Annotated in this window: 426 protein-coding genes, 3 tRNA genes, 2 pseudogenes, 1 CRISPR repeat array and 1 riboswitch (2 of these 433 cut by a window edge); of the genes and pseudogenes, 199 read left to right on the top strand and 232 right to left on the bottom strand. The window is 70.5% G+C overall.

Going from position 1 to position 453582, the window contains the following annotated elements; all coding sequences use genetic code 11:
- On the top strand, positions 1–856 hold the 3' portion of the coding sequence (locus BG418_RS30190; protein WP_188277145.1) for a sodium:solute symporter family protein. 701 nt of this gene lie to the left of the window's left edge; only the last 856 of its 1557 coding nucleotides appear in the window; its start codon lies beyond the left edge, outside the window; its stop codon occupies positions 854–856.
- 4 nt (positions 857–860) lie between these two features.
- Here the strand turns inward: BG418_RS30190 and BG418_RS30185 are convergent, their stop codons facing one another.
- The 4 genes from BG418_RS30185 to BG418_RS30170 all read right to left on the bottom strand — a co-directional run bounded on the left by BG418_RS30185 (position 861) and on the right by BG418_RS30170 (position 4649).
- The gene (locus BG418_RS30185) at positions 861–2045 is read right to left on the bottom strand and encodes an ADP-ribosylglycohydrolase family protein (protein ID WP_188277144.1); all 1185 of its coding nucleotides are present in this window, start codon (positions 2043–2045) and stop codon (positions 861–863) included.
- 197 nt (positions 2046–2242) lie between these two features.
- A complete protein-coding gene (locus BG418_RS30180) occupies positions 2243–2902 on the bottom strand; it encodes a DUF6879 family protein (protein WP_317453801.1) in 660 nt (219 codons plus the stop codon).
- A 34-nt stretch (positions 2903–2936) separates the two neighbouring features.
- On the bottom strand, positions 2937–3521 hold the full coding sequence (locus tag BG418_RS30175; protein WP_188277142.1) for an HD domain-containing protein: 585 nt from the start codon (positions 3519–3521) through the stop codon (positions 2937–2939).
- Positions 3522–3533: 12 nt separating this feature from the next.
- Entirely contained in the window at positions 3534–4649 is a 1116-nt protein-coding gene (locus BG418_RS30170) for a DNA-binding transcriptional regulator (RefSeq protein ID WP_188277141.1), read from the bottom strand.
- Between the two features lie 220 nt (positions 4650–4869).
- On the opposite strand from BG418_RS30170, the gene BG418_RS30165 reads away from it, so the two are divergent.
- The gene (locus BG418_RS30165; RefSeq protein ID WP_188277140.1) at positions 4870–5412 is read left to right on the top strand and encodes a hypothetical protein; all 543 of its coding nucleotides are present in this window, start codon (positions 4870–4872) and stop codon (positions 5410–5412) included.
- On the opposite strand, the gene BG418_RS30160 is transcribed toward BG418_RS30165, so the two are convergent.
- Positions 5377–8862: a tetratricopeptide repeat protein gene (locus tag BG418_RS30160; protein WP_188277139.1), complete on the bottom strand. Its 3486-nt coding sequence runs from the start codon at positions 8860–8862 to the stop codon at positions 5377–5379. The two genes, BG418_RS30165 and BG418_RS30160, sit on opposite strands and share 36 nt — an antisense overlap.
- Positions 8863–8900: 38 nt before the next feature.
- Positions 8901–11495 (bottom strand): bifunctional FO biosynthesis protein CofGH, encoded by a 2595-nt coding sequence (locus tag BG418_RS30155; RefSeq protein WP_188277138.1) that lies wholly within the window; start codon positions 11493–11495, stop codon positions 8901–8903.
- 207 nt (positions 11496–11702) lie between these two features.
- On the opposite strand from BG418_RS30155, the gene BG418_RS30150 reads away from it, so the two are divergent.
- A complete protein-coding gene (locus tag BG418_RS30150; RefSeq protein ID WP_188277137.1) occupies positions 11703–13370 on the top strand; it encodes a CocE/NonD family hydrolase in 1668 nt (555 codons plus the stop codon).
- A gap of 51 nt (positions 13371–13421) precedes the next feature.
- On the opposite strand, the gene BG418_RS30145 is transcribed toward BG418_RS30150, so the two are convergent.
- Positions 13422–14252 (bottom strand): LLM class F420-dependent oxidoreductase, encoded by an 831-nt coding sequence (locus BG418_RS30145; protein ID WP_188277136.1) that lies wholly within the window; start codon positions 14250–14252, stop codon positions 13422–13424.
- A 200-nt stretch (positions 14253–14452) separates the two neighbouring features.
- On the opposite strand from BG418_RS30145, the gene BG418_RS30140 reads away from it, so the two are divergent.
- Positions 14453–16021 carry a CehA/McbA family metallohydrolase gene (locus BG418_RS30140; RefSeq protein WP_188277135.1) on the top strand — a complete coding sequence of 523 codons (1569 nt, stop codon included), beginning with the start codon at positions 14453–14455 and terminating at the stop codon, positions 16019–16021.
- Between the two features lie 213 nt (positions 16022–16234).
- On the opposite strand, the gene BG418_RS30135 is transcribed toward BG418_RS30140, so the two are convergent.
- The 7 genes from BG418_RS30135 to BG418_RS30105 form a co-directional block, all read right to left on the bottom strand.
- Positions 16235–17689 carry an aldehyde dehydrogenase family protein gene (locus tag BG418_RS30135; RefSeq protein ID WP_188277297.1) on the bottom strand — a complete coding sequence of 485 codons (1455 nt, stop codon included), beginning with the start codon at positions 17687–17689 and terminating at the stop codon, positions 16235–16237.
- Positions 17690–17691: 2 nt separating this feature from the next.
- Complete coding sequence (locus BG418_RS30130) at positions 17692–19434, bottom strand: amidohydrolase family protein (protein WP_188277134.1); 1743 nt, start codon at positions 19432–19434, stop codon at positions 17692–17694.
- A gap of 493 nt (positions 19435–19927) precedes the next feature.
- Positions 19928–21049, bottom strand: a complete 1122-nt coding sequence (locus tag BG418_RS30125) for an LLM class flavin-dependent oxidoreductase (RefSeq protein ID WP_188277133.1) — start codon at positions 21047–21049, stop codon at positions 19928–19930.
- Between the two features lie 135 nt (positions 21050–21184).
- Entirely contained in the window at positions 21185–21970 is a 786-nt protein-coding gene (locus BG418_RS30120; RefSeq protein WP_188277132.1) for an SDR family NAD(P)-dependent oxidoreductase, read from the bottom strand.
- Positions 21971–21980: 10 nt separating this feature from the next.
- Positions 21981–22925, bottom strand: coding sequence for an LLM class F420-dependent oxidoreductase (locus BG418_RS30115; RefSeq protein WP_188277131.1), 945 nt, complete (start codon positions 22923–22925; stop codon positions 21981–21983).
- Between the two features lie 103 nt (positions 22926–23028).
- The gene (locus tag BG418_RS30110) at positions 23029–23445 is read right to left on the bottom strand and encodes a PaaI family thioesterase (RefSeq protein WP_188277130.1); all 417 of its coding nucleotides are present in this window, start codon (positions 23443–23445) and stop codon (positions 23029–23031) included.
- Positions 23446–23533: 88 nt separating this feature from the next.
- Positions 23534–24796 carry an amidohydrolase family protein gene (locus BG418_RS30105; RefSeq protein WP_188277296.1) on the bottom strand — a complete coding sequence of 421 codons (1263 nt, stop codon included), beginning with the start codon at positions 24794–24796 and terminating at the stop codon, positions 23534–23536.
- Between the two features lie 368 nt (positions 24797–25164).
- On the opposite strand from BG418_RS30105, the gene BG418_RS30100 reads away from it, so the two are divergent.
- Entirely contained in the window at positions 25165–28128 is a 2964-nt protein-coding gene (locus BG418_RS30100; RefSeq protein WP_188277129.1) for a BTAD domain-containing putative transcriptional regulator, read from the top strand.
- Positions 28129–28390: 262 nt separating this feature from the next.
- Positions 28391–28750 carry a hypothetical protein gene (locus BG418_RS30095; RefSeq protein ID WP_188277128.1) on the top strand — a complete coding sequence of 120 codons (360 nt, stop codon included), beginning with the start codon at positions 28391–28393 and terminating at the stop codon, positions 28748–28750.
- A gap of 380 nt (positions 28751–29130) precedes the next feature.
- Here the strand turns inward: BG418_RS30095 and BG418_RS30090 are convergent, their stop codons facing one another.
- The gene (locus BG418_RS30090; RefSeq protein WP_317453800.1) at positions 29131–30363 is read right to left on the bottom strand and encodes a helix-turn-helix domain-containing protein; all 1233 of its coding nucleotides are present in this window, start codon (positions 30361–30363) and stop codon (positions 29131–29133) included.
- 302 nt (positions 30364–30665) lie between these two features.
- On the opposite strand from BG418_RS30090, the gene BG418_RS30085 reads away from it, so the two are divergent.
- The 3 genes from BG418_RS30085 (at position 30666) to BG418_RS30075 (ending at position 32491) form a co-directional block, all read left to right on the top strand.
- Complete coding sequence (locus BG418_RS30085) at positions 30666–31010, top strand: hypothetical protein (protein WP_188277127.1); 345 nt, start codon at positions 30666–30668, stop codon at positions 31008–31010.
- A 149-nt stretch (positions 31011–31159) separates the two neighbouring features.
- The gene (locus BG418_RS30080) at positions 31160–31306 is read left to right on the top strand and encodes a hypothetical protein (protein WP_188277126.1); all 147 of its coding nucleotides are present in this window, start codon (positions 31160–31162) and stop codon (positions 31304–31306) included.
- Positions 31307–31312: 6 nt separating this feature from the next.
- Positions 31313–32491 carry a methyltransferase domain-containing protein gene (locus BG418_RS30075; RefSeq protein ID WP_188277125.1) on the top strand — a complete coding sequence of 393 codons (1179 nt, stop codon included), beginning with the start codon at positions 31313–31315 and terminating at the stop codon, positions 32489–32491.
- A 130-nt stretch (positions 32492–32621) separates the two neighbouring features.
- On the opposite strand, the gene BG418_RS30070 is transcribed toward BG418_RS30075, so the two are convergent.
- The gene (locus tag BG418_RS30070; RefSeq protein ID WP_188277124.1) at positions 32622–34238 is read right to left on the bottom strand and encodes a FadD3 family acyl-CoA ligase; all 1617 of its coding nucleotides are present in this window, start codon (positions 34236–34238) and stop codon (positions 32622–32624) included.
- Positions 34239–34355: 117 nt separating this feature from the next.
- Here BG418_RS30070 and BG418_RS30065 point away from each other — a divergent pair, with 117 nt between their 5' ends.
- The 3 genes from BG418_RS30065 to BG418_RS30055 are packed head-to-tail and all read left to right on the top strand — an operon-like array spanning position 34356 to position 36722.
- Complete coding sequence (locus BG418_RS30065) at positions 34356–35498, top strand: lipid-transfer protein (RefSeq protein WP_223185667.1); 1143 nt, start codon at positions 34356–34358, stop codon at positions 35496–35498.
- Position 35499: 1 nt separating this feature from the next.
- Positions 35500–35955 (top strand): Zn-ribbon domain-containing OB-fold protein, encoded by a 456-nt coding sequence (locus tag BG418_RS30060; protein WP_188277122.1) that lies wholly within the window; start codon positions 35500–35502, stop codon positions 35953–35955.
- Positions 35952–36722 (top strand): enoyl-CoA hydratase/isomerase family protein, encoded by a 771-nt coding sequence (locus tag BG418_RS30055; protein WP_188277121.1) that lies wholly within the window; start codon positions 35952–35954, stop codon positions 36720–36722. The genes BG418_RS30060 and BG418_RS30055 overlap by 4 nt, the downstream gene beginning before the upstream one ends.
- Positions 36723–36789: 67 nt before the next feature.
- Here BG418_RS30055 and BG418_RS30050 read toward each other — a convergent pair whose 3' ends face one another.
- Together BG418_RS30050 and BG418_RS30045 are read right to left on the bottom strand one after the other, a co-directional pair.
- Positions 36790–39135: a PQQ-binding-like beta-propeller repeat protein gene (locus BG418_RS30050; protein WP_188277120.1), complete on the bottom strand. Its 2346-nt coding sequence runs from the start codon at positions 39133–39135 to the stop codon at positions 36790–36792.
- A gap of 169 nt (positions 39136–39304) precedes the next feature.
- Entirely contained in the window at positions 39305–40093 is a 789-nt protein-coding gene (locus BG418_RS30045) for a VOC family protein (protein WP_188277119.1), read from the bottom strand.
- 317 nt (positions 40094–40410) lie between these two features.
- Between BG418_RS30045 and BG418_RS30040 the strand changes: the two genes are divergently transcribed.
- Positions 40411–41058 carry a TetR family transcriptional regulator gene (locus BG418_RS30040; protein ID WP_067162989.1) on the top strand — a complete coding sequence of 216 codons (648 nt, stop codon included), beginning with the start codon at positions 40411–40413 and terminating at the stop codon, positions 41056–41058.
- A gap of 101 nt (positions 41059–41159) precedes the next feature.
- Here the strand turns inward: BG418_RS30040 and BG418_RS30035 are convergent, their stop codons facing one another.
- Complete coding sequence (locus BG418_RS30035; protein ID WP_188277118.1) at positions 41160–41699, bottom strand: nitroreductase family deazaflavin-dependent oxidoreductase; 540 nt, start codon at positions 41697–41699, stop codon at positions 41160–41162.
- Positions 41699–42886: an acyl-CoA dehydrogenase family protein gene (locus BG418_RS30030; RefSeq protein ID WP_188277117.1), complete on the bottom strand. Its 1188-nt coding sequence runs from the start codon at positions 42884–42886 to the stop codon at positions 41699–41701. Before BG418_RS30030 ends, BG418_RS30035 begins: the two co-directional genes overlap by 1 nt.
- A 142-nt stretch (positions 42887–43028) precedes the next feature.
- Here BG418_RS30030 and BG418_RS30025 point away from each other — a divergent pair, with 142 nt between their 5' ends.
- Positions 43029–44195, top strand: a complete 1167-nt coding sequence (locus BG418_RS30025; RefSeq protein WP_188277116.1) for a thiolase C-terminal domain-containing protein — start codon at positions 43029–43031, stop codon at positions 44193–44195.
- A gap of 178 nt (positions 44196–44373) precedes the next feature.
- Here the strand turns inward: BG418_RS30025 and BG418_RS30020 are convergent, their stop codons facing one another.
- Positions 44374–44784, bottom strand: coding sequence for a Zn-ribbon domain-containing OB-fold protein (locus BG418_RS30020; RefSeq protein ID WP_188277294.1), 411 nt, complete (start codon positions 44782–44784; stop codon positions 44374–44376).
- A gap of 11 nt (positions 44785–44795) precedes the next feature.
- Positions 44796–45131, bottom strand: a pseudogene (locus BG418_RS30015) (DoxX family protein); the annotation flags it as partial.
- Positions 45132–45335: 204 nt separating this feature from the next.
- Here BG418_RS30015 and BG418_RS30010 point away from each other — a divergent pair.
- The 4 genes from BG418_RS30010 to BG418_RS29995 all read left to right on the top strand — a co-directional run bounded on the left by BG418_RS30010 (position 45336) and on the right by BG418_RS29995 (position 50452).
- Positions 45336–46475, top strand: a complete 1140-nt coding sequence (locus BG418_RS30010) for an NAD(P)/FAD-dependent oxidoreductase (RefSeq protein ID WP_188277115.1) — start codon at positions 45336–45338, stop codon at positions 46473–46475.
- 264 nt (positions 46476–46739) lie between these two features.
- Entirely contained in the window at positions 46740–48965 is a 2226-nt protein-coding gene (locus BG418_RS30005) for an acetate--CoA ligase family protein (RefSeq protein ID WP_188277114.1), read from the top strand.
- Positions 48962–49777 (top strand): enoyl-CoA hydratase/isomerase family protein, encoded by an 816-nt coding sequence (locus BG418_RS30000; RefSeq protein WP_223185549.1) that lies wholly within the window; start codon positions 48962–48964, stop codon positions 49775–49777. The genes BG418_RS30005 and BG418_RS30000 overlap by 4 nt, the downstream gene beginning before the upstream one ends.
- A 78-nt stretch (positions 49778–49855) precedes the next feature.
- Positions 49856–50452, top strand: a complete 597-nt coding sequence (locus tag BG418_RS29995; protein ID WP_188277292.1) for a flavin reductase family protein — start codon at positions 49856–49858, stop codon at positions 50450–50452.
- Positions 50453–50458: 6 nt separating this feature from the next.
- Here the strand turns inward: BG418_RS29995 and BG418_RS29990 are convergent, their stop codons facing one another.
- A complete protein-coding gene (locus tag BG418_RS29990; protein ID WP_188277113.1) occupies positions 50459–51346 on the bottom strand; it encodes a sigma-70 family RNA polymerase sigma factor in 888 nt (295 codons plus the stop codon).
- 105 nt (positions 51347–51451) lie between these two features.
- Between BG418_RS29990 and BG418_RS29985 the strand changes: the two genes are divergently transcribed.
- Entirely contained in the window at positions 51452–52213 is a 762-nt protein-coding gene (locus BG418_RS29985) for an SDR family oxidoreductase (RefSeq protein ID WP_188277112.1), read from the top strand.
- A gap of 113 nt (positions 52214–52326) precedes the next feature.
- On the opposite strand, the gene BG418_RS29980 is transcribed toward BG418_RS29985, so the two are convergent.
- On the bottom strand, positions 52327–52953 hold the full coding sequence (locus BG418_RS29980; protein ID WP_188277111.1) for a hypothetical protein: 627 nt from the start codon (positions 52951–52953) through the stop codon (positions 52327–52329).
- Between the two features lie 26 nt (positions 52954–52979).
- Positions 52980–54272, bottom strand: coding sequence for an MFS transporter (locus BG418_RS29975; protein WP_188277110.1), 1293 nt, complete (start codon positions 54270–54272; stop codon positions 52980–52982).
- Positions 54273–54629: 357 nt separating this feature from the next.
- Here BG418_RS29975 and BG418_RS29970 point away from each other — a divergent pair, with 357 nt between their 5' ends.
- Positions 54630–55613: a GlxA family transcriptional regulator gene (locus BG418_RS29970; protein WP_188277109.1), complete on the top strand. Its 984-nt coding sequence runs from the start codon at positions 54630–54632 to the stop codon at positions 55611–55613.
- Between the two features lie 7 nt (positions 55614–55620).
- Here the strand turns inward: BG418_RS29970 and BG418_RS29965 are convergent, their stop codons facing one another.
- The 3 genes from BG418_RS29965 to BG418_RS29955 form a co-directional block, all read right to left on the bottom strand.
- Positions 55621–56670 carry a Zn-dependent alcohol dehydrogenase gene (locus tag BG418_RS29965; RefSeq protein ID WP_188277108.1) on the bottom strand — a complete coding sequence of 350 codons (1050 nt, stop codon included), beginning with the start codon at positions 56668–56670 and terminating at the stop codon, positions 55621–55623.
- The gene (locus BG418_RS29960; protein WP_188277107.1) at positions 56667–57800 is read right to left on the bottom strand and encodes an acyl-CoA dehydrogenase family protein; all 1134 of its coding nucleotides are present in this window, start codon (positions 57798–57800) and stop codon (positions 56667–56669) included. The genes BG418_RS29965 and BG418_RS29960 overlap by 4 nt, the downstream gene beginning before the upstream one ends.
- Before the next feature lie 211 nt (positions 57801–58011).
- Complete coding sequence (locus tag BG418_RS29955) at positions 58012–58926, bottom strand: SDR family NAD(P)-dependent oxidoreductase (RefSeq protein ID WP_188277106.1); 915 nt, start codon at positions 58924–58926, stop codon at positions 58012–58014.
- A gap of 85 nt (positions 58927–59011) precedes the next feature.
- On the opposite strand from BG418_RS29955, the gene BG418_RS29950 reads away from it, so the two are divergent.
- On the top strand, positions 59012–59938 hold the full coding sequence (locus tag BG418_RS29950; protein WP_188277105.1) for a cyclase family protein: 927 nt from the start codon (positions 59012–59014) through the stop codon (positions 59936–59938).
- 277 nt (positions 59939–60215) lie between these two features.
- Here the strand turns inward: BG418_RS29950 and BG418_RS29945 are convergent, their stop codons facing one another.
- The 3 genes from BG418_RS29945 to BG418_RS29935 all read right to left on the bottom strand — a co-directional run bounded on the left by BG418_RS29945 (position 60216) and on the right by BG418_RS29935 (position 63194).
- Positions 60216–60731, bottom strand: coding sequence for an anti-sigma regulatory factor (locus tag BG418_RS29945; RefSeq protein ID WP_188277104.1), 516 nt, complete (start codon positions 60729–60731; stop codon positions 60216–60218).
- A 460-nt stretch (positions 60732–61191) separates the two neighbouring features.
- Positions 61192–62061: an acyl-CoA dehydrogenase family protein gene (locus BG418_RS29940; protein WP_188277103.1), complete on the bottom strand. Its 870-nt coding sequence runs from the start codon at positions 62059–62061 to the stop codon at positions 61192–61194.
- On the bottom strand, positions 62061–63194 hold the full coding sequence (locus tag BG418_RS29935) for an acyl-CoA dehydrogenase family protein (protein WP_188277102.1): 1134 nt from the start codon (positions 63192–63194) through the stop codon (positions 62061–62063). Before BG418_RS29935 ends, BG418_RS29940 begins: the two co-directional genes overlap by 1 nt.
- Positions 63195–63379: 185 nt before the next feature.
- Here BG418_RS29935 and BG418_RS29930 point away from each other — a divergent pair, with 185 nt between their 5' ends.
- Positions 63380–64879: a class I adenylate-forming enzyme family protein gene (locus BG418_RS29930; protein ID WP_188277101.1), complete on the top strand. Its 1500-nt coding sequence runs from the start codon at positions 63380–63382 to the stop codon at positions 64877–64879.
- 202 nt (positions 64880–65081) lie between these two features.
- Here BG418_RS29930 and BG418_RS29925 read toward each other — a convergent pair whose 3' ends face one another.
- The gene (locus BG418_RS29925; protein WP_188277100.1) at positions 65082–65456 is read right to left on the bottom strand and encodes an STAS domain-containing protein; all 375 of its coding nucleotides are present in this window, start codon (positions 65454–65456) and stop codon (positions 65082–65084) included.
- A 230-nt stretch (positions 65457–65686) separates the two neighbouring features.
- Between BG418_RS29925 and BG418_RS29920 the strand changes: the two genes are divergently transcribed.
- Positions 65687–66268, top strand: coding sequence for a sigma factor (locus BG418_RS29920; RefSeq protein WP_188277099.1), 582 nt, complete (start codon positions 65687–65689; stop codon positions 66266–66268).
- Positions 66269–66375: 107 nt separating this feature from the next.
- On the top strand, positions 66376–67527 hold the full coding sequence (locus BG418_RS29915; protein WP_188277291.1) for a zf-HC2 domain-containing protein: 1152 nt from the start codon (positions 66376–66378) through the stop codon (positions 67525–67527).
- A 13-nt stretch (positions 67528–67540) separates the two neighbouring features.
- Here BG418_RS29915 and purU read toward each other — a convergent pair whose 3' ends face one another.
- Both purU and BG418_RS29905 read right to left on the bottom strand, forming a co-directional pair.
- Positions 67541–68392 (bottom strand): formyltetrahydrofolate deformylase, encoded by an 852-nt coding sequence (gene purU / locus BG418_RS29910; protein ID WP_188277098.1) that lies wholly within the window; start codon positions 68390–68392, stop codon positions 67541–67543.
- An 82-nt stretch (positions 68393–68474) separates the two neighbouring features.
- The gene (locus BG418_RS29905; RefSeq protein ID WP_188277290.1) at positions 68475–68921 is read right to left on the bottom strand and encodes an SCO4402 family protein; all 447 of its coding nucleotides are present in this window, start codon (positions 68919–68921) and stop codon (positions 68475–68477) included.
- A 173-nt stretch (positions 68922–69094) separates the two neighbouring features.
- On the opposite strand from BG418_RS29905, the gene BG418_RS29900 reads away from it, so the two are divergent.
- A complete protein-coding gene (locus BG418_RS29900) occupies positions 69095–70432 on the top strand; it encodes an ABC transporter substrate-binding protein (protein WP_188277097.1) in 1338 nt (445 codons plus the stop codon).
- Positions 70433–70520: 88 nt separating this feature from the next.
- Here the strand turns inward: BG418_RS29900 and BG418_RS29895 are convergent, their stop codons facing one another.
- Together BG418_RS29895 and BG418_RS29890 are read right to left on the bottom strand one after the other, a co-directional pair.
- On the bottom strand, positions 70521–72080 hold the full coding sequence (locus BG418_RS29895; RefSeq protein ID WP_188277096.1) for a hypothetical protein: 1560 nt from the start codon (positions 72078–72080) through the stop codon (positions 70521–70523).
- Positions 72081–72258: 178 nt separating this feature from the next.
- On the bottom strand, positions 72259–73641 hold the full coding sequence (locus BG418_RS29890) for a transcriptional regulator (RefSeq protein ID WP_188277095.1): 1383 nt from the start codon (positions 73639–73641) through the stop codon (positions 72259–72261).
- Between the two features lie 306 nt (positions 73642–73947).
- On the opposite strand from BG418_RS29890, the gene BG418_RS29885 reads away from it, so the two are divergent.
- The 4 genes from BG418_RS29885 to BG418_RS29870 all read left to right on the top strand — a co-directional run bounded on the left by BG418_RS29885 (position 73948) and on the right by BG418_RS29870 (position 78093).
- A complete protein-coding gene (locus BG418_RS29885; RefSeq protein ID WP_188277094.1) occupies positions 73948–74646 on the top strand; it encodes a bifunctional DNA primase/polymerase in 699 nt (232 codons plus the stop codon).
- A 55-nt stretch (positions 74647–74701) separates the two neighbouring features.
- A complete protein-coding gene (locus BG418_RS29880) occupies positions 74702–75529 on the top strand; it encodes an ABC transporter ATP-binding protein (RefSeq protein ID WP_188277289.1) in 828 nt (275 codons plus the stop codon).
- Positions 75526–77142: a transporter gene (locus BG418_RS29875; RefSeq protein ID WP_188277093.1), complete on the top strand. Its 1617-nt coding sequence runs from the start codon at positions 75526–75528 to the stop codon at positions 77140–77142. Before BG418_RS29880 ends, BG418_RS29875 begins: the two co-directional genes overlap by 4 nt.
- A gap of 105 nt (positions 77143–77247) precedes the next feature.
- Positions 77248–78093, top strand: coding sequence for a polysaccharide deacetylase family protein (locus tag BG418_RS29870; protein ID WP_317453799.1), 846 nt, complete (start codon positions 77248–77250; stop codon positions 78091–78093).
- Positions 78094–78112: 19 nt separating this feature from the next.
- Here the strand turns inward: BG418_RS29870 and BG418_RS29865 are convergent, their stop codons facing one another.
- Both BG418_RS29865 and BG418_RS29860 read right to left on the bottom strand, forming a co-directional pair.
- Entirely contained in the window at positions 78113–78991 is an 879-nt protein-coding gene (locus BG418_RS29865; protein ID WP_188277092.1) for an alpha/beta fold hydrolase, read from the bottom strand.
- Between the two features lie 609 nt (positions 78992–79600).
- Positions 79601–80293, bottom strand: a complete 693-nt coding sequence (locus BG418_RS29860) for a metal-dependent transcriptional regulator (RefSeq protein WP_188277091.1) — start codon at positions 80291–80293, stop codon at positions 79601–79603.
- A 282-nt stretch (positions 80294–80575) separates the two neighbouring features.
- Here BG418_RS29860 and BG418_RS29855 point away from each other — a divergent pair, with 282 nt between their 5' ends.
- Entirely contained in the window at positions 80576–81331 is a 756-nt protein-coding gene (locus BG418_RS29855) for an SIS domain-containing protein (RefSeq protein WP_188277090.1), read from the top strand.
- A gap of 56 nt (positions 81332–81387) precedes the next feature.
- Here BG418_RS29855 and BG418_RS29850 read toward each other — a convergent pair whose 3' ends face one another.
- Positions 81388–82770: a PAS domain-containing protein gene (locus tag BG418_RS29850; RefSeq protein ID WP_188277089.1), complete on the bottom strand. Its 1383-nt coding sequence runs from the start codon at positions 82768–82770 to the stop codon at positions 81388–81390.
- A gap of 273 nt (positions 82771–83043) precedes the next feature.
- Here BG418_RS29850 and BG418_RS29845 point away from each other — a divergent pair, with 273 nt between their 5' ends.
- Positions 83044–83424, top strand: a complete 381-nt coding sequence (locus tag BG418_RS29845) for a VOC family protein (RefSeq protein WP_188277088.1) — start codon at positions 83044–83046, stop codon at positions 83422–83424.
- A gap of 103 nt (positions 83425–83527) precedes the next feature.
- Here BG418_RS29845 and BG418_RS29840 read toward each other — a convergent pair whose 3' ends face one another.
- On the bottom strand, positions 83528–84628 hold the full coding sequence (locus tag BG418_RS29840) for a citrate synthase 2 (protein WP_188277087.1): 1101 nt from the start codon (positions 84626–84628) through the stop codon (positions 83528–83530).
- Positions 84629–85013: 385 nt separating this feature from the next.
- Between BG418_RS29840 and pdxH the strand changes: the two genes are divergently transcribed.
- Positions 85014–85643, top strand: a complete 630-nt coding sequence (gene pdxH, locus BG418_RS29835) for a pyridoxamine 5'-phosphate oxidase (protein WP_188277287.1) — start codon at positions 85014–85016, stop codon at positions 85641–85643.
- A 371-nt stretch (positions 85644–86014) separates the two neighbouring features.
- Entirely contained in the window at positions 86015–86284 is a 270-nt protein-coding gene (locus BG418_RS29830) for a hypothetical protein (RefSeq protein WP_188277086.1), read from the top strand.
- A gap of 46 nt (positions 86285–86330) precedes the next feature.
- Here BG418_RS29830 and BG418_RS29825 read toward each other — a convergent pair whose 3' ends face one another.
- From BG418_RS29825 to BG418_RS29790, 8 genes are read right to left on the bottom strand one after another with little or no spacing between them, the layout of a single operon-like run.
- The gene (locus BG418_RS29825; protein ID WP_188277085.1) at positions 86331–86921 is read right to left on the bottom strand and encodes a TetR/AcrR family transcriptional regulator; all 591 of its coding nucleotides are present in this window, start codon (positions 86919–86921) and stop codon (positions 86331–86333) included.
- Positions 86918–87652: an enoyl-CoA hydratase family protein gene (locus BG418_RS29820; RefSeq protein WP_188277084.1), complete on the bottom strand. Its 735-nt coding sequence runs from the start codon at positions 87650–87652 to the stop codon at positions 86918–86920. The genes BG418_RS29825 and BG418_RS29820 overlap by 4 nt, the downstream gene beginning before the upstream one ends.
- Positions 87649–89241 carry a 4-coumarate--CoA ligase family protein gene (locus tag BG418_RS29815; RefSeq protein WP_188277083.1) on the bottom strand — a complete coding sequence of 531 codons (1593 nt, stop codon included), beginning with the start codon at positions 89239–89241 and terminating at the stop codon, positions 87649–87651. Before BG418_RS29815 ends, BG418_RS29820 begins: the two co-directional genes overlap by 4 nt.
- A 20-nt stretch (positions 89242–89261) precedes the next feature.
- Positions 89262–90413, bottom strand: a complete 1152-nt coding sequence (locus BG418_RS29810) for an acyl-CoA dehydrogenase family protein (protein ID WP_188277082.1) — start codon at positions 90411–90413, stop codon at positions 89262–89264.
- Positions 90410–92320, bottom strand: a complete 1911-nt coding sequence (locus tag BG418_RS29805; protein ID WP_188277081.1) for a biotin carboxylase N-terminal domain-containing protein — start codon at positions 92318–92320, stop codon at positions 90410–90412. Before BG418_RS29805 ends, BG418_RS29810 begins: the two co-directional genes overlap by 4 nt.
- A gap of 8 nt (positions 92321–92328) precedes the next feature.
- Positions 92329–93930 (bottom strand): carboxyl transferase domain-containing protein, encoded by a 1602-nt coding sequence (locus BG418_RS29800; RefSeq protein ID WP_188277080.1) that lies wholly within the window; start codon positions 93928–93930, stop codon positions 92329–92331.
- Entirely contained in the window at positions 93927–95618 is a 1692-nt protein-coding gene (locus BG418_RS29795; RefSeq protein WP_188277079.1) for an acyclic terpene utilization AtuA family protein, read from the bottom strand. Before BG418_RS29795 ends, BG418_RS29800 begins: the two co-directional genes overlap by 4 nt.
- Positions 95615–96412 carry a TIGR03084 family metal-binding protein gene (locus BG418_RS29790; RefSeq protein WP_188277078.1) on the bottom strand — a complete coding sequence of 266 codons (798 nt, stop codon included), beginning with the start codon at positions 96410–96412 and terminating at the stop codon, positions 95615–95617. Before BG418_RS29790 ends, BG418_RS29795 begins: the two co-directional genes overlap by 4 nt.
- Positions 96413–96635: 223 nt before the next feature.
- Between BG418_RS29790 and BG418_RS29785 the strand changes: the two genes are divergently transcribed.
- From BG418_RS29785 to BG418_RS29770, 4 genes are all read left to right on the top strand, one after another.
- Positions 96636–96896: a hypothetical protein gene (locus BG418_RS29785; RefSeq protein WP_188277077.1), complete on the top strand. Its 261-nt coding sequence runs from the start codon at positions 96636–96638 to the stop codon at positions 96894–96896.
- Positions 96868–97398 carry a DUF6879 family protein gene (locus tag BG418_RS29780; protein ID WP_188277076.1) on the top strand — a complete coding sequence of 177 codons (531 nt, stop codon included), beginning with the start codon at positions 96868–96870 and terminating at the stop codon, positions 97396–97398. The genes BG418_RS29785 and BG418_RS29780 overlap by 29 nt, the downstream gene beginning before the upstream one ends.
- Before the next feature lie 24 nt (positions 97399–97422).
- Positions 97423–98271 (top strand): Scr1 family TA system antitoxin-like transcriptional regulator, encoded by an 849-nt coding sequence (locus BG418_RS29775; protein ID WP_188277075.1) that lies wholly within the window; start codon positions 97423–97425, stop codon positions 98269–98271.
- A 62-nt stretch (positions 98272–98333) separates the two neighbouring features.
- Positions 98334–98684, top strand: coding sequence for a hypothetical protein (locus tag BG418_RS29770; RefSeq protein WP_188277074.1), 351 nt, complete (start codon positions 98334–98336; stop codon positions 98682–98684).
- On the opposite strand, the gene BG418_RS29765 is transcribed toward BG418_RS29770, so the two are convergent.
- Together BG418_RS29765 and BG418_RS29760 are read right to left on the bottom strand one after the other, a co-directional pair.
- Complete coding sequence (locus BG418_RS29765) at positions 98626–99576, bottom strand: DMT family transporter (protein WP_188277073.1); 951 nt, start codon at positions 99574–99576, stop codon at positions 98626–98628. The two genes, BG418_RS29770 and BG418_RS29765, sit on opposite strands and share 59 nt — an antisense overlap.
- A gap of 156 nt (positions 99577–99732) precedes the next feature.
- The gene (locus tag BG418_RS29760) at positions 99733–102537 is read right to left on the bottom strand and encodes an FAD-binding and (Fe-S)-binding domain-containing protein (protein ID WP_188277072.1); all 2805 of its coding nucleotides are present in this window, start codon (positions 102535–102537) and stop codon (positions 99733–99735) included.
- 120 nt (positions 102538–102657) lie between these two features.
- On the opposite strand from BG418_RS29760, the gene serC reads away from it, so the two are divergent.
- Entirely contained in the window at positions 102658–103776 is a 1119-nt protein-coding gene (gene serC / locus BG418_RS29755) for a phosphoserine transaminase (protein WP_188277071.1), read from the top strand.
- Positions 103777–103807: 31 nt separating this feature from the next.
- Here serC and BG418_RS29750 read toward each other — a convergent pair whose 3' ends face one another.
- Positions 103808–104791, bottom strand: a complete 984-nt coding sequence (locus BG418_RS29750; RefSeq protein WP_223185547.1) for a WD40 repeat domain-containing protein — start codon at positions 104789–104791, stop codon at positions 103808–103810.
- A gap of 69 nt (positions 104792–104860) precedes the next feature.
- Here BG418_RS29750 and BG418_RS29745 point away from each other — a divergent pair, with 69 nt between their 5' ends.
- The 4 genes from BG418_RS29745 to BG418_RS29730 all read left to right on the top strand — a co-directional run bounded on the left by BG418_RS29745 (position 104861) and on the right by BG418_RS29730 (position 108507).
- The gene (locus BG418_RS29745; RefSeq protein WP_188277070.1) at positions 104861–105571 is read left to right on the top strand and encodes an SGNH/GDSL hydrolase family protein; all 711 of its coding nucleotides are present in this window, start codon (positions 104861–104863) and stop codon (positions 105569–105571) included.
- A gap of 180 nt (positions 105572–105751) precedes the next feature.
- Positions 105752–106375 carry a Uma2 family endonuclease gene (locus tag BG418_RS29740; RefSeq protein WP_188277069.1) on the top strand — a complete coding sequence of 208 codons (624 nt, stop codon included), beginning with the start codon at positions 105752–105754 and terminating at the stop codon, positions 106373–106375.
- A 60-nt stretch (positions 106376–106435) separates the two neighbouring features.
- On the top strand, positions 106436–107446 hold the full coding sequence (locus BG418_RS29735; RefSeq protein WP_188277068.1) for an aldo/keto reductase: 1011 nt from the start codon (positions 106436–106438) through the stop codon (positions 107444–107446).
- 62 nt (positions 107447–107508) lie between these two features.
- On the top strand, positions 107509–108507 hold the full coding sequence (locus BG418_RS29730) for an aldo/keto reductase (protein ID WP_188277067.1): 999 nt from the start codon (positions 107509–107511) through the stop codon (positions 108505–108507).
- A 590-nt stretch (positions 108508–109097) separates the two neighbouring features.
- Here the strand turns inward: BG418_RS29730 and thpR are convergent.
- The 3 genes from thpR to BG418_RS29715 are packed head-to-tail and all read right to left on the bottom strand — an operon-like array spanning position 109098 to position 111528.
- Positions 109098–109667, bottom strand: a complete 570-nt coding sequence (thpR, locus tag BG418_RS29725) for an RNA 2',3'-cyclic phosphodiesterase (RefSeq protein WP_188277066.1) — start codon at positions 109665–109667, stop codon at positions 109098–109100.
- A gap of 39 nt (positions 109668–109706) precedes the next feature.
- Positions 109707–111053 carry an MFS transporter gene (locus BG418_RS29720; RefSeq protein WP_188277065.1) on the bottom strand — a complete coding sequence of 449 codons (1347 nt, stop codon included), beginning with the start codon at positions 111051–111053 and terminating at the stop codon, positions 109707–109709.
- A gap of 31 nt (positions 111054–111084) precedes the next feature.
- Entirely contained in the window at positions 111085–111528 is a 444-nt protein-coding gene (locus BG418_RS29715; protein ID WP_188277064.1) for a MarR family winged helix-turn-helix transcriptional regulator, read from the bottom strand.
- A 112-nt stretch (positions 111529–111640) separates the two neighbouring features.
- Between BG418_RS29715 and BG418_RS29710 the strand changes: the two genes are divergently transcribed.
- Positions 111641–111823: a ribbon-helix-helix protein, CopG family gene (locus BG418_RS29710; RefSeq protein ID WP_188277063.1), complete on the top strand. Its 183-nt coding sequence runs from the start codon at positions 111641–111643 to the stop codon at positions 111821–111823.
- A gap of 130 nt (positions 111824–111953) precedes the next feature.
- Here the strand turns inward: BG418_RS29710 and BG418_RS29705 are convergent, their stop codons facing one another.
- Entirely contained in the window at positions 111954–113402 is a 1449-nt protein-coding gene (locus tag BG418_RS29705; protein ID WP_188277062.1) for an NCS2 family permease, read from the bottom strand.
- A 224-nt stretch (positions 113403–113626) separates the two neighbouring features.
- Between BG418_RS29705 and BG418_RS29700 the strand changes: the two genes are divergently transcribed.
- Complete coding sequence (locus BG418_RS29700) at positions 113627–113899, top strand: DUF2530 domain-containing protein (protein WP_188277061.1); 273 nt, start codon at positions 113627–113629, stop codon at positions 113897–113899.
- Between the two features lie 118 nt (positions 113900–114017).
- A complete protein-coding gene (locus tag BG418_RS29695; RefSeq protein ID WP_188277060.1) occupies positions 114018–116438 on the top strand; it encodes a cation-translocating P-type ATPase in 2421 nt (806 codons plus the stop codon).
- Between the two features lie 167 nt (positions 116439–116605).
- Here the strand turns inward: BG418_RS29695 and BG418_RS29690 are convergent, their stop codons facing one another.
- Positions 116606–119716: a sacsin N-terminal ATP-binding-like domain-containing protein gene (locus BG418_RS29690; protein ID WP_188277059.1), complete on the bottom strand. Its 3111-nt coding sequence runs from the start codon at positions 119714–119716 to the stop codon at positions 116606–116608.
- 324 nt (positions 119717–120040) lie between these two features.
- A complete protein-coding gene (locus BG418_RS29685) occupies positions 120041–120949 on the bottom strand; it encodes a DUF3027 domain-containing protein (RefSeq protein WP_188277058.1) in 909 nt (302 codons plus the stop codon).
- A 292-nt stretch (positions 120950–121241) separates the two neighbouring features.
- Here BG418_RS29685 and BG418_RS29680 point away from each other — a divergent pair, with 292 nt between their 5' ends.
- From BG418_RS29680 to BG418_RS29665, 4 genes are read left to right on the top strand one after another with little or no spacing between them, the layout of a single operon-like run.
- Positions 121242–122594: an MFS transporter gene (locus tag BG418_RS29680; RefSeq protein WP_188277057.1), complete on the top strand. Its 1353-nt coding sequence runs from the start codon at positions 121242–121244 to the stop codon at positions 122592–122594.
- A gap of 27 nt (positions 122595–122621) precedes the next feature.
- Complete coding sequence (locus BG418_RS29675) at positions 122622–123119, top strand: DUF2771 domain-containing protein (RefSeq protein ID WP_188277056.1); 498 nt, start codon at positions 122622–122624, stop codon at positions 123117–123119.
- Positions 123120–123132: 13 nt separating this feature from the next.
- Complete coding sequence (locus BG418_RS29670) at positions 123133–123792, top strand: futalosine hydrolase (protein WP_188277055.1); 660 nt, start codon at positions 123133–123135, stop codon at positions 123790–123792.
- Positions 123785–124636: a 1,4-dihydroxy-6-naphthoate synthase gene (locus BG418_RS29665; protein WP_188277054.1), complete on the top strand. Its 852-nt coding sequence runs from the start codon at positions 123785–123787 to the stop codon at positions 124634–124636. Before BG418_RS29670 ends, BG418_RS29665 begins: the two co-directional genes overlap by 8 nt.
- Before the next feature lie 52 nt (positions 124637–124688).
- Here the strand turns inward: BG418_RS29665 and BG418_RS40960 are convergent, their stop codons facing one another.
- A complete protein-coding gene (locus tag BG418_RS40960; protein ID WP_067162767.1) occupies positions 124689–125072 on the bottom strand; it encodes a cold-shock protein in 384 nt (127 codons plus the stop codon).
- Between the two features lie 174 nt (positions 125073–125246).
- Here BG418_RS40960 and BG418_RS29655 point away from each other — a divergent pair, with 174 nt between their 5' ends.
- Positions 125247–125495 (top strand): hypothetical protein, encoded by a 249-nt coding sequence (locus tag BG418_RS29655; RefSeq protein ID WP_188277053.1) that lies wholly within the window; start codon positions 125247–125249, stop codon positions 125493–125495.
- A 50-nt stretch (positions 125496–125545) separates the two neighbouring features.
- Here BG418_RS29655 and BG418_RS29650 read toward each other — a convergent pair whose 3' ends face one another.
- Positions 125546–126178 (bottom strand): HAD family hydrolase, encoded by a 633-nt coding sequence (locus tag BG418_RS29650; protein ID WP_188277052.1) that lies wholly within the window; start codon positions 126176–126178, stop codon positions 125546–125548.
- 488 nt (positions 126179–126666) lie between these two features.
- On the bottom strand, positions 126667–127695 hold the full coding sequence (locus BG418_RS29645; RefSeq protein WP_188277051.1) for a hypothetical protein: 1029 nt from the start codon (positions 127693–127695) through the stop codon (positions 126667–126669).
- A 91-nt stretch (positions 127696–127786) separates the two neighbouring features.
- Here BG418_RS29645 and BG418_RS29640 point away from each other — a divergent pair, with 91 nt between their 5' ends.
- Positions 127787–130396, top strand: a complete 2610-nt coding sequence (locus BG418_RS29640) for a helicase C-terminal domain-containing protein (RefSeq protein WP_223185544.1) — start codon at positions 127787–127789, stop codon at positions 130394–130396.
- A 112-nt stretch (positions 130397–130508) separates the two neighbouring features.
- On the top strand, positions 130509–132158 hold the full coding sequence (locus tag BG418_RS29635; protein ID WP_188277050.1) for a DNA repair helicase XPB: 1650 nt from the start codon (positions 130509–130511) through the stop codon (positions 132156–132158).
- Here BG418_RS29635 and BG418_RS29630 read toward each other — a convergent pair.
- Both BG418_RS29630 and BG418_RS29625 read right to left on the bottom strand, forming a co-directional pair.
- Positions 132104–133198, bottom strand: a complete 1095-nt coding sequence (locus BG418_RS29630) for a glycosyltransferase 87 family protein (RefSeq protein WP_188277284.1) — start codon at positions 133196–133198, stop codon at positions 132104–132106. The two genes, BG418_RS29635 and BG418_RS29630, sit on opposite strands and share 55 nt — an antisense overlap.
- A gap of 174 nt (positions 133199–133372) precedes the next feature.
- Positions 133373–133549, bottom strand: a complete 177-nt coding sequence (locus BG418_RS29625; RefSeq protein ID WP_188277049.1) for a hypothetical protein — start codon at positions 133547–133549, stop codon at positions 133373–133375.
- Between the two features lie 310 nt (positions 133550–133859).
- Here BG418_RS29625 and BG418_RS29620 point away from each other — a divergent pair, with 310 nt between their 5' ends.
- From BG418_RS29620 to BG418_RS40625, 3 genes are all read left to right on the top strand, one after another.
- A complete protein-coding gene (locus tag BG418_RS29620; RefSeq protein WP_399000767.1) occupies positions 133860–135935 on the top strand; it encodes a HelD family protein in 2076 nt (691 codons plus the stop codon).
- 233 nt (positions 135936–136168) lie between these two features.
- Entirely contained in the window at positions 136169–136843 is a 675-nt protein-coding gene (locus BG418_RS29615; protein ID WP_188277048.1) for a hypothetical protein, read from the top strand.
- A gap of 157 nt (positions 136844–137000) precedes the next feature.
- Positions 137001–138224, top strand: a complete 1224-nt coding sequence (locus BG418_RS40625; RefSeq protein WP_262928618.1) for a DUF2993 domain-containing protein — start codon at positions 137001–137003, stop codon at positions 138222–138224.
- Positions 138225–138455: 231 nt separating this feature from the next.
- Here BG418_RS40625 and BG418_RS29605 read toward each other — a convergent pair whose 3' ends face one another.
- Positions 138456–139145, bottom strand: a complete 690-nt coding sequence (locus tag BG418_RS29605) for a copper homeostasis protein CutC (protein ID WP_188277046.1) — start codon at positions 139143–139145, stop codon at positions 138456–138458.
- Positions 139146–139352: 207 nt separating this feature from the next.
- Between BG418_RS29605 and BG418_RS29595 the strand changes: the two genes are divergently transcribed.
- A complete protein-coding gene (locus tag BG418_RS29595) occupies positions 139353–141875 on the top strand; it encodes a cation-translocating P-type ATPase (protein WP_223185542.1) in 2523 nt (840 codons plus the stop codon).
- 65 nt (positions 141876–141940) lie between these two features.
- Here the strand turns inward: BG418_RS29595 and BG418_RS29590 are convergent, their stop codons facing one another.
- Positions 141941–143203: a hydrolase gene (locus BG418_RS29590; RefSeq protein ID WP_188277045.1), complete on the bottom strand. Its 1263-nt coding sequence runs from the start codon at positions 143201–143203 to the stop codon at positions 141941–141943.
- Positions 143204–143301: 98 nt separating this feature from the next.
- Here BG418_RS29590 and BG418_RS29585 point away from each other — a divergent pair, with 98 nt between their 5' ends.
- Together BG418_RS29585 and BG418_RS29580 are read left to right on the top strand one after the other, a co-directional pair.
- Positions 143302–143967: a hypothetical protein gene (locus BG418_RS29585; protein ID WP_188277044.1), complete on the top strand. Its 666-nt coding sequence runs from the start codon at positions 143302–143304 to the stop codon at positions 143965–143967.
- Between the two features lie 131 nt (positions 143968–144098).
- Positions 144099–145304: a Cmx/CmrA family chloramphenicol efflux MFS transporter gene (locus BG418_RS29580; RefSeq protein WP_188277282.1), complete on the top strand. Its 1206-nt coding sequence runs from the start codon at positions 144099–144101 to the stop codon at positions 145302–145304.
- 4 nt (positions 145305–145308) lie between these two features.
- Here the strand turns inward: BG418_RS29580 and BG418_RS29575 are convergent, their stop codons facing one another.
- Together BG418_RS29575 and BG418_RS29570 are read right to left on the bottom strand one after the other, a co-directional pair.
- Complete coding sequence (locus tag BG418_RS29575) at positions 145309–145578, bottom strand: DUF4031 domain-containing protein (protein WP_188277043.1); 270 nt, start codon at positions 145576–145578, stop codon at positions 145309–145311.
- Complete coding sequence (locus BG418_RS29570) at positions 145575–145946, bottom strand: hypothetical protein (RefSeq protein WP_188277042.1); 372 nt, start codon at positions 145944–145946, stop codon at positions 145575–145577. The genes BG418_RS29575 and BG418_RS29570 overlap by 4 nt, the downstream gene beginning before the upstream one ends.
- Positions 145947–146047: 101 nt before the next feature.
- On the opposite strand from BG418_RS29570, the gene BG418_RS29565 reads away from it, so the two are divergent.
- Genes BG418_RS29565 through BG418_RS29555 form a run of 3 tightly spaced genes read left to right on the top strand, consistent with a single transcriptional unit; the run spans position 146048 to position 148447 of the window.
- Positions 146048–146968 (top strand): MurR/RpiR family transcriptional regulator, encoded by a 921-nt coding sequence (locus BG418_RS29565; RefSeq protein ID WP_188277041.1) that lies wholly within the window; start codon positions 146048–146050, stop codon positions 146966–146968.
- 41 nt (positions 146969–147009) lie between these two features.
- Entirely contained in the window at positions 147010–147927 is a 918-nt protein-coding gene (gene murQ / locus BG418_RS29560; protein ID WP_188277040.1) for an N-acetylmuramic acid 6-phosphate etherase, read from the top strand.
- Positions 147928–147973: 46 nt separating this feature from the next.
- Entirely contained in the window at positions 147974–148447 is a 474-nt protein-coding gene (locus BG418_RS29555) for a hypothetical protein (RefSeq protein WP_188277039.1), read from the top strand.
- Positions 148448–148524: 77 nt separating this feature from the next.
- Here the strand turns inward: BG418_RS29555 and groL are convergent, their stop codons facing one another.
- The 4 genes from groL to thrC all read right to left on the bottom strand — a co-directional run bounded on the left by groL (position 148525) and on the right by thrC (position 152726).
- Positions 148525–150147 (bottom strand): chaperonin GroEL, encoded by a 1623-nt coding sequence (gene groL / locus BG418_RS29550; RefSeq protein WP_188277038.1) that lies wholly within the window; start codon positions 150145–150147, stop codon positions 148525–148527.
- A gap of 328 nt (positions 150148–150475) precedes the next feature.
- A complete protein-coding gene (locus tag BG418_RS29545; RefSeq protein WP_005315736.1) occupies positions 150476–150679 on the bottom strand; it encodes a cold-shock protein in 204 nt (67 codons plus the stop codon).
- Positions 150680–151123: 444 nt separating this feature from the next.
- On the bottom strand, positions 151124–151402 hold the full coding sequence (locus BG418_RS29540; protein ID WP_188277037.1) for a MoaD/ThiS family protein: 279 nt from the start codon (positions 151400–151402) through the stop codon (positions 151124–151126).
- 28 nt (positions 151403–151430) lie between these two features.
- Entirely contained in the window at positions 151431–152726 is a 1296-nt protein-coding gene (gene thrC, locus BG418_RS29535) for a threonine synthase (protein ID WP_188277036.1), read from the bottom strand.
- 17 nt (positions 152727–152743) lie between these two features.
- Positions 152744–152871, bottom strand: a riboswitch (SAM riboswitch).
- 163 nt (positions 152872–153034) lie between these two features.
- Between thrC and BG418_RS29530 the strand changes: the two genes are divergently transcribed.
- Entirely contained in the window at positions 153035–153982 is a 948-nt protein-coding gene (locus BG418_RS29530) for a glucosyl-3-phosphoglycerate synthase (RefSeq protein ID WP_188277035.1), read from the top strand.
- A gap of 75 nt (positions 153983–154057) precedes the next feature.
- Positions 154058–155455: a trehalose-6-phosphate synthase gene (locus tag BG418_RS29525; protein ID WP_188277034.1), complete on the top strand. Its 1398-nt coding sequence runs from the start codon at positions 154058–154060 to the stop codon at positions 155453–155455.
- Positions 155456–155626: 171 nt separating this feature from the next.
- Here the strand turns inward: BG418_RS29525 and otsB are convergent, their stop codons facing one another.
- Genes otsB through BG418_RS29510 form a run of 3 tightly spaced genes read right to left on the bottom strand, consistent with a single transcriptional unit; the run spans position 155627 to position 158012 of the window.
- Positions 155627–156469, bottom strand: a complete 843-nt coding sequence (otsB, locus tag BG418_RS29520; protein ID WP_188277033.1) for a trehalose-phosphatase — start codon at positions 156467–156469, stop codon at positions 155627–155629.
- A gap of 45 nt (positions 156470–156514) precedes the next feature.
- Positions 156515–156751 carry a DUF3263 domain-containing protein gene (locus BG418_RS29515; RefSeq protein WP_188277032.1) on the bottom strand — a complete coding sequence of 79 codons (237 nt, stop codon included), beginning with the start codon at positions 156749–156751 and terminating at the stop codon, positions 156515–156517.
- 43 nt (positions 156752–156794) lie between these two features.
- Complete coding sequence (locus tag BG418_RS29510; RefSeq protein WP_188277031.1) at positions 156795–158012, bottom strand: extracellular solute-binding protein; 1218 nt, start codon at positions 158010–158012, stop codon at positions 156795–156797.
- Between the two features lie 306 nt (positions 158013–158318).
- On the opposite strand from BG418_RS29510, the gene BG418_RS29505 reads away from it, so the two are divergent.
- From BG418_RS29505 to BG418_RS29495, 3 genes are all read left to right on the top strand, one after another.
- Positions 158319–159287, top strand: coding sequence for an ROK family protein (locus tag BG418_RS29505; protein WP_188277030.1), 969 nt, complete (start codon positions 158319–158321; stop codon positions 159285–159287).
- Complete coding sequence (gene nagA, locus BG418_RS29500; protein WP_188277029.1) at positions 159287–160432, top strand: N-acetylglucosamine-6-phosphate deacetylase; 1146 nt, start codon at positions 159287–159289, stop codon at positions 160430–160432. The genes BG418_RS29505 and nagA overlap by 1 nt, the downstream gene beginning before the upstream one ends.
- Positions 160433–160543: 111 nt before the next feature.
- Positions 160544–161470 carry a 1-phosphofructokinase family hexose kinase gene (locus tag BG418_RS29495; RefSeq protein ID WP_188277028.1) on the top strand — a complete coding sequence of 309 codons (927 nt, stop codon included), beginning with the start codon at positions 160544–160546 and terminating at the stop codon, positions 161468–161470.
- A gap of 65 nt (positions 161471–161535) precedes the next feature.
- On the opposite strand, the gene BG418_RS29490 is transcribed toward BG418_RS29495, so the two are convergent.
- Positions 161536–162546, bottom strand: coding sequence for a CBM35 domain-containing protein (locus tag BG418_RS29490; protein WP_188277027.1), 1011 nt, complete (start codon positions 162544–162546; stop codon positions 161536–161538).
- Positions 162547–162851: 305 nt separating this feature from the next.
- A complete protein-coding gene (cdgB, locus tag BG418_RS29485; RefSeq protein ID WP_188277026.1) occupies positions 162852–164522 on the bottom strand; it encodes a diguanylate cyclase CdgB in 1671 nt (556 codons plus the stop codon).
- Positions 164523–165014: 492 nt separating this feature from the next.
- Here cdgB and BG418_RS29480 point away from each other — a divergent pair, with 492 nt between their 5' ends.
- Positions 165015–165581, top strand: coding sequence for a flavin reductase family protein (locus tag BG418_RS29480; protein ID WP_399000748.1), 567 nt, complete (start codon positions 165015–165017; stop codon positions 165579–165581).
- A gap of 27 nt (positions 165582–165608) precedes the next feature.
- Here BG418_RS29480 and arfB read toward each other — a convergent pair whose 3' ends face one another.
- The gene (gene arfB / locus BG418_RS29475; protein ID WP_188277025.1) at positions 165609–166043 is read right to left on the bottom strand and encodes an alternative ribosome rescue aminoacyl-tRNA hydrolase ArfB; all 435 of its coding nucleotides are present in this window, start codon (positions 166041–166043) and stop codon (positions 165609–165611) included.
- Between the two features lie 178 nt (positions 166044–166221).
- Between arfB and BG418_RS29470 the strand changes: the two genes are divergently transcribed.
- A complete protein-coding gene (locus tag BG418_RS29470; RefSeq protein WP_188277024.1) occupies positions 166222–166797 on the top strand; it encodes a TerD family protein in 576 nt (191 codons plus the stop codon).
- A 72-nt stretch (positions 166798–166869) separates the two neighbouring features.
- Here the strand turns inward: BG418_RS29470 and BG418_RS29465 are convergent, their stop codons facing one another.
- The gene (locus BG418_RS29465; RefSeq protein ID WP_188277023.1) at positions 166870–167169 is read right to left on the bottom strand and encodes a DUF6342 family protein; all 300 of its coding nucleotides are present in this window, start codon (positions 167167–167169) and stop codon (positions 166870–166872) included.
- 582 nt (positions 167170–167751) lie between these two features.
- On the opposite strand from BG418_RS29465, the gene BG418_RS29460 reads away from it, so the two are divergent.
- The gene (locus BG418_RS29460; RefSeq protein WP_188277280.1) at positions 167752–169257 is read left to right on the top strand and encodes a M4 family metallopeptidase; all 1506 of its coding nucleotides are present in this window, start codon (positions 167752–167754) and stop codon (positions 169255–169257) included.
- Positions 169258–169284: 27 nt separating this feature from the next.
- On the opposite strand, the gene BG418_RS29455 is transcribed toward BG418_RS29460, so the two are convergent.
- Together BG418_RS29455 and BG418_RS29450 are read right to left on the bottom strand one after the other, a co-directional pair.
- Entirely contained in the window at positions 169285–170703 is a 1419-nt protein-coding gene (locus BG418_RS29455) for a M1 family metallopeptidase (protein ID WP_399000743.1), read from the bottom strand.
- Between the two features lie 275 nt (positions 170704–170978).
- Positions 170979–171533 (bottom strand): heme-binding protein, encoded by a 555-nt coding sequence (locus tag BG418_RS29450; RefSeq protein WP_188277022.1) that lies wholly within the window; start codon positions 171531–171533, stop codon positions 170979–170981.
- Between the two features lie 228 nt (positions 171534–171761).
- On the opposite strand from BG418_RS29450, the gene BG418_RS29445 reads away from it, so the two are divergent.
- The 3 genes from BG418_RS29445 (at position 171762) to BG418_RS29435 (ending at position 174441) form a co-directional block, all read left to right on the top strand.
- Positions 171762–172952 (top strand): sensor histidine kinase, encoded by a 1191-nt coding sequence (locus BG418_RS29445; RefSeq protein ID WP_223185648.1) that lies wholly within the window; start codon positions 171762–171764, stop codon positions 172950–172952.
- Entirely contained in the window at positions 172949–173578 is a 630-nt protein-coding gene (locus BG418_RS29440) for a response regulator (RefSeq protein WP_188277020.1), read from the top strand. Before BG418_RS29445 ends, BG418_RS29440 begins: the two co-directional genes overlap by 4 nt.
- 359 nt (positions 173579–173937) lie before the next feature.
- Complete coding sequence (locus BG418_RS29435) at positions 173938–174441, top strand: hypothetical protein (RefSeq protein WP_188277278.1); 504 nt, start codon at positions 173938–173940, stop codon at positions 174439–174441.
- A 149-nt stretch (positions 174442–174590) separates the two neighbouring features.
- Here BG418_RS29435 and BG418_RS29430 read toward each other — a convergent pair whose 3' ends face one another.
- The gene (locus tag BG418_RS29430) at positions 174591–175259 is read right to left on the bottom strand and encodes a pentapeptide repeat-containing protein (RefSeq protein WP_223185540.1); all 669 of its coding nucleotides are present in this window, start codon (positions 175257–175259) and stop codon (positions 174591–174593) included.
- A 129-nt stretch (positions 175260–175388) separates the two neighbouring features.
- Between BG418_RS29430 and BG418_RS29425 the strand changes: the two genes are divergently transcribed.
- Positions 175389–176555 carry an NAD(P)-binding protein gene (locus BG418_RS29425; RefSeq protein WP_188277018.1) on the top strand — a complete coding sequence of 389 codons (1167 nt, stop codon included), beginning with the start codon at positions 175389–175391 and terminating at the stop codon, positions 176553–176555.
- A 76-nt stretch (positions 176556–176631) separates the two neighbouring features.
- Positions 176632–177633 (top strand): zinc-binding dehydrogenase, encoded by a 1002-nt coding sequence (locus tag BG418_RS29420; RefSeq protein WP_188277017.1) that lies wholly within the window; start codon positions 176632–176634, stop codon positions 177631–177633.
- An 11-nt stretch (positions 177634–177644) separates the two neighbouring features.
- Here the strand turns inward: BG418_RS29420 and BG418_RS29415 are convergent, their stop codons facing one another.
- Genes BG418_RS29415 through BG418_RS29405 form a run of 3 tightly spaced genes read right to left on the bottom strand, consistent with a single transcriptional unit; the run spans position 177645 to position 179249 of the window.
- Positions 177645–178493 carry a helix-turn-helix transcriptional regulator gene (locus BG418_RS29415; protein WP_188277016.1) on the bottom strand — a complete coding sequence of 283 codons (849 nt, stop codon included), beginning with the start codon at positions 178491–178493 and terminating at the stop codon, positions 177645–177647.
- 14 nt (positions 178494–178507) lie between these two features.
- Positions 178508–179023 carry a DUF6879 family protein gene (locus BG418_RS29410; RefSeq protein ID WP_188277015.1) on the bottom strand — a complete coding sequence of 172 codons (516 nt, stop codon included), beginning with the start codon at positions 179021–179023 and terminating at the stop codon, positions 178508–178510.
- Positions 178995–179249, bottom strand: a complete 255-nt coding sequence (locus BG418_RS29405; protein WP_188277014.1) for a hypothetical protein — start codon at positions 179247–179249, stop codon at positions 178995–178997. Before BG418_RS29405 ends, BG418_RS29410 begins: the two co-directional genes overlap by 29 nt.
- 371 nt (positions 179250–179620) lie before the next feature.
- On the opposite strand from BG418_RS29405, the gene BG418_RS29400 reads away from it, so the two are divergent.
- Both BG418_RS29400 and BG418_RS29395 read left to right on the top strand, forming a co-directional pair.
- On the top strand, positions 179621–179812 hold the full coding sequence (locus BG418_RS29400) for a hypothetical protein (protein ID WP_188277013.1): 192 nt from the start codon (positions 179621–179623) through the stop codon (positions 179810–179812).
- 78 nt (positions 179813–179890) lie between these two features.
- Positions 179891–180412 (top strand): DUF6879 family protein, encoded by a 522-nt coding sequence (locus BG418_RS29395; RefSeq protein ID WP_188277012.1) that lies wholly within the window; start codon positions 179891–179893, stop codon positions 180410–180412.
- Between the two features lie 33 nt (positions 180413–180445).
- Here BG418_RS29395 and BG418_RS29390 read toward each other — a convergent pair whose 3' ends face one another.
- The gene (locus tag BG418_RS29390) at positions 180446–181843 is read right to left on the bottom strand and encodes an FAD-binding oxidoreductase (protein ID WP_188277011.1); all 1398 of its coding nucleotides are present in this window, start codon (positions 181841–181843) and stop codon (positions 180446–180448) included.
- Positions 181844–182001: 158 nt separating this feature from the next.
- Here BG418_RS29390 and BG418_RS29385 point away from each other — a divergent pair, with 158 nt between their 5' ends.
- The gene (locus BG418_RS29385; protein WP_223185539.1) at positions 182002–182745 is read left to right on the top strand and encodes a thioredoxin domain-containing protein; all 744 of its coding nucleotides are present in this window, start codon (positions 182002–182004) and stop codon (positions 182743–182745) included.
- Here the strand turns inward: BG418_RS29385 and BG418_RS29380 are convergent.
- Positions 182723–183394: a rhomboid-like protein gene (locus tag BG418_RS29380; RefSeq protein WP_188277010.1), complete on the bottom strand. Its 672-nt coding sequence runs from the start codon at positions 183392–183394 to the stop codon at positions 182723–182725. The two genes, BG418_RS29385 and BG418_RS29380, sit on opposite strands and share 23 nt — an antisense overlap.
- Here BG418_RS29380 and BG418_RS29375 point away from each other — a divergent pair.
- Complete coding sequence (locus BG418_RS29375; RefSeq protein WP_188277009.1) at positions 183393–184310, top strand: aminoglycoside phosphotransferase family protein; 918 nt, start codon at positions 183393–183395, stop codon at positions 184308–184310. The two genes, BG418_RS29380 and BG418_RS29375, sit on opposite strands and share 2 nt — an antisense overlap.
- A gap of 145 nt (positions 184311–184455) precedes the next feature.
- On the top strand, positions 184456–184932 hold the full coding sequence (locus BG418_RS29370) for a GNAT family N-acetyltransferase (protein ID WP_188277008.1): 477 nt from the start codon (positions 184456–184458) through the stop codon (positions 184930–184932).
- Between the two features lie 110 nt (positions 184933–185042).
- Here the strand turns inward: BG418_RS29370 and BG418_RS29365 are convergent, their stop codons facing one another.
- From BG418_RS29365 to BG418_RS29330, 8 genes are all read right to left on the bottom strand, one after another.
- Positions 185043–185237, bottom strand: a complete 195-nt coding sequence (locus tag BG418_RS29365; RefSeq protein ID WP_188277007.1) for a hypothetical protein — start codon at positions 185235–185237, stop codon at positions 185043–185045.
- A gap of 237 nt (positions 185238–185474) precedes the next feature.
- Positions 185475–185819: a hypothetical protein gene (locus tag BG418_RS29360; protein ID WP_188277006.1), complete on the bottom strand. Its 345-nt coding sequence runs from the start codon at positions 185817–185819 to the stop codon at positions 185475–185477.
- Positions 185816–186091, bottom strand: a complete 276-nt coding sequence (locus BG418_RS29355; protein ID WP_223185538.1) for a hypothetical protein — start codon at positions 186089–186091, stop codon at positions 185816–185818. The genes BG418_RS29360 and BG418_RS29355 overlap by 4 nt, the downstream gene beginning before the upstream one ends.
- A 125-nt stretch (positions 186092–186216) precedes the next feature.
- Positions 186217–187458 carry a helix-turn-helix domain-containing protein gene (locus BG418_RS29350; RefSeq protein ID WP_188277005.1) on the bottom strand — a complete coding sequence of 414 codons (1242 nt, stop codon included), beginning with the start codon at positions 187456–187458 and terminating at the stop codon, positions 186217–186219.
- Between the two features lie 547 nt (positions 187459–188005).
- A complete protein-coding gene (locus BG418_RS29345; protein WP_188277004.1) occupies positions 188006–188848 on the bottom strand; it encodes a phage major capsid protein in 843 nt (280 codons plus the stop codon).
- A gap of 25 nt (positions 188849–188873) precedes the next feature.
- Positions 188874–189296: a hypothetical protein gene (locus BG418_RS29340; protein ID WP_188277003.1), complete on the bottom strand. Its 423-nt coding sequence runs from the start codon at positions 189294–189296 to the stop codon at positions 188874–188876.
- Entirely contained in the window at positions 189289–189540 is a 252-nt protein-coding gene (locus BG418_RS29335; protein ID WP_188277002.1) for a hypothetical protein, read from the bottom strand. Before BG418_RS29335 ends, BG418_RS29340 begins: the two co-directional genes overlap by 8 nt.
- A 1265-nt stretch (positions 189541–190805) precedes the next feature.
- Complete coding sequence (locus BG418_RS29330) at positions 190806–192461, bottom strand: recombinase family protein (RefSeq protein WP_317453797.1); 1656 nt, start codon at positions 192459–192461, stop codon at positions 190806–190808.
- 79 nt (positions 192462–192540) lie between these two features.
- Between BG418_RS29330 and BG418_RS29325 the strand changes: the two are divergent.
- A pseudogene (locus tag BG418_RS29325) lies at positions 192541–192663 on the top strand (GNAT family N-acetyltransferase); the annotation flags it as partial.
- A gap of 135 nt (positions 192664–192798) precedes the next feature.
- On the opposite strand, the gene BG418_RS29320 reads toward BG418_RS29325, so the two are convergent.
- A complete protein-coding gene (locus BG418_RS29320; protein WP_188277000.1) occupies positions 192799–194919 on the bottom strand; it encodes a restriction endonuclease in 2121 nt (706 codons plus the stop codon).
- 119 nt (positions 194920–195038) lie between these two features.
- Positions 195039–195115: transfer RNA gene (locus BG418_RS29315), tRNA-Thr, on the bottom strand.
- A gap of 259 nt (positions 195116–195374) precedes the next feature.
- Between BG418_RS29315 and BG418_RS29310 the strand changes: the two genes are divergently transcribed.
- The 3 genes from BG418_RS29310 (at position 195375) to BG418_RS29300 (ending at position 197951) form a co-directional block, all read left to right on the top strand.
- Entirely contained in the window at positions 195375–196511 is a 1137-nt protein-coding gene (locus BG418_RS29310) for an ABC transporter ATP-binding protein (protein ID WP_188276999.1), read from the top strand.
- Positions 196512–196758: 247 nt separating this feature from the next.
- Positions 196759–197169 carry a hypothetical protein gene (locus tag BG418_RS29305; protein ID WP_188276998.1) on the top strand — a complete coding sequence of 137 codons (411 nt, stop codon included), beginning with the start codon at positions 196759–196761 and terminating at the stop codon, positions 197167–197169.
- Positions 197170–197219: 50 nt separating this feature from the next.
- On the top strand, positions 197220–197951 hold the full coding sequence (locus BG418_RS29300) for a nucleotidyltransferase family protein (protein WP_188276997.1): 732 nt from the start codon (positions 197220–197222) through the stop codon (positions 197949–197951).
- 327 nt (positions 197952–198278) lie between these two features.
- Here BG418_RS29300 and BG418_RS29295 read toward each other — a convergent pair whose 3' ends face one another.
- From BG418_RS29295 to BG418_RS29270, 6 genes are all read right to left on the bottom strand, one after another.
- On the bottom strand, positions 198279–199784 hold the full coding sequence (locus BG418_RS29295; RefSeq protein WP_188276996.1) for a DoxX family protein: 1506 nt from the start codon (positions 199782–199784) through the stop codon (positions 198279–198281).
- A gap of 174 nt (positions 199785–199958) precedes the next feature.
- Positions 199959–200918, bottom strand: a complete 960-nt coding sequence (gene rlmB, locus BG418_RS29290; protein WP_188276995.1) for a 23S rRNA (guanosine(2251)-2'-O)-methyltransferase RlmB — start codon at positions 200916–200918, stop codon at positions 199959–199961.
- Between the two features lie 119 nt (positions 200919–201037).
- Positions 201038–202438 (bottom strand): cysteine--tRNA ligase, encoded by a 1401-nt coding sequence (gene cysS / locus BG418_RS29285; protein WP_188276994.1) that lies wholly within the window; start codon positions 202436–202438, stop codon positions 201038–201040.
- A gap of 180 nt (positions 202439–202618) precedes the next feature.
- Positions 202619–203131 (bottom strand): 2-C-methyl-D-erythritol 2,4-cyclodiphosphate synthase, encoded by a 513-nt coding sequence (gene ispF, locus BG418_RS29280; RefSeq protein ID WP_188276993.1) that lies wholly within the window; start codon positions 203129–203131, stop codon positions 202619–202621.
- Complete coding sequence (gene ispD / locus BG418_RS29275) at positions 203121–203858, bottom strand: 2-C-methyl-D-erythritol 4-phosphate cytidylyltransferase (protein WP_188276992.1); 738 nt, start codon at positions 203856–203858, stop codon at positions 203121–203123. Before ispD ends, ispF begins: the two co-directional genes overlap by 11 nt.
- A 306-nt stretch (positions 203859–204164) precedes the next feature.
- Positions 204165–204647 (bottom strand): CarD family transcriptional regulator, encoded by a 483-nt coding sequence (locus BG418_RS29270; RefSeq protein ID WP_003953493.1) that lies wholly within the window; start codon positions 204645–204647, stop codon positions 204165–204167.
- Between the two features lie 663 nt (positions 204648–205310).
- Between BG418_RS29270 and BG418_RS29265 the strand changes: the two genes are divergently transcribed.
- On the top strand, positions 205311–205976 hold the full coding sequence (locus tag BG418_RS29265) for a DUF461 domain-containing protein (protein WP_188276991.1): 666 nt from the start codon (positions 205311–205313) through the stop codon (positions 205974–205976).
- A gap of 94 nt (positions 205977–206070) precedes the next feature.
- On the opposite strand, the gene BG418_RS29260 is transcribed toward BG418_RS29265, so the two are convergent.
- Positions 206071–206751, bottom strand: coding sequence for a response regulator transcription factor (locus BG418_RS29260; RefSeq protein ID WP_017242433.1), 681 nt, complete (start codon positions 206749–206751; stop codon positions 206071–206073).
- Positions 206748–208031: a cell wall metabolism sensor histidine kinase WalK gene (locus tag BG418_RS29255; RefSeq protein ID WP_188276990.1), complete on the bottom strand. Its 1284-nt coding sequence runs from the start codon at positions 208029–208031 to the stop codon at positions 206748–206750. The genes BG418_RS29260 and BG418_RS29255 overlap by 4 nt, the downstream gene beginning before the upstream one ends.
- A 200-nt stretch (positions 208032–208231) precedes the next feature.
- On the opposite strand from BG418_RS29255, the gene phoU reads away from it, so the two are divergent.
- Both phoU and BG418_RS40620 read left to right on the top strand, forming a co-directional pair.
- Entirely contained in the window at positions 208232–208909 is a 678-nt protein-coding gene (gene phoU, locus BG418_RS29250; RefSeq protein WP_188276989.1) for a phosphate signaling complex protein PhoU, read from the top strand.
- Between the two features lie 189 nt (positions 208910–209098).
- The gene (locus BG418_RS40620) at positions 209099–209224 is read left to right on the top strand and encodes a hypothetical protein (RefSeq protein WP_262928616.1); all 126 of its coding nucleotides are present in this window, start codon (positions 209099–209101) and stop codon (positions 209222–209224) included.
- Between the two features lie 109 nt (positions 209225–209333).
- Here the strand turns inward: BG418_RS40620 and BG418_RS29245 are convergent, their stop codons facing one another.
- Positions 209334–210092, bottom strand: coding sequence for a phosphoglyceromutase (locus tag BG418_RS29245; RefSeq protein ID WP_188276988.1), 759 nt, complete (start codon positions 210090–210092; stop codon positions 209334–209336).
- 197 nt (positions 210093–210289) lie between these two features.
- On the opposite strand from BG418_RS29245, the gene BG418_RS29240 reads away from it, so the two are divergent.
- Complete coding sequence (locus BG418_RS29240) at positions 210290–211594, top strand: MFS transporter (RefSeq protein WP_188276987.1); 1305 nt, start codon at positions 210290–210292, stop codon at positions 211592–211594.
- A 7-nt stretch (positions 211595–211601) separates the two neighbouring features.
- Here the strand turns inward: BG418_RS29240 and BG418_RS29235 are convergent, their stop codons facing one another.
- A complete protein-coding gene (locus BG418_RS29235) occupies positions 211602–212093 on the bottom strand; it encodes a YbjN domain-containing protein (protein ID WP_188276986.1) in 492 nt (163 codons plus the stop codon).
- Entirely contained in the window at positions 212086–213429 is a 1344-nt protein-coding gene (gene mshA / locus BG418_RS29230) for a D-inositol-3-phosphate glycosyltransferase (protein WP_188276985.1), read from the bottom strand. Before mshA ends, BG418_RS29235 begins: the two co-directional genes overlap by 8 nt.
- 245 nt (positions 213430–213674) lie before the next feature.
- Here mshA and BG418_RS29225 point away from each other — a divergent pair, with 245 nt between their 5' ends.
- From BG418_RS29225 to BG418_RS29215, 3 genes are all read left to right on the top strand, one after another.
- Complete coding sequence (locus tag BG418_RS29225; RefSeq protein ID WP_188276984.1) at positions 213675–214469, top strand: class I SAM-dependent methyltransferase; 795 nt, start codon at positions 213675–213677, stop codon at positions 214467–214469.
- Between the two features lie 394 nt (positions 214470–214863).
- A complete protein-coding gene (locus BG418_RS29220; protein ID WP_223185643.1) occupies positions 214864–215871 on the top strand; it encodes a C40 family peptidase in 1008 nt (335 codons plus the stop codon).
- A 143-nt stretch (positions 215872–216014) separates the two neighbouring features.
- Entirely contained in the window at positions 216015–217364 is a 1350-nt protein-coding gene (locus BG418_RS29215; RefSeq protein ID WP_188276982.1) for a PP2C family protein-serine/threonine phosphatase, read from the top strand.
- Positions 217365–217397: 33 nt separating this feature from the next.
- Here the strand turns inward: BG418_RS29215 and BG418_RS29210 are convergent, their stop codons facing one another.
- The 6 genes from BG418_RS29210 to BG418_RS29185 all read right to left on the bottom strand — a co-directional run bounded on the left by BG418_RS29210 (position 217398) and on the right by BG418_RS29185 (position 222502).
- Positions 217398–217742, bottom strand: coding sequence for a DUF2516 family protein (locus tag BG418_RS29210; protein ID WP_188277275.1), 345 nt, complete (start codon positions 217740–217742; stop codon positions 217398–217400).
- Positions 217743–217882: 140 nt separating this feature from the next.
- The gene (locus tag BG418_RS29205; RefSeq protein ID WP_188276981.1) at positions 217883–218473 is read right to left on the bottom strand and encodes a hypothetical protein; all 591 of its coding nucleotides are present in this window, start codon (positions 218471–218473) and stop codon (positions 217883–217885) included.
- Between the two features lie 29 nt (positions 218474–218502).
- Complete coding sequence (locus BG418_RS29200) at positions 218503–218907, bottom strand: helix-turn-helix domain-containing protein (RefSeq protein ID WP_188276980.1); 405 nt, start codon at positions 218905–218907, stop codon at positions 218503–218505.
- A gap of 100 nt (positions 218908–219007) precedes the next feature.
- Positions 219008–219580, bottom strand: a complete 573-nt coding sequence (locus BG418_RS29195) for a YceI family protein (RefSeq protein ID WP_188276979.1) — start codon at positions 219578–219580, stop codon at positions 219008–219010.
- Between the two features lie 109 nt (positions 219581–219689).
- A complete protein-coding gene (locus BG418_RS29190) occupies positions 219690–221822 on the bottom strand; it encodes an AAA family ATPase (RefSeq protein ID WP_188276978.1) in 2133 nt (710 codons plus the stop codon).
- Positions 221823–221893: 71 nt separating this feature from the next.
- Positions 221894–222502: a TetR family transcriptional regulator gene (locus BG418_RS29185; RefSeq protein WP_188276977.1), complete on the bottom strand. Its 609-nt coding sequence runs from the start codon at positions 222500–222502 to the stop codon at positions 221894–221896.
- Between the two features lie 103 nt (positions 222503–222605).
- Between BG418_RS29185 and BG418_RS29180 the strand changes: the two genes are divergently transcribed.
- Positions 222606–223577 (top strand): zinc-binding dehydrogenase, encoded by a 972-nt coding sequence (locus tag BG418_RS29180; RefSeq protein WP_188276976.1) that lies wholly within the window; start codon positions 222606–222608, stop codon positions 223575–223577.
- A gap of 78 nt (positions 223578–223655) precedes the next feature.
- On the opposite strand, the gene BG418_RS29175 is transcribed toward BG418_RS29180, so the two are convergent.
- From BG418_RS29175 to BG418_RS29165, 3 genes are all read right to left on the bottom strand, one after another.
- Positions 223656–224831 carry a phosphotransferase gene (locus tag BG418_RS29175; RefSeq protein ID WP_188276975.1) on the bottom strand — a complete coding sequence of 392 codons (1176 nt, stop codon included), beginning with the start codon at positions 224829–224831 and terminating at the stop codon, positions 223656–223658.
- A 154-nt stretch (positions 224832–224985) separates the two neighbouring features.
- Positions 224986–225747, bottom strand: a complete 762-nt coding sequence (locus BG418_RS29170; protein WP_188276974.1) for an HAD family hydrolase — start codon at positions 225745–225747, stop codon at positions 224986–224988.
- Complete coding sequence (locus BG418_RS29165; RefSeq protein WP_317453795.1) at positions 225737–226633, bottom strand: GntR family transcriptional regulator; 897 nt, start codon at positions 226631–226633, stop codon at positions 225737–225739. Before BG418_RS29165 ends, BG418_RS29170 begins: the two co-directional genes overlap by 11 nt.
- A gap of 221 nt (positions 226634–226854) precedes the next feature.
- Between BG418_RS29165 and BG418_RS29160 the strand changes: the two genes are divergently transcribed.
- Positions 226855–227046, top strand: a complete 192-nt coding sequence (locus tag BG418_RS29160; protein ID WP_188276973.1) for a hypothetical protein — start codon at positions 226855–226857, stop codon at positions 227044–227046.
- 14 nt (positions 227047–227060) lie between these two features.
- Here the strand turns inward: BG418_RS29160 and BG418_RS29155 are convergent, their stop codons facing one another.
- From BG418_RS29155 to BG418_RS29145, 3 genes are all read right to left on the bottom strand, one after another.
- The gene (locus tag BG418_RS29155; protein WP_188276972.1) at positions 227061–228356 is read right to left on the bottom strand and encodes a GNAT family N-acetyltransferase; all 1296 of its coding nucleotides are present in this window, start codon (positions 228354–228356) and stop codon (positions 227061–227063) included.
- Between the two features lie 230 nt (positions 228357–228586).
- A complete protein-coding gene (locus tag BG418_RS29150; RefSeq protein WP_188276971.1) occupies positions 228587–229543 on the bottom strand; it encodes an asparaginase in 957 nt (318 codons plus the stop codon).
- A gap of 47 nt (positions 229544–229590) precedes the next feature.
- A complete protein-coding gene (locus BG418_RS29145) occupies positions 229591–230199 on the bottom strand; it encodes an ABC transporter substrate-binding protein (protein WP_188276970.1) in 609 nt (202 codons plus the stop codon).
- Positions 230200–230342: 143 nt separating this feature from the next.
- Between BG418_RS29145 and dtd the strand changes: the two genes are divergently transcribed.
- Positions 230343–230768: a D-aminoacyl-tRNA deacylase gene (dtd, locus tag BG418_RS29140; protein WP_188276969.1), complete on the top strand. Its 426-nt coding sequence runs from the start codon at positions 230343–230345 to the stop codon at positions 230766–230768.
- An 8-nt stretch (positions 230769–230776) separates the two neighbouring features.
- Here dtd and BG418_RS29135 read toward each other — a convergent pair whose 3' ends face one another.
- From BG418_RS29135 to BG418_RS29125, 3 genes are all read right to left on the bottom strand, one after another.
- A complete protein-coding gene (locus BG418_RS29135) occupies positions 230777–231757 on the bottom strand; it encodes a folate-binding protein YgfZ (protein WP_188276968.1) in 981 nt (326 codons plus the stop codon).
- 10 nt (positions 231758–231767) lie between these two features.
- Positions 231768–232229, bottom strand: coding sequence for a Fur family transcriptional regulator (locus BG418_RS29130; protein ID WP_188276967.1), 462 nt, complete (start codon positions 232227–232229; stop codon positions 231768–231770).
- A gap of 66 nt (positions 232230–232295) precedes the next feature.
- Complete coding sequence (locus BG418_RS29125; protein ID WP_188276966.1) at positions 232296–232868, bottom strand: FABP family protein; 573 nt, start codon at positions 232866–232868, stop codon at positions 232296–232298.
- Positions 232869–233147: 279 nt separating this feature from the next.
- On the opposite strand from BG418_RS29125, the gene BG418_RS29120 reads away from it, so the two are divergent.
- Positions 233148–233510 (top strand): DsrE family protein, encoded by a 363-nt coding sequence (locus BG418_RS29120; RefSeq protein WP_188276965.1) that lies wholly within the window; start codon positions 233148–233150, stop codon positions 233508–233510.
- 82 nt (positions 233511–233592) lie between these two features.
- Here the strand turns inward: BG418_RS29120 and BG418_RS29115 are convergent, their stop codons facing one another.
- The 8 genes from BG418_RS29115 to BG418_RS29085 all read right to left on the bottom strand — a co-directional run bounded on the left by BG418_RS29115 (position 233593) and on the right by BG418_RS29085 (position 238874).
- A complete protein-coding gene (locus BG418_RS29115; protein ID WP_101388965.1) occupies positions 233593–233850 on the bottom strand; it encodes a DUF3099 domain-containing protein in 258 nt (85 codons plus the stop codon).
- Between the two features lie 120 nt (positions 233851–233970).
- A complete protein-coding gene (locus BG418_RS29110) occupies positions 233971–234258 on the bottom strand; it encodes a DUF1416 domain-containing protein (RefSeq protein ID WP_188276964.1) in 288 nt (95 codons plus the stop codon).
- A gap of 40 nt (positions 234259–234298) precedes the next feature.
- On the bottom strand, positions 234299–235144 hold the full coding sequence (locus tag BG418_RS29105; RefSeq protein WP_188276963.1) for a sulfurtransferase: 846 nt from the start codon (positions 235142–235144) through the stop codon (positions 234299–234301).
- Positions 235145–235297: 153 nt separating this feature from the next.
- A complete protein-coding gene (locus BG418_RS41250; protein WP_359364022.1) occupies positions 235298–235378 on the bottom strand; it encodes a putative leader peptide in 81 nt (26 codons plus the stop codon).
- Between the two features lie 260 nt (positions 235379–235638).
- On the bottom strand, positions 235639–236388 hold the full coding sequence (locus BG418_RS29100; RefSeq protein ID WP_188276962.1) for a DUF2993 domain-containing protein: 750 nt from the start codon (positions 236386–236388) through the stop codon (positions 235639–235641).
- 106 nt (positions 236389–236494) lie between these two features.
- The gene (locus tag BG418_RS29095) at positions 236495–237760 is read right to left on the bottom strand and encodes a hypothetical protein (RefSeq protein ID WP_188276961.1); all 1266 of its coding nucleotides are present in this window, start codon (positions 237758–237760) and stop codon (positions 236495–236497) included.
- A 10-nt stretch (positions 237761–237770) separates the two neighbouring features.
- Positions 237771–238025: a MoaD/ThiS family protein gene (locus BG418_RS29090; RefSeq protein ID WP_188276960.1), complete on the bottom strand. Its 255-nt coding sequence runs from the start codon at positions 238023–238025 to the stop codon at positions 237771–237773.
- A gap of 33 nt (positions 238026–238058) precedes the next feature.
- Positions 238059–238874 (bottom strand): S9 family peptidase, encoded by an 816-nt coding sequence (locus tag BG418_RS29085; RefSeq protein WP_188276959.1) that lies wholly within the window; start codon positions 238872–238874, stop codon positions 238059–238061.
- Positions 238875–239206: 332 nt separating this feature from the next.
- Between BG418_RS29085 and BG418_RS29080 the strand changes: the two genes are divergently transcribed.
- The gene (locus BG418_RS29080) at positions 239207–240019 is read left to right on the top strand and encodes a response regulator transcription factor (RefSeq protein ID WP_188276958.1); all 813 of its coding nucleotides are present in this window, start codon (positions 239207–239209) and stop codon (positions 240017–240019) included.
- 24 nt (positions 240020–240043) lie between these two features.
- Positions 240044–241066: a LacI family DNA-binding transcriptional regulator gene (locus tag BG418_RS29075; RefSeq protein ID WP_188276957.1), complete on the top strand. Its 1023-nt coding sequence runs from the start codon at positions 240044–240046 to the stop codon at positions 241064–241066.
- A 177-nt stretch (positions 241067–241243) separates the two neighbouring features.
- Here BG418_RS29075 and BG418_RS29070 read toward each other — a convergent pair whose 3' ends face one another.
- Positions 241244–241708: a RidA family protein gene (locus BG418_RS29070; RefSeq protein ID WP_188276956.1), complete on the bottom strand. Its 465-nt coding sequence runs from the start codon at positions 241706–241708 to the stop codon at positions 241244–241246.
- Complete coding sequence (locus BG418_RS29065; RefSeq protein ID WP_003975360.1) at positions 241705–241866, bottom strand: DUF4177 domain-containing protein; 162 nt, start codon at positions 241864–241866, stop codon at positions 241705–241707. Before BG418_RS29065 ends, BG418_RS29070 begins: the two co-directional genes overlap by 4 nt.
- Positions 241867–241938: 72 nt before the next feature.
- On the opposite strand from BG418_RS29065, the gene BG418_RS29060 reads away from it, so the two are divergent.
- Together BG418_RS29060 and BG418_RS29055 are read left to right on the top strand one after the other, a co-directional pair.
- Positions 241939–242901 carry an ArsA family ATPase gene (locus BG418_RS29060; protein ID WP_188276955.1) on the top strand — a complete coding sequence of 321 codons (963 nt, stop codon included), beginning with the start codon at positions 241939–241941 and terminating at the stop codon, positions 242899–242901.
- Positions 242898–244196: an ArsA family ATPase gene (locus tag BG418_RS29055; protein WP_317453794.1), complete on the top strand. Its 1299-nt coding sequence runs from the start codon at positions 242898–242900 to the stop codon at positions 244194–244196. The genes BG418_RS29060 and BG418_RS29055 overlap by 4 nt, the downstream gene beginning before the upstream one ends.
- Positions 244197–244247: 51 nt before the next feature.
- Here BG418_RS29055 and BG418_RS29050 read toward each other — a convergent pair whose 3' ends face one another.
- Positions 244248–244616 carry a WhiB family transcriptional regulator gene (locus BG418_RS29050; protein WP_188276954.1) on the bottom strand — a complete coding sequence of 123 codons (369 nt, stop codon included), beginning with the start codon at positions 244614–244616 and terminating at the stop codon, positions 244248–244250.
- 396 nt (positions 244617–245012) lie between these two features.
- Between BG418_RS29050 and BG418_RS29045 the strand changes: the two genes are divergently transcribed.
- Entirely contained in the window at positions 245013–247262 is a 2250-nt protein-coding gene (locus BG418_RS29045) for a transglycosylase domain-containing protein (protein WP_188276953.1), read from the top strand.
- Between the two features lie 111 nt (positions 247263–247373).
- Here BG418_RS29045 and BG418_RS29040 read toward each other — a convergent pair whose 3' ends face one another.
- Entirely contained in the window at positions 247374–247838 is a 465-nt protein-coding gene (locus tag BG418_RS29040; protein WP_188276952.1) for a GatB/YqeY domain-containing protein, read from the bottom strand.
- Between the two features lie 132 nt (positions 247839–247970).
- On the opposite strand from BG418_RS29040, the gene BG418_RS29035 reads away from it, so the two are divergent.
- The 3 genes from BG418_RS29035 (at position 247971) to BG418_RS40955 (ending at position 250597) form a co-directional block, all read left to right on the top strand.
- Positions 247971–248900 (top strand): metallophosphoesterase, encoded by a 930-nt coding sequence (locus BG418_RS29035; protein ID WP_188276951.1) that lies wholly within the window; start codon positions 247971–247973, stop codon positions 248898–248900.
- Between the two features lie 122 nt (positions 248901–249022).
- Positions 249023–249096 (top strand) — tRNA-Pro (locus BG418_RS29030).
- 208 nt (positions 249097–249304) lie between these two features.
- On the top strand, positions 249305–250597 hold the full coding sequence (locus BG418_RS40955) for an HNH endonuclease (protein ID WP_188276950.1): 1293 nt from the start codon (positions 249305–249307) through the stop codon (positions 250595–250597).
- A 55-nt stretch (positions 250598–250652) separates the two neighbouring features.
- Here the strand turns inward: BG418_RS40955 and BG418_RS29020 are convergent, their stop codons facing one another.
- The 6 genes from BG418_RS29020 to BG418_RS29000 all read right to left on the bottom strand — a co-directional run bounded on the left by BG418_RS29020 (position 250653) and on the right by BG418_RS29000 (position 256435).
- Entirely contained in the window at positions 250653–251807 is a 1155-nt protein-coding gene (locus tag BG418_RS29020) for an ImmA/IrrE family metallo-endopeptidase (protein WP_188276949.1), read from the bottom strand.
- 34 nt (positions 251808–251841) lie between these two features.
- Positions 251842–252495 (bottom strand): hypothetical protein, encoded by a 654-nt coding sequence (locus BG418_RS29015; RefSeq protein WP_188276948.1) that lies wholly within the window; start codon positions 252493–252495, stop codon positions 251842–251844.
- Between the two features lie 291 nt (positions 252496–252786).
- Positions 252787–253755, bottom strand: a complete 969-nt coding sequence (locus BG418_RS29010; protein ID WP_188276947.1) for a DUF4238 domain-containing protein — start codon at positions 253753–253755, stop codon at positions 252787–252789.
- Between the two features lie 113 nt (positions 253756–253868).
- Positions 253869–255386: a LacI family DNA-binding transcriptional regulator gene (locus tag BG418_RS29005; protein ID WP_188276946.1), complete on the bottom strand. Its 1518-nt coding sequence runs from the start codon at positions 255384–255386 to the stop codon at positions 253869–253871.
- Between the two features lie 32 nt (positions 255387–255418).
- Entirely contained in the window at positions 255419–255796 is a 378-nt protein-coding gene (locus tag BG418_RS40150) for a helix-turn-helix domain-containing protein (protein WP_223185537.1), read from the bottom strand.
- A gap of 126 nt (positions 255797–255922) precedes the next feature.
- Positions 255923–256435, bottom strand: a complete 513-nt coding sequence (locus tag BG418_RS29000) for a helix-turn-helix transcriptional regulator (RefSeq protein WP_188276945.1) — start codon at positions 256433–256435, stop codon at positions 255923–255925.
- A 295-nt stretch (positions 256436–256730) separates the two neighbouring features.
- Between BG418_RS29000 and BG418_RS28995 the strand changes: the two genes are divergently transcribed.
- The 4 genes from BG418_RS28995 (at position 256731) to BG418_RS28980 (ending at position 261486) form a co-directional block, all read left to right on the top strand.
- Positions 256731–257987, top strand: a complete 1257-nt coding sequence (locus BG418_RS28995; RefSeq protein WP_188277272.1) for a DUF3631 domain-containing protein — start codon at positions 256731–256733, stop codon at positions 257985–257987.
- Positions 257988–258233: 246 nt separating this feature from the next.
- Complete coding sequence (locus BG418_RS28990) at positions 258234–259028, top strand: DUF2637 domain-containing protein (protein ID WP_188276944.1); 795 nt, start codon at positions 258234–258236, stop codon at positions 259026–259028.
- A gap of 296 nt (positions 259029–259324) precedes the next feature.
- The gene (locus BG418_RS28985) at positions 259325–259828 is read left to right on the top strand and encodes a plasmid mobilization relaxosome protein MobC (RefSeq protein ID WP_317453793.1); all 504 of its coding nucleotides are present in this window, start codon (positions 259325–259327) and stop codon (positions 259826–259828) included.
- Positions 259825–261486 (top strand): relaxase/mobilization nuclease domain-containing protein, encoded by a 1662-nt coding sequence (locus BG418_RS28980; protein WP_188276942.1) that lies wholly within the window; start codon positions 259825–259827, stop codon positions 261484–261486. Before BG418_RS28985 ends, BG418_RS28980 begins: the two co-directional genes overlap by 4 nt.
- A 19-nt stretch (positions 261487–261505) precedes the next feature.
- Here the strand turns inward: BG418_RS28980 and BG418_RS28975 are convergent, their stop codons facing one another.
- Both BG418_RS28975 and BG418_RS28970 read right to left on the bottom strand, forming a co-directional pair.
- Positions 261506–262078, bottom strand: coding sequence for an HD family hydrolase (locus BG418_RS28975; protein WP_188276941.1), 573 nt, complete (start codon positions 262076–262078; stop codon positions 261506–261508).
- Between the two features lie 17 nt (positions 262079–262095).
- Positions 262096–263199, bottom strand: coding sequence for a helix-turn-helix transcriptional regulator (locus BG418_RS28970; RefSeq protein WP_223185535.1), 1104 nt, complete (start codon positions 263197–263199; stop codon positions 262096–262098).
- Between the two features lie 132 nt (positions 263200–263331).
- Here BG418_RS28970 and BG418_RS28965 point away from each other — a divergent pair, with 132 nt between their 5' ends.
- The 6 genes from BG418_RS28965 to BG418_RS28940 all read left to right on the top strand — a co-directional run bounded on the left by BG418_RS28965 (position 263332) and on the right by BG418_RS28940 (position 267429).
- Complete coding sequence (locus BG418_RS28965) at positions 263332–263721, top strand: DUF6415 family natural product biosynthesis protein (protein ID WP_188276940.1); 390 nt, start codon at positions 263332–263334, stop codon at positions 263719–263721.
- A 292-nt stretch (positions 263722–264013) separates the two neighbouring features.
- Positions 264014–265039 (top strand): radical SAM protein, encoded by a 1026-nt coding sequence (locus BG418_RS28960; protein ID WP_188276939.1) that lies wholly within the window; start codon positions 264014–264016, stop codon positions 265037–265039.
- The gene (locus tag BG418_RS28955) at positions 265036–265674 is read left to right on the top strand and encodes an AAA family ATPase (protein WP_317453792.1); all 639 of its coding nucleotides are present in this window, start codon (positions 265036–265038) and stop codon (positions 265672–265674) included. Before BG418_RS28960 ends, BG418_RS28955 begins: the two co-directional genes overlap by 4 nt.
- Complete coding sequence (locus BG418_RS28950) at positions 265667–266179, top strand: hypothetical protein (RefSeq protein ID WP_188276938.1); 513 nt, start codon at positions 265667–265669, stop codon at positions 266177–266179. Before BG418_RS28955 ends, BG418_RS28950 begins: the two co-directional genes overlap by 8 nt.
- Positions 266176–266970, top strand: coding sequence for an STM4013/SEN3800 family hydrolase (locus BG418_RS28945; RefSeq protein ID WP_188276937.1), 795 nt, complete (start codon positions 266176–266178; stop codon positions 266968–266970). The genes BG418_RS28950 and BG418_RS28945 overlap by 4 nt, the downstream gene beginning before the upstream one ends.
- 21 nt (positions 266971–266991) lie before the next feature.
- On the top strand, positions 266992–267429 hold the full coding sequence (locus BG418_RS28940; protein WP_188276936.1) for an NUDIX hydrolase: 438 nt from the start codon (positions 266992–266994) through the stop codon (positions 267427–267429).
- Positions 267430–267624: 195 nt separating this feature from the next.
- Here BG418_RS28940 and BG418_RS28935 read toward each other — a convergent pair whose 3' ends face one another.
- The 4 genes from BG418_RS28935 to BG418_RS28920 form a co-directional block, all read right to left on the bottom strand.
- Positions 267625–268911, bottom strand: a complete 1287-nt coding sequence (locus tag BG418_RS28935) for a hypothetical protein (protein WP_188276935.1) — start codon at positions 268909–268911, stop codon at positions 267625–267627.
- 144 nt (positions 268912–269055) lie between these two features.
- Positions 269056–269364 (bottom strand): 4a-hydroxytetrahydrobiopterin dehydratase, encoded by a 309-nt coding sequence (locus BG418_RS28930; protein ID WP_188276934.1) that lies wholly within the window; start codon positions 269362–269364, stop codon positions 269056–269058.
- Between the two features lie 17 nt (positions 269365–269381).
- Positions 269382–270278: a phenylalanine 4-monooxygenase gene (locus BG418_RS28925; protein WP_188276933.1), complete on the bottom strand. Its 897-nt coding sequence runs from the start codon at positions 270276–270278 to the stop codon at positions 269382–269384.
- 229 nt (positions 270279–270507) lie between these two features.
- Positions 270508–271923 carry an amino acid permease gene (locus BG418_RS28920; protein ID WP_188276932.1) on the bottom strand — a complete coding sequence of 472 codons (1416 nt, stop codon included), beginning with the start codon at positions 271921–271923 and terminating at the stop codon, positions 270508–270510.
- A gap of 185 nt (positions 271924–272108) precedes the next feature.
- On the opposite strand from BG418_RS28920, the gene BG418_RS28915 reads away from it, so the two are divergent.
- On the top strand, positions 272109–272639 hold the full coding sequence (locus tag BG418_RS28915) for a GNAT family N-acetyltransferase (protein WP_188276931.1): 531 nt from the start codon (positions 272109–272111) through the stop codon (positions 272637–272639).
- A gap of 204 nt (positions 272640–272843) precedes the next feature.
- Here BG418_RS28915 and BG418_RS28910 read toward each other — a convergent pair whose 3' ends face one another.
- Positions 272844–273755, bottom strand: coding sequence for a hypothetical protein (locus tag BG418_RS28910; RefSeq protein WP_188276930.1), 912 nt, complete (start codon positions 273753–273755; stop codon positions 272844–272846).
- Between the two features lie 334 nt (positions 273756–274089).
- On the opposite strand from BG418_RS28910, the gene BG418_RS28905 reads away from it, so the two are divergent.
- Positions 274090–275106 (top strand): hypothetical protein, encoded by a 1017-nt coding sequence (locus tag BG418_RS28905; RefSeq protein ID WP_188276929.1) that lies wholly within the window; start codon positions 274090–274092, stop codon positions 275104–275106.
- A 4-nt stretch (positions 275107–275110) separates the two neighbouring features.
- Entirely contained in the window at positions 275111–275929 is an 819-nt protein-coding gene (locus tag BG418_RS40145) for a DUF3152 domain-containing protein (protein ID WP_223185534.1), read from the top strand.
- Positions 275930–275961: 32 nt separating this feature from the next.
- On the opposite strand, the gene BG418_RS28895 is transcribed toward BG418_RS40145, so the two are convergent.
- On the bottom strand, positions 275962–276339 hold the full coding sequence (locus BG418_RS28895) for an SsgA family sporulation/cell division regulator (protein WP_188276928.1): 378 nt from the start codon (positions 276337–276339) through the stop codon (positions 275962–275964).
- 271 nt (positions 276340–276610) lie between these two features.
- Here BG418_RS28895 and BG418_RS28890 point away from each other — a divergent pair, with 271 nt between their 5' ends.
- From BG418_RS28890 to BG418_RS28850, 9 genes are all read left to right on the top strand, one after another.
- The gene (locus BG418_RS28890; RefSeq protein ID WP_223185533.1) at positions 276611–277567 is read left to right on the top strand and encodes a peptidoglycan-binding protein; all 957 of its coding nucleotides are present in this window, start codon (positions 276611–276613) and stop codon (positions 277565–277567) included.
- A 119-nt stretch (positions 277568–277686) separates the two neighbouring features.
- Positions 277687–278883, top strand: a complete 1197-nt coding sequence (locus BG418_RS40950) for a histidine kinase (RefSeq protein WP_188276926.1) — start codon at positions 277687–277689, stop codon at positions 278881–278883.
- 7 nt (positions 278884–278890) lie between these two features.
- Positions 278891–279556 (top strand): response regulator transcription factor, encoded by a 666-nt coding sequence (locus tag BG418_RS28880; RefSeq protein ID WP_188276925.1) that lies wholly within the window; start codon positions 278891–278893, stop codon positions 279554–279556.
- 185 nt (positions 279557–279741) lie between these two features.
- Complete coding sequence (locus tag BG418_RS28875; RefSeq protein ID WP_188276924.1) at positions 279742–280401, top strand: TasA family protein; 660 nt, start codon at positions 279742–279744, stop codon at positions 280399–280401.
- A gap of 122 nt (positions 280402–280523) precedes the next feature.
- Positions 280524–281096 (top strand): signal peptidase I, encoded by a 573-nt coding sequence (locus BG418_RS28870; RefSeq protein WP_317453811.1) that lies wholly within the window; start codon positions 280524–280526, stop codon positions 281094–281096.
- A gap of 30 nt (positions 281097–281126) precedes the next feature.
- Positions 281127–281894 carry a hypothetical protein gene (locus BG418_RS28865; RefSeq protein ID WP_188276922.1) on the top strand — a complete coding sequence of 256 codons (768 nt, stop codon included), beginning with the start codon at positions 281127–281129 and terminating at the stop codon, positions 281892–281894.
- Positions 281895–282811: 917 nt separating this feature from the next.
- Entirely contained in the window at positions 282812–286813 is a 4002-nt protein-coding gene (locus tag BG418_RS28860) for a hypothetical protein (protein ID WP_188276921.1), read from the top strand.
- A gap of 447 nt (positions 286814–287260) precedes the next feature.
- Positions 287261–288049, top strand: coding sequence for a GntR family transcriptional regulator (locus BG418_RS28855; protein WP_188276920.1), 789 nt, complete (start codon positions 287261–287263; stop codon positions 288047–288049).
- Between the two features lie 4 nt (positions 288050–288053).
- Positions 288054–288815 carry a glycosyltransferase gene (locus BG418_RS28850; protein WP_188276919.1) on the top strand — a complete coding sequence of 254 codons (762 nt, stop codon included), beginning with the start codon at positions 288054–288056 and terminating at the stop codon, positions 288813–288815.
- Positions 288816–288863: 48 nt separating this feature from the next.
- Here BG418_RS28850 and BG418_RS28845 read toward each other — a convergent pair whose 3' ends face one another.
- Both BG418_RS28845 and BG418_RS28840 read right to left on the bottom strand, forming a co-directional pair.
- On the bottom strand, positions 288864–289787 hold the full coding sequence (locus BG418_RS28845; protein WP_188276918.1) for an FkbM family methyltransferase: 924 nt from the start codon (positions 289785–289787) through the stop codon (positions 288864–288866).
- 83 nt (positions 289788–289870) lie between these two features.
- A complete protein-coding gene (locus tag BG418_RS28840; protein WP_188277268.1) occupies positions 289871–291109 on the bottom strand; it encodes an amidohydrolase family protein in 1239 nt (412 codons plus the stop codon).
- 193 nt (positions 291110–291302) lie between these two features.
- Between BG418_RS28840 and BG418_RS28835 the strand changes: the two genes are divergently transcribed.
- The gene (locus BG418_RS28835) at positions 291303–291755 is read left to right on the top strand and encodes a DoxX family membrane protein (protein ID WP_188276917.1); all 453 of its coding nucleotides are present in this window, start codon (positions 291303–291305) and stop codon (positions 291753–291755) included.
- 162 nt (positions 291756–291917) lie between these two features.
- On the opposite strand, the gene BG418_RS28830 is transcribed toward BG418_RS28835, so the two are convergent.
- From BG418_RS28830 to BG418_RS28815, 4 genes are all read right to left on the bottom strand, one after another.
- Complete coding sequence (locus tag BG418_RS28830) at positions 291918–292442, bottom strand: hypothetical protein (RefSeq protein ID WP_188276916.1); 525 nt, start codon at positions 292440–292442, stop codon at positions 291918–291920.
- A 232-nt stretch (positions 292443–292674) separates the two neighbouring features.
- Positions 292675–293016 (bottom strand): TNT domain-containing protein, encoded by a 342-nt coding sequence (locus tag BG418_RS28825; protein ID WP_188276915.1) that lies wholly within the window; start codon positions 293014–293016, stop codon positions 292675–292677.
- Complete coding sequence (locus BG418_RS28820) at positions 293013–293456, bottom strand: Imm63 family immunity protein (protein ID WP_188276914.1); 444 nt, start codon at positions 293454–293456, stop codon at positions 293013–293015. Before BG418_RS28820 ends, BG418_RS28825 begins: the two co-directional genes overlap by 4 nt.
- 155 nt (positions 293457–293611) lie before the next feature.
- Complete coding sequence (locus BG418_RS28815; RefSeq protein WP_188276913.1) at positions 293612–294373, bottom strand: MerR family transcriptional regulator; 762 nt, start codon at positions 294371–294373, stop codon at positions 293612–293614.
- Between the two features lie 107 nt (positions 294374–294480).
- Between BG418_RS28815 and BG418_RS28810 the strand changes: the two genes are divergently transcribed.
- A complete protein-coding gene (locus BG418_RS28810; protein WP_188276912.1) occupies positions 294481–295191 on the top strand; it encodes a histone deacetylase in 711 nt (236 codons plus the stop codon).
- A gap of 78 nt (positions 295192–295269) precedes the next feature.
- On the opposite strand, the gene BG418_RS28805 is transcribed toward BG418_RS28810, so the two are convergent.
- Positions 295270–295752, bottom strand: coding sequence for a hypothetical protein (locus BG418_RS28805; RefSeq protein ID WP_188276911.1), 483 nt, complete (start codon positions 295750–295752; stop codon positions 295270–295272).
- Positions 295753–295784: 32 nt separating this feature from the next.
- Complete coding sequence (locus BG418_RS28800; RefSeq protein ID WP_188276910.1) at positions 295785–297572, bottom strand: S8 family serine peptidase; 1788 nt, start codon at positions 297570–297572, stop codon at positions 295785–295787.
- A 209-nt stretch (positions 297573–297781) separates the two neighbouring features.
- Between BG418_RS28800 and BG418_RS28795 the strand changes: the two genes are divergently transcribed.
- The 4 genes from BG418_RS28795 to BG418_RS28780 all read left to right on the top strand — a co-directional run bounded on the left by BG418_RS28795 (position 297782) and on the right by BG418_RS28780 (position 301217).
- The gene (locus tag BG418_RS28795) at positions 297782–298435 is read left to right on the top strand and encodes a TetR/AcrR family transcriptional regulator (protein ID WP_188276909.1); all 654 of its coding nucleotides are present in this window, start codon (positions 297782–297784) and stop codon (positions 298433–298435) included.
- Between the two features lie 9 nt (positions 298436–298444).
- Positions 298445–300106 carry an FAD-binding dehydrogenase gene (locus tag BG418_RS28790; RefSeq protein WP_188276908.1) on the top strand — a complete coding sequence of 554 codons (1662 nt, stop codon included), beginning with the start codon at positions 298445–298447 and terminating at the stop codon, positions 300104–300106.
- Positions 300103–300900, top strand: a complete 798-nt coding sequence (locus BG418_RS28785; protein WP_188276907.1) for an SDR family oxidoreductase — start codon at positions 300103–300105, stop codon at positions 300898–300900. Before BG418_RS28790 ends, BG418_RS28785 begins: the two co-directional genes overlap by 4 nt.
- Before the next feature lie 80 nt (positions 300901–300980).
- Positions 300981–301217, top strand: a complete 237-nt coding sequence (locus BG418_RS28780) for a hypothetical protein (RefSeq protein ID WP_188276906.1) — start codon at positions 300981–300983, stop codon at positions 301215–301217.
- Between the two features lie 3 nt (positions 301218–301220).
- Here BG418_RS28780 and BG418_RS28775 read toward each other — a convergent pair whose 3' ends face one another.
- The 3 genes from BG418_RS28775 to BG418_RS28765 all read right to left on the bottom strand — a co-directional run bounded on the left by BG418_RS28775 (position 301221) and on the right by BG418_RS28765 (position 305140).
- Positions 301221–301784: a hypothetical protein gene (locus BG418_RS28775; RefSeq protein WP_188276905.1), complete on the bottom strand. Its 564-nt coding sequence runs from the start codon at positions 301782–301784 to the stop codon at positions 301221–301223.
- Positions 301785–301901: 117 nt separating this feature from the next.
- On the bottom strand, positions 301902–303443 hold the full coding sequence (locus tag BG418_RS28770) for an alkaline phosphatase (protein ID WP_223185530.1): 1542 nt from the start codon (positions 303441–303443) through the stop codon (positions 301902–301904).
- Between the two features lie 170 nt (positions 303444–303613).
- Positions 303614–305140 carry an LCP family protein gene (locus BG418_RS28765; protein WP_188276904.1) on the bottom strand — a complete coding sequence of 509 codons (1527 nt, stop codon included), beginning with the start codon at positions 305138–305140 and terminating at the stop codon, positions 303614–303616.
- Between the two features lie 80 nt (positions 305141–305220).
- On the opposite strand from BG418_RS28765, the gene tatA reads away from it, so the two are divergent.
- The 3 genes from tatA (at position 305221) to BG418_RS28750 (ending at position 308304) form a co-directional block, all read left to right on the top strand.
- Entirely contained in the window at positions 305221–305502 is a 282-nt protein-coding gene (gene tatA / locus BG418_RS28760; RefSeq protein ID WP_188276903.1) for a Sec-independent protein translocase subunit TatA, read from the top strand.
- A gap of 173 nt (positions 305503–305675) precedes the next feature.
- On the top strand, positions 305676–307445 hold the full coding sequence (locus BG418_RS28755; RefSeq protein WP_188277266.1) for a prolyl oligopeptidase family serine peptidase: 1770 nt from the start codon (positions 305676–305678) through the stop codon (positions 307443–307445).
- Between the two features lie 82 nt (positions 307446–307527).
- Positions 307528–308304 carry an SURF1 family protein gene (locus BG418_RS28750; RefSeq protein ID WP_188276902.1) on the top strand — a complete coding sequence of 259 codons (777 nt, stop codon included), beginning with the start codon at positions 307528–307530 and terminating at the stop codon, positions 308302–308304.
- 124 nt (positions 308305–308428) lie between these two features.
- On the opposite strand, the gene BG418_RS28745 is transcribed toward BG418_RS28750, so the two are convergent.
- The 7 genes from BG418_RS28745 to BG418_RS28715 all read right to left on the bottom strand — a co-directional run bounded on the left by BG418_RS28745 (position 308429) and on the right by BG418_RS28715 (position 315114).
- Positions 308429–309478: a hypothetical protein gene (locus BG418_RS28745; protein ID WP_317453791.1), complete on the bottom strand. Its 1050-nt coding sequence runs from the start codon at positions 309476–309478 to the stop codon at positions 308429–308431.
- Positions 309479–309768: 290 nt separating this feature from the next.
- Complete coding sequence (locus BG418_RS28740; RefSeq protein ID WP_188276901.1) at positions 309769–310437, bottom strand: SigE family RNA polymerase sigma factor; 669 nt, start codon at positions 310435–310437, stop codon at positions 309769–309771.
- Between the two features lie 267 nt (positions 310438–310704).
- Positions 310705–311811 (bottom strand): aspartate-semialdehyde dehydrogenase, encoded by a 1107-nt coding sequence (locus BG418_RS28735; RefSeq protein ID WP_188276900.1) that lies wholly within the window; start codon positions 311809–311811, stop codon positions 310705–310707.
- A complete protein-coding gene (locus tag BG418_RS28730) occupies positions 311808–313079 on the bottom strand; it encodes an aspartate kinase (RefSeq protein WP_188276899.1) in 1272 nt (423 codons plus the stop codon). The genes BG418_RS28735 and BG418_RS28730 overlap by 4 nt, the downstream gene beginning before the upstream one ends.
- Before the next feature lie 345 nt (positions 313080–313424).
- Positions 313425–314084: a DUF5063 domain-containing protein gene (locus tag BG418_RS28725; RefSeq protein WP_188276898.1), complete on the bottom strand. Its 660-nt coding sequence runs from the start codon at positions 314082–314084 to the stop codon at positions 313425–313427.
- Positions 314077–314676, bottom strand: a complete 600-nt coding sequence (gene recR / locus BG418_RS28720; protein WP_188276897.1) for a recombination mediator RecR — start codon at positions 314674–314676, stop codon at positions 314077–314079. Before recR ends, BG418_RS28725 begins: the two co-directional genes overlap by 8 nt.
- Before the next feature lie 102 nt (positions 314677–314778).
- The gene (locus BG418_RS28715) at positions 314779–315114 is read right to left on the bottom strand and encodes a YbaB/EbfC family nucleoid-associated protein (RefSeq protein ID WP_188276896.1); all 336 of its coding nucleotides are present in this window, start codon (positions 315112–315114) and stop codon (positions 314779–314781) included.
- Between the two features lie 365 nt (positions 315115–315479).
- Here BG418_RS28715 and BG418_RS28710 point away from each other — a divergent pair, with 365 nt between their 5' ends.
- Complete coding sequence (locus tag BG418_RS28710; RefSeq protein ID WP_399000659.1) at positions 315480–316208, top strand: SLATT domain-containing protein; 729 nt, start codon at positions 315480–315482, stop codon at positions 316206–316208.
- Positions 316209–316619: 411 nt separating this feature from the next.
- On the opposite strand, the gene BG418_RS28705 is transcribed toward BG418_RS28710, so the two are convergent.
- The 7 genes from BG418_RS28705 to BG418_RS28675 all read right to left on the bottom strand — a co-directional run bounded on the left by BG418_RS28705 (position 316620) and on the right by BG418_RS28675 (position 326462).
- A complete protein-coding gene (locus tag BG418_RS28705; protein WP_188276895.1) occupies positions 316620–317474 on the bottom strand; it encodes a class I SAM-dependent methyltransferase in 855 nt (284 codons plus the stop codon).
- 95 nt (positions 317475–317569) lie between these two features.
- The gene (locus BG418_RS28700) at positions 317570–318220 is read right to left on the bottom strand and encodes a hypothetical protein (protein ID WP_188276894.1); all 651 of its coding nucleotides are present in this window, start codon (positions 318218–318220) and stop codon (positions 317570–317572) included.
- A 474-nt stretch (positions 318221–318694) separates the two neighbouring features.
- Positions 318695–321112, bottom strand: coding sequence for a glycosyltransferase family 2 protein (locus BG418_RS28695; RefSeq protein WP_317453790.1), 2418 nt, complete (start codon positions 321110–321112; stop codon positions 318695–318697).
- Positions 321109–321810, bottom strand: coding sequence for a GntR family transcriptional regulator (locus BG418_RS28690; RefSeq protein WP_188276893.1), 702 nt, complete (start codon positions 321808–321810; stop codon positions 321109–321111). Before BG418_RS28690 ends, BG418_RS28695 begins: the two co-directional genes overlap by 4 nt.
- A 63-nt stretch (positions 321811–321873) precedes the next feature.
- Positions 321874–323190 carry a nitrate/sulfonate/bicarbonate ABC transporter ATP-binding protein gene (locus BG418_RS28685; protein WP_188276892.1) on the bottom strand — a complete coding sequence of 439 codons (1317 nt, stop codon included), beginning with the start codon at positions 323188–323190 and terminating at the stop codon, positions 321874–321876.
- Positions 323191–323232: 42 nt separating this feature from the next.
- Complete coding sequence (locus BG418_RS28680; protein ID WP_223185529.1) at positions 323233–324960, bottom strand: ABC transporter permease subunit; 1728 nt, start codon at positions 324958–324960, stop codon at positions 323233–323235.
- Between the two features lie 137 nt (positions 324961–325097).
- Complete coding sequence (locus BG418_RS28675; RefSeq protein ID WP_188276891.1) at positions 325098–326462, bottom strand: aspartate aminotransferase family protein; 1365 nt, start codon at positions 326460–326462, stop codon at positions 325098–325100.
- 496 nt (positions 326463–326958) lie between these two features.
- Here BG418_RS28675 and BG418_RS28670 point away from each other — a divergent pair, with 496 nt between their 5' ends.
- The 3 genes from BG418_RS28670 (at position 326959) to BG418_RS28660 (ending at position 330954) form a co-directional block, all read left to right on the top strand.
- On the top strand, positions 326959–328182 hold the full coding sequence (locus tag BG418_RS28670; protein WP_317453789.1) for a thioesterase domain-containing protein: 1224 nt from the start codon (positions 326959–326961) through the stop codon (positions 328180–328182).
- A gap of 336 nt (positions 328183–328518) precedes the next feature.
- Positions 328519–330279 (top strand): serine/threonine-protein kinase, encoded by a 1761-nt coding sequence (locus BG418_RS28665; protein ID WP_188276889.1) that lies wholly within the window; start codon positions 328519–328521, stop codon positions 330277–330279.
- Positions 330280–330405: 126 nt separating this feature from the next.
- Positions 330406–330954, top strand: a complete 549-nt coding sequence (locus BG418_RS28660) for a hypothetical protein (RefSeq protein ID WP_188276888.1) — start codon at positions 330406–330408, stop codon at positions 330952–330954.
- 106 nt (positions 330955–331060) lie between these two features.
- Here the strand turns inward: BG418_RS28660 and BG418_RS28655 are convergent, their stop codons facing one another.
- Positions 331061–331486 carry a hypothetical protein gene (locus BG418_RS28655; RefSeq protein WP_188276887.1) on the bottom strand — a complete coding sequence of 142 codons (426 nt, stop codon included), beginning with the start codon at positions 331484–331486 and terminating at the stop codon, positions 331061–331063.
- Positions 331487–331643: 157 nt separating this feature from the next.
- Here BG418_RS28655 and BG418_RS28650 point away from each other — a divergent pair, with 157 nt between their 5' ends.
- Together BG418_RS28650 and BG418_RS28645 are read left to right on the top strand one after the other, a co-directional pair.
- A complete protein-coding gene (locus tag BG418_RS28650; RefSeq protein WP_188276886.1) occupies positions 331644–332480 on the top strand; it encodes a helix-turn-helix transcriptional regulator in 837 nt (278 codons plus the stop codon).
- Complete coding sequence (locus BG418_RS28645; RefSeq protein WP_188276885.1) at positions 332477–332713, top strand: DUF397 domain-containing protein; 237 nt, start codon at positions 332477–332479, stop codon at positions 332711–332713. The genes BG418_RS28650 and BG418_RS28645 overlap by 4 nt, the downstream gene beginning before the upstream one ends.
- Here BG418_RS28645 and BG418_RS28640 read toward each other — a convergent pair.
- Positions 332689–333477 (bottom strand): DUF4239 domain-containing protein, encoded by a 789-nt coding sequence (locus BG418_RS28640; protein ID WP_188276884.1) that lies wholly within the window; start codon positions 333475–333477, stop codon positions 332689–332691. The two genes, BG418_RS28645 and BG418_RS28640, sit on opposite strands and share 25 nt — an antisense overlap.
- Positions 333477–333929 carry a hypothetical protein gene (locus BG418_RS28635; protein WP_188276883.1) on the bottom strand — a complete coding sequence of 151 codons (453 nt, stop codon included), beginning with the start codon at positions 333927–333929 and terminating at the stop codon, positions 333477–333479. The genes BG418_RS28640 and BG418_RS28635 overlap by 1 nt, the downstream gene beginning before the upstream one ends.
- A gap of 113 nt (positions 333930–334042) precedes the next feature.
- Here BG418_RS28635 and BG418_RS28630 point away from each other — a divergent pair, with 113 nt between their 5' ends.
- The gene (locus tag BG418_RS28630) at positions 334043–335908 is read left to right on the top strand and encodes a serine/threonine-protein kinase (protein WP_188276882.1); all 1866 of its coding nucleotides are present in this window, start codon (positions 334043–334045) and stop codon (positions 335906–335908) included.
- A gap of 67 nt (positions 335909–335975) precedes the next feature.
- On the opposite strand, the gene BG418_RS28625 is transcribed toward BG418_RS28630, so the two are convergent.
- Positions 335976–337259, bottom strand: a complete 1284-nt coding sequence (locus BG418_RS28625) for an adenylosuccinate synthase (RefSeq protein ID WP_188276881.1) — start codon at positions 337257–337259, stop codon at positions 335976–335978.
- Between the two features lie 144 nt (positions 337260–337403).
- Here BG418_RS28625 and BG418_RS28620 point away from each other — a divergent pair, with 144 nt between their 5' ends.
- Entirely contained in the window at positions 337404–338216 is an 813-nt protein-coding gene (locus tag BG418_RS28620; RefSeq protein WP_188276880.1) for a diacylglycerol kinase, read from the top strand.
- Positions 338217–338392: 176 nt separating this feature from the next.
- A complete protein-coding gene (locus tag BG418_RS28615) occupies positions 338393–339607 on the top strand; it encodes a cytochrome P450 (protein ID WP_188276879.1) in 1215 nt (404 codons plus the stop codon).
- Here the strand turns inward: BG418_RS28615 and BG418_RS28610 are convergent.
- The 14 genes from BG418_RS28610 to BG418_RS28545 form a co-directional block, all read right to left on the bottom strand.
- A complete protein-coding gene (locus BG418_RS28610) occupies positions 339604–340140 on the bottom strand; it encodes a GNAT family N-acetyltransferase (protein WP_188276878.1) in 537 nt (178 codons plus the stop codon). The genes BG418_RS28615 and BG418_RS28610 overlap by 4 nt on opposite strands.
- A gap of 29 nt (positions 340141–340169) precedes the next feature.
- Complete coding sequence (locus tag BG418_RS28605; RefSeq protein ID WP_188276877.1) at positions 340170–340850, bottom strand: response regulator transcription factor; 681 nt, start codon at positions 340848–340850, stop codon at positions 340170–340172.
- Positions 340847–342190 (bottom strand): sensor histidine kinase, encoded by a 1344-nt coding sequence (locus BG418_RS28600; protein ID WP_399000643.1) that lies wholly within the window; start codon positions 342188–342190, stop codon positions 340847–340849. Before BG418_RS28600 ends, BG418_RS28605 begins: the two co-directional genes overlap by 4 nt.
- Before the next feature lie 112 nt (positions 342191–342302).
- The gene (locus BG418_RS28595; RefSeq protein WP_188276876.1) at positions 342303–343172 is read right to left on the bottom strand and encodes an alpha/beta hydrolase; all 870 of its coding nucleotides are present in this window, start codon (positions 343170–343172) and stop codon (positions 342303–342305) included.
- Between the two features lie 230 nt (positions 343173–343402).
- Positions 343403–344593 carry a kynureninase gene (gene kynU / locus BG418_RS28590; protein ID WP_188276875.1) on the bottom strand — a complete coding sequence of 397 codons (1191 nt, stop codon included), beginning with the start codon at positions 344591–344593 and terminating at the stop codon, positions 343403–343405.
- Positions 344586–345455, bottom strand: coding sequence for a tryptophan 2,3-dioxygenase family protein (locus BG418_RS28585; RefSeq protein WP_188277260.1), 870 nt, complete (start codon positions 345453–345455; stop codon positions 344586–344588). Before BG418_RS28585 ends, kynU begins: the two co-directional genes overlap by 8 nt.
- Before the next feature lie 121 nt (positions 345456–345576).
- Positions 345577–346440, bottom strand: a complete 864-nt coding sequence (locus tag BG418_RS28580; RefSeq protein WP_188276874.1) for a DUF3152 domain-containing protein — start codon at positions 346438–346440, stop codon at positions 345577–345579.
- A gap of 168 nt (positions 346441–346608) precedes the next feature.
- Positions 346609–348540 carry a DHA2 family efflux MFS transporter permease subunit gene (locus BG418_RS28575; RefSeq protein ID WP_188276873.1) on the bottom strand — a complete coding sequence of 644 codons (1932 nt, stop codon included), beginning with the start codon at positions 348538–348540 and terminating at the stop codon, positions 346609–346611.
- Between the two features lie 124 nt (positions 348541–348664).
- Positions 348665–349687, bottom strand: a complete 1023-nt coding sequence (gene fbaA / locus BG418_RS28570) for a class II fructose-bisphosphate aldolase (RefSeq protein ID WP_188276872.1) — start codon at positions 349685–349687, stop codon at positions 348665–348667.
- 181 nt (positions 349688–349868) lie between these two features.
- On the bottom strand, positions 349869–350417 hold the full coding sequence (pyrE, locus tag BG418_RS28565; RefSeq protein ID WP_188276871.1) for an orotate phosphoribosyltransferase: 549 nt from the start codon (positions 350415–350417) through the stop codon (positions 349869–349871).
- 60 nt (positions 350418–350477) lie between these two features.
- On the bottom strand, positions 350478–351257 hold the full coding sequence (locus BG418_RS28560; RefSeq protein ID WP_188277259.1) for an aldose 1-epimerase: 780 nt from the start codon (positions 351255–351257) through the stop codon (positions 350478–350480).
- Between the two features lie 63 nt (positions 351258–351320).
- A complete protein-coding gene (locus tag BG418_RS28555; protein ID WP_188276870.1) occupies positions 351321–352148 on the bottom strand; it encodes an SRPBCC family protein in 828 nt (275 codons plus the stop codon).
- Positions 352149–352224: 76 nt separating this feature from the next.
- Positions 352225–353802, bottom strand: a complete 1578-nt coding sequence (locus BG418_RS28550) for a polyamine aminopropyltransferase (RefSeq protein WP_188276869.1) — start codon at positions 353800–353802, stop codon at positions 352225–352227.
- Between the two features lie 166 nt (positions 353803–353968).
- On the bottom strand, positions 353969–354493 hold the full coding sequence (locus BG418_RS28545; RefSeq protein ID WP_188276868.1) for a DUF2617 family protein: 525 nt from the start codon (positions 354491–354493) through the stop codon (positions 353969–353971).
- A 759-nt stretch (positions 354494–355252) separates the two neighbouring features.
- On the opposite strand from BG418_RS28545, the gene BG418_RS28540 reads away from it, so the two are divergent.
- Positions 355253–356455, top strand: coding sequence for a pyridoxal phosphate-dependent aminotransferase (locus BG418_RS28540; protein ID WP_188276867.1), 1203 nt, complete (start codon positions 355253–355255; stop codon positions 356453–356455).
- Between the two features lie 94 nt (positions 356456–356549).
- Positions 356550–357788, top strand: a complete 1239-nt coding sequence (locus BG418_RS28535; RefSeq protein ID WP_399000633.1) for a glycosyltransferase family 39 protein — start codon at positions 356550–356552, stop codon at positions 357786–357788.
- A 1-nt stretch (position 357789) separates the two neighbouring features.
- Here BG418_RS28535 and BG418_RS28530 read toward each other — a convergent pair whose 3' ends face one another.
- Positions 357790–358332: a YbjN domain-containing protein gene (locus BG418_RS28530; protein ID WP_188276866.1), complete on the bottom strand. Its 543-nt coding sequence runs from the start codon at positions 358330–358332 to the stop codon at positions 357790–357792.
- A gap of 114 nt (positions 358333–358446) precedes the next feature.
- Positions 358447–361044, bottom strand: a complete 2598-nt coding sequence (gene clpB, locus BG418_RS28525) for an ATP-dependent chaperone ClpB (RefSeq protein ID WP_188276865.1) — start codon at positions 361042–361044, stop codon at positions 358447–358449.
- 118 nt (positions 361045–361162) lie between these two features.
- On the opposite strand from clpB, the gene BG418_RS28520 reads away from it, so the two are divergent.
- Positions 361163–361591, top strand: coding sequence for a pyridoxamine 5'-phosphate oxidase family protein (locus tag BG418_RS28520; protein WP_223185527.1), 429 nt, complete (start codon positions 361163–361165; stop codon positions 361589–361591).
- Between the two features lie 124 nt (positions 361592–361715).
- On the opposite strand, the gene BG418_RS28515 is transcribed toward BG418_RS28520, so the two are convergent.
- Complete coding sequence (locus BG418_RS28515) at positions 361716–362036, bottom strand: (2Fe-2S)-binding protein (RefSeq protein ID WP_188276863.1); 321 nt, start codon at positions 362034–362036, stop codon at positions 361716–361718.
- A 392-nt stretch (positions 362037–362428) separates the two neighbouring features.
- On the opposite strand from BG418_RS28515, the gene BG418_RS28510 reads away from it, so the two are divergent.
- Positions 362429–363355, top strand: coding sequence for a helix-turn-helix transcriptional regulator (locus BG418_RS28510; protein ID WP_223185526.1), 927 nt, complete (start codon positions 362429–362431; stop codon positions 363353–363355).
- Positions 363356–363357: 2 nt separating this feature from the next.
- Here BG418_RS28510 and BG418_RS28505 read toward each other — a convergent pair whose 3' ends face one another.
- Positions 363358–363864: a hypothetical protein gene (locus tag BG418_RS28505; RefSeq protein ID WP_188276862.1), complete on the bottom strand. Its 507-nt coding sequence runs from the start codon at positions 363862–363864 to the stop codon at positions 363358–363360.
- Positions 363865–363876: 12 nt separating this feature from the next.
- On the bottom strand, positions 363877–364269 hold the full coding sequence (locus BG418_RS28500) for a helix-turn-helix transcriptional regulator (RefSeq protein ID WP_223185617.1): 393 nt from the start codon (positions 364267–364269) through the stop codon (positions 363877–363879).
- Between the two features lie 433 nt (positions 364270–364702).
- Here BG418_RS28500 and BG418_RS40135 point away from each other — a divergent pair, with 433 nt between their 5' ends.
- The 6 genes from BG418_RS40135 to BG418_RS28470 all read left to right on the top strand — a co-directional run bounded on the left by BG418_RS40135 (position 364703) and on the right by BG418_RS28470 (position 369295).
- On the top strand, positions 364703–364894 hold the full coding sequence (locus BG418_RS40135; RefSeq protein WP_223185525.1) for a hypothetical protein: 192 nt from the start codon (positions 364703–364705) through the stop codon (positions 364892–364894).
- Positions 364891–365430: a hypothetical protein gene (locus BG418_RS28490; RefSeq protein WP_188276860.1), complete on the top strand. Its 540-nt coding sequence runs from the start codon at positions 364891–364893 to the stop codon at positions 365428–365430. Before BG418_RS40135 ends, BG418_RS28490 begins: the two co-directional genes overlap by 4 nt.
- Positions 365427–365612 carry a helix-turn-helix domain-containing protein gene (locus BG418_RS28485; protein WP_188276859.1) on the top strand — a complete coding sequence of 62 codons (186 nt, stop codon included), beginning with the start codon at positions 365427–365429 and terminating at the stop codon, positions 365610–365612. The genes BG418_RS28490 and BG418_RS28485 overlap by 4 nt, the downstream gene beginning before the upstream one ends.
- A gap of 373 nt (positions 365613–365985) precedes the next feature.
- Complete coding sequence (locus BG418_RS28480; protein ID WP_188276858.1) at positions 365986–366528, top strand: DoxX family protein; 543 nt, start codon at positions 365986–365988, stop codon at positions 366526–366528.
- 3 nt (positions 366529–366531) lie between these two features.
- A complete protein-coding gene (locus BG418_RS28475) occupies positions 366532–367962 on the top strand; it encodes a phosphatase PAP2 family protein (protein WP_188276857.1) in 1431 nt (476 codons plus the stop codon).
- A gap of 73 nt (positions 367963–368035) precedes the next feature.
- Complete coding sequence (locus tag BG418_RS28470; RefSeq protein ID WP_188276856.1) at positions 368036–369295, top strand: beta-propeller fold lactonase family protein; 1260 nt, start codon at positions 368036–368038, stop codon at positions 369293–369295.
- A gap of 123 nt (positions 369296–369418) precedes the next feature.
- Here the strand turns inward: BG418_RS28470 and BG418_RS28465 are convergent, their stop codons facing one another.
- Entirely contained in the window at positions 369419–370294 is an 876-nt protein-coding gene (locus BG418_RS28465) for a sigma-70 family RNA polymerase sigma factor (RefSeq protein WP_188277255.1), read from the bottom strand.
- Positions 370295–370426: 132 nt separating this feature from the next.
- On the opposite strand from BG418_RS28465, the gene BG418_RS28460 reads away from it, so the two are divergent.
- The 3 genes from BG418_RS28460 to BG418_RS28450 all read left to right on the top strand — a co-directional run bounded on the left by BG418_RS28460 (position 370427) and on the right by BG418_RS28450 (position 372764).
- Positions 370427–370858, top strand: a complete 432-nt coding sequence (locus BG418_RS28460; RefSeq protein ID WP_317453788.1) for a hypothetical protein — start codon at positions 370427–370429, stop codon at positions 370856–370858.
- A gap of 25 nt (positions 370859–370883) precedes the next feature.
- The gene (locus tag BG418_RS28455) at positions 370884–371141 is read left to right on the top strand and encodes a hypothetical protein (RefSeq protein WP_188276855.1); all 258 of its coding nucleotides are present in this window, start codon (positions 370884–370886) and stop codon (positions 371139–371141) included.
- Positions 371142–371294: 153 nt separating this feature from the next.
- A complete protein-coding gene (locus BG418_RS28450) occupies positions 371295–372764 on the top strand; it encodes a heme peroxidase family protein (RefSeq protein WP_188276854.1) in 1470 nt (489 codons plus the stop codon).
- Between the two features lie 72 nt (positions 372765–372836).
- Here BG418_RS28450 and BG418_RS28445 read toward each other — a convergent pair whose 3' ends face one another.
- The 6 genes from BG418_RS28445 to BG418_RS28420 all read right to left on the bottom strand — a co-directional run bounded on the left by BG418_RS28445 (position 372837) and on the right by BG418_RS28420 (position 379061).
- Positions 372837–373283, bottom strand: coding sequence for a heat shock protein transcriptional repressor HspR (locus tag BG418_RS28445; RefSeq protein ID WP_188276853.1), 447 nt, complete (start codon positions 373281–373283; stop codon positions 372837–372839).
- 2 nt (positions 373284–373285) lie between these two features.
- Positions 373286–374473, bottom strand: a complete 1188-nt coding sequence (gene dnaJ / locus BG418_RS28440; protein WP_188276852.1) for a molecular chaperone DnaJ — start codon at positions 374471–374473, stop codon at positions 373286–373288.
- Positions 374474–374503: 30 nt separating this feature from the next.
- A complete protein-coding gene (gene grpE, locus BG418_RS28435) occupies positions 374504–375151 on the bottom strand; it encodes a nucleotide exchange factor GrpE (RefSeq protein WP_188276851.1) in 648 nt (215 codons plus the stop codon).
- Positions 375151–377007 carry a molecular chaperone DnaK gene (gene dnaK, locus BG418_RS28430; RefSeq protein WP_188276850.1) on the bottom strand — a complete coding sequence of 619 codons (1857 nt, stop codon included), beginning with the start codon at positions 377005–377007 and terminating at the stop codon, positions 375151–375153. The genes grpE and dnaK overlap by 1 nt, the downstream gene beginning before the upstream one ends.
- 249 nt (positions 377008–377256) lie before the next feature.
- Positions 377257–378039, bottom strand: a complete 783-nt coding sequence (locus tag BG418_RS28425; RefSeq protein ID WP_188276849.1) for an FkbM family methyltransferase — start codon at positions 378037–378039, stop codon at positions 377257–377259.
- The gene (locus tag BG418_RS28420; RefSeq protein ID WP_188276848.1) at positions 378036–379061 is read right to left on the bottom strand and encodes an MraY family glycosyltransferase; all 1026 of its coding nucleotides are present in this window, start codon (positions 379059–379061) and stop codon (positions 378036–378038) included. The genes BG418_RS28425 and BG418_RS28420 overlap by 4 nt, the downstream gene beginning before the upstream one ends.
- 255 nt (positions 379062–379316) lie before the next feature.
- Here BG418_RS28420 and BG418_RS28415 point away from each other — a divergent pair, with 255 nt between their 5' ends.
- Complete coding sequence (locus tag BG418_RS28415; protein WP_188276847.1) at positions 379317–381569, top strand: (Fe-S)-binding protein; 2253 nt, start codon at positions 379317–379319, stop codon at positions 381567–381569.
- Between the two features lie 116 nt (positions 381570–381685).
- Here the strand turns inward: BG418_RS28415 and BG418_RS28410 are convergent, their stop codons facing one another.
- On the bottom strand, positions 381686–382597 hold the full coding sequence (locus BG418_RS28410; RefSeq protein WP_188276846.1) for a hypothetical protein: 912 nt from the start codon (positions 382595–382597) through the stop codon (positions 381686–381688).
- 239 nt (positions 382598–382836) lie between these two features.
- On the opposite strand from BG418_RS28410, the gene BG418_RS28405 reads away from it, so the two are divergent.
- Together BG418_RS28405 and BG418_RS28400 are read left to right on the top strand one after the other, a co-directional pair.
- Positions 382837–383916 carry a VCBS repeat-containing protein gene (locus BG418_RS28405; RefSeq protein WP_188277254.1) on the top strand — a complete coding sequence of 360 codons (1080 nt, stop codon included), beginning with the start codon at positions 382837–382839 and terminating at the stop codon, positions 383914–383916.
- Between the two features lie 120 nt (positions 383917–384036).
- The gene (locus tag BG418_RS28400; protein ID WP_188276845.1) at positions 384037–384990 is read left to right on the top strand and encodes a YIP1 family protein; all 954 of its coding nucleotides are present in this window, start codon (positions 384037–384039) and stop codon (positions 384988–384990) included.
- A gap of 67 nt (positions 384991–385057) precedes the next feature.
- On the opposite strand, the gene BG418_RS28395 is transcribed toward BG418_RS28400, so the two are convergent.
- The 3 genes from BG418_RS28395 to BG418_RS28385 form a co-directional block, all read right to left on the bottom strand.
- On the bottom strand, positions 385058–385555 hold the full coding sequence (locus BG418_RS28395; RefSeq protein ID WP_188276844.1) for a phosphoribosyltransferase: 498 nt from the start codon (positions 385553–385555) through the stop codon (positions 385058–385060).
- A gap of 73 nt (positions 385556–385628) precedes the next feature.
- Positions 385629–386204, bottom strand: coding sequence for a dCTP deaminase (gene dcd / locus BG418_RS28390; protein WP_188276843.1), 576 nt, complete (start codon positions 386202–386204; stop codon positions 385629–385631).
- Between the two features lie 70 nt (positions 386205–386274).
- A complete protein-coding gene (locus BG418_RS28385) occupies positions 386275–386460 on the bottom strand; it encodes a hypothetical protein (protein WP_188277310.1) in 186 nt (61 codons plus the stop codon).
- A gap of 269 nt (positions 386461–386729) precedes the next feature.
- Here BG418_RS28385 and BG418_RS28380 point away from each other — a divergent pair.
- A tRNA-Gly gene (locus BG418_RS28380) sits at positions 386730–386803 on the top strand.
- Positions 386804–387052: 249 nt separating this feature from the next.
- Here BG418_RS28380 and BG418_RS28375 read toward each other — a convergent pair.
- The 5 genes from BG418_RS28375 to BG418_RS28355 all read right to left on the bottom strand — a co-directional run bounded on the left by BG418_RS28375 (position 387053) and on the right by BG418_RS28355 (position 390937).
- Positions 387053–388213: an ImmA/IrrE family metallo-endopeptidase gene (locus BG418_RS28375; RefSeq protein ID WP_188276842.1), complete on the bottom strand. Its 1161-nt coding sequence runs from the start codon at positions 388211–388213 to the stop codon at positions 387053–387055.
- 33 nt (positions 388214–388246) lie between these two features.
- Complete coding sequence (locus BG418_RS28370) at positions 388247–388894, bottom strand: hypothetical protein (RefSeq protein WP_188276841.1); 648 nt, start codon at positions 388892–388894, stop codon at positions 388247–388249.
- A 209-nt stretch (positions 388895–389103) separates the two neighbouring features.
- Positions 389104–390261, bottom strand: coding sequence for a tyrosine-type recombinase/integrase (locus BG418_RS28365; protein WP_188276840.1), 1158 nt, complete (start codon positions 390259–390261; stop codon positions 389104–389106).
- Entirely contained in the window at positions 390261–390473 is a 213-nt protein-coding gene (locus BG418_RS28360; RefSeq protein ID WP_188276839.1) for an excisionase family DNA-binding protein, read from the bottom strand. The genes BG418_RS28365 and BG418_RS28360 overlap by 1 nt, the downstream gene beginning before the upstream one ends.
- Positions 390474–390685: 212 nt before the next feature.
- Positions 390686–390937, bottom strand: a complete 252-nt coding sequence (locus tag BG418_RS28355) for a helix-turn-helix domain-containing protein (RefSeq protein WP_188276838.1) — start codon at positions 390935–390937, stop codon at positions 390686–390688.
- A gap of 656 nt (positions 390938–391593) precedes the next feature.
- Here BG418_RS28355 and BG418_RS28350 point away from each other — a divergent pair.
- From BG418_RS28350 to BG418_RS28280, 15 genes are all read left to right on the top strand, one after another.
- Positions 391594–392526: a hypothetical protein gene (locus tag BG418_RS28350; protein ID WP_188276837.1), complete on the top strand. Its 933-nt coding sequence runs from the start codon at positions 391594–391596 to the stop codon at positions 392524–392526.
- Entirely contained in the window at positions 392523–393215 is a 693-nt protein-coding gene (locus BG418_RS28345; protein WP_188276836.1) for an ATP-binding protein, read from the top strand. Before BG418_RS28350 ends, BG418_RS28345 begins: the two co-directional genes overlap by 4 nt.
- A gap of 105 nt (positions 393216–393320) precedes the next feature.
- Positions 393321–394616 carry a hypothetical protein gene (locus BG418_RS28340; RefSeq protein ID WP_188276835.1) on the top strand — a complete coding sequence of 432 codons (1296 nt, stop codon included), beginning with the start codon at positions 393321–393323 and terminating at the stop codon, positions 394614–394616.
- A gap of 315 nt (positions 394617–394931) precedes the next feature.
- Positions 394932–395462: a plasmid mobilization relaxosome protein MobC gene (gene mobC, locus BG418_RS28335; RefSeq protein WP_188276834.1), complete on the top strand. Its 531-nt coding sequence runs from the start codon at positions 394932–394934 to the stop codon at positions 395460–395462.
- Complete coding sequence (locus BG418_RS28330; protein ID WP_188276833.1) at positions 395459–397141, top strand: relaxase/mobilization nuclease domain-containing protein; 1683 nt, start codon at positions 395459–395461, stop codon at positions 397139–397141. The genes mobC and BG418_RS28330 overlap by 4 nt, the downstream gene beginning before the upstream one ends.
- A 166-nt stretch (positions 397142–397307) precedes the next feature.
- Complete coding sequence (locus BG418_RS28325) at positions 397308–397535, top strand: hypothetical protein (RefSeq protein WP_188276832.1); 228 nt, start codon at positions 397308–397310, stop codon at positions 397533–397535.
- Entirely contained in the window at positions 397513–398025 is a 513-nt protein-coding gene (locus BG418_RS28320; RefSeq protein WP_188276831.1) for a DUF6879 family protein, read from the top strand. Before BG418_RS28325 ends, BG418_RS28320 begins: the two co-directional genes overlap by 23 nt.
- 27 nt (positions 398026–398052) lie before the next feature.
- Complete coding sequence (locus tag BG418_RS28315) at positions 398053–398895, top strand: helix-turn-helix transcriptional regulator (protein ID WP_188276830.1); 843 nt, start codon at positions 398053–398055, stop codon at positions 398893–398895.
- A gap of 215 nt (positions 398896–399110) precedes the next feature.
- A complete protein-coding gene (locus BG418_RS28310; protein WP_223185523.1) occupies positions 399111–399380 on the top strand; it encodes a hypothetical protein in 270 nt (89 codons plus the stop codon).
- Positions 399377–399916 carry an NUDIX hydrolase gene (locus tag BG418_RS28305; protein ID WP_188276828.1) on the top strand — a complete coding sequence of 180 codons (540 nt, stop codon included), beginning with the start codon at positions 399377–399379 and terminating at the stop codon, positions 399914–399916. The genes BG418_RS28310 and BG418_RS28305 overlap by 4 nt, the downstream gene beginning before the upstream one ends.
- Positions 399917–399998: 82 nt before the next feature.
- On the top strand, positions 399999–400244 hold the full coding sequence (locus BG418_RS28300) for a hypothetical protein (protein ID WP_188276827.1): 246 nt from the start codon (positions 399999–400001) through the stop codon (positions 400242–400244).
- Positions 400245–400307: 63 nt separating this feature from the next.
- On the top strand, positions 400308–401108 hold the full coding sequence (dapF, locus tag BG418_RS28295) for a diaminopimelate epimerase (RefSeq protein ID WP_188276826.1): 801 nt from the start codon (positions 400308–400310) through the stop codon (positions 401106–401108).
- The gene (locus BG418_RS28290; RefSeq protein WP_188276825.1) at positions 401105–402196 is read left to right on the top strand and encodes an ATP-grasp domain-containing protein; all 1092 of its coding nucleotides are present in this window, start codon (positions 401105–401107) and stop codon (positions 402194–402196) included. Before dapF ends, BG418_RS28290 begins: the two co-directional genes overlap by 4 nt.
- Before the next feature lie 36 nt (positions 402197–402232).
- The gene (locus BG418_RS28285) at positions 402233–402760 is read left to right on the top strand and encodes a C39 family peptidase (RefSeq protein WP_188277253.1); all 528 of its coding nucleotides are present in this window, start codon (positions 402233–402235) and stop codon (positions 402758–402760) included.
- Positions 402757–403098 carry a glutamate ligase domain-containing protein gene (locus BG418_RS28280; RefSeq protein ID WP_188276824.1) on the top strand — a complete coding sequence of 114 codons (342 nt, stop codon included), beginning with the start codon at positions 402757–402759 and terminating at the stop codon, positions 403096–403098. The genes BG418_RS28285 and BG418_RS28280 overlap by 4 nt, the downstream gene beginning before the upstream one ends.
- Positions 403099–403444: 346 nt before the next feature.
- Here BG418_RS28280 and BG418_RS40130 read toward each other — a convergent pair whose 3' ends face one another.
- The 4 genes from BG418_RS40130 to BG418_RS28260 form a co-directional block, all read right to left on the bottom strand.
- Positions 403445–403900, bottom strand: a complete 456-nt coding sequence (locus BG418_RS40130) for a hypothetical protein (RefSeq protein WP_317453787.1) — start codon at positions 403898–403900, stop codon at positions 403445–403447.
- Positions 403901–403995: 95 nt separating this feature from the next.
- A complete protein-coding gene (locus BG418_RS41245) occupies positions 403996–404493 on the bottom strand; it encodes a DUF317 domain-containing protein (protein ID WP_223185605.1) in 498 nt (165 codons plus the stop codon).
- A 92-nt stretch (positions 404494–404585) separates the two neighbouring features.
- On the bottom strand, positions 404586–407369 hold the full coding sequence (locus BG418_RS28265; protein ID WP_317453786.1) for a tetratricopeptide repeat protein: 2784 nt from the start codon (positions 407367–407369) through the stop codon (positions 404586–404588).
- Positions 407370–407551: 182 nt separating this feature from the next.
- Positions 407552–408070 carry a tyrosine-type recombinase/integrase gene (locus BG418_RS28260; RefSeq protein WP_317453785.1) on the bottom strand — a complete coding sequence of 173 codons (519 nt, stop codon included), beginning with the start codon at positions 408068–408070 and terminating at the stop codon, positions 407552–407554.
- A gap of 251 nt (positions 408071–408321) precedes the next feature.
- Here BG418_RS28260 and BG418_RS28255 point away from each other — a divergent pair, with 251 nt between their 5' ends.
- Entirely contained in the window at positions 408322–409944 is a 1623-nt protein-coding gene (locus tag BG418_RS28255; RefSeq protein WP_188276822.1) for a hypothetical protein, read from the top strand.
- Positions 409945–410519: 575 nt separating this feature from the next.
- Here the strand turns inward: BG418_RS28255 and BG418_RS40125 are convergent.
- Positions 410520–410939, bottom strand: coding sequence for a DUF5655 domain-containing protein (locus BG418_RS40125; RefSeq protein ID WP_317453784.1), 420 nt, complete (start codon positions 410937–410939; stop codon positions 410520–410522).
- A gap of 15 nt (positions 410940–410954) precedes the next feature.
- Positions 410955–411446, bottom strand: a complete 492-nt coding sequence (locus tag BG418_RS40120) for a hypothetical protein (RefSeq protein ID WP_223185522.1) — start codon at positions 411444–411446, stop codon at positions 410955–410957.
- Positions 411447–411787: 341 nt separating this feature from the next.
- On the opposite strand from BG418_RS40120, the gene BG418_RS40945 reads away from it, so the two are divergent.
- Entirely contained in the window at positions 411788–413371 is a 1584-nt protein-coding gene (locus tag BG418_RS40945; protein WP_188276821.1) for a restriction endonuclease, read from the top strand.
- Positions 413372–413500: 129 nt separating this feature from the next.
- Here the strand turns inward: BG418_RS40945 and BG418_RS28235 are convergent, their stop codons facing one another.
- Positions 413501–414646 carry a hypothetical protein gene (locus BG418_RS28235; protein ID WP_188276820.1) on the bottom strand — a complete coding sequence of 382 codons (1146 nt, stop codon included), beginning with the start codon at positions 414644–414646 and terminating at the stop codon, positions 413501–413503.
- Between the two features lie 433 nt (positions 414647–415079).
- Here BG418_RS28235 and BG418_RS28230 point away from each other — a divergent pair, with 433 nt between their 5' ends.
- Together BG418_RS28230 and BG418_RS28225 are read left to right on the top strand one after the other, a co-directional pair.
- The gene (locus BG418_RS28230) at positions 415080–415427 is read left to right on the top strand and encodes a transcriptional regulator (RefSeq protein ID WP_188276819.1); all 348 of its coding nucleotides are present in this window, start codon (positions 415080–415082) and stop codon (positions 415425–415427) included.
- Positions 415424–416089 carry a nucleotidyl transferase AbiEii/AbiGii toxin family protein gene (locus tag BG418_RS28225; RefSeq protein ID WP_188276818.1) on the top strand — a complete coding sequence of 222 codons (666 nt, stop codon included), beginning with the start codon at positions 415424–415426 and terminating at the stop codon, positions 416087–416089. The genes BG418_RS28230 and BG418_RS28225 overlap by 4 nt, the downstream gene beginning before the upstream one ends.
- A 132-nt stretch (positions 416090–416221) precedes the next feature.
- Here the strand turns inward: BG418_RS28225 and BG418_RS28220 are convergent, their stop codons facing one another.
- Positions 416222–417652, bottom strand: a complete 1431-nt coding sequence (locus BG418_RS28220; protein ID WP_188276817.1) for a cellulose binding domain-containing protein — start codon at positions 417650–417652, stop codon at positions 416222–416224.
- Between the two features lie 446 nt (positions 417653–418098).
- Here BG418_RS28220 and BG418_RS28215 point away from each other — a divergent pair, with 446 nt between their 5' ends.
- The 3 genes from BG418_RS28215 to BG418_RS28205 all read left to right on the top strand — a co-directional run bounded on the left by BG418_RS28215 (position 418099) and on the right by BG418_RS28205 (position 421777).
- The gene (locus BG418_RS28215) at positions 418099–419364 is read left to right on the top strand and encodes a glycosyltransferase family 2 protein (RefSeq protein WP_188276816.1); all 1266 of its coding nucleotides are present in this window, start codon (positions 418099–418101) and stop codon (positions 419362–419364) included.
- A gap of 33 nt (positions 419365–419397) precedes the next feature.
- Complete coding sequence (locus tag BG418_RS28210; protein ID WP_188276815.1) at positions 419398–419583, top strand: hypothetical protein; 186 nt, start codon at positions 419398–419400, stop codon at positions 419581–419583.
- A gap of 178 nt (positions 419584–419761) precedes the next feature.
- Positions 419762–421777, top strand: coding sequence for a protein kinase domain-containing protein (locus tag BG418_RS28205; protein ID WP_317453783.1), 2016 nt, complete (start codon positions 419762–419764; stop codon positions 421775–421777).
- A 187-nt stretch (positions 421778–421964) separates the two neighbouring features.
- Here the strand turns inward: BG418_RS28205 and BG418_RS28200 are convergent, their stop codons facing one another.
- Entirely contained in the window at positions 421965–422660 is a 696-nt protein-coding gene (locus BG418_RS28200; protein ID WP_188276814.1) for a transferase, read from the bottom strand.
- 40 nt (positions 422661–422700) lie between these two features.
- On the opposite strand from BG418_RS28200, the gene BG418_RS28195 reads away from it, so the two are divergent.
- Positions 422701–423579: a glycosyltransferase family 2 protein gene (locus BG418_RS28195; RefSeq protein ID WP_317453782.1), complete on the top strand. Its 879-nt coding sequence runs from the start codon at positions 422701–422703 to the stop codon at positions 423577–423579.
- A 50-nt stretch (positions 423580–423629) separates the two neighbouring features.
- On the opposite strand, the gene BG418_RS28190 is transcribed toward BG418_RS28195, so the two are convergent.
- A complete protein-coding gene (locus BG418_RS28190) occupies positions 423630–424736 on the bottom strand; it encodes an NAD-dependent epimerase/dehydratase family protein (RefSeq protein ID WP_317453781.1) in 1107 nt (368 codons plus the stop codon).
- A 163-nt stretch (positions 424737–424899) separates the two neighbouring features.
- On the opposite strand from BG418_RS28190, the gene BG418_RS28185 reads away from it, so the two are divergent.
- The 8 genes from BG418_RS28185 to cas2e all read left to right on the top strand — a co-directional run bounded on the left by BG418_RS28185 (position 424900) and on the right by cas2e (position 436789).
- The gene (locus BG418_RS28185; RefSeq protein ID WP_223185520.1) at positions 424900–426234 is read left to right on the top strand and encodes a tetratricopeptide repeat protein; all 1335 of its coding nucleotides are present in this window, start codon (positions 424900–424902) and stop codon (positions 426232–426234) included.
- A 575-nt stretch (positions 426235–426809) separates the two neighbouring features.
- Complete coding sequence (gene casA, locus BG418_RS28180) at positions 426810–431774, top strand: type I-E CRISPR-associated protein Cse1/CasA (protein WP_223185519.1); 4965 nt, start codon at positions 426810–426812, stop codon at positions 431772–431774.
- Positions 431771–432601 carry a type I-E CRISPR-associated protein Cse2/CasB gene (gene casB, locus BG418_RS28175; protein ID WP_188276812.1) on the top strand — a complete coding sequence of 277 codons (831 nt, stop codon included), beginning with the start codon at positions 431771–431773 and terminating at the stop codon, positions 432599–432601. The genes casA and casB overlap by 4 nt, the downstream gene beginning before the upstream one ends.
- 68 nt (positions 432602–432669) lie before the next feature.
- Complete coding sequence (cas7e, locus tag BG418_RS28170; protein WP_188276811.1) at positions 432670–433866, top strand: type I-E CRISPR-associated protein Cas7/Cse4/CasC; 1197 nt, start codon at positions 432670–432672, stop codon at positions 433864–433866.
- Complete coding sequence (gene cas5e, locus BG418_RS28165) at positions 433863–434699, top strand: type I-E CRISPR-associated protein Cas5/CasD (protein WP_188276810.1); 837 nt, start codon at positions 433863–433865, stop codon at positions 434697–434699. The genes cas7e and cas5e overlap by 4 nt, the downstream gene beginning before the upstream one ends.
- A complete protein-coding gene (cas6e, locus tag BG418_RS28160; protein ID WP_188276809.1) occupies positions 434699–435469 on the top strand; it encodes a type I-E CRISPR-associated protein Cas6/Cse3/CasE in 771 nt (256 codons plus the stop codon). Before cas5e ends, cas6e begins: the two co-directional genes overlap by 1 nt.
- Positions 435470–435473: 4 nt before the next feature.
- Entirely contained in the window at positions 435474–436439 is a 966-nt protein-coding gene (gene cas1e / locus BG418_RS28155; protein WP_188276808.1) for a type I-E CRISPR-associated endonuclease Cas1e, read from the top strand.
- Positions 436436–436789, top strand: a complete 354-nt coding sequence (cas2e, locus tag BG418_RS28150) for a type I-E CRISPR-associated endoribonuclease Cas2e (RefSeq protein WP_188276807.1) — start codon at positions 436436–436438, stop codon at positions 436787–436789. Before cas1e ends, cas2e begins: the two co-directional genes overlap by 4 nt.
- A gap of 100 nt (positions 436790–436889) precedes the next feature.
- Positions 436890–438079: direct repeats of the CRISPR family, unit length 29 nt; unit sequence GTGGTCCCCGCGCGTGCGGGGGTGGTCCC.
- 82 nt (positions 438080–438161) lie between these two features.
- On the opposite strand, the gene BG418_RS28145 is transcribed toward cas2e, so the two are convergent.
- Positions 438162–438584, bottom strand: coding sequence for a MazG nucleotide pyrophosphohydrolase domain-containing protein (locus tag BG418_RS28145; protein ID WP_188276806.1), 423 nt, complete (start codon positions 438582–438584; stop codon positions 438162–438164).
- 524 nt (positions 438585–439108) lie between these two features.
- Between BG418_RS28145 and BG418_RS28140 the strand changes: the two genes are divergently transcribed.
- The 4 genes from BG418_RS28140 (at position 439109) to BG418_RS28125 (ending at position 442275) form a co-directional block, all read left to right on the top strand.
- Complete coding sequence (locus BG418_RS28140; protein ID WP_188276805.1) at positions 439109–439600, top strand: hypothetical protein; 492 nt, start codon at positions 439109–439111, stop codon at positions 439598–439600.
- A gap of 178 nt (positions 439601–439778) precedes the next feature.
- Complete coding sequence (locus tag BG418_RS28135; RefSeq protein ID WP_188276804.1) at positions 439779–440333, top strand: toxin; 555 nt, start codon at positions 439779–439781, stop codon at positions 440331–440333.
- 71 nt (positions 440334–440404) lie between these two features.
- Positions 440405–441667 (top strand): MAB_1171c family putative transporter, encoded by a 1263-nt coding sequence (locus BG418_RS28130; protein WP_188276803.1) that lies wholly within the window; start codon positions 440405–440407, stop codon positions 441665–441667.
- A complete protein-coding gene (locus BG418_RS28125; protein WP_399000579.1) occupies positions 441664–442275 on the top strand; it encodes a hypothetical protein in 612 nt (203 codons plus the stop codon). Before BG418_RS28130 ends, BG418_RS28125 begins: the two co-directional genes overlap by 4 nt.
- 357 nt (positions 442276–442632) lie before the next feature.
- Here BG418_RS28125 and BG418_RS28120 read toward each other — a convergent pair whose 3' ends face one another.
- From BG418_RS28120 to BG418_RS28110, 3 genes are all read right to left on the bottom strand, one after another.
- Positions 442633–444258, bottom strand: a complete 1626-nt coding sequence (locus tag BG418_RS28120) for an MFS transporter (protein WP_188276802.1) — start codon at positions 444256–444258, stop codon at positions 442633–442635.
- A gap of 270 nt (positions 444259–444528) precedes the next feature.
- Positions 444529–444789 (bottom strand): DUF397 domain-containing protein, encoded by a 261-nt coding sequence (locus BG418_RS28115; RefSeq protein ID WP_188276801.1) that lies wholly within the window; start codon positions 444787–444789, stop codon positions 444529–444531.
- Entirely contained in the window at positions 444749–445600 is an 852-nt protein-coding gene (locus tag BG418_RS28110) for a helix-turn-helix transcriptional regulator (RefSeq protein ID WP_188276800.1), read from the bottom strand. The genes BG418_RS28115 and BG418_RS28110 overlap by 41 nt, the downstream gene beginning before the upstream one ends.
- Positions 445601–445685: 85 nt before the next feature.
- Here BG418_RS28110 and BG418_RS28105 point away from each other — a divergent pair, with 85 nt between their 5' ends.
- The 3 genes from BG418_RS28105 to BG418_RS28095 all read left to right on the top strand — a co-directional run bounded on the left by BG418_RS28105 (position 445686) and on the right by BG418_RS28095 (position 447612).
- The gene (locus BG418_RS28105; RefSeq protein ID WP_399000575.1) at positions 445686–446132 is read left to right on the top strand and encodes an ATP-binding protein; all 447 of its coding nucleotides are present in this window, start codon (positions 445686–445688) and stop codon (positions 446130–446132) included.
- 347 nt (positions 446133–446479) lie between these two features.
- Positions 446480–447022 (top strand): hypothetical protein, encoded by a 543-nt coding sequence (locus BG418_RS28100; protein ID WP_188276799.1) that lies wholly within the window; start codon positions 446480–446482, stop codon positions 447020–447022.
- Positions 447023–447093: 71 nt separating this feature from the next.
- Positions 447094–447612 carry an EF-hand domain-containing protein gene (locus BG418_RS28095; protein WP_317453779.1) on the top strand — a complete coding sequence of 173 codons (519 nt, stop codon included), beginning with the start codon at positions 447094–447096 and terminating at the stop codon, positions 447610–447612.
- Positions 447613–447839: 227 nt separating this feature from the next.
- On the opposite strand, the gene BG418_RS28090 is transcribed toward BG418_RS28095, so the two are convergent.
- Positions 447840–448682: an SDR family oxidoreductase gene (locus tag BG418_RS28090; RefSeq protein WP_188276798.1), complete on the bottom strand. Its 843-nt coding sequence runs from the start codon at positions 448680–448682 to the stop codon at positions 447840–447842.
- Between the two features lie 162 nt (positions 448683–448844).
- Here BG418_RS28090 and BG418_RS28085 point away from each other — a divergent pair, with 162 nt between their 5' ends.
- Positions 448845–449342 carry a MarR family winged helix-turn-helix transcriptional regulator gene (locus BG418_RS28085; protein ID WP_188276797.1) on the top strand — a complete coding sequence of 166 codons (498 nt, stop codon included), beginning with the start codon at positions 448845–448847 and terminating at the stop codon, positions 449340–449342.
- A 201-nt stretch (positions 449343–449543) separates the two neighbouring features.
- On the top strand, positions 449544–449981 hold the full coding sequence (locus tag BG418_RS28080) for a hypothetical protein (protein ID WP_188276796.1): 438 nt from the start codon (positions 449544–449546) through the stop codon (positions 449979–449981).
- A gap of 95 nt (positions 449982–450076) precedes the next feature.
- On the opposite strand, the gene BG418_RS28075 is transcribed toward BG418_RS28080, so the two are convergent.
- The 6 genes from BG418_RS28075 to BG418_RS28055 form a co-directional block, all read right to left on the bottom strand.
- Positions 450077–450370, bottom strand: a complete 294-nt coding sequence (locus BG418_RS28075) for a hypothetical protein (protein WP_188276795.1) — start codon at positions 450368–450370, stop codon at positions 450077–450079.
- Positions 450367–450978: a SigE family RNA polymerase sigma factor gene (locus BG418_RS28070; RefSeq protein ID WP_188276794.1), complete on the bottom strand. Its 612-nt coding sequence runs from the start codon at positions 450976–450978 to the stop codon at positions 450367–450369. The genes BG418_RS28075 and BG418_RS28070 overlap by 4 nt, the downstream gene beginning before the upstream one ends.
- A gap of 79 nt (positions 450979–451057) precedes the next feature.
- The gene (locus tag BG418_RS28065; RefSeq protein WP_188276793.1) at positions 451058–451324 is read right to left on the bottom strand and encodes a hypothetical protein; all 267 of its coding nucleotides are present in this window, start codon (positions 451322–451324) and stop codon (positions 451058–451060) included.
- Between the two features lie 117 nt (positions 451325–451441).
- Complete coding sequence (gene trpS, locus BG418_RS28060) at positions 451442–452422, bottom strand: tryptophan--tRNA ligase (protein WP_188276792.1); 981 nt, start codon at positions 452420–452422, stop codon at positions 451442–451444.
- Between the two features lie 233 nt (positions 452423–452655).
- A complete protein-coding gene (locus tag BG418_RS40110; RefSeq protein ID WP_317453778.1) occupies positions 452656–452787 on the bottom strand; it encodes a DUF6126 family protein in 132 nt (43 codons plus the stop codon).
- A 241-nt stretch (positions 452788–453028) separates the two neighbouring features.
- A protein-coding gene (locus BG418_RS28055) for a TetR/AcrR family transcriptional regulator (protein WP_188276791.1) crosses the window boundary here: on the bottom strand, positions 453029–453582 show its 3' portion. 52 nt of this gene lie beyond the right edge of the window; 554 of the gene's 606 nt are visible here — the last part of the coding sequence; its start codon lies beyond the right edge, outside the window; its stop codon occupies positions 453029–453031.

Raw genomic sequence — 453582 nt, 5'->3', positions numbered from 1 at the left:
GCTCGCGTTCCTGTTCATCAAGACGTTCGAGTACAACGGCGGGATGTGGAACCAGGCCCAACGTTTCATGGCCACCGACTCGGCCCGTTCCGCGACCCGTTCGGCCCGGCTCTCCGCGATCCTGTGGCTGGTCTGGCCGCTGGTCCTCTTCTTCCCCATGTGGTGCGCCCCGCTCCTGGTGCACGCGAAGAAGCCGGACGCGTCGGACTCGTACGCCCTGATGACCGAGAGCCTGCTGCCGCACGGGCTGCTCGGCCTGGTGATCGTGGGGTTCTTCTCGCACACGATGGCCATGTGCTCCTCGGACGCGAACGCGATCTCGGCGGTGTTCACGCGGGACATCGCGCCCACGCTCTCCCGGCGGGCGCGCGGCTGGGACTCACGGGCGGGGCTGCTGGCGGCGCGTATCTCGACGCTGGTGTTCCTGGGCCTGTCGATGTCGATCGCCACCCAGGTCGACTCGCCCGCGTTCAAGGACATCATCACGGTCGTCATCAAGTGGGTGGCGGGCCTGATGGGTCCGATCGCGATCCCGTTCATGCTGGGCATGCTGCGCACGTTCCGCAGGTCCGGGCCGACGGCGGCGCTGACCAGCTGGGCGGCGGGTCTGCTGGCGTTCTTCTTCGTCAACTACCACCTGGACGGCTCGGACCGTACGAGTGTGGCGCTGCAGTACCAGGTGTCGGTGCCGCTGGCGGTCTCACTGGTGCTCTACGTCCTGATCGGCCTGGTCAGGCCGGAGGACACCCCGGAGCGGGACGCGCTGCTGGCGCGGATCGACTCGGACGGGGACGGACCGGGCGGGGCGGTGGCGGTGCCGACGCAGGCGGGCGAGGCGAAGCTGCTGGACAGCTAGTAGTTCAAGCTCTTGGGTAACGAGCCAGCCAACCAGGGATGTTGACGGCCGGGCCGTGGAGAGCCGGACCCTGGGTCATTTCCATGGCGAAGTCGTCGGCGAGTTCGAGGACGGTGGAGCGGCCTTCGAGTTCGGCGAGCCAGCCGGGCGGCAGGGCGGTCTCGCCGTGCTGGGTGCCGAGGAGGGTGCCGCAGAGGGAGCCGGTGGCGTCGGAGGGGCCGTCGTGGTTGACGGCGAGGAGCAGGCCGTGGCGGATGTCCTCGCCGACCAGGGCGCAGTAGACGGCGATGGCCAGCGCCTCCTCGGCGAGACGGCCCTCGCCGAGCGTGGCGAGCAGGCCGGGGCTCGGCATGCCCTGGCGTACGGCCCCGAGCGCGTGCTTCAGGGCGTCCGTGACGGGCTGGTGGCCGGGGCGCTGGGCGAGCAGGGCGAGGGCGCGCTGGACGGCCGCGTCCAGGGACTCGCCCCGGGCGAGGCCGTGCACGATGACGGCGTACGCGCCGGCCGAGAGGTACGCGGCGGGGGCGCCGTGGGTCTGGGCGGCGCACTCGACGGCGAGCTGGAGCACGAGCTGCGGCTCCCAGCCGACGAGCAGGCCGAACGGGCCGGAACGGGTGAGGGCGGCGGGGTCGCGGGCGTCGGGGTTCTTGGGGCGGTCGAGGGTGCCCATGACGTCGTCGCCGAGCCCGACGAGGCAGGGCCGCGCCGGGTCCCTGCGGCTGTACAGCCACTCCTGCGCGGCGAGCCATCCGTTGTCCTTGCGCCGCTCGTCCGGCCCCCAGTCGCGCTGGGTGGCGGCCCAGCGGAGGTACGCGCGGTGCACGTCGGTCGGCGGATGCCAGGCGCCGGTGTCACGGCGGACCTGGGCGCGGATGAGGCCGTCGACGGTGAAGAGGGTGAGCTGGGTGGCGGCGGTTATTCGGCCTCCGGCCGGGGTTGGTGGGAGCGGTGTGGCGGGTGGTGCGGCCGACGGGTCCAGTGGGAGTGCCGGGGCCGCCGGGGTCAGGGCCGTGACGCCCTCGGGGCCGTGGTGGGCGCGTATCGCGTCCAGGGTGAGATGGGCGACGGGGGCGCCGAGCGCGTCACCGATCGCGCCGCCGAGGAGGCTGCCGCGGACTCGGCTGCGGAAGTCCTGCTGCTCGGTGCGGCCCCATATGGACGTGGCGGGTCCGGTGGCTGCTGCGCTCATGGCGCAGCACTGTAATCGACTGGGTGGGGGTCGAATAAGACCGCGAGGGTTATGCGAAGTGTCGCCCTTTGAACGAGTTTTGTCCGGGCTGCACCCCCGGCTGACCTTCTGGCCGGGTGGGGGTGCCTTCGCCATCCGGCTCGGTGGTCGTGGGCAGCTCAGGGGGCGTTCAGTCCGTGCCCACCGGATCACTCTCGCTACTGCTTCGCGATCAGCTGTGCCGCGAACTGCTCGAAGGCGACGGCGTGATGCATGGCGGCATCGCGCAGCACGGAGTACCGCACCACCTCGGCCGGCTCCGTGGTCAGCTCGATGTTCAGGAGCACGTCGTTGTCGTCGAAGTGCAGCACGGCCACGAGCCGGGAGTCGAAGATCCAGAAGTCTTCGTCTCCGAGGTGCAGGCGCTCCGCGTCGGCGCGCCACAGGTTGCGGATGTCCTCGCCCGTCGCCGCGTTGCATTGCGCGTAGTCGAGGAGGAACAGCTGTCCCGTGGTGGGCGGGTCGTCCACGATGCGCACCCTGCCGACCGTCTTGCCCTGGGCGGTCTGCGCGCGCATGTTCACCGACCACGGACTTCCGAGATCCCACGTCGCGGACCCCGTCGCCTTGAAGGCGATGTACGAGTCGTCCTCCAGGTCGGACGCGTAGCCGCGACGGGTTTCCAGCCGCCATGCCGAGTGCTCGAAGTTACGGAACAGCTCGCCGAACTCGGCCGGTTCGATGAGGTACGGCACGCGGTCCATCTCCTTCGGCCCCCATGTGATGAGCAGTTCGCGCGGCACGATCATGACCACGTCCCCGTCGCTGAAGTGCTGAAGCCGCTTCAGGTCCGCAGGGTTGGTGAGCGGCCTTCCCACGGGAAGCGCTCCTCCCATGCCCGACCTCGCGCGGCTACGCCTCCTTCTCCCCGAGTGCCCTGCGCAGCCAGTCGAGGGAGTTCTGGCCCAGTAGTTCGTCGGCGAGGCGGATCGCCGTGTCGGTGACGAGGCGGCCTCGGCTGTTGTCGATCCAGCGCTGGGCGTGCTCGTGGCCCTGGGCCCGGTACTCGATGCCCTGGAGCAGGCATTCCAGCTTGTCGGCGTCGCGGGCGCAGACCGCTTCGGGTGACTCCTTCGCCTCGTACTCGTCGACGAGGTCGCGCAGCGCCGACGCCAGCACGTCCGGCATACCGGCCGTCTGGTCGGCGGTGACCGCCCGGGGATCCGCGGCGCCCGCCGAGTACTTCTTCCCGAGGTAGTTCACGTCCCCCGTGCGGGTCTCCTGGGTGTCGTGCCAGACCGCGAGGAACGCCGCGCGGGCCGGGTCGGCCCCTTCGAGTTGCGCGATGATCGTGGCGATGAGGGCGGTCCGCCAGGAGTGCTCGGCGACGCTCTCCGGATCGCGGACGCCGGCCATCCACCATCCCGTGCGGCGGGCCTGCTTGAGCGTGCCCGCCTCGTACAGGAAGTGCGCCACCGCAGACAGGTCGTCGGCCACGTCCGTCTCCTCTCACGCCTCGGCGAGGCGGATTGCGTACCGGATGCTCTCCAGCTCTCGACGTGTACGGGCCGACAGCTCTGGGCCATCCAACATCACCGGCAGGCGGTCGCGCAGGGCGTGGAGCGCAGGTGTGCCGCGCAGCAGGGCAGGCCGGGCCGTGATCAGCGCCCACAGTGTGTGGACGTTCAGCGCGAAGAACCCGTGCCGCGGAGTGAGTCCGCGAACCAGATGGCGCATCAGTCGGTCGCCCTGCCACGGACCGAGCGCGTCGGCGATGAAGTCGTCGGACAGCTGAACGTGCGGACCCTCACCTAGCCAGTAGGCCCAGTAGTTGAGGTTCGCCGCCTCGCTCCGCTCGTTGTCGGCGAGTGTGCGGCTGATGAAGTGCTCCATGTGATCGCTGTCGCCGTGCCGGGCTGCGACAGCGGCGACAGAACGGCTGTTGAGCCAGTCCGTCAGCCAGTCGTCATGGCGCTTCGCGCGCTGCTGGTGCGCCAGCCAGTCGGCCGCATCGGACTGCCCGTCGTATCCGGCGAGATAGAGCGCCTGGCGGCGCAGGAGGAAGTCCCGTGGTTCTCTGGCCTGTTCGGCCGTCGCACGCATACGGTCGAAGAACAGGCGGCGCTCCGTCGCGGTCAGCATCGGTGCGACCGGCACCGGTCCCCGACGCGGATGCCGGGGCGGGGGCAGCCGCCGGATCGGCTCGGGAGCCACGCCGGTGAGCGGCCACGCGAGGACTTCGACGAGGTCGCGCTGCATCACCCAGGCGCCGAGCGGGTTGGCCCGAACCGTGGGCGCGTGTTCGTTGAGCGAGCTTGCCAGGAGTACGTCAGCCTCCATGGCTCGTTCAAGAGCCAACAGCAGAGCAGGCGTGGCCCCCAGACGCATAAGTCGATGGCGGTGGACGAGCATCTGGCCGACGGGCACGGCGGTCAGCGGGCGTCGGGCGGATTCCCATCCGGCGACGGTGTCGAGCGAGACGCCGAACTGCTCGGCGAAGGCTTCCTGGGTGTGGCCGAGTGACTCGCGGATCACTCGGAACACGTACCCGGAGATGACCCCACCGCGTGCGCGAAGCGCGGTTCCCTGACTGTCGGTCGTGGTTGTCGGCGGGCTGCCCTTCATGGCGTCCCCTTCTACCGAATTCCGAAGCGCTATACCCGCACTCGGGGTCACTTCTGATACTTCGCCCGGCTTCATACCGTCGTGGTGCAGCGATGACCAGGCAACTCAGCGTAGTCGGCGAGGCCCTGCCGTGAACGGCGGATCAGCAACCCGAGTGAACTGCGCAGGGCACGCCGGGCACCGTGCCAGAGTCCGTCCTCCGATCACCCTGGGAACGCCCATGCCTGTCGCGACCAATAACGAAAGAGCCGTCTCCGACTGGCTCGCTTCCGCACACACCACGCCCTCGACCGCCTGGACGGAGTGGCAGCAGGGAGGCATCGCGATGCTGCCGACCGGGCGCGCCTTCGACGCCGTACGCATCTCTGCCGCGATCGTCCACTCGGCCGCCCAGAGCAGGGACTCGGACACCGTCGGCCTGTACCTCGGCGGCGTGCTGGACGGCCCCGTCATCCACGACGCCTACGACACGAGCGTCTGGTACTACGCCCTCGTACCCCTGGGCAGTTGCGCCCACCACGACAGCCCCGACGACGCCCAGCTCCTCATGCCCGAGACCACCTGGCTCGGCGTCCCCGCCGTGCACCGCATCGCCCGCCCCGGTGCGTACTGGATGCATCCGCCCCGGCACCGCGAGGACTTCTGCTCACCCGACGGTGTCGACGAGGTGATCCGCCTCGGGCGCCAACGGGCTATTCCGCCCCTTCCCCGGCCGCCCGCCCCGGGCTTAAGGGGACGGGCAGGGTGGGGGGCACTCCCGTAGGGCCGTGCGCAAGCGGTTCGCTCGGGGCGACAGTTCCCCGGCCAGTATGGCGTCGCACAGCCCCAGCTCCCCCACCCCCTCCACCGCCTCCATCAGCGCCTCCCACGCCGACGCCCCGGCGCGCACCAGCTCCGACACCAGTTCGTCCGCCCGGGCCCACTCGCCCCGCGCGCACACCGCCACCAACCCGTCCCCCGCCGAAGCCCACTCGGCCGTCGCCGCACCCGCGCGGCTCGACGCCATCGCCCGGTGGTACGCGCCCTGCTCGCCCGGCAGGCGGGTCGCCAGGGCCGCTGCCAGGGCGTGGTTGCCCTGGGCGCGGTGGGTGGTGCAGAGGGTGGTGATGCCCTCGGGGGTGTCCGGGTCCGCCGATCGAGCCGCGCGGCCGTCGAGGAGGGCCAGGCAACGTTCCAGCTCGGCCGCCCCCCGCTCCACAACCCCCGCCCCCAACCACACCCTCGCCCGGCTCCCCCGCGCCCACCCCACGTTCGGGTCCAGCTCGATCGCCCGGTCCAAGTCCGTCAGGGCCTCCTCGACGCGGCCCAGGGACAGGTGGGTCGCGGCACGGAGCGCCCACAGGGAACCCGTCTCCGGGGACAGGCGCACCGCACGGTCCACGTACTCGTACGCCTCCTCCACGCGCCCCAGACCCCGCAGCGCCTCCCCCAGCGCCCCGACCGCCAGCGACTCCCCCGGCTCCTCCTCCACCGCCGCCCGGCAGTCCGCCAGCGCGGCCTCGTACCGTCCGGCCCGGCAGTGCGCCTCGCCGCGCAGGAGGCGGATGCCCCGGTCGGACGGGCCTGCCAGGGCCACCGCCGCGTCCAGGTCCGCCAGTTCGCCGTCCCAGTCGCCCAGCTGAGCGCGCAGGAACGACCGTTCCACCAGGGGCGACACCGCCCGGGGGGCGATCCGTACCGCACGGTCCAGGTCGGCCGCGGCCTCCTCCGGGTGCCACAGTCTGCGGTTGATCCTGCCTCGCCAGGTCAGCGCGTAGACGTCGTCCCCACTCAGACCCACCGCCCGGTTCAGGTCCTCCAACGCGCCCTCCGTATCGCCCAGTTCCGAGCGCACCCTCCCCCGCATGATCAGCGCCCATGTGTACGACGGCTCCAGGTCCAGCGCCCTGTCGTAGTCCGCCAGCGCCTCCGCGTGGCGGCCCAACTCCTCCAGGCACATCGCGCGGTTGCCCAGCGCCCACGCGTACCGCTCGTCGGCCGCGAGGGCGCGGGTGTACTCGGCCACCGCCTCCCCGTGGCGGCCCGCCGTGCGCAGGATGTCGCCCCGGACTCCCACGACCCACGCCGTGTCCGTGGCCAGGCGTTCGGCCCGGTCCAGGTCCGTCAGCGCGCCCGCCACATCCCCCAGGCCGTGGCGGACCTGGGCTCGGCGGACCAACGCCCACAGGTAGTCCTGGTTGAGTTCCAGGGCGCGGTTCAGGTCCGCCAGGGCGCCCTCCAGCAGGCCCATCTGGTGGCGGATACGGCCCCGGCTGGCGGGGGCCCAGGCGTCGCCGGGGTCGAGCAGGATCGCGCGGTCGAGGTCGGCCAGCGCCTCCTCGAAGCGGCCCAGCCTGCGGCACAGGTCGCCCCGGTAGCCGATGTAGTACGCGTCGTCCGGGGCCAGTGCGCAGGCCCGGGCGATGTCGTCGAGCGCGGCCTCCGGACCGTCGAGGGCGCTGCGCACCACGCTGCGGCCATAGTGGGCGCGGGCCCGCTCCGGGTCGAGCGCGATCGCCCGGTCGTACTCGTCCAGTGCCTCCTGGTGGGCGCCCGCGTGACGCAGCTCCCGGCCCCGTGCGACATGGGCACTCGCCCGGCCCTCCGCAGTGAGCCGCCCCCTGGCCAGCAGAAGCCCCAACATCCCGGCCACGCCGGCCTGTTCGTCGGCGAGGGCCGCCAGACAGTCCGCACCCCAGCGGCGCAGCGGCTCGTCGTCGGCGTCCTCGCCCGCCTCGGCCAGGGTCGTGGCCCAGCGGCGGGCGACGGCGGACCCGGCTTCGCAGGCGTCCACGCCGTCGCGCAGCACGCGCGCGAGGGCGGCCTGCGGGCGCGCGCACAGCAGGTGGTACGACTCCTCCAGGCGCAGCTCGCGCCACTGCTCCCTGCTCCACAGGCGGCGCACCAGGCCCGGCTCCGCGGCAGCTTCGAGCCGCACCGCGATCGACTCGGCGAGCCGCTGATGGCGTTCCGCCCAGCGCTGCGGCGCACCGGTGCGCTGGACGCCGAGCATGGCCGTGCGCACCACCGCGTGGTACTGGGCGCGACCGCCGTGGTCGCTCACGAACGGCAGCGACCGGAGCCAGCCGTACAGGCCTGCCGCGTCCTCGTCGACCGCCGCCCGGAACACGTCCTCGTCGATACGGCGCGGCAGCGCGCAGGCCAGGGCTGCCGCCCGGCGGACCGGGTCGGCCTCCCACTTCAGAAAACGGTCCACGGCGGTGGCACCTGAGGCGCTTGCGTCGCCCGGGTTCTGCGCCAGAGTGGACACCAGGACCGGCAGTCGGCCGGAGAGCCGCAGGACGTCGCGGACGACTTCCTCGTCCACCACGCCTTTGGCAGCCAGCAGTTGGCGGGCCTCGTGCTCGGTGAACAGGTCCAGGGGCAGCTCCGCCACCAGATCCGCACTGTCCGCCCAGCAGCCGGGGTCCAGGCGGCGCTGGCCCGAAAGAACCACCACCACCTGGGCGGGCAGCGCCCCGTACCGCTCGGTGGTGAGCAGATCGCGCAGCCAGGTGTCGAGGAAGGGCCCGGTGCGTTCGTACGTGTCGAAGAAGAGCACCGTCCACGGCACCTCGTCGGCCAGCCGCACCAGCTCCGCGACCAGGACCGGGGTGAGCGCCTTCAGCGGGTCCAGGACCAGCTGGACGTCCTCCTGCTTGCCGAACCGGGCGCTCAGGGCCGCCCGCACCCGTTCGGCGCCCAGAGCGAGCTGACCGGCGTCGAGGCCACCCGCGAGGGCGCCTGCCCCCGGCACCATGCCCAGACCGACCAGCCCTGCCTGCGCGGCCAGTCGCAAGCCCGGCGCGGGTGACGGAGGCTGGGGATCCGGTTCAGGGGACGGAGAAGGCACCGGGGGGAGCGGCGTGGACTCCGCCTCGTAACGCCGCTGGCGGTACGTGGCCAGCAACCGCTCCAGCGCCTTCAGCGGGCGGTCCTGGCGGGCGAAGTGTGCGCAGATCGCGGCCAGCGTCTCGGGGACGCTGTTGACGGCCTCGTCGGCGTAGGCGGTCACCGCGCCCCGCTCGCGCGCGGTGTGCTCCAGTTCGCGTACGAGCGAGGTCTTGCCGACGCCGGCGGCGCCGTGGACGTGGAAGACGAAACGGTGCCGCTCGTCGTCCGGCGGGAGCTCGAAGTTCTCGCGGAACACCGCGAGTTCGCCACGTCGGCCGACGAACCCGGCCCGTCTGCGCCGCCGGATCAGCTCCTGCATCGAGGGTTTGCCCGCTGCCATGGGATCAGTATGCGATCTCCCGGCGCGGACTGCGCCTCTCAGTCCTCCAACACCGGCAGCAGCTCCGGCAGATGCCCGTCCGAGACGGCGGCCGCACGCTGGCGCTCCTCCGGCACCTCCCCGTACAGCGTGTTGCGCGGCCGGGCCGGGCGGCCCGCCGCCTCGGCGACCGCGATCAGGTCCTGAATGGACTTGTACGAGCCGTAACTGGAGCCCGCCATCCGGGAGATGGTCTCCTCCATCAGTGTGCCGCCCAGGTCGTTGGCGCCCGAGCGCAGCATCTCGGCGGCGCCCTCGCTGCCCAGCTTCACCCAGCTGGTCTGGATGTTGGTGATGTGGGGGTGGAGCAGCAGACGAGCCATCGCCGTCACCGCGCGGTTGTCGCGGATCGTCGGGCCCGGGCGCGCGATGCCCGCCAGGTACACCGGCGCGTTGGTGTGGATGAACGGGAGCGTCACGAACTCCGTGAAACCGCCCGTCTCCTGCTGGATCCGGGCCAGGGTACGGAAGTGGCCGAGCCAGTGGCGGGGCTGGTCCACATGGCCGTACATCATCGTGGAGGAGGAGCGGATGCCCAGCTCATGGGCGGTCTTCACCACCTCGATCCAGGTCGCCGTGGGCAGCTTGCCCTTGGTGAGGACCCAGCGGACCTCGTCGTCGAGGATCTCGGCGGCGGTGCCGGGGATCGAGTCGAGGCCCGCCTCCTTGGCCGCGCTCAGCCACTCCCGTATCGACATGCCGGTGCGGGTGGCGCCGTTGACGACCTCCATCGGGGAGAAGGCGTGCACATGCATGCCCGGGACCCGCTCCTTCACCGCGCGCGCGATGTCGAAGTAGGCCGTGCCCGGCAGGTCGGGGTGGATGCCGCCCTGCATGCACACCTCCACCGCGCCCACCTCCCACGCCTGTTCGGCCCGGTCGGCGACCTGCGAGAGGGAGAGGGTGTAGGCGTCGGCGTCGGTGCGGCGCTGGGCGAAGGCGCAGAAGCGGCAGCCGGTGTAGCAGACGTTGGTGAAGTTGATGTTCCGCGTGACGATGTACGTGACGTCGTCGCCCACGACGTCTCTGCGCAGCTCGTCCGCGATCCGGCAGAGCGCGTCGAGCGCCGGGCCGTCGGCGTGCAGCAGCGCCAACGCCTCGTCGTCGGTCAGCTTGGTGGGGTCGTCGGCCGCCACGGAGAGCGCCTGGCGTACGTCGGTGTCGATACGGGACGGGACCATGCCGGGAGCCGCCGCCTCGCGCAGCGCCTCCCAGTCGCCGTACACCTCGTCGAAGTCGTCGCGGCGGTCGTGGGTGCGGCCGGTGGTGTCGATGGTGCGGTGCAGATCGGTGCGGCCGGTGGCGGTGAAGCTCTCGTCGGGCTCCTGCCAGGGGAGGCCGCGCACGGGCGCGTCGGGGTTGGCCAGGCCCGTCTCGGGGTCGGCCAGCGCGCGCACGTGCGGCAGCAGCCTCGGGTCCAGCCACGGCTCGCCGCGCTGCACGAACTCCGGGTACACACACAGCCGTTCACGCAGCTCGAATCCCGCCTCGGCGGAGCGCGCGGCCAGTTCGTCGATGAGCGGCCACGGCTGCTCGGGGTTCACATGGTCGATGGTGACCGGCGAGACACCGCCCCAGTCGTCGATGCCCGCGCCGATGAGGCGCGCGTACTCGCCCGCGACCAGGTTGGGCGGCGCCTGGAGGCAGCCGGAGGGGCCCATGATGTGCCGGGCGACGGCGACGGTGGCGACCAGGTCGTCGAGGTCGGCGTCCGGCATGCCGCGCATCGCCGTGTCGGGCTTGGCGCGGAAGTTCTGGATGATGAGTTCCTGGATGCCGTGGTAGGCGCGGGCCACCCGGCGCAGCGCGAACAGCGAGTCGGCGCGCTCCTCGTACGTCTCGCCGATCCCGATGAGCAGCCCGCTGGTGAACGGCACCGACGAGCGGCCCGCGTCCTCCAACACCCGCAGCCGCACGGCCGGTTCCTTGTCCGGGGAGCCGTAGTGCGGGCCGCCCGGCTCGGACCACAGCCGGGTCGCGGTCGTCTCCAGCATCATCCCCATGCTCGGCGCCACCGGCTTGAGCCGCTGGAAGTCCGTCCAGGACATCACCCCGGGGTTGAGGTGCGGCAGCAGGCCGGTCTCCTCCAGGATGCGGATGGACATGGCGCGTACGTACGCGACGGTGTCGTCGTAGCCGTGCGCGTCCAGCCACTCGCGGGCCTCGGGCCAGCGGTCCTCCGGCTTGTCGCCGAGCGTGATCAGGGCTTCCTTGCAGCCGAGTTCGGCGCCCCGGCGGGCGATGTCCAGGACCTCGTCGGGCGACATGAACATCCCGTGCCCGGCCCGGCGCAGCTTGCCGGGGACGGTGACGAAGGTGCAGTAGTGGCACTTGTCGCGGCACAGCCGGGTGAGCGGGATGAAGACGCTCTTGGAGTACGTGATGACCCCCGGCCGGCCCGCCGCCGCAAGGCCCGCGTCGCGCACGCGCGCGGCCGAGGCGGTCAGGTCCACCAGGTCCTCGCCGCGTGCCTGGAGGAGCACCGCGGCCTCGGTGACGTCGAGCGCGACGCCGTCGCGGGCACGTTTCAGCGCGCGCCGCATCGCGTTGGCGGTCGGTGCGTCTGCCTGCGGTCGCTGCGCGCTGGAAGTCATTACCCGAGCATACGAGCGGTGCCGCGGCACCTGCTCGCGGGCCGGACGAGCGGGCGGGCGCGCAGTTCCCGCCAATGTGCCGAATACGGCGGGGTCCCGCTGTGTGGCCGCGCCGATACTGAGGGTCGCACCCGCCCTGGCGCCCGGGCCCCGAGAACGAAGCACAGTCCACACCCCGCACCTCCGACGAAGTGGGACGGTACCGACGTGACTTCAGAACAACCGGTGAGCTTGTACCCGGAGCTCGACGAGGCATCGCTCACCCAGTTCGCCGCCGCGCTCAGGAGCGGCGACACCGCGCACCTCTCGCCCGCACGCGCAGACGAGGTCACCCGCGCGCTCTCGCTGCTCACCTTCGCCCAGGTCCAGGTCCCCGGCGAGGGCGGCGTGAGGCTGGCCGGGGCGCTGTGGCGGCACACCGGCAACAAGCCGCGCCCGGCGATCGTGATGCCCGCGCCGTGGACCGACTTCGGCTGGCTGGTGTACGCGGTGCAGGCCACGAAGTTCGCGCTCAAGGGCTACCACGTCCTCGCCTACACCCCGCGCGGCTTCGGCATCGCCCAGTTCGGCGGGGCCTCCGGCGGCGAGGTGGAGGTCGCGGGCCCGCTCGACGTGGCCGACGGCCGCGCGGCGCTCACGTATCTGATCGACCAGGTCAAGGGCCCGGTGACGAGGACCGGCTTCCTCGGCGACTCGTACGGCTCGGGCATCAGCCAGCTGGTCGCCGCCCATGACCCGCGCGTCGACGCGGTGGCCGCGCTGAGCACCTGGGGCGATCTGGGCGAGGCGTTCTACGAGAACAGCACCCGCCATGTGGAGTCGGTGCGGCTGCTGCGCCAGGCCGCCCAGCGGGCCCGCCTCAGCGCCCGTACCGAGCAGGCCTTCGACGACGTACTGGCGGACCGGAACGTGGAGGAGACGCTGGAGTGGGCGCGCGAGCGCTCCCCGTACACCTACGTCCAGAAGCTCAACGAGCGTCAGGTGCCGGTCTTCTACGCGAACGCCTGGCACGAGACGCTGTTCCCGGCCAACCAGGTCCTGCGCACCTTCACCGAGCTGACCGGCCCCCGCCGTATCGACCTGTCCATCGGCGACCACTCGGGCCCGGAGATGACCGGCATGCTCGGGCTGCCCAACCGCATCTGGGCCGACGCCCACAGGTGGTTCGACCACCACCTGAAGGGAGCGGCCAACGGCATCGACACCGAGGGCCGGGTGCTCGGCCAGATCATGTGGAACGAGGAACTGGAGCTCAGGGACGACTGGGACGCGGTCACCGACGCCACCGAGCAGCTGTATCTGACGGGTACGGCCGTCAACGGCGGGGGCGGGCACGAGAACGACGGCGGGCTCGCGGAGAAGCCGGAGACCGGCTGGAGCCGCGAGTTCCGCGTCGGCACCGACACCCCGGCCACCGTCGCCGACAAGATCCTCCAGACCGGCAACGACGAGATCGCGGGCAACCCGAAGGTCTACCCGACCCCCGAGATCGACCGCGCGGACGCGGCGGTCTGGGTGACCGGCGCCTACCGCTCGGGCGCGCGCCTTCGCGGCATCCCCCGGCTGCACCTCACGTACAGCGCGACGCACACGACGTCGACCTTCGTCGCCCACCTCTTCGACGTCGCACCGGACGGCAGCGCGCACATCGTCACGCACGCGCCCTTCACCCGGCTCGACCACTCCCCGGGCGCTCCGGTGAGCGTCGACATCGAGTTCCAGGCCACCGGGTACGACGTCCCGGCCGAGCACCGGCTGATGCTGGTCCTCGACACGGTCGACCCGTTCTACGGGGACGCCAACGCCCCCGGCGGCTCGATCACCGTCACCTCACCGGCCGACGACCCGTCCCGCCTGGACCTTCCGCTCGGCTGAGAAACGCGGCGGCCCGGCCTCGATCACCGCAGGCCGGGCCGCCGAAGCCGCTCACAGATATGGCGTGTACTCGTCCAGCGCCTTCAGCACGGTCACTTCGTCGGCGGACGGCAGCAGCACGACGATCTCGTCGATGCCCAGCTCCTCGTAGTGGGCGAGCTTGCCGGGGTTCGGCGCCACCGCGTACGGGACGATCGTGAGGTCGCCGGGGTCGCGGCCCGCCGCGTCCCACGCCTGGCGCAGCTGCGGCAGGGACTCGCTGAACCCGCCGCCGCCGACCGGCATCCAGCCGTCCGCGTACTCGGCGATGTGCGCGAAGAGCTTCGGCCCGGGCGCGCCGCCGACCAGAATGCGCGGGGCTCCACCGCGTACGGGCTTGGGGTACGCGTAGCTGGCCCGCACCGAGCCGAACGCGCCCTGGTACGCGGTCGGCTCCTCGGCCCACAGCGCCCGCATCAGCGCCACCCGCTCCCGTACGAGCGCGCGGCGCGAGGACCACTCGACGCCGTGGTCCTCGGCCTCCTCCCGGTTCCAGCCGTAGCCGATGCCGAGCGTGAGGCGGCCGCCGGAGAGGTGGTCCAGGGTGGCGGCCTGCTTGGCCAGGTCGATCGGGTCGTGCTGGGCGACCAGCGTGATCCCGGTGCCGAGCCCCAGCGTCTCGGTGACGGCGGCCGCCTGGCCGAGGGCGATGAACGGATCGAGGATGCGGCCGTACTGGGGCGGCAGCTCGCCGCCAGCCGGGTACGGCGAGATCCGTTCGACGGGGATGTGCGTGTGCTCCGGCAGATAGAGGCCCGCGAAGCCGCGCTCCTCCAGCTCGCGCGCGATCCGTACGGGAGTGATCGTCTCGTCGGTGAGGAAGATCGTGGTGGCGATACGCATGCCTCTTCTTATCCCCGCGGCGTCAAGGGTGCAAGGGAGCCATACGGCCATCGCCCACCGCGAACCGGCCAGGGACCACCATGAACCGCCACGGGTCGGTCATTCACCAACCGCCGCCCCTTGTACGGGAGTTCACGCGAGCGTACGACTGTGGGCAGGAACTGGTAGGCACCCCTTCCATCCCGCTGGGAGCACTGGGCATGACCGGACCGGAGAACAGACCCGAGGACACGGCCGAACACAGCGCGCACGACAGATCCATCGGACGGCGCGGACTGTTCGTGACGGGAGCGGCCACCGCGCTTACGTTGGGAACCGTGAGCTTCGCGAACGCGGCCCCGGGCGACGGAGGCGGCAGCGGCGGTGGCGGCGCGGGTGACCGGACCCGGGTCGTCACGGGCACCCTGCCGCCCGGCTCGCCGGACTTCGTCTACCTCCCGGTGGAGGTCCCGCGCGGGGTGCGCGAGCTGGCGGTCTCGTACACGTACGAGAAGGCCACCGTGCCCACCGGGACGCAGAACAACGCACTGGACATCGGCGTCTTCGACGAGCGCGGCACCGCCCTGGGCGGCCGGGGCTTCCGGGGCTGGTCGGGCGGCGCCCGCACCGAGTTCTTCATCCGGGCGGACGCGGCGACCCCGGGGTACATCCCGGGCCCGGTGCGCGCCGGGACCTGGCACATCGCGCTCGGCCCGTACACGGTCGCACCGCAGGGCCTGCCGTACAAGGTGACGGTCACGCTGAGGTTCGGCGAGCGCGGCACCACACCCACCCCCGTGTACCCGCCGACGCGGGCCAAGGGCCGGGGCCGGGCCTGGTACCGGGGCGACTGCCATCTGCACTCCTGGTACTCCGACGGGAGGCGCACCCCCGCCGAGATCGTGGCCCTCGCGCGCGCGGCGGGCCTCGACTTCATCAACACCTCCGAGCACAACACCCACGCCTCGCACCCCGCGTGGGAGGGCCTGTGGGGCGATGACCTGCTGATCCTCACCGGCGAGGAGATCACCACCCGCAACGGCCACGTGGTGGCGCTCGGCACCGAGCCCGGCACGTTCGTCGACTGGCGCTACCGGGCCCGCGACAACCGTTTCGGCCACTACGCGCGCGAGATCCGCCGCGCGGGCGGCCTGGTCGTCCCCGCGCATCCGCACGCCACCTGCGTCGGCTGCAACTGGAAGTTCGGGTTCGGCGAGGCGGACGCGGTGGAGGTGTGGAACGGGCCGTACACCCCCGACGACGAGGTGACGCTGGCGGAGTGGGACAACACCCTCGCGGTGGCGGCCCGTTCGGGCGGCGCCTGGACCCCCGCGATGGGCAACAGCGACGCCCACCGCGACCCCGACCGCATCGGCGGCCCCCAGACGGTCGTCCTCGCCGACGAGCTCTCCCGGGAGGCGATCCAGGCGGGTCTGAAGGCGGGGCACTCGTACGTGGCCGAGTCCTCGGCCGTCTCGGTCGCCTTCTCCGCGTCCGGCGGCCGGGGCGCGCACGCGGGCATCGGCGAACGCCTGCGGGCGGCGGCGGACGAGCCGGTCACGGTCCGCGCGGAGGTCTCGGGCGCGGTGGGCTGCACGGTGTCGTTCGTGACGGACCAGGGGACGCTGTACTCGACCGCGCTGCCGCCCTCGGGGTCGGGGTCGGTCGAGTGGCAGACGACGCCGTCGTACGCGACGTACGTACGGGCCGAGGTCCGCCACGCGCCGCTGGTACCGGGGTTGCCAGGACCGCTGGCCGCGTTCACGAATCCGGTGTTCCTGGGCGAGTAGGCGCCGCGGTGGGGTGTCGCCCCCACCCCACCCCTTCCCGAAAGCCTCCGGCGGTTGTCATTCGTCTGCGGCCCGGTGGGGGCTGATCGCGCAGTTCCCCGCGCCCCTAGGTATTTAGGGGCGCGGGGAACTGCGCGACAAGCCCAAGACGGTCCGCAGCCGAAGAACCAGGCTGCCCGCCCAGGGCTTTCGGGAAGGGGTGGGGTGGGGGACTCAGCCCGGCCAGACGATGGCCTGCATCTCGCTGTACGCATGCAGCGCGTACGACCCCACGTCCCGCCCCACCCCGCTCATCTTGAACCCCCCGAACGGCGCCTCCATGTTGCGAGCAACAGTGTTCACGCCGACACCACCGGCCCGCAGCCGACGGGCGACCCGGAACGCGCGAGCGACATCGCCGGACCAGACGTAGTCGAGGAGCCCGTACTCACTGTCGTTGGCCAGCCCCACCGCCTCCTCCTCGTCATCGAACGGCACCACGACCACCACCGGCCCGAAGATCTCCTCCCGCACCACCCGCATGTCATTGGTGCAGTCGGCAAGGAGCGTCGGGGCCACATAGAACCCCCGCTCCATCGAAGGACGTTCGCCGCCCGCCACCACCCGCGCACCCTCCTTCCGACCGAGCTCCACATACGACTCGACACGGTCACGATGGGCGGCAGAGATCACCGGCCCCACCACCGTGCCGGGCGCCGCCGGATCGCCGACCGTCAAGTGGCCGATGTAGGAGGCGAGTCGGGCGATCAGCTCCTCGTACACCGCCCGCTGGGCGAGGACCCGCGTCGGGGCCGTGCAGATCTGGCCGCTGTAGAACGAGAACGTGGTGCCGATGCCCATGACCGCCGCGTGAAGGTCCGCGTCGTCGAAGACGACCGCCGCGCCCTTGCCACCGAGCTCCATGAGCTGGCGTTTCATCCCCCGGCCGCACACCTCGGCGATACGTCGGCCGACGGCGGTGGAGCCGGTGAAGCTGACCATGTCGACGTCCGGCGAGTCGACGGCCGCCTCGCCGACGGCGGGCGCGGAGCCGGTGACGACGTTCACCACACCCCGAGGCGCGCCCGCCTCCTCCAGCGCCTTCGCCATCCGGAAGACGGACAGCGGGTCCTGGGGGGCAGGTTTGACCACCACGGTGTTGCCCATGGCGAGCGCGGGCGCGACCTTGCCGGCGGGGTTGGCCCAGGGGTTGTTGTACGAGGTGATGCAGGTGACGACCCCGACGGGCTGACGGATCGTCATGGCGCCGAAGACGCCCGCCTTCCCCATCGTCCCGGCCTCGTTGACCTGCGGGACGACCGCCGCCTCGACCGGTTCCAGGGCGCCCTTCGCGTACCGGCGAAAGCGCGAGACGCCCACCGCGACCTGCATCCCGCGCGCGGTGGCGGTGGTGGCGCCGGTCTCGGCGCGGGCGAGTTCGGCGTACGGGGTGAAGTCGCGCTGGATCAGGTCGGCCGCGCGGTCGAGGACGGCGGCGCGCTCCTCGGGGCGGGTCCGCGACCAGGTGGCGAAGGCTTCGCGCGCGGCGGCGGCAGCCTCGTACACCTGGTCGCGACTGGCCTCGGGGGCGAGTCCGACGACGGTCTCGGTGGCGGGGTCGAGTATCTCGTAATGCCCGCCGTGGGGCTCGACCCACTCGCCCCCGATGAACAACTTGTCCTCGTGCAGGGTCACTTGGTGGCCACCGTCCTCGTGTCGCGACCCGAGCGCAGGACCGTGCCGGGCACCGCCCCGGTCACCACGTCGTCGCGTATCGTCTCGACGCCGTTGACCCGGACCGAGACGACACCGATCGCCTTCGCATCCAGGCGCGGGCTGTCGCCCGGCAGGTCGTGGACGAGCGTGGCCGGGCCCGCCTCGATCCGCTCCGGGTCGAAGAGGACGAGGTCGGCGTGGAAACCCACCTCGATCCGCCCGCGCTCGCGCAGCCCGAACAGCCGGGCCGGGTCGTCGGTGAGCATCTTCACGGCCTGTTCCAACGGCAGCAGTTTGCGCCCGCGCAGACAGTCGCCGATGAACCGCGTGGTGTACGGGGCGCCGCACATCCGGTCCAGATGGGCGCCCGCGTCGGAGCCGCCGAGCAGCACGTCCTCGTGCTCCCAGGTCGCCCTGCGCAGCGCCCAGCTCGCGGGGTCGTTGTCGCTCGGCATGGGCCAAAGGACCGTACGCAGCTGGTCGTTGGCGCAGATCTCGACGAGGCAGAGGAAGGGGTCCTGGCCGCGCTCGGCGGCGATGTCCCGCACGACGCGCCCGGTCAGACCGTCGTTCGCCGGTGAGTACGTATCCCCGATGACATACCGCCCGAAGTCGGCGAGCCGCCGGAAGATCCCGGCTTCCTTGCTGTTGGCCCGCCGCAGCATCTCGGCACGCACATCCGGATCGCGCAGCTTCTCTATCCGCTCGGGCACGGGGAGGTTGAGAACATCCCCCCACCCCGGGATGAGGTTGAGGGCGCAGAACGTGCCCAGCGACATGTTCATCGGGGTGAGGATCGGCATGGTCAGCGCGACGACGCGGCCACCGGCCTCGCGGGCGCGCTCGCTCGCGGCGAGCTGACGCGGGACGCGGGCGGGGACGGCGGCGTCGACGGTGAGTACGTTCCAGTTGAGCGGCCGCCCGGCGACGGCGGACATCTCGACGAGCAGCTCGATCTCGTCGTCCGAGAACTGATCGAGGCACCCGGCCACGATGGCCTCGATCTGGGTGCCCTCGTGCTCGCCGACGGCCCTTGCCAGGGCGAGGAGTTCGGCGGGGCGGGCGTGCCGGGACGCGACGGGTTGCCCGTCGCCGTCGGAGTGCGTGGTGGACTGGGTGGTGGAGAGCCCCCAGGCACCGGCGTCCATGGCGTCGTGGAGCAGCCGGAGCATGGCGTCGAGCTGGGAGGGGGTGGGTTGTCCACCGACGGCGTCGGCCCCCATGACGTACCGGCGGAGGGCGCAATGCCCCACCATGAACCCGGCGTTGACGGCGATGCGCCCATCGAGAGCGTCCAGGTATTCACCAAAGGACGACCACCCCCAGTCCACGCCCTCCTCCAACGCCTTCAGGGCCATGCCCTCCACCCGGGCCATCATCCGGCGGGTGTAGTCGGCGTCCTCGGGGCGGTCGGGGTTCAGCGGGGCGAGGGTGAACCCGCAGTTGCCGCCCGCGACCGTGGTGACGCCGTGATTCATGGACGGGGTGGCGTACGGGTCCCAGAAGAGCTGGGCGTCGTAGTGGGTGTGCGGGTCGACGAAGCCGGGGGCGAGGACGAGGCCGGTCGCGTCCTCGCTGGTGCGGGCGTCTGCGGGGGCGAGGGTGCCGGGGGGCGCGATGTCGACGATGCGGCCGTTTTCGATGGCGACGTCTGCGGCGTACGCGGGCGCGCCGGTGCCGTCGACGACGGTCGCGCGCCGGATGAGGTGGTCGAGCATGCGGTCCCCTTCTGGTCTGGGTGTGTCCACGTACGGCGTGGGTGTGCGTTGCGGGGTGCGCCGTGCGTGGGTGTGCCCCGGCCGGGGGTCACGCGCGGCGGGCCGCCGCCGGGTGGCCTCCGGCCGGGGTGGTCACGGTCCGACGTCCGGGAGGCCGCCGTCCCGCGTTCTTTGGCCCCACCCCGCCCCTTCACCTAGACCCTCCGGGGGTGGGTGGGGGTGGAGGTGGGTTTTCCCGGGGCTACGCCCCCGGACCCCGCTTTCGACTGCGGGCCGTCAGTGGCTGAGCGCGCAGTTCCCCGCGCCCCTTCGGTAGTCCGCCGCAGCCGGAGAACTCGGCTCAGCCACAGTCCTTTAGGGGCGCGGGGAACTGCGCGACCAGCCCGCCACGGTCCGCAGACGAACGGATCCCTCGGAGAGTTTCGGGAAGGGGCGGGGTGGGGGAAACCGCGCGAGCAACCCCCCACCGGCCCGCAGACGAACACCCGGCCATTTACACCGCGTCGCGGAACCGCGTAGTCCGATGCACCGGATCCGTGTCGATCTTCGGGATCACATGCTCCCCGATCAGCCGGATCGTGTTCATGGTGTCCTCGTAAGGAACACCAATAGGGAGCCCGAACGACAGCTGATCCGCCCCCGCCTGCTCCCACCGCTTGCACTGCGCAGTCACCTCGTCCGGATCCCCGCAGATCATCAGCTCCTCCGCGATGAGGAGTTCGATGATCTCCGTGGTGTACTCGGGCAACAGCTCCGGCCACTCCGGCACACCCTCCGGCCGGGGGAACGTGTCGTGGTACCGGAACACCAACGACTGCAGGCGGTTGAGACCGCCCGCCGCCGCGACAGCGACCGCCTTGTCGTGCGTCTCCGCACAGATCGCCGTCGACGTCACCATCACGTTGTCGTTGACGAAGTCCGCGATCGGCTCCGCCTCCCGTATCGCCGTCTTGTACTGCTCCAGGACCCACTCCATGTCCGAGACCTTCTGGACGGAGAAGCCGAGGACGCCGAGGCCCTTCTTCGCGGCCATGGCGTACGACGACGGCGACCCGGCCGCGTACCACATCGCCGGGTGCGACTTCCCGTACGGCTTCGGCAGGACCTTGCGCGGGGGGAGCGACCAATGCTTGCCCTGGAAGCCCACGTACTCGTCCTGGAGCCACATCTTGGGGAACTCGGCGATCGTCTCTTCCCAGATCTCCTTGGTGTGGTTCATGTCGGTGACCCCCGGCATGAACCCCAGGATCTCGTGCGAGCCCGCACCCCGCCCGGAGCCGAACTCGAAGCGGCCCTCGCTGAGATGGTCGAGCATCGCGACCTTCTCCGCGACCTTGACCGGGTGGTTCACCGCCGCCAGCGGGTTGAAGATGCCCGAGCCGAGGTGGATCCGCTCGGTGGCGTGGGCGAGGTAGCCGAGGAAGACCTCGTTGGCCGACAGGTGCGAGTACTCCTCCAGGAAGTGGTGCTCGGAGGCCCAGGCGTACTTGAAGCCGGACCTGTCCGCCTGGATGACGTATTCGGTCTCCTCCATCAGCGCCTTGTGCTCCGCCTGGGGGTCGACCGACGAGCGTGCCACGGGCACGTATCCCTGTACAAACAGTCCGAATTCCAAGGAGGTTCACCGTCCCTGTCAGCGTTTCTGACGAGTCGTCAGATCTATGCGATACGGCGACTGTTCCACCGGCGTCCGGTGCCGTCAATACCTGATGCCGAGTCAGAAACAGCTCGGAAACGGCTCAGAAGCGGCTCAGAAAAGGCTCACCCCGGCCAGCCAGCCCCCGTCGATGACGAACGGCTGGCCGGTGATGTACGCGGAGTCCTCGCTGGTCAGGAACAGCGCCAGCGCCGCGACCTCCTCCGGCCGCCCGATCCGCCCCAGCGGCACGAGCTTCTTGTACAGCTCGGCCACGGCCTCCTTGGCCGCCTCGGGGTCGGCGGTCGGGTCCAGGGCCGCGGGGTTGGTCATCGGGGTGTCCACCGCCCCCGGGCACACCGCGTTGACCCGGATGCCCTTCGCCGCGAGCTCGACGGCCGCGACGCGGGTGAGGCCGAGGATGGCGTGCTTGGTGGCGGCGTACGCGCCGACGTACGCCATGCCCGTCAGGGCCGTGTACGAGGCGGTGTTGACGATGGTGCCGCCCCCGGCCGCCTCGATCTCGGGCGCCACGTGCTTGATGCCGAGGAAGGCGCCGATCTGGTTGACCTGGATGATCGCCTGGAACTCCTCCAGGGGCGTCGACACGAGCTCGTTGAAGCGCAGGATGCCGGCGTTGTTGACGAGCCCGTCGATGTGCCCGAAGGCGTCCTTGGCGGAGGCGACGGCGGCGATCCACTGCGCCTCGTCGGAGACATCGAGGTGGACGAACCTGGCCATCTCCGGGCCGAGTTCCTTGGCGACTGCCTCGCCCTGCTCGTCGAGTACGTCCGCGAGGACGACCTTGGCGCCCTCGGCCGCGAAGAGCCGCGCCTCCTGCTCGCCCTGTCCGCGCGCCGCGCCGGTGACGAGGACGACCCGCCCGTCGAGCTTGCCCATGCCGTACTCCCTAGGTAGTGAGGTGTGGAGCCACATCGGCGGCGAACGCCGCGATCTGGTCGATGAGTTCGGTACGGCTGCGGGAGCGGAAGCGCAGCTGGATCTGGTGGACGCCGAGGGCGGCGTACTCGCGCAGGGAGTCGGCGAGGGCGTCGGGCTTGCCGCTGAGGGTGCGGCGCCCGAGGTTCCACCGGGCCTCGCCGACGTACAGCGGCTCGGCGATGGCGCCGATGACGATCGGCCGCTCGACGCCGTGCCGCTCCCTGAGCTCCCGTATCCGCGCGATCTGCTCGGGCAGCCGGTCGCGGGGGTCGCCCTGCGGCAGCCACCCGTCCCCGCGCAGGGCGGCACGGCGGACGGCGGCGGGCGAGGAGCCGCCGACCCAGATGGGCACGTTCTGCTGTACGGGTCGGGGCCGCTGCCCGAGGTCCGCGAAGTCGAACCGGTCGCCGTGGAACTCCGGGTACTCCTCGGGCCCGAGCGCGGCGCGGAGCGCGTCGACGGTCTCGTCGAGCACGGCCCCCCGCTGCGCGAAGTCGACCCCGAGCGCCTCGAACTCCTCCTGTACGTGCCCGGCCCCGACCCCGAGGATCAGCCGGCCGCCGCTGAGGTGGTCGAGGGTCGCGTACTGCTTCGCGGTGTTCAGGGGGTGGCGCAGGCCGACGACCGCGACGTGGCTGAGGAGCCGGGTGCGGGTGGTGATCGCGGCGAGGTAGGCGAGGGTGGCGACGGGGTCGTACCAGGTGGTGCTCATCGCGCTCGCGAGGCGGCGCGGGATGGCGACGTGGTCGCAGGTGGCGAGGTAGTGGAACCCGGCGCGGTCGGCGGCGCGGGCCACCTCGGCGAGATCGTCCGGGGTGGCGCCGGCTTCCCAGGGTTCGGCGAAGAGGGTGCTCTGGGACTGGATGGGGAGCTGCATCCCGTAGACGAGCCCGTGCTCCGCCGCTGCCGCCATGTCCGCCGCCTCCACGCATCTGACGATCCGTCAGTTCTGACCCGACGGGGCCCATGGTGATAGCTGACGGATCGTCATGCAAGAGGCGGGACGGGGCCGGGATTCACCCCAGCAGGGCGTAGACGGTGGAGGCGCGGGCCACGACGGTGTCGTCCACCATGAGACCGATCTCCGCGAAGGCCATCCGCTTGCCGAGCTTGACGACCCGGGCGTCGATGAGGACGTCGGCGTCGACGACGGGCCGCAGGAACGAGGTCGACTGCTGCACGGTGGTCATGGGCCCGTACGCCCCCCGGGCCGCCGAAATCGCGATCACCGTGGCGGTATCGGCCGCGGCCATCATGGCCTGCCCCGACAACCCGCCCCCGTCCCGCGCCAGCCGCGCGTCCCACGGCAACCGCAACACGGCATGCTCGGCGTCCACTTCGACGACGCTGAGCCCGAGCTCCAGCACCCAGGGCGCGAAGTTGTCGGCGAGGATCTTGTCGGCTTCGGCGGGGGTCATGGTGTGGGAAGTCATGTGGGGATGGTGGCGGGGGCGGGGGTGCTGCACAAGACCGTCGGGTGGGCGGGCGAATCACCCACCCCATCACGCCCCCGGCCCTACCTCACCCCGCCCACAACCCCTCCCCCGTCAACCCCAGCAGCTCGATCGCGTTGCCGCGCACGATCCGCTCCACCACGTCCGGGCGCAGGTGGGCCATCTGGGATTCGCCGACCTCCTTCGACTTCGGCCAGGTGGAGTCCGAGTGCGGGTAGTCCGTCTCGTACAGGACGTTGCCGATGCCTATCGCGCCCAGGTTGCGCAGGCCGAACGCGTCGTCGAAGAAGCAGCCGTAGACGTGTTCCGCGAAGAGTTCCGACGGGGGGCGGTGGACCTTGTCGGCGACTCCGCCCCAGGCGCGGTTCTCCTCCCAGACCACGTCCGCGCGTTCCAGGATGTACGGGATCCACCCGATCTGACCCTCGGCGTACATCACCCGCAGCCCGGGGAAGCGTTCGAACTTGCCGCTCATCAGCCAGTCGACCATCGAGTAGCAGCAGTTGGCGAACGTGATCGTCGAGCCGACGGCCGGAGGGGCGTCGGCCGATGTCGACGGCATCCTCGACGACGAGCCGATGTGCATCGCGATGACCGTGCCCGTCTCGTCGCACGCCGCGAGGAACGGGTCCCACTCGTCGCCGTGGACCGACGGCAGCCCCAGGTGCGGGGGTATCTCCGAGAACGCCACCGCCCGCACCCCACGCGCCGCGTTGCGCCGCACCTCAGCCGCCGCCAGCTCCGCGTCCCAGAGGGGAATCAGGGTCAGTGGGATGAGGCGCCCCTCAGCGGCAGGGCCGCACCACTCCTCCACCATCCAGTCGTTGTACGCCCGTACCGAAAGCAGCCCCAGCTCCCGGTCCGCCGCCTCCGTGAACGTCTGGCCGCAGAAGCGCGGGAAGGTGGGGAAACACAGCGCCGACTGGACGTGGTTGACGTCCATGTCCGCCAGCCGGTCCGGGACGCTGTACGAGCCCGGTCGCATCTGCTCGTACGTGATCACCTCCAGGCGGATCTCGTCCCTCGCGTAACCCACCGCTGTGTCGAGGCGCGTCAGTGGGCGGTGCAGGTCCTCGTACACCCACCAGTCGCCGATCGGGCCCTCGTCGCCCGGGGCGCCCATGACGGGGGCGAACTTCCCGCCGAGGAACGTCATCTCCTTGAGCGGGGCCCGGACCACGCGCGGGCCGATGTCGCGGTACTTCGACGGGAGCCGGTCCTGCCAGACGTGCGCGGGCTCCACCGTGTGATCGTCCACCGAGATGATCCTCGGGAAGGCCTCCTCCCCGTCGCTCCCCGTCTCCGCGCCGGTCCCCTGGGCAGTCGTCATGGCCGTCTCCGTCGCCGTCTCCGTGACGTTCTCCATAAATCTTCACGGTAGCCCTGATCTGACGATCCGTCAGCTATTCGCACACAACCGCCACCCCGGACCCGGCCCCGACCCGCAGAACCCCGCGCGGCCCCCCGCACCGGTCGTACCTCGGCCACTCGCCCGTCACTCCTCGGCCATTCGTCCCACGTTTCCCGGCCCACGACGGCTGTCCATCCCCTGGACCACGCTGTGGACAGGCACCGTCGACGTGTAACGACTGTGTGCAGAGGCCTTGTGCGGAGCGTCACCCGTAGCTGACGCGCATGCCATGGACAGGGCAGACTGGCACGGGCATTACCAGCGCTACGGGGGCACAGGGGGTCGCTATGGACCGAAACGGCGAGCCGCGCATTCCGGAGCAGAGGACTCCGGTCCCGGCAGCGGACACCGGTCAGGCCGAGCAGGACGGCCTGCGCTTCGGCGTGCTCGGACCCGTGCGCGCCTGGCGCGGGACCGAGGCACTGCCGTCCGGCGCGCCGCAGCAGCGCGCGCTGCTCGCCGCGCTGCTGCTGCGCGACGGCCGCACCGCCACCGCCGCCGAGCTGATCGACGCCATCTGGGGCGACGAGCCGCCGTCGCAGGCGCTGGCCGCGGTACGTACGTACGCCTCCAGGCTGCGCAAGACGCTGGGCCCGGGCGTGCTGGTCAGCGAGTCCGGCGGGTACGCCATCCGGCTCGCCTCCGGCGTCCTCGACCTCGCCGGCGCCCAGGAGCTGGCCGCCGAGGCCGAGAAGGCGCGGGCGGGCGGGGACCCGTGCCGGGCCCGCGAGCTGCTGAAGGCCTCGCTGGCGATCTGGACCGGCGAACCGCTGGCCAATGTGCCCGGGCCCAACGCGGACACCGAGCGGACCCGGCTCAGCGAGTGGCGCCTCCAGCTCACCGAGGCGCGGCTCGACATGGAGCTGGACGCCGGGTGCCACGCCGAGGCCGTCTCCGAGCTGACCGCGCTCACCGCCGCGCACCCGCTGCGCGAGCGCCTGCGGGAGCTGCTGATGCTCGCGCTGTACCGCAGCGGGCGCCAGGCCGAAGCCCTCGCCGTGTACGCGGACACCCGCAGGCTGCTCGCCGACGAGCTCGGCGTCGACCCGCGCCCCGAGCTCGCCCGGCTCCAGCAGCGGATCCTCCAGGCCGACGAGGACCTGGCCCGGCCCGCCGAGGCCCCGGCCCCGCCCGCGCCGGTCAAGGCGGCCCAGCTCCCGGCCTCCGTACCGGACTTCACCGGCCGCGCCTCCTTCGTCCAGGAGCTCACCGCGCGGTTGGCCACCGCCGACACCACCGTGATGGCCGTCTCCGCGCTCGCCGGTATCGGCGGGGTCGGCAAGACGACGCTCGCCGTGCACGTGGCCCACGCGGCCCGCCCGCACTTCCCCGACGGCCAGCTCTACGTCGACCTCCAGGGCACCGCGCCGCGCGCCAGCGAGCCGGAGACCGTGCTCGGCTCGTTCCTGCGCGCGCTCGGCACCCCGGACCGCGCCATCCCCGACTCGCTGGAGGAGCGCGCGGCCCTGTTCCGCTCGACGCTCGACGGCCGCCGGGTCCTGGTCCTGCTCGACAACGCGCGCGACGCGGCGCAGGTGCGTCCGCTGCTGCCCGGCACGGCGGGCTGCGCCGCGCTTGTCACCAGCCGCATCCGGATGCTGGACCTGGCCGGGGCGTACCTCGTCGACCTGGACGTGATGTCCCCGGACGAGGCGCTCCAGCTCTTCACGAAGATCGTCGGGGAGGAACGGGTCGGCGCGGAGCGGCAGTCGGCGCTCGACGTCGTGGCCGCCTGCGGCTTTTTGCCGCTGGCCATCCGTATCGCCGCCTCCCGGCTCGCCTCGCGCCGCACCTGGACCGTCTCGGTCCTCGCGGCGAAGCTCGCCGACGAGCGCCGGCGCCTGGACGAGCTCCAGGCCGGCGACCTCGCGGTCAAGGCCACCTTCGAACTCGGCTACGGCCAGCTGGAGCCCGCCCAGGCCCGCGCGTTCAGGCTGCTCGGCCTGCCCGACGGCCCGGACATCTCGCTGGCCGCGGCCGCCGCCGTACTCGACCTGCCCCGCCAGGAGACCGAGGACCTGCTCGAATCCCTCGTCGACACCAGTCTGGTGGAGTCCGCGGCCCCCGGCCGCTACCGCTACCACGATCTCGTACGGCTCTACGCGCGTGCATGCGCCGAACGCGACGAGGAGCCGCCGTCCGAGCGCGCCGCCGCGATGTCCCGGCTGCTCGACTTCTACCTGTCGACGGCGGCCCGGGTGTACGCGATCGAGCGCCCCGGCGACCGGCTCGTGGAGCACCTGGCCCCCACCCGCTACCCCGGTCTCGCCTTCGCCGACGGCCACGAGGCCGTCGACTGGCTGTACGCCGAGGCCAACTGCCTGCTGGCGTCCGTCCACCAGTGCGCGGGCGACCCGGCGATGCTGCGGCGCGCGGTGGACCTGCTGTGGGCCGCGAAGGACCTCGCCGAGTCGGGCGCCAACTCGCGGCAGTACGAGACCACGGCGGCCGCGATCCGCGACACCGCGCACGCGGCGGGCGACGCGGGCGCCGAGGGGCGGGCGCGGCTCGCGCTCTCCACGGTCCTGCTGGTCTCCGGCCGCTTCGAGCAGGCCGACGAGGAGGCCCGGGTCTCCTCGCTGCTCGCCAAGGAGGCGGGCGACCCGATGCCGGCCGGGGTCGCGCCCAACGACCGCGGGATCATCGCGTTCTACCAGAACCGGCACGCCGACGGTGAGCGCTTCCTCCAGGAGGCGATCGACAACTACCGCGCTGACGGCAACCGGCCGGGCGAGGCCAGCGCGCTGTGCAACCTCTCCCGTATCCACGTGAACATGGGCCGTACGTCCAGCGCGGTCGAGCTCGCCCAGCGCGGCCTCGACATCTTCAGCGAGATGGGGCACGCCCTGCGGCTCGCCAACGGCCGCTTCGCGCTCGGCATCGCGCTGACCCGGGCGGGCCGCCTGGACGAGGCCCTCGACCAACTCGGCGAGGCGCTGCGGGTCTTCCAGGACAACCGGCAGCGGCTGTGGGAGGGCACGACCCACTTCCGTATCGCCGAGGCCCACTTCGCGGCGCTCCGCCCCGCCCGGGCCGCCCAGCACGCCGAACAGGCGCTCGCGCTGCGGTGCATCGGGGGCGAGTGGATGCGGGGCAACGTGCTCACGACACTGGGCCGGGCCCTGGACCAGCTCGGCCAGGCCGACCGCGCCCGGGCCTGCTGGCGCGAGGCCCTTGCCATCTACGAGTCGACGGGCGCGGCGGAAGCCAAGGACGTGCGGCAGCTGCTGAGCCCGATGGCAGCGGCGTAGCCGGCGGTTTCGGCACCACGAACGGTCCGGCAGGGGGCGACTCATCGCCTCCTGCCGGAGCCGTTTAGCCATCGTTTATCGACCCTCGGCACTCTCTTACTCAACGATCCGCCGCGTCGGGGGGCAGGCGGATCGGCGGTGGGCCTCCCCGCTACTGTGGACGGCCCTTAAGTGCCCCGCCCGGCGACCCTCGGGGGAGCCGCCGGGCGGGCACCGGTTCACACGAGCACGACATGCAGGAAACTCAGGGGAGCTGAACACGATGAGTGACGCGAAGAAGACCGAGATCGGTGACATCACCACGCAGGAGAACCACGCCGGGAACCCACCGGGTTCCGGCACCGGCTCCGGCACGGTCCGCCCGATGGAGAACCACGCGGGCCTGATCGGCGACGGCACCGTCAAGCCGATGGAGAACCACGCGGGACTCGTCGGCGGCATCGTGAGGCCCCTTGAGAACCACGCCGGTCTGCTCGGCGACGACGGCACGATGAAGCCGATGGAGAACCACGCCGGTCTCATCGGCGGCGGCCCGGTCAAGCCCATGGAGAACCACGCGGGCCTGATCGGCACGGCGGTCCTCAAGCCCGACGAGAACCACGCGGGCTCCGAGGAAGCGTAGCCACCCGTAGGCGGGGGTCGGCCGCGGCGACGTCGGAGGGGGGGTCGTCGCGGCCGAGGGTCCACGGGGGAAATCGGGGGACGTACGGGGGACGTACGGGGGCCCCACCGGAGAGGACGTACGGGGGAACGTACGGGGGAGTCCTCTCCGGGGGGAACGTACGGGGGATACGGGGGACAACGGGGGATTCGGGGGAACGGGGGAGCTCGGGGGACAACGGGGGAACGCCAAAGGAATAGGGCCTCGGGGGAGGCCGGGGGCGCGCATTTGGGGATGCGCGCCCCCAACGGGGGACCAAGCGCCCCGCGGCAGGACGTGCCGCGGGGCGCTGGTTTTTTGCGTGGGCAATGAATGCCCTTGGACTGGTGCGGGCTTGTGCATCATGCGGCCCTGTCGAGTACCGCCCGAACCTCTGGAACATCGGCATAGGGGGCGAGCCGCGTGAGCACCACCCGGACCCGCTGCGCTGTCCGCTCGCTGGCCACGTCGGCAGACAGGCTGATGACCCGTTCGGCGGTCGCCGCTGCTTCCTCGGGTTCGTTCGCATCGGCGTAGGCCACGGCGAGCCATGAGAGGTAGAGCGCGAGTTCCCGCGTGTGCGTCGCGTCGTACCGGCCCAGCACATTGCGCAGCAGTGGCACGGCCCGCAGCGGTCGGCGCAGTTCGGTGTAGACGCGGGATTCCATGACCAGGAGTTCACCGGCGTCCACCCAGTACAGCCACGCCGGGGACTCGACTCCCTCGCTGTCCTGGGCCAGTGCCACCCCGGCTTCCCCGAGGGCCCGCATCGCGTGTTGCGCGTTTTCGGCACCTCCGGCTTTCGTGTGGGCCCACGCCACCCGGTCGAGGTAGAGCGCGCGAGCCTTTGGGGGCGGGTCGGACCCGGCCCCGTCCAGCGCTGCGCGAGCCAGATCCAGGCCCTCGACTTCCCTGCCGGTGTTGCTCAGTTGATAGGCGAGCGACCCGGCGAGATTCCCGGCCAAGGTGTGGTCCTCGGCCTGCCTCGCTGCGCTGAGTCCCAGCCGGTAGATCCGTTCCGCCTCGGCGTGCTGCCCCGCATCGCTCGCAATCCATCCGGAGATCTGCGCCAACTCCCCGATTTGACACAGGAGTTCACGACCCACCGCACCTGGGTGGGTGCCCTCGCGATACAGGCGGACGGCCGACCGGAGTTCCCGCAGCGCGGGTCGGACGAGGTCTCCCCCGGCAATCACGTCGTCGGCGAGCCTGAGTCCGTGCACGCGCTGTTGCAAGTCCTCGACTTGTCGCATTCCGATACGACGTCCATTACGGGTGTTGAGCGGGGCCAGCGGGTCATCGTCCGGCAGGAAGTCGGCGAGGGTCGGCAACGGAGGATCGGCGAGGGTGTGTGACTGCCTGAGCTCGTCCACGGACACCCCGAGGGCGGCAGCGATGAACGGAAGCCACTCACGGGGTGTGCGCTTGCCCGACTCCCATCGGCTGACCTCTTGCCGGCCCACCGGCTCGCCCTGGATACCTGCGGCCCGGCAGATCTCCCGCGCCAAATGCGCCTGGCTCCATTGGCGCTGTGCCCGCTCGCGCCGGATGTTGGCCCCGATGCCGCTTCCCCATGGGGCCAGTCTGGCCGACACCTGGCCTACGCGGGGCCACTAGTAGCCAAGTTCATCCGGCGCGACGATCATCCCCACGACGTACCGAGGGGACGGCGAGAACCCATGACCGACGGTTGGACCCCCACCACGGGCGCGTACGCGGTGGACACGACGAACGGCCGGATCGGAGAAGTACGCAAGCTGTTCGAGGGCAGCGCGTACCTCGTCCCGCCGGGCGGCGGTGCCGAATGGGCCGTAGCCCCTTCTGCCCTGCGTCCGCCTACCGCTGAGGAGGGGTGGCGCGCGCAGGTATGGACGCGCCCTGTGGGGAGGGCGCAGGGATGAGCGTCAGAAGCACGCTGCGGGGCGTGGTCTACCGCGTACTGCGGCACCCGAGCAGCGAGGTGACGATGACGGCCCGCTGTATGTCCGGCGACGGCTGCCACTGGGAGCTGGACGCAACGAACGCCCTTGACGCCGGAAGCGTCGCGATCATGTCGCACACCGCCAAGACGGGTCATGCGATCTTTGCCCGCAAGCTGGAAGACATGGCGTGCGTGGTCCTCGACAATCCCCAGGAGCAGGCGCGCCGGCTGGCGGTCAACCAGCTGGAACTGGCGACCAGCAAGGAAGCGCGCAGCAAGGCCGCCGAGAAGATCGAGCACGCGCGGTCTGGCCACCCCTGAGACTCCCGGCCCCCGGTGAGGCCCACTTCCGAGGTGGTCCCGTTCCGGCCGGGGGTCGGGTCAAGCGCCCGTCCGGTCGCACGCACCGTGAAGCGGAGACGGCCGGACGGGTCGCACAGATGATCAACCCGACTACGAAGGAGTACCCCATGAGTGGACAGCACGGCGGAGGCAGCGGGAGCGGTCAGGGTGGAAGCCAGCAGGACGACAGCAACAGCGGAGCCAAGCACGGCGGGGGCGGCTCCGACGAGGGCGGCAACACGTCTGATGGCTCCGGCCCCTCGACGGGTAAGTAGGCACACGTGAACGGACGCACAGAGGAGGCGGGCCCTACGGGGCTCGCCTCTGCGCTGAGGGAAGCGGGCGCGCTGACTTCTGACTGGCTGCCGACGTTCGAGGCAGTCCCTCGCGAGCTGTTCGTGCCCGACCGCATCTGGCCGGGCATCGCGGACGGCACCCGACAGACCACGGTGGTGGACCGCGCCGAGGATCCCGACGCGTGGTTCAAGGCGGTGTACTCCGACATCCCGCTGACCACGCAGTGGGACGACGGGCGGCACACCGGGGACGGACTGGGCACCACGCCGACAAGCTCCGACTCCATGCCGCGCATGGTGTTCTCGATGCTTGCTGATCTCGACGTGAGGGACGGCCACCGGGTCCTGGAGATCGGCACGGGCACGGGCTGGAACGCGGGCCTCCTCTCACACCGGCTGGGCGGCGCGAACGTCGTCTCAATCGAGTACGACGCAGACGTTGCCGAGGACGCCGGGGAGAACCTTCGGCGCGCAGGTCTGTCCCCTCTGGTCATCGTGGGAGACGGCCGCTCGGGCTACGTCGGCGGCGCCCCGTACGACCGGGTCATCGCCACCTGCTCGGTCGGGGAGGTGCCCCGGACATGGATCGAGCAGACCCGCCCCGGCGGGGTGATCGTCGCCCCGTGGGGAACCGAGTACGGCGGCGAGCACGTCGTACGCCTGGTGGTCGGCGAGAACGGCGCGGCGAGCGGCCGATTCACCCGCTCCAGTGCCTTCATGCGCCTGCGACAGCAGCGCACCGAGCGCCCCCCGTTCGACGCTTACCTCAAGGGCCGGAAATGGCCCGCGGACGGCACCAAGAGCACGACCGCGCTCTCTCCCGCCGACATTGGCGGCTGGCTCGAACAGTTCGTGATCGGGCTGCGGATGCCCGGGGCGTTCTGGCGTGCCGAGCGGTACGACGACGGCTCCTACACGCTGTGGACGTACAGCACCGACACCCTGTCGTGGGCATCCGCAGACTACGAGCCGGGGGCGACTGAGTACGCGGTGGTCCAGTCGGGCCCGCGCAAGCTGTGGGACGAAACGGAAGCCGCCTACCGCTGGTGGGCCGAACAGGGGCATCCCGGATTCGAACGGTTCGGGCTGACGGTGGATGCCGACGGCGGCGAACGGGCGTGGCTGGACACGCCCGTTGACCTGGTGTCGCCACGCGGTCGCTGACGCGAAGTCCCGAGGAGGGGGTGCAGGGCTGCAGGCACCGCCGGGGTGCAGGGGCGCAGCCCCGCCCGGGGTTTGGGGCGGAGCCCCGGAGAAAACCTCCCCCCTCAACCCCCACCCACCCCCGGAGGGTTCAGGGAAGGGGTGGGGTGGGGGATCTCAGCTCGCCCTTCATCACCTTGCCGCTCGCGTTGCGCGGCAGCTCCCCCACCCACTCCACCTCCCTCGGGACCTTGTAGTTCGCCAGCTCCCGCCGGGCCCAGGCGATCAGCTCGTCGGATGTCACCGTCGAACCGGGGCGCGGCACCACGTATGCCTTGCCGACCTCCCCCAGGCGGGGGTCCGGGACGCCCACGACCGCCACCTCCGCCACCCCGGGGTGCAGGCCGAGCACCTGCTCTATCTCGGCGGGGTACGCGTTGAAGCCGCCGACGATGAACATGTCCTTGATCCGGTCGGTGATCCGGAGGTTCCCGGACGGGTCCAGGACGCCCACGTCCCCCGTACGCAACCAGCCGTCCGGCGTCATCGCCGCCGCCGTCCCCGCCTCGTCCTCGAAGTACCCGCCCATGACGTTGAATCCGCGTACCTGGATCTCGCCCGGCCCACCCGGCGAAGCCAGGACACGGACCTCCGTCCCCGGGATCGCCCGGCCCGACGTCGACGCGATCACCTCCGCCGCGTCCCCCCGGCGGCACATCGTGACGATCCCGCTCGCCTCCGACAGCCCGTACGCCGTGAGCACCGTCTCGATGCCCAGCTCCGTCCGCAGGCGTTCGACCAGGCGCAGCGGGACGACCGCCGCGCCGGTCACCACAAGCCGCAGCGCCGACAAGTCGTGGGCGGCGCGCGCCGGGTGGTCGAGGAGTTGCTGGTGGAGGGTGGGCGGGCCGGGCAGGACCGAGATGCGTTCGGCCGCGATGTTCGCCAGGACCGCGCCGACGTCGAACACCGGCTGCGGCACCATCGTCGCGCCCCGCGTCAGACAGGCGATGATCCCCGCCTTGTACCCGAAGGTGTGGAAGAACGGGTTGACGATCAGATACCGGTCGCCCTCCCGCAGGCCCGCCAGCTCGCTCCAGATGTCGTAGCACCGCAGCGTCTGCGCATGCGTGATCACCGCCCCCTTGGGCCGCCCCGTCGTCCCGGAGGTATAGATGATGTCCGACGGCTGCGACGAATCAACCCCATCCGCCCGCGACCGCACATCCGCCGCCCCCACCGACTCCCCCTCCGCCAGGAAGTCCTTCCACGCCCGGAAGTCGTCCGGCGCGTCCTCCGCCAGCACCACCACCTGCTCCAGGTGCGGAAGGCCGGGCAGCGGGCCGGAGGAACCAGCACCCTCGGCGGCCGCACGCCGCAACATGGCAACGTACGACGTCCCCAGGAACGTTCCCGTCACGAACAGCACCTTCGCCCGGCTGCGCGCCAGTACGTACGCCGCCTCCGCGCCCTTGAACCGTGTGTTCAGCGGGACGAGCGCCGCCCCGGCCGTGACCGCGCCCAGCGCGCTGACGATCCAGTCGAGCGTGTTCGGCGCCCACACCGCGACCCGGTCGCCAGGCTCGACCCCCGCCGCCATGCACGCGGCCGCCGCCCGTTCGACCCGTTCGCCCAGCTCCGCGTACGTCAGGCGGGTGCGGCCCTCGACGACCGCCTCCCGCGACCCGTACCGCTCGGCCGCGCTCCGCACGAGCCTCCCGACGGAGCCCCACTCCAGGTCTCCCCGCGTGCCCACGTCCTCCCGCATGGCAAGCCCTCCCACCGCGCTAGCTGACTACCCGTCAGATTAGCTGTAGCCTTCCTCGCTGTCAGCTGTCAGCAGCCGTGCGATGTCGTACGGCGATCGCGGAGGTGGCGGGTGTCGATGCTCAAGGACGCGACGGCGATAGCCGGGATAGGGCAGACGGAGTTCGCCCGCCAACTGCCCGAATCCGAGAAGACGTTGGCCTGCCGGGCCATCCTCGCCGCGCTCGACGACGCCGGGATCTCCCCGTCCGAGGTGGACGCGTTCGCCTCGTACACCATGGAGGAGACCGACGAGGTCGAGGTCGCCAAGTCGATCGGGGCCGGGGACGTCACCTTCTTCAGCAAGGTCGGCTTCGGCGGCGGCGGTTCGTGCGCGACCGTCGCCCATCTCGCCGCCGCCGTCGCCACCGGGCAGGCGAACGTCGGCGTCGCCTGGCGCTCGCGCAAGCGCGGCAGCGGGCCGCGGCCGTGGAAGAACACCACGGTCCAACTCCCCACCCCCGCGCAGTGGACGCGCCCCTTCGGGCTGCTCAGGCCGGCCGATGAGATCGGCATGCTGGCCCGCCGCTATATGCACGAGTACGGCGCCACCCGCGACCACCTCTTCAACGTCGCCCTCGCCTGCCGCAACCGCGCCAACCAGAACCCGGCCGCGATCATGTACGAACGCCCGCTCACCCGCGACATGTATATGACCTCCCGCTGGATCAGCGAGCCGCTCTGTCTCTTCGACAACTGTCTGGAGACCGACGGGGCGTTGGCGTGCGTGATCGTCTCCGGCGAGCGTGCTCGTGACTGTCGGCAGCGACCCGTTTACGTGCACTCCGCCGCCCAAGGGCTGCCCGCCCAGCACCACGGCATGGTCAACTACTGGAACGAGGACCCGCTCACCGGTCCCGCCTGGACCGCCGCCCGGCACCTGTGGAAGCAAGCCGACTTCGGGCCCGAGGACGTCGACGTCGCCCAGATCTACGACGCCTTCACCCCGCTCATCCCGCTCTCCCTGGAGGGCTACGGCTTCTGCGGCCGGGGCGAGGGCGCCGCGTTCACCGAGGGGGGCGCGCTGGAGATCGGCGGGCGGCTGCCGCTGAACACCGGCGGCGGCGGGCTCAGCGAGGCGTACGTCCATGGCTTCAACCTCATCAACGAGGGCGTGAAGCAGCTGCGCGGCACCTCCACCGCGCAGGTGCCCGACGCCGCCACCTGCCTGGTCACGGCCGGTGAGGGCGTGCCCACCTCGGCCCTTCTGCTCAGGAGTTGAGATGACAGCGCAGCTGCCCGCGCCCCTTTTGAACCCCGTCCCCGACGACGACGGCGCCCCCTTCTGGACGTACACGGCCCGGGGCGAACTCCGCGTCCAGGCCTGCGCGAACCCCGACTGCGGGCGGCTGCGCTTCCCGCCCCGGCCGTGCTGCCCGCACTGCCGGTCGTTCGACAGCGAGTGGCGCAGGATGTCGGGACGCGGCCGCATCTGGTCGTACGTCCTGCCCCATCCGCCCCTCCTGCCCGCCTACGCCGCCCAGGCCCCGTACAACGCTGTCGTCGTCGAACTCGCCGAGGACCCGCTGATCCGGCTCGTCGGCAATGTGGTGGCGTCGGCGGACGCGCCGCTGGACTCGGTGGACCCGGCGCGGCTGCGGATCGGCGCGCGCGTGCAGGTCGCGTTCACCGAGACCGACGGCGTCACCGTGCCGCGCTGGCTCCTGGAGCGCTCATGACACTCCGCATCGAGCGGGACAAGGAGTCCGGCGTCGCGGTCGTCACCCTCGACCGCCCCGAGAAGCACAACGCCATCGACCTCGCGACCGCCGCCGAACTGGCCGCAACCTGGCGGGAGTTCCGTTACGACGACGAGGTACGGGCGATCGTCCTCACGGGTGCGGGCGAGAAGGCCTTCTGCACCGGCATCGACCGCTCGGCCGTCGTCCCCCAGCCGTCGTCCCCGTACGCGATCGACGACCCCCTGCTCACCGTCGGACCGAAGGCGAACGACCTCTGGAAACCGGTGATCGCGGCCGTGCGCGGGATGGCGTGCGGTGGAGCGTTCTACCTGCTGGGCGAGGCGGAGTTCGTGATCGCCGCCGAGGACGCGACGTTCTTCGACCCGCATACGACGTACGGGATGGTCAGCGCGTACGAGTCGATCTATCTGGCGTTGCGCATGCCCCCAGGCGAGGCGGCCCGGCTCGCCCTGATGGGCACGGCCGAGCGGGTCTCGGCGCGACGGGCGTACGAGACGGGGCTGGTCAGCGAGGTGACGCCGCCCGGGGAGGAGCTGGCGGCGGCGGTGCGGTGTGCGGAGGTCATCGCGGGATACCCGACCGAGGCGGTCCAGGGCACGGTCCGCGCCCTGTGGTCCGCCCACGAGCCCGCCCGCACCCAGGCCTTCGCCCACGCCCCCCACCTGGTCGCCCTTGGCAATCTGCCCCCTCAGCGGCAGGCGGAGTTGTTCGGGGGGCGGAGGCGTGACTTCCGGGTGCGGTGATCGGGCGGCCGCACAGAGATTGGCCGCCTGAACCGCCTTTGTGTGTACGGGAGTTGAAGCCAGGGCCTCACCTGCCCGACGTGGCCGTCCCCTTCACCGCGTCCAGGGCGTACACACAGCGGTCCTTGCTGCACGCGTAGACGACGCCGTTGCGGGCCACCGGGGATCCGGTGATCTCGCCGCCCGTCGCCAGCTTCCAGCGGAGCTGGCCGCCCGCCGCGTCCAGGGTGTAGAGGCAGTGGTCGGCCGAGCCGAAGTGGATGCGGCCGTCGGCGACCACGGGCGTGCCCACGACCTCCCCGCCCGCGGCGAAGCGCCACTTCGGGGTGGAGGTGACCGCGTCCAGGGTGTAGAGCGCGCTGCCGCTGCCCACATGGATGTTGCCGTCGGCGACCAGGACCGGCTCGATGGACTGGCGCGACTCGGTGGCGATGCGCCAGCGGTCCTTGCCGGTGGCCGCGTCCAGCGCGTACACCGTGCCGAGGTAGTCCGCCAGGTACACCCCGCCGCCCGCGACCGCAGGGCCCGGCGCGAAGGTCGGCGGGCAGAGGAAGACCGCCGGGGCCTCGAAGTGCCAGCGGACGTGGCCGCTGGCGATGTCGATGGAGAGGACGCGGGTGCCAGCCGATACGTAGACGTAGCCGTCCTGCGCGGGGGCGAGGCGGACCGGGACGCCGCCGCACGAGGCCGCGTCGCCGACCGGGTACGACCAGCGCTCCACGCCCGTACGCGCGTCCAGGGCACGCAGCCGCGCGTCCTGCCACACATAGACCGTGCCCTCGTGGATGACCGGGCCGGCCTCGGGGGTCTCGAAGTCGGTCTGGGCGCCGGTGATCTCCCACAGCTTCTCGCCGTTGGCGGCCTCCCAGGCCTGTACGCCGCCGCCGCGCGTGGAGGTGACGACCGTGCCCCGGTCGGTGCGCAGGGCGTACACCCAGGCGTCCGTCGGCAGGCGCCACAGCTCACGGCCGTCGGCCGCGTCGAGCGCGTACAGCGTCGGGCCGTCGGAGGCGTGGATGCGGCCCGCCTCCACGGACATCGCCCAGGCCACGTCACGGGTCTTGAACTGGCGCCGCCCGCTGGCGACATCCAGCGCGTGCACCTCGAAGGAGGTGACGTAGAGCAGATCGCCCGCGACGGCGGGGGTGCCCCACACGTCGTTGGACATACGGAACCGCCAGGGGCGCCAGCGGCCGGGCCCGTCGGGGGCCTGGGCCGGGGCCGGAACGGGAGGGGCCGTAGTCGCGGGCGCGCCGTTCGCCACCGGAACGTCCGGTCTGGCGTGGGCCTGGCCCGCCGGGACCCTGACCCACCCGGTCGCGGGGCTCGCCTCGGCCACCGCGCGCGCCGCGTCCGCGACCCTCGGGCCCGGGCCGATCGGCACCTTCGCGCCCGCGAGCCGCACCGGCCCGTCCGGCACGGAGAGCACGGACGGCTGCGGCACCCGCGAGGGCTGCGGCGGCTCGTACACGGGCCTGGGCGGCGGCGAGGGGTCCACCGGGACCGGGACGGGCTTGGGGCGGCCGCCGCCACGGCGCTGCTCGATCATCGCCACCGAGCGGTCCGGCAGCCAGGCCGACGCGGTGCCGCTGTCGTCGGAGCCGCCGAAGAGGTGCGGGGCCAGCTGCGCCTGAAGGTCCTCGGGCGAGGGCCGCAGCGTGGCCTCCATCTGCATACAGGACTCGATCAGCGGACGCAGTTCGTCCGGCAGGCCCGTCACGTCCGGGCCCTCGCGCAGCAGCATGAAGACGGTCTCGACGGGGTTCGCGCCATGGAAGGGGGCGTGCCCGGTCGCCGCGAAGACCAGCGTCGAGCCGAGCGAGAAGACATCGCTCGCGCCGGTCACGCTGCGGGAGTCCTTCGCCTGCTCCGGCGACATGTACGCGGGCGTGCCCACGGCCACGTTGGTCATGGTGAGGCGGGTGTTGGAGACGCCGGACGCGATACCGAAGTCGATCACGCGGGGGCCGTCCTCGACCACCAGGACGTTCGACGGCTTCAGGTCGCGGTGGACCAGGCCCGCCCCGTGGATGGACTGCAGCGCCTCGGCGATACCGGCCGCGAGCCAGCGCACCGCCTGGGCCGGCAGCGGCCCGCACTCATTCACTATTTCTTCCAGCGAGGGCGCCGGTACGTAGGCGGTGGCCAGCCACGGCACGGCCGCGCGCGGGTCGGCGTCGACCACGGCCGCCGTGTAGAAGCCGCTGACGGCCCGGGCCGCCTCCACCTCACGGGTGAACCGGACCCGGAACAGCTGGTCCTCGGCGAGCTCCGTGCGCACCGTCTTGATCGCCACGCGGCGGCCGGACGCCGAGCGCGCCAGATAGACCAGCCCCATGCCGCCGGCACCGAGCCGTCCCAGCACCTCGAAGGGGCCGATCCGCCTCGGGTCGTGCTGCGTGAGCTGCTCCACTTGCCTGCCACCTCCCCGTACGGGCCTTAAGTAAAGAAATCAACGCGTCACAACAAGGCCCCGTGCAGCGTCTCACGCGGCACCCCGATTCTTCCTGCCGGAGGTGTCCGGTGGCCAACCCGTGCCCTGATCGGGATGTCTCCCCTCGATCCGGACACCCTTCGACCTCTTACGGAACGGGCCGGTCCTGCTGGAGGATCGCGAAGCTCGCGCCCTGGTCGTCGCTGACGACGGCCATCCGCCCGTACGGAATGTCGAACGGGTCGGCGATGATCCTGCCGCCCAGATTGACGCACTTCGCGGCGCTCGCGTCGCAGTCGCCCACCGCGAAGTAGACGAGGAAGTGGTCGGGCATCTCCGCCGGGAAGCTGTCGCCGAGCAGGCTGCGGCCGCCGAAGGCGGTGTCGGGGCCGGGCTCGGAGCCCGCCGGGGACCAGGTGCGGAAGTCGCCGTCCGTCCCTTCGAGGTCGTGGCCCTCGAAGCCGAAGACCGCCTCGTAGAACGCGTCCGCCCCCTCCGGCTCGCGCGCGTAGACCTCGGTCCAGCAGAAGGCGCCCGGTTCGCCGATCTTCTCGAAGCCCGTGTGACTGCCCGCCTGCCAGAGGCCGAAGACCGCGCCGCCGGGGTCGGCGGCCACCGCCATCGTCCCGTACGGAGGAACCGCGACCGGGTCCGTCACCAGCTGGCCGCCCGCCGCTCTGATGCGGACGGCGAGGGCCTTGGCGTCGGGGGTCGCGAAGTAGACGCCCCAGGCGGTGGGCATGCGGCCGTCGCGCTTGGGGACGAGGGCGGCGACGCGCTTGTCGCCGCTGAACGCGTTCGTGTAGAAGCCGTACTGCTCCTCGGCGTCGTCGTCGAACGTCCAGCCCATCAGCGCGCCGTAGAAGCGCTTGCCCGCCGCGAGGTCGGGCAGCGTCACATCGGCCCAGCACGGCGCGCCTTCCGGAAATCCGTCCATGCGCCTGGTTCCTTCCTGGGGTGGCCCGGCTTCAGCTGCCTGGTGCGCCGTGCCTCTACGCGGTGAAGTTAACGGCCGCTCCCCTGCCCCGCAGCGGCATTAATCGAACAAGCGATCTACTTTCCGATCACTTTAGCCGCTTACGCCCTTTTCCCGCACGGGTTGTCCACAGAACATGTCCACAGGCTGTTGATAACACCATTCGAGTGGCGGACGTCCTCTCGAACCGGGGGCCCGAGCAACGCCCCCGTCAACCCCCGGCCCCCATTTGCAGTCGGCCGAATCGCGCTCCGATCACCCCTCGGTAAGCTGACGGCATGACAGGACAAGTACGCACCGTCGACGGCCGCGTGGCCGGCCGACGCGGCCAGGCGACGCGGCAGAAGCTGCTCGACTGCCTCAGCGAGATGCTCAGCTCCTCGCCGTACCGGGACGTCAAAGTCATCGACGTGGCCCGGAAGGCGGGTACTTCACCCGCGACCTTCTACCAGTACTTCCCGGACGTCGAGGGCGCCGTCCTGGAGATCGCGGAGGAAATGGCCAAGGAGGGCGCGGCGTTGACCTCCCTCGTGGAGGGCCGCTCCTGGGTCGGCAAGGCCGGCTGGCAGACAGCGGAGGAACTGGTCGAGGGATTCCTCGACTTCTGGCGCAAGAACGACGCGATCCTCCGCGTGGTCGACCTGGGCGCGGCCGAGGGCGACAAGCGGTTCTACAAGATCCGCATGAAGATCCTCAACTCCGTGAACAACTCCCTTACGGACGCGGTCAAGGAGCTCCAGTCGAAGGGCAAGGTCGACAAGGACGTCAGCCCCGCGGCGATGGCGGGCTCCATCGTCGCGATGCTCGCGGCGGTCGCCTCGCACCAGAAGGGCTTCCAGACCTGGGGCGTCAAACAGGCCGAGCTCAAGCCCAACCTGGCGCTGCTCGTGCATCTGGGCATCACCGGCAAGAAGCCTACGAAGTAGGCGTGGCCGCACCCGCGGTAGGAGCAGCAGCGGTCACCGTGACGCGCGCGTGGACGACGCCCGCGCGGTGATCCCCGGGGGCATCGCGCCCCCAAGTCCTGTCACGCCGACGGTGGTTCACCTTGGTGAACCCCGTCGGCGTTCTCCTGCCCGGCCTCCCTCACGACAAGTCTGAAGAGCCGGATCTCGCGCTCGACGCGGGCCTGGTACGCGGCGTACGGCGGCCAGAACGCCAGCACGGCCCGCCAGGCGGCCGCCCGCTCCGCACCCGCCAGGAGCCGCGCCCGCACAGGGATGTCCTGCCCCTTCCAGCTGATCGAGACATCCGGGTGGGCCAGCAGATTGGCGGTCCAGGCCGGATGGCCCGGGCGCCCGAAGTTGGACCCGACGAGCAGCCAGGTCCCGCTCTCCTCCGGCATACAGGCGAGCGGAGTCGTGCGCACGAGACCCGACTTGGCGCCGCGCGCGCTGAGCACGACCCCGGGCAGCATGCGCGCGCTCGGCAGTACTCTGCCCCGGGTGAGCCGGTGGACGGCGCGGTCCATCGCCGGGACGAAGTGGGGCGCGATTTTCGCGAACGCGCGCGTGGCGGAGACCTTCTGGATGAGGCGGGCGGCGACGCCGGAGGACGGCGGGGCCATCAAAGGACCGCCTTCGCGCGCGTGGACGCCGTGAACAGGCCCGCCGCGGCCGCCGCGTGCGCGCGCAGCAGATGGACCGGGCCGAACAGCAGCTCGTCGCAGGCCGCGCGCTTGAAGTACAGATGCGCCTCGTGCTCCCAGGTGAAGCCGATGCCGCCGTGCAGCTGGATCGCCTCGGCCGCCGTCGCCCGCAGCGCCTCCACAGCCTGGGCGAGCGCGAGGCCGCCGGCGGACGGGTCCCAGGTCGCGTAGTACGCGGCCGAACGCGCCGCCTGCACCTGTACGTACCGGTCGGCGAGGCGGTGCTTGACCGCTTGGAAGGACCCGATGGGCCGCCCGAACTGCTCGCGCTCCTTCACGTAGGCAACGGTCCGCTCCAGCGCCTGCGAAGCCGCGCCGACGGCCTCGGCGGCGAGACAGGTGGCGGCGGTGCGGCCGGTGTCGGTGAGGGCGGTGAGGTGGTCGGGCCCGTCCTCCGAGCCCAGCAACTCGGCTTCCGCATCCCTCAGTTGCAGCCGGGCCTGTGTGCGGGTCTCGTCGAGGGCGGTCCGGCGGACCCGGCGTACCCCGGCGACATCCCCTCGTACGAGGAAGAGGCGGGCGCGGCTGCGGGCGAAGCCGCCGGTGTGGGCGGCAACGATCAGGAGGTCGGCGGTGTGGCCGTCGAGGACCTGGTCGGCCTCGCCGTACAGCCGCCAGCGTCCCTCGGTCTGCCGCGCCTGTACGCCCCCGGCGCGGCCGCCGCCCGCCCAGGCGCCGTCGGCGTTCTCGCCGGTCAGGCCGAGGGCGAGCGCGAGGCTTCCACCGGGGACGACGAGGGTGGCGGTGAGCTCGCCCCGGGCGAGCGCGGGCAGGTGGGCACGTTTCTGCGGCTCGGTCCCGAGGGCCAGGAGCAGGGGGGCGGCGAGGGCGGCGGTTGCCAGGAGCGGTGAGGGCAGCAGGGCGCGGCCGGTCTCCTCGCAGGCGAGGGCGAGTTCGGCGGGGCCGCAGCCGACTCCGCCGTACTCCTCGGGCACCGCGAGGCCCGGCAGCCCGAGCTCTGTGGAGAGGCGGTGCCACAGGGCCGTGTCATGGCCTTGGGGCGTGCGGACGGCCGCCTTGACCTCGTCCGGGCCGCAGCGCTTGGCGAGCAGGTCGTGGAGGGTGCGGCGGATTTCCCGCTGCGGGTCGGTGAAGTCGACGTCCATGGCGGTTTCTCTCCTCCCGGAGGCGGCCCCGCTCCGCACGGCGCGGGGCCGGTTCGGTGCGGGGCCGCGAATCGATCTGACGGTACATCAGATTCCTGCGCCCGACCCCCGGGGGCGCACCATCTGATGTACCGTCAGATTCATGGCCGGAGCCCTCCCCCGCAAGGTCGCCGTCGTCGGCGTGGCCCTCTCCGACACCGGGCGCGTGGACGACCTCACCCCGTACGCCCTGCACGCCCAGGCCGCCCGCCGGGCGCTCGCCGACTCCGGACTCGACCGGAGCGTCGTCGACGGCTTCGGCTCGGCGGGCCTGGGCACGCTCGCGCCCGTCGAGGTCGCCGAGTATCTGGGGCTGCGGCCCACCTGGCTGGACTCGACCGGCGTCGGCGGCGCGACCTGGGAGGTCATGGCCGCGCACGCCGCCGATGCCATCGCCCTGGGGCATGCCAATGCCGTCCTGCTGGTGTACGGGTCCACTGCGCGGGCCGACATCAAGGCCGGGCGGCGTACGTCCAATCTGTCGTTCGGCGGGCGCGGGCCGCTGCAGTTCGAGGTGTCGTACGGACACACGCTGATCGCCAAGTACGCGATGGCCGCGCGGCGCCATATGCATCAATACGGGACCACTGTCGAGCAGTTGGCGGAGGTCGCCGTGCAGGCGCGGGCGAATGCGGGCGCCAACCCGGACGCGATGTTCCGGGACCCGATCACGGTCGACGACGTGCTGTCGGGGCCTGTGATCGCCGATCCGTTCACCAAGCTGCATTGCTGTGTGCGGTCGGACGGAGGGTGTGCGGTGTTGCTCGCGGCGGAGGAGTACGTGGCGGATTGCGCGAAGTCCCCTGTGTGGGTGCTGGGGTCGGGGATGGCCATGTCTCATACGACGATGTCGGAGTGGGACGACTTCACTGTGTCCCCGGCTGCCGTGTCGGGGCGTATTGCCTTTGAGCGAGCGGGAGTTCGGGCCAGTGATGTCGATATCGCCGAGATCTACGACGCCTTTACGTACATGACGCTCGTCACCCTTGAGGACCTCGGGTTCTGCGGGAAGGGGGAGGGTGGGGCGTTTGTGGAGAAGGGGCGGTTGCTTCGGGACGGGGCGTTGCCGGTCAACACGGATGGTGGGGGGTTGTCCGCGTGTCATCCCGGGATGCGGGGGTTGTTCCTGATCGTGGAGGCGGTTACGCAGTTGCGGGGGGAGGGGGGTGCGGGGCAGGTCTTGAAGGCTGGCCGCCTTCCGGAACTAGCTGTTGCGTCGGGGACGGGGGGGTGGTTCTGCTCGTCGGGGACGGTTGTTCTTGGGCGGTGATTCGACTGCGGACCGTGGGGGCTGGTCGCGCAGTTCCCCGCGCCCCTGTAGGTGACCGGGACCGCAATGGGTCTCCACAGCCACCCTGAGCGGGGTGCCCTCGTTTGTCTGCGGACCGTGCTGGGCTTGTCGCGCAGTTCCCCGCGCCCCTATAGGGGCGCCCACCACCTGCGCATGTCTAGGTTGCCCTGAACACCGGCACCGCCAGCCCCTCCCCCACCCCCCGGAACTCCACCCGCAGCTCCATCCCCACCCTCAGTTCCGACTCCCCGCAGCCCACCACCTCCGTCATCATGCGCGGGCCCTCCGCCAGGTCGACCACCGCTGCTGTGTACGGGACCCGGGCGTCGAAGGGAGGGAGGTCGTTGCGGTGGACGACCGACCAGGTGTACAGCGTGGCTCGGCCGCTCGCCAGCTCCCAGGTGACGTCCTCGCTCCAGCAGTGGGGGCAGAACTCGCGGGGGTAGTGGTGCGCCCGCTTGCACGTCGCGCAGCGGCGGATCAGCAGGCGGCCGGCGGCCGCCGCGTCCCAGTACGCGCGCGTGAAGGCGTCGGTCTCGGGCACGCTCGCGTCGGGGAACGGGATCATCGGCATGGGCATCAGAAGAGTCCGATCGTGTGGTCTAGAGACCAGGTCTGCCACGACATCGCGATGAGGGCGACCAGGGAGATCAGAGCCATCATCGCGTTCCGACCCTGCTCGGCCCAGTCGTGGATCATGAGGATTGGGTGGAGGTGGTTGAGGAGGAGGGCACCGATGAGAGCGATCGGGGTCGGCAGGCCGACCACCGACCCCACACCCAGGGCCAGTTCCGCGTACACCACCACATACGCCATCGTGCGCGGGCGCGGTTGCACCACCGTCGTGAAACCGCTGCGGACCGCCTCCCGGCACCGGTGAGCCAGATCGAGTCCATCCGCGGTCCCCTCCCCCCGATTCTGACGGTACGTCAGTTCAGCGGACACCGACGGCTCGCGCAAGAGTGCGCGCATCGACCGCGCTTCGCGGCCCACGCGCACCATCCGGCCACCACCCTCCCACCGTCCGACCACGATGGACTGCGGAGCGTGATCGATTCGTAACCGATTCAGATCTTGACCGAGACCCATCAAGTAGCTGCGCCATTACGCTCAGCTGTCATGTCCACCAACGACCCCACTCGTCCTGTGTACGTCATCGGGGGCGGCCCGGGCGGGCTCGCCGTCGCCGCCGCACTGCGCGGGCGGGGCATACGGGCCGTCGTCCTGGAGAAGTCCGACACCCTCGGGGCCTCCTGGCGCCGCCACTACGACCGACTCCACCTGCACACCACCCGACGGCTGTCCGCGCTGCCGGGGTTGAAGATGCCGCGGTCGTTCGGGCGCTGGGTGTCTCGGGACGACCTGGTGCGTTATCTGGAGACGTACGCGCGCGTGCACGAGCTGGAGACCGTCACCGGGGTGGAGGTGTCCCGTATCGAGCGGACCGACGGTGACTGGCTGCTGCACGCCACCGGCGGGCGGCGGCTGACCGGGCGGGCGGTCGTGGTGGCGACCGGGTACAACCACACGCCATACGTCCCCGAGTGGCCCGGCGCCGACGCGTACACCGGTGAGCTGCTGCACGCCGGCCACTACCGCGAACCGGCCCCGTACGCGGGCAAGGACGTACTCGTCGTCGGGAGCGGCAACACCGGCGCCGAGATCGCGGTCGACCTGGTCGAGGGCGGGGCCGGGCGGGTGCGGCTCGCGGTGCGGACCGCGCCGCACATCCTGCGCCGCACCACGGCGGGCTGGCCCGCCCAGGCGTCCGGCATCCTGGTGCGGCGGCTGCCGGTGCCGCTGGTGGACCGGGCGGCCGACGCGGTGTGCCGTCTCTCGGTGCCCGACCTGTCGGAGAAGGGGCTGCCCCGGCCCACGAGCGGCCTCTACGCGCGCGTACGTGAAGGCGCGATCCCCGTGCAGGACGTCGGCCTGATCGCCGCCGTGCAGAGCGGGCGGGTGGAGCCGGTGGCGGCGCTCGATTCGTTCGAGGGCGCCAAGGCCGTCCTCGCCGACGGCAGCGTCCTCTCCCCCGAGGTCGTCGTCGCGGCCACCGGGTACCACCGCGCCCTGGAGGGCCTGGTCGGCCACCTCGGCGTACTCGACGGGCGCGGCCTGCCCACCGTCCACGGCCGCCGCACCGCCCCCGACGCCCCCGGCCTGCACTTCACCGGGTTCACCAACCCCATCAGCGGGATGCTCCGCGAGCTGGGCATCGACGCGCGCAAGATCGCGAAGGCGATCGCGGCGACCTCCTGAACGTGCTCCTGAACCGTGCTCCTGAACACCGGCGGCCCCACACCGTAGTTGGCGCAATGCCGACGGGTATCCCGCACCCGGGCGGGTACGGGATCCGTACCCGGCGGGACCTCCGCGTGTTCCGGAGCCTTCGGTGAGCCCTTGACAGCCTTTGCCCGCACGACGGTTCCTGACTGGTCGTCAGGTCTGTAATCTGACTATGCGTCAGTTACTTGCCAGTTACGCAAGAGTCATGTTGGCCATCGACCAGGAGCGGGCGGAACGATGCTTGGATCGACTCACGGCACCCTCACGACCGACCTCCGCGCACGGGTGGTCGCCTGCGGCGAACAGCCGAAGAACGGCGCCGTCCACGGCACGGCCGCGGCCGAAGGCGACCTGGACGTCAGCGGCCGCCCGCTGTACGCGCCCGTGCCCGACCTTGACCGGTTCTTCCGGCCCGAGTCCCTGGCCGTCATCGGCGCCTCCGACGCCGAGGGCCGCCCCAACGCGGGGATCACCCGTCAGCTGATCGCCTGGGCCGAGCGGGTGGGCGCTCGGGTCCATCCCGTACACCCCACGCGCGAATCCGTCTTCGGGCTCGCCTGCTCGGCGTCCGTCGCGGAGCTGCCCGAGCAGGTGGATCTGGCCGTGCTCCTGGTCGCCGACCCGCTGCCGTTGATCGACGAACTCGCCGAGGCCAAGGTGAAGTTCGCGGTCGCGTTCGCCTCCGGATTCGCCGAGACCGGCGAGGACGGCGCCGCCGCACAGGAGAGACTGGCGGCCGCCGTCGCGCGGTCCGGGATGCGGCTGCTCGGGCCCAACACCAACCTCAACGCCTTCGAGCGCTTCCGCGACGACCTCGACGGGCCCGCGATCGCCCTGATCACCCAGTCCGGCCACCAGGGCCGCCCGCTCTTCGCCCTCCAGGAGCTGGGCATCCGCCTCTCCCACTGGGCGCCCACCGGCAACGAGGCCGACCTCGAAACCGCCGACTTCATCTCGTACTTCGCCGAGCGCCCCGAGGTCGGCGCCATCGCCTGCTATCTGGAGGGGCTGAAGGACGGGCGCTCCTTCCTGCTCGCCGCCGACCGGGCGGCTCGCGCGCGGGTGCCGGTGGTCGCGGTCAAGGTCGGCCGCACCGAGACCGGTGCCCGCACGGCCGCGTCCCACACCGGCAAGCTGACCGGCGCGGACCAGGTGGTGGACGCGGCGATGCGGCAGTACGGCGTGATCCGCGTCGACGGACTCGATGAACTCCAGGACACCTCGGCCCTGTTGGCGCGGGCGCGCAAACCGGTCGCCGACGGGGTCGTGGTCTACTCGATCTCGGGCGGTACGGGCGCACACTTCGCCGATCTCGCCACGGCGGCGGGACTCACCCTTCCCACCCTCTCCGACGCCAAGCAGGCCGAGCTGCACGAGTGGATACCGTCGTATCTGAACGTGGCCAACCCCGTGGACAACGGCGGCCACCCGGTGGGCGACTGGCGCGGCCCGAAGATCATCGACGCGATCCTCGCCGACCCGGCCGTGGGCGTGCTCATCTGCCCCGTCACCGGCCCGTTCCCGCCGATGAGCGACAAGCTGGTGCGGGACCTGGTGGACGCGGCGGAACGCACGGACAAGCTGGTGTGCGTGGTGTGGGGCTCGCCGGTCGGGACCGAGGCCGCCTACCGCGAGACCCTGCTCGGCTCCTCCCGCGTCGCCACCTTCCGTACGTTCGCCAACTGCATCGGCGCCGTACGCGCCTACCTCGCGCACCACCGGTTCACCGCCGCCTACCGCTCGCCCTTCGACGAGGCGCCGCGCGTGCCGTCGCCCTCGTTCCGCAAGGCGCAGGCGCTGATGCGGCCCGGGCAGCAGCTGAGCGAGCACGCGGCGAAGCAGCTGCTGCGGGCGTACGGCATCCGGGTGCCGCGCGAACAGCTGGTGACCAGCGCGGCGGCGGCCGTACGGGCGGCCGGGCAGGTCGGCTACCCCGTGGTGATGAAAGCCTCCGGCACCCGCCTCGCCCACAAGACCGAACTCGGCCTGGTCAAGGTCGGGTTGACCTCGGCCAGCCAGGTCCGCGACGCCTACCGCGAGCTCACCGACATCGCCCGGTACGAGGAGGTCGACCTCGACGGCGTGCTGGTCTGCCAGATGGTGGCGCGGGGTGTCGAAATGGTCGTCGGCGTCACCCACGACCAGCTCTTCGGCCCGACCGTGACCGTGGGCCTCGGCGGGGTCCTGGTCGAGGTCCTGGGCGACGCGGCCGTACGCGTACCGCCGTTCGGCGAGGAGCAGGCCCGCGACATGCTCGCCGAGCTGCGCGGCCGTACGCTCCTCGACGGTGTACGCGGCGGACCACCGCTCGACGTCGACGCGCTGGTCGAAGTGGTGCTGCGGGTGCAGCGCATGGCGCTGGAACTGGGCGGTGAGATCCGCGAGTTGGACATCAACCCCCTGGTGGTCCTGGAGCGCGGGCAGGGCGCGGTGGCGCTGGACGCGCTGGTGGTGTGCACATGAGCTCTCCTTCTGCCGGCGTGCCTCCCACGGACATGGTCCTGCACACCACTGACAACGGCGTCTCGTGGATCACGCTCAACCGGCCCGAGGCGATGAACGCCGTCACCTGGGACCAGCGGGAACGCGTGATCGCGCTGCTCGCGGAGGCCTCGGCCGACCCGGCCGTACGGGCCGTCGTGCTCACCGCGACGGGGAAGGGGTTCTGCGCGGGGGCGGATCTGCGGGGCGCGCCCGGGGGCGGAGAGCGTGTCCCCGGCGATGTGGCCCGCACCATCCGGCTCGGCGCCCAGCGCCTCATCGCCGCCGTGCTCGACTGCGAGAAGCCGGTGATCGCGGCCGTGAACGGGACGGCGGCCGGGATCGGGGCGCATCTGGCGTTGGCCTGCGATCTGGTGCTGGCGGCCGAGTCGGCGCAGTTCATCGAGGTGTTCGTACGGCGTGGGCTCGTCCCGGACGGAGGTGGCGCGTATCTGCTCGCGCGGCTCGTCGGGCCGCAGCGGGCGAAGGAGTTGATGTTCTTCGGGGACGCGGTGCGGGCGGTGGACGCGGAGCGGATGGGGCTGGTGAACCGGGTGGTGCCCGACGGCGAGCTCGCGGCCGTCGCCGGGGAGTGGGCCCAGCGCCTGGCCACCGGTCCGACCCGGTCGATCGTGCTGGCCAAGCAGCTGGTGAACGCGTCCCTGGACGGCGACCGTACGACCGCGTTCGCGGCGGAGGCGGCGGCCCAGGAGATCAACATGACCACCCAGGACGCCCAGGAGGGCGTGGCCAGCTTCGTGGAGCGCCGAACGCCCAAGTACCGGGGGCTGTGAGGGTTCCCAGGGCGTTCCCGAGGGTTCCAATCTGACGAACCGTCAGGTTCAATGAAAACTATGATGGGACACGAAGGGATGGCGGCGACCGTCGTCCGATACCTGCGGTCCGTCGGCGCGGCCGCCACCGCCGCGGCCGAGCCCGTCGAAGCCCTGCCCCGGCCCGCGTTACGGGCCGTACGCGACGACGAGCGGCTGCCCGTCGACCCGGCCGAGTTCCGTGGCGTACTGGGCCACTTCGCGACCGGCGTCACGGTCGTCACCGCCCACGACGACACCGGCCCCACCGGCTTCGCCTGCCAGTCCTTCGCCTCCCTCTCCCTCGACCCGCCGCTGGTCGTCTTCATGGTCGGGCGTACGTCGACGACCTGGCCGCGCATCGCGCGCGCGGGCGTCTTCTGCGTCAACATCCTGGGCGCCGAACAGGGGTCGCTGTGCCGGGCGTTCGCGGTCAGCGGCGCCGACAAGTTCGCGGGTGTCGGCTACGACGCGGCCCCCGTGACCGGCTCCCCGCGCCTGCACTCCGTACCGGCGTGGGTCGACTGCCGCATCCAGACCGTGCACACGGGCGGCGACCACCTGATCGTGGTCGGCCGTGTGGAGGCCCTGGGCGGCACGGCCGAGGGTGAACCGCTCCTGTTCCACCGGGGCAGGTTCGGGCGGTTCACCCCGTAACGACGCTCAGTCGTCCAGTGCCGCGATCTCGATCCCGGCGATACGGTCCGGGTCCGCGATGACGTCGATCTCCGTGATCCCGCCGTCCACGATCGTGAAGCAGAGCACGATGACCAGACGGCCGTAGGGAGCCATCGCCAGGCCGACCTGCCCGTCGACCAGTGCCACTCCGGTGAACTGTGCCCGGCCGATGGCGGCCATCGCGGCCTTCGCGACGGTGTGGCCGCCGTCGAGGACGACGGGTTCCGGGGTGGGGATCACCCAGCGGTCCGCGTTCAGCACCACGTCCGGGTGGAGCAGGGTGACCAGCGTCTCGAAGTCGCCGCCGCGTATCGCGGTCAGGAAGGCGTCGACGACCGGCCGCCGACGGGCCAGGTCGGCCGCGGGCGCCGGGCTGCTCCCCTTGACCCGGCGGCGGGCGCGGCTGGCCAGCTGGCGGGCGGCGGCCGGGGTCCGCTCGATCAGCAGGCCGATCTGGTCGAACGGCACGGCGAACATGTCGTGCAGGACGAACGCCAGCCGCTCGTCCGGCGCCAGCGTGTCCAGCACCACGAGCAGCGCCAGGCCCACCGACTCGGCAAGCACCGCCTCCTGTTCGGGGTCGACGCGCTCCTGCGGCCCGGCGGCCACGTCGGGCACGGCGTCCGCCTCGTAGGACTCCTCGGGCCGTGACTTCCGCGCGCGCAGCACGTTGAGACATACCCGCGCCACGATGGTCGTCAGCCAGCCGGTGATGTTCTCGACATCGCTCGCATCGGCCCGGCTGACGCGCAGCCAGGCGTCCTGCACGGCGTCCTCGGCCTCGCTCAGCGAGCCGAGCATCCGGTAGGCGACCGCGCGCAGATGGGCCCGGTCGGCCTCGAAACGCTCGGCCGGCAGTGCGTGCTCGTCCATCGTCACATTCCTCGTTCAGGGCGTGTCAGAAAGCAGAACCCCGAAAACGTACCGACTACGACCGGGCGCGCAACGCCTCGGTCCGCACAACTCCCGGAGAACGCAATGACGTCAACGATCCTGGTCACCGGCGGCACCGGCACCCTCGGCAAGCACATCGTCCCGCTCCTTCGCGACGCCGACCGCAAGGTGCGGGTGCTGACGCGGCACGGGCGCGCGGGTGCGGACGGGGTCTCGTACGTCACCGGTGATCTGCTCGCCGACTCGGGGGTCGACGAGGCCGTCGCCGGGGCCGACGTCGTACTCCACCTCGCCGGTGGTCCCAAGGGTGATGCCGAGGCGACCGCCAACCTCACGCGGGCCGCCGCGCGGGCGGGGGTTGAGCATCTGGTGTACATCTCGGTCATCGGGGCGGATCGGGTGCCGTTGGGGTGGTTCGGCTCGAAGCTGGAGGCGGAGCGGGCGGTTTCCTCGTGCGGGGTGCCGTGGACGACGCTTCGGGCTGCTCAGTTCCATGACCTGGTGTTCACCATGGTGTCGAAGATGGCGAAGTTGCCGGTGGTGCCGGCGCCGAGTGCGGTGCGGCTTCAGCCGGTGGACGCTCGTGAAGTGGCCGCGCGCCTTGTCGAGCTCGCGCTCGGCTCACCGGCCGGGCTGGTGCCCGATCTGGCGGGGCCCAAGGTGTACGGGATGGGGGAGCTTGCCCGTACGTATCTGGCGGCGGTCGGTAAGCGGCGGCCGCTTCTGCCCGTGCCAATGCCCGGTAAGGCTGGGCGGGCCTATCGGGCCGGGGAGAACCTCGCGGGCGAGGGTGCCGTGCGGGGGCAGCGGACTTGGGAGGCGTTTCTCGCGGAGCGGGTGGGTTGAGCCTTCGGCTGCGGACCGTGCTGGGTTGCTCGCGCAGTTCCCCGCGCCCCTGTAGGGCACTCGGCACCGAAACGCGCCCCCTATAAGGCACCCGGCGCCGGAAAAGTGGCCCGTCACCACACCTTCGTGCTCAGCGGCTTTCGGGCGCTCGTCGCCACGGTCACCGTGCCGTGGTCGCCGTAGACCTCTGTGCGCCACTTGGCGAAGACCTCGGCCACTCGGTCTGCCGCGTAGGTCGCCTCGGGGCGGAAGTCGGTGGTCACCTCGGCCACGGCCATGTTGATCTTGCCCGCGATGCGTACGCGTACGTCTTTGACCGAGTCCAGCTGGCCGTCGTCCGCCTTGGTGGCGTGCGCGGTGTAGTACGCCATGAAGTCCTTGGTCATGCCGAACCAGCCCGCCTCCCCGCACGGCCCGGCCCCGTCCGTGACCTGACCGTCGGTGGGCGGGCCCGGAGTGCCGGTGTCCTCGTCCGTGGGTGGGCCTGGCGTGCCTGTGTCCTGGTCGGTGGGCGGACCCGGCGTACCCGTGTCCTCGTCCGTCGGTGGGCCCGGCGTACCGGCCCCGTCGTCCGTCGTCTCGTCCGTCGTGTCGCAGTCCGTCGGGGTCGCCGAGGACTGGATCGGGGACGGGGTCGCCGCCGCGCCCGCGTCCGCGTGTTCCGTTCCGCAGCCCGCCAGCGTGGCGCAGGCGAGCAGGACCGCGAGAGCCGTCCCCGTACGTGTTCTCTGTGTCCGCATGCGCGCACCCCCTCCCCCAGAGGGGATCACGCGAGCGCCGGTTCCGGCAAAGACGGGGTGCGGGAGCCGGGGCGGCGGATCACCAGGGCCATCAGCGCGGCCACGGCGCACAGCGCGCCCGAGCCGTACCAGACCATGTCGTACGAACCGAAGGCGTCGCGCGCGAGGCCGCCGAGGAAGGCGACCAGGGCCGCGCCTACCTGGTGGGAGGCGAGCACCCAGCCGAAGACGATGGCGCTGTCGTCGCCGTAGTGCTCGCGGCAGAGAGCGAGCGTCGGCGGGACCGTGGCGACCCAGTCCAGGCCGTAGAAGACGATGAAGAACAGCATCGGCGGGTGGATGGAGGGCGCGAGCAGCATCGGCAGGAAGAGGAGCGAGATGCCGCGCAGGGCGTAGTACGTGGCGAGCAGGCGGCGGGACTCGAAGCGGTCGGTGAGCCAGCCGGAGAAGATCGTGCCGGCCACGTCGAAGACACCGATGACCGCGAGCAGTCCGGCGGCGGCCGTCACCGGCATGCCGTGGTCGTGGGCGGCGGGCACGAAGTGCGTCTGGATCAGGCCGTTGGTGGACGCGCCGCAGATCGCGAAGGTGCCCGCGAGCAGCCAGAACGGTCCGGTGCGTACGGCCCGGGCGAGCACCTTCAGCGCGCGGGTGGCCGCGCCGGGCACGGGTGCGGGCTTCTCCACGTACGTGTCCGAGCCGTACGGGGCGAGGCCCACGTCCGCCGGGTGGTCGCGCAGCAGCAGCCACACGAACGGCACCACCGCGAGCGCGGCGAGCGCGACCGTGACGGCGGCGGGGCGCCAGCCGTGGTGCTCCACCAGCCAGGAGAGCACCGGCAGGAAGATCAGCTGCCCGGAGGCGGAGGCGGCGGTCAGGATGCCGGTGACCAGACCCTTGCGGGCGGTGAACCAGCGGTTGGTGACGGTCGCGGCGAACGCCAGCGCCATCGACCCGCTGCCGAGGCCGACGAGCAGGCCCCAGTAGAGCATCAACTGCCAGGCGGAGTGCATGAAGACGGTGAGCCCGGACCCGGTCGCGATCACGGTCAGCGCGACCGCCACGACCCGGCGGATGCCGAACCGGTCCATCAGCGCGGCGGCGAACGGCGCGGTGAGCCCGTACAGCGCGAGGTTCAGGGACACCGCCGCCCCGATCGTCCCGCGCGACCAGCCGAACTCGCCGTGCAGCGGATCGATCAACAGCCCGGGCAGCGAACGGAAGGCGGCCGCGCCGATGATCGTCACGAACGTGACGGCGGCGACGGACCAGGCGCGGTGGATACGGCGCGGGGGCGCGGCGGCGGTTGTCTGGGGCATGCCACCCAGCTTCCCGGCGGGGCCGATGGGGAACGAGTGGCCGGATGGCCATGGTTCGCAGGGATCGGGCCATGACCAGGTGCGTGGTCGGCTGCGGATCGTGCGTGGCTGGTCGCGCAGTTCCCCGCGCCCCTTAAATGGGCCCTTCGGGCCCTCCTGGTGGCGCGGGCAACCCCAGCACGGTCGTTGATGGGCCCGAAGGGCCCTCTTAGGGGCGCGGGGAACTGCGCGATCAGCCCCCACCGGTCCGCAGCCGACCAGATCCCTCGGAGAGTTTCGGGAAGGGGCGGGGTGGGGGAACTCACCCCACCGAACCCTCGCGCACACTTGTCCGTAGCCTTCGAAAGGAGCCGCCCCATGCCCCGCCACCACGTCGTCGTGCTCGCCCTCGACGGCCTGCTCCCCTTCGAGCTGGGCATCCCGCAGCGGATCTTCGGGCGGGCCCGGGCCGAGGACGGGGCGCGGGAGTCGCTCTACACCGTGACCACCTGCTCGATACGACCGCCCGGCCCCGTCCAGACCGACGCCGACTTCGCCGTACTCGTCGAGCACGGACCCGAGGTCCTGGCCGACGCCGACACCGTCGTGGTGCCCGCCTCGCACGAGCTCGGCCCGGTGTACGAGGACGGCGTTCTGACGCCCGCCCTCGCCGACGCCCTCGCGCGCGTACGGCCCGGCACCCGCATGGTCTCCATCTGCACCGGCAGCTACGTACTGGCCGCCGCCGGGTACCTCGACGGGCGGCCCGCCACCACGCACTGGATGCACGCCGAGCACTTCCAGGAGCTCTTCCCGAACATCGACGTCGACCCGGACGTGCTGTTCGTCGACGACGGCGACGTGCTGACCTCGGCCGGGGTCGCCGCCGGGATCGACCTGTGCCTGCACATCGTGCGGCGCGACCACGGCGCGGCGGTCGCCAACGAGGTGGCGCGCCGCACGGTGGTGCCGCCGCACCGCGACGGCGGCCAGGCCCAGTACATCCAACGCCCGCTTCCTGAGCCCCAGTTGGCGACAACGACCACCGCGCGCGCCTGGGCGCTCGGGCGTCTGGAGGAGCCGATCCAGCTGCGCGACATGGCCGAGCAGGAGGCCATGTCCGTACGGACGTTCACGCGCCGGTTCCGTGAGGAGACGGGCCTGAGCCCGGGCCAGTGGCTCACCCAGCAGCGGGTGGAACGCGCCCGGCATCTCCTGGAGTCCAGCGACCTGTCGGTGGACCGGATAGCGCGCGCAGCCGGGTTCGGCACGGCGACGTCACTGCGCCAGCACCTTCAGACCGCCCTGGGCGTCCCGCCGACGGTGTACCGGCGTACGTTCCGGGCCGGGTCACACCACTGAGGCGCGTTCAGAACGTGAGCACCCCCCGCGCCACCCGCCCGTGCCGCGCGTCGTCCACCGCCTTGGCGAAGTCCTCGATCGCGTACACCTCGGTGACCAGCTCGTCCAGGAACAGCGCGCCCGAGCGGTAGAGGTCGGCGTAGCGCGGGATGTCGTACTGGGGCCGTGAACTCCCGTACCGGCACCCGAGGATGGACTTGTCCAGGAACATCGCGGCGGGCACGAACGTCGCCTCGGCGGTCGGCGCGGGCATGCCGAGCAGGATGGCTTGCCCGTGCCGGTCCAGCAGGTCGACGGCGCTGCGGGCGAGCGCGGGGTGGCCGACGCACTCGAAGACGTGGTCGGCGCCGGTCGGCAGCACCTCGCGTACGCCGTCCACCGACGGCAGGAAGTGGGTCGCGCCGAACGTGCGGGCGGCCGTCTCCTTCGCCGGGTTGGTGTCGACCGCGACGATCACGCGCGCGCCCGCGATCCGGGCGCCCTGGATCACGTTGAGGCCGATGCCGCCGGTGCCGATGACGACGACGGTGTCGCCGTACTCGACCCGCGCCCGGTTCAGTACGGCCCCCACGCCCGTCAGGACCGCGCAGCCGATCAGCGCGGCCGAGGTCAGCGGCACGTCGTCGGGAATCCGCACCGCCTGCACGGCCTTGACCAACGTCCGCTCGGCGAAGGCGGAATTGGCGGCGAACTGGTGGACCGGCTCGCCGCCGCGCGAGAACGGCCGCCCGGGCCGACCGATGGCCTTCCGGCACATCGTGGGCCGCCCCCGGTCGCAGTCGGCGCAGGCACCGCAGTTGGCGAGCGTGGAGAGCGCCACGTGGTCGCCGGGCGCGACATGGGTGACGCCCTCGCCGACCGCCTCCACCACGCCCGCGCCCTCATGCCCGAGCACCACGGGTACGGGGAAGGGGATCGTCCCGTCGATCACTGACAGATCGGAGTGGCAGAGCCCGGAGGCGGCGATCGCCACCAGCACCTCACCGGGCCCCGGACCCCGCACCTCCAGATCGTCGACCACCCTCACCTGCGTACCGTCGAACAGAACACCTCTCACTGACCCCGAGCCTCCCTCGGCAGGCCGAGCACGCGCTCGGCGATGATGGTGCGCTGGATCTCGTCCGAGCCGCCGTAGATCGTGTCGGCGCGGGAGAAGAGGAACGAGCGCTGCTGTTCGTCGAGTTCGTAGGGTTGTTGTGGACTCCAGTCGTACGGGCCGACTGCAGCCTCCGCGCCCCGTACGGCCATCGCGAGCTCGCCCAGGCGCTGGTGCCAGCCGCCCCAGAGGAGCTTGGCGACGCTGGGGGCGGCGGTGTCGGGGGCGCCGAGAGTACGGAGGGCGTTCCAGCGCATGACGCGGAGGTCGGCCCATTGCCGCACGAGCCGATCGCGGAGGAGGGGGTCAGCGATGTCCCTGGCTGTCGCGAGGACTTTTTCCAACTCCTCCTCGAATCCGATCTGTTGAACCAACGTGGACACTCCGCGTTCCACGTCGAGCAGGCCCATGGCGACGCGCCAGCCGTCACCCTCGGCGCCGACTACGTGGTCGGGTTCGGCCCGGGCGCCGTCGAAGAAGACCTCGTTGAACTCGCTCGTCCCCGTCATCTGCCGGATCGGCCGGACCTCGATCCTGCCCGGCTGGTCCATGGGGACGAGGAGGAAGGAGAGGCCGTGGTGGCGGCGCGAGCCCGGTTCGGTGCGGGCCAGGACGAAGCACCAGTCGGCGTCGTGCGCGTGCGAGGTCCAGATCTTCTGGCCGGTGACGCGGTATGCGCCGGTGGCGTCCCGGGTGGCGGTGGTACGGACTGCCGCGAGGTCGGAGCCGGCGTCGGGTTCGCTGTAGCCCTGGCACCAGAGCTCCTCGCCGCGGGCGATGGGGGGCAGGAAGCGGTTCTTCTGTTTGCCGGTGCCGTACGTGATGAGGGTCGGGGCGAGCAGGTTCTCGCCGATGTGACCTAGGCGGGGTGGGGTGTTGGTTGTACGGGCGTACTCCTCGGCCCAGACCACCTGCTGGGTGAGGGTGCCTTGCCGGTTCCCGTGCCGCTCGGTCCATCCGAGGCCGATCCATCCGGCTTCGCCGAGGGTGCGCTCCCAGGTGCGGGGGGTGTCATCGGGGGGATGCGCGTCCAACCAGGCGCGCGCGTCCGCCCGGAACGCCTCGTCGTCCGAGGAGAACCCGAAGTCCATACCGTCGCCTCCCGTTCGTGCGCTGAAAATTCCCCACCCCGCCCCTTCCCGAAAGCCTCCGGCGGTCGTTGGTCGGCTGACCGCCGGTGGGGGCTGGTCGCGCAGTTCCCCGCGCCCCTAGGAGGGCCCGAAGGGCCCATTTGAGGGGCGCGGGGAACTGCGCGAGCAACCCAGCACGATCCGCAGAAAAACGGGGGTCGGGGCGTAGCCCCTACGCGTTCGGGCGTTCCGCCCGTTCCGCAGCCCGGGCCATCTCCTCCAGCCTCGCCAGCATCGGCATCGGGTCCATCCCCACCGTCCCCGGCAGGAAGTCCGCGATCCGGGACGGGGTCCACGGGCCGTCCGAGACGTACCCCGCCCGCAGCTCCCGCGGCTGCGCCCACACCGCGATCTTGGGCCCGGCGACCGTGTACACCTGACCGGTGATGCCCTCCGCGCGGGCGCGGTCGCTCAGGAGGTAGACCACGAAGGCGGCCACGTCCTCCGGCGAGCCGATCTCCGTAAGCTCCATGGGGACGTTGGCGGACATCCGCGTACGCGCGACCGGCGCCACCGCGTTCGCCGTCACCCCGTACTTGTGCAGCCCCAGCGCCGCGCTGCGCACCAGCGAGATCACCCCGCCCTTCGCGGCGCTGTAGTTGGCCTGCGCCACACTGCCCTGATGGTTGCCGCTGGTGAAGCCGATCAGGGTGCCGGAACCCTGTTTGCGCATCACCGCGGAGGCCGCCCGGAACACCGTGAACGTGCCCTTGAGGTGCGTGGCGACCACCGGGTCCCACTCCTCCTCCGTCATGTTGAAGAGCATGCGCTCGCGCAGGATGCCCGCGACGCACACCACCCCGTCGACCCGCCCCCACCGGGCCAGCGCGGTGTCCACGATCCGCTGGCCGCCCGCCATCGTCGAGATGTCGTCCGCGATGGCCACCGCCTCGCCGCCCGCCGCCTCGATCTCCTTGACCACCGCGTCCGCGACCGTACTGGTGGGCTCGGCGCCCTCGACGGAGACGCCGTAGTCGTTGACGACGACCTTGGCGCCCTCGGCCGCCGCCGCCAGCGCCACCGCGCGGCCGATGCCGCGCCCCGCGCCGGTCACGGCGACCACCTTGCCTGCCAAGAAGTTCCCCATGCCGGCCCCTTCCCGCGGTTTCTGACGGACCGTTAGATTTTATGGCCCGGCGGACGCCGGAAGACAAGCCCCGGGGAGGACTCTTATGTCGATGCCCGCCGAGTTCCTGGACATTGCCAAGCGCCTTAACAACTGGGGGCGTTGGGGGTCCGATGACGAAATCGGGACCCTGAACCTCATCACCGACTCCGTCGTCCGCGACGCCGCCGCCACCGTCCGCACCGGCCGCCGCGTCCCGCTCGCGCTGCCCCTGGAGCAGAACGGCGTCCAGACCGGCCTCATCCCCGGCCGGATCAACCCGCTCCACACCATGGTCCAGATCAACCAGGAAATCTTCGGCCCCGGAACCGTCGCCACCAGCGACGACGCCGTCACCTTCGGCCTCCAGGCGGCCACCCACTGGGACGCGCTCACCCATGTCTCGCACTCCGGCCGCCTCTACAACGGCCGCCCCGCCGACACCATCACCGCCCACGCCGGGGCGGAGTTCAGCGGCATCGACAAGCCCGCCCACATCATCTCGCGTGGCGTACTCCTCGACGTCGCCCGCGCCCGCGGCCTCGACCGGCTGCCCGGGGACCACGCCGTCACCCCCGAGGACCTCGACGCGGCCGAGGAACTGGCGGGGGTCACCGTCCGTGCGGGCGACATCGTTCTCGTACGCACCGGGCAGATCCAGCTGTGCCTCGGCGGCGACAAGCACGGGTACGGCTTTCCGTCGCCGGGGCTGTCGATCCGTACGCCCGAGTGGTTCCACGCGCGCGATGTGGCGGCGGTCGCCAACGACACGCTCACCTTCGAGATCTTCCCGCCGGAGATCGAGAACCTGTGGCTGCCGGTGCACGCCCTCGATCTGGTCGAGATGGGCATGTTGCAGGGGCAGAACTGGAATCTCGAAGAGTTGTCCACAGCCTGTGCGGAAGAGGGGCGGTACGCGTTCCTGCTGTCGGCGATGCCGGAACCGTTCGTCGGCGCCACGGGGACCCCGGTCGCGCCCGTCGCCGTCCTCTGAGAGGAACCCTCCACGGGTGGCGGCGCGTCATGCGCACCCCGAGCACGGCACCACGGCCGCCACCCGGCTCCGCGCGCATGCCCAGCTCCTCATGCCCTGAAGAGCGTTGCCCTGAGCCGACGCCGAGCCACGACCCGCACTCGCCGAGGAGAACCAGGACCGACCCGGAACGGAACATGGACCAGCCCATGCCCTCGGCGTCCCCTCGCGACGAATCGCTCATCCAAGGGTGATCAGAGCACCACTGCGCGTCAACACCTAGCGAAAGCTTTGCCGCTTACGCCCGATTTGTGACGGCGCACGACGGCTCGTACACGCCCGGCTCGAACGCCCCGCCCGCGAGCTCCGGCGCGCCCCTGTCGGCCTCACAGCCGCCCCCCGCGCCACAGCCGCGGTCCACCTCGCACCAGATCGACTTGCCCGCACCCTCCGGCTGCCAGCCCCAGCGGTCGGCGAGGCCGTCGACCAGCTCCAGGCCGCGACCGTTGGTGTCGTCCCCGTCCGCGTGGCGCGGCTTGGGCGCGCGTGCGCTGCTGTCGGCCACCTCCACGCGGACGGTTCCGCCGTCGGCCGGCCCGCCGACGGGTCCGAAGAGCATCCGCAGCACGGCCGGACAGCCGGTGTGCACCACGGCGTTGGTCACGAGCTCCGAGATCAAAAGGATCAGGGTCTCGGCGAGCGGCTCGTCGAGCCTTATCCCGGACCCGGCCAGCCGCGAGCGGGCCCATCTACGAGCGCGCCCCACCTCGGCGGGGTCGGCTCCGACCTCCAACTGAACCTGAAGCACCTGCACCGCTCACACCATCCGAACCGGCGGACACATCGCCTCGCGCCTCGTGAAGCTCACAGAACGTGATTTCCGTACGAGACAGCATGGTTGACGTACAGTCACCGCAACAAGCGCTTCGGGCATATTCCAGCGCGAAGGAGTACGCGTGGTGCATACTGTGCGACGCACATTGCGGGGGGTCGAACAAGGGCACGCGGGATGCCTGGGGGATCGCACCCCACGGAGGGTACCCGAGGGTGGCCCCGACTCCGGGCCGTGACGAGTCCCTTGAAGGACACAACCCGATATCGACGCTCGGTGACGATCCATCACCCTTCGGCCAATGTTCCGTCAGACTCCGGCCACACGCTGTGTATCCACGCTCGTGGGCGCTTCACGAGACACCCCGGTTCGCCTTGCGAGACAGACCGGTTCGTCACGCGTAATGCCTTACGAGACACACCGGTTCGCCATACGGGACGCCCTATGCGATCCCGGCGGCCGACTCCTCCAGCGCCCGCGCCTGAAGCTCCAGCGCGAGCGCGGTGGGAGGCCAGCGCTCGCGCCGCACCCACGCCCGCTTCAGATGCAGATGGACATCCGCCTCCCAGGTGAAGCCCATCCCGCCGTACACCTGGAGGCAGTCGCGCGCGCACTCCACGGCCGCCTCGTCGGCGAGCAGCTTGGCGCCCACGATCTCCACCGGATCCCCGGTGACAGCGGCCGCGTACACGGCCGCGCGCGCGACCTCCGTACGGACCAGCATCTGCGCGCACAGATGCTTGACGGCCTGGAAGGCGCCGATCGGCTGCCCGAACTGCTCGCGTTCGCGGGCGTGTTGGACCGCCATGTCGATGGTGCGGCCCGCGCTGCCGAGCTGTTCGGCGGCGGTGAGCAGCGCGCTTTCCGTGCTGCCGTCGGCGGCCTCGCCCGGCAGTCGGTGAAGGGGTGTCAGCGGGTCGATCGAGCGGATCTGCTCGGCGCCGGTGACGTCTCCCCGTACGACGTCCGCCTCCGCCAGCCACTCCACCAGAACGCCGTCGGGTGCGGCCACCACCGTCCCGCCCTCCGCCGCGCCCTCGACGACCCCCGCCGCCAGATGCGTGGCGATCAGTGGCCCGGGGAGCAGCGCCCGCCCGGCCTCCTCGAAGAGCAGCACGGCCTCGGGCAGCCCGAGACCCACCCCGCCGTCCTCCTCCGGCAGCCGCAGCGCGAAGAACCCGGCCTCACCGAGCTCCCGCCACAGCCCGCGGTCGAGCCCCGCCCGCAGCATCTCGCGGTCGAGCCGCCGGGAGAGGAGCGCGCGGAGCTCCGACCTCAACGCCCGTTGTTCGTCGGTGAGTTGGAAGTCCATCAGCGTCCCTTCGGCAGGCCGAGGATGCGCTCGGCGACGATGTTCCGCTGGATCTGCGAGGTGCCGGCGGCGATGGTGTACGAGAGGGAGGACAGACGGTCGAGGGTCCACTCGCGGTCGAGGTCGAGCGCGTCGGGGCCGAGGACTGCGGCGGCCGCGTCGTACAGGTCCTGGCGGGCGTGCGAGTAGCGGAGTTTGAAGACCGAGCCGCCGACGCCGGGGGCGCCGCCGCCGCGCTCGGACTCGCTGACGTTCCACTGGATCAGGCGCCACAGCGCGCCGAACTCCGCGTACAGACCGCCGAGCCGGCGGCGGATCACCGGATCGTCCCAGCGGCCGTTCTTGCGCGCCTCGGCGGCGACCTCCGCCAGGACGCGGCGGCAGGCGACGACCTCGCCGACGAACGCCGTGCCCCGCTCGTACGACAGCGTCACCATGGTCACGCGCCAGCCGTCGTTCTCGGCGCCGACCCGGTTGGCGACCGGCACCCGCACCTCGTCGAGGAACACCTCGGCGAACTCGGCCGACCCGGCGAGGGTGCGCAGCGGGCGCACGGTCACGCCGGGTGCGTCCATCGGCAGGGCGAGCCAGGTGATGCCCCGGTGTTTGGGCGCGGCCGGGTCGGTGCGTACGAGCAGTTCGCACCAGTCGGCGACCTCCGCGTGCGAGGTCCAGATCTTGGCGCCGGTGACGACGTACGCGTCCCCGTCGCGCACCGCGCGCGTGCGCAGCGACGCCAGGTCGGAGCCCGCGTCCGGCTCGCTGAACCCCTGGCACCACACCTCGTCCCCGCGCAGCACCGGCGCCAGCCAGCGCGCCCGCTGCTCGGGGGTGCCCTCGGCGGCGATGGTGGGGCCCGCGTGCAGCAGCCCGACGAAGTTCGCGCCGACATAGGGCGCCCCGGCCCGCTCGGTCTCCTCCAGGAAGATCAGCCGCCGGGTCGGCGAGGCGTCCCAGTGCACATCCGCGTACCCGGCGTCGTACAGCCTCCGCTGCCAGCCGGTGTCGTACGCGCGCCGCCCCGGCCAGTCCGAGGGCTCGGGCCTGGGCGGCAGCCCCGGCAGCACGGCCGCGAGCCACGCCTTGAGCCCGGCCCGGAACTCCTCGTCCTCCGCGCTGTACGTGAGGTTCACCGGCGGCCTCCACCCCTCGTCGGGCTGCTGTCTGACGGTGATATCTGATGGACCGTCAGATATCAGGCTAGCCGCGCGCCTATGGACCGACAAGCGGTGCGGGCCTACGCTCTCCGCACTGATCTGACGTTCCGTCAGTTATGAGGGTTACGTTTCCGACCTTCCCAGGAGCGAGGAGTACGGCGATGGACGACACCGCACGCGAACTCGGCGCCTCCCGCACGCTCTGGGAGCTCGTCGAGCGCCGAGCCGCGCTCACCCCCGACCGGCCCGTGTTCCTGGCCGGTGACCGTGTCCTCACCTTCGGCGAGCTGCGCGCGCGGGGCGAGCGGGTGGCGGCCGGGCTGTACGGGATGGGGGTGCGGGCCGGGACCGTGGTGGCCTGGCAGCTGCCGACCCGGATCGAGACGGCACTGCTGTCGTTCGCGCTGGTCCGGTTGGGGGCCGTGCAGTCGCCCGTGATCCCGTACTACCGGGAGCGCGAAGTGGGGTTCGCGCTGCGGGAGTCGGGGGCGGAGTTCTTCGCGGTGCCGGGGGTTTGGCGGGGGTTCGACTATGTGGCGATGGCTCGGCGGGTGGGGGCGCGGGGGGTGTTCGCCGCGTACGACGTGTTGCCGGACGGGGATCCGGGGGTGTTGCCTCCGCCGCCTCGCGACGGCACCTCGGTGCGGTGGATCTACTGGACCTCGGGGACCACGTCCGCGCCCAAGGGTGTGTTGCATACCGATCGGTCGTTGCTCGCGGGTGGGGGGTGTTTGGCGCATGCGTTGCGGCCGTCTTCGGATGACGTCGGCTCTATTGCGTTTCCGTACGCCCATATCGGTGGGCCCGATTACACCGTGATGCTGCTTCTGTACGGCTTTCCCGCCGTGCTGTTCGAGCACTTCGCGTTGCCGGACGCTCTGGATGAGTACCGGCGGCACGGTGTCTCCATCGCGGGTGGGTCGACCGCGTTCTACTCGATGTTCCTCGCCGAGCAGCGGAAGCGGCCGGGGGTGCCGATCATTCCTACGTTGCGGCTGCTGGCGGGTGGGGGTGCGCCCAAGCCGCCGTCGGTTTACCACGCCGTGGTGCGGGAGTTGGGGTGTCGGCTCGCTCATGGGTACGGGATGACCGAGGTACCGATGATCACTATGGGGTCGCCGGATGACAGCGACTCCGACCTGGCCACGACTGAGGGGCGTCCGCCCGAGGGGATGTCGATACGGATCGTCGACGGGGAGGTTCGGCTTCGGGGCGAGGCGGTTTGCCGGGGGTATCTGGATTCCTCGCAGAACGCGTCGGCGTTCGACTCGGACGGGTATCTGAGGACCGGGGATCTTGGTCATCTGACCGCCAGTGGGCATCTGGTGCTTACCGGGCGGATCAAGGACGTCATTATCCGCAAGGGGGAGAACATTTCCGCGACGGAGGTCGAGGACTTGCTGCATCGGCATCCTGGCGTCGGGGACGCGGCGGTGATCGGGTTGCCGGATTCTTCGCGGGGCGAGCGGGTTTGTGCGGTGGTCGAACTTGCTCCGGGTGCCGGTGAGTTGACCCTTGATTCGGTCACCGCGTTTCTGCGGGGCGAGGGGTTGGCCACGTATAAGTTGCCCGAGCAGTTGGAGGTGGTGTCGGAGTTGCCGCGTAACGACACCTTGCGGAAGGTGTTGAAGTACGAGTTGCGGGAGCGGTTTGGGGGGTGAGGGTGTTTTGCCGGGTGCGGGTTGTTTTTGGCTGGTCGCGCAGTTCCCCGCGCCCCTGGGTTCGGGGGGATCCGTCGCATCTTTTAGGTGCGGACCGTGCTTGGTTGCTCGCGCAGTTCCCCGCGCCCCTAAAAACGTAGGTGGCCCCCGGCGTCAGCTCACGCCGACAGAGCTCAGCTGTCGGTGAGCCTCCGATCTCGCCTCACGCCGACAACGGTTCCGCCTCGTCCCTCGCCGCTGCATCTACATCCCCGTACACATCGAAAAGGCGGCGCACTCCCAGTGCCGCCAGGACTCGGTTTACGTGGGAGCCCTCTACCGCTCCCCTCGCCGGGAGGATCAGGCGGAGGCGGCCCTGGCAGGAGCGGATCAGGCGGCGGGAGGCGATCAGGACTCCTACGCCGCTGGAGTCGCAGAACAGGACTCCGGACAGGTCCAGGACCAGGTCGCGGCGGCCCGCCGCCACCGCCTCGTGGACCGCCTGGCGTACCTGCGGTGCCGTCACCAGGTCCAGTTCACCCCGGACGCACACCACGGCCCATCCGCCCTGCTCGGTCTCGTTCACCATCAGCGTCACGCGTCCGGACCTCTCTGTGCAGTCGGTCCCCGTCCGTCCCTGGCGCGACTGCCCGGTCCGGGCCGTACGAAACCCCTCGCGCCCTACCACGACCTGCCCTTTCGGGGGCGCACTTGCTGCAAACGAGCGCGTCTTTCGGACCCCCGCACTACATTCGAAGGGACACGAGTGCACAGGGGCACGGACAAAAGGTACGGAACGGGCAACACGGCACACGGTTGGGGAGCCGCATGGCGAAGGACGCACCACCGCGCTGGGATCGCAGGATGCAGCAGCGCCTGGCACGCGGCGAGGCGGCCGCGCTCGGCGAGCTGTACGACCGGTTCGCCTCGCTCGTGCACAGCCTCGCCCACCGCGTCCTCGGTGACGACTCCGCCGCCGACCAGATCACCCGCGAGGTGTTCGGGTATGTGTGGGAGAACCCCGATGCCTATGACCCGAAGCAGGGGTCCATGCGGTCCTGGGTCGCCAAGCTCACCCAGCGCCAGGCCGTACTGCGACTGCGCCAGGCCGAGGCCGCGCAGTACGCGGAGCACGGCGGCGGTTCCACCGAGGAGCTGGAGGCGAAGGTCCTGCGCGCCTCGGCCGCCGCCCGCGCCGACTACATCGTGACGTCGATGCCCGCGCCCCTGCGTCAGGCGCTCGAACTCGCGTACCACGGCCGCCGCAACTACCGGCAGGCCGCCGCCGACCTCGCCATCACCGAGGACGAGGCCCGGCGCAGACTGCGGCTCGGGCTCCAGTTGCTGTCCACCGCCAACACCCGCCCGCCGGAGGGCTCCGCGCCGCCCGGTTACGGACGCGCCCGGTGAACGGGCCGGTGGAGCACGGACCGGCGCTGCCCGACGACGAGAACGGCACGCCGCGCATACCGCCACCGCGCCGCGCGGCCGACGACATCGAGGAGCTTCCCCCGGCCATGCCCGAGCCGATGCCGACGCAGGCCCCCGAGCCGGTGCGCGACGAGCCCGTGGTGCGCTCGCACGCCGTGCTGAAGTCCCTGCTCGGGGCGTGGGCGCTCGCCGCGTGCTCGACCGAGGAGACCGAGGCCGTCGAGGCGCACCTCACCGAGTGCGCGCCGTGCGCGGAGGAGGCGCTGCGGCTGCGGGACGCGGTGGGGCTGCTGCACACCGACCGCAGCCTGGACCTGGACCCGCTGCTGCGCTCCCGGGTGCTGGAGAACTGTCTGGGGCGCCGCCCGGCCCGTATCCCGGTGCCGGACTGGGCCGCTCCGTACGACGCGGAGACCGCCCGTCTGGACTCGCTGCTCAATGACTTCGGGGACGCGGAGTGGCATGCGCCGGTGCGGCTGAAGTGGTTCGAGCACGAGCGGCAGGTGAGCCGCCGCACGACCGTGGCCGGGGTGATCGGGCATCTGATGGCGGTGGACGGGCTGGTCGCGACCGCGCTCGGCCTGGAGGACCCGGCCGGTTCCTCGCTGCCGGCGGGCCCGACCGCGCGCACCGAGGCGTTCTGGACCGCCACGAGGTTCCCGCTGACGCGCGCGGTGCGCGAGCCGTGGCGCGAGCACAGCCACAGCCTGATCCGTACGGTGTCGTTCGCGGGCCGGGGCGTGGCCGAACTGGACGTCCCCTACGGCGAGTTCGCGCTGCCGCTGAAGGACGCGTTCCTCGACCGGGCCTTCGAGTGCTGGATCCACGCGGGCGACATCGCGGACGCGGTGGACTACCCGTACGAGCCGCCGTCCGGGGCGCATCTGCACAAGATGATCGACCTGGCGGCGCGGATCCTGCCGAGCGCGCTGGCGGCCCGCCGCCGCGCGGGCCTCGCGGCCCCGGCGCGCGGTCTGGTGACGGCGGGCGCGCCGGGCCGCTCGCTGTGCCTGGAGATCGAGGGCGCCGGCGGCGGCGAGTGGTTCATCGCGCTCGACTCCCCGGCCGCCAAGGGCTCGCCCGACCATGTGGTGGCGCATATCGCCGTGGACGGCGTGGAGTTCTGCCGGCTCGCCGCGGGGCACGTCCCGCCGGAGGACGCGGCGGCGGGCCGACGCGGCGACCGCGAGGCGGTCCGGGACGTGCTCTTCGCGACGGCGTCGCTCAGCAGGCTGTGATCGAGGTGGCCTGCTAGGCGAAGACGACCGTACGGCGGCCGTTGAGCAGGATGCGGTGTTCGGCGTGCCACTTCACGGCCCGCGCCAGCGCCTGGCACTCCACGTCGCGGCCGATGGCGACGAGCTGGTCGGGGGTGACCTCGTGGCCGACCCGCTCGACCTCCTGCTCGATGATCGGGCCCTCGTCGAGGTCCGCCGTCACATAGTGCGCGGTGGCACCGATCAGCTTCACCCCGCGCGCGTGCGCCTGGTGGTACGGCTTCGCGCCCTTGAAGCTCGGCAGGAACGAGTGGTGGATGTTGATGATCCGGCCGCTCAGCTGCTTGCAGAGGTCGTCCGAGAGGACCTGCATATAGCGGGCGAGCACGACGAGCTCGACGTTCTCCTCCCGTACGAGATCGAGCAGCTCGCCCTCGGCCGCCGCCTTCGTCTCCTTCGTCACCGGGATGTGGCGGAAGGGGATGTCGTACGAGGACACGAGTTCGGCGAAATCCGTGTGGTTGGAGACCACGGCCGCGATCTCCACCGGCAGCGCGCCGATCTTCGAGCGGAACAGCAGGTCGTTGAGGCAGTGGCCGAACTTGGAGACCATCAGGACGATCCGCATGCGCTCGTCCGCGCGGTGGATCTGCCAGTCCATCTGGAAGGAGTCGCCCACGGCCGCGAAGCTGGCGCGCAGCTTGTCGACGGTCACCGGAGCCTCGGCCGAGAAGTGGACGCGCATGAAGAAGAGACCCGAGTCGCGGTCTCCGAACTGCTGACTGTCCTCGATATTGCAGCCGGTGATGAAGAGATAGCTCGACACGGCGTGCACGATGCCCTGTTTGTCCGGGCAGGAGAGCGTGAGGACGTACTGGTCAGTCATCCAGGCAGGATGCCACAAGCGGCCGGTCGCCCCGGCCATCGCTCAGGATGCGGACCCGTACGTGGACACCCCTTGGGGAGGCTCAGGCCGAGCGCGTCTGGATCCGCAGGACCTCAAGGGAGCGGGGCGCGGCGTCCGGGTCGTCCGCGTCGTTCACCGCGAGCCGCACATGCGCCTCACGGGCCGCGCGGACCGCCTCGGGCCAGCCGTGGTGGGCCACGAACGCCGAGATCGGCGCGTCCGCCCCCACCTGGTGCATGATCCGCAGCACCCGCAGCACGGCGACGTCCACCAGCGCGGCCTCGCCGGAGTCGCGGAAGACCGTCCCGACGTATTTCTCCGCCGACCAGTTGTCCAGCCAGGTGTCCTCGACCAGCCGGTAGACGGCGTCGGTGATGTCCCCGTACCCCTCCCGCCCGGCCAGCCAGGTGTCCTGGTGGAAGGACTCGTCGGAGAGCATGTGCAGCGCCGAGCGCACGTTCGCGCGCCAGCGCCACCACGGCATGTCATTCAACGGCATGCCGCCCATGGTGGAGGAGCGACGGCCGCGACGGGAAGAGCTGGCTGAACCTTGCTGCACGCGTTCGATCGTACGTTCCCCTTGTTCGGGGCGTCCCTTGCCCCCGTAATTCACCTGCGCGTCACCGAGCGTTGACCAATGCCCACTCCCCCGTTACCCATGAGGCGGAATTGTGCAGGGACATGACCGGATGGCGCAGCTCCTCCTCCTCCCGCCCCTGGAAGTCCGTGACGGCCGCGTTAGTCGTCGCGTCAACGGCGGCCGGGGCCGCGCTGTTCTCCGGCTGTGGCGCACTCCCTGGAGCCGCGGGGGGCTCCAGGGAGCCTGTCACCGTCATGACCTGGGCGCCCGACGGCACCCGTGCGACCAATATGCCCGGAATGCCGTCCATGGCGAAGGCGTACGCGCGCTGGGTCAACGCACACGGCGGCATCGACGGCCACCGCCTCGACGTCCTCACCTGCAACGAGCAGAACACCGCGACCGGCGCCGCCGAGTGCGCCCGCCAGGCGGTGAAGGCGCACGCGGTCGCGGTCGTCGGCTCCTACAGCCAGTACGGCCGCGCCTTCATGTCCCCGCTCGAAGCCGCGGGCATCCCCTACATAGGCGGCTACGGCGTCTCCGACGAGGAGTTCTCCAGCGCGCTCTCCTACCCCGTCAACGGAGGCCAGGCCACCCTCCTGGCGGGCAGCGGCAAGCAGTTGGCGCTGTGGTGCGACAAGGTCGCGCTCGTACGGCCCGACACCGTCTCCGGCGACCTGCTGCCCCAGCTCCTCAACGAGGGCCTGTCCGCCGCCCACCGCCGCCAGGCCGCCGACATCCGTACGGCCGACGACGTCAGCGACTACACCCAGCAGGCCCAGGACGCGCTCGTGAAGGCCGGGGCCGACCCCGGACTGCCGGACCACATCGGCAAGAAGGCGGCGGCCGACCGGGCGCGCAAGGGGTGCGTGACGGCGGTCCTGGGCGATCGGACCGAGACGTTCTTCGACTCCTTCCGGCGCGTGGAGAGCGACGACCAGAAGGTGCAGGTCGCCTCCGTGCTCGGCTCGGTCGGCCAGCCGCTGGTGGACCGTACGGGCGGCAAGGACGGCCCGTTCGAGGGCGCGTACATCACCGGCTGGTACCCGGAGGCGGGCGACGCGCGCTGGGCGCCGATGCAGGAGGTCATCCGGGAACAGGCGTTCCGGGACGACACGATCGACGCGGCGGACGCGGGCGTCCAGACGACGTGGATCGCCTACACGGTCCTGAAGCGGGTCATCGAGTCGCTCGACCAGAACGACGTCGCCGCGCACGACCTGGTCCGCGCGCTCAACAAGGGCGTCAGCGTGGACACGGGCGGGCTGACGCCGACGCTGCGGTGGAAGTTCGAGGACATGCTGGCGGCGCCGGACTTCCCCCGGATCGTCAACCGGGACGTGACGTTCCAGGTGGTGAAGGACGGGCGCCTGGTGGCCGCGAAGAAGGGCTTCACGGATGTGAGCGGCACGCTGGAGGACGCGTCGGCCCTGGGCTGACGCGCGCCCGTCCGTACGGCGGGGTCGCGACGGCCCGTACGGACGGAAGCCTCACGCCTCGGAGCCGGGAACCTCGGCTCCGGGAACATCAGAGCTGGGACGAGGAGCGCTTCGTGAGGCCGTACTTGCCCGCGATCGCGTTCCACAGGCCCGCCGCCTGCTGCTTGGCGACGGTCGCCTCGCCGCTGGCGCGGTCGCCCTGGGCCGCCTCCGGCCCGTAACGGGCGTGGCCGCCGTGCTTGCAGGCCTTGCCCTTGCCGGACTGGTCGGCCCAGGAGGCGTAGTGGTTGTCGGCGGAGGCGGACGCCTGCCACGCCTTGGTGAGCTGGGCGGTGAGCTTGGCGTTGTTCGGCAGCTTGTCGACGGCGACCTTCTGGAGCCGGGTGACCAGGTCGCCGCGCTGCTTGGCCGCGTCGCGCAGCGTGGAGGCGGCCACGTCGAGCTTGTCGCAGCTGCGGATGTTCGCGACCGCGCCGATCACCGCGTCGCGGCTGTTGTTGCTGTCGGCGAGGAGCTTGTCGAGCTCGACGGCCTGCGCCTTGGCGGGGTCGTCGCCGGGCTTTGCGCCGCCGTCGGTGCCGGCGGTCGGCGTGGTCGCGGCGATCGGGGTGTTGTCGTCCTTCTTGCTGTCGCCGCCGCCACCGCTGAGGAGGTACCCGGCGCCGAGCCCGACCACCGCGAGGCCGACACCGACGGCGGCGATGATGCCGAGGCGCGAGCGGCGCCGGGGCTCGTCGTCGTAGGAGTCGTACGCGTACGCGTCACCGGGCGGCGGGGGCTGCTGCTGGTACTGCTGGGCCGACGGCGGCTGCTGGAACTGCGGCGGCTGCGACTGCGGCTGCACCTGGACCGAGGGGGCCGTGTTGAACCGGCCCAACTGCTGGGTCTCGCCGCCGCGTTGGGGCTGCGGTGCCCCGTCGGTACGGAAGAGGCTGTCGAACTCGGCGGGAGGCTGCCGCTCCCCGGGCTCGCCCGGACGTATGCCGTACGGGGTGTCCTGCGGGGGCGCGGGGACCGCCGAGGCCGCCGGGACCGGCGGCAGGTACTGGGTCGCGTCGGCGCCGCCGGGAGTCTCCGGCGGCAGGGCGCCGGGGGGCGCCGGGGGCACGGGCGCGAGGTACTGGGTGGCCTCCGCGCCGCCGGGGGCCGGGGGCACGGGCGCGATGAACTGCGTCGCCTCGGAGGCGCCGGCCGGGCCGGGGACGGGGGCGATGTACTGGGTGGCGTCCGAGGCGCCGGGGGCCGCGGGCACGGGCGCGATGAACTGCGTCGCCTCCGAGGCGCCGGGCGGGGGCGCGCTCAGGTACTGCGTCGCCTCCGAGGTACCGGCCGGGGGTGCGCTCAGGTACTGCGTCGCCTCCGAGCCGTTGTCGGACGCCGGGACGGGCGGGATGTACTGCGTGGCGTCCGTGGTCTCGGCGGGCAGCGGCTGGGCCCAGACGGTCGCCGGGCCCTGCGCGGCCGGTGCCTGCGCGGGCTGCTCGGGCCGGTCCGGGCCCCACGGCTGGCCCCAGGACTGCCCGGCGGGCGGCGCCGCCTGCGGGGCCGGGGGCCAGGGGGCGGATCCTTCGGCGGGCAGCACGACGCCCTCGTGTGCGGGCCGTACAGCGGGCAGCTGCGGCTCGTCACCCTGTCGGCTCTGCGTCACCGGGACTCCTACGCGTGGGATCTACGGAACGTCGGGTCACGCTACCGGGTCCCCCATCGGGGTGCCACGCCCACCTGTCCCGGGACGCCCGACGCGCTCCCTCCGGTTCCCCCCGGCGCACTCCCCTGTGTCGTATGGAGCCTGCGAGCCGCGCCCCCTGCGAGGCGCGGCTCGCCCCTCACGCCGCCTGCAGCTCCAGGCGCGCCCCGAACTCCCGTACCGCCGGCTCGTCCGCGTACGGCTCAAGGCGCTGCTGGAGGTCGTCCAGGTAGTCCGCGCCCCGGTTGGTGCGCAGGGTCGAGAGGAGGTCCACCGCGCGCGTGCCGGTGGAGCAGGCCAGTTCCACCTCGCGCTGCTGGACCTGGGCGGTGGCCAGCAGGATCAGTCCGATCGCCCGGCGCCGCGCGCGGGTCTCGGGGTGGCCCGCCAGCGACTCCTCGGCTCGGCGTGCGGCCGCCTCGGGCTGGCCGAGGTCGCGGTGGCAGTGCGCGAGTTCGTCGGAGAGGTAGGCGTGGTCGAAGTGGGCGATCCAGGACGGGTCGTCGCCGGACTCCGCCGACGCCTGCTCCATCGCCGCGAGCGCGCGCCCGGCCACGATCTGGCAGGTGCGCGCGTCGCCGAGGAGCGCGTGGCCGCGTGCCTCGGCCGCGAAGAACATCGCCTCCGCGCGCGGGGTGACCCGGCCCCGGGATCCCTCCTGGGCGGCCCGGGCCAGCTGGGCGATCTCGCGCGGGTTGCCCAGCTGCGCCGCGAGGTGGCTCATGGACGCGGCGAGCACGTAACCGCCGTAGCCCCGGTCCCCGGCCGCCTGGGCGAGCCGCAGGGCCTGGATGTAGTAGCGCTGGGCCAGGCCCGGCTGGCCGGTGTCGACGGCCATGTAGCCCGCCAGCTCCGTGAGCCGCGCCACCGCCGCGAACAGCTGGCGCCCGACCGTCTCGCGGTAGGAGCCCGCGAGCAGCCCGGAGACCACGCTGTTGAGGTAGTGGACGACGACCGGGCGCACGTGCCCGGAGCCGAACCGGTGGTCGAGCTCGACCAGCGCCTCGGTCATCGCCCGTACCGCGTCGACGTCCGCGACCCCGACCCGCTGCCCGGCGCTCCGCGCGACCTGCGCGTCCGCCCCGGTGATCAGCCAGTCGCGGCTCGGCTCGACGAGCGCGGAGGCGGCGACCGTGGAGCCGGTCAGGAAGTCGCGTCGGCCCACGTCGCTGCGCCACAGCTCGCAGACCTGCTCGATGGCGCCGAGGACGGTGGGCGAGAACTGCAGGCCCACCCCCGACGCCAGGTTCTTGCCGTTGGCCATGCCGATCTCGTCGATCGTCACCGTCCGCCCGAGCTTGCGCCCGAGCGCCTCGGCGATGATCCCCGGCGCCCGTCCCCTGGGCTGCTGGCCGCGGAGCCAGCGAGCCACCGATGTCTTGTCGTAGCGAAGGTCGAGCCCGCGTTCGGCGCCGACCATGTTGACGCGCCGGGCGAGACCCGCGTTGGAGCACCCGGCTTCCTGGATGAGCGCCTGCAGCCGTTCATTGGGCTGGCGGGCGACTAGAGGCCTGGCTGCCATGTGAACCCCCTGAGGCGGCAGTTGATCACTCCTGTGATCACTGCCCTGCGAAAAGGCAGAGAATGCGAAGGAACCGAAGGAAAGCGTTGGAACCAGGAAATGCCCTCGAAATCGGACGACTTGTCGCATGAAGGAACGAACAGTCGTACCTCTGTGGCATTGCCGTGTTTCTGTGGGATCCCCCCGCATGTGACTACCCGGAACAAGAGGCGCGACCTCGCGCGCGCCCCCGTCCATGCACCCATGCGCCCCGGATGCAGGATCGATGCTCCTGCCCCGCAAGCGGCGCGCCCGTAACCCGAGGTGATGGCGGTAGTTGAGTTCTGCGTGGAAGAGACCATCACAGGCACGGAAGCCGCACAGATCCCCAAGCAGCGCGGCGACCAGCTCCTCGACAGCGCGGTGCGGTACGCGGAAGAGCGGCACTGGGACGTGTTCCCCGGCACCTGGCTGGAGGCGGCCGAGGGCGTCGAGCACTGCTCGTGCGGCGATGCCGCCTGCCCCTCGCCGGGCGCGCACCCGTCCCGGCCGGACTGGGCGACCCAGGCCACCGGGAGCGCCGTCGCCGCCCGCCGGTTGTGGTCGAAGCAGCCCAAGGCGTCGATCCTGCTGCCCACCGGACGGACCTTCGACGCGATCGACGTACCGGAGTCGGCGGGCTTCCTGGCGCTGGCCCGGATGGAGCGGATGGAGCTCACCCTCGGCCCGGTCACCTGCACCCCGGACCGCCGGATGCTCTTCTTCGTGCTGCCCGGAGCCGGTGTGAAGGTCCCCGATCTCGTCCGCAAGCTGGGCTGGACGGCGGCCTCGATCGATCTGATCACCCGGGGCGAGGGGCATTACGTGGCGGCCCCGCCGACCCGCGTCGGCGGCCATGGCGCGGTCCAGTGGGCCCGGCGCCCCACCCCGGCCAACCGCTGGCTGCCGGACGCGGAGGAACTGATCAGTCCGCTTGCCTACGCCTGTGGCCGCGAGGCCGCCTCCGCCCGGGTGCGCCGCTCGTAGGCTGGTCCCCGTGGACGTACGGACAGACGTACGGACGGGGACGAAAGGCAGCACGATGCCGGACCAGACATTCGGTGACTCCTCCGACACCGCGGGCGGTGCACCGGGCGCCCCGCCCGCCGTCCGGGTGCGGGGCCTGTGGAAGCGCTTCGGCGAGCAGATCGCCGTGGCCGGGATCGATCTGGAGCTCCCGGCGGGGAAGTTCATCGGCCTCGTGGGTCCCAACGGGGCCGGCAAGACCACCACGCTGTCGATGGTGACCGGGCTGCTGCGGCCCGACATGGGCAGCGTCGAGATCGGCGGCCACGACGTCTGGCGCGACCCGGTCGCCGTGAAGGCCCGGATCGGCGTGCTGCCGGAGGGGCTGCGGCTCTTCGAACGCCTCTCGGGGCGCGAACTGCTCGCGTACACCGGGCGGCTGCGCGGGCTGCCGGGCGGCGAGGTCGACAAGCGGGCCACCCAGCTCCTGGACGTCCTGGACCTGGCGGGCGCCCAGCACAAGCTCGTCGTGGACTACTCGACGGGCATGCGCAAGAAGATCGGGCTCGCGGCCGCGCTGCTGCACAACCCCGAAGTGCTGTTCCTGGACGAGCCGTTCGAAGGCGTCGACCCGGTCTCGGCGTCGACGATCCGCCGGGTCCTGGAGCGCTACACCACCTCCGGCGCCACCGTCGTCTTCTCCAGCCACGTCATGGAGCTCGTCGAGTCGCTGTGCGACTGGGTCGCGGTGATGGCCGCCGGACGCATCCGCGCCCAGGGCACGCTCGCCGAGGTCCGGGGCGGCTCCGACTCACTGCAGAACGCCTTCCTCGAACTCGTGGGCGCCCACGACCGGGACGCCGGCGACGCGCTCGACTGGCTCGGCGGCGGTGCGGCGCGATGACCACCACCACCGAAGCGACGCCCGCCCCCGTGGGCACCGTCCCGCTCACCCCCGTCTTCGTCCGGCTCAAGCTCTCGCTGCTCAAGAACGGGCTGCGGCAGTCCGGCGGGCGCCGCACCGCCTACATCGTCTCGGCCGTGCTCGCCCTGCTCTTCGCGGCCCTCCAGCTGATCGGCCTGCTCGCGCTGCGCGACAACGCGCACGCGGGCACGGTCGCCGTGCTCGCCACCGCTGTCCTCGCGCTCGCCTGGACGGTCATGCCGCTGTTCTTCCCGAGCGGCGACGAGACCCTGGACGCGACCCGCCTGGTGATGCTGCCGCTGCGGCCGCGCCCGCTGATCGTGGCGCTGCTCGCGGCCTCCCTCGTCGGCATCGGGCCGCTGTTCACGCTCTGCCTGGTGCTCGGCTCGGGCATCGCGGTCGCCCACAGCGCTGCCGCCGCCCTCGTCGCCGTCGTCGCGGTGCCGCTGACGATCCTGGTGTGCGTGGCGCTCGCCCGGACCGTGGCGGCCGCCAACACCCGGCTGCTCACCTCCCGCAAGGGCCGCGACCTCGCGGTGCTCAGCGGTCTGGTGATCGCGGTGGGCTTCCAGTTCGTCAACTTCGGCATGCAGAAGCTCGGCGACTCCGGCGGCCTGTCCGCACTCGACCCGGCCGCGAAGGTGATCCGCTGGGTGCCGCCGGCCGCCGCGATCGGCGCCGTGGACTCGGCGAGCCAGGGCTCGTACGGCCGCATGGTGCTCCAACTCCTGCTCACCGCCGTCGCGTTGGGCGCCCTGCTGTACGCCTGGCAGCGCTCGCTCACCCAGCTGATGACAACCCCCGACGGCTCCACGCTGCGCCCCGACGCCGCCCGCAAGGAGTCGCGGCCGGGACTCGCCGGACTGCTGCCGCAGAACCGCACCGGCACCGTCATGCTGCGCACCCTGCGGTACGTGTGGCGCGACCCGAAAACCAAGGCGTCCTGGATCACCTCGCTCGCCATCGGCCTCATCGTGCCGGTCTTCAACGCCCTCCAGGGCCACGGCACGGTGTACTTCGCCACGTTCGGCGCGTTCATGCTGGGCGCGCAGATGTACAACCAGTTCGGCCAGGACACCTCGGCGTTCTGGATGGTCGTCCAGACGATCTCGTCCTCCCGGGACGCCTATCTGGAGCTGCGCGCCCGCGCCCTGGCGATCCTGTTGGTGACGGCCCCGTACACGGTCCTGGTCGCGGTGGTGACGGGCTCGCTGACCGGCAAGTGGCATGCGTTCCCCGAGGCGTTGGGGCTCTCCTTCGCGCTGCTCGGCGCGATGCTGGCGACCGGCGCGTTCGCCTCGGCGACGTTCCCGTACTCGATCCCTCAGGACAGCCGCAAGAACGTGGCACCCGGCCAGGGCGGCATCGCCTTCCTCGCCATCACCGGCGGCATGATCAGCAGCGGTCTGCTGTGCCTGCCGATGATCGCCCTGGTGATCTGGCTGCACGTCTCCGGGAGCGGCGCCGTGTGGCTGGCCCTGCCCGCCGGTGCGGTCTACGGGCTGCTGATCGTGTACGCGGGGCTGCGCGCGGCCGCACCGCGTACGGCGAAGCGGCTGCCGGAGATCCTGCTCGCGGTCAGCCGGGGCTGATCCCCGACCCCGCCGGGCCGCCCCTCGTGGCCCGGCGGGGCCCCGCATCACTCCGCCGGGTGACGTCCGCATGCGCGCCGGGACGAGCGTGGGTAGATCTTTTGTGTGACCGCGTACCGAGTGTCCCCGAGAGCCATGATCGCCGGGCTGGCCGCTTCCATACTGCTGTTCGGCGTGGGCTGCGCCACCGGCGAGCGGGCCTCGGACGCGCCGAAGGCCGACGCCTCACAGCATGTGCACGAGGGCGACGAGAGCCCGGGCTTCCACGACCGCCCCGAAGCCCAGGGCCCGGGCCCGCTGCCGTACACCCCGCTGTGCCGCGCGGCGAAGTGCATCGCGCTCACCTTCGACGACGGGCCCGGCCCGTACACCGCGAACCTGCTCGACATACTCGGCAAGGAGGGCGTGCGGGCGACGTTCTTCCTGGTCGGCGACAAGCCCGTGCACACGTATCCCGATCTCGTACGGCGCATCGCCGCGCAAGGTCATGTGATCGGCAACCACACCTGGACGCACCCGGTCCTGACCGGACTGCCCGACGCCGAGGTGCTGCGCCAGCTGAGCCTCACCCAGCAGGTGATCCAGCAGCTCACCGGCCACAAGCCCACGCTGATGCGGCCGCCCAAGGGCCTCACCGACACCCGCGTCACGGGCGCGACCCGCGCGCTCGGGCTCTCCCAGATCCTGTGGAACGTGACCGCGACGGACTACCACAACCGCACCACCGAGCTCGTCCGCAAACTGGTCCTGGAGCGGGCGCGGCGCAACGGCGTGATCCTGCTGCACGACGTCCTGCCGTGGACCGTGCCCGCCGTGCCGGGGATCATCACGGGCCTGCGCGCGGCGGGCTACACGCTGGTGACGGTCCCGCAGCTGTACGAGAACATGCAGCCGGGCGAGCAGTACCCGGTGTGGGCGACGCCCGCGCCAGCTCCCAAGCCGCACAGCTGAGTTCGGGGCGGGGCCGGTTTCAGGGCGACGGGACCGGGTGGCCCGCCGTCTCCTCCAGGAACGGCTCGACCACCTCGCGCCAGCCCTCCGGCCGGTCGTAGTGGACGAGATGGCCGGCGTCGGCCACCTCCGCGTACTGCCCGAACGGCAGCTGGCGGACCATCTCCTGCGCCTCGGCCCGGCCGAGCTCGCCGTCGAGGCCGCGCACCACGAGCGCGGGGCAGCGCACCTGCGCCAGCTCCTCCCAGTGCGCGTCGTACACCCAGGTCTCGCGGGACTTCAGCATCTGGCGGCGCGAGAAGACCGGGCGCCAGCCGTCGGCGCGCTCGGCCATCACCTCGGCGAAGAAGTCGCCCCGGGCGGGACTGGGCCGCTCCACCCACGGATCGTCCTCGCCGAACCACTTGCGTACGTCCGCGAGCGTCGCGAACGGGACCGGCCAGGACTTGAACCAGTCCTCCCACTCGCGCTGGGAGGCCGCGCCGAGCGCCGAGGCGCGCATGTCGCAGATGACCAGGGCCCGTACAAGGTCGGGGCGGCGGGCGGCGAGCTGCCAGGCGGTGAGGGCGCCCATGGAGTGGCCGACGAGGGTGACGGGGGCGAGGTTCAGCTGTTCGATCGCGGCCTCGGCGTCCGCCACGTACGCCTCGCGGGTGAAGGGGCCCTCGGCGGGCTTGTCGCTGCGGCCGTGGCCGCGCTGGTCGAGGGCGACCGCGCGGTGGCGCTCGGCGAGCCAGCGGGCCGTGGCCGCCCAGTGCGCCGCGCGCCCCATCAGCCCGTGGAGCAGCAGCACCCCGGACGCCGGGTCGGACTCCCGGCGGCCCTTGGGCGGGTCCGCGAACTCCCAGGCAGCGAGGCGTACGCCATCGGATCCCGTCACGTCGATGCGTCGCACCATGTGTCCTGGCACCCCCTTCAGCCCCCGAGCTCCGAGGTCAGTTCACGGCAGGGTATCGAACCTCTATTCGAAAACTGGCGTCTCTCGCGCAACACCCCTCGTTCGAGTGACCCGACTCAAGGATTGACGGCCCGCGCCGAGGGGAGATCTTCTGCGGGAGGCGGGCGGCCGTCGGGCAACCGAGAGGCCGACCCGAGGGAGCTGACCCCGAGAGCTCGGGGCTCCGGGTCAGCACCGGGGAGGGCAGGCCCCGGCGCCGCAAGGCGTCGGGGCCCTCTGCGTGAGGGCCCGCTGCATCCGGGCGTCCCACGTCCAGGACCGTCGCATCCCCGCCGAAGACGGGAGCAACCGGGACGATCCGCACGATCCCCTCACCTCCCCGGCCGTACACCCTTCAGGTCATATGCCTCAAGACAGCCTGGCACGCGATCCGCCCGACCGCTGCCGTTCCGACCGGAAATCGTGGGCACCGACCCAGGGCCGGACATCTGCTCAACTCCCTTGCGCCCCAGGGGAAACGGGGGCGGGGCCGGGAATCCTCTCCCGGCCCCGCCCGACACCTACGGCTTCCCGCACGCGCCCCGTCGCTCCCTCACGTCCGTACGCGACCTACCGCTTGGCCACGAACACGTGCGACGCCACGTCCGCGCCCAGCTCGGCCGCCTCGCCGCTGCTGCCGACCAGGACGCCGCCCGGGGACGCGGTCACACTGACCACGGCGCCGGGCTGCACACCCGCGCGGCGCAGCGTGTACATCAGCTGGGCGTCCGTCTGGATCGGCTCGCCGATGCGGCGCACGACCACGGTCATGCCGTCGGCCGTCGCCTCCAGCTCGTTCAGGCTGATGATCCCGTCCTCCAGGAACGCGTCGGCCTCGGCCTTCTCGCCCAGCTCCTCCAGGCCCGGGATCGGGTTGCCGTACGGCGACTCGGTGGGGTGGCGCAGGAGCTCCAGGACGCGGCGCTCGACCGCCTCGCTCATCACGTGCTCCCAGCGGCAGGCCTCGGCGTGCACCTGCTCCCACTCCAGGCCGATCACGTCGACGAGCAGGCACTCGGCGAGGCGGTGCTTGCGCATCACCCGGGTCGCAAGGCGGCGGCCCTCGTCGGTCAGCTCCAGGTGCCGGTCCCCGGCGACCTGCACCAGACCGTCGCGCTCCATGCGCGCGACCGTCTGGCTCACCGTCGGCCCGCTCTGGTCGAGGCGCTCGGCGATCCGGGCGCGCATGGGGACCACACCCTCTTCCTCAAGTTCGAGGATGGTGCGGAGATACATCTCCGTCGTGTCGATCAGTCCGGACATACGTGCCCCTCGATGCTGTGACTGGTAAAAGCACTCGTGCGCTGGCCCTGGCTCAATTCTGACGCATACCACTGACAACCGTGCCCCGGCGGAGGACCGGCCCGCGCGACACCGGGGCCGTCCGCCCGCGCCCGGCCCGCCCCGCCGTGCGCCGGTGCGCGCGGCAGGGCGTATTGACACGGGAATGGTCCAGACCGCAACGTGTGCGGCGGCACCGACATTCCCACCGCGCACTCCCCCCGACCCACCCCACCGATTCTCACCCCGGAAAGGGCCCAGGCGATGAGCGAGAGCAAACTGGCCGGTCAGTTCTTCGACGCCGCCATCGGGCTGCTCCAGCGGGTACGGGACGAGGAGGCCGGGAACATCGCCGCCGCCGGGACCGCCGTCGCCGACGCGGTCGCCTCGGGCGGCCGCCTCTTCGCCTTCGGCGCGGGCCACTCCTCGCTGCCCGCCCAGGACGTCGTCTACCGGGCCGGCGGACTCGCCCTGATGAACCTGCTCGCCGTCCCCGGCACCGTCGGCGTCGACGTCATGCCCGCCACCCTCGGCTCCGCCCTGGAGCGCGTCGACGGCCTCGCGAGCGCGGTCCTGGACTCCAGCCCCGCCCGGCCCGGCGACGTCGTCGTGATCATCTCGCTGTCCGGCCGCAACGCGCTGCCGGTCGAGATGGCCATGAACGCGCGCGCCCTCGGCCTCAAGGTCATCGGCGTCACCTCGGTCGCGTACGCCGAGGGCACCAAGTCGCGGCACGTCTCCGGCACGTTCCTGCGCGACCACTGCGACATCGTCCTCGACAGCAAGATCGCGATCGGGGACGCGGAACTCACCCACGAGGGCGTCGAGGCCCCCTTCGGACCCGCCTCGACCGTCGTCACCAGCGCGCTGATGCAGGCGATGATGGCGGCCGCCGCCGAGTCCCTGGCCGAACGCGGCATCGAGCCGCCGCTGCTGCGGTCGGGGAACGTGGACGGCGGGCACGAGTGGAACGGGCGGGTCATGGCGGAGTACCGGGAGCGGATCTTCTTCCGGCCGTAGGCCTTTATGCCGTAAGCCTTTGTGCCGTAGGCCGGGGGGCGCTTCCTTGATGGAGCTCAGCCCCCCAACGCCTCCCCCAGATCCAGCGACACCGCCACCCGTACCGCCACACTCTCCGCGTACGTGGCGTCCGGGCGCTCGAAGGCCGGGCGGCCCGGGCCGCGCAGGAACGTGAGGACCCCGAGCGTGCGCCCCCGGCTGCGCAGGACCGTACACAGGGCGTGGCGGGCGTCCGGCGGCCACTGGCGCTCCTGCGCCCAGGTCTGCGCTCCCGCGCCACCGCTCGCCCGTACCGAACCGATGCGGTCGACCGACTGCAGGGCCGGGTGGCCCGGCGCGTACCCGACCGGGATGCCGCCGCCCGCCACCGGCGCCACCGGTCCCGGCGCGCTCGCCGGGGACGCCGCCAGCCGCAGCAGCCGGTCCTCGCCCACCACCAGATCGAGCAGCGCGTGATCGGCGAAGCCCGCCAGCGCGAAGTCCAGATACGAGGTCGCCGCCTCCACCGGGTCCTCGCACTCCGCCGCCGCGCGCGACGCCCGGTACAGCTGGTTCCAGCGGAACCGCAGCCGGTCCGACTCCTGCTCGGCGAGCCTCGCGTCCGTCACGTCCTGGAACAGCCACGCGACCCCGAGCGGCACCGGCTCCTCCGCCAGCGGCGAGGCGAGCCGCAAGAACCCGCTGCGCCAGCAGCGCCGCCGCTCGCCCTCGGCCGTCCGCAGCGTCACCCACAGCTCGGTCGGCGACGTCGGCGCACCCTCCGACAGCACATGGTGCAGCGCGCCCTCCAGCTCCTCGACGCCCTGCACGATCAACTCGCCCAGCGGCCGCCCCAGCACGGTGACCCGTCCGGTCCCGAGCGCGCGCGCCGCGTACGCGTTGACGACGGTCGGCCGCAGGTCCACGTCCACCAGGACCACACCCCAGGACCCGTCCTCGAACAGCGCCTCGCTCAGCGCGATCGCCCGCTCCAGGTCGATCTGCGCGTGCACCTCGCTGAACGCGCAGTACACGCCCGCCGGTTTGCCGTCGCCGCCGCGCACCCCGGCCGACTGCGTCCGTACGAGAACGCGCCCGCCGTCCTTCTTCAGCAGCGCGAACTCGTGCACCACACGGCCCGGCGCGTCCATGGCGGCCATCAGCCGCCCCTCCACCTCACCGGCGTCCGCGGCCCGCACCGCCCACCCCGCGAAACCCTGCCGCCCGACCGCCTCCTCGGCGCTCCAGCCGAGGATCCGCTCCGCCTCGCGGTTCCAGTGCGTCACCGCACCGCCCGCGTCGAACGCGCACAGCGCGGCGTCCATGCCGTCGAGCAGCGCGGCGAGCAGATCGCCGCCGTGCTCGGGCTCGGCCGTCGGCGGGCCGCCGGTGCCCCCGCCCTCCCGGTCCGGTTCGTCGGGACCGAGGGCGTTGGTGGTCTCGCTCCGGGAAGCACTCATCCTGGCACCCCCTGCAGGACGTGTCGCCGCGTCACGCCGACGCACCGACGCGCGTCAGATCATTCAACTGGAACGTGACGCATCCCACACCGAGTTCGGGGAAATCACTTCACCAGAGGGATCGTTTTCCGTCGCGGAAACGATTCATGTGCCCGTGCCCACGGCGTGTCGCGCGCCCGCGCACCTCCCTCTTCGGCCACGCGTGGGCGGGGGCCGGGAAGTCCGGAAACAAACGCCTTTCCAGACCCACCCGTCGCGCACATAGTGACGGCCATGACCTCTCTGATACGTCATGTGACGTTCGACTGCGCCGACGCGTACCGCCTGGCCACGTTCTGGGCCGCGGCCCTCGACGGCAGCCTCTCCGACGAGGACTTCCCCGGCGACCCCGAGGCGCTGGTCACGGCCGGGTCCACGACTCTCCTGTTCGTCACGGTCCCCGACACCAAGTCGGTCAAGAACCGCGTCCACCTCGACCTCCAGCCCGAGGACCGCACCCGCGACGAGGAGGTCACCCGCCTGCTCGCGCTCGGCGCCACCGTCGCCGGGGACCACCGCCGCCCCGACGGCTCGGGCTGGGTCACGATGGCCGACGTGGAGGGGAACGAGTTCTGCGTGGAGCGCAGCGCGGGGGAACGGCTGGGCACGCGATAGGCGCCGCACGCGCGTGTGGCGCCACCCCCGTCCCCGGGGCGGCGCCACACGCGTACGACGTCCGTACGGAACAAGGCCGTACGGACGCGAGCGGCTCGGGGTGTCAGGCCCCGATGCCCTCGAACCCCTCCACCGCGCGCGGGTCGCGCGGGCCCGGGCCGATGTAGCGGGCCGACGGGCGCACCAGACGGCCCGTCCGCTTCTGCTCCAGGATGTGCGCCGACCAGCCCGCCGTACGGGCGCAGGTGAACATCGACGTGAACATGTGCGCCGGGACCTCCGCGAAGTCCAGCATGATCGCGGCCCAGAACTCGACGTTCGTGGCCAGCACCCGGTCGGGGCGGCGGGCGTGCAGCTCCTCCAGGGCGGCCTTCTCCAGCGCCTCCGCGACCTCGAAGCGCGGCGCGCCCAGCTCCCTGGCGGTGCGGCGCAGCACGCGCGCGCGGGGGTCCTCGGCGCGGTACACCCGGTGCCCGAAGCCCATCAGACGCTCGCCCTTGTCGAGCGCCTTCTTCACGTACGCGGTGGCGTCGCCGGTCCGCTCGATCTCCTCGATCATGCCGAGGACGCGCGAGGGCGCGCCGCCGTGCAGCGGCCCGGACATCGCGCCGACCGCGCCGGAGAGCGCGGCGGCCACGTCGGCGCCGGTGGAGGCGATGACGCGCGCGGTGAACGTCGACGCGTTCATGCCGTGCTCGGCGGCTGACGTCCAGTACGCGTCGACGGCCTTCACATGCTTCGGGTCGGGCTCACCGCGCCAGCGGATCATGAACCGCTCGACGACGGACTCCGCCTTGTCGATCTCCTTCTGCGGCACCATCGGCAGCCCCTGACCGCGCGCCGACTGGGCGACGTACGACAGCGCCATGACGGCGGCCCGGGCCAGGTTGTCGCGGGCGGTCTGCTCGTCGATGTCGAGCAGCGGTTTCAGCCCCCACACCGGCGCGAGCATCGCGAGCGCGGACTGCACGTCGACGCGGATGTCACCGGAGTGGACGGGGATCGGGAACGGCTCGGCCGGCGGCAGGCCCGGGTTGAAGGCCCCGTCGACGAGCAGCCCCCACACGTTCCCGAACGACACATGGCCGACGAGGTCCTCGATATCGACGCCACGGTAGCGAAGGGCGCCCCCCTCCTTGTCGGGTTCGGCGATCTCCGTCTCGAACGCGACGACTCCTTCAAGTCCGGGTACGAAGTCGGACATCAGGCGGCTCCTCATGATGCGCGGAAATGGGTCGGGCAGGGGGCGCCCCTTCCCCCGTCATGCCCCGTGCGGCGGCGAAATCACCCACCGGGTCGTAGGGGGGCCACAGTGGCCCAGCGCAGAGTTTGGCGGGTTCAACGGGTGCGGGGAAGCGTGACATCCGGCACACTGCGCCATTTGGCGCGAGAAGGGTTGGCGACCCTCCGTGCCGGGAAAACTGACACGCCGTGCCATTCGCGTGTCCGACGGGAAGACGCGGCCGCGCCCATGACGGAGTGCGGCCGGGACACCGTCGCACTCTCGACGGAGTACGGCCGGATGACGCCGCCCCGCCCTCGACGGGGTGCGGCAGGATGACGCCGTGACCGACCACGACCCCGCCGCCATGCGCCGCCAGTACCGCACGACACTCCTCGACGAGGCGGACCTCGCCGCCACCCCCATGGCCCAGTTCGCGCGCTGGTTCAAAGAGGCCGTCACCGCCGGACTGCACGAGCCGAACGCCATGGTCGTCGCCACGGCGACCCCCGACGGCCACCCCTCGACCCGCACGGTCCTGCTGAAGGCGTACGACGACCGAGGCTTCGTCTTCTACACGAACTACACCTCCCGCAAGGCCCGGGAACTGACGGCGAACCCACACATCTCGCTGCTCTTCCCCTGGCATCAGATCGCCCGCCAGATCATCGTCACGGGCACGGCGACCCAGGTCCCCCGAGAGGAGACCGAGGCGTACTTCCGCACCCGCCCCCACGGTTCCCAGCTGGGCGCCTGGGCGAGCGCGCAGTCGACGGTGATCGCGTCACGAGACGAACTGACGCGCCAGTACGAGGAGTTGGCGACCCAATACCCCGAGGGCGGCCCGGAGATCCCGGTCCCCCCGAACTGGGGCGGCTACCGGGTGGTACCCGAGACGGTCGAACTCTGGCAGGGCCACGAGAACCGCCTGCACGACAGACTGCGATACGTGACGGATGGCGCGGGGGCGTGGCAAGTGGAACGCCTGAGCCCGTGATCCTGCGCATGCAGAAACCCGCGGGCTCGGGTTCCTCCGAAGAGAAGCCGGCCGGACGTACCGGCGAGCCCGCGGGTCGGTGACTGCTGGGATTCAGGCCGGCGCGAGCCGACCCCACTCAAAGAGTGCGACTGACAGGCGCTAGCCCGCAGTCACCTCACGCGTCCGGTACTCATACATCTGCCGAACCACCTCCTCTCTCGTGTGTCCCACACATTAGGAAGCCCTGCGGACGCCTACAACCGAATTAAATCGACGGTTCGGCCCTCTTGATCGTTTCACCCCAAGCCCAGGTAAAGTCGATCAAGGACCAGTCCCCCCACAACGGGCCCCCACGGCCCGGGATTTGGAGTACGACGATGCGTCGCACCGTGACCACCGTTCTCGCCGCCGCTCTGCTTGCCGGTGGTATAGCCGTTACCGCCGCGCCCGCGCAGGCCGCCCCCGCCAAGGCTTCCGCTGCCAGTGGGGTGATCACCTGTGAGCCGGCGAAGCTGCGGCAGGATGCCGCTCAGCTCGACCGGAAGGCCGATGAACTCAACGCGCTGGGCGAGCGTGATGCTGCTGCCAAGGCGCACCGGGACGCCGAGGACCTTCGCCGGCATGCCAAGGCTTGTGAGGATGCCGAGAACAACTCGTAAGTAGTGAGCGGTTGAGGGCGCGCCGGCGCCCTCAACCCCCACCCGCTCACGCCAGCGCCGACTCCACCAGCCGAGACCACTGCGCCACCACCCGTTCCCGGCGCGCCTTGTCGTCCGTCAGCAGGTTCGCCAGGCCCAGGCCCCGCGCCATGTCGAGGAGGCCCTGGACCGTTTCGCGTACGCCGGGGACCGATTCGTCCGCGCCCAGCAGGGCTATCGCGATGCGGTGGGATTCCCTTCCCACCCTTGCTTCCAACTCCCGTACCCTCGCGTGCAGTTGGGGCTCGTTTGACGCCGCTACCCACAGGTGCAGGGCCGCGCGGAACAGTGGGCCCGTGTAGAGGTCGACCAGGCGGGCCACCACCGTGGGGCGGTCCGTGGGGCCCAGGGCACGCAGCGCCGTGGAACGCTCTTCCGCCACGTACTCCACCGCCGCCGTGAACAGGTCCTCCCGCGTCGGGAAGTGGTGTTGCGCCGCGCCGCGCGAGACTCCGGCTCGTTCCGCCACCACGGAGACCGTCGAGCCCGACCAGCCCCGTTCCGCCAGGCACGCCACCGCCGCCTCAAGCAGGCGCTGCCGCGTCGCCCGGCTGCGGTCCTGCTTCGGCTCCTTGGCGGAAGCGGTCGCAGACGTCATCGCACCCATTCCGGATCCCGTCGTTCCAGGAACGCCGTCACGCCCTCCTTCGCCTCGGCCGAGGCGAACAGGGCCGCCGAACGCGCGCTCAGGTCTTCCGTGCAGCGGTCGAACATCTCCACCACCGTAGCCGTGACCAGCGCCTTCGATGCCGCCAGGCCCCCGGGGGATGCCTTGCGAAGCCCCTCCAGGATCGGCTCAAGACACGAGTCCACATCCTGCGCCCACGACGTCAGCAGGCCCGCCCTCACCGCCTCCTCCGGGCCGAAGCGCTCACCCGTGAGGTAGTACCGCGCCGCCGCACGAGGGTCCATGCGCGGCAGCAGCGGCATGGAGATCACGGCAGGAGCGAGGCCGAGGCGGGACTCCGTGAAGGCGTACGTCGACTCCGGGCCCGCCACCGCGATGTCGCAGGAGCCGAGCAGGCCGAGCCCGCCTGCCCGTACGTGGCCCTTCACCCTCGCCACCACCGGCTTCGGCAGCTCCACCACCGACCGCATCAGTGCCACGAACGCGGCCGGGTCCGGCGGCGCCTTGAGGTCGGCGCCCGCGCAGAACGTGGAGCCGGTGTGGGTCAGCACCACCGCCCGTACGTCCGGCTCCACCGCACACCCCGCCAGCGCCTCGCCCAACTCCCGGACCAGACCCGCCGACAGCGCGTTCCGGTTGGCCGGTGAGTCGAGTGTCAGGGTGCGGATGCCCCGGTCCTGCGAACTGCCTATATACGTCACGCCTCGCCCTTCTGACGATCCCTCAGTTCGCGCCGCAGGATCTTTCCCGACTGCGCCCGCGGCACCTCCTCGATGAACTCCACCCTGCGCACCTTCTTGTACGGCGCCACCCGCTCGGCCACATACGTCATCACCTCGTCCGCCGTCAGATCCGGCGCACTCGCCGCCCGGACCACGTACGCACACGGCACCTCCGCGCCGTCCTCGTCGTACACGCCGATCACCGCCGCGTCCGCGATGGACGGATGGGCCAGGAGCAGGGCCTCCAGCTCCGCCGGGGCGACCTGGAAGCCCTTGTATTTGATCAACTCCTTCACGCGGTCCACCACGAACAGCCATCCGTCGGCGTCCACTTGGCCGATGTCGCCCGTGTGCACCCACCCCTCCGCGTCGATCATCGCGGCGGTGGCGTCGGGGCGGCCTAGGTAGCCCTTCATGACCTGCGGGCCTCGAATGGCGATCTCGCCGGGTTCGTCGGTGCCCAGGTCCTTCTCCGGGTCGTCCAGCGACAGAATGCGCATCTCGGTGCCGGGCAGGAGTTTGCCGACCGAGCCCGGCGGCGGGTTCGTGGCCGCGAGGGGGACGACGTGGGTGCCGGGCGAGAGTTCGGTCATGCCGTACGCCTGGCGTATCGGCGGGAGTTTCAGGCGGGCCGAGCAGGCAGCCGCGAGCTGGGCGTCGAGTGGGGCCGCCGCGCTCACCACGTACTCCAGCGAGGACAGGTCGTACTGCGCCACCGACGGGTGCTTGGCCAGCGCCAGCACTATCGGCGGGGCAACGTACAACCCCGTGATCCGGTGGCGTTCGATCGCCGCCAGGAACTGGTCGAGGTCGAAGCGCGGCAGCACCACGACCGTGGCGCCGTACCGCAGTGGGGCGTTGAGCAGCGCGGTGAGGCCGTAGATGTGAAAGAAGGGGAGGACCGCGAGGATGCGGTCGCCGGGCTTCATCGGGAACACCGGGGCGAGCTGCGCCAGGTTGGTGGCGATCGAGCGGTGGGTGAGCATGACGCCCTTGGGGACGCCGGTGGTGCCCGAGGAATACGGCAGTACGGCGATGTCCTCGCCGGGGTCGATCGACACCTCGGGTTCCGGCGCCTTGGAGGCGAACATGTCGAGGACCGAGCGATGGCCGTCCGCCCGGTCGCAAACGAAGATCTCGGCTATGGAGCCGCTGAGTTCGGCCGCCCGGCGGGCCGTCTCCAGAAGTGGCGCGATCGTGACGATGAAGCGGGCCGAGGAGTCGGCGATCTGTTTGGCGAACTCCTCGGCCGTGGCCAGCGGATGGACGGTGGTCACCGACGCCCCGGCCCTGGTGGCGCCGTAGAACACGGCGGGGAACAGCACCGAGTTGGGGCTGTGCAGGGCGAGGACGTCACCCTTGGCGAGCCCGGCCTCGGCGAGGGCGGCGGCCACCCGGCGGTGCTGGACGTCCAGCAGGGCGTACGAGACCGAGGTGGCGCCCGTCGGGTCGGTGCCGTCGATCAGGGCGGTGACGTCGCCGTGCCGGGGCACGGCGTGCCCGAGGACCGCCTGGTGGATGGGTTCGTCGACGGCCGGGACGGCGGGGTACTCGCTGTGGAAGACCATGGGGGCACGTCCTAGTACGGCTAGTACGACTTGGGAAGCCCCAGCGTCTGATGCGAGACATAGTTGAGGATCATCTCGCGGCTGACCGGCGCGATCCTGGCCACGCGCGCCGCCGTGATGAGCGACGCGAGCCCGTACTCGCGGGTGAGGCCGTTGCCGCCGAGAGTGTGGACGGCCTGGTCGACGGCCTTGACGCAGGCTTCGCCGGCCGCGTACTTGGCCATGTTGGCGGCCTCGCCCGCGCCCATGTCGTCGCCCGCGTCGTACAGCGCGGCGGCCTTCTGCATCATCAGCCGGGCGAGTTCGAGCTCGATGTGGGCCTGGGCGAGCGGGTGCGCGATGGCCTGGTGGGCGCCGATGGGTGCCTTCCACACCTGCCGCTCACGCGCGTACGCGATGGCCTTGCCGAGCGCGTAACGGCCCATGCCGATCGCGAACGCGGCCGTCATGATCCGCTCGGGGTTGAGCCCGGCGAAGAGCTGGAGCAGCCCCGCGTCCTCGTCGCCGACCAGCGCCTCGGCGGGCAGGCGCACCTCGTCGAGGACGAGCTCGAACTGCTTCTCCTGGGCCTGGAGTTCCATGTCGATCTGCGAGCGCTCGAAGCCGGGGGTGTCGCGGGGGACGATGAACAGGCAGGGCTTGAGGCTGCCTGAGCGAGCGTCCTCGGTGCGGCCGACGATCAGGGTGGCGTCGGCGATGTCGACGCCGGAGATGAAGACCTTGCGGCCGGTGAGGATCCAGCCGCCGGTCTCCGCGTCGCGGCGGGCGGTGGTGGTGATGCGGTGCGAGTTGGACCCGGCGTCGGGTTCGGTGATGCCGAAGGCCATGGTGAGCGAGCCGTCCGCGAGCCCCGGCAACCAGGCCCGCTTCTGCTCCTCGGTGCCGAAGCGGGCGATGACCGTGCCGCAGATCGCGGGCGAGACGACCATCATCAGCAGCGGACAGCCCGCAGCCCCCAACTCCTCCAGGACTATGGAGAGTTCGGCCATACCGCCGCCCCCGCCGCCGTACGCCTCGGGAAGGTTCACCCCGAGGTAGCCGAGCTTGGCGGCCTCGGCCCACAGTGCCTCGCGGTCGTGTCCCCGGCCGTGGCGCTGCCCGAGGGCCGCCACGGCGGCCCGCAGGTCCTTGAGTTCCTGGCTCTCGATGGCGCTGCTTCGTGCTGAGCTCATGACGGCTGGTCCTCCTGTGCTTCGGTTGCGTCCTGGACGACGGCGAGCAGGGCGCCGACCTCGACCTGGCGGCCGGGGGCGGCGTGGAGCGCGGTGAGCGTGCCGGAGTGGGGGGCGGTGACGGGGTGGGTCATCTTCATGGCCTCCAGCCACAGCAGCGGCTGCCCCGCCCGCACCCGGTCCCCCTCGGCGAGCCCGTCCGCGACCCGGACGACGACGCCCGGCATGGGCGCGAGCAGCGATCCGGGGGTGACGAGTTCGGCGGGGTCGGTGAAGCGGGGGTGTGCGGTGAGGGCGTACGCGCCGGAGGCGGTGTCGACGTACACCTGGTCGCCGTAGTGCGCGACCTCGAAATCCCTTGCCACGCCGTCGACTTCGAGGCGTACGCGGCCGGGCTCGGCGGATTCCAGGCGTACGCCGGGGAAGCCCTCGGCGGTGAGCCCTTCCCGGGTGAGGCGGTAGCGGATCTCGTGGTCGCCGTAGCGCTTGGTCTGCGGCTGGGAGGGGAGGTTGCGCCAGCCGCCGCCGAAGCGGGAGGCCCTGCGGGAAGCGTCGGCCAGGGCGGCGGCGAGGGCAGCGTACGCCTCGCCGTCGCGCGGCGCGGTCAGGGCGGCCAGGTGGCGGTCGTAAAACCCGGTGTCGAGGCGCGCGGCCGTGAAGTCCGGGTGGCGCAGGGAGCGTACGAGCAGGTCGCGGTTGGTCGTGGGGCCGTGGACGCGGGCGAGTTCGAGCGCGCGGGCGAGCTTGCGGACGGCGGCCGCGCGGGTCGGGGCGTGCACGATCGCCTTGGCGAGCATGGCGTCGTAGTGGACGCCGATGGTGTCGCCGTCGTCGTAGCCCCGGTCCAGACGTACGCCCGGGATGTCGAGGCGGTGCAGGACGCCGGTCTGGGGGGTCCAGCCGTGGGCCGGGTCCTCCGCGTAGAGCCGGGCCTCGATGGCGTGACCGGATGCCTGCGGCGGCTCGGCGGACAGGGCGGCGCCCTCGGCGACCTGGAGCTGGAGCGCGACCAGATCGACCCTGAACACGGCCTCCGTGACGGGGTGTTCCACCTGGAGGCGGGTGTTCATCTCCAGGAAGTACGCCCGCCCGGACGCGTCGACCAGGAACTCGACCGTGCCCGCTCCCCGGTACGAGACGGCCCGGGCGGCCGCGACGGCGGCGGTGCGCAGCCGGGTCCGCAGCGCCTCGGGCAACCCGGGCGCGGGCGCCTCCTCGATGACCTTCTGGTGGCGGCGCTGGAGCGAGCAGTCCCGGGTGCCGAGCGCCCAGACGGTGCCGTGCGCGTCGGCCATGATCTGGACTTCTACGTGCCGCCCCCGCGAGATGTACGGCTCGGCGAACACCTCACCGTCCCCGAACGCGGACCGCGCCTCGACGGATGCGGCCTCCAACTCCCCTGCTAGCTCGGCGAGTTCACGTACAACACGCATGCCGCGCCCACCCCCACCCGCCGCCGCTTTCAGCAGCAACGGCAGATCGGCGTCGGTGGCCTTCGCCGGGTCGACGGGGGCGAGCAGCGGCACCCCGGCGGCGGCCATCAGCTCCTTCGCGCGGGTCTTGGAGGCCATCGCCTCGATCGCGGCGGGCGGCGGGCCGACCCAGGTGAGGCCGGCGGCGACGACCGCGCGAGCGAAGTCGGCGTTCTCGGAGAGGAAGCCGTACCCGGGGTGCACGGCGTCCGCGCCCGCCGCGAGGGCCGCCTTCACGATGAGGTCGCCGCGCAGATACGTCTCGGCGGGCGTGGCCCCCGGCAGCCGCACGGCCGCGTCCGCCTCCCGTACGTGCGGGCTGTGCGCGTCGGCGTCGGAGTGCACGGCGACGGTGGAGATGCCCAGGTCACGGCAGGTGCGGAAGACCCGGCAGGCTATCTCGCCCCGGTTGGCCAAAAGGAGGGAAGTGATCATCTGAGGGCTCACATCCGGAAGATGCCGAAGCCGCCGCGGGCGCCTTCGACGGGGGCGGTGTGGACGGCGGACAGGCACAGGCCGAGGACGGTGCGGGTGTCGCGGGGGTCGATGACGCCGTCGTCGTAGAGCCGCCCGGAGAGGAACATCGGCAGGGACTCGGCCTCGATCTGCTGCTCGACCATCGCGCGCAGCCCGGCGTCCGCCTCGTCGTCGTACGGCTGCCCCTTGGCCTGTGCGGAGGCGCGGGCGACGATCGAGAGCACCCCCGCGAGCTGCTGCGGCCCCATGACGGCGGACTTGGCGCTGGGCCAGGCGAAGAGGAACCGCGGGTCGTACGCGCGCCCGCACATGCCGTAGTGCCCGGCGCCGTACGACGCACCCATCAGCACCGACAGATGCGGCACCTTCGAATTGCTGACCGCGTTGATCATCATGGCGCCGTGCTTGATGATCCCGCCCTGCTCGTACTCCTTGCCGACCATGTAGCCGGTGGTGTTGTGCAGGAAGAGCAGCGGGATGTCGCGCTGGTTGGCGAGCTGGATGAACTGGGCGGCCTTCTGCGACTCGGCGGAGAAGAGCACGCCCTGGGCGTTGGCGAGGATGCCGACGGGGTAGCCGTGCAGGGTGGCCCAGCCGGTGACCAGGCTGGTCCCGTACAGCGGCTTGAATTCGTCGAAGTCGGACCCGTCGACGATCCGGGCGATGACTTCGCGCGGGTCGAAGGGGGTCTTGAGATCCCCCGGCACGATCCCGAGGAGCTCGTCCTCGTCGTACTTGGGCGGCTCGTAAAAAGGGTCCGGATCGGGGTGCGCCTTGCGATGGTTGAGGCGGGCGACGATGCGGCGGGCCTGGCGCAGGGCGTCGTGCTCGTCCACGGCGTAGTGGTCGGCGAGCCCGGAGGTGCGGGCGTGCATCTCGGCGCCGCCCAGCGACTCGTCGTCGCTCTCCTCGCCGGTGGCCATCTTCACCAGCGGCGGCCCGCCGAGGAACACCTTCGACCGCTCTTTGATCATTACAGTGTGGTCGGACATCCCGGGCACGTACGCGCCACCGGCGGTGGAGTTCCCGAACACGACGGCGATCGTGGGGATCCCGGCGGCCGAGAGCCGGGTGATGTCGCGGAACAGGGCGCCGCCCGGGATGAAGATCTCCTTCTGGGACGGCAGATCGGCGCCGCCGGACTCGACGAGGCTGATGCACGGGAGCCGGTTGGCGTACGCGATCTCGTTGGCGCGCAGCGCCTTCTTGAGCGTCCACGGGTTGGAGGCGCCGCCGCGTACGGTCGGGTCGTTGGCCGTGATCAGACACTCGACGCCCTCGACGACCCCGATCCCGGTGACCATCGAGCCGCCGACCGGATACTCGCTCCCCCAGGCGGCGAGCGGCGACAACTCCAGGAAGGGCGTGTCCGGGTCGAGCAGCAGCTCGATACGCTCCCGGGCGAGCAACTTCCCCCGCTTGTGATGGCGTTCGACGTACTTGGCGCCGCCGCCCGCGAGCGCCTTCGCGTGCTCGGCGTCGAGCTCGGCCAGCTTGCCGAGCATGGCCTCGCGGTGGGCGGCGTACTCGGGCCCGGCGGTGTCGAGTGCGGTGGGCAGGACGGTCACAGCAGTGCCTCCGGTATGTCCAGATGCCGCGCGCGCAGCCATTCGCCGAGCGCCTTGGCCTGCGGGTCGAACCGGGCCTGCGAGGCGACGCCTTCGCCGAGGAGGCCGTGGACGGTGAAGTTGAGGGCGCGGAGGTGGGGGAGGACGTGTCGCTCGACATCCAACTCGGCGCATTCGGGAAGCAGTTGTTTCAGCAGATCCACGGTCAGGGTGTGCGCGAGCCAGGCCCAGGCGTCATCGGTGCGCACCCAGACGCCGATGTTCGCGTCCCCGCCCTTGTCGCCGCTGCGGGCGCCTGCGAGGAGACCGAGGGGTACGCGGCGGGTCGGCCCGGGGGGTGGTGGGGCGGGGAGCGGGGGTTCGGGGACGGGCGCGAGTGGGCGGGTGTGTGGGGCCGGGGGTATCACCTCCCGGGTGCCGTCCGGGAGTACGGCGGTGTGCGCGACGTCGCCGATGTCGATGCTCGCCGCTTCGAAGACCCCGTACGGGGTGCCCTTGGCGGGCGGGGCCGTCACATGGAAGCCCGGGTAGCTGCCGAGGGCGAGCTCGATGGCGGCGCCGGTGACCGTACGGCCGACGGCGTCGGGGTCGCTGTCGCGGACGACGAGCCGGAGGAGGGCGCTGGCGGTCTCTTGGGTGTCGGCGTCTTGTCGATCGGTCCGGGACAGCTCCCAACTGACGTGATTGGGCTGCGACTTGGCGCGCCCGAAAGCATCCTCCACCTGCTCCCGGACGAGTGCGGCCTTGGCCTCGATGTCGAGCCCGGTGAGGACGAAGACGACCTCGTTGCGCCAGCCGCCGACGCGGGTGCGGCCGACCTTGAGGGTGGGGGGCGGGGCTTCGCCGCGCACGCCGCTGATGAGCACCCGATCGGTCCCGTCCGTTGCCAGCCGTACGGTGTCGAGCCGGGCGGTGACGTCGGGTCCGGCGTAGCGGGCGGCGCCGGTCTCGTACAGGAGTTGCGCGGTGACGGTGCCGATGTCGACGACGCCGCCGGTGCCGGGGTGTTTGGTGACGACGCTGCTGCCGTCGGCGTGGATCTCGGCGAGGGGGAAGCCGGGGCGGCGTATGTCGTGGTCGCCGAAGAAGGAGTAGTTGCCGCCGGTCGCCTGCGTACCGCACTCCAGGACGTGCCCGGCGACGACCGCGCCCGCGAGCCGGTCGTACTCCTCCGGCCCCCACCCGTGCCACCACACGGCGGGCCCGGTGACCAGGGCCGCGTCGGTGACGCGCCCGGTGACGACGACGTCCGCCCCGGCGGCGAGGCAGGCGGTGATGCCGGCACCGCCGAGGTAGGCGTTGGCGGTGAGGGCGCCGGGGGGAAGGGGCAGGCTGTCACCCTCGACGTACGCGACGCGCGCGGGCACACCGACGCGGCCCGCCAACTCCTGGATGGCGTCGGCGAGTCCGGCGGGATTGAGCCCCCCGGCATTGGCGACGATCCGCACACCACGCTCATGCGCTAGGGCGAGACACTCCTCCAACTGCCGAAGGAACGTCTTGGCGTAGCCGAGGCGGGCGTCCTTGAGGCGGTGGCGGCCGAGGATGAGGAGGGTGAGCTCGGCGAGATAGTCCCCGGTGAGGACGTCGAGGGGCCCGCCGGTCAGCATCTCGCGCATCGCGTCGAAGCGGTCGCCGTAGAAGCCGGAGAAGTTACCGATACGGAGGGGGCGGCGCTCCGGGTTCATCGGGCCCCCTTGGGCGCGCGTCCCGGCCCGGGCGGCCCCGCGAAGGCCTGGGCGATGTCGAGCCACCGGTCGGCATCGGGGCCCACGGCTTGGATGGCGGTGTCCGTGCGGTGTACGCGCTGCGTGACGAGGAGGCAGAAGTCGAGGGCGGGGCCGGTGACGCGCTGCTCGGCGTTCTCGGGCCCGTACGTCCAGATCTCCTCGCCGTCCGGGGCGGCGAGCTCGACCCGGAACTCCTCCGTGGGCGCGGCCAACCCCCTTACGGCGAAGGCGAAGTCCCGAGCCCGCACCCCGATCCGCACGACGTGCCGGAGGCGGGGGGTGGGCTTGCGGGTGCGGCCGAGGGCGTCCCATACGTCCTGGCCGTGGGCCCAGGTCTCCATCAGGCGGCCGGTGGCCATGGAGGCGGTGGACATGGGCGGCCCGTACCAGGGGAAACGGGCGCCGGGGGGTACGGTGCGGAGGGCGTTCTGCAGTTGGACACGCCCGTCCCGCCAGCGGGCGAGGAGTTCGGCGGGGGCCAGCCGGGCCCCCTCCTCAGCGCCCTCGTCGACAAAGCTGTCGGGAGCTTTCGCCGCCTTCTCGACCTCGACGGCGAAGCCCTCGGCATCGGTCACGGCAAGCAACGCGGCCCGGTCGGTCCAGGCCAGATGCGCGATCTGATGCGCGACGCTCCACCCTTCGGCGGCGGTACCCCGCCCCCACTCGCCGGGGTCCAACTCGCCGACCAGCCGGTCGAGTTCATCCCCTTCGTCGCGCAGATCATCGAGCACGACGGTGGTCGGATCGGACACGGGTGCGGTTCCCTTCGGGCGGGGATACGGCGGTGCGTGTCCGGGAGCATGGCAGCGGCGCGCAAAACAAGCAAGCGTGCTTGCATTGTTTTTTGCCAGGGGCGTACGGGGTGGTGTGGTGGGTCAAGTTCCTTGCCGGAATGCGCCCTTGACCGTGGCGACGGGGTAGCGGGATGGTCGTTCGTGCAAGGCGGTGTAACTTCCGTCGGCTCGGGAGGCTGACATGACACTGCAGTTCATCGGGATCGATCCGGAGACCGGACAGGAGGGCTCCCCCACCGTCTGGGTGGACGAGAGCAAGCAGGAGTTCGTGTTCCAGGGTTTCAAACCGGGCACGGAACTCGAAGCGGAGTGCGCGGCGTTCGTGGCGCCCGGTCACGCGCCCGGGATTCCGCCGCACGAATCGGTGGTACGAATGCCGTTCCGTATGGTGCCGATGCTGAGGGAGGCGTGTGATGTCGCAGAGCGGTCCGGGCTTCTTTGACCTGGTGGAGACGGCCGAATTCCAGGCCGTACACCTCGAAATGCGGGACGTGTACGGCGTCGGCAACGAGACCGAGGACTTCGACACCTGGAAGCAGACGGGCGTGTGCGACACGGACCCGGCGTCGGAGCGCTGGACGCCCTGGGTCGACCTGGTGCGCAGGACCGTCGGCCGGGGCGTCGCCATGCGCCGCGCGCGCATCGTGTCGGAGCCGGTGACGGACTACATCAAGTACGAGCACGCCATCACCCGGGTCAACGTCCTTGCAGGTGAGCAGGTCCGCTGGCTGCCCCGGCGGCTGGCCTCCGACCTGGCCCTGCCGGGGAACGACCTCTGGCTCTTCGACCGGAAGACGGTCCTGTTCAACCACTTCACCGGCGACGGGGAGTGGGCCGACCCGAAGTGGGAGGTCCGCACCGAACCGGAGGTCGTCCAGCTGGTCTCCACCGCCTTCGAAGCGGTGTGGGAACGCGCGGTCCCGCACGAGAAGTTCACGGTCTGATCCCACCACGCGCCAAGAGCCCCTGTGTCGGCCTCGCCCTCGTCCGGAGCCCAAGCCGCCCGCGAAGTGATCGCCGGGCGGCTGCGGGACCTGCGCGTCGAGGCGGAGCTGACCGGGCACGAACTGGCCGTTCGCTGCGGCTGGAGCCCCGCGAAGTCGTCGCGCATCGAGCACGCTCGGACGCCACCGTCCGACGCCGATATCCGTGCTTGGTGCGCGGCCTGCGGAGCCTCCGAGCAGGCCGCGGACCTCGTGGTGGCGAACCGCCGGGCCGACGAGATGTGGGTGCACTGGAAGAAGCTCCACCGGCATGGGATGCGCAGGGCGCAAGAGGAGGTCGTCCCGCTCTACGAACGCACCCGCCTGTTCCGCGTGTACTGCTCGAACGTCGTGCCCGGCATGCTCCAGACCGAGGCGTACGCCTCCGCCCTGCTCTCGACGATCGCCGCGTTCCAGGACACCCCGGACGACTCACCCGAGGCGGCGGCGTCCCGGGTCGAGCGCTCGCACGTCGTCCACGAAGGTGACCACCGGTTCGCGCTGCTCCTGGAGGAGACGGTCCTGCGCTACCGCATCGGCACCGCCGACACGATGGCCGGCCAACTCGGCTACCTGCTGGCCGTCATGGCGCTGCCGAACGTCAGCCTCGGCATCATCCCGTTCACCGCACCGCGCCGGGTCTGGCCGCTGGAGGCGTTCTACGTCTTCGACGACCACCGGGTGAGCGTCGAACTGCTGACGGCCGCAGTGAACGTGTCCGCGCCGAGCGAGATCGCCGTGTACGCCAAGGCTTTCGCCCAGCTGTCGGAGATCGCCGTCTACGGCGCCGCCGCCCGCGCCCGCATCGCGGAGGCGATTAACTCACTCGGGTGATCGCGGTGCAAGGTGCTGCAAGACAGTGGCCCTGCGCCATGGACCGGGCGAACCATCACCCCATGCCCACCAAAAAGCAGAACCCCGACAACACCCCCACTCCGCGAGGCTGGCGCATCGACCCCGTACCGAGTCGGCCCGCCTACCGGGACGGGGACGGGAACGTTCGGGTCCCGATGTGGCTCGCCCGGGACGGGCGGCATGTGGCCGACGCCGACATGATGCTGCTGCCGTCCGAGGCGGAGCTGCTGAGCGAGCGGCTGGCGGCGGCACTCCGGGGAGCGGCCCGCTCGGCCGCACGCGAGCTCTTCGACGGGCCCGGCGTCACCGTCGTGAACGTCGGCCCGCCCTGGGCTACTCCCCCCGCCCCCGCGCCACCTGCGACCGCACCGCCCCGATGCTCGCGCCGATGACCAGGGCTATTGCCAGGGCGTCCGTGGCGGAGAGGGACTGGTGCAGGACCAGGAAGCCCGCCGTGGCCGCGATGGCCGGTTCCAGGCTCATCAGGATCGCGAAGGTGGGGGCGGGCAGGCGGCGCAGGGCGAGGAGTTCCAGGGTGTACGGGAGGACCGACGACAGGATCGCCACCGCCGCGCCCAGGCCGATCGTCGAAGGAACCAGCAGCTTCGCGCCCGACTCCATCGCCCCCAGCGGCAGGGACAACACCGCCGCGACCGCCATCGCCAGGGCGAGGCCGTCCGCCTGCGGGAAGCGTCGGCCCGTACGGGCGCTGAAGAGGATGTACACCGCCCAGCACGCGCCCGCGCCCAGCGCGAACGCCGCCCCGGCGATGTCCAGCGACCCGAAGCCCGCTCCCCCGCTCAGGAGCGCCACACCCGCGAGCGCCAGACCCGCCCAGACGAGGTTCACCAGGCGGCGCGACGCCAGGACCGACAGCGCCAGCGGGCCCAGTACCTCCAGGGTCACCGCCGTGCCGAGCGGGATGCGGTCGACCGCCTGGTAGAACAGGCCGTTCATCCCGGCCATCGCGACGCCGAAGGCGACCACCGTGCCCCAGTCCGCGCGCGAGTACCCGCGTACCTTCGGGCGACAGATGACCAGCAGTACCAGCGCGGCCGCCGCCAGGCGCAGGGTGACGACGCCCGCCGCGCCCGCCCTCGGCATCAGCATCACGGCGATCGCCGAGCCGAACTGGACCGATACACCCGCCGAGATCACCAGCGCCACCGGCGCGAACGCCGCCCCGCGTCCGCGTGCGGCACCGAGCCCGCCCGCCGCCTCCGGCGTGGAGACGGTCGCCGCCGTGGTGGCGTTCGGCTCTGCGGCGGCACGCGGACTGGTCACCGTGGGACTCCTGAGTTAGTTCACTTCAGTGGACTGGGTATATAAAATATTGCACCATTGCCGCGCGCTCGTACAGTCATTTCTCTGTGGGAGCGGAATCACGCGTTCCCCTCCACTGTAAGCACTCGTGTAAGTGGCCCTCGATACTCCTGGTCCCTACTCCAGGTGTTCCGCCAGCACCTCCGCCAGATGCCGGGCCCGCTGCCCGGCCAGCTGCTCCAGCTGCGTACGGCAGGAGAAGCCGTCCGCCAGGAGCTCCGTGCCGGGCCCCGCCGCCCGTACCGACGGCAACAGCTCGTCCTCCGCGCAGGCCAGCGACACCTCCCAGTGGCCCCGCTCGAAGCCGAAGTTCCCCGCGAGTCCACAGCAGCCGCCGCTCAGCTCCCCCGTCAGCCCGGCCCGCTCGCGCAACCTCCGCTCGGCGGCGTCCCCGAGCACCGCGTGCTGATGGCAGTGCGTCTGCCCCACGACCGGACGCCCGACCACCGGCGGCGCCCAGTCCGACGCGCGCTCCTCAAGGACCTGCGCGAACGTACGCACCGACGCCGCCAGCCGCGCCGCCCTCGGGTCGTCCGGCAGCAGCTCCGGCAGATCGGTCCGCAGCGCCGCCGCGCAGCTCGGTTCGAGGACGACGACCGGCAGGTCACGCGCCAGCAACGGCTCCATCGCGTCGAGCGTGCGACGCAGGACCGCTCGCGCGCGGGTCAGCTGGCCCGTCGATACGTACGTCAGGCCGCAGCACACCCGCCCCTGCGGCACCGCCACCCCGATCCCCGCCGCCTCCAGCACCCGCACCGCCGCCCGGCCGACCTCCGGCGAGAGGTGATCCGTGAAGGTGTCCGGCCAGAGCACCGCCGAGACCGGGAGGCCGCCGTCGTGGTCCCGCAGCCACCTCCGCAACGTCCGCCTCGCCAGGACCGGCAACGCCCGTTCCGGCGCGATCCCCGCCAGTCGTTTCACGAACGCCGCCAGCGGACGCACCCGTCCCAGCGCATTGATCACCCGCGCCCACGGCCCCGCCAGCCGCAGCCAGCGCGGCAGCCACCCCATCGCGTAGTGGGACGCGGGCCGCAGGCGCCCCCGGTAGTGGTGGTGCAGGAACTCCGCCTTGTACGTCGCCATGTCCACCCCGACCGGGCAGTCGCTGCGGCAGCCCTTGCAGGACAGACACAGATCGAGCGCGTCCCGTACCTCCGTCGAGCGCCAGCCGTCCGTGACGATCTCGCCCGCCAGCATCTCGTGCAGCAGCCGCGCCCGCCCCCGCGTCGAGTGCGCCTCCTCACCGGTCGCCCGGAACGACGGGCACATCACCCCTGAACTGACGTCTGTAGTACGGCACTTGGCCACCCCCACACACCGCCGTACCGCCGCCGAGAAGTCGCCCCCGTCGTCCCGGTAGCCGAACTCCACCTCCACCGGACGCCTCGGAAGCACCTCGAACCGCAGGTTCTCGTCCAGCCGGGCCGGACGGGCCAGGATGCCGGGGTTCATCACCCCCGCCGGGTCCCACAGGTCCTTGAACTCGCCGAAGAGGCTGACCAGTTCGTCCCCGTACATCGCCGGAAGCAGCTCGGCCCGCGCCTGCCCGTCGCCGTGCTCGCCCGACAGCGAACCACCGTGTGCGACCACGAGCTCGGCCAGCTCGACCGAGAAGCGTCGGAACCGCGCGATGCCCACCCTGCTCATCAGGTCGAAGTCGATGCGGACATGGACGCAGCCGTCGCCGAAATGCCCGTACGGAGTGCCACGCAGGCCGTGCTCGCGCAGCAGGGCCCGGAACTCGCGCAGATACGCGCCGAGCCGCGCGGGCGGTACGGCGCAGTCCTCCCAGCCGGGCCACGCCTCGCTGCCGTCCGGCATCCGGGTGGCCGTCCCGGCCGCGTCCTCGCGGATGCGCCACAGGGCGCGCTGCCCGGCCGCATCCGTGACGACGGCCGCGTCCAGCGGGTCGGTGACCCGCGTCAACTCCCGTGCGCGCGCGGCCGCTTCGGCCGTCGAGTCGCCGCCCGTCTCGACGAAGAGCCAGGCCCCGCCGCGCGGCAGCCCGGTGTGGCCGCGCACCAGGTCGGCGGCCATGCCCTCGACGGTGAGCGGCCCGTGCGGCAGCAGTGCGGGCGCGGCTTCGGCCGCCGCGCTCTCGTCCGCGTACCCGAGCACGGCGAGCGCCCGCGCCCTCGGCGCCCGCACCAGTCGTACGGTCGCCTCGGTCACCACCCCGAGCGTGCCCTCGGCGCCGCAGAACGCGCGCGCCAGGTCGGTCCCGTGCTCCGGCAGCAGCGCGTCCAGGGCGTACCCGGAGATCCGGCGCGGCAGGTCCGGCGGGAAGCCGGTGCGCAGGGCGGCGAGGTTGCGCCCGACGAAGTCCCGGAGACCAGAAGGAGCGCCGGTCCAGCCCTGCCCGAGCCACAGCAGCTCGCCACCACCACTGACGACGCTCAACGCCCGTACGTTGTCGGCCGTCGTCCCCCACGCCACCGAGTGCGACCCGCAGGCGTTGTTGCCGATCATCCCGCCGAGCGTGCACCGGCTGTGGGTCGAGGGGTCGGGCCCGAAGGTCAGCCCGTACGGCCGGACCGCGTCCCGCAGCACGTCCAGGACGAGCCCCGGCTGGACCACCGCCGTACGCGCCTCCGCGTCCACCGACACCAGGCCGCACATGTGCCGGGTGAAGTCGAGCACCACACCTGTCCCGGTCGCCTGCCCCGCGATCGAGGTCCCGCCCCCGCGCGGCACCACCGGCACCCCGTGCTCCCGGCAGACCGCGAGCGCCGCCGCGACGTCCTCGGCGTCCCGGGGTGCCACGACCCCGAGCGGCACCCGCCGGTAGTTCGACGCGTCCATGGTCACCAGCGCCCGCGCGCCCACCGAGAAGTCCACCTCCCCGCGCACGACCTCGCGCAGCGCCCGCTCAGTACGTTCCGTATCGCCCGTACGTTCCGTATCGCCCCTGGGGATCTTCATGGGGAACAGCCTGCCCGCCGGGACCCGGCACAGACGGGCGCGCGGCGGCCACGGCTCGCGGCGCGTCTCGCGGGGTGGACCCGGGCCGCGCGCTCTCCCGCGTGCCGATACCCTGCGCTCGTGGCTGAGATCCAGATTCCCGCTGACATGAAGCCCGCCGACGGCCGTTTCGGCGCGGGCCCCTCCAAGGTGCGGACGGAGGCGCTGGACGCCCTGGCCGCCACCGGTACCTCGCTCCTCGGCACCTCCCACCGCCAGGCCCCGGTCAAGAACCTGGTCGGCGAAGTGCGCCAGGGCGTACGGGACCTGTTCTCCCTGCCCGAGGGTTACGAGGTGATCCTGGGCAACGGCGGCTCCACCGCCTTCTGGGACGTGGCCACCCACGGCCTGATCGAGAACAAGTCGCAGCACCTGAACTTCGGCGAGTTCTCGTCCAAGTTCGCCAAGGCCGCGAAGCTCGCGCCGTGGCTCGCCGAGCCGTCCGTGATCGCCTCCGAGCCCGGTACGCACCCGGAGCCGGCCGCCGAGGCGGGCGTCGACGTCTACGCCCTCACCCACAACGAGACCTCCACCGGTGTCGCCGCCCCGATCAAGCGGGTCGCGGGCGCCGACGAGGGCGCGCTCGTCCTGGTCGACGCGACCTCGGGCGCGGGCGGCCTGCCGGTCGACATCACCGAGAGCGACGTCTACTACTTCGCCCCGCAGAAGTCCTTCGCCTCCGACGGCGGCCTGTGGCTCGCGGTGTTCTCGCCCGCAGCCCTTGAGCGCGCCGCGCGCATCCACGCGTCCGGCCGGCACATCCCGGAGTTCTTCAGCCTGCCGACCGCGATCGACAACTCGCTGAAGAACCAGACGTACAACACCCCCGCCCTCTCCACCCTCTTCCTGCTCAACGAGCAGCTGAAGTGGATCAACGGCCAGGGCGGCCTGGAGTGGTCGACCGGCCGTACCGCCGCGTCGTCGGGCGCCCTGTACGGCTGGGCCGAGGAGTCCAAGCACGCGACCCCGTTCGTGACGGACCCGGCCAAGCGGTCGCAGGTCATCGGCACGATCGACTTCGCGGACGAGATCGACGCCGCCGCGGTCGCCAAGGTGCTGCGCGCCAACGGCATCGTCGACACCGAGCCGTACCGCAAGCTCGGCCGCAACCAGCTGCGCATCGCGATGTTCCCGGCGATCGACCCGGCGGACGTCGAGGCGCTGACGGCCTGCATCGATTACGTGATCGACCAGCTCTGAGGCGAGTGGGGGGGCGGACCGAACCGCCCCCCTACTTCCGCCGCAGCAACCTGCGGCCGCCCAGCCACAGAGCCGTGGCCCCCGCGAAGACGAGCGCCCCGTACACGAGGTTGCCGTTCCGGAATCCGCCGCCGTCGGATGACGAACTCCCCTTCCCGGACGGGGAGTTGGCGCCCGCCCCGGTCACCACCGGCACCCGTGCCACCGGGCTCGACTCCCCCTCCGAACCGAAGAGCAGCGCCTTCCCGTCGAGCGTGTACGTGACGGACTCCGCCTGCCGCATCAGCGGCGCCTCGACGGCGTGCCGGGCGCCGAGCTTGCCGTTGGTCCAGTCGTACTCGGCGGCCCAGTAGTACCCCCGCAGCGCGAGCTTCGTCCCGTCCGGTGAGAAGGCGCCGTCGGTGACCCACGGCACCTCGTCTATGCGCCGGAACACGTTCGTGCCGGAGGTGGAGAGCCGCGCGGGCCCTTCGTAGAGCCCGCCGCCGCCCTCCTTCTTGGAGGCGATGTAGATACGTCCGGTCTTCGGGTGGACCATCAGCGACTCGGCGTCGCGCGGCCCGTCGGCGTACTTCACGACGTACTGCGTCGCCCGCACGGTGGCGTCCTTGAGCACGGCGGGCTCGGGGAACTCGTAGATCCAGACGTGGTCCCAGGCGCCGCCCAGGTTGTCGCCGATGTCCCCGAGGTAGATGTTCCCGTCGGTGCCGATCGAGATGGCCTCGGCGTCGCGCGGCCGCCCGATGCCGGTCATGGTGATCGTGGCCACGGTCTCGCCGGTCCTGGAGTCGACGGCGTAGACGTACGGGCCGTCGGCGCTGTCGTTGTGCGTCCAGTAGATGCCCGGGTGCGCGCGGCTGGCGGCGAGGCCGCTGGATTCCTTGATCCGTGGGTCCTTGATGGTGAACCCGCCGTCGTCGTCGGCGGCGGCGGGCGCACCGGCGGCCGACAGGAGGAGCCCGGCGACGACGGAGGCCCGAAGGAGCGAGGACATCGGGAACATCGGGAAACGCATGCCCCCAAGTGTCCATCGTCACGTCGCAGCCCCTCGAAGGCCCTCCAAGTGATCCGCCATCATGACCCCATGCGTTTCATGTTCGTCGGCGACTCCATGACCATCGGACGCGCCGGCGACTTCACCTGGCGCTATCGGATGTGGCAGCACCTGAGCACGTCCTTCGACGGCCCGTACGAGATCGTCGGCCCGCGCACCGAGCTGTTCGACACGACGGCCGGGGCGCCGGTGTCGTACGAGTACGGCGACCCGTCCTTCCCGGCCGACGCCCGGCGCCACCTCTCCGGGTGGGGCGAGGGCTGGCTCCACATGGCGCCGCTGATCGGCGAGGCGGCGGCGGGGGTGGACATCCTGCTGGTGTCGCTCGGCCTGATCGACCTCGGCTTCTACACGGACAGCGGGCAGACGGCGGAGAACGTCCGCCGCTTCGTGGCGCAGGCACGGACGGCAAACCCATCGATACGCATGGTCCTGCTCCCGGTCATACCGAACGTACGGGCCGACACGGACGCCCCCTTCGCCGCCGAGGTCGCCCGCTTCAACGAACTCCTCGCGAAGGCGGTCGCCGACCTGGACTCGCCGTCCTCGCCCCTGCTCCTCGCCTCGGTCCCGCCGTCGTACGACATCCACCACGACACGTACGACGGTACGCACCCGGCGGCATCCGGCGAGCACAAGCTCGCGGCGGCGTTCGCGGACGCGATGCATCAGGCGTGGGGGCTGGGCGGCCCTTACGCCCCGGCTTTGGTCAGCCGGTTGGCGAAGGTCGACAGCGTGTAGGTACCGCAGGGTCGCCCCCCGGACGCGTTCCGTTTGGCCGCGTCGAGCTGGTTCGGGGGAGCCTGATCGCGTTCCGGGCTCACGCAACACAAGTTCGATACCCCGTGTCCTCGTCACCGTGCGTATCGTTGTACCGGGTGGCTGGCTGCCGGGCAGCGACAGCCGGGGAGGAGCGCCACGATGACCTCCCCCACTGCCTTAAGGGCGTGGGAGGGGCCCCCAGAGACCGACAGGATCGAGATGGCCGACAGCGACGACACGAGCACTTTGGACGATCTGTTCGAGCGGCTCGCGAAGATGCCCGTCCCCGAGGGTTACAGGGTGGAAATCGTCGAGGGGGCCATCCATATGTCGCCGCAACGACACGTGCATTGGCAGATCATTCGCAGGATCGTCCGGGCGCTGGAAGACCGATTTGGCATGGACGTAGCCGTGGCCTCGGACGAACGCATCGACTTTCCCGGGCGCCTCAACGGACTGTGTCCGGACGTGGCCAAACTCCGTGACGGCGCACAGCAAAACGCTAGAGGTCACTGGCTCCACGAAGACGTCGAGTTCGTCGCCGAAGTCATCTCCAAAGACACCGCCGCCAACGACTACGGCCCGAAGAAGACCGCCTACGCCACCTCCGGCGTGCCCGTCTACCTCGTCGTCGATCCGTACGTCGGCCGTTGCCACGTCTACACCCAGCCCAAGGAAGGCGACTACATCTGCGATCTCACGATCGTTTTCGGGGCCGAGGTCAACCTGAAGGAGACGGCCGTGGACCTCACCCTCACCACCGACGACTTCCCCAGGGACTGAGCACTCACCCGCCCCAACTCCCTTGCTTTGAGCGCGCTTCAAGGCGTTCGCTGGTGTCCCATGGAGTACACACAGCTCGGACGCACCGGACTCAAGGTCAGCCGACTCGTCCTCGGCACGATGAATTTCGGCGGGCTCGTCGACGAGGCCGAGAGCCACCGGCTGATGGACACCGCGCAGGACGCGGGCATCAACTTCTTCGACACCGCGAACATCTACGGCGTGGCCGAACGCAAGGGGTTCACCGAGGAGATCGTCGGGTCGTGGTTCGCGCGCGGGGGCGGGCGGCGGGACAGGACCGTTCTGGCGACCAAGGGGTACGGGAACATGGTCCAGGACGGCACGCCCTGGAACGTTCCGGCCTGGCCGAACCACGACAGGCTGTCGGCGGTCAACATCCGCCGCTCGGTCGAGGCCAGCCTGAAGCGCCTGGGGACCGACTACATCGACATCTACCAGTTCCACCACGTCGACCGTCAGACCCCCTTCGAGGAGATCTGGCAGGCCATGGACGTACTCGTACGGGAAGGGAAGGTCCTGTACGTCGGCACGTCCAACTTCCCCGGGTACAAGATCGCGCAGGGCAACGAAGTCGCCGCGCGGACCGGGCGGTTGGGGCTGGTCAGCGAGCAGTGCCTCTACAACCTCGCCGAGCGGCGCGCCGAGATGGACGTGATTCCGGCGGCGCAGGAGTACGGCGTCGGGATCATCCCGTGGTCCCCGCTGCACCAGGGGCTGCTCGGGGGTGCGCTGCGCAAGGAGCGGGCGGGGGACGGGGCGCGTATCAAGTCGGGGCGGGCCGCCGCCGGGCTCGGCGATCCGGTCGTACGGGCGCGGGTGCAGGCGTACGAGGACCTGCTCGCCAAGCACGACCTTGAGCCGGGGGAAGTGGGGCTGGCGTGGCTGCTCACGCGGCCGGGGGTCACGGGCCCGATCGTCGGTCCCCGTACCGCCGAGCAGCTGGCATCCGCGCTGCGGGCGGTCGAGCTGGAGCTGAGCGAGGAGGTGCTGGCGGGGCTGGACGAGATCTTCCCGGGGCCGGGCCCGTCGCCGGAGGCGTTCGCCTGGTAGGGCGTGGTGAACGCGGGGCGGTGCTTGCTTGGAGCGCACTTCAAGGCGTTCGCTAGGACCTCATGAAGTACACGCAGCTCGGACGCACGGGACTCAAGGTCAGCCGACTCGTCCTCGGGACGATGAACTTCGGCCCGCAGACCGACGAGGCCGCCAGCCACACCATCATGGACGCCGCGCAGGACGCGGGCATCAACTTCTTCGACACCGCCAATGTCTACGGGTGGGGCAACGAGAAGGGCCGCACCGAGGAGATCATCGGCAGCTGGTTCGCCCAGGGCGGCGGGCGCCGCGACAAGACGGTCCTGGCCACGAAGGCGTACGCGAACATGGCCGCGGACGGCGCCCCCGCCTGGCCGAACCACGACAAGCTGTCGGCGGTCAACATCCGCCGCTCGGTCGAGGCCAGCCTGAAGCGGCTGGGCACGGACCGGATCGACATCTACCAGTTCCACCACGTCGACCGTCAGACCCCCTTCGAGGAGATCTGGCAGGCGATGGACGTACTCGTACGGGAGGGGAAAGTGCTGTATGTGGGCACGTCGAACTTCCCCGGGTACAAGATTGCGCAGGGCAATGAAGTGGCCGCGCGGACCGGGCGGTTGGGGCTCGTGAGCGAGCAGTGCCTGTACAACCTCGCCGAGCGGCGCGCCGAGATGGAGGTCATTCCGGCGGCGCAGGAATACGGCGTCGGGATCATCCCGTGGTCCCCGCTCAACGGCGGGCTCCTCGGCGGCGCCCTGCGCAAGGAGCGCGAGGGCGGCGGCGCCCGGTCCACGAGCGGCCGCGCGGCGGACTCGCTGACGGATCCGGCGGTACGGGGTCAGATCCAGGCGTACGAGGACCTGCTGGCCAAGCACGGGCTTGAGCCGGGGGAGGTCGGCCTGGCGTGGCTCCTGACCCGTCCGGGCGTGACGGGCCCGATCGTCGGCCCGCGCACGGCCGAGCAGCTGGCGTCGGCACTGCGGGCGGTGGAGCTGGAGCTGAGCGAGGAGGTCCTGACGGGCCTGGACGAGATCTTCCCGGGCCCGGGCCCGTCCCCGGAGGCGTTCGCCTGGTAGCCCAGTGGTGGGCCCCACCCCGCCCCTTCCCTAAACCCTCCGGGGGTGGGGGTGGGTAAGGGCGGTTTCTCGGGCCAGGCGGGGCTGCGCCCCTGCACCCCCTCGGGGGCTCCGCCCCCGGAACCCCCGGCGGAGGTCGTGCCCCTGTACCGCTTCGGGGCTCCGCCCGCGGCCCCGTTTTTCTGCGGATCGTGCTGGGTTGCTCGCGCCCACGCGGCGGAGCCGCAAATGTCACAGTCCCGCGCCCCTTGATGGGCCCTTCGGGCCCTCCTCAGGGGCGCGGGGAACTGCGCGACCAGCCCACGACAGCCCGCAGCCGAAGACCGGGGTCCGGGGCGGAGCCCCGAAGTGGGGTGCAGGGGCCGCAGGCCCCGCGACGGGGTCCGGGGCGGAGCCCCCGGGAAACGCACCTCAACCCCCACCCACCCCCGGAGGGTTAAGGGAACGGGCGGGGTGGGGGGAAACTGACTAGCCGCGTGCCGCCGCCACCGCCACTACGACGAACATCAGCACGAGCACACCGGCCATGATCCGGTTCCTGGTCTTCGGGTTCACGCTCATGAGCGTAACGAACACCCGCGCGGACCCCGTCACGCGCCCGGCCCCAGCGGCCACCTCCCCACCGCCTCGTACCGGGGCTGCGCCCCCGCCACCCCCTCCGTCGGGAGGTTGCTGCGGACCAGTGCCAGCTCGGACGCCTGCCACGCCGTGCCCTCGAAGGAGGACAGCACCGACGCGTACGGGCGCAGGTCCGCGCCGCCGCGGCTGCGGGCGAGGGTGAGGTGCGGGGTGTAGCGGCGGTGCTCCTCCATCGCGATGCCCGCCCGGCGCGCGGCCGCGTCGGCGCGTTCCGCCAGCAGCCGCAGAGCGTCGAGCTCGCCCGCGACCCCGGCCCAGAGCACCTTGTCCCCGAAGCGCCCGCCCCCGTGCAGGCGTACCTCGAACGGGGGCGTGCGGTGGGCCGCCCGGGACAGGCGGGCGTGCAGGTCCGGCAGCACCGCCTCGTCCACGTTCCCGAGGAAGGCGAGCGTGAGGTGCCAGCCGTCGCGGCCCGCCCAGCGCAATCCGTGCGCGCCGGGCAGGCCGTGCAACTCGTCGACGGCCCGGCCCAGTTCGGCCAGCTGTGGCCGGGGCGGCAGTACGGCTACGAAGAGTCTCATGGGACCAGTCTCGCCCCGGCCCCACACTCCCCGCGTCCCTTACGCCGCCGTGGCCAGCCTCTCCCGAGGGACGAACTCCACATGCCGCCGCCCCCGCCGAAGGTCCACCTTCAGCCGCAGGTTCGCCGCGCGCGCCAGCATCAGGCCGACCCCCGCCGCCGCGACCGCGCAGATCAGACCGCCGAGCGCGAGGCTGATGCGTACGCCGTACGCGTCCGTCAGCCAGCCGAAGAGCGGGCCGCCCAGCGGCGTGCCTCCGGTGAAGACCATCATGAACAGGCTCATCACCCGGCCGCGCATCTCCGGGTCGGTGGCCATCTGGACGGACGCGTTGGCCGTGACGTTCACCGTCAGGCCGAGGATGCCGATGGGGATCAGGAGCATCACGAACAGCGTCATCGACGGTGCCAAGGCTCCCGCCATCTCCAGGACCGCGAACGCGCCCGCCGCCCCCGCGAGGAGCCGCAGCCGCGTCGTACCCCGGCGGGCCGCGAGCAGCGCGCCCATCAGGGAGCCGATGGCCATCAGGCTGTTGAACAGGCCGTACATCCCGGATCCGCCGTGGAACTCGTCGCGGGCGAACGCGCTCAGCCAGATCGGGAAGTTGAAGCCGAAGGTGCCGATGAAGCCGACCAGGACTATCGGCCAGATCAGTTCGGGGCGCTTGGACACGTAGTCCAGGCCCTCCCTCAGCTGGCCCTTGCCGCGCCGCGCCAGCTTCGTGGGGCGCAGGTCCGCCGTACGCATCAGGGCCAGGCCCGTCAGTGGGGCCAGGAACGAGAGGCCGTTGGCGAGGAACGCCCAGCCGGGGCCGACCGCCGCCATCACCGCACCCGCCACCGCCGGGCCCACCAGACGGGCCGACTGGAAGTTCGCCGAGTTCAGGCTGACCGCGTTGCGGACCTGGTCGGGGCCGACCATCTCGGAGACGAAGGACTGGCGGGTCGGGTTGTCGACGACCGTCACCAGGCCGGTGAAGAACGCCGTCAGATAGACGTGCCAGACCTGGACGTGGCCCGACAGCGTCATGGCCGCCAGGAACAGGCCGCCGAGGCCCATCGCGCTCTGGGTCACGAAGAGGATGGTCCGCTTGGCGAAGCGGTCCGCTATGACTCCGCCGTACAGCCCGAAGAGCAGCATCGGCAGGAACTGCATGGCGGTGGTGATGCCCACCGCCACCGAGGAGCCGGTGATCTGGAGGACCAGCCAGTCCTGGGTGATCCGCGCCATCCACGTACCGATGTTGGAGACGATGGCACCGGAGAAGAACAGCCGGTAGTTGCGGATCGCGAGGGAGGAGAACGTCCCTCGTCTGCTGCCGGCGGCAGCCGTGTCGTGGGTGGGTATCGGTGCGGGGGCGGAGTCTGCTCCGGATCCCGAACTCAAAGGGGTTCGCCTCCTAGCGTGCGCAGTCAGTTCACAGGTGTGCGAGCTTCTCCAGTACGGGTGCGGCGGCGCGCAGCTTCGCCCACTCGTCCTCGTCCAGGCCCTCCGCGAGGGTCGTCAGCCAGGCGTTGCGCTTGCGGCGGCTCTCTTCGAGCATCGCCTCGGCCTCTTCGGTCTGGCTGACCACCTTCTGGCGGCGGTCGTCGGGGTGCGGCTCCAGCCTGACCAGGCCCTTCGCCTCCAGCAGCGCCACGATGCGGGTCATCGACGGCGGCTGGACGTGCTCCTTGCGGGCCAGCTCACCGGGGGTGGCCGAACCGCAGCGGGCAAGGGTGCCGAGCACCGACATCTCGGTGGGGCTCAGCGACTCGTCGACGCGCTGGTGCTTCAGGCGTCGGCTCAGCCGCATGACGGCGGAGCGCAGGGAGTTCACGGCGGCGACGTCGGCGTCACTGCCGTGGGACAGGTCAGACATGTTCATTAGACTAACTCATTACTCTGGCTAAATACCACTCGCATCACCCATACGAGTGAGACACATCCGGAAAGTGACGCGCGGGGGCCGTGCCTACGGCGACCCTCGTCCCATGGGGACCAGCGTGCTCAGCCTGCGGATAGACGGTGAGCTGCTCGAACGGCTCCGGCAGCATGCCGCCAGATGCGGAATGAGCGTCCAGGACTATGTGGTCCGGACGCTCATTCGGGACGACTTCGACGTACGGCTTCAGGCCGCGACCGTCGAGACGGAGAAGCTGTATGGCGCCGCGTAGCTGGGTGCGGGGGCGCGTTGTCGTTTGGCTGCGGGCCGGTGGGGGCTTGTCGCGCCCACGCGGCGGAGCCGCAAATGTCACAGCCCCGCGCCCCTAGGGGGTACGGCAGCGGCCACTGCGTAAGACCGAGCTACGTAAGCCCGAGCGCCGGCATCATGTAGTAGAAGGCGAACACCGCCGACACCGCGTACATCGCCACCGGCACCTCGCGGAACCGGCCCGCCACCACGCGCAGGATCGTGAAGGTGAGGAAGCCCATCCCGATGCCGTTGGTGATGGAGTACGTGAACGGCATCATCACCATCGTCACGAACGCCGGGATCGCGATCGTCCAGTCGTCCCAGTCGATCTGCCGGATCGAGCCGGACAGGATCAGGAAGCCCACCGCGAGCAGCGCGGGTGTGGCCGCCTGGGACGGGACCATCGTGGCGATCGGCGTGAGGAACAGCGCGACCGTGAAGAGCCCGCCGGTGACGACGTTCGCGAAGCCGGTACGGGCCCCCTCGCCCACGCCCGCCGTGGACTCCACGAAGCAGGTGGTGGCGGAGGAGGACGAGAAGCCGCCCGCGGCGACCGCGATGCCGTCGACGAACAGGACGCGGTTGATGCCGGGCATGTTGCCCTCGGCGTCGGTCAGCTCGGCCTCGTCGCTGATGCCCATGATCGTGCCCATCGCGTCGAAGAACGTCGAGAGCAGGACCGTGAAGACGAAGAGCGTGCCGGTCAGCACGCCGACCTTGTCGAAGCCGCCGAACAGGCTGATCTTGCCGATGAGCCCGAAGTCGGGGTTGGCGACCGGGTTGCCGGGCCACTTCGGGGTGGTCAGACCCCAGGACGGCACGGTGGCGACCGCGTTGATGATCATCGCCAGGCCCGTCATCGCGACGATGGAGATCAGGATCGCGCCGGGGATCTTGCGGACGAGCAGCGCGAGCGTGAGCAGGACGCCGAGGATGAAGACCAGGACCGGCCAGCCGAGCAGATGACCGTTGCCGCCGAGCTGGAGCGGGACCGTGGTGTGGGCGGCGTCCGGGATACGGGAGACGAAGCCCGAGTCGACCAGGCCGATCAGCATGATGAACAGGCCGATGCCGATCGCGATGCCCTTGCGCAGGCCGAGCGGCACCGCGTTCATCACGCGCTCGCGCAGCCCGGTGGCGACCAGGAGCATCACCACGAAGCCCGCGAGCACGACCATGCCCATCGCGTCCGGCCAGCTCATCCGGGGCGCCAGCTGGAGCGCGACCACGGTGTTCACACCGAGCCCGGCCGCCAGCGCGATCGGCACATTGCCGATGACGCCCATCAGGAGCGTGGTGAACGCCGCCGTGAGGACGGTCGCGGTGACCAGCTGACCCCCGTTCAGCTGGTGCCCGTACATGTCCTTCGCGCTGCCCAGGATGATCGGGTTCAGCACGATGATGTAGGCCATCGCGAAGAAGGTGGCGAAGCCGCCGCGGATCTCCCGGGAGACGGTGGAACCCCGCTCGGTGATCTTGAAGAAGCGGTCGAAGCCGTTGACCGGCGGCAGCGGGGCCGGCGGCGGGGAGTCGACCTTGGCGGTGGCCGAGGGGGACATGCGGAACCTCAGTCGTGAGACGGCGCGGGCAGGGAAAGAAAAGCGGGAATCCGGCCTTAACCCGAACTTCTTTGGACGTTTCAACGAACAAAACGAGTCAGCCGTAAGCCGTTTCAGTATGAATACATAAGGCGAAGATCGCTATCTCCGCGCGTAGACGCATGCGGCGTCTGGGCGGACGACGGCCGGGGACCGCCGAAAACCCGTCCCCCTACACTGATCGCATGGCGAAGTGGACACCACAACACGAGGCACCCGAGCCCTTGGAAGGGCCCGTCGTCGCCACCATCACCGGCGGCACGATCCTCTGGTTCGTCCTCTTCCTCGTCCAGCTCCCGTTCTACGGCTGGTTCGACGACCACGGCCATCTGTGGTGGCTGTGGACGTGTCTGGCCGGCGGCGGTCTCGGTCTCATCGGCATTTGGTACGTACGGGGCCGGGACGCGGCACTGAAGCGGCACGCGGCCGAGCTGGCCGCAAGGGCCGAAAGTCAGTAGGACCCTGGCCAGGTAGGGGCCCCGGCATACCGCCGCAGGACCATTCGTCTCCTCCCTGGGTCTGATGTTCGACGTTCCCGGCAGGTGAAGCGGGTATTACCGCCGTACCGTCGAAAACATGACGCAGCGCGCCAATATCGACGCCGGGGCGGAACTCGACCCCGTCCATCCCGTGCAGCCGCCGTCCCCGGCAGCCGGCCGGGCCACCGGGCTGAGCACCGCCGAAGTGGCCGAACGCGTCGCCCGGGGCGAGGTCAACGACGTACCCGTCCGCAGCAGCCGCTCCACCGCCGAGATCGTCCGCGCCAACGTCTTCACCCGGTTCAACGCGATCATCGGCGTGCTCTGGGTGATCATGCTCTTCGTGGCGCCGCTCCAGGACAGCCTCTTCGGGTTCGTGATCATCGCCAACACCGGCATCGGCATCATCCAGGAGATGCGCGCCAAGAAGACCCTGGACGGGCTCGCGGTCATCGGCGAGGCCAAGCCCACGGTCCGGCGCGACGGACGCGCCGCCGAGATCTCCACCTCCGAGATCGTCCTCGGCGACCTGGTGGAGCTCGGGCCGGGCGACAAGGTCGTCGTCGACGGCGAGGTGGTCGAGACGGACGGCCTCGAAGTGGACGAGTCACTCCTCACCGGCGAGGCCGACCCCGTACTGAAGAAGCCCGGCGACCGGATGATGTCGGGCTCGTTCGTGGTGGCGGGCGGCGGCGCGTTCACCGCGACCAAGGTCGGGCGCGAGGCGTACGCGGCGCAGCTCGCGGAGGAGGCCAGCCGCTTCACGCTGGTCCACTCCGAGCTGCGCTCCGGCATCTCGATGATCCTCAAGTACGTGACCTGGCTGATGATCCCGACCTCGATCGGCCTGGTGATCAGCCAACTCGTGGTCAAGGACGACAACTTCAAGCAGTCGGTCGCGTACACGGTCGGCGGCATCGTCCCGATGATCCCCGAGGGTCTTGTCCTGCTGACCTCGGTCGCCTTCGCGATCGGGGTGATCCGGCTCGGCCGCAAGCAGTGCCTGGTGCAGGAGCTCCCCGCGATCGAGGGCCTCGCGCGCGTGGACGTCGTCTGCCTCGACAAGACGGGCACGCTCACCGAGGGCGGCATGGACGTCACCGAGCTGCGGCCGCTGAACGGCACGGACGAGGCGTACGTACGCAAAGTGCTCGGCGCACTGGGCGAGTCGGACCCGCGGCCGAACGCCTCGCTCCAGGCGATCATCGACGCGTATCCGGACAGCGAGGAGTGGCGGTGCACGGAGTCGCTGCCGTTTTCGTCGGCGCGCAAGTACAGCGGGGCGGCGTTCAGCGAGGGGGACGGCGAGAACTCGACGTGGCTGCTGGGAGCACCGGACGTACTGCTGCCTGCGGGTGACCCGTCCCTCGCCGAGATCGACTCCCTCAACGAACAGGGCCTGCGGGTGCTGCTGTTGGCGCGGGCGGGGCGTGAGCTCGACGATCCCCGGGTCGCGACGGACGCGCGGGCGGCGGCGCTGGTGGTGCTGGAACAGCGGCTGCGGCCGGACGCGGGCGACACCCTGCGCTACTTCTCCGAGCAGAACGTCCACGCGAAGGTGATCTCCGGGGACAACGCGGTGTCCGTGGGGGCGGTGGCGGGGAAGCTGGGGCTGCCGGGCGCGGAGAACACGGTGGACGCGCGGCAACTCCCCACTGAGCAGTCCGAGATGGCATCGGTCCTGGACGAGAACGCCGTCTTCGGCCGGGTGACGCCGCAGCAGAAGCGGGACATGGTGGCGGCGCTGCAGTCGCGGGGCCACACGGTGGCGATGACGGGCGACGGCGTCAACGACGTCCTGGCGCTGAAGGACGCGGACATCGGCGTCTCGATGGGGTCGGGCTCCGAGGCGACGCGGGCGGTGGCCCAGATCGTCCTGCTGAACAACAGCTTCGCGACGCTGCCGTCGGTGGTGGCGGAGGGGCGCCGCGTGATCGGCAACATCACGCGGGTGGCGACGCTGTTCCTGGTCAAGACGGTGTACTCGGTGCTGTTGGCTCTGCTGGTGGTCTGCACGCAAGTGGAGTACTTGTTCCTCCCCCGCCACTTGACGCTCCTGTCCACCCTGACGATCGGCATCCCCGCGTTCTTCCTGGCGCTGGCGCCGAACACGGAACGGGCGAAGCCGCACTTTGTGCGGCGGGTGATGCGGTACGCGATTCCGGGTGGCGTGATTGCCGCGGTGACGACGTTCGCGACGTATCTGCTGGCCCGTCACTATTACGTGGGTGACGGCGCGCGGGAGGCCGAGACCAGCGCCGCCACCTTGACCCTGTTCCTGGTCTCCATGTGGGTCCTGGCGATCATCGCGCGCCCGTACACATGGTGGCGGATCTGCCTGGTGGCGGCGATGGGCGTCGCGTTCCTCCTGGTCCTGGCGGTGCCGTGGCTCCAGACCTTCTTCGCCCTGAAACTCGTCGGCACGACGTTGCCGTGGGCCGCGGTGGGGATTGCGGCGGTGGGGGCGGTGGGGTTGGAGTTCGCGTGGCGGTGGGTGGATCGGCGGGGGGCGGCGTAGCCGGGGGTTCGGCTGCGGACCGTGCTGGGTTGCTCGCGCAGTTCCCCGCGCCCCTTGATGGGCCCTTCGGGCCCTCTTAGGGGCGCGGGGAACTGCGCGACAAGCCCCCACCGGCGGACAGCCGAAACGACACCCGCCGGAGGCTTTCGGGAAGGGGCGGGGTGGGGCTAGTCGAACCAGCGCGACTGCGCCAGCTCCGCCGTCCTCGACGGATCTTCCAGCAGCGCCGCCACCTCAAAGCGCCGCGGCCACTGCGAGGCGGCCCAGGACAGGGCCGCCGCCACGCCCTCCAGGGTCGAGGCGTGCACCGTACCGTCCGGCACACGGCGCCAGTCCAGTTCGACCCCACCCGCCAGGAGCTCGTCATGCTCCAGGTACGTGGCGGGAGTCGATGGACCCAGCAACACCCGCACCGACTCCGGCACCTCCCGTTCCGTCCCCTCCGACGACACCTCCGCCGACACCGTCTCCCCGAGCCGGGGGACCTGGAACAGTTCCGCCAGGTCCGCCGCCCGCGACGGGGCGACCGGGAGCAGCGGCACCCCGGACGTCAGCGGGAGCAGATCCGGCGCGTCCGCGACCACCGCGTCGGCCGCGTCCACGACCCGCACCTCACCATCGACCACCGCCCGCAACTCGTCCGGAAGCGTCACCTGATCGGGGTCCAGATACGCCAAGGACGTGTACAAGGCGTGCAGTTGGGCGGGCGACACCGGGAGATCGGGATCCGACAGGCGCGACAACAGCTCCGCCGCCCCGCCCGGCTCGTCCAGCAGCGCCGCCACCGACGTGCGTACACCCAGCGCCCGCAGCACCTGCTCGTCCTCGAACCCGGTCGCGTCGACCGACTCGTACAGGCCGAGCAGCAACGGATCGGAGCCCGCCGCGCGCAGGCCCGCCGGGCGGCGGCCGCCCAGGACGGGGTGGCCGCGCAGCCACCACGCGGTGTACGGGCGCACGCTCTCGGTCGTGCCGTCCGGCAGCAGGATGCGTACGGGCTGGGTCAGCGCGTCGCGCAGCGGCGGCTGGGCGAGCAGCGCGAGCGCGCGCGGCCAGGCGTCGTCGTCGACCAGGTCGAGGTCGCGTACGGCCACGATCTCGGTGGCCACCGGCGGCACCGGCGTGTGCGGCAGCCGGTCGAGGACGTCCTCGCACCACACGTCGACCGCGTCAAGGAGACCGGCGTCGTCGGGCTCGGCGAAGTCGCCGTCGCGGGGCTCCAGTTCGTCCGGGTCGAGGACGACGTCACTCGCGCGTACGAGGGCGAACGTGGCGAGCACCCCGCACGCGGCCAGCGGCTGCTCGCCCCAGCGCTCGGCGAGCTCGCGGTCGACCTCGGCGAGTTCGCCCGTACGGATCACCGAGGCGAACGCGCTGCCGGGCAGGACGAGTTCACCGGCGGGCGCGAGCTCGCCGTCCTCGTCGGGGAGCGCGAGGGCGCCCAGCCAGGGCTCGTCGCCGGGTTCGAGCGCCGCGTCGCGCACCAACGCGAGGACGGCGTCGGCGAGTTCGTCGGCGTCGAGCGCGTCCTCGTCCCAGATCTCGCCGCCGTCGAGCGAGGCGGCGACGGCCGCGCGCACCTGGGGGGTCGTCAGGACGGCCCGGGGTGTGGCCGGGAGGGCGCCCAGCTTCTCCAGGAGCGGGTGCGCGGCGTCCGGGTGCGCGACCTTCAGGCCGAGGCGGGCGAGGTCGGCGGGGGTCTGTTCCAGCGGGAGCAGGATCTGGCGCGGGCCGATGGCCGTACGCCCGTCCGCGAGCGGGACCGGGAGGCCGGAGAGACGGTCGGGGTCGACGCCGGCCAGGGTCTCGTAGAGCCGGTACCACCACTCGGGGGCGCGTTCGGCGCCACCGATGCGCTCGATGGCGTCGCCCAGCGGCAGCCGGCCGACGCCGAGCGTGCGCAGCTCGGCCCGGCGCTCCAGCCCGGCGGGCAGCAGCGTCGGCAGCACCTCGGCGAGCACCTTCACGGTGTCCGCGCCCGCGCCCTCGACCACCTCGGCCTCGAACGGCCGTAGCGCGGTGAGCTCTTCGGAGGGGACGGCCGGGGCGAGGAAGGCGATACGGGGCAGCCGCTCCAGGATCGCCGCGCGCAGCGCCCCGTCCAGCTCGCCCCGCCCGAGCGGGCCCGGCACGAGGTCGACGGTGCCGGTCGAGACGGGCCGCCAGTCGCCGAGCAGCGTCGCGTACGCGTCGGCGGCGCGCTGCACCAGGAAGTCGGTGAGCGGGCCGGGGGCCGGGTGGCGGCGGGCGGTGTCGAGCGGCAGCGAGGCGATGAGCAGCGCGGGCACGCCCAGGGGCTCGTCGGTGGGGGTGGGGGCGTGCACGACGGGCGCCGTGCGCGGGCGCTGCGGCGCGCCGTCCAGGTCCACGGGCACGGCCCAGGTGACCGACCAGTGCGGGCGCAGCCGCTCCTCTACGGGGCGGTCGGCGAGGAGGTCCGGGCCGAGCGGGCCGTGGTCGGTGACGGTCCGCCAGCGGTTGAGGCCGTCCCTGGTGTCGTCGATGTGTACGTAACCGTCGTGCTCGGAGCGACGCAGTACGCGGGCGCCGTCCGGGGTCTCGACGACGACCTCGACGAGTCCGGGGAGGGTGAGGAGCAGTGCGTCGTCGATCCCGGCGAGCAGCCGCTGGACGAGGTCCTCGGCGGGCTCGTCGCGCAGCGGCAGGACCACCACGGTGTCGTAGCCCTCGGGGGCGGTGCCCTCGGCGGGCAGCGGGAGCCGCAACAGGGGTACGTGGCCGTCGCGGCGGCGCAGTTCGTCGCCCAGGCCGGGGCTGAACCTCGCCGCCTCGGCGGCCAGGTCGCGGGCCTCGGCCAGGGACCAGCGCACGCCGCCGGTGCGGCCGACGACCGCGGGCTCGTCGCTGACGGCCAGCACGGCGGCGAAGCCGACGCCGAACCTTCCTACGGCGCCGGTCGCGTCGCCGTCCTGGCGCTTCGCCGAGGCGCGCAGGGTGGAGAGGGATTCGACACCGGTCGCGTCCAGGGGGGCGCCGGTGTTGGCGGCGGCGAGTACGGGCTGTTCGCCGGGGGCGCCGGGGTGCAGGGTGAGGCGCAGGCGGCCGGGGACGCGGGCCCGGGCGGCGGCGTCGGCGGCGTTCTGGGCCAACTCGACGACCAGGCGGTCCCGGTAGCCGCCCAGCGCGAGGTCCTCCTCGGCGTTGGCGTCCTCGCGGAAGCGGGCGGGAGCCGTGGCCCAGGAGTCCACCACGCCGCGCCGCAGCCGCGCCGTCCCGAAGGGATCGGCCCCTTCGCCCCCCGTCGCCTTGACGATCACGCGCCCACACTCCGCTTCTGCCTGTCGGTACACCGTGGGCTGAAGGTACCGCGTCGTGAGGCGGGCGGGTTTTCCCCCACCCCACCCCTTCCCTGAACCCTCCGGGGGTGGGTGGGGGTGAAGGTGGTTCTCCCGGGGGGCTACGCCCCCGGACCCCGCTGGGGGTGGGTGGGTAAGCGGGGCTCCGCCCCTGCACCCCCGTTTGTCTGCAGACCGTGCTGGGTTGCTCGCGCAGTTCCCCGCGCCCCTAACTACCTAGGGGCGCGGGGAACTGCGCGATCAGCCCACACCGGCCCGCAGGCGAAAAGATCGCGCCTCCGGGGCCTAGGAGTGCCCCAGCTCCTCCGTGGGCTCATCCGTCGCCTCCGGGACCGAGCCGCTGTCCGGGGACGGGCGGAGGGGCAACACATCCGCGCCCAGGGTGTCCAGGACCGGCGGGGACGGGCGCGGGGGCTTGGGCATGACCGCCGCCTCCGAGTGGCCGCCGCAGCCGTACGACAAAGAGACCACTCGGCCGTCCGCCGGGCCGAATTCGTTCGCGCAGATGCCGAAGGCCTGGCTCAAAGAGCCCGCCACGGGGACCAGGAACGCGCACGTCATGCAGGACGCCGGGGCCGCCTGGGCCATCGGGGTCTTCGCTCCGAACGCCTCGTCCCAACGGTCCGCCGCCGCGTGCAGACCGTAGCGGGACAGCACGCGGGCCCGGCGCATGCCGAGCTCTTCGGCGAGAGCCGCGATCGAGCCGCGTGTCGTGCCGGGGCGCGACACCAGCTCCGCGTCCTCCGCCTCGACCCGTTCGGCCATCTCATCGGAGACCGCGGAGTTCGGCGGCGGGGCGTCCTCGCCCGAGTAGCCCGGCTCCAGACGGAGGTCGTCCGCCTCGGTGGGCAGGAGATCGCCCGGGCCCATGTCGCCGGGGCGCAGGCGTTCGCTCCACGGCACCCATTCGGGCGCCTGGAGCGCGTCGGGCCCGGGCAGCAGGACGGACTCGTCGAGGGTGATCTGCTTGGAGCGGGAGGCCCGCGCGACCGTCACCGCCCAGCGCCAGCCCCGGTACCCCGGCTCCTTGCACTCGAAGAAGTGCGTGACTACACGGTCACCCTCGGCCACGGCCGATACATGCTCGCCGACCACGCCCGGCGCGGCGGCTTCCTCCGCCGCCTCCCGGGCGAGATCGACCGCTTCGGCGCACAGGCGGTCAGGGGTACGGCTTCGCGTCGTCGCAGCACTCACAGGTCTCGCTTCTCTCCTACGCCGTCTCACGGGTGCGCCGGGGACCGCGTACGTACGAGTCACGGACGGAGCGGACCAGGGGGCCGCGTCGACGTCCGCGCCCGGGCCGTAGAGCTGTCAGAGGCGCGCCTTCTGCCATCCATTCTGCGGGATCGCGGAGAGGCGCGCGGCCATGAGCAGCCGCGGGCGGCGCGCCTGTCACGCTACCCCCTTCGTGGCCCGTGGCCCACCTGCCGGTCCGAATCCCCGCTCGGTCCGCACAGGTCGTACGGGCTTGGGGCACTATGACTGGGTGGCAACGGCAAGGTCCACGGACGGAACCAGTCCCCTGCGCAAGGCAGGCCGGAAGGTCGGCCGCGCCCTGCATCTGCCCTTCACCGGAACGGCTCGCTCCATCCGCAAGGCGACACACGCGCACGGCGCCGGTGAGTCGGGCCTGGGCAAACTGATCGAGCTGCACGCCGTGAACGGCGCCGGTGACGTCATGATCACCGTGGCCCTCGCCTCCACCGTCTTCTTCTCCGTCCCCACCGACCAGGCCCGTGGGCGCGTCGCGCTGTATCTGGCGATCACCATGGCCCCGTTCACCCTGCTGGCCCCCGTGATCGGCCCGCTCCTGGACCGGATGCCGCACGGCCGGCGCGCCGCGATGGCGGGCGCGATGCTCGCCCGGGCCCTGCTCGCGCTCACGATGTCGGGCGCGGTCGCCACCGGCGGCCTTGAGCTGTATCCGGCGGCGCTCGGCGTCCTGGTGGCGTCGAAGGCGTACGGAGTGGTGCGCAGCGCGGTCGTACCGAGGCTGCTGCCACCACGGTTCTCGCTGGTCAAGGCCAATTCGCGGGTCACACTCGCCGGGCTGCTCGCCACCGCCGCGGCCGCCCCGATCGGGGCGGGGCTCCAGCATGTCGGGCCCGAGTGGCCGCTCTATGGGGCGTTCTGTGTCTTCGTGACGGGCACGTTCCTGGCGTTCACGCTCGACCACAAGGTGGACTCGTCCCTGGGCGAGCGCAAGGCCCAGCTGGTCGACCACGGCGGCGCGGCCCGCAAGCCGGGCCTGCGCACGGTCGGCGCGGCCGTGCAGAACGGGCTGGTCGGCAACGCCGCCCTGCGCGCCCTGTCCGGTTTCCTGATCTTCTTCCTGGCGTTCCTGCTGCGCGAGCACCCGCTGAGCGGGCAGAGCGCCGCCGTCTCGCTCGCCGCCGTCGGCGTCTCGGCGGGCGTCGGCAACGCGCTGGGCACGGCGGCGGGCTCGATGCTGCGCTCGCGGGGCCCGGAGATCATCATCGTGATGATGCTGATGGCCGCGCTGGGCGCGTCGGTGTGCGCGGCGGCGTTCTTCAGTGGCGTGCTCATGGCGGTGCTGGGCGCGACCGCCGGGTTCACCCAGGCGCTGGCGAAGCTGTCGCTGGACGCGATGATCCAGCGGGACGTGCCCGAGGAGGTGCGCACCTCCGCCTTCGCCCGCTCCGAGACCGCACTCCAGATGTCATGGGTGCTGGGCGGCGCCATAGGGATCGCGCTGCCGCTCAACGGCGTGCTCGGCATGGCGGTCGCCTCGGGGCTGCTCGCGGTGGGCTTCGCCACGTCCGTACGAGGGCTGCTGACGGCTGCTCGGCGCGGCACGCCACACCCGCGCGTGGCGTGATCACGGCGGACCGATAGCCTTCGGCTCATGACCGTTGCGTTCACCTCTGGTAAGGCCCGTCGGGCCGGCATCGCCCTCGGCGCTGTCTCCGCCGGACTCCTCGTCCTCTCCGCCTGCGACAAGCCGACGCCCCTCGCGACCGTGACGGTCGGGAACACCTCGGTGAACGCCGAGGCCACCTGCCGCAACGACGGCAAGGTCCTGTCGGACGAAAAGCTCACCACCTGCCTGAGCAGTGTGAAGACGTCGAAGACGATCAAGTACTCGCCGGGCGCGACGCTGCGCCTGGGCGTGGACCCGGACGTCGTCGAGAACGGCGACAAGTGGGTGGCGGTCCTCGACGGCGCCCCGATCACCGAGCCCTCCAAGCAGACGTACCGCTCCTTCCCGAACGCGGACGTCTTCGCGACGGGCGGGCAGGGCGGCGCCGCGCCCAAGAGCAAGAAGATCAACATCATTCAGGTGAACGACAACAACAAGCCCAAGTCGGTCTGGAGCTTCACGCTCAAGCGCGAAGACGGCTGAGACGACGGCTGACATGCGCGTGCTGGTCGTGACCGCGGTTCCCGCCGAGCGGGACGCGGTCACGCGCGCGTGCGCCGAAGCCGCAGCTGAAGCCGCGTTCGACACCGTCGTCGGCGGTGTCGGCCCGGCCTCGGCCGCCGCCGCGACCGCGACCGCGCTCGCCCGGACCCCGTCCCCGTACGACCTGGTCGTCTCGGCCGGGATCGGCGGCGGGTTCGCCCCGCTGGCCCCCGTCGGGTCCCTGGTCGTCGCCTCGCGGATCGTCGCGGCCGATCTGGGCGCCGACACGCCCGACGGCTATCTCGATGTCGAAGAGCTCGGATTCGGGCGGTCGGTCCATCTGCCGCCCGCCGGACTCGCCGAGGCGATCGCCGCCGCGACCGGCGCCGCGTACGCCCCCGTGCTCACGATCTCCACCGTCACCGGCACCGCCGGACGCGCCGCCGCGCTGACGCAGCGCCACCCCGGCGCCGGGGCCGAGGCGATGGAGGGGTTCGGCGTCGCCGAAGCGGCCGCGTTGCACGGCATCCCGGTCGTCGAGATCCGGGCGGTCTCCAACGCCGTGGGCCCGCGGGATCGTTCCGCCTGGCGGATCGGGGACGCGCTCGCCGCGCTCACCGACGCTTTCGGGAAGCTCCCGCCCGTACTGGAGAGTTGGAACGGTCATGACTGAGCCGCTGCGCATCGCCTACTCGCCCTGCCCCAACGACACGTTCGTCTTCGACGCGTGGGCCCACGACCGGGTGCCGGGCGCGCCCCGCATCGACGTCACCTTCGCCGACATCGACATCACCAACGGCATCGCCGAGCGCGGCTCGGACGACTTCGACGTGCTGAAGGTGTCGTACGCCGTACTGCCGTGGGTGCTCGACGAGTACGCGCTGCTGCCGTGCGGCGGGGCGCTCGGACGCGGCTGCGGCCCGCTGGTGCTGACGAAGGAGCCCGGCGTCGACCTGACCGGCAAGACGGTCGCGGTGCCGAGCGAGCGCTCGACGGCGTATCTGCTCTTCCGGCTCTGGGCCGCCGATGTGGTGCCCGGCGGGGTCGGCAAGGTCGTGGTGATGCCTTTCCACGAGATCATGCCCGCCGTACGGGACGGCCGGGTGGACGCCGGACTCGTCATCCACGAGGCCCGGTTCACGTATCAGGAGTACGGGCTGCACTCGCTCGCCGACATGGGCGAGCACTGGGAGAACACCACCGGGCTGCCCATCCCGCTGGGCGCGATCGTCGCCCGCCGCTCGCTCGGCGAGGAGAAGCTGCGCCAACTGGCCGCCGTCATCCGCTCGTCCGTCCGGATGGCGTGGGACGACCCGGAGCTCTCGCGGCCGTACGTACGCGAGCACGCCCAGGAGATGGACCCGGCGGTGGCCGACCAGCACATCGGGCTCTACGTCAATGAGTTCACCGCCGACCTCGGCGAGGACGGCTACGCGGCGGTGCGCGGACTGCTCACACGCGCCGCGGCCGAGGGACTTGTTCCGCCCCTCGGCCGCGATGCGCTGAGTTTCGTATAAACGGTTGTCCAACTCGTAATGCGCCTTTATGCGCTGACGGTTCGGGGCAGGCTTACACGTCGAGCTGGTCCGCGACCGCCCGCAGCAGGCCGGCGATCTTCTTGCCGGCGGCCTTGTCGGGGTAACGGCCGCGCTCCAGCATCGGCGTGATGTTCTCCAGGAGCGTCGTCAGATCCTGGACGATGGAGGCCAGTTCGTCGGGCTTGCGGCGCTGTGCGGCCGCGACCGAGGGCGCCGGGTCGAGGACCGTCACCGAAAGAGCCTGGTCACCGCGCTGGCCTGCCACTACGCCGAACTCGACGCGCTGGCCGGGCTTGAGCGTCTCCACCCCGGAGGGGAGCACGGACGAGTGCACGAAGACGTCACCGCCGTCGTCGCGGGAGAGAAAGCCGAAGCCCTTCTCGCTGTTGAACCATTTGACCTTGCCGGTAGGCACGTCTGTCCTCGTCCTCGTACTCGTCGTCGGATGCTCGGGGCGCCGCGGAAAAACGGCTCTGGATAGCACTGCAGCGGGTCGCCTTCGGACCCGCCGACACCAAGGCTAATGGTCCAGAGGCTGCTGACAAGACGTCCCGGCAGGTCCTTACGGGCAGGGAACTACCCTGACCGAGTGAGTAACGAAACCCAAGCGAATTCGGCCAGCAACGAGTCGAACACCGGGGACCGGCTGGTTCGCGCCGGTGTCATCGTCTTCTTCGTCGGCGCGCTCGCCACGCTGGTCACGGTGGCGCCGCTGTTCCTGCACACGTCGAGGTTCCCGCCCGCCGCGTACTGGATCTGCATGCTGATGGGCGTCGGGTTCCTGATCGCGGCGGCGGGTGTGGTGACGTCGGTACGGTCGGGGCGGGGGGCGGCCTAGTCGGGTGTCCGGCTACTTGCCGCGTACTGCTTCCACCGCGGACGAGCGTCCTAGCCTCGCGTCCGGCCGTTCGCCGCGTACGTCTTCCACCACGGCCGGAATTCCGTGAGGTCGGCGAGGAGTACGTCCGCGCCCGCCGCGCGCAGTTCGTCCGCGCCGATGGGGCCGGTCGGTACGGCCACGGAGAGCGCGCCCGCCGTGTGCGCCCCGCGTACGTCGCCGGTGTGATCACCCACGTACACCTCCGCGCCGTGCGCGCGCAGCGCCTCCGCCTTGGCCTCCGCCCATAGTCCGCCGATCAGTTCGTCGGGCTCGATGCCGAGGTGGGTGAGGTGCATCGCCGCCTGCGGCGCGTTCTTGGCGGTGACGACTATCGCGCGGCCGCCGAGCTCCTGGACGGCGCGGATCGCGTCGTCGGCGCCGGGGAGGGCGGGGGTGCGGGTGATGGCGTATGTGGGGTAGATCTCACGGTAGCGCCGGGCCATCTCCTCGACCTGGTCCTCGGGGAACCAGTGCGCGAGCTCCCATTCGAGCGGCGGGCCCAGCCGGCTGACGGCGGCGTCGGCGTCGATGTACGTGCCGGTGTCCGCGGCGAGGCGGGTGTAGACGGCGTGGATGCCGGGGCGGGAGTCGATGAGGGTCATGTCCAGGTCGAAACCGACGGTGGGGGTGCGCGAGGCCATGGCCCCCATTGTGCCGAGCCCCACCCCGCCCCTTCGCCTAAACCCTCCGGGGGTGGGTGGGGGGTGAGGCACGTTCCCGGGGGCTCCGCCCCCGGACCCCTGAGCGGGGCCTGCGGCCCCTGCACCCCGCTAACGGGGCTGCGCCCCCGCTTTTCGGCTGCGGGCCGGTGGGGGCTGGTCGCGCAGTTCCCCGCGCCCCTAAAAGCCAGGGGCGCAGCGCCATTGCCCCACCCACCCCCAGGGGCGTGGCGCAAGCCGGGGTGCGGCCCTGCTTGCCCGACCGCCCCACCGGGGTCCGGGGCGGAGCCCCGTAGCGGGGTGCAGGGGGCGCAGCCCCCGCGGGGGGTTCAGGGGGCTGTGCCCCCGAGGGGGTGCAGGGGCGCAGCCCCGCCCGGGGGTCCGGGGGCGAAGCCCCCGGAGAAACTCCCCTCCCCCCTCAACCCCCACCCACCCCCGGAGGGTTTAGGGAAGGGGCGGGGTGGGGGAAATCACCGGCGGCGCTGCGAGCGCCAGACCACGAACAGGGCCGACGTCACCGCCGCTATGCGCAGCAGCCACGGCCACATCCCCGACGCCGCGTCGCCCATCCCGCCCGGCGCTATCGGCGCGCCCCAGCGGCCGTCCTGGCGGCCCCAGAGCCAGACCAGGCCGCCGATCAGGGTCAGGGCGGGCAGACCGAGGACGCCCCACTTCTTCTCCGCGGGCGTCAGCCGCCGGGAGAGGTACGCGAGGAGCCAACCGCCGCCCAGGGTGTACAGGTTGCCGAACAGCGCCCCGCCGACCAGGAGCACCGCCGCGAGCAGCAGCAGCGGGTTGGTCAGGCCGGGGCCGGGGGTGGAGCGCCTGGACGGGATCAGGGCCCGCCAGTTCCGGGTCCGGGGTGGCGGTTCGGGGTCGGGCTCCGAGTCCGACTCCACCGCCGGATCGGACTCCTCCTCCGGCTCCTCCTCCAACTCCTTCCCCGGCGGCTTGAATATCTCCGGGATCTCCACCCCGCCCACGAACCCCGCCACCGAGTCCCCGGGCCCCCCGCCCCCGAACGGGCCCTGCTCGATGCGCCACCAGTCGGGTTCGCCGTCGGACGAGGCGAGTTCGTCCATGCCCGCGAGGTGCGGCGGCGACGCGCCGCCCGGGGACGGCTCGGCCACGCCCGTCGAGGGCGACGACGCGCGCGGGCGCGGGAACAGCTTCGGCCGCCCCCGCTCCCGGGGCCGCCCGCTCCCGCCGTCACGCTGCCCCGGCACCCCGCGCCCGGCCGCCTCCACCTCGGGCGGCGCCGCGTACTCCCCGCCCCCGGTGACCGACTCGACCACCTCGTCCGGCGTACCCAGCCGCCCCAGGATGCGGCGCACCGCGGCCGGGGTGTCACTGCCGTACTTCGCCCGTCTGCGGTCGATCTCGTCCCGCAGCGACGACACCAGCCGCATCCGCGTCCCCGACGGCAGCTGCCGCTGCTGGGCCAGGTCGCCGACCCGGCTCAGATAGTCGTAGACCAGCTGGTCGCTCTCGATCCCCACGCCATTCCCCTCCGTGCCCCGACCCGCCCCGCCGGGGCCCGCCGCCGCCTCCCTGCCCTGACGGTAGCGCGCAGCGGCTACCGTGGGGCGGATGGGGACCGGCGAGCGCAACCAGGAGGCGCACGTGCCCGAAGCAACAACCGGAGCGACCGGCGACGAGTACGGCACGGCCACCGGTACGACGGGCGCGGGCCGCACCTCCGGCACGGCCACTTCCGGCACAGGCGCCACCCCTGGCGCGAGCGGCACCACCGGCGCGGCCACCGCCACAACCCCCCGCACCCTCGCCGAAGCCCTCCGCTCCCGGCCCGACTCCTCCCTCGCCGCCCTCCTCCGCGCCCGCCCCGACCTGCTCAACCCCGTACCCAGCGACCTGACGCAGCTCGCGACCCGGGCCGGGACGCGGGCCTCCGTCGTACGCGCCCTGGAGCGGCTGGACCGGTTCGCGTTGCAGAGTGCGCAGGCGTTGGCCGTCGCGCCCGACCCGGCGCCGTACGACGTACTGCTCGCGCTGCTGACCGGCGACGACGGAGACCGGGAAATCGAGGCCGCGCTGCCCGGCGCGGTCGCGGAACTGCGGGAGCAGGCGCTGGTGTGGGGGCCGGACGACCGGCTGCGGCTCGTACGTACCGCACGCGAACTGCTCGCGCCCTCCCCCGCGCACCCCTCCCCCACCGGCCTCGGCCCGACCGTCGCCGAGGCCACGGCCGGGATGTCACCGGGGCGGGTGCAGGAGATCCTGCGGGCCGTCGGGCTGGCCGCCACCCATGATCCCGTCTCCGCCGTCGCCGCGCTGACCTCGCTCTTCACCGATCGGCGGCGGATGTCGGAGCTCCTGGACACCGCGCCGCCGGAAGCGCTCGGCGTGCTCGACCGGCTGGTGTGGGGGCCGCCGTACGGGGAGGTGTCGGCCGATCCGGCGCCGCCCGTGCGCTGGCTGCGCGACCACGGGCTGCTGCTGCCGACCTCCGCCCGCACCCTCGTGCTGCCCCGCGAGGTCGCCCTGCATCTGCGCGCCGGGCGCGCGCACCGGGCGCCCGAGCCGGTCGCGCCCGCCGTCACGCCGACGCGCGAGTACGCGCCGCGCATCGTCGACACCACGGCGGCGGGCCAGGCCCTGACCGCGCTGACGATGATCGAGGACCTGCTGGCCGAGTGGGACGAGGGCGGCCCCGCCGTACTGCGCGCGGGCGGCCTGAGCGTGCGCGATCTCAAGCGGACCGCCGTGGCGCTCGACACCACCGAGCAGACCGCCGCCTTCTGGCTCGAACTCGCCTACGCGGCCGGGCTGTTGGCCTCCGACGGCGAGGCCGACGAGCGCTACGCGCCCACGCCCGCCTGCGACGACTGGCTGGAGCTGCCGCCCGCCGAACGCTGGTCGCGCCTGGCCGCCGCCTGGCTCTCGGCGACCCGCACCCCGGGTCTCGTCGGCGGCCAGGACACCCGCGGCCGCACCCTGTCCGCGCTCGGCCCCGACCTGGACCGCTCCCCGGCCCCCGAGGTCCGCCACCGCGTCCTGACCCTGCTCGCGCAGCTCCCCGAGGGCGCCGCCCCCGACCCCGGGACGCTCCTGGAAAGGCTGCGCTGGGAGCACCCGACCCGCACCGGCCCCGAGGACCTGCGCTCCAAGCTGGCCCAATGGACGCTGGAGGAGGGCGAGTTGCTGGGCGTTACGGGCAGGGGCGCGCTCTCCGCCCACGGCCGCGCGCTCCTCGCACCGGCCGCATCGCAACAGGGCACCACCCTCCTCGGCCTCTCCGCCGCCGCCGCGCTCGCGCCCCATCTGCCCGAGCCCGTCGACCACGTGCTGCTCCAGGCCGACCTCACCGCCGTCGCGCCCGGCCCGCTGCGGCGCCCGCTCGCCGCGACCCTGAACGTCCTCGCGGACATCGAGTCGAAGGGTGGCGCGACGGTCTACCGGTTCACGCCCGCCTCCGTGCGGCGCGCGCTCGACGCCGGGCAGGCCGCCTCCGATCTGCACGCGTTCCTGGCCGCGCACAGCCGTACGCCGGTGCCGCAGCCGCTCAGCTATCTCATCGACGACGTGGCCCGCCGCCACGGCCATCTGCGGGTCGGCGCCGCCTCCTCGTACGTACGCTGCGACGACGACGCGCTGCTCGACGAGATCGTCGCCGACAAGCGGTCCGCCGCGCTGCGCCTGCGCCGCCTCGCTCCGACCGTGCTCGCCGCCCAGGCCGACCCCGCCTCCCTCCTGGAGCTGCTGCGCGCGATGGGGTACGCCCCGGCCGCCGAGTCCGCCGAGGGCGATGTGGTGATCGCCCGCGCCGACACCCGCCGCACCCCGCCCCGCACCCCGCCCGCCCCCGTCCCGGACGGCCCGCCGCTGCCGGACGACACCCTCCTCGGCGCGGCGGTACGGGCGATCCGCGCGGGCGACGAGGCCGCCACCGTCGTACGCAAGGAGCCGCCGAGCACCACGGCCGCGCCCGCCGAACAGGGCACGCTGCCCCGCACCACCCCCGCCGAGACCCTGGCCACCGTCCAGGCCGCGGCCATGACCGGCTCGGCCGTCTGGATCGGCTATGTCAACGCGGACGGCGCGGCCAGCCAGCGCGTGATCGCCCCGGTCCGCGTCGAGGGTGGCTTCGTGACGGGCTACGACCACACCGCCGACGAGGTCCGTACGTATCCGCTGCACCGGATCACCGGCGTCGCCGAGCTGGCCGACGACTCGGCCTGAGCCGGGAGCCGGAAAACCCGGCGCCACCAAGGGACCGCCCCGCATTCCCCCGGGCTCAGGCACACTGGAGGTTTCGCCGCCTCCACGTACGTACGGAATGAGGGTGCACCGCGTGAACGGGCCACTGATCGTCCAGTCGGACAAGACCCTGCTCCTGGAAGTCGACCATGAGCAGGCCGACGCCTGCCGTCGTGCCATCGCGCCCTTCGCCGAGCTGGAGCGGGCGCCGGAGCACATCCACACCTACCGGGTGACCCCGCTGGGCCTGTGGAACGCGCGCGCGGCCGGGCACGACGCCGAGCAGGTGGTGGACGCGCTCGTCGAGTTCTCGCGCTACCCCGTGCCGCACGCGCTGCTCGTCGACGTCGCCGAGACGATGGCGCGCTACGGCCGTCTCACCCTCAGCAAGCACCCGGTCCACGGTCTGGTGCTCACCACCACCGACCGGCCGGTGCTTGAGGAGATCCTGCGCTCCAAGAAGATCATCCCGCTGGTCGGCGCCCGGCTCGACGCGGACACCGTCGCCGTGCACCCCTCCGAGCGCGGCCAGATCAAGCAGACCCTGCTGAAGCTCGGCTGGCCCGCCGAGGACCTCGCCGGATACGTGGACGGCGAGGCGCACCCCATCGAGCTCGCCGAGGACGGCTGGGCCCTTCGCCCGTATCAGAAGCAGGCCGTCGAGGGGTTCTGGCACGGCGGCAGCGGCGTGGTCGTGCTGCCGTGTGGCGCGGGAAAGACGCTGGTCGGGGCCGGTGCCATGGCGCAGGCCAAGGCCACCACCCTCATCCTCGTCACCAACACCGTCTCGGCCCGGCAGTGGAAGCACGAGCTGGTGAAGCGGACCTCGCTGACCGAGGACGAGATCGGCGAGTACAGCGGGACGCGCAAGGAGATCCGGCCCGTCACCATCGCCACCTATCAGGTGCTGACGACCCGACGTAAGGGCGTCTATCCGCACCTGGAGCTCTTCGACTCGCGCGACTGGGGTCTGATCGTCTACGACGAGGTGCATCTGCTGCCCGCGCCCGTCTTCAAGTTCACCGCCGACCTGCAGGCGCGCCGCCGCCTCGGTCTGACCGCCACCCTCGTACGGGAGGACGGGCGCGAGTCGGACGTCTTCTCGCTCATCGGGCCGAAGCGGTTCGACGCGCCGTGGAAGGAGATCGAGGCGCAGGGCTACATCGCGCCCGCCGACTGCGTCGAGGTCCGCGTCAATCTCACGGACAGCGAGCGCCTGGCGTACGCGACCGCCGAGACCGAGGAGAAGTACCGGTTCTGCGCGACCACCGCGACCAAGCGGAAGGTGACGGAGGCGCTGGTACGGAAGTTCGCGGGCCAGCAGATCCTCGTCATCGGGCAGTACATCGACCAACTCGACGAGCTGGGCGAGCACTTGAAGGCGCCCGTGATCAAGGGCGAGACCTCCAACGCCCAGCGCGAGAAGCTCTTCGACGCGTTCCGCCAGGGCGAGATCAGCGTGCTCGTCGTCTCCAAGGTCGCGAACTTCTCCATCGACCTGCCGGAGGCGACCGTCGCCATCCAGGTCTCGGGCACCTTCGGCTCCCGCCAGGAGGAGGCGCAGCGCCTCGGCCGCGTCCTGCGCCCGAAGGCCGACGGCCACCAGGCGCACTTCTACTCGGTGGTCGCGCGCGACACCATCGACCAGGACTTCGCCGCCCACCGCCAGCGCTTCCTGGCCGAGCAGGGTTACGCGTACCGCATCGTCGACGCGGACGAGCTGCTCGCGGGCGACATCGGCTGAGCCCGCGCGCGCACTGCCGCGCAACCGATCACCGCGAGCCCGAGCAGCGGGTACGGGGACGCCAACGGCTGCTGCCACCAGGGGAGATGGAGATCCAGGTCCCCCTGGTGCGGCACCAGCCAGAGCGTGCGCGCGGTGAAGACGACGGCGACGGCCACGGCGATACGGACGCGGCCCTCGGCCAGCAGGAGCGCGAGCAGCGGGACGCACCACACCCAGTGGTGCGACCAGCTGATCGGCGAGACCAGCAGCGCGGTCACGGCGACGACGAGGACACCCCAGCGCTCGTCCATGCGCCGGGCCGTCCACAGGCCCGCCACCGCCACGCCGCCCGCCGCGACCCACCACACCGCGCCCGGCGCGGGCGTGTGCAGCAGCCGGGCCAGCAGCCCTTGCAGTGACTGGTTGTCGACGATCCACGCCTTGCCGACGCGGTCGGTCTCGTAGAGCCGCCGCGTCCAGAACTCCGCGCTGGCGCCGGGCAGGACGAGCGCGCCGAGCAGGACGGTGGCGGCGAAGGCGGCCGCGCCCGTGGCCGCCTCGCGCCTTCTGCCTCTGAGCAGGGCGTAGAGGATGAAGATCGCCGGTGTGAGTTTGATGCCCGCCGCGATACCGACGGCGACGCCCTTGCGGAGGCGCCCGGATGGGGGTCCCCCCTGCTCCTTAAGAGCTTGGGGGATGGTCAGGTCCCACAGGAGCAGGCAGGCGAGGGCGAGGTTGATCTGGCCGAACAGGAGCGTCTGGAAGACCGGTTCCAGCCACAGCCCGGCGGCGGTGGCGGCGAGTACGGGCCACGGGCGGGGTGCGAGCCCGGCAAAACGGCAGGACAGCCGCACCAGGAGGGCGAGCAGCGCCGCGTTCCCGACGGCGAAGGCCACCTTGAGCGCCGACAGCGGCAGCCAGGTGGCCGGGACGAAGAGGAGGGCGGCGAACGGCGGATAGGTGGCAGGGAGATGCCACGGGGTGACGGTGAAGCCGTACAGATCGGTGCCGTTCGCGACGGCCGCGCCCTCCGCCCGGTAGACCAGGGCGTCCGCCATGGGGATCCGGAGGGCGATACAGAGTGCCGCGAGCGCGACGGGCGACAGGGCGAGGACGAGCGACAGCGCGCCTGTTGCGAGAGGGAAACCTGTTGCGGGGAGTGAACGTGTGGTCACGGTCCGGTACTTCACGGCCGCGACCCTAAGGGACCACCGGGCCCCTTGCCGTCAGGCTCAGCGGCGGCGGCGCACGCCCGCCTCTTCGGAGTACTCCCCGAGGACGACGACGCTCAGCGCGGCCCCGGCGAACGCCTTGGCGGCGCGCAGCGCGTTGCCGACGGGGTGGCCGTGGTGGCCCTTGTGGCTGTCGGAGTGGGCGGTGGACGCGGCGGTGAAGGTCACGGTGCTCATGTACTCAATGATGGTTTCCCGCCACGCCTGTTGCATCGCTCTGCGGGGTGAACCCGGACGGTCCCCATGTCCACCTCTGGTCCAACCCCATCCCCTACGGGTAGGACCCTGATCCCTAGGGGTCACCCCGGAGAACGAGCTGGCCGAGCGCCCGGCCGCCGGAAAACCGTTCGACCGCCCCCGGCCCGCTGACTACAATCTCCCCTTCCCGCCTCCTCGCGAGGAGCGCCGCCGCCCGGACGGAAACCGGCCGGCCGCCCTGACGTACGCCGAACCGCGAACCGTGAACCGCAAGCCCGGAGGCAGCACCGTGCCCGCGCACGCACCCGTAGACGAACCCGGCCACGACACCGACCCGCTCGCGCGCGAGCGCGCCCACCTCGCCTCCTCCCGCGCCGCCCTGCGGGCGATGCGCGAGGACGTGGAGGCCCTGGACATCCGCGACGTCACCGCGAACTGGGTGAACGCCGCCGTCCTGGAGCGCCAGATCGAGGACCGCGTCAAGGCACTCGCCGACCTCTCGCACACCCCGCTGTTCTTCGGCCGCCTCGACTATCTGCACGCGCCGGGAGCCGACCAGGCCGAGGGCGCGGAGGGCGAGCGGTTCTACATCGGGCGCCGCCATGTGCACGACGCCGAGGGCGACCCGATGGTGATCGACTGGCGTGCGCCGGTCTCGCAGCCGTTCTACCGGGCGTCCAAGAAGGACGCCATGGACATCGCGCTGCGCCGCCGCTTCGGGTACACCGGCGGCGATCTCACCGCGTACGAGGACGAGCACCTCAGCGACCCCGCGGAGACGGCGAAGACCAGCAAGCTGCTCCAGCAGGAGATCGAGCGCCCGCGCGTCGGTCCCATGCGGGACATCGTGGCGACGATCCAGCCGGAGCAGGACGAGATCGTACGGTCGGGGCTCTCCGGTTCGGTGTGCGTACAGGGCGGCCCCGGCACCGGGAAGACGGCCGTGGGCCTGCACCGGGTCGCGTATCTGCTCTACGCGCACCGCGAGCGCCTGGCCCGCACGGGCACGCTGGTGATCGGGCCGAACGCGTCCTTCCTCCACTACATCGAGCAAGTGCTGCCCGCGCTGGGCGAGTTGGAGGTCAAGCAGGCAACGGTGGACGACCTGGTGGCGCACGTCGAGGTCAAGGGCGTCGACGACGCGCCCGCCGCGATCATCAAGGGCGACGCCCGGATGGCCGAGGTGCTGAGCCGCGCGGTCCGCTCGCACATCACCCTGCCCACCGAGCCGCTGATGGTGGTGCGCGGCTCGCGCCGCTGGCGGGTCCCGGCGTATGAACTGGCCGAGATCGTCCAGGAGTTGACGGACCGTGACATCCGTTACGGCGCGGCTCACGAGGCCCTGCCGCAGCGGATCGCGCACGCCGTTCTCGTACGGATGGAGCAGGCGGGCGAGGCGCCGGACGACCGGGTGCAGGACGCGGTGGCGCGCAACGCTGCCGTGAAGGCGGTGGTCAAGGCGGTCTGGCCGCAGGTGGACCCGGCGAAGCTGGTGCTTCGGCTGCTCTGCGACCCGGAGTTCCTGGCCGCGAGCGCGGAGGGCGTGCTGAGCGCCGACGAGCAGAAGACGATCCTGTGGGCCAAGCCCGCGCGGAGCGTGAAGAGCGCCAAGTGGTCGGCGGCGGACGCGGTCCTCATCGACGAGGCGAACGACCTGGTGGCGCGCACCCACTCGCTCGGCCATGTCGTGATCGACGAGGCCCAGGACCTCTCCCCCATGCAGTACCGCGCGGTCGGCCGGCGCTGCTCGACCGGCTCGGCGACGGTCCTCGGCGACCTCGCACAGGGCACCACGCCCTGGGCGACGGGCAGTTGGGACGAGGCGCTGCGCCATCTGGGCAAGGCGGAGGCGGTCGTGGAGGAGCTGACGGCCGGTTTCCGCGTGCCGCGCGAGGTGATCGCGTACGCGTCCCGGCTGCTCCCGTCGATCTCACCGGGCCTGACACCGGTGGAGTCGGTCCGTGAGACACCGGGGGCGCTGGCGGTACGCGAGTCCACGGATCTCGACGCGGACGTCCTGGCGGCCTGCCGCGAGGCGCTGGCACACGAGGGCTCGACGGGCCTGATCGCGGCGGACGCGCGCGTACCGGCGCTCGCCGAGGCGCTGACGGCGGCCGGGATGGTGTTCCTGGCCCCCGGCGAGGAGACGACGTCCGAGTCCCGTCTCACCCTGGTCCCGGCGTCGCTGGCGAAGGGCCTGGAGTACGACTACGTGGTCCTCGACGAGCCTGCCGCCGTGGTCGACGGCGAACCCGACGAGCGCACGGGCCTGCGCCGCCTGTACGTGGCGCTGACCCGAGCGGTGTCGGGATTGACGGTGTGCCATACGGCCCCGCTGCCGCCCCAGCTCACCGATTGCGCGTAGCGGGACACGGTCCTGGAGGCCGGCTGGGGCCGGCGCGGTGTGCTGATCAAGCTGTGAGGCATCCGTACGGACCTCGTACCGCTTTGGTATTGAAGCGGTCATGAATCGGCCACGGGCCTACGCAAATCGGTCATCGGCATGGCGGAGCCGGTCGTTTCTGGACTAGGAACTCTGTTCGCAGAGAGCGCCACAGGCGTTCCACAGTCACCATGTCTCACGGGGGAGTACGAACAATGAGCATCTTCGCCATGCGCAGGGCCACCACGCTGGGTGCGGCCGGTCTGGTCGTCGTCGGTTCGCTGGCGCTGAGCGCGTGCAAGAGCGGCGACAACGCGGACGGGGCGACCAAGAGTCCCACGACCGCTCCGAGTTCGCCCGCCTCGCCGTCCTCGCAGCCCGGTCAGTCGACCCAGCCGAGCGCTCCCGCCGATCAGGGCGGGGCCGCCGGTGACGCCAAGGGCGGGCAGCAGTTCAAGATCGGCGAGGCGGCGCAGTTCCCGTTCAAGTACGGCACCACCACCAAGGGTGAGATCGCGCTCACCGTCACCTCGATCGAGAAGGGCGCCCCCGCCGACCTGGCGCCGCTCAAGCTCGGCGACAAGGCGGCCGGCAAGGTCCCGTACTACATCCACTACTCGGTCAAGAACGTCGGCACCACCGACCTTCAGTACGCCTCCGTGGGCCACATCAAGGGCCACCTCGGCGACGGCACCGAGGCGCAGGACCTGACGATCATCGGCAAGTTCGAGAAGTGCTCCTCCGACTCGCTGCCGCAGGGCTTCACGAACGGCAAGACGCAGGAGGGCTGCGCGATCGCGCTGGCCCCGTCGGCGACGACGAAGGTCGCGTCGGCGGAGTACTGGGGCGACCCGTTCATGACGATCGGCCAGGGCCTGATCTGGAAGTAAGCAGGTAGCCGTACGGGTGGGGGCGGTCGGGCAACCGGCCGCCCCCGCGCGGTCGTGGGGCGGCGGGAGGCGCGTATCGCCGATGTCACATCCGTATGTCACGTACATGCGAAGATCGCACGTGTGATGGGATGAGGTGATGCGACCCCCCACACGCATGCCGTCCCGTCCCCGCAATCCGTACGACGAACTGGCGGCGCTCGCCGACCCCGACCCCGATCTGGACCCCGCGCCACCGCCCCGGATCCTCCCGCTCGACCTCGGCATCATGTACGCCGAGCCGGAGGACGACCCGTGGTCCCCGCCCGACCACCGGCGCCCCGGGAACGGCCGCCGGGGCAGGCGCAGTCGACGGCGCCGTCGCAGTCCCTTCGCCGCGCTCCCCCGCCTGGCCAAGCTGCTGTTCGCGCTGGTCATGTGCGTCGGGTTCCTGGTGCTTGCGGACCGGTGCGCGGCGATGTACGCGGAGAAGAAGGCGCAGAAGGCGCTCCAGGACGAACTCCACCTCGCGGCCGCCCCGCAGGTGGACATCCACGGCTTCCCGTTCCTCACCCAGGTCCTGGACAAGCACCTGGACCGGGTGGACGTGACGGTGCCGCATGTCGCCGCCGACCGGGTGTCGCTCACGAAGGTGCAGGCCAGCGCGCGGGACATCAGGCTGACGGGGGATCTGCCGAACGACATCCGCAGCGCGGTCATCGGCGACCTCAACGGCCGGATCACCCTGTCCTTCGACGACATGAACCGCGAACTGACGGCCTCGCAGCTCAAGTTCAGCCGGGTGAACGCCAACACGGTCGGCGCGGACGGCAAGTTGAGCATCGCCGGTCAGGAGCTGCGCGTACGGGCCGAGGCCCAGGTGCGGCTCGTCGGCACCAGCGGCCTGTCCACGGACATCGACGGCATGAGCCTCGACATGCCGGGCGTCGCCACCTACCGCCCGGGCCGGAACCGCGGTCTGACCCTGCACCGCGAGTCCGCCGACCTCATCAGCCGGGACACGGCGCGGGTGAAGGCGCTGCTGTCGGTGCCGGCGGTGGTGAAGCGGCTCGGAGTCCCGCAGAAGGACGTGGACCTGGCCCTCCAGAACGAGGAGAAGCTCCACGAACTCGTCGGCACGCCCCGGTTCGTGTCGCAGCTGACCCAGGTCAACCTGGTCGACGTGGTCGCCGACCACCCCTGGCTCCTGTCGAAGATCGGCATCGACCCGAAACTGATCACGGGCCTGATGGCGATGCGCCCCCCGGAGCTCTCCGACCGCCTGTCGTTCTCGTTCACCCTGCCGAGGGAGGCGCGGGAGTTGCAGATCCGGGATGTGCGGGTGGGGGAGGGGGGCGTTGTGGCGACGGTTTCCGGGGTGGAGGTGGGGGTGGGGAAGTAGTCCGCGGGCCCCTAAAGGAGGGCCCGGAAGGGCCCGTCCAGGGGCGCGGGGAACTGCGCGAGCAACCCAGCACGATCCGCAGACGAACGGGGTCCGGGGCGGAGCCCCGAAGCGGGGTGCAGGGGCAGCAGGCCCCGCGACGGGGTCCGGGGGCGAAGCCCCCGGGAGACACACCTCAACCCCCACCCACCCCCGGAGGGTTAAGGGAACGGGCGGGGTGGGGTGGGGGGACTACCCGTCCAGCGCCCGCCGCCACTCCGCCACCGCATCCGCCCCCACCGGCGCGTCCCACCCGCCCGGCCGCGACGCACCCCCGATGTGCACCGCGTCGACCCCGGCGCGAAGCAGCACCGGCAGGTGGTCGAGCCGCAGCCCGCCCCCCACCAGGATGCGCGGCTCGTAACCGGGCTCGCCCGACCGCGCCGCCTCGGCGACCAGCGTCGACAGCCCGTCGTCGACACCCCCCGCCGCCCCCGCCGTCAGATACGTGTCGAGCCCCGGCAGCCCCGCCAGCTCCTTGCGCAGACCATCCCGGTCGGCGGCCCGGTCGATCGCCCGGTGGAACGTCCACCGGCACCCGTCCAGCTCCGCCACCAGCGCCCGCACCGCCGCCATGTCCGGCGCCCCGGCGTCGTCGAGGAACCCCAGCACGAACTCCTCCGCGCCCTCGGCCCGCAGCGCCCGCGCGTCGCGTACCAGCGCGTCCACGTCCCCCGCCGCGAACCCGTCCGCCGAGCGGAGCATCACGCGCAGCGGGATGTCCACGGCGGCGCGGATCGCCGCGAAGGCCTCCCGGGACGGGGTCAGCCCGTCGGCCGCCATGTCGGTGACCAGCTCAAGACGGTCGGCCCCGCCCGCCTGCGCCGCGACGGCGTCCTCCGCGTCGAGAGCGATCACCTCAAGCAGTGCGCGGTTGCTCATCTGACCCCAATTCCTCGGCTGTCCACACGTCAACAGGTCTAGTCCAATACCAGCCTACGCGCCGCAGTACGCACCCACACCGCCGACACCAGGACTGACGGCATCCGCACTCGACCCCCCTTGCGTTTTATACGGGGTGGGGGTATACCTGAACCCGCAAGGGAAGGTACCCCCTAGGGGTATACACGAACGGGAGGGTCGCCCGCCATGAGCAGCAGCACCGCAAGCGCAAGCGCCGAGACCACCGCACCGGTGGACGAGGTCGAGCTGGCCATCGGCGGCATGACCTGCGCGTCCTGCGCGGCCCGCATCGAGAAGAAGCTCAACCGGATGGAGGGCGTGACGGCGACGGTCAACTACGCCACGGAGAAGGCGAAGGTCGCCTTCGGCTCCGGTACGCGGGTGACGGATCTCGTGGCGACGGTGGTGAAGACGGGGTATACGGCGGAGCCGGTGGCGTCGCGGTGGGGGGCGGCGGGGCCGCAGGCGAGCGCAACGGGGCTACAGACGCCGACGGCGGGTGCGCCTCCACGGGAGACCCGGGCTGTCCCAACCCCTTCGTACGGGCGGGCGGGTGGGAAGCCCGGCCCGCCGCAGGCGGGCGCCCCACGCACGGACGTGCGGCCGCCGACGGCGGACAACCACCCCGCCGGGGCCCGGGCCGACGCAACCCCGCCGAACGGGCGGGCGGGTGGGCACGGCACGGACGTGCAGACGTCGACGGTGGCCGACCCCACAGAGACCCGTGCAGCCACCGCGCTCGCCGCGCTGCGGCAGCGTCTCCTCATATCGACCGCCCTCGCCGCCCCCGTCGTGGCGCTCGCCATGATCCCGGCGATCCAGTTCGACAACTGGCAGTGGCTGAGCCTCATGCTCGCCGCGCCGGTGGTCGTCTGGGGTGCGTACCCGTTCCACAAGGCCGCCCTCACCAACGCGCGGCACGGCGCGGCCACGATGGACACGCTCATCTCCGTCGGCACGCTCGCCGCGTTCACCTGGTCCCTGTGGGCCCTGTTCTTCGGTGACGCCGGAATGCCGGGCATGCGCCACGGCTTCGAACTCACCGCGAACGCGAACGGCGGCGCCTCCAACATCTACCTGGAAGCCGCCGCGGGCGTCACCGCGTTCATCCTCGCCGGCCGCTACTTCGAGGCGAAGTCGAAGCGCAAGGCGGGCGCGGCCCTCCAGGCGCTCCTTGAACTCGGCGCCAAGGACGTGACCGTACTCGACACAGAGAGCGGCACCGAAAGCCGCATCCCCATCACCGACCTGCGCGCAGGCGACCGCTTCCTCGTCCACCCCGGCGAGAAGATCGCCACGGACGGCACGGTCGTCGAGGGCGGCAGCGCGGTGGACGCGTCGATGCTGACGGGCGAGTCCGTCCCGGTCGACGTGACCGTCGGCGACCCCGTCACCGGCGCCACCCTGAACGTCGGCGGCCGCCTCGTCGTCGAGGCCACCCGCGTCGGCGCCGACACCCAACTGGCCAGGATGGCCCGCCTCGTGGAGGACGCCCAGAACGGCAAGGCGGCCGCCCAGCGCCTGGCCGACCGTATCTCCGCCGTCTTCGTCCCGGTCGTGATCGCCCTCGCGCTGGCCACCCTCGCGTACTGGCTGCTCAGCGGCCACAGCCTGACCGCCGCGTTCACGGCGGCGGTCGCGGTCCTGATCATCGCCTGCCCCTGCGCCCTGGGCCTCGCCACCCCGACCGCCCTCATGGTCGGTACGGGACGAGGAGCCCAGCTCGGCATCCTCATCAAGGGCCCCGAAGTCCTGGAGACCACCCGCCGCGTCGACACGATCGTCCTCGACAAGACCGGCACGGTCACGACCGGCCGTATGACCCTCCGGACCATCCACACCGCGCCCACCACCACACAGATCGAAGTCCTGCGCCTGGCAGGCGCGTTGGAGCACGCCTCCGAGCACCCCATAGCCCGCGCCATCGCGGACGGCGCCGCAGAACGCGTCCAGCTCCCCACCCCCGAGGACTTCGTCAACATCGCGGGCCTCGGCGTCCAGGGCATCGTGGAAGGCCACGCGGTCCTCGTCGGCCGCGAGAAGCTGCTCGCCGAGTGGGCGATCACCCTGCCCGCCGACCTGGAACGCGCCCGGAACACCGCCGAGGCAGCCGGACGTACGGCCGTGCTCGTCGCCTGGGACGGCGAGGCGCGAGCGGTCCTGGAGGTCGCCGACGCGGTCAAGGACACCAGCGCCGAGGCGATCCGGCGGCTGCGCGCCCTCGGCCTCACCCCGATCCTGCTCACCGGCGACAACCGCGCGGTGGCCGAGTCCGTCGCCGCCGAGGTGGGCATCGACGAGGTGATCGCCGAGGTCATGCCGGAGGACAAGGTCGACGTGGTCAAGCGCCTTCAGGCCGAGGGCCGTTCGGTGGCAATGGTCGGCGACGGCGTCAACGACGCGGCCGCGCTCGCCCAGGCCGACCTGGGCCTGGCGATGGGCACGGGCACGGACGCGGCGATCGAGGCGGGCGACCTCACCCTCGTACGCGGCGACCTGCGCGCCGCCGCCGACGCCATCCGCCTCTCCCGCCGCACCCTCGGCACGATCCGTACGAACCTGTTCTGGGCCTTCGCCTACAACGTCGCCGCACTCCCCCTCGCGGCGGCCGGACTCCTCAACCCGATGATCGCGGGCGCGGCGATGGCCTTCTCCTCGGTCTTCGTGGTCGGCAACTCACTGCGGCTGCGGACGTTCAAGGCGGCGTGAGGCGTACGTATACGAAGGTGGCCCCGGGGTTTCCGACCTCGGGGCCACCTTCCGTATACGTACGCTCACTTCACGAACCACACCTCCGGCCACCGCCGCGACGGGCCGTCGAAGAGACTCCCGTCCCCGCCCCGCAGCCAGCGGTCGAAGAACGCCGACACATACGCCCGCTGGGCCGCGACCGAGCGGGCCGGGTCGACGGTGCCGACGTTCTTGACGACGGTCTCCCGCGTGAGCCCCAACTCCCGGCCGATCTGCGGCACTTGGGACTGGAGGTCGGTGAAGCTCGCGTGTTCCGCGCCGCGCAGCATGAGGTCGCGGTGCCAGCCGCTGCTGTGGTCCCAGGTGGCGCCCCAGGACGGGACCGTGTGGTGGTCGTTGCCGTCCTTGCCCATCAGCAGCAGCGGCCGGTCCAGGCCGTCCGTGCCGACCGGGGAGGGGCTCGCCGGGTCGTCGTCGTTCTGGACGTTGCCCAGGACGCCGTCCATGTCGAGCGCGGCCCTGAGCCGCCGGTCGTCGTGCATGGTCAGCGCGGCGGTGAAGCCGCCCGCGGACTGGCCGAACATCCCGACGGAGGACAGGTCCAGGGTGCCGCGCGAGCCACCGGGCAGGGCGGCGGACAGATCGCCGAGCCGGTCCAGTACGTGACAGGTGTCCGCGACCCGTTCCTCCACGGCCTTCTTCAGCAGCGCCGTGACCGCCGCCGGTCCCGCCTTGTCCGCCTCCGTGTACTCCTGCGGCAACACCGTGCGCTCCACCCGGCCGCCCGGGAACTCGACCGCCCCGGCGTCATACGTGTGGTCGATCATGACCACCGCGAAGCCGTGCGAGGCGAGCTCGTCGGAGAGCGTGGTGCCGAGGGTGCGGGGGTCGCCCGCGCCGGGCGAGTAGAGGACCACGGGGAGGCCGTGGCGTCCGACGGGCGCTCCGGTGTACGCGTGGCTGCGCGTCGCCGCCCAGTCGACCTTGCCGCTCGGCACCCCGTCCAGCGAGTTGAGCCGGTCGAAGTCGGCGGCCGCGCCCGGGAGCATCTGCGGGGCGGGCCGGTGGCCGCGTACGTCCCGGGCCGGGTAGCGCACGCTCACCATCAGTTCCCGGTACGGGCGGGTGCTCACCCAGGGGTCGCGGCGGCTCCGGTCGACGAGCCGGAGGGAGACGGTGCCGACGGGGTGCGGGCCGGTGGGCGCGGGCAGGGAGAGCCGCACGCCCCCGGAAGACGGGGTCGGCGCGGGTCCGGCGGCCGCGACCGCCGGGACACCGGTCGCGGCCACGAGTACGGCACCGGCACCGGCGCCCAGCAGGCTCCTGCGGGAAACGTGAGCAACCATGCGACCACCTTCCCGGACCGGGCCCCCGGCCCCCATCCGGCAGTCCCCCGACCGGGTGCGGGGGATACCCCGAGGGAGGAATGACTACGCTCCCCCTCATGGCCGACCTCGACGACCCCACCGATCGCGACGCCCTCGACGACCTCCGTGCCCGCTGGGCCCGTACCCTCGACGCCGCCCGCCAGGGCGAGGCCCCGGACCCGGCCCCGTACGCCGACCGCCTGCTCGCCGCCTGGGCCGAGCCGCACCGCAGGTACCACACCACCGCCCACCTCACCGCGGTCCTCGCCCACGTCGACACGCTCGCGGAGTACGCCGAGGACGCCGAGCTCGTACGGCTCGCGGCCTGGTTCCACGACGCGGTGTACCGGCCGGACCGCTCGGAGAACGAGGAGCGCAGCGCGGGCCTGGCCGAACGCGCCCTGCCCGAGGCCGGGTTGGACCCCGAGGCCACCGCCGAGGTCGCCCGGCTCGTCCGCCTGACCGTCACACACGACCCGCACGAGGGCGACACCAACGGCGAGGTCCTGTGCGACGCGGACCTGGCGGTGCTGGCCGGGGACCCGGAGGAGTACGCGGCGTACGCGGCGGCGGTGCGGGCCGAGTACGCCTTCGTCCCGGACGACGCGTTCCGGGCGGGCCGCGCGGCGGTCCTGCGCCAGCTGCTCGATCTGCCGAGGCTGTTCCGTACGCCGTACGGCATGCGGGAGTGGGAGGCGCGGGCGCGCGAGAACCTGACGTCGGAGCTGGAGCTCTTGACGTAGGCGATACGCATGAGGCTCGCGGGGCAGGAATGTAATGGGCATCAGCCCTGTTGACACCTGATATGCCCTCCTCCGCCGATCACGCCGCCGCGCCCGAAACCGCCCCCACGGACGCCACAGCCCGTCCCCGTATGCCGCTGGCCGTCTACATCCTCGGCCTCTCCGTCTTCGCGCTCGGCACCAGTGAGTTCATGCTCACCGGGCTGCTGCCCGCCATCGCGGACGACATGGACGTGTCGATCCCGCAGGCCGGGCTGCTGATCTCGGCGTTCGCGATCGGCATGGTGGTGGGCGCGCCGCTGCTGGCGGTGGCGACGCTGCGGCTGCCGCGCCGCACCACGCTCATCGCGCTGATCACGGCGTTCGGGCTCGGCCAGGTCGGCGGCGCGCTCGCCCCGAACTACGCGCTGCTCTTCGTCTCCCGGGTGCTGAGCGCGCTGGCCTGCGCGGGGTTCTGGGCGGTCGGCGCGGCCGTGGCCATCGCGATGGTGCCGGTGAACGCGCGGGCCCGGGCCATGGCCGTCATGATCGGCGGACTCTCGATCGCCAACGTCCTCGGTGTCCCGCTCGGCGCGGTGCTCGGCGACAACCTGGGCTGGCGGGCCGCGTTCTGGGCCGTCGGCGCGGCCTCCGCGATCGCCCTCGTAGGTATCGTGACGCTCATCCCCCGTATCCCGCTCCCGGCCGAGAAGCCGCAGCTCACCACGGAACTGCGGATCTACCGCGACCCGCAGGTCCTGCTCTCGATCGCGATCACGGCGCTGGCGGCGGGCGGCGTGTTCTGCGCGTTCAGCTACCTCAAGCCGCTGCTCACCGACGTCGCCCATGTCGACTCCGGCTGGGTCCCGGCGATCCTCGGTCTCTTCGGCGCGGGCGCGCTCATCGGTACGACCATCGGCGGCCGGGTCGCGGACGCGCACCTCTTCGGGGTGCTGCTCAGCGGCATCACGGCCTCGACGGCGTTCCTGGTGGCCCTGGCCCTGTTCGGCGCGCACCCGGTGGCCACGACAGTCCTGTCGTTCCTGCTCGGCGTCTCGGCGTTCTACACGGCCCCGGCGCTCAACGCCCGCATGTTCAACGTCGGCGGCGCCGCCCCCACCCTGGCCGGCGCCACCACCACGTCGTCCTTCAACCTGGGCAACACGGGCGGCCCCTGGCTCGGCGGCGCGGTCATCAGCGCGGGCCTCGGCTACCGGGCGACGGCGTGGTCGGGCGCGGCCATGACGCTCGCGGCCCTGGCCCTGGTCACGGTGTCCCTGCGCCTGCACAACTCCCGCTCCCGGGTGGTGGCCCGGTCCGTACCGGCGAAGGCCGAGTCCGTGGCGGAACACGTCTGACGCGTTACGCGCTGGCCCGCCCCTTGGGCCGCCGCAACCCCGCCGCCGTGAGCCTGCGCACCAGTTCCTTCGAGCCGATCTCCACCGCCCCCGCCCGCACCGCGTCCTCGTAGCGCTCCGACGGGATGTCGTAGTGGTCGCGCTCGAACGCGCGCGGCGGGCAGCCGATGGACTCCGCGAACGCGTGCAGTTCCTCGTACGACACGTCGCTGACCAGGTGCGACCACAGGCGGCCGTGGCCCGGCCAGGTCGGCGGGTCGATGTAGACCGTCACGCGACCGGGCCCGTGCCGAGGCCGCCGACCGGGGCCACCGTGACCCCGGCCTTGCCGCAGACCCAGTGCGGGTCGGGGCCGAGCTCCGGCTCCACGTCGAGCGCGTGCGGGTCCCCGGCGTCGCAGACCGGGCAGATGGGCCAGCGTCCGTACTTCTCCAGGAGCGCGTCCTGGACGTCCTGGGCGACCAGACCGGCCACGAACTCCGCGCCGTCCGGCCACTGCTCCACCCACCAGCGGCGGTGCGTCACCGCGTCCTCGACCAGCGAGACCACATCGGCCTGGGCCACGTCGCGCGCGGCCAGATCCGCCAGCACGAGGGCGCGTGCGGCGTGCAGGGACTGCTCCAGGGGGTCGACGTCGTCCATGCCCTCATTGTCACCCCGATGGCCCCGGTGAGAACCCCCGCCCCCTGCGGCCCGCTGCCCGCGCTCTTGACCCGCCCCCGCCGCGAAAATACCTTCCAGGGGTGACCGATGACGTGAAGGAAATTTTCACCGGCGGCACCGCACCCCCCGCGCCCGCCGCCCTCGCGGCCAAGGTGCGCACCCTCGCGCCCTCCATGACCCGCTCGATGCAGCGCGTCGCCGAGGCCGTCGCGCAGGATCCGGCCGGGTGCGCCGCGCTCACGGTCACCGGGCTCGCCGAGCTCACCGGGACCAGCGAGGCCACCGTCGTGCGCACCGCCCGCCTGCTCGGCTACCCCGGCTACCGCGATCTGCGCCTCGCGCTCGCCGGGCTCGCGGCCCAGCAGCAGTCGGGGCGCGCCCCGGCCGTCACCGCCGACATCGCGGTCGACGACCCCATCGCGGACGTCGTCGCCAAGCTCGCCCACGACGAGCAGCAGACCCTCGCCGACACCGCCGCCGCCTTGGACACCGTTCAGCTCGGCGCGGCCGTCGCCGCCCTCGCGCAGGCCCGCCGCGTCGACATCTACGGCGTTGGCGCCTCCTCGCTCGTCGGCCAGGACCTCGCCCAGAAGCTGCTCAGGATCGGGCTCATCGCGCACGCCCACACCGACCCGCACCTCGCGGTCACCAACGCCGTGCAGCTCAGATCCGGCGACGCCGCCGTCGCCATCACCCACTCCGGCTCCACCGGCGACGTCATCGAGCCGCTACGCGTCGCCTTCGACCGGGGCGCCACCACCGTCGCGATCACCGGCCGCCCCGACGGCCCGGTCTCCCAGTACGCCGACCACATACTGACCACCTCGACCGCCCGCGAGAGCGAGCTGCGTCCGGCCGCGATGTCGTCCCGGACGAGTCAACTCCTCGTCGTGGACTGCCTGTTCATCGGCGTCGCCCAGCGTACGTACGAGACGGCGGCCCCGGCCCTCGCCGCGTCGTACGAAGCACTCGCCCACCGCCACGGCCCGCGCACCCGCTGACCACGGGTGCCCTCGCACACGTACGGAAAGAGCGCACTTCCATGACTTCCGCCTACGGGGAACTCCGCGCCCAGCTCGCCCATCTGACCACCGAGGCGTTCCGGCCCGAGCTCGCCGACATCGACCGGCTGCCGACCGCCGAGATCGCCCGCATCATGAACGGCGAGGACGCGAGCGTCCCGGCCGCCGTCGCAGCCCAGCTCCCGCGCATCGCCGCCGCGATCGACGCCACCGCCGAGCGGATGGCGCGCGGCGGGCGCCTCGTCTACGCGGGCGCGGGCACCGCCGGACGGCTTGGCGTGCTGGACGCCAGCGAGTGCCCGCCGACGTTCGCCACCGACCCCTCGCGGGTCGTCGGGCTGATCGCGGGCGGCCCGTCCGCGATGGTCGAGGCGGTCGAAGGAGCCGAGGACTCAAGGGAGTTGGCGGCGGCCGACCTGGACGGACTCGGGCTGGACGCCGACGACACCGTGGTCGGGATCTCCGCCTCGGGCCGCACCCCGTACGCCGTCGGCGCGGTCGAGCACGCGCGTGCCCTGGGCGCGCTGACCATCGGGCTCTCCTGCAACGCGGACAGCGCGCTCGCGGCCGCCGCCGAGCACGGCATCGAGGTCGTGGTCGGCCCGGAGCTGCTCACCGGCTCCACCCGCCTCAAAGCCGGCACCGCCCAGAAGCTCGTCCTCAACATGATCTCGACGATCACGATGATCCGCCTCGGCAAGACGTACGGGAACCTCATGGTCGACGTACGCGCCTCCAACGAGAAGCTGCGGGCCCGCTCCCGCCGGATCGTCGCGCTGGCCACGGACGCGAGCGACGACGCCATCGAGTCGGCCCTGGTGGCCGCCGACGGCGAGGTGAAGACGGCGATCCTGATGCTGCTCGCGGACGTCGACGCGGCGACGGCGACGCGGCGCCTGGAGCGGGCGGATGGCCATCTGCGGGCCGCGCTCACGTAGCCGGGGCACCAAATCCCGCGCCCCGCCCGCGCCTTACGATCGCGTCATGACCACGTCCGACCGCGAACCCGAACCCGTCTTCAGAGTCGGCTATGGACGACGGGTGGGCTACAGCCCCAAGAGTCCCCTCGGCATCGGCCTCACCCTCCTCGGTCTGGCCGCCATCGGCGTCGGCATGTACGTCGTGAACGACCAGTCGAACTGGAGCAGCGGCGAACTGCGCGACGCCACTCACCAGGCGGCGCACGACCTGGACGGGTCGACCCAGCCCAACTTCGATCCGTCCGACAGGTACTCCGGCCTCGACTACCGGCAGACGATCGTGGACGCCATGAAGAACACGGGCGCGGCCCAGTGGTTCGCCGACCCGCTCGTGCGACGCGGCGAGGGCAAGGACCCGTCGGCGTACGAGATCACCGGCCCCGGCACGGACGCGGCGTTCTGCATGCACCTCACCGTCACCCCGCTGGGCAACGGCCAAGCGGTGCTCAAGACGCACGTCACCGACGGAACCTGCTGACACGCCGAAGGGCGGCACCCCCGGCGTGGGGTGCCGCCCTCCGTACGTAACCGGGCCACCGATCCTTCAGGGAAGGATCAGAAGTCCATGTCACCGCCCGGCATGCCGCCCGGAGCGGCCGCGGAGGCCTTCTCCGGCTTGTCGGCGATGACGGCCTCGGTGGTCAGGAACAGCGCGGCGATCGACGCGGCGTTCTGCAGCGCGGAGCGCGTGACCTTCGCCGGGTCGATGATGCCCTCGGCGATCATGTCGACGTACTCGCCGGTCGCGGCGTTCAGACCGTGGCCGACGGCCAGGTTGCGCACCTTCTCGACGACGACGCCGCCCTCAAGGCCACCGTTGACGGCGATCTGCTTCAGCGGGGCCTCCAGGGCGAGCTTCACGGCGTTGGCGCCGGTCGCCTCGTCACCCGACAGGTCCAGCTTCTCGAAGACCGAGGAGGCCTGGAGCAGGGCCACGCCACCGCCGGCGACGATGCCCTCCTCGACGGCCGCCTTCGCGTTGCGAACGGCGTCCTCGATGCGGTGCTTGCGCTCCTTGAGCTCGACCTCGGTGGCGGCACCGGCCTTGATGACCGCGACACCGCCGGCGAGCTTCGCCAGGCGCTCCTGCAGCTTCTCGCGGTCGTAGTCCGAGTCCGAGTTCTCGATCTCGGCGCGGATCTGGTTCACGCGACCGGCGACCTGCTCGCTGTCACCGGCACCGTCGACGATGGTGGTCTCGTCCTTGGTGATGACGACCTTGCGGGCGTGGCCCAGCAGGTCGAGGCCCGCGTTCTCCAGCTTGAGGCCGACCTCCTCGGAGATGACCGTGCCGCCGGTGAGGATGGCGATGTCGTTCAGCATCGCCTTGCGGCGGTCGCCGAAGCCCGGGGCCTTGACGGCGACGGACTTGAAGGTGCCGCGGATCTTGTTCACGACCAGGGTCGACAGGGCCTCGCCCTCGACGTCCTCGGCGATGATCAGGAGCGGCTTGCCCGACTGCATGACCTTCTCGAGGAGCGGCAGCAGGTCCTTGACCGAGCCGATCTTCGAGTTGACGATCAGGATGTACGGGTCGTCGAGCGCGGCTTCCATGCGCTCCATGTCGGTCGCGAAGTACGCCGAGATGTAGCCCTTGTCGAAGCGCATGCCCTCGGTGAGCTCAAGCTCCAGACCGAAGGTCTGGGACTCCTCGACGGTGATGACGCCTTCCTTGCCGACCTTGTCCATGGCCTCGGCGATGAGCTCGCCGATCTGGGTGTCGGCGGCGGAGATGGAGGCCGTCGAAGCGATCTGCTCCTTGGTCTCGACATCCTTCGCCTGCTCCAGCAGGGCGCCCGAGACGGCCTCGACGGCCTTCTCGATGCCGCGCTTCAGCGCCATCGGGTTGGCACCGGCGGCGACGTTGCGCAGACCCTCGCGGACCAGCGCCTGGGCCAGGACGGTCGCGGTCGTCGTGCCGTCACCGGCGACGTCGTCGGTCTTCTTCGCGACTTCCTTGACCAGCTCGGCGCCGATCTTCTCGTACGGGTCCTCCAGCTCGATCTCCTTGGCGATGGACACACCATCGTTGGTGATCGTGGGGGCGCCCCACTTCTTCTCAAGGACGACGTTGCGACCCTTGGGGCCAAGGGTGACCTTGACGGCGTCGGCGAGCTGGTTCATGCCGCGCTCCAGGCCGCGCCGGGCCTCCTCGTCGAACGCGATGATCTTGGCCATGTGAAGTGGTCCTCCCGGACTGGGGTGGATGGCAAGGGACTGTGTGGGCGCCCGCGACGGACGGCCTGCCTGCCCGTGTGGTTCCTTGCCCCACCCGGCCTGCGGGCCTCGCCGACCCAGTCCTTCTGTCACTCTCACTGGGAGAGTGCTAACGCCAATGATTAGCACTCGACCCAGGAGAGTGCAAGGCCGTCCCAGCACAGTCCCCCGGTCGGGGACGGGCTCCGGCGCGCGCTCCGGCGCGTGGAGACGCACGTGGGGCCCGCATCCCTTTACAGGGGATGCGGGCCCCACGGCGTGAGTGCGTCGGTGGCCGATCGCGCCGAGATCAGACGGCGAGCTTGACCATGTCCGCCTGCGGACCCTTCTGGCCCTGCGAGATCTCGAACTCGACTCGCTGACCTTCTTCAAGGGTGCGGTAGCCGTCCATCTGGATCGCGCTGTAGTGGACGAAAACATCCGCACCACCGTCGACCGCGATGAAGCCGTACCCCTTCTCCGCGTTGAACCACTTGACGGTGCCCTGAGCCATGCCTAACTCCCCTATTACTGGCCCTTGCACGGGACCACACTTCGCGGACCCGGGTCAGACCTGCACCCTCCGACAGGAGAGGGTGTGCGCCGGAACGCGTCGACCGCGGCTGAATGTATCTGCCCAACTGCCCTCTGCAACAGGTCAATCGGACGAGAATTCCGGGCAGGGGTGAGGAGCGGAATGCCGTGTATTCCAGCATTCCGGGGCAAGTCGGGCCGGGCAAAGCGCACTTAAGGAGCAATATGCTCGAACACTTTGACTGCTTCTCGACGCCGGTTCGTCGCGTTCTCATATGCACGTGGCACGCACAACGAAGGGGACTTCCCCACTGTACCGCGCTCAACCACACTGAATTGCCCCCTCCGCTTAGCTTGCGGAGGGGGCAATTCAGGTAACTCTCAGTGGTGCGAAGGCGAGTGATCCGCCCTCGATTCTGCTGGCTCAGCAGCCTCCGGCGACGGCCGGAATGATCGAGACGCCCGCGCCGTCCGGCGTGGCCGTCTCCAGGCCCTGCTCGAACCGGACGTCGTCGTCGTTCACGTACACGTTGACGAAGCGGCGCAGCTTGCCCTGGTCGTCCAGGACGCGCGCGGCGATCCCGGTGTGGTTCTTCTCCAGGTCCGCGATGACCTCGGCGAGGGTCGTGCCCTCGGCGGCGACCTCGGCCTTGCCGTCGGTGTACGTACGGAGAATGGTGGGGATGCGGACGTTGACGCTCATGGTGTGCTGCCTTTCCGTGGCCGGTGGGTCAGTGCGCGAGGCCCGCGTCGCGGAACGCGTCCAGGCTCGGGCGGATCGTCGCGGTCGGGCCGGTCGTCGGGGCCACGGCGTCCAGGGTCTTGAGGCCGTCCCCCGTGTTGAGGACGACAGTAGTGAGCGCCGGGTCGAGCAGCCCGTTCTCGATGAGCTTGCGGGTGACACCGACCGTCACACCGCCCGCCGTCTCGGCGAAGATGCCCTCGGTCCGGGCGAGCAGCTTGATCGCGTCGACGACCTGCTCGTCGTTCACGTCCTCCACCGCGCCGCCGGTGCGCCGGGCGATGTCCAGGACGTACGGGCCGTCCGCCGGGTTGCCGATGGCCAGGGACTTGGCGATGGTGTTCGGCTTCTGCGGCCGTACGACGTCGTGGCCCGCCTTGAAGGCGGTGGAGACCGGCGAGCAGCCCTCGGCCTGGGCGCCGAAGATCTTGTACGGCCTGTCCTCGACGAGCCCCAGCTTGATCAGCTCCTGGAGCCCCTTGTCGATCTTCGTCAGCTGCGAGCCGGAGGCGATCGGGATGACGATCTGGTCGGGCAGCTTCCAGCCCAGCTGCTCGCAGATCTCGTACGCGAGGGTCTTGGAGCCCTCGCCGTAGTACGGCCGCAGGTTGACGTTGACGAAGCCCCAGCCCTCGCCCAGCGGGTCGCCGATGAGCTCGGAGCAGAAGCGGTTGACGTCGTCGTAGTTGCCCTCGATGCCGACCAGCTCGCCGCCGTACACCGCGGCCATGACGACCTTGCCCTGCTCCAGGTCGTGCGGGATGAAGACGCACGAGCGGAAGCCCGCCCGGGCGGCGGCCGCGCCGACCGCGCCCGCGAGGTTGCCGGTGGAGGAGCAGGAGAGCGTGGTGAAGCCGAACGCGCGGGCGGCCTCGACGGCGATGGCGACGACACGGTCCTTGAAGGAGTGCGTCGGGTTGCCGGAGTCGTCCTTCACGTAAAGGCCACCGGTGACGCCGAGCTCGCGGGCGAGATTGTCGGCCTTGACGAGCTTGGTGAAGCCGGGATTCAGGTTGGGCTTTTCAGCCACATTGGCCGGAACAGGCAGCAGGGGCGCATAGCGCCAGATGTTGTCCGGGCCCGCTTCGATCTGCGCGCGCAGCGCCTCGGGGTCACCCGTCGGAAGGTCGTACGCGACTTCGAGCGGCCCGAAACACAGGGCGCAGGCGAAGATGGGGCCGAGGTCGAACCGCTCTCCGCATTCCCGGCAGGAAAGCGCGACGGCGGGTCCGAGGTTCACGGTGCTGGAGGCGTTTGCGACGGTGTCGACAGTGTGCACAGCCATGATGGCGAGGCCCTTTCTCCTCATCTTCCCCATGGCGCATTTCGCCATGAGACGGAATTGGCACCTTCCCCACCGTGACCTCGCGGTCGGCAGGAGGGTTGCCGGGACTTCAACGGGCCGTTCCCTCAGTCCCTCTGGATGAGCGCTGTGGCACCGGGTCCAGGACCCGGGCATTTGTTCGCGCGACGACCCCGACATGCGACGGTCATCCGCGTTGTTCAAGACTGTAACCGAAGGCATGGACGGTTGAGACAGTCGTCCGAACCGCGAGATGGATCACAGAACACCGCACAAGGAGGCCCCGGCTCGTGTTGGAAGAGGTGGAGCGCTGGCTGAGCAGGCGTTCCTGGTCCGCGGCCGACCGGCCGCTGGACCGGATCACGGCCGCCAAGCGCCGCAGCGGCACCACGGTCAGCGTGGTGCTGCCCGCGCTCGACGAGGAGGCCACGGTCGGCGAGATCGTCGCCGCGATCCGGCGCGAGCTGATGACCGAGGACGTGCCGCTGGTCGACGAGCTGGTGGTGATCGACTCCGGCTCCACCGACCGTACGGCCGAGGTCGCCGCGGCCGCCGGCGCCCGGGTGGTGCACCGGGACGCGATCCTGCCCCGCATCCCGGCCCTGCCCGGCAAGGGCGAGGTGCTGTGGCGCTCGCTCCTGGTCACCACCGGTGACATCGTCTGCTTCGTCGACGCGGACCTGAAGGAGTTCGACGCGGGCTTCGTGTCCGGCATCGTCGGCCCGCTCCTGACCGACCCGGACGTGGACTTCGTGAAGGCGATGTACGACCGTCCCCTGGGCTCCGCCGCAGGTCAGGGCGGTCGCGTCACGGAGCTGGTGGCCCGCCCGCTGCTCAACCTGCACTGGCCGCAGCTCGCCGGTTTCGTCCAGCCGCTCGGCGGCGAGTACGCGGCCCGGCGCTCGCTGCTTGAGCGACTGCCGTTCCCGGTCGGTTACGGAGTGGAGCTGGGGCTGCTCGTCGACGCGCTGCACACGGTGGGCCTGGACGCGCTCGCCCAGGTCGACGTCGGCGTACGAAAGCACCGCCATCAGGACGGCCAGGCGCTCGGCCGGATGGCGGCCGCGATCTACCGCACAGCCCAACTCCGGCTCTCCCGGGCCCACTTGGTGCGCCCGTCACTGACCCAGTTCGAGCGCGGCGAGGACGGGTTCGTGCCGCGCACGTACCCGGTGGACACCGAGGAGCGGCCGCCGATGCGGGAAATCTCGGAGTACGCGGTGCATCGGGCGGCGTAAGCCGGCGTGTCCATCAGGGGTCCGTGCCGCCGTTCGTACGTTTGAGGCATTCCAGTACGGGCTAGGTTCGTGTCCATGGTCTCCGCGCGCGCTGCCCAGGTCCTCGTCGCGTCCAACCGCGGCCCGGTCTCCTACGCCCTCGGCGACGACGGGACCCTCACGTCCCGGCGCGGCGGCGGCGGAATGGTCTCGGGCCTCTCCGCGATCGGCCAGGACGCGGACTCGCTGTGGGTGTGCTCGGCGCTCGGCGACGGCGACCGGGAGGCCGTGCGGCGCGGGGTCGCCGAGCCGGGTGTGCGGATGCTGGACATCGACGCCTCCGTGCACGCGGACGCGTACAACGGGATCGCGAACTCGGTGCTCTGGTTCGTCCACCACATGCTGTACCAGACGCCTCTGGAGCCGGTCTTCGACGCGGAGTTCCGACGGCAGTGGGGGGCGTACGAGACGTACAACCGGGCGTTCGCCCAGGCGCTGGCGGAGGCGGCGGCGGACGGGGCGACGGTCCTCGTCCAGGACTACCACCTGGCCCTGGTCCCGGGGATGCTCCGCGAACTCCGCCCCGACCTGCGGATCGGGCACTTCTCGCACACGCCGTGGGCGCCGGTGGAGTACTTCCGGATGCTGCCGGACGACGTGGCCGAGCAGCTGCTGCGGGGGATGCTCGGCGCGGACCGGTTGGGCTTCCTGACCCACCGGTGGGCGGACGCGTTCACGCGCTGCTGTTCCGTGGTCCTTGGCGGAACCGGCTCCACCCGGATCGGGGTGCACGCGCTGGGCGCGGACGCGGAGTTCCTGCGGCAGCGCGCCCATGAGCCGGACGTGGAGTCGCGGATGGCGGCGCTGCGGGCGGAAATCGGCGCGGGCCGGCAGGCGATCGTACGGGTCGACCGCACGGAGCTGTCGAAGAACATCGTGCGGGGGCTGCTGGCGTATCGGCAGCTGCTTGAGGAGCGGGCGGAGTGGCGGGAGCGGGTGGTGCATGTCGCTTTCGCGTATCCGTCGCGGCAGGATCTGGCGGTGTACCGGGAGTACACGGCGGAGGTGGCACGGGTGGCTTCGTCCATCAACTCCGCGTACGGGAGGCCTGGTTGGACCCCGGTCGTGCTGCACGTCAAGGACGACTTCGCGCGGTCGCTGGCGGCGTACCGGCTGGCGGACGTGGCGTTGGTGAATCCCATCCGGGACGGGATGAACCTGGTCGCCAAGGAGGTGCCGGTGGTGTCCGACGAGGGCTGCGCGCTGGTGCTGTCGCGGGAGGCGGGGGCGTGGGAGGAGCTTGGTTCTGACGCGCTGGTGGTGAACCCGTACGACGTGTCCGGGACGGCGTCCGCGCTGCATGAGGCGTTGTCCATGGGCCGGGAGGAGCGTGCCGCCCGCACGAAGCGGCTGGCTGCCGCGGCGACTGCGTTGCCGCCGCAGCGGTGGTTCCTGGACCAGGTGGAAGCGCTGCGGTCCGCCGACGGGCGCTGAGTTTCCCCCACCCCGCCCCTTCCCGAAAGCCTCCGGCGGGTGTCGTTCGTCTGCGGACCGGTGGGGGCTGATCGCGCAGTTCCCCGCGCCCCTTGATGGGCCCTTCGGGCCCTCCTTTGACGTTGGCTGAGATCCCTCGGAGAGTTTCGGGAAGGGGTGGGGTGGGGTGCTCTACAAGCGGGATGCCAGCGTCGACAGGAACGCGACCACCGCCGACGGACCCGGCACCAACACGTCCGCCCGTTCCGCCAGTTCAGGGACCTCCGCAGACCCGCTGCACACCAGCAGCCCCGGCACCCCGTCCGAGCGCAACTTCTCCACCGCCGCGAACGCGGGCAGGTCACCCAAGTCGTCCCCCGCGTACAAAACGGCCGACGCCCCAACCTCCCGCAGGTACTCCGCCAACGCCATCCCCTTGTCCATCCCCGGCGGACGCAGCTCCAGGACCAGCCGCCCGGGCTCCAGGATCAGCCCGTGCCGGGCGGCGAGCGAGGCCAGCGGGGAATGGAGCGCGGCGAACGCGGCTTCGGGGTCGCTGGCCCGCCGCGTATGGACCGCGACAGCCTGCCCCTTCTCCTCGATCCACGTGCCCCGCCACGCCCCGTGCGTGTCGAGTACGCCCGGGAGTTCGGCCCGCGCGGCCGCGACACCGGGGTGCGGCGCCGGGGCGTGCACGGTCCCGCTGACCGCGTCCCAGCGCTCGGCCCCGTAATGGCCGAGCACGACGAGGTGTTCGAGACCGGGGACGCCCGCGAAGCCCCCGTACCGTACGGCCACACCCGCCGGACGCCCGGTGATCACCGCGACCGAGGCGACCTTGGGCGCGAGCGCGGCGAGCGCGGGGACGGCGCCGGGGTGGGCGCGGGCCTGCTCCGGGTCGGGGACGATCTCGGCGAGCGTGCCGTCGAAGTCGAGCGCGACCACGGCCCGCTCGGGCGTCGCCAGGATCGCGGCGAGAGCGTCGCGTCCGGCGGAGGTGGCAGGGGTCGGCAGGGGGTGCGGTTGGCTGCCCATGGCACGACCCTAGCGGCGAGGTCGGGCCACAGCCATGGCGCTGCGTTACGAACGTCGTTCGCGCTGCGCCTCGCGCACCCGGCGCAGGCGGTTGACCGTGACCGGGTCGTGGGCGAGGGCGTGCTCGTCGTCGAGGAGGGCGTTGAGGAGCTGGTAGTAGTGGGTCGGCGAGATCCCCAGCCGCTCCCGTACGGCCCGCTCCTTGGCGCCGGGGCCGGCCCAGGAACGGGCTTCCATGGCGAGCACGGCCTTCTCGCGCTCGCCGAGGGGGTTGTCGGTCATACGATCCAACGTATCGGGTCGCGGTGACGAACCCACCCCGTACCTACTCCGCGCTCTCCGCGTCCAGGGCCACCTTCGCGATGCCCTCCAGGACCGCCTTCGGGTCGTCGTTCTCCTGGACCGCCGCGCCGATCCGCTTCTTGATCGCCTCGCTGACCCTGGGCCACGACGTCTTGCCGACCGGCGGCAGCTCCGAGGTCGGCAGGGCGGCCAGGAACTGGTCGAGGTCCTGGTGCTTGCCGTCCTTCTGCATCGCCTGGGACGCCGAGCGCGTCGCGGGCAGCAGGTCGTACTTGTCCGCGAACGTCGACACGTTCTGGTCGTTGAACGTGAAGTCCAGGAACTTCCCGATCTGCTCGCGGTGGCCGTTCTGCTTGAAGCCCATGATCCAGTCGGCGACGCCCATCGCCGCCTTGGCCTTGCCCTCGACGCCGGGCAGCGGGACCATCCCGTAGTCCACGCCCTTCTTGCGGGCCTCCCCCATCAGCGACGGGTGGCCGTTGAGCATGCCGACGTCACCCTTGGCGAAGGCGTCGAACGCGGCCTGCCGGTTGAGCTTGCCGGGCGCGACCGGTCCCGTGAGACCCGCTTGTACGAGGTCCTTCTTCAGCCACTGGAACGTCTTGACGTTCTCCGGGGAGTCGATGTCGTACCCGGCGACCTGGTTGACGTAACCGCCACCCCCGCTGAGCAGCCACATCATCGTCTCGGCCTGGGCCTCCTCGCTGCCGAGCGGCAGCGCGAACGGGGTCTTCACACCCTTGGCCTTCAGCGCCTTGGCGTCGGCCTCCAGCTGGGCCCAGGTGGTGGGGGGCTCGATGTGCGCCTTCTTGAACAGCGTCTTGTTGTAGAAGAGCAGCCGCGTGGAGGCGACGAACGGGATGCCGTACTGGGTGCGCTTCATCTCGCCCGCGTCCGCGAGCGGCGCCAGGAAGTTGGCCTGGACGGGGATGGAGAGCATCTGGTCGACGGCGTAGAGCTTGCCGCTCGCGGCGTAGTCGGAGTACGCGCCGATCTGCGCGATGTCGGGGGCGTTGCCCGCCTTCACCATCTCGGCGACCTTGGCGTCGACGACGTCCCAGGAGTAGACGGAGACGTCGACCTTGATGCCGGGGTTCTTCTTCTCGAACTCGCTGACAACGTTGTGCCAGTACGCCTTGGTGGAGTCGCCGCCCGCGATGTCGTAGTCGGCGGCGACCAGCTTGAGGGTGACGCTCCCGGAGCCGCTGTCGCTGCCGCATCCGGAGAGGCCGACTGTCATACCGAGTGCGACAACCGCCGCCGTCGTCCCTGCCAAGCGTCGCCGCTGCACGTGTACTGCTCCACCCTCGTTGTTGCCAGTCGTTCCCCCGTGAACGCCCTGTTCGCAACGTCCTGTCTACATGAGCTGCGATCTTCTCCCGCAGCCGGGGCTGAGGTCTACACCACTTGGGTCTCACTTCCGCAACTTCTGCCGCGAGGCGAACGCGCGTACGCCCCCAATCCGTACGGGACTTGGGAAAACGCTTACCCGTCACACGGTGAGTGGACTAGACCTTTCATGGGTGAACGAGCCAGACTGTCCCCCGTGAGACACGTCATCGCCCTGGATGTGGGCGGCACCGGGATGAAAGCCGCCCTCATCGGGGTGGACGGCAGCCTGCTGCACGAGACCCGCAGGCCCACCGGCCGCGAGCGCGGCGCGGACGCCGTCGTCGAGGGCATCCTCGACTTCGCCGCCGAGCTGCGGGCGTACGGCGAGGAGCGCCTCGGCGAGAGCGCGCTGGCAGCCGGCGTCGCCGTGCCCGGCATCGTCGACGCCGAGAACGGCATCGCGGTCTACGCGGCCAACCTGGGCTGGCACGACGTCCCGATGCGGCGCCTGCTCAGCGAGCGCCTGGACGGCATCCCGGTCGCCCTCGGCCACGACGTGCGCACCGGCGGCCTCGCCGAGGGCCGCATCGGCGCGGGCAAGGGCGCCGACCGGTTCCTGTTCATCCCGCTCGGCACCGGGATCGCCGGGGCCATCGGGATCGACGGCCGCATCGAGCCGGGCGCCCACGGTTACGCGGGCGAGATCGGCCACATCGTCGTACGCCCCGGCGGCATCCAGTGCGGCTGCGGCCAGCGGGGCTGCCTGGAGCGCCTCGCGTCCGCCTCCGCCGTCACCCAGGCGTGGGCCGAGGCGAGCGGCGACACGGACGCGGACGCGGCGGACTGCGCCAAGGCCGTCGAGTCCGGCGACCCGAAGGCGATCGCCGTCTGGCAGGACGCGGTCGACGCGCTCGCCGACGGCCTGGTCACCGCGCTCACCCTGCTCGACCCCCGCACGCTGATCATCGGTGGCGGACTCGCCGAAGCCGGGGAAACCTTGTTCGTACCGCTACGGGCGGCCGTCCAGGAGCGCGTGACGTTCCAGAAGCTGCCCTCGATCGTCCCGGCGGCCCTCGGCGACACGGCGGGCTGCCTGGGCGCGGGCCTGCTCGCCTGGGACCTGCTCGCGAAGCCGGAGCACCCCGGCGCCCCCACTCCCCCTTCCACGGAGGTAACCGCCTGATGGCCGCTAGCAGTGTTCTCTCCGGCGCCCGCGTCGTCCTGCCGACCGGCGTCGTCGAGAACGGACGCGTGATCGTCGAGGGCGGGAAGATCGCCGGTTCGGCGCCGGACGACGCGGCCCGCGTCGACCTCACCGGCCACTGGGTCGTCCCCGGCTTCGTCGACATGCACGTACACGGCGGCGGCGGCGCCTCCTTCACCAACGGCACGGTCGAGGACGTCCTCAAGGGCGTCCACACCCACCGGCTGCACGGCACCACCACCATCGTCGCCTCCACCGTCACCGGCGAGATGGACTACCTGGCCCAGCGCGCAGGCCTCCTGTCCGAGCTGGTCGAGCAGGGCGACCTGGCGGGCATCCACTTCGAGGGCCCGTTCATCTCGCCGTGCCGCAAGGGCGCGCACAGCGAGGACCTGCTGCGCCACCCGGACCCGGCCGAGGTGCGCAAGCTGATGGACGCCGCACGCGGCACCGCGAAGATGTTCACGCTCGCCACCGAACTGCCCGGCGGCCTCGACTCCGTACGGCTGCTCGCCGAGCACGGCGTCGTCGCGGCCATCGGCCACACCGACGCCACGTACGAGCAGACGGCCGAGGCGATCGACGCGGGCGCCACCGTCGCCACCCACCTCTTCAACGCGATGCCCGCGCTCGGCCACCGCGCGCCCGGCCCGATCGCCGCGCTCCTGGAGGACGAGCGGATCACCGTCGAGCTGATCAACGACGGAACGCATCTGCACCCCGCCGCGCTCGAACTCGCCTTCCACCACAAGGGTGCGGGCCAGGTCGCGTTCATCACGGACGCGATGGACGCGGCCGGGTTCGGCGACGGGCTCTACCACCTCGGGCCGCTGGAGGTCGAGGTCAAGGAGGGCGTCGCCCGCCTCGTCGAGGGCGGCTCGATCGCGGGCTCCACGCTCACCCTGGACCGCGCGTTCCGCCGCGCGGTGACGATCGACGGCCTCTCGGTCGAGGACACCGTCCGCGCCATCTCGGCCAATCCGGCGCGCCTGCTCGGCGTGTACGACAGGGTCGGCTCCCTCGAACCGGGCAAGGACGCGGATCTGGTGGTCCTGGACGCGGAGTTCACGGTCAGGGGCGTGATGCGGCGCGGCGAGTGGATCGTGGAGCCGGGCCGGGTCTGAGTCGACCATGGCCGGTGGCGGTTTCCGGACCGTCGAGGTCCAGGACTCCGTCCGCTGCGAACCGTTTACGGGGTCTGGGCCCGGCCACGGTGTCTTTGGCATGATCACCTCGTGATCCTCACCGTCACGCTGAACACCGCGCTCGACATCACCTACCGGGTCCCGGCCCTCGTCCCGCACGCGAGTCACCGCGTGGACGAGGTCACCGAACGGCCCGGCGGCAAGGGCGTGAACGTCGCCCGCGTACTGGCCGCGCTCGGCCACGAGAGCGTGGTCACCGGCTTCGCGGGCGGCCGCACCGGCGCGGTCCTGCGCGAACTGCTCGCCCCGCTGGCGCCCGTCGACGCGCTGGTCCCGGTCGCCGGGACCACCCGCCGCACGATCGCGGTGGTGGACTCGGCCACCGGCGACACCACCCAGCTCAACGAGCCGGGCCCGCAGATCACGGCCGCCGAGTGGGACACGTTCCTGGCGGCGTACGAGTCGCTGCTGCGGGAGGCGGACGCGGTGGCGCTCTGCGGCAGCCTGCCGCCGGGGGTGCCGGTGGGCGCGTACGCGGACCTGATCCGTCGGGCCCGCACGGCCGGTGTCCCGGTCCTCCTGGACACCAGCGGCGAACCCCTGCGCCGGGGCCTCGCCGCCCGCCCCGACCTGGTCAAGCCCAACGCCGACGAACTGGCCCGCCTCACCGGCTCCCGCGAGCCCCTGCGCGCGGCCCGGGAAGCGCGCCGCCGGGGCGCGCACGCGGTGGTCGCCTCACTCGGCGCCGAGGGCATGCTGGCGGTCACCCCGGACGGAACCTGGCAGGCAACCCCACCGGCCAAGGTCCACGGCAACCCCACGGGCGCGGGCGACTCGGCGGTCGCGGCCCTGTTGTCGTCCCTGGTGGACAACCTGCCATGGCCGGACCGCCTGACGCGGGCGGTGGCGTTGTCGGCGGCGACGGTTCTTTCGCCGGTGGCGGGGGAGTACGACGGGGCGGCGTACGGGGAGTTGCTGGGCAGGGTCCAAGTAACCCCCGTGAGCACAGCCCCCTAGGGGCGCGGGGAACTGCGCGAGCAACCCAGCACGATCCGCACCCGAAACGAGACGTAACCCGCCGACTACTTCTTCGTCTTACTGATCTCGACCCAGTCGAAAATCGCGTCGCACTGGTTCCCCTGCTCACAGGAGAACTTGATCGTGTTCGTCCCCTTCTTGAGCGTGACCTGGGTCCAGGTGGTCTGCCAGTTCTTCTCGAGGTTCGGGTCGGTGGACCCTATGAAGTTCCCCAGCCGGATCGGCTGCGCGTTCGGCTGCCCGTTGACCGTGACCGTCGCGTTCGCTTCCTTCGCCGGGTTGGCGTACCGCACGTAAAGGAAGTAACCGCCGTTGGACGGCAGATCGGCCTGCCAGGTGAGCGAGGCGCCGACCTGGTTGAAGCCGTTGACGTACGCGCCGCCGGTGCCCTCCGCGCCCTTGACGTCCTTGGCCAGCACCGTGCCGCCGCCGAGCTTCAGCGTCGCCGCGTCCTGCTTCGGCAGGTCCGCCGCCGGGGAGGCCGAGTCGGACGGCTTGTCGGAGGGCTGGGTGGGGGCGCTGGCGGACGCGCCGCCGGACGGCTTGCCGCCCGCGTTGTCGTCCTTCTTGCTGTCGCTGTTGCTGAGCAGCGCCACACCGATGCCGATGACGACCGCCGCGACGACCGCGACCGCGCCGATCAGCAGACCCTTGGTGTTGGGGCCACGGCCACCGCGTCCGCCGCCGTGACCACCGTCGGACGGCGGCCCCTGGCGGGTGGGGGCACCACCGGGGTACGTCTCGGGCGCGGCGTACTGCGCGGTGGGCTGCCCGTACGGCTGCTGACCGTACTGCTGCTGCGGCTGACCGTAAGGCTGCTGGCCGTACTGCTGCTGCGGCGGGACCTGGCCGTACTGGCGCTCGCCGACCGTACGGACCTGGTTGTACGAGGTTCTGGGCACGCCGGGCTGCTGCGGGGTGGCCGGACCGGGGTAGCCGTAGCCGTAACCGCCGGAGCGGGGCGGGGTGGCGCCGGAGGCCTGCCCGTCCTCGTACAGATAGCCGAACGGATCGTCGTCCTCGGGCGTGCTCGCGCCGTTGTTGCCGGGCGTCATCCGGGGTCACTCCTCACTGTTCGCCAGCCGTCGCCGACCGGCCGAGCCTACCCCGAACGGCCGACATCATGGCTTGCCCCCAGGGCCTGTCCGGTGGATCTGGCCTGGGACGCGCGGCTCTGGCACGCACATCTGCCGCGTTGTCGTCGGTTGCCGACGCTCCGCGTCGCCGCCCTCCTCCGCCTTGCAGCTGCACGCACCAGACCCCCGCTCACCAGCACCGAAAGGGCATCCGAGACCGCATGCGGCCAGATCCACCGGACAGGCCCGACCGTACGGCCAGAAGGCTCACAGCTGACCAGCGGCTACCCGGCGCGCCGGTGCACCTTGGAGCGCGAGCGCTTCTCGATGTACATCCGCTGGTCGGCGGAGCGCAGGACCTCTTCGACGGACATCCCGCAGCTGGCCCAGCCGATGCCGAAACTCGCCCCTACCCGGACCGCGCGGCCGTCCACCCTTATCGGCGGGATGATCGCGTTGCGCAGCCGTACGGCGAGGTCGGCGGCGTCGGCCGCGCCCAGGCCGTCGGCGAGGACGACGAACTCGTCGCCGCCGAGCCGGGCGACCGTGTCCCCGTCGCGTACGCCCGTGGTGAGCCGGCGTGCGACCTCGATGAGGACGGCGTCGCCGGTGTTGTGGCCGAACCGGTCGTTGATCGACTTGAAGCCGTCGAGGTCGCAGAAGAGGACGGCCAGGCCCTTGCTGCCGTCGTCGACGTCGCCCTCGGGCGGCGCGACGGTGTGGACGTGGTGGTCGAAGGGGCCGCCGCCCGGCACCGCCTCGAAGTCGAAGCCGCCCGGCGCGCACACGGCGTGCCCCGGCGTCTCGCCCCGCCCGTCGTGCGCCCCGTACGCCGCGTCCAGCGCCTCCACGGCGCTCGCGCCGACCGCGTACGGCCGCTGGCACAGGCGCGAGGAGAGGCGGGCGCGCAGCTCTGCGCTGTTGGGGAGACCCGTGAGCGAGTCATGTGAGGCGCGGTGGGCGAGCTGGAGCTCGTGCCGCTTGCGCTCCTCGATGTCCTCTACATGGGTGAGCAGAAAACGGGGACCGTCGGCGGTATCGGCGACGACGGAGTTGCGCAGCGAGACCCAGACGTAGGTGCCGTCGCGGCGACCCAGCCGCAGCTCAGCGCGGCCTCCCTCGGCCGAGGTGCGCAGCAGCAGACCGATGTCCTCGGGGTGGACGAGGTCGGCGAACGAGTAGCGGCGCATCACGGAAGCGGGCCGTCCGAGCAGCCGGCAGAGCGCGTCGTTGGTGCGCAGCAGACGTCCGTGCTGGTCACCACCCATCTCGGCGATGGCCATGCCGGACGGCGCGTACTCGAAGGCCTGCCGGAAGCTCTCCTCGCTGGCCCGCAGCGCCTGCTGCTCGCGCTCCAGACGGACCAGAGCGCGCTGCATATTTGCGCGAAGCCGGGCGTTGCTGATCGCAATGGCGGACTGCGAGGCGTACATCTGGAGCGCTTCGCGCCCCCACGCGCCGGGGCGCCGCCCGTTGCGCGGCTTGTCGACCGAGATGACGCCCAGGAGCTCCCGCCCGCCGCCCGACGCGTACATCGGCGCGTAGAGCCGGTCCTGGGGGTGCCACTCGTCCTCGAAGCGCGGCTCGGGCCCTTCGGTGTACCACTGCGGCACATCGTCCTCGAGGAGCACCCAGCCCTCGGTGTGCGGGATGAACCGCAGATCGCCCCAGCCCTCACCCATGGTGAGCCGGCGTTCCCAGGAGGCGCGCGAGCCGACGCGGCCCGTGATCAGAGCCTCGGCAGCGGCATTGCCCGCGAAGGCGGCAACGACCAGATCCCCATCAGGGCGTACGAGATTGACGCAGGCCAGCTCGTATCCGAGCCCGGCGATGACGCCATCGGCGACGGTCTGCAGCGTGTCCGCCAGACTGCGGGCCGTGTTCAGGTCGGTGACCACCTGATGCAGCTGCCGCAGAGTCGCAAGACGGACGTACGGCTCCGACTCGGTCTCCATTGCTCGCTCTCCCCGAGACCTCGACAGCAACTCCAGGATTCTTGATCGGCGCGACTTCTCTGTGGGCGTCTGTTGGGCGCTTTTCGTGCAGTGTCCCCGTCACTGAATCACAGCGAGCTGCCCACTCGGTACACAGGGTCAACAATTACTGCACTCTGTGACTCAAGTCACATGGGGTGATGAGAGGGGTGGATTCGCCACCCATGAAGGCTGCTTGCGTTCGCTCCAGCAAACGGGCATTAATGCCGGTTTTTGGGGCCGGTAGGCGCTCGAACGGACGGTCGACTTTGCAGGAGGGGGTGAGGGTGGGGGGAAGGGGTTCGGGGCGGGGCGGGGCGGACGGCGTCGGCCAGGGAAGCCGGAAAAGTCGGTTGTGATGGGAAAAGTGCCCTGGTCCTAGGACTTCCGACGCAGCGCCAGGGCTCGATCTGCGCCCCTTCTGGTCCCAGGGGCCGATGTGCGGGGTGGACCCCGGAGACTAGCGTTCCGTACGTGTTGCAGACAGACCTTCTCCGAGCTCTTCCGTCCCTCCCGGCGCAGAACCCGCATGCTGAGGGGGTGAGCAACGACGAGTTCCGGGCCGCGATGTCCCGGCTGGCCGCCGGAGTGGTCCTGGTGACCGCCCACGACGAGGACGCCGGCCCGCGCGGCGAGGACGTCGGCATGACGGCGACGGCGTTCCTGTCCGTGTCCATCGACCCGCCCCTGGTCCTGGTGAGCGTACGAAACGGCTCCCGCATGGACGACCTGCTCGCGGAACAGCCGCTGTGGGCGGTCTCGGTCCTGGCGGAGAGCCAGCGCCACGTCGCGGGCCGTTTCGCGATGAAGGGCCGCATCAGCGACCGTCTGCTCTTCGACGACATCCCGTACAAGCGCGGCCCGATCAGCGGCGCGCCCTTGGTGGGCGGTGCCCTGTCGACCCTGGAGTGCCGCACGGAACAACGCGTGGAGGCGGGCGACCACACGCTGGTCATCGCACGGGTGCTGGGGGTGGACCTGCCGAGTGCGGAGGGGGGGCCGCTGTCGTATTTCCGGGGCAGGTACCGGCAGTTGGGGTGAGGGGCGGCTTACGTCGGGGCGGAGCCCCTACCAGTCCCGGCCGCTGCGGCCGCGCTTCGTGTCCGCTCGTGCCTTCTTCTCGCGCAGCCGCCGCTCGTTGATCCCGCGAGGGATCTTCGTCGCGCGGCGCGGCTTCGGCGGCGGCGCGGTCGCCTCCGCGAGCAGCGCGGCCAGCCGGACCGCCGCCGTCTCCCGGTTGCGCCACTGCGACCGGTGCTCGGAGGCCCGTACGGTCACGACGCCGCCCACCAGCCGCGAGGCCAGCCGTTCCAGCGCCCGCGCCTTCCACACCTCCGGGAACGCCTCCGTACGCGCCAGGTCGAACCGCAGCTCGACCTGCGAGTCACTGGTGTTGACGTGCTGCCCGCCGGGCCCGGAGGACCGCGAGAAACGCCACATGAGCTCGGCCTCCGGGAGGGAGACGGAGCCGCGGATGAAGTAGGGCCCGGACATGCCGTCCATGGTCCCCCGAGGACGGCACCACGTCACCCTCTTTTGCGTCCGCCCCCGCTCGCCGACGCCCGGGCAAAGAAAGTAAAGAGAGCTGGAACCTCCACCTCCCCTGCGGACGTTAAGGGGGGTGACGGTAGCTTCGGGAACAGCCGTAGCCCGCACCACATCACGATGAAGGGGACATCCCATGGCTGTAAGCCTGTCCAAGGGCGGCAACGTCTCGCTCACCAAGGAGGCTCCGGGCCTGACCGCCGTCTCGGTGGGCCTCGGCTGGGACGTCCGCACGACCACCGGCACCGACTTCGACCTCGACGCCTCGGCGATCGCGGTGAACGCGACGGGCAAGGTCTACTCCGACGCGCACTTCGTCTTCTTCAACAACAAGTCGACGCCGGACCAGACCATCGTGCACACCGGTGACAACACCACCGGCCAGGGCGAGGGCGACGACGAGTCGATCAACGTCAACCTCGCGGGCCTCCCCGCCGACGTCGACAAGATCGTCTTCCCGGTCTCCATCTACGACGCGGAGAACCGCTCGCAGAACTTCGGCCAGGTCCGCAACGCGTACATCCGCATCGTCAACCAGGCCGGCGGCGCCGAGATCGCCCGCTACGACCTGAGCGAGGACGCCGCGACCGAGACCGCGATGGTCTTCGGCGAGCTGTACCGCAACGGCGCGGAGTGGAAGTTCCGCGCGGTCGGCCAGGGCTACGCCTCGGGCCTGGTCGGCATCGCCCAGGACTTCGGCGTCAACGTCTGAGTGGTGTGACGGACGAAAGCCCCCGGCAAGCTCGCCGGGGGCTTTCTCAGCTTCGGGGCCGCAGGACGCTTCCTAGTACCGCAGGTCCTTCTGGTCCGTGATCACGCGACCGGCGATGTACAGGTTGCCGTCGGAGTCGAGTATCCCGATGATCTTCTTCGTGGAGCCGTGATAGGTCGTGAAGTAGATCTTGTCCGCCTCCTGGGAGGTGGAGAAGTTGGTGTTCACCGACAGCTCGATGCTCACCGGCGAGCTGATGAGCACGTCCTTCTTGGGCGAGTTCGGATAGATCTGGTTCGGCCGCAGCTTGACGCGGCCGTGGGTGTCGCCCTCGTCCCAGTCCGACGCCACGCCGAGATCGATGTCCGCCATGAGGCTTCCTCCCGAGTTCCGGCGGGCCGTTTCCTCATGGGCTTCGGCCGCGTCGTTCAGTGCGTGAAGCCCCGACAGGACGTGCCCGCTCCCCAGTGAAAGAGCTTCCCGGGCCGAGTGACGTACGACGTCACTCGAACCGACCCAGAACCTACACAGCTCGGTCACCTGGCGGTACCAGGCCGCGTGAATATGACTGGATTTTGCTGGAGTTGGTCACGATGGTTCCGGTTCGTGATCTTTGATGCAGGCGTACGGGAGTTGAGCCCCAGCGCTCCCCCGACCTGCTCCGGCCCCCACCGCGATCACATCGCTAACCGGACACGACTCACTCCCTGACGGACACATTCCGGTCAAATATTTGTCGGCACACTGTCAAAAAGCGGTCATCAACTGGCACGCTCCACCCACGCACCACACGCAGCAGCCATCGCTGCCGTACCCATCGCTGCCGTACCCACCGCAAAAACAACTGAACGGGCGCCACCACTCGCACCACCCCCCACGCACCACGGATCGAGTGAAGGAGAACCCCCGGTGAGAACCAGCTTGCGTGCCGCCGCACTTGCCGCCACCGCCGCCATGGTCGTCGTCGGCGTGCAGTCCGGCGCCACCGCCGGCGCCGCCAACCGCGAGGCGGGGGCGACCGCGCTGCCGTTGAGCGTGTCGGCGCGGGCCGCCGCGTTGCAGGACGCGCAGAACGCCGCCACCGCCACCGCCCGCCAGATCGGGCTCGGTGCCAAGGAATCGCTCGTCGTCCGCGATGTCATCAAGGACGCCGACGGCACCGTCCACACCCGCTACGAGCGCACCTACGACGGCCTGCCCGTCCTCGGCGGCGACCTCGTCGTGCACGCCAAGAAGGACGGGAGTCTGAAGGGGGTCAGCAAGGCCTCCGACGCGCGGATAGCCGTCGCCACCTCCGGCGTCTCCCTCAAGGCCGCCCCCAAGAACGCCCGTAAGGTCGTCTGGGCCGCCGACAGCAAGCCCGTCCTCGCGTACGAGGCGATCCTGAAGGGGACGCAGCCAGACGGCACCCCGAGCGAGCGCCATGTCATCACCGACGCCGCCACCGGCGCACAGCTCTACGCGTACGAGGCCATCGACACCGGCACCGGGACCAGCGAGTACTCCGGCAAGGTCACGCTCGGGACGACCAAGAGCGGGTCCACGTACAGCCTGACCGACGCCGGGCGCGGCGGGCACAAGACGTACGACCTCAAGGGCGGCTCCTCCGGGACCGGCACACTCTTCACCAAGGCCGTCGACACCTGGGGCGACGGCACGCCCGGCAACCGCGAGACCGCGGGCGTCGACGCGCACTACGGCGCCGCTGTGACCTGGGACTTCTACAAGACCGAGCTCAACCGCAACGGCATCGCGGGCAACGGCAAGGCCGCGTACTCCCGGGTCCACTACGGCAACGCGTACGTCAACGCGTTCTGGGACGACAGCTGCTTCTGCATGACGTACGGCGACGGCCAGGGCAACAAGAAGCCGCTCACCGCGCTCGACGTCGCCGGGCACGAGATGAGCCACGGCCTCACCGCCGCCACCGCCAAGCTCAACTACAGCCGCGAGTCCGGCGGCCTCAACGAGGGCACCAGCGACATCTTCGGCACCTCGGTGGAGTTCTTCGCCAACAACCCGTCCGACCCCGGTGACTACCTCATCGGCGAGAAGATCGACATCAACGGCAACGGCACCCCGCTGCGGTACATGGACAAGCCCAGCAAGGACGGCCAGTCGGCCGACTACTGGTCGTCGACCGTCGGAAACAAGGACGTCCACTACTCCTCCGGCGTCGCCAACCACTTCTTCTACCTGCTGTCCGAGGGCAGCGGCGCGAAGGTCATCAACGGGGTCAGCTACAACTCCCCGACGTACGACGGCTCCAAGGTCACCGGGATCGGCCGGACCAAGGCGTACAAGATCTGGTACAAGGCCCTGTCGACGTACATGACGTCGACGACCAACTACGCGAAGGCCCGCACGGCCACGCTGAAGGCCGCGTCCGATCTGTACGGGGCCACCAGCACCGAGTACAAGACGGTCGCCGCCACCTGGACCGCCGTCAATGTGAAGTAGCCCCGAAAGGGATCAACTCGCCTTGCTCTACGGGGACTTGGGCTTGCCGTCCCCGTAGAGCCAGGTGTCCCACAGGTCCGTCAGGTCGTGGCCGGACTTCTCCTCGACGTAACGGGTGAAGTCGTCGGTGGAGGCGTTCGCATGGCGATGGTCCTTCGCCCAGCCCTGCACGATGTCGTAGAACGCGTCGTCGCCGACGGCCTTGCGGATCTGGTGGATCACCATCGCGCCGCGCTGGTAGACGGGTTCGTCCGAGATGTGCGCGGCCGACGGCGGCGCGGCGGGCGGGAAGGCCCAGATGTTGTCGTCGGCGCCCTTCTTGTACTGCTCGTCGAAGTGCGCCTGCGCCGACTCGCCGCCGTGGTCCTCGCTCCACAGCCACTCCGCGTACGTCGCGAAGCTCTCGTTCAGCCACATGTCCCCCCACTTCTTCGGCGTGACCGAGTCGCCGAACCACTGGTGGGCGAGCTCGTGGGTCAGCGTCGAGACGTCGAGCTGGTCGACCGGGATCACCGGGCGGTTCTGGGTCTCCAGGGCGTACTCGGCCGATCCCTTGGGCGCGACGACGACGCCGGTGGAGGAGAAGGGGTACGGCCCGAAGTTCACTTTCTCCCATTCCAGGATCTCGGGCAGCTTGGCGACGACGTCGGCGGAGTCCTTGGCCGCGGCAGGGTCAACTGCCGTATAGATGGGGATTCCTGACGGTGTCTTGGATTCCTTGATGTCGTACTTGCCGATGACGACCGTCGCCAGATACGTCGCCATCGGCTCGCCGGTGTGCCAGGCGAAGGTCGTCCGCCCGTTGGCCGTCGACATCGACTTCAGCTCACCGTTGGAGATCGCCCGCAGCCCCTGCGGCACGGTCACCTTGATGTCGTACGTGGCCTTGTCGCTCGGGTGGTTGTTGGACGGGAACCACGCCATCGAGCCGGACGGTTCGCCCAGCGCGAGGGCGCCGTCGGCGGTGCGCAGCCAGCCCTCGTGCGAGTCGTCCTGGTCGGTGAGGGTCTTGGGGGTGCCGGAGTAGCTGACGCTCGCGTTGAACTCGGCGCCCTTCTTGAGCTCGTCGGCCGGACGCAGGGTCAGTTCGTCGCCCGCCCGGTTGGCGTCGGCGCGCTTGCCGCCGACGGTCGCCGAGCCGACGTCCATCCCCGCGAAGTCGAGGTTGAAGGCGCTGAGGTTCTGGGTGGCGCGGGCGGTGAGGGTGACGGTGCCGGTGAGGTGGTTGCGGGCCGGGTCGTAGTCGAGGGCGAGGCTGTAGTGCTCGACGTCGTAGCCGCCGTTGCCCAGCTTCGGAAAGAGCTTGTCCCCCACCCCGGCCGCACCCGGCTTGCCCTCGACACCGCCGGTGCAGGCCGTGAGGGCGAGGACGAGGGCGGTGGCCGCGCTGGGGATGGCTAGCCGACGTATCCGACGTATCCGATGTATCGGGCTGGGGTGATCCACGCGGTCGATCTTACGGGGGTGGGGGGCGGGGTGCCCGGGCCCCGGGGGCGGGGCGGTTGGAGGTTGGGGGGCGGGGGTCGGGTGCCCTTGCCCCGGAGTGGGGGGCGGTGGATCCGGGGTGCGGGGGCTCGCGCCACGTGGTGGCCGGGGTGTGGGGGCGTGCCCGAGCCCCGTGGTGCGCGGGGTGTGGGGCCCGGGTGCGGGGTGGGCGCGCCACGTGGTGGCTGTGGGCAGGGTGTGGGGGCCGGGGTCGGGGTGGCCCCGGCCCGGGCGGGCTACTTGGTGAGGGCCGCCACGCCCGCCTTGGCGTACTTCTCGTCGAGGTCGCCGCTCGGGGCCCCGGCCACGCCGATGCCCGCGATCGGGGCGCCCTTCGCCTGGACGGGTGCGCCGCCCGCGAGGAAGAGGGTGCCGGGGATGTCCTTGAGGTTCGGGGCCTGGGCGAGGCGACCCGCCAGAACCGACGTGGGGGCGTTCCAGGAGACGGCCGTGTACGCCTTGCGCCCGGCCGACTCGTACGACTGCGGGCCGGCCCCGTCCCCGCGCAGGGTGACGACGGTGTTGCCGTTCCGGTCGACGACCGCGACGGAGACGCGCTGGTTGTCCTGCCGGGCCGCGTCGAGGGCGGCGTCGGCGGCCTTCATGGCGGCGTCGACGGTGAGGTGGGTGGAGGTGGTGAGGTCGCGGGGTGCGGGGTCGGCTGCGGCACCGGTCTTCGCGGGCGCGGCGGTGGCGCTGACCGCGCCGAAGGTTCCGGCGCCGAGGGCGGCCGCGGCGAGCGCGCCGACGAGGATCTTCTTGTTACGGCTGGTGATGCGGTTCGTGTCCATGCTTCGATCCTGGGCCCGGCCCCCGCCTCACCCCGTCGGCGTACCGGCTCGTCCCCGCTCCCGTACCGGTGGACCCACCCCTCAACCGATCGGTTGATGCGGGGGTGGCCCGGCCGGGTCAGGATGAGTACGGATGCGTACGTACGCGCAGGTCAAAGGCGGGAGGCGAGTGTGGGGACCGACGGCATCGGGACGACGGCCGCCGACGAACGCTGGCTGCCCGCCGTCATGCACGCCGCCTTCTTCCTCCTCCTCGCCGCCTCGCTCGCCCGCTTCCTGATCCGCCACCCCGGCGACCCCCGCACCCCGTGGATCATCGCGCTCTCGGTCGCGCTGGCGGTGTTGTACGTACTGGGCCCGGCGTACGTACTGGCGTCGGCTCCGGGGACGCGGCCGACGCCCGGGCGGCGGTCGGTGTGGCTCGGGGTGGTGGTGGCGGTCTGGATGGTCCTGGTCGTGCTCGCGCCGAGTTTCGCGTGGTGCGCGGTGCCGCTGTTCTACACGGGGCTGCGGACCCTGCCGACCCGGGCCGCGCTCGTCCTCGTCGGCCTCCTGACCGCGTTCGTCGTGGCCGCGCAGCTGATGCTGGCCGACGGTTTCGACCCGAACCTCGTGTTCGCCCCGCCCGCCGTCGCGGCCGTCGCCACCGCCGTGTTCGTCCATATGCAGCGCCAGGCGGACCGCCAGCGCCTGCTCATCGACGACCTGCTGCGCACCCGGCGCGAACTGGCCGCCACCGAGCGCCGCGAAGGCACCCTCGCCGAGCGCCAGCGCCTGTCGATGGAGATCCACGACACGCTCGCCCAGGGCCTGTCCAGCCAGCAGATGCTGCTCCAGGCGTCGGAACGCGTCTGGGAGTCCGACCCGGTGGCCGCCCGCCGCCATGTCCGTACGGCCGAGTCGATCGCCGAACGCAGCCTCGCCGAGGCCCGCCGCTTCGTCCACGACCTCGCCCCCGCGGAGCTCGCGGCGGGCGGAAGCCTGCCGGAGGCGCTGCGGTCACTGGCGACGCGGGAGTCGGAGGCGGCCGGTTCCGCGGCGGGTCTTCTCGTACGACTGCACGTCGACGGAACACCCACCACCCTCCCCGACCGCGTGGAGTCCGCGCTGCTGCGGATCGCGCAGGGGGCGCTGGCGAACGTACGCGAGCACGCGGGCGCGCAGACGGCCGCGCTCACGTTGACCTATCTGGGTGACCAGATCGTGCTGGACGTCGCCGACGACGGCCGCGGGTTCGTGGTGCCGGAGGCCGGAGGCGGCCGTGCTGGTCGGGGCCACGGGCTGCCCGCGATGCGGGCGCGGGTGCGGCAGCTCGGGGGCAGCCTGACGGTGGAGTCGGCGCCGGGGGAAGGGGCGGTGCTGTCGGCGTCGATCCCGTTGGAGCCTGATTCTGTTTCTGAGCCGGAGGAACGGTTGTGAACCCCGTACGGATTCGGATCCTGCTGTGCGACGACCACGCGGTCGTACGGGCCGGACTGCTCGCCCTGCTCGGCAGCGAGCCCGACATCGAGGTGGTCGGGGAGGCGGGGAGCGGCGAGGAGGCGGTGGCGGCCGTCGCCAAGGAACGGCCGGACGTGGTGCTGATGGACCTCCAACTCGGCCCCGGTATCGACGGGGTCGAGGCGACGCGGCGTATCTCGGCGACGGGGGTGCGGGTGCTCGTCCTGACGACGTACGACACGGACGCGGACATCACGCGGGCGATCGCGGCCGGGGCGACGGGGTATCTGCTGAAGGCCGAACGCCCGGAGGAGCTGTTCGCGGCGATCCGGGCGGCGGCGCAGGGACGTACGACGTTGTCGCCCCCGGTGGCGAGCCGCGTCATGGAACGCATGCGGGGTGCGGGCCGTCCCGCGCTCACCTCCCGCGAACGCGACATCCTGGCCCAGCTCTCCCAGGGCCTCGCCAACCGCGACATCGCGCGGGCGCTGTTCATCAGCGAGGCGACGGTGAAGACGCATCTGGGCCGGATCTACGAGAAGTTGGGGGTGGACACGCGGGCGGGGGCGGTGTCAGTGGCGAAGGAGCAGCGCCTGCTGCCGTAACGGGGGCGTTTCCCCCACCCCGCCCCTTCCCTAAACCCTCCGGGGGTGGGTGGGGGTGAAGGCGGTCTCCCGGGGCGGGGCCCCGGACCCCAGGCGGGGCTGCGCCCCTGCACCCCGCTTCGTCTGCGGATCGTGCTGGGTTGCTCGCGCAGTTCCCCGCGCCCCTTAAATGGGCCCTTCGGGCCCTCCTAGGGGCGCGGGGAACTGCGCGACAAGCCCCCACCGGCGGCCAGACAAAGAACCCGGCCGCCCGCCCAGGGCTTTCGGGAAGGGGCGGGGTGGGGAATCCGCCCGCCGCAGGCGGCACCCCGGGGGGGGCTCCGGAAGGGGGTCAACCCCCATCCGTGGGACCATCGACCGTGCTCGACATCGGCTACTCCCTCTCCAACCGCTTCCCCGACCCCCCACAGACCGACTACCGCCGCGCGGACGTACACGCACTGCGCCACGACCTCTTCTGCGGCGACGTCTACCTCGCGGACACCAACGCGGACCGCGAAGTATCCACAGCCTGGGGATGGGTCCCGGTACTCGACTTCGCCTGGGCGCTGTGCGACACCGTCGAGGCACTGGACGTCGACCCCCGGGGCAGCCGCGCGTCGAGGCCCCAGTACGCCGAGATCGACTTCACCGAGTCCACGGACCGAATGCTGTTCGAGCGACGGTTCGGCTGGGTGGACGTGGAGGCCGACTGGATGCCCGGCGACGAGCCGCCGCTCACCTTCAGCCACCGCCTCCTGCGCCGCGAGGCCCGCGACTTCCTCCACGACGTGATCGCCGACCTCACGGACATGCACGAGGACCTGGCCGACAACCCCGTGATCTGGACCCTCCAGTCCCGCTTCCCCCGCCTGACGGACTAGCGCTACGGGGTCGGCACCTCAGCCAGAGCCGAGCGCGGGTCGGGGCCCGGGCGGCCAGCCCACCGCACCCAGCACCGGGCCCGGGCCAACGGCACACCGCACCCAGCCCGGGCGCGGCCCCAGCCCGCACACCGCGCCCAAAAGCCACGTCACCCCACCACCCGCACCCCCACCTCCGCCGCGAACGCCGGCGCCAGATCCACCAGCTGCGTCGGCGTGATCACCGCACCCGACAGGCGGTCCACGCCCCGCGCGATGTCCAGGACCGCCGCACCCCGCAGGTCCACGTCCTTCATCCGCGTCCCCGTGAAGTCCGCCCGCCGCAGCTCGCAGCCCGCGAACGCCACGCGGTCCAGGCGCGCCATGGCGAAGTCCGGCTCCGAGAGCACGCAGTTCTCGAAGACCACGTCCCGCAGCTCCGCGTCCCGCAGGTTGAGGTAGTCGATCTTGCCGCCGCGGATCAGGACCCGCTCCAGGACCGCACCGTGCAGCTGGATGCCGCCCATGCGGACGTCGTGGATCTCCACGTCCCGCAGGGACGCGCGGGACAGGTCGGTGCCCACGCCCCGTACACCCGAGAGCACCGAGTCGATGAGGCGCGCGCCCGCGAGCCGGGTCTCGTCCAGGACGCAGCCGTAGAGACCGCAGTCCATGAAGCGCGATCCGTTGCCCTCCTGGCCCGACAGGTCCAGGTTGCGGAACTCCAGCCCGTCGTAGTCCCCTTCCGTCTCCAGCTCCGCCGGACCATGCGGCGCCAGCGGCGGCAGCCGCACCTCCGGTCGCCGCACCGCCGTCACTTCCCTCGCCCTTTTCGCCATGGCTCCATGCTGGACCACACCACTGACAACCGCCCCGCCCCTTACCTGCCACATTCAGTCGCCTGTCACATTCCACCTACCGTTCTCCGTCTCTAACGGTGAGTGCCCGTACAGCGACAGGAGAGCAGCATGGACCGGATCACCGTCATCGGCGGCGGCCTCGCCGGGCTCACCGCGGCCATCACCGCAGCCGAGTCCGGTGCACGCGTGAACCTGTACGAGTCGCACCACACGCTGGGCGGACGCGCGCGTACGGCCGAGGGGCCCTACCTCACCAACGACGGTCCGCACGCCCTCTACAACGGCGGTCCGCACTGGGCCTGGCTCAAACGGCGCGGCCTGCTCGGTCCGGTCGCCTCCGTACCGCCGCTGGAAGCCGCGCGATTCCGCTTCCACTGGGACGGCACCCTGCGCCACACCCCGCCGCTGGCCCTGCTCAAGCTGGCCCGGCAGAGTCCGGAACTCGCGCCGGTGGACCAGGACTTCACCTCCTGGGCGGCCCAGATCGTCGGCGCCAAGGCGGCCCGCGCGGCCGCGCACTACGCCGCCGTCGCGGTCTTCCACCACGATCCGGGCTCGCTCTCCGCCGCGTTCGTCCAGGAACGGCTGCACCGGGCCGCCGCGCTGCCGCCGGAGGCCCGGTATCCGGTGGGCGGCTGGGGGGCGCTGGTCGAGCGGATGGCCACGCGCGCGTGGGAGCTGGGTGTGCAGGTGGAGACCACCGCGCGCGTGGACGCGCTTCCCGACGACCACGGCCCCGTCGTCATCGCCACCTCGCTCGACGCCGCCCGCCGGCTGCTCGGGGACGACTCGCTGCGCTGGACGAGCGGCCGCACCGCCCTGCTCGACCTCGGGCTCACCTCGCGCCGGGGCGACCCGTTCATCGTCTCCGACCTGGAGGCGCCCGGCTGGATCGAACGTTTCACCGCCCACGGCCGCACCCTCGCCCCCGCCGGACACCAGCTGCTCCAGGCCCAGTTCCCGATCGCCCCGCACGAGTCGAAGGCCGACGGCGTCGCGCGCGGGGAGCGGCTGCTCGACGCCGCGTTCGCGGGCTGGCGCCAGCGGGTCGCGTGGCGCCGCGACGCGCTCGCGGCCGGTCGTACGGGCGCGGTCGACCTCCCCGGCACCACCTGGCGCGACCGCCCGGCGATCGACCGCGGCCACGGCGTGTACGTCGCGGGCGACATGGTCGCGGCGCCCGGAGTCCTCTCGGAGGTGGCGTTCACCAGCGGAATCGAGGCGGCGGCGCTGGCCGTGCGGAGCCTGCGCCTGACGTCGCTCAAGTCGGCTTGACCCCGCTTGACATCAAGCGCACTTGAGGTCGGAGGGTAAGGGGCGTACCACCACCAACAGGAGCAAGGTGAGCCCCATGCACGCGATCCGCCTCCACGCCTTCGGCCCGGCCTCGAACCTCACGTACGAGAAGACGGAGGACCCCGTCCCCGGCCCCGGCGAGGTGCGGATCGCCGTCGCCGCGGCCGGGGTGCATCTGCTCGACACGGCCCTGCGCGAGGGCCTGACCGGCCCGTACCCCGCGCCCGCCACCCTCCCGACCGTCCCCGGCCGCGAGGTCGCGGGCACGGTCGACGCGCTCGGCGAGGGCACCGACCCCGCCTGGCTCGGCAAGCAGGTCGTCGCCCACCTCGGCATGGCGCCCGGCGGCTACGCCGAACTCGCCGTCGTCGACGCCGCCAGGCTCCACGAGATCCCCCCGAACCTCGACCCCGCCGAGGCCGTGGCGATGATCGGCACGGGCCGTACGACGATGGGCATCGTCCAGTTCGCCGACCTGGGCCCGGACTCGGTCGCCATCGTCCTGGCGGCGGCGGGCGGCATCGGCACCCTGCTGGTGCAGTACGCGAAGAACGCGGGCGCGACGGTGGTGGGCCTGGCGGGCGGCCCCGCGAAGACCGCACGCGTACGGGAGAACGGCGCGGACCTGGCGATCGACTACCTGCTCCCCAACTGGCCGGATTTGATACGCGAGTTCGTCCCGTCCAACCCCACAGTCGTCTTCGACTCGGTGGGCGGCCCCACGGCCCGCGCGGCGGTGGACCTGCTGGGCCCCGGCGGCCGCCACCTGATCTACGGCTGGTCGAGCGAGGGAATCCGCGACGGCGGCCCCCTGACGTTCACGGAGGAATACCTGACGGAGCGCGCCATCACGTCGGAGAGCGTCCTGGGCCCCACGATGCTGTCCCGAGCGGGCGGCCCCGACCCGATCCGCACCCTGGAAACCCGCGCCCTGACAGAAGCGGCAGCGGGCCGCCTCCGCCCGGCGGTCCAGCGCTATCCCCTGGCGGACGCGGCGGAGGCGCATCGGGCGCTGGAGACGCGGGGGACTACGGGCAAGGTGGTCTTGATCCCCTGACGGGGCGCGGACTAGCCGAGGACTGCCAATGCCTCCGCCACAAGAGCGCGCGCCTCGGCGCCCCGGCGGGCCTCCTGCGAGAGTCGCTGAAAGGCTCGTTCGTACAGCTCCACTTGGCTCGGCTGTGTGAGCGTGGAAGCGGAATCCAGCGTGTCCGCGTGCACCCTGGTGTCATCGAAGATCGTGAAAGTCGGCATGGGCCACACCGTCCGCTGCGCTGCGAACGGGATGATGCCTACAGCGACATGCGGGAGATCCATGGCCCCGAGCACCTGGCCGAGCTGTGCGGCCATCGTCTCGGCGCTGCACAGCCGATGACGCAGGACCGACTCCTCCAGGACGAACGAGAACCGGCACGCGCCTTTGCTCAACACCTCGTTGCGCTTCATGCGGGCGGTCACGGCATCGCCCACGTCATCGGGGGTTCCCCGGAACCGCGCGATGGACGACAGCAGAGCGGCTGCGTATCCGGGCGTCTGGAGGAAACCGGGGATCACGTCGGATACGTAGACCCGAAACACTCCGGTCCGTTGATAGAGATCCCCTGTGGACTCCTGGAGGAGGCGCAGACCGCTCCGCTGGAGCCTTCGCCACTGAACATGGGCGTTGGAGGACTGCCGGTTCGCCGCGATCAGGTCCGGGACCTGGCCGTCGGCTCCACAGGCCCTGCACCATGCTCTGATGTCCGCGTCGGACGGCGGTGTCCTGGCGTTCTCGATGCGCGACGACTTCGACTCCGACCAGCCGCACCTGACAGCCAGCTCCCGCCCGCTGATTCCCGCGTCCTTCCGGATGTCGCGCAGACGGCCGGCCAGGTCCTCGCGGGCCTTCTGAACGCTTGAAGAGGGGTGTGGAGGCAAGGAACTGGCTTTCGTCAGACTTCGTACAGGCGGTGCGGGACCGCTCGTTTCCAGACGGCTTCGAAGGCTGTGGAACACAATTTCACGGTCTCCGCATCCGTCGTTACCTCATCCTCGACCACCGCCCCGTCTCCCGAGAAGTGGTGAACCCTGAGCAGGGCGTCGTCGAACAACCAGAAGTCGTTGCCCGGCAGGGGGATGTCCGTGGCCCGTCGTCGTGGCAGCCACCGGATCTCCTCGCCCGCCGTGATGTTGGCGTGCGTGACGTAGTGCTCCCAGCGGATGTACTCCGAGACGGGTTCGGAGACGACCCGGGCGCGACGAATGACCACACCCCGCGCCACGGTGTCCGAGATCAACTGGTCGTACGGATGCCACCAGGATTCACGGTCCGCCCAATCGATCCGCTCACCGCGCCGCCACGCGTCGAACCGGTCCGTCGGAGCATAGGAGTCGCGCAACTCCAAGTGGACGGCGGACCGCTCGCACCGCCCGAGCAGCTCAGCGAAGCTGGGCACGCTGGATGGCATCACAGGCCTCCCTGATCATCGGGATCATCCGCGCCGGAATCCTGACGATGGCTTCGCTGTCGGGGACCGGGCCGTTCGCGGGGCTGCTTGCCTCGCACTGCGCCTGAGTCTCGACATTCGGCTTCCATCCCTGCACCAGGATCTCTTGGGTCTTCGCGTCCGCCCACACGGTGGGGCAGTGATCCCGGTCGGTGTCCGGGTCGATACCGACGAACTCCACAGCCATGGCTGACTCCCTGGTCCAGGTGCTTGCTCCGGCTTGCACAAGCCTTGCTGAGCACCATCGACGGCGTCAATACAGCTACTGTCACAGCGAATTGGCGTGCAAACACATGCAAGTTCATGGAGACCCAGCCACGTTGGCTCCTAGCGTCCTCATCACCACGACAGCACCGAGGGGATGGTGACGAGTGATGTGGGCTGTCCAGCCGGGTTCGCCGTATACGCCGAAGCCTTCCAGCCCTTTGGACCAAGCCAACGAGAGGAGGCCCATCATGGGCAGGGATGAAGTGAACGGTTACGACCTGGGGCAGAACGAGACGATCACCCCGGCCGACCCCCCGACCGAGGAGCCCGACCAGCACGAGGACGGAGACGATGAGCAGTGATCCACCCGAGAGCAGCGGAGGCGCCCGCGCGACGCTCCGCGAGTTCCTGAAGCACGACCTGCCGGAACGGTCGGAACTCTCCTGGGTCTGCCGGGCCCACAAGGACCCGGCGGCCATGCGGCTCGTGCTGCGCAAGCGTTACGTGTGCGAGCACTGCCGACGCGACGGGGCCCGCCCCTGAGTCGGCCACCTGACAGCCGCTGGGCCAGTTCATAAGTGCCTTATGTGCATGTGCACTTGACGTCGCAAGAGGCGTGCTATGTCGCAGACCGACTCGGAGTTCGTCGACCTGCTCGCGAACACCCGGCGTTCGGCCGTCCATCTGGAGATGCGGGACGGATACGGGATCGGCGAGGAGGTGGCGGAGTTCGAGGCCTGGCGCGCCGGCTGGCGCCCGGACCCCGACCCCGCCGCCTGGTGGAACGACTTCCACACCTGGGTACGTGACGCGACCGCACGCGGCGTCGCCTTCCGCCGCGCGCGCATCGTCTCGGAACCCGTGAGCGAGTACATCGCCTACGAGCACGGCTGTACGTACCAGAACCTGGCGGCAGGCGAGTCGGTCCGCTGGCTTCCCCGGCGGCGGGCATCGGACCTCGCCCTGCCCGGAAACGACTTCTGGCTGTTCGACGAGCGCGTCATCATGTGGAACCACTTCACCGGAACAGGCAGTTCAGCGGGCCCGGAGCTGGACGAACGCCCCGAGGTGGCGAAGCTCTGCACGACCGCCTTCGAGACGGTCTGGGAGCGGGCCACACCGCACGCCGACTACCGGATCTGATCGGCCGCTCCGACCGATCGACCGGCCCCCGCCTCAGTGCCGCCCCGAGATCCGATCCGCGACCACCGCGACTCGGTCGGTGCGGGCCGAACGGGCGCTGAGCTCCCGCCGATCCGCCCCCCGATACGCCGCGTACATCCCCTGCACAGCCACCCACCGCAAAGGCTCCGGCTCCCATCGCCGCACCCGGTGGTTGACCCACGGCAGTGAGGTCAGCTCGGTGGGTCCGCCCTGACCGGAGTCCTGGCGCACCAGATCCCGCAACGTACGGGCGGCAAGGTTGGCGGTGGCGACGCCGGACCCCACGTAACCCCCCGCCCACCCAAGCCCCGTGGACCGGTCCAGCGTGACCGTCGCGCACCAGTCGCGCGGCACCCCCAGCACCCCCGACCACGCGTGCGTCACCGACACCCCCGCCAGCTGCGGGAAGAACCGGATCAGGATCTCCCGCAGCGCCTCGATCGTCGCGGGCTGCGTACGCCCGTCGTTGTCGGTACGGGACCCGAACCGGTACGGCACCCCGCGCCCCCCGATCGCGATCCGGTCGTCGGCGGTGCGCTGCGCGTACATGTACGCGTGCGCCATGTCGCCCAGCGTCTCGCGACCCGCCCAGCCGATGGACTCCCACAGCTCGGCCGGCAGCGGCTCGGTGGCGATCATCGACGAGTTCATCGGCAGCCAGGAGCGCCGCTGGCCCTTCAGGGACGCGGTGAACCCCTCGGTGCAGCGCAGGACGTACGGGGCGCGCACGGTGCCGTACGGCGTGACGGCGTGCTTGGGCCGGATCTCGGTGACCGGCGTGGACTCGTACACCGTGACGCCCAGCGCCTCGACGGCCGCCGCGAGACCCTTGACCAGCTTCACGGGGTGGACGCGCGCGCCGTGCGGGGTCCAGCCGGAGCCGACGGCCCCGGCGACCCGTATGCGCTCGGCGGTCTCGCGCGCCCCGAGCAGCAGCCGGTCCTTCTCGCCGAACTCCAGCTCGGCGGCGTGGAACGCCTTGAGGCGGCTCAACTGGGCGGGCGTGTAAGCGACTTCGAGCACTCCGCCCCGGTGGACGTCGGCGTCGATCGACTCCTCGGCCGCGACCCGGACGACCTCGTCGACGGTGTCGTTCATGGCCTGCTGGAGGCGTACGGCGGCGTCGTGGCCGTGCAGCTTCGCGTACCGGTCGCGGCCCGCGATGCCGTTGTACAGCCAGCCGCCGTTGCGCCCGGAGGCGCCGTAGCCGCAGAAACGGGCTTCGAGGACGGTGATGTTGAGGAACGGGACGGCCTTCTTGAGGTAGTACGCCGTCCACAGCCCCGTGTACCCGCCGCCCACGATCACGACGTCCGCCGTGGCGTCGCCGGTCAGGGGCTCGCGGGGAGCGGGGATGCCGTCCTGCGCGTACCAGAAGGAGATACCGCCGTTGATCGTGCGCGTGCTCATGGGGGTTGTTGGTACACCGCGTACGAACGCCTGTCCAGAGACGGAATCCGCAGGACTTTGGTCCCGGCGGGTCGGGACTTCCGGCGCGCCGGACGCGTCCGCGCGGCACATAGCTTCAGTATGAACGGGTTTGAGGTTTATGTTCGACGCTGGGAGAGATGGCTCGTATGACGACGGTACGCAAGGTTCGCCGGACGGCGCTGGCGCTGGCTGTGGCGGCGACGGTGGGGATCTCGGCGGCGGCGTGCGGCAGTGATTCGGGCTCTTCCAGCTCCTCCTCCGCCGCCGAAGAGCTGGCCGTGAAGACGTCCCCCCACGCGGCGAAGCTCGCGAAGCTGCCCGCGAAGGTGGAGGGTGCGGAAATCGTCGTGGGCAGCCCGCAGGCCGCGCACACGATCACGGTGTACGAGGACCCGCGCTGCCCGTTCTGCGCCAAGTTCGAGTCGTCGGGCGCGGTGCCGCTGACCGACCTCGCGGCGGCCGGGAAGATCAAGATCCGCTACACGATCGCGTCCTTCCTCGACCGCAACCTCGGCGGCGGCGGATCCGAGCGGGCCGCGAACGCGCTGCGGGCGTCGGTGGACGCGGGCAAGTTCGCGGAGTACCACGCGGCCGTCTTCGCCAGCCAGCCCGAGGACGAGGCGACCGACGGCTACACCGCCGACAACCTGCTGCGCATCGCCGACAAGGTCCCCGGTCTGCGGGGCGCGGCCTTCGACAAGGCGGTGCGCGAGAGCACGTACAAGGAGTGGGTGGCCTCGGCGGAGAAGGCGTTCGAGAAGTCCGGCGTGAACTCCAGCCCGACCGTCCTCATCGACGGCAAGCGCCCGCCGGGCAACGGCGCGGCGATCCTGGACGCGGACGAGTTCGCGAAGGTGCTCAAGGACGCCGGAATCGCCTGATCACCTGGGTGGGGTTCCACGTCTCCCGCCCCCGTACGAGCGGGTAGCAGCCGAGCCCGATGAGTACGGCGGTGAAGTGGCCGAGGTCGGTGAAGGTGCGCCCGTTGATGAGCGGGACGGCGTAGAAGGCGAGCAGGGCGACGAGGTAGAGATACCGCCAGGGCGCCGCGATCCGATACGTCAGCACACCTTCAACCCCTGCCAGGGCGTAACTCACCCCGATATCAAGGGTGTTGACGGCGTGGTGCGGGGCGACGCCGTGCCGGATCGCCCACAGCAGGGCGCCCTCGCTGATGTAGGTGGCGAGGACGTGCGCGAGGACGACGACGGCGAGCCAGCGGCGGGTGCCGAGCCAGCGTTCGGCCTGGGCGTGGAAGACGGAGTACAGGACGGCGTACGGGAGCCAGTGGCCGCCGTCGATCCACAGCGCGCTGGTGATCAGTACGCGTACGGGATTGGTCGACAGCTCATGGATGTTGGTCGACCGCTGCCGCAGGAAGTCGTGCTCGAACTCCGGGGACATGTGGTGCAGCGCGATGGTGGTCACGAACAGCACGGCCAGCCAGAGGTACGTGCCGGGGGCGCTGCGGACGTAACGCCGGGCGGCGGCGGCCGCTCTGCGCGGGCCCGTCCGGAGGAATCGGCTCATGGACCGATTCACGCACGCCGGTAGGGTCGGGTGGGTGATCGACATTCCGGAAGAACTGGTCGCGACCCTGACGGAGTTCAACGGCGAGGCGGGCCGCGCCTTCGGGGCGGCGCTGCCCGGCCGGGTGGAGGAGTTCGCGGCGCGCTGGGAGCTGCGACTGGACGGGCCCCCGATGCACGGGATGTGCGCGCTGGTGCTGCCGGTGACGGCGGCCGACGGCACCCCGGCGGTCCTCAAGCTCCAGTTGGTGGACGAGGAGACCGAGGGCGAGCCGGTGGCGCTGCGGGCGTGGGGCGGAGCGGGCGCGGCCCGGCTGCTGCGCCACGACGAGGCGACCGGCACGATGCTGCTGGAACGTCTCGACTCCGCCCGGCAGTTGGCTGATATGGCCGACTCCCGGGAGGCGGTCATGGTGATCGCGGACCTGCTGTCCCGGCTCACGTCCGTACCGGCCCCGCCCGGGATGCGCCGCCTCGCGGACGTCGCCGCCGGGATGCTGGAGGAGACGCCCCGGGCGGTACGCGAGCTCAGCGACCCCGCCGAGCGGCGGCTCCTGGAGGACTGCGCGGCGGCCGTACGGGAGGTGGCCGGCGAACCGGGCGACCGGCTGCTGCACTGGGACCTCCACTACGAGAACGTGCTCGCCGCCGAGCGTGAGCCGTGGCTCGCCATCGACCCCAAACCGCTGGCGGGCGACCCGGGCTTCGAGCTGCTGCCCGCGCTCGTCAACCGCTTCGACGCGGCCGAGCTGCGGTGGCGCTTCGACGCGATGACGGAGGTACTGGGCCTGGACCGCGCCCGGGCGCGCGCGTGGACGCTGGGGCGGGTGCTGCAGAACTGCCTGTGGGAGATCGAGGACGAGGGCGAGTTGGAGGCCGAGCAGGTGGAGGCGGGGCGGGTGGTACGGGGGTGGTGAGCGGGGCGTGGCGCCGGGGCGGGGGCGTGGTTGGGCTGGGCTTTCCCGGACTCTCCCGGGTGCCCTCTCGGGAGCGTCCCGGGTGCCCGTCCCGCAGACCGGAATGCCCGCGACCGCTCCCTGGCCTCCGGATTACGCTACGGCCATGATTCGTACCGCGACGCCCGCAGATGTCCCCGTGATCCACGCCATGGTCCGCGAACTGGCCGAGTACGAGAAGTGCCCGGAGGACGCGAAGGCGACGCCGGAACAACTTCACGAGGCGCTGTTCGGCGACCACCCGGCCGCGTTCGCGCACATCGCCGAAGCCGACGACGGCGAACCGGCGGGCTTCGCGCTCTGGTTCCTCAACTTCTCGACGTGGCGGGGAGTGCACGGCATCTACTTGGAAGACCTGTACGTACGCCCCACCCACCGCGGCGCCGGCCACGGCAAGGCCCTCCTGACAGAACTCGCCCGCATCTGCGTGGCACGCGGCTACGGCCGCCTGGAGTGGTCGGTCCTGAACTGGAATTTGCCTGCCGTGGAGTTCTATCGATCACTCGGGGCGGTGTCAATGACGGAGTGGACCGTGAACCGGGTCACGGATGACGCGCTGTTGAAGCTGGGCGGGGCGGAGTAGCACCCGCTGACCGGCGGAAAGCCCCGGCCCGGCACACGGGGGAACGTGCCGGACCGAGGCCCCGAAGACCCGGGCGCGCCGGTAGGGACCCGACGCGCCCGGGAGCTTGCTCAGCGGCGGACGTTGCCACGCTGGCAGTGCTCGCACACGTACCGCGTGCGCGCGATCAGCTTCATGGCGTCCGGGTCCTTGTGGATCTGGCACAGCCACGACAGCTCGGAGTTCTCCGGCAGATCGCGTTTCAGGAACCGGCGCGCCGTTGCGCGGGCACTCCCGTCACCTGAACCAGGATTGCTACTCGTCATCTCCATTGCCGTTCTCTTCCGGCTCTTGCGGCGGCTCGGCCGGGGTGATGATCTCCTCGCCCGCCACGTCGTAGCCGTTCACTTCGTCCCTGCCCATAGTGGGCCTCCTTCGGTATCAACACGCGGAGTTGTGCCGAACTGCCCACCCCGGAAACTGAGTCCCCACTGAGCCTCCGGGATAGGACCTTGCCCCCGTTCCGGCGGAATGGACCTCACCCATGCACCGGAACGGGGAGTTCAGAGGTGGCCAGCCCGCGCGTGCTCGGTCTCCTCGGCGGCTTCGCGGTGTGCTTCGCTACTGGTCGCCAGTTCCAGCCGGTTGGCCGCCGCGCGGCGCTCCTGCTCCTGCGGGTTGTCGAGCACCACGACCGCCACGTCCTCCACCTTGCGGGTGAAGATTCCGTGCCCCGTCTCGGCGGTGTGCGCCATGATCGCGACGCCCCCGGCCTCAAGGTCCGTGGTCGCGTCCAACTCCCAGGTGCAGCCGTCGCCGGACATGCAGCGGGCCGTCATGGTTACTTCGCTGTTCGGGTGACGCAATAGGCGGTAGACCAGGCTCCGCAGCGTGCTTCTCACGCTCACCGCTGCGCCTTTTCCACGGGGCGCGTCCACACCTTCGCCTGCCACGTCTCCGCATCGGTCGGCGAACGCAGGGCGGAGGGGGCCACGGTCCATTCGGCGCCACCGCCGGGAGGGATCAAGTACGCGGAGCCCTCGAACAGGCGGCGTACCTCACCGATCCGGCCGCTCGTCGTGTCCACGGCGTACGTGCCAGTGGTGGGCGTCCAGACACCCGACGAAGCGTCGGCAAGGTCCCGCCTGCGCTGGCGATCGGCATCTGATCTCTGAACCATCTCTCGGCCCCTGGTCCGCTCGACAGTGGGATACCGAGAAGCTATGTCCACGGAAACGCTGAATCCACGTACCCAGAGCGGTAGTTGATGGAGATCAGTGCCGGAACTATCACGCTCCGCAGCGCCTAGCCAGCGACCCCAAGATGAGTCGCCATGCTCCGCATCTCTTGGGTGAGGGTTCGCTTACGCGTCTTGAGTAGATCGGCCATGACATACCGGGCCATCGGCTGATGAGTCAGCCACTCGCCGGACGTACGGCGAAGCTGCGTCAGCTCGTCCATGGCGTCTTGATGGGAACCCGTCATGACGTGTGCGCGGGCCACATCGAGCCGGTGGCGACCCCAGTTCGGCGCTGTTGGCCTGCCGTAGCTCCGCAGTGCCTTGCCGCTCAAGATCCCGTCATCGGCGCGCCGGAGAACGCCCCGAGCGTCACCTACTAGGGACAGGTCCTCAACGGCTTTCAACTCCGCTGTGACGGGGCCAAAACCGCCCCAATGTTCGGGGAAACGCTCATCTTCGGTGTTCAGCGCGCTAGAGGCTGTTGCTGCCATCCTGCGGGCTTCCTGTGCCACGTCCGGCCGGTTGTTCCGCACGGACGCTGACGCGACCCTGAGCCACAGCTCACCCCACACAGCAAGGCGTGCGGGGGTCGCCTCTGACATGCGAGGCTCGATGTCCGCCGCCGTCTGCGCCGCTAGCTGCTCCGCTTCATCGAACCTGTTTTGCCTCAGCAACAGCCAGCAGAGCCCCACAACTCCCGTTGCAGCCAACTGGGTTTGGCCAGTTTCACGGGCAAGTTTGATCGCTTCCACCAACGCGAAATAGCCCATGTCGTACTGCCGTACCTGTGTCAGGTACTTGCCTGTCAGCAGTAGCGCGTGACAGCGCGCGATCATCGCGTGTTGTTGCTCCTCACCATCCAGGGCAGACACGGCAGCCTCAGAGCTACGCAGTAGCGACGGGAGACGCTTCGCAACCGCCCCGTACTGGTCTGCCCAGTAGAGTGCGTGGCCCTCCTGTACGCCCCTACGGAGCGCCGACAGCTCCCCGGCCCGTTCGGGCACGAAGAGGGGTGCAGAGAGCCCTACGGCGGGCATCAGAGCCCGTCGCAGCTCCGCGAGGTAGCGCCGGTTCGCTTCATCCTCTGTGCCAAGCACGGACTTTGGCGCTTCGGTGGCGAACAGGGCTGACGTGGAAACCCCTAGCGCACGGGCCAGGGCGGCAAGGGTCTCCATGCTGACGTGTCCGCCTTGCTCGACCTTCCGAACGGTGCTCAGTGACAGGTCGGCAGCTTCGGCTAGACCTTCCTGGCTCAGCCCGGCCGTGCGGCGGTACTTCCTGACGTTGTCGGCCAACCCTGTGGACATGGGATCACCCTCCCGCTCACGTCCAGCGTATGCCCGCAGATACGTCAATGGCCCCGCACCTATCCCAGCGGGGGACAGGCACGGGGCCGTGACACTGAAGGCGCACAACCACCCAGTCGGCACAAGGGGCTTGGTCGCCAGGCCCTCAAGTTGAGCGGCCCGCAATCGACAGGAGCCCGGGACCGAACACATGCCAAAGGCCCCGGCCCAGGCGCCCGTTGACGGGCATCAGGGGCGGGGCCTTGGAGGGCGAATCCGCCGTTAGGGCCGCTTACCTGGCGGGCACGAGAGTCCTGGCGCGGCCGTTCCTCCAGGTCAGAGGAGTGTGAAGTGGGTTCGGCGGGGCCTGGCGGACCTTGGAACCCGTACAGACAGCGGCCTGCTATTACGCTTCGGTCTTTCGGCCTGGGGGCAGGGGGTCACCCCCAGGGGGAGCACGGTGGATCACCACCAGCGGGCCGCACGCAGGGGCCGGGAGGACCGTGGAGAGCTGGTGGCCAGGGCGCCGTGGCGCAGCGCGTACGGCCCGCTCACGGCCTCCGGTGCGTCAGGCCGCGCCGATGGTGATCTTCTGGATTGCGGCTGGGTGAGGGAAGGCTCCGGCCGCCCGCATCGTGGCCTTCACCGCCACCTGGTCGCTGGTGAACTTGGCGTCCGTGGATACGTCCACGCGCACGTCCCGCCGCATCACGATCATGACTCGGTCCTTGGGCAGGCCCCAGATCGTGCCGGGCTTCACCGCGCTGCACACGTGGATCGGAACTCCCAGGACAGTGCGGCGGGTTGGGAGAGTCGAGTCGTTGCCCAGGAGCGGCACATTGGAGTCCTTGGCCTGCTTCAACTTGCCCAAGGCCAGGGCGTCGCTGGGGTGGGCGACGAACGCCGTCAGGGTCGCTCCCTGCTCCTCGGCCTGGCTGATCGCGGTCAGGAAGGCGTCCGCATTGTTGATCGCGGTCCCGGCCTTCACGGTGCCGACGCCAGCCACCGCCTCCAGGCCCGGCGGAGCCGGAGCCGGAAGGGCACTGAAGAACGCAGAGTCCAGAGCCCGAGCGATGGAGCGGGCCAGACCGTTCCCGATCATCTGCTGTGCCGCAGGGTTGGAATCCTCGGACAGTTCAGTGGACACGATCGACAGCCCGGCGATCTTCGGCGGTGTGATCACGAGTTCGCCCAGCGCGGCGTCCGTGGGCGCGATCTCGGCACCCTCCGCCACATAGCTGGCGCCCGCGTCGGTCTGCACCACCGGAATATGAACGGTCGTGCCGGTCGTGGCCAGTTGAGTGGCCACCTGGAGAGCCACGCTCTCCCGCTCCACGGGCTGAACGATGAGCGGGCCGTAGTCATCGGGGGTGATTCCGCCGACACCGGCGGAGCTGGTCAGTAGAGACATGCTGCTCTGCTCCTAGTCGTGGGGGTCAGCGAAGATTGCCGACGACGGTGGCGCCCTGGCCGTGGGCGCGGTTCTGGCGGGCCTGAGTGAAGACCTGGTCCCAGGTCATCGACCGGCCGCCCCCGCCCGTGGGGTCGAGCCCGCCGCTCCCCGGCCCGCGCGGGGTGAGGGCGTCAGACATCGCCCGGTTGATCGCGCCCGCCACGGCGTCCAGACGCTTCACAGGCACGCTGTCGCCCAGGGCCTGGGCAATCCCGGGAGTGAGATGTGGGAAGCGGCGTACAAGGCCGTCCAGGGTGTCCCGAAGCTCCCGGGCGTCGCGCTCACGGCGCAGCTCCGCCACCTCCGCACGGAGGCGGTCCGCCTCTGTCTCCGCCGCGTCATCCGGATCCGGCGTCACGGGCCGGTCATCGGCCGGAGCGGGCGGGAAGCCGTCCGGTTCAGACACGGGTGCTCACCGCCTCGTGCTGAGCGCTGTAGATCGGACGCAGGGCGTTCCGGACCTCCGCCTCGGAGAGCACGCCGTTCGTAAACGCTCGCTCCACGGTCGTATTCAGCTCCCGCGCCGTGGAGTCCCGCAGGGCGGAGAACTCGGCGGCCCACTCCCGCTCACCGTGGCCGTTCGCCAAATGGAGGGCATCGGATAGGGCGGCGATCAGGCGCCGCAGAAGGTTGATTCGTTCGGTCACCATCGAGAACCCCCGTGTGGGCATCTGTATTTGGGCATGAAGAAACCCCACGACCCGGGGAAACGGGACGCGAGGTTGGAGGGCCAGTTGGTACACGCCAGGGGAGGCGCTCCCGGATGCTGCCGGGATGAGAGCCAGCAGGGAGATGCCCTCGTTTGAATGAACTGAGTGCCGTTACAACGGGCTCTAGTATCTATTGGCCATGCGACGACTTCCGGGCTCTCTCCGCTGCTTTTCTATGCGCTGGCGAACAGAATTTTCGGGGGCGTCCGCGCGCTGGTCCACCAACAGGCTCGCCGCAGTGGGCGCATGCAGCGCCGGGCTTGTTCTGAGGCCAGTCCCGCTTCATCTCGATGGCCTCCCGAAGTTCCTCGCATTCCTCTGAGGCATCTTCCCTGGGGCACCGCTTGAGCCGGAGGTCATAGGTCACGAACTCGTCGCGACACAACGCGCAAGTGACGCATCGGGCACGGCGTCGAAGCTTCCGTTCTCGGTAAGCTCGTTGCTTGCAGGCGTCGCCGCAGTACAGTGCCGCCCTCCTGCGCCCCTGGATGCGGTATCCGCATATCTCGCACAGGCCACGCACTATGTCTACCTCCCGATGTCTCTAAACGGAGGAGTCGTTACGGCTGGCTACTCCTTCTTATATCGCGCTTTAAGGGAAGGAGTAGTAGGAGGTAACGACTCATCGATTACGTGACAGGTGATCGACTCACTCCGGCGCGAGGGTGCGGTATCGGCGCACGCCGCGAACAGTCACGACGCGGAATTGGCGCACGTGCTCCACTTGTGAATAGAAGGAGTTACGCCCCATCTCTGGCCGTCGGCCTGCTCCACACATTTGAAGGTACATACCCCATGCGTCAGACCGGACCAGGCCGTCCGGGAGCCAGGACGTGCACGTGTGCAGAAAATCTGACACGGGATAGACAGGCCCCGATGCGGCTGTCTGCCCCTGAAACCAGCGAATGTCGTCTGCGGAGAATATGCGTGCGATCATGCGGGATCTCCTTCGAGTTGCAGAAACCCTGCGCCTTTGTGGCGCAGAGCCCGTGATCTGGCGATGTTCGGGAACGTCGGGGAGATGCACTGACGTCCGTTACATCGCTGCACCCCGCTCGCGCGTCCTGCGCGGCTGGGGGGATCGTCTCCGCCCCGAGTGCCTGGAGCGGTAGAAGCTTCTGCGGGCCAAACGGAAGTCGTCAGGCGCACACGAAAGGGGCCCGCCCTCCCCGAAGGGAAAGCGAGCCCTGGCGCCTTGTGGTGTCCTACGCAGCGGCAGGCATTGCACCGATGGGTTCACGCTCGCGGACCGGGATGTACGTGTCCTCCTGGCCGACCCACACCGGGTGAATGTTCATGCCGTCGGACACGATGTACGCGCGCTGAAGGATCAAGCCCAACACCTCTCGCCGAGTCTCCAAGGTGCGGCCGTGCCCGGCGGACAGGACCTCTATGGCCTCCTCCGGGTCGAGCAACATCGACAGGTCGATGACCGGCTCAGGCAGCTTGGAGAGGGCGTTCTCAACGGCCGCCAGTTGTTCTGAGATCCGGGCGCGGAGCCGTTCGTAGCGGGCCGCCCCCTCCGCGTCCTCGAACTCGCCCCGCTCCCACCGGGCCACCTCCAGAGACTCCAAGCGGGTCCGGAGAGACTGGACCTTGTTCTCGAACTCCGAGCGTTCGGCGTCGTACTCGGGCGCGTACGTCGCCAACCAGCGCTTGGCTACGGCCGCCAGGAGCGGGTCCTCCGGGCCTAGCTTGGCCAGCCGGGAGAGGGCCCGGTCCGCCACCAGGCGCTCCAGGGGCTGGGCGCCGACGTTGCCCTGTGAGCACGGATGCCCGTGCTTGCCCGCTCCGCACCGGTAGTAGGAGCGGCGGGGCGGCTTGCGACGGTTGCCGACCATCGGGCCGCCACAGTCTCCGCAGCGGATGAACCCGGCCAGGAGGAAGGTCACCGGACGGCCCGGGGACCCGCCCTTGCCGGTTCGCCTTCCCGGCTTCTTCACCGTGCCCTTGCGGGAGTCGAGCCGCGCCAGAATCCGGCGGTGTTCCACGAGCGTGACGATGCCCTGGCCCACCTGGATGGGCTCGCCGTCCGAGTCCACCGCGATCTTTCCGCCATGGACCATGTACCCGGCCAGCACCGGGGACGTGAGGATGTGGCGGACTGTCGTCAAGCCCCAGGAATCCTTGGAGCGGATGGGAGACTCCGTCTCCAGGAGGTGGGCCTCCTCGTGCCGGTCTGCCTCCCGCAGCTTCGCCAGGAGTTCCGCACGTTTGGCGTACCGGAGAGTCGGGACCTTGTCGGCGGTCAACCGCACCGCGATGCCTCGCAGGGTGCCACCCGCCAGGAACTCTTCCACCATGCCTCGGACGATCTTCGCCTCTACGGGGTGGGGCTCCAGGCGACGGTCACTGTTGACCGCGAACCCGAACGGGCGCTCCTTGATCCAGCGGCCCTTCTCGCGATCCCGGAGCTGACGTGCGGAGACCCGGATCTGGATGTTCTTGGCCTCCTCCTTGGCCTGCTCCGCGAGAAACGACGCCAGGGTGACCCAACCGGGGTTGGCGGAGTCCAAGTTGTCTTTGAGGGAGACGAACCGGACGCCTGTGTCCTCGACCAGCTCCACCACGTCCGCGAGTTGGCGGATGCCCTGTCGGCTCACGCGATCCCACTTCCAGGCCACGAGGAACGCCGGGCGGTGCTCCTTCACGTACTCGGCCATCGCGTCGAACTCGGGACGGCGGACCTTCGCCTTGGACGCTGACACGACCTCCCTGAAAATCTTGATCTCTGTTGCGCCCAGTTCCTTCGCCCGGCGGCGGCAGTCCTCTTCCTGTCCCTCCAGGGAGTCCGACACGAAAGTGTCGTGAGACAGCCGCAGGTAGATGACAGCTATGACTTGCGCTTCTGCGCTTGGCACGGGTGGCCCTCCGATGTGTGCGAACAAGTCGCAGACATCCAGTGAGGGCCGTTACGCGGCGCAGAAAGACCGGTGCTGGGTCCTGAACTGGAACACCCCGTCGATCGCCTTCTACGAGTCCCTGGGGGCGCGACCGCAGGACGAGTGGACGGTCTATCGGCTGGCGGACGGGGCGTTGGGGGAGCTTGGGGCGGCGAAGTAGCCCCAAGCGCCGTGGGCTTACACGCCGCCCCCTTCGCCGCCGCTGTGGGCATGCGTGCCGCTAGGGGCGGCACGGGTGGGCACAGCGGCACCCCGTCCCCGGACGCGCCGCCCCCCGCCTGAACCCGCGCCCCCCCTACTCCACCTCTATCCCGAAGTCCCCGATCAGCGCCTCCAGACCGCCCACATACCCCCGTCCCCCCAACACGAAGTCCCAGTCGTCGCCCGCGCGGCGGCGGAACGACCCGAGGACCAGGGCCGTTTCGCCCGCGCGGCCCTCCGAGACCGGGAGGCGGTCCAGCTCCGTGCCCGACGCGTCCCGCAGCAGGATGCCCGCGTCGGTGAAGCCGGACAGGTCCGCGTCCGGGTTGACCTCGGGGTCGACGGAGGCGACCAGGACGAGGCGGTCCGCGCGTGGCGGGAGGGCGTCGAAGGCGACCCGGACCGCCGCGCGGTCCTCGACCGCGCCCGGCACCATCCGTACCGAACCCCCGGGCACCTCGCGGTTGTTGAAGAACACGAAGTGGTCGTCGTCCAGCACCCGGTTCCCCGCGCACACCAGCACGCACACATCCAGCGCCACCGGCCCGGCCCACGTCATCCCCAGGACGTTGAAGTCCTCCTCAGAAGACTCCGAAGGAGGCGGAGCCAGCGGCGTGTCCACCAACGTGGGCGTCGGCGTCGCCCGCTCGCCCCGCTCCCCCAGCCGCCCCCGCAACCCGCACTCGTGCAGCAGCTCCACCAGCTCCGCCCCCGACACCAGCGTCAGCGGCTTGCCCTGGGCGAAGGCGTACGAGCCGGGGCCGAAGCCCGAAGTCGTCACCAGGACGCCCTTGTTGGCCCCGGCGCCCTGGACGGTGCCGTACAGGTCGCGTACGGCCGTCGGCGGGACCGTGTTCCGGTAGCGCTTGACCTGGACGATGATGCGGCCGCCGCTGATCGGGTCCGCGTCGAGCGCCTCGACGTCGACGCCGCCGTCGTTCGAGCGCTGCGTGGTCACCGCCCGCATGCCCCGCGCGCGGAACAACTCGGCGACCAGGACCTCGAATTCGATCGGGTCCATCACGAACAGATCGGGCTCGTCCTCGTCGCTGCCGTGCGAGAGGACGCCCGCGCCCAACTCGCCGGGCCGCCGCACCGGGCGTACGCCCGCGCGCTGGTCGGGACGGGCGGAGAGCTGCCCGTGCAACGCGTCCACCAGGCAGTCCACCGCGCTCACCTGCTCCAGGTGGAGGCCCTGGAACGCGGCCCGGTCCACCATCACCGTGGCCAGGAAGATCTCGGCCCGCCGCCCGTTCGCCGGATCGACGTCGTCGACGAAGCCGTTGAACGCCACCGACTCCAGTACGCCGTACTCGTCGGCCGCGAACAGGTCCCGCACCACGAGCAGCACGCTCTGGGCGAGCGTGTCCCGGTAGAGCGCCCGCCGCTGGGTCACCGGGCGCGCGGACTCCCGCTCCTCGTCCGAACTGGCCACATAGCGTACGGACTTGGCCTCCGGAACGACGTCGAAGCCGGGCAGCTCCCAGTCCAGCACCAGCTGCTTCGCGCCCCGGTCGTACGAGCACGACAGCCGGCGCGGGAAGCCCTCCGGCCAGCCGTCCGCCGCGTACAGGGCGGCCGAGAAGTACTCCACCACCGCGCCCGGCTCGGCCGCCCGCAGCCCGGTCACCAGCTCCTCGACGCCCTGGTTGTGGCCATGGAGCTCGGACTGCCGCGTGGCCGCCCAGGCGTCGTACTGGGCCCGGTACTCGGCCAGCTGCCGGCGCCGCTCGGTCTCGGCCAACTGCGCCGCGTCCCAGTCCCGCTGGTATCTCGCCTGCGCCTCCTGCTGGGACTGGGCGCGGCGGTTGGCGGTCCAGCCGCCGCCCTGCGGCTGGTAGCGGGCCGGATCCGGCATCGGGATCGGCTGCGCGAGCGCGCCCGGCGCGAACGGCTCGACGCTCTGCTGGGTGCGCCGCAGCGAGCCGGTGGAGAACGGCGGCGCGGCGCAGCCCGCCGCGAGGAGACCGGTCAGCTCCTCGACCTGCGCGTCCAGTTCCTGGGTGCGCAGCCTGGCGTCCGCCTCCCGGCTCTGGCGGTAGGCCGCCTGCTGTTCGCGGGTGGCGCGCGCGGCGTCCCGCTCCTGTGCCCGCTGCTCGCGTTCGCGCTGCCGCTGCTGCTGTACCGACGCCCGGCGCTGGGCCTCCTGCTGGCGCTGCTGCTGCCGCTGCGCCTCGGCCCAGACCCCGATCAGCCCGCTGGAACGACGACTCATACCCCTATGGCCCCCTCTGACCCCTGCTGCCCCGCCCGGCACACCCGCACCATGGCCCCGGAAAAACAATTGTCCCGGACCATGATCGGTCCGGGACAGGGTGGTGCGGTGTGGTGCGATGGAGCCGCCTGTCGGAATCGAACCGACGACCTCAAGATTACAAGTCAAGCGCTCTAGCCAACTGAGCTAAGGCGGCATCGCGCGCGTTCGTCCCACCGGAGACTCCCACCGGAACGGCCCGCGTACGAAGGGCTCCCTCACTCTACACAGAGCCCGATTCGGCGCTCCACGGAGTCGGGGTCGGCCGGGCTGACGAACTTCCCGTTCTCCTGACTGCTGACAGACCGGACATCTGCGGGTAGCGTCTCGTCCCAGTCCACCCAGGTGGACTACACCACTTCTCCCTCTACTCGGATCGTCCGGCACGTTCCTGCCGGTGAAGGGACAGGTCTCCCATGGCCACTGTCACGTTCGACAAGGCGACGCGGATCTACCCGGGCTCCACCAAGCCCGCGGTCGACGGCCTCGACATCGAGATCGAGGACGGCGAGTTCCTCGTCCTCGTCGGCCCCTCGGGCTGCGGAAAGTCCACCTCGCTGCGGATGCTCGCGGGGCTTGAGGACGTCAACGGCGGCGCCATCCGCATCGGTGAGCGCGACGTCACGCACCTCCCCCCGAAGGACCGGGACATCGCGATGGTGTTCCAGAACTACGCGCTGTACCCGCACATGAGCGTCGCCGACAACATGGGCTTCGCGCTCAAGATCGCGGGCGTCAACAAGGCGGAGATCCGCAAGAAGGTCGAGGAGGCGGCGAAGATCCTCGACCTCACCGACTACCTGGACCGCAAGCCCAAGGCGCTCTCCGGCGGTCAGCGCCAGCGCGTCGCGATGGGCCGCGCGATCGTCCGCGAGCCGCAGGTCTTCCTCATGGACGAGCCGCTCTCGAACCTCGACGCCAAGCTGCGGGTCTCCACCCGTACGCAGATCGCCTCGCTCCAGCGGCGCCTCGGCATCACCACGGTGTACGTCACCCACGACCAGGTCGAGGCCATGACCATGGGCGACCGCGTGGCCGTGCTCAAGGACGGCCTGCTCCAGCAGGTGGACTCGCCGCGCAACATGTACGACCGCCCGGCCAACCTCTTCGTCGCCGGCTTCATCGGCTCCCCGGCCATGAACCTGGTCGAGGTCCCGATCACCGACGGCGGTGTGAAGTTCGGCAACAGCGTGGTGCCGGTGAGCCGTGAGGCGCTGGCCGCGGCCGCCGACAAGGGCGACCGCACGGTGACGGTCGGCGTGCGTCCGGAGCACTTCGACATCGTCGAGCACAACGGCGACGCCGCCAAGTCCCTCTCCAAGGACTCCGAGGAGGCCCCGGCGGGCCTCGCCGTGACCGTGAACGTCGTCGAGGAGCTCGGCGCCGACGGTTACGTCTACGGCACCGCCGAGGTCGGCGGCGAGCAGAAGGACCTCGTGGTCCGCGTGAACGGCCGCTCGGTCCCGGAGAAGGGCACCCAGCTCCACGTCGTCCCGCGCCCGGGCGAGACGCACGTCTTCTCGACGTCCACGGGCGAGCGCCTCAGCGACTGATCCGTCGACTTCCGGCGCCTCAACGACTGACGTACGGCGGCACGTCAGCGAGCCCCGCACCCACCTACCTGGGTGCGGGGCTCCGCACCTTCCGGGGATCCGGCCGGAGCGTGTCGACAAATACCCCGGCACAACGGCCATTTCGAACTCTGTTCGTCAACACCGGATTCGAAACGGCGCCTCGAACCATCCCCCGACCGGGTGACTAAATGTCGCCAAATCATTACTCCCCGCTACGCTCGCCTCCGTGACGCACACAGCCCGCCGAATCGGCCGCACCCTAGCTCTCGTCCTGCCCGTCGTCCTGGTCCTGTCCGGGACGCTCGCGGTCACCCGGGTCAACTGGGCCGGGACCAGCGACTCGCAGCTGCTGACCGCCTCCGCCGAGGACGTCTCCGTACGCGCGAAGTCCCGTGCCCCGCAGGACGTCCTGCGCGACGCGCTCCTCGTGGAGCTCCAGGAGAAGGACCCCGCCACCGCCCTCACCCACCTCCAGCGCGAGGTCGAGCGCCGCCCGTCGCTCGCCAAGCACTGCATGTCGATCGCGCGGGCGCTCGGCCGGGCCGCCGTGGAGCAGTACGGCCCCGCCAAGGCCCAGTCGTACTCGCGGCCCGTCTGCGACACGTCGTTCGCCTCGGGCGTGGCCCAGGAGTCCTGAGCGGCCGTCCCAGCCGTACCGCGCCCGGTTCACGGCATAGGGTTCACGGCATGACTGCGAGCACGACTTCGACCTTCCCGACGCAGGCCGTGGTCCTGGCGGGCGGCCAGGGCTCACGACTGCGTCCGTACACCGACGACCGCCCCAAGCCGATGGTCGAGATCCCCGGGACGGGGACCCCGATCATCGGCCATCAGCTTGCCTGGCTGGCCGCGGAGGGCGTCACGGACGCCGTGATCTCCTGCGGCCATCTCGCCGGTGTGCTCCAGGAGTGGCTGTCCTCGGCGGAGCTGCCGCTGCGCGTCACGACCGTGGTCGAGGAGGAGCCGCTGGGGCGCGGTGGCGGCCTCAAGTACGCGGCCGCGCGCCTGCCGCACCCGGACCGGCCGTGGTACGCCACCAACGGTGACATCTGGACGCGCTTCTCCCTGCGCGAGATGGCCGCCTTCCACGGCGAGCGGGACGCCACCGCGACGCTCGCCCTCGCCCGTCCCCGGATCCCGTGGGGCGCGGTCGAGACCGACGCGTTCGGTCACATCACGGACTTCATCGAGTCGCCGCCGTCGCCGTATCTGATCAACGCGGGTGTGTACGTGTTCTCGGCGGCCTTCACCGGGTTGCTCCCGGACCGGGGCGACCATGAGCGCACCACGTTCCCCCGCCTGGCCCGCGAACGCCGTCTGGCCGGCTATCCGCTGCCGCACGGGGCGTACTGGCGGGCGATCGACACGGCGAAGGATCTGACGGAAGCGGCGAAGGAGCTGTCGGGCCGGGGCAATTGACCCCACCCCGCCCCTTCACCTAGACCCTCCGGGGGTGGGTGGGTGGGGGCTGAGGCGACTTTCCCGGGGGCGGGCCCCCGGACCCCTGGCGGGGGCTCCGCCCCCTGCACCCCTTCGCGGGGCCTGCGGCCCCTGCACCCCGGCTCCCGTTTGCCTGCGGATCGTGCTGGGTTGCTCGCGCAGTTCCCCGCGCCCCTTGATGGGCCCGGAGGGCCCTCCTTAGGGGCGCGGGGAACTGCGCGACCAGCCCCCACCGGCGGTCAGCCAAAGTACCCGGCCGCTCGCCCAGAGCTTTCGGGAAGGGGCGGGGTGGGGTAAGACCGGGCGTCAGCCCAGGAGTCCGCCGATCGGGTTCCGGTTGCCCGTTGAACCCGAGGTCGACGGGGACGAGCCGGTCGAGCCCGAGGACGTCGGGCCCGCGGACGTCGTCGACGGGGCCGCCGGCGACGTGTGGTGCGACGTCGACGGCTTGCGCCCGACCGTGCCCTGCGTCTGGGACGGCACACTCCCCACCGTCCCCGAGTCATGAACCGTCGCCTTCGACGATCCAGGCCGCTTCGACGGCTTCGTGGACGCCGAGCCGCTCACCGACGGCCGAGGCGACGGCGCACGCCGCACCGGCTTCGCAGGCGGCTCCGGCGCCAGCGGCGTACCCGGCAGGAAGTTGGTGGGGTCGGAGTTGGGGCCGGGAACCGTCACCATCTCGGTGGAGCGGACGGCACCGCCGAGCAGCGAGCCGATCAGCAGCGTCAGGCCGACCACGACCGTCGCCATCATCGTCCCGCGCCGCAGCACCCGCCGGCGCAGCTCCCACAGCGTGGAGCGCGGACCGAGCCGCCGCCAGGCCTCGCCCGCGAGCCGCGCGTCCAGCGAGTAGACGGGCGCGCCCGCCGCGATCAGGGGCGACCAGGCGGCCAGGTAGATGAAGTCCGGCGCGTCGTACGCCGGAACCGTCTGCCAGCTCACCGTCACCAGCAGCACCGCCGACAGCAGCGCCCCGAACACCGCCGCGACCCGCTGCCACAGCCCCAGCATGGTCAGCACGCCCACCACGATCTGGAGGAAGGCGACCGAAAGACCCGCCCCGACCGGATGCTGGAGCGCGAAGGCGCGCAGCGGCTCGGCGAGCGCCCAAGGATGCAGCGAGTTCAGCCACTTCATCATCGAGCCGCGCTCGCCGCCGTCGAAGTAGACGGGGTCGCAGAGCTTGCCCATCCCCGCGTACACGGAGATGAAGCCGAGGAAGACGCGCAGCGGGAGCAGGACCACGCCGAGGTTCATCCGGCGGCCCGGGTAGTACGCGTGCCGCACCGGGTCCGCGCCGTGCCGCTGGCCGCGCGCGGCGCCGTCGGCCTCGTCGTCGCCGGGCTCGTAGACGTCGAACTCGCCGTCCCCGTACGGCTGTTGGCCGTACGAAGGGGTCCGTACCGCCTGGAGCAGCGCGGTCTCGGCCACGCCCGCGTCGCCCAGCGGCGCGCGCGGAGCGACGACGACCGGCGTCGGCATGGTGTCGTCGATGCGCGGGATCGTCTGGGTCGCGCCCGCGTCGAACGCGCCCGGCCCGTCCAGGCCCCGGACCGCCTGCAGCAGCCCGCTCGCCCCGGGCGCCGCCCGGCCGCTCCACACCACCGGCGCCCGGCGGCGCCCGGCACCCGCGGTCGGCATCCTCGCCGGGTCCGCCAAAGCCCGCTTGGGCAGGGACTTCGGGGCGAAGTGCACGCGGAAACTGGCGTGGTTGACGATGACCTGCGCGGGGTCGGCGTCCACCTTGACCATACTCAGGGCAGGCTGATCGTCGAACCCGGGCCGGGGCGTTCTGGTGTCCACACTCATCTAACCGAGTGATGCAGGTTTAGGACACTGCCTTGACGGGGGCGATGTGTCCGAGGCCCGTCAAGATCATGTACGCCGGACGGCCGTCGGCCCTATGGGTCACCGACGCGGCCACGCGCGCGTGGCCGCGCGGGAGTGCCTACGCGCGCGTGAGCACGCGTAGGCGTCCGCACATCAGCCCTTGCGGCGGCGCGCCGCCTCGTACAGCACGATGCCCGCCGCGACACCGGCGTTCAGCGACTCCGCGCCGCCCGGCATCGAGATGCGCACCCGGTAGTCGCAGGTCTCGCCGACCAGTCGGCCCAGGCCCTTGCCCTCGCTGCCGATGACGATGACGACCGGGCCGCCGAGCGCCTCCAGGGACTCGACCGTGTGCTCGCCGTCGGCCGCCAGGCCCACGACCGTGACACCGGCCTTCTTGTAGTCCTCCAGGGCGCGCGTCAGGTTGGTGACGCGCGAGACCGGCGTACGGGCGGCGGTGCCCGCCGAGGACTTCCAGGCGCCCGCCGTCATGCCGGCCGCGCGCCGCTCCGGCACGACCACGCCGTGGCCGCCGAAGGCGGAGGTGGAGCGGACGATCGCGCCGAGGTTGCGCGGGTCGGTCACGCCGTCCAGCGCCACGATCAGCGGCTGGTCGTGGTTGTCGTACGCGGCCTCCAGGAGGTCCTGCGGGTGCGCGTACTCGTACGGCGGGACCTGGAGGACGAGGCCCTGGTGGTTCAGGCCGTTCGTCATCCGGTCGAGTTCGAGGCGCGGGGCCTCCATCAGGTGGATGTTGCCGCGCTCGCCCGCGAGCTTGAGGACATCGCGGACGCGCTCGTCGTTGTCGATGTACTGCTGGACGTAGAGCGTGATCGCCGGGACACCGTCGCGCAGCGCCTCGAAGACCGGGTTGCGGCCGACGACCATCTCGGACGTGCCCTTGGCGCCGCCGCGGCGCGGGGCCGGACGGCGGCTCGCGGCCTGCTTGGCCTTGGCGGTGGCGATGCGGTTCTTCTTGTGCTTCTTGCGGTCCTCGGCCTTGGGCGTGGGGCCCTTGCCCTCCAGGCCACGGCGTCGCTGGCCACCGCTGCCGACCGTAGCGCCCTTCTTGTTGGACGTGCGGCGGTTCCTGCGCTGGCTGTTCCCGGCCATGACCTACCTGTTTCCGTGATTCTGCGACCTACGGGGCGTCGTTTCGTCCGTGGGTCCTGCGTACGTACGTATATGAAGTGTGCCGCCCAGTCGCCCGGGCGGCACATCGCGCTTCCCGGTCAGCGGGGTCCGAGGGTCCAGCGGGGGCCGCTGGGGCTGTCCTCGATGACCAGTCCGGACTGGGTCAGCTGGTCGCGGATGGCGTCCGCGGTGGCCCAGTCCTTGCGGGCGCGGGCCGCCTCGCGCTGTTCGAGCACCAGGCGTACGAGCGTGTCGACGGCCCCGTGCAGATCCTCGCCCCGGTCGGCCTCGCCCGCCCAGTGCGGGTCCAGCGGGTCCAGACCGAGGACCCCGAGCATCGCCCGGACCTCGGCCAGACGGGCGATCGCCGCCTCCTTGTCGTCGGCGGCCAGCGCGCTGTTGCCCTGGCGGACCGTGGTGTGGATGATCGCGAGCGCCTGCGGGACGCCGAGATCGTCGTCCATCGCCTCGGCGAACGCGAGCGGCACCTCGGCGGCCGGTTCCACCACTCCCCCGGCCTTCTCGACGACCCGCTGGATGAAGCCCTCGATCCGCGCGAACGCCGACTCGGCCTCGCGCAGCGCCTCCTCGCTGTACTCGATCATCGAGCGGTAGTGCGGGGTGCCGAGGTAGTAGCGGAGCACGATCGGCCGCCACACCTTGGTCATCTCCGAGACCAGGACCGAGTTGCCGAGTGACTTCGACATCTTCTCGCCGCTCATCGTCACCCAGGCGTTGTGCACCCAGTACGCGGCGAACGCGTCACCGAACGCCTTGGCCTGCGCGATCTCGTTCTCGTGGTGCGGGAAGATCAGGTCGAGACCGCCGCCGTGGATGTCGAAGGCGCTGCCCAGGTACTTGTGGGCCATCGCCGAGCACTCCAGGTGCCAGCCCGGACGGCCACGGCCCCAGGGCGTCTCCCAGTCGGGCTCGCCCGGCTTGGTGGCCTTCCACATCGCGAAGTCACGCGGGTCGCGCTTGCCGGTGATGCCGTCCTCGGCGGGCTGGCGCAGCTCGTCGATGTCCTGGTTGGACAGCGCCAGGTAGTCGGGGAAGGAGCGCACGTCGAAGTAGACGCTGCCGTCCGCCTCGTACGCGTGACCGCGCTCGATCAGCGTGCGCATCATCTCGATCATCTCGGGCACATGCCCGGTCGCTCGCGGTTCGTACGTGGGCGGCAGGCAACCCAGCGCGTCATAGCCGTCGTTGAAGGCGCGCTCGTTGTCGTAGCCGATGGACCACCAAGGGCGGCCCTGCTCGGCCGACTTCGCGATGATCTTGTCGTCGATGTCGGTGACGTTGCGGATGAACGTGACGTCGTGACCGCGGTATTGGAACCAGCGGCGCATGATGTCGAAGTTCAGGTAGGACCGGACATGTCCGATGTGCGGTGCGGCCTGCACGGTCGCGCCACAGAGGTAGATCGAGACACAGCCCGGCACTAGCGGGGTGAAGTCGCGGATCTGCCGGGCGCTGGTGTCGTACAGGCGAATAGTCACGAGTCCAGGGTAGTGGCCCCGTAGCAGTGCCCCGCGACCCTTGGGGCGCGGGGCACTGAAGTGTGACAGAAGCTTTTCCGGAAGCTTTTCCGCAGGTGGTGGCGGGCCCGTACGCGTGGATCTTCCGGGCGCGTACGAAAGGGGCTTACGGGACTTGTCGGCCCGCCTGCCGGAATGTCTTCATCCGGTCCGGTAGACCAGCGCCGTGGCGATCCCGGCGAGGCCGTCGCCGCGGCCGGGGAAGCCCAGGCCGTCGGTGGTGGCGCCGGAGACCGAGACGGGCGCGCCGACCGCGTCCGAGAGCACCTTCTGCGCCTCCTCGCGCCGCTTGCCGATCTTCGGCCGGGGGCCGACGACCTGCACGGCCACGTTGCCGATACCGAAGCCCGCCTCCCGGACGATCCGGGCGGCCTCGGTGAGCAGCGTGACGCCGGAGGCGCCGGACCACTCGGGCCGGCCGGTGCCGAAGTGGGCGCCGAGGTCGCCGAGGCCCGCCGCCGAGAACAGCGCGTTGCAGGCGGCGTGGGCGACGACGTCGGCGTCGGAGTGGCCCGCGAGGCCGGGGCCCTCGCCCTCCCAGAGCAGCCCGGCGCACCACAGCTCGCGGCCCTCCTCGAAGGCGTGGATGTCGGTGCCGATGCCGACCTGCGGGATCACGGGGGCCACAGGCGTCCCAGGGGTCTCAGAAGCCATCGTTGGCCCTCCTGCGGGCGAGGACGGCCTCCGCGAGGAGCAGGTCCAGCGGGCGGGTCACCTTGAACGCCTCCTCGTGACCGGGCACGGCCACGACCTTCAGGCCCAACTGCTCGACCATGGACGCGTCGTCCGTGACGTTGTCGGTGACGCTCTCGTGGGCGCGGACCAGCGTGGCGCGGTCGAAGCCCTGCGGGGTCTGCACCGCGCGCAGCCGGGAGCGGTCGGGCGTGGCGAGCACCGGCTCGGGCGCGCCGCCCTCGCGGGGCTCGACCTGCTTGACCGTGTCGGCGAGCGGCAGCGCCGGGACGACGGCCGGGGCCCCGTCCCGTACGGCCTCGATCACCGCGTCGACGGTGTCGACCGGCACCAGCGGGCGGGCCGCGTCATGGACGAGCACCACGTCGATGCCGGGCGGCAGCGCGTCCAGGCCGAGCTTGACGGACTCCTGGCGGGACTCGCCGCCGGGCACCACGAGGAAGTCGGTGCGGTCCGGCAGCGCGTGCTCGGCCAGCAGGTTCTTCACCTCGGTGGCGCCGTCCGGCGGGGCCACGACGACGACGAGCGAGACCGCGCGGGAGGCGGCCATCGCCCGGACGGCGTGGATGAGCATGGGAGTGCCGTTCAGCGCGCGGAGCGCCTTGGGGGCGCCCGGGCCGAGCCGCACGCCGCGGCCGGCCGCGGGAATCACCGCGGCGGTGCGGAAAACGCGCGTTTCCTCAGACAAGGTTTGTGTCCTCCGGCGACATGGGTATGGCCTGGGGGTACCCCCGGCCGGTGGCTGGGGGAGTGCCGGGCGCAACGCCCTGACCGGCCCCTTCCGTGACGACCGGTCGAGCAAGCGACCCGGGCCCGGCCCGCCGTCGTACGAGGCGGGCCGAGTACGGGGGCGGTACGGTACGTAGCACTACGTACGTACGAATATGTCCGAACATGCCGCAGCGCCCGGCGACACAGCAGCATGATCACTGCTGGTCAGCGGGCACCGCGGCAATGCGGGTCCTCCAGGGGCAGCGCCCCCGGGTCCCCGGTGTCAGGACGCGAGAACCTCGTCGAGGAGGGCCTCGGCCTTGTCTTCGTTGGTGTTCTCAGCGAGTGCGAGCTCGCTCACCAGGATCTGGCGCGCCTTGGCGAGCATGCGCTTCTCACCTGCGGAGAGTCCGCGCTCGCGCTCACGACGCCACAGGTCGCGCACCACTTCGGCGACCTTGATGACATCGCCGGAGGCGAGCTTTTCGAGATTTGCCTTGTAGCGACGGGACCAGTTGGTGGGCTCCTCCGCGTACGGTGCGCGAAGCACCTCGAAGACCCGGTCCAGCCCGTCCTGACCGACCACATCGCGCACGCCTACGAACTCCGCATTGTCCGCGGGTACGCGCACCGTCAAGTCGCCCTGGGCGACCTTGAGCACCAAGTAGGTCTTGTCCACGCCTTTGATCTGGCGAGTTTCGATGGCCTCGATCAGCGCGGCCCCGTGATGGGGATAGACCACGGTGTCGCCAACCTTGAACGTCATGTGACAGGTACCCCTTCCGTGGCTATCCAGGGTAACACGAGAACAGCGTGTTCTGAATGGCGTTTTCGCAGGTCAGGGCATATCTCGGGGCTTGACAACAGCAACACGAACGTGCTGCGGAGGGTTCACGGGAAGGGGTATCCGCAGGTCGGAGCCGCTGTTCGGGGCAAGGGAAACATGCCCGACGCACGCTCCGCAACCCCCTTCCTCAGGGTCGAACGTCCCGTTTTGTCGGCTTCCAAGCGGTGGACTTCCACTGCTCCGTTCGACAACCGGTCACCCGTTCGGGTGCTCCCGCGATTTTTTCGTGAATTGATCACTCGGAGTCGGACGGAGAGTTCCTGGGCGCTTCCCGGGAACCTCCCAGGAACTCCCGGGACGTTTTCGGTAAGGAATGCGTGGCGGTCCGGAGAATTGATCACCGGGGATATGTGAACGGCGTACGGAAACGGGGAGATCAGGAAGGGTGCGGCGCGGCCGGGGGTGCTCGCGGCGGGGTGATCGGCGACGTGATCGACAACCCGGTGCGGGGTCGGGTGCGGCGGACCGGCTCCCAGGGGCGGGTCGGGTGCGGGGGCGGCGGGGCGGCTCGGTAACCTAAGCCAGCTGACACAGACTTAGCCGTCCTTTAGATGTCCTTCCGTCCAAGGAGTTGCCGCCGCCGTGAGCCGCAGCCTTCGACGCGGCGCCCTCGCCGCCTCTGCCATCGCGTTCTCGCTCGCCTCCCTCGCCGCCTGCTCGGCGGGCAACGACGCGCAGACGCTCGAAGTGAAGCCGGACAACGCCGCCGTCAAGGTCGGCGACATCAAGATCCAGAACGCGTCCGTCCTGACCCAGCCGAAGGCGGACGCCCCCGGGCCCGCCGTCATCACGGCGACGATCTTCAACAACGGCGACAAGGCGCAGACGCTCGACGCGGTCAAGCTGTCGGCGTCGGGCGCCGCGGTGAAGCTGTCCCCCGCCAAGGGCCAGAGCGCGCTCACCGTCCCCGCGCACGGCTCGCTGCTCATCGGCGGCAAGGACAACGCGTCCGCCGTGATCGAGAACGGCAAGGAGGCCGCCAAGAACGGCGACGCCCAGCCGGTCACCTTCCAGCTGAGCACCGCCGGCGAGGTGACCCTGCGCGCCTACGTGATCCCGGCGACGAGCTACTTCGAGGGCTACGGCCCGAGCGAGCTCCCCAAGCCCCCGGCGGCCACGCCGGGCGCCCCGGGCGCCACCACGACCCCGGGTGCCACCGAGAGCGGCAAGCCCTCGGGCAAGCCGTCCGGCACCCCGGCCAAGGGCGGCAAGCCCTCGGGCACCCCGACCACGGGCGCGGGTCACTGACGTACACGTACGCATGAGGAGGGGCCCCGGACAACACGTCCGGGGCCCCTCCTCATGTGCGGCCGTGCGACGGCCTCGCGCGCGTGGCGCGTGTTTACGGCTCGAACTTGTAGCCCAGGCCCCGCACCGTCACCAGGTAGCGCGGCGCGCCCGGGTCCGGCTCGATCTTGGCACGCAGGCGCTTGACGTGGACGTCGAGGGTCTTGGTGTCGCCGACGTAGTCCGCGCCCCAGACTCTGTCGATCAGCTGCATACGGGTCAGCACGCGGCCCGCGTTGCGCAGCAGCATCTCCAGGAGGTCGAACTCCTTGAGCGGGAGGTCGACCTTGCCGCCGGAGACCGTGACCACATGGCGGTCCACGTCCATCCGGACCGGGCCGGCCTCCAGGGCCGCCGGGGTGACCTCCTCCGGCTCGCCGCGCCGGCGCAGCACCGCGCGGATGCGGGCGACGAGCTCACGGGACGAGAAGGGCTTGGTGACGTAGTCGTCGGCTCCTATTTCGAGGCCCACGACCTTGTCGATCTCGCTGTCCTTGGCGGTCACCATGATCACCGGGACGTTGGAGCGGCCGCGCAGCTGGCGGCAGACCTCCGTGCCGGGCAGCCCCGGCAGCATCAGGTCGAGCAGCACGAGGTCGGCGCCGTTGCGCTCGAACTCGTCCAGCCCGTCGGGCCCGGTGGCCGCCACGGCGACCTCGAAACCCTCTTTGCGGAGCATGTAGGACAGGGCGTCGCTGAACGATTCCTCGTCCTCGACGACGAGCACTCGGGTCACGGAAGGACCTCCGGGGCAGGGAGCACAGTGTGTGAGTCGTGTGCGGCAGGGGGGAAGGTGTCGTACGGCTCGTCGACGGCGTCGTCGTCCGGGCCTGCGGTGTCGGCGGAGGGAGCGGCGCGGTCACGGACCGCGCCGGCCTCCGGGAGCCTCAGGGTGAAGGTGGAGCCCTGTCCCTCGGAGCTCCACACGGTGACCTCCCCGCCGTGCGAGGCGGCCACGTGTTTGACGATGGCCAGGCCCAGGCCCGTACCACCGGTGGCACGGGAGCGGGCCGGGTCGACACGGTAGAAGCGCTCGAAGACGCGCTCCCGGTCCTTCTCCGAGATGCCTATGCCCTGGTCGGTCACGGCTATCTCGATCAGGTCCCCGCCGGGCGCGGCCACGCGGCGGCCCGCGATGCCGACCCGCGTCCTGGCCGGGGAGTAGTTGACCGCGTTCTCGACGAGGTTGCCGAGGGCGGCGGCGAGCTGGCCGCGGTTGCCCCAGACGTAGAGGTCGGCGGTGCCGCCCGCGGCCATGGTGATCTGCTTGGTGGACGCGGGGTGGCGGGAGCGGTCGATGGCCTCGGCGACCAGCTCGTCGACCCGGACCGGCTCGGCGTCCTCCAGCGGGTCGTCGTTCTGCACCCGGGACAGGTCGATGAGCTCCTGGACCAGGTTGGTCAGCCGGTTCGCCTCGATCTGCATGCGGCCCGCGAAGCGGGTGATCGCCTCGGGGTCGTCCGAGGCGTCCATGACGGCCTCGGAGAGCAGCGAGAGCGCGCCGACCGGCGTCTTGAGCTCATGGCTGACGTTCGCCACGAAGTCGCGCCGGACCGCCTCTATGCGGCGGGCCTCGGTGAGGTCCTCGACCAGGAGCAGCACGAGCCGCGAGCCCAGCGGCGCCACGCGCGCGGAGACCGCCAGCGCCTCGCCCCGGCCGGTGCCCCGGCGGGGCAGGTCCAGCTCGACCTGGCGTATCTCACCGTCCCGGCGGGTGTCCCGGGCCATGTGGAGCATCGGCTCCACCGCCAGCTTTCCGCCCCTGACCAGCCCCAGCGCGTACGCGGCGGAGCTGGCCTTGACGACCGAGTCGCTCTCGTCGAGCACCACCGCCGAGGAGCGGAGCACCGACAGCACGGTGTCCACGCCGGGCGGTAGCACCGCGTCCGTGTGCAGGGAGGTCCGGGTGGGCCGAGCCTGGTCGCGCTCGCTCCAGCGGAACGCCAGCATGGCGATGACGCCGGTGCACAACCCGGCGATCGCTGCCGCTGCGGCGACCGCCGCGTTCACGTCCATGCATCCAGGTTATGCGGCCGCACTGACACTCTCCCAGCCATCCGGGTGTCTGCTCGAACGTTCGTCGCCCAGAGTTCACCATGGTGATAGTGCCGGTTCACTTGGTGTGGCCGAATCGGACGCGTAACCCACGGAACGTGGGAGCGTGGGGGTCACAGCCGCCCCCGGCCCCCCGGAGTCGTTGAAAGAAGGGCACACCCATGCGGGACGCGTACCACGAGGAACTGGACTCGATCGGCGAGGGCCTGGTCGAGATGGCCCGCCTTGTCGGGTCGGCGATCGGGCGCGCCACCACGGCCATGCTCGACGCCGACCTCAAGCTCGCCGAGAACGTGATCGCGGCCGACCAGAAGGTCGACGATCTCCAGCACGACCTGGAGGCCCGGGCGATAGCCCTGCTGGCCCGCCAGCAGCCGGTCGCCACGGATCTGCGGATCGTGGTCACCTCGCTGCGGATGAGCGCCGACCTGGAGCGCTCGGGCGACCTGGCCCAGCACGTGGCCAAGCTGACCCGGCTGCGCTACCCGGAGCGCGCGGTCCCGCGCGACCTGCACGCCACGATCCTGGAGATGGGCCAGCTCGCCCAGCGCCTGATGGCGAAGGCCGCCGAGGTGATCATCACCAAGGACGTCGACCTGGCGCTCCAGCTGGAGCAGGACGACGACGAGATGGACCTCCTGCACCGCACGCTCTTCCAGCACCTGATGGACGACCGCTGGAAGCACGGCATCGAGACGGCGGTCGACGTCACCCTCCTCGGCCGCTACTACGAGCGCTTCGCCGACCACGCGGTGTCGGTCGCCAAGCGCGTCGTGTACCTGGTGACCGGTGAGCACGCGGACGAGCTCCAGCCGCCGGTGCAGGTCGAGGGCGCGTAGCCAGGGGCGTACGGGTGGGGCGCCTCGTCGGCGCATGGCGGGTCGCGTGTCGGGGGGCGCATAGGTGCGCACGAAGGCGCGCATTGCCTCCACTGCGCGAATGCGCCGTTGATGCGCCCTTGGGAGCGGGCATGGACAGGGTTAAGTCTTCAAATGTCTGCACGGCACGCCTACCCCCGGGAGGGAACCATGACCGTTTCCCCGACCACCACCACGCCACAGCCCGCCCCCAGCAGCGGCTGCACCTGCGGCCCCGGCTGCTCCTGCGGCTGCCAGTCGGGCGGCTCCTGCCAGTGCGGCGGCGGCTGCGGCTGAAGCACTTGCCGACGGCCTGACGCACAGACAGAGAAAGGCCCCCGCCCGAAAGGGACGGGGGCCTTTCCCTTACGTACGTAGTACGTAGGAAGCCGTAAGGCGGGCGCCGCTACTTCTTGCCCTGGTTCTTGACCGCCTCGATCGCCGCCGCTGCCGCGTCCGGGTCGAGGTAGGTGCCGCCGGGGTTGACCGGCTTGAAGTCGGCGTCGAGCTCGTAGACGAGCGGGATGCCGGTCGGGATGTTCAGGCTCGCGATGTCCGCGTCCGAGATGCCGTCCAGGTGCTTGACCAGGGCGCGCAGCGAGTTGCCGTGCGCCGCGACCAGGACCGTGCGGCCCGCGAGCAGGTCCGGGACGATGCCGTCGTACCAGTACGGCAGCATGCGGACGACGACGTCCTTGAGGCACTCGGTCTGCGGGCGCAGCTCCGGCGGGATCGACGCGTAACGGGCGTCGTCCGACTGCGAGAACTCCGTGCCGTCCGCGAGCGCCGGCGGCGGGGTGTCGTACGAGCGGCGCCACAGCATGAACTGCTCCTCGCCGAACTCGGCGAGCGTCTGCGCCTTGTCCTTGCCCTGGAGCGCGCCGTAGTGGCGCTCGTTCAGGCGCCACGAGCGGTGCACCGGGATCCAGTGGCGGTCCGCGGACTCCAGCGCCAGCTGGGCCGTGCGGATCGCGCGCTTCTGGAGGGAGGTGTGCAGCACGTCGGGGAGCAGGCCGGCGTCCTTCAGCAGCTCACCGCCGCGCGCCGCCTCCTTCTCGCCCTTCGGGGTGAGGTTGACGTCCACCCAGCCGGTGAACAGGTTCTTCTCGTTCCATTCGCTCTCGCCGTGGCGGAGGAGGATCAGCTTGTACGGTGCGTCGGCCATGCGTCCGAGCGTAATCGACGTTCCCGGGCCCTCGCTCGCCCGGGCGCCGACGGCCCCGGTCGTCTCGGACTGCGGACACGAACCCGACGCGGACCTCCCTCGATTGACTGGAAGCGTCAATTCAGTGGCGGGTCGGGGCCCCTGAATCGTAAGTTGCCCATATTGCTTGCGCCACTTACACATCTTCGGGGGAAACGATGTCCGTCGCCAGTCTCAGGCGCGCCGCACGAGAGAGCGTCTCGGGTCTGCCCCGGGAGTTCTGGTGGCTGTGGACCAGCACGCTGATCAACCGGCTGGGCGCCTTCGTGGCGACCTTCATGGCGTTGTACCTGACCCTCGACCGCGGCTACTCCGCCTCGTACGCCGGTCTCGTCGCCTCGCTGCACGGGCTCGGCGGGGTCATCTCGTCCATCGGCGCGGGCGTCCTCACCGACCGGCTCGGGCGGCGGCCCACGATGATGATCGCCCAGATGTCGACCGCCTTCTCGGTCGCGCTGCTCGGGTTCATGACCGACCCGGTCGCGATCGCGGGCGTCGCCTTCCTCGTCGGCATGGCGTCCAACGCCTCGCGCCCGGCGGTGCAGGCGATGATGGCCGACATCGTGAAGCCCGAGGACCGGATGCGGGCGTTCTCGCTCAACTACTGGGCGATCAACCTCGGTTTCGCCTTCTCGTCGGCGGGCGCGGGCCTCGTCGCCGAGTACAGCTACCGCGCCGGTTTCCTCGTCGAGGCCACGATGACCCTCGTCTGCGCCGTACTCGTCTTCCTCAAGCTCCCCGAGTCCCGCCCGGAACGGACGGAGAAGGAGAAGGCCGCCGAGCCCGAGGTCAGTCTCGGCACCGTCTTCCGCGACGGGCGCTACATGGGCGTCGTCGGGCTCTCCTTCCTCATCTCCCTTATCTTCCAGCAGGGTTACGTGGGTCTGCCGGTCGCCATGGGTACGGACGGCTTCAGCAGCTCCGACTTCGGTATGGCGATCGCCGTCAACGGCGTGATGATCGTCGTCCTGCAGATCCCGGTCACCCGCTACATCGAGCACCGCGACGCCCGCCGTCTGCTGATCGTCTCGTCGCTGCTCGCGGGGTACGGGTTCGGGCTCACCGCCTTCGCGGGCTCGGTCGCGGTGTACGCGCTGACCATCTGCGTCTGGACGCTGGCCGAGATCGTCAACTCCCCCACCCAGACCGGACTCGTCGTCCGCCTCTCCCCCGTCCACGGCCGGGGTCGCTACCAGGGCGTCTACACGATGTCCTGGTCGGTGGCCGCGCTGATCGCACCGCTGATGTCGGGCTTCGTCATCGACCAGTACGGGGCCGCATGGCTGTGGGCGGCGTGCGCGGTGCTCGGCACGGTGGCGTCGCTGGGGTACTGGCTGCTGATGCGGGGGCTGCCGGAAGAGGCCGCCGTTTCGCACGAGGCCGGAGTCGAAGCAGGTGTCGAGGCCCGTGTCGAAGCCGGTGTCCAGGAACGCGCCGACTCGCCCGCCCCCGCCACCGCCTGACGGACCCTCAGTCCTTGGCGCGCCCCGTCAGATGCGCGAACGCGTCCAGGTTCCGCGTCGACTCCCCGCGCGACACCCGCCACTCGTACTCCCGCCGGATCGCCGACGCGAAGCCGAGCTCAAGGAGCGTGTTGAACGAGCCGTCCGCCTCCTCCAGGACCGTGCCGAGGAGGCGGTCGAGCTCGTCGGGGGTCACCGACGCCAGCGGGAGCTTGCCGGCGAGGTAGACGTCGCCGAGGCTGTCGATCGCGTAACTCACGCCGTACAGGCGCAGGTTGCGCTCCAGGAGCCAGCGGTGCACGCCGGGCTCGTTCTCGTCGGGGTGGCGGACCACGAAGGCGTTCACGGAGAGCGAGTGGTTGCCGATCTTCAGCGAGCACGTCGTGGAGAGCTTCCGGGTGCCGGGGAGCTTCACCACGTACGAACCGGGCTCGGGGGTCTCCCATTCGAGCTCGGCGTCCTTGAGGAACTCGTCGATGACCTGCCGCGCGTCAGCCATGGTGCGAGCGTACGCGACGGCGGTGTTCGTGCATCGCCGCGGTGTAGACGTCGGCGGTGGCCGAGGCCGCCGTGCCCCAGCCGAAGGACTGGGCGTGGTGGGCGGCGGCCGTCCCCATCCGGTCCACCAGCGCCGGGTCGTCGGCGAAGCGGCGCAGGGCGCGCGCGTAGTCGACCGGGTCGTGGCCGGGGACGAGGAAGCCGGTCGTGCCGTCGCGCACGGCCACCGGAAGCCCGCCCACCTCGGCCGCCACGACCGGGGTGCCGGCCGCCTGCGCCTCTATGGCCACGAGTCCGAAGGATTCGCTGTACGAGGGCATGACCAGCACCGATGCCGCGCGGAACCAGTCCGCGAGGCGGTCCTGGCCGACCGGCGGATGGAACCGCACCACGTCCGAGATGCCGAGCCGCGCGGCCAGCTTGTGCAGGCCCTCCGGCTTCGCCAGACCGCTGCCGCTCGGGCCGCCGATCACCGGGACGACGAGCCGCGAGCGCAGCGACGGGTTCTCGGTGAGCAGCACCGCCACCGCCCTGAGCAGGATGTCCGGCGCCTTCAGGGGCTGGATGCGGCCCGCGAAGAGCGGGACCAGGGCGTCCTGCGGCAGCCCGAGGCGGGCGCGCGCGGCGGCGCGGCCGTCGGCCGGACGGAAGCGTTCCAGGTTCACGCCGGGGTGGACGACGGCGACCTTGCCGGGGTCGGCGTCGTAGAAGCGGACCAGCTCGTCCGCCTCCTCGGCCGTGTTGGCGATCAGCCGGTCGGCCGCGTCGACGATCTGCGTCTCGCCTATCACGCGCGCGGCGGGCTCGGGCGTGTCGCCGTCCGCGAGCGCCGCGTTCTTGACCTTGGCCATGGTGTGCATGGCGTGCACGAGGGGGACGCCCCAGCGCTCGGCGGCGAGCCAGCCGACGTGGCCGGAGAGCCAGTAGTGGGAGTGGACCAGGTCGTAGTGGCCGGGGCGGTGGCCCGCCCACGCCTGCATCACACCGTGCGTGAAGGCGCACAGCTGGGCGGGCAGCTCCTCCTTGGCCAGGCCCTCGTACGGGCCCGCGTCTATATGGCGGACGAGTACGCCGGGCGCCATCTCGACCGTCGGGGCGAGCCCGCCCGTGGTCGCGCGCGTGAAGATCTCGACCTCGATGTTGATCTCGGCGAGGCGCTTGGCGAGCTCCACGATGTAGACGTTCATGCCGCCCGCGTCGCCCGTGCCGGGCTGGTGCAGGGGGGAGGTGTGGACGCTGAGCATGGCGATCCGGCGCGGCCTGCGGTGGCCTCCGGGGAGGCGGAGCCGGGGAGGCCCCGCCAGGGAGCCGGCGAACCGGGACACGTACTGGCTCACGGTCGACGTCCTCCTCGACTGGACTGCGACTGGACTCGCTCGACAGGGGGCATGGCGCCGAAGGGACGCGGGCGTCCCCTCAAGAACGCGTAACCACCGGAACCCTCTTTTTCATTTCCGCTTGCCTTCGTTTCTTTCGGGTTTGCCGAAAATTTTGCCCGGGGAGGGGGCCGGGAGGGGCCCGGGAGGGAGGTGCGGCGGGCTCGGCTCGGGCCCCATGGCCTGGTCGCCGTAGGCTCAAGGACATGGCTCCACCCGCTCCCCGCCGGCCCGTCGGCACCGTCACGCGCGGCACCACCAACCCGAACCGGCTGCGCCGCATGGACCGCTGGATCGCCGATACGCACGGGCCCGCGCTGCGCCGCGCCGACGCGCCGATCGCGGTCGATCTCGGATACGGGGCGGCCCCCTGGACGGCCGTGGAACTGCTCCAGCGGCTGCGCACCTCCGCTCCCGCCGTCTCCGTCGTCGGGATCGAGATCGAGCCGGCCCGGGTCGCCGCTGCGAAGCCGTACGAGCGCGACGGGCTCACCTTCGTCCACGGCGGCTTCGAGGTCCCGCTGCCCCGGCCGCCGCTGCTGATCCGGGCGGCGAACGTGCTGCGGCAGTACGACGAGGGCGAGGTCGCGGCGGTCTGGGCGCGGCTGTGCGCCCGGCTCGCGGACGGCGGGCTGCTCGTCGAGGGGACGTGCGACGAGATCGGGCGACGGCATGTGTGGGTCGCCCTTGACGCCTCGGGCCCGCGCACGGTGACGTTCGCGACCCGGCTCGGGTCCCTGGAGCGCCCCTCCGACCTGGCCGAACGACTGCCGAAGGCGCTGATCCACCGGAATGTGCCGGGCGAGCCGGTGCACGCGTTCCTGCGCGACTTCGACCGCGCGTGGGCGGCGGCGGCCCCGTACGCGTCGCTGGGCGCGCGCCAGCGCTGGATGCGAGCGGTCCGGGACCTGGCGGCGGACTGGCCGCTCACCGACGGGCCCAGGCGCTGGCGCCAAGGGGAGGTCACCGTGGAGTGGGAAGCGCTGGCGCCTCGGGGGTGACGGGCGGGAGCCCGGTTAGGTAACCCTGCGCTGGCGTACGCGCGAACAGCTCCGGTCACTCCACACGTCACCCCCGCACGGGGAACGCACACGTCGTGCCGTTCGTCCCACATGCGGGGAGTGACCCGTCAGGTGCCGTCCGCCTCTGTCGTTTTGGCGAACGGCGTGGCACCATCGCGACGTTGCGAGATGTTACTGACGGTTAATCACATCCGCGTTCCGCGTGACCTGCGGATGTGTGATGTGCGATGTGCACCTGCGTGACGTGCTCGATGTACGTGACGTGCTTGATGTGGGACTGGGGATTCCGGATGTCCGGAGGGGGAGAATTTTCGTGCACCAACGCCGTTTGGCCACCGCGATCACCGTGGTGTGCGCCCTGACCGTGCTGGCGATGCCGACCACGGCGTTCGCCGCGCCGAGCCCGAAGCCTGAGCCGACGACCACGGCGACGCCTGCTCCGGGGACGAAGAGCCTCGACGACGTACGCAAGGAAATAGACGAGCTGTACCGGCAGGCGGCGGTCGCGACCGAGGCGTACAACCAGGCCGAGGAGCAGACCAAGGTCCAGTCCGCGCAGATCGTGAAGATCGCCCAGGCGATCGTCAAGGGCGAGGAGCGCATCAAGCAGCTCAAGGACCAGGCGGGCGCCGCGGCCCGGCTGCAGTACCGCACGGGCGGACTGCCGCTCGGCGCGCAGATGATGCTGAGCGGCAACCCGGACGCGTTCCTGGACGGCGCCGACCGGCTGCGCGAGGGCCAGCAGGCCACGCAGGGCATGCTGGCCGAACTGAACCGTACGCAGAGCGACTTGGGGCAGTACTCGAAGGACGCCTCCGCCCAGTGGACGAAGCTGGAGGCGAACCGGGTCAAGAAGGAGACCGCCAAGAAGGAGATCACCGGCAAGATCGCGGCCGCCGAGAAGCTGGAGTCCCAGCTGGAGGCGAAGGAGCGCGAGCGGCTGGCCCAGCTGGAGCAGGAGCAGCAGTTCAAGGCCCAGACGGACTGGCTGAGTTCGGGCATATTGCGGGAGATCAACGGCAAGGCGAGCGAGCAGGGCAGGCGGGCGGTGCAGTTCGCGACCGACCAGATCGGCAAGCCCTACGAGTGGGGCGCGGAGGGGCCGAGGACGTACGACTGCTCCGGTCTGACCTCGCAGGCCTGGCTCGCGGCGGGCCGGGGCATCCCGCGCACCTCGCAGGAGCAGTGGGCACAACTGCCGCATGTCGCCATCAAGGACATGCGACCAGGCGATCTGATCATCTACTTCGCGGACGCGACGCACGTCGGGATGTACATCGGCGACGGCGCGATCGTGCACGCCCCGCGACCGGGGCGGAATGTGACGATCACGGGCGCGGGCACGATGCCGATCCTGGGGGTCGTCCGCCCGGACAAGTGAGGCATGTGGCATATGCCGACGGGCATTTGCCGAACAGTCACCGCTCGCCATTCCGCTGCGCAGCCGTGTACGGCTAAGGTCCGGAACTGGCGGACGTGGCTCGCGTTCCGCGGCGCCCTCGGGGGGAGGGAAGGACCGGAACGATGCCCGCACCTCAGATATGGCCTCCGACGCCCCCGGCCGGGACGAACCCCCTGGCCGGGGCGGCGGACCCGGCCGCGCCCGCGCCCGTCGTGCCGGGGGCGTGCGGTCCCGGGGGCGGTGTGGGGGCCATCACCTCGGTCCAGGTCGAGGCGGGTGTCCTCGCGGGGACGGGCGCCCTCAATCTGCTCGTGATCGAGGACGACCCCGTCGGCCCGTTCGCGGTGTCCGAGCTGCTGCACACCGCCGGGACGCGGGTGCGGATCCGTACCGCCCGCAATCTCACCGAGGCCGAGCGGCTGCTCACCGATGACGTGAACTGCATCCTGCTCGACCTCGCGCTGCCCGGCCGCGACCCCGACGACGAGCTCGCCGCGCTGCGGCATCTGCTCGTCCTCGCCCCGCGCCACGCGGTCCTCGCGCTCACGCCGTCCACGCACGCCGAACGCGCGGCGGAAGCCGTCCGCGTCGGCGCGCAGGACTACCTCTTCCGCGACGAGCTGGACGGTAAGGTGCTGAGCCGCGCCATCCGGTACGCGGTGGAGCGCAAGCGGGCCGATGTGGCGCAGTACAAGCTCGCCGAGTCCCGGCTGCGCGCGCAGGAGAACGCCCGGCTTGAGCGCGGCCTCCTGCCGACCCCGCTTCTCGACGGCTCCGACCTGCGGTTCGCCGCCCGCTACCGCCCGGGCCGCTCCCGCGCCCTGCTCGGCGGCGACTTCTACGACACGGTCCGCACCCCCGACGGCACCGTCCACGCCATGATCGGCGACGTCTGCGGCCACGGCCCCGACGAGGCCGCGCTCGGGGTCGAACTCCGCATCGCCTGGCGGGCGTTGACGCTGGCAGGCCTGTGCGGCGACGCGCTGCTGACGACCCTTCAGCAGGTACTGGAGCACGAGCGCGACAGCGACGAGATCTTCGCGACGCTCTGCACGGTCGACATCGCCCCGGACGGCCGCCGCGCCGAGCTGAGCCTGGCCGGTCATCCGGCCCCGCTGGTCACCCGCGCCGACAGCCCCGCGAGCCTTCTCGCGTACGAGAGCGGCGGCCCGGCCCTCGGCCTGCTGCCGCAGACGCGCTGGCCGCGCCGCCGGGTCGAACTGGGCGACGTGTGGAGCCTGTTGATGTACACGGACGGCCTGATCGAGGGCCGCGCCGGCCAGGGCGACCCGTGCCAGCGTCTGGGTCAGGACGGCATGCTCGACATGATCAACCGCCGCCTTGCGGCAGGCCTGCGCGGCGAGGCCCTGCTGGAGGCCGCCGTGACGGAGGCCCGCGAGCTCAACGGCGGTGAACTCACCGACGACGTGGCCGTGTTGCTCCTTGAGCGGGCGGGGAGCGGCGCGGACTGAAGGCGCGGCGCCCGGTGAGCCCGCGCCGGTGGACTACCGTCCGCCGTTGTACGGCCCGTACGGACCGTCGCTGCTGGAGCCGCCCCGGCGACCGCCGCCACGACCGCCCCGGCCGGAGATCTGCCGCACCGCCGGACGTACGTCCACGATGTAGACGATCACGGCCACCGCGCCGATGATCGGCAGGAACGACAGCAGCGAGAACAACACGCTGACCAGCAGCGCGATGCCCAGGATGATCAGCCAGAACGGCTTCGTCTGCTTGTCCGTCGCGCGGAACGCGTCTTCCCTGCGGAAGGCCGCGTCGACGAGCGCGAAAAGGCTCAGTGCGGTCAGGGCTGTACTCAGCAGCCACATGAACCCCGCGAAACCCTGCATCAGCACGGCTGTCCACCACCTTCCGTACGGGTCGTCCCTACGCGGCCAAGGTACCCGTCAAACGAGCCGGGCGACGAAAACGTGCCCGCCACCGGAACCGGTCCCTGCACCGGCCCGGCACCGGCACCCGCGCCGGTCCCTCACTCGGAGGGCTTGGCCGCCGTCTTCTTCGCGGTGCTCTTGCGCGCGGTGGTCTTCTTGGCGGCGGGCTTGGCGTCGGAGTCCTCGGACGAGGAGGAGGCAGCGGGCTCGGAGTCCGATTCGGACGTCTCCGACTCCTTCGGCGCCACGGCCTGGCCGATCTCGGAGATCTCCTCGGAGGCCTCGCCGCGCCACTCCTTCACGACGACCTTGCCGTGCTCGGCGACCTTCTCGTACCCCTCACGTGCCTTGACCAGGCCCTCGGCGGTGAAGCCCACCACCTGGAGCGCGAGGTGCTGCACGGAGTCGCCGAGCTTCTTCACATCGCCGTCGAGGACGCCGACGACCTCGTTCACCTTCGCGGTGACGGCGGCCTGTGCCTCCTTGGCCCGGTCGACGACCTTGTCCTGCACGGCCTTGGGGTCGGTGTTGCGCACGGCCTCGAAGCGCGCCGGGACCTCGGACTGGAGCCGGTCCACCAGCGCCGGGACCTTCGCGGCCTGCTTCACGCCGAGGTCGAGGGCGCCCGCGACGAAGTAGCCCGGCTTCGGGTCGGTCAGGACATTACGCAGCTCATCGGTGACGGCCATGCTGGTTTCCTCCCGGATCGGTACGTGGATCAGCTCGTGGGAGCCGATGCGGCATCGCCGTCGTCGCCATCGGCAGCATGAGGTGCGTCGAGTCCGTTCTCCTTGCGGAAGGACTCGTAGATCTGGATCAGCACCTGCTTCTGCCGCTCGTCGAGCGAGGGATCGGCGAGGATGACGCTGCGCGTCCCGGCCGCCTCGGGCGACCGCTCGTCGAGGATCCCGGCCTGCACGTACAGCGTCTCGGCGGAGATCCGCAGCGCCTTGGCGAGCTGCTGCAGAATGTCCGCGCTCGGCTTGCGCAGCCCGCGCTCGATCTGGCTCAGATACGGATTGGACACCCCGGCGGCATCCGCGAGCTGCCGGAGCGACAGCTGCGCATTGCGCCGCTGCTCGCGCAGGAACTCGCCGAGATTGCCGACGTTGAGCGATGCCATACCCCGATACTGCCCCCTCCCCGCTAACTTTTGCAAGCAGGTGCTTGCAAAAGTGTGCCGCGCCACGCGTCGCGCGGGGAGGGGGCGCCATCATCCGCACTCAAGAGGCCTGGCCCGCCTCCACCTCCAGCGTGATCTTCACCGTGTCGCCGAGCGCCGCGCCGCCCGCGCCGCCGTGGACGCCGAACGCCTTGCGGCTGATCTGGGTGGACGCGGAGAAGCCCACCACCGAACGGCCTTCGTAGCCCTTGCCGAAGCCGATCAGCTCCAGGTCGAGGGTGACGGGGCGGGTGACGCCGCGGACGGTCAGTTCACCGTCGGCCAGGAAGCCGTCGCCGTCCGCCTCTCGGATGCCCGCCGAGCGGAAGGTCATCTCGGGGAACTCCGCCGCGTGCAGGAAGTCCTCCGACCGTATGTGGTTGTCGCGCTGCTCGTGCCCGGTCGACACGGACGCGATCTGGATGGTCGCGGTGACCGAGGACTCCAGCGGGTCCTCGGCGAGCACGATCTCGGCCGCGAACTCGTCGAACCGGCCGCGCACATTGGCGATGCCCAAGTGCCGTACGGAGAAGGCGACTTCGGAGTGGATCGGGTCGATCGTCCAGGTGCCGGGTGTGTAGCCGGACAGGGTGGCGGCCGAGGCGGACGCCGGGGATTCGGGTGAAGTGGACATGGCTGTGGAGCCCCCCAGGAGAGGTAAGCGGTCGTGTGTCGCGCTTGCTCGATCCTTGCTTGAACGCTCCACAACATAGTGACCCGATGCCCGTCGCGCACCAATCGCCTTATGAATACGGCAGGTTGGCTCCGCTCGTCGCGGCCAGCGCCGTCGGCAGCGGCCTGCTGTGCAGGACGTCGAGACGCGAGACCGCCCGCGTCAGAACCACGTACAGCCGGTGCGGACCCCGCTCCTCCGCCTCCGCGATCGCGGCAGGCTCGACGGCCACCACATGGTCGTACTCAAGGCCCTTCGCGACCGTCGCGGGCAGCACCGTCACCCGCGCCGACGCCGTCAGGTCGTCCGGCTCGGCCGTCGCCACGCCCGCCTCCGCGAGCGCCTCGCGCAACGCGGGCACCTCCGCGTCGTGCGCGATCACGCCCACCGACCCCTCGTGCGCCAGCGCCGCCCGTACGGAATGGACCACTCCATCCCGTACGTCCGTCACCTTCGTCGTCGTCAACTCGCCGTCCCGGCGCAGCGATCGCGACGGCGGTACGGAGACGTCGAGCTCGCCGAGGAGACGGTTGGCGAGTGCCACGATCGCCGCCGGGACGCGGAAGCCGGTCGTGAGCGGCACTACGCGCGCGTCCGGCTTGCCCAGATGCGCCATCTGGTCCGGCCAGTCGCGCGCCGCCCACGGGGTGGTGCCCTGGGCCAGGTCGCCGAGCACGGTCAGCGAGCCGAAGCCGGAGCGGCGGGCGATGGCGCGGCACTGCATCGGCGAGAGGTCCTGGGCCTCGTCGACGACGATGTGGCCGTACCCCTCGGGCCGTTCGATCAGACCCGCGAGCTCGTCGAGCAGGACCAGGTCGGCCGCCGACCACTTGGCCGACTTGTACGAGCGCGGCGGCTTCGGCCACAGCAGGTGCTTCTGCTCGTCGGCGGTGAGGATGCCGTCGGCGGCCGCCGCCAGCGCGTCCGGGTCGCCGAACAGGGCCGCGAGGACCTCCTCGGGGGTGACCTTCGGCCAGGCGGTGTCCACGAAGGCCGAGACCGGGCGGGCGCGCGAGATCCGTTGCAGCCAGGTGTTGTTCATGGGTCCGGCGCGGTGCTCGGCCTGGAGCTGGATGACGCGGACGGCCCGGCTGCGGACCCGCTCGCGGCCCACCGCGTACGGCGGCGCCTCGGCCCGTACCGCCTCGACGATCTCGGTGAGCCGCCCCAGCGACACCCGCCACTGGTACGAGCCGTCCGGCACCGCGACGCTTGTCTCGGGCGCGCCCACGCGCGCGTAGAGCGCGCGGTGCAGCACCCGCGCCATCCGGGCGTCGTGCTTGACGGCCGCCGCGCCCGGCTCGTCCACCGCCCGGACCGGCACGCGCGCGACCTCCTCGTCGACCGTCGACTGCCGGATCCCGACCTCGCCGAGGGTGGGCAGGACCTGGGCGATGTAGTGCAGGAACGTCCGGTTGGGCCCGAGGACGAGGAGTCCGCCGCGCCGGATGCGCTGCGGGTAGGTGTAGAGCAGATACGCGGCCCGGTGCAGCCCGACGGCCGTCTTGCCGGTGCCGGGGGCGCCCTGCACACAGATGGACCGGTCGAGCTCGGAGCGTACGAGGTCGTCCTGTTCGGGCTGGATGGTGGCGGCGATGTCGCGCATGGGGCCGACGCGGGGGCGCTCGATCTCGGCGGCGAGGATGGTGCCGGGGCGGGCGACGGCCGGGTCGGGGGTGCCGGGGCGGGCTTCTGCCTGGTCAGACGTGTGGGATGCCGTCTCGCCCAGCGGCTCGTCCTCCAGGCTCGTCAGATCCTCGGCGGCGCCCTGGCTGCCGGGGGCCCAGCCGAAGCGGCGGCGGACCGCGACGCCCATCGGGTCACGGGCGCCGGCCTGGTAGAACGTCCGCGAGACCGGCGCCCGCCAGTCGACGACCAGCGGCGGCGCGGAGGGGTGCTCGCTGATGCGGCGGCGCCCGATGTGATAGCTCTGCCCGGCGTGGTCACCGGGTGCGTCGGCATGAGGGTCGGCCGGTGCGAAGTCGAGCCGTCCGAAGAACAGCGGCCCGTCCGGCTCCTCCCGCAACTCCTTGGCCCAGCTGCGCAGTTGATAGCCGAGCACTTCGGCGTCCGCGCCCGAGGCGAACGCGTTCTCACCGCGAACGACCTGCACGTCCGCACCCTCGACCATGCCGGTCAGGGCCGCGCGGCAGGTCTGGTGGTAGGCCCGTTCCTGAGCGAGTTCGCGGTCGAGTGACGTCATGGCATCCACCATAACGTAACTTGGTTACATTTATTACTCGGTAACGAAAGATCGTCCGGAGGGCAGGCGTGTCAGGCGTACTGCCCCAGCCCCTCCCCCAGCTGCGCGAACGCGTCCTCGGCAGCCTCCACGGCCGCCGCATAGACGTCTTCCGCACTCTCCCCCGCCTGGATCCGTCGCCAGTTCTCCTCAGCGAGGATCCGCTGCACGGCGACGATCTGGCCCGCCGCGAGGCGCGCCCCGAGATCGGCACCGAGGGCGGCGGCGAGCGCGTCCTCGGCGCGGCCCTGGTACGCGAAGAGCCGCGCCACCAGGCTCGGCGTGCCGTAGAGCAGCCCGTGGTACGCCCGTACGCGCGGGTCGTCGTTCAGCCCCGTCACCGGATCGCGGCCGTCGAGCCCCGCCAGGAAGTGGCGGCGCAGGGCGGCGAGCGGCGCGAGGCCGTCGGCGCGGCCCTGCGCGACGACCCGGGCGGCCTCGTCCTCGTGGTCGGAGAACCGGTGCAGCGCCAGGTCCTCCTTGGCCGGGAAATAGCGGAAGAGGGTCGGCTTGGAGATCCCGGCGGCCGCCGCCACCTCCGCGACCGGCACGTTGTCGAACCCCTTCTCAAGGAAGAGCGCGATCGCCACGTCCGAGACGGACTGATACGTCCGCTGCTTCTTCTGCTCCCGCAAACCCATGGGTCGAGCGTACGGGCTGACCAGCGGACCCGCGCTTGACCTGAAGCGCACTTGAGGTCAAAGACTCAGCACGTACTCGTGACGACGGAAGTTGGGGATCGACATGCGCGTGACACAGGTCAAGGAGTTCGGCGGCCCGGAGGTACTGGTTCCGGCGGAGCTGCCGGATCCGGTGGCCGGACCGGACGAGGTGGTCGTGGTCGTGGACCACATCGACACGATCTTCGTGCAGACGCAGATACGGGCGGGCGAGTTCGGCGGGTACTTCGACGTGGCGCCGCCGTACGTGCCCGGCGGCGCCGTCGCGGGCACGGTGACGGCGACCGGCGCGGAGGTGGACCCGGCCATGTGGACGGGCCGCCGGGTAGTCGCCGCGGTCCCGTCCGGCAGCTACGCGTCCCTGGCGGCCGTCCCCGCCGACCACCTCGCTGTTGTCCCCGAGGGCGTGGGCCTGCGCGAGGCGGCGGCGCTGGTCCACGACGGCGTGACGGCCCTGGCCCTGCTCGACCTCACGGCCCTGAAGGCGGGCGAGACGGTCCTGATCACGGGCGCGTCCGGCGGCATGGGCACGCTGCTGATCCAGCTGGCCCGGTCGCGGGGCGCGCGGGTGGTGGCGGTGGCGCGAGGCACCGAAAAGCTCGCGCTCGTACGGGAGTTGGGCGCGCACGAGGTGATCGACGCGGGTTCGGCGGACTGGCCGACGGAGGCCCGCAAGGCGCTGGGCGAGCCGGGCGCGGACGTGGTCCTGGACGGGGTGGGCGGCGAACTGGGCGCACGCGCCTTCCCGTTGACCGCGACAGGCGGCCGCTTCTCCGCCCACGGCGCCCCCACGGGCGCCTTCGCCCCGATCGCCCCGGCGGACGCGACCCGCCGCGCGATCACCCTGCTGGGCATCGCAGACGTCCAACTGACCCCGCGCCGCCGCGTCGACCTGGTCACCCACGCCCTCACGGAGGCAGCGGCGGGCCGCCTGCGCCCGGTGATCGGCGCGGTGTTCCCGCTGGAGCGGGCGGGGGAGGCGCATGCGGCTGTTGAGGGGCGGGGGGTGGTGGGGAAGGTACTGCTGGAGGTGTAGGTGGGGGCACATGGGGCGGGAGACGGGCACACCACCGACTCCCGCGCGCCGGACGCGTCGATGGGGCTCCTCAGCCGGCTAGCCCCCGCTCACCACCCGCCCCCGCTCCCTCAGCCACTCCGCGTACGCCCCCCGGATCTCCCGTCGGCCGGGGACCCGGGGCAGGCCCAGGGCCTCCTTCGCGGTGGCCAGCACGCGTTGGACCTTGCGGGCCGCCCTCGTCAGGCGCAACCGGAACGGCTCCGGGCCGGCGGAAGCGGGGGCCACGTCACCGCCCACCACCGCCCCGACCAGCACCGCACCCGCCGCGAGCGCCAGTGCCGTACGGATCACGTCGGTGTAGACGGACTGCGCGCGCTTGAACGCCAGCAGCACCGGGAGGTCCCGCTCCCAGCCCTTCGAGCCGCCGGGGCGCGCGGCCTCCACCGCCTCGCGCCATACCTTCTTGACCCGGCGTACGTCGCACTCGGGGTAATCCATCAGATGCAGATGGGTCGCCAGGTCGTACAACGGATCGCCGATCATGGCGAGTTCCCAATCGATGAACCAGAGGTCACCCGCCGAATCGACGATCAGATTCCGGCGGTGCAAATCACCGTGGACGAGGGCGAACGGGCGCTTGGTGAGGTTCCTGGCGCGCTGCCGCAGGCCGTCGAGTGCGGTGGCCGAAACACCCAGCCTGCCGAATAGCGAGCCGAAGTCGTCGAGGTGCTCCCGGTAGACCCGATGCTCGGTGAAGTCGATTAATCCGGCGAGGAATGCACGGGTGTCCCGGTCCGCGACCGGGCGCCGTGGCCACTCTTCGTCGACCGTGGGAACGGAGATCTCGCCCGGCTTGACGGCCGCGGTCTCCGCGAAAAGTTCGCCGAGTTGACGCAGATGACGCCCGGAGAGCCGGCTGATTCCGAACATGCCGTCCGGCAGGGTCCGTCCCTCGACGAAGCCCTGGAAAAACCGTCCTCCGTGCTCGACGCAGTCGGGAATTCGGGTGACGCGGTCCCGAAGGGCGATCAGCAGTTGGTCGTCGGAGGCGAAATAGCGCTGGTCGAACCAGAGAAGACCGGGTCGCGGAACGCGAAGTTTGCCCCGTTCGTAGCGGGTGCTGAGCGGATTGTCGGCGGGGAGCCGAATCGCGTAGGCCTCATGGTGGTAGCCCTTGAGTGGGCCGGTCACGCCGCGCGCGCCGTCCCTGCTGAGCCCGGCGGCGACCAGTCGCGCCTCGGACGCGGCCGCCGACGCCGTTTCGGTTTCCATGGTGTGGTGCCTTCGAAGGTGTCGCGCCTGCGGATGCGGCCCGGATCCACGCCCTGGGGAACACGAGGGCCACGCGGACGCTACCGCCATCGCCGAGCCCCTTCGGGGAGGACGCGGAAGATTCCCCTCGAACGGCGTCCGGCCGCACCCGGTGTCACCCCCGCCACCTGCTGGAAAGCTTCGTCAGCCGGTCAACCGTCGGCACCGGGCCGTGGCTCATGAATTGATCCTGTCTGTCCTTGTTCGCGGCGTATGCAATGAACGGCACCCCGAGCGCGTCGGCGGCCTCCAGATCCGAGACGGAGTCCCCGAGCATGACCGATTCGGCAGGGCTGGATCCGGTCGAGGTGAGGGCGCGGCTGAGACAGTCGGGATCGGGCTTCAGCCCGGCGACGTCGGGGCGGCGGCCGTGCACATGGGCGCCGAAGCTCTCCGTCAGATCCTCCCGCTCCAGATAACGGCGTACCGCGGCGGCGGAGTTGTTGGTCGCGATCCCGAGCCGTATCCGGCTCTCGCCCAGCTCCCGTATCAAGTCCTTTGCCCCGCTGGTCGGCAGGGCCAGCTCCGCCGCTCGCTCCTCCTCCAGGGTGAGGCGTCTCTCCAGCTCTTTCGCCATGTCGCTGTCGGGATGGTGCTCTTTGACCGATGCGACATATCCGAGCGGATCGGCGGCGAATTGCGCCGCGCCGGGAATGACTACACCGAAACGTCTCGACAGCCAGTCCTGGAGGCGTCCGGCCACTTCGGACGCCGTGGGATTCGTGAAGAGGTCGCATACCGGACCGTCGAAATCGAAGAGTACGCACTTCGCGGCTGCCAGGAGTTCGCGCGGGTCGGCCACATCGCTCCGTCCGTCGAGGAGGAGGCAGAATTGCGGTGCCTCACCTCTCATCCTGCCCGGTTCTTCAGCGATCAAGGTCGAGATTGGTGGTAATGGTGTTCCACAGACCGTCGAACCACCGCTGCGATCTCTCCACGAACGCGGCGTCCCGCGCACCGGCGCTGCGCATGAACTGGAACATCAGCGACTCGTTTCCGAGCGAGTCGAAGATCTCCACCGAGGTGTCCGCGATCTCCTGTTCGCGGCGCGTGATGTCGTAATAGCCGAACAGCGCCTCGGAACCGTTCAGCAGATAGAGCTTGACCGGCGACGTCATGGGCAGCGCCTGGAAGGTCACGTCCACATCGATCCCCCGGACGCCGCGCAGCGCCATGAGGTTGTCGCGCAGGACCATCCCCTGCGCGTTGCGCTGATGCAGCCAGCGCTCGTGCACCAGCCTGTCGTCCTCGATCACCGACCGCTGCACCGCTCTGGGGAACGCCAGGTTGATCCCCCGGTCCGGCATGAGGATGCGCACCTTCACCTCGTTCGGGCGGAAGCGGCCCGCGTGGATCGCTCCGAGCGGTTCGCCGAGGGCGAGGTTCAGCGATTCGGCGGTCAGACACACCGCGTCGATCCGCACCTCCCGAGCCCGAAACGCCTCCGCCACCCGGGGGCTCAGCACCGCCGCCGTCAACTTCGGCTCCTCGTCCGCCGGGCGGGACGTCGAGGGGGTGGCGCTGGCGATGCGGGCCGGGGCGCCTCTGCGGCCCTCTGTGATCAGGCCGTCGGCGTGGAGTTGCTGGAGGGCCTGGCGGATCACGGTCCGCTCCACGCCGAAGTGGTCGCACAGCCAGGCCTGGGTCGGCAGCTTCTCGCCGACCTTGAGTTCGCCCGCGCGGATACGGGCCCGCAGGGCGGCGGCCACCTCGTCGGGCGAGCGCCGGGCGGCGCCGTCCGTCACGTCCGGTTCCGAAGTCACAGCTGAACGCTACAACTCCCCGACATCTGATGGGAGTTGTTGTGAAGTTGGTTTATGGCTCTTCGTCGTACGGGACAACTTCCCTAAGTTGTCCGCCAACTTCGGTGAACTTACCGGAAGTTGGGACGTTGACCCCGGACGGCAGCACACGGCACCACCCGGTACCAACCCGCACCACCCGGGCCCCGAAGGGCCCGACGGACCTCTAGGGGAGGGACTCCATGCTCCTGATCACGCTCGCCTTCGCCATCTTCAACGTCGGCTTCGAACAGCTCGTACAGTGGCAGTTCGGGGTCATGGGCGCGCTGGCGCTGGTGTTGCTGAGCATCGGCCACAAGGGCCACAACCACACCTGCACCACCGCCGGCGCGGTGATCCTGGCCGTGCTGATCGTCCAGCCCAACCTGAACTGACCCCGCCCGAGACCTCAGAACATGTCCGGGCACCACGGACGCCGGGACGTGCGGAACAGAGCGTCCGCCCGAGTCGCCGCCCCCGGCGTCCCCTCCGCCACCCGGCCCAGCGCCGCCAGTCGTACCGCCGACTCGTCGCCCAGGTACAGCGTCCCCAACTCCCGTACGTCCAGGGTCAGATCCGGCGACGACGAGGTGGGCGCGCAGGTGGCGCCGGACGGGGTGGTGGCCAAGCGGTAGCGGCCGGCGGCCAGACCGGTGGTATCCACCACCTCCAGGACCAGCGTGTCCGTCGTCTCGTACGTACGGGACTCCAGGGCTCGTACGACGTCCAGCAGCCGCACCCACAGGAAGTCCGCCTGCGTCACCACACGGGCCGCTCGCGGGTCCGGGAAGAGGTGCGGGAGGAGGTCGTCGGGGGCGCGGTAGCCCGTGCGGACCTTGGTGATCCAGTCGATCGAGCAGACGAAGTGCCACAGCGCGCGCTCGGCGGCCGGGGTCAGGGCTATGAGGCCCTTGACCGTCGCCGTGTTCAGCGGCTGCTTGGTGTCGGTCCAGGTCGCGTCGCACGTGTACGCCGCCAGGCCCGCCGCCTCGCCCGTGGCCGAGCGGTAGAGCGCCCAGAACCGCTCGGTCCAGGGCTCGTCGTCGCGGCGGGTCGCGCCCGTGTTCAGGTCCCACCAGTTCTGGTGGCGGCTGACCGTGCCGGGCTGGACGGCCCGGAAGCGCTCGAAGAGTTCGGGGCCGAGCTTGCGTACGTCCTCGGAGGTGACCAGGTCGATACGGCCGCCGTCCTCGGGGCCGGACCAGCGCGGGTCCAGGCCCGTGCGGCCGACCTCGATCTCCCACTCGGTGGTCGAGGTGGCCGGGCCGAAGCCGTAACGGCCGTAGATCGGGTACTCGGCGGCGATGAGCGTGGCCGCCACGTCGCCGCGCTCCTTCGCCTCCGCGAGCTCGTTCGCCATCATGCGGCTGAGCAGGCCGCGTCGGCGGTGCGTGGGCGAGACAGTGACGTTGGTGACCGCGCTCGTCGGGATCGCGGCGCCGCCGACGACGGTGAGCTCCTGGGCGAACGTACGGAACGTGGCCACGCAGCGGTCGCCGTCGAAGGCGCCCTGTGTGCGGGCGAGGTCGGTCTTCGCCCGTCGGGCCGCCGCGTCGTTCTCGGTCACGACGGGCGGGCGCAGGAAGCCGACGTTCACCGCCTTCATCCAGTCGGTGAACTCGGCTTCGGTGACCTTGCGGATGTCTATGTCGACCTGTGCGTCGGGGGCGACCTGTCCGTCGGAGGCCTGTACGTCGGGGCTCATGCGGTCACGCTAGGCAGCGGGCGGGACGGCTGTCGCCTGAATTTTTCGGGGGCGGACCGTTGGATGTGCGGGTCGTTCGTCTGCGGACCGTGCGGCGCTGGTCGTGCGGTCGTTCGTCTGCGGACCGTGCGACGCTGGTCGTGCGGTCATTCGTCTGCGGACCGTGCGTGGCTGGTCGCGCAGTTCCCCGCGCCCCTTAAGTGGCCCGGGAACGCCGCCCCACCCCCCGCCTAGAACGCCGCCCTGATCTCCCCCACCCGCGCCGGCCCACCCAGCAGCGGTGCGTTCCCGATGCGGTCCACCACCGGGCCCTCCACCCCCACCAGGGACAACGCGCGTGCCAGGACCGGGCCCAGTGCTCGGGCCGAGCCGTCGGCGATCTTGAAGGCGAGGGCGCGGCCGTCCGGGAGGGCCACCGCCTGGACCGCCTCCGCGCCCATCTTCGACAGCACGCCGGGCACCTCGCGCATCAGCCAGGTGTCGGGGCGGCGGGTACCGGCCACGTACTCGGGGTGCGCGCGCATCGCGTCCGCGACCCGGCGCTCGGGCGTGCCGGGCTCGGCGAGCACGAACGTACGGAAGGCGCGCGCCAGGCCCGTAAGGCTGATCGCCATCAGGGGCGCGCCGCAGCCGTCCGTGCCGACCGACGCCACCGGCTCGCCCGCCGCCGACTCCACGCAGTCGTGGACGAGCCGCTGGAGCGGATGGGCGGGGTCCAGGTAGGTCGCCTCGTCCCAGCCGTTGAGGCGGCAGGCCGCGAGCATGGCGGCGTGCTTGCCGGAGCAGTTCATGGTGAGCCGCTCGCGTACGTGGCCGGCCGCCAGGTACGTCTCGGCCTCGGCCGGGTCGAGCGGCAGGTCGGGCGGGGTCTGGAGGTCGTCCGGGGTCAGCCCGTGCTCGGTGAGCATCGTGCGGACGAGGTCGAGGTGGAAGCCCTCGCCGGAGTGGCTGGCGGCGGCGAGCGCCAAGCGCTCCCCGGACAGGTCGAGCCCGGCCCGCAGGACGGCCACGGCCTGCATGGGCTTGTTGCTGGAGCGCGGGAAGACGGGCGCCGCCGGGTCGCCGAGCGCGAGCTCCACGCTGCCGTCGGCCGCGAGCACCACCAGCGAGCCCCGATGATGGCCCTCGACGAAACCGGAACGTACGACTTCGGCGAGGACCGGGGGTATGACGGTGTCGGTGCTCATGGCGGGCCTTCCAGGGCGGGACCGCCCTGTGACCTTGGAATCGTCGGTCAGATGAGCAGGTCGTCTACTTGTGCTTCCCCTTCACGGTACCTGCGGGCGATCTCGGCACTGCAATCGTCCGCCGTGCGCTGGAGGTGCTGACGACGCCGCGAGACCTGCTGCTCGTAACGGATGAGGCGCCCCATCGCGGTGTGCAGCTCGTCGTCCGTACGCGCGTCGAGGTCCGAGAGCTGGACCTCGGCGTCCATTTCCGCCGCGAGGAGCCGGTACTCGGCGCTGCGCGGTGTGGAGAGCGTGACGTGGCGGGCGGAGGCCCGGTGCGAGGAGGGCGCGTCCGCCAGGATCTCGGAGAGCCGGTCCACCACGGGCGTGTGCGGGCCGGTGCGGCGGGCGAGCTCGGCCCGCAGGATGTCGATACGTCCGTGCAGCAGCCGCCGCACATAGCTGAGGTCGGCCTCGTCGCGCTGCGACTGGCGCCGCAGCGTCCGCAGCTCCGGCAGCCGCAACGTGGTCAGATCGTATGTTTTCGGTACGGGCAGATGGTCACCGGCACGCTGTACGGGCGGTCGCGCGACGGCCGACCGCTCGGCCCTCGGGCTCGTCCGGGTCAGCGATACGGGGCCGGGCGACTGCCGCCCGCCGCCAGAAGTGCTCATGCGTCTTACCGTCCCCTCGACCGGTGCGGGATGGATCGCACCGCCTGTCAGCATCGTGCCACTCCCAGTGGTGCATATGCAGACACACACCACCCGTTCGGCCCCCGTGAGACTGGATTGGCCGGTGGAATAGGTTGGGCCTCATGCGAGCGGTGGTACAGAGGGTGGACGGCGCGAGCGTCGTCGTGGCCGGTGAGACGGTCGGCGAGATCGTGGGCGAGGGCCTGTGTGTGCTGGTGGGCGTGACCCACGGCGATACGCCCGAGAAGGCGGCGCAGCTGGCGCGAAAGCTGTGGTCGGTGCGGATCCTTGGCGACGAGAAGTCCTGCTCGGACGTGGACGCGCCGCTCCTGGTGATCTCCCAGTTCACCCTCTACGGGGACGCCCGCAAGGGCCGCCGCCCCACCTGGAACGCCGCCGCCCCCGGCGGCGTGGCCGAACCCCTGGTCGACGAGGTGGTCGCGCAGCTGCGGGCCCTGGGCGCGACGGTGGAGACGGGCCGGTTCGGCGCGGACATGCGGGTGTCCCTGACGAACCACGGCCCGTTCACGGTGCTGGTGGAGGTGTAGGACCGGCCCTACGGCTCGACCACGACCTCCTGCGCGGCCGCCGTCCCACCCGCCAGCAGCTCCGCGTCCAGCGGCACGTTCCGCTTCACCAGGGCCAGCGCGATCGGGCCCAGCTCGTGGTGGCGGGCCGAGGTCGTGATGAAGCCGATCTGGCGGCCCTCCTCGCCCTCCGACGCCACCCGCAGCGGCGTCCCGTGCGCCGGCAGCAGCACCTCGCTGCCGTCCAGGTGCAGGAAGACCAGGCGGCGCGGCGGCTTGCCGAGGTTCTGGACCCGGGCGACCGTCTCCTGCCCCCGGTAGCACCCCTTCTGCAGATGCACGGCGGTCCCGATCCAGCCCAGCTCGTGCGGGATCGTCCGGTGGTCGGTCTCCAGGCCGAGCCGCGGCCGGTGCGACTCCACCCGCAGCGCCTCGTACGCCAGGATTCCCGCGGCGGGCCCGTGCTCGGCCGCGAACTTCTCCAGGTCGGCGCGGGCCAGGAACAGGTCCCGCCCGTGCGGAGCCTCCCGTACGACCGTGTCGGCGGGGACCTCCGCGATGGACCCGGCGGGCAGGTGCACCACCGCGAACTCGCCTGTCCGGTCGGCGACTTCGACGCGGTAGAAGAACTTCATCGACTCCAGATACGCGATGAGGTCCTGCTGCGTACCGGGCTCGACGTGCGCCCACACCGTCGTACCGTCGTCGACGAGATAGAGCGCGTGCTCGACGTGGCCGTGCGCGGAGAGGATCAGCGCCTCGGTGGCCAGGCCCGGCGGCAGATCGCTGACGTGCTGGGTGAGCAGCAGGTGCAGCCAGCTGAGGCGGTCGTCGCCGGTGACGGTGACGACACCGCGGTGCGAGAGGTCGACGAAGCCGGCGCCGTCGGCGAGTGCGCGCTGCTCACGGAAGAGGTCGCCGTAATGCGCGGCGACACCCTCGTCCGGCGCCTCGGCGGGCACGGCGCCGGGCAGGGACAGCAGAGGGCTGGTCGTTGAATGTCGCTGCATGTACGCAAGCCTACGACGCGGTACTTGAACCCGGACTCGAACCGGCGTCCGAAGCCGCCTCGGCGCACTTGCGGCACTGCCCGAAGATCGCGAAGTGCTTCATGTCCGTCTCGAAGCCGAAGGTCGCGCAGAGCTTGGCGGTGAACTCCGCCGCGATCTCCACATCGGCCTCGATCACCGACGTACAGTCCCGGCAGACCAGATGGATGTGGTGATGGCGGTCGGCCAGGTGGTACGTCGGGGCGCCGTGGCCCAGATGGGCGTGCGAGACCAGACCCAGCTCCTCCAGGAGCTCCAGGGTCCGGTACACGGTGGAGATGTTCACGCCGCCCGCCGTCTTCCGCACCTCGGTGAGGATGTCGTCGGGCGTCGCGTGTTCCAGTACGTCGACGGCCTCCAGCACGAGCTGGCGCTGGGGGGTCAGCCGGTACCCGCGCCTGCGGAGGTCGCTCTGCCAGTCGGTGGTCACCACAGGCCCAGTGTAGGAGCCACGGCGCGGTTACCGACGTGATCGCTTGTACGTACCCCGGCTGATCGCCTACTTGAAGAAGGCGATGCCGTCGTCGGGCAGGTCACCGAGACCGCGCGCCATGGCCGCGACCTCCTCGGGCGTGACGACCTTCTTGAGGTGCGCGGACATGTACGGGCGCAGCTCGACCTCGGGCGTCGCCTTCTCGCCGACCCACATCAGGTCGCTCTTGACGTAGCCGTAGAGCCGCTTGCCACCGGTGTACGGGCCGGAGGCGGCGGTGCGCGCCACGGCGTCGGTGACCAGGTCGATCTGCGGCTTCTGGTGGGCGAGCTCGCCGTACCAGATCTCCACGACGCCCTGGTCGCGGACCATGACGACCTCGACCTTGCGGTCCTTGTCGATGCGCCAGTAGCCGGACTCGGACTCCAGGGGCTGCACCTTGTTGCCGTCGGCGTCGAGGATCCAGGAGTGCGACACGTACTCCAGGAAGTCCCGGCCGTCGTGGCTGAAGGTGACGGACTGGCCGAAATTGGCCTTCTCGGCACCCGGGAAGTCGGTGACGCCGGCGCCCTCCCACGTGCCGAGGAGGAAGGCGAGGGGGACGAGGTCCGGGTTCAGGTCGGACGGGATCTCGATCATGAGGCTTCGATCAGTCTTTCGTTACGTCTGCGGCTGGGGCGCGGTTCAGCGCTGGCCCTGGTACAGCTTCTTCACGGCCAGACCGGCGAAGGCGAGGACACCGACGCAGACCAGGACCAGCAGGGTTTCGAAGAAAGCCTCAAGCACGGGGTGCTCCTCGGATGAGCGTGTGGGCAGTAAAGGGCCGTACCCCAGCCTAATGGGTTCGGCCACGGCGCTCTCTGTGAGGTGCGCCGCGAGGCGCGCGGCGGCGATCACGTGCGCACTACAGTTCCGCGTATGGCGAAGAAGCTCGTGATCAAGGTGACCGCCGGGGCCGACGCCCCCGAGCGGTGCTCGCAGGCGTTCACGGTGGCGGCGGTCGCCGTCGCCAGCGGGGTCGAGGTCTCGCTCTGGCTGACCGGCGAGTCGTCGTGGTTCGCGCTGCCGGGCCGGGCCGCGGAGTTCGAACTCCCGCACTCGGCCCCGCTCCCCGACCTGATCGAGTCGATCCTGGCGGCCGGGCGGATCACCCTGTGCACCCAGTGCGCGGTCCGGCGCGACATCACCGAGAAGGACGTCCTGGAGGGCGTACGGATCGCGGGAGCGCAGGTCTTCGTACAGGAGGTAATGAAGGACGACACGCAGGCGCTGGTGTACTGATGCCAGGGGCACGGATGCCAGGGGCGCGGGGCTGTGTCGATTTGCGGCTCCGCCGCGTGGGCGCGACCAGCTAACGAAGCGCTCAGTACTTCTTCTTCCCGTCCAGCTCGTCCCACCACTCGTCGGACTTCGGGTCCCCGGACGGGTCGTCCCACCAGCGGTCGTCGGGCCCGCGCCGGTTCGCCACCATCGCCGCGACCGGCGGGATCACCATCGCGACCACGCACATCGCGACGGCCGCCGGCACCGACCACAGCCGTACGAAGCCCCAGGCGGACACGAACAGAACCAGGCATCCGCCCATCAGCCAGAAGTACTCGCGCCGCCGACGGGCCAACATGAATCCAGCGTACGACCGGATCCGGCACCCGGAAACGGCACGGAGGGCCGCACCCGGTCCAGGTAAGCGTCCAACCCCCTGGGGTGCGGCCCTCCGGCCGGTTCATGCGTCGCCGACGGGTCACACGGCGATGGCGACCTCCGCCAGGCCGCCCTGCTCGGCGACGACCTTGCGGTCGGCCTGGCCACCGGGGACCAGGGCGCGGACGGTCCAGGTACCCTCGGCCGCGTAGAAGCGGAACTGGCCCGTCGCCGAGGTCGGGACCTCGGCGGTGAACTCACCGGTCGAGTCCAGGAGGCGGACGTAGCCCACCACCGGCTCGCCGTCGCGGGTCACCTGGCCCTGGATCGTGGTCTCACCGGGCTTGATCGTCGAGGCGTCGGGGCCGCCTGCCTTCGCTCCACACATGGTTCTTCCTTACGGTCTACGGTCTGGTGGTGTGCGGGAGTTACTTGTTGGCGCCGAGCTCGATCGGCACGCCGACGAGGGAGCCGTACTCGGTCCACGAACCGTCGTAGTTCTTGACGTTCGTCACACCCAGCAGCTCGTGCAGCACGAACCACGTCAGGGCCGAGCGCTCGCCGATGCGGCAGTACGCGATGGTGTCCTTCGCGAGGTCGACCTGCTCGGCCGCGTACAGCTCCTTCAGGGCGTCGTCCGACTTGAAGGTGCCGTCGTCGTTGGCGTTCTTCGACCACGGGATGTTGCGGGCGGACGGGACGTGGCCCGGGCGCTGCGACTGCTCCTGCGGGAGGTGGGCCGGGGCGAGCAGCTTGCCGCTGAACTCGTCGGGCGAGCGCACGTCGACCAGGTTCTGCGAGCCGATGGCCGCCACCACGTCGTCGCGGAAGGCGCGGATCGCGGAGTTCTGGGGCTTGGCCTTGTACTCGGTCGCCGGGCGGCTCGGAACCTGCGAACCGTCGACCAGGTCGCGCGAGTCCAGCTCCCACTTCTTGCGCCCGCCGTCGAGCAGCTTGACGCTGTCGTGGCCGTAGAGCTTGAAGTACCAGTAGGCGTACGAGGCGAACCAGTTGTTGTTGCCGCCGTACAGGACGACGGTCGTGTCGTTCGCGATGCCCTTCGCCGACAGGAGCTTCTCGAAGCCCTCCTGGTCGATGAAGTCACGGCGGACCGGGTCCTGGAGGTCCTTGGTCCAGTCGATCCGGATCGCGTTCCTGATGTGGTTCTTCTCGTACGCCGAGGTGTCCTCGTCCACCTCGACGAGGGCGACCTTCGGGTCGTCGATGTGGGCCTCGACCCAGTCGGCGTCTACCAGGACGTCGCTGCGGCTCATGCGGGTTCTCCTCCGGGGCAGTGTGCGGCGGGGTTGCGCGGGGTGCGGGTGCGCTGTGTGCGTGCGCGGAGTGCTGCGGCACGGGCCCTGACGATCCGGAACGGAACGGATCGCCCGAAAGGGCCTGGGGAATGCAGGAATTGAGCGTTCCGCTCAGGCGTGGCGACAGAGCATGGCGGCGACGCGGCACAGGTCGACTGCCCGCCGCTTCGTGAGATCCGCCTGTCGCTTCATAGCCCCGATCGTAGGGACGCGACCGCACCCCTGTCACCGGTGTGTCGTATTTTGAGACACGATCGTCCATGATCCGGGACGAGATTGGCCGAAGACCGCCTTTCACGGCGGTCCGGGGGGCGTCACCCTGTCGGCCATCTACCTGCCGGACAGAGCCGTCTCACAATCCGGCTACCGGGTACCCCGCTTGCCTTTAGGGGCGCGGGGAACTGCGCGACCAGCCCAGCACGGTCCGCAGACGAAAACCCGCCCCCTGTGGGCTACCCCGCCAGGGAGACGTTGGTCCCGGTCCCAGTGAACAGAAGCCCATCCTTCGAAGCCTCGACCTTGTCGAGCTTGATACCCCGCGGCATCCCCGCGATCTGAAGGTCGTAGTCGACAGCCTTACGAAGCTTCTCGTCGAACCCCGGAACGGGGAGCTTGGGCAGCCCCTCGGACCGCACCCGCACAGTGGACCCGCCCTCGATCGTCACCGTGCTGTACGTGCTGACCGTACGACCGGCCAGCAGCAGCCGCAGGCTGGCCGGCACCTGCACCCCCGCCCCGTCGAGCAGATCGGTCAGCTGCCCGCTGACCTGGATCTGTCCCTTGGCGGCCCGCTCGGGACCCGCGTACGAGACCGTGGCGCCCTTGGGCGCGGCCTTCGCCAGGTCGGCGTAGGAGATACGGGCCGAGCCGTCGGCGCGTACGACCGTGGCGGACGAGTAGCCGCTGTCGACCTTCACGTCGTGCAGCTTCGCCTTGACCTCGGTGACGTTGACCGAGTGGCCGTCGGCGGTGGCGGTCACGCCGCCCAGGCGCACGTCGACCTCGTCGAACTCCTTGCCGAGCGCCTGGGTGAGGAAGGGGAACCCGGTGATGGAGACGTCGGGGGTGGCGTTCAGCCCCTGACTGCTCTTGATCCGGTCGGCCACCTTCGACTCGACCACATTGACCGCGATGCGGTCCGCGGCGACGAAGAGGCCGCCGAGGACCACCGCGACGATCAGCCATATTCGGAGTGCGCGCATTGCGTACGTGTCCCCCACCCGTGGTCGTTCAATCCGCCCGGCGATCAAGCCCACTGCTGATCGGCCCGGTTGTCCGGTTGTACGGATGCGAGCCTAACCGCCGGAATTACCCGATCACTCGACCGATCAGATACAAAGCGGGAACAGCCGCGGTGAGCGGCATTGCCACTCCGGCCGTCATGTGCACGAAGCGCGACGGGTAGTCGTAGCTGGCCACCCGCAGCCCGATCAGCGCGCACACCCCGGCCGCCAGGCCAAGCAGGGCTCCCGACGAACCGACGTCCGTCATCTGCCCGACCGCGATCCCGGCGCCCGCGGCCGCGAGCAGGGAGACGGCGACGGAGACGGGACCAGGCAGCGGCAACGCGCGCGCGGGCACCGCCACGGCCACCGCGACCGCGCCCACGGAGACGGCGTGCGGGATCGCGGCGAGGTATCCGGCCGCCAGGACCGTGAGCGCCGCCGAGGTGACGGACGCCATCAGGCCGTACATCCGCTCGTCCGGGTCCGCGTGGCTGCGCAGCTGGAGGACGAGGGTGAGCAGCACCCACACCCCGAGCGTGCCCAGGATCGCGGCGGGCCCGTGGTCGTCGCCGACCGCGAGGAGCGCCACATCGGCCATCAGGCCGCCCGCGAAGGCGAGCGCGATGCCCTGGCGGGCGGGCCACATCCCGTTCAGCCGGAACCAGCCCGCGGCCGTGACCGCCTGGAGCAGCACCAGCGGCGCCACCAGCGCGTAGTTGCCGAGCGCGGCCCCGGCCGCGAGCAGCAGCCCGAGGACGGCGGTCAGCGCGGCGGGCTGCATCCCCGGCGCGATGATCGGCGAACGCCCCTCGGCACGCGCGCGCTGGGCGTCGGTGATCCGGGCGTTGCCGACGATGGTGGGCGAGCTGTACGCGGGGCCGTCGGCCCGGACGGGCTCGGCGGGCGCCGGTTCGCGGACCGGTACCTCCGGGGGCAGCGGGGCCGACCCCGTCTGCGGCGGCAGATACGCGGTGTCGGCGGCGGGCTGCGCGTACGCCTGCGCGTACTGCTCCTGGACCGGCTGCTGCACAGGCTGCTGCACGGGCTGCGGCTGGACCGTGGGCTGGTACTGGGTGTCCCAGGTCTGGCCCTCCCAGGTCTGCGTGTACTGCTGCTGCTCCCGGTACGACGGGTCGTGCGGGAACTGCTGCTGCGCGTGCTGCTGCGGCTGCTGGTGCTGGTGCTGGACCGGCTGCTGGACCGGCTGCTGCTGGAGTGGCTGACCGTACTGGTCGTACTGCTGGTACTGGTCGTACGACTGCTGCTGTTGGACCGGCTGCCCGTACTGGTCGTACTGCGGATATCGCTCGTCGTACGGGTACGGCGGCGGGTACTGCTGATCGCTCATGACTGGGGGGTCACCCTCCTGCGAACGGCGGGAGCACCTCGACCGTGCCGCCCTCGGCAAGCCGTACGGTCTCATGCCCGCGGGTCCCGACGGGGTCACCGTCGACAAGGAACGAACACCTGAGCAGTACGCGGGTCAGCTCGCCCGGGTGGCGCTCGCGCACCGCGTCGAGCGCCTGAGCCAGCGTGTCCGCCGTATACGGCTCCTCGGCGACACCGGCGGCGGATTTGGCCGCGGCCCAGAAGCGGATGGTTCCCGCTGCCATGGCGACACTCCTTTCGTCGGGCTCCATGATGGGCTACGCCACCGACAGCCATTGCGCGATCCGGCGCAGCAGCTCCTCGTCCGCCGCGTTCTCCGCGTGCCCCATGCCCGGCTCCAGCCACAACGGCGCAGGTCCGGCCGCCGCCAGCATCCTGGGGTGGTCCAGCGGGAAGTACGGGTCGCGGTCGCCGTGGACGATCAGCAGCGGGGTCGGCGCGATCAGCGGGACCGCCTCGACCGGCGAGAGCGGAACGGGGTCCCACCCCTCGGAGTCGATCCGGGTCGCGAAGCCGAGGCGGCCGACCAGGCGGCCGGCGGGCCGGGTGACCAGCCAGTGCAGCCGCCGCATGGGCGCGGTCCCCCGGTAGTACCAACGGGCGGGCGCGCTCACGCACACCGCGGCATCCGTGTGCGCCGGGCACGCTTCCGTGCTCCCCTTGTGCGTCGCCGCGTGCCGCAGCACCACCGAGCCGCCCATCGAGAAGCCGACGGTCGCCACGCGCGCGTAGCCGAGTGATCTCGCCCACTCCACCGCCGCCGCCAGGTCCAGGACTTCCCGGTCGCCGACCGTGGAACGCCCACCGGAGCGCCCGTGGCCCCGGAAGGAGAACGTCACCACGCCCGTGTACTGGGCGAACACCCCCGCCGCACGCCGCACGGCGGGGCGGTCCGCCGAGCCCGTGAAGCCGTGCGCGACCACGATCGCGGTGTCCGTTTCGCCCGCCGCGCACGGGTCGTGGACCGCCTCGATCGGCACGCCGTCCGAGGTGCGCAGAGTGGCCCGCCGAGGTCCCCTGGTGATCGAGGAAACATCCACAGTGTGAAATCGGCCCTCTGGCTCGGAACTCATGTGGGCTATTCTGCTCGGCAGAGGATCCGGGCAGCGCAGCCCCCGGGTCCTTTTGCGTTTCCGGCCCGTTGTTACAGGCAGGTGACCGAAGGCTCACAAAGAAGACTCAGCAGGCTTCCGGGGGCGCGGGAGCCGACCGTACGAAGTACGGGAAGTACCAGCAGTACGAGCAGTACAAGTAGTACGAAGCAGTGCCGTAAACGTCCTCGCAGGGACCGAGGAGGAACCGACGTTATGGGCGAGCAGACCGTGCACGATCCAAAGGCGACGACCACCGGAGCATGGGGGTCCCCCCTGTTCGAGCGAAGCCGAGAACTTGGGGGCGGGTCGCGATGAGCTCCCTGCTGCTCCTGACCAATGCCCTCCAGCCGTCGACGGAGGTGCTTCCCGCCCTCGGCCTGCTGCTGCACAACGTACGGGTGGCCCCCGCCGAGGGCCCGGCCCTCGTCGACACCCCGGGTGCCGACGTCATCCTTGTCGACGGCCGCCGTGATCTGCCGCAGATCCGGTCGCTGTGCCAGCTGCTGCGCTCCACCGGGCTCGGCTGTCCGCTGCTCCTGGTGGTCACCGAGGGCGGGCTCGCCGCCGTCACCGCCGACTGGGGCATCGACGACGTCCTGCTCGACACCGCGGGTCCGGCCGAGGTCGAGGCGCGGCTGCGGCTCGCGATGGGCCGTCAGCAGATCACCTCGGACGACTCCCCCATGGAGATCCGCAACGGCGATCTGTCCGTGGACGAGGCGACGTACAGCGCGAAGCTGAAGGGCCGGGTCCTGGACCTGACCTTCAAGGAGTTCGAGCTCCTGAAGTACCTCGCCCAGCACCCGGGCCGGGTCTTCACGCGCGCGCAGCTGCTCCAGGAGGTGTGGGGCTACGACTACTTCGGCGGTACGCGCACGGTCGACGTCCACGTACGGCGGCTGCGGGCCAAGCTCGGCCCCGAGCACGAGTCCCTGATCGGGACTGTCCGCAATGTCGGATACCGGTTCGTGACGCCCGAGAAGGTCGAGCGGGCGGCCGAGGAGGCCAAGGCGAAGTCGCTGGCGGAGGCCAAGGCCAAGGCTGCCGCGGAGTCCGTGGCCTCCGCACCGGTCCCGGTCCGGGCGGAGGCGGAGGAAGCCTCCGTACGCCCTGCCCAGAGGTAGGTCACCCCGCGTAGACTCCCGCTCGTGGCCAAGGTGACGCGGGATGATGTGGCGAGACTGGCGGGTACGTCGACCGCGGTCGTCAGCTATGTCATCAACAACGGACCGAGGCCGGTCGCCCCGGCCACGCGCGAGCGGGTACTCGCCGCGATCAAGGAGCTGGGCTACCGGCCCGACCGGGTTGCCCAGGCGATGGCCTCCCGGCGCACGGACCTCATAGGCATGATCGTCCCGGACGCGCGCCAGCCGTTCTTCGCGGAGATGGCGCACGCGGTGGAGCAGGCGGCCGCCGAGCGCGGAAAAATGGTCCTGGTCGGCAACTCCGACTATCTGGACGACCGCGAGGTCCACTATCTGCGGGCCTTCCTCGGCATGCGGGTCGCCGGTCTGATCCTGGTCAGCCAGGGCCCCAGCGAGCGCGCGGCGGCGGAGATCGACGCCTGGGACGCGCGCGTGGTGCTCCTCCACGAACGGCCGGAGGCGATCGACGACGTGGCGGTCGTCACGGACGACATCGGCGGAGCGCAGCTGGCCACCCGCCATCTGCTGGAACACGGTCACGCGTACGTGGCGTGCCTCGGCGGGGTCGAGTCGACCCCGGCGGTCGGCGACCCCGTGGCGGACCACGTCGAGGGCTGGCGCCGGGCGATGGTCGAGTCCGGCCGTTCCCTCGAAGGCCGCCTCTTTCAGGCCCCGTACAACCGGTACGACGCGTACCGGGTCGCCCTGGACATTCTCTCCGGGCCCGAGCGGCCCCCGGCGATCTTCTGCTCCACCGACGACCAGGCGATCGGCGTGCTGCGGGCCGCCCGTGAACTCCGTATCGATGTGCCGGGTGAGCTGGCGGTGGCGGGCTTCGACGACGTGAAGGAAGCGGGCCTCACTGACCCGCCCCTCACGACGGTCGCCTCCGACCGTCCCGCGATGGCCCGCGCGGCGGTGGACCTGGTCCTGGACGACGCGCTCCGCGTCGCCGGCTCGCGCCGGGAACGCCTCAAGCAGTTCCCGTCGCGACTGGTGATCCGCAAGTCCTGCGGCTGCGAATAACTCGGCCCGGGCTTCGTCTGCGGACCGTGGCTGGTTGCTCGCGCAGTTCCCCGCGCCCCTAAAGGACTGTGGCTGAGCCAAGTTCTCCGGCTGCGACGAAGTACCCAAGGGGCGCGGGGAACTGCGCGACCGGCCCAGCACGGTCCGCAGCAGAAATCCCACGCCCCCGCGGAGCGACTAGTCGACCAGCTCGACCTGGAGCTCGACCTCGACCGGGGCGTCCAGCGGAAGGACCGCGACGCCGACCGCGCTGCGGGCGTGGACACCCTTGTCGCCCAGGACCGCGCCAAGGAGCTCGCTCGCACCGTTGATCACGCCAGGCTGGCCCGTGAAGTCGGCGGCCGAGGCCACGAAGCCCACGACCTTCACGACGCGCGCGATGCGATCGAGGTCACCCGCGACGGACTTCACCGCGGCCAGGGCGTTCAGCGCGCAAATACGCGCCGCATCCTTCGCCTCCTCGGCCGTGACCTCCGCGCCCACCTTGCCGGTCAGCGTCAGCTTGCCGTCCACCATGGGCAGCTGCCCGGCCGTGAACACGTACACACCCGACCGCACGGCCGGCTGGTACGCGGCCAGTGGCGGTACGACCTCCGGCAGCGTCAGGCCGAGTTCGGCCAGCTTCGCCTCCACCGCGCTCATGCCTGCTTCTCCCGCTTCAGGTAGGCCACCAGCTGCTCGGGGTTGTTCGGCCCGGGAACGACCTGGACCAGCTCCCAGCCGTCCTCGCCCCAGGTGTCCAGAATCTGCTTGGTCGCGTGCACGAGAAGGGGCACGGTCGCGTATTCCCACTTGGTCATGTGGCCGACTGTAGCCGCTGCCGGAGGCAGCCTCATGCGTAGGCCGTCGGGCGACTGGTTAGGCTCGACTGTGTGAGCAGGCTCCAGGTCGTCAGCGGCAAGGGCGGTACCGGCAAGACCACGGTCGCCGCTGCCCTCGCGCTCGCCCTCGCGACGGAGGGCAAGCGCACGCTCCTCGTCGAGGTCGAGGGCAGACAGGGCATCGCACAGCTCTTCGAGACGGAGGCGTTTCCGTACGAGGAGCGAAAGATCGCCGTGGCGCCCGGCGGCGGGGAGGTGTACGCGCTGGCGATCGACGCCGAGCGGGCCCTGCTCGACTACCTCCAGATGTTCTACAAGCTGGGCTCGGCCGGCCGCGCGCTGAAGAAGCTCGGCGCCATCGACTTCGCCACCACCATCGCGCCGGGCGTGCGTGACGTCCTGCTGACGGGCAAGGCGTGCGAAGCCGTGAGGCGTAAGGACAAGCGAGGGCGGTACGCGTACGACCATGTGGTCATGGACGCACCGCCCACCGGGCGGATCACCCGCTTCCTCAACGTCAACGACGAGGTCGCCGGGCTCGCCAAGATCGGGCCGATACACAACCAGGCGCAGGCCGTCATGAGAGTCCTCAAGTCGCCCGAGACAGCGGTGCACTTGGTGACGCTGCTTGAGGAGATGCCGGTCCAGGAGACCGCCGACGGCATCGCCGAGCTGCGCGCCGCCGAGCTGCCGACCGGCGCCGTCATCGTCAACATGGTCCGCCCGCACCTCCTGGACGAGGAGGCGGTACGGGGCGTCACCGGCGACCGGCGCAAGGAGGTCGCCAAGGCGCTCACCCGCGCCGGGGTCACCGGCTCGGCCAAGCTGGTCACGCCGCTGCTCCAGGAGGCCGCCGAGCACGCGGAGCGGGTGGAGCTGGAACGCGAACAGCGGGAGGTGGTGGGCGAGTTGGGGCTGCCCGTGCACGAACTGCCGCTGATCGGTGAGGGAATGGATCTGGCCGGGCTCTACCGCCTGGCCGCCGAGCTGCGGAATTCCGGGGTGGGCAAGTGAGCATGGACACGGCCGCGCCGTTGGACATCGACCCTCTGCTGGACGACCCGAAGACGCGGATCGTGGTGTGCTGCGGCTCCGGCGGGGTCGGCAAGACGACGACCGCGGCGGCGCTTGGGCTGCGTGCCGCCGAGCGCGGCCGCAAGGTGGTCGTCCTGACCATCGACCCGGCCCGGCGCCTGGCCCAGTCGATGGGGATCGACTCGCTCGACAACACCCCGCGCCGGGTCAAGGACGTCGAGGGCGCCGGTGAACTGCACGCCATGATGCTCGACATGAAGCGGACCTTCGACGAGATCGTCGAGGCGCACGCCGATGCCGAGCGGGCCCGGGCGATCCTCTCCAACCCCTTCTACCAGTCCCTGTCGGCCGGTTTCGCGGGCACGCAGGAGTACATGGCGATGGAGAAGCTGGGCCAGCTGCGGGCGCGCGACGAGTGGGACCTGATCGTCGTCGACACCCCGCCGTCGCGCTCGGCGCTCGACTTCCTGGACGCGCCGAAGCGGCTGGGGTCGTTCCTGGACGGCAAGTTCATCCGGCTGCTCATGGCCCCCGCCAAGATGGGCGGGCGGGCCGGGATGAAGTTCCTCAACGTCGGCATGTCGATGATGACGGGCACGCTCGGCAAGCTCCTCGGCGGCCAGCTGCTGCGGGACGTCCAGACGTTCGTGGCGGCGATGGACACGATGTTCGGCGGCTTCCGCACCCGCGCGGACGCCACCTACCGGCTGCTCCAGGCGCCGGGGACGGCCTTCCTGGTGGTCGCAGCGCCGGAGCGGGACGCGCTGCGCGAGGCCGCGTACTTCGTGGAGCGCCTGGCGGCCGACTCGATGCCGTTCGCCGGTCTCGTACTCAACCGGGTGCACGGCAGCGGCGCGGCGAGGCTGTCGGCGCAGCGGGCGCTGGCGGCGGCGGAGAGCCTGGACGAGGACCATGAGAACGGCCTCGAAGGCTTCGATGGGGAAAATCTTGTCGACGGCCGCATTGTCGATCAGAGGGACGGGAAGGCTGAGGATCGTGGCACCGGTGGTTCCTCTCCCGAAGTCCCCTCCTCCACCACCGGACCCGACGGCGTGTCGGTCGACCGGCTGACCGCCGGTCTGCTGCGCCTGCACGCAGAGCGGATGCAGGTGCTCGCACGCGAACAGCGCACGCGCGACCGCTTCACCGCGCTCCACCCCGAAGTCCCGGTGGCCGAAGTGGCCGCCCTGCCCGGCGACGTACACGATCTCGCCGGGCTCCGGGCCATCGGGGAACGGCTCGCGACCCAGAACGAGAAGGCCGGAGCGATCTGATCCGTACGTAGGTGTCGTACGGGGATCAGCTATGAGGTACGACGTCGTGGGCTACCCCACGGCGGCGTAGGTCTCGTCCATGGCGTGGGGCCGATAGCCGTACGCCTCGTCGTCGTCGACGCCCACGGACAGGATGCCCGTGCTGCGCTCGTACTCCGTACGCGCCGTCTCCAACAGACGGCGCCAGGAAGTGACGGTGGGTCGCCTGCGCAGCAGTGCGCGCCGCTCCCGTTCCGTCATTCCGCCCCACACGCCGAATTCGACGCGGTTGTCCAGTGCGTCCGCGAGGCACTCGGTCCGTACCGGGCATCCGGTACACACCGCCTTGGCCCTGTTCTGAGCCGCACCCTGTACGAACAGTTCGTCCGGATCGGTAGTGCGGCAGGCTGCCTGCGCACTCCAGTCGGTTACCCAGCCCATGCCGGCGCCGTCCTCTCCCGAATCGAGGCTCCCCCACGGCGGCAGAGGCATATTCACCGCTGCCAGTTGAGGACGTTACGGAAGGTGGGCACAGCGCAACACCCCCTTCGGGCCCAATCTTGAATGGCCCGAACGGACTATGCGTACGCGGCAGATCACCCAACGGAGTGAGCTGGGGACATGCGTGAGAAACCCGGCAAACCGGGAGGTTTCAGTTGAGCCACAACGGACGCCTGATGACGCATGAGGCGTAAACGGACAGCGATTCCGGGCAATCGCCCTCTTGCGGAAAGTCAAACACCGAGTTGATGCGCAACCGCACTGCTGTGACAGTTGAGAGCAGCTTAGGCCAGAGCATTGACCCGTGTCCGGCGAATGAGAACGTAGGCTGCCCCCATGGCAAAGAAGCGCTCGGGCGGTGGTCTGACCGGGACCCAGCAGGCCGCCAAGTTCGTCGGGGTGAGTGTGCTCTCCGGAGCGGTGCTCGCGGGGATCGCGCTGCCGGCGTTCGGCGCGCTCGGCCTCGCGGCCAAGGGCACGGTCGAGGGATTCGACGAGATCCCCGCCAATCTGAAGACCCCGCCGCTGAGTCAGCGCACCACGATCCTGGACAACCAGGGCGGTCCGATCGCGACGGTGTACTCGCGCGACCGCACGGTGGTCCCGCTCACGGGCATCTCCCCGTATATGCAGAAGGCGATCGTCGCGATCGAGGACGCGCGCTTCTACGAGCACGGCGCGATCGACCTCAAGGGCGTGCTGCGCGCGCTCAACAAGAACGCGACGTCGGGCGGCGTGGCCCAGGGCGCTTCGACCCTCACCCAGCAGTATGTGAAGAACGTCTTCGTGGAGGAGGCCGGCGACGACCCCGACAAGGTCGCCGAGGCCACCCAGCAGACGCTCGGCCGCAAGGTCAAGGAGCTCAAGTACGCGATCCAGGTCGAGGAAGAGCTCGGCAAGAAGAAGATCCTGGAGAACTACCTCAACATCACGTTCTTCGGACAGCAGGCGTACGGCGTCGAGGCCGCGGCCAAGCGCTACTTCTCCAAGCCCGCCAAGGACCTGACCCTGCCCGAGTCCGCCATGCTCGCGGGCATCGTCCAGTCGCCGAGCCGCTACGACCCCGTCAACGACGCCACCGAGGCGAAGAAGCGCCGCGACGTGGTCCTGCAGCGGATGGCCGACAAGAAGGACATCTCGCAGGCCGAGGCCGACCGCGCCAAGGCCACGCCGATCAAACTGAAGGTCTCCAAGCCGAAGAACGGCTGCATCACGGCCGTCAGCGGCGCGGGCTTCTTCTGTGACTACGTACGCGAGACCTTCCTCTCCGACCCGGTCTTCGGCAAGACCAAGGAGGAGCGGGCCAAGCTCTGGAACCAGGGCGGCCTGACCGTCCGTACGACCATGGACCCGCAGGCCCAGCAGTCCACCCAGAACTCGATCAAGGACCACGTCTACCAGACGGACAAGGTCGCCACCGCCGTCACACTGGTCCAGCCCGGCACCGGCAAGATCCTGGCGATGGGCCAGTCGAGGCCGTACGGCTTCGGGGCCCACGAGACCCAGATCAACTTCTCGGTCAACAAGCAGATGGGCGGCTCGAACTTCGGCTTCCCGGTCGGCTCGACCTTCAAGCCGTTCCTGGCCGCCGCCGCGATCGAGGGCGGCAAGCCGCCGACGCAGCAGTACCCGTCGCCGTACGAGATGGACTACCCGGCGAGCGTCCAGACGTGCAGCGGCAAGCCGTGGGTGAACACCAACAACGAGCAGCTGCAGAACGAGAACGAGTCCGAGCACGGGCCGTACCCGCTGAAGACCGCGATGGAGATGTCGGTCAACACGTACTTCGTGCAGATGCTCGGCGAGATCGGCATGTGCCCGGTCGCGCAGATGACGGACAAGCTGCACGTGGTCCAGGGCAACGGCACGAAGCTCCCGATGGTGCCCTCGGCGCTGACGCTGGGCTCCACCGGTATCTCCCCGCTGAACATGGCGAGCGCGTACGCGGCCTTCGCCAACCGGGGCACGTACTGCACGCCGGTCGCCATCGAGTCGATCAAGAAGGCGGACGGCACGGCGCTGCCGGTGCCGAAGTCCTCGTGCAGCCAGGCGATGTCGCAGAACACGGCGGACTCGATCAACACGCTGCTGCGCGGTGTGACCGACTCCGGTACGGGCAAGCAGGCCGGTCTCTCCGACCGCGACAACGCGGGCAAGACCGGTACGACCGACCAGCGCAAGAACGCCTGGTTCGTCGGCTACACGCCGAACATGTCGGGCGCGGTCTGGGTCGGCAGCCCGACGCAGAGCGTCGAGATGGAGAACATCACGATCGGCGGCGAGTACCAGGAGAAGGTGTACGGCGGCCAGGTCCCCGGACCGATCTGGAAGGACGCCGTGACGGGCGCCCTGAGCGGCCAGCCGGCCCCCGGCTTCGTCACGGTCAACATCCCCGACCCGCAGGCCGCGAACCCCCCGGCCGCGGGCGACAACGGCAGCCCCAAGGGCAAGGGCGGCGGCAAGAAGCACCGCCCCGGCGACAACAAGCCGGGCGGCGGCGTCACGGTCCCGCCCAACCCGGGCATCTCGATCCCGCCGGGGATGATCGGCGGGGACACGGGGGCGCTCGGGGGGAACTGGCCGTAGCGGTCGGTTCGGTCCTCGAACTGATCACGTGAAGGGGGGGCACCCGGGAAAACCGGGTGCCCCCCCTTCACGTAGGTCCGACTTGTCGTCTCACATAGGTCCGACGTGTCGTCAGCCCGCGAGCAGACGCTTGACGATCGCCGAGACGCGGCCGCCGTCGGCGCGGCCGGAGACCTTCGGGTTCACGATCTTCATGACGGCGCCCATGGCGCGCGGCCCCTCGGCCCCGCCGGCCTTGGCCTCCGCGACGGCCTCCGCCACGATCGCGCCCAGCTCGTCGTCGGAGAGCTGCTTGGGCAGGTACGCGTCGAGGATCTCGCCCTCGGCCCGCTCCTTCGCCGCGGACTCCGCCCGGCCGCCCTGCTCGAACGCGTCGGCCGCCTCACGCCGCTTCTTCGCCTCCTTGGCGATGACCTTCAGCACCTCCTCGTCGGAGAGCTCGCGTGCGGTCTTGCCCGCGACCTCCTCCTTGGCGATGGCGGTGAGGGTCAGTCGCAGCGTGGACGAGCGCAGCTCGTCGCGCGCCTTCATGGCGGTGGTGAGGTCGTCCTTGAGAGTGGCCTTGAGCGTGGTCATACGCCCCAGTGTGTCAGGTGGCGGGGCGGGGGCGCGTCCGAGTTTCGGGCGGGGCGTACGGGCGGGTCGGCGGGTCGTGGCCGTACGCCCCGGGCGGCTTTCGGCCATCCGTACGTCTGCAACGATGGGCGCATGCGCGCGCGATACGGAGTACCCCTGGCAATCACGGCAGTCGGCGCGGCCGGCGTCGCCTACGCGGCCGGCATCGAGGCCCGGTCCTTCCGATTGCGACGGGTGACGGTGCCGATGCTGCCGCGCGGGGCGCGTCCGCTGCGGGTGCTGCAGATCTCCGACGTCCACATGGTGAGCGGCCAGCGCAAGAAGCGGGCGTGGCTGCAGTCGCTGGCGGGCCTGCGCCCGGACTTCGTGGTCAACACGGGCGACAACCTGTCGGACCAGGAGGGCGTCCCGGAACTCCTGGACGCGCTGGGGCCGCTGATGGAGCTCCCGGGCGTGTACGTCTTCGGCTCGAACGACTACTACGGCCCCAAGCTGCGCAACCCGGCGCTCTACCTGCTGGAGAAGGCCCAGGGCAGGCACGGCCTGAACGGCAACGCGCCCGCCGTGGGAGTCGTCCACAACCCGTGGGAGGACCTGCGGGACGCGTTCGACGCGGCTGGCTGGGTCGGCCTGAACAACACGCGGGGCCGGCTGAAGCTGCCCGGCGGCTTCGAGCTCGCGTTCACGGGCCTGGACGACCCGCACATCAAGCGGGACCGGTACGCCCTGGTGGAGGGCGGCCCGGAGAAGGACGCGGACGCGTCGATCGCGGTGGTCCACGCCCCGTACCTGCGCACCCTGGACGCCTTCACGGCCGACGGCTACCCCCTGATCCTCGCGGGCCACACCCACGGCGGCCAGCTGTGCGTCCCGTTCTACGGCGCGCTGGTCACGAACTGCGACCTGGACACGGCGCGGGTGAAGGGCCTCTCGACGCACGAGGCGGGCGGCCACCGCTCCTACATGCACGTCTCGGCAGGCTGCGGCACGAACCGCTACACCCCGGTCCGCTTCGCGTGCCCGCCGGAGGCGACGTTGCTGACGTTGGTGGCGGGGGAGTAGAGGGGCGGGGGTGGGCTGCGGTTCCCGTGCCGCAGCCCCGCCCGGAGGCCCGCGTAAACCGGATTTCGTCTCCGGCCGCCGGTGGGCTAAAGTAAACGACGTCGCCAGGACAACGGCGACATCGGGGTGTAGCGCAGCTTGGCAGCGCGCTTCGTTCGGGACGAAGAGGTCGTGGGTTCAAATCCCGCCACCCCGACAGTGAAGTACCAGGTCAGGGGCCTGATCCGCTTAGCGGGTCGGGCCCCTGACTCGTTCCCGGAGATCGTTTGGGAGAAATCTGGGAGAAGATCTTGGTCGGGGTCTCCCAGCGGGGATCGCCCGGCAAGGGAGGCACGCCTCCTACGCGTCCGCTCGTACCTGCGCGTTCGCGAACTCCAGTCGCCTACTCGCCCCGGGGACAGCCTGTGGACTACGACTTCGGCAGCACCAACGACGCCGACAACAGCGCCTCTGAGCAAGCGGGACGCCCGTGCGCGGTCTGCGGCACGGTGATGGAGAATTGGCGCCCGCGCAGCCAGAAGTACTGCTCCGATCCTTGTCGCGCCTCGGCTGCCAAAAGGCAGCGGGTCGAACGCCCGAAGGACGCGCCGAAGGTGCGGCGCCCGAAGCAGACGCTCACGCCGGGGACACCTCCGGTGCCCGACCTCGCCAGGACCCGCAAGGTTCCTGGCGATCCTTACTGGAACCCGATCCTTGCGGCTGCGGAACGCGCCACGGGCGGCGAACCTTGCCGGATCTGCGGCGAGGCCGTGCCAAAGAGCGCGCACTGGGAGCACCGTGATCGGCACGTCTGCTCAGGTCGGTGCAATACCACTCTCAAACGGCGCACGAAGGCGCGGATCGAGAAGGGTGAAATCGACTTGGCCGCCATCCCGGATCGGGGTGACCGGTCCTCCGCCGATGCCAACCAGCGCGCTCGGTTCGGGGCGGCACGGAAACCGCAGGTCTTCGGCACCAGGACGGCCGGCGACGACTTCCCCTATGAGTTCTACGGGTTGAGCCCCATCGAGGGCGATGTCATCGAGCGGCACAGCTCCATCACGACGTACGCCACCGCCACCTCCCTGGGTGCCGTCGATCTCGTCGCCCTGGTGCGCGCCAACTCCGAACCCGACGCCGAACCCATGATCGCGATCCACCAGCAGACCGGCGCACTCCTCGCGTACACGGACCGGGTCCTCTGGTGGACCAAGGTGCCCGGCCAGGCGCACCCCATGGTCCAGCAGACGTCGTTCGAGGGGGACGACGGGCAACGGTGGCACTGGCAGAACGAAATCTTCCGCGACGTGGACGAGGACGGGAAGACCTACGGCTGGGAAGCCTGGGTCTGCGTCGCCGAGCCGACGCCCACTCTCTGGACCCCGGCATACACCGCCCGCTCCGAAAAGCAGCGGCGCTCCACTCGAGCCCGCAACAGCTACCAGGCCCGCATGCGCGGCTACGGCACTCTCAACGCAGGTGCTGATCAAGTGGACCCGTTCGACATCTACGAACGCGACCAATGGGTCTGTCAGTTGTGTCAGCGCCCGATGAACCCTGTCGTCGAGTGGCCCGACCTGTGGTCCTCCACCCTTGACCACGTCAAGCCTGTTGCTGAGGGTGGGGCGCACACGGCCGAGAATCTGCAGGCAGCCCATTGGATCTGCAACATCCGCAAGGGAGACACCTGGGGGCCTGGCGAAACCCAGCGCTCTTAGTGGGGGCTTCGCTCGGCGTGGCGCTGTCGCCGCACTGCGTCCCGCCCTCAGCAGTTCATCGCACGACGGACAGATGCGATCGGTTGGCCTTGCCAGCGTGACCTCGGCCCTCGCCCTCCTGCGAAGTGACAACCAGCCCGAAAACGAGGTCATTAAGGTCGGCAGGCTGGAGGTGCAGCTCACGGGCAATATCCGTAAGTCGCGTTCCTTCGCTCCGCAGGGCCGTGAACACCTTGCCCAAGACCTGCGATGTTTCACGGACTACGCCGCTGCGGGGCTCTGACTTGCGATAGCCGAGGCGGCTGAGTTCCACGCAGTGAGTTCGGTACTGCCACTCAGTGGTCAGACCCAGTTCGTGCAGCCGGTGGGCGAGGGCCATGGCGGCGACCTTCCAGCGGTGCTTGGCCTGGAGGATCCAGGTGGTGCTCGCACCGTGCGGGGCATGCGCGAGCACATCTGCTCGCGGCATGAGAAGCGCGGCTGCGAACCGGTGAGCCTCGGCCTCAGCCTGCGGACCGTGTGGCATTTGCTCTTCGCCGTGGAGGACGAGGTGCCCCAATTCGTGGGCCGCGTCGAAACGCCCCCGTTCGGCGGTCTTCTCAGTGCTTAGCAGCACGAACGGAATCCCACGGTCCCAGAAGGAGAATGCATCAACCTCGGGACAGTCGCGGGAAAGCGAGAAGACGCGCACTCCGTGCGCCTCCAGGAGGTGCACGGAGTTGAGGATCGGCGCGTTACCGAGGCCCCAGCGGGCCCGCACCAGCATGGCGGCTTCCTCTGCAGCAACGTTTGCGCCCGCCGCTTCGCCTGGATGAGGAATCTGCTCCTCGCCGGGTCCGAGGCGGCTGAAGGACGTGAGCGAGGGGATATCGGCGGCGGGCAGACGAAAGTGTCCACCGATCCAGTCTTGCAGCACCCGCGCCAGCCGCCCCGAACTGAGGGCGATGTCCCGCTGAGAGGCAGTCATCTTGCTCAAGGCGCGGAAGCTCACCGAGTCCACCGTCAGCTCGGCGACCTCCTCGGCGCTGAAGAAGGAGTGCGGGAACTCCAAGGACGCTGCGATGGATGCCAAGGACTGCGGACTGGGGGTTGCCCGTCCGTTCTCGAAATCGGACAGCCTGCGTGGGGTCAGACCGGCCATTTGGGCAAGGCGGGTAACGGTCAGCCCCCGACGCTTGCGCGCCAGGATCAACCGAGATGCGGTGGTCATGGGAGAAACCAAGTTTTGTGGTCGTGCTGGATGGTCAGGACAGGCGTTCGATCGGGATGTCGATACCACCCTGGCCGTCGTCGACATCGTCGACGAACGGAGTGAAGCCTTCGAAGTCGATCCAGGGAAGGATGATCCGCTCGTACCAGCTGCTGATCTTGCCACGACTGCCCGGCTCGTTCGGAAACGAGAGCTCGGCGTGAAGCCGCGTCCCCTGGTCGGTCCTTACGTGGTGATAGAGCAAGAACCAGGTGGGGATCCCGTCACCGACGTCCTGTCGCTCGGCCTCCGGATCGCGCTCGCCGAAGAGCAGCAGTTGCCGGTTGGTCTCCACCCTCTTCATCACCGCGTTTCCCTTTGCGTAACGCGTGGAGGGCGTCAGAGCTGCGTACCCGGTCTCCGCGCTGCCGCTGGAGGCTGTGATCGCGAAGTCACCGGACGGCGCAACGAGGAGCGGAACATTGCTAGGGCTCGCGCTGGCCCATCCCTTCGGGACGTAGGTCTCCCGCAGGAAGCGGACCGTGCGGCCCCAGAAGATGTTGCCGGGCAGCGAGACCGGGTCCAGTGGTGTGCAGAAGCTGCGCTCCGCTTCAGCTCGGCGCAGAGCGTTCTCGATCTCCTCGGCGGACAGCCCCAGCTCAGCGAGCCGATCACGAACCCGAGGGTTTTCCACGTGCACGACAGACATGCCCAGCCTCTCGACTCACCAGCCCGACTTCCGGAAATCCTCCCTCATATGAGGGAGGAAATCAAGAAACAAGGCTGGTCAACCTTCCGACCACAGGCCGTTGCCGTGCGCGCGAACAAGCAAGTCCCCGGCCGTCCCCGGCCGCGAATGAGTCACCCAGCAGGTTGTCCGTGCACGCAACAACCTGGCGCCTGTCTGGCCCAGCCCCTCGGGAGTCATCCCGCTCCCCGAACCCCGCGAGCCCATCTCAACCCAACCCACCAATCCGGCCGTCTCCCGAGGTCTGACAGTTCAGGTGACGCCACCGTCATGAGGCATTAGGAAGCCCTCTGGCGACTGGCTGATCATCATCTCGCGGTCCCTCATCGGAGGTAGGTCAACTCCGTCCAGAGGGTTGTCATCAGGGTGGTGGAACAGTTCCCTGCGCGCATTATCCGCGAGGCGCTGGTTCAGCTCCTTGGCCAGCTTGGTGTGGGTTCGCACGAAGAAGTCATCATGTCCCGGCGATGCCATGATGATGGCTGCCCGCCGATCGATCGGCATGAGAATAGCGGCTGCATTGCCGATGCCGACGCCGAGAAAGCTCGGCATGTCGTCCGCACGCACCAGCGTCACCGGGTGATCTGGGATGAGTAGCGTGCGACGCTCGAACCTGATCAGGCCCCATGAGCGTGCCATGAACACCTCGTACGCCGTCACCATGGACTGGCCCATCGACGCCATGTGGTCGTTGACCGACATCTCGGCGTAGTAGGAGTCGAAGTCCGTCAGCTCGTCCCACAGCGCATCGACCTGCTCGTCCGAGACAGGCTCCGTGGAGGTCTCTTCGAGACGCCTGCGGATCTCAGGCTTGCCACCCATGGCAATCACAACCTTGCCGAGGTGGTCGGCCATCTCGTTGTGCGCCTTACGAGCGGCGGGGATCCTCGCGTTCTGCGCCGCCATCCACTCGGCGAGCACCGCGCGCTCTCCGATTGGCAGTGGCCACGACCCATCGATGACCTCGCGTATGACCTTGGCTGCCTTCCCCTCCAGTTCGGCGAGCAGGTCCTCCACGGTGTCGTCGAGCTGCCCGTTCTCATCCAGCATCGAGTAGAAGTCTCGGTGGACGGTGACGTCGGCGATCCCAACCAGGCGGCGCTCGCCTCCCTCGAGGGGGACGCGCATGATTCGCTGACCGTCAGCGAATCGCCGCAGAAGCAAGCGCGGCACAGTGTGGTGTCGGCGCTTCAACTTCGACTTCCCGGAAGACTCACTCATGTCATGACGATACGGGCACCTCCTGACATCGTCATGGCAGCTTCCGGGAGCTCCCAGAGCTGCGCCAGGGGCTGCCCGACCTGGATAATCCGCCGGGCAGCCCTGCGGGTTTGCTAGACCGCCGCCATTAGCCTCTGCTGCAACAACGCATCGAGCACAGCGACCGGGGACCGGCGACTCATGGCCAGGCGGGCGCCGAGTGCCGCCTCCCACTGCTCGGTCAAGCCGAGCATGAGGCGCCGGCGCATGCCGGGCGTGACGTGGGCGTAGCGCGCGGAGACCGAGCCGTCGATGTGGCCCATGCGTTCGTCCATGAGGACCTTCTCGGTGCCGAGGTCCTCCATCATCGTGCGGTGGGTGTGCCGGAGCCCGTGGGGTGTGAGGCCCTTGGCGATCGGGAGCCAGCAGGCGTCAGCCCGAGCGGCTGCCCCTCGGCCTCGTGCCGGGATGCCGGGCCAGGGCTCGCCGAGGATCGGGACCGGGCGGGCCTCCTGGGGTGCCTTCTTCGGGTACCAGCCGGAGACCGCCGGGGTGAACAGCCAGGTGGCGAAGCCGTTTCGGCGCCAGTGGGCCGCGTGCTCTGACGCGGTTCCGCCGCGTACGAACCCGAGCTCTGCGATGGCGAGTTCGACGCGTACGCGCGTGTCTTCGCGTACGCGGTCGGGGTGATTGAGGACGTTCGAGACCGTGCCCGTGGAGACTTCAGCACGGCGGGCGACGTCGACGAGCTTCGCGCCCTGGTGGCCTCCTGTGCGGGCCGCGCCTTGACCTCGGAAGACGTACGTCCTGCCGTGGCAGGGGCAGGGCGTCGGCTTCGTACGGGCGATGTGGTTGAAGACCAGGGCCGACAGCCACTCCGTCGAGTCGATGTCACGGTAGCTGTCGTCCTTGGGCGGGCAGCGGACCAGTTCGCCAGTGTCGAGTTCGTACAGCTGCCACTCGACGCGGAAGGAGTCGCGTCGGACGAACTCCGTTTCCAAGCCGACGATTTCGCCCCAGCGCTTGCCGGTGTAGCCCTTGAGGACCGTGGCGACGAACTCGTCGTCCCGGCCAGAGAGCAGGGCCGCCCGCTCGGCGGTGAGCAGGATGCCGAGAGCATCGGTGACGACCTTCTCCGGGCCTCGGTCGCGCGAGCGGCCGGCGCGCTTGCCGCGTCCGCGACGGCGGGCTGCCGGGTTGGACGTGAGCAGGCCCTCGTCGATCGCGTCCTCGAAGATCAGGTGGAGTGTGGAGCGCCAGGTCTTGACGCTGGAGGCCGCGTAGGCCGCGCGCTCCTTCTTCTCCCACAGCTCGACGTCCGTGCGCAGGATGCCGGCGAGCGCCTTGTCCTCGAAGTCGGGGAGCAGGTGCTCCTCGATGTGGCGCTTGTAGTTCTGCATGGTCGAGGCGGCCAGGTCCTGGGAGGCGTACCAGCGGCTCGCGTACTCGCCGAAGGTTTCCTGGCCGAGGCCCGGATCGCGCCACTGGCCACGGCGAACGGTGACCTCTTCGGCGTCTGCGGCCTGCTTGGCCTCACGCTTGGTGGCGAACTTGACCACGACGCCCGTGGAGCCGGAGACGGTGCCGTACTTGCCGTCCTCGATCTTGTAACGACCACGCCAGTAGCCGCTGCGCTTTTCTGCGTACCCCACAGATTTCCCTCCCTTCTGTCGTGTGGGGTGCGTTAAGCAGCGGCTCCGTACTGGGACTTGGCCATCCGGTGCGGTGGCCGGGCTTGAAGCCGGACGGTGGGTACAGCCACATCGGGCCGGTGCCGAGCGGGAGCCCTACGCGTCGGCGCAGGAGCGCCGCCGGTGCGCTGCGCATTCACGGCTGGGCGCTCTTCGTGCATGCGGATGATCTCAGCAAGGTGCACGTCCGAGAAGCGGTAGGCGCGGCCGACGCGGGTGAAGGGGATGAGCCGCCGGCGGGCGCGGTCCTTGACCCACCAGGCGGAGCAGCCGAGGACGGCGGCGACTTCCTCGGGGACGTACAGACGGGGCAGAGCGGACTCGGCGTGCGGAGTCGGTGCGAAGGCAGGGGTTATCGCGGGTTGGCGCAAGGGGTAGGTCCTCTTCTGGCGGGTATAGGGCGCGGCAACGCCGACCCGCCGGTCGATCGCTAGGGATGTGGGTGAGATGCCCGGCCTGGGGGTTTGCGGGTCCAGGTCGGGATGGGGTACCGGAAGCTATGCCTCGTCGGTGCGGTGGCCGTCGCGGTCACCGGACGGAGGGCCATGCATCTTCAGCATGGTCTTGCTGGCCTCCTCCGCGATGGCGCTCTGGACCATGAGGTCGGCTTCCTCGCGGATATCGGGGTGCTCGGCGAGGTAGGCGTCGAGCGCATCGCGCGCCTCCGTGAAGGCCATGTTGGCTCTCTGGGTCGCACGGAACGCGTCCACAACCTCGTCGATGAGCTCCATCGCACGGGCCTTGGCCGCCAGCTGGGGTGGCCCGACGAGGTTGCGCAGGTCAATGCCGAAGACCTCGGCGAAGCCGATGGCGTCGTCGAGGTTGATGCGGCGCTTCCCGTTTTCGATCCGCCAGACCGCAGACGGGTTCATCTCGAAGCCGGCCTCGTTGAGCCGGTCGGACAGGGCGTTGGTGCTCCAGCCGCGCGCCTCACGCTCCACCCTGATGCGGGTCGCGACGTTCGCCTCACCGCTGAGCAGGACGCCCTCGGACGGTTCTTCCTCCGCCACCGACACCTCCTTCCGTTCGTAGCGATGCACTGCGGTTTGCAGCGCAGCCTAAACAGTAGCATCGCCACTGCGAGATGCAAAACACTTCTGCGATATGCAATTCATGTGGCATAGTGGTGGCACCCCCACCCCACTTACCTCAGGAGTCCGCACGCCCACACGTCACATGAAAGAAGCCCCCGGCAATGCCGGGGGCTCAAGCGCAAACCTCTCAACCGCCATCCCTAGCGATCAACCTGCGGAGACCGGGATTGCCGTCCCATATGGCCCGCAAGCAGAGGAGCTGATGCCCAGTATGACCGATGCCCAGCCGAATACGCCATCCCTTCCCGGCGGCTCCGGCACGTCGTGGCCCCCCGTCGCTGTCCCCGGCCAGCTGTCCGATGCCGCTGCGCCTTCGGCAGAAGAGGGCCGCGACGACGACGCCTCGTCAACCCAGCTGCCCGAGGGGGCGCAGATCCTGGACGACCTGCGGGCGCAGATCAAGCGGTACGTGGCGATGCCGAGCGAGGAGGCCGTCACGGCGGTGGCCTTGTGGATCGCGGCGACGCATCTGCAGCGCGCGTGGCAGCACGCACCTCGCCTGGCGATCGTCGCGCCGGAGAAGCGGTGCGGTAAATCGAGGCTGCTGGATGTGGTGACCGAGACGGTGCACAACCGTCTGATCACGGTCAACGCCAGCGCGGCGGCGATCTTCCGGTCGATCGACGGGGACGACCCGCCCACCCTCCTGGTCGACGAGGCCGACACACTCTTCAGCAGCCCCAGGGCCGCGGAGAAGAACGAGGAAGTGCGCGGGCTGATCAACGCCGGGCACCAGCGCGGTCGGCCGACGCTGCGGGTCTCCGGGCCCGAGCACCAGGTGCAGGAGTTCCCCACCTTCGCCATGGCCGCGCTCGCCGGGATCGGCGACCTCCCCGACACGATCCAGGACCGGGCGGTGGTCATCCGCATGCGCCGCCGCGCGGCAGGCGAAAAGGTGGCATCCTTCCGCACCGGCCGGGACACCCCCGCCCTGAACGCGATCCGCGACCGCCTCCACGCCTGGCTCCAGCCGCTCTACAAGCTGGCCATGGAAATGGAGCCACCCATGCCGGTCGAGGACCGCGCGGCCGACACCTGGGAACCACTCGCCATCATCGCCGACCTCGCCGGAGGCGACTGGCCCGCGCTCGCCCGCACCGCCTGCCGCACCATGACCGACTACGAGGCCGGCCAGGACGAGGAGGGCGGCCTGCGCACCCGCCTCCTCGTCGGCATCCGCCGCGCCTTCGCCGCTGTGGGCGACCCGGCCGTGCTCAGCACGAAGCACTTGCTGGAGTCCCTGAACGCGGACAGGGAAGCACCGTGGGCGGAATACGGCGCCACCGGGCTGACCCCGCGCGGACTGCAGCTGCTCCTGAAGCCCTACGGCATCGGCTCGGCCAACCGCCGCTTCCCCGACGGCACACAAGCCAAGGGCTTCGCGCGCAACCAATTCCTCGACACCTGGGCCCGCTACTGCCCCGAGCCGAAGGCGGCAGACAAGCCGCAGCCCGGCCCCGCAGCCTGACTCGACTCCACTCGCATCACTCGTCCCCGCGCAGGTCAGCGCGGGGACGAGTGAACAGCCTGCAACGAGTCGTCTCGACATCACCACGCCACTCGTACCTGTGCTGACCAGGCACGCGACGAGTGGTACGAGTCCCAGCACCTCGCAGCCACAGCGCCCTGCCCCGCTGCCGGCCTGCTCGCAGGTGCCCCCACCCACCGGAGGTCTCCCCTGCCCCCGCACGAACCCACCACACCCGAATCCGCCGTGCCCAAGACCGGCGCCATCCGTTTCGGCATCGCCCTGCTCGGCACCATCGGCTTCGTCCTGTCCTACGACGCCCTGCGGCAGATGGCCGTCGCCGCCCACATCCGCCCGCTCTTCACCATCGGCTTCCCCCTCGTCATCGACGGGTTCATCGCCATCGGCATCGCCACCCTGCTCCTGGTGCGCACCGCGTCGACGGCCGCCCGCCTGTACGTGTGGATCCTCGTCATCCTGGCCACCGCGCTCAGCATCTGGGCCAACGCGCTCCACGCCGTACGCCTCAACCAGCAGGCCCACAGCAGCGGTCTGCGGCTCGGCGACTGGACCGTGGCCGTGCTCTCCGCGCTCCCGCCGCTCGCGCTGGCCGGTGCGGTGCACTTCTACCAGATCATCCAGCGTGACCTCGCGCTGGCTGCCGACCGGGAAGACACCGACCCGGTAGTCAGCGGCGCCACCTCGGACGTCGAGCTGCCCACGCACCCCAAGGTGGCGGGCGCCCCGGCGGACGTGGCGGAAGACGCTTCCAATGTGGCGGATTCCTCCGCCGCTTCCCCTGCGTCTGACGAAGAGGAGTCGGACACCATCGATCCCGAGCTGCTAGCCCTCGCCCGCAGTGCGCCTCGTGGGCGAGGAGGCAAAGCCTCCCGCCGCCATATCGAGGACACAGTCCGCAGCACCGGCCGCACGATCGGCAAGGACGAGGCGGAACGCGTCAAGGACGCGCTCCAGGCCGAACTCGACGAAGCCGCAGCAGCCGAACCGAGCGAGACCGCGCCAGCGGCGATCGCCTCCTGACCACCGGCCCCTGCCAACCACGTCCCGCATCTCTCGTCCCCGCGCACGTCAGCGCGGGGACGAGTCTCCCTTCGGTGACGAGTCGACCCGACATCACCGCACTCCCCGATCCACACCCCACCGAATAGGTCCCCATGCCCGCACCACAGCACGAACTGCCCACCACGCAACAGGAGATGACCACGACCACAGCAACCATCACCGCGTCAGCAAGGTATCCCGCTGGACCGTCCACAGGCCGATCCCACGGGGAAGCCTCCGCCCCGGGGGTGGCGGAGGCAGGCGGGCACCAGGGGGTGCCCGCCGAGGAACAGACCGTCGACGCCGACATCGCTGCTGCTGGGCCGCTGCCGCGTGCCGCCGAAGCAGCCGCCCTGCACCGCGTCGCCCGCCGCCGCAAGCCTGACCCCAACGGCCAGCGCAAGAAGCGTGTCGATGCCCGCTACAGCGTCGAGGAGACGGCAGCCATCCGTGCCAAGGCGCAGTCGCTGAACGTCAGCGGCGCTCATTACGTCGCCGTCGTCGTCCTGGCCCACGTCCACGGCGACCTCACCGTGCCCGGCCAGCGCACCGCACTCGACGACTACATCGACGAACTCAACGCCCTGCGCCAGCAGGTGGCCGCCATCGGCCACAACGCCAACCAGATCGCCAAGAAGCTCAACTCCGGCGGCCATCCACAGCATGGGGACATCGCCCTGCTCGCCCAGACCGACCGGACCCTGAACGCCGTCGGCACCGCTGTCAGCCACATCGCGGCAGCCGCCAACCAGGCGGTCAGCCACAAGGCGGCCCGATGATCGCGAAGATCAGCGGCGGCAAGAGCACCGCCGGCCTGATCCGCTACCTTTACGACACCAAGAAGGCCAAGGACCACACCGACCCCCACCTGGTCGCCTCCTGGGACGGCTTCGCCCTCGACCCCGGCCGCGCCGCCGACTTCGAGGCCACCAAGAAGCTCCTCGTCGCCGACCTCGACCTGCACGTCAAGCAGGCCGAGCGGCTCGGCCACGCCCCCGAGCAGCACGTGTGGCACTGCTCGATCCGCGCCGCCGAAACCGACCGCCACCTCAGCGACGCCGAGTGGGCCGACATCGCCCGCCGCGTCGTTGCCGCCGCCGGCATCGCCCCCGACGGTGATCCGGACGGCTGCCGCTGGGTCGCGGTGCGCCACGCCCCGGACCACATCCACATCGCCGCCACCACAGTCCGCGCCGACCTGCGCACCGCCCGCCACTGGAACGACTACCTCACCGCCGACCGCGAACTCGCCGCCATCGAGAAGGAGTACGGCCTGCACCAAGTCGTGCGCGGAGACCGCACCGCCGCCAAACGACCCACACGCGCCGGCCAGGCACGCACCGCCCGCGAACGCCTGCGCGCCACGGTGCGTACCGCCGTGGCCGCCGCCACCAGCACCGAGGAGTTCGTCTACCTGCTGCAGCACACCGACGGCATCCTCGTCGACATCAAGCACTTCCCGTCCGGCGACGTACGCGGCTACACCGTCGCCCTCCAAGGCGACACCAACAGCCAGCAGGAACCGATCTGGTACTCCGGCTCCGCACTCGCCCCCGACCTGTCCCTCCCCAAGATCCGACAGCGCCTCGAAGCCACTGACCACCAGCCGCAAGGCTCACGCAGGACCAATCCCTGGCACCAGGCCACTGCCGCCACCGAACGCATCCCCCACCGCCTCGGTCAGGCAGACGACGGGGCTGCCCAGGCCCACCTGGCCGCCTTCGGTGAAGCCCTCGACGTCCTGCCCCTCCTCGCACCCCAAGGTGTTCGGGCCCAACTCCGTCAGGCGGCAGAGGCGTTCGAGCGGGCCACCCGCTCCCGCGTCCAGGCCGAGCACCAGCACGCCCGCGCCCTGCGTGGCGCCGTGCGGGCCATGATCCGCGAGCCCGCCCCCAGGGACGGCGCCCTGCTGGCGATGTTCCTCGACGCCGCGATCCTCGTCGTCATCGCCGCCGCCCGCTGGCACCAGCTCCGCCACCACAACCAGCAGGTGGCCTCAGCCCACCAGGCCCTGCTCCACCTCCAAGCCGCCTACGAGCAGGCAGCTGCCGCGCCACTAGTCGCACTCGCCCAGCGCCGGCCACCCCAGCAGGTAGTGGAGCGGCACATCCTCCTGATCCGGCAGGCCGTGCCCGACCATGCGGAACAGGTGCTGGCGGACCCGGCCTTCGACGCACTCGCAGCCGTACTGGCCAACGCCGAGAAGACAGGCCACGACCCGAAACAGCTCCTTCAGCAAGCCGCCGACCAGCGTGCCCTGGACGATGCCCACAGCCCCGCACGCACCCTGGCCTGGCGCATCCGCCGCCTCAGCGAGCGCCACGCCCCCGGCCCACGAGCCGAGGTAGCCAGGGCCCGCAGCGTCGCGCAACGCCGGGCCGTTTCTGGCCAACCTGCGGCAGCCGCTCCGCAGCCGCCGTCGGCGCGACGGCGTTGATCACATTCGGGCCACAGCCCTACCGGAGGTAGGTCTGCTGCCACTCCAGTGAGGGCATGTTCAGGGCCGCCTCGGCAAGTTCCTTGGCGGAGGCGGTCTTGAGGCTGGCCAGGCTGGTGTCGATCCAGTTCTGGACGTTCTGGTGGCCCTGTTCGCGGTATTCGACGGCCTGGATGAGGCATTCCAGCTTGTCGGCGTCGTGCGCCACGGTCACCTCGGGGCTGTCGCCGTTCTCGTACTCCTCGACGATGCGCTGCACGCCGGCGGTGACGGCCGGGTGGGCGGCGGAGACCTGGTCGGCGGTGACCGCTTCGTTGGTGGCGGCCTGGAGGTAGCGGCGGCCGATGCGGGGGATGTCGCTGACGCGGGTTTCCTGGGTGTCGTGGAAGACGCACATCAGGGCGACCTTCGCGGGGTCGGCGCCCTCCATCATGGCCAGGACGCTCCCGATGATCGCCGTGCGGAAGCTGTGCTCCGCGATGGTTTCGGGGTCCTTGACGCCGACGATCCACCAGCCGGACCGCTTGGCCCTCTTGAGCATCCCCATCTCGAACAGGAACCCCGCGGTGCCGCGGCTCTGGTCGTCTGCCATGTGTGGCCCTCCATCGTTCATGTGCGGTTGCCTAGCTGGTACTTCACAGCGCAGAGGTCACGCCGGGACCTGGGGGAGATCGCCCTGGTGTCGAGGATCTGTCCGACACTCTCACCGAGCACGCCCGCCACGGAAGGGGCAGCCTGCGGAAGCCACGGGTGCGCGTGCACCAGCGCCCAGATCGAGTGGGCGTACAACTCCACATAGGTCGGGGCTTCTTGGAGCCCGCGTACCAGGAGTCGCAGGAGCGTTATGGGATCCCAGCCGGTGAGTTCGCGGTCCCGCATGAACAGGTCGCTGGGCTGGGGCCGGGAGGCGGCGCCGAGCCAGTACGCCCAGTAGTTCAGGTTCGCGGCCTCGCCCGCGTCGTCGTCCACCAGGGCGCGCTCGATGAAGTCGCGCAACGGCTGCGGATCTCCCTGGCGGGCGAGGGCGGTCGCGGTCGAGCGGGCTTCGGGCCACAGGGACGACCAGCCGTGGACGGACAGGGCTCCCCGGCCCTTGTGGAGCACGTGGGCCGTCCAGGAGGAGGTGTCGGGGCTGTCGTCGTACGAGGTGAGGTACGCCGCCTGGCGGCGCAGCAGAACCCCGGCCCCGCTCGTGCTGGACGCGCTTTCCGCGACATCCCTGAGATGGGTGAAGAGTTCAAGTCGCTGTTGGGCAGGGATGATCGGCGCCGTCGGTACGGCTCCACGGCGACGCGGTGGCGGCCGGTTCGCCAGCATCGGGGGTGGGGTCCCGTTGACCGCCCAGGCGAACATGTGGGCCGTCGCCCGGGTGTGGACCCACTCGGCCAGCGGATGCTGTTCCAGCCGGAGCGGAGGGCTGAGCGCGCCGCTGAGGATGCGGTCCGCGTCCATCGCCGCGTCCAGGAGCTGCACCAGTTCGGGGTCCGCGCCGAGCGCGGGTAATCGGCGGCGCAGGTCGAGCAGGGTGCCGGCCTTCACGTTGGCCAGGGGGCGACGGCCCGACTCCCAGCCCTGGAGCGTGGCGAGGTCGACCCGCAGGTCCTCGGCCAGGCCGGTCTGGGTGCGGGGCATGCTCTCGCGGGCAAGGCGCAGCACGTATCCGGACACGATCCCGCTGATGTCGATCCTGCCTGGCTGCGACCCGTGGCCCATGACGCCCTCCCGTCTCGGCGTGGCGCTCCGCACAACACGTACCCGGGGTCAGTCCTATCGCATTCCCCACGCTCATACGGTCGTTGTGACCGATCGGATGGCCCGTCGAGGGCCGCTTCGAGGAGGAGCGCGGTGGGCACAGTGACGCACCAGAAAACAGCGGACAGCGTGCCGAGTGCCGTGCCGTCGGCGGGCGAGCTGGAGTTGATCGCGCTGGACTGCGACCGGGCGCTGGTCGGGTTCGAGTGCCGGCCCGATGCGGAGGAGAACGCCCGCCAGGTCGTCGTCATGCTCGACCACGGTGAGCAACTGGCCAGTGCGGTGATGCGGTTGCCCGAGTCGGATCGGGGCGTACGAGTCGCCGGTGCGTTGCAGGACTGGGCGGAACTGCTCGACCGCGGTCCGGGTGAGGGGCCGTTCGCGAACTGGACGTACCTGCGGGCGCTGGCTCGCGCGGTCCGCTCCTTCACCCAGTTCCTCCAGGACCGGACCCGGCCGCGCACGGTCCGGCCCAACCGGTGAGCCCGCACCCGGTGGTCATCGCGTACGTCCTGGTCCTCGTCGTACTGATCACCGCCCTCACGATCGCCATCGCCGCCGAAGGCGGCTGACCCCCAGCGCTCCCGCGTGACGCTCCCCGAAGAAGGACAGGGCGCGGGAGAAACCGGGTGCCCACCCCTAGCAGGGCGCCCACGCCGGTCGCGGCCGACGCCTTCCCCTAGTCGGGCGGCTGCGGCCGGCACCCCATCGAGCGCGCGCACATCCACCGCCCCTTGCACGTGCCATCACTCCGCCCACTCGTCCGGAGGACGTCATGAGCACTACCGCAGCCCTGGCCGCCCCCGAGGCGGTCGACTGGACCGCCTTACGGAACTTCGCCGCCCTGCGCGGCCAGTTCCGGATCTCCCTTACGCCCCGGTGCAACCTCGGCTGTTTCTTCTGCCACAACGAGGACGACGTCCCGCCGCCCCTGACCCTGCGCGACCGCACCAAGCAGCCGCGCCGCCGCGTCGTCACCGCCGAGGACTTCCTGACCTTCATCCAGGCGATGATCAAGGCGGGGCTGCGGCGCGGTTACTTCAGTGGCGGGGAGCCGCTGGTGTCGCCGTTGGCCCGCGAGGTGCTGGCGAACCTCCCTGACATCGGCGCGGACGGCTCGTACACGCTGATCACCAACGGCACCCGCATCCGCCGGAATCAAAGGTGGCTGGCCCAGACCCGGCTCGACAAGGTCAAGGTTTCACTCCACTACTTCTCCGACGCCTCGCTGCTCGACATCGCCGGGGCGCGCACGGGCATTACACCGATCCTCGACGGGATCGAGGCCGCCCGCGAGGCTTTCGCACGGGTCAAGCTGAACTGTCTGTTGCTGCGCCAGAACCAGCACGAGGTCCGGGCCATCCTCGACCACGCCCTCGCGCGCGGCCTGCCGGTGCAGTTCATCGAGCTGGTGCCCACCGACTTCAACGAGGACGACACCGACAACGCCGTCCCGGCCGAGCAGATCGTCCGACACCTTCGCACCCTCAGCGCCGACGAGCACATCGAGGTCGCCGGGGTCGGCCAGGGCCGACGGGTCTTCCTCATCGATGGGGTGGAGATCGACGTCATCGAACGCGGTCTCGGCCGCCACCACGTCGGCCAGTGCGGCACCTGCCCCGTCCGCTCGAACTGCGTCGAAGGCTTCTGGGCCCTACGCGCCGACCACGCCGCCGGCGTCCAGCCCTGCCTGCTGCGCGGCGACCTGCGCCTGGACATCAAAGACCTGCTCGGCGCCCCGGACCGGCTTGCCGAAGCCGTCGCCCGCCACGTCACCGCATTCACCGAGGGGACCCTGTGAACCTTCCGCCCGTGTACGCGCCCATCCCGTACGACGACTTCCCCCGTGGCTTCTTCGGCGTGCTGGAAGGGGTCTCCGGCGTCGGGAAGTCCACTCTCGCCCGCGTCCTGGCCAAGCGGCTGGAAGCGACTGCTCTGCACACGCTGACCGTGCCGCACGAGGGATGGGCACAGGAGGCGAGGCTGCAGTTACGGGCCCTGCCACAGTTCGCGTTCTACCTCTCCGGCCTCCTCCATGCCTCGGACCGGGCTCGGCAGGCACTGACGGCCGGAGCGGTCATCGCCGACCGGTACACCGCATCCGTCATCGCCTGCCACGCAGCCGTCCACGGCGTCACCACCGAGGACGTGACCCGCCTGTTGGCCCCGTTCCGCGACTACCTCGCCCGCCCGGATCGCACGTTCTATCTCCGCTGCTCCGAGGACGTCTTGCGAGAGCGGATGCGCAGCAAGCGGGACCTCAAGCAGGACGACCGGGACCTGTTCGAGGTGCCCGGCCGGCTCAAGCAGTTGCTCGTGAACTTCGAGTCAGTCGCCGCCGGCGACCCCACCGCCGTGGTCCTGGACACCGACGATCGCTCCCCGGACCAACTCGCCGACGAGATCCTCAAGTACATGGAGGGCGAGCGTGCTTAACCCCATCGACACCGACTCGGTGATCCGTGACGGTGGCGCCCACGGCCGGTTCCCCGGCGAGATCCACGAGGCGGTCGGCTGGTGGCTCGGCGCCTGCCTCGTCACCACCCTCAACGCCCACCGGATCGCCGTCGCGCACGACGGCCGCGCCAGCAGCGTCGTGTTCTTCCAGCGGCTGTGCCGAGGCGCAATCAACGCCCAGCATCACGCCTGCACCGTGCTCACCCTCCGCGTCGCCGACGAAGACACCCTCCTACGGACGATGGCTGAGCTGGGCGATGTACCCGGCGCCCGCATCTCCACCACCACCGGTCCGGAGGATGCCGAGGCCGTCTCCATCGTCTTGTACGGGCCCGACGGCAAACCCCTCGACGAGGACACCGGCCTCGCGACGATCCGGCAGCTGATCGCCGACGACCGCGTCCCGATCCCCGTCAACGAGACGGCCAAGGGCCGCATCGAGCACTACCCCCACCCGGCCACCGGGGAAGGAGTAGAGCAGTGATCGACGCCGCCGACATCATCAGCAACCGGGACCCGATCCTGTTCATCACCCTGGACTCGCTGCGGTACGACACCGCCCGCACCGCCCTGGACGACGGCATGACCCCACGTCTCGCCGGGCTGCTGCCCGATGGGGGCTGGGAGCGGCGCCAGACACCCGGCACCTTCACCCTCCCCGCCCACGTGGCCTTCTTCTCCGGGTTCCTGCCCAAGCTGCCGCAGCCCGAGCAGCCCACCAGGCTGTGGGAGTGCCGGCCGCCCGCCTTCAAGACGGTCCCGCCGGAGACATTCGTCTTCGACGCACCGAACCTGCTCGCAGGGCTCGGCCAGCACGGCTACCGCACCGCCTGCGTCGGCGGCGTCACCTACTTCTCGCGCGAGACCCCGCTCGGCTCCGTGCTGCCGGACATGTTCGACGAGGACCACTGGCGCCCCGCCTTCTGCTCCCCGGAACCCGACTCCACCCGCCACCAGGTCGACCGCGCCCTGGAGATCGCCGACCTCTTCGACAAACAGGCCCTCTTCCTGTTCGTCAACGTCTCCGCCACCCACGTCCCCCACGGCCACTACCTCGGCGACAGCCACGACAGCGCCGCCTCCCAGCGCGCCGCCCTCACCTATGCCGACCAGCACCTGGGCCGCCTCATCACCACGCTCACCGCCCGCCGCCGCTGGCTGATCATCCTGTGCGCCGACCACGGCGACGCCTTCGGCGAGGACGGCTTCCACGGCCGCGGCATCGCCCACCCCGTCGTCATGAACGTCCCGTACGCGGCCATGGTGCGCGGCTGAACCCCACTACGCTCGCCGGGCATGAGCGACGAACCCACCCGCCCGGCCCGCGACGCCTCGGTCATCGTGGCGCGGGACGACCAAGGCCAAGTGGCCATCCTGGCAGCCGACTTCCCGCGCCACGGCGGCGAATTCCTGTTCCTGCCCGGCGGACGCCAGGAAGACGGCGAGACTCCCGAAGAGTGCGCACGGCGCGAGCTACGCGAGGAAGCCGGCATCACCGCCGAGCACTGGCACCCCCTCGGCGCGTACGCGATCACCCTGGACTCCACGGCCCGTGTCCACCTCTACCACGCCCGCGAGCTGATGCTGGGTCCGCAACAACTCACATCGACAGAACAAGACTTCAAACTGTCATGGTGGCCCATGCCGGACGCTGTCCAGGCCGCCGAACAGGGCCGTTTCCTGCTTCCCGCCGGCCCCCTCGCGCTGCTCCTCACCGACCGCGCTACATCCTGACCGCAGATGAGCCGGAGGGGGCGGCGAACCCCCGGATGGCAACGCGCATCCACGGTCTCTACGGTCAGCCGGGAGGTGATGCGGAGCGTCGGGCCGGGAGACGGACGTACACCGAGTTGCCTGACCCGTACCGGCTGGCTGTGAGGTCCCGAGTGCCGGGGCCCCACAGCCTGGGTGCGTGATGCTCGTGGTGGTTCAGCAGCCGGTGACGGTGCCGTTGCCCGGCGGTGGGGTGATGGTGCAGGTGTTGCTGCCGCCGTCGAGGGTGATGGTGCCGTCGTTGGCGTTGGCGCGTACGGGTGGGATTCCGAGGCCGGTGCCGCCGGCGACGGTGAGGGTGTCGTCGCCGTGGCCGCCGGTGACGGTGCCGGTGGTGCTGTTGCCGACGCCGGCGACAGCGGTGGTGATACCGCCGACGCCGATCTCGCCGGCGTTGCCGCCCTGGAGCGCGAAGGTGGTGGCGCCGTGGGCGCTGCCGGTGAGGGTGCCGGTGTTGCCCGCCCCGCCGCTGCCGGATTTGAGGTTCACGGCGAGGCAGAGACCGCCGTTGCCGCCGGTGGCCGTGATCCGGGTGTTGGCGGCGGCCTTGCTCGCGTCCACGGTCCCGGTGTTCCCCACGCCGCCGACGCCGCTCGGGAGCAGCGCCAGCGGACTGCAGGCGGCGCCGGTGCCACCGTTGGTGTGGACGGTGTTGACGCCGCTGCCGGTGGTGATCTTTCCGCTGCCGCCGATGGTTCCCGGGTTGCCGTTGGTGGTGCCGCCGGTGCCGTTGCCGCTCTTTCCGCCGAGGACGGTGTTGGCGCCGGTGGCGGTGATGGTGTTGGTGCCGTTGCCGACGCTGACGGCACCGTTCCCGCCGTTGCCTCTGGCGGTGCCGCTGCCGCCGATGCCGCTGCCGGCGGTTCCGGACAGGACGCCGAGGTTGCCGGCGCCGCCGCCGGTGACGGTGATGGTGTTGTTGCCGTTGCCGACGGTGAGAGTCCCCACACCTCCGTTGGAGCCGCCGATGCCGCCGCCACCCAGGTTGAGGCCGGTGCCGCCGGTGATGGTGATGGTGTTGTTGCCGTCCCCGACGGTCACGGTGGCGTCACTGGGCTTGGACCCTTTACCGGAGTAGGTGCCGCCGATCCCGGCCCCGGCGAAAGCGGCGTTGCCACCGGTGATCCTCAGAATGTCGTTGCCGTTGATGCCGTTGACGGCCCCGGAGACGCCGCCCTGGTCGGAGTTGGCGTTGGTGATGGTGATGGTGCTGACGGCGCCGGCATCGTCACCGACGGTCAGGGTCTCGCCGGCGGGGATGCCCTGGGTGCAGTCGATCATGAACCCGGCGGTGGCATCGCCGGATCTGGTGCAGCCCGCCGGGTCGGTTGCGGCGTGGGCGGCGGTGGCCGCCAGCACGACCAGCGCGGTGGACGCGAGCAGTGCCATGGCACTGCCCGTGCACATCGCGCGGCCCGGGCGGAGGGTGCGGATCACAGTCATCGAAGTGTTCTCCTGCAGGAAGTCAAGTGCGACACGGCGGGGAGCCGGTCGGACTTATCGATCCCCCGGGGTGATCCGCGAGACGCCCTCCATCACCCGTACGGGCCAGCAATCACCCGGACGCGCAGGTAGGCGCGGGCGCTGTCAGGCGATGGGCACGGCCCCGTGTTCGGCGGCGAGGGAGGCGATCGCCGCTGCCGCCGCGGTGTCGCGGGCGGTGATGAGGTCACCCGCGTCGTGGGTGGTGAGCTGGAACGTCACCGTGTCGTACAGGATGGTCACGCGGGCGTGGTGGTTCGCGGCGTCCTCGGCGCCAGCCACCGCCGCATACAGGGCAGGCACGCCGGCCCGGTCGGACCTGTAGGAGGCGACGAGGCTGCCGTCTTCATCCCACCAACCGGGCAGCGTGGCGAGGGCGGCGGCGAGCTCGGCGCCGGTGAGCGGTGCGGGCATGTGCGGCACGGGCGGCGTCACCACCGCTGATCAGCGGTCACGCCGAGCCGGGCGCCCGTGTCACCGTCGACGTCGCTGAGGAAGCCACCCAGGAAGTCCTCCAGCTCGTTCAGAGAGCGGGCCGTGAAGAGCACGGGCTGGTACTCCGTCACGTCGTACGGCTGGGTCGCCATCTGCCGTACGTCCAGGGAACGTATCTCCACCCCCCGGAACGCGTGCAGTTCTCCGTAGGAGGAGAGCAGGCTCGCTCCGTAGACCTCGGCCGAGTCGGCCTCGCCCAGCAGCCCGTACTCCAGGGTGAACCAGAAGATGCGGGAGACCGCCTTGAGGGATTCGCGGGTCTCCGCGCGGCGCGCCGCCGCGCCGACCTTCCGGTACAGGTCGGCGAACCGGGGGCTGGCCAGCGTGGCTCCGTGGCCCATCACCTCGTGCACCATGTCGGGCTCCGGGGAGAACAGTGGGCGGCTGTGGTGGCGGATGAACTGGGTGGAGTGGAACGTGGAGTCCGCGAGGGAGCCGTAGAACCGCTCCAGCGGCACGATGCCGGCCGCCGGGGAGAAGGTGAACCCGGTGAGCGTCTCCAGTCGTCGGGACACCTTGCTGAGCTGCGGCACATGGCCGGTGGGCAGCGCCAGGTTCTCCAGTGCCTCCTGGACCTCGGCCGTCGCGTACGTGCGCCACAGCGGGGTCAAGGCGCGGCTGATGTGATCCCAGCACATGTGGTCCTGGACGGCGTACGTGATGTGGGGCGGCTCGTCGCCGGGCCGGTGGTTCAGCGCGGCCTCGGCCATGACGGTGCGGCGGGCCTGGTACACCTCGTCCCCGTATCCGGCGTGGCCGGGCGGGAATTCGATGACCGGGGTTCGCTCGCTGTCGGCGTTCACGGGGGCGAACAGCCTGGTCTGCTGGGACATGGGGGGCCTTCCGTTTGCTTCTCGGCGTGGCAATCCGAATGCCTGAAATGGCAATGCGGACGCGGTGTCGATGCTCGCCAGAAGAACCGGGCGGTTCGTTGATGCCAAAGCCGCCGAAGGTGAACGAACTAGGCTGCTGTTCCACGGAGTTGTCGGGCAGGCGGAAGCCGCCTCTGCGGCAGGGCTTACCGCCCTGTCGCAGAGGCGGCTCTCTACGCATGACGGCTCATCAGAAATCGGTGTCGCCAGGCTTCGGAGACGCACGGCGCTCGCGGAACCAGGCGACGGCCAGCAGCACTGCCGTCGTACCCCCCGACCACAGTATCTGCGGGCGGCTGCCTTCATCCGTCAGCATCAGCACGAGCACCACCGCCATCCCGGCCAGCGCGACCCAGGTCAGGTACGGGAAGCACCACATCCTCAAGGTCAGTGTCTCGGGCGCCTCGTGCTCCAAGCGGCGGCGCAGCCTCAGCTGGGAGAGCGCGATCAGCGCCCATGTGAACAGGAGGATCGCGCCGACCGCGTTCAACATGCACATGAAGACGGTCTCGGGCCAGAGCAGATTGAGAACCACGGAGACAAAGCCGAAGGCCACCGAGGCCAGCACCGCACGCTGCGGCGCCCCACTCCCGGAGACCTTCAGCAGTCCCTGCGGCGCCTCACCGCGCTCGGCCAGCGAGAAGATCATCCGCGAGGAGGAGTACAGGTTCGCGTTCAGGGCCGAGAGCAGCGCCGCGAACACCACGACGTTCATCAGCTGGCCGGCGGAGCCGACGCCGATCGCGTCGAGGACCGCGACGTACGGACTCTCGCCGGGTTTGAAAGAGGTCCAGGGCAGGAGTGTGACCATGAGCAGCATCGAGCCGATGTAGAAGAGCAGGATCCGCCACACCGCGGTGCGCACCGCGCGCCCTACCGCTCGGGCCGGGTCGTCGGTCTCGGCCGCGGCGATGGTGAGCATCTCCAGCCCGCCGAAGGCGAAGACGACCGCGAGCACACCGGAGACCACGCCCTGCCAGCCGTTCGGCAGGAAGCCGCCGTGGCCCGTCAGGTTGGCCAGGCCCACGGGCTTGCTGTCGGGCAGCATGCCGAACACCGCCAGCCCGGAGAGCACCAGGAACGCGACGATCGCGAAGACCTTCACCGCCGCGAACCAGAACTCGAACTCGCCGAAGTTCCGCACGGCGCTCAGGTTGCTGGCAGTGAACAGGGCGATGAAGAGGAGAACCCAGGCCCACGGGGGGACGGCCGGCAGCCAGCCGTTGGCGATCTTGGCCGCGGCGGTGGCCTCCACCGCGAGCACGACCACCAGCAGCAGCCAGTAGAGCCAGCCGACCGTGAACCCGGCCCAGCGGCCCAGCGCGCGCTCCGCATGGACGGAGAAGGAGCCCGAGGAGGGCATCGCCGACGACATCTCGCCCAGCATCCGCATCACGAGCATCGCCAGGGCACCGGCGAGCAGATACGACACGATGATCCCCGGGCCCGCGACGGCGATGCCGCCGCCGGAGCCGACGAACAGGCCGGCACCGATCGCTCCGCCGAGGCCGAGCATGGCCACGTGGCGCTGTTTGAGTCCCTGATGAAGCGATTTTCGGGCCGATTCGGGCACGGCAGCAGTGGGCGGAATACGCGTCTGTGACATTCCGTCAGCATCACCGAATTCCCGGGCCTCCGACAAACGGGCGAAGGCCCGGCATAAATAACCAGTACAGGAGTGAGTCCGAACGCATCGCGCGGAGACATCTTTTGTCAATTCCTGGCGAAGTAGGCTCCGTTGCGGATCTCTGATCCGTGACCTTTCAGCTCTGCTTCCAGAAGGAATTTCCCATGCCGACCATCAGTCTCACGTTCCGCAAAGCCGCCACAGGAGATATCCCCGCGCTCGTCGCGCTGGTGGAGTCCGCGTACCGGGGTGATACCAGCCGGTCCGGCTGGACCACCGAGGCGGACTACCTGGACGGACAGCGGACCGACCCGCAGGGCCTCCAGGAGATCATCGACAGCCCCCACGGCGCGCTGCTCCTGGCCGAGCGCTGCGGCGAACTGGTGGCCTGTGCCCACCTCGAACACCGGGGTGACCACGCCTACTTCGGGATGTTCGCGGTCCGCCCGCAGTTCCAGGGCGCCGGGATAGGCAAGGAGGTCATGGCCGAGGTCGAGCGCCAGGCACGCGAGGAGATGGGGGCGACGGCAGTGCACATGACGGTGATCCACGTCCGAGAGGAGCTGATCGCCTTCTACGAGCGCCACGGCTACGTCCGCACCGGACAGCTGAGCCCCTTCCCCTACGGCGACGAGCGCTTCGGTGTGCCCAAGCGCCAAGACCTCGCCTTCGAACTGCTGACCAAGGCCCTGTGACGGGGACGAACGCGGCCCGTTCCCCACGGCCGACCCCCGGATACGCCTGAGTCCAGGCCCGGAGCCGATGCTCCGGGCCTGGACTTGTGTCAGGCATGGCTGCCGTGCCCGTTGGTTGAGGAGCAGGGTGCCGAGGATCGTCGCGCAGCCCTGCCCCGCAGGGCACCTCCGCCGTTGATCAAGACACTCCCCATCCCGAGTCCGTCAGCGCAGTGAATCGAGAACGCGCCCCACCTCGACCAGCAGCGGCACCGCTCCGTTGGTGAAGCTGGTGAGCTCGCCCTCCCGCAGCTCCTTGGGGCACTCGGTGTAGCTGGAGGAGGACAGCGGGAACATGCCGTTGGTGTGCAGGTCGAGGAGGATGACCCGCAGTCGGCGCACCAGCTGGTCCATCACCTCCGGGCGGGTCCGGAACGCGCGGTGCGTGGCGAAGAACGCGTCGTAGAGCCGGGAGATCTCCTCCGTCGGGGCGCCGAGCGCCGCCGTCCCGTCCCCGGCCCGCAGCGGGGAGTCGCCGTCCGGGGTGAGCTTGGCGGCGATGGCCATGTGCACCTGGTCGTTGAGCTTCCCGGCCCGGTTCAGCTCCACGATGGCCTCGGGTGCCTGGGGCTGGCGATAGCGGGCACGCAGCCAGTGCAGCCGGGGCGGGATGGGGACGTAGTCGCGGGCCCAGCGCCCGCTGAACGAGCGGTGCTGGAGCACCATCGCGGGGCGGATCAGCCGTTCGTAGAGTTCACGGGTGGGCGAGCCGATGTAGACGAGCAGCGCGGAGTACGCGTGGATCAGGCTCGTGGCCCGGGCTGCCGCGCTCTCCACGCCGTCGTTGACGACGAGGTCGAGTTCGTCGTCGATCAACTGCCAGAGGGCGAACACCGTTTGATGGCCGGTGATCCAGCGGAACCAGTACAGCTCCTCCGGGGTCTCCGGGCGCGGCAGCGGGCGGGTGAAGGCGGCCTCGCGCAGGGTGTCGGCGTAGCCCGCCCGGTCGCGCTTGCCGCTGCCCCGGGCCTTGGTGCCGGGGTACGGGAGCACCAGGCTCTCCAGTGCGTAGGCATAGGTGCCGAAGCCCCGTTCCTGGTCGGTTCGGGATTCCCCGACAAGGGTGGTGACATTCATGTCGGCTCGCTTTCCGGCGGTGAGGGGACCGCCGGGCGGCGTGGATGACCACCCGGCGGTCCGACGGAGATTACGGGGCGGGCCCGTTCACCTTGGTGAATTCGCGGGGGCAGAACCATTGGCCAAAGTCTGTGATCGGCCGTCGAAAGGGCGTCTTTCCCTTTCCGTACGGACCGATTCGCGTACGTAGCATCGCCGGGCAGCAAGCAATGAGACGGCAGCGGGCGAAAGTTGGGAATTTTGGCCGCCGGGTCCGTCGTGCCCTGGAGGACGTATGACATCGCCATTTCCATCGCCATCGCCTGATTCCCTCAGTATCTCGTCGCTTCGCCCCTTGCTGCCGCCCGCGCTGCCCCCTCGCCATCTGGGTGCCGCATGGCGGCCGCTCGACGGCATCGTGCGGGAGACGATGCGCGCGGGGAGCCTTGAGGAAGCACGCGCGGTCGTGGCGGAGCGCTGGAACGTTCCGCTGGCGGGGTGGATACCCCGTGCCTTCCTGCTCACCGGCCGCCAGGCGGACGCCGTCGGCATGCGGCTCGCGGCCATCAGCGTCAACTGCGGCTGGACGATGGAGCCGGCGGACGTAAGGGAGGCAGGGGAGGCGCCGGACGTACCGGAGCACTTCGCCGTCGTCTGGCGGGCCGTCGCGAACCGGCTGGGTACCGGCGAGTTCGGTGCGGTGCCGCTGCTAGCCGCCGGCAATCACAGCCCCGAGGGGGCGGCGGACGACCGATGGCCGCCGGTGGTGCGGTGGTCGGCGGACGAGGAGCTCTGCCGACTCGACCTACTGCTGGCGACGGCGGCCCGGATCGACGGACTCAGCGCCCCGATCCTGTGGGAGAGCCACCTGCTGGCCCAGTCGGCCCTGAGACCGTGGCCGGTACTGCGCGCCCTGCACCGGATCATTCAGGTACAGGCCGAGGTACAAGATCTGCTGGCCGCCCGGCTGGCATCCGTTCCGTATCGGCCGACGTCGGCCGCCGGCCAGCGGGCCGCGCTGAGTCTCGTCGCGGGGGCGCCCCTCGCCACCTTCGACATCCCGCCACGCCTCTTCACACCCGCGCAACAGGCGGTGGACGCGCTGCTCGGGATGCTGTCGATCAGCGGAGGCGCGTGGTTCGGGCGCAGGCCACGACGGCATCTCTCCGAGGCCCAGATGTGGGCGCTGCGCCATCTTGACCGGATCGGGGACGGCATCCGCACGCTTGCCGGGCGCGACGAGGCGGTGGGCCGGACATTCCGGGAGGCGCTGATGGAGGTGCGGCAGAGCCACATCGCGTATCGGCGTCTCGTCGACGCGGTGACGGGGCCGGTGGCCGCGTTGCCGACGCGGTCGACGGGGCCCGGGTGAGGCGATGAGCAGGAGTAGCCGGTACGGGCAGCGGGCTTCGGGGGGTGCCGTGCGCAGGCGGCTGCGGCGGCGGGCGACCGGGTGTCAGTACCTCGCCGCGTTGACGATCGCCATGGCTCTGGTGGGGTGGGCCGTGTGGGGATTGCGGCACCCGGACCCGGTGGTCGTCCCCGATGCCCCGTACGTCGTCCACGACCCACCGGCCCCACCGGCCTCCCCGCCACCGGGCGATGCCCGCAGGTTCCCGGCGGAGCGCCAACTCGCCCTGCACGGCGGGTTTGCAGCGGTGGACGGACACGAGGCACCCCACATGAAAGGCCCGCCGAGCAGGACCCTGCGCTACCGCGTCGACATCGAGAACGGCCTCACCGAGCGCGGCTTCGACCCGCACCTCTTCGCGTCGTTCGTCCAGCGGACCTTGGACGACCCGCGCGGCTGGACCCACGACGGCGCCCTGTCCTTCGAGCGCATACCGGGCGGGGACGCCGACTTCGTGGTCACGCTCGCCAGTACGGGGACGGTGAACAGCTGGTGCGCCCGGGCCGGACTGGACACAGCGGAACAGACGGTGTCGTGCGACGCGTACGGCACCGAGCGCGTGATGATCAACGCGTACCGCTGGGCCCAAGGAGCGGATACGTACGGGGACGACATGCTCGGCTACCGGCAGATGCTGGTGAACCACGAGGTCGGGCACCGGATGGGCCACGACCACGCGATCTGCGGCGCGAACGGGGAGCCCGCGCCCGTGATGATGCAGCAGACCAAGACCCTGACCACCGGCACGACCACGTGTGTGCCGAACCCGTGGCCGTATCCATAGGGGTCGTATCCAATAAGGCCCGACCCCGCCAACTATCGCAACAGCGGCCCGAGTTCCGCGTCGATGTCGAAGTGTTCGTGCTCGCGGCCGACTGGAACGAGGGCCGTGATCAGCCGGCAGCAACGGTTGATGTCACGCAGACAAGCCGAGAGCAGGGCGTGGCCCGAGTTCGAGAACAGGCTGATGTACACCCGGTGGCCGGTCGAGTGCCGCAGCATCCAGATCTGTACGTCGCCATCACCGGTGAAGGCGGTACGGCCGTCAAGCAGCAGCTCGCGGGCGAAGGTCCAGGTGGCCTTGGCGCCGTCGAGAGGCTGGAATGTCATGGTGATTTCGAAAGGGCGACTGCGCTGGTAGTGCAGGAAGGTGACGACGGGTTCCTGTTCCCGACCGCTGCTCTCCAGCTGCATGAGTATCCGGCTGGTGATGGCTGATTTCACTGGGGACGTCTCCGGGTGCAGTGCGATGCGGCGCAGATGGAATTCGACTGCGAGAAGGTTAGGTCCACTTTCCGGCTTTGCCGGGCGTCGGGCGGGAATCGATTCCTTTTTCCGGGCAGGAGTGAACTTTCGTCATGAGATGAGTTCATTCACCTTCGGCGACGTCCGCGTTGACATTCGGCCCGGTCGCCGGTCTCAGCATCGACAGGGTTGTCGATCCCGAGAAGAGGGTGAACATCCCATGTCCCTGCCCGTGTCCCGTACCGCTGCCCATGCCCGCGCACGTTCCCGCTCTCGTTCCCGTACGGCCCGACTGGCGACCGCCACCGTGCTGGCCGGTGTCGCACTCGCCGGTACGGGAGCGTCCTTCGCCCAGGCCGCCGCCGTACGTGCGGTGTCCGCCGAGGCCGACGCCCGTCCCGAGGCAGACCGGGGTGTGACCCGCGCCGGGATCCTCGCCCGGGCCCAGACCTGGATCGACGCCGGCGTCCCGTACAGCATGAACGGCTTCCGCCAGGGCTACCGCACCGACTGCTCCGGCTTCGTCTCGATGGCCTGGGGCCTCGCCGAGAGCGCCTGGACCGGCAACCTGGACGAGTTCGGCGTCCGCATCACCAAGGGACAGCTCCAGCCCGGGGACATGCTGCTGCACCACAACCCCGACAACCCTGAGCGGGGTTCGCACGTGGTGCTCTTCGCGGGCTGGGCCAACGACGCGCACACGCGCTATGTGGTGATGGAGGAGACCCCGAGCTACGGCGCGGTCAAGCGGACAATCCCGTACGCGTACAACACGAACGCCGACGCGTACGTCCCGTATCGCCACAAGCGGCTTCAGGACGACGGTGACAGTGGTGAGGTCGGTGGCACCCAGGGCGGCGGCACTCAAGCCGACGACCAGAGCGGCGGCGACCGGGGCGACCGGGGTGGCGGCGACCGAGCCGACCGGGGCGGCCGGACCGCCGACTTCCCCGGCGCCCGCTACTTCGCTCCCGGCCAGCGGAACCCCTATGTGACCCGGCTCGGGGAGGGCCTGGTGAAGAAGGGGTACGGCCGGTCGTACGCCGTGGGGCCCGGGCCGCAGTGGAGCGAGGCCGACCGGCGCGCGGTGCGGTCGTTCCAGGAGGCGCAGGGCTGGCGCGGCGCCGAGGCGGACGGCTACCCGGGCCCGCACACCTGGCGGCTGCTGTTCTCGTAAGCCCCTGGGCAGGCGGCGGCACGAGACGCCGGTCACTGACGAAATCCGGCCAGGCGCCTAACGTATGTCGCTATTAGACCGCTATTGGACCGAATGTTCAGATTCGATCAAGGACCCCTGTGACCGTCCCCACCCACCCGGACGCCTTCGAGCGCTGGTACACCGCGCTCATGGCGCCGGTGGGAAGGACCCGCTGGCTGCGGGCCGACCTGCTGATCGTCGCCCTGGTGGCCGTCGGCTCGACGCACGCCGCCCTCAAGCCGTCGGCCGGTCTGGTGGACGGTGTCCTGCCGAGCATGATGGTCGCGCTCGCCCTGACGGCCGGATTCCTGTGGCGCCGCCGGGCGCCGCTACCGGCGGTCGTGCTGGCCATGGCGAGCCTGACCCTCATCGGCGCCCGCCTCCCCGTCTTCCTCGCCCTGTACGGCCTGGCCCGATACCAAAGGCGCCACCGGCCCGTGGTCATCGCGCTCTGCTGCACGGCGTTCGTGCCGCTGATGATGCTGGTCCCCGGCCACCTGGGGAACTGCTGGATCGACGACGTCCTGGTCTCGGTCGTCTACGTCCTGATCCCTGTCGTCTTCGGCCTCATGGCGACGGCGTACGAGCGGAGCATCGCGGCCCTGCGCGAGAGCCGCGAGCGCCGGGTCGCGCAGACCCGGGCCGAGGAGCGGGTGCGGTTGGCCCGCGAGATGCACGACGTCCTGGGGCATCGCATCGCGATCATCGCCATGCACGGCGGCGCGATCGAGTTCGTCCCCGGAGTGAAGCCCGAGAGCAGGCAGCTGGCCCGGGCCGTCGGCGACACCGCCCGGGCCGCCATGCGCGACCTGCGCCAGGTCCTCGGCGCGCTGCGTGACGGCAGCGACTCGGTCGTCGCGGGCCACTGCATCACGGACCTGGACGCGCTGGTGGCGGAGGCCCGGAGCTCGGGTCTGGACGTCATGTACGCCTGCGGGGCAGCCGGACCCGTACCGCCGGAGATCGCGCTGACGGCGTACCGGACCGTCCAGGAATCCCTCACCAACGCGGTGAAGTACGCGCCGGGTGCGAAGACCGATGTGGTGGTCGCGGTGGTCGGCGATGTACTCGATGTACGGGTGCGCAACGCGCCGGTGCGGTCCGGCGGAAGGCGTGCCGCAGGGGTCGGCGGCGGTGGCTTCGGGATGATGGGGCTGCGCGAGCGCGTGTCCCTGCTCGGCGGGGACTTCCACGCCGGGCCGACGCCGGACGGCGGCTGGCAGGTCGCGATGTCGGTGCCGCTGGCCGCTCCCACTCATGATTACGCCGGTTCGACGAACCTTCATAGAGAGTGAGTAGGTCATGATCCGTGTGCTCGTGACGGACGACGAGCCGCTCGTACGGTTCGGGCTGCGCATGCTGCTCGACGCGCAGGATGACATCGTTGTCATCGGTGAGGCGTGCGACGGTACGACGGCGCTCACCCTCACCCGCGAACTGGCGCCCGACCTCGTCCTCACCGACCTGCGCATGCCCGGCATGGACGGCATCGCCGCGACCAAACGGCTGCTAGCCCTGCCGAACCCGCCCGCCGTCCTGGTCCTGACCACCTTCGACACCGAGGAGGGCGTGGTCGAGGCGATGCAGGCGGGCGCGGCGGGCTATCTCCTCAAGGACGCACCGCCCGAGCAGGTCGTCGGCGCGGTACGGCTGGTCGCGTCCGGCGGCACCGTCCTCTCCTCGGCGTCGGCCGCCCACCTGCTGGAAGCCTCCCGCCCGCGGGACACCGCCGAATCGAGAGTTCCGATCGAGCAGAGACGCCGGGTCGAAGCGCTCGACGCACAGCAGCGGGAAATCCTGTGCCGCCTCGGGAACGGTATGTCCAATGCGGAGATCGCCCGCCGGATGTATCTGACAGAGGGCACGGTCAAGGCGTACGTGTCCCGTCTGCTCGCCGCCCTGAAGGTCGACAACCGCACCCAGGCGGCGATTCTGGCGCATCGGGCGGGGCTGCTCGAAGAGGAGTGAGCCGGGGAGAAGTGGGTCGGGGAATCCTTACGAATGGAATGCCGTAGTCAACTTTCGGCTCGAATTCCTGCGTAGCGTTATTGGTGCGGACCGAACGCGCCGCAAATTTCGGCACCGGGTCGCAATGGTGCGGCTCGGTGCCGAAATCCAAGATACGCACTGACTAGCAGAGGAATTCCTGCACCATGACGACTTCCCTTACCCCGCCTCCCGCCCAGGGCTCCGTCGAGGGTGACGGTCGCACGAAGATGAGCCGCAAGAAGCAGTGGACCTCGGCGGTCGCGCTCCTGGTCGGCGCCGGCCTGGTGTCGGCCGGTGGCTATGCCGCGGTCCAGTCGGACCTGCTGGTCAAGTCGGGCGTGTTCTCCGTGGACGCCGCCCCGGCGAAGGACCCCATGGTCCTGACGGTCGACAACGCCGCGGAGTTCGCGCAGAAGGTCACCTTCAAGAACATGAAGGAGGGCGACAAGGTGTCGCACGACTTCACGCTCACGAACAAGGGCAACCGCGCGGACATCGCCAAGCTCGCCCTCCAGGCCGCCACCGCCAAGAGCAACGGTGGGAAGGTTCCCGAGGCGCTCGCCGACGCCCTGGAGATCCAGATCCACCCGAAGGGCGACACCTCTCTCGGCAAGATGCTCTTCAAGGGGGATCTGACGAGTCTTCTGGACGGCTCCGGGCTCCGGAATGTCGTCGGTACGGACCTCCCCGCGGGAGGAAAGAAGTCGGCGGAATACACCATCACCGTCTCCTTCGCCGACAACCTGGATGACGACGCCATCAAGGCAGCTGCGGGCAAGTCCCTCGACTCCATCGACTTCACCTTCCGGGGTCTCGGTAAGTAACCGGCTCCGTAACGCGGTTCAGGTGCCCCGGGAGTCCGGATTCCCGAGATTCCCGGGGCACCGGTGGGACCGCGTGACGATGTGATGTGAAGGGCTGCGGAATCGTGCTGTCGTTGAGGTCGGTGTTTTGGGGGCGGGGACGCCGTAGGGCCGCGCGCGTACCGGTCAAGTGGTATGTGCGGGCCGGGCGTTGGGCGAGCACGGCGGTCACCGTCGCGCTGGTCGCGACGGTCGGCGCGGGCGCGTACGGCTGGTCGGTCAAGGGGATGCGTTACGTGCCCGTACTGACGGACTCGATGAGTCCGGACATGCCGGTGGGGTCGCTGGCGATCACCAAGCCCCTCGACCCGACGGATCTCAAGGAGGGGCAGGTCATCGCGTTCCGCCCCGCCGGGCCGCTGGCTCCGCAGGACGGCAGGCCGGTGCTGCACCGCGTATGGAAGTTGGAGACGCAGCCGGACGGTCAGCGGACGTTGCAGACCAAGGGCGATGCCAACGCCAGTGAGGACTCCTGGGTGTTGAAGGTCCCGCCGTACGGCTCCCCCGCGTACGCCCAGGTCGTCCACTCGGTACCGCGCGCCGGGGCGGCGGCCCAGGCCCTGTCCGCGATGGGCCCGTGGGGAGTCTCCGCCTCCGTGGGCGGCCTGATGCTGACGATGTACGGCCTGCGCCGGCTGCTGTCCCGCCGCAGTTGAATTCGTACGACAGAAAGTACTCACTCGCTGATGAAGCTCATGACATGTGTACGTCCTGGTCGTCCGCGTCTGCTGGCGGCCGCGCTCGCCGCTGCCGCCGCCGTCCCGGTCCTGACCGCGGCCTCTCCGGCAACGGGCTCGGCCCCGGTAGAGCGGCTCGACGTCCGCCAGGGCCCGGGCACGGCCTGGACCACCGACACCCCGCACCTCACCCCGGGTACGACGGAGCGCCGCTACCTAGATGTCGTGTCCTCGTTCTCCCGCCCGATGACGCTCACGTCCCAGCTGTCGGGTGAGGGGGTACTGACGGGCAAGGGGGGACTGCGTACGGCGGTCGAGGTGTGCAGCGTTTCCTGGGCGGCGGACGGAAGCTGCCCGGGCGCGAGGCGTTCCCTGCTGGCGGACAGCCCGCTGGCCGAGGCCCGCAGCCTGCCGGCCGAGCCCCTCGCGCCGAACACCACCCGGCACCTGAAGTTCTCCATCAAGGTCCCCAAGGTCCTCCCCGAGCACCTATACGGCTCCAGCGGCCGAGCGGTGCTGCGGGCTACGGCGTCGGACACTGCCTCGACCTCTGGCGGCGGAGGCAATGGCGGCAGTCAGACAGGAGGCCCCGGGGGTGGGAATACGGGCGGCACCGGCCAAAGTGGCGACACTCAAGGGCAGCCCCAGTCCCAGGGCCAAGCCCAAGGGCAGCTGTCGCACACCGGCGCGACACTGCTGCCCATAGCGTTTATCGCGGCGGGCGCGCTGATCGCCGGCCTCGCCGCCGTCATCGCCCGTCGCCGCGCCCGCATCTGAGCGGCGCCGCGCCGCAGGCTTGGTGTCTACCGTGCCCGCGCCGTCCACAGGGACAGTCAACGCAAATGTGCGAGGGCAATGCTCGCCCGTGACTGCATCTCCGCCCGGGTGAGCAGCGACCACCTCCGGCCTGGGAGAAATCTGGGAGACGATCTTCCCCTGGAGGCCCGCCGAGGCCACGTAAGACCACCCCACCCCAAGCCGCTGACCAGCACAGATTAAATCTGCCCCGGTAGCGATCTCGACCGAACCTCATTCGGGACGAAGAGGTCGTGGGTTCAAATCCCGCCACCCCGACAGCTGCAAGACCAGGTCAGGCCCGGTACTGAGAGATCAGTACCGGGCCTGATGTGTTTTCCGGACTGTGTTTTTCCGGACCGCCCGGGGAGCGCCTCGTCGCACCGGTGGACGCCAAAGAGGCCGCCCCCCGAAAGAACGGCCTCTGTGACGTCGTCCGCTGTCGGCGCCCGCTGCGGCCGACTGAGGCATTCACGGCGGACCGTATGGGTCCGGCGCCAGTCCCTCCCCTGTGAGGACCGGTGCCGGACCATACGGTCGGCGTCGATCTGTGCCGACGTGACACGGATCAAGGAATGCCGGACCCGTGGTCGACGCGCCAGCGGCCCGGACGGGACTGGCTCCACGGATCCCTCAAACTCACGCGGCGAGGCCGTCGCCGCCGTACCGGGACTCCGAATCGAAGCTGACCGAGAACATGCGGCATCATGAGCCGTCTCTTCGAGCGCTGGGCCGGTGGCCTGTCCGGGCGTTGCCCGGTCGATGCGCTGCTGAGTCGAGATCCTGCCAGCTGCGGCTCCCACCGAGGAGGCTCTGGCATCGATTCCACGGCTTAACCGCAGGTCAGCCGTATAGGGTGAGTTTTCCGGTCCGGATGTCAGGCGCGGGGGAAGTAAGGAGTGGACACCTTGAGTTCCGACTCAGGGGCACGCACAGCCTTCGCGGAACGTCTCGCGCTGCTGTACACGGAGGCCGGCAACCCGCCCCTCAAGCGCGTGGCCGAGGCAGTCGTCCGGCTTCAGCGCGTCGACGAACGCGGGCGGCCCGTGCGGGTGTCCGCCCAGCGGATCAGCGACTGGCGACGTGCCAGGAACGTGCCTGCCCAGTTCATCGCCCTCGCAGTCGTGCTGCACGTCCTGATTCCCGAGGCACGGCGCGCGCGGCCCGCGCCCGTGTCCGCGGGCCTGTACGACCTGGCGCAGTGGCACCGCCTGTGGGAGCGCGCGGTCGCCGACCCGGTCGGCGACCGCCCCGCGCCCCCCGTGGAAGAGGACGAACGGCCCCCCGCCGAAGCCGCGACCGTGCCCGGTGGCGTGTGCCCGTACCGAGGCCTGGCTTCGTACCGTCAGCAGGACGCCCGGTGGTTCTTCGGCCGGGAGCGAAGCAGGGACGCCCTCGTCGCTCAGCTCCGCGCGGCGGAGAAGACGGGTGGCCTGGTCATGCTCGTGGGCGCCTCGGGAGCGGGAAAGTCCTCCCTGCTGAACGCCGGGTTGGTGCCCGCGTTGCGGAACGACGGACCGAGCGACGAGAAGAGTCCGGCGCGGCAGGTGCTCCAGCTCGTGCCGGGAGCCGATCCTCTCGGGGAGCTGACGCGCCGGATCCCCGAGCTCGCACCCGTCGTCTCCGCTACGACGGAGCCCGGTACTCCGCTGTTCGCGCACGCGGTGCGGGAGGCCGTCACGGCATGGGCGCGACGCGAGACGTCCTCCCCCGCTGCTCCGGTCGTCATCGTGGACCAGTTCGAGGAAACGTTCACCCTCTGCTCCGACGAGGCGAGTCGGCGTACGTTCGTCCAGCTCCTCCACGCCGCGTGCACGCCCTCCGTCCCGGGTGAGCCGGCCCCCATGCGCGTCGTCCTCGGCATACGCGCCGACTTCTACGAGCGGTGCCTCGGGTATCCCGAACTGGCCGACGCACTGCAGCACCGGCACATGGTGCTCGGGCCGCTGACCACCGCGGAACTACGCGAAGCGGTGACCGGCCCGGCCAAGGCCGTGGGCATGGAGCTCGAACCCGGACTGGCGGAGCTGATCGTCCGGGAAGTGAGCGCCGACGGCCCCCGCGGGGTGCACGACGCCGGAGCGCTGCCGCTCCTCTCCCACGCCCTCCTCGCCACCTGGCAGCGGCGGAAGGGGGGACGGCTCACGCTGGCCGGCTACCGCGCGGCGGGCGGAATCCAGGGAGCGGTGGCGGCGACCGCCGAGCGTGCCTGGTCGAGCCTCGACCCGGCGGCACGTACGGCCGCGAGACTGCTCCTGCTCAGGCTGGTCAAACTGAGCGAGGACACCCAGGCCACCCGCAGGCGCGGGACGAGGCGCCAGCTGGCGGAGGAGTCGACGGACCCCAACAGGACCGAGGAATCGCTCGAAGCGCTGGTCCGCGCCCGGTTGGTGACACTCGACGCGGAGACCGTGGAGATCACCCACGAAGCGCTGCTCCACGCCTGGCCGCGTCTGCGCGACTGGATCGACGAGGACAGGAACGACCATCTGCTGCGCCAGCGGCTGGAGGAGGACGGCAGGGCCTGGGAGGACTCCAAGCGGGACACCTCGCTGCTCTACCGGGGTTCTCGGCTGGAACAGGCCCACACCTGGGCGAAATCCGCCGGTGACACCTTCCTGACCCGCAACGCCGTGGAGTTCCTGGCCGCTTCGGTCAGGCTGCGCAAGCGCACGGTCTGGATCAGCCGCGGTGCGATATCGGCGCTGGTCGTCCTGGCGATCCTGGCTGTCTGTGCGGCGTGGGTCGCACGGCAGCAGCGCGACGACGCCGTGTTCGAGCAGGTGGTCGCCGAGGCCGATCGCGCCCAGCACACGGACCCGTCGCTCTCCGCCCAGCTCGCCCTGGTGGCCCACCACTTGCGGCCCGACAACCAGGGCACCAACAACCGGCTGATCTCGATCGTGAACGCTCCGCTGGCCACTCCGCTCCTCGGCCACACCGGAGCCGTCTACCTCACCTCGTTCAGCCCGAACGGGCGGATCCTGGCCACCGCCAGCTACGACCGGACCGTTCGGCTGTGGGACGTGGCGGACCCGGCCCGGCCCAAGCCGCTGGGCGCACCCCTCACCGGCCACACGAGCTGGGTGAGCAGCGCGGTCTTCAGCCCGGACGGCGACACCCTCGCCAGCGCTTCGGACGACGGCACGATCCGGCTCTGGGACGTACGCGATCCCGGCCGTCCGCAGCCGCTCGGCACTCCCCTGACCGGCCACGGCGGCACGATCTACCTCCTCGCCTTCCGGCCGGACGGACACACGCTGGCCTCCGCCAGTGAGGATCACACCGTTCGGCTGTGGGACGTGGCCGACCCGCGCCGGCCGAAGGCCCTCGGCGTCCTGACCGGCCACCCCGCCGCCGTACGCTGCGTGGCGTTCAGCCCCGACGGGCGGACGCTGGCGGCGGGTGGCGACGACGGCTCGATCAGGCTGTGGGACACAGCGGATCCGCTTCGACCGGCGCCGATCGACACGGAACTGACCGGCCACACGGGCACGGTGCACTCCGTGGCCTTCAGCCCCGACGGCCGCACGCTCGCCAGCGGCGGCTCGGACGACACCATCCGGCTCTGGAACGTGGCCGACCCACGTCACGCGGCACCGCTCGGCACACCGCTCACCGGCCACACCGGCCCCATCTGGTCGGTGGCCTTCAGCCCCGACGGAAGCAAGCTCGGCGCCGCCAGCGCGGACAGCACGGCGAGCCTGTGGAACGTCAGCGATCCGGCCTACCCGTCGCAGGTCGGCGAGCCCCTCGCGGGGAGCAGCGGCGAGATGTACGCCCTGGGCTTCAGCCCCGACGGCCGGACCCTTGCCACCGGGAGCGGCGACAGCAAGGTCCGCCTGTGGTCGATACCGACGTCGGACATGATCGGCCGCATCGGGGCGTTCCGCCCGGACGGACGGGTGCTCGCCACGGCCGCACGCGATCACCGGGTCCGGCTGTGGAACGTGGAGACTCCCGACCGGCCCGTGTCGCTGAGCGCGCCGTTCACGGCCGGGGACAGCGAGGTGCGCTCGCTGGCGTTCTCCCCCGACGGCCGCACACTCGCGGTGCTGATGGGAAGCCACGTGGTGCAGCTGTACAACGTCACCGACCCGACCCGGCCCAGCTCCTACGGGTCGCCCCTCGCCCTGCGCACCCGGTTCTCCGGCCCCGACGCGCTGGCGTTCAGCCCGGACGGGCGCACCCTGGCGACCGGCTACGACGACCGCACGATCCAGCTGTGGAACGTCGGCGACCCGTCCCGGCCCCTCCCCCTCGGCACACCGCTCTCCGGCCACAAGGGCTACGTCAACGCCCTGGTCTTCAGCCCGGACGGCCGGACGCTCGCCAGCGGCAGCGCGGACGCCACCATCAGGCTGTGGAACGTGGCCGACCCGCGTCATGTCGCCCCGCTCGGCGCGCCCCTGGCCGGTCACCTCGGCCCCATCAACGCGCTCTCCTACAGTCCGGACGGCCATACGCTGGCCAGCGGCAGCGACGACGACACCGTCCGCCTCTGGAACATCACCGACCCGCTCAAGGCCGCCCGGTTGGGCTCACCCCTCACCGGCCACACCGAAGCGGTCGTGTCGCTGACGTTCAGCCAGGACGGCCGCACCCTGGCAAGCGGCGGCAACGACAACGCGGTCCGGCTCTGGAACGTCGGCCACCCGTCCGAGGCCGCGCCCATCGGTCAGTCGATGAGCCCCAACGCCAAGACAGGAAATTTCCTGTCGTTCAGTCCCCACAGCCACATGCTCGGAGTGTCGAGCGGCAGCGATACAGTCCGGCTGTGGAACTTGGACGCCGATCAGGCCATCAGCCGCATTTGCTCGACCACTCGGGGCGTCCTGACGCCGGAAAAATGGCACGAGAATCTACCTCGTCTCTCGTATGCGCCTCCTTGCGACGAGTAACCAGGTGATGTGATCCCGATCACAAGTCGCCGATTCGGCCGAGCAGTCCATTCCCGCAGCACAAGCAGGGTTGTTACTGTTGGTCGCAGCCCGACCGCTGGCGCATCCCCCGTCGCCAGCGGTCGGGCGCTTCCATGTTCTGCGGGAATTGCGAAGCGCTTTTCGATACGCCGGATAATTGGCCCGCACCAAGGCAATAGCCAGGCATAACGCAGGCCCGACCCGCTTGTCGGCGAAACGGGCTTGATCGCCGCCTCCTCATTTCCTTCCCTTTGTGATGCGCGCGCAGCGATCCCGCACGGAACCGCCCGCGTACCCCGGGCGCTCATCCGTCCGCCGTCCCGATCGGCCATGACCACGACGTACCCACGCACCCCCCTCCACTCGTCAGGACCTCTTGAGGAGTCGTAGGCTGATCATCGTCGGACAGCAGGACGGTGAGCACGCATGGCGGTGGCGTACGAGCGGATCGCGGACGAGCTCCGGCAGTCCATCCGCACCGGTGAACTGAGGCCCGGAGACCGACTGCCTCCGGAGACGAAGCTCGCCGAGACGTACCGGCGCAGCGTGCCGACCATCCGCGACGCGCTGCGGCTGCTGCGGGACGAGGGCCTGATCGAGAAGCAGCACGGCCGGGGGAACTTCGTCCGCCGCCCCCGCACCCGGGCGCTGCGCCGCAACTGCCGCTACCAATGGGAGAAGGACCGCGCGCGCCAGCCCGTCACCAAGAGGCTGGAGACGGGCGCGACCGAGTACGACACCGGCCTGAAGGCCGACGACCTCGTCTTCTTTGCGGCCTACCGGGAGATCAAGGCCGACAACGGCCTCGCGGAAGCCCTCGGCGTTCCCGAGGGGACCGCCCTCCTGGAGCGCAGCTACCGAACGCGGTACGCCGCCGAAAGCGCACCCTTCAGCCTGGTGACCTCCCATATCCCGCGCTTCCTCATCGAGGCCAACCCCGACCTCCTGGACCAGACGAACGAGCCGTGGCCCGGCGGCACTCAGAGCCAGCTCCACACCGTCGGGATCGAGCTCGACCGCGTCGAGGAACGCGTCAGCGCCCGGCCGCCGACGCCCGAAGAGGCCGAGGAACTGGAGCTGCCGCCCGGGACGTCGGTCCTGATCCTCCGCAAGACGTCGGTCGACATCAACGGCCGGGTGGTGGACGTCTCGGACGTGACGCTGCCCGGCGACCGCACGGAACTGCTCTTCACCACTCCCCTGGAAAGGTGGTGACGCCGTGCGTCGGCGCATCATCATCATCACCGCTGTCCACGGCCCCTCGGCCCACTTCCTCCCTGACGCGTACAAGTCGATCTGCGGGCAGGAACTCCCCGAGGGCTGGGAGTGGCACTGGGTGATCCAGCAGGACGGCAAGAGCGACGACGTCGCTCCGCACGTTCCCCTCGACGACGAGCGGGTGACGTTCCGTCAGGGACGCCCCGGCGGTCCGGGTGTCGCCCGTACGATCGCGCTCGCCCACGCGGACGGCGAGTACGTCAAGATCCTGGACGCGGACGACCAGTTGGCGCCGGGAGCGCTCGCACGCGACCTCGCCGCGCTGGAAGCCGACCCGAGCATCAGCTGGGCGACCTCGCGCGTTCTGGACCTGCTGCCCGACGGCTCCCACGTCGGCTTCCCCGGCGACCCCGAGCCGGGCGCGGTCGAGCGCGGCACGGTCCTCGCCTACTGGAAGGCGAACGGTTTCCGCGCGCAGGTCCACCCGGCGACGCTGTGCGTCCGCCGCGACCTGCTCGTCGCGCTCGGCGGCTGGATGGCCCTGCCGGCGTCGGAGGACACGGGACTCCTGCTCGCCCTGAACGCCACGAGCCGCGGCTGGTTCTCCCCCGAAGTAGGCCTGCTCTACCGCAAGTGGCCCGGCCAGGCCACCAGCCAGGCGTCACACACAGAAGCCGCCGAACGCGAGGCCCGCATGGCGGTCGCGGAATCCAGGGCGAGGGCGCTCGCCTCCTTCAACTGGCGTTACCCCACTACCGGTTGATGGGCAGCTCGTAAACGATCTCGCTGTTCCACCGCGTGGCTGACCGTGCTAGGGAAGCGTTTCCGCGTCCACCCGGGAAAAGATCAGATCGCTCTCGCCCACAATCGGTCCCCGCCACCGGACCGGCACCGTGGGTGCTCCACGTAGCGCTCGCGGGTAGCTCTCCGGCGCGTAGTCGTTGGCGAGCCGGTAGACGTTGAAGCCGTGGCCACGCATCGTGTCCAAGAGCTCATCCGCGGAGTCGCCCAGTTGTGCCATGCGGTCGGGCGTCACCTCGACGGTGATCTCGGCGTCGGGCCGGAGCTCGTCGAGCAGGGGGGCCATGCCCCGGACGACGCCTCCCTCCGCACCCTCCACGTCGATCTTGATCACTCGCGCGGCAGCGATCTCCGCCGGATCGAGCAGATCGGGCAGGGGAACGGCCGCCATCTCGAACGTCGACTCGGCGGCGCCCTCGTACGGAACGATGCTGTTCGCACCCAGGTTGTACGGGCTGGCGAGGACGAACTTCAGCATCTTCCGGCGGTCCGAGACAGCGGCGTTGAGCGCCCGGATGTTGGTGCACGCGTTCAACTCGACCTGCTGTAAAAGCCGCTGGTGGAACAGCGGGGAGGCCTCGATCGCCACCACCCGCCCCGTTTCCCCGACCAGTTTCGAGGCGAGCACGCTGAAGTAGCCGATGTTCGCCCCGACGTCGACGAAGCCGTCCCCCGGCCGCAGCCGACGCCGAAGCCAGCCCGTCATATGCGGCTCCCACACCCCGAACAGGTAGATGTACCGCTGGATCAAGTCCCGGGTATCGACAGCGAACTTGGCGCCGAAGTCCGTGTCGACGACACGTCGCCGCGGGTGATCTCTGAGCTGGGGATCGAGATGGCGCGCGGCGAGCGACGCCTTGGCGAGCGAGCCGGGAGCGCGGCGCACATAGCCGCGCCCCAGGGTGACCAGGGCCTCTGAAACGGGATTCGTCATCCGATCGCCTCTCCGAGGGGTGCCACAGGAACCGTAGCGTTGTGACCCCGTCGGCCGACGCGCGCCCCGGTCAGCGCTCGACGTCAGGCGGGGGCGACGACCGCCCGGTCCTGGTCGAGCGGCAGCCCGAGCATGCGGATCGCGTTCCCGCGCAGCAGCTTGTACGCCACGTCGTCCGACAGCCCGCCCACATGGTCGGCGGCGACCTGCTTCGTGTGCGGCCAGGTCGAGTCGACGTGCGGATAGTCGGTCTCGAAGGTCGCGTTGTCGACCCCGACGGTCTCGATCGACTCGATGCCGTGCTTGTCGCGGAAGAAGCAGCAGAAGATCTGGCGGTAGTAGTACGTCGACGGCGGCTCGGGGACCAGGTCCTTGACCCCGCCCCACGCCCGGTGCTCCTCCCAGACGTCGTCGGCGCGCTCCAGGGCGTACGGAATCCAGCCCATCTGCCCTTCGCTGTACGCCAGTTTGAGCCGTGGGAACTTCACGAGCACGCCGCTGAACAGGAAGTCCATCATCGAGGCCATGGCGTTGTTGAAGCTCAGCGACGCCTGCACGGCGGGCGGAGCATCAGGCGACGCCGCCGGCATCTGCGAGGACGAGCCGATGTGCATGTTCACGACGGTGCCGGTCTCCTCGCACACCGCGAAGAACGGGTCCCAGTAGCCCGAGTGGATCGACGGCAAACCCAGGTAGGTCGGGATCTCGCTGAAGGTCACAGCACGTACGCCCCGGGCGGCGTTGCGCCTGATCTCGGCGACCGCGAGCTCGACATCCCACAGCGGGATCAGGCACAGCGGGATCAGCCGACCGCCGCTGTCCCCGCACCACTCCTCCACCATCCAGTCGTTGTACGCCCGCACACACGCGAGCCCGACCTCCTTGTCCTTGGCCTCGGCGAAGGTCTGGCCGCAGAACCGGGGGAAGGTGGGGAAGCAGAGCGACGCCTCGACGTGGTTGAGGTCCATGTCCGCGAGCCGCGCCTTCGGGTCCCAGCAGCCCTGCCGCATCTGTTCCCGGGTGATGCCGTCGAGCGTCATCTCGTCACGGGAGAACCCCACGGCGGCGATGATCCGCTTGTACGGGAAGAGCAGGCCCTCGTACTCCCACCAGTCGGTGATCTGGCCCTTTGGGTCGGTGGTGAACCGGTACTTGCCACCGACGTACTGCAGATCGCCGATACCGGCGGTGAAGGGCTTCGGCCCCTTGTCGCGGTACTTCTGCGGGAGCCAGGTCTCGAAGAGATGAGCAGGCTCGATCACGTGATCGTCCACGCTGATGACCCTGGGAATCTCCCTGGTACCGCTCAGGTCGCTGACCACCCTGTACCCCCAGACTGCCCGCCGGCTCACCGGCTAAATCTGACGACCCATCAGGTTCAGGGTATGGGGCCACCTCCTCGGCGACAAGGGCGAATCGGGAGCCGTACCTCTTGCGGGGCGGGCGAAGGAGCGCTGAACTGACGATCCGTCAGTTCAGCGCGGTGAGGATGAGGATGAGGGTGAGGGGAACAGGATGCAGACGATCTGGCTCAGTGGGCCCGAGTGGTTCGCGGTGCTCCGCATCGGACTGGGGCTGTGGTGGCTGGAGAGCTGGCGCCACAAGGACAAGAAGCAGTGGTTCGCGGGCGGCGGTATCCGCTGGGCCGCGGGCATAGCGGAGAAGCACCGCTGGCGCTTCGTACGCCGTGGCTTCGACCTGGTGGTGAAGCCGCGCCCGAAGGTGATGGCGTACGTCGTCGCCTACGCGGAACTGGCCCTCGGCCTCGGCCTGACCGTCGGCCTCCTGACCCCGATCGCCCTGGTCAGCGGCCTGATCCTCAGCCTCATCTACTTCGTCCTGATGATCCACGACTGGGCGGAGCAGGGGCAGAACCTGATGATGGCCCTGATTTCCGCCGTGGGGTTGTTCGCTGTGTGCTGGCAGAGCTGGTCGCTTGATGATGCCTTTGGGCTGTTCCTGCGGTAGTGGCGGGGGGGCGACGGGTGCTGATCACCGCGCCGCCGTCGCGGGTCTTGGCCTGCGGCCCCTGACCGGACACCGGGCCGGCAGGTCTTGGCCTGCCTCCCCTGTCCGGACACCGGGCCGGATCCGCCGGTGCCCGGGCAGGGTGGCGGTCTGGGTGGCGGCCTACATCCAGCCCGCGTCGAGGGCCGCGACGACGGCTTCCGCCTCGGCCGCGTCCGCCGCCGCGTTCAGCGCTTCGTTCCGCCCCATCCCCTCACTGCCTGCGGCGGCGCCGGCGGTCCGGGATGCCTTGATCGCAGCGCGATGGGCAGCCTCGGAAAGCTTGTTGGCCCCACCGTGGGACCGGGCCTCCTGGGCAGCGACAGCCGCCGCGGCCGCGGCGTTCCTCGCGCCCCGGGCGTCGGCCGCGGGATCAGGATCATTCTTGGCGAGCTCGGCGAGAGTCTGACGGGAGAGCCGAACAGCGTTGGCGGCCCTGGCCGCGCTCTCCTTGGGCACGAGCACGGCCCGGCTCAGCGCGATGCCGGCGTGGCGGCACGCGCCCACAGCCCGGTCGGTGGCACTCCACCCCCGCACGAGGTGAGGCCGTTGAACGACCCCTTCGGCGGGGGTCGTTGACGCGTCGTAGACGATGGTGACCTGGGGTTGAGAGGTCCCTTGCCGCTTACTGCCCTTGCGGTCGCTCATGGCCATCTCCTTGTCTGTCGGGACGACGGTGTGACCTGGTTCGTATGCCCGCAAGTGGCCGGGGACGCTGCACAGGACAGGGCCCTTCAACGGACGAGCGGCAGGGTGACATGCGGGGCGCGAACAGACCAGAGCCCCGGAAGGTCTACGGGCCGCCGACGCGCCGGAAGCTCACAGGCACAGGGAAATTGAGGATGCCAAGCGGCTCCGGTCGATCGGCGATCGGCTTCGATCACCGCACGGGTTCCTCACGGATGTAGCCGCGGTCGATGAGCCACTGCACCGAAATGCCCTCTGGGAGCATGAACTGCGTTCCGCCGCCGGGCTGCTCAAACCAGGGAGCGACCTTGCCCGCCTGGATGACACCGTACTTTTCGGCGTCCTCCTGCGTCCATGGCCGTATCCAGCTGTACACGTGGTACCCGCACCCCACGTAGATGGGAGGCAGCGAACGCTGGGCGAACGGCGTCCCCTTCGGGTGCGCGAACCTCCCCAGCGGGCTCCCGAACCGGTCCCACACCTCGGCTTCCCCCGCCGACCGCTCCTGCTTCCGCCCGCGCCGCCACAGCCTCACGACCGCCCCCCGACCGGATAGGCGTCCACGTCCTCAAGGCGCACTCCCGGACACTGCTGCGGGATCTGCGCCCGGAACCTGTCCGCCCATTCGGGCCGGACCAGCCTCAACAGCTGGACCTGCCTGGCCAGCCACCCCACCCGGGTGTCATCGCAGCCGGGCAGCAGACCGCGGTGGTCGAGCTCCCAGCGGGAGGCGGCGTCACGGGTGGTGTACAGCGCCGCCCAGTACAGAAACTCGTCCAGGTCCCCGGTGGTGCGGCGTTCCACTTCCTCGTTGCGCTCCAGCACCACCCAGTGGACGACACCGTCGTGGACTTCTGCATGGGGATAGCCGGCATCGTGGGGGCCGTTGCCGACGACGTCCGCGCCGTCGAGCCCTTCGATGCCCGACAGCATGCTCCGGACAGCGGCGTAGACGCCCTGGAGATTTATCGTCATGCGGACGATTATCCCCTCGTATACGGGTACTCGCCGTGTGGACTAGACCACACGGCGACGGGGGGAGCTGATTGCACTCCTAGCGCTGACGGCTGGAGGCCGACCGGGATCGGACGGACCGAGGGTCTGCAGCCCCCCGGTGGCGTACCCGGCCGTCAGCTAAGCCGAGCCTCCGCATAAGCGGCCATCGCATCCCGCTGGTACTCCGCCAACCCCTCCGCCACCTTGTCGAAGTTCGTGCGGAACCGGGGGTCGTCCACGTACGTCTGGGCCAGGCCCTGGTACGCGGCTGCGTTCGGGGTCCAGAAGTGGCAGATGCCCTGGTAGTGGGTGTGGACCTCGGACTGGACCGCCGGGTCGGTCGGCGGGGTGCCGGCTGCCATGAACTCCGCCATGCGGATCATCTGCGCCGTCACCTCGCGCTGCCAGCGCTCCATGTCCTCGGGGGTCATCGTCTCGATGGTCCGGCGGGACTGCTCGTAGTGCTCGGGCCAGCGCTCGCGCGCCTCCGGGTCGTGGCGGGTGTGGTCGAAGCCCTCGAAGAGGTTCTCCGGCCTGTTGATCTTCGTCATGCTGTTCTTCTCCTTCGCTTCCTCCAGTTCGGTGATGGTGCGGCCCACCGTGCGGGCCAGCGTCGCCAGGCGGTCGCGTTCGGCCAGCAGCCGCTCGTGGTGCTCGCGCAGTACGGCCACCCGGTCCGCCTGGCTGTCCAGGACCGCCGCGATCTCGCGCAGCCCCAGGTCCAGCTCCCGCATCAGCAGGATCTGCTGGAGCCGCAGCAGGTCCGCCTCCTCGTAGTAGCGGTGCCCGTTGCTCCCGATCCACGCGGGCGGCAGCAGACCGATCTCGTCGTAGTGCCGCAGCGTCCGGGACGTCACCCCGGACATCCGGGCCACGTCCGCGATCGACCAGGCCATGGCCGTGCCTCCCATCACCGGCCGGTCTTTCCGGCCACACAGACGACGGTAGGAGTTGACGTTGCGGAAAGCGCAACCCGCCGCCCGGACCTTGGCACTATGGGCGGGTGAGCCACGCCAATGCCGCGCGCACCGTCGAGCCCGGTCCGTTCGGCGGAACCGGGTCGCCCGGGCTCGTCTGGTACACCTCGTACGGGTCGAACATGTTCCTCGAACGGCTCGGCCATTACATTCGCGGCGGGCCGCTGCCGGGCACCACGCGGGTGTACCCGGGGTGCCGGGACCGTCGGCTTCCGGTCGAGTCCATCGCCGTGGAGCTGCCCGGGGTCGTCTACTTCGCCACCAAGTCGCCCGTGTGGGGCGGTGGCCGGGCGTTCTACGATCCCGACGCCGAAGGGCTCGTATACGCGCGGGCGCATCTCGTGTCGGCGGGGCAGTTCGCCGACATCGCCGCTCAGGAGATGTACCGGGAGCCGGACGGCGATCTCGATCTGGCCCGCGTCCTCGCGCGCGGCAGGGTCGCCCTCGGCGAGGGGCGGTACGAGACGCTCCTGTACGCCGGGCATCTCGACGGGGTTCCCCTGCTCACCTTCACCGCCCCGTGGGCCCTCGCCGACGTGCCCTGGACCCTGCCCTCCGCCGACTATCTGCGGCATCTCGCCCTAGGGCTGCTCGAAGCGGGGGCCTGGGATGTACGTGCGGTGGCCTCGTACATCGCCGGGCTCCCCGGCGCCGCCGGGCACTGGTCCGCCCGCGCCGTCGCCGAGCTCATCGACGGAATCGGCGGGATCGGCGGGATCGGCCGAATCGACGGATAGACCGCGCCCCGGCGGGCATCATGCACGGAAGCCCGGGCCGCCCTCTTCGCGGCCCGGGCTCCCTCAACTCCCGTACTGCTACATCTGCTTCGACGCCTCGATCTCTATCCCCTTGACCTGCATCCTGTCGTCGTACGCGACCCGTACGTGCTGGCCGTAGCGGAACGCCGCCAGGACGCTCTCGATGATGAACTGGCTCGGGTGCTCAAGGCGCACCGGGCGGCCGTTGACCAGGAGCGTCATCGTCGCCTGGATGCCGGGGAACGGGGCGATGGGGGCCTGCACGGCCGTCGCGTACGCCACGAAGAACGGCATCTGCGGCTGGACCTGGCCCTGGACCTGCTGACCGGGCTGCTGCTGGCCGAACTGCTGGAGCAGCGACTGGAACGGCTGCTGCTGGCCGAGCTGTTGCAGTTGTTGCTGGAGGTGCTGCGGGATCTGGCTCTGCGGGGACTGGCCGAACTGCTGCTGCCCGTACTGCTGTTGGCTCGGGTCCTGGGTGCTGAACGGCTGCGTGCCCATGCCGCCGCCGCTCATGCTCGTAGGTGCGAAGGAGGTCATCTCTCGTTCACCTTTCACTCAGATCACTCAGGTCACTGTGTGCTCTCGCCCGTGACGATCACGCCCACGACCTCGTCGTCGGCGTACCGGACGTGTACGTGTACGCGGGGTCCGGCGCCCGCGAAGGCGGTGTGGACCGCCTGGCGGACGTGCGGCTCGGGGCAAGTGAGGGTGCGCCAGGCCCCGTTGACGTACAGGCGCAGGCTCGACGCGTTCTCGCGCGGGTGCGGCAGGACCTCGTCCGCGAAGCGCTCGGCGAGACCTTCCGCGTACTGCCGGGGTACGAGGTGGGCCACCGCCGCCCGCAGGTCCGGGCGGTTGCCGATGCGCTGGGAGGGCGGGCGGCCGGGTGCCTCGCGCTGCGGCGAGCCGGTCGCGCGCAGGACGTCACGTACGTATACGGGTGTCAGCGGCCTCAAACCCGCTGTGCGCAACATTCCCTGGAGTGCGGCGATCGCGCCCGCGACCATGGCCGCCGCCGGCGAGGTGCCGGAGAAGGCGTCCGTGTACCAGGTGTCCTCCTCCTGGCCGCCCCGGAGTTCGCCGGGGCGGTTCCAGAAGCCGCCCGCCGTGGTGACCTCGTGGCCCCAGCCCTGCGCGTCCACCCGCGTACCGAAGTTGGAGAAGCCGAGGCGGGAGCGGTCGGGGCCGTGGTCGCGGCCGTGGGTTCCCGGCGGGGGCGCGCCCGCGCCGACCACGATCGCGCCGGAGGACGGGCCCGCCGGGTCGAACGGGTTGCGCCACCACGCCGGGAAGCCGTCCGGGCGGGCCTCGTACAGCGCGTCGTCCAGGCTGTCCGCACCATTGCCGGCCGCCTCGACGACCACCACGCCCCGGGCCGTCGCGTACCGCACGGCCGCGAAGTCGTCCGGCCACCACTCCAGCGGGATGTGGCCGCGCTGGTCGTCGCTCGCGGCGTAACCGAAGCGCGGGCCCGGGCGGTGCAGCGGGATCAGCAGGATGTCGCCGGGGGTGAGGCGGTCCGCGGCCTCGGTGATCGCCCGCGCCGTGCCGATGCCGTGCGGGGAGGCGCCCGCGAGGACCGCTTCGGGGACGATGCCGAGCGTCCCGCTGCCGGTGCGGCTGCCGCCGAGCACGCCGAGCACGGAGGTGCCGTGGTTGCGCCACGCCAGGTCCTCGACGGGCGTGCCCACGATCATCCCGGCGAGCTTGGGACCGAGATCGCGGTGGCTCAGCTGCCACGCGCCCTCGATGTCGACCACGCTCACGCCGTCGCCGGAGCCGCCCGCCTGGAGCCAGGCCCAGGCCGCGTCCACGCCCTCGGGGGCCGGGCCGAGATAGCCCTGGCGGCCGCTGAAGTCGGGGGCGGCCGCGCCCTCTTTCTCGCGACGCCCGTCGTCGGCCTCTCTGTCGCTGTCATACGTAGCGCCGTCATACGTAGGGTCGCCGTTTCCGCGCGCCGGGAGCGCACTCGGCTTCACGTACGCCGTCTCGATCCCCGGCAGGCCCCCGAGCCGGGAGGCGAGCTCGTCCATACGGTCCTCACCGCCGCGCACCCGGTGGAAGAGCGTGAGGTCGGGCACCTCCTGGCCGTGCCCGGGCAGCTGCGCCAGCGCTTCCCGCACCCGCGCCTCGCTGCCGAACAGCGGCTCCAGGGTGAGCTGTTGGTCCAGCAGGAACATGTCGAGAGGCGACGAGTCCGGACTCGCGGCCGCTCCCGCCGTCCCCGGCGCTCCCACCGCTCCCGCCCGCCCGATCGCGATCAGTTCCCGCTCCATCGGGTGGTACGCGAAGCCCGCGCCCTCGGGCCCGGGGTCCTGTGCGCCGGCCGACTCGACCATCGTTTCCTCACTCCCCATCCGTCCCTGGCACTCGTTCGTCCCCCGACGTCGCCGCCCTGCCGACGGTGAGCACCCTGCTGCGGGGACCCGGACCTGTACAGGACGGAATCACGACAAACGGCAGTGAGGCCGACAATGAGACACGCCAGCAGACAGGGCAGGTCAGGACCCTTGTCGATACACAAACGCATCCGATACGTTCATGTATCGAAGAGGAGGGACCGCCCATGCCCGTGCCCACCGCTCCCGCACAACCGCCCACTCCCCGCCGCGTCACCACGCGTCGCGCGCGGACCCGGCGGCGGCTGCTGGACTCCGCGCTGGAAGTGTTCGCCGAGGAAGGCTTCGGCCGGTCCACCGTCGAGCGGATCTGTGAGCGGGCCGGATACACGCGCGGTGCCTTCTACTCGAACTTCTCCTCGCTCGACGAGCTGTTCCTCGCCATGTGGGAGGAGCGCTCGACGCGCATGCTCGACGATGTGCGCGCGGCGCTGGCCGAGGTGTCGGCGGCCGCGCCCGAGGACGCCGTACGGGCCGCGCTGCGGGCGATCCCGGTCGACGACGCCTGGTACCGGGTCACCGCCGAGTTCACCGCGCACGCCCTGCGCAACCCCGGCCTGCGGCGCGTGATGGCCGCGCGCGAACAGGCCGTCCAGGACGCCGTACTGCCCGTCGTCATCAGCGCGTTGGAGCGCGCCGGGCGGCGGGTCGCCGACGAGGACGCCCTCGGGCAGGCGCTCGTCGCCGTCCACGACGGCACCGCCGTACAGGTCCTGCTCGACCCCGCGAGCGACGCCGTACGCGCGCGTAGAGAAGCACTCTTCCTGCATGTACTGAACGCTTACAGCACCCCGATCGTGCCCAACTCGCCTACCTCCTAGGAGATTTCCGTGAGTGATGACGCCGATGTCATCGTCGTGGGAGCCGGACTCGCCGGGCTCGTCGCCACGTACGAACTCGTCCGCGCGGGCCGCAAGGTCCTCGTCGTCGACCAGGAGAACGAGGCCAACCTCGGTGGCCAGGCGTTCTGGTCGCTGGGCGGGCTCTTCTTCGTCGACAGCCCCGAGCAGCGCCGGATGGGCGTGAAGGACTCGTACGAGCTGGCGCTCGCCGACTGGATGGGCTCGGCCGGCTTCGACCGCGAGCGCGAGGACCACTGGCCGCGCCAATGGGCGAAGGCGTACGTGAACTTCGCGGCCGGTGAGAAGCGCAGCTATCTGTACGGGCTCGGGCTGCGCGTGACGCCGACCGTCGGATGGGCCGAGCGCGGCGCGGGCACGGCGGCCGGACACGGCAATTCCGTACCGCGCTTCCATCTGACCTGGGGCACCGGCCCGGAGGTCGTCCGCGTCTTCCGCGAGCCCGTTCTCGCGGCCGCCGCGCGCGGGCTCGTCACCTTCAAGTACCGCCATCGCGTGGACGATCTGATCGTCGAGAACGACGCCGCCGTCGGGGTGCGCGGCAGCGTCCTCGTGCCGTCGTCACAGCCGCGCGGGGTCGCCTCCTCACGCGAGACGGCCGATGACTTCGAGCTGCGCGCGCAGGCCGTCGTCGTCACCTCCGGCGGCATCGGCGGCAACCACGACCTGGTCCGCCAGAACTGGCCGGCCGAGCGGATGGGGCCCGCGCCGCAGTCCATGATCACCGGCGTGCCCGCGTACGTGGATGGGCGGATGCTCGGCATCACCGAGGACGCGGGCGCCTCGATCGTCAACCGCGACCGGATGTGGCACTACACCGAGGGCCTGAAGAACTGGGACCCGATCTGGCCGGACCACGGCATCCGGATCATCCCGGGGCCGTCCTCGCTCTGGCTGGACGCGAACGGGCGACGGCTGCCCGCGCCTCTCTTCCCTGGCCACGACACGCTGGGCACGCTCAAGCACATCGTCGCCACCGGCCACGACTACACGTGGTTCGTCCTGACGCGCTCGATCGTGGAGAAGGAGTTCGCCCTCTCCGGCTCCGAGCAGAACCCCGACATCACCGGCAAGGACCTCAAGCTGGCCCTCTCGCGCGTACGCAAGGGGGCGCCCGGGCCGGTGCAGGCGTTCCTCGACCACGGCGAGGACTTCGTCGTACGCCGCACCCTGCCCGACCTCGTCGACGGCATGAACGCGATCTCGCCAGGACCCAAGCTCGAACTCGACCAGGTGGAGCGGGAGGTGGTGGCCCGCGACCGCGAGATCGGCAACAACTACTCGAAGGACTTCCAGGTCATGTCGATGCGCAACGCGCGGGCGTACTGGCCGGACCGCATCACCCGGGTCGCCAAGCCGCACCGACTGCTCGACCCGGCGCACGGGCCGCTCATCGCCGTACGGCTGCACGTACTGACCCGTAAGACGCTCGGCGGTCTGGAGACGACCCTGGACTCGCAGGTCGTACGGCCGGACGGGACCCCCTTCGACGGCCTGTACGCGGCCGGGGAGGTCGCCGGGTTCGGCGGTGGCGGGGTGCACGGCTACAACGCCCTGGAGGGCACGTTCCTCGGCGGCTGCATCTTCTCGGGGCGGGCCGCGGGGCGGGCGCTGGCGCGGAGGCTGGGGTGAGCGGGCGCGTCGCTCTTGTGACCGGGGCCTCCTCGGGCATCGGGGCAGCGGTCGCCGAAGCTCTGGTCGCACGCGGGTACCGGGTGCTCGGGACCAGCCGGGACCCGGAGAAGGTGGACCGGCCGGTGCCCGGCGTGGAGTATCTGCCGCTCGATCTGACCGACGAGGCGTCTGTGGCGGCGTGCGCGGCCGCCGCCGGACACGTCGACGTGCTCGTCAACAACGCGGGCGAGAGCCAGAACGGGCCGTTCGAGGAGCTGCCCATGGACGCGGTCGAGCGCGTCTTCCGGCTCAACGTCTTCGGCGCCGTACGGCTCACACAGCTCCTGCTGCCGGGTATGCGCGAGCGGGGCTACGGCCGGGTCGTCATGGTCGGTTCGATGCTGGCCAGCTTCCCGCTCGCGTACCGCTCCTCGTACGTGGCGTCCAAGGCAGCCATCAAGGGCTTCGCGAGCGCGGCGCGGCGGGAGGTGGCGCCGTACGGGGTCGGGATGACGACCGTCGAGCCGGGGGCGATCCGGACCGGGATCAGCGAGCGGCGCACCCAGTACATCGACGACGGCTCACCGTTCGCGGACGAGTACCGCACGATGCTGGCTGCGCTCAACTCCAACGAGGCGAACGGGATTTCACCCGAGACCGTCGCCGCGACCGTGGTGAAAGCCATCGAGGCCGCTCGGCCGAAGCCGCTGTACGCGGTGGGCAGTAACGCGCCGCTCGTCTTCGCCCTGCGCCGCCTGCTGCCCCGCACGGCCGCCGAGCGGCTGGTGGCGCGGCGGCACGGGCTGCGGTGAGGGTTCGGGGTCGTCGGGTCCGTCTCGATGGCGCTGCTCGTCGTCCTGGAGACAACGCGCCGGACGCCGGGGGGCGGCTCGTGCACGGGCGCGATGAGGTGGCGCCGCTGCTCGTGGCCCGGATGCCGCGCCCGTTCGCCGCACTCGATGTCCTCTACCGGCTGGTCAACGGCGCGCCCGCCGCCCTGGTGTTCGTCGGCGACAGGCTCTTCTCGGTCCTCGTGGTGGAGCCGTCGGAGGACGGTGAGCGCGTGAGCGACATCTACGCGATCACCAATCCGGAGAAGCTGGCCGGTGCGGCCTCCGTGGCGCTGTGAGAACTACTCGTTGACCAGCACCGGTATCGACAGGACCGCGCTCGCCGGGTTCCCCGTCAGCGGGGTCTTCGGAGCGGCCGTGAAGTCGATTCCGGCGCCCTCCGCGCGGGGGCCCGCGTGCCCGGGGCTCCCGTGCGCGGCCTCGCCCGCCTCGCCCTCCTCCGCGTACTGGAAGCTGCCGGTGCCGACCAGGTGGCCGCGCTCGTCGTAGAAGGCCGCCCGCAGTTCGAGCGCGAGCACATCGCTCACGTCGGAGGTGATGGCGAAGTGGCCGGTGACGGACGGCTTGTCACCGCTCAGCTTCAGAGAGGCCACCTTCACCCGGTCCGTGAACGGGCCCTGTTCCAGGCTCACTTCGCCCTTCGCCGGGATCTTGGCGAGGGTCGCCGCAGGTGACGGCGCCGGGCGGGGTGCGGGGAAGGTCACGGCCGGGGCCGCCGCCTGATCGGCCCGGACGGCCTGCTGCCCGTTGTCGGCCTTGTCTCCCGTGCCGCCGGACCCCGAGCACGCGGTGGTGAGGGCGAGCGCGGCCAGGGCGAGCACGGCCGGGCGGATCAGACGGTTCACTGCGTTCTCCTACGACTGGAGGGAGTCAACTGGCGCTCAGTAGGCGCCCGTTGGGCGATGTTTCACGTGAAACAGCCCGTTTCACGTGAAACATCGCCCGGATACCGGTACTTGGCGTCAGCCGCGCGGTGCCGTGCCGAACAGCGAGCGGTACATCTTTCCGTACAGCTCGGTGTTGATCTGGCTCGCCGCGAACCGCTCGGCGCCCGGCCCGTACGCGTAGATGGGCACGTCGGCGCCGGTGTGGTTGCCGGAGAGGTAGGTCAGCCAGAGGCTCGCCTCGGGGGTGCCGTCCTTGACGTTCGCCGGGTCGTCCGGCGTACGGAAGGTGGCCGGGGCGAAGTTCTTGGCGTCGCCGGAGCCGGATCCGTTGAGGATGCCGGAGGAGCGGGCCGGGTCCTTGGCGCCGGAAGTCGGGCGCGAAGGCGTCGAGTTGTTGGCCGGGTTGCCCGCGTCCGTGTTGGCCGGGGGCGCGACGGCCTCGGCGTTGGTGTACGTGCCCTTCTCGATGATGTTGAAGCCCGCGCACTCGTGGTCGGCGGTCACGATGACCAGCGTGTGCCCGTCCTTCTTGGCGAAGTCGTACGCGGCCTTGACCGCGTCGTCGAATGCCTTGACCTCGGCGAGCGTCTGGGAGGCGTCGTTGGCGTGCGAGCGCTTGTCGATCTGGGCGCCCTCGATCTGGAGGAAGAAGCCCTTCTTGGAGCGCCCGTCGAGGAGGTCGATCGACTTCTTCGCCATGTCGGCGAGCGTCGGCTCCTGCTTCTGCGGAGCGTTCGCCGGGAGCCCGGCCTTGGCCTGCTCGACGGTGAGGTTGCCGCGGTTGAAGAGGCCGACGACCTTCTTGCCCTTGACGGCGTCGAGGTCGGCCTTGGTGGCGACCTTCTGGCTGGCGGCGGTCTGGGCGGGCAGGCTCGGGTCGCCGAAGCTGCCGAGCACCTGGTAGCCCTGGGCCTGGAGCGCCTTCTGGTCGTCGGGCTCGAAGCGGGCGAGGCCGCCGCCGAGGACGACGTCGGCGGTGCCGTTGCGGGCGATCTGCTCGGCGACCGGGGTGATCAGGGTCTTGTCGGCCGGGGCCTTCTCGTAGCTGCCGTCCGCGTTCTTGGGCAGGCAGGCCGCGTCCGAGTAGACCGGGCCCTGGCAGCCGCGCAGCAGCACATGGCTGAACTGGGCGGCCGGGGTCGCGTCGGTGATCTCGGCGGTCGACACGTTGCCGGTGGCGAAGCCCGCCTTCTTGGCCTGCTCCATGAGCGTGGCGCGGCGCTTCTCGTACGCGTCCACGCCGAGCGCGGCGTTGTAGGTCTTCACGCCGGACGACCAGGCGGTCGCGGAGCTGGCCGAGTCGGTGACGAGCGCGGGCTGGTTCGTGCCCTTCTCCACGGCGTACGTGGCGACGGCGCCGGTGTAGGGCAGGCGCTCCATGTTGAGCTTGCCCTGGGCGCCGTAGTAGCGCTCGCGGCCGGCGGTGACATGGGTGCGCCCCATGCCGTCGCCGAGGAGGTAGATCACGTTGTGGATCTGCCCGCCCCGGCCCGGGAACGGGTGACCGTCGTGCTGCGGGGCGGAGTTGGCCGTGACGGCGCTGCCCGCCGCGACGGCGGAGGCCAGCGCCACCACCGTCAGCGCCTTGCGGCGCTTGTGTCGTCCCATGGGTCTCATGGCCGCGAAGCTATGAGCCGAATGTGAACGAGTTGTGAGGCGCGGGCATACGGCGGACGAACTGCTTTACCCGTTCTTGGGGTTGCTTTACCCGAAGGAAAGGCTTGATCTGTACGGGCGAAGGGCTTTATCCGGACTATCCAACGGCTTTGTCCGGACGAGAGGTCGGATCACCCGTACGAGAGGTTGGAGCAGACGCTGTCGTCGGCCGAGCGGGCCTTCGCGGCGACCTCGGACGGTACGGCGGTGGGGGCGGCGGCCGGGGTCGCCGTCGGGTCGGCGGCGTACTTCGAGCCCAGGATGACGCTGAGCCCGGGGGCCTTGGCCGAGCGCAGCAGCGCGCCGGGGAAGTGCTGGGCCAGCTCGTCGGCGTGGGCCTTGTCGTTCGGCCCGTACTCGATGACCGTGTGCACGAAGTCGTGGGTGGCGGCGGTCGCGGTGCCGGTGACGGTGTAGCCGCCCGCCTTCAGGGCGTCGGCGCCGCGGCTCGCGAGGCCCTTGACGGTGGTGCCGTTGTAGACGGCGACGGATATCCCGGCGCCGGACGGCGGGATGGGGCTCGGGCTCTTGGCGTTGACGTCCTCCTGCTTGCCCTCGCCGCTCTTGCCGCCCGCGTCCTTGCCGTCGACGGTCCGGTCCGCGCGCAGCGCCGCGAACAGCGCGTCGGCCTGCGGCTTCACCACGGCCACGCGCGCGCCCTCGTAACGCCAGGGCAGGGTCACGAACTTGGTGTTGTGCAGATCGATGTTGCGCATCGACATCGCGAAGGAGATCAGCTTGTCGGCGGAGCCGAGGCCCGGGTCGACGGTCATCGACTTGGTGGCGGCCTGGGCGAGCGGCAGCAGGTGCGTCGGGCTGAAGCCCTGCGACTTGACCTTCTTCATCAGGCTGGAGATGAACGCCTGCTGGCGCTGGATACGGCCGATGTCCGAGCCGTCGCCTATGCCGTGCCGGATGCGTACGTAGTCGAGCGCCTTCTGGCCGGAGACGTCCTGGACGCCCTTGTCGAAGATCTTCTCGCCGCGCGAGTGGCGGTTGGGGTTGAGGTCGCCCTCGTACACGTCCTTGGGCAGGCACACCTGGACGCCGCCGACGGCCTGGGTCATCTTGGCGAAGCCCGCGAAGTCCACGACGACGGTGTGGTCGACACGCAGACCGGTCAGCTTCTCGACGGTGTTCTGGGTGCAGGCCGGGTTGCCCTTGATGGTGTCACCGACGGAGAACGCCGAGTTGAACATCACATTGTGCTGTTCCTTGGTCCACTGGCCGTTCGGCAGCTTGCAGGGCGGCACGTCGACCAGGCTGTCGCGGGGTATGGAGACCGCCGTGGCGTGCTTGTGGTCGGCGTGGACGTGCATCAGGAACGCGGTGTCCGAGCGGCCGATGTCGCCCTGCCCGTGGCCGTACTGGACGTTGTCACCGGCGCGCGAGTCCGAGCCTATGACCAGCACGTTCTGGCCCTTGGTCGAGGCGGCCGGGCGGTCGCCGGACACGCCGCCGTCGTCGAAGGTGTTGATGTTCCCGTTGAGCTGGAGATAGAGCCAGCCGGCCCCGGCCACGGCGAGCACGACGAACGACACCAGGACGGCCAGCGCCAGCCGCACACCGCGGCGCCGGCGCTTGCGGACAGGCGGCGCGTCGGCGCCACCTCCCCGACCGCCGCCGCGCGCGTGTCCCGCCTTGTGGCTGCCTGCCATCCGTACGCCCTCATCCGTGTCATGTTGGTTGTACAGTTGCGCAATGTAGCAAGTCTCGCTGAGAACGGGAGGACCACGGGATGTTCCTGCGCAATGGCCTTGAGCCCTGGCATCTGCTGATCGTTGCGGTGGTGCTGATCCTGCTCTTCGGCTCCAAGAAGCTCCCCGACACCGCGAGGGCGCTGGGCAAGTCGCTGCGCATCCTCAAGAGCGAGACGCGGGCGATGAAGGAGGAGTCGACGGACACGGGGGCGACGCCGGGCCCGGCCGCCGAGGCCACGCCCCGGACGATCCCGTCGACGCCGGTCGACCAGCACGCTGCTCCGGCCCAGCCGCACCACACCACGGCACCGGGCGCCTGACCCGGGACCTGCCGGGCACCCGCCCCGGAATCTGACGAGACGTCACGGCCGACGCCCCACCGGGCGGGCCGTGACGTCTGTCACATCACCCTCGTGTCCGGGAGTTATCCACAGGCCGCGGAGGACGTCGACGGTTTGTCGGCGGCTCGGCGCATGATGGGTCCATGAACGAGATGCCGGAGTGGGAGAAGCGGTTCCGGGCGCCCAGGGTCGGGCTGCCCGACTGGGCGGAGGACGCCCCGGACCGCTCGCTGTTCGTGTCGAACGCGACGGGGACGTACGAGCTGTACGCATGGGACCGGGCGACCGGCGCCCAGCGCCAGGCGACGGACCGGCCGAACGGGACGACGGACGGGGTGCTGACGCCCGACGGCGAGTGGATCTGGTGGTTCAGCGATACCGACGGCGACGAGTTCGGCGTCTGGCTGCGCCAGCCCTTCGGCGGGGGCGACGACGAACCGGCCGTACCGGGCCTGGAGCCCTCCTACCCGGGCGGCCTCGCGCTCGGCCGGGACGGCACGGCGGTCATCGGCCGCTCCACCGACGAGGACGGCTCGACGATCCATGTCGCGCGGCCCGGCGCCGCGCCCGTGGAGATCTACCGGCACCGCGAGTCGGCCGGAGTGGGCGACCTCTCGCACGACGGAACGCTGATCGCCATAGAGCACACCGAGCACGGCGACGCGATGCACTCGGCGCTGCGCGTGGTGCGCCTCGACGGCTCGACGGCCGCCGAGCTCGACGACACCCAGGGCGGCACCCGCGAGCTCGGCCTGGAGATCCTCGGCTTCGCGCCGCTGGCCGGGGACACCCGCCTGCTGATCGCGCACCAGCGCCGGGGTCGCTGGGAGCCCATGGTGTGGGACGTGGCGACCGGCGAGGAGATCGACCTCGCCCTCGAACTGCCCGGCGACGTCTCGGCGGAGTGGTACCCGGACGGCTCGGCGCTGCTCGTCATGCACAGCTTCGAGGCCCGCAGCGAGCTGTTCCGCTACGACCTGGCCGCCCCCGAGCTGATCGAGGTCGAGACCCCGGCCGGCTCCGTGTCCGGCGCCACCGCCCGGCCCGACGGGTCCGTGGAGTACCTGTGGTCGTCGGCGGCGCGCCCTTCCGAAGTGCGCTCCACCACCGGGAAGATCGTCCTCGATCCCCCGGGGATGAAGGCGCCCGGCTCGGTCCCGGTGCGGGACGCGTGGGTCGAGGGCCCCGGCGGCCGGATCCACGCACTGGTCCAGCAGCCCCCGGGCGAGGGCCCGTTCCCGACCGTCTTCGAGATCCACGGCGGCCCCTCCTGGCACGACAGCGACGCCTTCGCTGCGGGCCCGGCGGCCTGGGTGGACCACGGGTACGCGGTGGTGCGCGTCAACTACCGCGGCTCCACGGGGTATGGACGCGAGTGGACGGACGCGCTCAAGCACCGGGTCGGGCTCATCGAGCTGGAGGACATCGCGGCGGTCCGCGAGTGGGCCATCACCTCGGGTCTCGCCGACCCGTCCAAGCTGGTCCTGGCGGGCGGCTCCTGGGGCGGCTATCTGACCCTGCTGGGACTTGGCACCGAGCCGGACGCCTGGGCGCTCGGGCTCGCCGCGGTGCCGGTCGCGGACTACGTGACGGCGTACCACGACGAGATGGAGGCGCTGAAGGCGATGGACCGCACGCTCCTCGGCGGCACACCGGAGGAGGTCCCGGAGCGCTTCGAGGCGTCGTCGCCGCTGACGTACGTGGACGCGGTGAAGGCCCCGGTCTACATCTCGGCGGGCGTCAACGACCCGCGCTGCCCGATCCGCCAGGTCGAGAACTATGTGGACCGCCTCGCGGCCCGGGGCGCGGTGCACGAGGTGTACCGGTACGACGCGGGACACGGCTCGCTGGTCGTGGAGGAACGGATCAAGCAGGTCAGGCTGGAGCTGGAGTTCGCGGGGAGGCATCTGGGCATCGGCTGAGCGGACGTCGCCGTCGCCGCCTCCCCGGCCCGAGCGCGTACCCCGTGACCGGCACGCGGGGAGGGTTCCGTACCGTGGGGGTGTGTACCGGTTCCTGCTGACCCCTCGCTGGTGGGGGATCAACGTCTTCGTCCTGCTGGCGATCCCGTTCTGCGTGTTCATGGGGTCCTGGCAGCTCGGCCGCTTCGAGGACCGTGTGCAGTCGCACAACGCGGCCGAGAAGCAGCCCGGCGCCGCCGAGCAGAAGGCGGTGCCGCTGCGGGAGCTGCTGCCGGTGGACCAGAAGACGTCCGGCCGGGCGGCGACGGCGAACGGGAAGTACGGCGAGCAGTTCCTGGTGCCGGACCGCCAGGTCGACGGCAAGAGCGGCTCGTACGTACTGACGCTGCTGCGCACCGACGGCGGCAACGGCAAGGCGCTGCCCGTCGTACGCGGCTGGCTGCCCAAGGGCGCCAAGGCGCCCGCGCCGCCGACCGGCGAGGTCACCGTCGCGGGCGCGCTCCAGGCGTCCGAGACACCCGGGACGGACGGCGTGAACGCGTCGGGCGGGCTCCCCAAGGGCCAGCTCGGCATGATCAGCGCGGCGTCGCTGGTCAACCTGGTGCCGTACGAGGTGTACGACGGCTGGGTCACGCTGACGGCGGCCGACCCCGGACTGAAGCCCGTCCCGGCCGCCAAGCCCCAGAACACCGGCCTGGACCTGAAGGCGTTCCAGAACCTCGGCTACACCGGCGAGTGGTTCGTCTTCGCGGGCTTCGTCATCTTCATGTGGTTCCGCCTGCTCCGCAGGGAGGCGGAAGCGGCGGAGGACGCGGCGCTGGGGCTCAGCCCGGAGACGGCCTCCACCCCGGTCCGCTAGGGGCGCGGGGAACTGCGCGACCAGCCACGAACGGTCCGCAGCCGGAATCCGCACCCCCTGGAAGGGATCCGCAAAGACGGCTCCTCCCCCTCCGAGAGGAGCCGTCTGCGGGCCCGCGAGGGCGCTAGGGGGCAGCCGGGACGGGGGCGGCGAGCACCCCGGTGCGATAGATGGTCCCGGCGCACGCGTTCGGGATCGTCGCCTCGGCGGACGGCGCACCCGGCTCGGCGACATGCGTCACCGCGACCTTCCCGTCCGGCGGGGCGACCGGCGTACCGGTATCGCCACCCAACTGCGTCTGGGCACCGGACGGCGTCCCACCACCGGCACCGGCGGTCGAGCCGTTCGGACTCGTGGCCGGGGACGTGGACGGCGCGGGCGAAGGCAGCGGCTTCGGGCACGTCTCCGACGGCACCCAGGCGAACTTCACCTCGTACGCAGCCGCAGGCTTGAGCACCAGACCCGTCGCCTCCTGCGAAGGATCCGGCAGCCCGGCCGCCGGATCGCCCGAGGCGTGGTCGACCACGCTGATCCGGGACGCGTCGGCGGCGCCCAGCGCCTGGAAGTTGACCTTGCCCGCGCCGCTGACCTGGCAGAGCGAGTGCGAGACGTTGGCGACGCGGAACGTGCCGTAGACCTTGCCGTCGGCGTCCGGCTTGCCGACCTTCGCGTACTTCACGCCGAGTTCGGTCGCGTCGCAGACCGGTGAGCCGGGGACGACGGGCCCGCCGACCGGGCCGCTCGCGCCGGCGGCGGAAGCGCCTGGCGGGGTCGTGCCGCTCGCCGAGGGCTTCACGGTCGAGCCGGGCACCGCGCTGGGGGTCATCCGGCCGGAGGGCTTCTCGGCCCCCCGTCCACCGCCCTCCACACCCGGTGCGGCGCCGGTGCCGCCCTGGTCCTGTTGGCCGTGTCCGGCGATGGCGGGCCGGTCCTCGTCGGAGGCGGAAGCGGTGTTGGCGACGTGCAGGAACGCGGGGATCGCGGTGCCGATCAGGAGCGCGGCGGCGACCGCGCCGACCACGGCCTGCCGTTTACGGGCCTGGCGCGCCGGGACGGCCCGGCGCAGTTGCTCCAGGGCTCCGTCGGCGGGCTCCATGCCGTCGACCGCGCCGTGCAGCAGCCGCCGCAGCGCGAGTTCGTCCGGCGTGAGGCCAGGTGGGAAGGGGTCGTTCACAATTCCGTTTCCAGTCCGGTCGTCCAGAGGGCGGTCGGGCCCGTACGTACTCTCCCCGTGATCCCCGTCGAAACCGGGATACCGATACCCGTGCTCCCGGCGCACGTCCCCACGTACGCCGTAGTCCTCGCGGACACCGTCGTCACCGCGTACATCCCCACGTACGCCGTCGTCCCAACGGACACCATCAGGCCCACGCAGCCCATCGTCCCCACGGACACCGTCGGACCCCTGCACACCGTCCTCGCGACGACGGCCCGCCTCCCCGAATCCCCAGTTCCGCCGGGCGCTCATGCCGGGGCCTCCATGGCTATCCGGAGCGCCGCGATCCCCCGCGAGCCGTACGCCTTCACCGAGCCCAGGGATATCCCGAGCGTCTCGGCGACCTGCGACTCGGTCATGTCCGCGAAGTAGCGAAGCACCAGGACCTCGCGCTGGCGGCGCTGGAGGCCGCGCATGGCCTTGATCAGGGCGTCGCGCTCCAGCTGGTCGTACGCGCCCTCCTCCGCGCTCGCCATGTCCGGCATCGGCTTGGAGAGCAGCTTCAGCCCGAGGATGCGGCGACGCAGCGCGGAGCGGGACAGGTTGACGACGGTCTGGCGCAGATACGCGAGCGTCTTCTCGGGGTCGCGCACGCGCGAGCGGGCCGAGTGGACGCGGATGAACGCCTCCTGGACGACGTCCTCGCAGGAGGCGGTGTCGTCCAGCAGCAGGGCGGCGAGGCCGAGCAGCGAGCGGTAGTGCGCGCGGTACGTCTCGGTGAGGTGGTCGACGGTGGTGCCCGCAGCCATGACGTCGTCAGCGCCCTCGCGGGACGAGGGCTGCGCGGGCACACGGGTGGGACGCGCCGCCGGCATGGGGGCGATCACCGGCATGCCGCCGGGCGTGCGCGGCCGCCGGAGCGGGCGCACCACCGCGCCCCGCACCGGAAGCGCGGTGATGTCGAGTACCTCTGCCACGCCAGTTGGACACGCTTCCCCCCGTCAGGGTTGTACGCGTACGACACCGTTTTTGACAGTGCGACAAATGTCCTCATGCGTACTCGCTCTTCCCCAATGCCCCAATATTTACGGCACCTTGAATGGGCGACCGCATAGACGCTCCATGCCGGGCTGCCGGTTGCAGGGACACGGAAATGAATCGTGTAACAGGGCAACGGCGCAGTTCAAGTGGTACAGACCAGCGACTTGCTCACAGAGCGTTCACAGATCCTACAAAGTTCGTGGCTACTTCGCCGCAGAGTTGCCCGCAGAGTTCTCCGCGGAGTTCATGCGCTGTTCCGCCGTGAATTCGCCCGCCGCGAGTTCCGCGATCTGCGCGGCGTTCAGGGCCGCGCCCTTGCGGAGGTTGTCGCTGCAGACAAAGAGGTCAAGAGCGTGCGGATCGTCCAGCGAGCGCCGCACCCGGCCGACCCACGCCGGGTCGGTGCCCACCGAGTCCGCGGGCGTCGGGAAGTCGCCCACCGCCGGGTTGTCGAAGAGGACGACACCCGGGGCGGTCGCCAGGATCTCGTTCGCCCGCGCCACCTCGACCTCGTTCTCGAAGCGGGCGTGCACGGAGACCGAGTGGGTGGTGACGACCGGGACCCGTACGCAGGTCGCGGCCACCGCCAGGCGCGGCAGATCGAGCACCTTGCGGGTCTCGTCGCGCAGCCCCAGCTCCTCGGTCGACCAGCCGCCGTCGGCCGGATCGCCCGACCACGGCACCACATTGAGCGCGACCGGCGCCGCGAACGGCCCGGTGTCCTCGCCCACGGCCCGGCGCACATCGCCGGGCGCGGTGCCCAGTTCCGTACCGGCGACGAGGGAGAGCTGGTCGCGCAGGGTCGCGACGCCGGCCCGGCCGGCTCCGCTGACCGCCTGATACGTGGAGACGACGAGCTCGCTGAGCCCGTACTCGGCGTGCAGCGCGCCCACCGCCACGATCAGCGCGAGCGTCACACAGTGCGGGGACGCCACGATGCCGCGCGGCCGCAGCCGTACGGAATGGGGGTTGATCTCGGGCACCACCAGCGGCACCGCCGGGTCCATCCGGAAGGCCGCCGAGGTGTCCACGACCACCGCGCCCTTGGCGGCGGCGACCGGCGCCCACTGGGCGGCGACCTGCTCGGGCACCAGGAAGACGGCGACGTCGACGCCGTCGAGGGCTTCCTCGGTGAGCGCCCGGACCTCGGTGTCCTCGCCGCGCACGGCGAGGACACGGCCCGCCGAGCGCGGGGAGGCGATCAACCGGATCTCGCCCCAGACGTCCGCGTGCTGGGACAGGATCTGGAGCAGCACCGCGCCGGCGCCCCCGGTCGCTCCGACGACCGCGAGCGCCGGCTTGCGGGTCATCGTCCGGTGCCCCCGTAGACCACGGCCTCGTCGGAGTCGGAGTCGAGCCCGAAGGCGGAGTGCACCGCGCGGACGGCCTCGTTGACGTCGTCGGCGCGGGTGACCACCGAGATGCGGATCTCGGACGTCGAGATCAGCTCGATGTTGACCCCGGCGTCGCTGAGCGCCTCGAAGAACCCGGCCGTGACACCCGGGTTCGTCTTCATACCGGCGCCGACCAGCGAGATCTTGGCGATCTGGTCGTCGTAGCGCAGCGACTCGAAGCCGATGGTGCCCTTCGCCCGCTCCAGCGCGTCGATGGCCTTGCGGCCCTCGGCCTTCGGCAGCGTGAACGAGATGTCCGTCAGCCCGGTCGACGCGGCCGACACGTTCTGGACGACCATGTCGATGTTGATCTCGGCGTCCGCGATGGTACGGAAGATGGCCGCGGCCTCGCCGGGCTTGTCGGGAACGCCGACCACCGTGATCTTCGCTTCGGAGACGTCGTGGGCGACTCCGGAGATGATGGCGTGCTCCACCTGCTGATCCCCTCGCGGTTCGTTGCTGACCCAGGTGCCCTGCAGTCCGCTGAAGGACGAGCGCACATGGATCGGAATGTTGTAACGGCGTGCGTACTCGACGCAGCGGTGCAGCAGCACCTTGGAGCCGGACGCGGCCAGCTCCAGCATGTCCTCGAAGGAGATCCAGTCGATCTTCCGGGCCTTCTTCACGACACGCGGGTCCGCGGTGAACACACCGTCGACATCGGTGTAGATCTCGCACACCTCGGCGTCCAGCGCCGCGGCGAGGGCGACGGCGGTCGTGTCCGACCCACCGCGGCCGAGCGTGGTGATGTCCTTGGAGTCCTGGCTGACGCCCTGGAACCCGGCCACGATCGCGATGTTGCCCTCGTCGAGCGCGGTACGAATCCGCCCCGGCGTGACATCGATGATCCGCGCTTTGTTGTGGACCGAGTCGGTGATGACGCCGGCCTGGCTGCCCGTGAACGACTGGGCTTTGTGGCCCAGGTTTTTGATCGCCATGGCGAGAAGTGCCATGGAGATCCGCTCTCCGGCGGTCAGCAGCATGTCGAATTCCCGGCCGGTCGGCATCGGAGATACCTGCTCGGCGAGATCGATCAACTCGTCCGTCGTGTCGCCCATCGCGGAAACCACGACGACCACCTGGTGGCCGTTCTTCTTGGCTTCCACGATCCGCTTGGCGACGCGCTTGATGCCCTCGGCATCGGCAACGGAGGAGCCTCCGTACTTCTGCACGACAAGGCCCACGTGCGCTCCTCGCTCAGTCCATTACTGCGGTCGGCTCAGTCTAACGAGCGGGCCGGATCCACCCGGGTGGTGCCACATCGTGAGATGTCCCGCTCACGACATGATCTTGGTGGGGGGAACCCAGGAAAGCCCCGGACCCGCCCCGCTCGCGGCGGGTCACCTGCCCCGCGCCACCTGGGGGTACGCGTGGGTGTGGGCGGGGTCACAGGGCGGGACCCCCGCGGCGCGCCCCTTACCCGCCCCCGGACTCCGCCCCGGGATGTACGCGAGTCCATGCGCCCCCGGGCGGAGGCAGCAAGGTGAGCGTACGTACCGTACGTACGCTCAACTGCCCTGCACCTACCGCTACTTGACCGTCCGCAGGCCCAGTGGGCCCGCGAGTTCCTCGGCCATGACGCGGCCCGCCTCGGCCGCCAGGGACTCCTCGGAGAGGTCCTCGTCCGTGTCCAGGCCGTCCAGCTCCTCCAGGGGCTGGTTGAGGCGGACGTGGGCGACCAGGGACTGGAGGGCGCGCAGGGTGGCGGAGGCGGTGGAGCCCCAGTTGGAGAAGTAGGAGAACTGCCACCACCACAGCGCCTCGGTGGTGCGGCCCGCGCGGTAGTGGGCGAGGCCGTGGCGCAGGTCGGTGACGACGTCGGCGAGGTCGTCGGAGATACGGCAGGCGACGGGGGCCTTGCGCGGCTCGTACGGGTCGAAGACCTCGGAGTACACGTCGATCGGCTCCAACAGGGCCGCGAAGCGCTCGCGCAGGTCGTCGACGTCGGGCTCCGGGCCGAGGTCCGGCTCGTAGCGCTCGTCCGGGACGATGTCCTCGTGCGCGCCGAGCCGCCCGCCGGCCAGGAGCAGCTGCGAGACCTCAAGGAGCAGGAACGGCACCGCGCTGTCCGGCTCGTCGCCCCTGGCCACTTCCGTGACCGCGACGATGAAGGACTCGACCTGGTCGGCGATCTGGACCGCGAAGGAGTCCGGATCCTGGTTGGCCGCGTGCAGCGTTGCGTCAGACATCGAGAAGTCGCCTTCCTTCAAAGGCCCGCCCGAGCGTGACCTCGTCCGCGTACTCCAGATCTCCCCCGACGGGGAGTCCGCTGGCCAGCCGGGTGACCTTCAGGCCCATCGGCTTGATCATCCGGGCGAGGTACGTCGCTGTCGCCTCGCCCTCCAGGTTGGGGTCGGTGGCCAGGATCAGCTCGGTGACCGTGCCGTCGGCGAGCCGGGCGAGCAGCTCGCGGATGCGCAGATCGTCCGGGCCGACGCCCTCGATGGGGCTGATGGCGCCGCCGAGGACGTGGTAGCGGCCGCGGAACTCACGGGTCCGCTCGATCGCGACGACGTCCTTCGGCTCCTCGACGACACAGATGACGGAGAGGTCGCGGCGCGGGTCGCGGCAGATGTTGCACTGCTCCTGCTGCGCGACGTTCCCGCACACCGCGCAGAAGCGGACCTTGTCCTTCACTTCGAGCAGGGCGTGCGCGAGCCGGCGTACGTCGGTGGGCTCGGCCTGGAGGATGTGGAAGGCGATCCGCTGCGCGCTCTTGGGACCGACGCCGGGCAGCCTGCCCAACTCGTCGATGAGGTCCTGGACCACGCCTTCGTACAACGGACTGCCTCTCAGCCGGATCGCTACCGTGCTTACGGTAGTTGGTGCGCGGGCGCCGCAGAAGGGCGGACCCGTGCGGGTCTTGTCGGGTGTCTGTCGGGTCTAGAACGGCAGGCCCGGCATGCCGCCGAGCCCCTGGGCCAGCGGGCCGAGCTTGTCCTGCTGGAGCTGCTGGGCGTTCTCGTTCGCGGCCTGTACGGCGGCGACGACCAGGTCGGCGAGGGTCTCGGTGTCGTCCGGGTCGACCGCCTTGGGGTCGATGACGAGGGCGCGCAGCTCACCGGAGCCGGTCACGGTCGCCTTGACGAGACCGCCGCCCGACTGGCCGTCGACCTCGGTCCGCGCGAGCTCCTCCTGCGCGCGGGCGAGGTCCTGCTGCATCTTCTGCGCCTGCTGGAGCAGCTGCTGCATGTTGGGCTGGCCACCACCAGGGATCACGGTGCACTCCGTCTTGTCGCGTGTCGTGTGCTGCGTCGGTTCCCTCCGAGCCTACGTGGTCTCCCCGGCGCCTGCCCCACAACTCTTTCGAGTGAGTCGGGCGTCGTCACCGCGCCGGATCAGGGCCCACTTACGGGGGGAAATACCGGGATATCGGGGCCGACTCCCACCATTCGGCGGTAGGAAGGGCTGATCACGGGCTGACCGCGCGCCGGTCGCGCAACGGATGACTACGGATCGTTACGCGGCACGTCGTATACGTGACTGTACGTTACGCGTCTGAACGTTACGAAGGTCGATTACGCAGGCCGATCGCGCAGGGTCGATTACGCAGGGGCGATTACGCACCGCGGAGGGAGCGCCGGGTGAGCCAGCCGGAGATGCAGCCCGAGGGGCTTCCGCCGGGACCGCCCCGGGACGAGGGCGACCTGACCGGACGCCCGTTCCCGCTCGGCGACTGGGGCGAGCCCGCGGAACGCCTCGACGAGCTGTACCGGTGGGTGGAGGCGGGCGCGCTGCGCACGGCCGAGTGGTACCTCGCGGACCGGCTGTGGAAACGGCGGGGCGCGCGGGTGCTGCGGGTGTGTACGGCGGCGGGGGCGATCGCGGGGGCGGGGCTGCCGCTGCTCGATGTGACGGGGGCGCTGTCGGGGGCGTCCGGGTGGGGTTACGTGTCGCTGCTCCTTGGCGCGGCGTGCCTGGCCTGCGACCGGTACTTCGGGCTCACGTCCGGGTGGATGCGGGATGTCGCGACGGCGCAGGCGGTGCAGCGGCGGTTGCAGGGGTTGCAGTTCGACTGGGCGTCGGAGAGTGTGCGGGAGGTGTTGGGGCCGACGGAGGGGACGGCGAGTGAGGCGGCGGAACGTTGTCTGGTGGTGTTGCGTCGCTTCTCGGAGGACGTGACGGAGCTGGTCCGCTCCGAGACGGCGGACTGGATGGTGGAGTTCCGCTCCGGCCCGGCCCCCCTGGTGATGCAGTCCCTGGCGTCGGCCACCCCCCGCCCGGACGCGGCCCCGGGCCCGGGCCGCTTCCCCCTCCCCCCGGGCACGCGCCCGAACATGCCGCGACAGCGCCCCCCGGAGCCGCCGCGCTAGCGGCCTACGGCGGTTTTGGCCCCCACCCCGCCCCTTCCCTAAACCCTCCGGGGGTGGGTGGGGGTGGAGGGTGGCTCTCCGGGGGCTACGCCCCCGGACCCCGTTCGCGGGGCCTGCGGCCCCTGCGCCCCGCTCGGAGCTCCGCCCCGAACCCCGGCAGGGGTGGGTGGGTAGCGGGGCCACGCCCCAGCGCGCCGCTGGCGTGGGTGGGTAGCGGGGCTGTGCCCCTGCACCCCGCTTTGTCTGCGGATCGTGCTGGGTTGCTCGCGCAGTTCCCCGCGCCCCTAAGGAGGGCCGTCCGGGCCCATCAAGGGGCGCGGGGAACTGCGCGAGCAGGCCCCACCGGCCGCCAGACGAACGACAGCCCCCGGCAGGGTTTCGGGAAGGGGTGGGGTGGGGGAAACCTCCGCGTCAGCGGCGCGGGAGCAGCGTCCTCGCCAGGCGGCGGGTCAGGGGCTGGCGGGGGGCCGGGGGCTTCGCCTTCGGCGTCGAGGGGGTTGCGCCCTCGTGCTTCGACTTCGGATGCGCCGGAGACTTCGCCTTCTTGCCGTCGATCCGGATCAACGGCGAACCCGCCACCTCCTCCACCCCGTGCCACATGTCCGACCGCCCCGACAGCCAGGTCAGAAGCTCCTCCCGGGCGGGCGCCGGATCCGACCACGTGCCGTACATCTTCGTACCGGTGATGGCGATCGGCCGCAGGCCGGACGTGGCCACCGCACCCCACACCGCCGCCGCGACCCCCGGACAGTGCTCCGCCCGGAAGTCGTCGAACGCCACGATCCCGTCGGGCGCGATCAGCGACCGAGCCGCCGAGATGTCCCCGTGGACGTGCTCGTACAGGTGCGAGGCGTCGACATGGATGAAGCGGCACGACGACGCGGGCACCCGGCCCGCGATCACCGACGTCGGTGCCTGGACGACCACCGGGAGCTCGTCGTGGAAAGAGAGGTAGTTGGACTCGAAGGCCCGCCGCGTCAGCGTCGCGTACGAGCGGTCCATCTCCTCGCTGTTGGGGTCGTCCGGCGCGGGCGAGTCGAACAGGTCGCAGACCGTGAACGTCTCGTCCTCGCGCAGGTACGACCCCATGAAGATCGCGCTCTTGCCCAGGTACGCGCCGAGTTCCAGCAGGTCACCGTGGAGTTCCTGGCGTTCCTGGCGGGCCAGGAACCAGTCGAAGAGCAGTTGGTCGGCGGGCCAGAACCACCCCTTGACGTCGGAGAAGCGGGCCGGGGCGGCGCTCTGAGCGCTCGTCGTTTGTGCCATGGACCCGGTCCTACTCCCGCCAGATGGCGCGGAGTTTACGGTCAGGCGTGGGGCCGATGGTGCCCCGGCGACATCCCCCACCCGACCACGGGACCTCAGCTGAAGATGATCATAGAGCCCTGCGCCAGCGACCTCGTCGCCGCCGCGTGCAGCCCCAGCCACACGTGCCGCTCGCGTGCGAAGGGGCTCTCGTCGTACGGGATGGGGCCCGCGGGTTCTTCGAGGGACGTCGGGCGGTCCGGCGGCGCCGGGGCCATCGGGGGGTTCGCCGGGTCTATGCCGATCGCCGGCGCCACGAACTCCAGCTCGCGCAGCAGCCCGTGCGTGGAGCCCAGCGGACCGCCCCCGGCGAGCAGTTCCTCGTTGGCGAGCGGGGAGGCGAAGTCGACGGGAACGTACGCGCCCGCGTGGTCGTAGTGCCAGACCAGATGTGACTGCTGGGCCGTCGTCTCGAACATCTCAAGAAGCTGCTCGTAGTCGCCGCCCAGCTCGTCCACCGGCGTCACCGCGAGGCGGCAGAGCTGGAGGAGGTAGGCGCGGCGCAGGAAGTGCAGCGCGTCGTAGTCGAAGCCCGCGACCGGGGCCACGTCGCCCGAGAGGCCGGGCATGTACGCGAAGACGGGCACGGGCGGCAGCCCGGCCTCGCCGAGCGCCTTGTCGTACGAGGCGATTTCCTCGGCGAACGGGTTGTCGGGGCTGTGGCACAGCACGTCGACAAGGGGGACCAGCCACAAGTCACAGGCCACGGGGCTCCTTACGAGGTCGCGATGGTCGGGACAGCGTAGTCCGCCGAGCACGCTCCGCGAAGCTCGCCCGTCAACTCCCGTGCGGGGGGCTCGTCGACGCGACGCGAAGGTGTCGGCTCAGGTGTCCCATGCGCCCCTGTCGGCGCACCGGACCGCGCGTCCGCGCCTTCGGGTGCCCACCCGCACACCCCTCGCGCCCGGCGCCCACGCTGTGCCCCCGCGTGAGCTGCCCCACCCCACCCCTTCCCTAAACCCTCCGGGGGTGGGTGGGGGCGGAGGTGGTTTCCCGGGGGCTACGCCCCCGGACCCCGTTCGCGGGGCCTGCGGCCCCTGCACCCCGCTCGGGGCTCCGCCCCGGGCCCCGGCTGGGGTGGGTGGGCAGCGGGGCTTCGCCCCTGCACCCGCTTTCGTCTGCGGACCGTGCTGGGTTGCTCGCGCAGTTCCCCGCGCCCCTAAAAACCCATGGGCCCAGGCTCACCGCCCCACATCCCACACCCACACCCCACCCACCCGCCGCCCCTGCCGCCCCAACAACCTCGACACCGTCTCGTACAGCGCGTCCTCGTTGTCCTGTGGCGGGAGTACGACCACCCCCGCCTTCCAGTACGCCAGGTCCGCGCGGGCCTGGGCGCGCCAGGACTCGCCTATGTCGGGGATCGGGGCGCCGTAGCGGACGTCTCGTAGGAGGTTGGAGGTCCAGCGTGGGGAGGCGCCGTAGATGCCGATGTGGTCGGGGCCCCAGGGGCCGTTGAAGTAGCCGCCGGGGAGCGGGAAGCCGAGGCCCGCCTTGACCTGCCAGTGCAGCGCGTCGGCCGCGGCCGGGTCCGGGACCGGGACGGTGACCACGGACTCTCCGGGCTTCACATACGTACGCCACAACCCGTCCGCCAGGAACTCCGGCACCGGCGCCCGCTGATTCACCGGCAGCGACGTCGGCACGATCGGCAGCAGCGCCACCGCCACGGCCGCGAGGCCGACAAAACGGTTCACCCGAGCAGCAGAAGCCATCAACCGCCCCACCGCCACCGCCACCAACGCCCCCAGCGCCGGTGCGCAGATCATCGCCACCCTGCCCTCGATCACCGACTCGAAGAGCGGGCGGTGGGCCAGGGCGCGCCAGGGGCCTGGCAGGACCACGTCCGTGTACGGGATGCGGATCTTCTGGCCGAGCGAGAGCACCGCCGCCGCCACCGCCGTGCACGCCAGCGCCTTCACCAGTGCGTGGCGCCACAGCCGTACCGTGATCGCGAAGGCGAGCGCGATCAGCGGCCAGCCGTAGAACGCGTTCTGCTCGGTCCGGTTCAGCGCCAGCTTGTCCGCCACCGACTCGTCGCCGAGCAGCGCGCGGCCGGAGAAGCGCAGGAAGGACAGCGGGCTGTTGCCCGCGCCGTCGCCGTGCAGCACCGAGTGATAGCTCTGGGTGCCGAAGAACTGCCAGGTCAGCGGGTATGCGACCAGCGGCAGACAGACCAGTAGCGCCACCCCGACCCCCTGCGCGAGCGGGCGCCAGGCCGTGCGTACTACGTCTCGGCGGGCCAGTGCGTACGACAGCGCGAAGAGCAGGATGCCGAGCGAGGCGAGCAGCAGGACTTCCTCGCCGAGGAAGATCTGGTACGCGGTGAACAGGCCGAGCAGCACCCCGTCCCGGCGCACGTCCGCGGCCGGGGCGCACAGCCGCAGCACGCGGTCGAGGATCAGCGGGATCATGAACAGCACGCAGAAGTTCGGATGCGCGTTGGCGTGCGAGATCATCGGCGGCGCGAACGCGGCGAACGCCCCGCCGAGCCCGGCGGCCCACGGCTCGCGGGTCACCCACTTCGCGAAGAGCCGGAACCAGGCGTACGCGGTGGCGGTGAGGCCCAGGGTGAGGACGAGCGCCCAGGTGACGGTCGGGCCGAGGGTGAGCGTCGCCGGCGCGAGCGGGACCGACAGGCCCAGCATGGGGGTGTTGCCCATGAGGTTCACGCCGTCGGGGTAGTTCTGAAGCGTCGTGAACAGCGGGTCCCGCAGATGCGCGACGTTGTCGGCCGTGACCGCGAAGAACCACTCCCACTGGTTCTGGTCCTGCCCCGAGTCGGCCAGATAGCCCCGCCCCAGGTCCGTCCACAGGTTCTTGTAGAGCAGGACCGAGGTAAGGAGAAATAGCGCCAGCAGCACCACATTCGTACGGCTCGCCGCTCTCGCCTTCAGGCGGACCAGTTCCAGCAGCACCCGGCCGTAGTCCGCCGGGCCGACCTTCGAGCCCTCCTGGTGGGACCAGCGGACCGGGACCTCGGCGACGGGCCAGCCGTGGCGGCGGAAGTACTGGAGGATCTCGACGTCGATGCCCCAGCCGTCGAGGCGGGCGTCCGCGAAGGCCGCCCGCGCCTTGTCGCCGTCGAAGAGCTTGAAGCCGCACTGTGTGTCGTGGATGCCGGGGACGGCGACGGCCCGTATGAGCCGGTTGCCCATCCGCCCCAGCCATTCGCGCACCCGGCTCTGGTGGACCGCTATGTCGGCCTCGGGGTGTGCGCGCGAGCCGATCGCGGCGGCCGCCTGGGCGCCGTCGAGCTCCTTGGTGAGCCGGTCCAGCTCGGCGACCGGGGTGGCGAGGTCGGCGTCGGTGAGCAGGACGCGGGCGCCCCGTGAGTCGGCGACGCCCAGGCGCAGGGCGTGTCCCTTGCCCCGGTTCTGCTCGGCGGCGACGAGGCGTATGCGCGCGTCCTGGGCGGCGGCCTCGCGCGCGATGTCGGCGGTGGCGTCGTCCGAACCGTCGTCGACGACGATCAGTTCCCAGGTCAGCGGTGAGGAGTGCAGATGGTCGCGGATCGCGTCCAGGGTGGGGCCGAGGCGCCGCTCCTCGTTGTACGCGGGGACGACGACCGAGAGGTCGAGGGGGCGGCCGTCGGTCACCGCTTCAGCCGCTCCGCCCAGGTCAGCGAGTGGGTGTTGTACGCGCAGATCACCGCGAACGCCGCGTCGCCGTCGCCCGCGATCACTGCGTCCACGAGGTCGCCGTGGCCGCTCCACAGCCAGTCGGTGAGGTCGGTGCGCCCGCGCAGATACGGGACCGCGAAGACCCAGCACTGCATCCGCAGCCGATGCAGGAAGTCCGAGATGTACGGGTTTCCGGCGAGGGCGCCGAGCTCGCGCCAGAAGCGGAGGTCGTAGCCGATGAGGATGTTGAGGTCGCCGCTGCGGGCGGCCCGGGCGGCCTCCTCGGCGCGGCGGCGCACGGAAATCAGCGCGGGGCCGTGGGCGGCGCCGAGTTCGGTGATCTTGCGGAAGATCCCGTTCACGATCAGCGACCTGGCCTCGACCATGCCCTCGTAGTCCTCGACGGAGAACTCGTGGACGCGGAAGCCCCGGTGCTGGTCGGAGTCGAGCAGCCCCTGCGCGGTCAGGTCGACCAGCGCCTCGCGGACGGGGGTCGCGCTCACCCCGTACTGCTCCGCGATCTGCTTGACGGTGAACTCCTCGCCGGGCCGCAGACGCCCGGCCAGTATCTCGTCGCGCAGCGCGTCGGCGATCTGGCGGCGCAGCGTGCTGCGCGTCACGCCGGAACCGGTGCCTGGTCCGGTGCCGTGACCGTTGCCTGATCCGTTGCTCATGGGCGTCCCTCCCCTCCGCGGCTATCCCGCACACGATAGGCCAGGCGGCGCGGAGCATTACGGTCACATGTCCAGGCGATACTCCTCGGTATCCGCGTGGTAGCCGAACAACTCCGCGTACCTGCCCCAGTCCGTCGCCGTCTCCAGCTGCCGGTCGACCTGCTCGCTGGTGTAGTGGTGGGCGAGCAGATCGCGGAAGAAACCGGCGCGCAGCGACTGGTCGGGGGCGTGGGTCAGACTGCTGGTGATCACCGCGACCAGCGGGACCGCGAGCGCCGCCTGGGCGAAGAGCCGCTTGGACTCCTGGACGTCGGCGCGCGCGTACGCGGAGCCCAGCTCGGTCAGCGCCAGGTCCCCGCCCTCGACCTCGGCGAGTCCGAGCAGTTCCAGGGCGTCGATCTGCGGCAGCAGATCGTCCACTTCGAGCCCGAGCTCGTCCGCGAGTCCGGCCACGTCGGCGCGGTCCTCGTCGTGCTGCGCCACGATCTCCGCGAGCCCCGAGAGGCCGTCGACGGAAGCCGGCGGCACCGGCGTGTTGCCCGGCGTGCGGCGGCCCGTGCCCGGCTCCGAAAGCTTCGGGACGTCCTTCGCGCGCCCCGTCATCACCTCGTAGATCGCATCGACGATCCGCTCGAAGGCCGCGCTCTGGCGATCGCGCGGCCGGGGCAGATCGACGGTGAACGTCTCGCGGATCGTGCCGTACGGCCGCGCCCCGAGCACCACGACCCGGTCCGCCATCAGGACGGCCTCCTCGATGTTGTGCGTCACGAGCACCACCGCCCGGGTCGGGAACTGCCCGGACTCCCACAGCTCCATCAGCTCGCCGCGCAGGTTCTCGGCGGTCAGCACGTCGAGCGCCGAGAACGGCTCGTCCATCATCAGCACATCGGGCTCGACCACCAGCGCCCGCGCGAACCCGACGCGCTGGCGCATCCCGCCCGAGAGCTCCTTGGGATACGCGCTCTCGAACCCGTCGAGCCCGATGAGGTCAATGGCCTGCACAGCAGCGGCGGCGCGTTCTTTCGCCGGTACGCCTTTCGCCTCAAGCCCCAGCTCCACGTTCTGCTGCACGGTGAGCCAGGGCAGCAGCGCGAACGTCTGGAAGACCATCGCGGTCCCCGGATTGGCCCCGGTCAGCGGCTCGCCCCGGTACGCGACCGCCCCCGAGCTCACCGGAAGCAGCCCCGCCAGACACCGCAGCAGCGTGGACTTGCCGGAGCCGGACTTGCCGAGCAGCGCCACGATCTCGCCCGCGCGGATCTCCAGATCGATCCCGCCGAGCACGGGGAGCTCACCGTCGGCGCCTGCGTACGACTTGGTCAACGCCTCGGCGCGCAACAGGACTTCACCCACAGAGGCGGATGCGGTGGTGTCGGCCATGAAGGTCTCCTTTCGACTTTGACGCGTACGACTTCGGCGCGATCAGAGGGAGTAACGGGTCTCGGCGAACCGGTACAGCCGCCGCCACACCAGCCGGTTGACCGCCACCACGTACAGGCTCATCACGGCGACGCCCGCGATCAGCCGGGGGAAGTCGCCGTTCTCGGTGGCGTGGAAGATGTACGCGCCGAGCCCGGTCGCCGTCAGGGTCGTCCCGCCGAAGGTGACGACCTCGGAGACGATCGAGGCGTTCCAGGCGCCGCCGGACGCGGTGATCCCGCCGGTGACGTACGAGGGGAAGATCCCCGGGATGATCAGCCGCCGCCAGCGCTGCCGCCCGCGTACGCCCAGGTCATCCATGGCCTCGCGCAGGTCGGACGGGATCGCCATGGCGCCCGCGATGGTGTTGAAGAGGATGTACCACTGGGCGCCGAGCGCCATCAGCAGAACACAGCCGACGTTCATGTTCACGCCGGTGCGCAGGAAGGCCCACATGGCCAGCGGGAAGAGGAAGTTGGCCGGAAAGCTCGCGAGGACCTGCACCACGGGCTGGGCGATCCGCGCGAGCCTCGGCGAGAACCCGATCTTCACCCCGACCGGCACCCACACCAGCGTCGCGACGGTCACGAGCACGGCGACGCGGGCGAGGGTGGCGAGCCCGAGCAGCAACGGTTCACCGAAGACGCTGAGCCCGGTGCGCTCGTGGAGGTAGCGCAGCAGGCAGAACAGCCCCCACCCGACGAGCAGGAGGCCGACCGTGCCGAAGACGAGGTCGCCGAGGCGGCGGCGGGCGGGATCGTGGGCGAGGGGCCGGTCGTCGCGCCCGAGGACGCGGGCGGCACGCGCGATTCCTTCGCGCAGGGGACGGCTCCAACGGGCCATTCTGGTGGGCCAGTTGGACCTCCGCAGAAAATCAAGAACGACCGAGCGCTGGACTTCACTCGCCTCGGACTGCTCGTTCTTGAACTTCTCCACCCAGGCGGTGAGCGGCCGCCAGAAGAAGAAGTTCACGCCGATGACGAGGACGGCCATGGTGGCGATCGCCCAGCCGATCTTCCCGAGGTCGCCCTCGGCGATCGCGGCACCGGCGTACGAGCCGACGCCGGGCAGCGCGTACGCCTTGTTGCCGACGCTGATGGCCTCGGAGGCGACGAGGAAGAACCAGCCTCCGGCGAAGCTCATCATCCCGTTCCAGACGAGGTCGATCGCCCCGGAGGGGAGCTCGATCCGCCAGAACCGCATCCACCGGGTGAAGCCGAACGACCGCGAGACCTCGTCGAGTTCGCGGGGAAGAGTGATCAGCGACCGATAAAAACTGAAGGTCATGTTCCAGGCCTGCGAAGTGAAGATCGCGAAGATCGACGCGCATTCGAGGCCGAGGAGGGAGCCGGGGAAGAGGGCGATGAACCCGGTGACGGCGACGGTCAGGAACCCGAGGACGGGGACGGACTGGAGGATGTCGAGCGCGGGGACGAGGACCCGCTCCAGCCGACGGCTTTTGGCGGCGGCGTACGCGTACACAAAGGTGAAGCAGACGGAAAGTCCCAGCGCGACGAACATCCGCAGGAGCGAGCGGGCGGCGTCGTACGGGAGGCGGGCCGGGCTGGTGTCGGTGGTGGCGACGTCCGCCGGGTCGAAGTTGACGGTGGTGCCCTTGCCGACCTGGAGGACGAGATAGCCGAGCACCAGAACGGCCGCGGCGACCGCCAGATCGATCCAGACGGGCCGCCGGGAGGAGGTCTGTGGCTTCATCGGCTTCATCGGCTTCATCGGGAGAACCGTACGAACTGGGAGGATCAGCCCGGAGTGGAACACACCGGCTGCGGCAGGCGGCAGCCTGGCACATTCTTGCGCAGATACGCAAATACGGCCCGGAACGTTCGCTCCGGGCCGTACTGATGTCCTTGTCAGCCGGTCGTGTACTCGTCGGCAACGGCCAGGGCGTCATCCAGGACGGCGAGGCCTTCCTTGGCCTCGGCCTCCGTGATGTTGCACGGCGGGACGACGTGGGTGCGGTTCATGTTGATGAAGGGCCAGAGGCCGTTCTTCTTGCAGGCGGCGCCGAAGGCGGCCATGGGGGCGGCGTCGGCGCCGGCGGCGTTGTACGGGACGAGCGGTTCGCGCGTCTCCTGGTTCTTCACGAGCTCAAGCGCCCAGAACACGCCCGTGCCGCGCACCTCGCCGACCGAGGGGTGGCGGGCGGCGAGCTCGCGCAGCCCCGGCTCCAGGACGGCCGAGCCGATGTGGGCGGCCTGGTCGACGATGCCCTCGTCGGCCATGACGTTGAGGGTCGCGACGGCTGCGGCGCAGGCGAGGGGGTGGCCGGAGTACGTGAGTCCGCCCGGGAACGGCCGCTTGTCGAAGGTGGCGGCGATCTCGGCGGAGATGGCGACGCCGCCGAGCGGGACGTACCCGGAGTTCACGCCCTTCGCGAAGGTCATGAGGTCGGGCGTGACGTCGTAGTGATCGGCGGCGAACCAGGCACCGGTGCGGCCGAACCCGGACATGACCTCGTCGAGGACGAGGACGATCCCGTACTTGTCGCAGATCTCGCGTACGCCAGGGAGGTAGCCGGGGGGCGGGGTCATGATCCCGGCGGTGCCGGGGATGGTCTCCAGGATGATGGCGGCGATGGTGCCGGGGCCTTCGAAGGCGATGGTGTCTTCGAGGTGCGTGAGCGCGCGGGCGCACTCTTCGGCTTCGGTGGTGGCGTAGAAGGCGGACCGGTAGAGGAAGGGCGCCCAGAACCGCACGACACCGGCGGACCCGGTGTCGGAGGCCCAGCGGCGCGGGTCGCCGGTCAGATTGATGGCCGTCGAGGTGGCCCCGTGATACGACCGATAAGCGCTCATCACCTTGTGGCGCCCGGTGTGGATCCTGGCCAGCCGTACGGCGTTCTCGACGGCCTCGGCGCCGCCGTTGGTGAAGAAGATCTTGTCGAGGTCGCCGGGGGTGCGCTGGGCGATGAGGCGTGCGGCCTCCGAGCGCGCCTCGACGGCGAAGGCGGGGGCGAAGGTGGCGAGCTTCCCGGCCTGCTCCTGAATCGCGGCAACAACCTTGGGGTGCTGGTACCCGATATTGGTGAAGACGAGGCCGCTGGTGAAGTCGAGGTAGCGGTTTCCGTCGTAGTCCCAGAAGTACGAACCCTCCGCGCCGGCGACGGCGAGCGGGTCGATCAGGCCCTGGGCGGACCAGGAGTGGAACACGTGCGCACGGTCAGCAGCCTTCACGGCCGCGCCGGCCCGGGGGTCGGGTTCGACATGAGGGGTCATGGAGCGAGGGTAGGTCGTCGCAGGTGGGGGTGGGTATGGCCAGGTTGTCTGCCGTGGGGCGCGTGGCTCGGCAGGGTGTCGCCCCCGGGCCCGGTTCTTCGGCCGCGGGCCGGTGGGCCCGTTACGTCGGCGTGCTGGTCGGAGGCGCGCCAAGTCGTCAATCGATCGCCTCTGCTCCCCGATCGCACGATCCGGACAGTTGCGGTACGCGGTTTGTGGTGCGATCAGTCGGCCGAGTGATCGCGTCCGCCTGCCTTTTGACCGTTCCTGACCGAAGGGTCACCTGTTCGCGCGGGAAACGTTTCGCCCCCGATTGGTCGGCGGCCACGCTCCCGCATGCCAGGGGTTCGTAACTGTCTGCATACGATCTAGTACAGAGGGTGGCGGGCGCGTTGTCATTGTCTTGCCGGGCACGGACGCGAGGCCACAAAACCCCGGACCCGGCATGCGATCCGTAAGGAGGGGCCCCGCCCCCACCCTCAGGAAAGGGAATGCCGTGAGCATCACCGAAGAGCAGGCCGCCGAAGCCTTCCAGTCCGGTTCCCCGATCATCCTGGCGCCCGGCCCACAGACAACCGACCGCATCCCGCCCCCGCCCGACGACGTCTGGGAGCTCCCCTACGGCACCGCCTGGGTCTACTACGGCGAGGGCAACGGCCGGCTCACCCGCCCGGTCCTGGTGGCGGACGGCTTCAGTGTCGGCCCCACCGACCTCAGCCTCACCTGGGAGCTCCTGGAGCACGGCCCGTACCCGCTTCTGAGTGAGATCCGCCGCCGGGGCCGCGACGTGGTCCTGGTCGGCTACCACGAGCGCAGCGCGTCGATCCTGCAGAACGCCGACGCGGTGATGGCGGCCGTCATCGAGGCGATCGACCGCCGCGAGGGCGACCACCCGCTGACCGTCGGCGGCTTCAGCATGGGCGGCCTGGTCACTCGTTATGCCCTCGCCAAATTGGAGACGGATGGCATCGAGCACCAGACGCAGCTCTACTACTCCTACGACAGCCCGCACACCGGCGCCTGGATCCCCATCGCCCTCCAGGCGTTCGCGCACTACACCAAGAAGCTCGACCGTCGCTTCTCGGACCAGATCAACAGCCCGGCCGCCCAGGAGTTGCTCTGGCAGCACATCGCGGACTGGGAGGACAAGCCCGCCACCAGTGACCGGCGCATCGCGTTCCTGCGCGCGCTGGAGGAAGTCGGCAACTGGCCCCGGGCGAGGGAGACCCGGCTGATCGCCCTCGCCAACGGCCCCTCCAACGGCGAGGGCAACGGCGTGGCTCCCGGGGCCGGAGCCGTCATCGGCAGGGGGCTGGCCGTCACCGGCACCGAGCTGCGGACCCAGTCCGAGGGCGACGACCAACTGGTCGCCAAGCTCCGGGTGGTCACCATCCCCACCCGCGAGATCCGCACCAACGGACTGCCCGACTTCGACGGCGCACCCGGCGGCACCCTTCCCGGTTTCGGCATCCTCGCCGACGCGTTGAACAAGGTCCCGGGCTTCGGCGTCGACAACCCGATCCGCGAGCACTGCTTCGTCCCGGCCGTCAGCGCCGTCTCCGTACGGGAGCCGGCCACCCACGACGACCTCTACACCCCGATCAGCGATGAGGAGCTGGAGGAGTCGCCCTTCCACGACGTCAAATTCGCCTCCCAGAGCGAGACGCACACCCTGGTCACCGAGGAACTCTCCACCTGGTTCCTGGACCAGCTGCCATAGACCCACCGCCACTCTGAGCAGCCGCGACGTCGTGGGGCGCGTTCTCCGTCTGCGGCTCGGTTGCCGCCTACGGCGGGCGTTCCCCACCCCGCCCCTTCCCGAAAGCCTCCGGCAGGTGTCGTTCGTCTGCGGCCCGGTGGGGGCTGGTCGCGCAGTTCCCCGCGCCCCTAACTACCTAGGGGCGCGGGGAACTGCGCGAGCAAGCCAGCACGGTCCGCAGCCGACCAGACCCCTCGGAGAGTTTCGGGAAGGGGTGGGGTGGGGGTCCTCACCGCCCGGGCGCACTATCCTCAGCCCGTTGGAGCTCATTCGAGCGGGGGGAGGCGGCGGGCGGACATGGAGCAACTGGAGTCCGGGGATCCGCAGCGGATCGGGGCGTATCGGCTGTTGGCGCGGCTCGGCGCCGGTGGGATGGGGCAGGTGTATCTCGCCCGGTCCGAGCGGGGGCGCACCGTCGCCGTGAAGCTCGTACGGCAAGAACTTGCCGAGCAGCAGGAATTCCGCGGGCGGTTCAGGCAGGAAGTGCAGGCCGCCCGGCGCGTGGGGGGACAGTGGACCGCCCCCGTGCTGGATGCGGATACCGAGGCACCCACCCCTTGGGTCGCCACCGGATACGTCGCCGGCCCCAGCCTCCAGGAAGTCGTCGGCGGCGACCACGGCCCCCTCCCCCAGCACTCCGTACGCGTCCTCGCCCGAGGCCTCACCCACGCCCTCCAGGACATCCACGCCGCCGGGCTGATCCACCGCGACCTGAAGCCCTCGAACGTGCTGATCACCATCGACGGCCCCCGCGTCATCGACTTCGGCATAGCCAGGGCGCTGGAGACGGTCACCGACGCGGGGCTGACGCGCACCGGCGCCCTCGTCGGATCGCCCGGCTTCATGGCGCCCGAGCAGGTACGCGGCGACCGCGTCACCCCCGCCTGCGACGTGTTCTGCCTCGGCTCGGTCCTCGCGTACGCGGCCAGCGGGAAGCTCCCGTTCGGCGGCACCGCCAGCGGGGTGCACGCGTTGATGTTCCGGATCGCGCAGGAGCCGCCGGACCTCGACGGCGTCCCGGAGTCGTTGCGCGACCTCGTACAGGACTGTCTGCACAAGGACCCGGCCGCGCGCCCGTCCCTCGAAGCGATACTGGAGCGGCTGGGCCACGACGACCAGCCCAAGGGACCCTGGCTGCCCGGCGCGCTCGTCGCCCAACTCGGCTCCCACGCCGTCCAGTTGCTGGAGATAGAGAACCCGGAGGGCGGTACGGGACAGAACCCCCTCGTAGCGAAAGAACCGAAAGAACCGAAAGAACCCATAGCCCCGCCGCAGCCGCCAACGGCCCCCGCCGCCTGGCCCGCCCCGGCCGCGGCCCCCACCCCCACCGTCATCTCCCCCAACGGCACCGGCCAGCCCGCCCCCCACCACGGCTACGGCCCGCCCATGAACGCGCACCCGCCCGCCGGATACGGCTATCCGCACCCGTACCCCACCCCCGGCTTCGGCCCGCCCCCGCTCCCCCCGGAGGAGCCCCCGCGTCGCAGCACCAAGTCCACGATCGCGCTGGTCGTCGTCGCGCTGGTGGTGGCCCTGGGCGCGGGCGGTTCTGTGTACGCGTTCATGAACGGCGACAGCAAGGACGAGAACAAGAAGTCCCCGGCGTCGGCGACGTCACAAACCCCCAACTTCCCGTCCGACACCCCGAGTTCCACCTCGCCGGACACCCCCACCCCCAGCCCGTCCACCGCAAGCGGCGACATCCCGCGGAAGTACCTCGGCACCTGGTCCGGCGCGATCGACAGTGCAGGCGGCACCAGCACCCGCCGTCTCGTCCTCCAGCCCGGCAAGGTCGGCGACACCGTACTGACCCTCATGGCGGACGGCCCGCTGGACACCGGCGGCACCTACCACTGCATCTTCCGCGCCAAGCTGGCCGCGCCCGCCGACCCCAACGGCCCGCTCCACCTCGGCCCGTCGACCGTCGAGTCCGGCCCGTCCGGCTCGTGCAGCCCGGGCGCGGCCACGACCCTCACGATCGAACCGGACGGCCGCCTGAACCGCCGGAACGACGACAACGGCGACCAGTTGACGTACGACAAGGTCGCGGAGCAGTAGCCTCCCGGCAAAGACGTTAAGAATCAAACAAAGAGTCGGACCGACAGGGCGCGCACCAGTGGCCCCAGACGTCAGGCTGTCCCCCGCAAGTACCGGCACCACCACCGAACTTGATGGGGGACAGTCATGAACGTGCGTTCATTCAAGCCAGGTTCGAAAGTCAAGCGCGCGATCGGGCTCGGGATAGCGGCGCTGGCGCTCACGGCGGTCAACACCACGGGCGCACACGCGGCGGGCGGCGAGGCCGAGACGGGCTGCCGGTCGCAGAACCTGGTCCTGATCGGCCAGGTGCGCATGTACGACAACAGCGCGTACAGCACCAGGATCGGCACCGTGGAGCAGTGGTACGACCAGGACTGCTACGCCGTGTTCGCGCGCTACCAGTCCTTCAACCAGCCGTTCACCTCCAACATCGGCGTGGCCATCTACGACCCGGACGGCAGCTACCACATCACGTTCCTCTACAACCAGCCTCCCCAGAACTTCGGCGGTCCCATCGAGTCACCGCACGTGTGGATCGGGCACTGGCGGTCCTGGACATCCAACAAGTGGTTCCACGCTCGCGCGGACATCACCAACACCGCACGCGGCTGCCACATGACCGGCGACACCGCGAACCACGACTACTCCACCGGCGGCGTGAGCGGCAGCGACTGGATCTCCCCCGGGTGCTGACCCCGCGCGAATGACCGAGTGACCGAATGGTCGCCCCGGTGATTCGTTTCGCCGAATTACGAGCGCCCCGACGCCCCTGCCGGAACCTCCGGCAGGGGCGTTGTCGTCAGGCCACCGCCAGCAACTCCCGCACCACCGACAGCAGCAGCATCGTGTGCACGAACCGGTCCGGCTCCGACGGCGGGCAGCGCCACGACAGCGGCCACGTCCGACTCCTGAGCGCCGGTACGGGTACGTAACTGATCCTCCCCGCCGCCGCGTTGAAGCACGTCACGCCGGGCGGCCAGCTGCGCAGCGACGTACTGCGCGGGGTCACCAGGAAGTAGATCCCGCGCCGCCCGGTCGCCTCCGCGACGATCGGGCCGGGGTCGCCGCCCGTCATCGGCTCCAGCGCGTCCGCGACCCGCCGCCCGTCGTCACCGTCGACCCGTACGGCGTCGAAATACACTCCCGCCTTTCTGAGTTGGAAGCCGGACGACGGAATCCAGTCCGGCTTCGCGACGAGGTTTACTTCACCGTTTCGCGTATCCATAAGGACAGCTTCGACCCGTCCCGCTAGCGTTTCCCCTGACTCTCGGGGACCGTCGGGTATCGGTTGTCCAATCCGAACTCCCCTTGAATTGCGTTGAATTCGGCGGGGGATCAGTTGTGACCGGTTGAGACCGGTTGAGTTCGAGGCGGCGAGGTTTATGGCGCGAGCAGAGAACAAGAACACCGCAGGTCCGACGGCCAGGATGGTGGCCAAGGTGGCTCGGCAACTGCGCGAACGAAAGGGGTGGTCACAGGAACGGACCGGGCAGGAAACGGGGTTCTCCGGCGCGGCGATCAGCGCAATGGAAACCCTCGCCCAGCCCGCGAGCGACATGATGCTGGTGAAGCTGGAGGAGGCGTTGGGAGAAGGTCTCGGAATCTTCGAGGAAGCCCGGCCGCTGATCCGGATGGAGAAGTATCCACCGCAGTTCCAGAACTACTCGCTGCTGGAGCAGCAGGCGCTGGCGCTGTACCTGTACGCCACGCTCGTCATCCACGGTCTGTTTCAGACCGAGGACTACGCGCGGGCACTGATCGGCGGAGGGTACCCGCCCCTGTCCGAGGCGCGGGTGGAGGAGCTGGTCGAGGCAAGGATGGCTCGTAAAGCACTCTTCGACCGGGAGCCGCCCGCGCTCATCGAGCTCATGCTGGAGGAGTCCGTCCTACGACGGCCGATCGGGAGCGAGGCGATCATGCGCGGCCAGATGCAGTACTTGGCGGAGTGTGCGCGAAGGCGCAATGTCACGATCCAGGTGCTGCCCATGGATGCCGGGCTGAGCGGCGAATACGCGGGCGACCGCGGCGCGATGGAGCAGGTGGAGACCCCGGAACACGACCGTCTGGTCTTCCTGGAGATCCAGGGCGAGAGCCTGTTGATCGCCGATCCCGCGAAGGTGAGTACATGCGCCCAGCGTTATGCGAAGATCCGGGCACAGGCCCTGGATCCCCGTGAATCGCTGGGCCTCATCGAGCGGTTGGCAGGAGAGCATAAATGAGCAACACCCTGCGGTGGTTCAAGTCCAGCTATAGCGACAGCGGCGGCGGCAGCTGCGTCGAGGTGGCCTTCGACTGGCGTAAGTCGTCGTACAGCGACAGCGGCGGCGGCGAGTGCGTCGAGGTGGCCACCTGCGCCCACGCCGTCCACGTACGCGACTCCAAAATGACGGACGGGCCAACCTTCGAGGTCAGCCCGTCCAGCTGGGCTCAGTTCGTCGACTGGGCGGTCTGAGGCGCTGAGGCGGTCGGGACGAGTTCGCGGAGCGGGTCCGCCGAGTCCGTGCCCGACCTGCCGAACGGCGCGTCGAAGCTCCAGACCAGGAAAAGCAGGAAGACGATCAGCCCGCTGAAGACACCGGCGAGCAGCAACTCCCTTCCTGAGCGCCGGATCTGGAGCGTAAAGATCAGGCCGATCGTCACCACGGCCCCGACGACGAGGCCGAACCAGACGACCCCCGGCAGCGTGGACCCGGCGTTGTCGAGCCGCGTGTGCCGGGCGTCGTCGGCGATGGCGATCTGGTCGAGGAGTGGCTGATACGCCTGCGACTGGATGTCGTTGGCGGGTGCGCGGTGGGTGACGTCGGTGCGTACGGCCGCGAGGAGCTGCGCGCCCTTCGGCGACGGTTCCTCGCCCTTGACCATGAGGGGCCACTCGGCGTTCACGGCGTGGGCGGCGTACGCGTCGATCTCGCCACGGATGCGGTCGCGGACGGCGGGCGGGTAGACGTCGACCCGCTGGCCGACCTCGTACAGGGCCTGGGCCTCACGGCGTACGGAGTCGTCGGCCTGGCCACGCGCCTCCCACACGCCCGCGATGGCGAGGCCGAGCACGATGGCGTACACGACGCCGACCATCATCACCATGTACTCGATGACGTCGGGCGTCTCACTGGTGTCCTCGCCCTCGGCCACCCGGCGGTGCCGCAGCATCGTGGCGGTGAGGACGACGGCGCAGACGAGCACCAGGGCGATCACGAGAACTAGCCATTGCGACACTAGCGGGCTCCGGAACGGGATCGGGGGCGGAGAACTGCGGCCGCCAGTACGGCCGGAGTGGTGACGACGAGCATGAGCGTGACCGTGGAGAAACCGGCCGGGGCGGGGCGTTGTTGGGCGGCGGGGTGGTACGGGTGCGGGGCATGGTGCGGGTGGGGCGCGGCGGGGTGCGGGGCGGGCCCTTGCGGTGGTGCCGGGGGCGTTGGGGACGCCGGTGCGGCGGGTCGGGCCGTCGGCGTGACGGGTGCCGGCGGCACGTGTGGGCGCCCGGGGGCGGGGACGAGTACGGGGTCGGGGGCGTGCGGGACCCTCGGCGGCACGACGTGTGGCGCGGCCACCTTCGGCGGGACGGGATTGACCGGGCACACCCCGATACCCGCGTACACCTGCGCCCCTATCGGGCTCAGCGCCACGGCCGTACCGAGGCAGACCAGCAGCTGACGGATGATCACGCCTGGCTGAACGATCCTCCGGGGCGCGGCGATACGGGTTGGAGCGCGATACGGCGTACGGGGTACGGGCGTTGGCCTGCCGCGCCCACCCCCGCTGTGCCACCATCCCGTTCATGGATGACCTGGTGGCGGGGGATCCGTCGCACATCGGCCCGTACCGGCTGCTCGGCAGGCTCGGGGCCGGGGGTATGGGCCGGGTCTATCTGGCCCGGTCGGCGGGCGGACGTACGGTCGCGGTCAAACTCGTACAGGAGCAGTACGCGAACGAACCCGAATTCCGGCAGCGGTTCGCGCGCGAGGTCGCGGCGGCGCGGCGGGTGGGCGGCGAGTGGACCGCGCACGTCCTGGACGCGGACGTCTCGGCGTCGGTCCCGTGGGTCGCGACGTCGTACGTGGCCGGGCCCAGCCTCCAGACCGTCGTGGACCGCGACTTCGGCCCGCTGCCGTCAGCCTCACTGCTCGTCCTCGCCAACCGCCTCGCCCTCGCGCTGGCGGCGATCCACTCCGCCGGGCTGGTCCACCGCGACCTGAAACCGGCCAACATCCTGCTCGCGGTGGACGGTCCGCGAGTGATCGACTTCGGGATCACGCGAGCGCTCACCGGGACCGACGGTCTGACCCGTACCGGCATCGTCATCGGCTCACTCGGCTTCATGTCGCCCGAGCAGGTACGGGGTGAACGGGTGTCGGCGGCGAGCGACGTGTTCTGCCTGGGCGCGGTGCTGGCGTTCGCGGCGACGGGGAGGGCCCCGTTCGGCGGGCTGTCGGAGGGCCACGCAGGGGCCCTGCTGTACCGGATCGCGCACGGCGAGCCGGATCTGAGGGGCGTTCCCGAGTCCCTGCTCCCTCTCGTACGGGCATGTCTGCACAAGGACGCGGCTCGTCGCCCGACACCGGAGGAACTGGCCGAGGCCACGGCGAGCGATGTCCCGGCGCATGGTTGGCTTCCGGCCGAGCTGTTGGCCCAACTGGCGCGGCGGAGTGGGGAGTTGCTGGACGCGGACATGTCGCCGGTGCCGCCCCCACGACGCCGCGCGCAGACGTTCCGACCGCCGGTCCCCACCCCGGAGGCATCAGGCCGGGCCGACCCGCCTCCGCCGCCACCTCCGGCGGCCTACACGCCTGGGCCGTCACCTCGGGTCCACATGAGTGGGCCGAAAAACCGCTCCCGCAGGCGCATCCGCGTCGCCGTGGCGGTCCTCGCCGCCCTGGTGCTCGGCTGGTTCGCGGTCCGCCCGCTGGTGGTCTCGGCCATCAACCACGACTCCGGCAGCCCTTCCCCGTCCCCGTCCCTCGGTTCCCCCACGTTCGACTTCACCGGCGTCTGGGAGGGCGCGAGTTCGGGCTCGGCCGTGCGCGTCACGGTCGCCCGGGACCAACCCGGCGGCAGCGTCGAGGTCGACACTCTCGACGACGTCCGGATGTGCGGCGGAACGACGAGCGTCCTCGGCCGGAAAGGCCCGACGCTGAAGGTGACCGCGCTCGCCACCTCGACGGACGAGATCGAGTCGGTCGGGTTTGCCGCGGGCGGATGCCAGAGCATTCAGGAGCAGAGCCTCGAAGCCGAGGCGGACGGAACGGTCCTCTGGTCGGCCGGAAGCCAGTACACGGCGCTGCTGAAACGGGCCGAGCACAGCGACGCGGCCCTGCCGGGCGGCTTCGTCGGCCACTGGCAGCGCTCGCAGGGCGCGCCGGGGGACGCTTCGTTCTCCGTCACCCTGACGCAAGGGGCGCTCGGCAAGCCCCTGATCCACGGCGAGGAGACGACGAGCAAGGGAGCCTGTTCCTGGACGGCCGTCCTGTTCAGGGTGCGCGACGGCCAGCGACTCGACTTCGCGCCGATGCAGCTGAGCCGCGGCGACTCCAGGACCGGCTGCACCGACGACGTCCCGCGCACGTACTGGCTCCAGGGCGGCACGCTGTGGCTGGAGCCGGTGGGCGTCGCGCGGGACTACGTGGCCTTCAGGAAGACGGGCTGACGCCCGCCGACATGACGACGGGGCCGCCGGTACACACGTACCGACGGCCCCGCAGCACACCTGTCGCCTACAGGAACGAGTTGATCTCGATCGTCTCGGTGCGGCCGGGGCCGACGCCGATCGCGGAGATCGGGGCGCCGGACATCTCCTCCAGCGCCTTCACGTACGCCTGCGCGTTCTTCGGCAGGTCGGCGAACGTCTGGGCCTTGGTGATGTCCTCGGACCAGCCCGGCAGCATCTCGTAGATCGGCTTCGCATGGTGGAAGTCGGTCTGGCTGTACGGGAGTTCCTCGACGCGCTTGCCGTCGATCTCGTACGCGACGCAGACGGGGATCTGCTCCCAGCCGGTCAGGACGTCCAGCTTGGTGAGGAAGAAGTCGGTGAGGCCGTTGACGCGGGTCGCGTACCGGGCGATCACCGCGTCGAACCAGCCGCAGCGACGGTCGCGGCCGGTGGTGACACCGCGCTCGCCGCCGATACGGCGCAGGTCCTCGCCGTCCTGGTCGAAGAGCTCGGTCGGGAACGGGCCCGCGCCGACACGGGTCGTGTACGCCTTGAGGATGCCGATGACGCGGCTGATCTTCGTGGGGCCCACGCCCGCACCCGTGCAGGCGCCGCCCGCGGTCGGGTTCGACGAGGTCACGAAGGGGTACGTGCCGTGGTCGACGTCGAGGAGCGTGCCCTGGCCGCCCTCGAAGAGGACGACCTTGCCCTCGTCGATCGCGTTGTTCAGGATCAGCGTCGTGTCCGCCACGAACGGCTTGATCTGCTCCGCGTACTGGAGCATCTCCTCGACGATCTTCCCGGCCTCGATGGCGCGCCGGTTGTAGACCTTGGCGAGCAGCTGGTTCTTGCCGTCCAGCGCCGCCTCGACCTTCTGCTGAAGGATCGACTCGTCGTACAGGTCCTGGACGCGGATACCGACACGGTTGATCTTGTCCGCGTACGTCGGGCCGATGCCGCGACCGGTCGTACCGATCTTGCGGGAGCCGAGGAACCGTTCCGCCACCTTGTCGAGGGTGACGTTGTACGGGGTGATCAGGTGAGCGTTACCGCTGATGAGCAGCTTGGACGTGTCGACGCCGCGCGCGTTCAGCCCGCTCAGCTCGGAGAGCAGGACCGCCGGGTCGACGACGACTCCGTTGCCGATGACCGGGGTACACCCCGGCGAGAGGATCCCGGAAGGGAGAAGATGCAGCGCGTACTTCTGGTCGCCGACGACGACCGTGTGGCCGGCGTTGTTGCCGCCCTGGTAACGCACTACATAGTCAACGGATCCACCGAGGAGGTCGGTGGCCTTTCCCTTGCCCTCGTCACCCCACTGAGCACCGAGCAGCACAAGTGCGGGCACAGGCGTACACCCCTTCCGGGCGGGGCATGTCCAAGGTCAGGGGCGTGTCCGCCGCCTCACCAATGTGCCCCGGAATAGACGAAGCCCCTGGCGCAATAGCGCAAGGGGCTCTTGCACAAAGATGCTACCCGAGGAAGGACCGAAGTGTCGGCTGCCGACCAGCTACTGGTGGTCATCGACCCGGTCGCCCGCCGTATAGACGGCGAGTCCGTACGGATCGCGAAGGATGTGCTGTGCGCGGGTGCGCAGGCGAAAATATGCTGGCCGGAGGGGGTGGAGGAGTTTTCCCGTGCCCTGTCCCGCAGGGGTTCCCGGCGCCCGGTCGTGGTCGGCGACGACCGCACATTGCTACGTACGGTGACTTTGCTGCAACAGGAGCGTGACCTGGCGGGTCTCGCCCTCTCCCTGGTCCCGGTCGGGACCGCCCCTTCCCTGGAACTTGCCAGGTCACTGGGGGTGCCGACGGGCGCGGTGGCGGCGGCGCGGGCGGTTCTGGAGGGCGAGCCGCGCCGGCTCGATCTGCTGGTGGACGAGTGCGGTGGGGTGGTGCTGGGGGGTGTGCGCGTGTCCGTGCCGGTGCCGCCCGGGCCCACGGTGTGGGGCACGTGCCGCTCGCTGGTCCGGACGCTGGTCTCCGGCCCTTCGCGTCCCGCTCCCGTGGCAATGCGGCTGCGGGTGGAGGTGGACGGGGTGGTCCTCGCGGACGAGCTCCTGACGGGGGTCTCGGCGTCGGCGTGCGCGGGGGTCGCGCGCGTCGTGGTGGAGGGGCGGGGGCGGGTGTGCGCGGAGGCGGGCCGTGCGGTGACGGTGTCCTCGTGCGCGTCCCCGGCGGGGTTCCGCTACCGGGCGGATCAGGTGGTGACGGGGCCGGTACGGAGTCGTACGTGGACGGTGGGGGCGGGGGGCTGGACCCTGACGCTCCCGAGGCAGATGTCCCCCACCCCACCCCTTCCCTGAACCCTCCGGGGGATCTCATCGGCTTGCGGGCCGTGCCGGGTTGCTCGCGCAGTTCCCCGCGCCCCTAGGTATTTAGGGGCGCGGGGAACTGCGCGCTCAGCCCCCACCGGCGGCCAGCCGAAACGACACCCGCCGGAGGCTTTCGGGAAGGGGCGGGGTGGGGAAAGAACCCCCGCATGACCCCCTTCACCCCCACCGACCCCAACTTCGTCGCCAACCCCTACCCCGCGTACGCGGAACTCAGAACCACCGGCCGAGCCCTGCACCACGCCCCCACGAACCAGTGGCTCATCCCCCACCACGCGGACGTCTCCGCGCTCCTCAGAGACCGCCGCCTCGGCCGCACCTACCTGCACCGCTTCACCCACGAGGAGTTCGGCCGCACCCCTCCACCCCCCTCCCACGAACCGTTCCACCGCCTCAACGACAGCGGCATGCTCGACCTGGAGGCCCCGGACCACACCCGTATCCGCCGCCTCGTCCAGAAGGCGTTCACGCCCCGGACCGTGGCGGGCCTGACCCCGTACGTACGCAGAACCGCCGCCGCCCTCGTGGGCGCGCTCGTCGAGAAGGGCGGCGGCGACCTCCTCACCGAGGTCGCCGAACCCCTCCCCGTCGCCGTGATCGCCGAAATGCTCGGCATCCCCGCGCAGGACCGCGCCCTGCTGCGCCCCTGGTCGGCGGCGATCTGCGGCATGTACGAGCTGAACCCGGACGAGGAGACGGCGACGCGCGCGGTCCGGGCGAGCCTCGAATTCGAGTCGTACCTGAAGGAGTTGATCGCCACCCGCCGCGACGCCCCCGCCACCGACCTGATCTCCTCCCTCATCTCGGCCCACGACGAGGGCGAGAGGCTCAGCGGGCAGGAGATGATCGCCACCTGCGTACTGCTGCTGAACGCGGGCCACGAGGCCACGGTGAACACCACCGCGAACGGCTGGTGGACCCTCCTGCGCCACGAGGACCAGCTGGCCGCCCTGCGTGCGGACCCGACGCTCCTGTCCACAGCTGTGGAGGAACTACTCCGCTACGACACCCCGCTCCAGCTCTTCGAACGCTGGGTCCTGGAGGACATCGAGGTCGGCGGAACCACGATCCCCCGGGGTTCGGAAGTGGCGCTCCTGTTCGGCTCGGCCAACCGCGACCCGGCCGTCTTCGACGCCCCCGACACCCTCGACCTGACCCGCCCCGACAACCCCCACATCACCTTCGGCGCGGGCATCCACTACTGCCTGGGCGCGCCCCTGGCCCGTATCGAACTGACGGAAGTCTTCAACGAGTTGCTACGCCAGGCCCCCACCCTCCACCTCTCCACCGACCCGTCCCGGACTCCGCGCTGGAAGCCGGGATACGTGATCCGAGGCCTGGAGGGCCTGGTGGTCGAGATCTAGGACGCGCCCGACTCACTCCAGCGGACCTCGCCGTCGACCACGACGTCGGACGCGGTCAGGCCGAGGGCACGGGCGACGCCGATGGAGGCGTCATGTCCGGGATGGATGTACGCGACCAGTTCGTCCACCCCTTGCGTACGCAACCAGTGCGCCACGGCAAGCGCCCCTTCCCGCCCGTAGCCGTTGCCCTGGTGGTCGAAGCCGATCACCCACGCGAGCGCCGCCTCAAGGTGGTCGGCGGTGGGGCGGTGCAGCGTGGCCTGCACCGTGCCGACCAACTGCCCGTCCGACGACCGGCGCAGCATCCAGTTCAGCCACCCCTGCGTACCGTCCGGCGACCTGCCTGCCGACTGGCGTACGTACCGGGCCTCGAGCTCGGCGAGCTCGCTGGGCGCGCCGCCGGTCCAGGTGTGAAGCCGGACGTCGTCGAAGACGGACACCGCTTCACGCGCGTGCTCGACGCGCAGCGGCTCCAGGCGGAGGCGCGACGTGACGAGGGGAGCGGCGGCGAGCCAGGACGCGGAGGCGGACATCGGCGCACTGTAGCCCCTCGGGGAGGAGCCTACGACGGGGTGACCAGGCGGGTCTCGTAGGCGTACACCGCCGCCTGGGTCCGGTCGCGCAGGCCCAGTTTGACCAGCACCCGGCTCACGTGGGTCTTGATCGTCGACTCCGCCACCACCAGGCGGTCCGCGATCTCCGCGTTCGAGAGGCCCTGGGCGATCAGGATCAGGACCTCCGTCTCGCGGTCGGTCAGCTCCTCCACGTGCACCGCGCCCGCGGGGGTCCGGCGCGCCGGGGTGACCCGGGCGAACTCCGTGATGAGGCGGCGCGTCACGGACGGGGCGAGGAGGGCGTCGCCGGAGGCCACCACCCGTACGCCCTCGGCCAGTTGACGCGCGGACGCGTCCTTCAGCAGGAACCCCGACGCCCCCGCCCGCAGCGCCTGGTACACGTACTCGTCCAGGTCGAACGTGGTCAGGACCAGCACCCGCGCGTCCGTGTCCGACGCCACGATCTCGCGCGTCGCGTCGATGCCGTTCATCTCGGGCATGCGGATGTCCATCAGGACGACGTCCGGACGGAGTTCGCGCACCTTGGCCACCGCCTCCCGGCCGTCGACCGCCTCGCCGATCACCTCGATGTCCTGCTGGGCGTTGAGCAGGACGGAGAAGCCTTCGCGGACCATCATCTGGTCGTCGACGATCAGGACGCGGATCGAGGTCCCCGTGTCCGTGCTCATGCAGCCGGCCCGTCGACAGTCATCGCCACCGGGATGAACACCGCCACCTCGTACCCGCCGTCGGCCACCGGCTCCGCCGTCATCTCGCCGCCCAGCATCGCCACCCGCTCCTGCATGCCCGTGATGCCGTGGCCGCTGCCGGGGGAGGCGGCGGCCGGGCCGGTCGGGGGGCCGTTGACGATACGCAGACCGACGCCGCCCAGCACGTACGCGACCTCCACCCGCGCCGCCGCGCCCGGGGCGTGGCGCAGCGTGTTGCTCAGGGCCTCCTGGATGATGCGGTACGCGGACAGCTCGACGCCCTGCGGGAGTTCGCGCACCGCGCCGGTCACCGTCTTCGTCACGTCGAGACCCGCGTCGCGTACGTTCGCGAGGAGTGCGTCGAGGTCGGCGAGGGTGGGCTGGGGGGCGTCCGGCGCCTCGTAGTCCTCCGCGCGTACGACTCCGAGCACGCGGCGCAGTTCGGTGAGCGCGGCCACCGCGTTCTCGCGGATGGTCGCGAACGCCTGGGTCAGCTCGGGCGGCGGGTTCTCGACGCGGTACGGGGCCGCCTCGGCCTGGATGGCGACGACGGACATATGGTGCGCGACGACGTCGTGGAGCTCGCGCGCGATGGTCGTACGCTCCTCCAGGACCGTCCTCTTGTCGCGCTCGAACGCCGTCACCGACTGCTCGGCGCTGATCTTGTGCTCGGCGTCCCGGCGGATGTTCACGACCGCGGCGATCAGCAGCAGGATCGCGGAAGCGATCGCCATGGGGCCGCTGTTGCCGCCGTACGCGCGGTTGTGGGTGAAGTCCAGCGCCGTACCGAGGCACAGCGTGAGCACCCACATCCAGGCGGCCGTGCGCGGGCGGGTGCGCAGCGCCACCACGACCATCACGGCGAGCTGCGCGATGAACGTGCCCGGCGTCCACGGCCGGACCTCCACGCCGCCGCCCCAGACGGCCCCCGACAGGACGGTCGACGCGCACACCAGCCACCACGCGCCGACCGGACGCACCAGGGTCATCGCGACCGGCGCGCCCGCGATCAGACCCGACAGCGCCCAGGGAAGCGAGTTGGTGAGCCCCGACCCCGCCGTGTACGCGGTCATCGTCGCGATGAACGCGACGAACAGCACGGCCGCGTGCGGGGTCCAGGCGGCGCCCCGGCGCAGCCGCCCGGGCAGCCGCCGGGTGATCGGCCCGTCCGTCCGCATCGGCGGCAGCGGCCGGTAGGCGAACGCGTCCTTGAACAGGTCCTCGCGCAGTCCCCCGAACACGTCCATGGCGAGCAGGAACTCAGGACTGCGCCGGGGGCCGCCGCCCGAGGCGTTTATGTGGCTGGTTGTCTCGGTCACGGTGCCACGGTATGCGTGGGGGTGTGCGGGGGGCGTCCCCTGTGGTGCGGATTCCGGGAGGTCCGTCTCAGGTACTACACGTGCCACTTGTCTTCGGTACGCGAGTACGTCTCTAGTACGCGAGCTGGGCGATCTCCTCCGCGACCACCGCGCAGGCGTCTGCGGACGGGTCGATGAGGGGGAAGTGGCCGACGCCTTCGAGGAGGGTGAGGCCGACGGTCTCGCCCGCTGTCGCTGCGGCGTCGACGTACGCCTCGGCCACGGCCTGGGGGACCACGACGTCGTCGCGGCCCTGGACGACGGTGGTGGCGATGCCGGTGGGGAGGAGGGCGGCGGGGTCGGCGAGGTGTCGGCGTGCCTCGAACTCCTTTTGGCCGCCCAGGAGTTGGAGTACCGCTCCGTCGCATACGTCCAGCTCGACGGCCTTGGTGAAGTGGGCGATGGGGGCCAGGGCTACGACGCCTCGGAGAGCTGCGGTGGCGGGGGTGTGCCAGGGGGAGTCCGCGGGGAGGCTGTGGCGGGCCGCTGCCCACAGGGCGAGGTGGCCGCCGGCCGAGTGGCCGGTGAGGACCGTGCGGCGGGGGTCGGCCTGGGGGAGGTGCGTGCGGACGAGGGCGGGGAGGGCGTCGAGGGCCGCCGCCACGTCGTCGAACGTCTCCGGCCAGCGGCCGGCGAGCGGTCCGCCGCCCTGTTGCGGGAGCAGGCCACCGCGTCGGTACTCCACGCTGGCGACCGCGAATCCTCGGCGGGCCAGGAAGTCCACGAACGGGGTGAGGTGGCGGCGGTCGAACGCGCCTCGCCAGGCGCCGCCGTGCAGGGCGACGACGAGGGGGGCGTCTGCGGTCTCCGTGCGGGGGGCGTAGAAGTCGACCAGTTGGTCGGGGTCGGGGCCGTACGCGGCGGTCGCGTCGGGGGCGACCGTGGGGTGCGAGAAGGCCGAGGCCGCTTCGGCGGCGTCGCGGGCGGCGGCGGAGTCGTTCATGCCTCGACCTCTCGGGTTCGGGGGGGTGGTGGGTGCGTGGCGGGACGGACGGTATCAGCGATCTTGTCGGCGGGGTCGGTTGCCGCCTGCGGCGGGCAATTCCCCACCCCGCCCCTTCCCGGCTGTGACATTTGCGGCTCCGCCGCGTGGCCTTGGCGGGCGGCCTGGTTCTTTGTCCGACCGCCGGTGGGAACTGCGCGAGCAACCACCCACGATCCGCAGCCGAACGGCTAACCCAGCGCCGTCGACAGCGCTCGCGCCGCCCGTTCCGCATCCCCGAACCCCACGTACAGCGGCGTGAAGCCGAAGCGGAGGACGTCGGGGCGGCGGTAGTCGCCGACCACGCCCGCCGCTATCAGCGCGGTCATCACCGACCCCGCGTCGTCGCACCGCAGCGCCACCTGGCTGCCTCGCGAGGCATGCTCGGACGGCGTCACCGACTGCACCCGGCCGTCCGGCACGTACTCCGCCACGCACTCCAGGAAGAAGTCCGTCAGCGCCAGCGACTTGGCCCGGACGGAGTCGATCGAGACACCCGTCCAGACGTCGAGCGCGGACTCCAGGGCCAGCATGGACAGGATGTCCGGCGTGCCGACCCGGGCCCGTACCGCGCCCTCACCCGGCACGTACTCCGGACGCATCCCGAAGGGATCCTCGTGCGAGTTCCAGCCGGGCAGCGGCGAGTCGAAGCGCGGCTGGTGGTCGCCGCGTACGTAGATGTACGCGGGTGAACCCGGCCCGCCGTTCAGGTACTTGTACGTGCAGCCGACCGCGAAGTCGACCCCGTGGGCGTCGAGCCCGACCGGCAGCGCGCCCGCGCTGTGGCACAGGTCCCAGACCGCCAGCGCCCCCGCCGCGTGCGCGGCGGCGGTGATCCCGGGCAGGTCGTGGAGCCGACCCGTCCGGTAGTCGACGTGGTTCATCAGGATCGCTGCCGTACGCGACGACAGTGCAGACGGAACCTCGCCGGGTGCCAGCGCCCGTACCGTGCGGCCCGTCATCCGTGCCGCGGACGCCGCCACGTATCCGTCCGTCGGGAACGTCGACTCGTCCACCAGGATCTCGTCCCGGTCCGACGGCGCCAGCCGCACCGCCGCGACCAGGGCCTTGAAGACGTTCACGCTGGTCGAGTCGCCGACCACGATCCGGCCCGGCTCCGCCCCGACCAGCGGCGCTATACGGTCGCCGATCCGCTCGGGCGCGGTCCACCAGCCGCTCTCGTCCCACGACCGGATGCGCAGCTCGCCCCACTCGTGGGCGATGACCTCCTGCATACGGGCCGGAACGTGGCGCGGCAGCGCGCCCAGCGAGTTGCCGTCGAGGTAGACGGTGGAGTCGTCGAGGGCGAACAGGTCGCGGTGCTTGGCGAGTTCGTCTGCGGCGTCCAGCGCCGCGGCTTTGGCGGCCAGGGACTCAGACATGGCTGCGCGCCGTCCACAGCTCGGGGAACACGTTCTTCGCGGCGCGCTTCTCCAGCCACGCCACGCCCGCCGAACCGCCCGTACCGGTCTTCGCGCCCATCGCTCTCCTCGTCGCCACCAGATGGTCGTTGCGCCAGCGCCACACCAGCTCGCCCACATCGGTCAACGCCTCACCCAGGCGCACGAGTTCCCCGTTCTGGTCCCCCGCGTAAAGTTCCGTCCAGACCGCCTCGACCTCGGGCGACGGCTCGTACTTCTGCGAGAGGTCGCGGTCGAGGACGGCGCGCGGGACGGCGTAACCGCGTCGGGCGAGCAGGCCCAACACCTCGTCGTACAGGCTCGGTTGGTGCAGCGCCTTCTCCAGCTCCGCGTGCGCGCGCGGCGCGCCCCGGTGCGGCACCAGCATGGACGCGGACTTGTCGCCGAGCAGGAACTCCATCCGCCGGTACATCGCCGACTGGAAGCCGGAGCCCTCGCCGAGGGCCGCGCGGTAGGAGTTGAACTGCGCGGGGGTCAGCTGGCCGAGCGGCGTCCAGGACGCGTTCAGCGCCTCCAGCTCGCGTACGGACCGCTTCAGCGCGTCGACGGCGACGGGCACCCGGTCCTCGCGCAACGCGCGCGACGCGGTCTCCCACTCGTGGACGATCACCGTGAACCACAGCTCCATGACCTGTGTGGTCACCAGGAAGACCATCTCGCCGGGGTCGTCCGAGCGCAGCTGCTGGAGGTGGGTGAGCACGTCCGCCTGGACGTAGTCCTCGTACGGGGTGGTGCCCGCGAAGTCCAGATTGGGCGCGGCGTCGGCCGCCTCGGCGGCCTTCTGGGCTCCGGTTTCGACTTCCGTTTCGACCGGTTCGGACATCTTTGATGACATCGCTGTCTCCTCGATGTGTCCGGGTAGCGGTCCGCCCCTTCCTTCATCGGCTCGGGAGCCCCGGTCCCCACCCGCATCATAAGCACGGGCGGGGCGGCGTCGTCAGGGCTCAGGACACCGAAGGGCCCGTGATCAAGGTGCCGTCCTCGGTGTACGGCCAGGCGTTGGAGACGCAGCCGTCCAGCCCCTTGATCTGCTGCATCATCACGGGCGCGAGCTTGCCCGGACCCGGGCAGGACATGTGCTCGTGGAAGCCGATCAGGTGGCCGATCTCGTGGTTGATGATCAGATGCCGGTACTCGGCGGGCGGCCCGTCGTACTTCGGGGACCCCTTCACCCACCGCTTGAGATTGACCACGACACCGCCCACGACCTCGCAGTTCAGCTCGCCGTGGGTGTCTCCGGCGGAGGCGCAGAGCCGGTCCGTGGTGGCCGGGGTGGCGATCTTTATCGTCACGTCGGCGTCGTCCCCGGAGACCAGCTGGAACCGGCCACGGCCGTGCGCCGCCCAGCTGCGGGGGTGCGCGAGTATCGCCTGGATCTCGGTGGCGGCCTCGCTCGGCGAGACGTCCACACCGTCCTCCACGAGGACCTTGTAGCGCCGCAGCGGCCCGCTGGTGCCCACGGGGCTGCCGGAGGCCTGGGCGGTGGTGAAGGTGCCGGGGCCGGAGGCGGGGACGGGGATATCGCCCTTCTTGGCGCCCTTGTCGCCGCTCTTGTCCGTGCCCTTGGGCTTCGACGGGGGTGTTACGGGAAGGGGGGCGCGGTCGCCCAGCGGGGACTCGGCGGCGATGCCGGGCTCGGGGCCGGTGCCGTCCCCGGTGCCGTGCCACTCGGCGAGTGCGGCGCCCGCGATGAGGGCGAGGCCGAGGATGCCGCCCACGACCAGGACCGGGCGTCTGTCGCGGCGGCGGGCGCGGCTCCTGCCACGCGTGCCACGTCGGACTCCGTTGCGGGCTGCTTGCTTCCCCAAGACGGACTTCTCCCCATGGTGCGGCTGGAGTTGGGGGAAGAGGTGTGGGGCCTCGTGCGCCAGCGGTGGTGGTGATGTGACCTGTATACGACTGTTCGACTATGCGTGCGATCGTACTGCCCGTACGTCGGATGTACGGGCAGTACGCGTCGTGTCGGCGTGCTCGGCTCAGCCCAGCGTGTCCGCGGCGAGCGGCGAGGAGTCGCGCAGGAACGTGGTGCAGCGCTCGTACTCCGCCTGCTCGCCGATGGCCTGGGCGGCCCGGGCGAGGGCGTGCAGGGCGCGCAGGAACCCGCGGTTGGGCTCGTGCTCCCACGGCACCGGCCCGTGGCCCTTCCAGCCGGCCCGGCGCAGCGAGTCGAGGCCGCGGTGGTAGCCGGTGCGGGCGTACGCGTACGACTCGACGGTGCGGCCCGCGTCGAACGCGTCGTCGGCGAGCTGCGCCCAGGCGAGGGAGGACGTCGGGTACTTCGCCGCGACGTCGGCGGGGGCCGTGCCCTGCGCGAGGAGCTCGCGGGGTTCGGGGTCGTCGGGCAGGTGGGTCGGGGCGGGGCCCCCGAGCAGGTTCTCGTGAATGGACATGGGGCCCAGTCTGCCTGGTACGTCGGCGGCGTGGCCGCGTGCGGGCCGGTTGCCGCCTGCGGCGGGCATTCCCCCACCCCGGTCACGCTCCAGCGGCGGACCAGACACCCCGCACGCCACCCGGCACTCCGGATGACACGCCGCCACCGGCGGACGCCGCACCGTCAAGAACGCCAGCAAGGACCCCACCACCAACACGCCCGCACACACCGGCATCGCCCGACGGAACGTCGACCCGAACTCCGCCGCCGAGCGATACGCAGACGGCCCCATCCCCGTCAGCAACGGCAGCGCCGCCACCGCGATCAACCCCGCCGCCCGCGCCGCCGCGTTGTTGATGCCGCTCGCAAGACCCGCCCGCCCCGCGTCCACCGCCCCCAGCACCGTCGCGGTGAGCGGCGCCACCAGGGTCACCATGCCGAGGCCGAGGACGACGACGGCAGGGAGCACGTCACGTACGTACGACGCACCCTCCCCCACCCGCAGCATCAGCAGCATCCCGCCCGCGCACAGCAGCGGCCCGACGGTGAGCGGTACACGCGGGCCGATCCGTTCGCCCAGCGCGCCCGAGCGGGCCGACAGCAGGAGCATCAGCACCGTCGTCGGCAGCAGCGCCGCGCCCGCGCCCAGCGCCGAATAGCCCGCCACCACCTGGAGCTGGAGCGCCGCCAGGAAGAAGAAGCCCGCGAACGCCGCGTACACGCACACCGTCACCAGGTTCACCGCCGTGAACTGGCGCGACGCGAAGATCTCCGGCGGCAGCATGGGGTCGTCCAGCCGCTTCTCCAGGCGTACGAAGGCCGCCCCCAGCAGAACACCCGCCACCGCCGCCCCCACGACCACCGGCGACGCGCCCTGCCCGGGCGCCGCGATCAGCGCGTAGGTCAGGAGTGCGAGCGACAGGGCGCCCAGCAGCGCCCCGAGTACATCGAAGCGCCCCGCGTGCTCGCGTGCGTCCCGCGACTCCGGTACGTGCCGCAGCGCCACCGGCACGCACAGCGCGGCCAGCGGCACGTTCAGCAGGAACACCCAGCGCCAGCCCGGACCGTCCACCAGCCAGCCGCCCAGGAACGGCCCGACGGCCGCCCCGACGCCGCCGAGGCCGGACCAGACGCCGACCGCCCTCGCCCGGTCGTCGGGGTGGAAACTCGCCTGGATCAGGGCGAGCGAGCCGGGGGTCAGGAGCGCCCCGCCGATGCCCTGGAGGGCGCGCGCGGCGATCAGTACGCCCGCGTTCGGCGCGATGCCGCAGAGCAGCGACCCGACGGCGAACCAGCAGACGCCGAGGACGAACACCTTGCGCCGCCCGTACCGGTCCCCCAGCGCCCCGCCGAGCAGGATCAGCCCGGCGAGCGTGAGCATGTACGCGTTGACGGTCCACTGCAGGACCGCCATGTCGGCGTCCAGGTCCCGGCCGATGCGCGGCAGCGCCACATTGACCACGGTCGAGTCGAGCATCGCCATCCCCGACCCGAGCACGGTCGTGAACAGCACCCACCGCCCCACCGGGGTCCCCATGCGCACACTGTCCGCCACAGCGCCACTGTCCCCCACGGGACGGATTCGCGAAACCGGGGCGGGAACGCAGCGGGCCCGGCACCCCCCGAGGGAGCGCCGGGCCCGTACGTACAGCCGGAGAGAACTACTTCAGCTTCGTACCCGTCGAGCGCAGGTTCGCGCACGCCTCGGTGACGCGCTTGGCCATCGACGCCTCGGCCAGCTTGCCCCAGGTGCGCGGGTCGTACGTCGACTTCTTGCCGACCTCGCCGTCGACCTTCAGGACGCCATCGTAGTTGCGGAACATGTGGTCCGCGACCGGGCGCGTGAAGGCGTACTGGGTGTCGGTGTCGAGGTTCATCTTCACGACGCCGTTCTCCAGGGCGGTCGCGATCTCCTCGGCCGTGGAGCCCGAGCCGCCGTGGAAGACGAAGTCGAACGGGGAGGCCTTGCCGTACTTCTCGGCGACACCGGCCTGGAGGTCCTTCAGGAGCTCCGGACGCAGCACGACGTTGCCCGGCTTGTAGACGCCGTGGACGTTGCCGAACGAGGCGGCCAGCAGGTAGCGGCCCTTCTCGCCCAGGCCCAGCGCCTCGGCGGTGCGCAGCGCGTCGTCGACGGTCGTGTACAGCTCGTCGTTGATCTCGTGGCTGACGCCGTCCTCCTCGCCGCCGGTCGGGGTGATCTCGACCTCAAGGATGATCTTCGCGGCGGCGGCCTTGGCGAGCAGCTCCTGGCCGATGGCCAGGTTGTCGGCCAGGGTCTCGGCGGAGCCGTCCCACATGTGCGACTGGAAGAGCGGGTTCAGGCCCTTGGCAACGCGCTCGGCGGAGATGTCGAGCAGCGGGCGGACATAGCCGTCCAGCTTGTCCTTGGGGCAGTGGTCGGTGTGGAGAGCGACGGTGATGTCGTACTTCGCGGCGACGATGTGCGCGAACTCGGCCAGGGCGGCGGCGCCGGTGACCATGTCCTTGTTGTACTGGCCACCCAGGAACTCCGCACCACCGGTGGAGATCTGGATGATGCCGTCGCTCTCGGCCTCCGCGAAGCCGCGCAGGGCAGCGTGCAGGGTCTGCGTCGAGGTCACATTGATGGCCGGGTAGGCGAACTTGCCTGCCTTCGCCCGGTCGAGCATCTCGTTGTAGACCTCGGGGGTTGCGATGGGCATCTGTCCGCTCCTTGTGATGTGCGGGGTGTGCGATATGTGCTGGCCCTGACCTGGGGGCGACGTCATCGTCGCGGCCCATCTTTCCAGACTCTATGCGCGGCACCGCCACCCTGCGTACGCCCGAGGGGGCGGCCGTTTCACGTGAAACAACCGCCCCCTCGGGGAAACCGCAGGTCAAGGCTTAGCCAAGGCCGAGCTCGTCCAGCGCGTAGGCGTACACGTACGGGACGCCCGCACCCTCGGTGATCTTCTCGGCGGCGCCGGTGGCGCGGTCCACGATGGTGGCGACGGCCACGACCTCGGCGCCGGCCGCACGGACGGCCTCGACGGCGGTCAGCGGGGAGCCGCCGGTGGTGGAGGTGTCCTCGACGACCAGGACGCGGCGGCCCTTGATCTCCGGGCCCTCGACCTGGCGCTGCATACCGTGGGCCTTGGCGGCCTTGCGGACGACGAAGGCGTCCAGGCTCTTGCCGCGCGCGGCGGCGGCGTGCAGCATCGCGGTCGCGACCGGGTCGGCGCCCATGGTCAGACCGCCCACGGCGTCGAAGTCGAGGTCGGCCGTGAGGTCGAGCAGCACCTGGCCGACCAGCGGCGCGGCGGCGCCGTCCAGCGTGACCCGGCGCAGGTCGACGTAGTAGTCGGCCTCCAGACCCGAGGAGAGGGTCACCTTGCCGTGCACCACGGCCTTGTCCTTGATCTGCTGGAGCAGGTCAGCGCGTACGTCAGTCATGCCTACGAGCTTACGGGCCGAAGGGGCGCGCCCCGGCCCGCAAGGCTGCGACCAGCGGCATCACAGGCGGCGCCAGCTCCAGGTCGCGCGCAGCTCCAGCGGGTCCACCGGGGTGACGAGCCGGGGCAGGGTGTTGAGGCCGTTCGGCGGGCCGGACTGCGGCTCCACACACACCGCCTCGGCCTGCTCGTCGTAGACGACGACCCACTCGGTGGTGCTGGTCACCTTCAGCTCCAGCTGCTCGGGCCAGGTGAGGGTGACGTCGACGCCGTCGGGCATCCCGAAGCAGTCGTCCCAGGGGCCGGGCTTGGGGTCGATACGGCGGCCGGTCGGCAGATGGTCGTCGCCGCGCTCCTCCTGCCACGCGGGCGTGAAGCCGACCCGCACGTCCTCGCCGCCGAGGTTGCGCAGGAACCACGGGTGCCAGCCGAGCTGCGCCGGGAACGACTCGTCGTACGTCTCGATGCCCATGGAGAGCGTCAGCGCGCTCTCCGACAGCTCGAAGACCTGGGTGACCCGGCCGGAGTACGGCCAGGGCTCCGCCAGGTCGTACGTGAAGTGGGCCTCGGCGCTGCCGGACTCGGTGCGCCCCACGCGCGCGGGGCGCCACTCGGTGTCGCGGCCGGTGCCGTGGATGGCGTGCGGCGGGGAGTTGAGCGGCATCCGGTACTTGGTGCCGCCGTTGCGGAACTCGCCGTTCTCGATCCGGCCGCACCACGGGACCATCGGGAAGCAGCCGTACTTGTCGCCCTGGCGCAGCAGCTCCGTACCGCCGATGCTCAGGCTCTCGATCCGGCATCCGTTGTCCGGACGGACCGTCAACTCGGCGTCGCCGGCCATCAGCCGGACCCTCTTGTCGCTACTCACGCACCCGACACTACTTGCGCCCCGGGCACGGCGGTGTCACCGGCGCCGCCGCAGCACGCGGCCGACCACGACGGCCGAGGCCAGCGCGAGCGCGGCCGCCGGGGCGACCCAGCGCAGGGTCGCGCTCGCGCCGACGCCGGCGGGCGCGGGGACAGGGGCGTACCGGCCGCGCGGCGGCGCGTGGTCGACCTCCTCGGCGCTGCGACCGATCATGGTCCGCCGCGCGTGCGCCGCCTCGGCGGGTGCGTAGTCCGCGTCCCCGGGCAGGTCGAAGTCCTCCTCGGCGAGCGGGTCGAGGGCGGGCGGGGGGACGGCGGTGTCGAAGACGGAGGCGCCTTGTACGTGGCCGGTCTCGTCGGTGGCCTCGGGCTCGGCCGGACCCGTCTCCGCGGAGGCGGCCTCATCGGCCTCCGCACCGTCCGACGCCCCCTCACCCGGTCCCTCCGCGTCCGCGGCCAGCGCAGCGGCGAAACGGTCCAGCAAGCGGGCTCCGGACGACTGGATCGCCGCCGACGGGGCCGAGGCGGCGCGGCCGTCGGCGGTGGCCGAGGCCGTGAACGTCAGGGTCGTGCCGTGCGGGGCCGGGGCGAGGCGGAGCGTGAGGGAGAGCTTCGCGGCGCCCGTGCCGCGCACCTCCGTGCCCTCGGCCTCCACGCCGAACGCGTCGGGGTCGAGCTCGGTGATCCGCAGCGTCCCCCGGTACGTGATGGTGTGGCCGTCGAGGCGGAGCCGCAGCCTCCCGGCCACCGGTGGCTCGCCCGCGTCCTGTTGCAGGCCGGGCACGCAGCGGGCGACCCGCGCCGGGTCGCGCAGCGTGCGGCGCAGTGACGGGGCCTCGACCGGAACGAACACCTCATGCTCCATGAGAACCGAGCCTACTCAGGGGTGGCCGCCGCGTCCCCGTAAACGCCACGCCCGAGCGGCCCGCCCCACCTCGCCCTCACCCCGTGTACCGGGGATGCACCAGCGTCGACGGGGGCAGGCCGGCGCGCGGGCGGGCGTACGCCAGGGGCTCCAGCTCGGGCGGGAGCGGCGCCCTCGGGGCCGCGCCCGCGGAGGCCAGGACGAAGCCCCAGTCGTGCGGCGCGGTCGAGCCGGAGGCGCGGTCGGGGCCCGCCGTGAAGCCGGTGAGCCGCCCGGTCGCGCGGTACGGCACGGTCCGCAGCCCGGCCGCCCGGACCGTCGACTCCACCGTCCAGTACGTCCGCTCCCGCGTCGCCACCGGGCCCGCGTGCACCACGATCCGCCCGCCGGGGGCCAGCACGCGCGCGGCGAGCCCGAAGAACTCCTCCGAGTAGAGCTTGGTGCTCGGGGTGATGCCCGGGTCGGGCAGATCCGAGATCACCACGTCGTACGGGCCGGTCGCGCGCCCGGGGCCGCGCAGCCAGCCGAACGCGTCGGCGACCACCGGGACCACCCGCCGGTCGTCGTACGCGTGGCCGTTCAGGGCCGACAGGGCCGGGTCGTGGCGGGCCAACTCGACGACGCCCGCGTCGAGTTCGACCAGCGTCACCGAGGTCACGCCCCGGTAGCGCAGCACCTCGCGGGCGGCCAGGCCGTCGCCACCGCCGAGGACCAGGACGCGGCCGTGCGGCCCGGAGTCCATCGCGGGGCGCACCAGCGCCGAGTGGTAGCGGTACTCGTCGCGGCCGCTGACCCGCAGGCGGCCGTCGAGGAAGAGGTCGAGGGGGCCGCCGGGGCCGTGGCCGGTGCGGCTGCCGGTCAGGACGATCTCCTGCACCCCGGTCTGCACGGCGACCCGCACCTGGCCCCCGTACACCGCACGCCTGGCGGCCTGTTCGAAGTCGCCGACCAGCGCGGTGGTGGTGGCGAGGATCGCGAGGACCAGCACGTTCGCCGCGAACAGCCACCACCGCGCGCGTCGCGTCAGATCACGCCGGAACAGCCACAGGACGAGCGCCCCGCCCGCGACCGCGTTGACCGCGCCGGTGAGCAGCGCGCCCGTCAACTGGCCGAGCACCGGCAGGAGCAGGAACGGGAAGGCGAGGCCGCCGACGAGGGCGCCCACGTAGTCAGCGGCGAACAGGTCGGCGACCGTGCCGCCCGCGTCCTGCCGCGAGACGCGCTGGATCAGGGTCATCAGGAGCGGGATCTCCGCGCCGATGAGCACGCCGATCGCCAGCGAGAACGCCACCAGCGCGTACCGCGCGCCGCCGAACCAGGCGAACGTCGCGTACAGGACCATCGCCGAGCAGCCGCCGACCAGCGCGAGGGCCGCCTCGATCAGGCCGAAGGCGACGGCGGCGCGCAGCCGCAGCCGTTTGGCGAGCAGCGAGCCGATGCCCATCGCGAAGACCATCACGGACAGCACGACGGACGCCTGGGTGACGGAGTCGCCGATCAAGTACGAGGCGAGGGCGACCAGTTCGAGTTCGTACACGAGTCCGCAGGCGGCGCAGATGAAGACGATGCCGAGCACGATGAACCGCGCGGTGCTGCGCCGGGGCGCCGGCGGCGGGATGCCACAGGGCAGAACGGGCACAGACGGTTCGATCATGATGGGAACGCTACGTCACGACTCGCCCGCATCCTGTCACCCACAAGGGTGCAACTAGCGCACGGCGGAGGGAATTACGTCCTCCACGGTAGCGCCGCACCCCCTCGGACCTGCACGAGTCGGCACCGCGTGCGGGCGCACCGCGCGCAACCTCGCGCACGCGCTTTCAGAGGGCTACGGGAGCCGTCATCCGGACGCCGACCCTCGTACGGGTGACCACCAACTGCCCTTCCTGCGGGTACGCGTGCCAGGTGCGCCAGCGGACCTGGCCCTCGCCGCGCTGCGCCAGCATCGCGGTGAACGCGTACGGCGAGCCCGGGAACGTTCCGGCAAGGCCGTGCGGATGGTCGGCGACGAGCGCGAGGAGCTCCTGCGCGCGCCCCGCGAACGAGCCCCCGGACAGCGTCTCCACGCGCGCGGCGAACTCGTACTCCCACTCCCCGAGACGTTTCGCCACCCCCAGGGGCAGGGGTGTGCTGCTGCCGGGCATACAGGCGACGGTCTCCGAACAGGAGCCCTTCTCCTCCTCCAGGAGCACCTGGTGGGAGGCGCCGAGCAGTCTCAACTGGAGCTTCGCGCCGGACAGTTCGAGGTCGAGGACGGCCAGTGCGGGCAGCGGCTCCCGGCCCAGGGCCCAGGCGAGGTCACTCGCACGCGTGTCGGTGTAGACGGTCTTGAGAGTCGTGAGCATGGGTGGGCTCCGCAAAAACACACATGGGGAGGGTGGACGACCGGGGTCACCCCGGAACCGGTGCAAGGGAAAGGGGGGACCGCCTGCTCAGGTCCGCCCGGTGGGGGTCCGTGGGCTGCGTTTCTCACAGCGAGGGAATCATGAAGTGCGCGGCGCTCACAGCGTTTTTACCCAACTTGGCGGGGTTTCCATCCCCTGGGATGCAACACGGTTCAACTGTTCAAGCAGCGGGTGCACACGACAGCGCCCGGCGGGTGTTGACCCACCGGGCGCGCGGAAGGGGCGTGCGGGCCGAATCAGCTGCCCCGTGTCAGCCGGAAGAGCCTCAACTGCCGCCCCCGCAGGACGATCCGCCCCCGCATCCGGAGTGTCCGCCGCCGCACGAGTGCCCCCCGGAGTGGCCGCCGCACGAGTGCCCCCCGTGGTGCCCCCCGGAGTGGCCGCCACCGCCACCGCTGTCGCCGTTCCCGGCCCACCAGCTGGAACCGGCGGCGCCCGAGCCGCCCGACCCGTACGCCCTCGACTTCGACTTCGACCGCTTGCGGCCGCTCCCCCCGAGCCCTCGCGCCACAAGGACCACGAACACCACCATCACACCTGCCGCGATGATGAATCCCATCTCCCCCACCGTCCTTCCCCGTGCGCGAATCCGAGCGAATCCGTACGCCGATCCGTACGCGAACCCGTGCGTGACAGGGGGATTCCCGCCGCCCTCGAAGCCGAACACACACTTGAGCAAGTCCAGAGGTTCCGCGCAGGATGGCGGCCATGACCTCCAGCGCGCGTCCACTGCTCAACCGCCGCCTCGCCGAGTTCGGGACCACGGTCTTCGCCGAGATGTCCGCTCTCGCGGCCCGAACCGGGTCCATCAACCTCGGCCAGGGCTTCCCCGACACCGACGGCCCCGAGGAGATCCGGGAGGCCGCCGTGCGGGCGCTGCGGGACGGGCGGGGCAACCAGTACCCACCGGGCCCGGGCGTGCCCGAGCTGCGCGCCGCGATCGCGGACCACCAGGAGCGCCTGTACGGGCTCTCCTTCGACCCGGACCGCGAGGTCCTGGTGACGGCGGGCGCCACCGAGGCGATCGCGGCCGCGCTGCTCGCGCTGGTGGAGCCGGGCGACGAGGTGATCGCGCTTGAGCCGTACTACGACTCGTACGCGGCCTGTGTGGCGATGGCGGGCGGCACGCGCGTGCCGGTGACCTTGCGTCCCGATGCCGGTCGCTACCACCTCGACCTCGACGAGCTGCGCGCCGCCGTCACCCCGCGCACCCGGCTCATCCTGCTCAACACCCCGCACAACCCGACCGGGACCGTACTGACCCGCGAGGAGCTGACCGCGATCGCGGAGCTGGCCTGCGAGCGGGATCTGCTGGTGGTCACCGACGAGGTGTACGAGCACCTGGTCTTCGACGGCGAGCACGTCCCGATCGCCACCCTGCCGGGGATGCGCGGGCGCACGGTCACCATCGGCTCGGCGGGCAAGACGTTCTCCTTCACCGGCTGGAAGGTCGGCTGGGTGACCGCCGCGCCCGAGCTCGTTTCGGCCGTACGGTCGGCGAAGCAGTTCCTGACGTACGTGGCCTCCGGACCCTTCCAGTACGCGGTCGCCGAGGCGCTGCGGCTGCCGCAGACGTACTTCGACGGGCTGCGCGCCGACCTGCGCGCCAAGCGGGACCTGCTGAGCGGAGGGCTCGCGGCCGCCGGGTTCACGGTGTACCGGCCGGCGGGCACGTACTTCGTCACCACCGACATCCGCCCGCTCGGCGACGAGCTCTCCCACTCGGGCGACGGCTTCGCCTTCTGCCGCGCGCTGCCGGAGCGCTGCGGGGTGGTCGCGATCCCCAACGCCGTCTTCTACGACCACCGGGACGCGGGCGCGCCTTTCGTCCGATTCGCGTTCTGCAAGAGGGAGAGTGTGCTCGAAGAGGCCGTCTCCCGGCTGAAGGCGCTCGCGGGCTAGCCGTACGCGCGGCCGCTGTCACGGCGACACGCGTACGGGCGGACGGCCGGGCGCAGTTGTACCCGGTCGGCTGCCCAGCACTCGCGCTGCGGCCGTGTGCCGCCGAAGGTCGGGGGAGGACCACGCGCGCGCCCGGAGGTGCACCCTGTCCGCCGAGATCACCGCCCCCGTACGCCGGTCCGGCGCCGCCCTGGCAGCGCCGCGCCGGCTCACCGCGCTGCGCCGGGCGGCCCCCGCGCTCGGGCTCTTCGCCGCCGCCCGGCTCAGCGGGATGCTGTGCCTGGCGGTGTGGGCCTGGCACCTCGGGCGCTCCCCGCGCGCGCTGCTGGCGACCGCGTGGGACGCCGACTGGTACATCAAGATCGCGGCGAACGGCTACGGGCGCACGCTGTACTGGCCGCGCGGGGTGGTCCAGAGCGATCTGGCGTTCTTCCCGCTCTACCCGGGCCTGATGCGGGCGGTCACGAGCGTGCTGCCGGTGGCGGGCGGCACGGCCGGGCTGCTGGTGTCGTGGACGGCGGCAGGGGCCGCCGCGTGGGGGATCTACGCGGTCGGGGAGCGGCTGTACGGGCGGCGCACGGCGAGCGCGCTCGTGCTGCTGTGGGGGCTGCTGCCGCACTCCATCGTGCTGTCGATGGCGTACACCGAGCCGGTGATGACGGCGCTGGCCGCCTGGGCGCTGTGGGCGGTCCTGGAGCGCCGCTGGCTGTGGGCGGGGGCCCTGGCGGCCCTCGCCGGGCTCTCACGGCCCAACGCGGTGGCGGTGGCCGCGGCGGTCACGGCGGCGGCCACCGTCGAGCTGTGGCGGCAGTGGCGTACGCGGGGCGGGCCCGGGGACTGGCGGGTGTGGGTCGCGGGGGCGGTGGCGCCGCTCGGCTGGTGCGGATACGTCCTGTCGGTCGGCGTCCGAAAAGGTGATCCGCTCGGCGGCTACTTCGCGGTCCAGGCGGCCTGGACCTCGCGGTTCGACTTCGGCGTGGGCGCGCTGCGCTTCGTCCGGAAGATCGCCACGGGGCCGGTCGACCTCGGCTACACGATGGCGCTGCTGATCACCGTGGCCGGGCTGCTGCTCTTCGCGCTGCTGCTGCTCGAACGTCCACCGCTGCCGCTGCTCGTCTACACGGCCGTGCTCGTCCTGATCACCGTCGGCGGCTCGGGGTTCTTCGAGTCCAAGCCCAGGTTCCTGCTGCCGGCCTTCCCGCTGCTGCTGCCGCTGGCGGGCGCATTGACGAGAGCCCGGCCGGGCGCGGCGGTCGTGGCGACCGCCGCACTGGCCGGGCTGTCGTTCGCGTACGGGACGTATCTGCTGACGCTGGCCCCGATGGCGTTGTGAGTCACTCGGAGGGGGCGTCGCCCTCGTCGTCACCCTCGGTGCCTTCGGCGTCCTTCTCCAGGCCCAGCTGCTCGACGAGCCACTTGTCGAACTCGATCGAGGCGCGCACCCAGCTCACCGTCGACGACACGAAGTGCTCAAGCGCGACGCCGGTACCGATCAGCATCTGCGCCTCACCGATCAGACGGACGGCGCCGTCGTCGTGGGTGTGCGTGTAGACCTTCGGCCACAGGGTGCGGCGGTTCCAGTCGTCGATCGTCTCCAGGAGCTGGAGCTTGTCGTCGATGCTGTGCGGGCGGTCGTAGAACGTCCGCACCGAGAAGACCTGCTGGTCGTCCTCGCCGCGGAACATGAAGTACGTACGGAACTCCTCCCACGGCGCGGCGAGGTCACCCTCGTCGTCCACGACGTACTTGAGCTCCATCTGGTCCAGGAGCTGCTTGACCAGATCCTGGTCGGGGACGACGGGTCCGGCCGGTGCGCCACCGGGCTGCGGGCCGGGCTGAGCCCCGAAATTCGGAATCGAGGACGGGTCGATGCTCATCGTGAATCTTCCTTCGTACGGTTCCGGTCATCCTCTCCCATGCCGGGCGGGGGCTGGCAACCCCCGCCACGGGTATCCGCTGACGGCTGACCGAATCCCGGCCTGCCCCAAGCGCTACAGGCTCTTTCCGGTCGCCGCCCCCACGATCAGGCCCTCGCCGAAGCGGTCGACGCGGACCGTGTCGCCGTCCTTGACCTCGCCCGCCAGGATCTCCTTGGCGAGGCGGTCGCCGATGGCGGTCTGGATGAGGCGGCGCAGCGGGCGGGCGCCGTACGCGGGGTCGTTGCCCTCCTCCGCCAGCCACGCCAGCGCCTCGGGGGTGACGTCGAGGGTGAGACGGCGGTCGGCGAGGCGCTTGGCGAGGCGGCCGATCTGGAGCTCGGCGATATGCGCCAGCTCGTCCTTGCTCAGCGCCGAGAAGACCACCAGGTCGTCCAGGCGGTTCAGGAACTCCGGCTTGAAGGACGCCCTGACCACCTCCAGGACCTGCTGCTTCTTCTCCTCCTCCGAGGTCAGGGGCTCCACCAGGTACTGGCTGCCCAGGTTGGAGGTGAGGATCAGGATGGTGTTGCGGAAGTCCACCGTCCGGCCCTGGCCGTCGGTGAGGCGGCCGTCGTCGAGGACCTGGAGCAGGATGTCGAAGACCTCCGGGTGCGCCTTCTCGACCTCGTCGAGCAGCACCACGCTGTACGGGCGCCGGCGTACCGCCTCGGTGAGCTGGCCGCCCTCCTCGTAACCGACGTAGCCGGGCGGGGCGCCGACGAGCCGGGCCACGCTGTGCTTCTCGCCGTACTCGCTCATGTCGATACGGACCATCGCCCGCTCGTCGTCGAAGAGGAAGTCCGCGAGCGCCTTGGCCAGCTCGGTCTTGCCGACGCCGGTCGGGCCGAGGAAGAGGAACGAGCCGGTGGGACGGTCGGGGTCGGCGATACCGGCCCGGGTGCGGCGGACCGCGTCCGCGACCGCCTGGACGGCCTCGTGCTGGCCGATGAGGCGGCGGCCCAGCTCGTCCTCCATGCGCAGCAGCTTCTGCGTCTCGCCCTCAAGGAGGCGCCCGGCCGGGATGCCGGTCCAGGCGCCGACCACGTCGGCGATGTCGTCGGAGCCGACCTCGTCCTTGACCATGGTGTCCTTCGCGGCCTCCTGCTCGGCCTCGGACGCCTCCTCCAGCTCGCGCTCCAGGGTCGGGATCTCCCCGTAGAGCAGCTTGGAGGCGGTGTCGAAGTCGCCGTCGCGCTGGGCGCGCTCGGCCTGGCCGCGCAGGTCGTCGAGGCGTTCCTTCAGCTCACCGACCCGGTTGAGGCCCTCCTTCTCCTTTTCCCAGCGGGCGGTGAGGCCGCGCAGCTCCTCCTCCTTGTCGGCGAGGTCCTTGCGCAGCCGCTCCAGACGCTCCTTGGAGGCCGCGTCCGTCTCGTTCTTCAGCGCCAGCTCCTCCATACGGAGGCGGTCCACGGACCGCTGGAGCTCGTCGATCTCCAGCGGGGACGAGTCGATCTCCATCCGCAGCCGGGAGGCGGCCTCGTCGACCAGGTCGATGGCCTTGTCGGGCAGGAAGCGGGAGGTGATGTAACGGTCGGAGAGGGTCGCGGCCGCCACCAGCGCGCTGTCCGCGATCTGCACCTTGTGGTGGGCCTCGTACCGCCCCTTGAGGCCGCGCAGGATCGCGATGGTGTCCTCGACCGTGGGCTCGGCGACCAGCACCTGCTGGAAGCGGCGCTCCAGGGCCGGGTCCTTCTCGATGCGCTCGCGGTACTCGTCGAGCGTGGTCGCGCCGACCATCCGCAGCTCGCCGCGGGCCAGCATGGGCTTGAGCATGTTGCCCGCGTCCATGGCCGAATCGCCGCCGGCGCCCGCGCCGACGACCGTGTGCAGCTCGTCGATGAACGTGATGACCTGGCCGTCGCTCTCCTTGATCTCGGAGAGGACGGACTTCAGCCGCTCCTCGAACTCGCCCCGGTACTTCGCGCCCGCCACCATCGCGCCGAGGTCGAGGGAGACCAGCCGCTTGTTCTTCAGGGATTCGGGGACGTCGCCCTTCACGATCCGCTGGGCCAGGCCCTCGACGACGGCCGTCTTGCCGACGCCGGGCTCGCCGATGAGCACCGGGTTGTTCTTGGTGCGCCGGGAGAGCACCTGGACGACCCGGCGGATCTCGTGGTCCCGCCCGATCACCGGGTCGAGCTTGCCCTCGCGGGCCGCGGCCGTGAAGTCCGTGCCGAACTTCTCCAGGGCCTTGTACTGGCCCTCGGGGTCGGGGGTGGTCACCCGCCGTCCTCCTCGTACTGTCTCGAATGCCTCAAGGAGCTTCTTCGCGGTCGCGCCCTCCTGGGAGAGGACCTCGCCCGTCTGCCCGCCCTTGGCCGCCAGGCCGATGAGCAGGTGCTCGGTGGAGAGGTAATCGTCGCCCAGTTCCTTGGCGTGCTTCGCCGCGTCGGCGATGACCGCCAGGAGTTCGCGGTTGGGCTGGGGCGGGGCGACGGTGGAGCCGGTCACGCTCGGGAGCGCGGCGAGCAGCCGCTCGGCCCCGCTGCGCACGGCAGCCTGGTCGGCGTCGACGGCGACCAGAAGGTCGACGATGTTCTCGTTCTCCTCGCCCGTGAGCAGCGCGAGCAGCAGGTGCGCGGGCGTCAGGTCGGGGTGCCCGGCGGACACGGCGCGGTCGCTCGCCGCGTTGATCGCGTCCCGGCTCTTGTTGGTCAGCTCGGCGTCCACGTGCGGTCTCTCCTCCTCGGATCAGTGGTCATCGGACTCCATGACTCATCCAGCGTACATAAAGTTGAGTCTATTCCGCTCAAGGTGGCGGGCCAAGGTTCCGCGTAGGTTTCGGCGCATGACCACGACCATCCAGCCGCGTGCCGCTCTCGACCCACGGCGGCCCGACGAGGCCTATCTCAGCTTCTGGCGCGAGCGGCACTTGTGCACCCTGACCACCCCGCGCCCGGACGGCAGCCCGCATCTGGTGCCGGTGGGTGTCACCTACGACCCGGAGGCGGGCATCGCACGGGTGATCGCCAACCGGTCGAGCCGGAAGGTGCGCAATGTCGTCGCCGCAGGTCCCGAGGGCGCGCGCGTCGCGGTCTGCCAGGTGGACGGGCGCCGCTGGGCCACGCTTGAAGGCCGGGCCTGGGTGCGTACGGACGCGGAGCTGATCGCGGACGCGGTCGCGCGCTACGCCGAGCGGTACGGGCGGGTGCCGCGCCAGAACCCGGACCGGGTGCTGATCGAGATCGCCCTGGAGCGGGCGATGGGCAAGGGCTGAGCGCCCGGTCCCGTACGCGAGAAATGTGCGCAGGCAGCACAGCGGCGCCATCGTGTTCAGGTCCACGATGGCGCCGCTGTGTGGGGGAAGCGCCTGAGCGATTTACAACGACGGGGGAATCGCTTCAGGCACTGCGGGGGGTGGCGGTAGATGACTCGGGGTCGAACAGCTGGTGGTCCCGCTGGTCGAGGTTGACGAACACCATGCCGTACCGCACGGCACAGCGAATGGGCTGTGGCGCCCCTCGCGGCCTGCGAAGGCACCGGTAGGCACGGACGTCCTCGTCGTCCTCACGCGCGACCAGGATCGGGTCGCCGAACAGGGTGACCATCAACGAATCGCCACGGTGGGGAATGGCCGTGACGAGGTCGATGAAATGCCACCCCGAGCGGTACGCCGTGGCCATCTCGCGCCGGAAGACCCGGTCGTCCGGCGGGATGCTCATGCGCCGACACCCTTGGCGATGATGTCCCAGGTCGGCTCACCTGGAGCCGCCAGGAGTCGAGTCGCCGGCTTGTTGTCCCACGTCGGATCCTTCGCGACCGTACCCTGGGAGGGCTTCTGGTCCCACGTCGGTTCCCCGCTGACGGCGAGAGCGCTGAAAGCAGCCGCCACGACGGCTATAGCGCTGAGTGCTCGAACCATCCTGCTCATGGCCGATCTCCACCTCTTTATGATCATTCCCTCCCCCCGCGCCTAAGACGATGGCTCACTCTGAGCGCTTCCACCAGCGAGGCCAGGCATCATGTTCCTGTAATTCAGGAGTATGAGGGGGGTGTAATCCGGTTGTATCAGGGGCACTTCGGACATAGTCATGGCCCTACAGACCTGTGCGAGATGGGCAAGACCCTCTACGGCACCGCGTTGCGTACCGGCGGAATAACTCGCACAGAAGCCCAGGCCGCTCCCTGTCTCATCGATCTCGCACTGCTGCGCCCCGATACGGACGACCCCGAGCAACTGCGCCCGGTGCCTCCCTCTGTCGTCCTGAACCAGCTCGTCCAGCCTCTCGAACGGGAGATACACGAGCGCAGGAAGCTGTCGATGCAGCTGACCAGCACCTTCGAGCCGTTCATGAGCATCACCGGCCAGGACGCGGCAAGCACCAACGCCATCACCGTCCTTGAGGGCCTGGAGCTCATCAACACGACCCTGGACCGGGTCATCGACGAGTGCACCAAGGAGCTGCTCACCATCCAGCCGGGCAGCGGCCGCAGACCCGAGGTCATCGAATCGGGGCTGCGCCGGGTCCAGCCGCTGCTCGACCGCGGCGTGGACATGCGCACGCTCTATCAGCACACCGCCCGCCATCACTCGGCGACGATCGGGTACGTGGAGCGGATAGCGCCGTACGGCCTTGAGGTCCGCACGCTGGAAGAGATCATCGACCGGCTGATCGTGGTGGACCGCAAGGTCGCCTTCATCCCCGCGCGCAGCGACCGCCGGGTCGCGCTCGAACTGCGCCACGAGGGACTGGTGCAGTATCTGGTCGGCGTCTTCGACCAGTTCTGGCTGCACGCGGTGCCGTGGGAGGAGGAGGTCCCGTACTCCCTGAAGGCGGAGGGCATCACGGGCGTCCAGCGTGCCATAGCCAAGCTCCTCGTGGAGGGGCATGTGGACGACTCGATCGCACGACGGCTCGGAATGAACGTACGGACCTGCCGCGCGCACATCGCCAAGCTGAACGCGGCCCTCGGCAGCGGGAGCCGGGCCCAGCTCGGCTATCTCATCGCCCAGTCCGGGATCCTGGAGCAGGACGGCTGAGTTCATACGTGGGGGTGGCCGCCCGGTGGGCCGTCCTCGTCGTCGTCCCCGGCCCGGCCTCGTGAGCGGGAGCGGGGGCGGTGCGGCATCAGGTCCTTGCCGCGCGTCTCGCCGGTGCCGACGAGCGGCAGCGGATGCGGGCCGCGCCCGTCGGGCGACTGGGGGAACTGCAACAGCCGCCCGGGAGTGACGGGTTGTTCGTCGTCGGGGTGCCCGGCTGGCGCGTACCGGGGCGGGTCCTCGTCCTGGTCGTACACGTCGTCACTGGTACGCCCGGGACGCTCGCCCGGGCGGTCCGGCTGCTCGCGGACGCGGCGGCTCGCACGCGCCTGCTCCTCCCAGCCCTCCTGGAACCAGCGGAGCTGCTCGCTCTGGAGCTCGTCGTCGGTCAGGACGCGGACGCCGTCGACGCCGGCCCGTCTGACCTTCTCGCCCAGCTCGATCAGCAGGCCGCCCAACAGCTCGGCCAGCCGGTCCTGTTCGGCCGGTTCCGTGTCGCCGTCCGCCATCCACGCCCTCCTTCACACCCCCGGGCTGCCGGCCCCCTCGCCACGCTCGCCGTCTTCCGGCAGGAACGCCTTCGTGACCCGTACGAAGAGCTCCCGCAGCTCGGGCGGAACGCCCATTCTCCGCGCGGCCTCCTCCGGACTCAGCAGCTCCTGGCCATCCTCGTCCTGCCCGCCCCGGCCCGCGGCAATCGGCAGATCGTCCTCGGAGAGCCGCCCCGACCGGATCAGCATGTCCCGCAGCGGTACGTCCAGGACGCCCGCCAGTCGGCGCATGGTCTCCAGGTCGGGCATGCTCTGGCGCTGCAACAGCCGGCTCACGGCCGCGCGGTGCACCCCGGCGTCGTCGGCGAGCTTGGACTTGCCGCCGCCGCGCGGGCTGTCGATGTCGTAGTGCCGCAGCCGCATCAGCCGCTCGATCCAGGCGGCGAACTCGTCGAGGCCGTCCGCGTGGGAGCGGCCGCCGTCGCCACGGTATCCCTGCTCATTGCGGGCGCCGGCCCGTGCGCTCGAACCCATGTGGTCGTTCTCCCTCGTCGCGGGGGACAGCGTACCGCCGGCGCACTCGCGCACAACTTGATGCGCGCCCGCACGCATAGGCCGCTTGCGTACGCGCACGCACCGTGTCACCCTGATCACGCGTTCGCAATTTGCCGAACTCATGTTCCCATACGTGGGGAGGGGTTTGCACGTGCCCGCACACATGACCACTCCGAAAACACCCTTGACCTCGGACTTATCCCGCTCGGCGGATGAACTCGACTGGCGCAGGGCCGCCGCCTGCGTGAACCTTCCACAGCGTTCCGTATTCACCCGTGTCCCCTCCGAGGCGGAACCGGTATTGCGAGCATGCAATCAGTGCCCCATCCGCAAGGAGTGCGAGGTCGTCGTCGACCCCGCGCACACCTGGTTCGACGGCGTCAGCGGCGGCCGTCTGTGGCGCAACGGCCGCGAGGTCAAACGCCGGCCCGCGCGCACGCCGCCACAGCAGTCGACCCCGCAGCAGGCGATCCCGAAGCAGGCCGCGCGATGAACGCCGACGGCGCGGTGTGGCTGGAGTCGCTGGCCCGCCGGTTCCCCGAACTCCTCGCGGAGCTCGCCCCGTCGACCGGCGGCGGCCTGCGCGAGCGCCACGGCGGCGGCCCCGTGCGGGGCACCACCGCCCCGATCCGGCTGCACATCTCCGACGCCGTCCGGGACATCACCGACGGCGTGGTCGAGCTGGAGGAGGCGGTACGCGAACGGCTCGGCCTGCGTCCGGCGCCCCCGGCCCCGGTCCCGGCCCGGCTGCGCCGGATCGCCCAACTCCTCGACGGCGTACGGCAGTTCCCCGATCTGGCCGAGCATCTGACGGACGAGACGCGGCGGATGGCGCGGCGCTGCGCCCGCGAGCTGGGCGACCCGGAGCAGATGATCCGCCTGGACGGACGCTGCCCCGCGTGCGACTCGGTCTCGCTGCGGATCTTCCCGGAGCGCGGCGCGGTGCTGTGCGTGAACCCGGTCTGCCGCCATGTGGTGGAGACGGCCGTGGAGACCGTCATCGGGCCGGTCCTTGAGGGGGCCTCATGAGTGCGACGCTCGTCTCGGGCGACCTCGCCGCCGCCGAGGTCGACGTCTCGCCCGCGACCATCCGCAAGTGGGTCCAGCTCGGGCATCTGAAGTCCGCGGGCCGACAGGGACGACGGCTGCTGTACCGCCTGGAGGACGTGTTCGCGGCCGAGCGGTCCGTACACCGTAACGAGATCACTTAAGGATCCGGCCGACCGGTAAAGATCGCGAAATGGCCTCACCCTCACCGGGGGTGGGGCCATTTCCCATGCCCCGCACCGGCCCAAATGCCCCCGGCGAAAGACGAGTTGCGGATTCGGCGACCCTGGATCACACTTGATGCAGCGGCAGAGCTGCGCCCATCACCCGGGCGACAGATCTGCCGCTTTGCGTTACCCGTAAGATCGCCTTCCGTATTCTGAATTTCGCGGTCCGCTCAACCCAACCTCGGAAAGCCGCAGTTGCACGCCCTGGCGCGTTAGCCACCCCGCCATCTCTCACACCGTCGACGCCACCTCGTCCGTTGACTACCTTTGCGCTCCCCTTCGGCCAATTCGCGCCACGAGGAGCGACAACATGGCAGGAACGGACCGCATAGAAGACCGAATTCACCGCTGGCTGGTGCGCCACAGCATTTCCGTACTTCGACTCAGCATGGGCGCGGTACTTCTCGGATTCGGGATTCTCAAATACTTCCCGGACCTGAGCCCCGCCCAGGGGCTCGTCGTCGCGACCCTGCACCGGCTCACCCTCGGGCTCGTACCGCACCTCGTCCCCGCCACCGTCGCCATGGACTGCGTCGCGACGCTGGAGTGCGTGATCGGGGTGCTGCTGCTCGTCGGGCGGTGGATGCGCCCGACCGTGGCGCTGCTCCTGGTCCATCTCGTCGGCATCCTCACCCCCGTCGTGCTGCTGCCGGGGCGGATGTTCGGCGGCCCGCACCACATGCCCACGCTCGAAGGCCAGTACGTCCTGAAGGACGTGGTCCTGCTCGCCGCCGGTCTGGTCATCGCGACCACGGTCCGCGGCAGCGCTCTGACTGTCCGTCAGCAATCTCTGGACGGCAGCCCCGCCGACGTCACCACCAGCACGTCGGGGGGTATCGCGAAAGGAACATAACCAGTGGATCAGATCCTGTACTGGAACGCGGTCGCCCTGGAGGCCGACCGCACGACCCACACCACGGGCGCCCCCTCCGAGGGCAACTCGCGGGGTCCGTGCGGTGCCTCCCGGGCGCTGGCGATCTCGCATCTCGCGATGCACGACGCCTACTACGGCATCCACCCCGGCCACGACTGCTACCTGGGCTCCTCGCTGCCCCAGGCCCCGGTCGGCGCCTCCTCCGACGCGGCGATCGCCGCCGCCGCGCACTCGGCCCTGAACGCGCTGTACCCGGCGCAGAAGGACTTCTTCAACGACCGGCACCGCGCGGCCGGACTCGTCGGCGGCCAGGCCACCGACGACGGCCACGCCTTCGGCCTCAAGGTCGCGGGCGCCCTGCTGGCACTGCGCGCCAAGGACCCCGGCCTCGGCGACGACGGGTACGTCTACTCGGTCGCCCGCGAGCACCACCGCGCGGACCCGGCCGACCCCGGCCAGACCCCCTACGCCGCCTTCTACGGCGCCCACTCCCACCTCTTCGCGGCCACCGCGCGCCACCACCTCGACGCCCCGCCGCGGCCCGGCAGCCCGCTCCACAGCGCGGGCCTGCGCCAGGTGCGCGCCAAGGGCATCGCCCCGCATCTGATGGGCACGCTCCCCGCCGAGCTCCAGGCCACCCGCCGTACCCAGAACGAGACGGCCACCGGCATGTTCTGGGCGTACGACGGGGTCAAGGGCCTGGGCACGCCGCCCCGGCTCTACAACACGATCATCCGCAAGGTCGCGGCCGCCCAGGGCAACGACACCGGCCAGAACGCGCGGCTGTTCGCGCTGGTCAACGCGGCCATGGCGGACGCGGGCATCCTCGCCTGGTTCGACAAGTACTACTACGACCTGTGGCGCCCGGTGGTCGGCGTGCGCGAGCACGACCTCTCCGGCGGCCCGGCCGGGACCGGCGTCGAGGCGCTCGGCCCGGACGCCGACCCCGAGTGGCTGCCGCTCGGCGCGCCCAGCACCAACAACCCGGGCGGCAAGGTGAACAGGACGCCCCCGTTCCCCTCCTACCCGTCCGGCCACGCCACCTTCGGCGCGGCCGCCTTCCAGTCGGTGCGGCACTTCTACCACCAGGGCGCGTACGTCCCCGACAACCTGGCCGCCGGTCTGGAATTCGTCTCCGACGAACTCGACGGCGTGAACAGCGGCCCCGACGGCATCGTGCGGACCCGGGTCGTCCGCTCCTTCCCCGGCGGACTGTGGGAAATGATCAAGGAGAACAGCATCAGCCGCGTATTCCTGGGCGTGCACTGGAATTACGACGGCTGGACGCCGGACGCGGCCGGCGAAATGGACCTCACCCACAAGATCGGTGGCGTCCGCCTCGGCCTCGACATAGCGAACGACATCGCCTCGCACGGCCTGCGCGCGTCGCACGCGGCGGGCCCGGCCGTATAAGGCCGTCGTGAATCTCGCGAATTTCCTGCATCGCGTGAACCGCACAACTCCCCACCAGGAAAGGGAAATTACTGTGGACACCAATGTGACTGCTGATGCGGTGACGGAGCTCGGATCCGGTCACCCCGGCGACGACCCGACCACGGCCCCGCCCCGGCGCGGCGGCTTCGTGTACGTCATGAGCAACCAGGAGACCGGGAACTCGGTGACGGTCTTCGCCCGGGACATCTACGGCAACCTGACCAGGAAGGGCACGTACCCGACCGGCGGGCTCGGCGCCGGCCGCAGCTATGACCTGGAGGACGCGTCCGACCCGCTGGTCTCGCAGGGGTCCCTGATCATCAGCGACGACAAGCGGTTCCTGTTCGGCGTCGACGCGGGCAGCAACGAGGTCTCCTCGCTGGCCATCGAGGGCGAGCGGCTGCGCCACATCAGCCGGGTGCCGTCCGGCGGAGTGCGCCCGGTCAGCCTGACCGTGCACGGCAATCTGCTGTACGTGGCCAACTCCGGCGACGGCGCCGTCTCCGGCTTCACCATCGGCGACTACGGCCAGCTCACCCCCATCGACGGCTCCCTGCAGTATCTGGTGGGCGGCGCCACAGCGGGCCCCTCGCAGATCTCCTTCACGCCCGACGGCACCCAGCTGGTCGCCACCGAGCGCCAGACCAACGTCATCGACGTCTTCCCCGTCGACGCCTACGGCCGGGCCGGCGCCCCCGTACGCAACGACTCGCACGGCCCCGCGCCCTTCACCGCCACCTTCCACGGCGAGTTCCTGCTCGTGACCGAGGTGGTCGGGGGCCACAACTTCCTCGGCTCGATGTCCACGTACCGGGTCAACCGGGACGGCACCCTCCAGGTGATCAGCGGCTCGGTCGACACGACCGAGGCGACCACCTGCTGGACGGCCAACAGCGTCCTGGACCCGAGCGTGATCTACGCGGCGAGCGCCCAGAGCGGCAGCATCGCCGGGTTCCGCATCAGCGACACCGGCGAGCTCACGCTCTTCCCGCCGGACGGCCACATGGCCATCTCCCGCGACCAGCACGCCACCCAGGACATGGCGATCACCGAGGACGGCCTCTACCTGTACGTGATCGTCGCCGGCTTCGACGAGAAGATCGCCGACCCCCGCCTCCCCAACTACACCGAGGGCACCCCGTACAGCAACAAGATGTCGATCGCGGCCTGGCGCATCGAGGCGAGCGGCGGCCTGACGCCCCTGCGCGGCTTCGGAGTCCAGGACGACCCGCCGCGCGTGGTGAGCCAGGGCGTACTGGCCCCGAGCGCGGGCGGTTTGGCCCCGGGTTCGGAGGGCCTGGTGGCGATCTGATGCCCGCGCTCTTTTAGGGGCGCGGGGAACTGCGCGACCAGCCACGCACGGTCCGCAGACGAAAGGTGTTGGCCCACGGCCGTCCCGCGAACGCCGACCGTGGGCCGCACCTGCCCGTACGGGCTACTCCGCCAGGACCGCCAGGTCCAGCCGCCGCAACCGATCCGGGTCCGCGCGAAGCGAGATCTCGGAGATCCGACCGTCCACCAACGTGAACCCGATGACAACCTTGAGGCACCCGGAAGGCGCCCACACCGCCCCCACCGACCCCTCCACCAACGCCAGTTGCGCGTAATGCGCACGCCCCTTGAACGTCCCGGCCACGGCAAGCGCACCCCGCACCTCGCCCAGCGCCCCGACCTCGACCGTCGCCCGGTCGGCCCGGACCACGACATCCGGGTCGAGGAGTTCGAGCAACGCGTCGAAGTCCCCCGCCCGCGACGCCGCGAAGAACGCGTCCACAACCTCCCGCTGCCGAGCCAGATCCGCATCCGGCACCGGCGCGGACTCCTGCACCCGCCGCCGAGCCCGACTGGCCAACTGCCGGGTGGCCACGGTCGAGCGCCCCACCACCGGCGCGATCTCGTCGAACGGCACCATGAACATGTCGTGCAGCACGAACGCGATCCGCTCGGCGGGCGCCAGCGTGTTGAGCACGACGAGCATCGCAAGGCCGACCGAGTCGACCAGCAGCACCTCGTGCTCGGGGTCGCCCGGCTCCTCGTACCCCGTGGCAGGGGGCGGCACCGGCTCGTCGTACAGCAGCTCGCGCCGTGAGTCGCGCGAGCGCAGCATGTCCAGGCAGACCCGTCCGACGACGGTGGTCAGCCAGCCGCCGAGGTTCTTGACCTCGCTCACATCGGTGCGGCTGAGCCGCAGCCACGCTTCCTGAACGGCGTCGTCCGCCTCGCTCAGCGAGCCGAGGATCCGGTAGGCGACGGCCCGCAGGTGGGTGCGGTTGGCCTCGAACCGCTCGGCCAGTCGTTCGCCCTCGTCCACTTCCACGTTCACGGTCACTATTCCCTGCCTCACCCGAAGAGGTGACACCGACTGTATCGGCTGCGCTGCCCCACGGGTACGCCGCCTTTCCTCTCAACTCCGTTACGGATCAGGTCATTTCATGGAGGTCCCATGGCCGCATCCCCTATCACTCCCGTCACGCGGGTCAACGCGGCCCGCGCCCAGCGTCTCGAAGCGCTCGGCCGCGCCTGGGCCTTCGAACTGGGCGGTGAGGTCTTCGAACTGCCGCAGGAGTTCACCCGCGACACCGCGCACAAGCTGCGCGCGCTCGGCGGCGACGACCCGTACGCCTCGCTGCGGATCCTCCTCGGCGAGACGCAGTCCCGCCGCTTCGACCGCCACCGCGCCTCCGCGTGCGACGTCGAGGCGATCTGGGCGTCCTACGGCCGCGACACCGGGCTCGGCCTGGGGGAAGGCTGCGCCTCGGTGTGTACGTCGACGACAACGCCGAGGCGCTGGAAGCGGCGCTGCTGCGCCACTACGGCGTCGACCTCCTGGACTGGTACCGGGGCAGGCTCTCGTCCCGCCGCCTCGCCGTCCTGATCAGGCACCTACCTAGGGAGGCATCGTGGTGAGCAGCGGCCAGGCCGAAGGAGTGGCCATCGAACTGGAACGGCTGCGGCGCGCGGTGGAGGTCGGATTCGCCACCACCCGGGGCGACTTGGCGCTCCTCCTCCAGCGCGCCGACCAGACCGACAAGACCCTGGGCGAGCACGACGACCGGCTCGACGCCCTGGAGCGCGGCCGCTGGCCGCTGCCCGCGATCGCCGCGCTCACGTCGTGCGCCGCGCTCGCGGTGAGCATCTGGCAGGGCACGGGGCGCTAGGCGCGCGGCTGGAGGTGCCGATATTCGTCTGCGGACCGTGCTGGCTTGCTCGCGCAGTTCCCCGCGCCCCTTGATGGGCCCTTCGGGCCCTCCTCAGGGGCGCGGGGCACCCCCTAACACCCTTACCAACGAACCCACTTGAGGAGCTGCCCCATGTCCGCGTCCCACGGCACCACCCCCTGCGGCCGCCCCAACCCCAACGCGACCAGCGGTGACTTCGGCCGGATGTTCCCGCATCTCGCGCCGCGCAAGGCGACCGGTCTGCCGCTGGCGCTGAAGTACGGCGCGCCGGGCGGGATCGCCGACGGCGGGCCGACCTCCGACGGGCAGCTCTCCCAGGAGATCCCGGCGGGCTTCACCTTCCTCGGCCAGTTCATCGACCACGACCTGACCATGGACATCCTGTCGGTACTCGGCGGACGTTTCGAGCCCGGCGACATCACCGACTTCCGCACCCCGCGCCTGGACATGGACTCCGTGTACGGCGCCGGCCCGGTCGTCAGCCGTCATCTCTACGACGGGTCGCCGCAGGGGAAGTTGGCGATCAATCCCAACGGGGTGGACTTCGCCCGTATCGACGGCGACGTGGCCCGTATCGGCGACCCGCGCAACGACGAGAACATGCTGCTCGCGCAGTTGCACCTACAGATGATCAAGTTCCACAACCACGTCACGGATCTGCTCGCCCAGGGCACGATCACCGACGCCTTCGGCCGCCGGCTGCCACCCAAGCCCGCCGATGAGCCGCCGACGCAGCAGCCCGGTGCGACCCTGGACCAGTTGCTCGACGTCGACAACTACTACGAGGCCCTGTACGCCTCGGCCCGGCAGCTGGTGCAATGGCACTACCAGTGGATCATCCTCCACGAGTTCCTGCCGCACTTCCTGGACCCGGCGACCCTGCGCGACATCGTCGACAACGGGCCGCGCTTCTTCGACCCCGGCGAGAAGCCGTTCATGCCGATCGAGTTCTCGGCGGCGGGCTTCCGCGCCTTCCACTCCACGATCCGCTCGAACTACCGCATCAACGAGAGGTTCTCCGGCAAGCTCTTCCCCGACGACCCGGACGCGCCCGCGTTCCCGCGCACCGATCTGCGCGGCGGCCCGGTGCTGCCCGAGCACGCGATCGACTGGCGGTTCTTCTTCGAGGTGTCGCGCTCGTTCCGGCCGCAGACCACCCGCCGTATCCAGGGCTCGATCAACACGCAGCTGCTCGACCTGCCGGTGAGCGCGGTGCCGGGCGCGAAGCCCGGTGCGCTGGCCCGCCCGGTGGCCTCGCTCGCAGTACGGAACCTGCTGCGCAGCGAGGCGCTCGGGCTGCCGTCCGGCCAGGACATCGCGCGTGCCATCGGCGATGTGCCGCTGAGCGACGCCGAGTTGGGTACCGGCGAGCCCATGTACCTCTGGTACTACATCCTCAAGGAGGCCGAAGTCCGCAACCGGGGGCGCCATTTCGGCCCGGTCGGCAGCCGGATCATCGGCGAGACCATCGTCGGTCTGCTGCGGGCCACCCCGTCCTCGTACCACCAGGTCTACCCCACCTGGCAGCCCACGCTCGGCGAGACGCCGGGCCGGTTCGAGATGGCCGACCTGCTGTATCTGGCGGGCGCGCTCAAGGACTGAGAGCCGTACGAGAACAGCGGCCCGCTCCCCTTGCCGGGGTGCGGGCCGCTGTGTCGTTTCTGCGTACTGGCGTCAATCCGTCGGCCGCTTGGGCCGCCAGACCACCAGCGCGCTGGTCTGCTGCACATCCTGGTACGGGACCAGATCGCGCCGGTACGACGCGTGGACCTGGGCCTCGCGCTGCCGCATCGCGGCCGCCGCCCCGTCCACCGCCGACGAGAGCTCGGCGACGCGCTGCTGGAGCGCGGCCACCTGGTTCTCCAGCTCGATGATGCGCTTGATGCCGGCCAGGTTGATGCCCTCGTCCTGCGACAACTGCTGCACCGTACGGAGCAGTTCGATGTCACGGGCCGAGTAGCGCCGACCGCGCCCGGCCGTGCGGTCGGGCGAGACCAGGCCGAGGCGGTCGTACTGCCGCAGAGTCTGCGGGTGCAGACCGGAGAGCTGAGCGGCGACCGAGATGACGTACACCGGCGATTCGTCGGTCAGTTCGTACGGATTGCGTCGTCGGCCGTCCATGCTCATGCTCCCTTCGCGGCCTGGAACAGTTCTGCCCGCGGATCGTCGTCCGCAGTGGCCTCACGGAACGCTTCCAGAGCCTCGCGCGCCTTGCCGTCCACATCCTTGGGCACCACGACCTCCACGGTGACCAGGAGATCGCCGCGCGAGCCGTCCTTGCGGACCGCGCCCTTGCCGCGCGCCCGCATCGTACGGCCGTTGGGCGTCCCGGCGGGCAGCTTCAGCGTGACCGGAGGTCCGCCGAGCGTGGGCACCTTCACCTCGCCGCCGAGCGCCGCCTCCGTGAAGGTGACGGGCACGGTGATGGTGAGGTTGTCGTCGCGGCGGCCGAAGACCGGGTGGCTGTCGACGTGCACGACCACATACAGGTCGCCCGCCGGGCCCCCGCGCTCGCCCGCCGCGCCCTTGCCGCGCAGCCGGATCCGCTGGCCGTCGAAGACGCCCGCCGGGATCCTGACCTGCATGGTCCGGGACGACTTGGCCCGCCCGCTGCCCTTGCAGACGTCGCACGGGTTCTCCGCGATCAGGCCGCGGCCCTTGCAGTCCACGCACGGGTCGGTGAGCGAGAAGCCGCCGCCGGTGCCGCGCGAGACCTGGCCGGTGCCGACGCAGGTCGGGCACACCCGGGGCGTGCCGTTCTTGTCGCCGGTGCCCGAACACGCCTTGCACGGGGCCTGGCTGGAGAGCCGGATCGGGACCGTGGCCCCGTCGACCGCCTCGGTGAAGCTGAGCGTCACCTCGGACTCCAGGTCCTGGCCGCGCCTCGGCTGCGTCCGGGTGCCCGTGGTGGAGCCGCCCCGGTTGAACAGGCCGCCGAACACGTCGCCGAGCCCGCCGCCGAAGCCACCTGCGCCACCACCGCCGCCCCCGGCCTGGGTGCCCCCGAAGAGGTCGCCCAGGTCGAAGTTGAAGGTGCCGCCGCCGGCGCCCGGACCGGCCCGGAAGCCGCCGTTGCCGAACAGCGCGCGGGCCTCGTCGTACTCCTTGCGCTTCTTCGGGTCGCCGAGGATGTCGTTGGCCTCGGAGATCTCCTTGAAGCGCTCCTCCGCCTTGGCGTCACCCTTGTTGGCGTCCGGGTGGAACTCGCGCGCCAGCTTGCGGTACGCCTTCTTGATCTCGGCCTCGGTGGCGTCCTTGGGGACGCCGAGAACCTTGTAGTAGTCCTTCTCGACGAAGTCCTTCGTGCTCATCGACGTCCCTCCTTCCGGACGATCCCTGCGTCAGCCCTTCTCGGGGCCACCGCTCTCCTCGTCTGCCGACTTCTCTTCCTTGCCGTCCTTCGCCGCGCCCGGCTGGGGCTCGGCGACGGCGACCCGCGCGGGGCGGATGGTGCGCTCGCCGATCCGGTAGCCCGGCTGCAGGATCGCCACGCAGGTCGTCTCGGTGACGTCCGGCGCGTACGAGTGCATCAGGGCCTCGTGGATCGTCGGGTCGAAGGGCTCGCCCTCCTTGCCGAACTGCTGGAGGCCCATCTTCGCGGCGACCGTCTCCAGCGACTCGGCCACCGACTTGAAGCCGCCGACCAGCTCGCCGTGCTCGCGCGCCCGGCCGATGTCGTCGAGCACGGGCAGCAGCTCGGTCAGGAGGCCCGCGATCGCGATCTCCTTGACCGTGACCCGGTCCCGCTCGACCCGGCGACGGTAGTTCTGGTACTCGGCCTGCAGTCGCTGGAGGTCCGCGGTGCGCTCACCGAGCGCCGTCTGGGCCTGGTCCAGCTGGGCCTGCAGGGCGATCTCCTTGGCCGCGTCCCCGGCCGGGGCCGCCTTCCCCTCCTTGGTGGAGGAGTCGGCGGCCTTCGGCTCGGCGTCTTCCTGTGCGCCGGAGGGGACGTCGGGCTTCTCCTCGAAACCCGGGGTCTCCTCCGTCATCAGGCGGCGCCGCCCTTCGTGTCGTGCGGCTTCTCGTCGTCGACGATCTCGGCGTCGACGACGTCGTCCTCGGGCTTGGCCTGCTGGGCGCCCTCGGCACCGGGAGCGGCACCCTGGGCGGCCTGCGCGTCCGCGTACAGGGCCTGGCCGAGCTTCTGGGAGACGGCCGCGAGCTTCTCGGTCGCGGTACGGATCTCCGCGGTGTCCTCGCCCTTGAGCTTGTCCTTCAGCTCGGTGACCGCGGTCTCGACCTCGGTCTTGACGTCACCGGGGACCTTGTCCTCGTTGTCCTTGAGGAACTTCTCGGTCTGGTAGACGAGCTGCTCGCCCTGGTTGCGGGACTCGGCGGCCTCGCGGCGGCGGTGGTCCTCCTCCGCGTACTGCTCGGCCTCCTCGCGCATGCGGTTGACCTCGTCCTTCGGCAGCGAGGAGCCGCCGGTGACGGTCATCTTCTGCTCCTTGCCCGTGCCCAGGTCCTTCGCGGTCACGTGCATGATGCCGTTGGCGTCGATGTCGAAGGCGACCTCGATCTGCGGGACGCCACGCGGGGCCGGCGGCAGACCGGTCAGCTCGAACATGCCGAGCTTCTTGTTGTACGCCGCGATCTCGCGCTCGCCCTGGTAGACCTGGATCTGGACGGACGGCTGGTTGTCCTCGGCCGTCGTGAAGATCTCGGAGCGCTTCGTCGGAATCGTGGTGTTCCGCTCGATGAGCTTGGTCATGATGCCGCCCTTGGTCTCGATACCAAGCGACAGCGGGGTCACGTCGAGGAGCAGGACGTCCTTGACCTCACCCTTGAGGACACCGGCCTGCAGCGCGGCGCCGATGGCGACGACCTCGTCCGGGTTGACGCCCTTGTTGGCGTCCTTGCCACCGGTCAGCTCGCGCACGAGCTCGGCGACGGCCGGCATACGGGTGGAGCCACCGACGAGAACGACGTGGTCGATCTCGGAGAGCTGGATGCCCGCGTCCTTGATGACGTTGTGGAACGGGTGCTTGCAGCGCTCAAGGAGGTCGGCGGTCAGCTGCTGGAACTGAGCGCGCGTCAGCTTCTCGTCCAGGTGCAGCGGGCCCTCGGCCGACGCCGTGATGTACGGCAGGTTGATCGAGGTCTCGGTGGACGAGGACAGCTCGATCTTCGCCTTCTCGGCGGCCTCGCGCAGGCGCTGGAGCGCCATCTTGTCCTTGGAGAGGTCCACGCCGTGGCCGGAGTGGAACTGCTTCACCAGGTAGTCGACGACGCGCTGGTCCCAGTCGTCACCACCGAGGTGGTTGTCACCGTTGGTGGCCTTCACCTCGACGACGCCGTCACCGATCTCCAGGAGCGACACGTCGAAGGTGCCGCCACCGAGGTCGAAGACGAGAATGGTCTGGTCGTCCTTGTCGAGACCGTAGGCCAGGGCGGCGGCGGTCGGCTCGTTGACAATACGCAGGACGTTGAGGCCCGCGATCTCACCGGCCTCCTTGGTCGCCTGACGCTCGGAGTCGTTGAAGTACGCCGGGACGGTGATGACCGCGTCGGTCACCTTCTCGCCCAGGTACGCCTCGGCGTCGCGCTTCAGCTTCTGCAGGATGAAGGCGCTCATCTGCTGCGGGTTGAAGGTCTTGCCGTCGAGGTCGATCTTCCAGTCGGTGCCCATGTGGCGCTTGACCGAGCGGATGGTCCGGTCGACGTTGGTGACGGCCTGCCGCTTGGCGACCTCACCGACGAGGACCTCGCCGTTCTTGGCGAAGGCGACGACGGACGGCGTGGTCCTGGCGCCTTCGGCGTTGGTGATGACGGTGGGCTCGCCGCCTTCGAGAACGCTGACGACGGAGTTAGTCGTGCCCAGGTCGATGCCGACCGCACGTGCCATTTTGATTCCTCCAACTGACATCTTGAGTGGAACTGACTCAAGGATGCCTCATCCGTCCCGGCCGGTCAACAGAGCTGAGTCGGCCCGACTCAACTTTTATGTGCGGCTTACGTGTGCGGGTCTTTGACCTGCGGCTCTTCGGGTGCGGGTGGGTGGGGGCTTGCCCCTAGGAGGGCCCGAAGGGCCCATTTAAGGGGCGCGGGGAACTGCGCGAGCAGCCCCCACCGAGCCGCAGACGAACAAGAAGCGTCACTCGGCGTGTGCGACCTGGGCCGGGATCTGTTCGTCGGGGTGCGGGGTGTCCTCCCGCAGCAGCACCAGCTCGCACGACAGGAGTCGACCGTCGCGCGGGTCCGCGAGCCCCGGCCGCATCGACATCAGCGAGAGTCCAAGCTCCTCGCGCGCGTGCGCCAGTACGTCATCGAACCCCGCACCACCCTCGTACAACGGCACCAGCGAAGCCCCCACCTGAAGCCCGACGATCTCATCGGCAAAAGCACCCGCCCCCCGCAGCACCTCCCGCTCGTACCCCTGCACGGCCAGCCGCAGAAACACCCGCTCGCCCGGGGCGGTCACGCGCTCCCACACCTCGTCGAGCCGGTGCGCGTCGACACACCGCGTACCCGTGTACGCGGTGTGCGGCGCGGCCGACCGATGCCGGTCCAGCATCGGCAGCGCCGACGTACTCACGCCCGCGTCACCCGCGATGTTCAGCATCAGCGGCCCGGTGCGCGAGCCGAGCGCGTACGGCAACACGGACCAGCACGGGTCCTCGGCAGCACGCAGCCGCAGCTCCGCACGCGGCTCGCGCAGCGGCTCGAAGGAGACGATCCGGCCCTCGTACCCGCAGCGCCGCAGCATCGTCCCGTACGCACCCGAGTACGCGCCGACGTCGAGCACGAGGTCGATCTCGTACCGCCGCAACAGCCGCACCAGACGCGGCCCGTCGTCGGCACCGAGCTGGCCGGAACCGGCGGCGCGGCCGAGGCGGCGCACGGCCGACAGAGCGCGGGGAAGCGGGGGAAACGTCACGCCGGAGCTCCTTCGGCCGCCGCCTCGCGGGCGGATTCGGTACGCGGACCCGGCGCCTCGTCCCCGTACACCGGGATCCGCAGCAGCGCCACCACCGCGACCGCCGCACCGAGCGCGAGCGGCAGGACGGCGGGCGGCGCGAGGCGGCCATCGTGGACGAGCAGCGCGGTCAGCGTCCCGGCGAACGCGGCGAGCCCGAGGACGACGGCCGTCCCCTGCACGGTCAGGCCACTGCGACGCAGCCGGTGCGCGATGTGGTCGGCCGCCCCCTCGGTCGCGGCCCGCCCGGCGCGCCGCCGCGAGACCAGCACCAGGACCGCGTCGGCGAGGACGACGGCGGTGAAGGCGAACAGCGAGGCGGTCGCGCGCGCCGGATCCGCCTCGGTGTGGACGAGCACGGCCGCACAGGCCAGTACGAACCCGGTGAAGAGCGAGCCGCAGTGGCCGAGGGCGATCCGCGCGGGGTGCCAGTTGTGCAGCAGGAACCCGGTGAGGGAGGCCGCGAGCACGCTGAGCAGCAGCGCGAGCCCCGGCAGGTTGTCGGAGATCGCGCAGATGGCGAGCCCCAGCGCGGTCACCGCGGCCACCGTCCCCATCGCCCCGTCGGAGGCGTCCAGGAGGCTGAAGGCGTTGGTGACCAGGACGATCCAGAGCACCGCGAGCGCGCCCGGCCCCGGCGAGAGCCCCGACGCCACGGCGACCACCACGGTCGCGGCGGCCGTCTGCACCCCGATCCGCACCCGCGCCCCGAGCGGCCGCAGATCCCCCGCGAGCCCGAGCAGCGCGACCGCGCCGCCCGCCGAGATCACCGGCCCGACCCCCTCGCCGAACCCCACGAGCCCGAGCGCGGGCCCGGCCCCGACGGCGGCGAGCGTGCCCACCGCGACCGCGATCCCGCCGTGGCGCGGGACATGGGCCAGGGAGCGGGGAGTACGGCGGCGGCGCAGGGCGAAACGGAGGAATCCGGCCAGTGAGGCCGTGCAGAACAGGGCGGCGACGGCGGCCGTGAGCCCGGAGATCATGCGCACCAAGTTAGATTGTTATGTCCGTGTATGGGCTGAATAACACGATGGACATTTCAAAACAGCCGGACGGCTCGCAGGCACCGCACGGACGCCGCATCCCACCCCATGCCGGACCATGGTCACTGAGGTCGGCCTGAGCGACACAGATCACCGCGTGCGCGGCTACAGTGCGGCCGCATAAGTGGGTACGCTCAGCAACGAACTCAATAAGTTACTGCTTAGTAATCCCTCGCAGGCCCGAGGAGCCCCGAAATGCAACTCGCCGCGATCATTGTGTCGCTGGTCCTAATCGCGGTCGGCGTCGCGCTGTTCGGCCGTGCCATCCTGCAGATCTACCAGTTCGTACGGCTCGGCCAGCCGGTCCCGGCCGGCACCCGAACCGATGAACCCGTGCAGCGAACGGTCACGGTGGCCAAGGAGTTCCTCGGCCACACCCGGATGAACCGCTGGGGCGTCGTCGGTGTGGCGCACTGGTTCGTGGCGGTCGGCTTCTTCTCGCTGCTGCTGACCATCGTCAACGCCATCGGGCAGCTCTTCCAGGCGGACTGGCTGCTCCCGATCATCGGCGACTGGGCACCGTACAACGTCTTCGTCGAGTTCCTCGGCACGATGACCGCGCTCGGCATCCTGACGCTGATCGTCATCCGGCAGCTGAGCCGCCCGGGCAGGCCGGGGCGCAAGTCCCGCTTCGCGGGCTCCAACATCGGCCAGGCGTACTTCGTCGAGGCCGTCATCCTCATCGTCGGCATCTGCATCTTCACGCTGCACGCGCTCGAAGGCGCCCAGCACCACGTGGACAGCTACGAGGCCTCGTTCTTCATCTCGTACCCGTTCGTCGCCTGGTTCCGGGACATGGACGTCTCCACGCTCCAGAACCTCACGTACTTCTTCGCGGGCCTGAAGATCGCGACCTCCTTCATCTGGATGATCACGGTCGCGCTCAAGACCGACATGGGTGTGGCCTGGCACCGCTTCCTCGCGTTCCCGAACATCTGGTTCAAGCGCAACGCGGACGGCTCCACCACGCTCGGCGAGCTCCAGCCGATGAGCTCCGGCGGCAAGGCGATCGACTTCGAGGAGCCCGGCGACGACGACGTGTACGGCGTCTCGCAGATCGAGCACTTCTCCTGGAAGGGCATCCTCGACTTCTCCACCTGCACCGAGTGCGGCCGCTGCCAGTCGCAGTGCCCCGCCTGGAACACCGGCAAGCCGCTCTCGCCGAAGCTCCTGATCATGTCCCTGCGCGACCACGCGCACGCCAAGGCCCCGTATCTGCTCGCGGGCGGCGGCAAGGACATGGAGGGCAACGAGAAGGCGACGCCCGAGCAGCTGAAGGACGTTCCGGCGGCCGCGCTGGCCGAGGCCGAGCGCCCGCTGATCGGCACCGCCGAGGAGAACGGCGTCATCGACCCGGACGTCCTGTGGTCCTGCACCACGTGTGGCGCCTGTGTCGAGCAGTGCCCGGTCGACATCGAGCACATCGACCACATCGTCGACATGCGCCGCTACCAGGTGATGATCGAGTCCGCGTTCCCGTCCGAGGCGGGCACGATGCTCAAGAACCTGGAGAAGAAGGGCAACCCCTGGGGTCTCGCCAAGAAGCAGCGCGTCGAGTGGACCAAGGAGGTCGACTTCGAGGTCCCGATCGTCGGCAAGGACGTCGAGGACCTGTCCGAGGTCGACTACCTCTACTGGGTCGGCTGTGCCGGTGCCCTTGAGGACCGCGCCAAGAAGACCACCAAGGCCTTCGCGGAGCTGCTGCACATGGCGGGCGTCAAGTTCGCGATCATGGGCGGCGACGAGAAGTGCACCGGCGACTCGCCGCGCCGCCTCGGCAACGAGCCGCTGTTCCAGCAGCTCGGCCAGGAGAACGTCGCGATGCTGAACATGGCGTTCGGCGAGGACGACGAGGATCCCGAGACGAAGAAGCCGAAGTCGTCGAAGAAGATCGTCGCGACCTGCCCGCACTGCTTCAACACGATCGCGAACGAGTACCCGCAGCTCGGCGGCGAGTACGAGGTCATCCACCACACCCAGCTGCTCCAGCACCTCGTGGACGAGGGCAAGCTGATCCCGGTGACCCCGGTGGAAGGCCTGATCACCTACCACGACCCGTGCTACCTCGGCCGTCACAACAAGGTCTACACGCCCCCGCGCGAGATCATCGCGAAGGTGCCGGGCCTGCGGAACGAGGAGATGCACCGCCACAAGGAGCGCGGCTTCTGCTGCGGCGCGGGCGGCGCGCGGATGTGGATGGAGGAGCGGATCGGCAAGCGCATCAACAACGAGCGCGTCGACGAGGCCCTGTCCCTCAACCCCGACATCGTCTCCACGGCCTGCCCGTTCTGCCTCGTCATGCTGACCGACTCGGTCAACGGCAAGAAGAACGACGGCCAGGCCAAGGAGTCCATCCAGGTCGTGGACGTGGCCCAGCTGCTGCTTGAGTCGGTGAAGACCCCGGAGGCGTCTCAGGAAGAGGAGCCGGCGGAGCCGGCATCCCTCTAGGGGCGCGGGGAACTGCGCGACCAGCCCAAGACGGTCCGCAGCCGAAGAACAGCAAAACCAACAGCGGCCGGTCCTGCCCCCGAGGCAGAACCGGCCGCTGTTTGCGTACGCGGGCGTCAGCGCTGCTGACCACGCCGGTGGTACAGCGCAAAACCAAGCCCCGCCGCACCCGCGGCAGCCATGCCCCCACCCGCCGCAATGAGCGGCACCTGGTTGCCCCCGGAACCAGAGACGTCGGCCCCGGCCTTGACCCCACCCTTCGGCACCACACCGGTGGTCGACTTCTTGGCGTCCTTCTGGACCGTGTACTTCTCGATCAGCTTGCCGTCGAAGTCGTACACCCAGCTGTTCCCACCACTCTTGCCGTCGATGACGACGAACTTGTAGGAGCCCTTACCGGCATTGACGATCTTGTACGTCCAACCGTCGTTCAGGGTCGAGGGGTTCTTCAGATCGATCGAGCCGAGGAAATTGCCGTTCGGCATGGAGATCTCGACGCGCGGACCGTCCGTGGTCTTGATCAGCTTGGCGATACGCCCGTCGGGCATCGTGACCTTCGCGGTGGAGACGACCTTGCGATCGGACTTCTTCTCCCGCTGGCGCTCGTCCCGCTTGTCGTCCTTCTTCTCGTCCTTCTTGCCCCCGTCGACCCAAGAAGAGACAGTGCCGCCGGGCGTCAGCACGACATGCAGCCCGTTGTTCTCACCGGTGGCCGAAGAGCCGTTCGCGACAAGGGTGTCGAGCTTGGTCCCGTTGGCCCATATCTCGGCCTCGTAGTGGTTCTGACCTAGCTTGTAGACCTTGGCGACAGAGCCGTCGGCGAGCTTGACGGACTTCACGAAGGAACGGCTTTCCTTCTTCGCGTCGTCCTTCTTGGACTCGTCCTGCTTCCGGTCCTGGTCCTGGTCGGCCGGGCCCGGCGTCGGCGTCGAGTCGGCGGCGAAAGCGGCTCCCGCCGGAAGGGCGAACGCGGCAATGGCTCCAGTGGCGATGGCGGCGGTGCGAAGGGTGCGTCGGGTGGCGCGCATATCCGTAACTCTTCCTCTGACTCGATGGCTATGTCGTGTCTGTGGCCCTTTGCGGCGGTGACAACAGGAAAGTTACGGATGCGATGTCTGGGTAATGCGTAGGCAATGTAACGGCTGACTGGTACTTGGCCTGCGACAAGGTAAATAGCCACTATTTCCACCAGATTCATACTCCCTGCACCGATACGACTACCCAGCGCTTAACCCTTGGCCCAAGATGCGGCATTCTGAGGCGCGTGATGAGGCCGGTGCGTACGCGTAGAGCTGTGGCAGGAGTGGCTGCGGTGGTGGCCGCGACCCTGTGGGGCGCGGTGGGCTGCGGCCCGGACGCGTCCGCCGCCCACCCCACGGCCACCACGGCGGCGGCGAACGCACCCCGCCCCGTACCGCCCGGGCACGGCAGCAAGATCCCGTACGACTTCAACGGCGACGGCCACCGCGACCTCGTCCTCAACGACCTGGTCAAGGCCGACAGCCACGGCGACGACGCGGGCATCGCGGTCGTCTACGGCAGCGCCGGACGGGGCCTCGACCCCGGCGCCCGCCAGATCCTCACCACGCGCCGCAACGCCGCCCCGGTCGGCGGCAAGCCACCCGCCACGTTCGACGCGGAAGCATCGTGCGACCTGGACGGGGACGGGTTCGCGGACCTGATCGTCACCACCGACCCGCCGTACAACGGCATCGGCCGCCCGCCCGTACCCCTCCAGATCCTCTTCGGCGGCCCCGGCGGCCTCACCGGCCGCGCGGTCGTGCTCCAGATCCCCGAGCAGGCGCGATACGGGAACGACTGGCCCGACCACCCCGTCTGCGGCGACTTCGACGGCGACGGCGCCACCGATCTCGCGGTCACCGCGACCGGCGGCCGCGTCAGCTTCCTGCGCGGCCCCTTCAGCCGCACCGGCGCCCCGCGCGCGGCGGGCGCCTCGCTCCCGGGCGGCGGGCCCGTGCTGGCCGCGCCGGAGCCGAAGGCGGATGTGAACGGGGACGGGTACGACGACCTGGTCGTCCGCGCCTCGGACGCGCCGGGCGCGGCGTCCCGCCTGCTCCTCGGCGGCCCGAAGGGCCCGACCCGTCCCGGCGGCCGCTACACCGCACCCCGAGTCACCGCCCCGCCCGTAACACCTCTCCCCGGCAGCGGCCCGGCCCCCGTGACCGACGTACTCCAACTCGCGGACTTCACCGGCGACAAGGTCCCGGACGTGGTCGTCCGTACACACCGGGGCGAGGCGAAGGATCTGGTGACGCTGTACGCGGGAACGAGGGACGGTTGGAGCAGGAGTCCACTCGTGGGATTCACGACGGCGGGATGGGGCTGACGGGCGACTCCGGGAGACCCCTAGCAGAAGCCCCTAGGGGATGTCACAGGTCAGCCGCAAACCGTGCCTCTTCCGGCCGCCCCGGCTTGGCGGTCCGTCAGACCAGGTACGTTCGAATGCGTGGCTGGATTCAGGATGGGACGCGGCCGGGACAACCGGAACGCGCGACAACAACCGCGGCAGGGGCAGGGCCAGGCGCAGCAGTGGCCGGGCCCCCAGCAGCAGCGCGCGCAGCAGTACGGGTACGGGCAGCAGCAGCCGCAGTACCCGCGGCAGGGTGAGCCGGAGTACTTCGGCGACCCGTACGGCCAGGGCCAGGGCGGCCAGGGACAGCCGTACGGCCAGGGCGGATACGGGCAGCAGGGCGGCTACGGCCAGGGCGGCGGATACGGGCAGCAGGGCCAAAGAGATGCCTACGCCCAGGACCCGTACGCGGACAACCCCGGTCACACCCAGGCCTTCAGCATCGGCGAGGACCCGTACGGCTCCGGGACGGCCTATCGCGCCGGCGCGGTCGCCGCGCCCCCGCCGGGCCCGCGGCTGCACTGGAAGGACCTGCTCAGGGGCATCGTGATGCGCCCGGGCCCGACGTTCTGGCAGATGCGCGACTACCCGGTGTGGATACCGGCGCTCCTCGTCACGTTCCTCTACGGGCTGCTCGCGATCTTCGGCTTCGACAAGGCCCGCGCGGACGTCATCAACACGACGCTCTCCAAGGCCGTCCCGGTGGTGCTCGTCACCGGCGTGGTCTTCGTCGTCGGCGGCATGATCCTCGGCGCGGTCACCCACACGCTGGCCCGCCAGCTCGGCGGCGACGGCGCCTGGCAGCCGACGGTCGGCCTCTCCATGCTGATCATGTCCCTCACGGACGCACCCCGGCTGCTCCTCGCCCTGTTCCTGGGCGGCGACAACGGCCTGGTCCAGGTGGTCGGCTGGCTGACCTGGCTGGCGGCGGGCGCGCTGTTCACCTCGATGGTGAGCAAGTCGCACGACCTGCCGTGGCCGAGGGCGCTGGGCGCGAGCGCGATCCAGCTGGTGGCGCTGCTGAGCCTGATCAAGCTGGGCACGATCTAGTACGTACGGATACGCGGAAGGGGCCCGGGGTTCACAGAACCCCGGGCCCCTTTACGTATCCACTGTCCTACGCGTCGAGGACCTGACCCTCACGGCGTACGACGGGGGGCTCGACGCTCCACGGGAAGTTGATCCAGTCGTCGGTGCGCTTCCAGACGTACTCGCACTTCACCAGGGAGTGCGACTTCTCGTAGATGACGGCGGAGCGGACCTCGGCGACGTGCTCGACGCAGAAGTCGTGCACGAGCTTGAGCGTCTTGCCGGTGTCGGCGACGTCGTCCGTGATCAGGACCTTCTTGCCGGAGAAGTCGATCGCGTTCGGGACCGGCGCGAGCATGACCGGCATCTCCAGGGTGGTGCCGACGCCGGTGTAGAACTCCACGTTCACCAGGTGGATGTTCTTGCAGTCCAGGGCGTAGGCGAGGCCGCCGGCGACGAAGACGCCGCCGCGCGCGATGGAGACCACGATGTCGGGCTCGTAGCCGTCGTCCGCGATGGTCTGCGCGAGGTCGCGGATGGCGCCCCCGAACTTCTCGTAGGTCAGGTTCTCGCGTACGTCGCTCATGTCACTCATACCGTTCTTGCCGTCTTGCCGCAGCTCAGACCAGGGTCCGGGGAATCAGACCGGGGTCCGGAGCTCAGACCTGGGTCCGATGGAAATTGAGGTACGACCGCGAGGCGGTCGGTCCGCGCTGGCCCTGGTACCGGGAGCCGTACCGCTCCGAGCCGTACGGCGACTCGGAGGGCGAGGTCAGCCGGAACAGACACAGCTGCCCGATCTTCATGCCCGGCCACAGCTTGATCGGGAGGGTGGCGAGGTTGGAGAGCTCCAGCGTCACGTGCCCGGAGAAGCCGGGGTCGATGAAGCCGGCCGTGGAGTGCGTGACCAGCCCGAGCCGCCCGAGCGAGCTCTTGCCCTCAAGGCGGGAGGCGAGGTCGTCCGGGAGCGAGATGACCTCGTAGGTGGACGCGAGCACGAACTCCCCCGGGTGGAGGATGAACGGCTCGTCGCCCTCCGGCTCGACGAGCCGGGTGAGGTCGGGCTGCTCGACGGCGGGGTCGATGTGCGGGTACCGGTGATTCTCGAACACCCGGAAGTAGCGGTCGAGCCGCACATCAATGCTCGATGGCTGGACCATGGATTCGTCGTACGGGTCGATGCGGACGCGACCCGAGTCGATCTCTGCCCGGATGTCCTTGTCTGAGAGAAGCACGTCCCGAGGATACGCAGGGTGCGCGGGGCTGCCGTAATCGGACAGACCCGCGCGCCTCACTGCGTACCGTCTACCGCTGCTCGTCCGTCACGGGGACGGCGTGCCGCAGCCGCGCGCACCGAGGGCACCGGATCAGCCGCCCGGGCCCGATCCGCGCGTCCCCGAGCTGCTGCATCGGGAACGATTCGGTGGTGAAGACATGCCCCTCGGCACAGCGGACGACGGTGCGTTCCAGCGAGTCCATCAAGTGGCTCAAGTCCCTTCCCCAACAACCAGCATGGACGAAGAAACCACCACATTAAGGGATGAACGGGACGGCCTTCCAGGCGGCACTCCGACGACCCTCCGACCACCCGGGACACCCCTCAAGGTACGCCCCAACTCCGCACCCCGGCAGTCGGATCGCGCCACGCCGGACGCCTCCGGAACGCCCCCGGAACGCGAGAAGCCCCCGGGCTGATACGCCGGGGGCCTGGCATGGGGTAAGGTGAGCAACGATGCGATTCCCATTCGGGAGCCGTTCGCGCGAGTGTAGTTTAATGGTAGAACATGAGCTTCCCAAGCTTAGAGCGCGGGTTCGATTCCCGTCACTCGCTCCACAACTAAGGCCCTGGTCAGAGACCGGGGCCTTGTTCGTTGTCTAGACCATTTCGGGGGCGCCGTGCCCTCCCCGTGCCCTAAGTGGCATCAAAGGGCTGGCCGGAGGGGTGCCGACGGGCCCTGTTGGCCGAACCGGCGCCCGACCGTCTCGAATCGCGAGACGCATTTTGCGTGACCTGTGCCACTCGCCACCGCAGAGCTGCAAACTTTCGTTAGCAAAGCGGGAGTTGGTTGGACCGGCGGCAGGCTCAGCGAACCACGGACAACCGCGGATGCCGAGTCGGCGTCGTAGCCCGGCCTCGGCTGCGCCCGTCGCCGTCCTGCGCGGTGACGACGAGTCCGAAGACGAGGTCGTTGAGGTCCGCCGGACGCAGTTGAAGGTCTCGGGCAACATCCGCCGGGCGAGTCCCCTCGGAGCGCAGGGCAGTGAAGACCTTCCCCAGCACCTGGGAGGTCTCTCGGGGGAGGTTGCTCTGCGGCTCGGCCTTGCGGTAGCCGAGTCGTCCGAGCTCGACACAGTGGGTTCGGTACTGCCATTCCGTGGTGAGGCCCAGTTCGTGCAACCGGTGCGCGAGTGCCATTGCAGCGACCTTCCACCGCCGCTTGGCTTGGAGGATCCAGGTGGTGCTCGGGTTGCGTGGCGTGTGAGCGAGCACGTCCGCGGACGGCATCAGAAAGGCGGCCGCGAATCGATGGGCTTCCGCCTCGGCCTGAGGTCCGTGGGGCACCTGCTCCTCTCCGTGCAGGACCAGGTGGCCCAGCTCATGGGCCGCATCGAACCGTCCCCGCTCCGCGGTCTTCTGGGTGTTCAGCAGTACAAAGGGGATGCCGCGATCCCAGAAGGAGAAGGCGTCGACCTCCGGGCAGTCCCGGGAGAGCGAGAAGACACGGACACCGTGGGCCTCCAGCAGATGAACCACGTTGGAGACCGGGGCGACACCCAAACCCCATCGGGCGCGGACCAGTTCGGCGGCACGCTCGGCCGAGCAATCCGTCCCCCCCGCCTCGCCGGCCTGCGGAACTTGGTCACCCTCGCCCCGACGACTGAAGGAGGTCAGGGACGGAAGGTCCGGGGCCGGCAGGCGGAAGTGAGCCCCGACCCAGTCCTGGAGGATCCGGACCAGACGGCCACCGCTGAGGGCGATGTCCCTCTGCGAGGCAGTCATCTTGCTCAGCGCCCGGAAACTGACCGACTCCACGGGGAGTTCTGCCACCTCCTCCGCACTGAAGAACGGCTCGGGGAACTCCAACGCCTCCGCGATGGCCGAGAGGGAAGGCGGACTGGGGTGTGCCCTCCCGTTCTCGAAGTCCGACAGCCTGCGCGCGGTGAGGCCGACCAGCTGGGCGAGGCGGGTGACGGTAAGTCCTCGACGCTTACGCGCCAGGACAAGCCGGGATGCGGTGGTCATTGAAGTGCCAAGCAGTAGTAGGAGGGAGGCGGGTCAGCCCAGGCGTTCGATCGGGATGTCGATGCCGTCCTCGCCATCGTCGTCGTTCGGGAACGGGGCGTACCCCTCGAAGTCGAGCCGGGGCAGAATGATCCGCTCCTGCCAGCTGGTGATCTTGCCACGGTTGCCGTGGTTGTTCGGCAGTGACAGCTCGGAGTACAACCGCGTCCCGGTGTCTGTGTTGACGTGCTGGTACAGGAGGAACCAGGTCGGAATGCCGTTACCGGTTTCCTGGGGCTCAGACTCGGCTTCGTAGCCAGGCAACATCAACTGCCGGTTGGTCTCCACGCGCCGGATCACGGCGGATCCCTTGGTGTACCGGGTCGACGGCGTGAGGGCAGCGAAGCCGGTTTCCCTGCTCCCGCTGGAAGCCGTGAGGGCGAAGTCGTCACCTGGTGCCACTAGGAGCGACACGTTGCTGGGACTCGTGCTGCCCCATCCCTTGGGCACGTAGATCTCGCGCAGGAAGCGGATGGTGCGCCCCCAGAAGATGTTGCCGGGGAGGGAAACGGGGTCGAAGGGGGTGCAGAAGTTTCTCTCGGCTTCAGCTCGCCGGAGTGCGGTCTCGATCTCTTCCGTGGAGAGCCCGAGTTGGCTCAGCCGATCGCCGGGGCGAGATCCCTCTACGTGCACGACTGTCATCCCCAGCCCCTCACCACACAGAGTTAATTTCCGGAAATCCTCCCTCATTCGAGGTGGAAAATCAAGAAGTGCACCAGGTCAGAGGGGATGGCCGTACGGTTCCCTCGCGCACCACGGATGCCACGTGGACCCTTCGGCAGTGCCCCGACCTGCGGCGATTGCGACCGCGAGGGGAGTGGCCGTGTCGGCCACTCCCCTCGCGGACACCGCTACGCCTCGCGAACTCCTGGCGCCTCGACAACCTCGGCCACCTTCGCCCGCTGGGTGCGGACCAGCCCGTCGATGCCGTTGGCGACCTCCATCTGCCGGTCCAGCGGGGAGTGCTGGTAGCCCATGGCCGCCTTCTCCGAGGATTGGCCGGCGCGGACCATCGTGTCCTTCAGCGTGGCGCCGGACCGCGTGGAGAGGGTGTGGCCGGTGTGCCGGAGGTCGTAGAAGCGGAAGCCGTCCGGCAGCCCGACCAGGGCACGGGCCTTGCGCCACTTGCGGCCGAACGTCGTGCGGCGGAAGGGGGCACCCTTCTCTCCGACGAACAGCAGTCCGCTCTCGCCGGGCTCGGCGAACCACCGCAGGTGCCGGTCGACCTCCTTGTGGAGGAAGCCCGGCAGGACGATCGTCCGCTTGCCCGCCGCCGACTTGGTGTCGCCGGGCGCTCGTTGACCGTTCGTGCGCTCGGGTTCCGCCTTGGTGACGTACACGACGAGCGGGTCCAGGCTGACGTCCGGGCGGCGCAGGGCGGCCTGCTCCTCCGGGCGCATCGGGCCATACGCGGCGAGGTAGACCATGAGGCGCCAGCGCGGGCCCATCGCTTCGGCGACCGCGTCGACCTGGGCGACGGTGGCGACCGGCCGCTCCTCCGGCGACTCCTTGCCCGCCCCCTTGATCCGGCAAGGGTTGCGGCGGACTAGCTCGTCGTCGGTGGCCGTCTCCAGGATTGCCTTCAGCAGGCGGTACGCCTTGGCGACCTGGGTCGGGCCGGTCGCAGCTAGGCGTTCGGCTCGCCAGGTGCGGACGTCGGCGGGATCGATCTCGTCGAGGCGCCATTCCCCGAAGGTGGGCAGGATGTGGAGGCGCAGCAGGAGGCGGTAGAGGTCTTCGGTGGTGACCGCGAGGCCGCGCTCCTTGACCCAGGTGAGGGCAAACTCCTCGAAGGGGATGGCCCCGGCGTCCGGGTCGCGCCAGACCTTCCGCTCCATGTCGGCCTGGGTGACGTTGAGCCAGGTCTGGGCGTCCGTCTTGGTCTCGAACGTCTCGGGCGCACCTCGTCGTTCACCGTCCGGGGCCCAGTAGCGGGCCTGCCACCTCCCGGACGGGAGCCTGCGCACACTGCCGAAGTCGCGCCGCCGTTGCGGCCTGCGCGGCGCCATCAGGCCGCCATCCCATAGCGGGAGCGCCGGGTACGGACCGGTTCGACCGTCCGCTCCTCGACGTACGCGGCCAGGACGCTGTCGGCGATGCGGACATGCTTGCCGACCTTGACGTACCGGATGCGGCGTTCGGAGACGAGGCGCCGGATGAAACGCTCGCCGACGCCGAGGCGGTCGGCTGCCTCGAGGACGGAGAGGAGGCGGTCAGCCATGCAGGATCACCTCCTTCGCGATGGTGAGGAGGTGGGGGTGGTGCGGGAGGGCGGGGGGCATTGCGGTTCGGCGCAAGGAGGTTCCTCGTCTGGCACGGCGGTGCGATTCCGCGGGTGTGCCGTTGGTGATGGTCGTTCAGACGCGGGCGGGATGAAGGTGGCTGCGGCTTGCGGGCGTTGGCGCACCCGGGCGCGGGCCGGCAGCTAGGTCGCTACGGAGCCTCGTGGATGAGGTCGAGCGGACAGACGTCCAGGGCGGCAGCGATGGCGACGAGGTCGTCGACGTCGCAGCGTCGCCGACGGCGTTCGATGCGGGACAGCATCGTGACGGTCATCGGGCGACCGAACACGGTCACGCGGGCGGCCAACTGGCGCTGGGCGAGACCGCGGGCAGTGCGGGCGCGCTCGATGGCTCGGGCGGTCCGCTCTCCGGCGGGACCCACGGGGGTGGGGCGTCTAGGCATAGGTCAATTTGTAGCTTGGAAAACGCTTTTTTGGAAATACCGTTTTCGCTGCTATGTTGCGCCGCTTTGTTGTCAGGACCCCTGCGTCACCCCAGCGTGCAGAGCGAAACATAGACGACGATCCCCGGTTAGCGAAATAACGACCCGTCAGGTCACCTCGGCCGAGGAAGATGGCCGTCAGCCCGAAGCACCTTCCCTGCTCAGGGCACCTGCCCCACCATCGAGAAGACTCGACACGACTGGATGGCGAAGTGCCACGAGTTGTCCGTTTCGCCCCCGCCTTTTCTCGGAACTATTTCGTCAACCGGCGATCGAGGGCTAACGTTTTAATTCCCGGCGCAGGACGCGTTCGCCGACAGCTGTTTGCTTTCCCGGCGCAATGCTGGACTTGTTCCGGGTGGGTGTGGCTTTATTGGCCATGCCCTCGGAGCCCCCGGGCCCCGAGGCAAGAAAAAAACCCCGGCGCGCCAACGCCGGGGCCAACGAGTCCCCTACCGAATCACCCGCGTCTGAACGACTGAGCGGTGGCGATCGCACGCCACCGTGGGAGGAACCTCTATGCCCCACAGTAGGGCCTTCACGGCACTACTCGCACCCCCATCCACCAGCACCACCGCCGCATCCCCGGCCTTCTCCACGAAGGCGGGGCGATAGGCATGGCACGGATCCGCACCATCAAGCCCGAGGCGTTCACCTCCGAGTCGCTCGCCTCGGTCAGCGTGACTGCCGAGCGGACCTTCTTCGGTCTGCTCACCCAGGCCGACGACCACGGGCGCTTCCGCGACCAGGGCGCCGTCATCGCCGGCGCCCTGTGGTCCCTGCGCCCCGAGCACGGCCCGCTGGAGGTCGAGGACGATCTCAACCAACTCCACACCGCCGGTCTGATCTGCCGGTACGAGGGCGAGGACGGCAAGCGGTACCTGCACATCGTCACCTGGGCCAAGCACCAGAAGATCAACCGGCCCAGCGGCAGCCGCTGCCCGGCCTGCCCACGCCACGAGGGCGGACAGCCCACGCAGCCTGCCGGGAGCCGTCACGGAGAACTCACGACGGCTTCCGTGAGCCCTCACGGAGCCCTCGCCGAGGACGCGCGCACTCTGCCGGAGCTCACCGTGAGGAACGCAGAATCCGCAGGTCAGGACGATTTCCGTGAGACATCACGGACGACTCAGGGAGGACTCACGGAGGACTCAGTGAGCCCTCACCGTCCGGATCTAGGACCTAGGATCCTGGATCTAGGATCACCTCCGGTGGGGAGCGCAAGCGCCCCCGCCCCCGACACAGTCTCGGACTCGGTCTCGGCCAAGGACCTGGTCGGCGAGTACGTCGCCTCCTGCGAACACCGCCCGCCCAGTGACGTACTCGGCCGACTCGGCAGGGAAGTCGGCAAGCTGCTCGGCGAGGGCATCGCCCCCGACCACATCCGCGCCGGGATGGACCGCATGCGCGCCAAGGGCCTGCACGTCAGTCTGCTGCCGAGTCTGGTCAACGAGGCCATGAACACCCCACGCGTCACCGCCGGTACCGCTACCCGCAGGCCGTGGACGAACCCCGCCGACGTCGAGGCCGCGTACGGGGGCGACCTGTGACCACCGCTCTCCGCACCCCGGAGCGCGTCGGCACGCTGGCGGACCGGTGCGCCGCCATCCTCGCCAACCGGGGCGTCGACCCGACCGACCCTCCCCCGGAACCCGCCTCGGGGGCAGTGGCCGCGCTGGAGCTGGCCGATGCCCGCATCCCGCCCCGCTACCGCCACGCCCTCGCCGACCACCCGCAGGTCACCACCTGGGCCGAGGAGGTCGCCCTCGCCGGGCGGCCCGGTCCGAGCGGGACCCGGGGCATCGCGATCGGCCCGTCGCTGCTGATCGCCGGCCCCACCGGCACCGGCAAGACCTACCAGGCATACGGTGCCATCCGCTCACTGCTCGGCGCCGGGGTCCGGCTGCGCTGGGAGGCCGTCACCACCCCCGACCTGTACGCCCGCCTGCGCCCCCGCCCCGGCCACGACCCCGAACGGGACCTGGTGACACTCGCCCGCTGCCCGCTGCTGATCCTGGACGACCTCGGCGCGGCCAAGCAGTCGGAGTGGACCGAGGAGCTGACGTACCGGCTGATCAACCGCCGCTACAACGACATGCTCCCCACCCTCATCACCACCAACCTGCCGACCGACGCCCTGCGCGACGCAGTCGGCGACCGCGTCGCCTCCCGCCTCGCCGAGATGACCACCCGCGTCATCCTCACCGGCCGAGACCGCAGACGACACCCCGCCGCGTAATAACAGGCCCTGCGGCGCCACCCCCACCTGCACCTTCATCACCCTCACCCGCACGCGCCGCTGTACTGCCCACACGGCGCGGCGGGCCCCACTGGAGACCCCTGCATGACGCAACTCGCCATGCCCGCACTCGGGCACTGGAACACCCCCTACCTCACCGCCGCCGCCCTCGTCCTCGCATGCGCAGGACTACTCGACAGCCTGCGGATACGGCGACGCACCCGCCGAAACACTGATGACCAGCAGCCCGGAACACCTGCGGTCAAGGTCGCCGCCCTAGCAGCGATCGGCTGCACCGCCTACAGCGCCGACACCAGCTGGCGGTTCGCCGCCGACTACCTGAACATGAGCGGGACCACCGAGCGCACCGCGATGTTCGCCGCCGCCGAACTCGCCCTGTTCGCCACGGCCCTGCTCGCCCGGCAGAACCTCAACGGCCCCAAGCAGACGCCTGGTCTGCCCGGCGCCATGACCTGGGTGATCACCACCGTCCAAGTGATCCCCGCCTACGCCGAGTCCGGCCCGGTGGGCGGCACGGTACGAGCCTTCGTAGGCCCGGTCATGGCCGCACTGCTCTGGCACCAGGCCATGGGCATCGAACTACGCCTCCGCAAGCCCGACGCCGCCTCCAACAGCTTCCTGGCAAGGGTCGGCTGGGAGATGCGCGAGCGCCTGCTCTCCTGCCTTGGCATCGCCGAACGCGACCGGGACGCCGCACAGATCACCCGCGACCGCGCCACCCACAAGGCAGTCGACCGGGCCGCATACCTCGCCGAGTCCACCCCGAACTGGCACAACGGCTGGCGCCGCCACTACGTAGCACGACACCTGTCCAAGGCCATCGCCCGAGCCTCGGTGGGCACCGACTCCCACCAGCGGCAAGTCCTGCTCCACCAGCTCGCGGCCCGCCGCCACGCGACAGCACTGGCAACCATCGAACTGCCCTCGCCCTGGACCGACTCCACCTCCGCCGGGGACCTCGCGTCACCCATCGCACCGACGCTCCCACCTAGCCAATCGGGTGTCAGAGGCTCTGCAGAACGCAAGGAAGCCAAGAAACACCCTGACCCTGACCATCAGCCCGGCGCCCTGCCGCCACCATCCGTGCAGCCCCCACTCCCCCTGCACGAAACGACCTCCACCCCTACGAGCACGGAGCCATCGACCGAGGAAGCCGGTCCCATGACGCAACGCTTCGGCCGCCCTCCCGGCGCCGAGATGGCCGAACTGCTCGCCATCGGCCGCAAGGCCATCAAACTGCACGGAAAGAACACCCGCGCCGTCCTGCGCAACGCCATCCGCGACGAGGCCGGACTCACCATCGCGGAGGACCGGCTCACCGAACTCAAGGCACTTCTGGCCGCCGAGCAAGGCGCCGAGACCGGCGCCCGCACGGACTGACCGCATATCCGGTCAGTCGCGCACCGCCCGAACCAAGACCTGCCGACTAGCAACTCCAGCTAGTCCACAGCTCTTCCACCCGCACGACCACACCGGTCACGGCCCGGCCCGCTGCGCCTCCGCTTGGCTCACCCTCAGCCAGATCTGCTGCCGATACGTCTCCCCCACAAGGACCTACACCCCATGCACGACTCACACCCCGATAACCTCGACCACTACCAGGACACGGTCCAAACCACCCCTGCCCCAGGCGGAGCAAGGTATCCCGCTGGACCGTCCAAGGACGGCCCCAGCGGGGTTCCCTCCGCCCCGGGGGTGGCGGAGGCACTCGGGCACCAGGGGGTGCCCGAGGGGGAACAGCCCGCCGCCGACGATCCCGCCGCTGCCGTGCCGCTGCCACGCGCCGCCGAAGCAGCCGCCCTGCAGCGCGTAGCCCGCCGCCGCAAGCCCGACCCCAACGGCCAGCGCAAAAAGCGGGTCGATGCCCGCTACAGCGTCGGGGAGAAGGCCGCCATCCTCGCCAAGGCCAGGTCGCTGAACGTCAGCGGCGCCCACTACGTCGCCGTCGTCACCCTGGCCCACGTCCACGGCGACCTCACCGTGCCCGGCCAGCGCACCCAGTTGGACGACTACATCGACGAACTCAACGCCCTGCGCCAGCAGGTGGCCGCCATCGGCCACAACGTCAACCAGATCGCCAAGAAGCTCAACTCCGGCGGCCATCCACACCCTGGGGACACCGCTGTCCTGACCCAGACCGACCGGACCCTGGATGCGGTCGGTGAGGCTGTGCGCCACATCGCGGCAGCCGCGAACCAGTCCGTCAGCCACAAGGCGGCCCGATGATCGCGAAGATTACCGGCGGCCAGAACACCGCCGACTTGATCCGCTACCTGTACGACACGAAGAAGAAGGGCCACACCGACCCGCACCTGGTCGCCTCCTGGGATGGCTTCGCCCCTGACCCCGGCCGCGTCGATGACTTCGACGCCGCCAAGAGGGCTCTCGTCGCTGACCTCGACCTGCACGTCAAGCAGGCCGAGCGGCTCGGCCGTGCCCCCGAAAAGCACGTGTGGCACTGCTCGATCCGGGCCTCCGAGAGCGACCGCATCCTCAGCGACGAGGAGTGGGCCGACATCGCCCGCCGCGTCGTCGCCGCCACCGGCATCGCTCCGGAAGGTGACCCGGACGGCTGCCGCTGGGTCGCCGTACGCCACGCACCCGACCACATCCACATCGCCGCCACCAAGGTCCGCGCCGATCTGCGCACAGCGCGCCACTGGAACGACTACCTCACCGCCGACCGCGAACTCTCCGCCATCGAGAAGGAATACGGCCTCCACCAGGTCGTACGCGGGGACCGCACCGCCGCCAAACGGCCCACCCGCGCCGAGCAGGAGAAGGCCAAGCGCGCCGGTCAGGCCCGCGCCGCCCGCGAACGACTGCGCACCACGGTGCGTACCGCCGTGGCCGCCGCAACCAGCACCGAGGAGTTCATCAGCCTGCTGCAGCACACCGACGGCATCCTGGTCGACGTCAAGCACTTCCCCTCCGGGGACGTGCGCGGCTACACGGTCGCCCTCCCGGGCGACACCAACGGCAAGCAGGAGCCCATCTGGTACTCCGGCTCCAAGCTCTCCCCGGACCTGTCCCTTCCCGAGATCCGAAAGCGCCTCGACGCCACCGAACAGCAGCCAGGCCCGCGCAGGACCAACCCTTGGCACCAGGCCACCGCCGCCACCGAGCGCATCCCCCACCACCTCGGCTATGGCGACGACGCAGCCGCCCAGGCCCACCTCGCAGCCTTCGGTGAAGCGCTCGACGCCCTGCCCCTCCTCGCACCCCCGCTTGTACGCCCCCAACTCCTTCAGGCCGCCGAGGCATTCGAGCGAGCCACCCGCTCCCGTATCCAGGCGGAGCATCAGCACGCCCGCGCCCTGCGCGGCGCCGTGCGCGCCATGGTCCGCGAGCCCGCTCCCAAGGACGGTGCCTTGCTGGCGATGTTCCTGGACGCTGCGATCCTCGTCGTCATCGCCGCCGCCCGATGGCACCAGCTCCGCCGCCACGACCAGCAGGTGGCCGCCGCTCACCAGACCCTGCTCCACCTCCAAGGCGCCTACGAGCAGACAGCAGCCGCACCGCTGGCCGTACGCGCCCAGCGCCGACCTCCCCAGCAGGTGGTGGAGCGGCACATCCTCCTCATCCGGCAGACAGTGCCCGATCACGCGGAACAGGTTCTGGAGGACCCGGCCTTCGACGCACTCACTGCCCTGCTCGCGGACGCCGAGAAGACAGGCCACGATCCGAAGCAGATCCTCCAGCAGGCCGTCGACCAGCGTGCCTTGGCCGACGCCCGCCGCCCCGCACAAGTCCTGATCTGGCGCATGGAACTCCTCAGCTCAAGGCCGGCGCCCAGCACCCGCGCACGTGCGGCACAGGCCCGTAGCACCACACAGCGCCCCGCTGTCTCCGCGCCCGCTTCGACACTGACTCCGCCGCAGCCGCCGCCCGCATGGCGGCGCTGATCAGGACCGCACTCGTGCCAATCCGGCCGCCAGAGAGCGGATCCACGCCAGCCTGCTCCCCATCAGCACCACCCAGCTGGCAAGTTCTGGCAAGTTTCTCGTCCTGGGCCGGAGCTAGGGGCAAGATCTGGCACATCGATCGTTGCCTTCAGCGGAGGTGGACATCATGGCCCTGATCAAACTGGGTAAGGACCCCGACAGCCCCAGTGGGGGTTCCCCCACGATCTACCTGGACGATGTGACGAACAAGTATCTCGTCCAGGGTGTCACCGTCCTCGACAAGGAGCGCCTCGACCAGATGGACCTCCCCAGTCATGAGTCGGTGGTGGAGATCCCCCGAACCATGGTGCAGTTCTTCTTGGAGGTGACGGGTGAAGAAGGTCCCGACGTTTGAGGATCTGTTTCGCGACTGCCGTAGGACAGCCGTCCATCTGGAGATGCGCGATGCCTACATGAAGTCGGACCCGGCCTTCATCGACTGGAAGGCCGGCAAGACCCTCGACCCAGCCGAGCGCTGGGCGGACTGGCACGCGATCGTCACGGAAGCGGCCTCCCGAGGCGTCGAGGTCCGCAGGGCACGCATAGTGTCGACGCCCGTCAGCGAGTACATCCGCTTTGAGCACGCCGTCACGGACGGGCTGAACATCGCCGCGGGGGAAGACGTCCGCTGGCTTTCGCGCCGCCGAGCAACGGACATCACGCTCCCCGGCAATGACTTCTGGCTGTTCGACTCCAGCCTCGTCCTCCTGAATCATTTTGACGGCGAGGGCGAGAACATGGAGATGGAACTCACGGAAGCCCCAGAGGTGGCGAAGCTCTGCGAGGCCGCCTTCGCGGCCGTGTGGCAACGGGCAACGCCACACGCAGAGTTCGAGTTGTCCTGACGGTTCGAACAACGCTGTCGCGACGACATGACCTCTCCCTCTTCGAGCGTTCAGGAAGCCCGCAAGGCGCTCGGGAAACGTCTGGCTGAGATCCGGGGTACGGCCGGAATCAGCAAGCGGGAACTGGCCAGACGCTGTGGCTGGCACGAGTCGAAGGCTTCGCGCTTCGAGAGCGGCACCCGTGCGCCCTCGGAGCGCGACCTTCGCGCTTGGTGCTCCGCCTGCGGGGCGGAAGGCAGAGCCGAAGATCTCATCTCGACGGCTCGTGGAATCGAGGGCATGTACGTCGAGTGGCGAAGGATGGAACGCGACGGGCTCAAGCTGGCCCAGGAGTCGGTCCTCCCCTTGTGGGAACGCACCCAGCGCTTTCGCATCTACTCACCGTGGCTCATCCCTGGCCCGGTGCAGACGGCGTCGTACATCACAGCCCTTCTGATGTCCATCCGCGACCGCCGCGGCCTCAAGGACGATGTGCCGACGGCCGTGAAGGTCCGCGTGGAGAAGCAGAACATCGTCTACGGGAAGCACACGTTCGCCATCCTCTTGGAGGAGAGCGCGCTCCGGTACCGCATTGGCGGAGCGGAAGTCCTGGCAGGGCAGTTGGGATACTTGCTCAGTGTCATGGCGCTGCCCTCGGTGAGCATCGGAATCATTCCGCAGGACGTCGACCGCACGCTCTGGCCCGTCGAGGGATTCTTCCTGTACGACGACAACACCGTGAACGTCGAGCTGGTCTCCGCGCATCTCACCGTCGTACAGGATCACGAACTTGCCATGTATGCCCAGACGTTCGCCGAGTTGAAGGAACTCGCCGTCTACGGCACGGCAGCAAGGCAAATCATTACGGCTGCCATCGAATCTCTCGGGTGAACGTATGGCAAGTTCCGGCACACTCATGGAGCCCCGCCCATCGCCTTTCCTAGCTTTGCAGCACGGATTGAATCGTGCTCCGGAGAGGCGAAGCGGTGATCACTGTGGCAAGTATGGGCAAGGAATCGAGAGCAACCAACCTCGCTGAAACCGAAGTTCATCCGGTCGACGTTGAGACGATCTCCGAAAGCATAGACCTGGTCCTCTCCATGCAGATGTCCACCTCCACCCGCGAGGACATGGACGGGTCCACGCCGGTGATCCTTGGACACCTCAACCAGCTGCTCGATGAGGACTTGGGAGCGGCCGAGGACGAGGATGTGCGGGAGCTGCTCCACCGAGGGCGCAAGCTTGTCGACTACACGAGCCGCCCGACCGCAGAGACCCCCTCGTTCGGCGCCTTCATCTACCTCCGAGACGCAGTCCACCTCACGCGGCGCCTCCTGTGGATCTACACCCAGCGCAACGGGCTCGGTGCCCCGTGAGCGTTCGAGGCGACCAGATCGTGAAGGAACTCGCGCACTACTTGCACGAGCACCCGGCCGAGGCCATGGCGCTCATGCCCATGTACGACGCAGCATGCGATCACGCGAAGCGTCGGGCCTGTCTTCACCGTGGCCGCTGCCCCCTCGTGATGGCGGGCGCGGTCGTCGTCGACCAGCTCAACAGGGTTCTGTCGCTGCGGCACGGGGGCGGCTACTCCCTCGCCGAGGTGGCGCCCGAGCCCCAGGACGACTCGCTGAGCAGTGCGGCCTTGCGGTTGCTGGCCGAAGAAGTCGGCATCCGTGACGTATGGACCGAGCCCGGTAGCGAGGGCCCCTTCCTGGTCGACGTCACCAGGGCCCCGCGCGAGTACGGCCCTCGCATCAGAGTCGGCTTCCGCTACCTCTATCGCGCTCACTCGGAAGCCGTCTTCCCGGCCATGATCGAGACTGGCGCAGCGGCCTGGGTGCCCATAGCCGAGATCGGCATTCCCGCCGTACGCGAGCGCGTTCAAGACTACTTGATCGGTGCTGCGTGAGTCCGCGCGGAGAGCAACTCGCCTACGTGATCAGCCTCGTGGCCGTGGGCGGCTCACTGCTGCTGGCCATATGGAGAGGCTGATGTACGAGCGACACCGCTCCGCCGAACCGGCTCTCCCACCCGCCCCGCGCGGCACCAGAGCTGTCCTCCGGTCCCCGAGTGGCGTCAAGATCGGCGACTACGTGTGCCGCGACGGCCTGTTCCTACAGGTCGCAGACATGCGGTCGGCCGGCACCGCGACCCAGCGGGTCCTGCTCTTCGACGGGCACGCGCCGTGGCTGATGACGGCGCCGACGATCACGTACCGCCCCATCGAACTCGCCTGATTCCGCTGGCCCTTCTACCCAGCGCGCAAGAGCCGTCACCTCACCCGACCGAGGAGCTTCGCCATGCGCTTTCGCAAGATTCACGGAGCGGGGAACGACTTCGTCTTCCTCTCCGACCCCACGCCGGACATGGACAACGACTGGGCGAAGGCGGCCGAGCACCTCTGCGCCAGACGGACTGGCGTGGGCGCTGACGGCCTCGTCATCAGCAGGCTGGTCAGCACGGCCCCCGCCTTGCTCGAAGTCGTGTGCTTCAACGCGGACGGCTCGACCGCGACCATGTGCGGGAACGCCCTGCGTTGCACCGCATGGGCGGCAAGCCAAGACCACGGCCTCAAAGAGATGCGCCTCCTCATGGCCGGGGTGACGCACGAAGCAGTCGTGGGCGATGACGCCGTGTGGGTCACGGCCGAAGTAGGAGCCATCCACCCGCGGCGCGTGCAGGCAGTCATCAACGGCAAGCCCACTTGGTTCGACAGCGCGTACACCGGCACCGAGCACGTGGTCGCGGTCGTGGACGACGTGGACGCCATCGACACCGTCACGGTGGGCCGCCAGATTCGCAACCATGCCGACCTTGCCCCGCTCGGCACGAACGTCAACTTCGTGCAGGCCGCTGGCAGGCAGGAGCTGAAGCTCCGCACCTACGAACGTGGCGTGGAGGCCGAAACGCTGTCGTGCGGCAGTGGAGCGGTGGCGGCCGTCCTGATTGCCACCATGCGCGGGCTGGTCGCCCGGTGCCCCGTCATCGTCCGCAACCAGGCCGGAGAGCCGCTGACGGTACGCCCCCACCCCGACCGGCCGGCACGTACTCAATGGGTCGGCGGCCCCGTAACTCACACCTTCGAAGGGGTACTCGCATGACGCGCTTCCTCACCGCCAGTTCCAGCAAGGCCGTGCAGCAGGCCACCCGCACGCTCCACGAATGGCAGCCTGCCCGGCAAGGGCTCGGCGTCGCCCTGGTCTACGGACCCGTCAGCCTTGAGGACCGGCTCTACCACTCGAAGTGCCCCGTCGAGCAGCGCTCCGTGACGGCCCTCTCCGGAGCGCTGGAGGAGATCGGTGTCCGGTGGAAGGTCCTGGACCCCTGCGAGCCGACGTTCATCCCTGAGCTGGCCGGATACGACGTGGTCCTCTCGAACCTGCACGGCCCGTTCGGCGAGGACGGGCGCCTGCAAGGACTCCTGGATTACATCCGCATGCCGTACTGCGGAAGCGGTGTCGCGGCGTCGGCTGTGGCAGCGGACAAGGTTCTCTGCAAGCGCGTGATGGAGAACCTGGGTGTCCCCACCCCCGGCTGGTGGGTGTGGTCGGGCGGCCCTGCGGATTGGGCCGGGACGGCCGTGATGGTCAAACCGCCCTTCGGCGGCTCCAGCGTGGGCATGAGCCTGGTCCGGGATCGGGAAGCCCTCCCCCTGGCCTTGGCCGACGCCGCCCGCGATGCGGGTGATCCCGTACTCGTCGAGGACTACGTCCCCGGCGTACCGCTCACCGTAGGACTGCTGGAACTGCCCAGCGGTGAGGTCCTCGTCTTTCCGCCACTGGCCACCGAGGTCACCGAAGCCGACTTCTACGACGCGGACACGAAGCTCGACGCGGACTCCAAGTGCTCGGTGACGGTCAGGGCCCCCGAGCTGAAGCCTGCGCTGTTGGCCGAGATCACTGGCTACGCGACGACCTTGTGGGACGGGATGGGCCTACGCGGTTCAGCGCGGGTGGACTTCATGCTCACCGAAGCCGGCCAGGTGCATACGTTGGAGGTGAACACGACGCCGGGCATGTCGCGTGACAGCAACTTCGCCGTAGGCGGGGCCATGGTCGGGCTCACGCACACAGACATCGTGTTGGCGATGCTTCACGAGGCCCTGACCCGTCCGCCCTACGATGTCCCCCTGCCCACTCCCGCGTTCAGCAGCTCCACATCGACACGGGAGGCTGCCGTCTCACCGTAGGAGCCAGCCGCTGTGCCGCACGTTCACGACGTCCCCATGTGCCGACAGCTCATCGCCCCCGCCGAATGGGATCTCCACGGAGGGTGGGCACTGGGAGACAGGACCGAGTGGTCTAACCGGGCGTGCGGCCTGGCGTCGCTGAGAATGATCCTGCTCGCCTACGGCCATGAAGCACCATCGGTCACTGAGCTGCTGAAACTCGCGCTCAAGCACGAGGTGCTGACCCCACGTGGAGCACTACATGCCAGCATCGCCAACCTGGCAACCGACCTCGGAGTTCCTGCCCGCGCCGAGCCAGTCGCGGCCGAAAGCCTGGTCGCCCGACTCGAAGAGGCCCCGCTGATCATGTCGGTGACCGAGCAGTTCCCCAACGACGGCCGGACCGGTGGCCATCTCGTCATCGCGCGCGGTTACGAGGACGGGGTAGACCCGACCATCTTCATCCGCGACCCCTCCTCGTGGGGACAGACCAACGACCGCGTCCCCCTGAGCAGGGTCACGCCCTCCTACACCGGCCGAGCCATCACGTTCGCCCCTCTCATTCGTAACGGAGCGCCCTCATGACCGAGGCAGAAGGCGGCCGGAGGATCGCCGTGCTCGGGGAAATGCTGGAACTGGGCGACGAAGCCTTGGAGGCTCACAAGGCCGTAGGGCGCATGGCCGCCGAGAACAACGTCGATCTCGTCGTGGCAGTCGGCGGACACCTCGCGAAGCAACTCGCTCTCGCGGCGGGCGCAGCGGGCGTACCAGACGTGGCGATCGTCGCCGACAACGCGACCGCCGCGGCCTTCGTCGGCTCTCTTCTCCGCCCCGGAGACGTCGTGCTCACGAAGGCTTCACGGGGCGGCATGTTGTGGCAGGTCGCCCAAGCCCTCACCGGACAGCCCGTCACCGGACTCTGACGAGTTCCCCTCCTGGGAGCAGCCGTTCGCTGTCATTCGGCTGAGACGGTAGCTGCGCAGCCAGCGGGCTCATCCCGCGCGGTGAGGCTCGCCGAAACCCTTTGCCGGAGGGGCATCAACGAGACCAGGGACGCCCCCGATGTTCCTCCAGGGAACGCGCCGTCCGTTCCCTGGAGGAACGGCCGCCTTGTTCCCTGAAGGAACGAGTCTTGACGGTGATCATCATGAGGTGCCCCCAAGCCAGGTGGCGACTGGTGACCGGCAGGGCACAGGATCCCGAGGCTTCCCGACGTCCGACTGGGCCGACCCTGCGGCCAGCGGCATGTAGGGGTTGGGTTTTCGGGCTTCAGCGGCCGAGGTGGCGTAGTCCGTCCTCAACGGTGGGATGCCACTGGTCGACCGGACCCGAGTGGCGGTTGTACCAAGCCGCGTCCAGTCCGGGTTCCTTCGTCTCGTGACCAGACCCGCAGCGCAGCCACACCGAGTCGTCGCGCATGCAGAAGACGATCCAGTCCCGATACGCGCCACATTGCGGGCATGTACGAACGTCGCCGTCGACAACGAGCGGCTGCATCCAGCGCATCATGAACCCGGCAACGTCCTGGCGGGACGGTGCCCGGAACTCCGGCGGCAGGAAGTCGGGCCCCACCGCCGCCTCCGGGTTCGATCCTGCTGACGCCGGTTCTTCGACCGGGATGGTGTCGAACGGCAGCGGCTCTTGCGCAAGCCTCTGCAGCATCGCGAGCGCCTCACGCTGGGCTTCACGGAACTCACGGTCGGCGCGAGCACGTCGTCGGAACACGCAGAGACTCCTTCTCTGTCATCTGGCGGATACAGGTAGCGGGCCACTCAGGGAAAGCAGCGACGAGCAGCACAAGCCGCTTCAGGTCTCGGCTGTCAGCTGCGACGGACAATGCGGAGCCGCCCCCCGGCGCACTCGGGCAGGGTGCGGCGGGACACCGGGACCGTTGAGGCGAGCGAGGAGGCGAACGCGGCGACCAGGGCGTGGGGGACGCTGGCACTGAAGCTCGCGCACCACTGATACGGAGCACCGAAAACAGGTTCCGCCCATGCCTGCCAGCCCACCAGGCCAGGGCGTGGGTCGGCGTCCTGGACGAGCGACGACAGCACCTCCAGGGAAACGCTGGCAGAGAAGCCGGGGTCCGTGACGGTGGTGTGGGGCCGGTCCACGTCTCGGATCCAGCCCTGGGCGGTGAGCGCCTTGAGGACCTTCTCGGGTCCTTCAAAGCCGGCATCGGGCGCCTCACGGGTGCCGATCGCGGCGAGGAGATCGACGAGGGCCTCGTATGGGACACCGGCGGTGAAGTACGCGTTCCACTCCGCCATCGCAGAGTCGGCACGCGTTCGGGCACTCAGCTGCCAGACAACAGGCAGCCCTGGTCCCGGCTCCGGTCCCTCATGGCTCCTCGGTTACGGCTACCCGACACGGATTGCTGAGGCTTTCGACGTGTGGTCGTGGTCGTAGGTCACGACCAAGGGGGCGAAGGCGAGCCGTCCGGGTCTAGTCCGTACGGCCACCTCATCTTGGCCTCGTCATCGGGGAGTTCACCGGTGTCGGCGGCTTGCCGGTAGAAGGTCTCAGCACCCACCCGGTCTCCTGCCTCGTCTCGCATCCGTGCTAGGCCGATCAGGGTATCGGGGTCTCCGGTAGAGGCGGCCTGCTGGTAGAAGGTCTCGGCGCCCTTCTGGTCCCCGGCCCGCTCTCGCAGCTCTGCCAGGCGGACCAAGGCGCCAGCGTGGCCCGCGTCTGCGGCTCGCTGGTAGACAGCTTTGGCGCCCTCCCAGTCCCCGGCCTGCTCCCAAGTCCGCGCCAGGATTGTCAGTGCGCCTGGGTTGGTAGCAGCCTGCTGGTAGAGGGTCTCGGCACCCTCACGGTCTCCGGCTTTCTCCTTCAGCTGGGCCAAGTGGACCACGGCGTAGGTATCACCGGTGTCGGCAACCTGCTGGTAGAGAGTTTGGGCGCCATCGAGGTCTCCATGTTCCTCCCTCATCTGGGCGAAGTAGGTCAGGGCACCAGTGTCGCCGGCATCGGCGGCCCGTAGGTAGAGGGCGTTGACACTCTCCCAGTCCTCGGCCTCCTCCTTCATCTGGGCTAGGTAAACTAAGGCACTGGCGTCGCCAACTTCGGCGGCCCGTTGATAGAGGGCTTCAGCGCCGTCGACGTCTCCATCTTCCTCTTTTAGCTCGGCCAGGAAGATCAGGGCATCGGTGTCCCCGGCATCGGCGACCTGCCGGTAGAGGGATTCGGCACCTTCCTGGTCCCCGGCCTCCGCCCTCATCTCTGCCAAACGGGCAATGGCGTAGGTATCGCCATTGTCGGCGGCCCGTTTGTAGAGCGCCCTGACACCCTCCCAATCCCCGGTCTCCTCCTTCAGCTCCACTAGGTCGACAAGGGCGTCAGGCCGGCCAGCGTCTACGGCTCGCTCGTAAAAGGCTTCGGCACCCTCACGGTCTCCGGCTGCCTTCCGAAGGCTCGCCACGATGAACAAGGCGTCTGCGTCACCAGCGTCGGCAGCCCGCCGATAGAGCGCTTCAGCACCCTCCGGATCCCCCGCCTCTCTCCGTTGCTCCGCCAGGTCAGTCAGACCGCTGGGGTCGCCAGCGTCTGCGGCTCGCTGATAGAGGGTTTCAGCGCCTTCCGTGTCCCCAGCCGTCTCCCGACTCCGGGCCAGGTAGTTGAGGCAGTAGGGGTGGCCTGCGTCGGCAGCGCGGAGCCGGAGGTGGTGCGCCCATTGCAGGCGGTGCTTTTGTCCAGCGGCTATCGCAAGATTGCCGAGGTCGTCGGGGCGACTGAGGTGGGCGTGGGCGGCGGCCCAGAACGATGCGGGTGGGCACAGTCTCAACCGAGTGGTGCGGCCGTGCTGTTCGAGGTAGTCGGCAAGCCGAAACACTGGCCCCGTCACTGAGAAAGGCGTGGGTGCGGGTGCCGGGCCGCCGGGCGGGCGGCGCTTTGGCCGGGCTCCGGTGCGGCGCAACGGTGCCTGCTTGCCGTGCACGGGGCGGGCGAGATCGGCGAAGGCCGCCTCTGCCCAGTCGTCTGTGAGTTCGTCGTAGTCCCGGTCGCTGAAGTAGTCGATCGCGGCATCGGTGAGGAAGGATTGCGGAAGGTGAAGGCCCACGCCAAGTCGGCGTGCGTCCATAGCCGCCTGCAGTACGGCCTTGACGGTTGGCGTGCTGTGCTCGTAGCGGCGTAACAGTTCGGGGGCACCAGCAAGGTCCTGGGTGATGTGTCCATGAACGTGCGCTCGAGTGAGAGCGTCAGCGAGCAACTGGTCGCCGTCCTGCGCTAGTACAGCCGCGGTCCGCAGTGCGTCCTGACCGAAGGCGTCGGGAATGGCGAGGGTACGTCCAGCGAGTAACTCTCGGACCCGACTGTGTGGATCCGGGGAGCCAGCGGAGGGCAAGGCTGTGTACTGGTCGGCGTACTCGGGCCAGAGGGTGCCCAGAACGAGGACCGGTCGGCGCTTGGGATGGGTGAGGAGGGTATGGACGGCGGCCGCGATCCGCTCGCCGAGCTGGGGGTTGCCGAGGTAGTGCTGGGCTTCGTTGAGCCAGACAACCGTGCGAGGCCCGACATGTTCGAGGTCGTCAAGGGCGGCATCGGCTCGGGTCGGGTCGAATGGGTGCCACAGCCGCCAACCTCGGGGCGCGAGCGGCTGAATGCCCTCCCAGCAGGCTCTTGTCTTGCCGGTGGAGGACGTGCCGATCAGGACCAGCAGCTGGCTGTTGCCCTGCACAGCCTCCAACGCCGCGTCGGTGAGGATCCGGTCATGGCCACGCGGGACGTAGCCGGGCAGCACCCGCTGTGGCACGGCCCCAGAACCGACCCCAGCGGGGTGGACCTCCAAGTCGTGAGGGTCCCACTCCGCGATCGGCTTGCCCAAGCCAGGGTCTCTTCCCAGGGCAAGGCCGATCTCTCGGGCGGCAACGCGACGCAGATCTAGCAGTTGCTGGTCTGGCAGACGCAGCACACGGGCCAGCGCGACAACCGTCTCGGCCGATGGGGCAGGCTTGCCCGCTTGGAACGCCTCCTGCACGGTGGTGCGGCCCAGTTCTGCTCGGGCGGCGAGCTGAGTCTTGTTCAGCCCGGCACGAGCCAGGCCGTCGGCGAGCTTCTTGCGCAGCTCGATGAGCGCCGCCAGCTCGCTACGTTCGTCGTGCATTCGTCCCGTCCCGGCTCGATGCGTTCGCTGGTGTTCATCATTGTCCAGGCGGGCCCCGGCGAACATCGTTTCCGCGACCTTCGTCACGTCAACGCCTCACCTCTACAAGGAGCCTGCCGTGACTCGCCTTGTCGTTGTCCTCCTCGCCACTGCGCTGGTCGTCATGTTCGCCCTACTGGCTGCCGCCGCTGCAGGCTTGCTCGCCCGGCTGGATGGCGCCACTTATCCCGCTGCCTTCATGCGGGCCGCCACCACATTCGCTGCCGCACTCACCCTTGCGGCCGCCCTGACCGGCACTCTCGCCCAAATCGTCTCCTGACCCCTTCCCAGGCTGGATGAGCGCCGCCGAAGTGAACCGCCCCGGGGCACAACGCGCTACCGCTCTGACCTGGGGTTTCCCCAGGGAGGGGTCTAATCGGCACAGACTCCGCGCCGGAATCCTCCGAGCCATCGGACTCGGGGTCCACCTTGAGAGCGGTGTTCTCGGAGGGAGCGCGGGTGCGCGGCACGAGTCGGGCTGCGGCCTCGGCGATCGCCAAGTCCGCCTCGGGGAACAGGCTCGTGTACGTGTCGGCCGTGATGGTGATCGAGGAGTGGCCGAGCATCTCCTGGATGGCCTTCAGGTCGGCCCCGCCGGCGCGGGCCAGCGTCGCGGCGCCGTGGTGGAGATCGTGAAGCCGGACCGGCGGAAGGCCGATCTCCTCGTACACCTCGATGAACTGCCGCGTGACATTGGCGGGATGAAGCATCTCGCCGTTCTCCTTGGTGAAGACACGTTCGGTCTCCACCCAGGCGGTCCCCCATTTCTCGCGGTCCTTAGCTTCGGGCGGGATTGTCAGTGCTCCGTGCGACCGTGATCGCACTTGGGTCATGGGACGGTCACGGCTCGATGAGCGCCCATCCCATTCGCTGGCATGACGCTGACAGCAAGGGGAAATCCGTGGCAATACTCTTCGGCACGTTGCTCATTCGTCGTCTCACATCCTCGAATGGTGAACGGAGAACAGGGACAGGGGTAGGGGTGCCCAGTCCACGCAGGGTGGGGGACGAGGTCCGATCCGGCGCGTCACAGATCGATGCAGGTGTCGGCGGCCTCGAAGTCCCCGTACCAGTTACCGAGTTCGACGAACGGGTGGATCTGATCTTTCGGACTCCGAAGCGCGAGCGCGATCAGCTGCTCGCCAAGGGGTTGTGCGAACAGCAAGGTTGGGCGATCCGACCGGCCAGCGAACAGGAAGATACCGGGCGGCCGGAGAACCAAGCCGCGTACGTCGTAGAGGTCCGACTTCCCGGTTCGCGCAGGGGTGCCGAAACCGGCGCCCGCAAGCGGCTGCTGGAGGTTGTGGGCAAGCACGTGCCTGTGACCATCGTGGGAGGTTCCCTCGTCCGCACTCAGGTGTCCGAGCCGTTGGTGACCTGGCGGGTCTTTCGAAAGTCTGGCTGGCAAAGCAGGCGGGGCCTCGGCTGGTTGGCCTCGCTGCGCAGCCAGTCAGGACTCGCCGACGAGCAGTGCACCATCGGCGTCGCTCCATCCGTTGATGAAGCGGAGGTTTTGGAGCGGCTCGGGCAACAACGGCTCGGAGGTTTCGAGTTCGACGAGTCATGCCATGGAGTGAGAAAGAGCATGGGGCCCAAGGCCAATGAGGTGGAGGAAGGTAGGAATCCCTGGTGGCACGGCCGCCGAGGGGTAGCATGCCGCCTTGCCCTGGGATTCCTGCTCATGTTCTACGGCTGGCTTGCATACGACCGATCCCTGCTCGGCCAGCTGGCCATGTTCGCACCGCTCGCCGTCGCCGCGTGGTACGTCGGTAGCTGGTACACGAGTAATGCGCGTCGCCCATGGCTCTTGCGCTGGGCAGCTGGGACCCTGCTCTTCGTCGGCAGCGCGATGCCCGGATACATCTGGCACCAACAGAACCCCTACGGGGTCGCCGCACAGGTCAGAAGCATTCTGCTCACATGCACCTGTCTGGCTCTGCTGTGGTTTGTACCCCGGGGATGCTGGTTCGCCATTCGCCAGACCTGGATCAGCAGGCACGCCGCCGCCCTACTCACCGTGATCGTCCTGCCCTTGCCGTGGGCCCTGCCGTTCGTCGGCTCATTCCTGCAGTTCTTGTATGTGGAGGATGCATTCGGAATCCCCGCTGACTCGGTCTCAACCCCCGTCTATTGGACCGGTGCATCCGCACTGCTCCCTACGCTCGGCTGCATAGGGCTGCTGCTGCCGTCTCTGGCCCTCTACGGCTGGGCGCGCCACTTCCACTGGGCTTGGGAGAAGAGCATTGTGAGCGTCGTGTCCGCATGCACTGCCGCCATGCTCGTCGTCGCTGGTGGAGCTGCGTTCATGAACCGAACCTCCGAAGCAGCCCACCGCGCCGCCCGTGATGTGGTGAACGCGACCGCCCCGGAACCTTACTTCGGAATCCAGGGCAAGCGGATGTGCGTACAGCCACTCGAAGGCAAACTCTCTGTGCACAACGGACCGCTCCCGACCGATCGTCCGCTGCTCGCCTTCAGCACGGACGGCGATGTCCTATACCTGTGGGACCCAGTGCGCGCCCAGGAGCGTGGCGGACCTGACCCCGTGATGTCGGTGCAGTCGGCAGAGGTCTCGACATACGCGGTGAGCGACGGTGAGAGCCACTGCCCGAAGCGAGCTTGAGGCGCAACAAGCAGAACACCAGACGCCCCAGGCACTGATCTCGCCTCGACCCGATTCGGGACAAGGAGGTCGGCAGCTTAAGGCCGGATGGACCTACATGCGGGCGGGACACCGGACAAGACATCACTGCACCGACGGAAAACTCGCTGGTCAGACGAACGGAATTGCGTGAGCGATGCGTGAGCGGACGGTGGAGCATGAGCCGCCAGAGGCAGGACTGGCGATCATGCCGGGTGGTGCTGACCTGCGAGGACAGCACCACCCGGCATGATCCAACACCCTCGATCAGGGATTCGATCCCGCTCCTAAAGCAGGTGGCACAGGTTCGGCTTCGATCCACACACCCGAAGCAAGGAGCAAATTCACCGACGCAATGTCAAGTACCAGGCACCAGCACCGAGGCACCCTGACGCCCGTGGGAGAAATCTGGGAGAAGATCTTCTCCCAGAGACCCGCGGAAGCCATCCCAGACCAACGGAAACCACTCCCCTGACCTGCGCAAACGTCGATCGCGCAGCTGAGGCCCGTGCGTGATCTTCATTCGGGACGAAGAGGTCGTGGGTCCAAACCCTGGGCTACGCGACTTCAAAGCTGGCCTGGAACAGTTCCATCGCGGAGATGACATCAGCCGCCGTACGAATGCGCACCTCTAGGTCGCCGCCTCCGTTGTGTCCCAAGTCGCGAAGATCCCTGGTGAAGCCTGCCCGCAGTTCGACGTTGTCGGGGTCCACTCGCAGGGTGACAACGAGCGCCTCCTTCTGCACCCGCACCCAGGCGAAACCGCGCAGGGCTCGGTAGACCAGGCAGGTCCGCATCGACACTCTCTGCACGTCCCCGAGGCTGTGCAGAGCTTCGTCCAGGTTCGGAGAACACCTCGCGCATGAAGGGCGAAGCTCCAGCAAGGTGGTCAACCGGCTCGTCCACTCGCTCAACGTCGGATGCCGCGGAATCCGGTGCAAGGTGCCGCCGTCCCCCGCGGCCGAAGGATCGGGCACGGCCGGCAGACGACTCTACGAGTTCCAGGGCGAGCAGGTCGTCGCCGTACAACCGGTAGCGCACCAGGTCCATGGAGGGTCCCAGCGTCCGCACCGCATGGGCGTCGTACCGCGTGAAGTCGCCGGCGATACAGATCGTCCGAGGACGATCCAGTCGATCGATGCCGCGGACTCCGTCCCCAGCACATCGTCGACCAGAAGGTGGAAGTCGCCACGATGGTCGAGCAGCCAGTCCAGGTAGAACAACGCCTGGTTCATGACGTTCTGGTCGCGGGCCCTCTTGTACTCAACGATCACGGGCGAGCCGCTCTCGTCCAGACCGAATGAATCGATCCGCCCGCCATGGCGGTCCCCCGTGGAGAACTCGGACGCCAGGAGCCGCACACCGAGCATCACTTCCATGTTCCGCTCGATCAGGCTTTGCAGTTCGCGTTCCACGGGCACGTGCTGACCTCGCAGCTCAGTTGCACGCCCCTCCGCGACACGGAACACGTTCAGATCGGTCACGGTCCTCCCCCAGTGATGACTACGCGGAGTCGAACATGCGGTCGGGCAGCTGGAATTCCCAGTGCTGTTGCTCTCTTCGCAAGCCAGGCGGGCTCATGGCCCGTCTGAGCGCTCAGCCCGACACAGCGGGAGACCGCTCTGGGAGATCCGACGTCCCGGCCTTCTCCACTGCTTAAGGCTCGACGGTTCGTAGCACAGCACCCTGAGTGCCGTCCCCGTGGAACGGTGCTAGTACATCCGGTCCGTGCATCTCGTGCCGCAGAGCAGCTGCTGACGACACGGTGAAGGTGCGCGATACTGCCTAGGTTGGGCAGAAGATCACGCGCTGACCGGGGGGCTCGGTGGCAAGCAGGAGCGGTGCGGGCGCGAACGATCCCTACGCCAGGGAGCTCGCGCGGCAGGCAAGGGAACAAGAGAAGGCGCGCAAGGCGGCGGAAGCCGAAGCCAAACGCCAAGCCCGCGAGCAGAAGCTCGCCTATGAATCAGCGTGGGCACAGGAGGCCGTGGACCTCACGTACGTGGTCGAGAACGACGCCGAGCAGCTTTCAACGCTGCTGTCTACGGCCGTTCTCTACGGCAGCACCCTGACGTTCGACCGCCTCAAGCAGGAGTTCGTCCCTGCTGTCTTCGTCCCGCCCAAGGGACGTTCCAAAGCCGCACCCCCACCCCGGTGGGAGGAGTACGAGCCGGTACCGCCGCGCGGGCTGCTCGGTGCCCTCGGCTTTGGGCGCAAGAACTACGACGCGGACGTCGAGGCCGCCCGCAAGCGTTTCGACAAGGCGCTTCGGAAGCACGCACGCGACGAGAAGGCACGCGTGGAGAAACTGAACGGAGCACGTGCCGAGCACGACAAGGAGAACCGGCAGGAGGCTGCCCGGGTCGAAGCGTGGAACGCCCAGGTCGAGGAACGTCGTGGCGCCTACCGAGACCGGGAAGTCGAGGCGGTCGAGTGGTTCGTTGATCAGGCACTGGCCGCCGCGGAGTACCCGCACGGGTTCCCCAAAGTCCACAAGGTGTCGTACCAGGCCGACACGGGCGACCTACTCGTCGAGATCGACCTGCCTCTGGAGGACGTCGTCCCCGCGGCCCGCTCGTATCGCTATGTGAAGTCCCGCGACGAGATCACTGCCGTGCCGCGACCGGACAAGGAACGCAAGGACCTCTACGCCTCTGTGCTGGCCCAGACCGCGCTGCGGACCGTGCACGAGCTCTTCGCCGCCGACACCGAGGACGTGGTGCGGTCGATCGCGCTGAACTGCCACGTCGCGACCATCGACCGGGCGACCGGCCGAGAGGTCCACCCCTGCCTGATCACCCTGCAGACGGACCGTGACGAGTTCGATCAACTCGTCCTGACCCAAGTCGACCCGCGAGCCTGCCTGAAGCGGCTCCGTTCGTTGGTCTCTCCGAATCCGTACGAACTAGAGCCCGTCCGCCCACTCGTGACGTTCGACCTGAGCAAGTTCCGGCTCATGGACAGCATGGACGTCGTAGCTGGTCTCGACAGCCGTCCCGTGCTCACCGATCTGACTCCGACGGAATTCGAGCACCTGGTGCGTCAGCTCTTCGAGGCGATCGGCCTGGAGAGCGTGAACACTCAGCCGTCCAAGGACGAGGGCGTGGACGCCGTCGCCATGAACACCGATCCCGTTATGAGGGGCCTGTGCATCATTCAGGCGAAGCGCTCTGCCAAGGTGGTCCCGTTCGAGAGCGTGTCCGCGCTCGCCGGCGTCGTGGAGCACAAGCGGGCCGCCAAGGGCATCCTCGTCACGACCTCCTGGTTCGGGCGGGCCAGCGAGGCGTTCGCCAACGAGCACGGTCGCCTCGAACTCCTCGACGGCGCGAACCTGGTGCACCTCTTCAAGGAGCACATGGACCTCGACGTGATTCCCGGCCCCGTGCCGCCGCGGCGGCGCCCCAAGTAGCCACCGGTCTTCTGCAACACGGCGCGTGCCACTGAGGCTCGCCCGCGAGCAGTGAGTGACGCGCCTTAGGGCTGGCAGAGCGAGCGCCCCTTCTGCCCTCCCTGCGGCGCCTACCACGCAGCACTCGCCTTACGACGCCGCCTTCTTCGGCTCGTCCTCTGCGTACGGATGGACGTAGCGGCCTTCGTTGAACGGCGTGAACCACGAGCCAATCGACATGGGCGCGATGCCGAGGGCCTTCCCGACGGGGCTCTCGTCGATCCCGTCCATCGAGTCGTCGTACAGCCACTCGTGGTCCATGTCCTCATAGACGTTCGCGGCGAACGATTCGAGCGCGTCCGACACTCCGGGATCAAGGAGACCAACCACGTCCAGGCAGACCTCCGCCTCGCGCAGCAGGAGCCGGAGGGCCAGCTCCTCCGCAACACAACTGAGCTGCACGAAACTGCCGTTGGTGAAGCGAGTCGTCAGGGCAATCGCAGTCACCAGGAAGCGGCGCGCGAAATGGGCGTCGTACTGGAGGGCGTAGCGCTCGGGCAACTCTTCCAGCAGCCAGAACGGCCGATCGCATTCGGCGACGTTGGTGCGCTCACGGCTCAGCGTCTGCACGTCCTGGAAGAGTTCGTCCACCAACACGTGCATTCCGTACACCAAGGCGCCGGCCGCGAGCTTGGCATCCTCCGGCAAGGCACCGAAGTCGTGCTCGTCCCCCTCTCCGCCTTCTTCGTCCTCGTCATCGAGCACGCCGAACATGACGGGCGAAAAGGAGCGCAGCTCAGCCGCCATGGCCAGCATTCGGTCGCGTGTATCCGCAGCATCTGCGGCCGCGTCATAGTCGTCCCCGCCACTCCCGGCTGCAGCCTGTGCAGCGTGGCGGGCCTTGCGGCTGACCGGGTCATCGGGCGGAGCGTCCGGGCCGTCGGCGGCGGCGAGGCTCTCCTGAGTCAGGTCCGGGTGGAGCTGAACCTCACACCTGTCGACCGTCCACTCGGCCAGCAGCTCGGAGCGCTCCAGCAGCTCCCCCACCACCGAACGCACCGCCTCCTCGGCGAACTCCAGCGCCGGGGCGTCCACGAAGATCTTGAGTAGCGCCCCGCCCGGATAGACGGCCACGATCGTCTCGTGAAGGTCGGCCTCCATCCCGTCCGGGCCTTCGATGCCCTCCACCGAGTCGAGCCCGGATTCAAGGATCGCCACCGCGCCTGCGCGTTGCAGGGGGTCCATATCCGGAGCACCCTCCGGGATGTGGGTTTCCACGCTCACGACGTATGTCACGACGAACAGCGTGGCAGGATCGGACTATGCCGCGAGGGGAAACGGCCCGTTCGCGAGCGCCCTTGCTGCCGCAACCTGACTCTCCCATCACACGAGTGCGGGCACGCCACGGATCGGATCCGAGAGGCCATCGCACCTCTCCAGACCGCCTCGGCCATCGCGTGCCCCAACCGTGCCCTCCAGACCGGAAAACCCCGGTCAACAACGGTGCAACCCAGTCCGCCCCAGGTGGCTATCGGAGCTCCGATTTCGCAGGTCAGGCAACACATCGGCCCCACAGAACCCGTTGATTCCCAAGCTCAGAGCGCGGGTTCGATTCCCGTCACTCGCTCCACACATGAGGCCCTGGTCATCGACCGGGGCCTTTTTGCTGCCCGGACAGGGCCGACGGCAACGGCCCGCGGTTCTCTTCCTTCCCCGCCATAATCGACCCATGGCAACACCGCCCAGCGTCTCCGACCTCCGCCGTGCCAGGTACGCCCGGCGGCTGCCCGCCGGGCTCGCGGAGCTGGCGGGCCCGCAGCACGGCATTGTCTCCCTCCCCCTCCACCTCGCCTGGTCCGGGCTGACGGAGTTCGACCTCGACCAGCCCCGGCTGAGGATGAGCTGCTACCGGATCGTGCTGGCCGAGGGTCTGCACGCGGACCTGGTCGAGCACCTCAGCCGGGACCTCCTCATCGGCATGTGGCCGGTTCTGCGCACCCTCATCAGTCGCGACATCCGCGATGTGTGGGAAGCCGCGTTCACGGAACTGAGGCCGGGGGCACGGGCCGTCGCATGAACCTGTCCGGTCTGCACCGCCGACTGCTGGCGGACGTACTCGCCGTGGGCGGCGCCTACCCTCTCGCGCTCACCGGCGGCTACGCCGTCCAGGCCCACGGCCTCGTCGACCGCCTCAGCCAAGACCTCGACGTCGCAACTGAGAACCCGGTCCCCATGGAGAAGATCGCGGCGACCGTACGGGCCGGGTTGGAGCAACGGGGCTGGGACGTCCGGGCGCTGGAGACCGACCCGCTCTCCGCCCGGCTGATCGTCACCGACCCCGGCAGCGGCGAGGAATGCGAGGTCGACGTCCTCAAGGAGGTGCTCTGGCGCCCGCCCGTGGAGACGGCATACGGCTTGGCGCTCTCCCTGGAAGACGTGGTCGGCACCAAGGTACGAGCGCTGGCCGACCGGGGACTTGCCCGCGACCTCATCGACGTACGGGCAGCAGCAGACCGCTGGAGCCGTGCGGAGCTTGAGGAACTCGGCCGTCGGCACGCTCGTGACACCTTCGACCTCACTGACCTCCAGGCCCGGCTGACCGGCGCGGACTGGATCGACGACACCGAGTTCGCCGCGTACGGGCTCAGCGAGGGTGACACCGGCGAGCTGCGGCGGTGGGCTCAGGAATGGGCCGCCGACATCAACGAGCGGCTGCTCGAACGCCTCGACGACGAGTGAGCTGCGGCCTTCCGAGCTCTCAGGTGGCGGGGAGTTGATAGGCGGGGACGAAGTCGTCGGCGGCCATGACGGTCAGACTGGTCGGACCTCGGGCGGACGACGTCCCGGTGCCTTGCCGCAACCCCCGGCGGATCAGGCCCCCGGCTTAGGCAACGTGTTCACCTGGTTGGTACCCGCCGCATAGAACCCGTCCACCGTCTTCTGGACGTCCGTCAGGGGGACGGCTCGGCCCGCCTGGTAGTAGAGCCAGTTGACGCGCATATCCCAGGTGCGGGGGCCCTTGAAGGGGAGGTCGACCAGCCAGGCGCTGAAGTGGACGCTCATCGCCTCGCGCGGGAAGTACTTGCCGCTGTGGCTGAACTGCTTGTGGCCGTCCACGGAGTACGTGACCGTGCCGTTCATCGCGGTGATCATCATGGTGTGCCAGCCCTGGAGGCGCTTCTTCTGGGAGCGGGTGACCCTGTCTCCCTTCAGGCCGCTGCGCCAGCTCGTGGTGTCGAGCCGGGGGCCCGGCGCGCCCCAGGCGCCGTTCGGCATGTACTCGTAGTCGAGCTCGCTGTACTTGTCCGACTTGTCGGTGGGCGAGATGCCGAAGAAGGACTCGATCATGTGGTCGCCGTTGCGGCCGCTGGTCGGCTTGTCGCTGAAGTAGACGCGGGCGGCGATCGTCCCCGTGAAGACGTCGGGCTTGGTGCGCAGGACCTCGGACTGCTTGGTGCCTTCCTTCGTACCATCCGTGGCGACCCTCAGCCGCATCGCCTGGCCGCCCTGGGCGCCCTCCTCGGCCGGGAAGCCGACGCCGTCGGCCGACCAGGTGCCCTTGATGCCCGGGCCACCCTCGCCCGTACGCACCTGCCAGCCGTTGGAGGCGAGGGCCGGGTCATCGGCGCCGCTGTAGCGGAAGTTGTCGAAAATGAGGCCGGTGGGGGGTGCGGCAGCTTGGGCCTGGGCCGGTGACTCCTGCGCCGTACCGGTCGGCTCCTCGCCCCACGCCAGCGTCCCGCGCACGTACGCCGTCACCCGCTTCGACGGAGCGTAATGCGTCAACTCGGCATTGAACGAGCGGTCGTTGGCCTGGTTCAGCTGCTTGTGGTCGAGGCGGAAGAGCTGGAGCCCGATCGCCTCGCTGGTCCCGCCGGGCTTCAGGCTGCCGGCGCCCGCCCCGAAGCCGAGCTGGAGGTAGTGGTCGGCACCGGAGGAACCACCGCTGGTCGCACCGATCTTCTGCGTCGTATTCGAGCAACCGACGCTCGTCTGAACGCAATTGGCGCCGTACGCGGAACCGTCCTCCGCCGTGAAGTAGTAGCGAACCGTCACATCGCTCAGAGCCACCGTCTTACCGGAATTGTTGATGATTTCCAGCCACGGCTTGGCAGTTACGGACGCGGCCGGGCCCTCGGTCCGGTAGCGGACCGTGAGTTCCGAGGAACCGGAATCCGAGTCGCCACCGGACCCCCACTGGGAATACGCGGCGATGCCACCTCCGACGACCGCGAGTACGGCGAGCAGCGCTATGAGCACGGTCGACCCGCGATTGCGGGAATTGCGGCGGGGTCGGCTCAACGGGGGCTCCTTGGAGAGTTGCGAGAGGCGGTGCCGGTTACACGCCCTTCACGCCGCATTCACGGCTGTTCGTATTCCGCGCCATGGTAGCCACGGCCGGGCGGAGTGCACGTATGGGGTACGGGCGGGGTTCGGGGTTAGGAGGGGCGAGATCGCGCCATCCGGAATTACCCGCTCCAAAAGTGTTCTTGGTCACCGCTTTACGTTCCCGGTGACCCGGAGTGCCCGATCTTGCCCCGGTTTGCCGTGCCGTTTGGACACCAAATCTCCGGCACGGCATTTACGAAGGAATGTTGAACAAAGAGAACTCGATCCGAGACCCGCGCGAGCGTGGGGTACCTTCTCCCGGGGGTTTCACGGGATCCGCACAATATGCGGAACCCGTGCTTTTGATTTCTCGTTGCTCGACCAGTTGTTGATCAGTTGTGTGAACCGGGGGGACGGCCTTGTCGGGCACTCTTGCGCGCGATGCGCACGGCGAGACGCGCGGGGAATCCACGCGCGCGTCACGCGCGTCACGCGGTCGTCGACGCAAGGGCAAGACGTCCTCCACAGCGTCCGTCCAGACCGAGACGCCGCGCAGCCGACACCGCAGAGGCCGCGTTTACCCCGACGAGGTCGGCGGCACCGCGCATTACGAGACCGTGGTCCTCGTACCGGCCCGTAATGAGGAAGTCGGCGTATTCACGTCGCTGAGGTCGCTCGCTTCCCAGAGCCGCCGCCCCGACCTCATCATCGTGGTGGTCAACAACTCGACCGACCGCACTGAGGACTTCGCGCGCGAGTTCGCCGACGACCCGCACACGCCGCCGACGGTCGTCCTCACCCTCGACGACAACCCGCACAAGAAGGCGGGCGCGCTCAACTACGGTCTGCGCTGGCTCAGGGAGGCCGTCGGTGGGCGGCTGACCAACAACGTGCGGCACGTCCTGGTCATGGACGCCGACACCGAGCTGCACCCGAAGTTCATCGAGCGCGCCCGCAACGTCATCGCCTCCGACCCCGAGCTCGGCGGCGTCAGCGCGGCCTGCCTCGGCCGCACCGACCTGTGGCGCAACCCCTGGCAGCGCTATCTGCTCGGCATGCAGATCATCGAGTACGGCCGGGCCGCCAACGCCCGCTACCGCCGGGACGTCCACACCATGTCCGGGGCCGGTTCGTTCTACCGGGGCGAGGCCCTGCAGAGCCTGCTCGACTGGCGCGGCGAGGTCTTCTGGGAGGACCACAGCAACCTCGTCGAGGACTACGAGACCACGCTGGCGCTCAAGGAATCGGGCTGGAAGGTCACGGCCAACCAGCTGTGCATCGCCTACACCGACCTCATGCCCACGCTGCGCGAGCTGATCCAGCAGCGCGAGCGGTGGAGCCGGGGGACGGTGGACACGCTGCGCGGGCGCGGCTGGACGAAGTTCACCTGGCACTCCATCTCGACCGTGATCCTCGGCCTGATCGGCGCCGCGTACGTCCTGGGCTGGGGCTCGACCCAGCTCGCGCTCGCCGCGAAGCACGGCTTCACGCAACAGCCGGTGATCCTGATGCTGTTCGGCTTCTGGATCGTGTATCCCGCGCTGCGGGTACGCAACCTCGGCTGGAAGGCGATGGTCGTCGAGGCCCTGCTGATCCCCGAGCTGGTGTACACGGTCGTGCGCACCTATTGGCTCGTGTCGTCCATCGTCAAGTCGTACGTGACGCGCGTATCCGCGTGGAAATGAACGCCTGGAAATGATCCAAGGAGAACGAGAGCAATGAACTCCCTCAAGGGGTTCGGGGTCTGCGTGGTGCTCGCGGGCATCGCGTACGCCATCACCCGGGTCGCGGACACGGACCAGCTGGTCCTCGGCATCACGATCTCGGTCATCGTGGTGTCGCTGGTGACGTACGCGGCGTCGATCCGGCGCCGCCGGAGGGACCACCGGCTCGCGGGCGAGTGAACACCTCCCTTACACCTCCCTTTCCGGCTGCCCCCTACGTAACTAGAATATTGTTCTAGAACCAGGCATCATGACGCTCACCTGGTACCGCATCGCCGCAACTCTCCTGCGCTGAGGGCGAGTTCGTACGACGTCGTACGGGGCTCGACACGGGGCAGTTGTTACGGGGGAGCGGGCTGTGAAGCTGTGGCGCGGGGGCAGGAAACGGGACGAGGGCCACCCGGAAGTGGCCGACGCGCAGCCGTCGACGTCGACGCTGCGGTTGCTGCCGAAGGCCGACCCGGTGGAGCCCGCGGCCCCCTCCCTCGACCTGAGCGGCAGCGGGGCCACGCCCCTCTCCCCCGAAGACCCCCGCCAGATCGGTGCGTTCCCGCTCGCGGGTGTGCTGGGGTCCGGCGGGATGGGCCGGGTCTACCTCGGGATCGCGCCCGGGCACTACGCCGCCGTGAAGCAGGTCCTGCCGATCGTGGCCGAGGACCCCAGTTTCCTGCGGCACTTCGGGCAGGAGCTCGACAATCTGGCCAAGCTGCCGGGCGGGGTCAGCGCGCGGCTGCTCGCGACGGACCGTACGGCCCGGCCGCCGTGGTTCGCGACCGAGTACGTACCCGGGATCACCCTCGCCGAGGCGATGGAACTGCACGGCGGTCCGCTGCCCCCCGCCTCGCTGTGGGCGCTGCTGCGGGAGATGGCGCGCTGCCTGGAGGCGGTGCACGCGCTCGACATGGTGCACCGCGACCTCAAGCCGTCCAACGTCATGCTGACCACGGACGGCCTCAACCTGATCGACTTCGGGATCGCGCGGGCCGCCGACCAGAGCAAGCTGACCCAGACCGGCATGGTCATCGGCACGCCGGGCTTCATGGCCCCCGAACGCGCATCCGGCGCCAAGCAGTTGACCGGCGCGTCCGACATCTTCTCCCTGGGCTGCCTGCTCGGGCACGCGGCGACGGGGCTCGCACCGTTCGGCGAGGGCAGCGGTCTGGACCTCCTGTATCGGATCGTGCACGAGGAACCGGACCTGGACGCGGTACGGGACGTGGACGCGGAGCTGGCGGACGTCCTGCTGACGTGCCTGGCCAAGGACCCGTCGGCCCGTCCGTCGGCGACGGATCTGCTGGCCCTGACGAGCACGCGTACCGCCGCTGCCGCCGGTCCGTGGCCCCCGACGGTGGCGGCCCGAATAGCCGATCGGACGGCGTTCGCGGCGTCGGTGCCGGCGCCGGAGGCGGTCCTGGCGGCGACGCGCCTGGCTCCCGTCCCCGTCCAGGCGTCCCCGGAGCCGGTGACGGTCACGCCGAGGGAGGCCGGGACCGCCGCCCGTGAGGCGCGTCCACGCCGTACGCGGATCATGGTGGCGGTACTGCCGGTCGTGGTGGTCGCCGGAACGGTCACGGCGGTCACGGTCCTGCCGAACGTGTACTCCCCGTGGGGCAAGGACAGCCCGAGCACGGCGGCGTCCCCGCCGGGATCCGTACCGTCCACGCCGATCCCCCAGGGCAAGCCGACTCCGTCCGCGTCGACGTCACCGTCCCCGGGTGCGTCCGGGTCCTCCACACCCGCGCCCAACGGAACCGGCGGAACGCTCCCGGGCGGTCAGCAACAGCCGGGCGCCCCGGCAACGGGCGGCAAGCCGGCCGGGACGGGCGGATCAGGCGGTTCGAACAGCTCAAGCGGTTCGGGCGGCTCGGCCGGAGGCCAGCAGCAGCCCCCCGACACATCCCAAAGGACCTCCGACCCCAAACCCCCCGCCAACCCCCCGTCCTCCACCGCGACGTTCTCCCCCGGCACGACGGCCCGCCTCCAGAACAGCCAGACCCACCAGTGCGTGTCCGGCGACGGAAACGTCTACCCGGGATACGGCTCGTGCAGCGCCAGCTACGCCGACACGTGGACACTCCGCTCCACGGGCAGCGGCACCTTCCAGCTGGTCAACCGAGCCAGCGGCAACTGCCTCTCGGCCCCCAACGTCAACGACTACACAGCCCAGATGAGCTCCTGCAACGGCGGCTTCGGCGGCACGGGTTACGTCCACTGGCGCGTAGGCACGACGACATCGGGCGGCCAGACCCTGGAGAACACAGAAACAGGCCACTGCCTGGAAATCTCCGCCCCACCGTACGGCGGCACCCCGGGCCCGATGGTCACGACGTGCGACAGCGACCAGTCGCAGCAGCTTTGGAGGAACGGGGCGTGAGGTGGCCCGCCGGGCGGGACCGTGTGAAAGCGGGTAGATGCCGGCCTCGACTGGGCTAACGTGCCAGGTTGAGGACTGTGGTCCCTGCGCGTGCGGGGGTGGTCCCTAGGAAGGGGCGGTGCTGACGTGGTCACTCACATGGTCCCCGCGCATGCGGGGGTAGTTTCTACCCGACCCCGACCCCGCCTCACGAACAACGCCGCCGTCGGACCCGCGTCTCCGCGATGTGCGGGGCGCTGATGACACTGTGGGCGGGGACGATGCGCGCGGTGAGGGTGACGCCGCTGTCGATGCGGCTCGCGCGGCCGATGGCCGTGCCCGGGCCGAGCGCGATGTTGTGGCCGGTCTGGGTGCCGTCGCCGATGAGGGCGCCGAAGCGGGGCGTGCCGCAGCGGTAGAGGCCGTGCTCGCCACGCATGACGACTTCCCGGTCGGGGTGGCGCATCATGTCCTCGCACAGATTGATCGCGGCGACCGTGACCGACGAGGACAAATGGACTCCGGCGCCGACGACCGCACGGTTGATGCCGATGCGGTGCCCGAGGACGGTGCCCTCACCCACGTACGCATGCGTGACTTCGCAATTGAAGCCGACCGAGACCCCGGCGGCAAGGAACGAGCCACTGCGGACGGTCGTGAACTCGTGGACCTTCACGTGAGGTCCGATGATCACGTCCTCGCCGATGACGGCGGTCCGGTGGATCTCGGCGGTGGGGTGGACGCGACTCTCGTCCCCCAGGATGGCGAGCGCGGTAGTGTGCAACTCCGGCCATCTGGCGAGGAAGTGAGCCAGTTCGTATCCGGCGAGATCGCCGTACGGGGTGTTGGCTTGTGGGCCTTGCGTGACACTTCTGACGTAGTCGCCGAGGCAGACGGAGAGCACGGTCGGGCCTCCTTCGAGGATCTGGACGGAGTGGTTGGCTGTGACACGACCGCGTGTCGGTGTGGCTGTACTGACCATGGGCAGCCGGCCCGCCGAACTGCGGGCGTTGCTGGATTCGGTGGCCCGGCAGGATGAGCCCGCAGTGCGCGTCGTCGTGGTCGGCAACGGCACCGGATCCCTGCCCGAACTCCCGGCCGGAGTGACCGGGGTGGAGCTGGCCGAGAACCGGGGAGTCTCGGGAGGCCGCAACGTCGCCCTGGCCAAATTGCGTGAGTACGGCGACGTCGACGTACTGGTGGACCTGGACGACGACGGGCTGCTGATCGACACAGACGTCTTCCGGCGCATCGCGGACCTCTACGAGACGGACCCGAAGCTGGGCATCGTGTCGTTCCGGATCGCGGACGAGACAGGGCAGACTCAGCGGCGGCACGTACCGAGACTGCGGGCGAAGGACCCTATGCGGCGCGGTCCGGTGACGACGTTCCTCGGCGGCGGGCACGGCCTGTCGATGCGGATGCTGGACGAGATCGGCGGATGGCCCGAGGAGTTCTTCTTCACCCACGAGGAGACCGACCTCGCCTGGCGCGCGCTCGACGCGGACTGGACCGTGTTGTACGAGCCCGCGCTGCTGCTCCAGCACCCCAGGACCAGCCCGGCGAGGCACGCGTTCTACTACCGGCTGACCGCCCGCAACCGGGTCCGGCTCGCCAAGCGGCATCTGCCCGCCCTCCTCATGCCGGTCTACCTGGGTGTGTGGACGCTGCTCACGCTGGCCCGCACCCGTTCGCTGTCGGGCCTGCGGGCGTGGTTCGGCGGATTCGCCGAGGGCGTGCTGCGGCCGTGCGGGACGCGGCGGCCGATGCGCTGGGCGACCGTATGGCGCATGACCCGCCTGGGCCGTCCGCCGGTCATCTGACCCACGACCCGCCCATTGGCCGTCCAGTCCAAGGGCCGCCTACCAGTCGCCTAACCCACAGTCCGCGCCCCCTCCGCCCGCATCCAGTCCGGCACCGCCGCCGGGTTCTTCCGCAGCCACGCCACGTAGCGGGCCACCCCGTCGGGCAGGGACACGGCAGGCGTCCAGCCGAGCATCGTCCGCATGCGGCACGTGGACGCGTACCCGCCGAGCGGATCGCCCGGCGGCATCGGTGTCTCCAGGAACTCTGCGTTCGGATAGTGCTCGCGCACCAGCTCGGCGACCCGGCGCACCGTGGTCGCCTTCCCGGTCCCGACGTTGACGATCTCGGTATGGGTCTGCGGCGAGACCATCGCCCGCAGGGTCGCCTCGACGACATCGTCCACGTGAATGAGGTCGCGGACCTGGTGCCCGCCGCCGTGCAGATGCAGCGGCCGTCCGAGCGCGGCGCGTGCGGCGAACCAGGCCACCACCCACGAGTGCGAGCCCTGCTTGATCGTCTGGGGCTCGCCGTAGACGGAGAAGTACCGCACGACGGTGTACGACGTGCCCACCGCCCCGAGAGTGAGCGCGGTCTGCCGCTCGCCCCACGCCTTGGTGTTCGCGTACACCGAGACCGGTCGCACCGTGCTGGTCCGCTCGTGGAACTGCGGCGCGATCCTCCCGTACACGGACTCCAGCAGCTGCCGCACGGTCAGCAGCTCCGGGCTCTGCGTCTCCTCCGGACTGCCGTCGCCGTAGACGCTCGCCGAGGAGACGTACACGAAGCGGCGCACGCGATCGGTGGCCGCGACAGCGTCCAACAGGACTTGCGTACCCGTGATGTTGGTGTCGATCGCCGCACGGGGCTTGCGGGTGCAGGCCGCGACGTCGGCCAGGGCGGCGGCGTGGACGACGTAGTCGCAGTCCGGCAGCGTGCGCGCCATCAGACCCTCGTCGCGTACGTCTCCGGCGATCACGTCCGGGTCGGCCGTGTCGATGCCGAACAGGTCCCGGTAGACGTACGGCGGGTAGGCGTCCAAGGCGCACAGGACGAGTGGCCGGGCCCCGAGTTCCCGCAGCCTCGCGACGATACGGGAGCCGATGAGTCCGGCGCCGCCGGTGACGAGGACGGTGCGGCCTTCGAGCGGGGCGAGTGGTGAGCGAGCAGCGCGCACGGTGCCTCCAGGCAGGTGGAAGAGTCGCGTGTACGGGACGGGGGACCGCGTCCCAAGGGATGGCGAAGTCGAGTCAACTGCCTTTCCCCGCAAGGGAAACAGGACCCAAGATGTAACCCCGCGTAGTCCCGCGTAACCCACGAGTCGGAGGGACCGGGCGACCATGGACGATGACAGGAAACAGATCGCCGACCTCATCCGGCAGGCCTGCGACGCGCGAGGCTGGGGCCCGTCGAAGCTCGCGCGGGAACTCGGCGTCGCCGCCGGCCGGGGCCCGGAGGGGATGACCCGCCAGTACGCCCGCAAGCTGCTCAGCGGCGAACGCAACCCGGACTACTGGCTCCCGTACGTCCTCCAGGTCTTAGACCTGGAAGCGGCCCAGGTCAGCGATATGACCGAGCCGTCACCACCCGCGCTGGATACCGTGGCATCTGTTCTCGCCCTTGGAAGGAGTGACGTGGACCGTAGGAGTTTCCTCACCGCCTCCAGCGGTGCCGCCCTCGCCCTCCTCGGCGTACCGGATGCCGAAGCCATCACGCGTCGGGTCCGCAACGCCTCCCCCTCGGCCGTACGGGTCGGCGAGGGCGAGGTCTCGGCCATCCTGCAGATGGTCAGGACTCTGGGCGACGGCGCGGCCGAATACGGCGGCGGGCATGTGAAGAAGCTGGCCGTCCAGTACCTGACGGAGAACGCGGGCCCGTGGCTGGAAGGCCGCTACACCGAATCCACCGGACGGAAGCTGTACGGGGCCACGTCCCAACTGGCCCATGTCATCGGCTGGATGGCCCAGGACGAGGCCGACGACAAACAACACGAGTCCCTTGCCCGGCACTACTACGCCCACGCCTACCGGCTCGCGGCGGAGGCGGGCGAGCAGGAACTCGCCGCGACCGCGCTGCGCGGGATGACCGTCCAGGCCATCGCCCTCGGTCCGCGCCACCGCGCCGAGGCCTTCGCCCTGGCCGAGAAGTCCATGGAGCACGCCCGGCACCTCGACGATTCGCGTGCTGTGGCGTACTACCAGTCGACCCTGGCCGAGGCGGCCGCGCTCGACGGAAACCCCCGCCTCGCCACGAGCGCGCTCTCCGCATCGCAGACCCAGATCGAGCGCACCGCGACGGCACCGCCCGGGGACTCCTGGGCCTCGCACTTCACCATCGGCCGCTGGGCATACGCGTCCGGCACGATCCTCGCCAAGATGGGTGACCTCACCGGCGCCCGCGAGCAGCTCCACCAGGCCCTGGAGATCCACGGCCTCGACCGCCGCCGCACCCGCGCCAGCGTCCTCGGCGACCTCGGCGGCATCCACCTCCAACAGGGTGACCTCGATGGGGCCTTGGCGGTCTGGACCGAGTTCCTGGACTGCGCGGAGGGCGTCCGATCCATCCGGGTCCGCGACGCGGCCGAGGACATGCGCGTACGCCTGAGCCGCTACGAGAACGTCCCCGCAGCCCGAGAACTGTCCCAGCGAGCCGGGGGGCTGCTCGCCGGGACGTAGCTCTCGGTGGGGTGCTGATCAGGGTTCTTCCCCGCCCAGTCTCCAAAGTAGGAAGGGGCCTCAAATGATCCACCAGAAACCGGCCTCAACCGGATCTACGTAAGTGCCGTACAAGCGGACCTCACCGCCGGTACGGTCCTGTACCGCACCGCTCCACGCTGGAGCGGCAGCAGCAAAACGGCCGAGCCCGTTCCCCGCAAGAGAAGCCGAGCCCGGCCTTGTCCAGGTAACTAGGCGCTACTCAAGACGAGGTGATTTTAACCATGGTCTTACAGCCCGGGCCCCCCGACCGCTTCCCCTCCAAGCCTCCGTGGCCCATCGGCCTCCTCATAGCCGTACTCGGGGCCTGCCCCACCACTCCGACCCCATATGCCCCGTGGGCATGGGGAGTCACGATCATCGTCATCGTGGTCCTGGCCCGCAGGCCCCGGTTCCTCGGTGACGAAGGCTGACGCGAGGCCGGAGCGCCTGCGGGCGATGGGTGGCCGTCGGCGTTGCGGCCGGCGGCCCTCTACCACCGCGACGAACATCAGCAGGCTCTTTCGGCGGATCGCCTCTGCAAGGAGACCCCGCACATGTTCGATACGCCCATGACCGGATCCGACGGCGGCGGCCAGTTGCCCTTCGCCAGACTCTCGCCACCTGCCCGTTCGGCCTGGGCCAAGCATGATCGCAAGACGGGCGAATGGCTTCCGCTGTGGCGCCATATGGCAGACAGCGGGGCCGTGGCCGGGGCCCTGTGGGACAGCTGGCTGCCGTGCTCCGTACGCCAGTTGGTGGCCGACGCGCTACCCGGAGGACAGGACGACGCGCGTCGGCTCGTACGGTTTCTCGCCGCTTCCCACGACACCGGGAAGTGCACGGCGGCCTTCAGCTGCCAAGTCGAGGAACTGGCCGACCGTATGCGGGATCACGGATTGCACATGCCTGGTCAGACGCAGTTCGGACAGGACCGGCGGCTGGCTCCGCACGGCCTCGCGGGACAGGTGCTGATCCAGGACTGGCTGGTCGAGCGTTTCGGGTTCAGCGCCCGTACAGCCGGGCAGTTCGCGGTTGTTGCGGGTGGTCACCATGGCTCGCCCCCCGAGTCCCAGCAGATCCACGACCTTCAGCTCCGGCCGCATCTGCTGGGACACTCGGGGCCGAGCGAGTCGACGTGGCGACAGGCTCAGCGTGAACTCCTCGACGTCTGCATGGAGTTGGCCGATATCGAAGATCGGCTTCCGGAGTGGCGGGGAGTCCGGCTCCCGCAACCCGTTCAGGTGGTCCTGACAGCCGTCGTGATCGTGTCCGACTGGATCGCCAGTGCGCCGGAGATGTTCCCGTACGACCCCGAGACCTGGCAGCCCGTCGGGCCGACAGGCGAACGCCGTCGACTTCAGGCCGCTTGGCTCGGGCTGGACCTCCCCGCACCCTGGGCACCCGATGAACCCGCCATGTCCGCAAGCGAGTTGTTCAGCGATCGCTTCCCCGGGCTGTCGGGTGCGGCGATACGTCCGGTCCAGGCCGAGGCGGTACGGATGGCTCGCGAGATACCCGATCCCGGGCTGCTCATGATCGAGGCCCCCATGGGGGAGGGCAAGACCGAGGCCGCGCTCGCGGCCGCCGAGGTCCTCGCCGCACGCTCGGGTGCCGGCGGACTGCTCCTGGCGCTGCCGACGCGCGCCACCAGCGATGCGATGTTCCTCCGGCTGCTGTCCTGGCTGGACAATCTTCCGCAGGACGGCTGCGCAGGCCACTCAGTCGCCCTTGCGCATGCAAAGGCTGCCCTGACCGAGTCATGGGCGGGCATGCTGAAAGCGGGCACCCGTTCGCTCGCCGCGGTGGACCTCGACGGTTCCGGTCAGGGGAACCATGACGGGAACGACCTGTACGGCGACCACGACGAGCACGATGGCCGGACGGGCCACAGCGAGCGCGCCACTCCCGTACGCGCCGCCGAGCTCCACGCCCACCAGTGGCTGCGCGGACGCAAGAAGCAGCTCCTGGCCTCCTTCGCGGTCGGGACCATCGACCAGATCCTGTTCGCGGGACTCAAGAGCCGACATCTGGCACTGCGCCACCTCGCCGTCGCGGGCAAGGTCGTGGTCATCGACGAAGTGCACGCCTACGACGCGTACATGAACCGCTACCTCGACCGAGTCCTGGAGTGGCTTGCGGCGTACCGCGTTCCCGTTGTGCTCCTCTCCGCGACCCTGCCGGCGGCTCGGCGGCGCGCACTGGCCGACGCCTACGCGGTCGGCTCGGGAGCGGCGGTGGAAGCCGGGAGCGACGCGTACCCCTTGATCACAGCCGTCGCCCCAGGACACCCCGTACTGACCGCTCGGCCCGCAGCGGCTTCGGAACGCGGTGCAGAAGTGCTGGTCGAGCGCATGGACGACGATCTCGCGGCGCTGGCCGACCGCATCGAGGAGGCGCTGGCGGACGGAGGCTGCGCACTCGTGGTGCGCAACACCGTGAACCGCGTGCTGGAGGCAGCCGACGCGTTGCGGGCCCGCTTCGGCGACGAGATGGTGACCGTCGCGCACTCGCGGTTCCTGGCGGCCGACCGGGCGGAGAACGACGCCGACCTCGCCGCGCGGTTCGGTCCGGACGGCACGCGCAGGCCCGAACGGCACGTGGTTGTCGCCAGCCAAGTGGTCGAGCAGTCGCTGGACATCGACTTCGATCTCCTCGTCACCGATCTCGCGCCGCTGGACCTCGTACTCCAACGAATGGGCCGGTTGCATCGGCACTCCCGTTCACGGCCGGCCCGGCTGGCCCGGGCACGCTGTCTGGTGACCGGTGTGGACTGGCAGAGCACACCGCCGAAACCGGTGGCCGGGTCGACGGCCGTGTACGACGGTGACTACACCCTGCTGCGCGCCCTCGCCGCCCTAGACCCCCATCTGAACGGTGAACCTGTCGCACTGCCCGGCCACATCAGCCCCTTGGTGCAACGCGCCTACGACGAGGAGCCCTGCGGTCCGGACAGCTGGCAGGACGCGCTCGCCGAAGCGCACAAGAAGCACCGGGCCCTGCTCGCGGACAAGCAGCACAAGGCGGAGGGCTTCCTGCTCGGTCCCGTCCGCAGGCCCGGGCGGCCGGTGTACGGCTGGCTGGAGGCCTCCGTCGGGGACGCGGACGACAGCCGCACCGGTCGCGCCCAGGTTCGGGACGGCGAGGTGACTCTGGAGGTACTCGTCATACAGAGGCGTGCCGATGGCCGACTGACGACGGTGCCGTGGCTCGACGAGAGAGGCGGGAAACCCCCGGCAGAGCGCAGGGGCAAGCTGGAGCTGCCCGAGGACTTCGCTCCAACCCGCCGAGCCGCGGAGGCCGTTGCCGCGAGCGCGCTCACTCTCCCCGGCCGGTTCAGCAGACCGTGGACGATCGCCCGCACCATCGCCGAGCTGGAGCGCTTCGTGATTCCGGCCTGGCAGGCCAAGGAATGCCCTTGGCTGGCAGGCGAGTTGCTACTCGTCCTCGACGAGCATTGTCAGACCCGTCTGTCAGGCTTCGATCTCAGGTACAGCCGCGCCGAAGGACTGCGGATGGTGTCCCCCGACACGCCCGCAGAAAGCGACCGCAGTCACGGCGAGGACAAGAGCGACGAAGGGAAGGGACCTGGTGAACAGAGTGATGTATCGCCGGCGGCCGGTGCGGCGCCGTGCACGATCACGGCCACGGCCACGGCCACGGTTACGGACGCGATTACTGACCGGCTCGTCCCCGCTTCGGCCCCGTCGGCCCGAGGCGGCACCATGACCGGCACCAGCGCCCCAGGGGGGGACACGGCTCCCACCCCCGTCACGTACGACCTCGTCCGCATGCCGTGGCTGCCCGTTCAGACGCTCGACGGGACAGTGGAGGACGTCTCGCTGCTCGATCTGTTCGCGCGGGCCGGATCGCTGCGCCGACTGGTCGGAGACGTGCCCACCCAGGAACCCGCTCTGCTGCGGCTGCTCCTCGCCATCCTCTACGACGCGCTCGACGGCCCCGCCGAGATCGAGGACTGGGAGGGGCTGTGGGAGTCGGACGCCCCCTTCGCCCCGGTCCCCGCCTATCTGGAAGAGCACCGTGAGCGCTTCGACCTGTTCCACCCCGAGCGGCCCTTCTACCAGGTGGCGCGGCTGCGTACGGCGAAGGACGAAGTGGCGCCGCTCAGCCGGATCGTGGCGGACGTGCCCAATGGCGAGCAGCTGTTCGCCATGCGACGGCCCGGCGTGGACCGCCTGTCGTACGGGGAGGCCGCGCGCTGGCTGGTGCACACCCACGCGTACGACACCTCGGGGATCAAGTCCGCGCTGGTCGGCGACAAGGAGCGCGCCAAGGCGGGCAAGGTCTATCCCCTGGGCGTGGGGTCGCTCGGGAACCTGGGCGTGCTGTTCGCGGAAGGACCCACCCTGCGCGAGACGCTGCTGCTGAACCTCATCGCGCTCGAAGAGGTACGCCCGGGCGCGGACGCAGGCGGCGCCGAACGCCGGGACCAGCCGGTGTGGCGACAGCCCGACCCCCTGAGCGCTTCTCCCCGCGAGGAGAAGAGTGGCGGCCCGCACCCCCTCGGCCTGCGCGACCTCTACACCTGGCAGTCCCGGCGGGTCCGGCTGCACGCGGAGGGCGGCGCGGTGACGGGAGTGGTGCTCGGATACGGCGATCCGCTCGTATCCACGTTCCCGGGGCCGCCGGAGCCGATGTCGGGCTGGCAGCGCAGCGATGCGCAGGAGAAGAAGCAGGGGCGGCAGCCCGTCTACACCGCGCAACGACACAACCCGGACCGTCAGGCGTGGCGCGGACTCGCCGCTCTGCTACCCGCACGGGGACAGCCCGGTGAGGACGGCAAGGGAGGGGAGCCCCCGAAGCTGCTGCGCTCAGGCATCACCAAGTGGTTCTCCAAGGTGATCACCGAAAGCCACATCGACGTGGGGAGCCTGATCCGGCTGCGGCTGGTCGGCGCGAGGTACGGCACCCAGCAGTCCGTGGTGGACGAGATCGTGGACGACTCGGTAGTGCTCCCCGTGGTCGCGCTCCACGAAGAAAATCCGGTGTACGGAGGGGCGGCGGAAAGCGCCGTCACCGAAGCCGACTTGGCGGTGGCGGCGCTCGGTCAGCTCGCGGGGAATCTGGCCCGCGCGATCGGGGCAGAGCCGGATTCGCATGTCACGACCGCCCGCGATCTCGGCTTCGGCACGCTGGACGGCCCGTACCGGGCCTGGCTCAGGGCGCTGGCGTCGCATCCCGATCCGGTGGCCGCCGCACAGGAATGGCGGGCCACGGTGCGCCGTCATGTCCGGCGGCTCGGCCGGCAACTCGTGGTCTCCGCCTCGCCGACGGCCCATGAGGGACGCATGGCGGACGTACCGGGCCTCGGCATCCGGCTGGTGGACGCCGGTCGGGCCGAACTGTGGTTCCTCGGCCGACTGAACCAGGTCCTCGGCAAGCCGGACGTGCCGGCCGGCTCCCCCCACCCGGGCGACGAAAGCGGGCGTGCGGGGGCCGCTGCCCCGCAGGAATCCACCTCTGCTTCCGGCCCCGACAAGCCTTTGAGGAAGGCGGAATGACAACGAACCCGCAGACCACGGGCGGCGAAGTGCCCGAGGACACTGACAGCGAAGCCCAGCGGCTGCCCCGGTCGGTCCGCGTCACGCTCCGCACGATCTCCCGCCTGCAAGGCGGATACCGCCAGGACGTTCCTGCCGCAGTCGCCGCGGTCGCTCGGCTGCGCCGCGAGGCCAGCCGGAGCGCGCACTCCTCTCCGGGCGCCTGGGGACTCGACCACCTCCGAGTCCTGGCGGAGCTGCGTGAGAAGGACCAGCAGGCGGAGCTGGTGCGCCAGGAGGGCCGGGGGGCTCCGGCCCAGTACTTCTCGTCCCGCTCACGCGCGGCACACGAGCAGTACGAGGCGCACGAGGATCAGGCGGTGCACCTCGCGGTCACCCTCTGGGCCCTGCACCAGCAGTCCCTCCGCGAGGACGCGATGCACCTGAAGGGCTGGCCCCTCGGACGATCCGTGCGGCGGTTGGCCCTGGCGAAGACGGGATCCGGCGAGTCCGCGGGCAGCGGATCCCAGCAGACGGAAGAGATGAGCGAGACCGTCCGCAAGCGGTTCGTGCGGATCGGCGCCGCCGACGACATCGAGGTCCTGGGCGCGCGCCTGCGCGAGATGGTGATCCTCCTCCGAGGCGCCCGGATCCCCTTGGACTACGGCCTGCTCGTCAAGCAGATCGAGGACTGGCAGTACGAAGCACGTCGGGACCGTGTCCGCGGCGACTGGGGGCGGAGCCTGCACGCCTCGTATGCCGGGCCGCTCCGCACCGATGACGGCGATACGGGCCGGACCCCGCCCGCCGAAGACCACGGGGACCCCGATGACGACATGGGTGACTGACGTCGGTGGCTGACGACCACCACTTCCCCAGCGCAGAGCGACGAGACCACACGATCGGAAGACCTCTGATGCCCCGAACCATTCTCGACATCCACATCCTCCAGACCGTTCCCCCGAGCAACATGAACCGGGACGACACAGGCACACCCAAGTCGGCCTATTTCGGCGGTGTACGAAGGGCCAGGGTGTCCAGTCAGGCCTGGAAGCGCGCCACCCGTACCGCCTTCACCGACCTGCTCTCCCCCGAAGAACTCGGGGTGCGCACGAAGAAGGTGGCCGAAGCCCTGGCCGAGCGGATCACGGCCCGTGACGCCGCACTCGAACCGGTGGCTATCGAGCTCGCCGCCGAGACTCTGCGCATCGCCACCGGATCCAAGATCGAGGTGCCGAAGCGGAAGGAGACGAAGGCCGGGGAGAAGGGCGAAACAGCCGCACCCGAGTCCTCGTATCTGATGTTCCTGAGCAGCAGGCAGCTGGACGCGCTCGCCGAGCTGGCGGTGGAAGGTGCCGCCGACGGTGAGCTGAAGGCTCTTCAGCAGCACCTCAAGGAGAACAAGGCCAGGGCGCGAAAGGCGGTCGACACCCGGCATTCGGTGGACATCGCGCTGTTCGGCCGGATGGTCGCGGACTCCGCCGACCTGAACGTGGAGGCCGCGACACAGGTGGCGCACGCCATCAGCGTGCATAAATCAGACATTGAGTCCGATTACTACACGGCTGTAGATGATCGAAATCTGGACGACGAGTCGGGCGCCGGGATGATCGGCACCATCGACTTCAACTCGGCGACGCTCTACCGCTATGCCGCTGTCGACGTCGACGAATTGGAGAGGAACCTCGGTCTGGGACTGCGCCCGGACGAACGGCCGAGCACACCGGTGGAACGGGCAGTGGTCGCCTTCCTGGAGGCGTTCATCACCTCACTGCCCACCGGGAAGATCAACACCTTCGGCAACCACACCCTGCCCTCCGCCGTGATCGTCAAGATCCGTGACCGCTGGCCGGTCAGCTTCGTCGGCGCATTCGAAGAGCCCGTGCCCAAGACCGAGACGGGCGGCTTCCTCAGAGAGAGTTGCGAGCGTCTCGCCGAATTCGTACCGGAGTTGGAGAAGCAGTACGGGCTGGTGGGCAAGGGGCAGAGCTGGGTCCTCCGGGTGGGCACGGAGACCAAGGCACTGGCACCGCTCGGGACCGAGGCGTCCCTGGAGACACTGCTCCGGGAGGTCGGGGATGCGGTGGCGCAACGTCTGGGAGCCGGCGCATGACGGTGTTGCTGCTGCGCCTCGCGGGACCGATGCAGTCCTGGGGCTCCGCCGCGCGCTTCGCCCGCCGCAGCACCGAGACCGCGCCCACGAAGAGCGGTGTTCTCGGCCTGCTGGCGGCTGCCCAAGGCCGCCCCAGGGACGCCGACCTCTCCGATCTGGCGGCACTGCGGTTCGGGGTGCGGATCGACCAACCCGGCTCGCGGATACGGGACTTCCACACGGCGCACCACGGTGACTCCGGGAAGGCCATGCCGCTGTCGCAGCGGTACTACCTCGCGGACGCGGTGTTCGTCGCCGGGGTCGAGGGCGACCACGAACTGATCCACAGCCTGCACCGCGCCATGCAGGCACCCCGCTTCCTCCCCTACCTCGGGCGGCGCTCCTGCCCGCCATCGCGCCCCGTCCTCATGGGGGATCCGCTGGAGGAGACCTCTCTGGAGCAGGCACTGCGCACGGTCGCATGGCAGGCCTCCCGCTGGTACATCAGACAGACGGCCCGAGGGGCGTCGAGCGGTGCCGTGGGTGCCTCCGGCACCGCGGTGCTAGGGCCGGAGACCCTAGACCTGCTCCTGGACTGTCCACCGCACGAGACGCCGCATCTGTCGTGGCGGGACGGGCCGGTCAGCTTCGACCCACGGCACCGGCAGTACGCACTCCGGGGCATCCTCACCGAGACGACCGACGCCCCGCCGCGCGACGGGGCGGCCCCAGGACGCCCCGACCACGATCCGACGGCGGGCCTCCCCGTCGCCGACTCCACTGGCGACTCCGTCGTCGACAGGGGCACGCGCACCGCCACCACCTCCGCAGACCGTTTCCCGAGGAACCCCTGATGTACCTCACCCGCTTCCGCGTCAACACCGCCCGCACCGGAGCCCGTCGCCTCTTCGGCTCGCCGCACCATGTGCACGGCGCCGTGAACATGGCGTTCCCCGAACTCCCCACCAGGGACGGCGAGGGCCCCCGCGTCCTGTGGCGCGTCGACCACCACACGGGGACCGGCCGCACGGACCTGTTCATCGTGAGCCCCCGGCGGCCGGACCTGACCCATCTCGTCGAGCAGGCAGGCTGGCCGACCCTGCCTGAACAGGGCTGGACGACGTTCTCGTACGGAGAGTTCCTGGGGGCCCTCGCAGTGGGCGACACCTGGAACTTCCGCCTCACCGCCAACCCCGTCCACAGCATCCGCAAGCCGGGCGACGCACCGGGCGCCCGCAATAAGCTGGCCGCGCACGTGACGCGACGGCATCAACTCGGGTGGCTGCTGCAGCGGCAGGAGCGCGGCGGATTCGAGGTGGTGCAGAAGCCTGCCGACCGACGCCTGCTCGCCACGGGCGACGAGCACGAAGTGATCGTTTACGACCGTACGCCGGTGCAGTTCGGCAAGCGAAGCGCGGGCGCGCTCGGCGCAGCGGCCGTCGGCGGCACCGGTGGCACTGGTGGCAGTTCGGGGAAAGGGCGCGACGTCACCTTCACCCAGGTCACGTACGACGGTCGCCTGCGGATCACCGACCTGGCCGCGTTCCGTCGCACGCTCACCCACGGTCTGGGCAAGGCGAAGGCGTACGGCTGCGGGCTGATGACCATCGCCCCGGCGCGGTGAGCCGATGACGACCGTCAGCAAGCGAGGAACGTCGTCCCCGCGAGAGCTCAACCGCGTCGGGGACCGGCTCTCCTTCGTCTATCTGGAACGGTGCACCGTTCACCGCGACGACAACGCCATCACGGCAACGGACGCCGACGGCGTCACCCACATCCCCTCGGCCACGATCGGCGCGCTGCTGCTGGGGCCCGGCACGCGGGTGACCCACCCGGCGATGTCGGTGCTCGGCGAGTGCGGTGCGGCGGCGGTGTGGGTGGGCGAACACGGCGTGCGGTTCTACGCGGGCGGACGAGCGCTGACCCGCTCGTCCGGCCTGGTCGAGGCGCAGGCCATGGCCTGGGCGGATCGCCGTTCACGCCTCGAAGTGGCCCGCGCCATGTACCGTCTCCGATTCCCCGGCGAGGACACCGCGGGCCGCACCCGTCAGCAGCTGCTGAGCATGGAGGGCCGCCGGCTGAAGGAGTGCTACCGCCGGGAGTCCGCACGGACAGGTGTGCCCTGGAAGCGTCGGGAGTACCACCGTGACGACTTCTCCGCCGGTGACGCGCCGAACCAGGGCGTCACGGCGGCGGCGCAGTGCATGTACGGGGTCGCGCATGCCGTCGTGGCCGCACTCGGCTGCTCGCCCGGCCTGGGTTTCGTCCACTCCGGCCACGAACGGTCCTTCGTGCTGGACGTGGCCGACCTCTACAAGACAGAAGTCGCCATCCCGGCGGCCTTCGACGCGGCTGCCGAAGGCGTGGAGGATGTGGCGTCCCGTACACGCAGGGCACTGCGGGACCGCATCAACAAGACCGGCCTGCTGGACCGTTGCGTACGCGACATTAAGGCTCTCCTCGACTACGACGGAACCCGCGAGGGGCAAGCCGGAGCCGAGGAGGGGCCCGACAGTGACCGCATGACGCTCCAATCGGACGGAGACGTACACGTCAGCGGTGGCCGCAACTACGGAGACGAACCGATCTGGTGACCGTCATCGTCCTCACCAACTGCCCGGCGGGCCTTCGGGGTTTCCTCACCCGATGGCTGCTGGAGATCTCGCCGGGCGTCTTCCTCGGCTCGCCGTCGACACGCGTACGCGAAGTGCTGTGGGCCGAAGTACGCCAGTACTCGGCCCAGGGCCGAGCCCTGCTCGCCTACCAGACAGACACGGAACAGGGCTTCACCTTCGAGACCCACGACCACGCCTGGCACCCCACGGACCACGAAGGCCTGACGCTCATCCACCGCCCCACCCCTCCACCCACCGCAAGCCCCCCAAACCCCCCACGCCAGGGCTGGAGCAAGGCCGCGAAGCGGAGGCGGTTCGGGGGTGGGTAGGGGGAGTTGGGCGGCGCGGGGGTGGGTGGTCCTGATGCCGGAGCGTGTTGCAGTGAGTAAAAACGAGGGTGGGGCGAGGTGAAACGGCAGGTCGGCTGCTGTGGTCCCCGCGCGTGCGGGGGTGGTCCCGACATGCTTCCTCCTCTGATTCTGAGGTCGAACGTGGTCCCCGCGCGTGCGGGGGTGGTCCCCAGCGCGGCTGACCGTTCGCGATCCGCGGGATGTGGTCCCCGCGCGTGCGGGGGTGGTCCCGCCTCCACCCTGGCCACCACCACCGGCTCCAGGTGGTCCCCGCGCGTGCGGGGGTGGTCCCGCCGACACCACTACCTCGTGGCCCAGGCCCTGGGTGGTCCCCGCGCGTGCGGGGGTGGTCCCCAGGCGCTGCTCCGCCAGGCCATCGAGTACGGGTGGTCCCCGCGCGTGCGGGGGTGGTCCCGAGTTCTTCGTGGCCGCCCCGGGCCTGCTCTTGTGGTCCCCGCGCGTGCGGGGGTGGTCCCTCGTCGCTGCTCGCGTGCCAGCCCGAGAAGTCGTGGTCCCCGCGCGTGCGGGGGTGGTCCCGGTGACGCGTACAGCACGGACGTGACGGCCGCGTGGTCCCCGCGCGTGCGGGGGTGGTCCCCGCCAAGCAGGGCGACGCGCTCCTCGTGCCGAGTGGTCCCCGCGCGTGCGGGGGTGGTCCCTACCTCGTGTCCAACTGGACCGCAGGCACCGGGTGGTCCCCGCGCATGCGGGGGTGGTCCCCACTCGTACGAGTGATCGAACAGGAAAACCGCGTGGTCCCCGCGCGTGCGGGGGTGGTCCCAGGAAGGTCTGCCCGACCCTCGCGCGGCTGCCGTGGTCCCCGCGTGTGCGGGGGTGGTCCTGACCGCCTCATCCCGGGGCTGGCCGAGGTCGCGTGGTCCCCGCGCATGCGGGGGTGGTCCCTGGTGTGCGCCCGCGTCCTGAACACCCCCGTGGTGGCCCCCGCGCGTGCGGGGGTAGTCCCCCAGCGCCTGCTGCTCGATGCCGGTGCCCCAGTGGTCCCCGCGCGTGCGGGGGTGGTCCCGATCCGAGGACGCGCGGCCCGGTGTCGCTGTCGTGGTCCCCGCGCATGCGGGGGTGGTCCCCCGGTGGAGATGCCATCCTTCTGCCCGGTCGGGTGGTCCCCGCGCGTGCGGGGGTGGTCCCTCGTCTCCACCGAACCGGCCGACCACACCGTTGGTGGTCCTCGCGCGTGCGGGGGTGATCCCCTCTGGGTGGAGCCGCCGTCGCCGGACCACAAGTGGTCCCCGCATGTGCAGGGCTGATCCCATCCGGGAGCAGCGGTGCGCGGCGCGCTGGGCCAGGAGGGAGGCTGGGCCTCCGGCTCCTGGCCGCGCGCGCCGCGCAGGGGTTACGGCGTCCCCTCCCACCCCTGCCCCCGCAGCACTTCCGACACATCCGGTGCCCGGTAGTTCGGGCCCTTCAGGACCTTGCCGTCCGCGCGGAGCAACGGGCGGCCGTCCGGGCCCAGTTTGGTCATGTTGGCGCGGTGGATCTCCGCGATGACCTCGTCGAGGTCGATGCCGTGGACCAGGGCGGTGCCGTACGCCACGTAGACGACGTCCGCGAGTTCGTGGGCCAGGTGGGGCAGGGGGCCGTCGACCGAGACCTCGGCCGCTTCGGCGGCCTCCTCGACCAGGAGGTCGCGGCGGTGGGCGGCCAGGTCGGGCGGGATCTCGGTGGGCGTGGTGCGGGCGTCCAGGTCGAAGGTGGTGTGGAACTCCCTCACCAGCCTTGCCGGGGAGGACCAGTTCTCTGTTTCGGGGTCTCTCATTGCCATGATTTTACGTCCCGCCTCCGCCACCTCTAACCCCACCTGAAGAGTGCGGAGTTCCGTGACGGTCTCGGTCAAGTCCGATACGTACGGAGGCCGTTCAGTCATGGATAGCCGCTCATTCACAATAAATCTGCGCATCTGCAACTGGCACAACTTGCCTGGCCACTCTCCCCGTTGACACGCAGGGGCGCGGGAGTGGACGGGCGAGCTCGCCCAACCCGTGATCGGCCATCCCCGGGTCCATCAACCTACGTACGCACACGCGATCGGTGGCCCGCCTGTCCGGCGGGGCTGACTCGGTGTCATAATGTACGGGTAGCCCTTCGTGCATCCCCCGTCGCGAAGGGCTACGCCTATGTCCGGGCACAGCGACAGCACCCTGAAACCCGGTTTCGGGCATGGCGGGGCCTTCACACGGGCAAGGGACTCCCCTCGTGGCCCCCTGCCCGTGTTTTTTCGAGTTAACAGTGACGTAGAGTGTTTGTGCAAGCCCAGTTCTGACCAGACAGGGTGGGGACCCGATGGACGACGGAGACGAGCTCGCCGAAGAGCGCATGTCGCAGACGCCCGACATGCCTCACGCGCCCGAGCTGACGACCTTGCAGCAGAAGGTCGAGTACATGGTGGAGAAGACCTTCCCTGGGGAGAAGGTGTCGGGGCGGACCTTCTCCGACCTGGTGAAGGAGCGCGGCGGCTCGCTCTCGCACAGCTACTTCTCCAACATCCTCGCGGGCAAGGTCACCCACCCCTCCGAGGACATCCTCAAGGCGCTCGGGCTCGGCTTCGGCGTCGACTGGCGGTTCTTCAAGGAGGAGTCCGAGGTCGTCGACGACGTCGTGTCGGGGCTCCAGTTCCTCGCCAAGCGGCGTACGGGCGAGATCAGCGGCATCGCGGGGCGCGGCCTCGACGACGACGGCCTCTCCGCCGAGCTGCTGCAGTTCGCCCTCTCCCTGCTGGAGGAGACCAAGGACAGCCGGGGACCCGCCGACACCGACGGGCCGCCCTCCGCCTGACCCTCTCGCGTACGCGAAAACCCCGGCCCGCTCCCGTCGCCGTAATTCGGAGTCGTTCGTTAAGATGCGCCGACTCGATCGCGCGTACGTCCTTCGCGTACGCGACATACGCGTACCCGCGACCGGTCGCTTGCCCATACGCACGCGTGACCACGCCCAGAGGGACCCAGAGGCCTCCATGTCCATGCGCGAGCTGCGGAAGGAGTGCGAAGCCGGGCTCGCCGACCTTCCCATTCCCGCTCCGTTCAGCATCGCGGCCCTCGTGGCGAACATGGAGGAGGCCCGTGGCCGGACCATCGTGCTGCGGGAGCTGCCCGACCGCCTCGCGCGCGTCAACGCCGCCTGTGGACTGCGGCTGAAGTCCGGCAACACCAGTTTCGTGCTCTACCGTCGGCGACCCACCGACTACCAGACCCAGCACGTCATCCTGCACGAGCTCTGCCACGAGTGGTTCGACCACGGCACCACGCTCGACGCCGACCAGCTGAAGACGCTGCTGCCCGTCTTCGACACCTCGCTCATCCAGCGGGTCGTCAACTCGGGCGCCACCGTCCAGGCCCGGGCCCAGTACGACACCCATGACGAACGCGTCGCCGAGTTCGGGGCCTCCCTCATCCCCCGGATGGCCATGGACGTGACCAGCGACGACATGGTCGGCCGGCTCGCCAACTCCCTCTCCCGGCCGGTCGCCCACCGCCGCCGCGGCCTGTTCCGGCGAACTGGGAACCAGTAACCCCCGTACGAAGACCACGACCCCCGCTCACGCACAACTCCCCCATTCCTGCCCCCGAGGAATCCCCCCGAATGACTCCGCTCGACCTCGCCGGCTATCTCATAGCCGCGCTCATGACCGCCGTCGCCCTGTGGCGTATGCCCGCCGCCCTGTGGGGTGACGAGGACGACAAGCGCCGACGTGCCCTGTGGGGCTGTTACGCCGGGTTCGCCGTGGCCCTGTGGACGAAGACCAAGTTCGTACGCATCACCTTGAACGACAGTGAGGTCACCGACCTCGCCGTGCTCATCAAGCACTACACCGCCACCATCGCGATCCTGGCGATCCTCAGCTACATCGTCGCGATCTACGGGCACTTCCCGGACGAGGGCGCGATTCCGCGGCACGTACGGTTCGCACGGACCGTGCAGCGGGTCGCCGCGAAGGCGTCCGCGGCGACGCTGATCCTGCTCACCGTGCTGTTCTTCACGGTCGTGGACCGGTCCGTGCCGTCCGACCGGTTCGTGTCGAACCACGCGGGGCAGTGGGGCGCGACGCTCTACATGACCGTGTTCTACCTGTACTTGGGCGCGTCCTCGGCGGTCTGCGCGTACCAGTGGGCGCTCGCCACGGCGAACGCGCAGGGGCGGCATCTTCGGGTCGGGCTCGGCATGATGACGTTCGCGATGTTCATCGGTGTCGCGTACACCGTGAGCCGGACGCTGTTCCTGTGGGTCAGCGTCGTCGACCAGCCGAGCAAGTCCTTCGCGCTGCACTTCGACGAGATCACCGAAGCCTCGCAGATCGTGCTGTTCGCGTTCTTCGCGCTCGGCGCGTCGATTCCGGCGTTCAGCAAGGGGTGGCGACGGGTGCGGTTGTGGCGGGCTTCGGCGCGGCTGCACCCTCTCTGGTACGAGCTGATGACGGCGTTCCCGGACCAGCCGTTCGAGCCGCCGGCCTCGCTGTTGCGTGAGCTGACGCGCTTCGACACGCCCGCCGACCTGCGGATCGACCGGTGGGCGGCGGACATCGCGGACGCGGTGGAGAAGCTGCGGCATTACGTGCCGGACGAGTTGGTCGGGGCCGCGAGGTGGGCGGCGGAGGAGGCCGTTCCCGCGTCCGGTGACGAGGCCGGGCCGCTGGCCGAGGCGCACTGGATCAAGGCGGCGCTTGCGGCGAAGGCGGAGGGTGCGGCCGCCGGTCGGGCCGCTGCGGTCGAGCCGCAGCATGCCACCGATCAGGACGGTGAGGTGGCGTGGCTGGTGCGGGTGGCTGCCGCGTACCGGGTGATTCCGTCCGAGGCGACGCGGCGGGTGCTGGCGCGGGTGCGGCCTGTCGAGGGGGCGTCGGCGTGAGCACTGTTGTCGCCCGTACGAGTGGGTTGGACGACCCCTCCCGGCACCCGGTGGCGCTGGCCGTCACCAACGTCCTCCAGCCCCGTAACTGCCTTCTCGTCGGCATGCTCGGCATCGGGCTCGCGGCGGCGGGTGACTGGACGGGGCTGCTGTGGGGCTTCCTCGGGGCGCTGTGCGCGGGGCTGATCCCGGCGGGGTACATCGAGTGGGAGCGGTCGCGTGGGACGTGGGGCGACCGTCATGTGGTCGACCGTACGAAGCGGGCGCCGATCTTCTTCGTGATCCTCGGCTCGATCGGCACGGGCTCTTTGGTCATGGTCGTGTGGGACGCACCCCTCGGCATCCTCGCGGCGATGCTCGCGCTGTGGGTGATGACGATCGGGCTGCTGGTGGTGAACACGGTCTGGAAGATCTCGGTCGACGCGGCCGTGGCGTCGGCGGTGGTGGCGCTGCTGGCCGCGGTGCACTCTGTGTGGTGGCTGCTGGCGTATGCCCTGACGGTCGCGGTGTGCTGGTCCCGTGTACGCCTGCGGTACCACACGGTGGGGCAGGTGGTCGCGGGGGCGGCGCTGGGGGCGACGACGGCGGCAGCGTTCCTGTTTGCCTGAGCCCCTCCCCGCCCCTTCCCTAAACCCTCCGGGAGTGGGTGGGGGTTGAGGTGTGTTTCCCGGGGGCGCAGCCCCCGGACCCCGAGCGGGGGCTGCGCCCCCTGCACCCCGCTTTCTCTGCGGACCGTGCTGGGTTGCTCGCGCAGTTCCCCGCGCCCCTAAGAGGGCCCTCCGGGCCCATCAAGAACCGGGCCCCGCTTGCCCTCGCCCCCAGGAGGGCCCGAAGGGCCCCTTAAGGGGCGCGGGGAACTGCGCGATCAGCCACATACGGTCCGCAGACGAACGACACCCGCCGGAGGCTTTCGGGAAGGGGTGGGGTGGGGAATCGGCCCGCCGCAGGCGACAACACCCGCGCCCTCACATGTGCACCGGCCCCGCATCCCCACCCTCCGTAGGATGCGGATGCGGCGGCCCCTTCCGGTACAGGACCAGGGTCACGACCAGACCCAGCGCGAAGAACCCCGCCGACCACCAGTACGCCGTCGCATAGCTGTGCAGCTGCGCCTTCGCCAGAACGGACGGCGTGGGCTGCTTGCCGACCATGTAATGCGTGGCCGCACTCGTCGCCAGGGTGTTCAACAAAGACGTCCCCACCGAACCACCCACCTGCTGGCTGGTGTTGACCATGGCAGATGCCACACCCGCGTCATGGGCGGCGACACCCGCCGTCGCCAGGTTCATCGCGGGGGCGAAGATCAGACCCATGCCGAGGCCCAGGACCAGCAGCGGCGGCAGGACATGAGGGGCGTACGTGCTGTCGACGTCGAGCGCCGTCATCCACACCAGGCCCGCCGCGCCAAGACCCATACCCAGCGGCACGATCAGCTTCGCGCCCAACCGCGGCACGAACTTGTTCTGCGCGATCACCGACGACGCGATCATCACGATCACCATGGGGATGAAGGCGAGTCCGGTCTTGACCGGCGAATACCGCAGCACCTGTTGCAGGTAGTACGTCAGGAACAGGAACACGCCGAACATCCCCGCGCCCGAGATGAACATCCCCAGGAACGACGCCCCTCGGTCTCGGTCCAGGACCACACGAAGCGGCAGCAGAGGATGGGTCGCGCGCAACTGCCACAGCACGAACGCCACCAGCAGCACCCCGCCCACCGCCAGGAACCCCCACGTCTGCGGTGAACTCCACGCGTGCTTCTCGGCGTTGGAGAAGCCGTACACGATGCAGAACAGGCCCGAGGAGACCAGCAGCGTGCCCGGGATGTCCAGCTTCGGGCGGTCGGCCGGGGCTCCCGGGTGCAGCAGGCGCAGCGCGCCCAGGAACGCCAGTGCCGCGAAGATCAGGTTCACGTACAGGCACCAGCGCCAGTTCAGGTACTCGGTGAGCAGACCGCCGAGCAGCAGGCCCACCGCGCCACCGGTGCCCGCGATCGCGCCGTAGATGCCGAACGCCTTCGCCCGTTCCTTCGGGTCCGTGAACGTCGTCGTGAGCAGGGAGAGCGCCGCCGGTGCCAGCAGCGCGCCGAACATGCCCTGCAGGGCGCGGGCGATCACCAATACCGTGAAGCTCGGTGCCGCGCCACCGATCGCCGACGCCACCGCGAAGCCGATCAGGCCGGTCAGGAACACCGCCTTGCGGCCCACCAGGTCCGCGATACGGCCGCCGAGCAGCAGCAATGAACCGAAGGCCAGGGCGTACGCCGTCACGATCCACTGGCGGTTGCCGTCGCTGAAGCCGAGATCGCGCTGCGCGGAGGGCAGCGCGATGTTCACGATGGTGGCGTCCAGCACCACCATCAGCTGCGCGAGGCCGATGACCGCCAGGACCAGCCAACGGTGTTCGTGGGCGGCGCCCAGGTGGGACGACGGGGGCGCGGCGGCCACGGCCGCGCCCGCGCCCCGCGACGGCCGCCCGTCCGGACTCACGTCACCGATGACCGCTTCGGCGCTCGCCTCCGGCGCCGAAGCGGCCGCTATCCGTGCCGCCCTGGCCTCCTCGACGGCGTCCTCCGTGTGACGGCCCATGGCGTACGACACCTCCGTAGCGGGGAAAGTCCCTTTTCCGACGCTAAGTGGAGGTGAGGCGTTCCGCCACGCGAGTGACGGATGGGGTGACGTGGAGCGACACAGGGTTACGTGAGGTGGCGTGAAGTACCGACGGCGGCAGCCGACGATGGGGGCCGTCGCGCTCGGCGGGCGGTCCGAGCGCGACGCACGCCACAGTGTCCGGCAGGACCCAGCCCGCCGCCAGGGTCGCCTGTGCGAGTGCGGAGGCGGCTCTGACGGTCCCCAGGTTCAGAGCGTACGTACGAACGCGGTGAAGGCGGCGGGGCTGATCGTGAACGCCCCGCCGTCGGGGTTCTTGGAGTCACGGACTGCGATGCGGTGGGGCTGGGTGGCGATTTCGACGCACTCGCCGCCGGTGTCGCTGCTGTACGACGACTTCTGCCAGGTGGCAGCGCCGAGGGGCGCGCACTCGACGCAGTCCCCGCCGGTGCTGCTGCTGTAGGACGACTTACGCCAAAGGGCGCCGGTCAAGTCCTGAATGGTCCCCATAGCGTTCCTCCATCACTCGCGTGATCAATGCCGCCGAGTCCTCTACAGAGAGAGCGGTGGCCTGCAAGTGATCGTAACTGAGTGAACCCTCCCTGATAGCTTGCGGATTGGCCGTCATATGGCCCTGCACGAAGTCCTCGGTGTAGACGACGTCCGGGTCGTCCTCGAACCGCAGGAGGTTGAACGAGCCGGGCAGCCCCGCGTGAGCGCCGACCGTGAATGGCAGGACCTGAAGCTTCACCCATTCCCGCTGCTTGTTCGCGTGCAGCAGGTGCTGAAGCTGGGCGCGCATGACGTCGCGGCCGCCGATCTCCTGATGCAGCACCGCCTCGGTCAGGACCGTCCAGATCAGCGGCGGGGTGTCACGATCCAGGATCCGCTGACGTTCCATGCGAGCCTCGACGAGCCCGTCGATGTCGCTGTCGGGCCGGACACCGAGTACGGCACGGGCATAGTCCTCGGTCTGAAGCAGCCCGTAAACCACTTCGGTCTGGAACGTGTTGATGAACGTCGCCCGCGCCTCCATCTCCGCGTACTGCTGGAACCACGACGGCAGCACACTCCGCAGGACCAGCCCCACCAAGCGGCCGAAGAAGCCCTCGGTGAGGAGCGCGGCGTCGAGGCGGTCGGAGAGTTCCCTCGTGGGGATCTTGCGGCCGGTCTCGATCTGGCCGATCAGCGACGCCGCGCAGAAGATGCATTTGCCCAGCTGTTCCTGGGTCATACCGGCTCCCTCGCGTTTGCGACGCAATTCGGAACCGTAGTAGTCCAGCGGCGAGGCGCTGGGATCGAGGTCTCGGATGTTGACCATGACTAAGGGTCACCCCCAACCGCACGAAGTGAGCTGGATTTTCAGCCCGTAGCCGAGCGTAACCAGATCAACTCACTCTGGTGACGTGAATCACGCAACTCACCCCTTCGAGGCGGCAGTTGGGAGGCGCTACGGAATGAACCTCACCGTCGGCGACCACTCGGCCCGGCATCTGCGCCGGATTCTCCGCCAGTACCTGACCAGTTGGTCCATGACCGTGCTGGCCGACGCCGCGGAGCTCGCGCTGACCGAGCTGGTGGCCAATGTCGTACGCCATGTGCCGGGCAGCCACTGTCAGGTGCTGCTGCTCGCGCGTGATCGCGGCATTCGTGTCGAGATCACGGACGACTGTCCGAAGCTGCCGACTCCGCCTCGGCGGCCCACGGCTCTGTTCGACGAAGTGGCCGAACTCCCGGAGTCGGGGCGGGGGTTGCTTCTCGTGGCGTCGGTGGTGGATCGGTGGGGGGTGCTGCCGCATCTGTGGGGCGGGAAGACGGTGTGGTTCGAGTGTGATGTGCGACCGCCGGGGTGAGGCTGCGGACCGTGCTGGGTTGCTCGCGCCCACGCGGCGGAGCCGCAAATCGACACAGCCCCGCGCCCCTTTGCCCCCACCCCGCCCCTTCCCGAAAGCCCTGCGGGCGTCGGGTTCTTCAACTGCGGGCCGGTGGGGGCTTGTCGCGCCCACGCGGCGGAGCCGCAAATGTCACAGCCCCGCGCCCCTGAAGGGCGCGTGGCCGGAAGACGTCCACTCGGACGGGTGCACTTGGGCGCGGGCGGCCTGAAGGGGCGGTGGTGACGGTAAGCCATGTCCTGCCGGTCGGGGCGTGCGGTGCGCGTGGCCGACGGCTTGTTTCTCGACCTATGGAAGTGAGTGGACGCATGCTCCGTCGTACACGACGCGTGATCTTCGGCCTCGGCCTCGTTCTCGGCTCGGTTCTCGTCGCGCCTTCCGCCCAGGCGCACACCGTCCCGGTGGTCGGCCTGGCGGACCTCACCTGCCTCGTCGGCAGCCAGACCGGTCACTACCAGCCGGGCCTCACCTTTACGCCCCGGCCCACGTCGTTCACCGGGCAGGGCAGCGTGTCGGGGTGTGTGGATCTGACCGGGCACGGCATCACCGGTGCGTCGTTCACCACCCAGGGCAGTGGGACCGCGAGTTGCCTCACCGGCACCGTCTCCAGCCGGACGACCTACTACTGGAGCGACGGGCGGTCCAGCGCGGTCAGGAACACCGGGGCGATCGAGGTCAAGCCCAATGGCATCACCGTGCTCGTGCTGACGGGCACGGTGGAATCCGGGGAGTTCACCGGTGCCACGGTCGTGCAGACCAAGACCCTGCTCAGCACCGATCTGACCGCGTGCCTGACGCCCCAAGGGCTGACATCGGCGGGCGGGCCGGTCACCGTGACGCTCACCCCGTAACGGCACCACTGCGATCCCGGTTTCCGTAACGCACTGCCCGAGCCGGTACCAACCTGATGAAAGGAACTTCAGTGGACGACACCCTCGCGAAGCGACGCGTTTTCGCCATGCTGGACGCGGACGGAGACGGCATCGTTTCGCGACACGAGTACCTCGCGCGTACCAAACACGTGGTGGCGGCGACGGGACGCAAAGAGGACGACCCCCTGGTCATCGCCGCACGCGTGGCGGGCGAGCAGGCCTGGGCATCGATGGACGCGAACGGCGACGGAGGGGTGACCTTCGACGAGTACGCGGCGTGGGCAGGGGACGAGGCGTTCGCCAGCGTCTGCGCGCCCACGCTCGGCGCGCTCTTCGACCTCGCCGACGCCGATGCGGACGGCGCCCTGACCCGGTCGGAGTTCACCGTGCTGCGCGAGGCCCTGGGCAATCCCGCCGACCATGCTCACGCCGCGTTCGACGCGCTGGACACCGACGGGGACGGGCGCATCAGCCGCGAGCAGTACCTCGCGTCGATCCGCGATCACGTCACCGGAGAGGGGTCTCCGATGGGCGACGCCCTGTACAGCGAAGTGAAGACGGTGTCTTAGCCGTCGACTTAGCGGTCGCCGCCCGACGACCGTGATCAGCGGGTTTCGAGGTTGTCAGTCATGCGTTCCAGGACGCTGACGGCCGTGCGGTACTCCTCCGTGGTGATGCCGGTCATGGACAGCTCTCGGAACGCGCTGATCCGGTCCTCGACGTCGACGAGGCGTCGGCGGCCGTTCGCGGTGAGCTCCAGTCGGCCGGGCCGAGCAGGGCGTGGGAGCGGCGGCGGTCAGCGCGCGGTGAACGCGGCGGCGTTCTCCGTCGCCCACTGCCGGAAGGTGCGCGCGGGCGTGCCGAGCAGGGTTCGGGTGGTGTCGGCGATGGGGGCCGGACCTGCGGACGCGGCGGCCCAGAGGGCGAGCAGGGAGCCGACCGTCGGGGCGGGCATGAAACGGCCCATCTGCTGCTCGGCCTGCTCGTGGGTGATCGTCTCGACGCGGATGTCGCGGTCGAGGACCTCGGACAGGACGCCGATCTGCTCGCGGAAGGTGAGGGACTGGCAGCCGGTGAGAGTGAGCGCGCGCCCGCGGAGGGCGGTGCCGGTCAGGGCTTCGACGGCGATGTCGGCGATGTCCTCGGGGTGGATGGTCGCGATGTGCGCCTCGGGGTAGGCGAGTTGGATCGGCAGGTCGTGCCCGATGAAGTAGGACCAGCCGAGGGCGTTGCTGGCGAAGGCGTCCGGGCGCAGGAAGGTGCAGGGCAGGCCGGACGCGGTCAGGGCGCGCTCGACGAGGAGGCTGTGCGAGGCCAGCGGGTCGGTCTCGGCGTCGGGGGCCAGGACCGAGGAGGACGACAGCAGGACGACGTGCTCGACGCCGGCGGCCCGTGCGGTCTCGACGAAGGCGTCGATGCCGTCGGGCTGGGGATAGAGGAAGACCTGGCGTACGCCGTCGAGCGCGGCCGGGAAGGTCTCGGGGCGGCTGAGGTCGACTTCGGCGACCTCGACACCGGTCGGGACGACCAGCTCGGCGGGCTTGGCGCTGGCGGCGCGAACGGGCAGGCCGGCGGCGTGCAGACGGTTGATGACGGCCTGGCCGACCTTGCCGCGGGCGCCGGTGATGAGGGTGGTCATGGGAACTCCAGAGGTTCGCGAAGCAGGTCTACGAAGCAGGTCTGCGAGGCAGGTTTACGAAACAGGTTCGTGAAGCATGCTTGTCGGCATATGCATGCTTGCATGCACGTAATTTCATGTCAACACATGCCTTCTGAAGCTCATGGACATTACGATGGGTGCATGACGACGAACGAGCCGCAGACGGCCGAGGAGCTGCTGGACGCCGTGGGTCCCGCGTTCTCCAAGCTGCGCCGCACCTCGCTGCTGGAGGTCGAGAACCCCATCTCGGCCAAGGACCTGGGCCGCACCCTGGTCCTGAACATCGTCCTGGAGCACACCCGGGACTCCGACAAGGAGATCACCGTCGGAGCGGTGGCCGAACTCCTCGCCGTCGACCCCTCGGTCGCCAGCCGGATGGTCACCGACAACATCAAGGCGGGCTACCTGATCCGGGCCGCCTCCCAGCAGGACGGCCGCCGCACCGTCCTCCTGCTCAGCCCCGAAGGCGCCGACCTCATGGCGCGCTTTCGGCGCCACCAGCGCGCGGCGTTCGAGTACATCACCGCCGACTGGGCCGAGCGCGACCGCCTGGAGTTCGCCCGCCTGATGCTCAAGTACGTCGGTTCCCTCGGTGAGTTGAACGATCGCCGCGTGGCTGAGGATGCCAAGGGATCCTGACCGGGTCCGCGGCCAGGCGTGAGCCCAGCGTTCACGCCGTGGCGTGGGACGGCGCACGAGGTTACGTACGCCCTATCCGTGCTTCCGCACGCCCTGTTCACCGGGCTGGTCACCGTGCGCGTCCCGCAGGACACTCCGAGCACTGCGGGGTCCGCGCACAGCACCCGCACTTGCGGCCCCGCGGTCGCGAAAGGAACAGCCATGCGCAACGCAAGATCACGTCTCTCCGCACTCGCCGCCCTGCTGCTGACCGTTGCGGCAGTGACCGCCTCCGCCCCGCCCGCCGGCGCGGTGGACGGCCTGAACATCCGCATCGACCGCATCGACGTCCTCGCACACCGCCCGTTCAACGTCCACGACGCTCTCCTCCACACGGACCTCGGGGCCCTCGAAACCGTGAACGCCGCGGTGTTCGACGGCGGGGTGGATGTCGGCGAGGGAGTCGTCGTAGAACCCGGCAACGGCGGCACCGAGACGCTCGACATCCCGCTGACCGTGGACATCGGCTTCGTCAACTCCGGTGACCATCCCACGGTGGTGGCGTCCGTCCTTCAGGCCGACGGCGGCGCGGAGACGGTGACGCACACGTTCACGTTCACCTGCCACCTCAACGCGCTGGGCACGGGCTCCTGCTCGTAGCGCTCGTCTGCGGCCAGTAGGTGGTTGCTCGCGCAGTTCCCCGCGCCCCTCAAATGGGCCCTTCGGGCCCTCCTAGGGGCGCGGGTCCGCAGCTTCTACGGGGTGTCGATGACCCGGGGGGACTGTTCGGGCGGGGACGGCGCGGGTTCGGTGATACGCGGCGTGTGGGCGGGCAGGGTCGGGGGCGGCGAGGTGGCGGGGAGCGCCAAGAGGTACACGGCCGTCACAGCAGCGGCGGCGCCGAGCACCGCGTACGTGACCCGGCGTACCCTCCGGACTCCCCAACTGCGGCCCTGCGGTGGGGCGTTACGGCTCAGGTCGTGGTGGGTGACCAGTTCGGCTCGGGCGGACAGGGCGGCCCGAATGCGGTCCTCGGCGTTCGGCTTCATCGGGGCGTCCCCAGCTTCCTCTCCAGGATGTCCAGCGCGCGGCTCGCCGTGGACTTCACCGTGCCGCGCGCGAGCCCGAGCGTCTGCGCGATCTGCGCCTCGGTCAGCTCGGACCAGTAGCGGAGGACCAGAACCTCTCGTTGACGATTCGTCAGTTCGCCCAGCGCGTCGAGCACTTGGCGATGCTCCTCCGCGAGCAGCAGGCCCTCGTCCACCGGTGGACCGGGGTTCTCGTGGGGCGGGATGTACGCGCGAGCCGTGCGGCGGCGGCGCAGTACGGAGCGGGACGCGTTGACCACGGCGGTGTGGAGGTAGGACCCCGGGTCCTTCAGGCCGTCCAGGGACGTGCCATATCTGCGGCACATCGCGGCGAACGCGTCCTGGACCACGTCCTCGGCGGTGGGGAGGTCGTCGACGAGGAACAGTGCGAGGCGCACCATGTCGAGCCGCCGCGCCACGTACAGCTCGGTGAGCGTGGGTGGCCTGTCGTCGTGGGACGTTGCGGACGCCCACGGGCCCCGGACCAGGGTTCTTGTGACCCCGGTCCGGGACATGCGGGCGAGCAGCCTGGACCACCAGGGGTGCGCGGCGGGAATCGCGTACTGCATTGGCCTCTATTCGTTCTTCTGCGGACCGTGCTCGGCTGGTCGCGCAGTTCCCCGCGCCCCTAAAAGCAGGCTGCCGCTGCTACTTCGTAGTGCCGTTGCCCGGCTTGATCACCTTGGGGGCGTTGTCGGACTGGGCCTTGCCCTCGTCCGCGACCTTCGGGGTGGCGGTCTTGGCCGTCTTGGCGGGGGCCGACGTGCCGGGGGTCGTCACGGACGGCTTGCCGCCGCCCGAGTCGGCGACGGCCGCCTGCGCGGCGAAGCCGCCGCCGAGGAGTACCGCGAGGCCGGTGACGGCGCCCAGGACTCGGGGGCTGGGACGGAGGTTCCGCTTGGCGTGCGTGGACATGGGACTCTCCTGTGTGAAGTGAGGAAGTGACGGTGATCTGAAGGGCGCCTTCACACCACCAGACGTCCGGCCCCGGCCAGGGTTGCGACCTCGTACGAGAAAGTTCCGGGTCGTCGGTTACCGGAAGCCGCCCATCGCCGCCCGCACCTCGTCCAGCGTGGTTTCCGCGATCGCGTTGGCGCGCTTGTTGCCCTCGCGCAGGACCTCTCGTACGTACGTGAGGTCCTGCGCGAGCTCGGTGCGGCGGGCGCGGAGCGGGGCGAGGAAGGTGTTCACCGCGTCCGTGACCGTGCGCTTCAGCTCGGCCGCGCCGCCGTCGCCGATCTCGGCGGCGAGCTCGTGCGGGTCGCGGTCCTGGCAGAGCGCGGCGATGTCGAGCAGGGCGGAGACGCCGGGGCGGGTGGCGGGGTCGTAGGTGATGCGGCGGTCGGCGTCGGTGACGGCTCGGCGTACGACGGCGGCGGTCTCGTCAGGGGTCGCGCCCAGGGGGATCGAATTGCCCCGGGACTTGCTCATCTTGCCGCCGTCCGTGCCGAGCAGGAGGGGCGTGGACGAGAGCAGGGCCTCGGGCTCGGGGAAGACGTACCCGTAACGGTCATTGAAGCGGCGCGCGATCGTGCGCGTGATCTCCAGGTGCGGGAGCTGGTCCTGGCCGACCGGGACGACGTCGGGTTTGCAGAACAGGATGTCGGCGGCCTGGTGGACCGGATACGTGAACATCAGCCCGCTGACGGCGGATTGGCGCGAGTGCGCGATCTCGTCCTTGACGGTGGGGTTGCGGTTCAGCTCGGCGACGGAGACGAGGCTGAGGAAGGGGAGGAGGAGTTGGTTGAGGGCGGGGACCGCGCTGTGGTTGAAGATCGTTGCGCGGGTTGGATCGATCCCCGCCGCCAGATAGTCCAGGACCAGGCCCTCTGTGTGGGTCACCAGGTTCTCGGCCAGGTCTCTGTCGGTGATCACCTGGTAGTCGGCGATCACGAGCAGGACCTCGGCGCCCTCGTTCTGGATGCGTACGCGGTTCTGGAGCGTGCCGAAGTAGTGGCCGAGGTGGAAGGGGCCGGTGGGGCGGTCGCCGGTGAGGAGTCGCTGGCTCGGCATTTTCTGGGGTCCTCTCTGGGGTGCGGTGGCGGCGTCGGGGACGGCCACGGTCGCCCAGAGGGGGCGGGGTGCATGCCGGGCATGCGAAAGGGCCGTCCGTGTCGAACGGCCCTGGTCATGCGTGTGACGTGGCCGCTCCTAGGAGGAGCGCCACCAGCAGAGATTGCTGCACCGCATGTCGGTCATGTGTGTGAGTGTGCCATAGGCACCGGAGGTGCGGGGAGGGTTTGTGGCTACTTGTGGGCGTGCTGGCCCACGTAGAAGAGGAGCCAGACGAAGCCTGCGAAGAGGTGGGTGCCGAAGATGTAGAAGCCGGCGCGCAGTGCGATGCCGCGCTCCTTGCTCTTCTCTTCGTCCTCGGCCACGGTGGCCCTCCTTCGGGGTGCGTCCGCTCCAGGGTACGGGTCGCTCCGCGTGGGGTGCCGATCTTTCGTGTGCGGACCGTGCTGGGTTGCTCGCGCAGTTCCCCGCGCCCCTAAAAGCCAAAGGACCGGCCGTCGGGTGGGTGCGGACCGTGCTGGGCTGGTCGCGCCCACGCGGCGGAGCCGCAAAATGACACAGCCCCGCGCCCCTGAAGGCACCACACCGCAGCGCAACCGAAGAGGATCAAGGACTTTCCGGCTGGAGCGAGCGCCAGATTCTGTCTGGGAGGATCTTTGCCGCCTCTGCCAGGTCTATGCCCGTGTACGTCGGGGCCAGCCAGCGGCGGGCTGTCTCCGCTACCGGGCCCAGGATCAGGACGTCGATCAGGGGGGCCGGGAGCGGGGCTATCTCGCCCGCCTCGATTCTTGGGCGCATCCACTCCACCAGGCCCCGCAGCGCGTTCTCCTTCGCCGCGCGGATCTGGTCGGTGTGGGTGGCGAGGTAGCCGGAGTACGCGGAGGCGTGGAGGAACAGGGCCGCGTCGGGGTGCTCCTCCGTGAAGCGGAGGTATGTCGTCACGATTGCGCGTACCCCCGTACGGGCCGTACGCGCGCGGGACAGCGCCGTCGTCATCTCCGCGAACAGCTGCTCCATGCAGCGCGTGTAGAGCGCGGCGGCGAGACCGTCGAAGCTGCCGAAGTGGTGGTAGAGGCTGCCGAGGCTGACCCCACTGGCCGTGGTCACCGCGTTCACGGTGAAACCCTGCTGGCCGGACTCCGCGTACACGCTCAGCGCGG

The organism is Streptomyces sp. CBMA152, assembly GCF_014596475.1.
In the GTDB taxonomy this organism is placed as follows: domain Bacteria; phylum Actinomycetota; class Actinomycetes; order Streptomycetales; family Streptomycetaceae; genus Streptomyces.
The sequence above is the reverse complement of the archived record's forward strand: the minus strand, read 5'-3'. Positions and strand labels throughout refer to the sequence as shown.

Excerpts from the sequence above, each read along its gene's own strand:
- BG418_RS29255 (WP_188276990.1), bottom strand. The coding sequence starts at position 208,031 with ATGGACGTGAACGCGGCGGTCGCCGCAGCGGCAGCGATCGCCGGGTTG.
- BG418_RS28685 (WP_188276892.1), bottom strand. The coding sequence starts at position 323,190 with ATGGCCGACACCACCGCATCCGCCTCTGTGGGTGAAGTCCTGTTGCGC.
- BG418_RS28660 (WP_188276888.1), top strand. The coding sequence starts at position 330,406 with ATGAACGTGCGTTCATTCAAGCCAGGTTCGAAAGTCAAGCGCGCGATC.
- BG418_RS30155 (WP_188277138.1), bottom strand. The coding sequence starts at position 11,495 with ATGACTTCCAGCGCGCAGCGACCGCAGGCAGACGCACCGACCGCCAAC.
- BG418_RS29390 (WP_188277011.1), bottom strand. The coding sequence starts at position 181,843 with ATGAGCACGCGCACGATCAACGGCGGTATCTCCTTCTGGTACGCGCAG.
- BG418_RS29930 (WP_188277101.1), top strand. The coding sequence starts at position 63,380 with ATGGACGACACCGCACGCGAACTCGGCGCCTCCCGCACGCTCTGGGAG.
- BG418_RS29955 (WP_188277106.1), bottom strand. The coding sequence starts at position 58,926 with ATGGGGAACTTCTTGGCAGGCAAGGTGGTCGCCGTGACCGGCGCGGGG.
- BG418_RS29310 (WP_188276999.1), top strand. The coding sequence starts at position 195,375 with ATGGCCACTGTCACGTTCGACAAGGCGACGCGGATCTACCCGGGCTCC.
- BG418_RS28135 (WP_188276804.1), top strand. The coding sequence starts at position 439,779 with ATGTCCATGCGCGAGCTGCGGAAGGAGTGCGAAGCCGGGCTCGCCGAC.
- BG418_RS30115 (WP_188277131.1), bottom strand. The coding sequence starts at position 22,925 with ATGGCGGCAGCGGCGGAGCACGGGCTCGTCTACGGGATGCAGCTCCCC.
- BG418_RS30045 (WP_188277119.1), bottom strand. The coding sequence starts at position 40,093 with ATGGACGGATTTCCGGAAGGCGCGCCGTGCTGGGCCGATGTGACGCTG.
- BG418_RS29825 (WP_188277085.1), bottom strand. The coding sequence starts at position 86,921 with ATGACGTCTGCGACCGCTTCCGCCAAGGAGCCGAAGCAGGACCGCAGC.
- BG418_RS28145 (WP_188276806.1), bottom strand. The coding sequence starts at position 438,584 with ATGAGAGACCCCGAAACAGAGAACTGGTCCTCCCCGGCAAGGCTGGTG.
- BG418_RS29990 (WP_188277113.1), bottom strand. The coding sequence starts at position 51,346 with ATGGACGAGCACGCACTGCCGGCCGAGCGTTTCGAGGCCGACCGGGCC.
- trpS (WP_188276792.1), bottom strand. The coding sequence starts at position 452,422 with ATGCCGAGCCAGCGACTCCTCACCGGCGACCGCCCCACCGGCCCCTTC.
- grpE (WP_188276851.1), bottom strand. The coding sequence starts at position 375,151 with ATGACGGAGGAGACCCCGGGTTTCGAGGAGAAGCCCGACGTCCCCTCC.
- BG418_RS28690 (WP_188276893.1), bottom strand. The coding sequence starts at position 321,810 with ATGAGCAACGGATCAGGCAACGGTCACGGCACCGGACCAGGCACCGGT.
- BG418_RS28410 (WP_188276846.1), bottom strand. The coding sequence starts at position 382,597 with ATGCGCGCCACCCGACGCACCCTTCGCACCGCCGCCATCGCCACTGGA.
- BG418_RS29950 (WP_188277105.1), top strand. The coding sequence starts at position 59,012 with ATGTCGATGCCCGCCGAGTTCCTGGACATTGCCAAGCGCCTTAACAAC.
- BG418_RS28550 (WP_188276869.1), bottom strand. The coding sequence starts at position 353,802 with ATGATCGAACCGTCTGTGCCCGTTCTGCCCTGTGGCATCCCGCCGCCG.
- BG418_RS29350 (WP_188277005.1), bottom strand. The coding sequence starts at position 187,458 with ATGTCCACAGGGTTGGCCGACAACGTCAGGAAGTACCGCCGCACGGCC.
- BG418_RS28115 (WP_188276801.1), bottom strand. The coding sequence starts at position 444,789 with ATGGGGACCATTCAGGACTTGACCGGCGCCCTTTGGCGTAAGTCGTCC.
- BG418_RS28895 (WP_188276928.1), bottom strand. The coding sequence starts at position 276,339 with ATGCAGCTGGAGAGCAGCGGTCGGGAACAGGAACCCGTCGTCACCTTC.
- groL (WP_188277038.1), bottom strand. The coding sequence starts at position 150,147 with ATGGCCAAGATCATCGCGTTCGACGAGGAGGCCCGGCGCGGCCTGGAG.
- BG418_RS28995 (WP_188277272.1), top strand. The coding sequence starts at position 256,731 with ATGACCGATGCCCAGCCGAATACGCCATCCCTTCCCGGCGGCTCCGGC.
- BG418_RS28855 (WP_188276920.1), top strand. The coding sequence starts at position 287,261 with ATGGCGGTGGCGTACGAGCGGATCGCGGACGAGCTCCGGCAGTCCATC.
- BG418_RS28890 (WP_223185533.1), top strand. The coding sequence starts at position 276,611 with ATGTCCCTGCCCGTGTCCCGTACCGCTGCCCATGCCCGCGCACGTTCC.
- BG418_RS30020 (WP_188277294.1), bottom strand. The coding sequence starts at position 44,784 with ATGATCCCGTTCCCCGACGCGAGCGTGCCCGAGACCGACGCCTTCACG.
- BG418_RS29095 (WP_188276961.1), bottom strand. The coding sequence starts at position 237,760 with ATGAGCGATCAGCAGTACCCGCCGCCGTACCCGTACGACGAGCGATAT.
- BG418_RS28560 (WP_188277259.1), bottom strand. The coding sequence starts at position 351,257 with ATGGCCGGCGACGCCGAGTTGACGGTCCGTCCGGACAACGGATGCCGG.
- BG418_RS29120 (WP_188276965.1), top strand. The coding sequence starts at position 233,148 with ATGGCGAAGAAGCTCGTGATCAAGGTGACCGCCGGGGCCGACGCCCCC.
- BG418_RS28280 (WP_188276824.1), top strand. The coding sequence starts at position 402,757 with ATGACCGAGGCAGAAGGCGGCCGGAGGATCGCCGTGCTCGGGGAAATG.
- BG418_RS28880 (WP_188276925.1), top strand. The coding sequence starts at position 278,891 with ATGATCCGTGTGCTCGTGACGGACGACGAGCCGCTCGTACGGTTCGGG.
- arfB (WP_188277025.1), bottom strand. The coding sequence starts at position 166,043 with ATGGACGGCATGTCCGGGCCCTACTTCATCCGCGGCTCCGTCTCCCTC.
- cas6e (WP_188276809.1), top strand. The coding sequence starts at position 434,699 with ATGTACCTCACCCGCTTCCGCGTCAACACCGCCCGCACCGGAGCCCGT.
- BG418_RS29365 (WP_188277007.1), bottom strand. The coding sequence starts at position 185,237 with ATGACGAGTAGCAATCCTGGTTCAGGTGACGGGAGTGCCCGCGCAACG.
- BG418_RS29375 (WP_188277009.1), top strand. The coding sequence starts at position 183,393 with ATGGACCGATTCACGCACGCCGGTAGGGTCGGGTGGGTGATCGACATT.
- BG418_RS41250 (WP_359364022.1), bottom strand. The coding sequence starts at position 235,378 with ATGAAGCGACAGGCGGATCTCACGAAGCGGCGGGCAGTCGACCTGTGC.
- BG418_RS28615 (WP_188276879.1), top strand. The coding sequence starts at position 338,393 with ATGACCCCCTTCACCCCCACCGACCCCAACTTCGTCGCCAACCCCTAC.
- BG418_RS29840 (WP_188277087.1), bottom strand. The coding sequence starts at position 84,628 with ATGTCCGACTTCGTACCCGGACTTGAAGGAGTCGTCGCGTTCGAGACG.
- BG418_RS30100 (WP_188277129.1), top strand. The coding sequence starts at position 25,165 with ATGGACCGAAACGGCGAGCCGCGCATTCCGGAGCAGAGGACTCCGGTC.
- BG418_RS30010 (WP_188277115.1), top strand. The coding sequence starts at position 45,336 with ATGTCCACCAACGACCCCACTCGTCCTGTGTACGTCATCGGGGGCGGC.
- otsB (WP_188277033.1), bottom strand. The coding sequence starts at position 156,469 with ATGGGCAGCCAACCGCACCCCCTGCCGACCCCTGCCACCTCCGCCGGA.
- BG418_RS28350 (WP_188276837.1), top strand. The coding sequence starts at position 391,594 with ATGGCACGGATCCGCACCATCAAGCCCGAGGCGTTCACCTCCGAGTCG.
- BG418_RS29780 (WP_188277076.1), top strand. The coding sequence starts at position 96,868 with ATGTCGCAGAGCGGTCCGGGCTTCTTTGACCTGGTGGAGACGGCCGAA.
- BG418_RS29320 (WP_188277000.1), bottom strand. The coding sequence starts at position 194,919 with ATGAGTCGTCGTTCCAGCGGGCTGATCGGGGTCTGGGCCGAGGCGCAG.
- dtd (WP_188276969.1), top strand. The coding sequence starts at position 230,343 with ATGCGAGCGGTGGTACAGAGGGTGGACGGCGCGAGCGTCGTCGTGGCC.
- BG418_RS28185 (WP_223185520.1), top strand. The coding sequence starts at position 424,900 with ATGGACGATGACAGGAAACAGATCGCCGACCTCATCCGGCAGGCCTGC.
- BG418_RS29760 (WP_188277072.1), bottom strand. The coding sequence starts at position 102,537 with ATGAAGATCCCCAGGGGCGATACGGAACGTACGGGCGATACGGAACGT.
- fbaA (WP_188276872.1), bottom strand. The coding sequence starts at position 349,687 with ATGCCCATCGCAACCCCCGAGGTCTACAACGAGATGCTCGACCGGGCG.
- BG418_RS30170 (WP_188277141.1), bottom strand. The coding sequence starts at position 4,649 with ATGAAGGGCAGCCCGCCGACAACCACGACCGACAGTCAGGGAACCGCG.
- BG418_RS28605 (WP_188276877.1), bottom strand. The coding sequence starts at position 340,850 with ATGAGCACGGACACGGGGACCTCGATCCGCGTCCTGATCGTCGACGAC.
- BG418_RS28830 (WP_188276916.1), bottom strand. The coding sequence starts at position 292,442 with ATGAGCGACCGCAAGGGCAGTAAGCGGCAAGGGACCTCTCAACCCCAG.
- BG418_RS29615 (WP_188277048.1), top strand. The coding sequence starts at position 136,169 with ATGAGCATCTTCGCCATGCGCAGGGCCACCACGCTGGGTGCGGCCGGT.
- BG418_RS28815 (WP_188276913.1), bottom strand. The coding sequence starts at position 294,373 with ATGGCCTGGTCGATCGCGGACGTGGCCCGGATGTCCGGGGTGACGTCC.
- BG418_RS29865 (WP_188277092.1), bottom strand. The coding sequence starts at position 78,991 with ATGGTGCGACGCATCGACGTGACGGGATCCGATGGCGTACGCCTCGCT.
- BG418_RS28120 (WP_188276802.1), bottom strand. The coding sequence starts at position 444,258 with ATGGGCCGTCACACGGAGGACGCCGTCGAGGAGGCCAGGGCGGCACGG.
- BG418_RS28230 (WP_188276819.1), top strand. The coding sequence starts at position 415,080 with ATGGCAACACCGCCCAGCGTCTCCGACCTCCGCCGTGCCAGGTACGCC.
- pdxH (WP_188277287.1), top strand. The coding sequence starts at position 85,014 with ATGCGCCGCCAGTACCGCACGACACTCCTCGACGAGGCGGACCTCGCC.
- BG418_RS28960 (WP_188276939.1), top strand. The coding sequence starts at position 264,014 with ATGAGCACTACCGCAGCCCTGGCCGCCCCCGAGGCGGTCGACTGGACC.
- BG418_RS30185 (WP_188277144.1), bottom strand. The coding sequence starts at position 2,045 with ATGAGCGCAGCAGCCACCGGACCCGCCACGTCCATATGGGGCCGCACC.
- BG418_RS29335 (WP_188277002.1), bottom strand. The coding sequence starts at position 189,540 with ATGGTGACCGAACGAATCAACCTTCTGCGGCGCCTGATCGCCGCCCTA.
- BG418_RS29345 (WP_188277004.1), bottom strand. The coding sequence starts at position 188,848 with ATGTCTCTACTGACCAGCTCCGCCGGTGTCGGCGGAATCACCCCCGAT.
- BG418_RS29625 (WP_188277049.1), bottom strand. The coding sequence starts at position 133,549 with ATGAGCACCGTGACCTTCACCGCCGCGTCCACCGCCCACTCCGACAGC.
- BG418_RS28805 (WP_188276911.1), bottom strand. The coding sequence starts at position 295,752 with ATGACCTCCTTCGCACCTACGAGCATGAGCGGCGGCGGCATGGGCACG.
- BG418_RS29585 (WP_188277044.1), top strand. The coding sequence starts at position 143,302 with ATGGCCGACCTCGACGACCCCACCGATCGCGACGCCCTCGACGACCTC.
- BG418_RS29875 (WP_188277093.1), top strand. The coding sequence starts at position 75,526 with ATGACCACCACCACCGAAGCGACGCCCGCCCCCGTGGGCACCGTCCCG.
- BG418_RS29850 (WP_188277089.1), bottom strand. The coding sequence starts at position 82,770 with ATGAGTGCTTCCCGGAGCGAGACCACCAACGCCCTCGGTCCCGACGAA.
- BG418_RS28225 (WP_188276818.1), top strand. The coding sequence starts at position 415,424 with ATGAACCTGTCCGGTCTGCACCGCCGACTGCTGGCGGACGTACTCGCC.
- BG418_RS28500 (WP_223185617.1), bottom strand. The coding sequence starts at position 364,269 with ATGCGGCTGCGGCACTACGACATCGACAGCCCGCGCGGCGGCGGCAAG.
- BG418_RS28655 (WP_188276887.1), bottom strand. The coding sequence starts at position 331,486 with ATGGATACGCGAAACGGTGAAGTAAACCTCGTCGCGAAGCCGGACTGG.
- BG418_RS29425 (WP_188277018.1), top strand. The coding sequence starts at position 175,389 with ATGGACCGGATCACCGTCATCGGCGGCGGCCTCGCCGGGCTCACCGCG.
- BG418_RS30035 (WP_188277118.1), bottom strand. The coding sequence starts at position 41,699 with ATGGCCCCGCCGTCCTCCGGCGTCGCCGCCCGCCTCATCCAGAAGGTC.
- BG418_RS40145 (WP_223185534.1), top strand. The coding sequence starts at position 275,111 with ATGAGCAGGAGTAGCCGGTACGGGCAGCGGGCTTCGGGGGGTGCCGTG.
- BG418_RS29220 (WP_223185643.1), top strand. The coding sequence starts at position 214,864 with ATGCCGACCACGGCGTTCGCCGCGCCGAGCCCGAAGCCTGAGCCGACG.
- BG418_RS28735 (WP_188276900.1), bottom strand. The coding sequence starts at position 311,811 with ATGACCCGCAAGCCGGCGCTCGCGGTCGTCGGAGCGACCGGGGGCGCC.
- BG418_RS30095 (WP_188277128.1), top strand. The coding sequence starts at position 28,391 with ATGAGTGACGCGAAGAAGACCGAGATCGGTGACATCACCACGCAGGAG.
- ispF (WP_188276993.1), bottom strand. The coding sequence starts at position 203,131 with ATGGCTTCTGAGACCCCTGGGACGCCTGTGGCCCCCGTGATCCCGCAG.
- BG418_RS29815 (WP_188277083.1), bottom strand. The coding sequence starts at position 89,241 with ATGGTCTTCCACAGCGAGTACCCCGCCGTCCCGGCCGTCGACGAACCC.
- BG418_RS29545 (WP_005315736.1), bottom strand. The coding sequence starts at position 150,679 with ATGGCTCAGGGCACCGTCAAGTGGTTCAACGCGGAGAAGGGGTACGGC.
- BG418_RS28090 (WP_188276798.1), bottom strand. The coding sequence starts at position 448,682 with ATGACCACCCTCATCACCGGCGCCCGCGGCAAGGTCGGCCAGGCCGTC.
- BG418_RS28285 (WP_188277253.1), top strand. The coding sequence starts at position 402,233 with ATGTGCCGACAGCTCATCGCCCCCGCCGAATGGGATCTCCACGGAGGG.
- BG418_RS29125 (WP_188276966.1), bottom strand. The coding sequence starts at position 232,868 with ATGATCGAGATCCCGTCCGACCTGAACCCGGACCTCGTCCCCCTCGCC.
- BG418_RS28865 (WP_188276922.1), top strand. The coding sequence starts at position 281,127 with ATGAAGCTCATGACATGTGTACGTCCTGGTCGTCCGCGTCTGCTGGCG.
- BG418_RS29940 (WP_188277103.1), bottom strand. The coding sequence starts at position 62,061 with ATGGACTTCCAACTCACCGACGAACAACGGGCGTTGAGGTCGGAGCTC.
- nagA (WP_188277029.1), top strand. The coding sequence starts at position 159,287 with ATGGCCGCTAGCAGTGTTCTCTCCGGCGCCCGCGTCGTCCTGCCGACC.
- BG418_RS29595 (WP_223185542.1), top strand. The coding sequence starts at position 139,353 with ATGAGCAGCAGCACCGCAAGCGCAAGCGCCGAGACCACCGCACCGGTG.
- BG418_RS29410 (WP_188277015.1), bottom strand. The coding sequence starts at position 179,023 with ATGCCATCCAGCGTGCCCAGCTTCGCTGAGCTGCTCGGGCGGTGCGAG.
- BG418_RS28675 (WP_188276891.1), bottom strand. The coding sequence starts at position 326,462 with ATGACCCCTCATGTCGAACCCGACCCCCGGGCCGGCGCGGCCGTGAAG.
- BG418_RS29630 (WP_188277284.1), bottom strand. The coding sequence starts at position 133,198 with ATGGCGGACGCCCTGGTCTACCGGGCGGAGGGCGCGGCCGTCGCGAAC.
- cas7e (WP_188276811.1), top strand. The coding sequence starts at position 432,670 with ATGCCCCGAACCATTCTCGACATCCACATCCTCCAGACCGTTCCCCCG.
- BG418_RS28485 (WP_188276859.1), top strand. The coding sequence starts at position 365,427 with ATGAGTGCGACGCTCGTCTCGGGCGACCTCGCCGCCGCCGAGGTCGAC.
- BG418_RS29900 (WP_188277097.1), top strand. The coding sequence starts at position 69,095 with ATGACCGGATGGCGCAGCTCCTCCTCCTCCCGCCCCTGGAAGTCCGTG.
- BG418_RS30140 (WP_188277135.1), top strand. The coding sequence starts at position 14,453 with ATGACCGGACCGGAGAACAGACCCGAGGACACGGCCGAACACAGCGCG.
- BG418_RS28610 (WP_188276878.1), bottom strand. The coding sequence starts at position 340,140 with ATGTCCGCCTCCGCGTCCTGGCTCGCCGCCGCTCCCCTCGTCACGTCG.
- BG418_RS29010 (WP_188276947.1), bottom strand. The coding sequence starts at position 253,755 with ATGAGTGAGTCTTCCGGGAAGTCGAAGTTGAAGCGCCGACACCACACT.
- dnaJ (WP_188276852.1), bottom strand. The coding sequence starts at position 374,473 with ATGAGCACGAAGGACTTCGTCGAGAAGGACTACTACAAGGTTCTCGGC.
- BG418_RS29430 (WP_223185540.1), bottom strand. The coding sequence starts at position 175,259 with ATGGCGAAAAGGGCGAGGGAAGTGACGGCGGTGCGGCGACCGGAGGTG.
- BG418_RS29465 (WP_188277023.1), bottom strand. The coding sequence starts at position 167,169 with ATGGCGGACATCGATCTCGGCGTGGCGTCGGACTGGGACGAGGGCGAC.
- BG418_RS29490 (WP_188277027.1), bottom strand. The coding sequence starts at position 162,546 with ATGACGCCCGGCAACAACGGCGCGAGCACGCCCGAGGACGACGATCCG.
- BG418_RS30040 (WP_067162989.1), top strand. The coding sequence starts at position 40,411 with ATGACAGGACAAGTACGCACCGTCGACGGCCGCGTGGCCGGCCGACGC.
- BG418_RS29975 (WP_188277110.1), bottom strand. The coding sequence starts at position 54,272 with ATGCCCCAGACAACCGCCGCCGCGCCCCCGCGCCGTATCCACCGCGCC.
- BG418_RS28375 (WP_188276842.1), bottom strand. The coding sequence starts at position 388,213 with ATGACCACCGCATCCCGGCTTGTCCTGGCGCGTAAGCGTCGAGGACTT.
- BG418_RS29445 (WP_223185648.1), top strand. The coding sequence starts at position 171,762 with ATGCACGCCGCCTTCTTCCTCCTCCTCGCCGCCTCGCTCGCCCGCTTC.
- BG418_RS29150 (WP_188276971.1), bottom strand. The coding sequence starts at position 229,543 with ATGAGCACCGACACCGTCATACCCCCGGTCCTCGCCGAAGTCGTACGT.
- BG418_RS30080 (WP_188277126.1), top strand. The coding sequence starts at position 31,160 with ATGAGTGGACAGCACGGCGGAGGCAGCGGGAGCGGTCAGGGTGGAAGC.
- BG418_RS28765 (WP_188276904.1), bottom strand. The coding sequence starts at position 305,140 with ATGGCAGGCAGCCACAAGGCGGGACACGCGCGCGGCGGCGGTCGGGGA.
- BG418_RS28770 (WP_223185530.1), bottom strand. The coding sequence starts at position 303,443 with ATGAGACCCATGGGACGACACAAGCGCCGCAAGGCGCTGACGGTGGTG.
- BG418_RS29640 (WP_223185544.1), top strand. The coding sequence starts at position 127,787 with ATGGGGACCGGCGAGCGCAACCAGGAGGCGCACGTGCCCGAAGCAACA.
- dapF (WP_188276826.1), top strand. The coding sequence starts at position 400,308 with ATGCGCTTTCGCAAGATTCACGGAGCGGGGAACGACTTCGTCTTCCTC.
- cdgB (WP_188277026.1), bottom strand. The coding sequence starts at position 164,522 with ATGGAGACCGAGTCGGAGCCGTACGTCCGTCTTGCGACTCTGCGGCAG.
- BG418_RS28520 (WP_223185527.1), top strand. The coding sequence starts at position 361,163 with ATGACCACGACCATCCAGCCGCGTGCCGCTCTCGACCCACGGCGGCCC.
- BG418_RS30105 (WP_188277296.1), bottom strand. The coding sequence starts at position 24,796 with ATGACGACTGCCCAGGGGACCGGCGCGGAGACGGGGAGCGACGGGGAG.
- BG418_RS29750 (WP_223185547.1), bottom strand. The coding sequence starts at position 104,791 with ATGCGTTTCCCGATGTTCCCGATGTCCTCGCTCCTTCGGGCCTCCGTC.
- BG418_RS28505 (WP_188276862.1), bottom strand. The coding sequence starts at position 363,864 with ATGGCGGACGGCGACACGGAACCGGCCGAACAGGACCGGCTGGCCGAG.
- BG418_RS29695 (WP_188277060.1), top strand. The coding sequence starts at position 114,018 with ATGACGCAGCGCGCCAATATCGACGCCGGGGCGGAACTCGACCCCGTC.
- BG418_RS28065 (WP_188276793.1), bottom strand. The coding sequence starts at position 451,324 with ATGTCCACGCACGCCAAGCGGAACCTCCGTCCCAGCCCCCGAGTCCTG.
- BG418_RS29235 (WP_188276986.1), bottom strand. The coding sequence starts at position 212,093 with ATGGCTGACGCGCGGCAGGTCATCGACGAGTTCCTCAAGGACGCCGAG.
- BG418_RS29540 (WP_188277037.1), bottom strand. The coding sequence starts at position 151,402 with ATGAGCGTCAACGTCCGCATCCCCACCATTCTCCGTACGTACACCGAC.
- BG418_RS29740 (WP_188277069.1), top strand. The coding sequence starts at position 105,752 with ATGACCTCCCCCACTGCCTTAAGGGCGTGGGAGGGGCCCCCAGAGACC.
- BG418_RS28845 (WP_188276918.1), bottom strand. The coding sequence starts at position 289,787 with ATGACGAATCCCGTTTCAGAGGCCCTGGTCACCCTGGGGCGCGGCTAT.
- BG418_RS29380 (WP_188277010.1), bottom strand. The coding sequence starts at position 183,394 with ATGAGCCGATTCCTCCGGACGGGCCCGCGCAGAGCGGCCGCCGCCGCC.
- BG418_RS29890 (WP_188277095.1), bottom strand. The coding sequence starts at position 73,641 with ATGGCAGCCAGGCCTCTAGTCGCCCGCCAGCCCAATGAACGGCTGCAG.
- BG418_RS29795 (WP_188277079.1), bottom strand. The coding sequence starts at position 95,618 with ATGAACCCGGAGCGCCGCCCCCTCCGTATCGGTAACTTCTCCGGCTTC.
- BG418_RS28930 (WP_188276934.1), bottom strand. The coding sequence starts at position 269,364 with ATGCCCGCACCGCTCACCGGCGCCGAGCTCGCCGCCGCCCTCGCCACG.
- BG418_RS29185 (WP_188276977.1), bottom strand. The coding sequence starts at position 222,502 with ATGGGTTTGCGGGAGCAGAAGAAGCAGCGGACGTATCAGTCCGTCTCG.
- BG418_RS29190 (WP_188276978.1), bottom strand. The coding sequence starts at position 221,822 with ATGACGTCACTCGACCGCGAACTCGCTCAGGAACGGGCCTACCACCAG.
- BG418_RS28130 (WP_188276803.1), top strand. The coding sequence starts at position 440,405 with ATGACTCCGCTCGACCTCGCCGGCTATCTCATAGCCGCGCTCATGACC.
- BG418_RS29020 (WP_188276949.1), bottom strand. The coding sequence starts at position 251,807 with ATGACCACCGCATCTCGGTTGATCCTGGCGCGCAAGCGTCGGGGGCTG.
- thpR (WP_188277066.1), bottom strand. The coding sequence starts at position 109,667 with ATGAGACTCTTCGTAGCCGTACTGCCGCCCCGGCCACAGCTGGCCGAA.
- BG418_RS29400 (WP_188277013.1), top strand. The coding sequence starts at position 179,621 with ATGAGCAGTGATCCACCCGAGAGCAGCGGAGGCGCCCGCGCGACGCTC.
- BG418_RS28140 (WP_188276805.1), top strand. The coding sequence starts at position 439,109 with ATGGACGACGGAGACGAGCTCGCCGAAGAGCGCATGTCGCAGACGCCC.
- BG418_RS28665 (WP_188276889.1), top strand. The coding sequence starts at position 328,519 with ATGGAGCAACTGGAGTCCGGGGATCCGCAGCGGATCGGGGCGTATCGG.
- BG418_RS29995 (WP_188277292.1), top strand. The coding sequence starts at position 49,856 with ATGGCGGCGACCGTCGTCCGATACCTGCGGTCCGTCGGCGCGGCCGCC.
- BG418_RS29715 (WP_188277064.1), bottom strand. The coding sequence starts at position 111,528 with ATGTCTGACCTGTCCCACGGCAGTGACGCCGACGTCGCCGCCGTGAAC.
- BG418_RS29920 (WP_188277099.1), top strand. The coding sequence starts at position 65,687 with ATGGCGAAGGACGCACCACCGCGCTGGGATCGCAGGATGCAGCAGCGC.
- BG418_RS28355 (WP_188276838.1), bottom strand. The coding sequence starts at position 390,937 with ATGCCTAGACGCCCCACCCCCGTGGGTCCCGCCGGAGAGCGGACCGCC.
- casB (WP_188276812.1), top strand. The coding sequence starts at position 431,771 with ATGACAACGAACCCGCAGACCACGGGCGGCGAAGTGCCCGAGGACACT.
- BG418_RS29770 (WP_188277074.1), top strand. The coding sequence starts at position 98,334 with ATGCCCACCAAAAAGCAGAACCCCGACAACACCCCCACTCCGCGAGGC.
- BG418_RS29135 (WP_188276968.1), bottom strand. The coding sequence starts at position 231,757 with ATGCAGCGACATTCAACGACCAGCCCTCTGCTGTCCCTGCCCGGCGCC.
- BG418_RS29050 (WP_188276954.1), bottom strand. The coding sequence starts at position 244,616 with ATGGGCTGGGTAACCGACTGGAGTGCGCAGGCAGCCTGCCGCACTACC.
- BG418_RS29040 (WP_188276952.1), bottom strand. The coding sequence starts at position 247,838 with ATGACCACGCTCAAGGCCACTCTCAAGGACGACCTCACCACCGCCATG.
- BG418_RS29785 (WP_188277077.1), top strand. The coding sequence starts at position 96,636 with ATGACACTGCAGTTCATCGGGATCGATCCGGAGACCGGACAGGAGGGC.
- BG418_RS28755 (WP_188277266.1), top strand. The coding sequence starts at position 305,676 with ATGCCGGAGTGGGAGAAGCGGTTCCGGGCGCCCAGGGTCGGGCTGCCC.
- BG418_RS30120 (WP_188277132.1), bottom strand. The coding sequence starts at position 21,970 with ATGGGCAAGCTCGACGGGCGGGTCGTCCTCGTCACCGGCGCGGCGCGC.
- BG418_RS29205 (WP_188276981.1), bottom strand. The coding sequence starts at position 218,473 with ATGGCCGTCACCGATGAGCTGCGTAATGTCCTGACCGACCCGAAGCCG.
- cas1e (WP_188276808.1), top strand. The coding sequence starts at position 435,474 with ATGACGACCGTCAGCAAGCGAGGAACGTCGTCCCCGCGAGAGCTCAAC.
- BG418_RS40620 (WP_262928616.1), top strand. The coding sequence starts at position 209,099 with ATGACCGTTTCCCCGACCACCACCACGCCACAGCCCGCCCCCAGCAGC.
- BG418_RS30145 (WP_188277136.1), bottom strand. The coding sequence starts at position 14,252 with ATGCGTATCGCCACCACGATCTTCCTCACCGACGAGACGATCACTCCC.
- BG418_RS28725 (WP_188276898.1), bottom strand. The coding sequence starts at position 314,084 with ATGTCTGACGCAACGCTGCACGCGGCCAACCAGGATCCGGACTCCTTC.
- dnaK (WP_188276850.1), bottom strand. The coding sequence starts at position 377,007 with ATGGCACGTGCGGTCGGCATCGACCTGGGCACGACTAACTCCGTCGTC.
- BG418_RS28480 (WP_188276858.1), top strand. The coding sequence starts at position 365,986 with ATGGCAGGAACGGACCGCATAGAAGACCGAATTCACCGCTGGCTGGTG.
- BG418_RS29570 (WP_188277042.1), bottom strand. The coding sequence starts at position 145,946 with ATGGACGACGTCGACCCCCTGGAGCAGTCCCTGCACGCCGCACGCGCC.
- BG418_RS29405 (WP_188277014.1), bottom strand. The coding sequence starts at position 179,249 with ATGGCTGTGGAGTTCGTCGGTATCGACCCGGACACCGACCGGGATCAC.
- BG418_RS28290 (WP_188276825.1), top strand. The coding sequence starts at position 401,105 with ATGACGCGCTTCCTCACCGCCAGTTCCAGCAAGGCCGTGCAGCAGGCC.
- BG418_RS28645 (WP_188276885.1), top strand. The coding sequence starts at position 332,477 with ATGAGCAACACCCTGCGGTGGTTCAAGTCCAGCTATAGCGACAGCGGC.
- BG418_RS29745 (WP_188277070.1), top strand. The coding sequence starts at position 104,861 with ATGCGTTTCATGTTCGTCGGCGACTCCATGACCATCGGACGCGCCGGC.
- BG418_RS29105 (WP_188276963.1), bottom strand. The coding sequence starts at position 235,144 with ATGAGCCGCAGCGACGTCCTGGTAGACGCCGACTGGGTCGAGGCCCAC.
- BG418_RS29385 (WP_223185539.1), top strand. The coding sequence starts at position 182,002 with ATGGCTCGTATGACGACGGTACGCAAGGTTCGCCGGACGGCGCTGGCG.
- BG418_RS28555 (WP_188276870.1), bottom strand. The coding sequence starts at position 352,148 with ATGGAGCATGAGGTGTTCGTTCCGGTCGAGGCCCCGTCACTGCGCCGC.
- BG418_RS28650 (WP_188276886.1), top strand. The coding sequence starts at position 331,644 with ATGGCGCGAGCAGAGAACAAGAACACCGCAGGTCCGACGGCCAGGATG.
- BG418_RS28540 (WP_188276867.1), top strand. The coding sequence starts at position 355,253 with ATGGCGGCCATGACCTCCAGCGCGCGTCCACTGCTCAACCGCCGCCTC.
- BG418_RS28370 (WP_188276841.1), bottom strand. The coding sequence starts at position 388,894 with ATGACAGTCGTGCACGTAGAGGGATCTCGCCCCGGCGATCGGCTGAGC.
- BG418_RS29195 (WP_188276979.1), bottom strand. The coding sequence starts at position 219,580 with ATGTCCACTTCACCCGAATCCCCGGCGTCCGCCTCGGCCGCCACCCTG.
- BG418_RS29110 (WP_188276964.1), bottom strand. The coding sequence starts at position 234,258 with ATGTGTGGAGCGAAGGCAGGCGGCCCCGACGCCTCGACGATCAAGCCC.
- BG418_RS29905 (WP_188277290.1), bottom strand. The coding sequence starts at position 68,921 with ATGGGCGGCATGCCGTTGAATGACATGCCGTGGTGGCGCTGGCGCGCG.
- BG418_RS29525 (WP_188277034.1), top strand. The coding sequence starts at position 154,058 with ATGGTCTCCGCGCGCGCTGCCCAGGTCCTCGTCGCGTCCAACCGCGGC.
- BG418_RS28975 (WP_188276941.1), bottom strand. The coding sequence starts at position 262,078 with ATGGCAGACGACCAGAGCCGCGGCACCGCGGGGTTCCTGTTCGAGATG.
- BG418_RS29355 (WP_223185538.1), bottom strand. The coding sequence starts at position 186,091 with ATGGTTCAGAGATCAGATGCCGATCGCCAGCGCAGGCGGGACCTTGCC.
- BG418_RS29420 (WP_188277017.1), top strand. The coding sequence starts at position 176,632 with ATGCACGCGATCCGCCTCCACGCCTTCGGCCCGGCCTCGAACCTCACG.
- BG418_RS30110 (WP_188277130.1), bottom strand. The coding sequence starts at position 23,445 with ATGACTTCCCACACCATGACCCCCGCCGAAGCCGACAAGATCCTCGCC.
- BG418_RS28795 (WP_188276909.1), top strand. The coding sequence starts at position 297,782 with ATGCCCGTGCCCACCGCTCCCGCACAACCGCCCACTCCCCGCCGCGTC.
- BG418_RS28445 (WP_188276853.1), bottom strand. The coding sequence starts at position 373,283 with ATGGACGGCCGACGACGCAATCCGTACGAACTGACCGACGAATCGCCG.
- BG418_RS29300 (WP_188276997.1), top strand. The coding sequence starts at position 197,220 with ATGACTGCGAGCACGACTTCGACCTTCCCGACGCAGGCCGTGGTCCTG.
- BG418_RS28450 (WP_188276854.1), top strand. The coding sequence starts at position 371,295 with ATGTCCGCGTCCCACGGCACCACCCCCTGCGGCCGCCCCAACCCCAAC.
- BG418_RS28315 (WP_188276830.1), top strand. The coding sequence starts at position 398,053 with ATGACCTCTCCCTCTTCGAGCGTTCAGGAAGCCCGCAAGGCGCTCGGG.
- BG418_RS28630 (WP_188276882.1), top strand. The coding sequence starts at position 334,043 with ATGGATGACCTGGTGGCGGGGGATCCGTCGCACATCGGCCCGTACCGG.
- BG418_RS29510 (WP_188277031.1), bottom strand. The coding sequence starts at position 158,012 with ATGACAGTCGGCCTCTCCGGATGCGGCAGCGACAGCGGCTCCGGGAGC.
- tatA (WP_188276903.1), top strand. The coding sequence starts at position 305,221 with ATGTTCCTGCGCAATGGCCTTGAGCCCTGGCATCTGCTGATCGTTGCG.
- BG418_RS28340 (WP_188276835.1), top strand. The coding sequence starts at position 393,321 with ATGACGCAACTCGCCATGCCCGCACTCGGGCACTGGAACACCCCCTAC.
- BG418_RS29370 (WP_188277008.1), top strand. The coding sequence starts at position 184,456 with ATGATTCGTACCGCGACGCCCGCAGATGTCCCCGTGATCCACGCCATG.
- BG418_RS30030 (WP_188277117.1), bottom strand. The coding sequence starts at position 42,886 with ATGGACGTCGACTTCACCGACCCGCAGCGGGAAATCCGCCGCACCCTC.
- BG418_RS30055 (WP_188277121.1), top strand. The coding sequence starts at position 35,952 with ATGACACTCCGCATCGAGCGGGACAAGGAGTCCGGCGTCGCGGTCGTC.
- BG418_RS29100 (WP_188276962.1), bottom strand. The coding sequence starts at position 236,388 with ATGCGCGCACTCCGAATATGGCTGATCGTCGCGGTGGTCCTCGGCGGC.
- BG418_RS29710 (WP_188277063.1), top strand. The coding sequence starts at position 111,641 with ATGGGGACCAGCGTGCTCAGCCTGCGGATAGACGGTGAGCTGCTCGAA.
- BG418_RS29845 (WP_188277088.1), top strand. The coding sequence starts at position 83,044 with ATGACCTCTCTGATACGTCATGTGACGTTCGACTGCGCCGACGCGTAC.
- BG418_RS40625 (WP_262928618.1), top strand. The coding sequence starts at position 137,001 with ATGCCGTCCCGTCCCCGCAATCCGTACGACGAACTGGCGGCGCTCGCC.
- BG418_RS28300 (WP_188276827.1), top strand. The coding sequence starts at position 399,999 with ATGTACGAGCGACACCGCTCCGCCGAACCGGCTCTCCCACCCGCCCCG.
- BG418_RS29065 (WP_003975360.1), bottom strand. The coding sequence starts at position 241,866 with ATGACCAAGTGGGAATACGCGACCGTGCCCCTTCTCGTGCACGCGACC.
- BG418_RS30160 (WP_188277139.1), bottom strand. The coding sequence starts at position 8,862 with ATGGCAGCGGGCAAACCCTCGATGCAGGAGCTGATCCGGCGGCGCAGA.
- BG418_RS29070 (WP_188276956.1), bottom strand. The coding sequence starts at position 241,708 with ATGAGCGCGGTGGAGGCGAAGCTGGCCGAACTCGGCCTGACGCTGCCG.
- BG418_RS29395 (WP_188277012.1), top strand. The coding sequence starts at position 179,891 with ATGTCGCAGACCGACTCGGAGTTCGTCGACCTGCTCGCGAACACCCGG.
- BG418_RS29970 (WP_188277109.1), top strand. The coding sequence starts at position 54,630 with ATGCCCCGCCACCACGTCGTCGTGCTCGCCCTCGACGGCCTGCTCCCC.
- murQ (WP_188277040.1), top strand. The coding sequence starts at position 147,010 with ATGACTTCCGCCTACGGGGAACTCCGCGCCCAGCTCGCCCATCTGACC.
- BG418_RS28100 (WP_188276799.1), top strand. The coding sequence starts at position 446,480 with ATGCTCCGTCGTACACGACGCGTGATCTTCGGCCTCGGCCTCGTTCTC.
- BG418_RS28835 (WP_188276917.1), top strand. The coding sequence starts at position 291,303 with ATGCAGACGATCTGGCTCAGTGGGCCCGAGTGGTTCGCGGTGCTCCGC.
- BG418_RS30060 (WP_188277122.1), top strand. The coding sequence starts at position 35,500 with ATGACAGCGCAGCTGCCCGCGCCCCTTTTGAACCCCGTCCCCGACGAC.
- BG418_RS28070 (WP_188276794.1), bottom strand. The coding sequence starts at position 450,978 with ATGCAGTACGCGATTCCCGCCGCGCACCCCTGGTGGTCCAGGCTGCTC.
- BG418_RS29880 (WP_188277289.1), top strand. The coding sequence starts at position 74,702 with ATGCCGGACCAGACATTCGGTGACTCCTCCGACACCGCGGGCGGTGCA.
- BG418_RS29805 (WP_188277081.1), bottom strand. The coding sequence starts at position 92,320 with ATGATCACTTCCCTCCTTTTGGCCAACCGGGGCGAGATAGCCTGCCGG.
- thrC (WP_188277036.1), bottom strand. The coding sequence starts at position 152,726 with ATGGCTGTGCACACTGTCGACACCGTCGCAAACGCCTCCAGCACCGTG.
- BG418_RS29810 (WP_188277082.1), bottom strand. The coding sequence starts at position 90,413 with ATGAGCTCAGCACGAAGCAGCGCCATCGAGAGCCAGGAACTCAAGGAC.
- BG418_RS29580 (WP_188277282.1), top strand. The coding sequence starts at position 144,099 with ATGCCGCTGGCCGTCTACATCCTCGGCCTCTCCGTCTTCGCGCTCGGC.
- BG418_RS29450 (WP_188277022.1), bottom strand. The coding sequence starts at position 171,533 with ATGGACACGAACCGCATCACCAGCCGTAACAAGAAGATCCTCGTCGGC.
- BG418_RS29670 (WP_188277055.1), top strand. The coding sequence starts at position 123,133 with ATGCGCGTGCTGGTCGTGACCGCGGTTCCCGCCGAGCGGGACGCGGTC.
- BG418_RS29035 (WP_188276951.1), top strand. The coding sequence starts at position 247,971 with ATGCGCGCGCGATACGGAGTACCCCTGGCAATCACGGCAGTCGGCGCG.
- BG418_RS28395 (WP_188276844.1), bottom strand. The coding sequence starts at position 385,555 with ATGAGCGACGTACGCGAGAACCTGACCTACGAGAAGTTCGGGGGCGCC.
- phoU (WP_188276989.1), top strand. The coding sequence starts at position 208,232 with ATGCGGGACGCGTACCACGAGGAACTGGACTCGATCGGCGAGGGCCTG.
- kynU (WP_188276875.1), bottom strand. The coding sequence starts at position 344,593 with ATGTCTGAGTCCCTGGCCGCCAAAGCCGCGGCGCTGGACGCCGCAGAC.
- BG418_RS28075 (WP_188276795.1), bottom strand. The coding sequence starts at position 450,370 with ATGAAGCCGAACGCCGAGGACCGCATTCGGGCCGCCCTGTCCGCCCGA.
- BG418_RS28935 (WP_188276935.1), bottom strand. The coding sequence starts at position 268,911 with ATGACTGTGATCCGCACCCTCCGCCCGGGCCGCGCGATGTGCACGGGC.
- BG418_RS29210 (WP_188277275.1), bottom strand. The coding sequence starts at position 217,742 with ATGCAGGGTTTCGCGGGGTTCATGTGGCTGCTGAGTACAGCCCTGACC.
- BG418_RS28680 (WP_223185529.1), bottom strand. The coding sequence starts at position 324,960 with ATGAAGCCGATGAAGCCGATGAAGCCACAGACCTCCTCCCGGCGGCCC.
- BG418_RS29915 (WP_188277291.1), top strand. The coding sequence starts at position 66,376 with ATGCCCGAGCCGATGCCGACGCAGGCCCCCGAGCCGGTGCGCGACGAG.
- BG418_RS28585 (WP_188277260.1), bottom strand. The coding sequence starts at position 345,455 with ATGTCCGAACCGGTCGAAACGGAAGTCGAAACCGGAGCCCAGAAGGCC.
- BG418_RS29180 (WP_188276976.1), top strand. The coding sequence starts at position 222,606 with ATGCGCGTGACACAGGTCAAGGAGTTCGGCGGCCCGGAGGTACTGGTT.
- BG418_RS28705 (WP_188276895.1), bottom strand. The coding sequence starts at position 317,474 with ATGGCACAAACGACGAGCGCTCAGAGCGCCGCCCCGGCCCGCTTCTCC.
- BG418_RS28545 (WP_188276868.1), bottom strand. The coding sequence starts at position 354,493 with ATGCTCACGACTCTCAAGACCGTCTACACCGACACGCGTGCGAGTGAC.
- BG418_RS28310 (WP_223185523.1), top strand. The coding sequence starts at position 399,111 with ATGTCCACCTCCACCCGCGAGGACATGGACGGGTCCACGCCGGTGATC.
- BG418_RS29730 (WP_188277067.1), top strand. The coding sequence starts at position 107,509 with ATGAAGTACACGCAGCTCGGACGCACGGGACTCAAGGTCAGCCGACTC.
- BG418_RS29160 (WP_188276973.1), top strand. The coding sequence starts at position 226,855 with ATGCTCCTGATCACGCTCGCCTTCGCCATCTTCAACGTCGGCTTCGAA.
- BG418_RS28510 (WP_223185526.1), top strand. The coding sequence starts at position 362,429 with ATGGGCAAGACCCTCTACGGCACCGCGTTGCGTACCGGCGGAATAACT.
- BG418_RS28365 (WP_188276840.1), bottom strand. The coding sequence starts at position 390,261 with ATGGCGCCGCGCAGGCCGCAACGGCGGCGCGACTTCGGCAGTGTGCGC.
- BG418_RS28875 (WP_188276924.1), top strand. The coding sequence starts at position 279,742 with ATGACGACTTCCCTTACCCCGCCTCCCGCCCAGGGCTCCGTCGAGGGT.
- BG418_RS29270 (WP_003953493.1), bottom strand. The coding sequence starts at position 204,647 with ATGACGTTCAAGGTTGGCGACACCGTGGTCTATCCCCATCACGGGGCC.
- BG418_RS30005 (WP_188277114.1), top strand. The coding sequence starts at position 46,740 with ATGCTTGGATCGACTCACGGCACCCTCACGACCGACCTCCGCGCACGG.
- BG418_RS29080 (WP_188276958.1), top strand. The coding sequence starts at position 239,207 with ATGAGCTCCCTGCTGCTCCTGACCAATGCCCTCCAGCCGTCGACGGAG.
- pyrE (WP_188276871.1), bottom strand. The coding sequence starts at position 350,417 with ATGACTGACGTACGCGCTGACCTGCTCCAGCAGATCAAGGACAAGGCC.
- BG418_RS28415 (WP_188276847.1), top strand. The coding sequence starts at position 379,317 with ATGCAACTCGCCGCGATCATTGTGTCGCTGGTCCTAATCGCGGTCGGC.
- BG418_RS29960 (WP_188277107.1), bottom strand. The coding sequence starts at position 57,800 with ATGGACTTCGGGTTCTCCTCGGACGACGAGGCGTTCCGGGCGGACGCG.
- BG418_RS28800 (WP_188276910.1), bottom strand. The coding sequence starts at position 297,572 with ATGGGGAGTGAGGAAACGATGGTCGAGTCGGCCGGCGCACAGGACCCC.
- BG418_RS29590 (WP_188277045.1), bottom strand. The coding sequence starts at position 143,203 with ATGGTTGCTCACGTTTCCCGCAGGAGCCTGCTGGGCGCCGGTGCCGGT.
- BG418_RS28530 (WP_188276866.1), bottom strand. The coding sequence starts at position 358,332 with ATGAGCATCGACCCGTCCTCGATTCCGAATTTCGGGGCTCAGCCCGGC.
- BG418_RS28820 (WP_188276914.1), bottom strand. The coding sequence starts at position 293,456 with ATGACGATAAATCTCCAGGGCGTCTACGCCGCTGTCCGGAGCATGCTG.
- BG418_RS29460 (WP_188277280.1), top strand. The coding sequence starts at position 167,752 with ATGGTCGTCGTCGGCGTGCAGTCCGGCGCCACCGCCGGCGCCGCCAAC.
- BG418_RS29980 (WP_188277111.1), bottom strand. The coding sequence starts at position 52,953 with ATGCGGACACAGAGAACACGTACGGGGACGGCTCTCGCGGTCCTGCTC.
- BG418_RS28360 (WP_188276839.1), bottom strand. The coding sequence starts at position 390,473 with ATGGCTGACCGCCTCCTCTCCGTCCTCGAGGCAGCCGACCGCCTCGGC.
- BG418_RS29675 (WP_188277056.1), top strand. The coding sequence starts at position 122,622 with ATGACCGTTGCGTTCACCTCTGGTAAGGCCCGTCGGGCCGGCATCGCC.
- BG418_RS30065 (WP_223185667.1), top strand. The coding sequence starts at position 34,356 with ATGCTCAAGGACGCGACGGCGATAGCCGGGATAGGGCAGACGGAGTTC.
- BG418_RS29855 (WP_188277090.1), top strand. The coding sequence starts at position 80,576 with ATGAGCGAGAGCAAACTGGCCGGTCAGTTCTTCGACGCCGCCATCGGG.
- BG418_RS28080 (WP_188276796.1), top strand. The coding sequence starts at position 449,544 with ATGCGCAACGCAAGATCACGTCTCTCCGCACTCGCCGCCCTGCTGCTG.
- BG418_RS28915 (WP_188276931.1), top strand. The coding sequence starts at position 272,109 with ATGCCGACCATCAGTCTCACGTTCCGCAAAGCCGCCACAGGAGATATC.
- BG418_RS29515 (WP_188277032.1), bottom strand. The coding sequence starts at position 156,751 with ATGACCGACAACCCCCTCGGCGAGCGCGAGAAGGCCGTGCTCGCCATG.
- BG418_RS28460 (WP_317453788.1), top strand. The coding sequence starts at position 370,427 with ATGGCCGCATCCCCTATCACTCCCGTCACGCGGGTCAACGCGGCCCGC.
- casA (WP_223185519.1), top strand. The coding sequence starts at position 426,810 with ATGTTCGATACGCCCATGACCGGATCCGACGGCGGCGGCCAGTTGCCC.
- BG418_RS30025 (WP_188277116.1), top strand. The coding sequence starts at position 43,029 with ATGGCCGGAGCCCTCCCCCGCAAGGTCGCCGTCGTCGGCGTGGCCCTC.
- BG418_RS28970 (WP_223185535.1), bottom strand. The coding sequence starts at position 263,199 with ATGGGCCACGGGTCGCAGCCAGGCAGGATCGACATCAGCGGGATCGTG.
- BG418_RS30070 (WP_188277124.1), bottom strand. The coding sequence starts at position 34,238 with ATGCGGGAGGACGTGGGCACGCGGGGAGACCTGGAGTGGGGCTCCGTC.
- BG418_RS29085 (WP_188276959.1), bottom strand. The coding sequence starts at position 238,874 with ATGAGTTCCGAGCCAGAGGGCCGATTTCACACTGTGGATGTTTCCTCG.
- BG418_RS29090 (WP_188276960.1), bottom strand. The coding sequence starts at position 238,025 with ATGGCAGCGGGAACCATCCGCTTCTGGGCCGCGGCCAAATCCGCCGCC.
- BG418_RS29225 (WP_188276984.1), top strand. The coding sequence starts at position 213,675 with ATGGCTCCACCCGCTCCCCGCCGGCCCGTCGGCACCGTCACGCGCGGC.
- BG418_RS29705 (WP_188277062.1), bottom strand. The coding sequence starts at position 113,402 with ATGTCCCCCTCGGCCACCGCCAAGGTCGACTCCCCGCCGCCGGCCCCG.
- BG418_RS29605 (WP_188277046.1), bottom strand. The coding sequence starts at position 139,145 with ATGAGCAACCGCGCACTGCTTGAGGTGATCGCTCTCGACGCGGAGGAC.
- BG418_RS28575 (WP_188276873.1), bottom strand. The coding sequence starts at position 348,540 with ATGGGGACCCCGGTGGGGCGGTGGGTGCTGTTCACGACCGTGCTCGGG.
- BG418_RS28110 (WP_188276800.1), bottom strand. The coding sequence starts at position 445,600 with ATGGTCAACATCCGAGACCTCGATCCCAGCGCCTCGCCGCTGGACTAC.
- BG418_RS28085 (WP_188276797.1), top strand. The coding sequence starts at position 448,845 with ATGACGACGAACGAGCCGCAGACGGCCGAGGAGCTGCTGGACGCCGTG.
- rlmB (WP_188276995.1), bottom strand. The coding sequence starts at position 200,918 with ATGGCCGGGAACAGCCAGCGCAGGAACCGCCGCACGTCCAACAAGAAG.
- BG418_RS30130 (WP_188277134.1), bottom strand. The coding sequence starts at position 19,434 with ATGCTCGACCACCTCATCCGGCGCGCGACCGTCGTCGACGGCACCGGC.
- BG418_RS29115 (WP_101388965.1), bottom strand. The coding sequence starts at position 233,850 with ATGTTGGCCCGTCGGCGGCGCGAGTACTTCTGGCTGATGGGCGGATGC.
- BG418_RS28210 (WP_188276815.1), top strand. The coding sequence starts at position 419,398 with ATGAACTCCCTCAAGGGGTTCGGGGTCTGCGTGGTGCTCGCGGGCATC.
- BG418_RS29155 (WP_188276972.1), bottom strand. The coding sequence starts at position 228,356 with ATGAGCCCCGACGTACAGGCCTCCGACGGACAGGTCGCCCCCGACGCA.
- BG418_RS29860 (WP_188277091.1), bottom strand. The coding sequence starts at position 80,293 with ATGTCCGGACTGATCGACACGACGGAGATGTATCTCCGCACCATCCTC.
- BG418_RS28405 (WP_188277254.1), top strand. The coding sequence starts at position 382,837 with ATGAGGCCGGTGCGTACGCGTAGAGCTGTGGCAGGAGTGGCTGCGGTG.
- BG418_RS29650 (WP_188277052.1), bottom strand. The coding sequence starts at position 126,178 with ATGGCCTCGCGCACCCCCACCGTCGGTTTCGACCTGGACATGACCCTC.
- BG418_RS29045 (WP_188276953.1), top strand. The coding sequence starts at position 245,013 with ATGGCAAAGAAGCGCTCGGGCGGTGGTCTGACCGGGACCCAGCAGGCC.
- BG418_RS29885 (WP_188277094.1), top strand. The coding sequence starts at position 73,948 with ATGGCGGTAGTTGAGTTCTGCGTGGAAGAGACCATCACAGGCACGGAA.
- BG418_RS28920 (WP_188276932.1), bottom strand. The coding sequence starts at position 271,923 with ATGTCACAGACGCGTATTCCGCCCACTGCTGCCGTGCCCGAATCGGCC.
- BG418_RS28330 (WP_188276833.1), top strand. The coding sequence starts at position 395,459 with ATGATCGCGAAGATTACCGGCGGCCAGAACACCGCCGACTTGATCCGC.
- BG418_RS28980 (WP_188276942.1), top strand. The coding sequence starts at position 259,825 with ATGATCGCGAAGATCAGCGGCGGCAAGAGCACCGCCGGCCTGATCCGC.
- BG418_RS29295 (WP_188276996.1), bottom strand. The coding sequence starts at position 199,784 with ATGAGTGTGGACACCAGAACGCCCCGGCCCGGGTTCGACGATCAGCCT.
- BG418_RS28940 (WP_188276936.1), top strand. The coding sequence starts at position 266,992 with ATGAGCGACGAACCCACCCGCCCGGCCCGCGACGCCTCGGTCATCGTG.
- BG418_RS28910 (WP_188276930.1), bottom strand. The coding sequence starts at position 273,755 with ATGAATGTCACCACCCTTGTCGGGGAATCCCGAACCGACCAGGAACGG.
- BG418_RS30085 (WP_188277127.1), top strand. The coding sequence starts at position 30,666 with ATGAGCGTCAGAAGCACGCTGCGGGGCGTGGTCTACCGCGTACTGCGG.
- BG418_RS29145 (WP_188276970.1), bottom strand. The coding sequence starts at position 230,199 with ATGAGCACTTCTGGCGGCGGGCGGCAGTCGCCCGGCCCCGTATCGCTG.
- BG418_RS29215 (WP_188276982.1), top strand. The coding sequence starts at position 216,015 with ATGCCCGCACCTCAGATATGGCCTCCGACGCCCCCGGCCGGGACGAAC.
- BG418_RS28595 (WP_188276876.1), bottom strand. The coding sequence starts at position 343,172 with ATGAACGACTCCGCCGCCGCCCGCGACGCCGCCGAAGCGGCCTCGGCC.
- purU (WP_188277098.1), bottom strand. The coding sequence starts at position 68,392 with ATGACTGACCAGTACGTCCTCACGCTCTCCTGCCCGGACAAACAGGGC.
- BG418_RS28515 (WP_188276863.1), bottom strand. The coding sequence starts at position 362,036 with ATGAGCATCCCGCCGGACGACCGGGTCTTCCGGCGCGAGATGGCCACG.
- cas5e (WP_188276810.1), top strand. The coding sequence starts at position 433,863 with ATGACGGTGTTGCTGCTGCGCCTCGCGGGACCGATGCAGTCCTGGGGC.
- BG418_RS28325 (WP_188276832.1), top strand. The coding sequence starts at position 397,308 with ATGGCCCTGATCAAACTGGGTAAGGACCCCGACAGCCCCAGTGGGGGT.
- BG418_RS29015 (WP_188276948.1), bottom strand. The coding sequence starts at position 252,495 with ATGTCTGTCGTGCACGTGGAAAACCCTCGGGTTCGTGATCGGCTCGCT.
- BG418_RS29245 (WP_188276988.1), bottom strand. The coding sequence starts at position 210,092 with ATGGCCGACGCACCGTACAAGCTGATCCTCCTCCGCCACGGCGAGAGC.
- BG418_RS29700 (WP_188277061.1), top strand. The coding sequence starts at position 113,627 with ATGGCGAAGTGGACACCACAACACGAGGCACCCGAGCCCTTGGAAGGG.
- BG418_RS29555 (WP_188277039.1), top strand. The coding sequence starts at position 147,974 with ATGACCACGTCCGACCGCGAACCCGAACCCGTCTTCAGAGTCGGCTAT.
- BG418_RS28420 (WP_188276848.1), bottom strand. The coding sequence starts at position 379,061 with ATGATCTCCGGGCTCACGGCCGCCGTCGCCGCCCTGTTCTGCACGGCC.
- BG418_RS30165 (WP_188277140.1), top strand. The coding sequence starts at position 4,870 with ATGCCTGTCGCGACCAATAACGAAAGAGCCGTCTCCGACTGGCTCGCT.
- BG418_RS29985 (WP_188277112.1), top strand. The coding sequence starts at position 51,452 with ATGACGTCAACGATCCTGGTCACCGGCGGCACCGGCACCCTCGGCAAG.
- BG418_RS29240 (WP_188276987.1), top strand. The coding sequence starts at position 210,290 with ATGTCCGTCGCCAGTCTCAGGCGCGCCGCACGAGAGAGCGTCTCGGGT.
- BG418_RS28925 (WP_188276933.1), bottom strand. The coding sequence starts at position 270,278 with ATGTCCCAGCAGACCAGGCTGTTCGCCCCCGTGAACGCCGACAGCGAG.
- BG418_RS29175 (WP_188276975.1), bottom strand. The coding sequence starts at position 224,831 with ATGGAAACCGAAACGGCGTCGGCGGCCGCGTCCGAGGCGCGACTGGTC.
- BG418_RS30000 (WP_223185549.1), top strand. The coding sequence starts at position 48,962 with ATGAGCTCTCCTTCTGCCGGCGTGCCTCCCACGGACATGGTCCTGCAC.
- BG418_RS29665 (WP_188277054.1), top strand. The coding sequence starts at position 123,785 with ATGACTGAGCCGCTGCGCATCGCCTACTCGCCCTGCCCCAACGACACG.
- BG418_RS29470 (WP_188277024.1), top strand. The coding sequence starts at position 166,222 with ATGGCTGTAAGCCTGTCCAAGGGCGGCAACGTCTCGCTCACCAAGGAG.
- BG418_RS29735 (WP_188277068.1), top strand. The coding sequence starts at position 106,436 with ATGGAGTACACACAGCTCGGACGCACCGGACTCAAGGTCAGCCGACTC.
- BG418_RS28490 (WP_188276860.1), top strand. The coding sequence starts at position 364,891 with ATGAACGCCGACGGCGCGGTGTGGCTGGAGTCGCTGGCCCGCCGGTTC.
- BG418_RS29200 (WP_188276980.1), bottom strand. The coding sequence starts at position 218,907 with ATGGCATCGCTCAACGTCGGCAATCTCGGCGAGTTCCTGCGCGAGCAG.